General features: G+C 58.2%; 454 protein-coding genes, 7 tRNA genes and 2 riboswitches (1 of these 463 only partly in view). Of the genes, 222 read left to right on the top strand and 239 right to left on the bottom strand.

Going from position 1 to position 448,530, the window contains the following annotated elements:
- Positions 1-15: 15 nt before the first annotated feature.
- Positions 16-1,428: a cardiolipin synthase gene (gene cls, locus ACR0AJ_RS07995; protein ID WP_480646713.1), complete on the top strand. Its 1,413-nt coding sequence runs from the start codon at positions 16-18 to the stop codon at positions 1,426-1,428.
- Here the strand turns inward: cls and ACR0AJ_RS07990 are convergent.
- A complete protein-coding gene (locus tag ACR0AJ_RS07990) occupies positions 1,425-1,859 on the bottom strand; it encodes an ion channel (protein ID WP_170348790.1) in 435 nt (144 codons plus the stop codon). The two genes, cls and ACR0AJ_RS07990, sit on opposite strands and share 4 nt — an antisense overlap.
- 151 nt (positions 1,860-2,010) lie before the next feature.
- On the opposite strand from ACR0AJ_RS07990, the gene ACR0AJ_RS07985 reads away from it, so the two are divergent.
- The 3 genes from ACR0AJ_RS07985 to ACR0AJ_RS07975 are packed head-to-tail and all read left to right on the top strand — an operon-like array spanning position 2,011 to position 6,099.
- Positions 2,011-2,658: an ABC transporter ATP-binding protein gene (locus ACR0AJ_RS07985; RefSeq protein ID WP_170348791.1), complete on the top strand. Its 648-nt coding sequence runs from the start codon at positions 2,011-2,013 to the stop codon at positions 2,656-2,658.
- Positions 2,655-5,069 (top strand): ABC transporter permease, encoded by a 2,415-nt coding sequence (locus ACR0AJ_RS07980; RefSeq protein ID WP_170348792.1) that lies wholly within the window; start codon positions 2,655-2,657, stop codon positions 5,067-5,069. The genes ACR0AJ_RS07985 and ACR0AJ_RS07980 overlap by 4 nt, the downstream gene beginning before the upstream one ends.
- Positions 5,059-6,099, top strand: a complete 1,041-nt coding sequence (locus tag ACR0AJ_RS07975) for a lipocalin-like domain-containing protein (protein ID WP_480740535.1) — start codon at positions 5,059-5,061, stop codon at positions 6,097-6,099. The genes ACR0AJ_RS07980 and ACR0AJ_RS07975 overlap by 11 nt, the downstream gene beginning before the upstream one ends.
- Here ACR0AJ_RS07975 and ACR0AJ_RS07970 read toward each other — a convergent pair.
- From ACR0AJ_RS07970 to ACR0AJ_RS07960, 3 genes are all read right to left on the bottom strand, one after another.
- On the bottom strand, positions 6,096-6,527 hold the full coding sequence (locus ACR0AJ_RS07970) for a universal stress protein (RefSeq protein ID WP_170348794.1): 432 nt from the start codon (positions 6,525-6,527) through the stop codon (positions 6,096-6,098). The two genes, ACR0AJ_RS07975 and ACR0AJ_RS07970, sit on opposite strands and share 4 nt — an antisense overlap.
- Positions 6,524-9,133, bottom strand: coding sequence for a TRAP transporter permease (locus ACR0AJ_RS07965; RefSeq protein WP_480646719.1), 2,610 nt, complete (start codon positions 9,131-9,133; stop codon positions 6,524-6,526). Before ACR0AJ_RS07965 ends, ACR0AJ_RS07970 begins: the two co-directional genes overlap by 4 nt.
- A gap of 103 nt (positions 9,134-9,236) precedes the next feature.
- Complete coding sequence (locus ACR0AJ_RS07960; protein ID WP_170348796.1) at positions 9,237-10,205, bottom strand: TAXI family TRAP transporter solute-binding subunit; 969 nt, start codon at positions 10,203-10,205, stop codon at positions 9,237-9,239.
- A gap of 382 nt (positions 10,206-10,587) precedes the next feature.
- On the opposite strand from ACR0AJ_RS07960, the gene ACR0AJ_RS07955 reads away from it, so the two are divergent.
- Complete coding sequence (locus ACR0AJ_RS07955; RefSeq protein ID WP_480646721.1) at positions 10,588-12,081, top strand: BCCT family transporter; 1,494 nt, start codon at positions 10,588-10,590, stop codon at positions 12,079-12,081.
- Positions 12,078-12,224: a hypothetical protein gene (locus ACR0AJ_RS07950; RefSeq protein ID WP_170394203.1), complete on the top strand. Its 147-nt coding sequence runs from the start codon at positions 12,078-12,080 to the stop codon at positions 12,222-12,224. Before ACR0AJ_RS07955 ends, ACR0AJ_RS07950 begins: the two co-directional genes overlap by 4 nt.
- Positions 12,225-12,306: 82 nt before the next feature.
- Here the strand turns inward: ACR0AJ_RS07950 and ACR0AJ_RS07945 are convergent.
- Positions 12,307-12,392: transfer RNA gene (locus ACR0AJ_RS07945), tRNA-Leu, on the bottom strand.
- 145 nt (positions 12,393-12,537) lie between these two features.
- Between ACR0AJ_RS07945 and ACR0AJ_RS07940 the strand changes: the two genes are divergently transcribed.
- The gene (locus ACR0AJ_RS07940) at positions 12,538-13,116 is read left to right on the top strand and encodes a YqaA family protein (protein ID WP_170348799.1); all 579 of its coding nucleotides are present in this window, start codon (positions 12,538-12,540) and stop codon (positions 13,114-13,116) included.
- Entirely contained in the window at positions 13,113-13,577 is a 465-nt protein-coding gene (locus ACR0AJ_RS07935; protein ID WP_170348800.1) for a disulfide bond formation protein B, read from the top strand. The genes ACR0AJ_RS07940 and ACR0AJ_RS07935 overlap by 4 nt, the downstream gene beginning before the upstream one ends.
- Here the strand turns inward: ACR0AJ_RS07935 and ACR0AJ_RS07930 are convergent.
- Positions 13,574-14,161 (bottom strand): HNH endonuclease, encoded by a 588-nt coding sequence (locus ACR0AJ_RS07930; RefSeq protein ID WP_480661844.1) that lies wholly within the window; start codon positions 14,159-14,161, stop codon positions 13,574-13,576. The genes ACR0AJ_RS07935 and ACR0AJ_RS07930 overlap by 4 nt on opposite strands.
- A 213-nt stretch (positions 14,162-14,374) precedes the next feature.
- Here ACR0AJ_RS07930 and ACR0AJ_RS07925 point away from each other — a divergent pair, with 213 nt between their 5' ends.
- Together ACR0AJ_RS07925 and ACR0AJ_RS07920 are read left to right on the top strand one after the other, a co-directional pair.
- Complete coding sequence (locus ACR0AJ_RS07925) at positions 14,375-14,980, top strand: pseudouridine synthase (RefSeq protein WP_480740532.1); 606 nt, start codon at positions 14,375-14,377, stop codon at positions 14,978-14,980.
- Positions 14,981-15,011: 31 nt separating this feature from the next.
- The gene (locus tag ACR0AJ_RS07920) at positions 15,012-15,437 is read left to right on the top strand and encodes a VOC family protein (protein WP_170348803.1); all 426 of its coding nucleotides are present in this window, start codon (positions 15,012-15,014) and stop codon (positions 15,435-15,437) included.
- A 4-nt stretch (positions 15,438-15,441) separates the two neighbouring features.
- Here the strand turns inward: ACR0AJ_RS07920 and ACR0AJ_RS07915 are convergent, their stop codons facing one another.
- The 3 genes from ACR0AJ_RS07915 to ACR0AJ_RS07905 are packed head-to-tail and all read right to left on the bottom strand — an operon-like array spanning position 15,442 to position 17,242.
- Positions 15,442-15,945, bottom strand: a complete 504-nt coding sequence (locus ACR0AJ_RS07915; protein ID WP_480740531.1) for an N-acetyltransferase family protein — start codon at positions 15,943-15,945, stop codon at positions 15,442-15,444.
- 2 nt (positions 15,946-15,947) lie between these two features.
- The gene (locus tag ACR0AJ_RS07910; protein WP_170348805.1) at positions 15,948-16,613 is read right to left on the bottom strand and encodes an alpha/beta hydrolase; all 666 of its coding nucleotides are present in this window, start codon (positions 16,611-16,613) and stop codon (positions 15,948-15,950) included.
- On the bottom strand, positions 16,610-17,242 hold the full coding sequence (locus tag ACR0AJ_RS07905; RefSeq protein ID WP_170348806.1) for a DNA-3-methyladenine glycosylase family protein: 633 nt from the start codon (positions 17,240-17,242) through the stop codon (positions 16,610-16,612). Before ACR0AJ_RS07905 ends, ACR0AJ_RS07910 begins: the two co-directional genes overlap by 4 nt.
- A gap of 98 nt (positions 17,243-17,340) precedes the next feature.
- Between ACR0AJ_RS07905 and ACR0AJ_RS07900 the strand changes: the two genes are divergently transcribed.
- Entirely contained in the window at positions 17,341-18,567 is a 1,227-nt protein-coding gene (locus tag ACR0AJ_RS07900) for an MFS transporter (protein ID WP_170348807.1), read from the top strand.
- A 3-nt stretch (positions 18,568-18,570) separates the two neighbouring features.
- Here the strand turns inward: ACR0AJ_RS07900 and ACR0AJ_RS07895 are convergent, their stop codons facing one another.
- The 3 genes from ACR0AJ_RS07895 to cysS are packed head-to-tail and all read right to left on the bottom strand — an operon-like array spanning position 18,571 to position 22,381.
- Entirely contained in the window at positions 18,571-19,353 is a 783-nt protein-coding gene (locus ACR0AJ_RS07895) for a squalene/phytoene synthase family protein (RefSeq protein ID WP_480740529.1), read from the bottom strand.
- On the bottom strand, positions 19,350-20,984 hold the full coding sequence (cimA, locus tag ACR0AJ_RS07890; protein ID WP_170348809.1) for a citramalate synthase: 1,635 nt from the start codon (positions 20,982-20,984) through the stop codon (positions 19,350-19,352). Before cimA ends, ACR0AJ_RS07895 begins: the two co-directional genes overlap by 4 nt.
- Positions 20,984-22,381 (bottom strand): cysteine--tRNA ligase, encoded by a 1,398-nt coding sequence (gene cysS / locus ACR0AJ_RS07885; RefSeq protein ID WP_480740528.1) that lies wholly within the window; start codon positions 22,379-22,381, stop codon positions 20,984-20,986. Before cysS ends, cimA begins: the two co-directional genes overlap by 1 nt.
- A 265-nt stretch (positions 22,382-22,646) precedes the next feature.
- Here cysS and ACR0AJ_RS07880 point away from each other — a divergent pair, with 265 nt between their 5' ends.
- Entirely contained in the window at positions 22,647-23,837 is a 1,191-nt protein-coding gene (locus ACR0AJ_RS07880; protein ID WP_170348811.1) for a pyridoxal phosphate-dependent aminotransferase, read from the top strand.
- A gap of 6 nt (positions 23,838-23,843) precedes the next feature.
- On the opposite strand, the gene ACR0AJ_RS07875 is transcribed toward ACR0AJ_RS07880, so the two are convergent.
- The gene (locus tag ACR0AJ_RS07875; RefSeq protein WP_170348812.1) at positions 23,844-24,362 is read right to left on the bottom strand and encodes an outer membrane protein; all 519 of its coding nucleotides are present in this window, start codon (positions 24,360-24,362) and stop codon (positions 23,844-23,846) included.
- Positions 24,363-24,779: 417 nt separating this feature from the next.
- Between ACR0AJ_RS07875 and ACR0AJ_RS07870 the strand changes: the two genes are divergently transcribed.
- Complete coding sequence (locus ACR0AJ_RS07870) at positions 24,780-26,324, top strand: trimethylamine methyltransferase family protein (RefSeq protein WP_480740525.1); 1,545 nt, start codon at positions 24,780-24,782, stop codon at positions 26,322-26,324.
- Between the two features lie 47 nt (positions 26,325-26,371).
- Here the strand turns inward: ACR0AJ_RS07870 and ACR0AJ_RS07865 are convergent, their stop codons facing one another.
- Positions 26,372-26,617 carry an EF-hand domain-containing protein gene (locus tag ACR0AJ_RS07865; RefSeq protein WP_170348814.1) on the bottom strand — a complete coding sequence of 82 codons (246 nt, stop codon included), beginning with the start codon at positions 26,615-26,617 and terminating at the stop codon, positions 26,372-26,374.
- 548 nt (positions 26,618-27,165) lie between these two features.
- A complete protein-coding gene (locus ACR0AJ_RS07860; RefSeq protein WP_170348815.1) occupies positions 27,166-30,786 on the bottom strand; it encodes a vitamin B12-dependent ribonucleotide reductase in 3,621 nt (1,206 codons plus the stop codon).
- Between the two features lie 558 nt (positions 30,787-31,344).
- Between ACR0AJ_RS07860 and ACR0AJ_RS07855 the strand changes: the two genes are divergently transcribed.
- Positions 31,345-31,752: a hypothetical protein gene (locus tag ACR0AJ_RS07855; RefSeq protein WP_480740523.1), complete on the top strand. Its 408-nt coding sequence runs from the start codon at positions 31,345-31,347 to the stop codon at positions 31,750-31,752.
- 10 nt (positions 31,753-31,762) lie between these two features.
- Here the strand turns inward: ACR0AJ_RS07855 and ACR0AJ_RS07850 are convergent.
- The 4 genes from ACR0AJ_RS07850 to pdxH form a co-directional block, all read right to left on the bottom strand.
- Positions 31,763-31,839, bottom strand: a tRNA-Pro gene (locus tag ACR0AJ_RS07850).
- Positions 31,840-31,882: 43 nt separating this feature from the next.
- Positions 31,883-32,350 (bottom strand): DUF192 domain-containing protein, encoded by a 468-nt coding sequence (locus ACR0AJ_RS07845; RefSeq protein WP_170505766.1) that lies wholly within the window; start codon positions 32,348-32,350, stop codon positions 31,883-31,885.
- 6 nt (positions 32,351-32,356) lie between these two features.
- The gene (locus ACR0AJ_RS07840; RefSeq protein ID WP_174818762.1) at positions 32,357-32,863 is read right to left on the bottom strand and encodes a cold-shock protein; all 507 of its coding nucleotides are present in this window, start codon (positions 32,861-32,863) and stop codon (positions 32,357-32,359) included.
- Between the two features lie 142 nt (positions 32,864-33,005).
- The gene (gene pdxH, locus ACR0AJ_RS07835) at positions 33,006-33,611 is read right to left on the bottom strand and encodes a pyridoxamine 5'-phosphate oxidase (protein ID WP_170358619.1); all 606 of its coding nucleotides are present in this window, start codon (positions 33,609-33,611) and stop codon (positions 33,006-33,008) included.
- 135 nt (positions 33,612-33,746) lie between these two features.
- On the opposite strand from pdxH, the gene fabI reads away from it, so the two are divergent.
- The 5 genes from fabI (at position 33,747) to trpE (ending at position 39,716) form a co-directional block, all read left to right on the top strand.
- Positions 33,747-34,553: an enoyl-ACP reductase FabI gene (fabI, locus tag ACR0AJ_RS07830; RefSeq protein WP_170348819.1), complete on the top strand. Its 807-nt coding sequence runs from the start codon at positions 33,747-33,749 to the stop codon at positions 34,551-34,553.
- Positions 34,554-34,557: 4 nt separating this feature from the next.
- Positions 34,558-35,067, top strand: coding sequence for a xanthine phosphoribosyltransferase (gpt, locus tag ACR0AJ_RS07825; protein WP_170348820.1), 510 nt, complete (start codon positions 34,558-34,560; stop codon positions 35,065-35,067).
- A gap of 27 nt (positions 35,068-35,094) precedes the next feature.
- Positions 35,095-36,270 (top strand): aminotransferase, encoded by a 1,176-nt coding sequence (locus tag ACR0AJ_RS07820; RefSeq protein WP_480740520.1) that lies wholly within the window; start codon positions 35,095-35,097, stop codon positions 36,268-36,270.
- Between the two features lie 80 nt (positions 36,271-36,350).
- Entirely contained in the window at positions 36,351-38,192 is a 1,842-nt protein-coding gene (locus tag ACR0AJ_RS07815) for a peptidyl-prolyl cis-trans isomerase (RefSeq protein WP_170348822.1), read from the top strand.
- Positions 38,193-38,204: 12 nt separating this feature from the next.
- Positions 38,205-39,716, top strand: a complete 1,512-nt coding sequence (gene trpE, locus ACR0AJ_RS07810; protein WP_480646816.1) for an anthranilate synthase component I — start codon at positions 38,205-38,207, stop codon at positions 39,714-39,716.
- 45 nt (positions 39,717-39,761) lie between these two features.
- Here the strand turns inward: trpE and ACR0AJ_RS07805 are convergent, their stop codons facing one another.
- Positions 39,762-41,372: a divergent polysaccharide deacetylase family protein gene (locus ACR0AJ_RS07805; protein WP_480740518.1), complete on the bottom strand. Its 1,611-nt coding sequence runs from the start codon at positions 41,370-41,372 to the stop codon at positions 39,762-39,764.
- Between the two features lie 75 nt (positions 41,373-41,447).
- Here ACR0AJ_RS07805 and ACR0AJ_RS07800 point away from each other — a divergent pair, with 75 nt between their 5' ends.
- The 6 genes from ACR0AJ_RS07800 (at position 41,448) to lexA (ending at position 46,273) form a co-directional block, all read left to right on the top strand.
- Entirely contained in the window at positions 41,448-42,029 is a 582-nt protein-coding gene (locus tag ACR0AJ_RS07800) for an anthranilate synthase component II (protein WP_170358634.1), read from the top strand.
- Positions 42,026-43,045: an anthranilate phosphoribosyltransferase gene (trpD, locus tag ACR0AJ_RS07795; protein ID WP_425080574.1), complete on the top strand. Its 1,020-nt coding sequence runs from the start codon at positions 42,026-42,028 to the stop codon at positions 43,043-43,045. Before ACR0AJ_RS07800 ends, trpD begins: the two co-directional genes overlap by 4 nt.
- Complete coding sequence (trpC, locus tag ACR0AJ_RS07790; RefSeq protein ID WP_170577712.1) at positions 43,042-43,854, top strand: indole-3-glycerol phosphate synthase TrpC; 813 nt, start codon at positions 43,042-43,044, stop codon at positions 43,852-43,854. Before trpD ends, trpC begins: the two co-directional genes overlap by 4 nt.
- The gene (moaC, locus tag ACR0AJ_RS07785) at positions 43,854-44,327 is read left to right on the top strand and encodes a cyclic pyranopterin monophosphate synthase MoaC (protein WP_170348827.1); all 474 of its coding nucleotides are present in this window, start codon (positions 43,854-43,856) and stop codon (positions 44,325-44,327) included. The genes trpC and moaC overlap by 1 nt, the downstream gene beginning before the upstream one ends.
- A complete protein-coding gene (locus ACR0AJ_RS07780) occupies positions 44,324-45,496 on the top strand; it encodes a molybdopterin molybdotransferase MoeA (RefSeq protein WP_425080573.1) in 1,173 nt (390 codons plus the stop codon). Before moaC ends, ACR0AJ_RS07780 begins: the two co-directional genes overlap by 4 nt.
- A 78-nt stretch (positions 45,497-45,574) precedes the next feature.
- Positions 45,575-46,273, top strand: a complete 699-nt coding sequence (gene lexA / locus ACR0AJ_RS07775) for a transcriptional repressor LexA (RefSeq protein WP_480646826.1) — start codon at positions 45,575-45,577, stop codon at positions 46,271-46,273.
- On the opposite strand, the gene ACR0AJ_RS07770 is transcribed toward lexA, so the two are convergent.
- Positions 46,267-48,318 carry a ComEC/Rec2 family competence protein gene (locus ACR0AJ_RS07770; RefSeq protein ID WP_480740514.1) on the bottom strand — a complete coding sequence of 684 codons (2,052 nt, stop codon included), beginning with the start codon at positions 48,316-48,318 and terminating at the stop codon, positions 46,267-46,269. The two genes, lexA and ACR0AJ_RS07770, sit on opposite strands and share 7 nt — an antisense overlap.
- Positions 48,319-48,396: 78 nt before the next feature.
- Here ACR0AJ_RS07770 and gltX point away from each other — a divergent pair, with 78 nt between their 5' ends.
- Complete coding sequence (gltX, locus tag ACR0AJ_RS07765; RefSeq protein ID WP_170376110.1) at positions 48,397-49,797, top strand: glutamate--tRNA ligase; 1,401 nt, start codon at positions 48,397-48,399, stop codon at positions 49,795-49,797.
- A gap of 119 nt (positions 49,798-49,916) precedes the next feature.
- Positions 49,917-51,212: a citrate synthase gene (gltA, locus tag ACR0AJ_RS07760; protein WP_170348831.1), complete on the top strand. Its 1,296-nt coding sequence runs from the start codon at positions 49,917-49,919 to the stop codon at positions 51,210-51,212.
- 48 nt (positions 51,213-51,260) lie between these two features.
- Here gltA and ACR0AJ_RS07755 read toward each other — a convergent pair whose 3' ends face one another.
- Positions 51,261-52,325 carry a PA0069 family radical SAM protein gene (locus ACR0AJ_RS07755; RefSeq protein WP_480646830.1) on the bottom strand — a complete coding sequence of 355 codons (1,065 nt, stop codon included), beginning with the start codon at positions 52,323-52,325 and terminating at the stop codon, positions 51,261-51,263.
- Positions 52,326-52,615: 290 nt separating this feature from the next.
- Here ACR0AJ_RS07755 and ACR0AJ_RS07750 point away from each other — a divergent pair, with 290 nt between their 5' ends.
- Both ACR0AJ_RS07750 and ACR0AJ_RS07745 read left to right on the top strand, forming a co-directional pair.
- Positions 52,616-53,314: a corrinoid protein gene (locus ACR0AJ_RS07750; RefSeq protein WP_170348833.1), complete on the top strand. Its 699-nt coding sequence runs from the start codon at positions 52,616-52,618 to the stop codon at positions 53,312-53,314.
- 89 nt (positions 53,315-53,403) lie between these two features.
- On the top strand, positions 53,404-54,069 hold the full coding sequence (locus tag ACR0AJ_RS07745) for a DUF1638 domain-containing protein (protein WP_480740512.1): 666 nt from the start codon (positions 53,404-53,406) through the stop codon (positions 54,067-54,069).
- A 6-nt stretch (positions 54,070-54,075) separates the two neighbouring features.
- Here ACR0AJ_RS07745 and ACR0AJ_RS07740 read toward each other — a convergent pair whose 3' ends face one another.
- Positions 54,076-54,486, bottom strand: a complete 411-nt coding sequence (locus ACR0AJ_RS07740) for a SufE family protein (RefSeq protein WP_170358649.1) — start codon at positions 54,484-54,486, stop codon at positions 54,076-54,078.
- A gap of 139 nt (positions 54,487-54,625) precedes the next feature.
- On the opposite strand from ACR0AJ_RS07740, the gene ACR0AJ_RS07735 reads away from it, so the two are divergent.
- The gene (locus ACR0AJ_RS07735; RefSeq protein ID WP_170375493.1) at positions 54,626-55,153 is read left to right on the top strand and encodes a hypothetical protein; all 528 of its coding nucleotides are present in this window, start codon (positions 54,626-54,628) and stop codon (positions 55,151-55,153) included.
- Positions 55,154-55,159: 6 nt separating this feature from the next.
- On the opposite strand, the gene rnd is transcribed toward ACR0AJ_RS07735, so the two are convergent.
- From rnd to purM, 3 genes are all read right to left on the bottom strand, one after another.
- Positions 55,160-56,317 carry a ribonuclease D gene (gene rnd / locus ACR0AJ_RS07730; RefSeq protein ID WP_170394250.1) on the bottom strand — a complete coding sequence of 386 codons (1,158 nt, stop codon included), beginning with the start codon at positions 56,315-56,317 and terminating at the stop codon, positions 55,160-55,162.
- Positions 56,318-56,428: 111 nt separating this feature from the next.
- Positions 56,429-57,025, bottom strand: a complete 597-nt coding sequence (purN, locus tag ACR0AJ_RS07725) for a phosphoribosylglycinamide formyltransferase (RefSeq protein ID WP_480661810.1) — start codon at positions 57,023-57,025, stop codon at positions 56,429-56,431.
- Complete coding sequence (gene purM, locus ACR0AJ_RS07720) at positions 57,022-58,068, bottom strand: phosphoribosylformylglycinamidine cyclo-ligase (protein WP_480740510.1); 1,047 nt, start codon at positions 58,066-58,068, stop codon at positions 57,022-57,024. Before purM ends, purN begins: the two co-directional genes overlap by 4 nt.
- A gap of 107 nt (positions 58,069-58,175) precedes the next feature.
- Here purM and ACR0AJ_RS07715 point away from each other — a divergent pair.
- Positions 58,176-58,252, top strand: a tRNA-Ile gene (locus tag ACR0AJ_RS07715).
- 410 nt (positions 58,253-58,662) lie between these two features.
- Here the strand turns inward: ACR0AJ_RS07715 and ACR0AJ_RS07710 are convergent.
- The 4 genes from ACR0AJ_RS07710 to ACR0AJ_RS07695 form a co-directional block, all read right to left on the bottom strand.
- Positions 58,663-58,833: a hypothetical protein gene (locus ACR0AJ_RS07710; RefSeq protein WP_170348840.1), complete on the bottom strand. Its 171-nt coding sequence runs from the start codon at positions 58,831-58,833 to the stop codon at positions 58,663-58,665.
- A 258-nt stretch (positions 58,834-59,091) separates the two neighbouring features.
- Entirely contained in the window at positions 59,092-59,352 is a 261-nt protein-coding gene (locus ACR0AJ_RS07705; RefSeq protein ID WP_170348841.1) for a hypothetical protein, read from the bottom strand.
- A gap of 295 nt (positions 59,353-59,647) precedes the next feature.
- Positions 59,648-60,358, bottom strand: coding sequence for an aspartate/glutamate racemase family protein (locus ACR0AJ_RS07700; RefSeq protein WP_170348842.1), 711 nt, complete (start codon positions 60,356-60,358; stop codon positions 59,648-59,650).
- A 126-nt stretch (positions 60,359-60,484) separates the two neighbouring features.
- Positions 60,485-61,402 carry a LysR family transcriptional regulator gene (locus ACR0AJ_RS07695; RefSeq protein ID WP_480646839.1) on the bottom strand — a complete coding sequence of 306 codons (918 nt, stop codon included), beginning with the start codon at positions 61,400-61,402 and terminating at the stop codon, positions 60,485-60,487.
- Positions 61,403-61,502: 100 nt separating this feature from the next.
- Here ACR0AJ_RS07695 and ACR0AJ_RS07690 point away from each other — a divergent pair, with 100 nt between their 5' ends.
- From ACR0AJ_RS07690 to ACR0AJ_RS07665, 6 genes are all read left to right on the top strand, one after another.
- Positions 61,503-62,636, top strand: a complete 1,134-nt coding sequence (locus ACR0AJ_RS07690; protein WP_170348844.1) for an enolase C-terminal domain-like protein — start codon at positions 61,503-61,505, stop codon at positions 62,634-62,636.
- Positions 62,633-63,883 (top strand): NAD(P)/FAD-dependent oxidoreductase, encoded by a 1,251-nt coding sequence (locus ACR0AJ_RS07685; protein WP_480636791.1) that lies wholly within the window; start codon positions 62,633-62,635, stop codon positions 63,881-63,883. Before ACR0AJ_RS07690 ends, ACR0AJ_RS07685 begins: the two co-directional genes overlap by 4 nt.
- Before the next feature lie 50 nt (positions 63,884-63,933).
- Positions 63,934-64,911 (top strand): TRAP transporter substrate-binding protein, encoded by a 978-nt coding sequence (locus tag ACR0AJ_RS07680; protein ID WP_170348846.1) that lies wholly within the window; start codon positions 63,934-63,936, stop codon positions 64,909-64,911.
- 69 nt (positions 64,912-64,980) lie between these two features.
- A complete protein-coding gene (locus ACR0AJ_RS07675; RefSeq protein ID WP_480646843.1) occupies positions 64,981-65,514 on the top strand; it encodes a TRAP transporter small permease in 534 nt (177 codons plus the stop codon).
- Positions 65,515-65,518: 4 nt separating this feature from the next.
- A complete protein-coding gene (locus ACR0AJ_RS07670; RefSeq protein ID WP_170348848.1) occupies positions 65,519-66,832 on the top strand; it encodes a TRAP transporter large permease in 1,314 nt (437 codons plus the stop codon).
- Between the two features lie 7 nt (positions 66,833-66,839).
- Positions 66,840-67,769, top strand: a complete 930-nt coding sequence (locus ACR0AJ_RS07665; RefSeq protein WP_480740508.1) for a hypothetical protein — start codon at positions 66,840-66,842, stop codon at positions 67,767-67,769.
- On the opposite strand, the gene ACR0AJ_RS07660 is transcribed toward ACR0AJ_RS07665, so the two are convergent.
- A complete protein-coding gene (locus tag ACR0AJ_RS07660; RefSeq protein WP_480646847.1) occupies positions 67,756-69,075 on the bottom strand; it encodes an ATP-binding protein in 1,320 nt (439 codons plus the stop codon). The two genes, ACR0AJ_RS07665 and ACR0AJ_RS07660, sit on opposite strands and share 14 nt — an antisense overlap.
- A 44-nt stretch (positions 69,076-69,119) precedes the next feature.
- Between ACR0AJ_RS07660 and ACR0AJ_RS07655 the strand changes: the two genes are divergently transcribed.
- The 3 genes from ACR0AJ_RS07655 to ACR0AJ_RS07645 all read left to right on the top strand — a co-directional run bounded on the left by ACR0AJ_RS07655 (position 69,120) and on the right by ACR0AJ_RS07645 (position 70,381).
- Positions 69,120-70,034 carry an MBL fold metallo-hydrolase gene (locus tag ACR0AJ_RS07655; RefSeq protein WP_480740507.1) on the top strand — a complete coding sequence of 305 codons (915 nt, stop codon included), beginning with the start codon at positions 69,120-69,122 and terminating at the stop codon, positions 70,032-70,034.
- A 77-nt stretch (positions 70,035-70,111) separates the two neighbouring features.
- A tRNA-Asn gene (locus ACR0AJ_RS07650) sits at positions 70,112-70,186 on the top strand.
- Positions 70,187-70,306: 120 nt separating this feature from the next.
- Positions 70,307-70,381, top strand: a tRNA-Asn gene (locus ACR0AJ_RS07645).
- Between the two features lie 19 nt (positions 70,382-70,400).
- Here the strand turns inward: ACR0AJ_RS07645 and ACR0AJ_RS07640 are convergent.
- The 4 genes from ACR0AJ_RS07640 to zwf all read right to left on the bottom strand — a co-directional run bounded on the left by ACR0AJ_RS07640 (position 70,401) and on the right by zwf (position 75,906).
- On the bottom strand, positions 70,401-72,020 hold the full coding sequence (locus ACR0AJ_RS07640) for a long-chain-fatty-acid--CoA ligase (RefSeq protein ID WP_480740505.1): 1,620 nt from the start codon (positions 72,018-72,020) through the stop codon (positions 70,401-70,403).
- Between the two features lie 147 nt (positions 72,021-72,167).
- Positions 72,168-73,778: a glucose-6-phosphate isomerase gene (gene pgi / locus ACR0AJ_RS07635; protein ID WP_480740504.1), complete on the bottom strand. Its 1,611-nt coding sequence runs from the start codon at positions 73,776-73,778 to the stop codon at positions 72,168-72,170.
- Between the two features lie 5 nt (positions 73,779-73,783).
- Entirely contained in the window at positions 73,784-74,455 is a 672-nt protein-coding gene (gene pgl / locus ACR0AJ_RS07630) for a 6-phosphogluconolactonase (RefSeq protein ID WP_480646855.1), read from the bottom strand.
- The gene (gene zwf, locus ACR0AJ_RS07625; RefSeq protein WP_170358685.1) at positions 74,452-75,906 is read right to left on the bottom strand and encodes a glucose-6-phosphate dehydrogenase; all 1,455 of its coding nucleotides are present in this window, start codon (positions 75,904-75,906) and stop codon (positions 74,452-74,454) included. Before zwf ends, pgl begins: the two co-directional genes overlap by 4 nt.
- A gap of 163 nt (positions 75,907-76,069) precedes the next feature.
- On the opposite strand from zwf, the gene ACR0AJ_RS07620 reads away from it, so the two are divergent.
- Complete coding sequence (locus ACR0AJ_RS07620) at positions 76,070-77,023, top strand: radical SAM protein (RefSeq protein ID WP_170395934.1); 954 nt, start codon at positions 76,070-76,072, stop codon at positions 77,021-77,023.
- On the opposite strand, the gene ACR0AJ_RS07615 is transcribed toward ACR0AJ_RS07620, so the two are convergent.
- On the bottom strand, positions 77,024-77,719 hold the full coding sequence (locus ACR0AJ_RS07615; protein WP_217353031.1) for a lipid-binding SYLF domain-containing protein: 696 nt from the start codon (positions 77,717-77,719) through the stop codon (positions 77,024-77,026).
- 104 nt (positions 77,720-77,823) lie between these two features.
- The gene (locus ACR0AJ_RS07610; protein ID WP_058280415.1) at positions 77,824-78,093 is read right to left on the bottom strand and encodes an usg protein; all 270 of its coding nucleotides are present in this window, start codon (positions 78,091-78,093) and stop codon (positions 77,824-77,826) included.
- A gap of 194 nt (positions 78,094-78,287) precedes the next feature.
- On the opposite strand from ACR0AJ_RS07610, the gene gyrA reads away from it, so the two are divergent.
- Together gyrA and ACR0AJ_RS07600 are read left to right on the top strand one after the other, a co-directional pair.
- Entirely contained in the window at positions 78,288-81,014 is a 2,727-nt protein-coding gene (gene gyrA / locus ACR0AJ_RS07605; RefSeq protein ID WP_480740502.1) for a DNA gyrase subunit A, read from the top strand.
- A 192-nt stretch (positions 81,015-81,206) separates the two neighbouring features.
- A complete protein-coding gene (locus tag ACR0AJ_RS07600; protein WP_217353357.1) occupies positions 81,207-81,650 on the top strand; it encodes a hypothetical protein in 444 nt (147 codons plus the stop codon).
- An 87-nt stretch (positions 81,651-81,737) separates the two neighbouring features.
- Here ACR0AJ_RS07600 and ACR0AJ_RS07595 read toward each other — a convergent pair whose 3' ends face one another.
- From ACR0AJ_RS07595 to ACR0AJ_RS07585, 3 genes are all read right to left on the bottom strand, one after another.
- Positions 81,738-83,207: a carboxypeptidase M32 gene (locus ACR0AJ_RS07595; protein ID WP_480662535.1), complete on the bottom strand. Its 1,470-nt coding sequence runs from the start codon at positions 83,205-83,207 to the stop codon at positions 81,738-81,740.
- Between the two features lie 5 nt (positions 83,208-83,212).
- Positions 83,213-84,358, bottom strand: a complete 1,146-nt coding sequence (gene ctaA / locus ACR0AJ_RS07590) for a heme A synthase (protein WP_480636816.1) — start codon at positions 84,356-84,358, stop codon at positions 83,213-83,215.
- Positions 84,359-84,420: 62 nt separating this feature from the next.
- The gene (locus ACR0AJ_RS07585) at positions 84,421-85,164 is read right to left on the bottom strand and encodes an RNA methyltransferase (RefSeq protein ID WP_170348861.1); all 744 of its coding nucleotides are present in this window, start codon (positions 85,162-85,164) and stop codon (positions 84,421-84,423) included.
- 154 nt (positions 85,165-85,318) lie between these two features.
- On the opposite strand from ACR0AJ_RS07585, the gene ACR0AJ_RS07580 reads away from it, so the two are divergent.
- The 4 genes from ACR0AJ_RS07580 (at position 85,319) to ACR0AJ_RS07565 (ending at position 88,525) form a co-directional block, all read left to right on the top strand.
- Complete coding sequence (locus ACR0AJ_RS07580; RefSeq protein ID WP_170348862.1) at positions 85,319-85,936, top strand: thiamine phosphate synthase; 618 nt, start codon at positions 85,319-85,321, stop codon at positions 85,934-85,936.
- Between the two features lie 45 nt (positions 85,937-85,981).
- Positions 85,982-86,875, top strand: coding sequence for a PfkB family carbohydrate kinase (locus tag ACR0AJ_RS07575; protein ID WP_170395950.1), 894 nt, complete (start codon positions 85,982-85,984; stop codon positions 86,873-86,875).
- Positions 86,872-87,783, top strand: coding sequence for a pseudouridine-5'-phosphate glycosidase (locus ACR0AJ_RS07570; RefSeq protein ID WP_480740500.1), 912 nt, complete (start codon positions 86,872-86,874; stop codon positions 87,781-87,783). Before ACR0AJ_RS07575 ends, ACR0AJ_RS07570 begins: the two co-directional genes overlap by 4 nt.
- A 64-nt stretch (positions 87,784-87,847) precedes the next feature.
- The gene (locus ACR0AJ_RS07565; RefSeq protein ID WP_170348865.1) at positions 87,848-88,525 is read left to right on the top strand and encodes a DUF502 domain-containing protein; all 678 of its coding nucleotides are present in this window, start codon (positions 87,848-87,850) and stop codon (positions 88,523-88,525) included.
- Here the strand turns inward: ACR0AJ_RS07565 and ACR0AJ_RS07560 are convergent, their stop codons facing one another.
- On the bottom strand, positions 88,526-89,551 hold the full coding sequence (locus ACR0AJ_RS07560; protein WP_480740498.1) for a patatin-like phospholipase family protein: 1,026 nt from the start codon (positions 89,549-89,551) through the stop codon (positions 88,526-88,528).
- A 15-nt stretch (positions 89,552-89,566) separates the two neighbouring features.
- On the bottom strand, positions 89,567-90,340 hold the full coding sequence (locus ACR0AJ_RS07555) for a 3-hydroxybutyrate dehydrogenase (RefSeq protein WP_480740496.1): 774 nt from the start codon (positions 90,338-90,340) through the stop codon (positions 89,567-89,569).
- A 293-nt stretch (positions 90,341-90,633) separates the two neighbouring features.
- Between ACR0AJ_RS07555 and ACR0AJ_RS07550 the strand changes: the two genes are divergently transcribed.
- Entirely contained in the window at positions 90,634-92,448 is a 1,815-nt protein-coding gene (locus ACR0AJ_RS07550) for an extracellular solute-binding protein (protein ID WP_170358705.1), read from the top strand.
- A gap of 540 nt (positions 92,449-92,988) precedes the next feature.
- The gene (locus ACR0AJ_RS07545) at positions 92,989-93,225 is read left to right on the top strand and encodes a hypothetical protein (RefSeq protein WP_170348869.1); all 237 of its coding nucleotides are present in this window, start codon (positions 92,989-92,991) and stop codon (positions 93,223-93,225) included.
- On the opposite strand, the gene ACR0AJ_RS07540 is transcribed toward ACR0AJ_RS07545, so the two are convergent.
- On the bottom strand, positions 93,214-93,837 hold the full coding sequence (locus ACR0AJ_RS07540) for a helix-turn-helix domain-containing protein (RefSeq protein WP_170348870.1): 624 nt from the start codon (positions 93,835-93,837) through the stop codon (positions 93,214-93,216). The two genes, ACR0AJ_RS07545 and ACR0AJ_RS07540, sit on opposite strands and share 12 nt — an antisense overlap.
- A 65-nt stretch (positions 93,838-93,902) precedes the next feature.
- Here ACR0AJ_RS07540 and ACR0AJ_RS07535 point away from each other — a divergent pair, with 65 nt between their 5' ends.
- From ACR0AJ_RS07535 to ACR0AJ_RS07515, 5 genes are all read left to right on the top strand, one after another.
- Positions 93,903-95,420 carry a class I adenylate-forming enzyme family protein gene (locus ACR0AJ_RS07535; RefSeq protein WP_480646872.1) on the top strand — a complete coding sequence of 506 codons (1,518 nt, stop codon included), beginning with the start codon at positions 93,903-93,905 and terminating at the stop codon, positions 95,418-95,420.
- Complete coding sequence (locus ACR0AJ_RS07530) at positions 95,417-96,076, top strand: DsbA family oxidoreductase (protein WP_170348872.1); 660 nt, start codon at positions 95,417-95,419, stop codon at positions 96,074-96,076. Before ACR0AJ_RS07535 ends, ACR0AJ_RS07530 begins: the two co-directional genes overlap by 4 nt.
- Before the next feature lie 75 nt (positions 96,077-96,151).
- The gene (locus ACR0AJ_RS07525; RefSeq protein WP_170348873.1) at positions 96,152-97,360 is read left to right on the top strand and encodes a multidrug effflux MFS transporter; all 1,209 of its coding nucleotides are present in this window, start codon (positions 96,152-96,154) and stop codon (positions 97,358-97,360) included.
- A gap of 57 nt (positions 97,361-97,417) precedes the next feature.
- Positions 97,418-99,082, top strand: a complete 1,665-nt coding sequence (locus ACR0AJ_RS07520) for a tetratricopeptide repeat protein (RefSeq protein ID WP_480740495.1) — start codon at positions 97,418-97,420, stop codon at positions 99,080-99,082.
- Positions 99,079-99,753, top strand: a complete 675-nt coding sequence (locus tag ACR0AJ_RS07515; RefSeq protein WP_480740493.1) for an SH3 domain-containing protein — start codon at positions 99,079-99,081, stop codon at positions 99,751-99,753. The genes ACR0AJ_RS07520 and ACR0AJ_RS07515 overlap by 4 nt, the downstream gene beginning before the upstream one ends.
- Here the strand turns inward: ACR0AJ_RS07515 and mfd are convergent.
- Together mfd and ACR0AJ_RS07505 are read right to left on the bottom strand one after the other, a co-directional pair.
- Entirely contained in the window at positions 99,750-103,205 is a 3,456-nt protein-coding gene (gene mfd, locus ACR0AJ_RS07510) for a transcription-repair coupling factor (RefSeq protein WP_480740492.1), read from the bottom strand. The genes ACR0AJ_RS07515 and mfd overlap by 4 nt on opposite strands.
- Before the next feature lie 21 nt (positions 103,206-103,226).
- A complete protein-coding gene (locus ACR0AJ_RS07505; RefSeq protein ID WP_480740491.1) occupies positions 103,227-103,751 on the bottom strand; it encodes a component of SufBCD complex in 525 nt (174 codons plus the stop codon).
- A gap of 120 nt (positions 103,752-103,871) precedes the next feature.
- Here ACR0AJ_RS07505 and hemB point away from each other — a divergent pair, with 120 nt between their 5' ends.
- The 4 genes from hemB (at position 103,872) to ACR0AJ_RS07485 (ending at position 108,731) form a co-directional block, all read left to right on the top strand.
- Positions 103,872-104,870, top strand: coding sequence for a porphobilinogen synthase (hemB, locus tag ACR0AJ_RS07500; protein WP_170348878.1), 999 nt, complete (start codon positions 103,872-103,874; stop codon positions 104,868-104,870).
- Positions 104,871-105,013: 143 nt separating this feature from the next.
- A complete protein-coding gene (locus ACR0AJ_RS07495; protein WP_170348879.1) occupies positions 105,014-105,589 on the top strand; it encodes a lipid-binding SYLF domain-containing protein in 576 nt (191 codons plus the stop codon).
- A 175-nt stretch (positions 105,590-105,764) separates the two neighbouring features.
- Positions 105,765-108,227 (top strand): penicillin acylase family protein, encoded by a 2,463-nt coding sequence (locus tag ACR0AJ_RS07490; protein ID WP_170348880.1) that lies wholly within the window; start codon positions 105,765-105,767, stop codon positions 108,225-108,227.
- Positions 108,228-108,335: 108 nt separating this feature from the next.
- Positions 108,336-108,731 (top strand): SgcJ/EcaC family oxidoreductase, encoded by a 396-nt coding sequence (locus ACR0AJ_RS07485; RefSeq protein WP_170358723.1) that lies wholly within the window; start codon positions 108,336-108,338, stop codon positions 108,729-108,731.
- Positions 108,732-108,734: 3 nt separating this feature from the next.
- Here the strand turns inward: ACR0AJ_RS07485 and hflX are convergent, their stop codons facing one another.
- The 4 genes from hflX to trkA form a co-directional block, all read right to left on the bottom strand.
- Positions 108,735-110,006: a GTPase HflX gene (hflX, locus tag ACR0AJ_RS07480; protein ID WP_480740490.1), complete on the bottom strand. Its 1,272-nt coding sequence runs from the start codon at positions 110,004-110,006 to the stop codon at positions 108,735-108,737.
- Positions 110,006-110,245 (bottom strand): RNA chaperone Hfq, encoded by a 240-nt coding sequence (gene hfq / locus ACR0AJ_RS07475; RefSeq protein ID WP_010440340.1) that lies wholly within the window; start codon positions 110,243-110,245, stop codon positions 110,006-110,008. The genes hflX and hfq overlap by 1 nt, the downstream gene beginning before the upstream one ends.
- A 124-nt stretch (positions 110,246-110,369) precedes the next feature.
- Entirely contained in the window at positions 110,370-111,908 is a 1,539-nt protein-coding gene (locus ACR0AJ_RS07470) for a TrkH family potassium uptake protein (RefSeq protein WP_170348883.1), read from the bottom strand.
- Positions 111,908-113,284: a Trk system potassium transporter TrkA gene (gene trkA / locus ACR0AJ_RS07465; RefSeq protein WP_170514531.1), complete on the bottom strand. Its 1,377-nt coding sequence runs from the start codon at positions 113,282-113,284 to the stop codon at positions 111,908-111,910. Before trkA ends, ACR0AJ_RS07470 begins: the two co-directional genes overlap by 1 nt.
- Positions 113,285-113,380: 96 nt before the next feature.
- Here trkA and ACR0AJ_RS07460 point away from each other — a divergent pair, with 96 nt between their 5' ends.
- Positions 113,381-113,863 (top strand): hypothetical protein, encoded by a 483-nt coding sequence (locus ACR0AJ_RS07460; RefSeq protein ID WP_170348885.1) that lies wholly within the window; start codon positions 113,381-113,383, stop codon positions 113,861-113,863.
- A 12-nt stretch (positions 113,864-113,875) separates the two neighbouring features.
- Here the strand turns inward: ACR0AJ_RS07460 and ntrX are convergent, their stop codons facing one another.
- The 5 genes from ntrX to dusB all read right to left on the bottom strand — a co-directional run bounded on the left by ntrX (position 113,876) and on the right by dusB (position 121,102).
- Positions 113,876-115,285 carry a nitrogen assimilation response regulator NtrX gene (gene ntrX, locus ACR0AJ_RS07455; RefSeq protein WP_170348886.1) on the bottom strand — a complete coding sequence of 470 codons (1,410 nt, stop codon included), beginning with the start codon at positions 115,283-115,285 and terminating at the stop codon, positions 113,876-113,878.
- Positions 115,282-117,570 carry a sensor histidine kinase NtrY-like gene (locus ACR0AJ_RS07450; protein ID WP_170348887.1) on the bottom strand — a complete coding sequence of 763 codons (2,289 nt, stop codon included), beginning with the start codon at positions 117,568-117,570 and terminating at the stop codon, positions 115,282-115,284. Before ACR0AJ_RS07450 ends, ntrX begins: the two co-directional genes overlap by 4 nt.
- 99 nt (positions 117,571-117,669) lie before the next feature.
- Positions 117,670-119,037 (bottom strand): response regulator, encoded by a 1,368-nt coding sequence (locus tag ACR0AJ_RS07445; protein WP_170410081.1) that lies wholly within the window; start codon positions 119,035-119,037, stop codon positions 117,670-117,672.
- Between the two features lie 17 nt (positions 119,038-119,054).
- Positions 119,055-120,122, bottom strand: coding sequence for a two-component system sensor histidine kinase NtrB (locus ACR0AJ_RS07440; protein ID WP_480740487.1), 1,068 nt, complete (start codon positions 120,120-120,122; stop codon positions 119,055-119,057).
- Entirely contained in the window at positions 120,119-121,102 is a 984-nt protein-coding gene (gene dusB, locus ACR0AJ_RS07435; protein ID WP_226688378.1) for a tRNA dihydrouridine synthase DusB, read from the bottom strand. Before dusB ends, ACR0AJ_RS07440 begins: the two co-directional genes overlap by 4 nt.
- A 184-nt stretch (positions 121,103-121,286) precedes the next feature.
- On the opposite strand from dusB, the gene ACR0AJ_RS07430 reads away from it, so the two are divergent.
- The 3 genes from ACR0AJ_RS07430 to ACR0AJ_RS07420 are packed head-to-tail and all read left to right on the top strand — an operon-like array spanning position 121,287 to position 123,384.
- On the top strand, positions 121,287-122,417 hold the full coding sequence (locus ACR0AJ_RS07430; RefSeq protein WP_480661776.1) for a bifunctional 2-C-methyl-D-erythritol 4-phosphate cytidylyltransferase/2-C-methyl-D-erythritol 2,4-cyclodiphosphate synthase: 1,131 nt from the start codon (positions 121,287-121,289) through the stop codon (positions 122,415-122,417).
- The gene (locus tag ACR0AJ_RS07425) at positions 122,414-122,911 is read left to right on the top strand and encodes a phosphatidylglycerophosphatase A family protein (RefSeq protein ID WP_170348892.1); all 498 of its coding nucleotides are present in this window, start codon (positions 122,414-122,416) and stop codon (positions 122,909-122,911) included. The genes ACR0AJ_RS07430 and ACR0AJ_RS07425 overlap by 4 nt, the downstream gene beginning before the upstream one ends.
- Complete coding sequence (locus tag ACR0AJ_RS07420) at positions 122,908-123,384, top strand: CinA family protein (RefSeq protein ID WP_480740485.1); 477 nt, start codon at positions 122,908-122,910, stop codon at positions 123,382-123,384. Before ACR0AJ_RS07425 ends, ACR0AJ_RS07420 begins: the two co-directional genes overlap by 4 nt.
- 386 nt (positions 123,385-123,770) lie before the next feature.
- On the opposite strand, the gene ACR0AJ_RS07415 is transcribed toward ACR0AJ_RS07420, so the two are convergent.
- A complete protein-coding gene (locus ACR0AJ_RS07415) occupies positions 123,771-124,628 on the bottom strand; it encodes a hypothetical protein (RefSeq protein ID WP_480740483.1) in 858 nt (285 codons plus the stop codon).
- A 4-nt stretch (positions 124,629-124,632) separates the two neighbouring features.
- On the bottom strand, positions 124,633-125,040 hold the full coding sequence (locus ACR0AJ_RS07410; protein ID WP_480740481.1) for an SET domain-containing protein-lysine N-methyltransferase: 408 nt from the start codon (positions 125,038-125,040) through the stop codon (positions 124,633-124,635).
- Between the two features lie 340 nt (positions 125,041-125,380).
- Here ACR0AJ_RS07410 and ACR0AJ_RS07405 point away from each other — a divergent pair, with 340 nt between their 5' ends.
- The 3 genes from ACR0AJ_RS07405 to ACR0AJ_RS07395 all read left to right on the top strand — a co-directional run bounded on the left by ACR0AJ_RS07405 (position 125,381) and on the right by ACR0AJ_RS07395 (position 129,099).
- A complete protein-coding gene (locus tag ACR0AJ_RS07405; RefSeq protein ID WP_170348896.1) occupies positions 125,381-126,562 on the top strand; it encodes an ammonium transporter in 1,182 nt (393 codons plus the stop codon).
- A 142-nt stretch (positions 126,563-126,704) separates the two neighbouring features.
- Positions 126,705-127,385, top strand: coding sequence for an orotate phosphoribosyltransferase (locus ACR0AJ_RS07400; protein ID WP_170348897.1), 681 nt, complete (start codon positions 126,705-126,707; stop codon positions 127,383-127,385).
- Between the two features lie 223 nt (positions 127,386-127,608).
- Entirely contained in the window at positions 127,609-129,099 is a 1,491-nt protein-coding gene (locus ACR0AJ_RS07395; RefSeq protein WP_170348898.1) for a replicative DNA helicase, read from the top strand.
- Between the two features lies 1 nt (position 129,100).
- Here ACR0AJ_RS07395 and ACR0AJ_RS07390 read toward each other — a convergent pair whose 3' ends face one another.
- Positions 129,101-129,640, bottom strand: a complete 540-nt coding sequence (locus tag ACR0AJ_RS07390) for a GNAT family N-acetyltransferase (RefSeq protein WP_254438704.1) — start codon at positions 129,638-129,640, stop codon at positions 129,101-129,103.
- A 214-nt stretch (positions 129,641-129,854) separates the two neighbouring features.
- Between ACR0AJ_RS07390 and alr the strand changes: the two genes are divergently transcribed.
- From alr to ACR0AJ_RS07335, 11 genes are all read left to right on the top strand, one after another.
- Complete coding sequence (gene alr / locus ACR0AJ_RS07385; RefSeq protein ID WP_170348899.1) at positions 129,855-130,889, top strand: alanine racemase; 1,035 nt, start codon at positions 129,855-129,857, stop codon at positions 130,887-130,889.
- The gene (locus tag ACR0AJ_RS07380; protein WP_170348900.1) at positions 130,886-131,668 is read left to right on the top strand and encodes an MlaE family ABC transporter permease; all 783 of its coding nucleotides are present in this window, start codon (positions 130,886-130,888) and stop codon (positions 131,666-131,668) included. Before alr ends, ACR0AJ_RS07380 begins: the two co-directional genes overlap by 4 nt.
- On the top strand, positions 131,665-132,411 hold the full coding sequence (locus tag ACR0AJ_RS07375; protein WP_170348901.1) for an ABC transporter ATP-binding protein: 747 nt from the start codon (positions 131,665-131,667) through the stop codon (positions 132,409-132,411). Before ACR0AJ_RS07380 ends, ACR0AJ_RS07375 begins: the two co-directional genes overlap by 4 nt.
- Entirely contained in the window at positions 132,411-132,812 is a 402-nt protein-coding gene (locus ACR0AJ_RS07370) for a hypothetical protein (RefSeq protein ID WP_480740477.1), read from the top strand. Before ACR0AJ_RS07375 ends, ACR0AJ_RS07370 begins: the two co-directional genes overlap by 1 nt.
- Entirely contained in the window at positions 132,809-133,261 is a 453-nt protein-coding gene (locus tag ACR0AJ_RS07365) for a paraquat-inducible protein A (RefSeq protein ID WP_170348903.1), read from the top strand. Before ACR0AJ_RS07370 ends, ACR0AJ_RS07365 begins: the two co-directional genes overlap by 4 nt.
- A gap of 329 nt (positions 133,262-133,590) precedes the next feature.
- Positions 133,591-134,193 (top strand): DNA repair protein, encoded by a 603-nt coding sequence (locus tag ACR0AJ_RS07360; protein WP_226688372.1) that lies wholly within the window; start codon positions 133,591-133,593, stop codon positions 134,191-134,193.
- A 121-nt stretch (positions 134,194-134,314) separates the two neighbouring features.
- On the top strand, positions 134,315-135,676 hold the full coding sequence (gene radA, locus ACR0AJ_RS07355; protein WP_170348905.1) for a DNA repair protein RadA: 1,362 nt from the start codon (positions 134,315-134,317) through the stop codon (positions 135,674-135,676).
- 42 nt (positions 135,677-135,718) lie between these two features.
- A complete protein-coding gene (locus ACR0AJ_RS07350; protein ID WP_170348906.1) occupies positions 135,719-136,324 on the top strand; it encodes a CvpA family protein in 606 nt (201 codons plus the stop codon).
- A 630-nt stretch (positions 136,325-136,954) separates the two neighbouring features.
- Entirely contained in the window at positions 136,955-138,478 is a 1,524-nt protein-coding gene (gene purF, locus ACR0AJ_RS07345) for an amidophosphoribosyltransferase (protein WP_170348907.1), read from the top strand.
- A gap of 265 nt (positions 138,479-138,743) precedes the next feature.
- A complete protein-coding gene (locus ACR0AJ_RS07340) occupies positions 138,744-138,992 on the top strand; it encodes a hypothetical protein (protein WP_170348908.1) in 249 nt (82 codons plus the stop codon).
- 41 nt (positions 138,993-139,033) lie between these two features.
- The gene (locus tag ACR0AJ_RS07335) at positions 139,034-139,678 is read left to right on the top strand and encodes an SDR family NAD(P)-dependent oxidoreductase (protein WP_170348909.1); all 645 of its coding nucleotides are present in this window, start codon (positions 139,034-139,036) and stop codon (positions 139,676-139,678) included.
- Positions 139,679-139,740: 62 nt separating this feature from the next.
- On the opposite strand, the gene ACR0AJ_RS07330 is transcribed toward ACR0AJ_RS07335, so the two are convergent.
- The 4 genes from ACR0AJ_RS07330 to ACR0AJ_RS07315 form a co-directional block, all read right to left on the bottom strand.
- Entirely contained in the window at positions 139,741-140,583 is an 843-nt protein-coding gene (locus tag ACR0AJ_RS07330; protein WP_480646895.1) for an ATP-binding protein, read from the bottom strand.
- Positions 140,584-140,701: 118 nt separating this feature from the next.
- Positions 140,702-141,577 (bottom strand): twin-arginine translocase subunit TatC, encoded by an 876-nt coding sequence (gene tatC, locus ACR0AJ_RS07325; RefSeq protein ID WP_170348911.1) that lies wholly within the window; start codon positions 141,575-141,577, stop codon positions 140,702-140,704.
- Positions 141,574-142,032, bottom strand: a complete 459-nt coding sequence (tatB, locus tag ACR0AJ_RS07320) for a Sec-independent protein translocase protein TatB (RefSeq protein WP_170348912.1) — start codon at positions 142,030-142,032, stop codon at positions 141,574-141,576. The genes tatC and tatB overlap by 4 nt, the downstream gene beginning before the upstream one ends.
- Before the next feature lie 6 nt (positions 142,033-142,038).
- Positions 142,039-142,254: a twin-arginine translocase TatA/TatE family subunit gene (locus ACR0AJ_RS07315; protein ID WP_170348913.1), complete on the bottom strand. Its 216-nt coding sequence runs from the start codon at positions 142,252-142,254 to the stop codon at positions 142,039-142,041.
- Positions 142,255-142,473: 219 nt separating this feature from the next.
- Here ACR0AJ_RS07315 and ACR0AJ_RS07310 point away from each other — a divergent pair, with 219 nt between their 5' ends.
- Both ACR0AJ_RS07310 and ACR0AJ_RS07305 read left to right on the top strand, forming a co-directional pair.
- Positions 142,474-142,779 carry a hypothetical protein gene (locus ACR0AJ_RS07310; RefSeq protein WP_170348914.1) on the top strand — a complete coding sequence of 102 codons (306 nt, stop codon included), beginning with the start codon at positions 142,474-142,476 and terminating at the stop codon, positions 142,777-142,779.
- 21 nt (positions 142,780-142,800) lie between these two features.
- Positions 142,801-143,472, top strand: a complete 672-nt coding sequence (locus ACR0AJ_RS07305) for a helix-turn-helix transcriptional regulator (RefSeq protein WP_170358768.1) — start codon at positions 142,801-142,803, stop codon at positions 143,470-143,472.
- 41 nt (positions 143,473-143,513) lie between these two features.
- Here the strand turns inward: ACR0AJ_RS07305 and ACR0AJ_RS07300 are convergent, their stop codons facing one another.
- The 8 genes from ACR0AJ_RS07300 to ACR0AJ_RS07265 form a co-directional block, all read right to left on the bottom strand.
- Entirely contained in the window at positions 143,514-144,677 is a 1,164-nt protein-coding gene (locus tag ACR0AJ_RS07300; RefSeq protein WP_480740474.1) for a peptidoglycan DD-metalloendopeptidase family protein, read from the bottom strand.
- 63 nt (positions 144,678-144,740) lie between these two features.
- Positions 144,741-145,391 (bottom strand): protein-L-isoaspartate(D-aspartate) O-methyltransferase, encoded by a 651-nt coding sequence (locus ACR0AJ_RS07295; protein ID WP_170348917.1) that lies wholly within the window; start codon positions 145,389-145,391, stop codon positions 144,741-144,743.
- Positions 145,388-146,170: a 5'/3'-nucleotidase SurE gene (gene surE / locus ACR0AJ_RS07290; RefSeq protein ID WP_480740472.1), complete on the bottom strand. Its 783-nt coding sequence runs from the start codon at positions 146,168-146,170 to the stop codon at positions 145,388-145,390. The genes ACR0AJ_RS07295 and surE overlap by 4 nt, the downstream gene beginning before the upstream one ends.
- 121 nt (positions 146,171-146,291) lie before the next feature.
- Positions 146,292-147,413, bottom strand: a complete 1,122-nt coding sequence (locus tag ACR0AJ_RS07285) for an ABC transporter ATP-binding protein (RefSeq protein ID WP_170358774.1) — start codon at positions 147,411-147,413, stop codon at positions 146,292-146,294.
- A 45-nt stretch (positions 147,414-147,458) separates the two neighbouring features.
- Entirely contained in the window at positions 147,459-148,529 is a 1,071-nt protein-coding gene (locus ACR0AJ_RS07280; RefSeq protein ID WP_480646903.1) for a methyltransferase domain-containing protein, read from the bottom strand.
- 100 nt (positions 148,530-148,629) lie between these two features.
- Positions 148,630-149,742, bottom strand: a complete 1,113-nt coding sequence (locus ACR0AJ_RS07275; protein ID WP_480740469.1) for a DNA alkylation repair protein — start codon at positions 149,740-149,742, stop codon at positions 148,630-148,632.
- Between the two features lie 3 nt (positions 149,743-149,745).
- Positions 149,746-150,525 (bottom strand): SDR family oxidoreductase, encoded by a 780-nt coding sequence (locus ACR0AJ_RS07270; RefSeq protein ID WP_480740468.1) that lies wholly within the window; start codon positions 150,523-150,525, stop codon positions 149,746-149,748.
- 73 nt (positions 150,526-150,598) lie between these two features.
- Positions 150,599-150,961: a nuclear transport factor 2 family protein gene (locus ACR0AJ_RS07265; RefSeq protein ID WP_170358779.1), complete on the bottom strand. Its 363-nt coding sequence runs from the start codon at positions 150,959-150,961 to the stop codon at positions 150,599-150,601.
- Positions 150,962-151,070: 109 nt separating this feature from the next.
- On the opposite strand from ACR0AJ_RS07265, the gene ACR0AJ_RS07260 reads away from it, so the two are divergent.
- From ACR0AJ_RS07260 to ACR0AJ_RS07245, 4 genes are all read left to right on the top strand, one after another.
- Entirely contained in the window at positions 151,071-152,678 is a 1,608-nt protein-coding gene (locus ACR0AJ_RS07260; protein WP_480740466.1) for a peptide chain release factor 3, read from the top strand.
- Between the two features lie 44 nt (positions 152,679-152,722).
- The gene (locus ACR0AJ_RS07255; RefSeq protein ID WP_170348924.1) at positions 152,723-153,487 is read left to right on the top strand and encodes a hypothetical protein; all 765 of its coding nucleotides are present in this window, start codon (positions 152,723-152,725) and stop codon (positions 153,485-153,487) included.
- A complete protein-coding gene (locus ACR0AJ_RS07250; RefSeq protein ID WP_480740464.1) occupies positions 153,480-154,418 on the top strand; it encodes a glycosyltransferase family 2 protein in 939 nt (312 codons plus the stop codon). The genes ACR0AJ_RS07255 and ACR0AJ_RS07250 overlap by 8 nt, the downstream gene beginning before the upstream one ends.
- A gap of 186 nt (positions 154,419-154,604) precedes the next feature.
- Entirely contained in the window at positions 154,605-155,963 is a 1,359-nt protein-coding gene (locus ACR0AJ_RS07245; RefSeq protein WP_170348926.1) for a DEAD/DEAH box helicase, read from the top strand.
- On the opposite strand, the gene ACR0AJ_RS07240 is transcribed toward ACR0AJ_RS07245, so the two are convergent.
- The 3 genes from ACR0AJ_RS07240 to ACR0AJ_RS07230 are packed head-to-tail and all read right to left on the bottom strand — an operon-like array spanning position 155,960 to position 157,963.
- Positions 155,960-156,862 (bottom strand): DMT family transporter, encoded by a 903-nt coding sequence (locus ACR0AJ_RS07240; RefSeq protein WP_170549251.1) that lies wholly within the window; start codon positions 156,860-156,862, stop codon positions 155,960-155,962. The genes ACR0AJ_RS07245 and ACR0AJ_RS07240 overlap by 4 nt on opposite strands.
- Before the next feature lie 20 nt (positions 156,863-156,882).
- Complete coding sequence (locus ACR0AJ_RS07235) at positions 156,883-157,767, bottom strand: fatty acid desaturase (RefSeq protein WP_170348928.1); 885 nt, start codon at positions 157,765-157,767, stop codon at positions 156,883-156,885.
- Positions 157,760-157,963 carry a DUF2061 domain-containing protein gene (locus tag ACR0AJ_RS07230; RefSeq protein ID WP_170348929.1) on the bottom strand — a complete coding sequence of 68 codons (204 nt, stop codon included), beginning with the start codon at positions 157,961-157,963 and terminating at the stop codon, positions 157,760-157,762. Before ACR0AJ_RS07230 ends, ACR0AJ_RS07235 begins: the two co-directional genes overlap by 8 nt.
- 107 nt (positions 157,964-158,070) lie before the next feature.
- On the opposite strand from ACR0AJ_RS07230, the gene ACR0AJ_RS07225 reads away from it, so the two are divergent.
- Together ACR0AJ_RS07225 and ACR0AJ_RS07220 are read left to right on the top strand one after the other, a co-directional pair.
- Positions 158,071-158,937 (top strand): helix-turn-helix domain-containing protein, encoded by an 867-nt coding sequence (locus ACR0AJ_RS07225; RefSeq protein WP_170533052.1) that lies wholly within the window; start codon positions 158,071-158,073, stop codon positions 158,935-158,937.
- 82 nt (positions 158,938-159,019) lie between these two features.
- Positions 159,020-159,202, top strand: a complete 183-nt coding sequence (locus ACR0AJ_RS07220; RefSeq protein WP_170348931.1) for a hypothetical protein — start codon at positions 159,020-159,022, stop codon at positions 159,200-159,202.
- A 92-nt stretch (positions 159,203-159,294) separates the two neighbouring features.
- Here ACR0AJ_RS07220 and ACR0AJ_RS07215 read toward each other — a convergent pair whose 3' ends face one another.
- The 4 genes from ACR0AJ_RS07215 to bcoG are packed head-to-tail and all read right to left on the bottom strand — an operon-like array spanning position 159,295 to position 162,774.
- Entirely contained in the window at positions 159,295-160,053 is a 759-nt protein-coding gene (locus ACR0AJ_RS07215; RefSeq protein ID WP_170533049.1) for an SDR family oxidoreductase, read from the bottom strand.
- Positions 160,050-161,516, bottom strand: coding sequence for a carnitine 3-dehydrogenase (locus ACR0AJ_RS07210; protein WP_170348933.1), 1,467 nt, complete (start codon positions 161,514-161,516; stop codon positions 160,050-160,052). The genes ACR0AJ_RS07215 and ACR0AJ_RS07210 overlap by 4 nt, the downstream gene beginning before the upstream one ends.
- On the bottom strand, positions 161,513-161,860 hold the full coding sequence (locus ACR0AJ_RS07205; RefSeq protein ID WP_170348934.1) for a hypothetical protein: 348 nt from the start codon (positions 161,858-161,860) through the stop codon (positions 161,513-161,515). The genes ACR0AJ_RS07210 and ACR0AJ_RS07205 overlap by 4 nt, the downstream gene beginning before the upstream one ends.
- Positions 161,857-162,774, bottom strand: a complete 918-nt coding sequence (gene bcoG, locus ACR0AJ_RS07200; RefSeq protein WP_170348935.1) for a 3-dehydrocarnitine:acetyl-CoA trimethylamine transferase BcoG — start codon at positions 162,772-162,774, stop codon at positions 161,857-161,859. The genes ACR0AJ_RS07205 and bcoG overlap by 4 nt, the downstream gene beginning before the upstream one ends.
- Positions 162,775-162,906: 132 nt before the next feature.
- Between bcoG and ACR0AJ_RS07195 the strand changes: the two genes are divergently transcribed.
- Entirely contained in the window at positions 162,907-163,893 is a 987-nt protein-coding gene (locus tag ACR0AJ_RS07195; protein ID WP_170348936.1) for a GlxA family transcriptional regulator, read from the top strand.
- A 69-nt stretch (positions 163,894-163,962) separates the two neighbouring features.
- On the opposite strand, the gene ACR0AJ_RS07190 is transcribed toward ACR0AJ_RS07195, so the two are convergent.
- Genes ACR0AJ_RS07190 through ACR0AJ_RS07180 form a run of 3 tightly spaced genes read right to left on the bottom strand, consistent with a single transcriptional unit; the run spans position 163,963 to position 166,974 of the window.
- A complete protein-coding gene (locus ACR0AJ_RS07190; protein ID WP_480740461.1) occupies positions 163,963-165,009 on the bottom strand; it encodes an aldo/keto reductase in 1,047 nt (348 codons plus the stop codon).
- Between the two features lie 35 nt (positions 165,010-165,044).
- The gene (locus ACR0AJ_RS07185) at positions 165,045-165,503 is read right to left on the bottom strand and encodes a DNA polymerase III subunit chi (RefSeq protein ID WP_170358808.1); all 459 of its coding nucleotides are present in this window, start codon (positions 165,501-165,503) and stop codon (positions 165,045-165,047) included.
- Positions 165,504-165,507: 4 nt separating this feature from the next.
- Complete coding sequence (locus ACR0AJ_RS07180) at positions 165,508-166,974, bottom strand: leucyl aminopeptidase (RefSeq protein WP_480740460.1); 1,467 nt, start codon at positions 166,972-166,974, stop codon at positions 165,508-165,510.
- A gap of 240 nt (positions 166,975-167,214) precedes the next feature.
- On the opposite strand from ACR0AJ_RS07180, the gene lptG reads away from it, so the two are divergent.
- From lptG to rsmA, 5 genes are all read left to right on the top strand, one after another.
- Positions 167,215-168,315 carry an LPS export ABC transporter permease LptG gene (gene lptG / locus ACR0AJ_RS07175; protein WP_170348940.1) on the top strand — a complete coding sequence of 367 codons (1,101 nt, stop codon included), beginning with the start codon at positions 167,215-167,217 and terminating at the stop codon, positions 168,313-168,315.
- Entirely contained in the window at positions 168,315-170,477 is a 2,163-nt protein-coding gene (locus tag ACR0AJ_RS07170) for an LPS-assembly protein LptD (RefSeq protein ID WP_170348941.1), read from the top strand. Before lptG ends, ACR0AJ_RS07170 begins: the two co-directional genes overlap by 1 nt.
- A complete protein-coding gene (locus tag ACR0AJ_RS07165; protein WP_170358812.1) occupies positions 170,468-171,721 on the top strand; it encodes a peptidylprolyl isomerase in 1,254 nt (417 codons plus the stop codon). Before ACR0AJ_RS07170 ends, ACR0AJ_RS07165 begins: the two co-directional genes overlap by 10 nt.
- Entirely contained in the window at positions 171,718-172,683 is a 966-nt protein-coding gene (gene pdxA / locus ACR0AJ_RS07160; protein ID WP_170410138.1) for a 4-hydroxythreonine-4-phosphate dehydrogenase PdxA, read from the top strand. The genes ACR0AJ_RS07165 and pdxA overlap by 4 nt, the downstream gene beginning before the upstream one ends.
- A 73-nt stretch (positions 172,684-172,756) precedes the next feature.
- Positions 172,757-173,599, top strand: coding sequence for a 16S rRNA (adenine(1518)-N(6)/adenine(1519)-N(6))-dimethyltransferase RsmA (gene rsmA, locus ACR0AJ_RS07155; RefSeq protein ID WP_170358817.1), 843 nt, complete (start codon positions 172,757-172,759; stop codon positions 173,597-173,599).
- 56 nt (positions 173,600-173,655) lie between these two features.
- Here the strand turns inward: rsmA and ACR0AJ_RS07150 are convergent, their stop codons facing one another.
- The 3 genes from ACR0AJ_RS07150 to prfA all read right to left on the bottom strand — a co-directional run bounded on the left by ACR0AJ_RS07150 (position 173,656) and on the right by prfA (position 176,384).
- A complete protein-coding gene (locus ACR0AJ_RS07150) occupies positions 173,656-174,246 on the bottom strand; it encodes a DUF4167 domain-containing protein (RefSeq protein WP_170358819.1) in 591 nt (196 codons plus the stop codon).
- 243 nt (positions 174,247-174,489) lie between these two features.
- Positions 174,490-175,332, bottom strand: coding sequence for a peptide chain release factor N(5)-glutamine methyltransferase (gene prmC / locus ACR0AJ_RS07145; RefSeq protein WP_170410142.1), 843 nt, complete (start codon positions 175,330-175,332; stop codon positions 174,490-174,492).
- Entirely contained in the window at positions 175,329-176,384 is a 1,056-nt protein-coding gene (gene prfA / locus ACR0AJ_RS07140; RefSeq protein ID WP_170348947.1) for a peptide chain release factor 1, read from the bottom strand. The genes prmC and prfA overlap by 4 nt, the downstream gene beginning before the upstream one ends.
- Positions 176,385-176,446: 62 nt before the next feature.
- Between prfA and ACR0AJ_RS07135 the strand changes: the two genes are divergently transcribed.
- Entirely contained in the window at positions 176,447-176,749 is a 303-nt protein-coding gene (locus ACR0AJ_RS07135; RefSeq protein WP_170348948.1) for a hypothetical protein, read from the top strand.
- On the opposite strand, the gene ACR0AJ_RS07130 is transcribed toward ACR0AJ_RS07135, so the two are convergent.
- The 4 genes from ACR0AJ_RS07130 to ACR0AJ_RS07115 all read right to left on the bottom strand — a co-directional run bounded on the left by ACR0AJ_RS07130 (position 176,675) and on the right by ACR0AJ_RS07115 (position 180,312).
- A complete protein-coding gene (locus ACR0AJ_RS07130; RefSeq protein ID WP_480640739.1) occupies positions 176,675-177,034 on the bottom strand; it encodes a DUF1499 domain-containing protein in 360 nt (119 codons plus the stop codon). The two genes, ACR0AJ_RS07135 and ACR0AJ_RS07130, sit on opposite strands and share 75 nt — an antisense overlap.
- A gap of 108 nt (positions 177,035-177,142) precedes the next feature.
- A complete protein-coding gene (gene speB / locus ACR0AJ_RS07125; RefSeq protein ID WP_170348950.1) occupies positions 177,143-178,090 on the bottom strand; it encodes an agmatinase in 948 nt (315 codons plus the stop codon).
- Between the two features lie 77 nt (positions 178,091-178,167).
- A complete protein-coding gene (gene speB, locus ACR0AJ_RS07120) occupies positions 178,168-179,136 on the bottom strand; it encodes an agmatinase (RefSeq protein WP_170549289.1) in 969 nt (322 codons plus the stop codon).
- A gap of 12 nt (positions 179,137-179,148) precedes the next feature.
- A complete protein-coding gene (locus ACR0AJ_RS07115; protein ID WP_480740457.1) occupies positions 179,149-180,312 on the bottom strand; it encodes a M20 aminoacylase family protein in 1,164 nt (387 codons plus the stop codon).
- A gap of 66 nt (positions 180,313-180,378) precedes the next feature.
- On the opposite strand from ACR0AJ_RS07115, the gene mazG reads away from it, so the two are divergent.
- The 3 genes from mazG to ACR0AJ_RS07100 all read left to right on the top strand — a co-directional run bounded on the left by mazG (position 180,379) and on the right by ACR0AJ_RS07100 (position 182,687).
- Positions 180,379-181,236 (top strand): nucleoside triphosphate pyrophosphohydrolase, encoded by an 858-nt coding sequence (gene mazG / locus ACR0AJ_RS07110; RefSeq protein WP_170348953.1) that lies wholly within the window; start codon positions 180,379-180,381, stop codon positions 181,234-181,236.
- Between the two features lie 63 nt (positions 181,237-181,299).
- Positions 181,300-182,241 (top strand): nucleoside hydrolase, encoded by a 942-nt coding sequence (locus ACR0AJ_RS07105; RefSeq protein WP_170396066.1) that lies wholly within the window; start codon positions 181,300-181,302, stop codon positions 182,239-182,241.
- Positions 182,238-182,687, top strand: a complete 450-nt coding sequence (locus ACR0AJ_RS07100) for a GNAT family N-acetyltransferase (RefSeq protein WP_170348955.1) — start codon at positions 182,238-182,240, stop codon at positions 182,685-182,687. Before ACR0AJ_RS07105 ends, ACR0AJ_RS07100 begins: the two co-directional genes overlap by 4 nt.
- On the opposite strand, the gene ACR0AJ_RS07095 is transcribed toward ACR0AJ_RS07100, so the two are convergent.
- From ACR0AJ_RS07095 to ACR0AJ_RS07060, 8 genes are all read right to left on the bottom strand, one after another.
- Entirely contained in the window at positions 182,684-182,851 is a 168-nt protein-coding gene (locus tag ACR0AJ_RS07095; RefSeq protein WP_165590747.1) for a hypothetical protein, read from the bottom strand. The two genes, ACR0AJ_RS07100 and ACR0AJ_RS07095, sit on opposite strands and share 4 nt — an antisense overlap.
- Before the next feature lie 182 nt (positions 182,852-183,033).
- Positions 183,034-183,540 carry a GNAT family N-acetyltransferase gene (locus ACR0AJ_RS07090; RefSeq protein ID WP_170358835.1) on the bottom strand — a complete coding sequence of 169 codons (507 nt, stop codon included), beginning with the start codon at positions 183,538-183,540 and terminating at the stop codon, positions 183,034-183,036.
- A 39-nt stretch (positions 183,541-183,579) separates the two neighbouring features.
- The gene (gene eno, locus ACR0AJ_RS07085) at positions 183,580-184,857 is read right to left on the bottom strand and encodes a phosphopyruvate hydratase (RefSeq protein ID WP_170396072.1); all 1,278 of its coding nucleotides are present in this window, start codon (positions 184,855-184,857) and stop codon (positions 183,580-183,582) included.
- A gap of 145 nt (positions 184,858-185,002) precedes the next feature.
- On the bottom strand, positions 185,003-185,884 hold the full coding sequence (locus ACR0AJ_RS07080; protein WP_170348958.1) for a DMT family transporter: 882 nt from the start codon (positions 185,882-185,884) through the stop codon (positions 185,003-185,005).
- Between the two features lie 133 nt (positions 185,885-186,017).
- Entirely contained in the window at positions 186,018-186,431 is a 414-nt protein-coding gene (locus ACR0AJ_RS07075) for a Fur family transcriptional regulator (protein ID WP_170348959.1), read from the bottom strand.
- 73 nt (positions 186,432-186,504) lie between these two features.
- Positions 186,505-187,215, bottom strand: coding sequence for an endonuclease/exonuclease/phosphatase family protein (locus tag ACR0AJ_RS07070; protein ID WP_170348960.1), 711 nt, complete (start codon positions 187,213-187,215; stop codon positions 186,505-186,507).
- A 39-nt stretch (positions 187,216-187,254) separates the two neighbouring features.
- Complete coding sequence (locus ACR0AJ_RS07065) at positions 187,255-187,620, bottom strand: cupin domain-containing protein (RefSeq protein ID WP_170396078.1); 366 nt, start codon at positions 187,618-187,620, stop codon at positions 187,255-187,257.
- Positions 187,621-187,775: 155 nt separating this feature from the next.
- Positions 187,776-189,194 (bottom strand): protein adenylyltransferase SelO, encoded by a 1,419-nt coding sequence (locus ACR0AJ_RS07060; protein WP_170348962.1) that lies wholly within the window; start codon positions 189,192-189,194, stop codon positions 187,776-187,778.
- A gap of 87 nt (positions 189,195-189,281) precedes the next feature.
- Between ACR0AJ_RS07060 and ACR0AJ_RS07055 the strand changes: the two genes are divergently transcribed.
- On the top strand, positions 189,282-189,701 hold the full coding sequence (locus tag ACR0AJ_RS07055; protein ID WP_480740453.1) for a cupin domain-containing protein: 420 nt from the start codon (positions 189,282-189,284) through the stop codon (positions 189,699-189,701).
- Positions 189,702-189,704: 3 nt separating this feature from the next.
- Positions 189,705-190,592, top strand: a complete 888-nt coding sequence (locus tag ACR0AJ_RS07050; RefSeq protein WP_480740452.1) for a fatty acid desaturase — start codon at positions 189,705-189,707, stop codon at positions 190,590-190,592.
- Positions 190,593-190,662: 70 nt separating this feature from the next.
- On the opposite strand, the gene ACR0AJ_RS07045 is transcribed toward ACR0AJ_RS07050, so the two are convergent.
- Positions 190,663-191,349 (bottom strand): dimethylsulfonioproprionate lyase family protein, encoded by a 687-nt coding sequence (locus ACR0AJ_RS07045; RefSeq protein ID WP_170348965.1) that lies wholly within the window; start codon positions 191,347-191,349, stop codon positions 190,663-190,665.
- A gap of 23 nt (positions 191,350-191,372) precedes the next feature.
- Complete coding sequence (locus ACR0AJ_RS07040; RefSeq protein WP_254428473.1) at positions 191,373-192,446, bottom strand: anhydro-N-acetylmuramic acid kinase; 1,074 nt, start codon at positions 192,444-192,446, stop codon at positions 191,373-191,375.
- Between the two features lie 243 nt (positions 192,447-192,689).
- Here ACR0AJ_RS07040 and ACR0AJ_RS07035 point away from each other — a divergent pair, with 243 nt between their 5' ends.
- Together ACR0AJ_RS07035 and tyrS are read left to right on the top strand one after the other, a co-directional pair.
- A complete protein-coding gene (locus ACR0AJ_RS07035; protein ID WP_170348967.1) occupies positions 192,690-193,955 on the top strand; it encodes an MFS transporter in 1,266 nt (421 codons plus the stop codon).
- A 92-nt stretch (positions 193,956-194,047) separates the two neighbouring features.
- A complete protein-coding gene (gene tyrS, locus ACR0AJ_RS07030; protein ID WP_480646946.1) occupies positions 194,048-195,295 on the top strand; it encodes a tyrosine--tRNA ligase in 1,248 nt (415 codons plus the stop codon).
- An 80-nt stretch (positions 195,296-195,375) separates the two neighbouring features.
- Here the strand turns inward: tyrS and ACR0AJ_RS07025 are convergent, their stop codons facing one another.
- Positions 195,376-196,251: a hypothetical protein gene (locus ACR0AJ_RS07025; RefSeq protein WP_480740450.1), complete on the bottom strand. Its 876-nt coding sequence runs from the start codon at positions 196,249-196,251 to the stop codon at positions 195,376-195,378.
- A gap of 209 nt (positions 196,252-196,460) precedes the next feature.
- Here ACR0AJ_RS07025 and ACR0AJ_RS07020 point away from each other — a divergent pair, with 209 nt between their 5' ends.
- Entirely contained in the window at positions 196,461-197,216 is a 756-nt protein-coding gene (locus ACR0AJ_RS07020; protein WP_170348969.1) for an SDR family NAD(P)-dependent oxidoreductase, read from the top strand.
- A gap of 9 nt (positions 197,217-197,225) precedes the next feature.
- On the top strand, positions 197,226-197,777 hold the full coding sequence (locus tag ACR0AJ_RS07015) for a sugar O-acetyltransferase (protein WP_480646949.1): 552 nt from the start codon (positions 197,226-197,228) through the stop codon (positions 197,775-197,777).
- On the opposite strand, the gene ACR0AJ_RS07010 is transcribed toward ACR0AJ_RS07015, so the two are convergent.
- From ACR0AJ_RS07010 to ACR0AJ_RS07000, 3 genes are all read right to left on the bottom strand, one after another.
- Positions 197,774-199,582: an ABC-F family ATP-binding cassette domain-containing protein gene (locus ACR0AJ_RS07010; RefSeq protein WP_480740448.1), complete on the bottom strand. Its 1,809-nt coding sequence runs from the start codon at positions 199,580-199,582 to the stop codon at positions 197,774-197,776. The two genes, ACR0AJ_RS07015 and ACR0AJ_RS07010, sit on opposite strands and share 4 nt — an antisense overlap.
- Before the next feature lie 41 nt (positions 199,583-199,623).
- The gene (locus ACR0AJ_RS07005; RefSeq protein WP_254440175.1) at positions 199,624-200,358 is read right to left on the bottom strand and encodes a GNAT family N-acetyltransferase; all 735 of its coding nucleotides are present in this window, start codon (positions 200,356-200,358) and stop codon (positions 199,624-199,626) included.
- A 98-nt stretch (positions 200,359-200,456) separates the two neighbouring features.
- Positions 200,457-200,933 (bottom strand): outer membrane protein assembly factor BamE, encoded by a 477-nt coding sequence (locus ACR0AJ_RS07000; protein WP_170348973.1) that lies wholly within the window; start codon positions 200,931-200,933, stop codon positions 200,457-200,459.
- 85 nt (positions 200,934-201,018) lie between these two features.
- Between ACR0AJ_RS07000 and ACR0AJ_RS06995 the strand changes: the two genes are divergently transcribed.
- The 8 genes from ACR0AJ_RS06995 to ACR0AJ_RS06960 all read left to right on the top strand — a co-directional run bounded on the left by ACR0AJ_RS06995 (position 201,019) and on the right by ACR0AJ_RS06960 (position 206,379).
- Complete coding sequence (locus tag ACR0AJ_RS06995; protein WP_480646951.1) at positions 201,019-201,555, top strand: YceD family protein; 537 nt, start codon at positions 201,019-201,021, stop codon at positions 201,553-201,555.
- 206 nt (positions 201,556-201,761) lie between these two features.
- A complete protein-coding gene (gene rpmF / locus ACR0AJ_RS06990; protein ID WP_008756996.1) occupies positions 201,762-201,968 on the top strand; it encodes a 50S ribosomal protein L32 in 207 nt (68 codons plus the stop codon).
- A 23-nt stretch (positions 201,969-201,991) separates the two neighbouring features.
- Complete coding sequence (plsX, locus tag ACR0AJ_RS06985) at positions 201,992-203,080, top strand: phosphate acyltransferase PlsX (protein ID WP_170358864.1); 1,089 nt, start codon at positions 201,992-201,994, stop codon at positions 203,078-203,080.
- A 21-nt stretch (positions 203,081-203,101) separates the two neighbouring features.
- Complete coding sequence (locus tag ACR0AJ_RS06980; protein WP_480740446.1) at positions 203,102-204,073, top strand: beta-ketoacyl-ACP synthase III; 972 nt, start codon at positions 203,102-203,104, stop codon at positions 204,071-204,073.
- Between the two features lie 96 nt (positions 204,074-204,169).
- Positions 204,170-204,472: an integration host factor subunit alpha gene (gene ihfA, locus ACR0AJ_RS06975; RefSeq protein ID WP_008755922.1), complete on the top strand. Its 303-nt coding sequence runs from the start codon at positions 204,170-204,172 to the stop codon at positions 204,470-204,472.
- 18 nt (positions 204,473-204,490) lie between these two features.
- On the top strand, positions 204,491-205,099 hold the full coding sequence (locus tag ACR0AJ_RS06970; protein WP_170348977.1) for a MerR family transcriptional regulator: 609 nt from the start codon (positions 204,491-204,493) through the stop codon (positions 205,097-205,099).
- Between the two features lie 62 nt (positions 205,100-205,161).
- A tRNA-Pro gene (locus tag ACR0AJ_RS06965) sits at positions 205,162-205,238 on the top strand.
- 61 nt (positions 205,239-205,299) lie between these two features.
- Positions 205,300-206,379, top strand: coding sequence for a 2'-deoxycytidine 5'-triphosphate deaminase (locus ACR0AJ_RS06960; protein ID WP_480661714.1), 1,080 nt, complete (start codon positions 205,300-205,302; stop codon positions 206,377-206,379).
- On the opposite strand, the gene ACR0AJ_RS06955 is transcribed toward ACR0AJ_RS06960, so the two are convergent.
- The 6 genes from ACR0AJ_RS06955 to argS form a co-directional block, all read right to left on the bottom strand.
- Entirely contained in the window at positions 206,380-206,601 is a 222-nt protein-coding gene (locus tag ACR0AJ_RS06955) for a hypothetical protein (RefSeq protein WP_480643884.1), read from the bottom strand.
- A gap of 64 nt (positions 206,602-206,665) precedes the next feature.
- Positions 206,666-207,322, bottom strand: a complete 657-nt coding sequence (gene scpB / locus ACR0AJ_RS06950; protein ID WP_170348980.1) for an SMC-Scp complex subunit ScpB — start codon at positions 207,320-207,322, stop codon at positions 206,666-206,668.
- Positions 207,315-208,109 (bottom strand): segregation and condensation protein A, encoded by a 795-nt coding sequence (locus ACR0AJ_RS06945; RefSeq protein ID WP_170348981.1) that lies wholly within the window; start codon positions 208,107-208,109, stop codon positions 207,315-207,317. The genes scpB and ACR0AJ_RS06945 overlap by 8 nt, the downstream gene beginning before the upstream one ends.
- Positions 208,099-209,106, bottom strand: coding sequence for a beta-N-acetylhexosaminidase (nagZ, locus tag ACR0AJ_RS06940; protein ID WP_170348982.1), 1,008 nt, complete (start codon positions 209,104-209,106; stop codon positions 208,099-208,101). The genes ACR0AJ_RS06945 and nagZ overlap by 11 nt, the downstream gene beginning before the upstream one ends.
- A complete protein-coding gene (locus tag ACR0AJ_RS06935) occupies positions 209,103-210,167 on the bottom strand; it encodes an SPOR domain-containing protein (RefSeq protein WP_170348983.1) in 1,065 nt (354 codons plus the stop codon). Before ACR0AJ_RS06935 ends, nagZ begins: the two co-directional genes overlap by 4 nt.
- Positions 210,168-210,255: 88 nt before the next feature.
- Positions 210,256-212,001, bottom strand: a complete 1,746-nt coding sequence (gene argS, locus ACR0AJ_RS06930; RefSeq protein ID WP_480740444.1) for an arginine--tRNA ligase — start codon at positions 211,999-212,001, stop codon at positions 210,256-210,258.
- 134 nt (positions 212,002-212,135) lie between these two features.
- Here argS and ACR0AJ_RS06925 point away from each other — a divergent pair, with 134 nt between their 5' ends.
- A complete protein-coding gene (locus ACR0AJ_RS06925; RefSeq protein ID WP_170348985.1) occupies positions 212,136-212,687 on the top strand; it encodes a putative pterin-binding protein in 552 nt (183 codons plus the stop codon).
- On the opposite strand, the gene ACR0AJ_RS06920 is transcribed toward ACR0AJ_RS06925, so the two are convergent.
- On the bottom strand, positions 212,664-213,830 hold the full coding sequence (locus ACR0AJ_RS06920; RefSeq protein ID WP_170348986.1) for a deoxyguanosinetriphosphate triphosphohydrolase: 1,167 nt from the start codon (positions 213,828-213,830) through the stop codon (positions 212,664-212,666). The genes ACR0AJ_RS06925 and ACR0AJ_RS06920 overlap by 24 nt on opposite strands.
- Before the next feature lie 76 nt (positions 213,831-213,906).
- Between ACR0AJ_RS06920 and ACR0AJ_RS06915 the strand changes: the two genes are divergently transcribed.
- Positions 213,907-214,230, top strand: coding sequence for a HesB/IscA family protein (locus tag ACR0AJ_RS06915; RefSeq protein ID WP_170348987.1), 324 nt, complete (start codon positions 213,907-213,909; stop codon positions 214,228-214,230).
- A gap of 60 nt (positions 214,231-214,290) precedes the next feature.
- Positions 214,291-215,070 carry an exodeoxyribonuclease III gene (gene xth, locus ACR0AJ_RS06910; protein WP_480740442.1) on the top strand — a complete coding sequence of 260 codons (780 nt, stop codon included), beginning with the start codon at positions 214,291-214,293 and terminating at the stop codon, positions 215,068-215,070.
- 4 nt (positions 215,071-215,074) lie between these two features.
- Here xth and ACR0AJ_RS06905 read toward each other — a convergent pair whose 3' ends face one another.
- Both ACR0AJ_RS06905 and dksA read right to left on the bottom strand, forming a co-directional pair.
- On the bottom strand, positions 215,075-216,226 hold the full coding sequence (locus ACR0AJ_RS06905) for an FAD-dependent monooxygenase (protein ID WP_480646963.1): 1,152 nt from the start codon (positions 216,224-216,226) through the stop codon (positions 215,075-215,077).
- A gap of 71 nt (positions 216,227-216,297) precedes the next feature.
- A complete protein-coding gene (gene dksA, locus ACR0AJ_RS06900; RefSeq protein WP_170348990.1) occupies positions 216,298-216,720 on the bottom strand; it encodes an RNA polymerase-binding protein DksA in 423 nt (140 codons plus the stop codon).
- 370 nt (positions 216,721-217,090) lie between these two features.
- Between dksA and ACR0AJ_RS06895 the strand changes: the two genes are divergently transcribed.
- The 5 genes from ACR0AJ_RS06895 (at position 217,091) to ACR0AJ_RS06875 (ending at position 221,225) form a co-directional block, all read left to right on the top strand.
- Positions 217,091-217,936, top strand: coding sequence for an AAA family ATPase (locus ACR0AJ_RS06895; RefSeq protein ID WP_170348991.1), 846 nt, complete (start codon positions 217,091-217,093; stop codon positions 217,934-217,936).
- A gap of 116 nt (positions 217,937-218,052) precedes the next feature.
- Positions 218,053-218,502: an N-acetyltransferase family protein gene (locus ACR0AJ_RS06890; protein WP_480740440.1), complete on the top strand. Its 450-nt coding sequence runs from the start codon at positions 218,053-218,055 to the stop codon at positions 218,500-218,502.
- Positions 218,499-219,863 (top strand): DUF2927 domain-containing protein, encoded by a 1,365-nt coding sequence (locus ACR0AJ_RS06885; RefSeq protein ID WP_170375720.1) that lies wholly within the window; start codon positions 218,499-218,501, stop codon positions 219,861-219,863. The genes ACR0AJ_RS06890 and ACR0AJ_RS06885 overlap by 4 nt, the downstream gene beginning before the upstream one ends.
- Before the next feature lie 3 nt (positions 219,864-219,866).
- Positions 219,867-220,037 carry a hypothetical protein gene (locus ACR0AJ_RS06880; protein WP_480646968.1) on the top strand — a complete coding sequence of 57 codons (171 nt, stop codon included), beginning with the start codon at positions 219,867-219,869 and terminating at the stop codon, positions 220,035-220,037.
- A 3-nt stretch (positions 220,038-220,040) separates the two neighbouring features.
- Positions 220,041-221,225 carry a vWA domain-containing protein gene (locus tag ACR0AJ_RS06875; RefSeq protein ID WP_480740438.1) on the top strand — a complete coding sequence of 395 codons (1,185 nt, stop codon included), beginning with the start codon at positions 220,041-220,043 and terminating at the stop codon, positions 221,223-221,225.
- 61 nt (positions 221,226-221,286) lie between these two features.
- Here the strand turns inward: ACR0AJ_RS06875 and ACR0AJ_RS06870 are convergent, their stop codons facing one another.
- Positions 221,287-221,640 carry a hypothetical protein gene (locus ACR0AJ_RS06870; protein ID WP_480740436.1) on the bottom strand — a complete coding sequence of 118 codons (354 nt, stop codon included), beginning with the start codon at positions 221,638-221,640 and terminating at the stop codon, positions 221,287-221,289.
- A 255-nt stretch (positions 221,641-221,895) separates the two neighbouring features.
- On the opposite strand from ACR0AJ_RS06870, the gene ACR0AJ_RS06865 reads away from it, so the two are divergent.
- Positions 221,896-222,585, top strand: coding sequence for a M48 family metallopeptidase (locus tag ACR0AJ_RS06865; protein ID WP_170358891.1), 690 nt, complete (start codon positions 221,896-221,898; stop codon positions 222,583-222,585).
- A 53-nt stretch (positions 222,586-222,638) separates the two neighbouring features.
- Here the strand turns inward: ACR0AJ_RS06865 and ACR0AJ_RS06860 are convergent, their stop codons facing one another.
- Genes ACR0AJ_RS06860 through ACR0AJ_RS06840 form a run of 5 tightly spaced genes read right to left on the bottom strand, consistent with a single transcriptional unit; the run spans position 222,639 to position 227,853 of the window.
- Complete coding sequence (locus tag ACR0AJ_RS06860; RefSeq protein WP_170549348.1) at positions 222,639-223,181, bottom strand: RSP_2648 family PIN domain-containing protein; 543 nt, start codon at positions 223,179-223,181, stop codon at positions 222,639-222,641.
- Positions 223,178-224,380 (bottom strand): RSP_2647 family RNA methyltransferase, encoded by a 1,203-nt coding sequence (locus tag ACR0AJ_RS06855; RefSeq protein WP_170348998.1) that lies wholly within the window; start codon positions 224,378-224,380, stop codon positions 223,178-223,180. The genes ACR0AJ_RS06860 and ACR0AJ_RS06855 overlap by 4 nt, the downstream gene beginning before the upstream one ends.
- Before the next feature lie 38 nt (positions 224,381-224,418).
- Positions 224,419-224,691 carry a hypothetical protein gene (locus ACR0AJ_RS06850; RefSeq protein WP_170348999.1) on the bottom strand — a complete coding sequence of 91 codons (273 nt, stop codon included), beginning with the start codon at positions 224,689-224,691 and terminating at the stop codon, positions 224,419-224,421.
- Entirely contained in the window at positions 224,678-227,467 is a 2,790-nt protein-coding gene (locus ACR0AJ_RS06845; protein WP_480740434.1) for a [protein-PII] uridylyltransferase family protein, read from the bottom strand. Before ACR0AJ_RS06845 ends, ACR0AJ_RS06850 begins: the two co-directional genes overlap by 14 nt.
- Positions 227,464-227,853 carry a nuclear transport factor 2 family protein gene (locus ACR0AJ_RS06840; protein WP_170358901.1) on the bottom strand — a complete coding sequence of 130 codons (390 nt, stop codon included), beginning with the start codon at positions 227,851-227,853 and terminating at the stop codon, positions 227,464-227,466. Before ACR0AJ_RS06840 ends, ACR0AJ_RS06845 begins: the two co-directional genes overlap by 4 nt.
- A gap of 152 nt (positions 227,854-228,005) precedes the next feature.
- Between ACR0AJ_RS06840 and ACR0AJ_RS06835 the strand changes: the two genes are divergently transcribed.
- The 4 genes from ACR0AJ_RS06835 to ACR0AJ_RS06820 all read left to right on the top strand — a co-directional run bounded on the left by ACR0AJ_RS06835 (position 228,006) and on the right by ACR0AJ_RS06820 (position 230,222).
- Entirely contained in the window at positions 228,006-228,428 is a 423-nt protein-coding gene (locus ACR0AJ_RS06835; protein WP_170349002.1) for a DUF2852 domain-containing protein, read from the top strand.
- Between the two features lie 66 nt (positions 228,429-228,494).
- Positions 228,495-228,926 (top strand): RDD family protein, encoded by a 432-nt coding sequence (locus ACR0AJ_RS06830; protein WP_170349003.1) that lies wholly within the window; start codon positions 228,495-228,497, stop codon positions 228,924-228,926.
- Positions 228,927-229,001: 75 nt separating this feature from the next.
- Positions 229,002-229,826 carry an arginyltransferase gene (locus ACR0AJ_RS06825; RefSeq protein ID WP_170349004.1) on the top strand — a complete coding sequence of 275 codons (825 nt, stop codon included), beginning with the start codon at positions 229,002-229,004 and terminating at the stop codon, positions 229,824-229,826.
- Positions 229,827-229,832: 6 nt separating this feature from the next.
- A complete protein-coding gene (locus ACR0AJ_RS06820; protein ID WP_480740433.1) occupies positions 229,833-230,222 on the top strand; it encodes a VOC family protein in 390 nt (129 codons plus the stop codon).
- A gap of 133 nt (positions 230,223-230,355) precedes the next feature.
- Here the strand turns inward: ACR0AJ_RS06820 and ACR0AJ_RS06815 are convergent, their stop codons facing one another.
- The 3 genes from ACR0AJ_RS06815 to ACR0AJ_RS06805 form a co-directional block, all read right to left on the bottom strand.
- Positions 230,356-232,710 (bottom strand): TRAP transporter large permease subunit, encoded by a 2,355-nt coding sequence (locus tag ACR0AJ_RS06815; RefSeq protein ID WP_170349006.1) that lies wholly within the window; start codon positions 232,708-232,710, stop codon positions 230,356-230,358.
- Positions 232,711-232,727: 17 nt separating this feature from the next.
- Positions 232,728-233,663 carry a TRAP transporter small permease subunit gene (locus tag ACR0AJ_RS06810; RefSeq protein ID WP_170358909.1) on the bottom strand — a complete coding sequence of 312 codons (936 nt, stop codon included), beginning with the start codon at positions 233,661-233,663 and terminating at the stop codon, positions 232,728-232,730.
- 121 nt (positions 233,664-233,784) lie between these two features.
- Positions 233,785-234,870, bottom strand: coding sequence for a TRAP transporter substrate-binding protein (locus tag ACR0AJ_RS06805; RefSeq protein ID WP_170349008.1), 1,086 nt, complete (start codon positions 234,868-234,870; stop codon positions 233,785-233,787).
- A 231-nt stretch (positions 234,871-235,101) separates the two neighbouring features.
- On the opposite strand from ACR0AJ_RS06805, the gene ACR0AJ_RS06800 reads away from it, so the two are divergent.
- Together ACR0AJ_RS06800 and ACR0AJ_RS06795 are read left to right on the top strand one after the other, a co-directional pair.
- Complete coding sequence (locus tag ACR0AJ_RS06800; protein ID WP_170349423.1) at positions 235,102-236,535, top strand: cache domain-containing protein; 1,434 nt, start codon at positions 235,102-235,104, stop codon at positions 236,533-236,535.
- Entirely contained in the window at positions 236,532-237,179 is a 648-nt protein-coding gene (locus tag ACR0AJ_RS06795) for a response regulator transcription factor (protein ID WP_170349009.1), read from the top strand. Before ACR0AJ_RS06800 ends, ACR0AJ_RS06795 begins: the two co-directional genes overlap by 4 nt.
- Positions 237,180-237,258: 79 nt before the next feature.
- Here ACR0AJ_RS06795 and ACR0AJ_RS06790 read toward each other — a convergent pair whose 3' ends face one another.
- Both ACR0AJ_RS06790 and ACR0AJ_RS06785 read right to left on the bottom strand, forming a co-directional pair.
- Positions 237,259-237,642, bottom strand: a complete 384-nt coding sequence (locus tag ACR0AJ_RS06790; RefSeq protein WP_170349010.1) for a bleomycin resistance protein — start codon at positions 237,640-237,642, stop codon at positions 237,259-237,261.
- Between the two features lie 47 nt (positions 237,643-237,689).
- Positions 237,690-238,535, bottom strand: coding sequence for a HalD/BesD family halogenase (locus tag ACR0AJ_RS06785; RefSeq protein WP_170349011.1), 846 nt, complete (start codon positions 238,533-238,535; stop codon positions 237,690-237,692).
- Between the two features lie 425 nt (positions 238,536-238,960).
- Here ACR0AJ_RS06785 and ACR0AJ_RS06780 point away from each other — a divergent pair, with 425 nt between their 5' ends.
- From ACR0AJ_RS06780 to ACR0AJ_RS06770, 3 genes are all read left to right on the top strand, one after another.
- Positions 238,961-240,712, top strand: coding sequence for an acetolactate synthase 3 large subunit (locus ACR0AJ_RS06780; protein WP_170349012.1), 1,752 nt, complete (start codon positions 238,961-238,963; stop codon positions 240,710-240,712).
- A gap of 59 nt (positions 240,713-240,771) precedes the next feature.
- Entirely contained in the window at positions 240,772-241,332 is a 561-nt protein-coding gene (ilvN, locus tag ACR0AJ_RS06775) for an acetolactate synthase small subunit (RefSeq protein WP_480740430.1), read from the top strand.
- Positions 241,333-241,622: 290 nt separating this feature from the next.
- On the top strand, positions 241,623-242,375 hold the full coding sequence (locus tag ACR0AJ_RS06770; protein ID WP_226688333.1) for a helix-turn-helix domain-containing protein: 753 nt from the start codon (positions 241,623-241,625) through the stop codon (positions 242,373-242,375).
- A gap of 2 nt (positions 242,376-242,377) precedes the next feature.
- On the opposite strand, the gene ACR0AJ_RS06765 is transcribed toward ACR0AJ_RS06770, so the two are convergent.
- From ACR0AJ_RS06765 to ACR0AJ_RS06740, 6 genes are all read right to left on the bottom strand, one after another.
- Positions 242,378-243,160 carry a DUF2189 domain-containing protein gene (locus ACR0AJ_RS06765; RefSeq protein WP_480740428.1) on the bottom strand — a complete coding sequence of 261 codons (783 nt, stop codon included), beginning with the start codon at positions 243,158-243,160 and terminating at the stop codon, positions 242,378-242,380.
- 25 nt (positions 243,161-243,185) lie between these two features.
- A complete protein-coding gene (locus ACR0AJ_RS06760; RefSeq protein ID WP_170349015.1) occupies positions 243,186-244,586 on the bottom strand; it encodes an amidase in 1,401 nt (466 codons plus the stop codon).
- 172 nt (positions 244,587-244,758) lie between these two features.
- Positions 244,759-245,883: a peptide chain release factor 2 gene (prfB, locus tag ACR0AJ_RS06755; RefSeq protein ID WP_170349016.1), complete on the bottom strand. Its 1,125-nt coding sequence runs from the start codon at positions 245,881-245,883 to the stop codon at positions 244,759-244,761.
- Positions 245,884-245,973: 90 nt separating this feature from the next.
- Positions 245,974-248,460, bottom strand: a complete 2,487-nt coding sequence (locus tag ACR0AJ_RS06750) for a penicillin-binding protein 1A (protein ID WP_480661688.1) — start codon at positions 248,458-248,460, stop codon at positions 245,974-245,976.
- A 95-nt stretch (positions 248,461-248,555) separates the two neighbouring features.
- Positions 248,556-249,776 carry an N-acetylmuramoyl-L-alanine amidase gene (locus ACR0AJ_RS06745; RefSeq protein ID WP_480740425.1) on the bottom strand — a complete coding sequence of 407 codons (1,221 nt, stop codon included), beginning with the start codon at positions 249,774-249,776 and terminating at the stop codon, positions 248,556-248,558.
- Positions 249,777-249,842: 66 nt separating this feature from the next.
- Complete coding sequence (locus ACR0AJ_RS06740; RefSeq protein ID WP_480740423.1) at positions 249,843-251,006, bottom strand: pyridoxal phosphate-dependent aminotransferase; 1,164 nt, start codon at positions 251,004-251,006, stop codon at positions 249,843-249,845.
- On the opposite strand from ACR0AJ_RS06740, the gene ACR0AJ_RS06735 reads away from it, so the two are divergent.
- The 4 genes from ACR0AJ_RS06735 to ACR0AJ_RS06720 all read left to right on the top strand — a co-directional run bounded on the left by ACR0AJ_RS06735 (position 251,005) and on the right by ACR0AJ_RS06720 (position 255,486).
- The gene (locus tag ACR0AJ_RS06735) at positions 251,005-252,387 is read left to right on the top strand and encodes a M48 family metalloprotease (RefSeq protein WP_480740421.1); all 1,383 of its coding nucleotides are present in this window, start codon (positions 251,005-251,007) and stop codon (positions 252,385-252,387) included. The two genes, ACR0AJ_RS06740 and ACR0AJ_RS06735, sit on opposite strands and share 2 nt — an antisense overlap.
- Positions 252,384-253,142 carry a DsbA family protein gene (locus tag ACR0AJ_RS06730; protein WP_480740419.1) on the top strand — a complete coding sequence of 253 codons (759 nt, stop codon included), beginning with the start codon at positions 252,384-252,386 and terminating at the stop codon, positions 253,140-253,142. Before ACR0AJ_RS06735 ends, ACR0AJ_RS06730 begins: the two co-directional genes overlap by 4 nt.
- A 189-nt stretch (positions 253,143-253,331) precedes the next feature.
- Positions 253,332-254,219, top strand: a complete 888-nt coding sequence (locus tag ACR0AJ_RS06725; protein ID WP_480740417.1) for an FkbM family methyltransferase — start codon at positions 253,332-253,334, stop codon at positions 254,217-254,219.
- Positions 254,220-254,415: 196 nt separating this feature from the next.
- Positions 254,416-255,486 carry an agmatine deiminase family protein gene (locus ACR0AJ_RS06720; protein WP_480740415.1) on the top strand — a complete coding sequence of 357 codons (1,071 nt, stop codon included), beginning with the start codon at positions 254,416-254,418 and terminating at the stop codon, positions 255,484-255,486.
- 21 nt (positions 255,487-255,507) lie between these two features.
- On the opposite strand, the gene ispG is transcribed toward ACR0AJ_RS06720, so the two are convergent.
- From ispG to hemA, 3 genes are all read right to left on the bottom strand, one after another.
- Complete coding sequence (ispG, locus tag ACR0AJ_RS06715; protein WP_170358927.1) at positions 255,508-256,629, bottom strand: flavodoxin-dependent (E)-4-hydroxy-3-methylbut-2-enyl-diphosphate synthase; 1,122 nt, start codon at positions 256,627-256,629, stop codon at positions 255,508-255,510.
- Positions 256,630-256,700: 71 nt separating this feature from the next.
- Positions 256,701-257,912 (bottom strand): helix-turn-helix domain-containing protein, encoded by a 1,212-nt coding sequence (locus tag ACR0AJ_RS06710; RefSeq protein ID WP_170349025.1) that lies wholly within the window; start codon positions 257,910-257,912, stop codon positions 256,701-256,703.
- A 128-nt stretch (positions 257,913-258,040) separates the two neighbouring features.
- The gene (gene hemA / locus ACR0AJ_RS06705) at positions 258,041-259,264 is read right to left on the bottom strand and encodes a 5-aminolevulinate synthase (RefSeq protein WP_480740413.1); all 1,224 of its coding nucleotides are present in this window, start codon (positions 259,262-259,264) and stop codon (positions 258,041-258,043) included.
- 320 nt (positions 259,265-259,584) lie between these two features.
- Between hemA and ACR0AJ_RS06700 the strand changes: the two genes are divergently transcribed.
- On the top strand, positions 259,585-260,970 hold the full coding sequence (locus tag ACR0AJ_RS06700) for a M20/M25/M40 family metallo-hydrolase (RefSeq protein WP_480740412.1): 1,386 nt from the start codon (positions 259,585-259,587) through the stop codon (positions 260,968-260,970).
- A gap of 144 nt (positions 260,971-261,114) precedes the next feature.
- Here ACR0AJ_RS06700 and lpdA read toward each other — a convergent pair whose 3' ends face one another.
- Positions 261,115-262,509: a dihydrolipoyl dehydrogenase gene (gene lpdA / locus ACR0AJ_RS06695; RefSeq protein ID WP_170410206.1), complete on the bottom strand. Its 1,395-nt coding sequence runs from the start codon at positions 262,507-262,509 to the stop codon at positions 261,115-261,117.
- A gap of 216 nt (positions 262,510-262,725) precedes the next feature.
- Here lpdA and ACR0AJ_RS06690 point away from each other — a divergent pair, with 216 nt between their 5' ends.
- The gene (locus ACR0AJ_RS06690; protein ID WP_170349029.1) at positions 262,726-263,160 is read left to right on the top strand and encodes a hypothetical protein; all 435 of its coding nucleotides are present in this window, start codon (positions 262,726-262,728) and stop codon (positions 263,158-263,160) included.
- On the opposite strand, the gene ACR0AJ_RS06685 is transcribed toward ACR0AJ_RS06690, so the two are convergent.
- From ACR0AJ_RS06685 to ACR0AJ_RS06670, 4 genes are all read right to left on the bottom strand, one after another.
- The gene (locus tag ACR0AJ_RS06685) at positions 263,157-263,735 is read right to left on the bottom strand and encodes a DUF924 family protein (RefSeq protein ID WP_170358939.1); all 579 of its coding nucleotides are present in this window, start codon (positions 263,733-263,735) and stop codon (positions 263,157-263,159) included. The two genes, ACR0AJ_RS06690 and ACR0AJ_RS06685, sit on opposite strands and share 4 nt — an antisense overlap.
- A 109-nt stretch (positions 263,736-263,844) precedes the next feature.
- The gene (locus tag ACR0AJ_RS06680; RefSeq protein ID WP_170349031.1) at positions 263,845-265,116 is read right to left on the bottom strand and encodes an MFS transporter; all 1,272 of its coding nucleotides are present in this window, start codon (positions 265,114-265,116) and stop codon (positions 263,845-263,847) included.
- A gap of 112 nt (positions 265,117-265,228) precedes the next feature.
- Complete coding sequence (gene queA / locus ACR0AJ_RS06675; RefSeq protein ID WP_170349427.1) at positions 265,229-266,275, bottom strand: tRNA preQ1(34) S-adenosylmethionine ribosyltransferase-isomerase QueA; 1,047 nt, start codon at positions 266,273-266,275, stop codon at positions 265,229-265,231.
- A gap of 31 nt (positions 266,276-266,306) precedes the next feature.
- On the bottom strand, positions 266,307-269,684 hold the full coding sequence (locus ACR0AJ_RS06670; RefSeq protein WP_368040132.1) for a YhdP family protein: 3,378 nt from the start codon (positions 269,682-269,684) through the stop codon (positions 266,307-266,309).
- Positions 269,685-269,752: 68 nt separating this feature from the next.
- Here ACR0AJ_RS06670 and ACR0AJ_RS06665 point away from each other — a divergent pair, with 68 nt between their 5' ends.
- The 6 genes from ACR0AJ_RS06665 to aqpZ all read left to right on the top strand — a co-directional run bounded on the left by ACR0AJ_RS06665 (position 269,753) and on the right by aqpZ (position 274,839).
- Positions 269,753-270,214, top strand: coding sequence for a peroxiredoxin (locus ACR0AJ_RS06665; RefSeq protein WP_170349033.1), 462 nt, complete (start codon positions 269,753-269,755; stop codon positions 270,212-270,214).
- Between the two features lie 61 nt (positions 270,215-270,275).
- Positions 270,276-271,115, top strand: coding sequence for a ferritin-like domain-containing protein (locus ACR0AJ_RS06660; protein ID WP_170349034.1), 840 nt, complete (start codon positions 270,276-270,278; stop codon positions 271,113-271,115).
- Positions 271,116-271,295: 180 nt separating this feature from the next.
- Entirely contained in the window at positions 271,296-272,621 is a 1,326-nt protein-coding gene (locus ACR0AJ_RS06655; protein ID WP_480647009.1) for a DUF5930 domain-containing protein, read from the top strand.
- A complete protein-coding gene (locus tag ACR0AJ_RS06650; RefSeq protein ID WP_170349036.1) occupies positions 272,611-273,111 on the top strand; it encodes a bactofilin family protein in 501 nt (166 codons plus the stop codon). Before ACR0AJ_RS06655 ends, ACR0AJ_RS06650 begins: the two co-directional genes overlap by 11 nt.
- 97 nt (positions 273,112-273,208) lie before the next feature.
- Complete coding sequence (locus ACR0AJ_RS06645; protein WP_170396174.1) at positions 273,209-274,030, top strand: M90 family metallopeptidase; 822 nt, start codon at positions 273,209-273,211, stop codon at positions 274,028-274,030.
- A 122-nt stretch (positions 274,031-274,152) separates the two neighbouring features.
- Positions 274,153-274,839: an aquaporin Z gene (gene aqpZ / locus ACR0AJ_RS06640; RefSeq protein ID WP_170358950.1), complete on the top strand. Its 687-nt coding sequence runs from the start codon at positions 274,153-274,155 to the stop codon at positions 274,837-274,839.
- A 40-nt stretch (positions 274,840-274,879) separates the two neighbouring features.
- Here the strand turns inward: aqpZ and ACR0AJ_RS06635 are convergent, their stop codons facing one another.
- Positions 274,880-275,428, bottom strand: a complete 549-nt coding sequence (locus ACR0AJ_RS06635) for a peptidylprolyl isomerase (RefSeq protein ID WP_170349039.1) — start codon at positions 275,426-275,428, stop codon at positions 274,880-274,882.
- Complete coding sequence (locus tag ACR0AJ_RS06630) at positions 275,421-275,927, bottom strand: peptidylprolyl isomerase (RefSeq protein WP_170349040.1); 507 nt, start codon at positions 275,925-275,927, stop codon at positions 275,421-275,423. Before ACR0AJ_RS06630 ends, ACR0AJ_RS06635 begins: the two co-directional genes overlap by 8 nt.
- A gap of 132 nt (positions 275,928-276,059) precedes the next feature.
- Here ACR0AJ_RS06630 and ACR0AJ_RS06625 point away from each other — a divergent pair, with 132 nt between their 5' ends.
- The 7 genes from ACR0AJ_RS06625 to ACR0AJ_RS06595 all read left to right on the top strand — a co-directional run bounded on the left by ACR0AJ_RS06625 (position 276,060) and on the right by ACR0AJ_RS06595 (position 282,352).
- A complete protein-coding gene (locus ACR0AJ_RS06625) occupies positions 276,060-277,256 on the top strand; it encodes a phosphoglycerate kinase (protein ID WP_480740408.1) in 1,197 nt (398 codons plus the stop codon).
- A gap of 64 nt (positions 277,257-277,320) precedes the next feature.
- The gene (locus tag ACR0AJ_RS06620) at positions 277,321-277,665 is read left to right on the top strand and encodes a lysozyme inhibitor LprI family protein (RefSeq protein ID WP_480636993.1); all 345 of its coding nucleotides are present in this window, start codon (positions 277,321-277,323) and stop codon (positions 277,663-277,665) included.
- Between the two features lie 132 nt (positions 277,666-277,797).
- Positions 277,798-278,097, top strand: a complete 300-nt coding sequence (locus tag ACR0AJ_RS06615; RefSeq protein ID WP_170349043.1) for an FtsB family cell division protein — start codon at positions 277,798-277,800, stop codon at positions 278,095-278,097.
- A gap of 166 nt (positions 278,098-278,263) precedes the next feature.
- On the top strand, positions 278,264-279,253 hold the full coding sequence (gene pdhA, locus ACR0AJ_RS06610; protein WP_170349044.1) for a pyruvate dehydrogenase (acetyl-transferring) E1 component subunit alpha: 990 nt from the start codon (positions 278,264-278,266) through the stop codon (positions 279,251-279,253).
- 15 nt (positions 279,254-279,268) lie between these two features.
- Complete coding sequence (locus ACR0AJ_RS06605; protein WP_170577651.1) at positions 279,269-280,639, top strand: pyruvate dehydrogenase complex E1 component subunit beta; 1,371 nt, start codon at positions 279,269-279,271, stop codon at positions 280,637-280,639.
- A gap of 14 nt (positions 280,640-280,653) precedes the next feature.
- The gene (locus tag ACR0AJ_RS06600) at positions 280,654-281,958 is read left to right on the top strand and encodes a pyruvate dehydrogenase complex dihydrolipoamide acetyltransferase (protein WP_425080460.1); all 1,305 of its coding nucleotides are present in this window, start codon (positions 280,654-280,656) and stop codon (positions 281,956-281,958) included.
- 154 nt (positions 281,959-282,112) lie between these two features.
- Positions 282,113-282,352: a hypothetical protein gene (locus ACR0AJ_RS06595; protein WP_480647017.1), complete on the top strand. Its 240-nt coding sequence runs from the start codon at positions 282,113-282,115 to the stop codon at positions 282,350-282,352.
- A 7-nt stretch (positions 282,353-282,359) separates the two neighbouring features.
- Here the strand turns inward: ACR0AJ_RS06595 and cysE are convergent, their stop codons facing one another.
- Positions 282,360-283,169, bottom strand: coding sequence for a serine O-acetyltransferase (gene cysE / locus ACR0AJ_RS06590; protein ID WP_170358963.1), 810 nt, complete (start codon positions 283,167-283,169; stop codon positions 282,360-282,362).
- An 84-nt stretch (positions 283,170-283,253) separates the two neighbouring features.
- Here cysE and ACR0AJ_RS06585 point away from each other — a divergent pair, with 84 nt between their 5' ends.
- Complete coding sequence (locus ACR0AJ_RS06585; protein ID WP_170349049.1) at positions 283,254-283,592, top strand: TraR/DksA family transcriptional regulator; 339 nt, start codon at positions 283,254-283,256, stop codon at positions 283,590-283,592.
- Here the strand turns inward: ACR0AJ_RS06585 and ACR0AJ_RS06580 are convergent.
- From ACR0AJ_RS06580 to ACR0AJ_RS06490, 19 genes are all read right to left on the bottom strand, one after another.
- Positions 283,573-283,869 (bottom strand): DUF7742 family protein, encoded by a 297-nt coding sequence (locus tag ACR0AJ_RS06580; RefSeq protein WP_170349050.1) that lies wholly within the window; start codon positions 283,867-283,869, stop codon positions 283,573-283,575. The genes ACR0AJ_RS06585 and ACR0AJ_RS06580 overlap by 20 nt on opposite strands.
- 8 nt (positions 283,870-283,877) lie before the next feature.
- The gene (locus tag ACR0AJ_RS06575; protein ID WP_480740406.1) at positions 283,878-287,840 is read right to left on the bottom strand and encodes a baseplate multidomain protein megatron; all 3,963 of its coding nucleotides are present in this window, start codon (positions 287,838-287,840) and stop codon (positions 283,878-283,880) included.
- Positions 287,840-288,286: an NlpC/P60 family protein gene (locus ACR0AJ_RS06570; protein WP_480647024.1), complete on the bottom strand. Its 447-nt coding sequence runs from the start codon at positions 288,284-288,286 to the stop codon at positions 287,840-287,842. The genes ACR0AJ_RS06575 and ACR0AJ_RS06570 overlap by 1 nt, the downstream gene beginning before the upstream one ends.
- Positions 288,283-289,170, bottom strand: a complete 888-nt coding sequence (locus tag ACR0AJ_RS06565) for a DUF2163 domain-containing protein (protein ID WP_480647026.1) — start codon at positions 289,168-289,170, stop codon at positions 288,283-288,285. Before ACR0AJ_RS06565 ends, ACR0AJ_RS06570 begins: the two co-directional genes overlap by 4 nt.
- Positions 289,170-289,802 carry a DUF2460 domain-containing protein gene (locus ACR0AJ_RS06560; RefSeq protein ID WP_170375798.1) on the bottom strand — a complete coding sequence of 211 codons (633 nt, stop codon included), beginning with the start codon at positions 289,800-289,802 and terminating at the stop codon, positions 289,170-289,172. The genes ACR0AJ_RS06565 and ACR0AJ_RS06560 overlap by 1 nt, the downstream gene beginning before the upstream one ends.
- A 16-nt stretch (positions 289,803-289,818) precedes the next feature.
- Positions 289,819-290,481, bottom strand: a complete 663-nt coding sequence (locus ACR0AJ_RS06555; protein WP_170349055.1) for a phage tail tape measure protein — start codon at positions 290,479-290,481, stop codon at positions 289,819-289,821.
- On the bottom strand, positions 290,468-290,677 hold the full coding sequence (locus ACR0AJ_RS06550) for a rcc01693 family protein (RefSeq protein WP_170349056.1): 210 nt from the start codon (positions 290,675-290,677) through the stop codon (positions 290,468-290,470). The genes ACR0AJ_RS06555 and ACR0AJ_RS06550 overlap by 14 nt, the downstream gene beginning before the upstream one ends.
- Complete coding sequence (locus tag ACR0AJ_RS06545; RefSeq protein WP_170358975.1) at positions 290,674-290,994, bottom strand: gene transfer agent family protein; 321 nt, start codon at positions 290,992-290,994, stop codon at positions 290,674-290,676. Before ACR0AJ_RS06545 ends, ACR0AJ_RS06550 begins: the two co-directional genes overlap by 4 nt.
- Positions 290,995-290,998: 4 nt before the next feature.
- Entirely contained in the window at positions 290,999-291,412 is a 414-nt protein-coding gene (locus ACR0AJ_RS06540; RefSeq protein ID WP_058280596.1) for a phage major tail protein, TP901-1 family, read from the bottom strand.
- Between the two features lie 20 nt (positions 291,413-291,432).
- Positions 291,433-291,846 (bottom strand): DUF3168 domain-containing protein, encoded by a 414-nt coding sequence (locus tag ACR0AJ_RS06535; protein ID WP_170505544.1) that lies wholly within the window; start codon positions 291,844-291,846, stop codon positions 291,433-291,435.
- On the bottom strand, positions 291,843-292,181 hold the full coding sequence (locus ACR0AJ_RS06530; RefSeq protein ID WP_170505540.1) for a phage head closure protein: 339 nt from the start codon (positions 292,179-292,181) through the stop codon (positions 291,843-291,845). The genes ACR0AJ_RS06535 and ACR0AJ_RS06530 overlap by 4 nt, the downstream gene beginning before the upstream one ends.
- Complete coding sequence (locus ACR0AJ_RS06525) at positions 292,178-292,777, bottom strand: head-tail connector protein (RefSeq protein ID WP_170505537.1); 600 nt, start codon at positions 292,775-292,777, stop codon at positions 292,178-292,180. Before ACR0AJ_RS06525 ends, ACR0AJ_RS06530 begins: the two co-directional genes overlap by 4 nt.
- 177 nt (positions 292,778-292,954) lie before the next feature.
- Entirely contained in the window at positions 292,955-294,133 is a 1,179-nt protein-coding gene (locus ACR0AJ_RS06520) for a phage major capsid protein (RefSeq protein ID WP_480647030.1), read from the bottom strand.
- Between the two features lie 34 nt (positions 294,134-294,167).
- Entirely contained in the window at positions 294,168-294,713 is a 546-nt protein-coding gene (locus ACR0AJ_RS06515) for an HK97 family phage prohead protease (RefSeq protein ID WP_170349062.1), read from the bottom strand.
- A gap of 26 nt (positions 294,714-294,739) precedes the next feature.
- The gene (locus ACR0AJ_RS06510) at positions 294,740-294,958 is read right to left on the bottom strand and encodes a GTA head formation protein, RCAP_rcc01685 family (protein ID WP_480740402.1); all 219 of its coding nucleotides are present in this window, start codon (positions 294,956-294,958) and stop codon (positions 294,740-294,742) included.
- Positions 294,951-296,120, bottom strand: a complete 1,170-nt coding sequence (locus ACR0AJ_RS06505; protein ID WP_480740401.1) for a phage portal protein — start codon at positions 296,118-296,120, stop codon at positions 294,951-294,953. The genes ACR0AJ_RS06510 and ACR0AJ_RS06505 overlap by 8 nt, the downstream gene beginning before the upstream one ends.
- 197 nt (positions 296,121-296,317) lie before the next feature.
- Entirely contained in the window at positions 296,318-296,956 is a 639-nt protein-coding gene (locus ACR0AJ_RS06500; RefSeq protein WP_480740399.1) for a hypothetical protein, read from the bottom strand.
- Between the two features lie 133 nt (positions 296,957-297,089).
- Entirely contained in the window at positions 297,090-298,460 is a 1,371-nt protein-coding gene (locus ACR0AJ_RS06495) for a DNA-packaging protein (protein WP_480740554.1), read from the bottom strand.
- Between the two features lie 434 nt (positions 298,461-298,894).
- Positions 298,895-299,269 (bottom strand): VOC family protein, encoded by a 375-nt coding sequence (locus ACR0AJ_RS06490; RefSeq protein WP_170349066.1) that lies wholly within the window; start codon positions 299,267-299,269, stop codon positions 298,895-298,897.
- Positions 299,270-299,314: 45 nt separating this feature from the next.
- Here ACR0AJ_RS06490 and ACR0AJ_RS06485 point away from each other — a divergent pair, with 45 nt between their 5' ends.
- Both ACR0AJ_RS06485 and ACR0AJ_RS06480 read left to right on the top strand, forming a co-directional pair.
- Entirely contained in the window at positions 299,315-299,845 is a 531-nt protein-coding gene (locus ACR0AJ_RS06485) for a winged helix-turn-helix transcriptional regulator (RefSeq protein WP_368040133.1), read from the top strand.
- Between the two features lie 296 nt (positions 299,846-300,141).
- Complete coding sequence (locus ACR0AJ_RS06480; RefSeq protein ID WP_170505521.1) at positions 300,142-301,398, top strand: DEAD/DEAH box helicase; 1,257 nt, start codon at positions 300,142-300,144, stop codon at positions 301,396-301,398.
- A gap of 39 nt (positions 301,399-301,437) precedes the next feature.
- Here the strand turns inward: ACR0AJ_RS06480 and mltG are convergent, their stop codons facing one another.
- The 7 genes from mltG to fabD form a co-directional block, all read right to left on the bottom strand.
- Positions 301,438-302,598 carry an endolytic transglycosylase MltG gene (gene mltG / locus ACR0AJ_RS06475; RefSeq protein ID WP_480647040.1) on the bottom strand — a complete coding sequence of 387 codons (1,161 nt, stop codon included), beginning with the start codon at positions 302,596-302,598 and terminating at the stop codon, positions 301,438-301,440.
- A complete protein-coding gene (fabF, locus tag ACR0AJ_RS06470) occupies positions 302,599-303,864 on the bottom strand; it encodes a beta-ketoacyl-ACP synthase II (protein WP_170349070.1) in 1,266 nt (421 codons plus the stop codon).
- 204 nt (positions 303,865-304,068) lie between these two features.
- The gene (locus ACR0AJ_RS06465) at positions 304,069-304,812 is read right to left on the bottom strand and encodes a 1-(5-phosphoribosyl)-5-[(5-phosphoribosylamino)methylideneamino]imidazole-4-carboxamide isomerase (protein ID WP_170349071.1); all 744 of its coding nucleotides are present in this window, start codon (positions 304,810-304,812) and stop codon (positions 304,069-304,071) included.
- Between the two features lie 119 nt (positions 304,813-304,931).
- Positions 304,932-305,471, bottom strand: coding sequence for a GNAT family N-acetyltransferase (locus tag ACR0AJ_RS06460; RefSeq protein ID WP_170349072.1), 540 nt, complete (start codon positions 305,469-305,471; stop codon positions 304,932-304,934).
- A 138-nt stretch (positions 305,472-305,609) separates the two neighbouring features.
- Positions 305,610-305,843: an acyl carrier protein gene (locus ACR0AJ_RS06455; RefSeq protein ID WP_008756330.1), complete on the bottom strand. Its 234-nt coding sequence runs from the start codon at positions 305,841-305,843 to the stop codon at positions 305,610-305,612.
- A gap of 209 nt (positions 305,844-306,052) precedes the next feature.
- A complete protein-coding gene (gene fabG, locus ACR0AJ_RS06450) occupies positions 306,053-306,790 on the bottom strand; it encodes a 3-oxoacyl-[acyl-carrier-protein] reductase (protein ID WP_480740396.1) in 738 nt (245 codons plus the stop codon).
- 40 nt (positions 306,791-306,830) lie between these two features.
- The gene (fabD, locus tag ACR0AJ_RS06445) at positions 306,831-307,769 is read right to left on the bottom strand and encodes an ACP S-malonyltransferase (protein WP_170349074.1); all 939 of its coding nucleotides are present in this window, start codon (positions 307,767-307,769) and stop codon (positions 306,831-306,833) included.
- Positions 307,770-307,939: 170 nt separating this feature from the next.
- On the opposite strand from fabD, the gene ACR0AJ_RS06440 reads away from it, so the two are divergent.
- A complete protein-coding gene (locus ACR0AJ_RS06440; RefSeq protein WP_170359013.1) occupies positions 307,940-309,166 on the top strand; it encodes a cytochrome b/b6 domain-containing protein in 1,227 nt (408 codons plus the stop codon).
- Between the two features lie 55 nt (positions 309,167-309,221).
- On the opposite strand, the gene ACR0AJ_RS06435 is transcribed toward ACR0AJ_RS06440, so the two are convergent.
- A complete protein-coding gene (locus tag ACR0AJ_RS06435; RefSeq protein ID WP_170349076.1) occupies positions 309,222-309,794 on the bottom strand; it encodes a YceI family protein in 573 nt (190 codons plus the stop codon).
- A gap of 126 nt (positions 309,795-309,920) precedes the next feature.
- Positions 309,921-310,430 (bottom strand): hypothetical protein, encoded by a 510-nt coding sequence (locus ACR0AJ_RS06430; RefSeq protein ID WP_226688309.1) that lies wholly within the window; start codon positions 310,428-310,430, stop codon positions 309,921-309,923.
- 305 nt (positions 310,431-310,735) lie between these two features.
- On the opposite strand from ACR0AJ_RS06430, the gene rpsF reads away from it, so the two are divergent.
- The 6 genes from rpsF to ACR0AJ_RS06400 all read left to right on the top strand — a co-directional run bounded on the left by rpsF (position 310,736) and on the right by ACR0AJ_RS06400 (position 314,495).
- Complete coding sequence (gene rpsF, locus ACR0AJ_RS06425) at positions 310,736-311,089, top strand: 30S ribosomal protein S6 (RefSeq protein ID WP_170349078.1); 354 nt, start codon at positions 310,736-310,738, stop codon at positions 311,087-311,089.
- A 27-nt stretch (positions 311,090-311,116) separates the two neighbouring features.
- Entirely contained in the window at positions 311,117-311,344 is a 228-nt protein-coding gene (gene rpsR, locus ACR0AJ_RS06420; RefSeq protein WP_005982441.1) for a 30S ribosomal protein S18, read from the top strand.
- Positions 311,345-311,356: 12 nt separating this feature from the next.
- On the top strand, positions 311,357-311,977 hold the full coding sequence (gene rplI, locus ACR0AJ_RS06415; RefSeq protein ID WP_170349079.1) for a 50S ribosomal protein L9: 621 nt from the start codon (positions 311,357-311,359) through the stop codon (positions 311,975-311,977).
- 190 nt (positions 311,978-312,167) lie between these two features.
- Complete coding sequence (locus ACR0AJ_RS06410; protein WP_170349429.1) at positions 312,168-312,608, top strand: lytic transglycosylase domain-containing protein; 441 nt, start codon at positions 312,168-312,170, stop codon at positions 312,606-312,608.
- 239 nt (positions 312,609-312,847) lie between these two features.
- On the top strand, positions 312,848-313,549 hold the full coding sequence (locus tag ACR0AJ_RS06405) for a helix-turn-helix transcriptional regulator (protein WP_170349080.1): 702 nt from the start codon (positions 312,848-312,850) through the stop codon (positions 313,547-313,549).
- A gap of 97 nt (positions 313,550-313,646) precedes the next feature.
- A complete protein-coding gene (locus ACR0AJ_RS06400) occupies positions 313,647-314,495 on the top strand; it encodes an acyl-homoserine-lactone synthase (protein ID WP_480740394.1) in 849 nt (282 codons plus the stop codon).
- Positions 314,496-314,595: 100 nt separating this feature from the next.
- On the opposite strand, the gene tig is transcribed toward ACR0AJ_RS06400, so the two are convergent.
- The 3 genes from tig to ACR0AJ_RS06385 all read right to left on the bottom strand — a co-directional run bounded on the left by tig (position 314,596) and on the right by ACR0AJ_RS06385 (position 319,276).
- Entirely contained in the window at positions 314,596-315,927 is a 1,332-nt protein-coding gene (gene tig, locus ACR0AJ_RS06395; RefSeq protein ID WP_170359017.1) for a trigger factor, read from the bottom strand.
- A gap of 184 nt (positions 315,928-316,111) precedes the next feature.
- Positions 316,112-317,236, bottom strand: coding sequence for a porin (locus ACR0AJ_RS06390; protein ID WP_170349083.1), 1,125 nt, complete (start codon positions 317,234-317,236; stop codon positions 316,112-316,114).
- A 303-nt stretch (positions 317,237-317,539) separates the two neighbouring features.
- Positions 317,540-319,276, bottom strand: coding sequence for an NAD(P)H-hydrate dehydratase (locus ACR0AJ_RS06385; RefSeq protein ID WP_480740393.1), 1,737 nt, complete (start codon positions 319,274-319,276; stop codon positions 317,540-317,542).
- Between the two features lie 169 nt (positions 319,277-319,445).
- On the opposite strand from ACR0AJ_RS06385, the gene ACR0AJ_RS06380 reads away from it, so the two are divergent.
- From ACR0AJ_RS06380 to ACR0AJ_RS06360, 5 genes are all read left to right on the top strand, one after another.
- Positions 319,446-319,784 (top strand): P-II family nitrogen regulator, encoded by a 339-nt coding sequence (locus tag ACR0AJ_RS06380; RefSeq protein WP_058280621.1) that lies wholly within the window; start codon positions 319,446-319,448, stop codon positions 319,782-319,784.
- Between the two features lie 27 nt (positions 319,785-319,811).
- Positions 319,812-321,218 carry a type I glutamate--ammonia ligase gene (gene glnA / locus ACR0AJ_RS06375; protein ID WP_170359023.1) on the top strand — a complete coding sequence of 469 codons (1,407 nt, stop codon included), beginning with the start codon at positions 319,812-319,814 and terminating at the stop codon, positions 321,216-321,218.
- Between the two features lie 139 nt (positions 321,219-321,357).
- Positions 321,358-321,636, top strand: a complete 279-nt coding sequence (locus tag ACR0AJ_RS06370) for a hypothetical protein (protein WP_170349086.1) — start codon at positions 321,358-321,360, stop codon at positions 321,634-321,636.
- Between the two features lie 54 nt (positions 321,637-321,690).
- Positions 321,691-322,485, top strand: a complete 795-nt coding sequence (locus ACR0AJ_RS06365; protein ID WP_170349087.1) for a lytic murein transglycosylase — start codon at positions 321,691-321,693, stop codon at positions 322,483-322,485.
- Positions 322,486-322,684: 199 nt separating this feature from the next.
- Entirely contained in the window at positions 322,685-323,596 is a 912-nt protein-coding gene (locus tag ACR0AJ_RS06360; RefSeq protein WP_368040055.1) for a hypothetical protein, read from the top strand.
- 36 nt (positions 323,597-323,632) lie between these two features.
- On the opposite strand, the gene ACR0AJ_RS06355 is transcribed toward ACR0AJ_RS06360, so the two are convergent.
- The gene (locus ACR0AJ_RS06355; protein WP_170533026.1) at positions 323,633-324,373 is read right to left on the bottom strand and encodes a heme-dependent oxidative N-demethylase family protein; all 741 of its coding nucleotides are present in this window, start codon (positions 324,371-324,373) and stop codon (positions 323,633-323,635) included.
- 122 nt (positions 324,374-324,495) lie between these two features.
- On the opposite strand from ACR0AJ_RS06355, the gene dddP reads away from it, so the two are divergent.
- On the top strand, positions 324,496-325,839 hold the full coding sequence (gene dddP / locus ACR0AJ_RS06350; protein WP_480647052.1) for a dimethylsulfonioproprionate lyase DddP: 1,344 nt from the start codon (positions 324,496-324,498) through the stop codon (positions 325,837-325,839).
- A 4-nt stretch (positions 325,840-325,843) separates the two neighbouring features.
- On the opposite strand, the gene ACR0AJ_RS06345 is transcribed toward dddP, so the two are convergent.
- Positions 325,844-326,035: a hypothetical protein gene (locus ACR0AJ_RS06345; protein ID WP_170349091.1), complete on the bottom strand. Its 192-nt coding sequence runs from the start codon at positions 326,033-326,035 to the stop codon at positions 325,844-325,846.
- Between the two features lie 235 nt (positions 326,036-326,270).
- Here ACR0AJ_RS06345 and ACR0AJ_RS06340 point away from each other — a divergent pair, with 235 nt between their 5' ends.
- Complete coding sequence (locus ACR0AJ_RS06340; protein ID WP_480740390.1) at positions 326,271-327,485, top strand: bifunctional alpha/beta hydrolase/OsmC family protein; 1,215 nt, start codon at positions 326,271-326,273, stop codon at positions 327,483-327,485.
- A 10-nt stretch (positions 327,486-327,495) separates the two neighbouring features.
- Here the strand turns inward: ACR0AJ_RS06340 and ACR0AJ_RS06335 are convergent, their stop codons facing one another.
- The 5 genes from ACR0AJ_RS06335 to ACR0AJ_RS06315 form a co-directional block, all read right to left on the bottom strand.
- Positions 327,496-327,834: a hypothetical protein gene (locus ACR0AJ_RS06335; protein ID WP_480740389.1), complete on the bottom strand. Its 339-nt coding sequence runs from the start codon at positions 327,832-327,834 to the stop codon at positions 327,496-327,498.
- A 12-nt stretch (positions 327,835-327,846) separates the two neighbouring features.
- On the bottom strand, positions 327,847-328,407 hold the full coding sequence (locus tag ACR0AJ_RS06330; protein WP_480740387.1) for a hypothetical protein: 561 nt from the start codon (positions 328,405-328,407) through the stop codon (positions 327,847-327,849).
- 139 nt (positions 328,408-328,546) lie between these two features.
- Positions 328,547-329,134 carry a biotin transporter BioY gene (locus ACR0AJ_RS06325; protein ID WP_170359042.1) on the bottom strand — a complete coding sequence of 196 codons (588 nt, stop codon included), beginning with the start codon at positions 329,132-329,134 and terminating at the stop codon, positions 328,547-328,549.
- A gap of 76 nt (positions 329,135-329,210) precedes the next feature.
- Positions 329,211-329,633, bottom strand: coding sequence for a DUF6314 family protein (locus ACR0AJ_RS06320; protein ID WP_480740385.1), 423 nt, complete (start codon positions 329,631-329,633; stop codon positions 329,211-329,213).
- Positions 329,630-329,962, bottom strand: coding sequence for a hypothetical protein (locus ACR0AJ_RS06315; RefSeq protein WP_170410294.1), 333 nt, complete (start codon positions 329,960-329,962; stop codon positions 329,630-329,632). The genes ACR0AJ_RS06320 and ACR0AJ_RS06315 overlap by 4 nt, the downstream gene beginning before the upstream one ends.
- 88 nt (positions 329,963-330,050) lie before the next feature.
- Between ACR0AJ_RS06315 and purB the strand changes: the two genes are divergently transcribed.
- From purB to ACR0AJ_RS06290, 5 genes are all read left to right on the top strand, one after another.
- Positions 330,051-331,355 (top strand): adenylosuccinate lyase, encoded by a 1,305-nt coding sequence (gene purB / locus ACR0AJ_RS06310; RefSeq protein WP_170359046.1) that lies wholly within the window; start codon positions 330,051-330,053, stop codon positions 331,353-331,355.
- A gap of 121 nt (positions 331,356-331,476) precedes the next feature.
- Positions 331,477-331,629 carry a chitin-binding domain-containing protein gene (locus ACR0AJ_RS06305; protein ID WP_170410297.1) on the top strand — a complete coding sequence of 51 codons (153 nt, stop codon included), beginning with the start codon at positions 331,477-331,479 and terminating at the stop codon, positions 331,627-331,629.
- 104 nt (positions 331,630-331,733) lie between these two features.
- The gene (locus tag ACR0AJ_RS06300) at positions 331,734-332,276 is read left to right on the top strand and encodes a tetratricopeptide repeat protein (protein WP_170410300.1); all 543 of its coding nucleotides are present in this window, start codon (positions 331,734-331,736) and stop codon (positions 332,274-332,276) included.
- Positions 332,277-332,344: 68 nt separating this feature from the next.
- Positions 332,345-333,436, top strand: coding sequence for a flagellar motor switch protein FliG (locus ACR0AJ_RS06295; protein WP_480740382.1), 1,092 nt, complete (start codon positions 332,345-332,347; stop codon positions 333,434-333,436).
- 97 nt (positions 333,437-333,533) lie between these two features.
- Positions 333,534-334,457, top strand: coding sequence for a lysophospholipid acyltransferase family protein (locus ACR0AJ_RS06290; RefSeq protein ID WP_170349100.1), 924 nt, complete (start codon positions 333,534-333,536; stop codon positions 334,455-334,457).
- On the opposite strand, the gene ACR0AJ_RS06285 is transcribed toward ACR0AJ_RS06290, so the two are convergent.
- Positions 334,458-335,159 (bottom strand): DUF1223 domain-containing protein, encoded by a 702-nt coding sequence (locus tag ACR0AJ_RS06285; RefSeq protein ID WP_480740381.1) that lies wholly within the window; start codon positions 335,157-335,159, stop codon positions 334,458-334,460.
- A 218-nt stretch (positions 335,160-335,377) separates the two neighbouring features.
- Between ACR0AJ_RS06285 and acnA the strand changes: the two genes are divergently transcribed.
- Positions 335,378-338,068, top strand: coding sequence for an aconitate hydratase AcnA (acnA, locus tag ACR0AJ_RS06280; protein WP_480740379.1), 2,691 nt, complete (start codon positions 335,378-335,380; stop codon positions 338,066-338,068).
- Between the two features lie 76 nt (positions 338,069-338,144).
- Here acnA and ACR0AJ_RS06275 read toward each other — a convergent pair whose 3' ends face one another.
- From ACR0AJ_RS06275 to yajC, 10 genes are all read right to left on the bottom strand, one after another.
- Positions 338,145-338,684, bottom strand: coding sequence for a DsbE family thiol:disulfide interchange protein (locus ACR0AJ_RS06275; protein WP_480647065.1), 540 nt, complete (start codon positions 338,682-338,684; stop codon positions 338,145-338,147).
- On the bottom strand, positions 338,677-338,835 hold the full coding sequence (ccmD, locus tag ACR0AJ_RS06270) for a heme exporter protein CcmD (protein ID WP_170349104.1): 159 nt from the start codon (positions 338,833-338,835) through the stop codon (positions 338,677-338,679). The genes ACR0AJ_RS06275 and ccmD overlap by 8 nt, the downstream gene beginning before the upstream one ends.
- Entirely contained in the window at positions 338,832-339,605 is a 774-nt protein-coding gene (locus ACR0AJ_RS06265; protein ID WP_170349105.1) for a heme ABC transporter permease, read from the bottom strand. Before ACR0AJ_RS06265 ends, ccmD begins: the two co-directional genes overlap by 4 nt.
- 61 nt (positions 339,606-339,666) lie before the next feature.
- Positions 339,667-340,323, bottom strand: a complete 657-nt coding sequence (gene ccmB / locus ACR0AJ_RS06260; protein ID WP_480647067.1) for a heme exporter protein CcmB — start codon at positions 340,321-340,323, stop codon at positions 339,667-339,669.
- Positions 340,320-340,934, bottom strand: a complete 615-nt coding sequence (gene ccmA, locus ACR0AJ_RS06255) for a heme ABC exporter ATP-binding protein CcmA (protein ID WP_170359062.1) — start codon at positions 340,932-340,934, stop codon at positions 340,320-340,322. Before ccmA ends, ccmB begins: the two co-directional genes overlap by 4 nt.
- Positions 340,935-341,000: 66 nt before the next feature.
- Complete coding sequence (locus tag ACR0AJ_RS06250) at positions 341,001-341,354, bottom strand: Mth938-like domain-containing protein (RefSeq protein ID WP_170349108.1); 354 nt, start codon at positions 341,352-341,354, stop codon at positions 341,001-341,003.
- 9 nt (positions 341,355-341,363) lie between these two features.
- A complete protein-coding gene (locus ACR0AJ_RS06245) occupies positions 341,364-342,122 on the bottom strand; it encodes a sulfite exporter TauE/SafE family protein (RefSeq protein WP_254440176.1) in 759 nt (252 codons plus the stop codon).
- Positions 342,103-343,071, bottom strand: a complete 969-nt coding sequence (gene secF, locus ACR0AJ_RS06240; RefSeq protein WP_170349109.1) for a protein translocase subunit SecF — start codon at positions 343,069-343,071, stop codon at positions 342,103-342,105. Before secF ends, ACR0AJ_RS06245 begins: the two co-directional genes overlap by 20 nt.
- A 1-nt stretch (position 343,072) precedes the next feature.
- Positions 343,073-344,734, bottom strand: coding sequence for a protein translocase subunit SecD (secD, locus tag ACR0AJ_RS06235; RefSeq protein ID WP_170349110.1), 1,662 nt, complete (start codon positions 344,732-344,734; stop codon positions 343,073-343,075).
- 33 nt (positions 344,735-344,767) lie between these two features.
- Positions 344,768-345,055, bottom strand: a complete 288-nt coding sequence (gene yajC, locus ACR0AJ_RS06230) for a preprotein translocase subunit YajC (protein WP_058280646.1) — start codon at positions 345,053-345,055, stop codon at positions 344,768-344,770.
- A gap of 201 nt (positions 345,056-345,256) precedes the next feature.
- Here yajC and ACR0AJ_RS06225 point away from each other — a divergent pair, with 201 nt between their 5' ends.
- Together ACR0AJ_RS06225 and serS are read left to right on the top strand one after the other, a co-directional pair.
- Complete coding sequence (locus ACR0AJ_RS06225) at positions 345,257-346,921, top strand: mechanosensitive ion channel family protein (RefSeq protein WP_480647070.1); 1,665 nt, start codon at positions 345,257-345,259, stop codon at positions 346,919-346,921.
- A gap of 71 nt (positions 346,922-346,992) precedes the next feature.
- On the top strand, positions 346,993-348,285 hold the full coding sequence (gene serS / locus ACR0AJ_RS06220) for a serine--tRNA ligase (protein WP_170359072.1): 1,293 nt from the start codon (positions 346,993-346,995) through the stop codon (positions 348,283-348,285).
- A gap of 58 nt (positions 348,286-348,343) precedes the next feature.
- Here the strand turns inward: serS and ACR0AJ_RS06215 are convergent, their stop codons facing one another.
- From ACR0AJ_RS06215 to ACR0AJ_RS06195, 5 genes are all read right to left on the bottom strand, one after another.
- The gene (locus tag ACR0AJ_RS06215) at positions 348,344-348,958 is read right to left on the bottom strand and encodes a helix-hairpin-helix domain-containing protein (protein ID WP_480740377.1); all 615 of its coding nucleotides are present in this window, start codon (positions 348,956-348,958) and stop codon (positions 348,344-348,346) included.
- 96 nt (positions 348,959-349,054) lie between these two features.
- Positions 349,055-350,041: a fatty acid desaturase gene (locus tag ACR0AJ_RS06210; protein WP_170349114.1), complete on the bottom strand. Its 987-nt coding sequence runs from the start codon at positions 350,039-350,041 to the stop codon at positions 349,055-349,057.
- 165 nt (positions 350,042-350,206) lie between these two features.
- Positions 350,207-351,670 carry a ribosome biogenesis GTPase Der gene (gene der, locus ACR0AJ_RS06205; protein ID WP_170349115.1) on the bottom strand — a complete coding sequence of 488 codons (1,464 nt, stop codon included), beginning with the start codon at positions 351,668-351,670 and terminating at the stop codon, positions 350,207-350,209.
- A gap of 48 nt (positions 351,671-351,718) precedes the next feature.
- The gene (locus ACR0AJ_RS06200; protein ID WP_480661620.1) at positions 351,719-353,041 is read right to left on the bottom strand and encodes a PQQ-like beta-propeller repeat protein; all 1,323 of its coding nucleotides are present in this window, start codon (positions 353,039-353,041) and stop codon (positions 351,719-351,721) included.
- A 39-nt stretch (positions 353,042-353,080) separates the two neighbouring features.
- Positions 353,081-353,752 carry a hypothetical protein gene (locus ACR0AJ_RS06195; RefSeq protein ID WP_170349117.1) on the bottom strand — a complete coding sequence of 224 codons (672 nt, stop codon included), beginning with the start codon at positions 353,750-353,752 and terminating at the stop codon, positions 353,081-353,083.
- 224 nt (positions 353,753-353,976) lie between these two features.
- Between ACR0AJ_RS06195 and ACR0AJ_RS06190 the strand changes: the two genes are divergently transcribed.
- Both ACR0AJ_RS06190 and ACR0AJ_RS06185 read left to right on the top strand, forming a co-directional pair.
- Positions 353,977-355,209: an efflux RND transporter periplasmic adaptor subunit gene (locus tag ACR0AJ_RS06190; RefSeq protein ID WP_170349118.1), complete on the top strand. Its 1,233-nt coding sequence runs from the start codon at positions 353,977-353,979 to the stop codon at positions 355,207-355,209.
- Complete coding sequence (locus tag ACR0AJ_RS06185) at positions 355,206-358,979, top strand: efflux RND transporter permease subunit (RefSeq protein WP_480740375.1); 3,774 nt, start codon at positions 355,206-355,208, stop codon at positions 358,977-358,979. Before ACR0AJ_RS06190 ends, ACR0AJ_RS06185 begins: the two co-directional genes overlap by 4 nt.
- 46 nt (positions 358,980-359,025) lie before the next feature.
- Here ACR0AJ_RS06185 and ACR0AJ_RS06180 read toward each other — a convergent pair whose 3' ends face one another.
- From ACR0AJ_RS06180 to ACR0AJ_RS06165, 4 genes are all read right to left on the bottom strand, one after another.
- Entirely contained in the window at positions 359,026-359,349 is a 324-nt protein-coding gene (locus ACR0AJ_RS06180) for a hypothetical protein (protein WP_480740373.1), read from the bottom strand.
- Positions 359,350-359,502: 153 nt separating this feature from the next.
- Positions 359,503-359,907, bottom strand: a complete 405-nt coding sequence (locus ACR0AJ_RS06175; protein WP_480637068.1) for a DUF2147 domain-containing protein — start codon at positions 359,905-359,907, stop codon at positions 359,503-359,505.
- Positions 359,908-359,971: 64 nt separating this feature from the next.
- Positions 359,972-361,795 (bottom strand): ABCB family ABC transporter ATP-binding protein/permease, encoded by a 1,824-nt coding sequence (locus tag ACR0AJ_RS06170; protein ID WP_480740372.1) that lies wholly within the window; start codon positions 361,793-361,795, stop codon positions 359,972-359,974.
- Between the two features lie 61 nt (positions 361,796-361,856).
- Positions 361,857-363,203, bottom strand: coding sequence for a LysM peptidoglycan-binding domain-containing protein (locus ACR0AJ_RS06165; RefSeq protein WP_480740371.1), 1,347 nt, complete (start codon positions 363,201-363,203; stop codon positions 361,857-361,859).
- Positions 363,204-363,329: 126 nt separating this feature from the next.
- Between ACR0AJ_RS06165 and ACR0AJ_RS06160 the strand changes: the two genes are divergently transcribed.
- Entirely contained in the window at positions 363,330-363,881 is a 552-nt protein-coding gene (locus ACR0AJ_RS06160; protein ID WP_170349124.1) for an LOG family protein, read from the top strand.
- Between the two features lie 44 nt (positions 363,882-363,925).
- Here the strand turns inward: ACR0AJ_RS06160 and ACR0AJ_RS06155 are convergent, their stop codons facing one another.
- The 3 genes from ACR0AJ_RS06155 to ACR0AJ_RS06145 form a co-directional block, all read right to left on the bottom strand.
- Complete coding sequence (locus ACR0AJ_RS06155) at positions 363,926-364,375, bottom strand: host attachment family protein (RefSeq protein ID WP_170349125.1); 450 nt, start codon at positions 364,373-364,375, stop codon at positions 363,926-363,928.
- A 207-nt stretch (positions 364,376-364,582) separates the two neighbouring features.
- On the bottom strand, positions 364,583-365,461 hold the full coding sequence (locus tag ACR0AJ_RS06150; protein ID WP_170349126.1) for a metallophosphoesterase: 879 nt from the start codon (positions 365,459-365,461) through the stop codon (positions 364,583-364,585).
- Positions 365,462-365,464: 3 nt separating this feature from the next.
- Complete coding sequence (locus tag ACR0AJ_RS06145) at positions 365,465-366,064, bottom strand: superoxide dismutase (protein ID WP_113789565.1); 600 nt, start codon at positions 366,062-366,064, stop codon at positions 365,465-365,467.
- A gap of 101 nt (positions 366,065-366,165) precedes the next feature.
- On the opposite strand from ACR0AJ_RS06145, the gene ACR0AJ_RS06140 reads away from it, so the two are divergent.
- A complete protein-coding gene (locus ACR0AJ_RS06140) occupies positions 366,166-366,927 on the top strand; it encodes an FkbM family methyltransferase (RefSeq protein ID WP_480740370.1) in 762 nt (253 codons plus the stop codon).
- 100 nt (positions 366,928-367,027) lie between these two features.
- Positions 367,028-367,417 (top strand): hypothetical protein, encoded by a 390-nt coding sequence (locus tag ACR0AJ_RS06135; RefSeq protein WP_170396282.1) that lies wholly within the window; start codon positions 367,028-367,030, stop codon positions 367,415-367,417.
- Positions 367,418-367,482: 65 nt separating this feature from the next.
- Here ACR0AJ_RS06135 and ACR0AJ_RS06130 read toward each other — a convergent pair whose 3' ends face one another.
- The 5 genes from ACR0AJ_RS06130 to ACR0AJ_RS06110 all read right to left on the bottom strand — a co-directional run bounded on the left by ACR0AJ_RS06130 (position 367,483) and on the right by ACR0AJ_RS06110 (position 373,383).
- The gene (locus ACR0AJ_RS06130) at positions 367,483-367,911 is read right to left on the bottom strand and encodes a hypothetical protein (protein ID WP_170396284.1); all 429 of its coding nucleotides are present in this window, start codon (positions 367,909-367,911) and stop codon (positions 367,483-367,485) included.
- A 204-nt stretch (positions 367,912-368,115) separates the two neighbouring features.
- Positions 368,116-368,682, bottom strand: coding sequence for a sarcosine oxidase subunit gamma (locus ACR0AJ_RS06125; RefSeq protein WP_480740368.1), 567 nt, complete (start codon positions 368,680-368,682; stop codon positions 368,116-368,118).
- Positions 368,675-371,689, bottom strand: coding sequence for a sarcosine oxidase subunit alpha family protein (locus ACR0AJ_RS06120; RefSeq protein ID WP_480740367.1), 3,015 nt, complete (start codon positions 371,687-371,689; stop codon positions 368,675-368,677). Before ACR0AJ_RS06120 ends, ACR0AJ_RS06125 begins: the two co-directional genes overlap by 8 nt.
- A 43-nt stretch (positions 371,690-371,732) precedes the next feature.
- Positions 371,733-372,062, bottom strand: coding sequence for a sarcosine oxidase subunit delta (locus tag ACR0AJ_RS06115; RefSeq protein ID WP_170349132.1), 330 nt, complete (start codon positions 372,060-372,062; stop codon positions 371,733-371,735).
- Between the two features lie 76 nt (positions 372,063-372,138).
- Positions 372,139-373,383: a sarcosine oxidase subunit beta family protein gene (locus ACR0AJ_RS06110; RefSeq protein WP_170349133.1), complete on the bottom strand. Its 1,245-nt coding sequence runs from the start codon at positions 373,381-373,383 to the stop codon at positions 372,139-372,141.
- Here ACR0AJ_RS06110 and ACR0AJ_RS06105 point away from each other — a divergent pair.
- Genes ACR0AJ_RS06105 through ACR0AJ_RS06090 form a run of 4 tightly spaced genes read left to right on the top strand, consistent with a single transcriptional unit; the run spans position 373,382 to position 375,512 of the window.
- Positions 373,382-373,552: a hypothetical protein gene (locus ACR0AJ_RS06105; protein WP_170349134.1), complete on the top strand. Its 171-nt coding sequence runs from the start codon at positions 373,382-373,384 to the stop codon at positions 373,550-373,552. The two genes, ACR0AJ_RS06110 and ACR0AJ_RS06105, sit on opposite strands and share 2 nt — an antisense overlap.
- A 26-nt stretch (positions 373,553-373,578) precedes the next feature.
- Positions 373,579-374,799 (top strand): c-type cytochrome biogenesis protein CcmI, encoded by a 1,221-nt coding sequence (ccmI, locus tag ACR0AJ_RS06100; protein WP_480740365.1) that lies wholly within the window; start codon positions 373,579-373,581, stop codon positions 374,797-374,799.
- Complete coding sequence (ruvX, locus tag ACR0AJ_RS06095; RefSeq protein WP_170349136.1) at positions 374,796-375,260, top strand: Holliday junction resolvase RuvX; 465 nt, start codon at positions 374,796-374,798, stop codon at positions 375,258-375,260. The genes ccmI and ruvX overlap by 4 nt, the downstream gene beginning before the upstream one ends.
- 18 nt (positions 375,261-375,278) lie before the next feature.
- Positions 375,279-375,512 (top strand): DUF1289 domain-containing protein, encoded by a 234-nt coding sequence (locus tag ACR0AJ_RS06090; RefSeq protein ID WP_170359116.1) that lies wholly within the window; start codon positions 375,279-375,281, stop codon positions 375,510-375,512.
- Between the two features lie 250 nt (positions 375,513-375,762).
- On the opposite strand, the gene ACR0AJ_RS06085 is transcribed toward ACR0AJ_RS06090, so the two are convergent.
- The 5 genes from ACR0AJ_RS06085 to ACR0AJ_RS06065 all read right to left on the bottom strand — a co-directional run bounded on the left by ACR0AJ_RS06085 (position 375,763) and on the right by ACR0AJ_RS06065 (position 379,951).
- Complete coding sequence (locus ACR0AJ_RS06085) at positions 375,763-376,491, bottom strand: SpoIIAA family protein (protein WP_480740364.1); 729 nt, start codon at positions 376,489-376,491, stop codon at positions 375,763-375,765.
- Between the two features lie 34 nt (positions 376,492-376,525).
- Complete coding sequence (locus ACR0AJ_RS06080) at positions 376,526-377,308, bottom strand: hypothetical protein (RefSeq protein WP_480740363.1); 783 nt, start codon at positions 377,306-377,308, stop codon at positions 376,526-376,528.
- Positions 377,305-378,129 (bottom strand): sulfite exporter TauE/SafE family protein, encoded by an 825-nt coding sequence (locus tag ACR0AJ_RS06075; RefSeq protein WP_480661597.1) that lies wholly within the window; start codon positions 378,127-378,129, stop codon positions 377,305-377,307. Before ACR0AJ_RS06075 ends, ACR0AJ_RS06080 begins: the two co-directional genes overlap by 4 nt.
- A 39-nt stretch (positions 378,130-378,168) precedes the next feature.
- Entirely contained in the window at positions 378,169-379,194 is a 1,026-nt protein-coding gene (gene dusA / locus ACR0AJ_RS06070; RefSeq protein WP_480740361.1) for a tRNA dihydrouridine(20/20a) synthase DusA, read from the bottom strand.
- A gap of 154 nt (positions 379,195-379,348) precedes the next feature.
- Positions 379,349-379,951: a TetR/AcrR family transcriptional regulator gene (locus ACR0AJ_RS06065; RefSeq protein ID WP_480647098.1), complete on the bottom strand. Its 603-nt coding sequence runs from the start codon at positions 379,949-379,951 to the stop codon at positions 379,349-379,351.
- A 139-nt stretch (positions 379,952-380,090) separates the two neighbouring features.
- On the opposite strand from ACR0AJ_RS06065, the gene ACR0AJ_RS06060 reads away from it, so the two are divergent.
- From ACR0AJ_RS06060 to ACR0AJ_RS06035, 6 genes are all read left to right on the top strand, one after another.
- Positions 380,091-380,555 carry a (2Fe-2S)-binding protein gene (locus ACR0AJ_RS06060; RefSeq protein ID WP_170349143.1) on the top strand — a complete coding sequence of 155 codons (465 nt, stop codon included), beginning with the start codon at positions 380,091-380,093 and terminating at the stop codon, positions 380,553-380,555.
- A 3-nt stretch (positions 380,556-380,558) separates the two neighbouring features.
- Positions 380,559-382,745, top strand: a complete 2,187-nt coding sequence (locus ACR0AJ_RS06055) for a xanthine dehydrogenase family protein molybdopterin-binding subunit (protein ID WP_480740359.1) — start codon at positions 380,559-380,561, stop codon at positions 382,743-382,745.
- 137 nt (positions 382,746-382,882) lie between these two features.
- On the top strand, positions 382,883-384,202 hold the full coding sequence (locus ACR0AJ_RS06050) for a glutamine synthetase family protein (protein ID WP_480740358.1): 1,320 nt from the start codon (positions 382,883-382,885) through the stop codon (positions 384,200-384,202).
- A 58-nt stretch (positions 384,203-384,260) separates the two neighbouring features.
- The gene (locus ACR0AJ_RS06045; RefSeq protein ID WP_170410363.1) at positions 384,261-384,941 is read left to right on the top strand and encodes a type 1 glutamine amidotransferase; all 681 of its coding nucleotides are present in this window, start codon (positions 384,261-384,263) and stop codon (positions 384,939-384,941) included.
- Positions 384,941-386,299: a glutamine synthetase family protein gene (locus tag ACR0AJ_RS06040; RefSeq protein ID WP_170349147.1), complete on the top strand. Its 1,359-nt coding sequence runs from the start codon at positions 384,941-384,943 to the stop codon at positions 386,297-386,299. The genes ACR0AJ_RS06045 and ACR0AJ_RS06040 overlap by 1 nt, the downstream gene beginning before the upstream one ends.
- Positions 386,300-386,307: 8 nt before the next feature.
- Complete coding sequence (locus tag ACR0AJ_RS06035; RefSeq protein ID WP_170349148.1) at positions 386,308-387,612, top strand: NAD(P)/FAD-dependent oxidoreductase; 1,305 nt, start codon at positions 386,308-386,310, stop codon at positions 387,610-387,612.
- Between the two features lie 16 nt (positions 387,613-387,628).
- Here the strand turns inward: ACR0AJ_RS06035 and ACR0AJ_RS06030 are convergent, their stop codons facing one another.
- Entirely contained in the window at positions 387,629-388,540 is a 912-nt protein-coding gene (locus tag ACR0AJ_RS06030; RefSeq protein WP_170349149.1) for a formylglycine-generating enzyme family protein, read from the bottom strand.
- 281 nt (positions 388,541-388,821) lie between these two features.
- Between ACR0AJ_RS06030 and ACR0AJ_RS06025 the strand changes: the two genes are divergently transcribed.
- Positions 388,822-390,036, top strand: a complete 1,215-nt coding sequence (locus ACR0AJ_RS06025; protein WP_170349150.1) for a DegT/DnrJ/EryC1/StrS family aminotransferase — start codon at positions 388,822-388,824, stop codon at positions 390,034-390,036.
- A 6-nt stretch (positions 390,037-390,042) separates the two neighbouring features.
- Here ACR0AJ_RS06025 and ACR0AJ_RS06020 read toward each other — a convergent pair whose 3' ends face one another.
- The 4 genes from ACR0AJ_RS06020 to ACR0AJ_RS06005 all read right to left on the bottom strand — a co-directional run bounded on the left by ACR0AJ_RS06020 (position 390,043) and on the right by ACR0AJ_RS06005 (position 393,883).
- Positions 390,043-390,804: a trypsin-like serine peptidase gene (locus ACR0AJ_RS06020; RefSeq protein ID WP_480647109.1), complete on the bottom strand. Its 762-nt coding sequence runs from the start codon at positions 390,802-390,804 to the stop codon at positions 390,043-390,045.
- Positions 390,805-390,812: 8 nt separating this feature from the next.
- Positions 390,813-391,367 carry a polyhydroxyalkanoate synthesis repressor PhaR gene (gene phaR, locus ACR0AJ_RS06015; RefSeq protein WP_170349151.1) on the bottom strand — a complete coding sequence of 185 codons (555 nt, stop codon included), beginning with the start codon at positions 391,365-391,367 and terminating at the stop codon, positions 390,813-390,815.
- A 135-nt stretch (positions 391,368-391,502) separates the two neighbouring features.
- Positions 391,503-391,949, bottom strand: a complete 447-nt coding sequence (locus ACR0AJ_RS06010; RefSeq protein WP_170349152.1) for a phasin family protein — start codon at positions 391,947-391,949, stop codon at positions 391,503-391,505.
- 131 nt (positions 391,950-392,080) lie between these two features.
- A complete protein-coding gene (locus ACR0AJ_RS06005; protein ID WP_480740356.1) occupies positions 392,081-393,883 on the bottom strand; it encodes a PHA/PHB synthase family protein in 1,803 nt (600 codons plus the stop codon).
- A gap of 114 nt (positions 393,884-393,997) precedes the next feature.
- Between ACR0AJ_RS06005 and phaZ the strand changes: the two genes are divergently transcribed.
- Both phaZ and ACR0AJ_RS05995 read left to right on the top strand, forming a co-directional pair.
- On the top strand, positions 393,998-395,269 hold the full coding sequence (phaZ, locus tag ACR0AJ_RS06000; RefSeq protein WP_170349154.1) for a polyhydroxyalkanoate depolymerase: 1,272 nt from the start codon (positions 393,998-394,000) through the stop codon (positions 395,267-395,269).
- Positions 395,270-395,298: 29 nt separating this feature from the next.
- Positions 395,299-395,859: a DUF6151 family protein gene (locus tag ACR0AJ_RS05995; protein ID WP_480740355.1), complete on the top strand. Its 561-nt coding sequence runs from the start codon at positions 395,299-395,301 to the stop codon at positions 395,857-395,859.
- On the opposite strand, the gene ACR0AJ_RS05990 is transcribed toward ACR0AJ_RS05995, so the two are convergent.
- The 5 genes from ACR0AJ_RS05990 to ACR0AJ_RS05970 all read right to left on the bottom strand — a co-directional run bounded on the left by ACR0AJ_RS05990 (position 395,850) and on the right by ACR0AJ_RS05970 (position 399,453).
- Complete coding sequence (locus ACR0AJ_RS05990) at positions 395,850-396,566, bottom strand: alpha/beta fold hydrolase (protein ID WP_480740353.1); 717 nt, start codon at positions 396,564-396,566, stop codon at positions 395,850-395,852. The genes ACR0AJ_RS05995 and ACR0AJ_RS05990 overlap by 10 nt on opposite strands.
- Before the next feature lie 85 nt (positions 396,567-396,651).
- The gene (locus ACR0AJ_RS05985) at positions 396,652-397,266 is read right to left on the bottom strand and encodes a hypothetical protein (protein ID WP_480740553.1); all 615 of its coding nucleotides are present in this window, start codon (positions 397,264-397,266) and stop codon (positions 396,652-396,654) included.
- Between the two features lie 17 nt (positions 397,267-397,283).
- Positions 397,284-397,712: a VOC family protein gene (locus tag ACR0AJ_RS05980; RefSeq protein WP_480637113.1), complete on the bottom strand. Its 429-nt coding sequence runs from the start codon at positions 397,710-397,712 to the stop codon at positions 397,284-397,286.
- Entirely contained in the window at positions 397,712-398,704 is a 993-nt protein-coding gene (locus ACR0AJ_RS05975) for an alpha/beta hydrolase (protein ID WP_480740351.1), read from the bottom strand. Before ACR0AJ_RS05975 ends, ACR0AJ_RS05980 begins: the two co-directional genes overlap by 1 nt.
- On the bottom strand, positions 398,704-399,453 hold the full coding sequence (locus ACR0AJ_RS05970) for an alpha/beta hydrolase (RefSeq protein ID WP_170349159.1): 750 nt from the start codon (positions 399,451-399,453) through the stop codon (positions 398,704-398,706). The genes ACR0AJ_RS05975 and ACR0AJ_RS05970 overlap by 1 nt, the downstream gene beginning before the upstream one ends.
- A gap of 193 nt (positions 399,454-399,646) precedes the next feature.
- On the opposite strand from ACR0AJ_RS05970, the gene thrS reads away from it, so the two are divergent.
- From thrS to ACR0AJ_RS05945, 5 genes are all read left to right on the top strand, one after another.
- Positions 399,647-401,605: a threonine--tRNA ligase gene (gene thrS / locus ACR0AJ_RS05965; protein ID WP_170349160.1), complete on the top strand. Its 1,959-nt coding sequence runs from the start codon at positions 399,647-399,649 to the stop codon at positions 401,603-401,605.
- A gap of 222 nt (positions 401,606-401,827) precedes the next feature.
- Positions 401,828-402,130 carry a BufA1 family periplasmic bufferin-type metallophore gene (locus ACR0AJ_RS05960; protein WP_170349161.1) on the top strand — a complete coding sequence of 101 codons (303 nt, stop codon included), beginning with the start codon at positions 401,828-401,830 and terminating at the stop codon, positions 402,128-402,130.
- A 70-nt stretch (positions 402,131-402,200) separates the two neighbouring features.
- Positions 402,201-403,058: an MNIO family bufferin maturase gene (gene bufB / locus ACR0AJ_RS05955; protein ID WP_170359150.1), complete on the top strand. Its 858-nt coding sequence runs from the start codon at positions 402,201-402,203 to the stop codon at positions 403,056-403,058.
- Positions 403,055-403,816, top strand: a complete 762-nt coding sequence (locus ACR0AJ_RS05950) for an HvfC/BufC family peptide modification chaperone (protein ID WP_480740350.1) — start codon at positions 403,055-403,057, stop codon at positions 403,814-403,816. The genes bufB and ACR0AJ_RS05950 overlap by 4 nt, the downstream gene beginning before the upstream one ends.
- The gene (locus ACR0AJ_RS05945) at positions 403,813-404,340 is read left to right on the top strand and encodes a DoxX family protein (protein ID WP_170349164.1); all 528 of its coding nucleotides are present in this window, start codon (positions 403,813-403,815) and stop codon (positions 404,338-404,340) included. The genes ACR0AJ_RS05950 and ACR0AJ_RS05945 overlap by 4 nt, the downstream gene beginning before the upstream one ends.
- A 1-nt stretch (position 404,341) precedes the next feature.
- Here ACR0AJ_RS05945 and ACR0AJ_RS05940 read toward each other — a convergent pair whose 3' ends face one another.
- Genes ACR0AJ_RS05940 through ACR0AJ_RS05930 form a run of 3 tightly spaced genes read right to left on the bottom strand, consistent with a single transcriptional unit; the run spans position 404,342 to position 405,233 of the window.
- Complete coding sequence (locus tag ACR0AJ_RS05940) at positions 404,342-404,710, bottom strand: hypothetical protein (RefSeq protein WP_170349165.1); 369 nt, start codon at positions 404,708-404,710, stop codon at positions 404,342-404,344.
- Between the two features lie 41 nt (positions 404,711-404,751).
- Entirely contained in the window at positions 404,752-405,069 is a 318-nt protein-coding gene (locus ACR0AJ_RS05935; RefSeq protein WP_170349166.1) for an ArsC/Spx/MgsR family protein, read from the bottom strand.
- A gap of 23 nt (positions 405,070-405,092) precedes the next feature.
- On the bottom strand, positions 405,093-405,233 hold the full coding sequence (locus tag ACR0AJ_RS05930) for a hypothetical protein (protein WP_170349167.1): 141 nt from the start codon (positions 405,231-405,233) through the stop codon (positions 405,093-405,095).
- A gap of 51 nt (positions 405,234-405,284) precedes the next feature.
- Here ACR0AJ_RS05930 and ACR0AJ_RS05925 point away from each other — a divergent pair, with 51 nt between their 5' ends.
- Positions 405,285-405,491, top strand: coding sequence for a cold-shock protein (locus ACR0AJ_RS05925; protein ID WP_010439113.1), 207 nt, complete (start codon positions 405,285-405,287; stop codon positions 405,489-405,491).
- A gap of 156 nt (positions 405,492-405,647) precedes the next feature.
- Here ACR0AJ_RS05925 and thyX read toward each other — a convergent pair whose 3' ends face one another.
- Entirely contained in the window at positions 405,648-406,559 is a 912-nt protein-coding gene (gene thyX, locus ACR0AJ_RS05920) for an FAD-dependent thymidylate synthase (RefSeq protein WP_170349168.1), read from the bottom strand.
- 175 nt (positions 406,560-406,734) lie between these two features.
- Between thyX and ACR0AJ_RS05915 the strand changes: the two genes are divergently transcribed.
- Genes ACR0AJ_RS05915 through ACR0AJ_RS05905 form a run of 3 tightly spaced genes read left to right on the top strand, consistent with a single transcriptional unit; the run spans position 406,735 to position 408,571 of the window.
- Positions 406,735-407,163 (top strand): VOC family protein, encoded by a 429-nt coding sequence (locus tag ACR0AJ_RS05915; RefSeq protein WP_170349169.1) that lies wholly within the window; start codon positions 406,735-406,737, stop codon positions 407,161-407,163.
- On the top strand, positions 407,160-407,864 hold the full coding sequence (locus tag ACR0AJ_RS05910; protein WP_480647124.1) for a DUF1194 domain-containing protein: 705 nt from the start codon (positions 407,160-407,162) through the stop codon (positions 407,862-407,864). Before ACR0AJ_RS05915 ends, ACR0AJ_RS05910 begins: the two co-directional genes overlap by 4 nt.
- Entirely contained in the window at positions 407,861-408,571 is a 711-nt protein-coding gene (locus ACR0AJ_RS05905) for a DUF1194 domain-containing protein (protein ID WP_480740348.1), read from the top strand. The genes ACR0AJ_RS05910 and ACR0AJ_RS05905 overlap by 4 nt, the downstream gene beginning before the upstream one ends.
- On the opposite strand, the gene ACR0AJ_RS05900 is transcribed toward ACR0AJ_RS05905, so the two are convergent.
- The 3 genes from ACR0AJ_RS05900 to ACR0AJ_RS05890 form a co-directional block, all read right to left on the bottom strand.
- Positions 408,572-409,069: a MarR family winged helix-turn-helix transcriptional regulator gene (locus ACR0AJ_RS05900; RefSeq protein WP_480740347.1), complete on the bottom strand. Its 498-nt coding sequence runs from the start codon at positions 409,067-409,069 to the stop codon at positions 408,572-408,574.
- 77 nt (positions 409,070-409,146) lie between these two features.
- Positions 409,147-409,404 (bottom strand): succinate dehydrogenase assembly factor 2, encoded by a 258-nt coding sequence (locus ACR0AJ_RS05895; protein ID WP_170349172.1) that lies wholly within the window; start codon positions 409,402-409,404, stop codon positions 409,147-409,149.
- The gene (locus tag ACR0AJ_RS05890; RefSeq protein WP_170349173.1) at positions 409,401-409,793 is read right to left on the bottom strand and encodes a helix-turn-helix domain-containing protein; all 393 of its coding nucleotides are present in this window, start codon (positions 409,791-409,793) and stop codon (positions 409,401-409,403) included. Before ACR0AJ_RS05890 ends, ACR0AJ_RS05895 begins: the two co-directional genes overlap by 4 nt.
- Before the next feature lie 90 nt (positions 409,794-409,883).
- On the opposite strand from ACR0AJ_RS05890, the gene ACR0AJ_RS05885 reads away from it, so the two are divergent.
- Positions 409,884-411,086, top strand: coding sequence for a pyridoxal phosphate-dependent aminotransferase (locus ACR0AJ_RS05885; RefSeq protein ID WP_170349174.1), 1,203 nt, complete (start codon positions 409,884-409,886; stop codon positions 411,084-411,086).
- 14 nt (positions 411,087-411,100) lie between these two features.
- The gene (locus tag ACR0AJ_RS05880) at positions 411,101-411,502 is read left to right on the top strand and encodes a hypothetical protein (protein WP_170349175.1); all 402 of its coding nucleotides are present in this window, start codon (positions 411,101-411,103) and stop codon (positions 411,500-411,502) included.
- Positions 411,503-411,510: 8 nt separating this feature from the next.
- Here the strand turns inward: ACR0AJ_RS05880 and ACR0AJ_RS05875 are convergent, their stop codons facing one another.
- The 3 genes from ACR0AJ_RS05875 to ACR0AJ_RS05865 all read right to left on the bottom strand — a co-directional run bounded on the left by ACR0AJ_RS05875 (position 411,511) and on the right by ACR0AJ_RS05865 (position 414,637).
- Positions 411,511-412,863, bottom strand: coding sequence for an MATE family efflux transporter (locus tag ACR0AJ_RS05875; RefSeq protein WP_480661573.1), 1,353 nt, complete (start codon positions 412,861-412,863; stop codon positions 411,511-411,513).
- A 106-nt stretch (positions 412,864-412,969) separates the two neighbouring features.
- Entirely contained in the window at positions 412,970-413,893 is a 924-nt protein-coding gene (gene ppk2, locus ACR0AJ_RS05870) for a polyphosphate kinase 2 (protein WP_170359173.1), read from the bottom strand.
- 135 nt (positions 413,894-414,028) lie between these two features.
- On the bottom strand, positions 414,029-414,637 hold the full coding sequence (locus ACR0AJ_RS05865; RefSeq protein ID WP_226688271.1) for a peroxidase-related enzyme: 609 nt from the start codon (positions 414,635-414,637) through the stop codon (positions 414,029-414,031).
- 134 nt (positions 414,638-414,771) lie between these two features.
- Between ACR0AJ_RS05865 and ACR0AJ_RS05860 the strand changes: the two genes are divergently transcribed.
- From ACR0AJ_RS05860 to ACR0AJ_RS05850, 3 genes are all read left to right on the top strand, one after another.
- Positions 414,772-415,602, top strand: a complete 831-nt coding sequence (locus ACR0AJ_RS05860) for a class I SAM-dependent methyltransferase (RefSeq protein WP_170349179.1) — start codon at positions 414,772-414,774, stop codon at positions 415,600-415,602.
- A 132-nt stretch (positions 415,603-415,734) separates the two neighbouring features.
- Positions 415,735-417,693 carry a DNA topoisomerase IV subunit B gene (gene parE, locus ACR0AJ_RS05855; protein WP_170375956.1) on the top strand — a complete coding sequence of 653 codons (1,959 nt, stop codon included), beginning with the start codon at positions 415,735-415,737 and terminating at the stop codon, positions 417,691-417,693.
- A gap of 41 nt (positions 417,694-417,734) precedes the next feature.
- Entirely contained in the window at positions 417,735-418,790 is a 1,056-nt protein-coding gene (locus ACR0AJ_RS05850; RefSeq protein ID WP_425080391.1) for a serine hydrolase domain-containing protein, read from the top strand.
- Between the two features lie 172 nt (positions 418,791-418,962).
- Here the strand turns inward: ACR0AJ_RS05850 and ACR0AJ_RS05845 are convergent, their stop codons facing one another.
- Entirely contained in the window at positions 418,963-419,613 is a 651-nt protein-coding gene (locus ACR0AJ_RS05845) for a hypothetical protein (RefSeq protein ID WP_170349182.1), read from the bottom strand.
- 386 nt (positions 419,614-419,999) lie between these two features.
- Between ACR0AJ_RS05845 and ACR0AJ_RS05840 the strand changes: the two genes are divergently transcribed.
- Positions 420,000-420,281, top strand: a complete 282-nt coding sequence (locus ACR0AJ_RS05840; RefSeq protein WP_170505424.1) for a hypothetical protein — start codon at positions 420,000-420,002, stop codon at positions 420,279-420,281.
- 18 nt (positions 420,282-420,299) lie between these two features.
- On the opposite strand, the gene ACR0AJ_RS05835 is transcribed toward ACR0AJ_RS05840, so the two are convergent.
- The 3 genes from ACR0AJ_RS05835 to ACR0AJ_RS05825 all read right to left on the bottom strand — a co-directional run bounded on the left by ACR0AJ_RS05835 (position 420,300) and on the right by ACR0AJ_RS05825 (position 423,694).
- Entirely contained in the window at positions 420,300-421,070 is a 771-nt protein-coding gene (locus tag ACR0AJ_RS05835; protein ID WP_480740345.1) for an alpha/beta hydrolase, read from the bottom strand.
- 72 nt (positions 421,071-421,142) lie between these two features.
- Positions 421,143-421,982 carry an EamA family transporter gene (locus ACR0AJ_RS05830; RefSeq protein ID WP_170349185.1) on the bottom strand — a complete coding sequence of 280 codons (840 nt, stop codon included), beginning with the start codon at positions 421,980-421,982 and terminating at the stop codon, positions 421,143-421,145.
- Between the two features lie 1,037 nt (positions 421,983-423,019).
- The gene (locus ACR0AJ_RS05825; protein WP_170349186.1) at positions 423,020-423,694 is read right to left on the bottom strand and encodes a TIGR04283 family arsenosugar biosynthesis glycosyltransferase; all 675 of its coding nucleotides are present in this window, start codon (positions 423,692-423,694) and stop codon (positions 423,020-423,022) included.
- A 73-nt stretch (positions 423,695-423,767) separates the two neighbouring features.
- On the opposite strand from ACR0AJ_RS05825, the gene ygfZ reads away from it, so the two are divergent.
- Both ygfZ and ACR0AJ_RS05815 read left to right on the top strand, forming a co-directional pair.
- On the top strand, positions 423,768-424,505 hold the full coding sequence (ygfZ, locus tag ACR0AJ_RS05820; RefSeq protein WP_170349187.1) for a CAF17-like 4Fe-4S cluster assembly/insertion protein YgfZ: 738 nt from the start codon (positions 423,768-423,770) through the stop codon (positions 424,503-424,505).
- Positions 424,506-424,609: 104 nt separating this feature from the next.
- A complete protein-coding gene (locus ACR0AJ_RS05815) occupies positions 424,610-425,554 on the top strand; it encodes an ABC transporter transmembrane domain-containing protein (RefSeq protein ID WP_480740343.1) in 945 nt (314 codons plus the stop codon).
- A gap of 58 nt (positions 425,555-425,612) precedes the next feature.
- Here ACR0AJ_RS05815 and efp read toward each other — a convergent pair whose 3' ends face one another.
- Positions 425,613-426,176: an elongation factor P gene (gene efp, locus ACR0AJ_RS05810; RefSeq protein WP_170349189.1), complete on the bottom strand. Its 564-nt coding sequence runs from the start codon at positions 426,174-426,176 to the stop codon at positions 425,613-425,615.
- 218 nt (positions 426,177-426,394) lie between these two features.
- Here efp and ACR0AJ_RS05805 point away from each other — a divergent pair, with 218 nt between their 5' ends.
- Positions 426,395-426,715, top strand: a complete 321-nt coding sequence (locus ACR0AJ_RS05805) for a DUF6280 family protein (protein ID WP_008757056.1) — start codon at positions 426,395-426,397, stop codon at positions 426,713-426,715.
- 63 nt (positions 426,716-426,778) lie between these two features.
- Here the strand turns inward: ACR0AJ_RS05805 and ACR0AJ_RS05800 are convergent, their stop codons facing one another.
- Positions 426,779-427,348 carry a cobalamin biosynthesis protein CobQ gene (locus ACR0AJ_RS05800; RefSeq protein ID WP_480637137.1) on the bottom strand — a complete coding sequence of 190 codons (570 nt, stop codon included), beginning with the start codon at positions 427,346-427,348 and terminating at the stop codon, positions 426,779-426,781.
- 61 nt (positions 427,349-427,409) lie between these two features.
- Here ACR0AJ_RS05800 and ACR0AJ_RS05795 point away from each other — a divergent pair, with 61 nt between their 5' ends.
- Complete coding sequence (locus tag ACR0AJ_RS05795) at positions 427,410-428,867, top strand: cobyric acid synthase (protein ID WP_480740342.1); 1,458 nt, start codon at positions 427,410-427,412, stop codon at positions 428,865-428,867.
- Between the two features lie 3 nt (positions 428,868-428,870).
- On the opposite strand, the gene ACR0AJ_RS05790 is transcribed toward ACR0AJ_RS05795, so the two are convergent.
- The 3 genes from ACR0AJ_RS05790 to ACR0AJ_RS05780 all read right to left on the bottom strand — a co-directional run bounded on the left by ACR0AJ_RS05790 (position 428,871) and on the right by ACR0AJ_RS05780 (position 431,992).
- Positions 428,871-429,749 carry a hypothetical protein gene (locus ACR0AJ_RS05790; protein WP_170357678.1) on the bottom strand — a complete coding sequence of 293 codons (879 nt, stop codon included), beginning with the start codon at positions 429,747-429,749 and terminating at the stop codon, positions 428,871-428,873.
- A 74-nt stretch (positions 429,750-429,823) separates the two neighbouring features.
- The gene (locus tag ACR0AJ_RS05785; protein WP_170349192.1) at positions 429,824-431,242 is read right to left on the bottom strand and encodes a TolC family outer membrane protein; all 1,419 of its coding nucleotides are present in this window, start codon (positions 431,240-431,242) and stop codon (positions 429,824-429,826) included.
- A 96-nt stretch (positions 431,243-431,338) separates the two neighbouring features.
- Entirely contained in the window at positions 431,339-431,992 is a 654-nt protein-coding gene (locus ACR0AJ_RS05780) for a protein-L-isoaspartate O-methyltransferase family protein (protein ID WP_170349438.1), read from the bottom strand.
- Positions 431,993-432,220: 228 nt separating this feature from the next.
- Here ACR0AJ_RS05780 and ACR0AJ_RS05775 point away from each other — a divergent pair.
- Positions 432,221-432,294: transfer RNA gene (locus ACR0AJ_RS05775), tRNA-Cys, on the top strand.
- Positions 432,295-432,338: 44 nt separating this feature from the next.
- On the opposite strand, the gene ACR0AJ_RS05770 is transcribed toward ACR0AJ_RS05775, so the two are convergent.
- Positions 432,339-433,295 carry an NAD(P)-dependent oxidoreductase gene (locus ACR0AJ_RS05770; RefSeq protein WP_170349242.1) on the bottom strand — a complete coding sequence of 319 codons (957 nt, stop codon included), beginning with the start codon at positions 433,293-433,295 and terminating at the stop codon, positions 432,339-432,341.
- A gap of 102 nt (positions 433,296-433,397) precedes the next feature.
- Between ACR0AJ_RS05770 and ACR0AJ_RS05765 the strand changes: the two genes are divergently transcribed.
- From ACR0AJ_RS05765 to cobJ, 8 genes are all read left to right on the top strand, one after another.
- Complete coding sequence (locus ACR0AJ_RS05765) at positions 433,398-434,282, top strand: LysR substrate-binding domain-containing protein (RefSeq protein ID WP_170349243.1); 885 nt, start codon at positions 433,398-433,400, stop codon at positions 434,280-434,282.
- Positions 434,283-434,354: 72 nt separating this feature from the next.
- Positions 434,355-434,563: riboswitch (cobalamin riboswitch) on the top strand.
- An 83-nt stretch (positions 434,564-434,646) separates the two neighbouring features.
- Positions 434,647-435,036 (top strand): DUF1636 family protein, encoded by a 390-nt coding sequence (locus ACR0AJ_RS05760; protein ID WP_170349244.1) that lies wholly within the window; start codon positions 434,647-434,649, stop codon positions 435,034-435,036.
- Positions 435,033-436,088, top strand: coding sequence for a cobalamin biosynthesis protein CobW (gene cobW / locus ACR0AJ_RS05755; protein WP_170349245.1), 1,056 nt, complete (start codon positions 435,033-435,035; stop codon positions 436,086-436,088). The genes ACR0AJ_RS05760 and cobW overlap by 4 nt, the downstream gene beginning before the upstream one ends.
- 3 nt (positions 436,089-436,091) lie before the next feature.
- Positions 436,092-439,385 carry a cobaltochelatase subunit CobN gene (gene cobN, locus ACR0AJ_RS05750; RefSeq protein ID WP_480740340.1) on the top strand — a complete coding sequence of 1,098 codons (3,294 nt, stop codon included), beginning with the start codon at positions 436,092-436,094 and terminating at the stop codon, positions 439,383-439,385.
- On the top strand, positions 439,382-440,521 hold the full coding sequence (cobG, locus tag ACR0AJ_RS05745) for a precorrin-3B synthase (protein WP_480658036.1): 1,140 nt from the start codon (positions 439,382-439,384) through the stop codon (positions 440,519-440,521). The genes cobN and cobG overlap by 4 nt, the downstream gene beginning before the upstream one ends.
- Entirely contained in the window at positions 440,521-441,150 is a 630-nt protein-coding gene (locus tag ACR0AJ_RS05740) for a precorrin-8X methylmutase (protein ID WP_170349248.1), read from the top strand. The genes cobG and ACR0AJ_RS05740 overlap by 1 nt, the downstream gene beginning before the upstream one ends.
- A complete protein-coding gene (locus ACR0AJ_RS05735; RefSeq protein ID WP_425080360.1) occupies positions 441,147-441,875 on the top strand; it encodes a precorrin-2 C(20)-methyltransferase in 729 nt (242 codons plus the stop codon). The genes ACR0AJ_RS05740 and ACR0AJ_RS05735 overlap by 4 nt, the downstream gene beginning before the upstream one ends.
- A complete protein-coding gene (gene cobJ / locus ACR0AJ_RS05730; RefSeq protein WP_170375981.1) occupies positions 441,872-442,624 on the top strand; it encodes a precorrin-3B C(17)-methyltransferase in 753 nt (250 codons plus the stop codon). The genes ACR0AJ_RS05735 and cobJ overlap by 4 nt, the downstream gene beginning before the upstream one ends.
- On the opposite strand, the gene ACR0AJ_RS05725 is transcribed toward cobJ, so the two are convergent.
- Positions 442,597-443,346: a cobalt-precorrin-6A reductase gene (locus tag ACR0AJ_RS05725; RefSeq protein ID WP_480740338.1), complete on the bottom strand. Its 750-nt coding sequence runs from the start codon at positions 443,344-443,346 to the stop codon at positions 442,597-442,599. The genes cobJ and ACR0AJ_RS05725 overlap by 28 nt on opposite strands.
- Between ACR0AJ_RS05725 and cbiE the strand changes: the two genes are divergently transcribed.
- The 6 genes from cbiE to cobF are packed head-to-tail and all read left to right on the top strand — an operon-like array spanning position 443,345 to position 448,470.
- On the top strand, positions 443,345-444,544 hold the full coding sequence (gene cbiE / locus ACR0AJ_RS05720) for a precorrin-6y C5,15-methyltransferase (decarboxylating) subunit CbiE (RefSeq protein WP_480637207.1): 1,200 nt from the start codon (positions 443,345-443,347) through the stop codon (positions 444,542-444,544). The genes ACR0AJ_RS05725 and cbiE overlap by 2 nt on opposite strands.
- Positions 444,541-444,909 carry a cobalamin biosynthesis protein gene (locus ACR0AJ_RS05715; RefSeq protein WP_170349253.1) on the top strand — a complete coding sequence of 123 codons (369 nt, stop codon included), beginning with the start codon at positions 444,541-444,543 and terminating at the stop codon, positions 444,907-444,909. The genes cbiE and ACR0AJ_RS05715 overlap by 4 nt, the downstream gene beginning before the upstream one ends.
- Positions 444,906-445,700, top strand: coding sequence for a precorrin-4 C(11)-methyltransferase (gene cobM, locus ACR0AJ_RS05710; protein ID WP_170349254.1), 795 nt, complete (start codon positions 444,906-444,908; stop codon positions 445,698-445,700). Before ACR0AJ_RS05715 ends, cobM begins: the two co-directional genes overlap by 4 nt.
- Entirely contained in the window at positions 445,693-447,009 is a 1,317-nt protein-coding gene (locus tag ACR0AJ_RS05705) for a cobyrinic acid a,c-diamide synthase CobB (protein WP_480740336.1), read from the top strand. Before cobM ends, ACR0AJ_RS05705 begins: the two co-directional genes overlap by 8 nt.
- Complete coding sequence (cobA, locus tag ACR0AJ_RS05700) at positions 447,006-447,734, top strand: uroporphyrinogen-III C-methyltransferase (RefSeq protein WP_480740334.1); 729 nt, start codon at positions 447,006-447,008, stop codon at positions 447,732-447,734. The genes ACR0AJ_RS05705 and cobA overlap by 4 nt, the downstream gene beginning before the upstream one ends.
- Positions 447,727-448,470, top strand: a complete 744-nt coding sequence (cobF, locus tag ACR0AJ_RS05695) for a precorrin-6A synthase (deacetylating) (protein ID WP_480740332.1) — start codon at positions 447,727-447,729, stop codon at positions 448,468-448,470. The genes cobA and cobF overlap by 8 nt, the downstream gene beginning before the upstream one ends.
- 43 nt (positions 448,471-448,513) lie before the next feature.
- A riboswitch (cobalamin riboswitch) is annotated at positions 448,514-448,530 on the top strand (it continues 190 nt past the right edge of the window).

The raw sequence follows: 448,530 nt of genomic DNA, 5'->3' as shown, positions 1-448,530 counted from the left end.
GAGAACGATAACCTCATGTGGACATTACTTGTTTCCGCTGCCGTCCTCGTCCTGTACGTGACGGCTGTGGTTTTTGCCATACGGGCGGCGCAGACCGCCCGAACACCGCAGGGCGCGGTTGGCTGGGTGGTGTTTCTGATCTCAGCCCCGATGCTCGGCGTACCCATGTATTTGTTTTTGGGCCACCACCGATTTCGCGGGTATCGCATTGCGCGAAAACACAGCGAACGCGTCGTCGAAGGCATCAAAAGCTTTGCAGATTTTTCAATGCCCGAGCCCGGCTCGATGCCGTTCAACGCACGGCCATTCGAGGTTCTGGCGCATCTGCCAGTATCGCGTGGAAACGGTGCCAATTTGCTGATCGACGGCAAGGCCACGTTCGATGCCATTTTCGAGGCAATCGAAGCCGCGCAAAGTTATATCCTGATCCAGTTCTACATTGTCCGCGATGACGACCTGGGCAAACAGTTGCAGTCCAAACTGATTGCCGCAGCCGAGCGTGGTGTCTCGGTCCGCTTTATGACCGATTCCGTGGGCAGTTATGGTCTGCCGACCGCCTACCTTGACACCTTGCGCGCCGCTGGGATCGAGATTGCCAACCCGCGCGACCGGCGCGGACCGCAATATCGCTTTCAGCTAAACTATCGAAACCACCGCAAGACCGTAATCATTGATGGTGAAACGGGCTTTATTGGCGGTCACAATGTAGGGGTCGAGTATCTGGGCCAGAGCAAACATTTCGGCCATTGGCGCGACACTCATCTGAAAATGACCGGCCATATCGTCCGTCAATTACAGTTGATCTTTGTCGAGGATTGGCACTGGGCCCACGAAGAAGATCTGATTGATCAGCTCAACTGGGCCGGATCAGAATCCGAACAGGACATGAATGCCCTGCTGGTCGCCACCGGTCCAGGGGACGACACGGAAACTGGTGCGATGATGTTTTTCTCGGCCATCACTGCAGCCAAGGAAAGGATATGGATCGCTTCACCCTATTTTGTGCCTGATATCGACGTCATGACGGCCCTGCAGCACGCTGCCCTTCGGGGTGTCGATGTGCGCATCCTTGTGCCAGAAGTGATTGACCACCGCCTGCCTTGGCTGGCTGCCTTCGCTTATTTCGACGAAATCCGAGACTGCGGTGCGCGGGTGTTTCGGTATACCGAAGGGTTCATGCATCAAAAGGCATTCGTGGTCGATGACACGCTGGCTGCTGTGGGAACGACCAATCTGGACAACCGATCATTCCGGCTGAATTTCGAAGCAATGGCACTGTTTTTCGACCAACGCGCGGCTGAGGCGGTGGACAAAATGCTGCGCGACGATTTTGAAAACAGTTATGAATTGACCCGCAAACTGCCCGAACAACCCGGCTATATTCGGTTCGGCTCGCCGCTTGCGCGCTTGTTCGCACCCATCCTCTAAGACATCAGCTCTTCTTTGAAAACCTGGGTCATCAGCGCAACCATAAAGGCCGTCGACAGGCCAAACGCCAGCAAACCTGTGACCGAGGCAAACGCGCCGAATATGCGCAACGGTTCACCCAACACAATGTCGCCGTACCCCAGGGTAGTGAAAGTCACCAACGAGAAATACAAGGCCGAATTCCAGTCAGGCAGAACATCCCCCAACACCCAGACGATCGCCCACAACCAGACTTGAAACGTGTGAATTGCAACGATGAATGCTAGCGCAATACAGATGGGACCGGCGATGGCAAGAAACCGTTTCGTGTTCTCAAGCCGGGGTACCGCGTGCCGGATGACCTGCGTACACCACGTCAAAAGGATGATTTCGATTAGGAAGCAAATCCCCAGATAGATACTGCCCCAAACAATCTGCTGCGCTAGTGTCATAAACTCGTATCCCGGCCCGGAGAAGTTCTGACACAATGGCGACTTAACCAAAAAAGAACAAGGCTGTGACAATCGCAAAAGATTGCGCCCGGACGCTGGACTCTGTGGGGTGGCGTTGCACATTGTGACAGGCACTGTCCAAGGGGTTTGCATGCTGCTGAATATCGACAAGGTCCAGAAATCCTATCCCGGCGGGCGGCCGGTGTTGCGCGATGTGTCACTGACGCTGGATCAAGGACAGACGCTGGCTCTGACCGGTGAAAGCGGCAGCGGCAAAAGCACGCTTTTGAACCTTGCTGCCGCTTTGGACAGCTTTGACGGCGGTGAGATTACGCTGGACGGCACCGCCCTTTCTTCGCTGGATGACCGTGGTCGGGCCGCATTGCGCCGTGAGAGCGTGTCGTTGGTGTTTCAGCAATTCAATCTGATTCCATCGCTGACGGTCGCTCAGAACCTCTCATTTCACGCCCGATTGGCGGACCGTGAAGACACCGACTGGACTGCGCAACTGGCTGAACGGCTTGGTTTGTCCGACTTGCTGACGCGCTATCCTGAAAACCTGTCAGGCGGTCAACAACAGCGCGTAGCCATCGGCCGCGCCATGGCCCCCCGGCCAAAGCTGTTGCTGGCGGATGAACCAACCGGCAATCTGGACGAAACCGCCAGCGCGACCGTGCTGGATCTGATGCTCTCGCTAGTTGCCGAGACAGGCGCCGCCTTACTGTTAGTTACGCACTCGCCAGACATCGCGGCGCGTCTGGATCGGCGGGCGCATCTGACCGGTGGCCATATCGCATGACTGGGGCAATCATACAGGCCTTGCTGTCGCATTGGCGACGTCACTGGCTGCAACTGGCAACGCTGTTGATTGGCATCGCGTTGGCGACCGGGCTGTGGTCGGCGGTGCAGGCCATCAATGCCGAGGCGCGCGCCAGCTATCAACAGGCCAATGATCAGCTTGCGCTGGGTCTGTTTGATGAGCTGCGCGACCCGTCCGGCCCGATCCCGGTTGAGCGTTATGTCGCGCTGCGCCGTGCAGGTTGGCAAGTGGCAGCTGTTTTGGAAGGCCCCCTGCGGATTTCGGGACGCACGGTACAGGTGATGGGCGTTGACATGGTCGCCTACCCGGCCCTGCCCGCCGTGACCCAGATTGAGCAAAGCGAAACGCCCCCCGACCCGGCCGACATGCTGACCGCACCGGGCCGCTTGCTGGCTGCGCCTGATCTTGCACAGGTGCTGCGCGGGCAAAGCGGTCTGCCGCCGATTCTAACCTCTGACACGGTTCCGCCTGATCTGATCCTGACCGATATCGGCGCTGCCGAGACACTTCTGGACAAATCCGGGCAGATCTCGCGCCTGATAGTGCTGCCCGATCAGCCGCTTGGCGTGCCTCCGCTATCCGAGATCGCGCCTGAACTTGAACGGAGCGCAGCTTCGGCGCAGTTGGATGCAGCCAGTCTGACAGATAGTTTTCACCTGAACCTGACCGCATTTGGACTGCTGTCCTTTGCCGTCGGTCTTTTTATTGTTCATGGCACCGTCGGGCTGGCCTTTGCGCAACGGAGGGCGATGATCCGCACCCTACGGGCTCTGGGTGTCTCAATGCGGCGTTTGATCTGGGTGATCATGGCTGAATTGACCGCGTTGGCCCTGATCGGCGGCACCTTGGGCCTGATCCTTGGGTTCTTTCTCGCCGGAGCGCTGCTGCCCGACGTCGCGGCCACTTTGCGCGGGCTATACGGCGCACCTGTCGACGGGCAAATGTCCTTGCAACCGCAATGGGCGCTGGCGGGGCTGGCGATGGCATTAGCGGGCACAATGTTTGCCAGTGGCCACGCCTTGTATCGATTGGCGCGTATGCCCTTGCTGACTGGTTCCGGAGTTCAAGCTTGGCGTGGTTCAGCCTTGGGACAACGCAGCGCGGGCCTGATCGGTCTGGCCCTGATCGGGGGTGGCTTTGGCATAGGGTTTGCCTTTAACGGGTTGGTTGCCGGGTTTGTGATGGTCGGCGGCATTCTCACCGGAGCGGCACTGACTCTGCCCTATCTTCTGTCCCTCGCCCTGTCGGGTTTTCATCGGCGCGCCCGAGGGCCGATCGCACAATGGGTCTGGGCCGATATGCAGGCGCAATTACCGGGTCTGTCTTTGGCTTTGATGGCACTGCTGCTGGCTTTGGCCGCGAATATTGGTGTCGGAACCATGGTTTCCAGCTTTCGCCTCACCTTTGTTGGCTGGTTGGATCAACGCCTGACGTCCGAGATTTACGTGACCGCCACTGACAACCAACAAGGTCAACAGATTGCCCAATGGCTAGGCCCGCAGGTGGACGCCGTGTTGCCAATCCGCAGCGTTGAACTGACCCACGAGACCGGGCCGTTGTTCTTATACGGAATTGTGGACCACCAGACTTACCGCGATCACTGGCCTCTGATCGCCTCGTCAGATGATGTCTGGGATCGCGTCCTGACGGGTGAGGCCGTTTTAATCAACGAACAGCTCGCCCGCCGTGCGGGTTTGTGGCCTGGGGATTCGCTGACCCTTAATGCAGGGCATGCGCTGACCGTGGCAGGTGTTTATTCGGACTACGGCAATCCGACCGGTCAGGCGATCGTATCAATGCCGCAGCTTGACCAAATCGCCCCGGGGGCCGACACGCGCAGGTTCGGTATCCGCCTTGCACCCGAGCGCGCCACCGAAGTAACGCAGGCGTTGCGAGACCAGTTTGACCTACCTCGGCGGGCCGTCGTCCAACAGGCCGCCATGAAAGCGCAATCGCTGGCGATCTTTGACAAGACCTTTGTGGTGACTTCCGCACTGAACGTGCTGACACTGGGGGTGGCGGGATTTGCCATCCTGACCAGTTTGCTGACCTTGTGGACGCAGAGGCTGCCGCAGGTTGCCCCGGTTTGGGCGTTGGGGCTGACACGTGCGCAACTGGCACGGCTAGAGGTGTTGCGCAGTGTGCTGCTGGCGGCGTTGACGGCCGTCCTAGCCTTGCCACTTGGGTTGGTTCTGGCCTGGGCGCTGTTGGCGGTGATCAACGTACAGGCTTTTGGCTGGCGACTGCCGATGTTTCTGTTTCCTGCTGATTGGGTCTATCTGTTTGTGCTGACCCTGCTTGCCGCCTTTGCCGCCGCCGCCCTGCCCGCATTGCGCTTGATGCGTTTGCCACCCGCCGACCTTCTGAAGGTATTTGCCAATGAACGTTAAAGCTTGGCTGTTTGTCCTGATCCTATTGCTGCCCTCTGCCTTGCACGCGCAAGGCTATGCCGGGCTGGGCGGGTCAGCCGACGGGTTCGACATCCCCAAACCAGGTTACCAGTTCGAATTTCCGCGAGATCACGGCCCGCACCCGTCCTTTCGAATCGAGTGGTGGTATCTGACTGCCAACCTGACCGGAGAAGACGGGCGCGATTACGGCATTCAATGGACCTTGTTCCGATCCGCCCTGAAACCGACCGAGGCCGAAGGTTGGCAAAGCCCTCAGCTGTGGTTGGGCCACGCTGCTGTGACGACTGAGGAAGCGCATTATTTTGCCGAACGCCTGTCGCGTGGCGGCATCGGTCAGGCTGGGGTGACTGCCGAACCATTCGAGGCCTGGATCGACGAATGGCATATGCGCGGGCCTGATCCCCGCGCCTTGTCCTTGTCCGCGAGCGGTGCCGAATTTTCCTATGACCTAGCCCTGACAGCCCAAGGTCCACTGGTGTTTCACGGAGAGGACGGATACTCGGTCAAGTCCGCCGATAGGCAGGCCAGCCATTACTATTCTCAACCCTTCTATGACGCCGAAGGTGTACTGCGCCTACCCGATGGAGATGTCGCTGTCACCGGTCAGGGCTGGTTGGATCGTGAGTGGTCCAGCCAGCCGCTTGCCGCAGATCAAAGCGGGTGGGATTGGTTCTCGCTCAGTTTTGATGACGGCAACAAGCTTATGGCCTTTCGCCTGCGCGGCGGGCGCGGAGATTTCACAGCGGCCACATGGATCACAGCAGACGGCACCGCGACGCCCCTTACCGACGGGTCCGTTTCGTTCGCACCGTTGGATACGGCGCGAGTCGCCGGTCGGGACGTACCTGTCCAGTGGCGCGTGACTTTGCCTGATCGTGATTTGGAGGTCGACGTGTCGGCGATCACCCCTGATGCCTGGATGGCAACGCGGTTCGAATACTGGGAAGGCCCCGTCACGGTGTCAGGCAGCCACTCTGGGCGCGGCTACCTTGAGATGACCGGGTACTAACGCACCACGTAAACCGAGACCGTCGAATGCCGCACGACCCGCGCCGCGTTCGGACCCAGAAGATAGTCCTTGAGGTCCGGTTTGTGTGCGCCGATCACGATCAGATCGCTGTTCGCGCTTTCAGCGGTCTTCAATATCTCCTGATAGGCTGTTCCGGTGGCGACGACGTGGCGGATTCTCTCGTTCCGCTCTGCACCCAAAGTTGCCGTACACATATCGGTCAGTTTGGTATGCGCCTCATCCAACGCCTTTTCGTGGAAATCCGGTTGGAAAAAGCCAGATACCCAGCTTTCCCCAAAATCCGGCAACACAGTCACCACGTCCAACTGCGCATTGTCCTGTTCAGCCAAAGCCGCCGCGGTCTTCAACACATGTACGTCCAGATCGCCATTGCTGATATCAACGGCACAAAGAACAGAGTTTGTCATGCGGGCACCTCTTGTCTGGCGGCGCGGCCGCGTTGAAGGAAAGCGATCAGCCCCAGCAGAATCATCGCTGGGATATAGATCAATTGCTTCGGCGGCTGACTGGATGGCAGGCTGACCGAGGTCAGACGTACCGCGTCATCCGCGTAATAGTCGAAGTTATCCAACTCATCCGCGACCGGGGTGCCAAACAGCGGTTCGTCCAGTTTGACCAGACCGTCCTCTTCGATCAGCATCAGGCCCATGGCGTCCACACGCGCGGCGCCACCCTCTTCGCTGCCAACCGGCACTACGACCGTAGTGTCCGTCATCTCCAGAGTGTCAAAATCAGGGCCGCTAACGACAAGGCGGACTTCTGTTCCAGGCGGCGTTTGCCCGATCGTTTCAATGAAGGCCGACGGTTCAACCGACGCATAGGGCGGTGAAAGCCGATCCATGAAGAAGTCGGGCCGGAACAGCGCAAAGGCAACGAAGATCAGCGCGACGCTTTCGTAAATACGGCTGTGCGTCACGAAATAACCCATCGTCCCCGCAGTAAATACAAGGATGGCTATGGTTGCGAATATCGCGACGGTTATCCCTTCAACCCAGGTGACGTCGATCAACAGCAGGTCCGTGTTGAAGATGAACACAAACGGAAGTGCCACGGTGCGCAGGCTGTAGAAGAACGCGGTGAAACCGGTTTTGATCGCATCGCCGCCTGACACGGCTGCCGCTGCAAAGCTTGCCAATCCGACCGGCGGCGTCACGTCCGCCATGATCCCAAAGTAGAAGACAAACAGGTGGACGGCGATCAGCGGCACGATCAGACCACTCTGCGCGCCTAGTTCGACAACCACGCCGGCCATCAGCGAGCTGACAACGATGTAGTTCGCCGTGGTCGGCAGGCCCATGCCCAGGATCAAGCTTAGGATACCAACCATCACCAGCATCAGGATCAGGTTGCCGCCCGACAGGAACTCGACCAGATCGGCCATCACCTGCCCAACACCGGTCAGCGTCACGGTGCCAACGATCACGCCCGCAGTGGCCGTCGCAAGCGCGATGCCGATCATGTTGCGCGCGCCGTCAATCAGGCCCTGCCAAAGGTCGGCGACACCATCGATAAAGCTGGCGTTCAGGTTACTCTGCCCACGGAACATCGCCTTGAGCGGCTTTTGGGTCAGCAGGATCACGAACAGCAACGCCGTGGCCCAGAACGCCGACAGACCAGGCGATTTCTGTTCGATCATCAGGAAATAAACCAGAACGATGATCGGCAGCAGATAGTGCAGCCCGGCCTTATAGATATCGGCGATAACCGGCAGCGTTACTTCTTTGGCATTCGGATCATCAGGTTCCAGATCCGGCACCTGAGCCGCCAGATACAGCAGCACCACATAGACCGCGCAGACAATCAGGCTCAGGACCAATCCGGCCGCCGAGGGCACCCAGCTGGTGACCGCATCGACCGGGTATTGCGAGCCATAGCAAAGCCCCGCAAACACAAGGAAGAACATCAACATTCCGACGACGGTGCGCGCCAGATGGACGTCGCGATCACCCAGTGTGGGCATGTTCCGCTTCACCGCTTCAAGATGAACGATATAGACGAGCGCGATGTAGGAAATCGCCGCTGGCAGGAACGCGTGGGTAATCACCTCGACATAGGAAATGCCCACATATTCCACCATCAGGAAGGCCGCAGCGCCCATCACAGGCGGCATGATCTGGCCGTTCACTGAGGAGGCAACCTCGACCGATCCGGCCTGTTCACTGCTGAACCCGACGCGCTTCATCAGCGGGATGGTGAAGGTACCGGTGGTCACAACGTTGGCGATGGACGAGCCCGAGATCAGGCCGGTCGCTGCCGAACCCACAACGGCGGCCTTGGCCGGACCACCGCGCAGGTGGCCGAGGGCACCGAACGCCATCTTGATGAAATAGTTCCCTGCCCCGGCCTTATCCAGCAACGCGCCGAACAACACGAACAGGAACACGAATTTGGTGGAAACACCCAGGGCGATGCCAAACACGCCCTCGGAGGTGATCCACATATGGCTCATGGCCTTTTTCAAGCTTGCGCCCTTCCAGCGGATAACCTCGGGCACCCATTCAGATGAGCCAAAGAACACATATGCCAGAAAGATCGTCGCGATAATGGCCATTGCAGGCCCAAGCGCACGGCGCGCGGCCTCGAACAACAGCAGCAGGCCGGCCAATGCGACCCACTTGTCAGTGTCATCCGCAAGACCGCCTGCATCGACGATCTTTTCGTAGAAGAAGTACCCGTATAGCGCAAGAAACGCGCCAGCGACCCCCATTATCCAGTCCTGAACCGGGATATAGTCACGCGGGCTGGACTTCAGCGCTGGATAGGCCGCAAAGGCCAGAAACATGGCAAAGGCCAGATGAAACTGACGTGCATTATTCACGACGCTGCCCGGCAACACATAGTTGGCGATAGGTGATGCTAAAAGCACCTGAAAAATCGACCATATCGCCGCCACAACGGCCAGAAAAATCCCGACATTGCCGACCGGATTACGCCCACCCGCATCGGACGAGGCTACCAGTTCCTGCAGCTCTTCTTCTGATAGCGGACGATTGGATTGTGTGTCGGAACTCATGCAAATGTCTCCCCGTCGTGGCCATTTTGGCCTTTTGAACCACCCGTTATTTTGCGGGCTTTAGGTTGCAGGGCGCCCGTGGGCACCCTGCGTCAGGTCTGGTTTACTGAATCCAGCCTTTTTCTTTGTAGTACTTCTCGGCACCCGGATGCAGCGGAGCCGACAGGCCGTCCGCGATCATCTCTTCGGGCTTGAGGTTTGCAAATGCCGGGTGCAGCTTTTTGAAGTCGTCGAAGTTTTCAAAGACCGAGCTGACAACTGCATATACCGCGTCTTCCGAAACGTCTGCCGAGGTCACGAAAGTCGCGCCAACACCAAAGGTTGCGGTGTCACCGTCGGAACCGCGATACATGCCACCGGGGATGGTTGCGGTGCGGTAGAACGAGTTGTCGCCAACCAGCTTGTCCACGGCGTCGCCGCTGACATTCACCAGCACGGAATCACACGCGGTGGTGGCTTCTTGGATCGAACCCGAGGGGTGGCCAACGGTGTAAACCATCGCGTCGATCTGGTTGTCGCACAGAGCAGCAGACTGTTCAGCTGCTTTCAGTTCGGTCGCCAGTTCGAAATCGTCGGTGGTCCAACCCATTTCGCCCAGCAGGACCTCCATGGTGCCGCGCTGACCGGAACCGGGGTTACCGATGTTGACGCGCTTGCCCTTCATGTCTTCAAAGTTCGTGATGCCGGAATCGGCACGGGCAACCACGGTGAACGGCTCGGGGTGTACCGAGAAGACGGCGCGCAGACCTTCGAAGGGACCAGCCTCTTCGAATTTCGAGGTGCCGTTAAAGGCGTGGTACTGCCAGTCGGACTGCGCCACACCAAACTCCAGCTCGCCTTCGCGGATGGTGTTGATGTTGTAAACCGAACCACCGGTCGATTCGACCGAGCAGCGCACGCCGTGCTCTTTGCGGCCTTTGTTGACCAGACGACAAATCGCGCCGCCTGTCGGATAATACACACCGGTCACACCACCGGTGCCGATTGTGATGAATTCCTCTGCATACGCGGCCGGAGCCATAAGGGCCGCGGTGACGACCGCGCCGAGGCTAAGCTTGCTGCTGTTTTTCATTTTCGTGAACTCCCAATTCTTTTGGTGGATGGGAGACTGTTAGCGGTCCCATCCGGGACCTGCCGGTACGCCAACTGTACCTGTCTTGCAACAGGCACAAGCGACTGAATTTCCAAAATCTCCCAACACCTTCGACGTTTCATTCAGATACTCAACTTGTCAACCCCCGTACTCGGCCTGACACGCCCACGCCGCATATCTGAGGGCTTTTTCAAAACTTTCCCCCCAGAATGCCCATCTCACAGGTCTTTTGGGTGGTCAGGAACAATTCTTTTGAAACTCGGTTCGGTGATCTCTAGTGTCAAACCGACATTCACAGACACCTGTAAGCGCAGGGCTGGAAACGAATTTGTTCTGCAACTGTCAGGAAAGGCCATTTAAAATGAAGCCCGCGTCCCCCAGCCCGTTGCTTGTCATCGCTCTGACCATCAGCGCAGCGATTGCGGCCTGGGGTATAGTCGACCCGCAAGGGCTGGGGCGGCTTGCATCCGCAGCGGTGGCCACGCAGTTCAATAGCCGTGGCTGGTTCATCATGCTTGAGGTCAGCGGCCTGTTGTTTGTCACGCTGTATCTGGCCTTGTCCCGATTTGGCGACATCCGCCTTGGTCCCGACGGGGCCGAGCCTGAGTTTTCAACGCCTGCCTGGATCGCCATGTTGTTCGCAGCTGGCATGGGCGTTGGTCTGTTGTTTTATGGCGCGGCCGAACCCCTGACCCATTTCGAGGTTCTGCGCCAATACAACCCCGATCCCATGGCCGCCGGTCATGCATTGTTCATCACCTATCTGAACTGGGGATTTCACGCCTGGGCCATCTACGCGATCGTTGGTCTGGTCATCGCTTATTTTGCCTATCGTCGAGGGCGCACACTACTGCTGAGCGCCCCTGTAGCCGATACATTGGGTGAGGCCCGCTGGACCAAATCTCTGGGATGGGTTTTCGATCTGCTCTCGATTGTTGCGATAGCCGTGGGCTTGGCCGGTTCGCTGGCGATGGGCGTATTCCAGATTCAAACCGGCCTGGCTGGTCTGATCGGGATTGATTCACCTGGCGTGCTAACCCTGCCCGTTTTTGCCTTGCTTTGCGTGGCTTATATCATTCCGCTGCGCCGCGACCTTGGCGAAGGGATGTCTCTGCTGTCCAATATCGCGATGCTGATTGCGGTTGGAATGATGGTCTATCTGCTGATCCTCGGCCCCACATCGTTCATGATGGACGGCATCGTGTCAGGCTTCGGACGCTACCTCTTCGGCGTTCTTCCGGCTGGATTCTCTACAGCTGAATTCTTCGACGACATCATCGTCGACTGGTTCCACGGCTGGACGCTGAACTATATGATCTGGTGGTTGGCCTGGTCGCCTTTTGTGGGCATTTTCATCGCCCGAATCTCTCGCGGGCGCACGATCCGAGAGTTTCTGGTTGGTGTCATCGTTGCTCCCACCTTGTTCTCGATCCTGTGGTTCGGCATTTTCGGTGGGCTGGGTTTCTACGACACTCTGCGTCAGGACGGCACCCTGTCCGCCGTTAACGCCGAGAATCTGGACGCGACAACCTTTGCCCTGCTTTCAAAATTCCCCTTGGGCGGTGTGACGCAAATCGCCACTGTTTTGGCCGCGTTCCTGTTCGTTGTAACCAGCGTCGTAAGCGCAGGTTTCACACTTGCAATGATCGGCACCGGAGGCGACGAGAACCCGTCGCCCCGCATCCGTACAATCTGGGGCATTATTTTGGGGGCACTGGGGCTGGCGATGATTCTGGTGGGCGACATTTCCGTGGTCAGATCAATCATCGCACTTTCGGCCATGGCGTTCGTCTTTATCGTACCGATCCTAGTGATCTGCCTGTTCAAAAGCCTATCGCGAGAGGACCGGACATGAGCGGACAGTTTGTTGATACCATGCTGAATGTTGTCGTTTTCGCATATATCGGATTCCTGATCTGGTTGATCTTCACAGGCTTTCCCAAGGCATCCAAACCCGCCGACTCTGAGACTCAGGCAAAACGTCACCAAAACGAATAGATGTGATTTGGCAGTGTGTGCAAACGCAATGCCGAAAAAGAAAAAACAGAGAGCAGGTTTCCCTAACCCTCTGTTTTTACTTTGGTACCCAAGGCCGGACTCGAACCGGCACGGTATCACTACCGGGGGATTTTGAATCCCCTGCGTCTACCATTCCGCCACTTGGGCCACGACCATTGGATTAGCGCCCATAACCGGGAAGGTCCAGAGGCAAAAAGCAACCAAAATCCAGTTTGTATTCGCGGTGATGCTTGACGCCTTGCCGGGCGCGTGGTTTGGCTTGCGCTACGTTAGAACAGGATTTTAGCATCTTATGTTGCGATCGCTTTATGACTGGACCATTCGTCTGGCAGAACATCCGCATGCATTGTGGGCGTTGGCCTTCGTGGCTTTTATCGAAAGTTCGGTCTTTCCGATCCCACCTGATGTTTTGATGATTCCCATGATTCTGGCCCGCCCGTCGCGGGCTTGGCTGATTGCATCGGTCGCACTGGTCTTTTCGGTATTGGGGGGCTTGCTGGGCTATGCCATTGGCGCGTTCTTTTATGAAAGTCTCGGCCAACCGATTCTCGAGTCGATGGGCAAAGCCCATGCCATGGAAGAGTTCAACACCCGCTTCAACGATTTCGGCTTTTGGGCCGTGCTTGCAGCTGGGGTTACCCCCTTCCCCTACAAGGTCATTACGATCATGTCCGGTTGGACTGGGATGCCGCTGGGAACTTTCATCGCCACCTCTATCCTGGCGCGCGCCTTGCGGTTCTTCATGGTTGCCGGTCTGCTTTGGGGTTTTGGAGAACCGATCCGGGCCTTCATCGAGAAGCGGCTGGGCCTTATGTTCACGTTGTTCGTCATCCTGCTGTTCGGCGGGTTTTTCGTGGTGAAATACCTATGACTCGCAAAAACACTCTGATCCTGATCGCTACGGCAGGGTCTGCGGCACTTCTGCTTGGGGCGTGGGGGTTTCAGTACCTCGGCGGCTTGGCGCCTTGCAAAATGTGTATCTGGCAACGCTATCCGCATGGCGCCGCTGTTCTAATCGGAGCAATGGCTTTGGCCCTGCCACGGGCAACGCTGTTGCCATTGTTGGGCGCGCTTGCGGCCCTAACGACGGCTGCAATCGGCGTTTTTCACGCGGGGGTCGAGCAGAAATGGTGGGAAGGCCCGTCTAGCTGCACATCCGGTGACATAGGCGGCCTGTCGACAGAAGATCTGATGGAACAGATCATGTCCGCCCCGCTGGTGCGTTGCGATGATATCCCCTGGCAGATGTTGGGCTTGTCGATGGCAGGTTGGAACGCTGTCCTGTCCGGCGTGTTGGTGCTGGTCTGGATCGCAGCCTGGCGCGCTCGTTAAAGTTCGTCCAGTTCCGCATCCCAATAGAGAAAGTCGATCCAGCTGTCATGCAGGTGGTTCGGCGGGAACTTGCGCCCAATATTGCGCAACACCTCTGATTCCGGTTGGCGCGGAGGCTTACGCAGCGTCATCCCCGCCTGTCGCAATGACTTGGACCCTTTTTTTAGGTTGCACGGGCTGCAGGCCGCCACGACATTCTGCCAGCTTGTGACGCCCCCTGCCGCACGCGGTACCACATGGTCAAACGTCAGATCACCCCGGCTGCCACAATACTGACAGCGGAATTCGTCCCTCAAAAATAAATTAAAGCGCGTGAAGGCCACGCGCTTTCTAGGTTTTACATAATCTTTCAGGACAACGACCGAAGGTATTCGTATCTCGGTACTGGGGCTTCGGACGACTTCGTCGTATTCAGCCACTATGTCCACCCTGTCCAGCCAAGCAGCCTTGATCGCCTCTTGCCACGGCCACAGGGATAACGGGTAATAGGATAAGGGGCGATAATCGGCGTTCAAAACCAATGCCGGATGATGCCTGAGCGCACCGGGTTCCCTGACAAATTCGGTCCTGAAGTCTCCATCCATCTCAGAATCGCTCCTCGCTCTGCTCTGCCCGTTTTTGACATCAGAGCGGGGAACACCCGCCCCGGCCTTAACTTAACTATATATCGTGTTAAATCTCTGACAAGCCCTGAGTTTCCACAATATCTCGGGGATTGGTTAATCCGAATCTGTAACACCTGCGTAACAGTTATCCACAGGTTGCGCCTCACTGACCTGCGGGCTATGGCGTTTGTCATGTCCTGGTTCATTCGCTTCAACAAACCTTTCGATGTGCTGCCGCAGTTTACCGACCGGGCCAACGCAGATTCGCCCCGCCGCACTCTGTCAGACTATATCGATCTGCCAGACGTTTACCCGGCCGGGCGGTTGGATCGGGACAGCGAAGGCTTGATGCTGCTGACCGACAACGGGCGACTGCAAGCGCAAATATCGGACCCAAAACACAAGATGGCCAAAACCTATTGGGTTCAGGTCGAAGGTCTGCCGGATTACGCTGCCTTGAAAGCCCTGCGAGACGGGGTTGAACTGAAAGACGGCATGACCCGCCCTGCCAAAGCCCGGTTGATGGATGAACCGCCAGGGCTGTGGCCCCGCAATCCGCCGATCAGAGTGCGCCAGACGGTGCCCGATTGCTGGATCGAATTGACCATCCGCGAGGGCCGCAATCGGCAGGTGCGGCGGATGACAGCCGCCGTCGGTCACCCGACCCTGCGCCTGATCCGCGCCCGGATCGGCGACTGGTCGCTAGAGGGGCTTGAGCCAGGCCAATGGGACAGCCTACCGACGCCAACATTGAACTCTGCCCCGCAACGCAAACGCGACCGTCATCCACGCCGGTGACAAAAACTGCATGTTGTGATAGGCTTACAGCATGAAAGTCACACCCGACATTCCAGTACCAACCGGCATTCTTGAGGCCGCTCTCTATGTCGACGACTTGGATGCTGCCGAACGGTTTTATGGAGAGATCCTGGCGTTGGAGAAAATCCAGCGCGTGACGGATCGACACGTATTCTTCCGGATCGGCAGTTCGGTATTGTTGTTGTTTAACGCGGAAGAAACCGAGAAACCGCCGGGCAATCCCGACTTGCCCGTTCCCCCCCATGGCGCGCACGGGCCTGGCCACGTTTGTCTGATCCTGACACGCGCGGAGATCGACACGATGCGCAAACATCTGCTGGATTGGAATATCCCCTTAGATGCCGAGTTTGACTGGCCAAACGGCGCACGCTCTCTTTACGTGCGCGATCCGTCAGGCAATTCGGTTGAATTTGCCGAAGGGCATTTGTGGGGCTGACCCCTCAGAGTGCCGCGCCCGCCGATAGATCAAACCTTTTAGATATTCTATCAACCGGCGTGCCATCCTGCAGTGGCACGCCATAGGCGACCGAGTAGTCTTGAAACCCCATCTTGTCGTAGTAGCCAAGGCCCATCCCATTATCGGCGCGGATGGTTGCATTAATCGCTGTAAACCCCATTGCCACCGCGAATTTCGAAGTTTCGGCGAACAAGGCCCGGCCTGCCCCTTTCAGCGCAGGATGACGTCTGGTGAAGGTCGCGATATCGGCGCAATCCTGTGGCAACACGTCGTGCATTCCCAGCCACTGAAAGCCAGCCACCTCTCCTTGATCGTCCAAGGCGACGTGGGCGCAGATTGTGTCAGCGCCCTCCAGGTAGCTTTGAACGAACAACGCGTCAGAGAACGGAATTTCAAACGCGGTGCTGCCCCCGATTTCGATGATCTCATTGAGGATGCGGCAAGCTGTGGCCACATCCTCTGGCATCATGGGGCGGACCGCGATCATTCCTACAGGCTCAGTTTGTCGCGCATGAAGGCCAGCGCGACACTCAGGCCGTCCGGCGCAATTCCGTGGCCGGTACCCTTCATCACATGAGCGTAAACCTCTTTGAACCCGGCCTCTTGCAGCGCTTCAGCGGCGGCGGGCAAGGATTGCGGCGGCACCACATCATCGACGTCACCATGAACCAGCAGAATCGGCATCCGGCTGACCGTCTCGTCGGGCAGCAGATCGGGCTCTAGCAACCGTCCCGAAAAGGCAACGATGCCGGCAACCGGATCCTCGCGACGCGGTGCGACGTGCAGGCTCATCATCGTGCCCTGGGAAAACCCGAACAATACAACCTGTTCCGGCAAAACATCCTCGTCCACCATCAGCGCATCGAGGAAGGCGTTGAAATCCTCAACCGCCATTTCCATTCCTCGTCGGGCTTCTTCTTCGGACGACCCGTCAATCCATGGGATCGGAAACCACTGAAACCCATTTGGCATCCCGGGGATCTGCTCGGGCGCATCGGGGGCGACAAAAAGCGTGTCGGGCAAGTGTTCGCCCAAAGGATCAGCCAGACCCAGCAAGTCGGCCCCATTGGCCCCATAGCCATGCACGAACACCACGACTGAGCGCGTATCGCCCGAAACCGGCTCTTTTCGGAGCGCATTCAAAACCCGTGTCATCTGATCCCTTCTCGTTCTTTTGCCACCCGGTAATAGGCCCACAACACACGCGCCGCAACCGATCGCCAGGGCGACCAAGCTTCGGCCATTTGGCGCAGTTCTTTGTCCGTGGGACGTTTGGGCAAGTCATAGAGGATGCGCGCTGCCTCTTGCAGCGCCAGATCGCCCGGAGCGATCACATCGGCGCGCCCCAAAGAGAACATCGCGTATATTTCAGCTGTCCAGACACCGATCCCCGGCACCTCGGTCAAAGTCGCGATGACATCCGCATTAGATGCGTCGCGTAATGTCTTGTAATCAATACGCGCCTCAGCCAACGCGCGTGCGTAGCGTATCTTTTGACGGCTCAGCCCCACAGCCCGCAAATCGTCATCGGTTGCCCACATGATCTTGCGCGGTCCGGTGAGCTTGGCATCCTGCAGCCGTTTCCAGATCGCATTGGCCGAGGCCACGCTGACTTGCTGGCTGACAATAGCGCTGAGAAGTTGGGCAAACCCATCCGGACGGCGACGCAGGGGCAAAGGCCCAGTCTGATCCATCGCCCAGGCCATCCGCGGGCATTCCGCGGCCAGCCATTCGGCGCCCTCTGCGACACAGTCAGGTGATTCAATGATGCGTCCGACAGACATGGGCCCTCCGGGAAAATGATATCGCGCTCACGGTAGGTTGCTTTGTCGCAGATGCAACCCGCTTGTACGACAGGCTTTTCAAAGATACGCATTGGCGCATGACACTAACGACGACAACCCTCGACACCAGTCGCGCCAAGCGCAATGTCGCCGTTTTGGTGGCGGCACAAGCTGTACTGGGCGCACAGATGCCGATGCTCTTTATCGTGGGCGGGTTAGCTGGGGATTCACTGGCTACAAACGCGTGTCTGGCCACCCTGCCGATTTCGCTCATCGTGCTGGGGTCAATGCTGGCTGCCACGCCGATCTCGGCGATCATGCAGCGCTGGGGACGGCGCGCCGGGTTTCTGGTTGGTGCTACTGCGGGGGCTTGCGGCGGGGCGGTCGGCGCGTACGGGTTGTTTCTGGGCTCGTTCCCGGTCTTCCTGCTGGGAAGCCTGCTGACCGGCATTTACATGAGCGCGCATGGATTTTACCGCTTTGCAGCTGCTGATACGGCGTCTGACGTGTTTCGGCCCAAAGCGATTTCATATGTCATGGCAGGCGGTCTTGCAGCGGCGATCATCGGTCCGCAGATCGTCAAACTGACCTCGACCGCATATGTGATTCCGTTTTTTGGCACCTATCTGGCTGTCATCGCGATGAATGTCTTTGGGTCAGTGCTGTTTTTCTTCCTCGATATCCCGACGCCCGAAAAGCCAAAGGAAGACGCGCCCAAAGGACGATCCCGGCTTGAAATGCTTAGAACCCCACGCATCGCCGTGGCGATCATTTGTGCGATGGTTTCCTACGCTTTGATGAATCTTGTCATGACCTCGACCCCGCTTGCGGTTGTGGGGTGCGGTTACAGCGCCAACGATGCCGCTGATGTCGTCACTAGCCATGTTCTGGCGATGTATGTGCCCAGCTTTTTCACGGGCCAGTTGATCGCGCGGTTCGGAGTCGAAAAAATTGTAGCCCTCGGTCTCGCCATTCTGGCCGGCGCGGGTGTGGTTGCTTTGCAAGGCGTCGAGTTGGGCAATTTCTTTATCGCGCTGATCCTGCTGGGCATTGGCTGGAACTTTGGCTTTATCGGCGCCACGACGATGCTGGCCGCGTCGCACGACGTGAACGAACGTGGGCGGATGCAGGGGCTGAACGACCTGCTGGTGTTTGGCGGCGTGACACTTGCGTCGCTCGCTTCGGGTGGGTTGATGAACTGCTCGGGTGGGTCACCAGTCGAAGGCTGGACCGCCGTGAACCTGGCCATGATCCCACTGTTGACACTGGCAGGTGGTGCGCTGCTGTGGTTGGTTCTGAAACCCTCTGAGCCGGAAACGGTCTGACGCCTACCAGCGCCCGCTGGCAACGGACCACATTAAGGACGCTCTGCGGCGAATTTCACCCTGTGCGAGGTCCCCGACGGCGACGCGCTCTGGGCGAGTCACGACTCGCCGCAAAACCCATTCTGCCTGCCATCCCGCAAAAAGCGCGGGGCGGGCATCTGCTGAAATACCTGCACTGTTTGACCGTGCGCGCTGAAGTTTGTCCAAGGCCTTTTGCGCCAGTGACCGAACACCATCAGGCGTGCCGTCAAGCAAAGGAATACGACCACGCGCCTCAAGATCGGGGATCGCCCGAAACCAGTTCGCCACCCCTACGCCATAGCCGAAATCGCGCAGCACAGCTTCGTCCGCTTCACCCAGAACCTGCGCGGCTGCGACCATCAAGGATCCGGCGCTATGGTTGATATAGGTGTCGAAATGCGCTTCGTCCTCAAACGGATCACGGTAAATGTCCCAACGCCTTACGGCCACATACTCATCCAACGTAGCCGCCAGATCGGGCGACAGGACCTTCGACAGAGGCGTCACAACCTCATGCCGGCGCACCGCCTTACCTTCGGCAATCTCTTGCAGCGCATCGCGCCACCATTGCAGGCGCATTTCAGCGATCATTGTCTCTTGCGTGACCCAAGGGGCCCGAGCAACCTCGACATTCAGCGCATAGAGCGGGAACAGTTTAGGCCGTACCGCAACGGGTGCCGCCATGACCGCAATGAACCGGTCAGGATCAGCGCGATGCACCAATGCTGCGCAGGCCTTAACGTCATCATCAAAATCTACGCTCACTCGGCCACCGCCGTCTGTGACCCGCAATCGCGCACCAGTTTCCACTGTATCGCGTCCAACAGCGCCTCGAACGAGGCATCGACTATGTTCGCGCTTACGCCCACGGTCGACCAACGCCGCCCCTGCCCGTCTTCGCTGTCGATTATCACGCGGGTCACCGCCTCGGTGCCGCCCTGCGTGATGCGTACCTTGAAGTCGACCAGACGCATGTCGGACAAAATCTGCGAATACTGCCCCAGATCCTTGGCCAGCGCTTTGGCCAGCGCGTTCACCGGCCCCCGGTCACTGCCGTCCTCGTCCAAAGACTCGCTAACCGACAGTTTCTTTTCCCCGTCGACTTTCACAACAACGACGGCTTCGGATAGGCTGACCATCTTGTTGTACTTGTTCTTGCGCCGCTCAACGGTCACCTTATAGCGCTTGACCTCAAAGAACTCGGGCAGCTGCCCCAACTCATCACGTGCCAGCAGCTCAAAACTGGCCTGCGCAGTGTCATAGGAATACCCCTCGGCCTCGCGCTGCTTGATCCGGTCCAGAATGCACCCCAGCGCCGGGTTGTCCATTTCGACGGACAGACCGGCCTCGGTCAGGCGTTTGCGCAGGTTCGACTGCCCCGCCTGGTTCGACATCGGAATGATCCGCGCATTCCCGACAGAGGCCGGATCGACATGTTCATAAGTCGATGGGTCCTTGAGGATCGCGCTGGCATGCAGCCCTGCCTTATGCGCAAAGGCCGAGGCGCCGACATAGGCCGATTGCTTGCTGGGCACCCGGTTCAGGATATCGTCCAGCATCCGACTGACCCGCGTCAAACCGGCCAAGGCCTGCCCGCTGACACCGATATCGAAACCCGACGCATAGGGCTCCTTCAACAGCAAAGTCGGGATCAGAGCGGTCAGATTCGCATTACCGCATCGCTCACCCAACCCGTTCAGCGTGCCTTGTATCTGCCGCGCGCCCGCATCGACAGCGGCCAGAGAGCAAGCCACCGCGTTTTCGGTATCGTTGTGGGTGTGAATGCCCAAGCGGTCACCGGGCAATCCGGCGGCAATCACTTCGGTCACGATCCGCGTCACCTCGGCGGGCAGTGCGCCGCCATTGGTGTCGCACAGCACAACCCAGCGCGCACCGGCGTCCAAGGCCGCCTGACACACCTGAACCGCATAGCCGGGGTTGTCCTTGTACCCGTCAAAGAAATGCTCGGCGTCAAACAGAGCCTCACGACCCTGTGCCACAATATGCGCGACGGAGGCGCGGACGTTCTCGACATTTTCTTCCAGCGAAATTCCCAGCGCGTGGGTCACGTGGTAATCATGCGACTTGCCCACCAGACACACCGCCTGCGTGTTTGCATTCATCACCGCGGCCAGAACATCGTCATTTTCAGCAGACCGGCCCGACCGCTTAGTCATGCCAAATGCGGTCAAACGGGCCGAAGTCTTGGGCGCAACATCGAAAAACGCGCTGTCAGTCGGGTTCGCGCCCGGCCAACCGCCTTCGATATAGTCGACACCCAGCGCGTCCAACGCCTGTGCGATCTGCACCTTCTCAGAGGTCGAAAACTGCACGCCCTGCGTCTGTTGCCCGTCTCGCAGGGTGGTGTCGTAGAGGTAGAGGCGGTCTTTGGTCATCACACCCCCTCCAGCTTGGCAGCGTCGAACCCAGCACCGGGCACCAGTTCGACACCATCCTTGCTCATACGAACCTCAAGCCCAGCAGCCAGATAAGCGGCTTTGAGACGGTCCACTTCCGAGAAATCCTTGCTTTGCATCGCAATGACCCGCGCATCTGCCAACCGGTCCGCATGTGCCGACAAATCCGTCGATGTGGTATCCGCCCACGCCCCCATCACGGGGGTCAAGAGACCAAGCAATTGTGCGCTGGCCAACAAACCAACGGCATCTCCATCCGCAGCCAGACGGTGGAGTTCAGCCAAAGCACCCGCAGTGTTCAGGTCGTCACTAAGCGCTGCGATAACTGCAGGTGCCGCGCTGGCGGCGGGCTCGATGCCCGACGTCAGCGCCCGCCACTTGCGCAGCGTCGCCTCGGCTTCACGTGCCTTCTTCTCAGTCCAATCCATCGGCTTACGATAGTGGGTTTGCAGGAAGACAAAGCGGATCACCTCACCCGGGACGCCCTGCTCCAGCAGATCATGGACGGTGAAGAAATTGCCCAGAGATTTGGACATCTTCTTGCCTTCCACCTGCAGCATCTCATTGTGCAGCCAGACCTTTGCGAACTCACCATGCGGATGGGCGCACTTGCTCTGCGCGATCTCATTCTCATGATGCGGGAACATCAAGTCATTGCCACCGCCGTGGATGTCAAAACTCTCGCCCAACAGCTCATAGCTCATGGCCGAGCATTCTATGTGCCAGCCCGGACGCCCTCGGCCCCAAGGGGAGTCCCACCCCGGCAATTCATCGGTCGAGGGCTTCCACAGCACGAAATCCATCGGGTTTTTCTTGTAAGGCGCAACCTCAACCCGAGCGCCCGCGATCATGTCGTCGACGGACCGGCCCGACAATTCGCCGTAATGTTCTTTCCAACTGTCCACGGCAAACAGAACGTGCCCCTCTGCCGCGTATGCGTGGCCTTTAGCGATCAGATCCTCGATCATCGCGATCATCTGCGCAATGTATTGCGTAGCGCGCGGCATCTCATTGGGTTCTAGCGCCCCAAGCGCGCCCATGTCGTGCAGATACCAACCGATGGTCTCATTCGAGCGCTCCTGAACCAGCTGCTCCAACGTGCCTTCAGCCCCCGCCTGTTGCCGTGCCAGCGCAGTCGCGTTGATCTTGTCATCCACGTCCGTGAAATTGCGCACATAAGTCACGTGATCCGCACCATAGGTGTGTCGCAACAATCGGTAGAGCACATCGAACACCACTACAGGCCGTGCGTTGCCCAGATGGGCGCGGTCGTAAACGGTGGGCCCACAGACATACATCCGCACATTGTCGGCACTGATCGGCACGAAATCCTCTTTCGTCCGCGTCCGGGTGTTGTGCAGTTTGATCGTCGTCATCGGTCGGCTCCTAAAGACAGCATGGCTGGTCGCGTTAACGCGGGCTTAGCAACTTGTCTCAGGGATGAAAACGAAAGAAACCGGCCCGCTTGAAGTATCAGCAGGTAATGCAGCAAATAATGATGCAGGTCATCGGGTTCATATTGTCCCAGTATCACGGCGACCGCCTTTCGCCAAGCCTTGAGTTCCAACCATCTGTTTCGCCGATTGACATTCTGCAACGGCTCTGGCCCTTTCGGCGCAGAACACCAGACGGAGGCGGGTCATGAAATTGTCGCAGCGTATTACTCATCTGACCGGCGGCGGCAGTGACGGTTGGGACGTGTTCTATCGTGCCCGTCGAATGGTCAGCGACGGCTATGCTGTAGTCGAACTGACCATTGGTGAACATGACATCCGAACCGACCCATCGATTCTGGAAGCCATGGACCATTCGGCGCGGCAAGGCCACACCGGATACGCGATGGTGCCAGGCACGGATTTGCTGCGCGATACCGTGGCCGCCCGGCTGCAGGCGCGTACCGGAGTTCCCACGACCAGAAACAATGTTTTGATCACGCCTGGTGGGCAATCCGCCTTGTTCGCTGCCCATGTTGCGGTCTGCGATCCAGGCGATGTTGGTCTGTATCTGGATCCATATTATGCCACCTATCCCGGTACGATCCGCGGTGTCGGAGCGGAAGCGCGGGCGATTCAGACAACCGCCGAAGACGCATTTCAACCGCGTGCCGAGCAGATTGACGCGGTCGCGGATGGCGCTGTGTCCCTGCTGATCAACACACCAAACAACCCCACCGGGGTCGTCTATTCCCGTCAAACGCTTGAAGGGATCGCCAAGGTCTGTCGCAAGCGGGATCTTTGGCTGATTTCGGATGAGGTTTATGACACACAGGTTTGGGAAGGCTCACATATTTCGCCGCGCACTCTGCCGGGTATGACCGAACGTACGCTGGTGGTTGGGTCGATGTCCAAGTCGCACGCCATGACGGGTTCGCGTTGTGGATGGATTGTTGGGCCAGAGGATGTAATCGCGCATCTGATCAACCTCGCTACGCATACGACCTATGGGGTTCCCGGGTTTATTCAGGACGCTGCTAGTTTCGCCCTGAACGCAGGTAACGTGCTGGAAGATCAAATCGCTGCGCCGTTCCGCAGGCGGCGCGCACTCGCCGTGGGTATTCTGAGCACTCAGAACACTGTCGGGTTGGTTCCAGCGCAGGGGGCCATGTACCTGATGCTGGATATCCGCGCCACGGGTCTCAGCGGAGAAGCATTCGCCAACGCGCTGCTGGATACGCACGCCATTGCCGTGATGCCGGGTGAGAGTTTTGGGTCCGCCGCCGCCGGCCATATCCGTGTGGCCATGACCATTGATGACGAACGGTTCGGGTCCGCTTTGTCAAGGATTTGCGAATTTGCAACGGAAATAGCCGGTCGTCACGCCGCGGCCAGTTAACGGGTGTCAGAACCGGAATGAGGTTCGCAGGTTAAAGACATTCGAATCCAGGGCGCCATCTGATCGGGTGACATCGTCGAACTCCTGCCGCAACGCTTCGCCGCTGATGACAAAGCGGTCGCCGATGGGATAGGCCACGCCAATTCCATACACAGCAGCGGTATCGTTATCGACTGAGCTATCGACCCGCGACGCACCGATCACAACATAGCCCAAAGCCGGGCCAAAATCATAGCCGCCGCGCAGCTTCAGGCGGGTCATGCTGTCCAGGGAACCCTCGCCCTGCCCCAAGTCCAAAGACAGGCTATTGTATTCAAGCTCGCCGCCCAAAACAAAATTCCCGAAGTCGCGGTCATAGCCAATATGTGGCGCGAAGGTCAGATCATCGCCGCTGGAGCCATTCGGGCCTTCGGCATCTGCATATCCAAAGCTAAAACCTGCATAAGCCCCGGTCCAATCCTCAGCCAATACCGGGGTCGCGAGGGACACCAATGTTGTGAGACTGAGGGCCTTAAGGGCTTTCATTAATCTCTCCTAAAAACCTTTCGCCGCAGAGACGTTCGGTTAAGTCATGTTAACTCAAAAACTTGGTACATGATCATTAAATTTCAATTGAGATCACGAACCACTCTTAAATAAGTGAAGGAACTATAACAGATTTTCAGGTGCCAAAGAAAAAAACTTGAGCAGACAAAAGAAGAGTGTGACATCTTCATGAATACTTCGCTTTTAGGCGCTCAGGTCGCAAACAGAACAGATTGTGATCAGGTACATCGGGAAACTTCAGGTCAATAGGTGAGGACCTGCATGCAAAACGACGTTTGGAAGATTCGACTGGTCAGCCGCACCATTGGTGCGGATCGTGGTCGTGCGGCACGTGGGCGGCCGTCAGAGGCTTAGATCAACCCTTCTGACAGCCAATTACCCATCGGAATCCGAACCATGAACGATCAAACCCGCACCTCATCCCGCACCGGCGGTCGCGCCGCGCGTCGTGCTGCCCGTGCAACTGCCCTGCCCGAACATTTGCGCCCTGTCCGTGCAGGTATGGAAGGCGGCACTCTCAATGTGCTGACCCAAGCCCAAATCGAGCGCATACACGAAGCCGCCTTGACCGCATTGGAAACCATTGGTCTGGCGGATGCCCCGCCAAGCGGCATCGACTACCTGGTCGGCGCCGGGTGCATCCTGGGTGACGATGGCCGCATCCGGTTCCCGCGCGCGTTGGTGGAAGACACGATTGCCAAGGCCAACCGCTCGGTTACCCTGTACAGCCGCGATGGAAAGACCGACCTAGAGTTGTCGGGCACTAAGGTTCACTACGGCACCGCCGGTGCTGCCGTCAGCATGGTGGATGTACACGGGCGGGAATACCGCGACTCGACCGTTCAGGACCTGCACGATGCTGCGCGCATTTGCGAACAGCTAGAAAACATCCATTTTGTTCAGCGCCCCATGGTTTGCCGCGACATCTCGGACAATCTGGAAATGGACCTGAACACAATCTACGCCGCCTGTTCAGGCAGCTTCAAACATATCGGTACGTCCTTTACCGAACCCAGCCACGTTGCCCCTGCGGTGGAAATGCTCCACATGATCGCCGGCGGCGAGGACAAGTTTCGTGAGCGGCCCTTCGTGTCGAATTCGAACTGTTTTGTCGTGCCCCCGATGAAATTCGCGACCGAAAGTTGCGAAGTGATGGAAGAGTGCATCAAGGCCGGGATGCCGGTTCTGCTGTTGTCTGCCGGCATGGCAGGCGCGACCGCGCCTTCAACCATCGCCGGAGCAATCACGCAGGCCACTGCGGAATGTCTGGCCGGACTGGTTTACGTAAATGCCGTAAGCCCCGGCGCACCGGCAGTTTTTGGCACCTGGCCATTTGGTTTGGACCTGCGCACAGGTGCGATGTCCATCGGTTCGGGCGAACAGGCCCTGCTGACGGCCGGCTGCGCGCAAATGCATCGGTTTTATGACCTGCCGGGTGGTGCTGCGGCTGGAGCATCGGACTCGAAGCTGCCCGATATGCAGGCCGGGTGGGAGCAGATGTGTTCCAACGTCATGGCGGGCCTGTCAGGTTTGAACATGGTATACGAAGCGGCGGGCATGCATGCCTCGTTGCTGGGCTTTTGCCATGAGAGCCTGATCCTCAGTGACGACCTGATCGGTCAGGCACTGCGCTGTGTGCGTGGGATCGAAGTGACTGACGAAACCTTGGCCTTGGACCAAATCGCCGAGGTCTGCATTGGCGGGCCGGGTCACTATCTGGGCACCGATGCCACGCTCAGCCGGATGCAGGCGGACTATGTCTATCCCGTTTTCGGCGACCGCACCTCACCCAAGGAATGGGCCGAGCTTGGCAAACCCGATCTGATCGAAAAGGCGATCAAGCGGAAGGAAGAGATCTTGTCGATGCCGTCACCGGCGCGCTTTGATCCACTTCTGGATGCTGAACTTCGGACCAGATTCAATATTCACCTCTCCCAATAAGATATTGAAAAGCGGCCAGAAATCCTCTGGCCGCTTTCTTTAATGTGTTAGCCGTCGGTTGGCGGCAGCAATCCTGCTTCCTGTGCCACGGCAATCTCGGCCTCATCCAGCGCGCCGTCGCCGTTGGCATCCATTGCCGAGAAACCATCCGTGTCCACTTCAGGCAGAACCGCCTGCACTTCTTCGATGGTCAAAACGCCGTCTCCATTTGTATCTGCCGAGGATTGTGCGACGGCCAGCGTCGGCAGTCCAAAGGCAAGGGCGGAAATAGCGGCCAGAGTTTGTGGTTTCATTGTGATGCCTCCTGATTGAGTTTTTTGCATGTTTGCGTCCGGACAAGCCCTACAAACACCGCACGCCGGGCTGCTGTCACCCGCATTGCGGGACTAAGCCACTTTCGCGCCAATCTTTGCGTGTTTTTCCGAGTCGCGTCTGCGGCGAGCCGCTGGGCAAAATTCCCCCATCACGTCTCGGCGGGTCTTGCCCGATGAGGAATGCACAATCTGGCAGAACCCTGCCTAATTTCCCATTCACGGTTGAAAAAAGAAAGGGGGCCGAAGCCCCCTGTCAGTTTCGCCTTCCAGGCTCATTTCGTTGACCGCCCGGTGTTTTTTTGCCTGCGGCCTGGACTGCGCATGGGACGAGCGCACCCGCCCCGTGAAAGAGTGGGAAAGAGCAAATATTCCGCCCCACCCTGTTCCCGGCCGACACGGGCATGTCGACCGAGTGGAGCAAGACGCCTAGTGGTAAGTCTCAGGCTATGCCTTGCCCCGTATTCGTCGGGACCGAATATCCGAGGGGAAATTCAGGTCCCTACACCCCGCGTGGCGGGGCGTTTGCCTTAGCTACACCCGCTGGTCCCGCCGCAGGTGTTGCATTTCATGCAGGTGCCGTTGCGCACCAGCGTATAGTTTCCACATTCGCCGCACGGGTCTCCTTCGTAGCCCTGCATCTTGGCTTTGGTGCGAGCATCCATGCCTGTGGCAACCGCTGTTTCCGCGACCGGAGCCTCGAACGATGCGGCGGTTTCCGCCATGCCGTTCACCTCGGCCTGACCGCCGTTAAAGACGACAAGATCCTGCGGCAGACGCTTGCGCAGATACCCGGTTGAGCTGATTTGTTTCAGCACTTCCAGCGACTTAGTCGCTGCACTTTCACTGATTTCAGAGACGTTTGAGACACCCTCTTCCTCGCCCCGGCCCAGATCATCGAAGGTTGCACCTTCGGGCTTCACGTGGGCCAGATCGGTTCGGTCCAGATAAGACACGGCCAGTTCGCGGAAGATGTAATCCAGGATCGAGGTCGCATTCTTGATCGAGTCGTTGCCCTGTACCATCCCCGCCGGTTCGAACTTGGTGAAGGTAAACGCATCGACGAACTCTTCCAGCGGTACGCCATATTGCAAGCCAACCGAGACAGCGATGGCAAAGTTGTTCATCATCGCCCGGAAGCCAGCGCCTTCCTTGTGCATATCGATGAAGATCTCGCCCAACTTGCCGTCTTCGAACTCACCGGTTCGCAGATAGACCTTGTGGCCGCCCACGATCGCTTTCTGGGTATAGCCCTTGCGGCGATGTGGCAGTTTCTCGCGGTGGCTGCGGATGATTTCCTTGACCACAACCTTCTCGATCACTTTTTCGGCCAGAACGACGGCTTTCTCCTGCGCCGATCCGCTTTCAAGCACTTCAGCGGCTTCATCGTCATCCTCGACGAGCGCCGCCGCCAGAGGCTGCGACAGTTTCGAACCATCACGATACAGCGCGTTCGCCTTCACACCCAGCGACCATGACAGTTCGTATGCCTTCTGGCAGTCCTCGATGGTCGCGTCATTTGGCATGTTGATCGTCTTCGAGATCGCACCCGAGATAAAGCTCTGCGCCGCCGCCATCATGGTGATGTGGCTATCAACCCCAAGGAAACGCTTGCCTTTCTTGCCGCACGGGTTGGCGCAGTCAAAGATCGAATAGTGTTCTTCCTTCAGATGCGGCGCGCCTTCCAGCGTCATGGTTCCGCAGACATGATCGTTCGCCGCGTCGATATCCGCCTTGGTAAAGCCCAGATGGCGCAGCAGGTCGAAAGTCGGGTCATTCAGCTTGGTCGCCGGGATGCCCAGAACTCCGGTGCAGAAATCCTCGCCCAGTGTCCACTGATTGAACACGAACCGGATATCAAAGGCGCTTTCCAGCGCGGCGTCCACCTTGGCCAGCTCATTTGGGCCAAAACCGTGACCGGTCAGCGAGGTGTGGTTAATCCCCGGCGCGTTGCCGATAGTGCCGTGACCAACCGCATAACCGACGATTTCTTCGATCTGCGACGAGGAATAGCCCAGCTTTTCCAGAGCGGAAGGCACCGAACGGTTGATGATCTTGAAGTAACCGCCACCGGCCAGCTTCTTGAACTTTACCAGCGCAAAGTCAGGCTCGATCCCAGTGGTGTCGCAATCCATCACCAGACCGATGGTGCCGGTGGGCGCAATCACGGTGGCCTGCGCGTTCCGGTAGCCGTTCTTCTCACCGAGGCTCAGCGCCTCATCCCAAGCGGACATGGCCAGATCGATCAGACGCTTGTCCGGGCAGTTACCATGGTCCAGTGGCACCGGCTTTACGGCCAGTTTTTCATAACCATCGGTCACGCCTTGCGATGCACGACGGTGGTTGCGGATGACGCGCAGCATGTGTTCAGCGTTGCGCTCATACCCCTTGAAAGGTCCAAGCTCGCCTGCAATCTCGGCCGAGGTCGCATAGGCGACACCGGTCATGATCGCGGTCAGCGCGCCACAGATCGAGCGCCCCTCATCCGAGTCGTAACTGTAGCCCATATTCATCAGCAGGCCGCCGATATTGGCATATCCCAGACCCAAGGTACGGAAGTCATAGGACAATTGCGCGATTTCCTTCGACGGGAACTGCGCCATAGTCACCGAGATTTCCAGCGTCAGTGTCCACAGACGCGAAGCGTGCATATAGTCCGCCGCCTGGAATTCACCATCCTTGAGGAAGGTCAGCAGGTTCATCGACGCCAGGTTACAAGCCGTGTCATCGAGGAACATGTATTCCGAGCAAGGGTTCGAGCCGCGAATCTCTCCGTCCGCCGGGCATGTATGCCATTCGTTAACTGTGTCATGGAACTGAATGCCGGGATCGGCGCAAGCCCATGCGGCGTGGCCAACCTTTTCCCACAGATCCCGCGCCTTGACGGTCTTCGAGACTTTGCCATCGGTGCGGTTGATCAATTCCCAATCCGCGTCTTTCTCGACGGCGGTCAGGAATGCGTTGGTCACACGGATCGAGTTGTTCGAGTTTTGGCCCGACACCGAGCTATAGGCTTCCGAATCCCAATCCGTATCATAGGTTGGGAACTCAATACTGTCATGGCCCTGCTTGGCGTAATCCAGAACGCGCTTGATGTAAGTTTCTGGGATCGCAACCTTTTTGGCTTCGCGAACCGCTTTCTTCAGGCTGTCATTCTTGTTGGGATCATACGCGTCGTCCTGAGCGCCGTCCCAGCTGCGGATGGCCTCGAAAATGCCGTTCAGCATCTTCTCGTGCATCTTCGATCCGGCAACGATCGAGGCCACCTTCTGCTCTTCGATCACCTTCCATTCGATGAATTTTTCGATGTCAGGGTGATCAGCATCGACGATTACCATCTTTGCTGCTCGACGGGTTGTTCCGCCTGATTTGATCGCGCCAGCGGCGCGGTCGCCGATCTTGAGAAAGCCCATGAGGCCCGAGGATTTGCCGCCACCCGACAGCGCCTCGCCTTCTGCACGCAGATGGCTGAAGTTGGTCCCGGTACCCGAGCCGTATTTGAACAGGCGCGCCTCGCGCACCCAAAGATCCATGATGCCGCCTTCGTTCACCAAATCATCATCGACGGACTGGATGAAGCACGCGTGCGGCTGCGGATGCTCGTATGCGGATTTCGATTTGGTCAGCTTGCCGGTCTTGTAATCGACATAGTGGTGACCCTGCGCGGGGCCATCGATTCCGTAGGCCCAGTGCAGACCTGTGTTGAACCACTGCGGGCTGTTCGGCGCGGCGCGCTGAGTCGCCAGCATATAACGCATCTCGTCAAAGTAAGCGCGCGCATCCTCCTCGGTCGAGAAATAGCCGCCCTTCCAACCCCAATACGCCCAAGCGCCCGCCAAGCGGTCGAACACCTGCTTGGACGAGGTTTCGCCACCGAATTCAGCACCTTCTGCAGGAACTGAGCGCCACAGAAATTCGGGAACGTCCTTTTCCTTGACCTTTTTCAGAGCCGACGGAACGCCAGCCTTACGAAAGTACTTCTGAGCGATGACATCACTGGCGACCTGGCTCCACTTTGCGGGGATCTCGATTTCATCCAGTCGGAAAACAATGGTGCCGTCCGGGTTCCGTATCTCAGATGTCGCAGAGACAAAATCCAGTTCTGCGTATGCATCTTGCCCCGATTTGGTGAATTTCCTGTCAATCTTCATGTCCGCAGCCCTAGATTCAATCAACTTGTCCGTTCGCGTCAGATGCATTTCAGCGATCCGCACGCCATGCCTGAAAATTGGGCGCAAATGACCGGTCGCTGTCTTTAACAGCGCGAAACCGCTTATACGGTTGCACGTTTAATAGATGTGCTTTCCGACCCTCGCCCTATGCCTTACCCTGGTTATGCTACCAGATTTAGTGGCATGTCTTTCGGCCCATACAACTTGGCGTATTCGGCCATAGATCGTCAACGCCATTTTCATTCATTTTTGAAATCTTTTCTGTTGACCAAACGGTTCCAAAGGGTCCGCGGGTGGTGGATTCCGATTCCTCCACAGGTTCATCCACGGGATAAAGCACTGCACTTGAAAATTGCGCAGCAGAATTAACTGTTTTTTTCAGCAGAGTTATCGGCATTTGATAATCCCGTTGTAAGGTGGATAGGCTGAATGAGAATCACAACACCACCGGTCGCGCGGTCAGACAGGAGGCATAACGTGCAGAATAGAAAGTCGAGAGTGTCAAAGGGGATGACCGCGTTTCGATTTCTGCCCGCAATGGCCCTTATCGTGGCCTGCGCACCACAAGATATGCCCCCTCCGACCCGTAGCGCGCAGTTTGAAACATATCCCGAACGGCTGTTTGACACCTTTGAGACTCAATGCGCTGGGCCAGGAGAAAAGTTCGAGAAAGTGGGGAATCGGGTTTTTGAGTGCCAGGAGTTTCTTCCCCCGGACACCACCGCGTTTCTGATTCTCAATTATGATGGCTACCCGCAAGACCTGCCCAAAAGCGTCATGCGCATGACGTCGACCAAGAACACTACCGGTTATCGCGTGGACGCCGAATTGTACTTTAATGTGCCGCAAAAACAGGGCCCGGCCGTCAAGGTTCCCGTAGAGAGCAAAGCACTGGATCAAGCGTTGGGCGCGCTGTTCCAGAAGATGGGTGGTTCACCAACATAAGAGGAAGAAGTGGTCGGGGCGGCAGGATTCGAACCTACGACCCCCTGTACCCAAAACAGGTGCGCTACCAGACTGCGCCACGCCCCGGACCGTGCGCCTTCCTAACGTTGCCATTCTGATTTGAAAAGCCCTAACAGGGCCAAATTGCAGGACCTTGCGAAAAAATTTCGTGCTGCATCTGTGTTCCTGGGGTGATCAGGTAACGCGCCGCCAATCCAGCGTTGATTTCCAGGACTGCATACACCGAATCTCCGCCTTCGATCAGTGATTCATCCCCGGGAATCGCGTTGTCATGCACATGAACAACAGCGCCTGTACGATCCAGAAAAATGATGTCCAAGGGAATCAGCGTGTTTCTCATCCAAAAGGCGACTGGCTGCGGCGGATCGAACACGAACAGCATTCCAGACCGCTGCGGCAGCGACTCGCGAAACATCAATCCACGCGCCCTATCCTGTGGACTGATTGCAAGCTCGACGTTGAAACTGACTTGAGTTTTGTCGTTCCGCAGCCCGACACGATCCACCTGGCACGCAGCCAGCACGTTACCGGCCCACAGCATTGTCACACTTGCAAGAACCGTTAACAGTCTGATCATCTGGTATTATTCGTCCAGTGCCGCTTCCCAGGCCAGGACCTGAGCCGCCATACGCCCGCGTTTGCCATTAATGACGCGCATCGCCAACGCTTCGCCTGGTTGCAGATCAGCCAGACCAGATCGGCGCAGCACCTCGATATGCAGGAAAACGTCTTCGTCCCGACCAAAAACATTGGCAAAGCCAAAACCCTTGCCCTTGTCGAACCATTTCACCCGCGCCGCTTCCAAAGGAGCCTCGGCGATCACAACCGGATCAAGCTCCGCGAAATCCGCCAACATCATTGAGTCGGTGCGCGCCGGTGGGTCTACGCTGACAACCTCAACCGCCTGAACGCCGCGGTCGGTGCGATGCGTCATGATCTCGATCCCGGCGCCATCGGCGACCGAGCTTTGACCAAAGTTACGTAACACGTTCACATGCAACAGAATATCCGGGCCACCTTCGTCGGACACAACGAACCCGTACCCCTTAGCGGGGTCAAACCATTTCACGTGTCCTCGAACGCGGTACATATTGTTCAGGTCTTCCGGCACAGCATTCCTATCGCGAAAATTAATAGTTCGTTAAGGGTCCGATGTGTATGGGATTGGCTCGCAAATTCAAGCTGAAAAAATCCTTTGATTTCTTTGTGTTGCATTTCACGATACGCGAATGTCATGGATTCAACCTTTGTACATCCCATGCCGAGTCTTCCTGATCCCGGCGCCACTGAAACCTGTCGTGCAACCGGAATGCACCATCGGCCCAAAACTCAATCTCGCTCGGCACTAACCTGTACCCGCCCCAGAACGGTGGTCGCGGTGGGTTCGGCCCCAATTTCGCGGTCACCTTTGCAACTTCTGCCATCAAAGCAGCCCGGCTGCTAAGAGGCTGAGACTGTTTCGAAGCCCAAGCCCCAAGACGGCTTTTTAGCGAGCGCGACGCATAATATTCATCGGCTTGCGCCCCGCTTTCGCGGGTTATTGTACCACGAACACGGATTTGCCGCCTCAATGATTTCCAATGCATTACAAAAGCTGCTTTGCCCGCCGAATCCAATTCGGCCGCCTTGGCACTTTCATAGTTGGTGTAAAATACGAAGGCACCGGATTCGATTTCTTTCAACAGCACCATACGCACGTTCGGCATGCCGTCAGAATCGACGGTTGCCAACGCTATTGCATTGGGATCGTTCGGTTCGCTGTCTTTGGCCTCACCCAACCACCGCCCCGCTATTTCAAACGGATCGGAGCCGGCGAAGATGCCGTCACGCTCGGTCATTTCCATCCCCCGGAAACTATTATTGGCCACCCTAGGGCGAGAACCCGCTGCGGGCAAGAGTACGCGGCCTTGATGCAGCGCATCCAATGGCATAAACCAACGCAACAAATCGCGAAGACAGGCGGAGAACCAAACATGTCAAATCAGTTGATGGCCGGCAAACGCGGCCTCATCATGGGACTGGCCAATGATAAATCGATCGCATGGGGCATTGCCCGCGCTTTATCCGATGCCGGGGCCGAATTGGCCTTTTCCTATCAGGGCGATGCCCTAAAAAAGCGGGTCGATCCGCTGGCGGCGCAGCTGGGCAGTGAAATTGTTCTTCCCTGTGATGTGGGTGACGAGGACTCGATTGATGCTCTGTTCTCGGAATTGGAACAGAAATGGGGAAAGCTGGACTTCGTGGTTCACGCGATTGGTTTTTCCGACAAGAACGAGCTGCGCGGTCGGTACGTCGATACCAGCCGGGCGAATTTCAAGCTGACCATGGATGTTTCGGTCTACTCTTTCACCGCCGTCATGCAGCGTGCGGAAAAGATGATGTCCGAAGGCGGCAGTGCAATCACTCTGACCTATTACGGTGCCGAGCAGGTTATGCCGCACTATAACGTCATGGGTGTCGCCAAGGCCGCGCTGGAAGCATCGGTCAAATATCTGGCCGAGGATCTGGGCAAAGACGGTATCCGGGTAAACTCGATCTCGGCCGGTCCGATCAAGACGCTGGCAGCCAGCGGTATTGGTGACTTCCGCTATATCATGAAGTGGAACGAGTATAATTCGCCCCTGCGCCGCAACGTGACCATCGACGATGTCGGTAAATCAGCGCTGTATCTGCTGTCCGATCTCAGCAGTGGTGTCACGGGCGAAAATCTGCACGTAGATTCGGGGTATCACATCGTCGGTATGAAAGCCGTCGACGCCCCGGACGTTGAAAAGGGTTAACGCAATGAGCGCCAAGGACCGTCTGCCTCACGAAAAAGGCTTTCACATCAGTTGGGACCAAATCCATCGCGATTCCCGTGCTCTGGCATGGCGGCTGGATGGTCAAGGACCGGACGACGGTGCTTGGCGCGCGGTTGTTGCGATCACACGCGGTGGTATGGCCCCAGCCATGATCGCCAGCCGTGAGCTGGACATTCGCACCGTCGACACGATTAGCGTGCGGTCCTATCACCATCAGGAACAAGGCGAAGCCGAGGTGCTGAAAGCCCCTGATGCCGATCTGATGGGTGATGGTGAAGGCGTTTTGATCATCGACGATCTCGTCGACAGCGGCAAAACACTGGAACTGGTGCGTGCGATGTACCCCAAGGCGCATTTTGCCACTGTCTATGCCAAACCCAAAGGCCGCCCGATGGTGGATACGTTCATCACCGAAGTCAGCCAGGATACGTGGATCTTCTTCCCGTGGGATATGGCCCTGCAATATGTCGAGCCCTACCGCGGCACAGACTGATCTTTTCCTGAACATCTAGGATCTCGCATGACCCGGACACGCACCGCCGCCACCTTCGCCCCACCGGTGATGGAGGCGCGGCGCTGGCTGGAAGGCGCGAATTTCCCTGACGACCAGCCTTTGATCAATGTCAGCCAGGCCGCGCCGGTCGATCCGCCCCCTTTGGCCTTGCGTCAGGCCATGGCCGAATTTGCGGTGACCGAGGATCGGGCCCATCTGTATGGGCCCGTGCTGGGCAATCCGGATCTGCGCACCGAACTGGCGGTGCAAATTGGTCAGCACTATGACGTCGAGGTCGCACCGGATCAGGTCGCAATCACCTCGGGCTGCAATCAGGCATTTGCCGCCACAATCTCGGCTATCACTGACGAAGGGGATGAGGTCATCCTGCCAACCCCATGGTATTTTAATCACAAAATGTGGTTGGACATGGCCGGGGTACATGCCGTTGACCTGAAGACCGGTGATGATCTGTTACCTAATCCTGATGCCGCCCGCGCTTTGATCACCGACAAAACCCGCGCCATCGCTCTGGTGACGCCGAACAACCCGGGTGGTGTGGAATACCCGGCCGATCTGGTGCGCGCGTTCTACGAACTGGCCCGTGAAAACGGTCTGCGCTTGCTGGTCGATGAGACCTATCGCGATTTCGACAGCCGCAGCGGCCCGCCGCATGACCTGTTCGCGCAGCCCGGCTGGGACGAGACGCTGGTTCACCTCTATTCCTTTTCCAAAGCCTATCGCCTGACCGGCCACCGGGTTGGTGCCATTGCAACCGGTGCTGACCTGCTATCCGAGGTAGAAAAATTCCTTGATACGGTGGCGATCTGCCCCGGTCAGATCGGCCAATTCGCGGCCCTTTGGGGCATGCGGAACCTGTCGCACTGGGTCGCCGGAGAGCGTGACGAAATCCTCGATCGCCGCGCGGCTATCCAAGAGCAGTTGCCAAACCTGACTAACAAGGGTTGGCGTCTGTTAGGCTTGGGCGCCTATTTCGCCTATTTCGAACATCCGTTCGATATCCCCTCGGACGAACTGGCCCGCCGTCTGGTGGCGGAGGCCGGCATCCTTCTGCTGCCCGGAACGATGTTTATGCCGCCAGATGATCCCGCCGGAAAACGCCAGATGCGCATTGCATTCGCTAATCTCGACCGCGCCGGTATTCAGCAATTGTTCGAACGGTTGCAAGCCCTGTCCTTCTGAGCTTGCCCCCCGGCGGTGCGCGTCGTATTCAGGGCCGCAACCGACAGGGCAGTTCCTTGCCACAAGATTAAGAGGGCACCATGGCCGCAGGCATGAAAAACCTATCGAAGACCTTTGTCTGGATTCTCATGGGCCTATTGATGCTGGGCCTTGCGGGCTTTGGCGCAACAAGCCTGACCGGCACCGTGCGCACCGTCGCGCAAGTTGGGAACGAAGAAGTTTCGATCAACCAATACGTTCGCGAATTGCAGCGCGAAATCCGCGCGGTCGAAAGCCAGACCGGCCAGCCCTTGCAAATGTCTCAGGCGCATGAGTTCGGTCTGGATCAGTTGGCCCTGTCGCGCCTGACCGCTTTGGCCGCGCTGGACAACGAAGTCGGTGAGCTGGGCATTTCGATCGGGGATGAGAACCTGCAAGAAGAAATCGTCGCCATCCCGGCCTTTCAGGGCGTCAACGGCACGTTTGACCGTGAGGCCTATCAGTTCCAGCTGGAACAGGCTGGCATGACGGATACCGAATTCGAATCGGATCTGCGCAAGGAGTCCTCGCGCACCATCGTGCAAAACGCGGTGATCAGCGGGGTTGAGATGCCTTCGCTTCTGACGCAAGTGCTGACGGACTATGTCGGCGCACGCCGCAGTTTTACCGTTGCGACGGTCGGGCCCGACGCCCTGACATCGCCTGTTCCTGCACCCACGGATGAGCAGATCCAGACTTACTATGATGAGAATCAGGATCAGTTCACCCTGCCCAGTACCAAGCAACTGACTTATGCGATTCTGTCGCCCGACATGCTGTTGGACAGTGTCGAGATTGATGAGGATGCGGTGCGTCGCCTCTATGATCAGCGTGCCTCGGAATTCTATCAGCCCGAGCGACGTCTGGTCGAACGTCTGACTTATCCGAACGAAGAAGACGCACAGCATGCGATTGCGCAGCTTGAGGTCGGTGGCACCACGTTCGAAAACCTCGTGCGAGATCGCCAGCTAGAGTTGAGCGATATCGACCTTGGCGACGTCACCCGCGAAGATCTGGGCGAAGCTGCTGATGCCGTCTTTGCCGCCGATCTGGACGCGGTTGTTGGCCCGCTGCCCTCGACCTTCGGCCCCGCGCTGTTCCGCATCAACGGATCGCTGGCCGAAAACAACACGCCGTTCGAAGATGCCGCCCCTGCCCTGCGCGAAGAACTGGCCGCCGACCGCGCGCGTCGTCAAATCGAAGCACAGGCCGAAGACATTGACGATCTGCTCGCTGGTGGTGCAACGCTGGAAGAACTGACCGGCGAGACCGAAATGGAATTGGGCCAGATCGACTGGACCCGCGAAAGCGGTGAAGGCGTCGCCGCCTATGACGGTTTCCGCGCCGCTGCCGAAGCCGTAAACGAAGGCGATTTCCCCGAGGTTGCGTTCCTCGAAGACGGTTCGATCTTTGCTTTGCGTTTGAACGAGGTGCTGCCCCAACGCCCCGAGCCTCTGGAAAGCGCACGTGATCGTGTGGCCGCCGCATGGACGCAGGTGGAAACCGGCAAGGCGTTGGCTGAAAATGCAAATTCCGCTCTGGAGCAACTGAATGCTGACGGCGATTTCACCGCCACCGGTTTGCCGTTCCGGGTTGAAAATGCGCTGACCCGCACCGCTTTCCTTGAGGATGTGCCGGCAGATTTCATGGGTCAGGTGTTCGAGATGGAGCCTGGTGAGCTGCGAGTCATTCCTGGCGATGGCACGGCGTTCGTCGTGCGTCTTGAAGAATTGCTACCGCCCGCCGAAACTGATGAACTGCGCCAGGTACAAACCGCGCTGGAAGCACAGCTAAATCAGGCGCTGGCCCAGAACATCTTTGACGCTTATGTGCGCGACGCGCAGACCCGCGCCCGTCCCGTGATTGACCAACGCGCGCTGAACGCCGTGCAGTCGAGCTATTAAAAGAGACCGAACATGGCCCTGACCCCCGAGTTTGACAGCTTCGCCCGCGCCTATGAGGCTGGCGAAAATCAGGTCGTTTACACCCGTTTGGCAGCCGATCTGGATACGCCTGTGTCCCTGATGCTCAAGCTGACCGGTGCGCAGAAAGACGCCTTTATGCTGGAATCCGTGACCGGAGGCGAGGTGCGTGGCCGCTATTCAATCATCGGGATGAAACCGGACCTGATCTGGCGCTGCCGGGGTGAGACGTCCGAATTGAACCGTTCGGCCAGGTTCGATGCCGACGCGTTTTCGCCTCAGGATGGCAATCCGATGGACAATCTGCGTGCCTTGCTGGCCGAAAGCCGGATTGCGCTGCCTGACGATTTGCCTCAAGCCGCCGCGGGGCTGTTCGGTTATCTTGGGTATGACATGGTGCGTCTGGTCGAGTATCTGCCGGATGTGAACCCAGACCCACTGGGCCTACCCGATGCGATTATGCTGCGCCCATCGGTCATCGCCGTTCTGGACGGTGTAAAGGGAGAGGTCACGGTCGTCTCCCCTGCCTGGGTCGCCGAGGGGCAATCCGCCAAGGCTGCCTATGCGCAAGCCGCTGAGCGTGTGATGGACGCAGTGCGCGATTTAGAACGCGCCATGCCCGCCGAGACTCGCGATCTGGGCGACGCCTCTGAAGTCGCGCCTCCGGAGTCGAATTTCACCAAATCCGGCTATATGGAAGCGGTTGAAAAGGCCAAGGAATACATCCGCGCAGGTGACATCTTTCAGGTGGTACCAGCTCAGCGTTGGACACAGGATTTCCCGCTGCCGCCCTTCACGCTCTATCGGTCATTGCGGCGCACTAACCCCTCTCCGTTCATGTTCTATTTCAACTTTGGCGGCTTTCAGGTGGTCGGTGCCAGCCCAGAAATTCTGGTGCGTGTCTTTGGCGACGAAGTGACAATCCGCCCCATCGCAGGTACCCGACCCCGTGGCGCAACCCCCGAAGAGGATAAGGCCAACGAGGTCGATCTACTGGCCGATAAGAAAGAGCTGGCCGAACACTTGATGTTGCTGGACCTGGGCCGCAACGATACCGGCCGCGTGGCCAAGATCGGAACGGTGCGGCCAACCGAAGAGTTCATCATCGAACGCTACAGCCATGTGATGCACATCGTGTCGAACGTGGTCGGAGAGCTGGCCGAAGACAAAGACGCATTGGACGCCTTTTTTGCCGGGATGCCTGCGGGCACCGTCTCGGGCGCGCCAAAAGTGCGCGCGATGGAGATCATCGACGAGTTAGAGCCTGAAAAGCGCGGCATCTATGGCGGCGGTGTCGGTTATTTCAGTGCCGGCGGCGACATGGACATGTGCATTGCTCTGCGCACGGCCATCGTGAAGGATCACAAGCTTTATATTCAGGCGGGCGGCGGTGTTGTTTTTGATAGCGACCCCGAGGCAGAGTTTATGGAAACCGTCCATAAATCAAACGCCATTCGCCGCGCTGCTGCCGATGCGTCCCGGTTCACAGGATCGGGCAACACATAAAAAAACGGCAGGCTTTCAGGGCCAGCCGTTTTTGTTGTTTCGAGGTTACTGAACCTCTTTCATCATCACTGCGGAGATTGGGGCCATCGCCACACGGCTGCCCCGATCTTCAAGCCCCCACAGCAACAAAGCCGAGATCGTGTCAGGGCGCAGACGGCCCAGCATTACAACCGTCCCCTCCTGCCCGGCACGAAATGCCGCTTGGTCCAGAAAACGACGCATGATCTTGGGGTCCTGGCGCGCACCGTCGATATCGCGGAAAATCACACCCGATGGAATACCGTTGCGCGCAGCCAGTTTTTGGACAGTGTTCAGACCATTGTCCTGCGTGATCAGACCACGCCCTGTACCGGCAGCAATTGCGGCCACTTGGTCGGCCAGCTTGCGATTGCCCTGAATGCCCGAATCCACGCCTTCGAGAATACCCACCGTTTCCGGCAGCGTGTCGAGCCATACCGCCAGCGATACTTCGGCATCCTGCGCGCTGGCGGCTTCGTGTAAGTCAGCAAGAGCCAGAACTTCGAACCCGGCTTCGCGGTGACGCGCCATCTTTTCAACAGCGTCCGGATCAGACGGGCTGACGGCAAAACTCAGCGGATAAGGAAAATCATGCAGAGCTTCAGCCCCATAGGCACCTTCATCGTCGATCAGAATGATTGACATCAACGGCTTGGATTCGGGGTTTTCGAATTCCGCCGCATAAGCCTCGATCGGCTTGCCCGGGAGGGCAGCCGCCACGTTGGTCGTGCTGACCTCAATACCATCATCACGTTCCGTCAATGGAACCACGCGCGTTCCGACTGTCGAGACTGTGGTCGCTTCGCTTGCCCCGCCAATTTGCGGAACCGACGCGATCCGGGGCAGATTGCGCGGTGCTGTATCCTCATCACCTTCTACGGCGATTGGGCTGTCGACAAATGGGTTTTCCTCGGTTTCCGGATCGGCGGCTGCGGTGACCTCGGGTTCCGGTTGTGCTGCACTGTCGGCAACAACAGGGTCCGATTTCTGAGCCCCCTCGGCAACCTCGGGTTCTGGTTTCGGCTCGGCCTCCACAACCTCGGGCTCTTGTTCGACGGCCGGTTCAGGCTGAGGTTCAGGCACCTCCAGCGACACCTCAGGCAAGGCTTCGGCATTTGGGGATACCTGCGACAACGGCGGGGCCTGTGGAGCGACCGGGGCCACAGTGGTTGCAATTACAGGAGCTGATTGAGCAACGCTGGGCGCATCGACTTGCGCCGGGTCCAGGTTGACTTTGGGCTGGGCATCGGGCTCAACCTCGACATCTGACAATTCAGCCAGCGTGTCCGTCTGTTCGCCGACAGATTCGGGTGTGGTTGGTGGCAAGTCCAGCACATCGGGGTCACCCCCGGTATCAGTGGCGTCCGCCACAGTATCCGGGACATCAGCCAGAGAGGGTTCAGGCGCAGAAACCGCCACGTTCGGTTTGCTGGTCAAAGGCATGTTCAAAGACAGCACCGCCCCCAGCACAAGAACAGCGACCGTTCCCACGATCATTCCGCCGACAAATCCGCCCATAACAATTGCCTCTCGTCTTGGCCCTGCATCGATCACATGTTCGCCGTCTGCTGCGGCATTTGCTTGCCGCAGCGCCAAGAACGGGATGTCCCCTTGACGCTGCCGCGCAAGCCTGAGCATGTATGTCCCGACATTATACCGTGGCTCGGGGCTGCATCGCCAGCCCGAAATGCCCAAGCCGAGACAAGTGCCCAAATGCTGCTGCTGATCGACAACTACGACTCGTTTACCTACAACCTGGTACATTATTTAGGCGAACTTGGCGCCGAGATGGTCATTCGGCGGAATGACGCCTTGGACGTTCAGGAAGCCATGGCCATGAACCCATCCGGCATCCTGCTCAGCCCCGGCCCCTGTGATCCGGATCAGGCCGGTATCTGCTTGGCCTTGACCGAAGCAGCGGCTGAAACGAAAACGCCGCTGATGGGAGTCTGTCTTGGCCATCAGACTATCGGACAGGCCTTTGGGGGCGACGTCATCCGCTGCCACGAAATCGTACATGGCAAAATGGGAACGATGCACCACACCGGAAAAGGTGTGTTTGCCGGGCTGCCCTCGCCATTTGAGGCGACCCGCTATCATTCTTTGGTGGTCGACCCCAACACCCTGCCCGACTGTCTTGAGGTCACGGCAGAGCTGGAAGACGGTACCATTATGGGTCTGCAGCACAAAGAATTGCCGATTCACGGCGTTCAGTTCCACCCGGAATCCATCGCCTCCGAGCATGGTCATGCCCTGCTCAAGAATTTCCTGTCTGAGATGAAAGTTCCCGCATGAGCGACGCTCTGAAACCGCTGATCGGAGCCGCCGCCGATCGGCCTCTGACCCGTGCCGAAGCCGAACAGGCCTTTGGTATCTTGTTTGACGGTGAAGCCACGCCCAGCCAGATCGGTGGCCTGCTGATGGCCATGCGCACCCGTGGCGAAACGGTCGAGGAATACGCCGCGGCCGCCGCCGTGATGCGCGCCAAGTGCAATGCCGTCACCGCGCCCGACGGTGCAATGGATATCGTCGGAACCGGAGGGGACGGCAAAGGCACGCTCAATATCTCAACCGCCACGGCATTTGTTGTCGCTGGTGCCGGTGTCACCGTGGCCAAGCATGGCAACCGCAACCTCAGCTCAAAGTCCGGGGCAGCGGATGCCTTGGGTCAGTTGGGGATCAACGTCATGGTTGGCCCGGAAATTGTTGAGAACGCTTTGAAAGAGGTCGGTATCGGCTTTATGATGGCCCCGATGCATCACCCAGCCATTGCGCATGTCATGCCCTCGCGGCAAGAGCTTGGGACCCGGACGATCTTCAACATTCTCGGCCCTTTGACGAACCCTGCGGGCGTCAAACGCCAATTGACCGGAGCCTTCAGCCGCGACCTGATACATCCAATGGCCGAAACGCTTGGTCTGCTGGGGTCTGACCGGGCCTGGCTGGTACACGGATCAGACGGGACCGATGAGCTGACCATCACTGGCATCAGTTGGGTCGCAGCACTAGAGGATGGGGGCGTTAAGGAGGTGGAACTTCACCCCGAAGACGCGGGCCTACCGGTTCATCCGTTCGAGGATATCATCGGCGGAACACCCGAAGAAAATGCTGTCGCCTTCCGCGCGCTGCTGGACGGGCAGCCCTCGGCCTATCGCGATGCAGTTCTGTTGAATTCTGCCGCCGCGCTGGTGATTGCAGACGCCGCAACAGATTTGCGGGATGGTGTCGAAAAAGCCGTCGAAAGCATCGACAGCGGAAAAGCCAAAGAAAAAATCGCGGTTCTGGCCCGCATGACTCAGGAGACCGCATGACCGAGACGGTACTGGACAAGATCAAAGCCTATAAGCTGGAAGAAATAGCTGCAGACAAGGCTGAGAAGTCCTTGGAAACACTGGAAAGTGAGGCACGGTTCGCATCCGAAGTGCGCGGCTTTGCCGAAAGCTTGCGGAAAGCGACCCGCAAGGGGTATGGCCTGATCGCCGAGGTCAAAAAGGCCAGCCCCTCCAAGGGGTTGATCCGCGCCGATTTCGACCCGCCTGCATTGGCCAAGGCGTATGAAGAAGGCGGTGCAGCCTGTCTGTCTGTACTGACCGACACGCCCAGCTTCCAAGGCGCCAAGGAATACTTAACCGCGGCACGCGCAGCAACGTCGCTGCCAGCCCTGCGTAAGGATTTCATGTACGACCCTTATCAGGTGGTCGAAGCGCGCGCTTTGGGTGCCGATTGCATTCTTATCATCATGGCCTCGGTCGAAGATGGTCAGGCGGCCGAGCTGGAACAAACGGCCTTTGACTGGGGGATGGACGTTCTTATCGAAGTTCACGACGAGGCTGAACTGGAACGTGCGACCCAACTAAAAAGCCCATTGATCGGGATAAACAACCGTAATCTCAAGACCTTCGAGACCACACTAGATACCACGCGCCGTCTGTCGAAACTGGTTCCGGGAGGTCGGACGATTGTCTGTGAAAGCGGGCTGAGTACGCCCGAAGATCTGGCCGATATCGCCCGTTATGGCGCGCGGTGTTTCCTGATTGGGGAAAGCCTGATGCGTCAGGATGATGTCACCGCCGCCACCCGGCAATTGCTGGCAAACCCGCTGATCCCCGGAGTGATGTGATGCCTCTGACCCATTTCGATGCACAGGGACAGGCCCATATGGTCGACGTCTCAGATAAGGCTGTTACTGACCGCGTCGCGGTGGCGGCTGGCCACATCAAGATGGCAAAGGAAACCTTTGATTTAATTTCAGAAGGACGCGCCAAGAAGGGCGACGTATTGGGTATTGCGCGGCTGGCAGGCATCATGGGAGCGAAGAAAACACCCGACCTAATCCCGCTATGTCACCCCTTGCCAGTCACAAAGGTTGCGGTTGAGCTGACCCTGAACCCTGATTTGCCGGGCGTACAGATTGAAGCCACCGTCAAGACCGCAGGCCAGACCGGGGTTGAGATGGAGGCGTTGACTGCGGTCTCAACCGCGGCGCTGACTGTGTATGACATGACCAAGGCAGTCGATAAGGCGATGGAGATCGGCGGTATCCGGGTCCTGCTGAAAGATGGCGGTAAATCAGGCCGTTACGAGGCGAGATGATTACGGTCGAAGAAGCCAGGTCACTACTGTTTGATCTTGTTTCCCCGCTAAACGCCGAAACAGTTCCGCTTGCCGAATCTGCTGGCCGCGTGCTGGCGGAAGACCTCAGCGCCACGCGCGATCAACCGCCATTTTCGGCCTCTTCCATGGATGGTTATGCGCTGAAGTCGACCGAAGTCGAACAACACGCCATGTTCAAAGTAGTTGGCGAATCCGCTGCCGGGCGTCGTTTTGAAGGCACCGTGGGCCCCGGTCAGGCCGTTCGTATCTTTACCGGCGCTCCGGTGCCGGAAGGTGCTGATTTCGTGGTTATTCAAGAAGATACGGAACGGCGCGGGGATTTGCTTACAATCACCGACGATCCCGGACCGAAAACAAATATCCGACCTGCAGGTGTCGACTTTACCGTCGGCACCAAGATTAGCGCTCCGCGCCTTTTGCGCCCTGAAGACGTCGCGCTGTTGGCAGCAATGAATATTGCAACAGTGCCGGTCAGACGCAGACCCGTGGTCGCATTGATTTCAACCGGAGATGAACTGGTTATGCCCGGTGAGATCCCAGGCCCGGATCAAATCATCGCTTCGAACACTTTTGGCCTGAAAGCCATGCTAGAGGATGCCGGTGCACATGTGCGAATTCTGCCGATCGCGCGCGATACTGTCGCGTCCTTGGAAACGGCGTTTGGGCTGGCAAGCGGCGCTGATCTGGTCGTGACAATCGGGGGTGCCTCGGTCGGAGAATACGATCTGGTCGGGGACGTTTCTCAGAAATTGGGGATGGAACGGTCGTTCTACAAAATCCGCATGCGCCCCGGGAAACCCCTGATGGCGGGTCAGTTGGGTGACACAGCGATGGTTGGACTGCCGGGAAATCCCGTGAGTGCAATGGTTTGCGGTTATCTCTTCCTGATCCCCATGTTGCGTCGCATGTTGGGCATCGAACAAGCCCTGACCCCGTTTCGCCAGGCCAAGCTGGCCGAGCCCATCGGCAAAAACGGCCCACGCGAACATTATATGCGAGCTGTCCTCGGTGAGGATGGCATTCGCGCCTGTGCCGATCAGGACAGCTCGCTTCTCAGCGTTCTGGCGCAGGCCAACGCGCTTTTGGTACGTGAGCCGAATGATCCGGCGCGCCCCGCGGGGGATGAGGTTCTGTACCTGCCGATATAGGCAACGCTCAAATCCGTTGACACAAAACGTGAACATGCGTAGAACAAAAGAAAACGCATGACCGACGAGGTGTGAGCAATGCTGACCAAGAAACAGTTGGATTTGTTGGAATTCATCCACAAACGCGTTCAGGCGGACGGTGTTCCGCCCAGTTTCGACGAAATGAAGGCCGCGCTGGATTTACGGTCGAAGTCCGGGATTCATCGCCTGATCACTGCGCTAGAAGAACGTGGCTTTATTCGTCGCCTTGCCCACCGGGCGCGCGCGATTGAGATCGTGAAGCTGCCCGAGAGTCTCGGCGGCGAACCAACGGCCGCTTTCAAACCTCGCGTGATTGAAGGCGACAGGCCCGAAGGTCCCCGCGCGGCGAATTTCGAACCGGTCACTGTAGATGCCTTGGAATTGCCAGTCATGGGCCGTATCGCAGCTGGTGTCCCGATTGAAGCGATCAGCCACGTATCGCATCGTGTGGCGGTCCCGGGCAGCATGGTTTCGGGCAAAGGCGAACATTACGCGCTTGAGGTACGTGGCGACTCGATGATCGATGCCGGTATCAATGACGGCGATGTCGTGGTGATCCGTGAAACTCGGGTTGCCGATAATGGCGATATCGTCGTGGCTCTGGTCGAAGATCAGGAAGCGACCCTGAAGCGCTTTTTCCGCCGTGGCAATGCTATCGCGCTTGAGGCTGCGAACCCCGCCTATGAAACCCGCGTTCTGCCCGAGGACAAGGTCAAGGTGCAAGGACGGCTGGTCGGGTTGATCCGCAGCTACTGATCCCGTTTTAAATTGCGGTTCTCGGCGATGGCCGGGGACCACAGGCGATGGCCGATTGCCTCTCGGCTGGTTGTTATGCGTCCTTTTGAAAACGCCAGGCTTCCGGTTTCTTTCAGGCGGTTCGGATCGAAAAGACCGCAATCCCCGTTCAGGTTCAACTCAACTGCAGACACCACGATCTGGTTTGATTGGCATTCTTCAAACCCTTGGGCCGCACGTTTTCCGGTGATGTGAATCACTTCCTTGCCCTGCCAATCAAAGCGCTGAACAGCGTTTTCTGCATCAGGCCAGCGGCTGGCCGCCTTCTTCTGATCTACCCCGTCACCGTCGTTTTCCAACCATACCGTAGCGATGAAACCGCTGCCTTTTTCTTTGCTCAGCGCGCGGCCATGTTCAGTCATGACACCCACCAACTCGCCTGAATCCGCGATCAGAACCTCGGGTCTTTGCCCCTGCCCCCACGACAAAAATGCGGACGCAACCGGTATAATCCCAATCCATTTTGCGCGGCCCTGCCACAGCGCCAGCCACAACGCCCCCAGCGCAAACATGGGCAACACGTAATGCGGCGGACTAACGACATAGCCTTGCGCGCCATCTAAGTTTGACACCTTGTCTGAAACGATCAGAATCCACTCCAACCCCAGACTCATGACATTCAATGCGACCGCCTCTAGCCCGAAAGGGGTCAGCAATGCCGCGACAAAGGCGGCGGGCACCACAATCGTGCCCATTACCGGGACCGAGAGCATATTGGCCAGCAACCCATAGTGTGACATCGTGTTGAAATGCGCCGCCCCGATAGGAGCGGTCGCAAGCCCTGCAATAGCCGAGGACAACAGCAAGCCGGTCACCGGTTTCAGCCATTTTGGACCGGGCATTGGGCCATGGTCCCGCAACTGCCCAAACACCGCGACAAGCGCCGTAGTGGCTGCAAAGGACATCTGGAAGCCTGGGCTCAACAATGTTTCTGGCCGTAGAATCAACACGATTAGGGCAGCCACGGCCACGGCCCGCAAAGAAATCGCGCGGCGGTCGATCAGGATCGCCCCCAGCATTACGCTGGCCATGACGAAAGCGCGTTCCGTTGCAACATTGCCCCCGGACAACAGCAGGTAGATGACGGCCGCGATCAACGCACAAACTGCCGCCAACTTGCGGACGGGCAACCTTAAGGCCACTGAAGGAATGGCTGACAAGCCCAACCGAAGCACCAGAAAAACGAACCCCGTCAGCAACCCCATGTGAAGGCCCGAAATCGCCAGCAAATGCGCTAGGTTCGAGGCCCGCAGGGATTTTAACGTCTCTTGCCCCATGCCACTGCGATCTCCGGTTGTGACGGCGGCTGCGAACCCGCCGACCTCACCAGGCAGGATCGCACGTACCCTTTCCGAGATGGCCATACGCCAGGCAGTTACCCGGACCCCTTCGGTCGCGTCAGTTGCGGGGGCAATGGTCATCACCGGCACCCGGGTATAGCCAACCGCGCCCAGCCCTTGAAACCAGGCATGACGGCGGAAATCAAACCCACCGGGTTCAACCGGCCCTTGCGGCGGTGAGAGATGCCCGGTGGTCATGATCCTTTGCCCAGGCGCCAGGGAAACCGATCCTCCGTGCAGTGAAAGCCGGACGCGCTGCGGTCTGCGATCTGCGGGCACATCCCCTATGCGCACCCGATCCAGCGTGACCCGCAACGTGTCCGACGCAGAGCGATCCATGGCTACGACCCGCCCCTCGATCGGGCCGTAGTAACGCCAGGACAGGACCGGCTCTGCGACCGTATGGGCTCGGGCGCCGGCCAGTATAAAACCGGTCGCGATCAGCGCGCCCCCCGTTGCCAACGCAGCCCAGCCAGTGCGCCGCGTGCGGCCAACCCAGACCAGCAACGTGATCCCAAGTAGAAGACAGGCATAGACCTGCCATTCCGGTTCAAACCGAAGGCTGAAATAGAGGCCGATGCCAACTGCCAGACAAATCGGAGACCACTGGAACAAATACCCTGTCTGGTTCAGCAAAGCGGCGTCGACCCGTGTCAGAACACGCATGGTTGCCCCCGTCCTTCGGGCTCGTTAGACAGACGCCAAACTATGCCCGACACGGTTACCAAAAGGTTAATCCACACAATGTCCGATCAGGTCGTCACCCGTTTCGCCCCCTCGCCCACCGGTTTTTTGCATATCGGCGGTGCCCGCACTGCGTTGTTCAACTGGCTCTATGCTCGTGGTCGTGGCGGTAAGTTCCTGCTGCGGATCGAAGACACGGATCGCGAACGCTCGACGCCTGAGGCGACAGCCGCAATTCTGCAAGGCATGGAATGGCTTGGCCTAGATCACGATGGTGATGTAATCAGCCAGTTTGAGGGTGCCACACGCCATGCCGAGGTCGCTCACCAGCTTCTGGCCGAAGGTAAAGCCTATAAGTGTTTTTCAACCCAGGATGAAATTGCAGCCTTTCGTGAGCAGGCTCGGGCCGACGGCAAGTCCACCCTGTTTCGCAGCCCTTGGCGTGACGCTGATCCGGCCACCCATCCAGATGCACCTTTTGTAATCCGTATCAAGGCCCCACAGGACGGCGCCACCGTGATCCGCGATCAGGTGCAGGGGGATGTGACCATTCGCAACGATCAGCTGGACGACATGGTCCTTTTGCGCTCGGACGGAACACCGGTTTATATGCTGGCTGTGGTGGTGGATGATCACGACATGGGCGTGACGCATGTGATACGGGGCGACGATCACCTCAACAACGCTGCTCGCCAGATGATGATCTACGAGGCGATGGGTTGGGACGTTCCGGTATGGGCACATATCCCGCTGATTCACGGACCAGACGGTAAGAAACTGTCGAAGCGTCACGGTGCCTTGGGCGCACAGGAATATCAGGCGATGGGCTATCCTGCCGCTGGCATGCGCAACTATCTCGCGCGTTTGGGCTGGAGCCACGGCGACGATGAGTTTTTTACCGACGAGCAGGCCAAAGAGTGGTTTGATTTGGACGGAATCGGCAAAAGTCCGGCCCGCTTTGATCTGAAAAAGCTTGAGAATCTCTGCGGTCAGCATATCGCGACGTCTGATGATGCTGCGCTGCGGCATGAAATCGAAGCTTATCTGGATGCGGCGGGCCTTCCTGCTCTCACTCAGACACAATCTAGTGTTCTTGAACGTGCAATGTATTGCCTGAAGGATCGCGCCCGAACCTTCCCGGAATTGCTTGAAAAAGCACACTTTGCGCTGATTTCCCGCCCGATTGAGCCGGATGAGAAAGCGGCAAAAGCACTGCAAACAGTATCCGACGGTATACTAAGTGAATTGACGCCGCATGTGCAAAATGCTAGCTGGTTGCGGAACGAACTGGAGGAAACCCTCAATGCCTTTGCAGAAGCGAAAGGCATCAAGTTCGGCAAGCTGGCTGGGCCCTTGCGGGCGGCTTTGGCGGGTCGGGCAGTGACTCCTTCGGTGTTTGACATGATGCTTGTGCTGGGGCGTGAAGAAACCTTGGCACGGCTTTCCGACGCAGCAAAATGACCCTGGCTTAATATTCAGGTAACGCTGCTTCGTTACGACCGGTCAACACTTTGGTGTGTGACCGCTGACCGCGCGCAGGCCGCTCACCCGGCGTGCTCATGAACGAAGAAGGGACAACGATGACCGACAGCAAAAAAACAGCCACTCTTACCGTACATGGTGAAAATTACGAGTTGCCGGTTCACTCGCCAACCGTTGGCCCGGATGTGATCGACATTCGCAAACTGTACAGTGATGCGGGTGTGTTCACCTATGATCCGGGCTTCACCTCGACAGCCAGCTGCGACAGCACCATCACCTATATTGACGGCGATAAGGGTGAACTGTTGCACCGCGGCTATCCGATCGACCAACTGGCCGAGAAATCGCACTTCCTCGAAGTGTGCTACCTGTTGCTGTACGGAGAGCTGCCAGTCGCAAAAGATCTGGAGAAGTTCGAGACCACGATCACTCGCCACACCATGATGCACGAACAGATGCAGTATTTCTATCGCGGGTTCCGTCGCGATGCGCATCCTATGGCAATCATGGTTGGCGTCGTCGGTGCAATGTCGGCTTTCTATCATGACTCGACAGATATTCATGACCCACGTCAGCGCGAGATTGCGTCGCACCGTCTGATCGCCAAGATGCCGACCATCGCAGCCTGGGCATACAAGTATCACACCGGTCAGCCCTTCGTGTATCCGCGCAACGACCTGGACTATGCGTCGAACTTCCTACGCATGTGCTTCAGCGTTCCGGCCGAAGAGTATGATGTTAACCCGATCCTCAGCCGCGCGATGGACCGCATCTTTACCCTGCACGCGGATCATGAACAGAACGCTTCGACCTCGACCGTGCGTCTGGCTTCAAGCTCGGGTGCGAACCCGTTTGCCTGTATCGCGGCCGGTATCGCCTGTCTGTGGGGTCCGGCCCATGGTGGCGCCAACCAAGCGTGTCTGGAGATGCTGGAAGAGATCGGTTCAGTGGATCGCATCCCTGAATACATTGCCCGCGCCAAGGACAAGGATGATCCGTTCCGCCTGATGGGCTTTGGCCACCGCGTCTACAAGAACTTTGACCCGCGCGCCAAGGTGATGAAGCAATCCGCTGACGAAGTGCTGGATCTGCTGGGCATCGAAGACAATCCAAAACTGCAGGTCGCCAAAGAGCTTGAGCGAGAAGCGCTGGAAGATCCGTATTTCGCCGAGAAAAAGCTGTTCCCGAATGTCGACTTCTATTCGGGCATCATCCTCGAGGCGATGGGTTTCCCAACCTCGATGTTCACGCCGATCTTCGCCCTGTCGCGCACCGTTGGCTGGGTCAGCCAATGGAAAGAGATGATCGCCGATCCACAGAACAAGATCGGTCGCCCGCGCCAGCTGTATCTGGGCGAAACCATGCGTGATTACGTGGATATCGAAAACCGCTGATTGCAGCGATGAAATGCTTAAGCCCCGGACCTGCGTCCGGGGCTTCTTTCATAGTAGGCTCAACTGATCACCGATCTGAGCCGGGCGGGCAAACAGGTCGCATCGCAGGGGCGGTGTCCGCGTTACAAGGCCTAGGCGCTTGACCGCCAAGGCAAACCGTTTGGCAATCAACCCAGCATATTCACCCTCACCCCGCATCCGGTGGCCCCAGCGCGGGTCATAGTCCCTGCCCCCGTGCATTTCGCGCAGCTTGGACATGATCTTTTCCGCCCGCGCGGGTTCGTGATCCTGCAACCACTCCTGCCACAATGTCGATACTTCACGCGGCAAGCGCAACATGATCCAACTGGCAGCGTCCGCGCCCGCCTCACGCCCCGCCTCAAGCAGGTGTTCCAACTCATGATCCGTTAGACCAGGCACCACGGGTGACGTCATGACCCGCACAGGCACCCCGGCTTTGGTTAGGCGACGTATGATGGTTAAACGCCGCTGAGGAGACGGCGCGCGTGGCTCCATACGCCGGGACAAATCAGCATCCATGGTGGTTAAAGATATCCCCACTCGCACCATCCCCTGCTCAGCCATGGGCGCTAGAATGTCCAAGTCCCGTTCGATCAAGGCCCCCTTTGTGACGATGGCGATGGGGTGATTGAATTCTTGCAGAACCGACAGGCAGCCTCTTGTAATCGCGCGGGTTTTCTCAATCGGTTGGTAAGGGTCCGTGTTGGTACCCAAGGCAATGGGTGCAACCTTGTACCCTTTGGCCGATAACTCCTTGCGCAGGATATCCGCTGCGTTTGGCCGCGCGATCAGGCGGGTTTCGAAATCCAGCCCCGGCGATAGCCCAAGATAGGCATGGGTCGGGCGGGCGAAACAATAGACACAACCATGCTCACACCCGCGATACGGGTTGATCGAGCGATCAAACGGCAAATCCGGCGACCGGTTATAGGTAATCAGGCTGCGCGCGACCTCGTCCCGAACATCGGTTCGCAAAGGCGGCAGGTCCTCGTCGATATCCCAGCCATCGTCACAAGGGATGGTGTCGAAATGTTCGAACCTTCCAGCGGCATTTGTGGCGGCTCCTCGGCCGCGAATATGCGGTGCAACCATGTTTGTTCTCGTTATGTTCCATTGATTGGGTATAACGGCAATCCCGAATACACGCAAGCACAGCATTCGAGGCCGCGCAGGTATCAACCGCGTGGTTATCCGCCAGTAAAATGAACCAGATGCAGGATCATCTTGCAGATAATTCTGTCGAGAGACGCGAAAATTTGACGTATAGGTCGGTCCCGAAACGACTGAGGTCGCAATCGTCACAGTCAAACTGCGACGTTTTGGCCAAAACGGAAAAAATGCCACCACGGGCCTATGGCTCGCACAGCTCAGGGAAACGCCCCATGTCTGAAGAAGAAGACATCGTCCTGTCCGAACTGAATGACGACGAACTTGTCGAGCAGATGTTCGACGATCTTTATGACGGCCTGAAAGAAGAGATCGAAGAAGGTGTGAACATCCTGCTTGAACGCGGATGGACGCCTTACGACATCCTGACCAAGGCTCTGGTCGGTGGCATGACCATCGTGGGCCACGACTTCCGCGACGGTATACTTTTCGTGCCCGAGGTTCTGTTGGCTGCAAACGCCATGAAGGGCGGTATGTTTATCCTCAAGCCGCTGCTGGCCGAAACCGGCGCACCGCGCGTGGGTAAGATGGTGATCGGTACAGTCAAAGGCGACATCCACGACATCGGCAAGAACCTTGTGTCGATGATGATGGAGGGCGCTGGCTTTGAAGTGGTCGATATCGGTATCAACAACCCGGTTGAAAACTATCTGGAAGCGCTTGAAACCGAAGAGCCAGATATTCTGGGCATGTCCGCCCTGCTGACCACGACCATGCCTTACATGAAGGTTGTGATCGACACGCTGGTCGAACAAGGTAAACGCGAAGACTATATCGTTCTGGTTGGCGGCGCGCCGCTGAACGAGGAATTCGGCAAAGCCATCGGTGCGGATGCTTATTGCCGTGACGCAGCCGTTGCGGTTGAAACCGCCAAGGATTTCGTCTCGCGCAAGCACAACCAACTGGCCGGTTAACCGGACGCGCAGGTTATTCTGGGGCCGTCCGGGTTTCGGGCGGCCTTTTTTGTTACACTGACAGTCGCGTAGAATCCGAGAGGCACCCAATGCAGCAGGATAAATTGCCAGACGATGCCAGCCTGACGACCAAGGGCTACGAATCCGGTGAGCACGGGCGCATCCTGCTGTTGGCCTGTGGCGCGCTGGCGCGTGAGATTCTGGACCTGAAGCAACGCAATGGCTGGGATCACATGGCGCTGACCTGCCTGCCCGCGATTTTTCACATACAGCCTGACAAGATCATTCCGGCGGTACAAGAGGCCGTCGCCAAACACCGTGACGACTATAACCAGATCTTTGTGGTCTATGCCGATTGCGGAACGGGTGGCCTGCTGCAGCAAGCCTGCGAAGACCTGGGCGTCGAGATGGTCAAAGGCCCCCATTGTTATTCCTTCTTCGAAGGAAATCAGGCGTTTGAATCACATGGTGATGAGGAAACCACCGCCTTTTACCTGACGGACTTTCTAGCCCGGCAGTTTGATGCCTTTGTATGGAAACCGCTGGGGCTGGACCGACACCCCGAGTTGCTTAGCATGTATTTCGGCAACTACACCAAGCTGGTCTATCAGGCGCAAATTGACGATCCGGACCTGACGGCCCGTGCCCGTGAATGTGCCGAGCGGATGGGGTTGGAATTCGAACGTCGCCTGACCGGCTATGGCGATTTGGAAACCACCCTGACCGATTGGGCAAAACGTAAGCCGAAAGCCTGAATGGCGTCAGGCGTTTTCCTGCGCCACTTCGCGGATGCGTTCAATCATTGCCCGCAACCCGTTCGATCGCTGAGCAGACAGGTGATCATTCAGACCCAAGCGCGCCAGCTCTCCGCCTGCGTCCACCTTGGGAACTTCGCTGACGGGCAACCCGTTATACAAGGAACGCAGCACCGCGATCAGGCCACGTACGATCAGCGCATCGCTGTCCCCGTCGAACCGGAAAACCCGGTCTTCGATGATCGGGTGCAACCAGACCTGGCTTGCGCAGCCGTGGACCTTGGTGGCCGGCACTTTTAGTGCGTCCTCCAGCGGCTCCATCGCTTTGCCCTGGTCGATGACGTGGCGGTACCGATCTTCCCAGTCCTCCAGAAACTCGAAATCGTCGACGATCTCTTCAAAGGCAGGCGTTGCCATGTCGCGGCGGTCCTTTCGTTGCAATCACAATTGTGAACTATGCCTCCGATCTATGCCTGTCCACCCCCCTACGCGGCTTTTCAATCAACAGAAATTGCGATAACCCATTGCTGGACTTACAGCTCTGGACGTTGGGACCATGCAAAAATCGTTTACTGTTCTCTTGGTGGCTACCCTGGCCCTGTCTGCCTGCAACAGCTGGCGCGAGTCACGGGTGAACCCGTCCAACTGGTTCGGTTCAAGCACGTCAGCCCCGCCGCCGGAAACAGCGACCTATGACGCGAACGCTCTTGTGCCCGAAACAAGGGAAGGCGGTGGGTTGCTCTCAAGGCCAACCCCCGAGGATACAAGCGTTCCGATCGCCAAGATTGATGAACTGAGGATTGAGCCGACCCCGAACGGTGCAATCGTCTACGCCTCGGGGACGGCAATCCGGCAAGGTGCTTATGACGCCCGACTGGTTCGCGTGGACAGTGAAGAAAACCAGAAGAACGGCGTTTTGGAGTTCACTTTCCGGGTAACCTATCCCGCGCGCGCAACGAATACGGGAACCGAACGGTCTCGAATGGTGTCCGACGCCATCAATATCAGCAAAAAAGACTTGGAAAATACTCGTCTGGTGCGGGTTGTAGGGCAGCAGAACGCATTGGAATCGCGGCGCCGTTAATCGGCGCTAAAGCGATACAACTTTGACGTTCTGACCTTTGGCCGCCAGCGCGATTTTACCTTCACACAGTTTCAAGGCGTCTTCGCCGAACACCTCAAACCGCCAACCTGACATCGCAGGCAGTTCCCGCTCACCCGCTGCGATCTGATCCAATTCCGAGCTGGTGGCTATCAGTTTGGCTGCCACGCCCGAGCTTTCGGTTTTCGATTTCAGCAACACCCGCAGCAAATCCGCCAGCGCCGGGTTCACCTTCAGTTTGTCTCTGCTGTTGTCGACTTGCGGCAGCTGATCCGCAGGGCAATTCACCCCTTTTTTGACGGCGCTTAGAATACCATCGGCAATCGCGCCCTTTCGGGCCTCGCGCAGCAACAAGCGCGAGCCGCCCAGATCCGAGGGCGATTTGGGCTTGGTTGATGCCAGCTCGATCAGCGCATCATCCTTGAAGACCCGGCTGCGCGGCACATTGTTTTCCTGCGCATAAGCCTCGCGAAACTGCGCCAGTTCGCGCACCACGGCCAGAAATTTGGCGGAATTCGTCCGGGTCTTTACACGTTTCCATGCATCTTTGGGGTGAATGTCATAGGTCGCAGGATGGGTCAGCGTGCGCAACTCCTCTGCCACCCAATGACTGCGCTGCGATTTTTGCAATTGCGCTGCGAGATATTCATAGATTTGGCGCAGATGGGTGACATCCGCCAGCGCATAGGTCTTTTGCGCCTCGGATAGCGGGCGGCGGGACCAATCGGTAAACCGCGAGGTCTTGTCGACCCCCTGCTTGCAGATCTTGCGCACCAGCGTTTCATAACCCACCTGCTCACCAAAGCCACAAACCATTGCTGCAACTTGCGTGTCGAACAGCGGTTTCGGAAAGACACCGGCTTCGACCCAGAAAATTTCAAGATCCTGACGCGCGGCATGGAAGACCTTGACCACATCGTCGTTGCCGAACAGCTCATAAAGCGGGTCCAGAGACAAACCATCAGCCAGCGGATCGACCAGAACCGCGCTGTCTTCGTCATCAGACGGAACTGCCAGCTGTATCAGGCAAAGCTTTGAATAATAGGTCCGCTCGCGCAGAAACTCGGTATCTACGGTGACATAGTCATATTCCGCCGCGGCCTTGCAGAAATCGGCCAGCTCTTGCGTCGTTGTCAGGGTTTTCATGCGCGGTGCTGTTCTTGCTCTTGTTTTCTTCGGCTGATCGTCTCTTCCGTACCTAGCCGTAGTGCAGACCATAGGCCGAATTTAACACGCGTGTAAATCACTCTGGGACGTTCAGGGCAGCAACACCGGAGTCCGGTCGCCACTGGCGTAACGGCGCAACACTGCAGGATAAAGTTTATGCTCCCAAACCAGCACACGAGCAGCCAAAGTGTCGGGCGTGTCGCCGGCTTCGATGTTTACCCGTGCCTGCCCCAGGATCGGTCCGTCATCCAGCGCTGCCGTAACCTCGTGAACCGAACATCCATGTTCGGCATCCCCGGCCTCGATCGCGCGGGCATGGGTGTTGAGGCCTTTGTATTTCGGCAACAATGAGGGGTGAATATTCAACATCCGCCTCTGAAAGCGTGAAACGAAATCACCAGTCAGAACACGCATGAACCCCGCAAGACAGACAATATCCGGTTGCGCCTCTTCCAACGGCTTCAGCAGCTCTGCTTCAAACGCAGCGCGGTCGCCCTTGAAGGGGCGGTGATCTACCGCAGCCGTCGGGATGCCACGGTCCGCGGCCTTTTTCAGCCCGCCCGCCGTTGCGTCATTCGACAGAACCAGACACGTGCGTGCCGGGTGATCGCCGACCATGCTGTCGACCAGCGACACCATGTTGGACCCACCCCCCGAAATCAGGATGGCGACGCGCTTGTGACTCACAACAGTTTGCCCGAATAGGCCATGCCGGGCGTGTCGGTCACGGTGCCGATGCGCGCAACCATTTCTCCGGCCTCGGCCAGCAGAGCGGCCAGTTCATCGGCGCTGTCTTCGGCACAGACGACAATCATGCCGATGCCGCAGTTGAAGGTCTTCAGCATCTCGGCCTCGACGATACCACCGGTTTCCGCCATCCAGCGGAAGACGGGCGGCAGGTCCCAGGCGTTCAAGTCGATCTCCGCACCCAGCCCCTCGGGCAGCACGCGCGGCAGGTTTTCGGTCAGACCGCCGCCGGTGATATGGGCCAGCGCGTGTACGCCCCCTGCCCGGATCGCCTGCAGGGCGGGTTTCACGTACAACCGCGTCGGCGTCAGCAGCGCCTCACCCAGCGACCCGTCGCCAAAAGGCGATGCGGCATCCCAGCCCAGACCCGAGATTTCAACCAGCTTGCGCACCAGCGAATAGCCGTTGGAATGCACCCCGTTCGAGGCCAACCCCAGTAGCACGTCGCCCCGCTGCACACCCGCAGGCAGGTGTGCGCCACGCTCCATCGCGCCGACCGAAAAGCCAGCCAGATCGAAATCGCCATCGGGATACATGCCCGGCATCTCAGCCGTTTCACCGCCGATCAGGGCGCAACCGGACTGCACACAGCCCTCGGCAATACCTTCGATGATCCGCGCGGCGGTGTCGGTGTCCAGCTTGCCCGTGGCGAAATAGTCCAGGAAGAACAGCGGCTCGGCCCCCTGACAGATCAGGTCGTTGACGCACATTGCCACCAGGTCGATACCAACACCGTCGACCACACCGGTATCAATGGCAATCCGCAGCTTGGTGCCCACACCGTCGGTCGCGCCCACAAGAATCGGGTCCTGATATCCGGCGTCTTTCAGATCGAACAAGGCACCAAACCCGCCCAGACCGCTCATTACGCCCGAGCGGTTGGTGCGCTTGGCCGCAGGCTTGATCCGGTCGACCAGAGCGTTCCCCGCATCAATATCAACGCCTGCATCGGCATAGGTGATTCCGTTCTTGCCCGTCGTCATGGCCAGCCCCTTATGAATGGTTCCCGCGCGGGTTAGTCGATTGTTGGGCATCTTGCAACGGTCAGGCTTGACGCGGCCGTTCACCGTGATACTCAAAGCGCTCAGGCGGGCCTGTAGCTCAATTGGTTAGAGCAGAGCGCTCATAACGCTTTGGTTGCGGGTTCAAGTCCTGCCGGGCCTACCAAATCACCGCAAAACTGGTTTTCAGAAGGCAAGCAAGGGAACGCTGTTTCTGTGGTTGTTGCGTGATCCAAAGTCGGATCAGACCGAACCAGAACAACACGCATTACTGATAGACCAGAAATCACTTGCCCGGCCGGTCAATCGTATCAAGAAGCTAGATACCCCTAGAACCCAAAGATCCCGCGCTGACCTGAAGGATACTTAAATGGCCTACACTGAGCGCAGTTGGGGAAAAATACGATGCGGATTACCTTAAGAACTGGATTAACAGTGCCCGCGTTGCCCAAATCTGGGATGGCGAGCAACGCGGGCCATAGTCTGGTCAGGGGTTGCCCAGACTAAAGGGACAAAAAGGATACGCGGCAACGCAGGCGCTGGATCACTCGCTGCTTTCGATGCTCAGTAGGATTTCTAATTTGGAGGCTCACCAAAATAACCACCAAGATAGGCTATTACCGAGGCAATTACGCCAATCACGATCACAATAGATATCAATGCGCCGCTACTCCTTGAGTAATAGCCGAGCGTCAAAAGCCCAACGACAAAAATGCCAACTAAAAAATATAATACAGTGTTGTCCATTGCTAATCCCCGACCGCGAAAAACATTTCGTCACTATAAGATAAAAAATCGCCTCAAGTTTAGTGGATACAAAACGCCTTACTCGACTGCAGAGCCTTCACATGCATTCCCTAACCAAAAAAACCGCGTTGTTCGGAGATGTACCTTTACAAACAACGCGGCGACAGTTTGGGGTAGTGTAGGCTATTCGGAGCACGTCAGGGATTGGACCAAATGCCCCGGATTACGATGGCTCCCCATCATTGGGGGGAGGCAAGGTCACTCTTTGGGATCAGCCGCTTCGGCTTTTTGGAAAACGGCTAACGTTACAAACAATCCACCAATCAGCAGCATGTGGCCCACCGCAGTGATTCCGAAAACGAAATAGCTGCCAATCATAAGTGAAAAAATTGCACTCCACATCCACGCCAACATCTGCATCAGCATATGCGCTGTAGATAGAGAGTATTTCTTGAGTGGGTTCTTGGTCTCATCCATTACCGAATCCCACGTCGATTTTACGTCGAAACTATTGGTCATGACTTCCTCCCATTACAAAAGGAATACGGGTCGATCGGTGCTTTAGACCAAAAATTTGCATCATCTTATCATCTGCAATATCTCATTCGCGTGATCTGTGATCGCGCGACTGACGTCTCCAAGTGCCGGCACCGGCCACTAGAAAATCCTGCAAAGTGAAGAAGATATACTACGGCAATTACGCCAATAAAACCGACTCGAGGTGTCGAATCCGCGTGAAATTCATCGTTTAACTTGCACGGGCACGTAGCGCGTTGAATGGATGCAAAACACGTCGCCGCTCAGCGTTAGCCACTCAGTAAACCGGCGGCCTTAACCCTGCCTGAAACCAGCTGACCAGAGAGACGATGGAATACACCGGCAGCCCCGTCGCCGATTGAATATCGGCCGCGTAGGGGCACATGTTTGTGCATTCCAGCACCAACGCGCCGAGGTCGGGATGGGCCTCTTTCATCGCCAGGGCGGCCTCGACATTGTCGGCGCGGGCCTTGTCTACGTCCAGCGTCAGTTCATTATCCAAGATCGCGCGCGTGAATTCCTGCCCGCCCTCGGTCGAGCCGATGGGCGTGCCCTCTGGCACCTGTGCGCTGCGCAGATGGGCCTCGGTCAGGGTCGAGGCCGAGATCGTCAGCACCCCTGCCCGTTTGCCCGCAGGCAATACCTTGTTCACCATTTCGACCTGCATCAGCGAGGATGTGACAACGGGCACCGGGACCGCCTGAGACAGCTCTTTCTGAAACAGCGACAGGAACCCGCAATTGGTGGTGATCCCGTCGACGCCCTCGTCAACCAGCTCGCGCGCGGCATCGACAAAGGCGTCCAGCATCCCCTGCGCTCCACGACGCACCACCAGATCGGGTGAGGCGTTCCGGACAATGCGGAAATGCACCGGAAACGGCCAAGTCAGCGCGTTGCCCATGTCGCCGGGAATGCGGGGAAAGCGTGCGTCCAGCATCAGGATACCCACCGATGCGCCGTAAAGTGATTTGCCACCAGTTGCGATCATTCCTCAAACCTTTTCATTTCCGGACACGTTCTGCAGGGGTCTGTTCGCCATTCGAAACGCGACGACGTGGGCAGAGTTTGCACAGACCGGATAAAGGTCAATAGGCAAAAACTGAGCGCTTGGCATTCAAACGCTGTCGCCGCCATGCGCGTTGGTGGAAAAAGACGCCATCGCGGGCACAAGTTGGTCCAGAAACTCCCGCGCGATGGTCGACAAAGGACGCCCTTTGGCGGTGATAATCGCCAGTTCCAACGTCACCGCGGGCCGAAATGGGCGGGTCTGATATCCGCGCTCAGTATCAAAGGCGACGGTAAATGGGTCGATGACTGCAACCCCCATGCCCTGTTTGACAAAGCTCAGCAGGTTTTCGGACAGATGTGTATGAATTTGCGTGCGCCAAGTCCGGTGCGCCGCCTGAAAAACATCCCGTGTCCCACGATAGGTCTGATGCTCGGGGCCCATCACGATAAAGGGCTCGTTCTCTAGCAACTCAGGGGTCAGCACGTCGTATTGGGCCAAATGGCTGCCTTCGGGAAATGTGGCCAATGTTTCAAAGCGGAACACCTGAGCATTGAGCGTATCGTGCAGAATTGGCACCTCGACAATGCCGACCTCGAACAGGCCCGAGATCACCCATTCCTGAATCTTGGACGAGTATTGCGATTGAAAACTGACCGACAGATTGGGGCGGCTGGCGGCGAAGCGCGCGATTTCCCGTGGCATGAATCCAAACGACAGCATGTGCGGTGCGGCCACTTGCAGCTGACCGGGATGTTTGTTCTGCAAATCCGTCACGGCCTGCGCCACGTGATCCAACCCGCGTACGACGGTGTCCACCTCGCGGTACAGCAAATCAGCTTCGGGGGTTGGTAACAGACGGCCCTTGTTGCGTTCAAACAGCGGCAGACGAGCTTCGCGTTCTAGCTGAGCCAGAAGATTACTGATCCCGGGTTGTGATATCCCCAGAACCGAAGCCGCCCCAGTCACCGTTCCCGTCTCCATAATCGCGTGAAACGCCTGCAATTGCCGAAACCTTAAAGACATTGACATTCCCACATCATTTTTTCTGATACCCTTGCCACAATATAGTATTTGAAATGATATAGCTATCGCGGCACGGTTCCCCCGAACGACCGGAGGACCAATGACCGACTTGAACCAAACCATCACAGGGTTTGACCTTTGGCACCTTGAGCTGCCTGTTACATCACGGCGTGATCATGGAATCGGCTCGGTCGAAGGCAGCTGCGAAATTGTGATCTTGCGCCTGACCTCAGAGGGCGGATCAGAAGGATTTGGCGAAGCGTCGCCATGGTCGGTTTTTACCGGAACACCCGAAGCAACTTACGCAGCGCTGGATCGTTATTTCCGGCCGTTGGTTGTTGGGTCACGTGTGGCAGATCGGGCTGGGATCATGGCCAAGGCCGCCTATGCCGTCGCACATTGCACCGAGGCCAAGGCCGCACTGGAAACCGCCTTGCTGGATCTGACAGGGCGTATCAGCGGCGTACCGGTCTGGGCACTGATGGGTGGCAAATGCCGGGACTCGATTCCGCTGAGTTGTTCGATCGCCAATCCTGATTTCGCGCAGGACATTGCGCTACTCGAGCAATTGCGCGAGGACGGGGTTCGCATCGTCAAGCTGAAGACCGGGTTCAAGGACCATGCGTTCGACATCATGCGGCTTGAACATCTGGCGCAACATTGCCCCGAGTTTTCTGTGCGCGTGGATTACAATCAAGGTCTGTCTATCGAGGATGCTCCTGCTCAGGTACGCGATGTTGCTCAATTCAAACCCGATTTCATCGAACAACCAGTGCGGGCGCATCACTATGGCATGATGGCCAAACTGCGAGGTCAGATCGACCTGCCCCTGCTGGCCGACGAAAGCGTGTTTGGCCCTGAGGATATGGAGCGTGCCGCGCGAGAAGGCATATGCGATGGCGTGTCGGTCAAGATCATGAAGTCCGGTGGGCTTAGCCGGGGTCAGACTGTGGCCCGCATCGCCGCGGCTCATGGGCTCAGCGCCTATGGTGGAGATATGTTCGAGGCTGGTCTGGCGCATCTGGCCGGAACCCACATGATCGCTGCAACACCCGAAATAAAGCTGGGATGCGAGTTCTATCAGGCATCGTATTTCCTGAAAGAAGACATTCTGGAAGACCCCTTCGTGGTGCAGAACGGGCAAGTCATCGTGCCGGACATGCCCGGGATTGGTGGCCGACCGGATCTGGACAAGCTGAACCACTATGCCTTGGCCAAGGCGGTGGCGGCATGAGTGAGCGCAAGACCATTGCCATAATCGGTGCCGGTATTGTTGGCGTGTCCACAGCGGTCTGGCTGCAACGTGACGGGCATGACGTCATATTGATCGACAAGGCTGGACCTGGCGAGGGTACGTCGCACGGCAATGGCGGAGTTCTGGCTTCCTGCTCGATCATTCCAGTCACGGTTCCGGGGCTGCTGCAAAAGGCCCCAAGGATGTTGTTTGATCCGTCCCAGCCACTGTTCTTGAAATGGGGATACGTGCCCAAGCTGTTGCCATGGCTACTGCGCTATCTGAAACATGCCAACGCGAGCGACGTTGAACGCATTGCTGCTGCGCTGACGCCTATTGTCGGCGATAGCCTGAATGACCATAAGGCGCTGGCGCACGGCACCGGGGCCGAGAAGTGGATTGTCCCGTCCGACTATCTGTTCCTTTACGAAAACCGGAAACATTTTGAGAATGATGCACTTGGCTGGGACATCCGGCGCAAGCATGGTTTTGCGTGGGACGAATTAGAAGGCGAAGCCTTTCATGCCTATGACCCGATTTTCAGCAAAGACCTCGGGTTTGCCGCCCGGCTTGCCGATCATGGCCACATCACTGATCCGGGGCGCTATGTCAAAGATCTGGCCGCCCATGTCGAGGACAATGGAGGCAAAGTTATACGCGCCGCAGTCGAAGACGTGGTTCGGGACAACGGCAAAGTTACAGGTGTACACACAGGCGGTACAACCATCCCCTGCGACACAGCGATTATAACGGCGGGGGTCTGGTCCGGCCCCTTGGCTGACCAGCTGGGCATTTCTGTTCCTCTTGAAAGCGAACGCGGGTATCATCTTGAATTAGTGGAACCTTCCGCGATGCCGAAAAGCCCGGTTATGGTAGCGTCAGGCAAATTCGTCGCCACTCCGTTAGAGGGTCGCATCCGTCTGGCCGGGATTGTCGAGTTCGGCGGGTTGGACGCGCCGCCCTCGAAGGCGCCGTTCGAATTAATGCGCAAGAATGCCCGGGCGGCTTTTCCGGGTGTGACATGGAAGGATGAAGTGGAATGGATGGGGCACCGGCCCGCACCCGCAGATTCGATACCGGTTATCGGTGAAGTTCCGGGGATTGACGGCGCGTATATGGGTTTTGGCCACCATCACATCGGTCTGACGGGCGGGCCGAAAACAGGGCGTCTTTTGGCGCAAATGATCGCGGGCAGACTTCCGAACACGGATGTCAGCGTTTACGCCCCGTCGCGATACGCAAATTAGCAAAGCCGGTGAACAACACCGGCAGAATCAATACCAACTGGGAGACTAAAATGAAAAAACTGACGAGCCTTATGGCAGCAACCGCACTGACCGCTGCCGCAGCCCTGCCGGTCGCTGCCGAAAAATGGGACATGCCGATGGCCTATTCGGCGTCGAACTTCCATTCGGCCACAGGTGCTGAATTCGCCAAATGCGTGACCACCGGTACCGGCGGCGAGATCGAGATTGTCACCCACCCTTCGGGTTCCCTGTTCAAAGGGGCGGATATCAAACGCGCCATTCAGACCGGCCAAGCCCCTATTGGAGAGCGTCTGCTGTCCGGCCACCAGAACGAAAACGCATTGTTCGGCTTTGACTCGATCCCCTTCCTAGCAACTTCCTTTGACGACAGCGCCAAGCTTTGGGATGCTGCAAAACCCTCGATCGAGAACCTGTTGGCCGAACAGAACCTAACGCTGCTTTATGCAGTGCCGTGGCCGCCGCAGGGGCTGTACTTTAAGGACGAGGTGAACTCGGTCGCTGACATGAAAGGCATCAAGTTCCGCTCGTACAACAACGCCACGTCACGTCTGGCCGAGCTGACCGGAATGCTGCCGGTGACCATCGAAGCGGCCGAGATCAGCCAGGCCTTTGCCACTGGCGTTGCCGATTCCATGGTATCTTCTGGCTCAACCGGGTATGACCGCAAAGTTTGGGAAAGCCTGGATTATTTCTACGAAGTAGATGCCTGGCTGCCGCGCAACTACGTGATGGTGAACTCGGATATCTGGGCGGGCGTGTCTGACGCGAACAAGAACGTCATCAAAGCCTGCGCCGAACTGGCGGAATATGCGGGGAACTGGCGGGCCAAGGAATATACCGGGTTCACCCTGCAAGGCTTGCGTGACGGCGGCATGACCGTTGGTCCGGCGTCCGAGCAGATGACCAACGAGTTGAAAGAAATCGGCGTAACCATGACCAATGAATGGCTCGAGGCCGCCGGGGACGAAGGCAAAGCCATTGTCGACGCCTTCCAAGCACAACAATAACCAAATGGACGCGGGCGGCAGCGATCTGCCGCCCGTTCTCTATCCAACCAAAAGAAAAGCGGGGACAGTATGGCAGCGTTACGAGGGCTTCGGTCCGTACTGGATTTCATCTACCTGGCAGCAGGCGTACTAGCGGCGTTGAGCCTTATCGCCATACTGGTTCTAATTGTGGTGCAGATGCTGGCCCGTTGGACCGGCGAGGTATTCCCTGGCGCGCCCGACTATGCCGGGTATGCGATGGCCGCGGCCTCATTCCTGGCTTTTGCCAATGCGCTGAACCGGGGCAGCCATATCCGCGTGTCGATCCTGTTGAATGCGGTGCCCGATAAATTTCGCCGGGTGCTGGAGTTTTGGTGTTTTGGTATCGGCACGGCCGTCATGTGGTACTTCTGCTGGTACGCCTACCGCTTTGTTTATTGGAGCTGGAAGTTCAACGATATCAGCCAGGGACAGGACAAAACCGCGCTTTGGATACCGCAATCGGCCATGTTAATCGGCGCGGTCATTCTGGCCATCGCCCTGACTGATCATCTGATTCACGTGATCTTCCGCGGCGATCACCGCATCACCCGCGATCTTGCCGATCAAAGCCACGGAGAGTGAGAGCATGGAAAACGCATCAATCATCATCCTCTTCCTCTTTGTTCTATTCACTCTGTTGGGCACCGGCGTCTGGGTCGGGCTGGCACTGATGGGCGTCGCCTGGGTCGGGATGGAGCTGTTCACTACTCGCCCCGTCGGCGACGTCATGATCACCACCATCTGGTCAGCCTCGTCCTCATGGACGCTGACGGCGCTGCCGATGTTTATCTGGATGGGTGAAATCCTGTATCGAACGCGATTGTCCGAAGACATGTTCAAGGGGCTTTCACCGTGGATGGCCCCCCTGCCCGGCGGTCTGGTGCATACCAATATCGTAGGTTGTACGGTCTTTGCCGCCGTGTCGGGCTCGTCCGCGGCGACGCTGACCACGGTTGGCAAGATGTCGATCCCAGAACTGCGCAAGCGCAATTATCCCGAACGCATGATCATCGGCACTCTGACGGGTGCTGCGACACTGGGCCTGATGATCCCGCCTTCGCTGACGCTGATCGTTTATGGCGTCACCATCAATGAATCGATTACCAAGCTGTTCTTTGCTGGCATCCTGCCGGGTCTGGTGCTGGCTTGCATGTTCATGGGCTATGTCGCGATCTATTCCAAAATCGGCAAGGACTGGAACCCGAACCAGGAAAACAAACTGACCTTTGCCGAGAAGATCAAGAACTCGCGCTTTTTGCTGCCTGTGATCCTGTTGATCGTCGTGGTCATCGGTTCGATGTATCTGGGATATGCCACCGCGACCGAGGCCGCCGCCTTTGGTGTGATCGGAGGGCTGTTGCTCGCCGCTGGTCAGGGTTCGTTGAACTGGAAGACGTTCACTGAAAGCCTCATGGGGGCCACTCGCACCAGCGCGATGATCGCATTGATCCTTGCGGGCGCGGCTTTCCTGTCGCTGTCGATGGGCTTTACCGGCCTGCCACGCGGTCTGGCCGATCTGATTGCCGGATGGGAACTGACGCGGTTCGAACTGCTGATGGTGCTGCTTGTGTTCTACATCATCCTTGGGTGTTTTCTGGATGGCATTTCCTCGGTCGTGCTGACCATGGCTGTGGTCGAGCCTATGATCCGCGACGCCGGAATCGACCTGATCTGGTTCGGTATCTTTATCGTCGTCGTGGTCGAAATGGCGCAAATCACGCCGCCTATCGGGTTCAACCTGTTTGTGATGCAGGGCATGACCAATCATGAAATGAGCTATATCGCCCGTGCTGCGATTCCGATGTTCCTGATCATGGTTGTTATGGTTTTCGTCCTGATCTGGTTCCCGGATTTGGCCACTTGGCTACCGAATAACCTGCGGCAAGGCCCAACCGGGTAGCCTGCCTTTGAACCCGCTGCACATCGCTGCCCGCCACGGACCGTATGTTCTGTTGGCGGGCCTTTTGTCGGGGTTGCTGCTGCCGGGGTTGGCGCAACCGATGCGGTCGCTGTTGCCGCCGATGGTTGTGCTGTTGCTGTTCGTCACCGTGCTACGAATGGAGCCCGCGCGCATATTCGGATCACTGCGTGATCTGCCCCGCGTTGTCTTGGTAGTTCTTGGTCTACAGCTTGCGATGCCCCTGACATTTCTGACGGTCGGTGCATTGGGCGGGTGGCTCGACACCCCCACCCTGTTTGCCTTGTTGGTCATGACCGCGGCTCCCTCCATCGCTGGCAGCCCAAATATGTGTCGGATGATGGGGCACCCATCTGAATACGCGCTCCGCCTTTTGGTGATCGGTACTGCAGTACTGCCAATGACCATAGCCCCGGTTTTCTGGTTCGCGCCGCAACTGGGCGGATTCGATACGGTGCTTTGGGCCGCGTTAAAACTGCTAATCACAATCCTGCTGGTGACGCTGACCGCAGTCGCTATTCGCAAAACGCTGTTGCGAGACCCATCGCCCACAACAGAAAGTGCGCTCGAAGGCCTTGCCAACATCACATTGGCTCTCTTCGTCATTGGTCTGATGCCCTCAGTCAGCGAGGTCATCCTGACCGATCCGAAACGAGCGTTCCTTTGGATTACCTTCGCCTGCGCGGCCAATTTTGGCGTTCAGGTCGTCTGTTTTCGACTGACCCGGCTTCGTATGCCCACAGCCGCGTCGACGGCAGTGTCGCTGATCGCAGGCAACCGCAATATCGCGCTGTTCTTCGTGGCTTTAGCGCCCGAGGTTACTGCGCCGATCATGGTGTTCATCGGGGCCTATCAAATTCCGATGTACCTGACTCCGCTGGTGATGCAGCGCATGTACAGGGTCGTTAGCGACCGATGATAATGTCAGCGCAGAGGCCGCCCAGCCGCTCACTTTTGCTCAGACGCACCACGCCCCCATGGGCCCGCGCGATATCTGAAACGATGGCAAGGCCCAACCCCACTCCGGTACCCTGATTCTGATTGCGCGCCGGATCAAGGCGCGCGAACGGTTTGACCGCTTCGGATCGCTGTTCAGGTGGAATTCCTGGCCCGTCATCCTCGACCCGGATACGCAGGGATTTGGGTGTGATGGACAGGCTGACATCCGCGCGATTGCCATACCGCACGGCGTTTCCAATCAGGTTTTCCACGGCTCGCCGTATGGCAGTGGGACGCAACATGACCGTCCCTTCCCCCTCGACCGAGATCAAATCGACCTCATGCCCTGCACGACGCGCGTCTTTGACGATTTGCTCCAACAGCACCTTCGGATCGACAGATTCCGGAGCGCCCTCGGCCGCACCGCGAGAAAACTCAAGGAACGCATCCAGCAGCAATTGCATCTCATCGACATCCTGCTGCAAAGGGGCCGCTTCATCCTCGGGCAACATCGAAAGGCCAAGTTTCAAACGCGTCAGCGGTGTGCGCAAATCGTGACTGACCCCCGACAGCATCATGGTGCGCTGCTCCATCTGGCGCTCAATACGGGCACGCATATCCAGAAAAGCACTGCCCGCCGCGCGTACTTCGATGGCCCCACCGGGAGAATACGGCACCACCCTGCCCCGACCAAAGGCCTGCGCAGCCTCGGCCAGACGAGTGATCGGACGCAATTGATTGCGCATATACAGGAAAGAAATCGTGGTCATGACAACCGCAAAGAACACCATTGTCACGATCAACTGGTGTGGCGCTACCGGAGACAGACGACGGCGATCAAAAGTCAGCTGTAGAATGCCCAGATCCGTCTGCAGATACAGCCGCGCCTCTTGTCCGCTGGGCAAGGCAACCGCAATCAAATCTGGAAGCAAGGCCCGCAGATCGGCCTCGACCTGGGGTGCAATGAAATCGTACCAACGGCGGTGACCAACCATTGGTTCGTCGTTAATGCCCAGAAACCGGGCCTTCATTTCAAGCGCTTGCAGGTCAAGCCGAACAGCCGCCATCGCCTGTTGTTGCGTTTCCGTCTCTTCCATGACTTCCGTGATCAACATCACTTCGCGCGAAGCAGCGCGTGTCATTTGCGCCGTGACGTCTTCCAGATGTTTTTGCAGGAACGCGACCCCCACCACCAGCAACACCACGACCACCGGCAGGACCAGGATCAGTGCAGCACGGGCATAGAGGCTGCGCGGCATATAGTGTTTGAGCCAAAGCGCGGACATGCGCTAAACCTAACGGGCTGTTACGACAAGAGAAAGAGGTCAGAATGCAGGCGCCTGACGATTTCAATCCGCCCGCCGGCCCGGCGGTCGAGCTGCAGCCGGGATTGCGGCGTATTCTGGCGCCAAATCCATCCCCAATGACATATCGCGGGACCAACACTTATCTGGTGGGCACCAGCGAGCTTGCCGTGATCGACCCTGGTCCGCTCAGCAATGAACATCTGGATGCGATTCTGGCGGGACTACTACCCGGACAGCGGATCAGCCATATCATCGTTACCCACAGCCATCTGGATCACTCTCCGCTGGCCCAACCCTTGGCGGATCGTACAGGAGCACCGATCATGGCCTTTGGAGGGCCCGAGGCCGGGCGTAGCGCAGTTATGACTCAACTGGCCGAGAGCGGTTTAGTCGGCGGCGGTGAAGGCATCGACACCAGCTTTCGCCCCGACATCAAACTTGCGGATGGGGCTTTGATCTCAGGCGACGGCTGGCAGCTTGAGGTGATTCACACCCCCGGCCATCTGGGAAATCATATCGCGCTTGGCTGGGGTGAGGTCTGTTTCACGGGTGATCACGTCATGGGTTGGGCCAGTTCACTGGTTTCGCCCCCAGACGGTGACCTGACGGATTTCATGGCGGCCTGCCATCGTCTGCACTCACGCGAGTGGGCCGTCTTTCACGCCGGGCATGGCGCGCCGATTGCCGAACCCGCAGCGCGGCTGGACTGGCTGATCAATCACCGCCTGACACGCGAAGCACAGATTCTGTCTGCGCTGGAAGATCACCCCGGTACGGCCCGAGAACTGGCCGAGCGAATTTACGTCGACACTCCGACCGCCCTTTTGCCTGCTGCTGAACGGAATGTTTTCGCCCATTTGATTGATCTGATTGGGAAATCTCAGGTCACTTACGAAGGAAAGCTGTCAGCTGACACCCGTTTCATCAGACAAACCTAAGCCGCCGGAACTTTTTTTCGAAAACGTCGAATTCCCCTCTGGACGGCAAAAATCGGGATTGTTATACGGCCCTCAGTTCCGGCGTAGCTCAGCGGTAGAGCAGTTGACTGTTAATCAATTGGTCGTAGGTTCGATCCCTACCGCCGGAGCCAAATCCGCCCCACCTTAAATCCCCATCACCAACGGTCGTTTGCGGCGCAAGATTTTTCGACGAAAAATCTTATGCGCCCTCTGGACGCCGCAGAAACTGGTTGCTATACGGCGCGGACCGTTCCGGCGTAGCTCAGCGGTAGAGCAGTTGACTGTTAATCAATTGGTCGTAGGTTCGATCCCTACCGCCGGAGCCATTTCCCACGTTTTTTAAGATCAGCCCACCAAGGCGTCCTTGAATTCCGCGCGCAAGTTACGTTTCAGAACCTTACCCGTTGCGTTCAGAGGCAAGGCATCCACAAACACCACCTTGTCCGGCACCTGCCATTTAGCGATTTTGCCGTCATAAAATGTCAGCACCTCTTCTTCGCTTGGGGCCTCCCCCTCGGCGCGTACGGCCACCAGCAGTGGGCGCTCGTCCCACTTTGGATGCGGTACGCCAACCACGGCTGCGGTCGCCAATTTGGGATGCGCGACGGCGATGTTCTCTAACTCGACCGAACTGATCCACTCACCCCCGGATTTGATGATGTCCTTGGACCGGTCGCGGATGGTCATATAGCCGTCAGAGTCCACCGTTGCGACATCACCAGTGGCAAACCAGCCATCCCGCAGCAAATCTTCATCTTGCATCTGGAAATAACTGTCCAGAACCCACGGCCCGCGAACCAGCAGATCACCTTGGGTTTCGCCGTCATGCGGCAGATCATTGCCGTCATCGTCGACGATCTTCAGATCGACACCATAACAGGGCCTTCCCTGGCTTTCTCGAATGGCGTGCTGCTCGTCTTCCGGCAGGTCAAAGTGCTTGGCCAGAGGGTGATTTGCGGTCCCCAACGGACTCATCTCGCTCATCCCCCAGGCGTGGATGGTGTCGACGCCATAAGTTTCGCGGAAGGTTTCGATCATCGAAGGCGGGCACGCGGCCCCGCCGATCACCGTCCGCTGCAGGCTGGCCAGCTTGCTGCCAGACTGCTCGGCAAAAGCCAACAGCCCTTGCCAGATCGTCGGCACGCCCATGGCCAGAGTGACGCCGTAAGTGTCGATCAGATTCACCAGCGCCTCACCATGCAAACCCGGCCCCGGCAACACCATCCGCGATCCCGACATGGCGCAAGCATATGGGGACCCCCAGGCGTTTACATGGAACATCGGAACCACCGGCATGACCACATCCATCGCCGAAAACCCGATAACGTCGCGTGTGTTCGATCCGAAACTGTGCAGCACGGTGGAGCGATGCGAATACAACACCCCCTTTGGATTGCCGGTTGTGCCAGATGTGTAACACAGGCCGGATGCAGTGTTTTCGTCAAAGCTGGGCCATTCAAAACTGGCCTCACCGGTCTCGATCAGATCGTCGTAAAATTGCACACCCGGTATCTGCGCAATTGCGTCATCGTTTCTTGGCCCCATCAGGACGAAATGTTGAACATCGGGCAAATGCTCGTGCAGGGCTGCGACCAAAGGAATAAAGGTTGCGTCGAAAAACAAAACCCGGTCCTGTGCATGGTTGATGATATAGGTCAGCTGTTCGGGAAACAGTCGCGGGTTGACGGTGTGGCACACGAACCCCGCCCCGGAAGTGGCATAGTAGATCTCAAGATGCCGCCGGTTATTCCAAGCCAGCGTCGCAATCCGCGTCTGTGGTTCCAATCCCAACTTGGACAGTGCCGAGGCCAGTTTCCGCGCGTTTTCAGCCACTTGCGACCAACTGCTATGGCTAACTGTACCATCGGTTTCAACCGAATAAATCTCAGTCTGACCGTGAAAGCGGTCGGCGTGATCAATCAGCGACGAGATCAGCAAGGGCTGCGTCATCATCTGTCCCAGCATGGGCGTCCTCCCTATGGCGGTGCCACTTTGTGCCCGCAATCACATCGGGCGATATGGCTTTTCCTTAGGCAGAGCCTGCCAAGCATTTAATTGTCTGACAATAAAAGAATGCGATTTGCCGTTGCGGCAGGTGGTAAAATCGAACCCTCAATCGCGGTGTTTTAGCGCATAAGCAACCAGCGAGGCGGTCGAGCCATCCTTGCCGTCAGCGCTAACTTCACCATCCACTATCGGACCCAGCGAGGTCGCCAATTCCTTGCCCAGTTCCACCCCCCATTGGTCGAATGAATTGATTCCCAGCAGAACCCCTTCGACGAAAACACGGTGTTCGTACATGGCGATGATTTGGCCCAGCACATACGGTGTGAGCTTCGGATAAATCAGGGTCGAGGACGGCCGGTTGCCCGGGAACACACGGTGACGGGCCTGACGTTCAAGCTCCTCACTGGCCAACCCTTGTTCGGCCATGCGCTGCCGCGCCTCATCCAACGACCGGCCGCGCATCAGCGCTTCGGATTGGGCCAGACAATTGGCCAGCAAAAGGCGGTGGTGGTGGGTAAGTTCGGGCTCGTGCCCTTCGGCGGCCACCATGAATTCGCAGGGGATCACATCGGTGCCCTGATGGATCAACTGGTAAAAGGCGTGCTGGCCATTGGTGCCCGGTTCACCCCAAACCACAGGCCCCGAAGGCATGGTCAAGGCGCTGCCGTTCATTGCAACGGATTTACCGTTCGACTCCATCTCAAGCTGTTGGAAATAGGCGGGAAGACGCAGCAGTCGTTGATCATAGGGCAGAACCGCGCGGCTGGTATATCCCAGAACCTGGCGGTGCCAGACCCCAACCAGAGCCAGCATTACCGGCATGTTCTCGATCCAGTCAGCAGCGCGGAAATGGACGTCCATCGCCTGTCCCCCGCGCAGAAAGGCATCAAACGCGTTCGAACCGACGGCGATCATCACCGGTAGCCCAACCGGCCCCCAGACGGAATAGCGCCCCCCTACCCAATCGGCAAAACCAAATACGTGATCTTGGGCGATACCAAAGGCATCGGTCTTATCTACCGCACACGACACGGCTGCGAACTGTTTTCCACAATCGCCACCGCCATCCGTTAACCAGGCACGGGCGGTCCGGGCGTTGGTCATGGTTTCAATGGTGGTGAATGTCTTGGATGCGACAATCACCAGCGTCCGGGTCGGGTCAAGTGGGCGCAGCGTATCCGCGATATGCGCGCCATCGACATTGGACACATAGTGCAGGTTTGGCCCGTCGTGATACGGGGCCAACGCATGCGTGGCCATCACTGGCCCAAGATCCGAGCCGCCGATGCCGATATTCACGACGTCGGTAAAGCTGCCACCTGTCCCGGAAATCGCGCCGCCGCGCACCTCTTCGGCGAAAACCCGCATCCGGTGCAGCGTGTCCAGAACGTCAGGCATCACATCCAGACCGTCGATCTCAACTGGTCCGCCATCCAGATTACGCAACGCCGTGTGCAATACCGCGCGCCCTTCGGTTTCGTTGATCTTGGCACCCGAGAACATGGCGTCGCGCCGTTCCGCCAGACCCGCCGTATCGCACAGCCGGATCAAAGCGCCGCGGATGTCCGCGTCAATACTGGTTTTCGAGTAATCAAAGAGCAGGTCACCGGTTGAGGCCGAATACCCCTGCGCCCGGTTTGCATCCTTACTGAACAGACTCAGAATGGGCTGCCCCTTCCGCTCTGCTGCTAGTGCTTTGAGTGTCTCCAGTTTCATAGCGCCTACTCCGCCCAATGTACGGTCATGCCACTCAGCACTGCTGCGATGGGGGCCTCTTCCGGTGGCAGGGACATGGACCGTTCCAAAGCATCCCGTTTCGCGTTCCCGAAAATGATCAGGTGTTTTGACAAGGCACCGTCCAAAACAGGCGCAGTCAGCGTGATACGGGGTTCCGGCTGAACCTCGGTCCGTGCCACCGCCAGAGGACGCGCGTGACCGTCCAACGCGGCCTCAAGCCCATCCATACCCGGGAACAGGGATGCCGTGTGCATATCCTCGCCCATTCCCAACACCAGCACCGACAAGGGCCGGATCGGAATGATCAGGCTTTCGATTTCCGGCAATACATCCTCGGGCTCCTTTCCCGGCACGTACAGAGGGATATATTGCGCCACCGACGCCCGATTGGTCAGCAACCGCTCGCGGATCAGACGCTCGTTCGAGCGGTCGTGATCACCCGGCACACAGCGTTCATCGGTGGGCAGAACCCGCACCCGGTCCCATTCCAAATCCGCCGCGCACAGTACATCAAACATCGGGCCGGGCGTCGTGCCTCCGGGTACTGCCAACGAGGCAAAGTCGTGATGCAGCAAGGCGGATTCCAGTTCACCTGCCAGCACGTTTGCAACGTCGATGGCCAGCATATCCCGGTCGGCGTATTCCTGTATGTTCATGGGTTTATCCCTTGCCAGCGGCGACCGTCTCGTTTCATCAGCAGCTCGGCGTCGCCCGGGCCAGTGCTGCCGCTTTCATAAGGTTTGGGAACATCCCCGCGCGCCTGCCAGCCCGCGATGATCGGATCGGTCCAGGCCCATGCGGCCTCGACCTCATCTCCGCGCATAAACAGGGTTTGGTTGCCGCGGATCACGTCCATCACCAAACGCTCATAAGCGTCCGGCGGGTTCTGGTTTTCCGGCCCCAATGCCTCGGCAAAACTCATGTCCAGAGGCACGTCGACCAGGCGCATCCCACCCTGCCCCGGTTCCTTGATCGTCACCTTCAGCGTGATGCCTTCGTTCGGCTGCAGGCGGATCGACAAAACGTTGGCGTGGCGCCCGGCATCTGCGCCAAAGATCGAATGCGGCGCGTCTTTGAACATCACATTGATCACCGAAGATCGCGCCACAAGCCTTTTGCCCGTACGCAAATAAAACGGCGTACCCGCCCACCGCCAGTTACTGACGTGAGCCCGCAGCGCCACATAGCTTTCCGTGGTCGAACGTGGATTACCAACAGTATCCCGATAGCTGCGTCCACTCAGCCCACCTTCAAACTGACCGCGCACAATGTGGTGCGGCTCGACCGGGTCCAATGCGCGGATCACCTTGAGCTTTTCGTCCCGTACCGCGTCGGGGTCGAACTTGGCCGGCGGTTCCATCGCGATCAGGCAGAGCAGTTGCATCAGGTGGTTCTGCACCATGTCACGCATGGCGCCTGCGCGCTCATAATACTCTTCGCGCCCGTCAATGCCGACGGATTCGGCCACGGTGATCTGGATGTGGTCGACATACTGACTGTTCCACAATGGCTCGAAAAGCATGTTGCCAAACCGAACGGCCATCAGGTTCTGAACGGTTTCTTTGCCCAGATAATGGTCGATCCGGTAAATCTGCCCTTCTGAGAAATGCGCCGCTAGCGTCGCATTCAACGCCTGCGCGCTGCCCAGATCGTGACCAAAGGGTTTTTCGACAACGATCCGTGTCTGGGTCGTGGCCAGATCATTTGCTTTGATCCGTTCGGCCAGCGGTCCGAACAGGCGCGGCCCAACTGAGAAATAGAACGCCCGTACCCGATCAATTGTGAGCTTCGCTGCAAGCTGACCCCACCCCTCATCCGTAAGCGCATCTAACGCGACATAATCAACCCGTTGCAAGAACGCATTCAATGCCTTGGCATCCGCACAATGCGCGGGCGCATGTTCGCGCAACGATTGCGCGACCACATCCCGAAACGCATCGCTGTCCAATTCCGATCTGGCGGCACCAATGATCTGAACATCCTCGGGCCATTGTCCGGCACAATAGCGACGGAACAGCGCCGGCAGGATTTTACGCTGCGCAAGATCGCCGGTACTGCCAAAAATGACCAGATCGAACGGGTCGACGGGGATGACGCGAGAAACCATGCGTTTGCCTTACCTTACCCCTGAGGGCATGTCCAATGTTAGCGCAAACAAAATTACACTTTTTCCCATCATCAAAACTCTGTCAGGTCGGCCGTGGCACCCTTAACTAATTCGGTCTGAAAGGCTAAGTCAGCAGCAGGACTGCAAAGAACCGGATACCGGAATGAAAGACAACGCCTCTCAGATTGCCAATATCGGCAAATTTCAGAACACATTGGTGACGGCTGACGGGCAAACGCGGGCCTCGGTTGCGCTTAGCAACCCTGAAACGCTTTGGTTCAATACCGGTACCTTGTGCAATATCGAATGTGTCAACTGCTATATCGCAAGCAGCCCGACCAACGATGCACTGGTCTATATCACCGCTGATGAGGTGCGGTACTATCTGGATCAAATCGAAGCTCGAAATTGGCCGGTTCGGGAAATCGGGTTCACTGGTGGCGAACCATTCATGAACCCAGAAATGATCGACATGACCCGCGCCGCGCTGGAGCGTGGGTATGAGGTTTTGATTCTCACCAATGCCATGCAACCAATGATGCGCCGAAAGATGCGTGAGGGTCTGCTGGAATTGCAGCGTGACTACGGCAACAAGCTAACCCTGCGAATCTCGGTCGATCACTACTGCTCCGATCTGCATGACGAAGAACGTGGCAAGGGCAGCTTCGCCAAGACCGTGACCGGGATGGAGTGGCTGCGTGACAACGGCTTAAACATGGCCGTGGCCGGGCGCACTGTCTGGGGTGACAGCGACGCGGAAAGCCGCGCTGGCTATGCTGCGTTTTTCAAGCAGCACGGCTTTGACATTGACGCCCAAAACCCGGGCCAGACGGTCCTGTTCCCCGAAATGGACGAAACCATCGAAGTGCCGGAAATCACCACAGCTTGCTGGGGTATTCTGGACAAATCACCCGACGCCGTGATGTGTGCCAGCGCCCGTATGGTGGTAAAGCGCAAGGGTGCGGAACGCCCCGCCGTTCTGGCCTGCACACTTTTACCTTATGCGCCCGAATTCGAAATGGGTCACACCCTGGCCGAGGCCGAGGCGGACGTACACCTCAACCATCCCCACTGCGCCAAATTCTGTGTTTTGGGCGGGGCCAGCTGTTCGGGCTGATCAATTCAGTTCGGGCGACTCCCAGAATTTCGTGCCGGACGCCCCAGCCGAGACGCGCCAGCCTTTCTTGCCCAGCACGAAAAAGGACCGGCCATCAGTGAACCGCACGGTTTCCCCGCTGCGCTCGTCACCGTACATCGCCCCGGTTTCCGCTGTTGCGTCGTAACCATATTCGATAAATTTCGCCAGATCGGCGGGGGTTTCGAACAGGATCACGAACTTGGTTTCAAACCCACCAATACCCACTGCGGCACCCACTCCGCCAGTACCCATGTTCATATAAGTGTGCTGACCGGTATCCATTGAAACGGCCACCCCGCGCCCATACCCGGCCGAGACCGGAAACACCGTAACCTTGCGCGAGTCGAACACGGCGTAACCCGCACTAACGTCATACAACGCTTTTGCGTCGGGGTTTTCCGCTAATAACTGGGTAAGAACCTCGCTGGCCATCGCGTCCAGCTTGGCGCGCGTCTCTTCCGGGGTGGCCTCGTTCGTCACCAAATCCGTGGTCGAGTTGATGGTCCCCTCAACCGCGCTTGCACCTTTCTGAATGGTGTTGCCCACGGTTTCAGTCCCACGCCCTACAGCGTCGGCCGTATTCGCAGCACCTTTTTTGATTTTATCAAAGACGCCTTCGGCGACGGCTGGTCCGCCAGTTAACAGCGCAGCGGCGAAAAGCAAAGCTCGGGACATAAAGCGATTCCGTATGTGACCAATGGATTGGTCGACACCATAACCCAAGCACCAATAAATTTAACGCGTCTCAATCGTTACTGACCAAAAAACAGGCTGGATATTCAATTGACCCTGAATTCACCCACCATGTTGCGCCATTCACCGGGCGCGATCATCTTGCGATGCGTAAACCGGACCGAATGCAGCGGACCGTCAATCTCGCGCTGCCAGAAGTCGATGAAATCGAACAATTTCGGATGATCCGGCGCCAGATCGTAATCCTGCCAGATGAACGTGTTCAGAACGTGGATGTAATCGGGCATGCGGTAGAAGAATTCTGCCGTTGTCAGCCCGTACCCTTTGAGCATTAGTTCGGTTTCGCTTTGCTCCATGCAGACCTCCAATTTTGTTGCAAGGTCTCTTCAGGGTAACACGAAAACACCCTAACCCTTAGTTAACAATATGTTACTCAGGTGTTACGGGGGTTTTTCGCATGCAAAATCGTTGCTTGCTTGCACCTTATGTGCCGGGTCTGATAAGGTGCATCCACAAGATATAGACCCAAAACAAAACACGGGCAGTTTACGTGAGCGATACGCCAGATATTCCTGAAAACATGGACGAAACCCCGCCCGAGCGCCCCGTTTATGACGGCCCGACGGTGTCCATCGAATCCGAGATGCGCACGTCCTACCTGGACTATGCAATGTCGGTCATCGTCAGCCGCGCGATCCCCGATCTGCGCGACGGGCTGAAGCCGGTGCATCGCCGCATTCTGTATGCAATGCACGAAACCGGGAACACACACGACAAGGCCTATCGCAAATCGGCCCGCCCGGTTGGCGACGTTATGGGTAAGTACCACCCGCACGGTGACAGCGCGATCTATGATGCGCTGGTGCGGATGGCGCAGGATTTCTCGATGTCGCTGCCGTTGCTGGATGGTCAGGGCAACTTTGGCTCGATGGACGGCGATAACCCGGCGGCCATGCGCTATACCGAAGTGCGCATGGACAAGCCTGCCGCGTCCCTGCTGGCCGATATCGAAAAAGAGACGGTCGATTTCCAGGACAATTATGACGGCAAGGACCGGGAACCGACCGTCCTGCCCGCCCGTTTCCCGAACATGTTGGTCAATGGTGCTGGTGGTATCGCCGTGGGCATGGCGACCAACATCCCACCGCACAACCTGGGTGAAGTAGTTGACGCCACACTGGCACTGATCGACGACCCGGACCTGACGTCCGAGCAGTTGATTGAATACGTACCCGGCCCCGACTTCCCGACCGGCGGCGTCATGCTGGGCCGCTCGGGTGCGCGCAAAGCCTATCTTGAAGGTCGCGGCAGCGTCATTATCCGCGCCAAGACCCGCGTGGAAGAACTGCGTAAGGATCGTTACGCTATCGTCGTCGATGAAATTCCCTATCAGGTGAACAAGGCCGCGATGATCGAAAAGATCGCCGAAGCAGTGCGTGAGAAGCGCATCGAAGGCGTGGCCCATGTACAGGACGAATCCGACCGTAACGGTGTCCGCGTTGTAGTCGAACTGAAACGCGATGCGACGCCCGAGGTGGTGCTGAACCAGCTTTACCGCTTCTCGCCGATGCAAACGTCCTTTGGTTGTAACATGCTGGCCCTGAACGGTGGTCGGCCTGAACAACTGACCCTGCGCCGGTTTCTGACCTCGTTCATCGATTTCCGCGAGGATGTCGTTGCCCGCCGCACCGCCTATGACCTTCGCAAGGCGCGGGAACGCAGCCACATCCTGTGTGGTCTGGCCGTGGCCGTTTCCAACGTGGACGAAGTTGTTGCCACCATCCGGTCATCCGCGGACGCAGCCGAGGCGCGTGAAAAGCTGATGACGCGCCGTTGGCCTGCCGCTGAGATCGAGGGTTATCTGCGACTGATCGATGATCCTCTGTCCAAGATGAACGACGACGGCACCTATAACCTGACCGAGGTTCAGGCCCGCGCCATCCTCGACCTGCGCCTCCAGCGCCTGACCCAACTGGGCGTCAAGGAGGTCACGGACGAGTTGGAAGAACTAGCAGGTAAGATCAAGGAATATCTGGATATTCTGTCCTCGCGCGAACGCATCATGTCGATCATCGGCGATGAGTTGCGCAGCGTGCGCGAACAGTTCGCCGTTCCCCGTCGCACCGAGATCGTCGACTGGTCCGGCGACATGGAAGACGAGGATCTGATCGAACGCGAAGATATGGTCGTGACTGTCACCTCTGGCGGGTACATCAAACGTACCCCGCTGGCCGATTTCCGCGCGCAGAAACGCGGCGGTAAGGGCCTGTCGGGCATGCAGACCAAGGAAGAGGATGTTGTTACCAACCTCTTCGTAGCGAACACGCACACACAGCTGCTGTTCTTCACCACCGACGGCATGGTCTATAAGCTCAAGACCTGGCGCCTGCCACAATCGGGCCGGACCGGTAAGGGCAAAGCCATCGTCAACATCCTACCAATCCCGACAGGTGTTTCCATCGCGGCGATCATGCCCGTGGATGTGCCGGATGAAGAATGGGAAAACCTGCAAATCGTCTTTGCCACCAGCGCCGGGGACGTGCGCCGCAATGCGCTGAGCGACTTCACCAACGTTAAGCGCAACGGTAAGATCGCGATGGACCTGCCCGAGGATGTGGAACTCGTGAACGCGCGCATCTGCTCGGAAGAGGATGACGTCATGCTGGTCACCAACTCCGGCCGTGCGATCCGCTTCCAAACCACCGATGTGCGGGTCTTCAAGGGCCGCAAGTCGACCGGTGTGCGTGGCATCAGGCTAAGCAATGGCGACCGCGTGGTGTCGATGTCGGTGATCCGCCATTTCGAGGCTACGTCGGACGAACGCGCCGCCTATCTGAAAATGCGCCGCGCCGTGGCCGGCCTGACCGAAGAGGCCGAAACCAATGACGAGGATGGCGACGCGCTGGCGACCATCAGCCAGGAACGCTATGCCCAGATGTCGGCCGCTGAAAATCTGATCCTGACCATCACAGCAGGCGGTTCGGGCAAGCTAAGCTCCAGCCACGATTACCCGGTCCGCGGACGCGGAGGCATGGGGGTTGCGGCCATGGACAAGGCAATGCGCGGCGGAGAGCTGGTGGCCTCGTTCCCGGTTGAGATCGACGATCAGATCATGCTGGCCACCTCCAAAGGCCAATCAATCCGGGTTCCCGTCGAAGGCATCTCGTTCCGGTCGCGCAGCGCGGGCGGTGTGAAGGTGTTCAACACCGGTAAAGGCGAAGTGGTCGTCAGCGTCGCCTGGATCGCCGATCAAGGCGACGAAGAGGCCGAGGGATAAGATTACAACAAAGGCCCCAGAGCGCAGTGTTTTGGGGCCTTGGATTTTGTTTTCGCCAATATTCTCTCAAAATGTGGCAATCAACGGTCTGCCCAATAGAACGATCAAATCGGCGCTGGTTTCTGTATTTCCTAAAAATCGCTATTCTATGACCAAGGATATTTGAAACAGCAGTTTCAAGAGGTCGTTTTAATGCGAATTTTGTTCAAACAAAGTTTAGTTGTCTTTTGGTTTCTCTGGTGGACATTCGCGTTTTTGACCGACTTCATCGGCGGGCTAGAGCTGCTGGGGGTGACTTCAACCCCTTGGTTTGACGGTCACAACTTTCCGTTTCTGCAAAAAACGCTGGCGCAGTTTGGTGCCTCTACTGCCGTTGATGTAATTTTATTTGTCGGGATCATACTGTGGCTATTTCTTTCGACGCTGCTATTTGCGTTCGCGTCATTTACCCCGTATTCCCAGACGGATCGCTGGCAGAAGAGGGTCGACGCAGCGTTTATCGTATCGCTAGGATTGTGGCTTGCTTTTTTTCTGGCGGATCAGACGGTCATGAATTTTGATTTGGAAGAAAACCATATGGTTCAGGGGAGCTTTCAATTACTATGCTATCTGACCATCTACCTACTGCCTGATTAGCAATGCTCGGTTCCTATGGGCTGCTTTAGGCAAAGAACTGGCAACGCGGCACACATGTGACAACCAGTTTGGCCGGAAATTGTGCGTTCAAAGATTGTAGAGCGTACCAAATTTCTGTTCCAAATACGCCAACAACGGTTCCGGTCCCGGTTCAATCCCGCTGGCGCGTTGGATAGTCTCGCGCGGGGTGAAGAGCCCGCCAAAACGCTGTAGGTTCTCGCACAGCCAACTGGTTGCGCCTGACGTGTCGCCCCTGATCAGTTGCGCATCCAAATCAGGAACCGCAGCGCGCAACGCTTGATACAGACATCCGGCATAGACATTGCCCAATGAATAGGTCGGGAAATAACCAAACAACCCGACCGACCAGTGGACGTCCTGTAAACACCCGTTCGAAGGTCGGTCGACCTCATATCCAAAATCGGCCTTGAATCGGTCGTTCCACGCCGCTTCCAGATCGCTGACCTGAAGGTCTCCGGCCATTAGGGCGCGTTCAAGGTCAAAGCGCAGCATGATGTGCAGGTTGTATTGCACCTCGTCCGCCTCGGTCCGGATATAGCCTTTGTGTACGCCGTTGACCGTGGCATAGAACGCATCGGCATCCGCGACATCGAAATCACCGAACGCGTCAACCATTTGATTGTAAAGCCACTCCGTGAACGCCCGAGATCGGCCCAGCTGGTTTTCATAAATCCGGCTTTGACTTTCATGCACGCCCATCGACACGCCCTGCCCCAGTGGTGTCAGCGCATAGGCCGGGTTGATACCCTGTTCATAGGCGGCGTGGCCGACCTCATGAATGGTTGAGTAGAAACAGTTGAACGGGTCGGTCTCGCTGGTGCGAGTGGTGATGCGCACATCCAGGCCACTGCCCGAACTGAACGGATGTACTGCCTTGTCCACCCGCCCAGTATTCAGATCGTACCCGAACGTGGTCGCCAGTTTCTGCGACAATTGCATCTGTATCTGTTCGTCGAATTTTCCGGTCAGAGCGTGCGGCGCTGGTTTATCCAAAACGGCCGCGCGCAGGGCCACAAGACGAGGGCGCATCTGATCGAAAATCTCGGCGATTTGTGAACCGGTGGTATAGGGTTCGTAGTCTTCAACCATGGCGTCATAGACATCACCACCCTGCGCCAGTGCAACGCCTTCTTCACGCTTGAGGGCAACGACCTCCTCGAGAACAGGCAGAAAGGTAGCCACATTCTCGTCTGAACGGGCTTGCGCCCAAGTTCCCTGGGCTGCTGACGTCACGCGCGCAATGGCCTTGGCCAGATCGGCTGGCACTTTTGCCGTCCGCTCGTAAGTTCGACGGATATCGCGCAATTGGGCGCGGGCCACGTCGTCTTGTGGGTCGGCTAGCTCCAACCACTCAGCCACGCGCGGGTCAGAACGGCGGGCATGCAGAACCGCTTCGATCGCGGCCATTTCCTCAGCCCGTTGCGGGGCCGCGCCGCGCGGCATCACCGTTTCCTGGTCCCAGCCCAGCCGCCCGGCGATTTGCCCGAGGGCCGACGTTTCGCGTTGGAAGGCCATCAGGTCATCATAGGCAGTCATCAGGGTCATGCTCCGCGGATTGAGGTGGCGATTGGATATGCTGTCAGGAAACGTGCGCGCAGGATCAGGGTCCAAACAACAACGGCCATGAACTGGTGGAAGATGGCGATCTGCCAGGGGGCCGCGTAGATCACCGTCATAATCCCGACCACCACCTGCAGCGAAAGCGCCGCAAAAGCTGCATTGAACGCAAACCGCGTTTGCGGATGCGCGCTGGTGCTGCCGCGTCTCCAGACAATGATGCCGAAGATAAACAGAAGATAGCCAGCACAGCGGTGAATGAACTGCACCAGACCGGGGCTTTCAAAGAAATTGCGCCACATCGGTTCAAGCATCGTCGCGTCAGGCGGCAACAGTTGACCACCGATCAGGGGCCAATCGGTATATGATCTTCCAGCGTCTATGCCTGCCACAAGGGCGCCTATGAGTATTTGTAGAAAGGCGAAATGCATCAGCCCGGTCGATAGCGAGAACAGTTTGCCCTCTTTCGCGCGGCGGGCCTGCATCAGGTCACGCTCCTCGCGCCCCAGCTCAAAGATGTACCACGCAAGGAACCCGAGGATAACGAAGGCCAGACCCAGATGGACTGCCAGGCGATAGCTGGCAACGGCCGTCATCCCCTCGCCCTGCGTCACGCCCGAGGCAACCATCCACCAGCCAACCGCGCCCTGAACACCGCCCAAAGCGCCTGGAATCAGCAGTTTACCGGTCCACCCGGTCGGAATTTTCCTAGCCAGCAGGAAGCCAAAGAACCCAAGTGCCCAAACTAGACCGATCACCCGGCCCAGTTGACGGTGACCCCACTCCCACCAGTAAATGGATTTAAAGTCATCAAGCTCCATCCATTGGTTCTGAATGCGCCATTGATCGATCTGCTTGTACTTTTCGAACTCGGCCTGCCAATCGGCCTCGGTCATTGGTGGGATGGCCCCAGTGACCGGGCGCCATTCCGTTATCGACAGTCCGCTATCGGTCAGGCGTGTCAGGCCGCCTACGGAGATCATGACAACGACCAGCGCGAACAGGATCATCAGCCAGACGCGAATTGCCCCGCGTGCGCCGCCACGACCACGGTCAATCATGCCCGGTTGAACGGCCTGTTGTTTTTCTGTGTCTGAGACGTCTTCGAAGATGCTGCGCTTACCGCTCATGCTGTCCTCTTGTGCCTTGGATTTCGTCGCAAGCTAGGGTGAAGGGGGGCTAAGGTCCAGCCTCAGCCTTTATCCTTCCAACGGACCATCTGACGCATGATCCCGTGCAGCATCTGCACATCCGCGCGCGTCATCCGCATCCGAGACCACAGATTGCGCAAATTGGTCTTCATGCCTTCGGCCTTTTCGGGTGGATAGAAAAAGCCCGCCTCGTCCAGCCGGTCCTCGTAATGTTCGACCAGTTTTTCGACCTCGATCCCCGTGGCCCAGTCGCCTTTGCCCAGATCGGTGGCTTCGTGCACCACATCGCCTGTCTGGCGCATCCACTCATAGGCGGTCAACAACACGCATTGGCCAAGGTTCAGCGAGGCATATTCCGGGTTTACCGGAACCGAGATAATGGCATTTGCCTTGGCGATATCTTCGTTTTCCAATCCTGCCCGTTCCGGTCCGAACAAGACCGAGACCTTTTCACCAGCCGCCACTTTCTCGGCCGCGATCTGCATCGCGCGTTCGGGGCTGTAGACCGGTTTGGTCAGACCACGCTGGCGCGCGGTGGTTGCAAAGACAAAGGTGCTGTCGGCCAGCGCGCCCGCAAGGTCATCGAACAGCTGCGCTTCGTCCAGCAAGCGCCCCGCCCCGCTGGACATTGCCACCGCCTTGGGGTTTGGCCAACCGTCGCGCGGTGCGACGATCCGCATCCGGTCCAGCCCGAAATTCCACATCGCCCGCGCGGCAGCGCCGATGTTTTCACCCATCTGAGGGCGGACGAGCACAAAGGACGGCTGGGATGTATCGCTGGGCATGGTTGTCTCCGGAAAACTTGGCTTGCTGTAATCGGCGCGATGGCGCAGGGCAAGGCATCCGATTGGTCAATTACGCCTTAAACCGGCATAAAAGTTTGCTTCCCCGGCACAATCCGCTAAACCGCGCGAAAGACTGAAAGCTAAGGACGCGCCAATGGACACCCCCGAGCAGCCGCAGATTTACCTGATCACCCCTCCGACCATCTCATTGAGCACGTTCCCCGACCAGCTTAGCCGCGTTCTGGACGGTGCCGAGATTGCCTGCATCCGACTGGCTCTGGCAGGCAATGACGAAGACGCGATCTCGCGCGCTGCTGATGCTTGTCGCGAGGTGGCCCATACCCGTGACGTGGCGCTGGTCATCTCGAACCATGTTCTGCTGGCGCAACGGTTGGGGTTGGACGGGGTGCATCTGGACGACGCCGCACGTTCAGTGCGCGCCGCGCGCAAGGAGTTGGGCGCGGATGCCATTGTTGGCAGTTTTTGTGGCGCGTCCAGCCATGATGGCATGACCGCTGGCGAAGCTGGCGTAGATTATGTTGCCTTTGGCCCGGTCGGCGCGTCAACGCTGGGGGACGGAACTACGGCTGAAAAAGACCTGTTTCAGTGGTGGTCTGAGATGATCGAGGTTCCTGTTGTGGCCGAAGGTGGCCTGACGCCTGAGCTGATCCGCGACCTGACCCCTTGCACTGATTTCTTCGGTATCGGGGATGAGATCTGGTCGCAAGAAGACCCGCTTGCCGCGCTTAAAACTCTTACCGATGCGATGTGAGCGTTAACCCTTGCACCCAACTCGGGGCTGCGGCATGACACGGGCATGACTCAGAACAGCGAAATCCTGTGTATCGGCTCGGTCCTGTGGGACATAATCGGGCGGTCCGCCAGCGCCATGCGTCAGGGCTCGGACGTGCCGGGGCGGATCACCCGCCTGCCCGGCGGAGTGGCCATGAACATCGCCATGACACTGGTGCGCTTCGGTATGACACCGACCCTTCTGACAGCCATTGGTCGCGACCCCGAAGGCGACGAGCTGGTCAACGCCTGTTCGCGGCTGGGCATGGTCACGGACCACATCTATCGTTCGCAGGATTTGCCGACAGACAGGTACATGGCCGTTGAAGGGGCCAACGGCCTGATCGCGGCAATTGCTGACGCGCATTCGCTTGAGGCCGCCGGGGCGAAAATCCTGCGCCCCTTGATGCATGGGCCGCTGGGGTATGAGAACACTCCGTTCCAGGGTCCCATCGCATTGGACGGCAATCTGACGCTGACCCTGTTAGAAGAAATCGCCCAAAGCCCCGCCTTTGCGCGTGCGGACCTGCGCGTGGCCCCGGCCTCGCCCGGCAAGGCCGAACGTCTGCTGCCGTTCCTGAAACACGCTCGCGCCACGCTTTATGTGAACCTCGAAGAGGCCGGCATCTTGTGCCAGCGCGAATTCACCGATTCTGAAGGCGCTGCCAAGGGTTTGCTGGACCGTGGCGCGCTGCGGGTGCTGGTCACGGACGGCGGCAACTCGGCCACCATTGGCAGCGCTGACGAAATATTGACCCAAACACCCCCCTCCGTTCTGGTCACCCGTGTGACCGGTGCGGGCGATACTTTCATGGCAGCGCATATCGCGTCCGAGGCCAACGGTGCGTCCAATGACGAAGCCTTACGCCGCGCCCTGCATGCCGCCGCAACCTATGTTTCCGGAGAAACACCACTGTGATCGACATCCAATATTCCGCCGAGGTCCGCGCCGCCAAAGATGCAGGTCAGCCCATCGTTGCGCTGGAAAGCACCATCATCACCCATGGTATGCCCTACCCTCAGAATATCGAGGTGGCGGCGCAGGTTCAGCAGGACGTCCGTGACGCTGGCGCGGTTCCTGCAACCATGGCCGTGATCAAAGGCAAACTGCACGTGGGCCTGGAAGACGACCAGTTGAAAGCCTTGGGGCAGGCCCAGGGCGTCGCCAAGATCTCACGCGCGGACATGGCGGCCTGTATGTCGTCCAGCGGCACCGGGGCCACGACAGTGGCCGCCACGATGATCGCCGCGCGCTATGCCGGGATCGAGGTTTTTGCGACCGGTGGCATCGGTGGTGTGCATCAGGGGGCCGAGACCTCGTTTGACATCTCAGCCGATCTGCACGAATTGGCGCAGACACCCGTTACTGTTGTTGCAGCCGGTGCGAAAGCCATCCTGGATCTTGCTAAAACACTTGAAGTGCTCGAGACATTGGGCGTTCCGGTTATCGCGCATGGACAGGACGAATTCCCGGCCTTTTGGTCCGCCAAGTCCCCCTATCCCGCGCCCTTGCGCATGGATAGTGCCGAAGACATCGCCAAGGCCCACGCCACCCGTCGCGCGCTTGGCCTGCCCGGGGGTCAGCTGGTTGCCAACCCGATCCCGGACGCCGATCAAATCCCGGCCGAGGAACTGGCCCCCATCATCGCTGCCGCCCAATCCGACGCGGATACGCACCGGATCACCGGCAAAGGCGTCACGCCATACCTGCTACAACGGATCTATGAACAGACCGGGGGCCGCTCGCTGACCGCAAACATTGCGCTGGTGCGCAACAATGCCCGTCTAGCCGCCGGTATCGCGATTGCTTTGACCAAATCCGCCTAGAGCTACCCTATTGTACCAAGACGCCGGACTGCTTAACTAAATCGGCAAACCAATCAGGATCGCAATGAACACACCGTTTGACGAAGAACCCCACCGCGGACCGGGCCTGTTTTCCCGGCTGCGCGCGTCTTTTCTGACGGGCATCGTTGTCATTGCGCCTGTCTGGCTGACGATCTGGTTGATTTGGTCCGTCGTGGGCTGGATCGACAGTGCTGTCCTGCCGCTGATCCCACAACAGTTCCAGCCCCAACAATATGTAGGCATCAACCTGCGCGGCGTCGGCGTCATCATCTTTCTGGTGTTCACTGTTCTGGTGGGCTGGGTCGCCAAGGGGATTCTGGGGCGGTCCTTTATTTCCTTCACCGAAAGCCTGGTAGAACGGATGCCGGTTGTCCGCTCGATCTATTCCGGGATCAAGCAAATATCCGAGACAGTCTTTGCCCAGACAGAAAGATCTTTTGAAAAAGCCTGCTTGGTGCAATATCCACGCCGCGGTATCTGGGCTATCGGCTTTGTATCGACCACTGCCAAAGGCGAGGTCACCCAGCGCGCCGAAACCGCGGGCGAATTGCTGAGTGTTTTCATCCCGACCACGCCAAACCCGACCTCGGGGTTTTTGCTGTTCTTTCCTGCCGAAGACGTCATTCTGCTGGACATGACTATCGAGGACGCGGCCAAGCTGGTGATTTCTGCCGGTCTGGTTTACCCCAACGGCAAAGATCCGACGCTACCGCCTGAGTGATCAGCCAAACATCTCGGGCAGATTGACAGTACTTTTCTGCCCCAAATCGCCCTTGTTGTCCGAAAGGAACCGATGCGCAGCCGTGCGCCCGGCCTCTTTCAACTTGTGCAGAACAACCGGGTTCGGCACCGTCTTAGTTGCCACCGACAGATCGTTCATCAGCGCGTCATCGGCGATCATGTGAACCAGAACCCGGTTCATCTCACCCGCTTTCAATTTGCCTTCGGCCAACAAGCGCTGCACGAAGCTGATCGCGCGCAATTCGCGGAACAGGGATGAGTTAAAGCTGATCTCGTTGATCCGGTTCTGGATTTGTTGCGGCGTTTTCGGCACCTCTTCCCGCTCCAGCGGGTTGATGTTCACGATCACCACATCATCCGGCAGATCGGTGTTGAACAAGGGGTACAGCGCCGGGTTCCCGGTATAGCCGCCATCCCAATACGCTTCGATCCGGCCCGAATTGGGATCAAAAATCTCAACTGCCTGAAACAGGTTCGGCAGGCAGGCCGATGCTAAAATCGCATCGGTCGAGACCTCATCCCCGGTAAAAACACGGATCTTGCCACTGCGCACGCAGGTGGCGCAGACGAACAAACGCGGTCCTTCATCGGCGCAAATTTCCTTGAAATTTAACCGGTCCACCACCGGTTCCAGCGGGTTGCGATAAAACGGACCATAAGCATAGGGCGATACCAGCCGCGACCATGCATCACCCACGGAAAACGGCAGGGAATACTCCATGGCATGCGCAATCTGAGCGGGCTCAAGTGCCTGCATCCAATTGGCAAGGCGCATATCGCCGACGGCCCCCATGCGCGCCCACAGCCCATCAAGGCTGGCCCGCGCGCCGTCACGTCCATCGCGTACCATGCCGGATTTGAACGCAGCCCCGTTCAGCGCCCCGGCCGAGGTGCCGGTGATTGCCGCGACCTCGATATCATCCTCGTCCAGCAACCGGTCCAAGACACCCCAGGTAAAGGCGCCATGCGCGCCGCCGCCCTGCAGTGCCAGATTGATGCGTTTCATTACCTGCCCCCTGACTTACAGAGCCGTCCAGCCCCCATCCACCGAGATTGCCGTTCCGGTGATCTGCGCGGCGGCATCCGAACACAAAAAGACCGTTGTACCGCCCAGTTGCTCGACCGTTGCAAAAGCTTTCGAAGGCTGTCGTTCCAGCATGACGTTCTTGATCACGTCCTCGCGGCTCATGCCGTATTCTTTCATAGTGTCGGGAATCTGCGCCTCGACCAGCGGAGTCAGCACGTAGCCCGGGCAAATCGCGTTACAGGTTATCGGTTCCTGCGCGGTCTCCAGCGCTACGGTTTTGGTCATCCCAACCACACCATGTTTGGCCGCGACATAGGCTGCTTTGAAAGGCGACGCCGTCAGCCCGTGGGCCGAGGCGATGTTCACAATGCGCCCCCACCCGGCCTGGCGCATCATCGGCAGAGCCGCTGCCATAGTGTGATAGGCCGAGTTCATGTTGATCGCGATGATTGCATCCCATTTGTCGACCGGGAACTGATCAATCGGTGAGACGTGTTGAATGCCTGCATTGTTCACGAGAATGTCACAGGCACCCGCTTTTTCGATCAGGGCACGGCATTCGTCCCCCTTGGACATGTCCGCCTTGATGTAACGCGCGTTGGTTCCGGTTTCCTGCGAAATCTCGGCGGCCAGCGCGTGATCCTCATCCCGGTCGGTGAACGAGTTCAATATTACGTTGGCCCCAGCCTTGGCCAATTCGCGGGCAACACCCAAACCGATCCCTGAATTCGACCCTGTGATGATCGCCGTTTTTCCCACCACGCTCATGAGCTTTCTCCGTCAACATCTGCTTTGACCGCACAGTGCCATGCTGCAACTGCAAAGGAAACGGGGAAACATATGGGTTCTGCATCCGGGGGCAAAACGCCTCAAAAAAAACGCCCGCACGAAGCGGGCGTTAAGTTATTGAGGCAGGTTTCATACAGGCAAGAAACCTATCGAGCAGTGCATCCTTTATAAGCAATTCCTTGCATCCGTCCAAGCTAAAAGTTTGAAAATAAGAAAAATCATCGATACGGTGAATCCCAACAAAATAAGGCCAGAGCAGGATTGTTTCCAAAATGCGCCCCAATTTTCTACGCCCCGTTCGCCCTGTGATCGCGGGAATCACCTTTATTTTTGCTGTCACAATCGCTCATGCAGAATCGGCCCATGGCATAGCTATGTACGGCGACCCTGCCCTACCACCGGATTTTGTGTCCCTGCCCTATGCCAATCCCGACGCGCCCAAAGGCGGCAAGGTTGTATTCGGAAACACCGGCGGCTTTAACAGTTTGAACCCGTTTGTGCAAAAAGGCAGCTCGCCATGGCAATTGCGATTTTGGACCCATGAAAGCCTGATGGGCCGGTCCTGGGACGAACCTTTCACTCTTTACGGGTTGTTAGCCGAATCAGTTGAGACTGCACCGGACCGCTCTTGGGTGGAATTTACCCTGCGTGAGAACGCCCAGTTTTCTGACGGAAATCCGGTGACCGTAGATGATGTGATTTGGTCTTATGAAACTCTGGGCACCGAAGGTCATCTGCGTTACCGCGGTTTGTGGGGCAAGATCGACAGCATCGAACAGACCGGCCCCCGCACGGTGCGGATCACTTTCAACGAACCCGACCGGGAATTGGCACTGATCGCCGGGCTGCGTCCGATCCTGCAAAAAGCACAGTGGGAGGGGAAAGATTTCGCCAACGCCGCGCTGCAGGACGTTCCCATCGGGTCGGGGCCGTACGTGATCGATAGCTATGAGGCGGGCCGCTATGTGAATTTGCGGCGCAATCCAGACTATTGGGGGGCTGACATTCCGTTCCGGCGCGGGACCATGAACCTGGATGACATAAGGATCGAGTTTTTTGGCGACGGCACCGTCCTGTTCGAGGCGTTCAAGGCCGGTGAACTGACCGCGGTGCGCGAATTCAACGCCGACAAATGGAACACTCAGTACGATTTTCCTGCCGTTCAGCGCGGTGATGTGGTCAAGACCGAAATCCCGCACGGCAAACCCTCGGGCATGACCGGGTTTGTCATGAACACCCGCAAGGCTCCTTTCGATGATTGGCGAGTCCGCGAGGCGATGCTGCTGGCGTTCAATTTCGAATTTATCAACGATACGATCACCGGCAGCGCCCAACCACGGATCACTTCGTATTTCTCGGGCTCTGACCTGGGCATGCAACCCGGCCCGGCCACTGGGCGTGTCGCCGAGCTGCTGCAACTTTATGCCGACGACCTTCCGCCCGACGCGCTTGAAGGTTATGCCCTGCCCGTCGGCGACGGTTCGGCCCGGAATCGCGCCAATATTCGCAAGGCCAACAAGCTGCTGGCCGAGGCTGGCTGGACCATTCAGGACGGCGTGCTGCGCAACCAGAATGGTCAGGACTTTGCCATCACCGTTCTGCTGCAACAGGGCGATAGCGAAGGACAAACGGCCATCGAAATCTACACCCGCGCGCTTGAGCGTCTGGGCATCAAGGTCAATGTCGAACAGGTAGACAGCGCGCAATTTGTCGGCCGCAATGCCGAGTTTGATTTTGACATCACGTTCCTTCGCCGTGCGCTGTCTCTGTCTCCGGGCAATGAACAGCGTCTGTATTGGGGCAGCGAAAACGCGGATGTACAGGGCACGCGCAACCTGATGGGTGTCGCCTCACCCGCTGTGGATGGGCTGATTGACGCTATGCTGGCCTCGGAAAGTCACGAGGATTTCGTGGCCGCCACCCGCGCGCTTGATCGGGTTCTGACTGCTGGTCGCTATGTCATTCCGATCTGGAACTTCGACGTCGGGCGCATCGCCCATGCCAAAGAACTGAAGCAGCCTCGGACCTTGCCGATCTATGGCGACGGGCCCGAGTATATGCCGCAGGTTTGGTGGTACGAAGAGTGACCAAATAAGCCCCGCTGCCGCATTAATCCGCTGTAGGTTGTTTGGTGCTTTGGTGCTTTGGATCTGAAGATTTGGCCCCAAAGGACGGCTCTGCCATAACGCCGCAGCCTTCGGCGGATTTCGGCACATGGCGCAAACCACACTACATCTTGGGGTATTCGAACTAAGTTTCGCCACAATTTGCAGTCGCCCCCAAATTCCAGCTTAACTAAAAAAAACACCCACAAGGGGCTTTACTGAACATATCTGTACGATATAGCCTAATGTCATTTAAACGTGCTGTTTGGCCGGATTAATTCTGATTATTTCGCTAGATAGCTTGTCATGCAGCGCGTCACCCTTGGATTTTGCGGACCGGCCTCCACTCACTCCAACCTCAGGTCCGTAGGCCCGTTGCGTATCGTGCGTAACGGGCCTTTTTGACGTGGCGTCAGTGCCGCTCAGGTGCGACATTTTGTCATGCGCATCGACTCCCGCCATCTCCGTACCCTGATGAAAGGGCCGAGCAGCCGTGAAACCCGAATTACGGAAAGCTGACTGATGTTGAACTGGACTGACCTGCTGCAAGACTGGGATGCTATGTATTCCCGCGCTAAACGGCGTTTTCCGAATCTGCGCGATCAGGACAAGGTGCGGCTGAGTAAAGATCGAAAAGGGTTCGAAGCCTACCTGGCCGAACGCCACCACCTGACCGTAAATGAAGCCCACGAAGAACTTGAGGATTTTCTATTCACCGAAGGACTGAACCGCGAGTTCAGCCGCTCCTTAAGCAAGTGACGTTACCCACAGGATCGTCGCATCTTCGTCACTGACGGAAATTACGTTGTGACCCATACTGGCGTCGTAATAAGCGCTGTCGCCACGGCGCATTTCGACGGGTTCATAGAATTCGGTGTACAGCTTCACAACCCCGGTCAGCACATACAGGAATTCTTCGCCGTCATGGCGCACCCAGCCGTCAAATTCGTCCATTGAGCGCGCGCGCACGCGAGCCCGATAGGGCAGCATCTGCTTTTTCGTCAGGTTTTCGGCCAGCAACTCGTGCTCGTATGTTCCCGTCGGATGTTCAGCGCCTTCGCCCATGCGGGTGATTGCCATCCGACCGATCACCTGATCACGCTGTGGCGGGGTGAACAGCTGTGGCACCGAAATTTCCAACCCGGTCGCCAGCTTTTTCAGCGCGTCATAAGTGGGCGACATCTGCCCATTCTCGATCTTGCTGAGGGTCGAGCGCGCAAGCCCCGCCTGAGACGCCGCTTGTTCCAGCGTCCAGTTCCGCGCCTTGCGCAGTTGACGCACGCGCGCACCCAGATCAAGTGGTTCGGGATCGGTGTGCTCACCCGAGTCACGTGCAATTCGGATCAGAGATGGCTGTTCATTAGTACTCATGCGCCAATCTATAGGACCAGCCCGCCCGGCTTGCAACGCGCCAAGCGCCGCGATAGCCAGTGGCCATGCTTTCTGTTTTCGATCAGGGGCCGCCTCCGGCCTGCCCCGCACCATTCAATCTGGCCGCGCACGTTCTGCGGCACGCGGATGACCACCCGGACAAAACCGCTTTGTCGGTTTTAGGCAATGACGGGGCGCGGGATTGGACCTATGGCGTATTGAAATCGGCCATTCTGGGCACCGCCACCGGGCTGTTGAAGACCGGATTGAATCCCGGAGACATTGCGTTGATGCGACTGGGGAATACGGTTGATTTCCCCATCGCCTATCTTGGGGCCATAGCTGCCGGGATCGTGCCGGTTCCCACCTCGTCACAGCTGACCGAGCCCGAAACCGTGCGCATGATTTCTGATCTGCAACCCACAGCCATTCTGCGCGACCCAGCCGTCGCCTGCGCCAATCATCCGTTGCAGATTACGCTGGACGATCTGTCGGGGATGCGCGCACTGCCCCCTGCCGAGTTCCAACTCGGTGACCCGCACCGGTTGGCCTATGTCGTCTATACCTCTGGCACTTCTGGTAAACCACGCGCTGTGGCCCATGCCCACCGCGCCATCTGGGCGCGCCAGATGATGGTGGATGGCTGGTACGGGTTGCGGGATACGGACCGTCTGTGTCATGCCGGGGCGTTCAACTGGACCTATACTCTGGGCACCGGGCTGATGGATCCCTGGTCGATCGGCGCGACCGCGTTGATCCCCGATCCAGGCACCGACCCTGATGCCCTTCCAGAGCTGTTAAGACAAAATCGGGCAACGATCTTTGCTGCCGCGCCCGGCGTGTTTCGCAAATTGCTTAAATCCGCCGTTGATCTGCATTTACCGGACCTGCGTCACGGCCTGTGCGCAGGCGAAAAGCTGTCGCGGCACCTGCACGCGCAATGGAGCGACCTGACCGGGACAGAATTGTACGAAGCCTTCGGTATGTCCGAATGTTCGACCTTCATCTCGTCCAGCCCTGCACATCCGGCGCAGGGCGAGGCGTTGGGGCAACCTCAACCGGGTCGCCGGGTGGCGATATTGGGGCCGGACGGGCCGGTTCCGCGTGGCCAAGAAGGTACCATTGCCATCCACCGATCCGACCCCGGTCTGATGCTGACCTATCTGAATGCACCTGACGAGGCCAAGGCCCGCATGCAGGGCGACTGGTTTCTGACCGGTGATCAAGGGGCCATGGCGATGGACGGACAGATCACCTATCTGGGCCGCGACGACGATATGATGAACGCGGGTGGCTATCGCGTGTCCCCGGTCGAGGTTGAGGCCGCCCTAACCAAATTCCCCGGCATCGCGCAAGTGGGTGCAGCGGCAGTTGAGGTTAAACAGGACACATTCGTGATAGCCGCTTTCTATACCGGTCCGGAAAAGCTGGACGAAGACGCTTTGCAAACCTATGTGGAGGCAAATCTGGCGCGCTACAAACAGCCACGCGCGTTCATTCACCTGCCCGAGCTGCCAATCGGTGGTAATGGCAAACTCCTGCGTCGGGCGCTCCCGGCCTATTTCAAGGCGAATACACCATGACTCAGACCGTCAAACTCGACATCATGTCCGATCCGATCTGCCCATGGTGCTATATCGGCAAAACCCATCTGGACAAAGCTCTGGCCGCTATCCCGGACCACCCGTTCGTTATCGAATGGCATCCGTTTCAGTTAAACCCCGACATGCCGAACGAAGGCATGGATCGCCGCGAATATCTGGAGCGCAAGTTCGGCGGCAAAGACGGTGCCGTGCGCGCCTATGCCCCGGTGGTTGAGCATGCGCAGAATGCCGGGCTGAGCATCGACTTCGAAGGGATGAAACGCACACCTAACACGTTGGACGCGCACCGCCTGATCCACTGGGCCGGGATCGAGGGCAAGCAAGACGCAGCCGTAAACGCTCTGTTCGATGCATATTTCGTGCAGGGACGTGATATTGGCGATCACGAAGTGTTGGCCGATATCGCCGACAGCATCGGCATGGACGCAGCTGTGGTATCGAAACTGCTGAAATCCGACGCTGATCGCGAGGATATCCGCACCCGCGACACCCATTCGCGACAGATGGGGGTAAATTCTGTTCCTACCTTCATTGTGGCCAACCAGCACGCGGTTCCGGGCGCACAACCCCCTGAAATGTGGGAAAAAGTAATCGGTGAGATTATGTCTCAGCTTGAGGCTTCCCCTGCAAAATAGCACAGGTCCCTGTGCAGCCTGCCCCCTAGCGCCACCTGAAAAGCCGTGATAGCGCAATCAGGTCAGGAGGGCGCCATGGCCAATCGCATGTCTTCGGGAGAGTTCATCGCACTTGTCGCAATGATGTTTGCGACGATTGCGTTTTCGATCGACTCGATGCTGCCTGCTTTGCCCGAGATCGGCGCGCAGCTGAGCCCCGATGATATCAACGACGCTCAGTTGATCCTGACCTCATTTGTTCTGGGTATGGGCATCGGGACATTCTTTGTGGGTCCATTGTCCGACGCGTTTGGGCGCAAGCCAGTGATCTATGTCGGCTCGGCGTTGTACATCTTGTCGGCAGCCGTGGCCTGGGCCAGTTCTTCGCTGGAACTTCTACTGTTCGCGCGGGTGGCACAGGGCATCGGCTGCGCCGCGCCGCGTGTGGTCGCCATGGCGATCATCCGAGACTTGTACTCGGGCCGGGAAATGGCGCGGATCGTCTCTATCGCCATGATGATCTTTACGCTGGTGCCTGCCGTCGCCCCGATGCTTGGGGCCGGAATGATCGCCATCGCGGGATGGCGTGGCATCTTTGTTTCGTTCATCCTGTTCTCGGTGATCACCGTGATCTGGCTGGGTCTGCGCCTACCAGAATCGCTGAGGCCGGAAAACCGTCGCCCACTGCGCCTGCCCTTGATGACCGCGGCCGCACGCGAGATGTTCGCCCATCCCACGGTGCGCGTATCAATCTTTGTGCAATCCCTTTGCCTTGGCATGTTGTTCACTATGCTGACCATGGTGCAGCCAGTTTATGACGTGATCCATGACAGCGCCGACAGCTTCCCGTTTTGGTTCGGCTTTGTGGCTTTGATGGCGGGGTCTGCCAGCCTGTTGAACGCCGCGCTTGTGATCCGCGTGGGGATGCGGCGGCTGGTGACATGGGCCCTTGGCGCGCAGATCGCCATCACGATTGGCGTCATCACGCTGAACATGATGCCGCTTTCGGCCAATCTGAACTTTGCGGTGTTCGTCTTCTGGCAGACCTCGATCTTTTTCATGGCTGGCATGACGATGGGCAACCTGAACGCCATCGCAATGGAGCCAATGGGCCATATTGCCGGTATGGCAGCGTCGGTCATCGGCGCGTTTTCGACCGTTCTGGCCGCCGCTATCGCCGCCCCGATCGGTCAAATGTTCGATGGCTCGCTATATCCGCTGACCACCGGCATTCTGGTGATGAGCGTGGCCGGTTTCGGACTGATGCTGCATATGGGCCGGATCGAAAACAGACTGCCTGCCTGACCTGTGCAGCCCGGGTGAATCACGCTAATCTTTCCCCGACCCGAGGGGAGATTTTCAATGAGCGACTATTACGATCTGGGCACATATTCCTGTCCGGTCAGCACGACCTCAGCCGAGGCCCAGCTTTGGTTCGATCGGGGGCTGGTTTGGACCTATGGCTATAACCATGACGAGGCCGTTGTCTGTTTCCAACGCGCTGCCGAGCATGACCCGAACTGCGCCATGGCCCATTGGGGCATCGCTTATGCCGCCGGTCCGAATTACAACCTGCCCTGGGATTTACGCGACGCGCGTGGTCAGCAGAAAGCGCTCGCGCAAGCCTATGACGCGACACAGCAAGCGGTGGCCCTGTTGGACACCTGCACCCCCGTTGAACAGGCGCTGATCCACGCCCTGCCCGCCCGTTACCCTCAACGCAATCCGATCCCGGATATGAACAGCTGGAACCACGATTTTGCAGATGCCATGCGCGCAGCCTTTACCGACCAACCCGATCACTTGGATCTGCGCACGATATATGTTGAGGCGCTGCTGAACCTCACCCCCTGGCAGATGTGGGATCTGAAGACCGGAAAACCTGCCGAAGGTGCCGCCACGCTTGAGGCGCAGAAGGTTCTTGAGGACGCGATGGCAAATGATCCCGCAGCCATGTCGCACCCGGGTTTGCTGCACCTCTATGTCCACCTGATGGAGATGTCTCCGACCCCCGAAAAGGCATTAAAAGCCGGGGATGTTCTGCGCACGCTGGTGCCGGATGCGGGCCATCTGGTGCATATGCCCACCCATATCGATGTGCTGTGCGGGCACTACCACAACGTCGTTTATTGGAACGAAAAGGCCACCATAGCCGATCTAAAATATTACGAGCGCGAAGGCGCGTTCAACATCTATACCGGTTATCGTCAGCACAATTACCATTTCGCCATCTACGGGGCGTTGTTCCTGGGCCAGATGGAACCGGCCCTGCGCGCCAATCAAGGCCTGTGGGACACCACCCCCGAAGATATGTTGCGCATCGAAAGCCCGCCCATGGCGGATTACTTCGAAAGCTACATGTCCATGGGGCCGCATATCCTGATCCGTTTTGGCCAGTGGGAGGAAGCCAAGGCACTGAAACTGCCCGCAGACCCCGACCTGTATCGCACGTTGACCGCCACCATCCACTATGCTCGCGCCATCGCCCATGCTGCAACCGGTGACGTCGCCGAAGCCGAAGCTGAGGAACAACTGTTCCTGTCGGCCAAGGCCTGCGTGCCCGAAACACGCCTGCTACACAACAACCGCGTCGTTGACCTGCTTGAAATCGCGCGGGAAATGCTGAGTGGAGAGATTGAGTATCGCAAGGGCAACAACGATATCGCTTACGCCCATCTGCGACGCTCGGTCGAGTTGGATGACACGCTGCCCTATGACGAACCGTGGGGCTGGATGCAGCCAACCCGCCATGCATTAGGGGCGTTGTTGTTTGAACAAGGTCACGTAACCGAGGCTGAAGCGGTCTATCGCGAAGACCTTGGCTTGGGCGGCACCCTCAGCCGTGCTTCGATCCATCCGGACAATGTTTGGAGCCTCAAAGGTCTGCATGACTGCCTGAAGGCGCGCGGCGAAAGTGTTGAAATCGCTCAAATCAAACAACGTCTTGATTTGGCTCTGGCACGTGCCGACCGCGCGGTCGGAGCATCCTGTTTCTGCGCCCAAGCCGCGATGAGGGCCGCCGAATGAGATACGCGCTACTGCTGGCTGCCGTGATCTGCGGCCCAGCACTTGCCGACCGTCAATCCTTTCCACCGGTCGATCAGGCAGACCGTGATCCATCGTTGATCGCCTTTCGCGAGGCATTATTGGACCAAGTGGCTGCACGGGATACCGACGCTGTGGTTGCGGCGTCCTGCCCCGATATCTACCTAAGCCATGGCGGTGAAGGCGGCCCCGAGGAATTACGTTCCAATCTGACCCTCGACCCGGAAGCCCTGTCGGAAGAACAGCGTGAAAACGCGGATGCGTTACGCGCGCAATACTGGTCTGACCTGGAAACCACTTTGTCTCAGCCCGGTTACTTCGACGAAGAAGGCGAGTTCTGGATGCCGCATCAATGGCAGATCACCCTGCCCGCCTCGCTGGACCCAGAGTTGGCGTTCTTTGTCAAAGGTTCCGATGTATCTCTACGTCAAAGACCGGATCGCAACTCGTCCATTATAGGCCTGATCAGCCACGAAATCGCGATTATACGTGACTATCAAGACGGTGCCGAATATCAGCGCGTCCTGCTGACGGACGGCACGCAAGGTTATATGCACGCCGATTTTCTTTGGCCCATGACCGGCCACCGTGCCGCGTTCGTCAAGTCAGACGCGGGCGACTGGCAGTTGTGTACTTTTGTCAGCGGAGACTAGACCTTCGCCTTTTTCTTCTCGGCCACAACCTTTTCCGCCAGATCGCGGGCGATGGCAAAGGCCCCCTTGATCTTGTCGCTGTCCTTTTTCCAGTCGCGGCGCACGACGATCTTGTTGTCCTTGACCTTGGCCAGCCCGCGCTGGTTCTGGATGAACTCGACCAACCCCTGAGGCGAGGCAAACTTGTCATTGTGAAACTGGATCGTCGCACCCTTTGGTCCGCCGTCCAATTTGGCAATGCCCGCACGTTTGCACATCGCTTTGATACGCACGACCAGCATCAGGGTGTTCACCTCTTTTGGCAGCGAACCAAAGCGGTCAATCAACTCGGCCGCAAAACCTTCAAGTTCAACCTTGGTCGAAAGCGAGGACAAGCGGCGGTACAGCCCCAGGCGCACATCCAGATCGGGCACATAATCCTCGGGGATCAGAACCGGGACGCCCAGATTGATTTGCGGGGCCCACTGGTCGTCTGCGTCCGATAGACCCTCCATCTCACCGGCTTTGATTTTGGCAATCGCCTCTTCCAACATGGATTGGTACAGCTCGTAGCCCACGTCGCGCATCTGGCCCGACTGTTCCTCGCCCAGCAGATTGCCGGCACCGCGAATGTCCAGATCCTGCGATGCCAGCGTGAACCCCGCCCCCAGTGTATCAAGAGAGCCTAGAACCCGCAGGCGTTTCTCGGCGGTGGCCGTCAATCGCTGGCGCGGTTTGGTGGTCAGATAGGCATAGGCGCGGGCCTTTGATCGCCCCACCCGTCCGCGGATCTGGTAAAGCTGCGCCAGACCGAACATATCTGCGCGATGCACGACCATTGTGTTGGCCGTCGGAATATCCAGCCCACTTTCCACAATCGTCGTTGCCAACAGCACATCATACTTCCCGTCATAGAAGGCATTCATGCGGTCATCGAGTTCGCCCGCCGCCATTTGCCCATGCGCGACAACGTAAGTCAGTTCCGGTAGTTGGTCCTTCAGGAATTCCTCAATCTCGGGCAGGTCCGAGATACGCGGGACGACATAGAAACTTTGCCCGCCGCGATAATGTTCGCGCAGCAGCGCCTCGCGCACCGTGACCGCATCGAATTCGCTGACATAGGTGCGGATGGCCAGACGGTCGATGGGCGGCGTGCCGATGATTGACAGATCACGCACACCTGTCAGCGACAATTGCAGCGTCCGCGGTATCGGCGTCGCGGTCAGGGTCAGTACGTGAATGTCCGAGCGCAGTTGTTTGAGGCGCTCTTTGTGACCCACCCCGAAATGCTGTTCCTCATCGATGATCAGCAGTCCGAGGTTGTTGAACCGAATCCCCTTGGCCAGCAGCGCATGGGTGCCGACCACGATGTCTACCGTGCCTCGCGCCAACCCATCGCGGGTTTGTTGCGCCTCTTTCGCCGAGATAAAACGCGACAGCTGCCGAACCTCTAGCGGAAAGCCCCGGAACCGTTCCTTAAACGATGCCGCGTGCTGTCGGGCCAGCAGCGTCGTAGGGGCCACAACGGCCACCTGCACGCCCGACATCGCGGCGACAAAGGCAGCACGCATGGCGACCTCGGTCTTGCCAAAGCCGACATCGCCGCAAATCAGACGATCCATTGGCGCGCCCGAGTGCATGTCTTCCATCACATCGGAAATCGCGCGCAGCTGATCATCAGTTTCCTGATACGGAAAACGCGCGCTGAACTCCTCCCACGCATGGGGCGGCGGGTCCATCACTGGAGCTTTACGCAGCGCCCGCTCAGCAGCGATGCGGATCAGCTTGTCCGCCATCTCGCGAATGCGCTCTTTCAACTTGGCCTTTTTGGCCTGCCATGCACCGCCGCCCAGACGATCCAGAAGACCTTCGTCGTGCCCGTATTTCGACAGCAGCTCGATGTTTTCGACCGGCAGGTACAGCTTGGACTGTTCGGCATATTCCAACAAAAGGCACTCATGGGCTGCGCCCGCCGCCGTCACGACCTCCATCCCCATGTAGCGGCCAATCCCGTGGTCCACATGCACCACAAGATCGCCGGGTGATAGCGATTGGGTTTCGGTTAGGAAGTTCTCGGCCTTTCGGCGTTTCTTGGGTTGGCGGATCAGGCGGTCGCCCAGAACATCTTGTTCAGCGATCACCGTCAGATCCGACGTTTCGAACCCATGCTCCAACGCCCAAACGGCCAGGTGCAGCCCGCGTTTACCGATGCGGGTACCGTTGGAAACAGGGATCGCCTCAGCCAGACCTTCGTCTTCGATCAATCCGGTCAGGCGTTCACGCGCACCTTCGGAATAAGACGCGATCAGGACCGGCCCTTTGTCCATCTTGTCTGTGATATGACTGGCCAGCGCGCCAAAAAGGCTGATGCTTTCCTGCTGTCGTTCGGGTGCAAAATTCCGCCCGATCCGTCCACCAGCGTCGATCACGCCGGGGCCGCTGGCCTGCGGCAACGGGCTGAATTGCAAAACGCGCCGATCACCCACCGCCTGCTCCCATGCAGCATCGTCCAGATACAACAATCCGGGCGGCGTAGGTTTATAGACCGTGTCCATGCGCGAGCGGTTTTCCAGCGCCAACCGCCGAGTTTCGTACTGATCCTCAATCGATTCCCACCGGGCCAAGCGCGCGGGCGTGACCTGATCGTCCAACGAGATCGTGGCACCAGGCAGATAGTCGAACAGCGTTTCAAGCTTTTCGTGAAAAAACGGCAACCAGTGTTCCACGCCTTGATGCTTGCGGCCAGCGCTGACCGCCTCGTACAGCGGATCATCGGTGCCCGCCGCGCCGAATTCGATGCGGTAGTTCTGGCGGAATCGTGTGATGGCGGCGTCATCCAGAATGACCTCGGACACCGGGGCCAGTTCAACCACGTCCAACTTTTCGGTCGTGCGCTGCGACACTGGGTCAAACCGGCGCGCACCGTCCAGCACATCACCGAACAAGTCCAGCCGAACCGGGCCGGATTCGCCCGGAGGGAAGATGTCGATAATGCCGCCGCGGATCGCGTAGTCTCCGGGTTCCATAACCGTCGGGCTTTGCGTGAAACCCATGCGCACCAAAAAGTTCCGCAATGCTGTTTCGTCGACACGGTGGTTGACCCGGGCAGTAAACGCGGCCTCACGCAGCACATCGCGCGCTGGCACTCGTTGGGTCGCGGCGTTTAGCGTGGTCAGCAACACAAACCGTTCGGGCATCTGATGCACCAGCGCGGCCAGTGTTGCGACCCGCGCCGCAGCGATATCCGCGTTCGGCGACACCCGGTCATACGGAAGGCAATCCCAGCCGGGGAAGACGAACACCGGCATGTCCGGGGCGAAAAAGGCAAGTGCTGCCCGCATTGCCTCCATCCGCTTGTCATCGCGCGCGACGTGGCAAACCGGCCCGGCGGATCGCGTGATCTCGTTCAGGACAAGCTGTGCGTCAAACCCCTCAGGGGCGCCGCCGACTGTTACGTGGTTCGGAGCCGTCATTGCCTCGCCTTTCCGAATTTCCTACCCCAGAACACCAATCGAAAAGTTCTGATACATGCCCCAAAGCGACGTGATCAAGATCGAGATCATGCCGATAATCTGCGTATAAATCCGGCAGCGGGTCAAAATCTTGCCGGTAAACTCCAATGTCCCGTCGCCGGCCTGCAGCTTTCGCGCCGCCGAAATGTTGATCAGCATCACAATACAGACCGGGAATAACAACAAGAACACAGCCTGCGCGAATTCAACCCCGTAAACGAACCCAAGCATCGCCAGACCGGTGAAGATGAAACAGCTCAACCCGAGAATGGCCAGCCCCGATACCTCAACGATATACAGTATCCGGTTTTTGTTGATCCGCACGATGTCCAGAAAATCACGCTCGGCTTCGCCGCCGACACGGCACGCGCGCACCAGCAGATCATAAGGCACACCCAGCGTCCAGTGGCTTGTGGACGACCACAGCACGGCCAGCCCGATCCAATACCACAGATTCGAAAAGCTGCGCATGTCGATAATTTCGAAAAGCGTAGAGAATAAGTCCAAGCGTCAGCCCTTTGTTCACTGTCCTTAGGGGCCTTCACTGCGCAGGCGCGACCATCGTTACCCTTGAGACCACGTGGAATTCATGCCACCCAATGCGGGAATATTCAAGGAGAGCGCGACATGAAGCCGACCATCGCCCCCTATCCCCTGACCCGTTTCCGCCGGGCGCGCCAATCGCAGGCCGTGCGCGGCCTTGTTCGGGAAAATACGCTGACCACAGATGATTTGATCTGGCCGGTTTTTGTGCGCGACGGCGAGGGTGTGGAGGAGCCCGTACCCTCGATGCCCGGTGTGATGCGCCGGTCGGTGGACCTGATAGCTAAGGCCGCGGTTGAGGCGCAGGCGTTGGGAATCCCAGCGATCTGCATATTTCCCTACACCGACGCCAACCTGAAAACCGAGGATTGCGCCGAGGCCTGGAACCCTGACAATGTGTCCAACCGGGCCATCCGCGCCATAAAGGCCGCAGCCCCGGATATCGCGGTAATGACCGACGTGGCACTGGACCCGTACAACATCAACGGTCACGACGGCTATGTCATCGATGGCGAAATTGTGAACGACAAGACTATCGAAGCGCTGGTCAGGATGACATTGGCACAGGCTGAGGCAGGTGCCGATATCATCGGTCCGTCCGACATGATGGATGGGCGGATCGGTGAAATGCGCCGGGCGTTGGAATCTGCTGGGCACCAGAACGTGATGATCCTCAGCTATGCCGCGAAATACGCCAGCGCCTTTTACGGACCCTTCCGTGATGCGGTCGGTGCTTCGGGCGCGCTTACGGGCGACAAGAAGACCTATCAGATGGATCCGGCCAATTCGAACGAAGCCCTGCGCCTGATCGAACGCGACCTGACCGAAGGTGCGGATATGGTGATGATCAAGCCCGGCATGCCCTATCTGGATATCTGCCGACGGGTAAAGGACACCTTTGGCGCTCCGACATATGCCTATCAGGTGTCGGGTGAATACGCGATGATACAGGCCGCGGCACGGAACGGTTGGATCGATGGTGATAGAGTGATGCTGGAAAGCCTGTTGGCCTTCAAGCGCGCTGGCTGCGACGGCATCCTCACCTATTTCGCCCCACAGGTCGCGCGCGCCTTGCAAGGCTAATGCCCCCAATTGTCGCAATTTTTCGCCGATTGTGATCCGCTGTCACTCAGCTTTCCCGTGACACGCGACGGCAATCGGCGTATTCTTGCACATAAGATCGGGAACACCCGACATATCAGGCAGTCATACAGAGAAAAATAGACATGAGCAGTTCCAATGCACCCCAACTAAGCCGTCGTGGCTTTGCCTTTGGCATGGCCGGTTTGACGGTAACCGCAGCTTGCGGCAACGGTGTCGGCAATTCCAACGCCGCCACCATCGATGCCCGCGTCGATGCCACACTGACCGAAATGTATGCGAAATATCCCAACACGGTTGAGATCGCAAACAAAGCCAACGGCATGTTGATCATGCCCCTGATCACCGACGCCGGATTAATCTTCTTTGGTGGCGCCTACGGCCAAGGCGCCTTGCGCATTCAGGGCGCAACGGTTGATTACTATTCTGCAATTTCCGGAACCGCCGGCCTGCAAATCGGCGCGCAACAATATGCACATGTCCTGTTCTTCATGACCCAGGACGCATTGAACGATTTCCGCCGTTCCAGCGGATGGACTGCCGGTGCCGATATTGGCTATGTGGTTGATGCAACTGGAAACTCCCTGTCCACTGACACAACGACTCTGCGTTCGCCTGTGCTGGCGGTGGTATTCGGCCAAGCCGGTTTGAAATTCGGCGCCACTGTCGAAGGCACCAAATACACGCGGATCATTCCATAAACATCGGACTACCACTCCCCCCTCATTAGTCCCCGCCACAGGTTCCCAGCTGCGGCGGGGTTTTTCATTTATAGCGCTGTAAACACGAATATTCCCGGGCTGTTCCTCTTTCGGTCGATCCAGCCATCATCTAGTCTGACCTCAATCGGAATAGGATCAGGATTGTAGGCCGCAGATGGGATTTGTTTTTCGCTGGCTCGTACGCATTACAACGGGTCTGGTCCTGCTGGCTTTGGCCGCTGTGGCATTGGTGTATTTCCTGGCGAGCCAGTCCCTGCCGGATTACGATCAAACGGTCGCGGTTCGGGGGCTGAACGCCCCGGTCGAGATCATCCGCGATACCGCCAATGTCCCTCATGTCCTGGCCGAAAATGATCCGGATGTGTTCTTCGGTCTGGGCTATGCCCATGCGCAGGACCGTCTGTGGCAGATGACGGTCATGCGCCGTACCGCCCAGGGGCGCCTGTCGGAAATTTTCGGCGCGCGTACCGTCCACATCGACAAGCTGCTGCGCCGACTGGACCTTTACGGTCTGGCCCACCGCTCGGTCGAGGCGCAGGACGATTACACCAAAACCGCCTTACGCGCCTATGCCGCCGGGGTAAACGCGCGACTGGATGAGATCAACGAAGCCGCCCTTGGCCGTGGTGCGCCCGAGATGTTTTTGTTCAACGCGCCCGTTTCGCCCTGGCAACCGGGCGATAGCATTGCGGTGATCAAGCTGATGGGTCTGCAACTGTCCGGCCATCTTGAGGACGAAGTGCTGCGTGCCCGTACTTCATTAATGCTGAACGATCCGGCGCGGTTGACCGATATCCTGCCGAATGTGCCGGGGGCCGGTATTGCTGCCCTTCCAGAATATGCCGCTTTGTTTCCAGGGCTGCCCCGTTACGCCCGCGGCACACCTATGCCCGACACGCCGCTGTCGCCTTTTCCGAAACGAGGATTGGCCGGAGCGTCCAATGCCTGGACCGCCGCGCCCTCACGCTCGGCCAGTGGGGGAACGTTGTTGGCCAATGACCCGCATCTAGGGTTCACTGCCCCCGGTGTCTGGTATCTGGCGCGGCTGGAGTTGGCCAAAGGTGGCGTGATTGGTGCAACTATTCCCGGTGTTCCTGCCATCATGACCGGGCGCAGCGATCGTTTAGGCTGGGGTCTGACGTCGTCCTACCTGGACGATCAGGACGTACATATCGAGCAGTTGAACCCCGACAACACCGAGGAATATCTGTCGCCGGATGGCTTCAAAAAGTTCCGCACCCGCCCCTCGATTATCGAGATCAAGGACGAGACCCCCATCACCCTGACCCTGCGTTGGACGGAAAATGGCCCGGTCCTGCCTGGAAGTCATTACAATCTGGATACGATCACGCCTCCGGGTCATGTCGCCTCGTTGTCTTGGACGGCGCTTAGCCCGCGCGACACGTCGATGACGGCGTCTATGGCCCTGATGAATGCCGACACTGTTCGCGAGGCCATTGATGTGGGCGAGTTGTTCATTTCGCCCTCGCAAAACCTGTCGCTGGTCGACAAGGACACGATCGGTCTGAAATTGATTGGCGCAATGCCCAAACGCGACCTGCGCAACCAAAGCCGTGGCCGCATCCCAACACCCGGTTGGCTGGCCGAAAACCTCTGGCAAGGTCGCCTGCCCTATGCCGACAATCCCGAATTCGTGGCCCCCGCAGGTGGTATTCTGGGCAACACAAACAACAAGATCATCGACCGCCCCTTCCCCTTGCATGTCTCGTATGAATGGGGCGACACCCAGCGCGTTCATCGCTGGGAACGCCTGATGCAATCGCGCGAGGTTCACACGCGCGACAGCTTTATCGAGGCACAACTGGATACCGTCAGCTTTACCGCCCGCTCATTGCTGCCGCTGATCGGCGCGGATCTTTGGTTTACCGGCGCATCCGCCCCCGAAGGCACCCCGGAACGTCAGCGCCAGATCGCCCTGTCCTTGCTGGCCGAATGGAACGGTGAGATGAACGAGCACCTGCCCGAACCGCTGATCTATGCCGCGTGGCTAAGGGCGCTGCAAATACGTCTAATCTCGGACGAGCTGGGCCCACTGGCCGCCGAATACAAACATGTCGAGCCGCTGTTCATCGAGCGCGTCTACCGCGACATCGATGGCGCGTCGGTCTGGTGTGACGTACGCCAAAGTGCCCCCTCTGAGACCTGCACCGACATGGCGCGGCTGGCGCTGGACGATGCGCTGATCTGGATCGCCGAAAACTATGGAACCGCACTGCAATCCCTGCGCTGGGGCGATGCGCATCAGGCAACACACGATCACCCGGTACTGGGCTCGGTTCCGGTTTTGCGGTTCTTCGTCAATATCCGGCAATCTACCAGCGGCGGCGACAACACCCTGCTACGCGGGCGTACCTCGGGCGAGGGCAAGGACCCGTTTCAGAACGTACATGGAGCAGGTTATCGCGGTGTTTATGACTTTGCGGACCCGGACAGCTCGGTGTTTATTACGGCAACCGGCCAGTCGGGCCATTTCCTGTCGCGCTATTATGATGATCAGGCTCAGCTATGGCGGCGAGGCGAGTATATCCCGATGTCACTGGACCTGGATTTGGCGCGCGCTGCGGCCGTCGGAGTGACCAACCTGATCCCGCGCTGAATTCCGCTGTTTCGGCAAGACCTTGCCCCCTGCTACCCGCCCCCGTGGACGCCGAGTGCCGTTTTCGCATACGATCTGTCAGCGGATTATGTGGGACCGGGGGCACAAATGGCGAGTATTCGGGATAGGCTGAACAACCTTGCGCGCGACTATGCAATCGCCTGGAGTTCGGGTGATCATAATGCAGTCGCCAGCTTTTTTGCCGCCGACGGGCAGATATCCATGAACCGGGCTGAACCGCTGAAAGGCCGCGCCGCGATCGCCGAAATGGCCCGTGGATTTCAATCAGACTTTCCCGATCTTGAGCTACGCTGCGATATGATGCGATGGGCTGGGCCCCACGCTATCTTTGTTTGGACCTTCGAAGGCCACCATACCAAAACCGGCAATCTCGTCGTCACACGGGGCTGGGAAGAATGGGACCTGACCGAAGACTACAAAGTTCTATCCTCGCAAGGCTGGTTCGACGTCGAGGATATGCAGCGTCAGATTGATGGGGGTTGATTGCTAAATCCCGGCGAATTGCGCCGCCTGCCTGTCCGTCCACAATACAGTGATTTCGAACCCGTCTTCGGTCTGCTTTTCGGACCGCACGACATCCTGTCGAAACAGCCAGGCGCGCCTGTTGCCCTCGGCAAATCCCAAAGACAGTATCTCTTCGTGTCGCGCACCCTGCAGCTTGGTTGCAATCTCGGCCAGCAGAGGGTCTACCCCTTCGCCGGTTACCGCCGAAATGGCGAATATCGACGGATCACGTTTGGCTCGTTTAAACGCGGCCTCGCGTTCGTCGTCATTCAGTAAGTCGATCTTATTCCACACCTCCAGCCGGGGGCGTTCTTCGTCGACGCCCAGCGAGGTCAAAATCGCCTCGACATCCTGCGCCTGTGCATCGGTTTCCTCATGGCTGATGTCGCGTACGTGGACAACGATATCGGCGCCCAGAACTTCTTCGAGTGTCGCCCGGAAAGCCGCGACCAGTTCGGTCGGCAGGTTCGAGATGAAACCCACCGTGTCCGACAGGATCACCTCAGCACCGTCGGGCAACTCAACGCGGCGCATGGTCGGGTCCAGCGTGGCAAACAGCATGTCCTTGGCCATCACCTCGGCCCCGGTCAGGCGATTGAACAGTGTGGATTTCCCGGCGTTTGTATAGCCCACCAGGGCCACAATCGGATACGGTACCTTGGCACGGGCAGCGCGGTGCAGCGTGCGGGTTTTGACAACTTTTTGCAGCTGCCGCCGCAGACGCACCAGTTGTTCATCAATCGCACGGCGGTCGGCCTCGATCTGGGTTTCACCGGGACCGCCTACAAACCCCAATCCGCCCCGCTGGCGTTCAAGGTGGGTCCAGGCCCGCACCAGCCGCGTGCGCTGATAGCTGAGCGCTGCCATCTCGACCTGCAACACACCTTCGCGGGTGCGGGCGCGGTCGCTGAAAATCTCAAGGATCAGGCCGGTTCGGTCGAGGATCTTGACCTTCCAAGCCTTCTCAAGGTTGCGCTGTTGCACGGGTGATACCGGTCCGTCGATCAGAACCAGTTCGATCTCGTGATCATGAAGCCGCTCGGCCAGTTCCTCGATCTTGCCACTGCCGAAAAGCAATCCCGGCTGGGCGCGTTGTAAGCGCACAATTTCAGACCCGATCACATCCAGATCAGGCAAAGCGGCAGCCAGCGCCACCGCCTCGTCCAGCGCCGGTTCAGGAACGCGGCGCTGTTCATCAGATTTGATTTCCGGATGCAGCACCCAAGCCCGGGTGCGCGTCCTATCGTGTTCCATCAAGAGGCGTCTTCGCCCTCATACAGGCTGATCGGTTGCGACGGCATGATGGTCGAAATCGCATGCTTGTAGACCAGCTGCGACTGTCCGTCGCGGCGCAGCAGCACACAGAAATTATCGAACCAGGTGATCACACCCTGCAATTTCACACCGTTGATCAGGAATATTGTGACCGGGACCTTTGCTTTCCGTACATTGTTCAGGAACGCGTCCTGCAGATTCTGTCTGTCCGAAGCCATATTTTATTATCTCGCCATTGTTCTTGCTACGCGCTGCGGACCAACGCGCTCCCTCCGCAGGAGTATGGAGTGCTGCGCACAGATATTCCAGATTAAAAATCAGTCAATTCTGGAATGCCGAAGCTTAATCCCGCCAAAGGGTTGGCGTAATCAAGGCAATGATTGCAAGTGTTTCCAGCCGTCCGATCACCATCGCTGCACACATTGTCAGTTTGGCCCCAAGCGACAGGTCCACCAGGCGGATGGGAATATCCGTGGCCAATTCAATCACCGGACCCGTCGTGCTTAGCGCCGCAACGGTCAGGACCATGGCCTGTTCGAACCCTGCCCCCATCATCGCCAGCAGCAGATTGAACAAGGCGGCCGTCAGTGCGAACATCATCAAAAAGATCCAGGCGATAAAGGCTCCGTCGCTTTGAATGCGTCGATTGCCACCCCCTACGCCGCTGACCGATGAGGGGTAAATCAGCCGGTCAATCTCACGCGCACCATTCAGGTACAAAGCGAATACCCGCAGCAGTTTGACGCCGCCCGCCGTGGTTGCGACTCCCCCGCCTATCAGGGCCAGCCCCATAAGGATCAGGCCGGGCGTCCCCAGCCCTGATAATTGCTGTGCATCATTCCAGTTGGCGCTTTCGAACCCGGCCGTCGTCAAGAAAGCCAGTGCCGTGAACACCATACCCCAGAACACATACACCGCATCAATCGGGCTCAGTGTCCCACCGATTTCATTGACGCCCGCCCACACACGAAAAAACAAAAGCGTTGCAACGGCGATGACGATCAGCAGACCGATCCGAAACTCTGGGTCCTTGTCCAGCCGCGAATACCCGGTGGTGGCGGTATCCGTGGAAAAGGTCAGTCGGGACAGGGCAAAGAACAGGAACAAGAATATGATCGCCTCGCCCGTGAAACCAGCCTGTGCGCCCTCAAGCCCACCGACCGGAGAGATTCCGGACGTAGCCATTGTGGACATCGCATGACAGATGGCGGTCAGTCCTTGCTCGCCTGCGATCAGCAGCAAAAGCCAGATCACCGCCGTCAGACCTGTATAAACTGGCGTCAGCGTGCGAGTCACTCGGATCAATCGTCCACGCGGATCGACCTTTTCACTTTGTGCAACACCAGAGACCGGACGGCCGGGTTGCCCACGTGCGGTCACCTCGAACCCGCCCAACGACAGCGGTGCCAGAATCGCGGCAGCCGAAATCCACATCAGCAAGCCGCCCATCCAACCCACTAACGCCCGCCAAAGGTGCAGCGGGGCCGTAAGGCGATCAGGGTCTGGGAAAATGTCAGCGCCCGTGGTTGTCAGCGCACTGACCATGTCGAAATAGGCGTTCAAGAAAGTGGTATTGCCCAACGCATCGTGCAGCGGAATGGCAAGAAACAAGGGCAGTACCGTAAAACACCCCAACAACACCGCCAATTGCCCCAACGTGCCCCTTCGCGGCACCCGGTTCGATGACGCCAACCCAACCGAGGCCACCACGAACAGCCCCAACAAACCGGAATAGAAGAACGACCGCGACGTGTCATGATCATCCAGCGCCAGCGCATAGATCGCCGGCACCCACATCGACAGCGAAAACACCGCCCAGATCAGCAGGAACAGCGGCAAGCGCCGCACCAAACCGATCTGCTGTGTTCGCGCGCGCATCATCAGAAAAAATCGATCGAAACCTGCAGCAACCGCTCGACCTCGGGCACATCCTTAGCCATGGCAAAGATAGCCACGACATCTTTTTCCTCGATCCGCAGGCTGCCAGTGGGGCGCAGCACCTCATCCCCCTTGCGTACGGCACCCACCAGAACGCCTTCGGGGAAATCAATGTCGCGCAGTTTTTGCCCGGCTAGAGGCGAGGTCGACAGCACCTCGGCCTCGATCACCTCGGCCTCGGCATCCCCAATGGAGTAGACTTGCCGCACCCGCCCGTGGCGAATGTGGCGCAGGATTGAACTGACGGTCGTGGCACGCGGGTTGATATAAGCATCGATCCCCAGCGGGCCCATCAGCGCCACCATTGTTGGATCATTGATCAACGCAATCGCCAGCGCACAGCCTTCGGATTTGGCGCGCACAGCGACCAGCATGTTGGCCCGGTCATCATCGGTAACCGCCAGCATCGCATCGGCCCGTTCGATGCCCGCCTCGCGCAACAGTGCGGCATCCAGCCCGTCGCCATTCAGAACAATCGTTCGTTCCAATGCTTCAGCGGCATGTTCGGCGCAGCTGCGATCCCGTTCGATGATTTTGGCGCGCACTCGGCTTTCACGCTCTTCCAGCGTGCGCGCGACCTCAAGCCCGACGTTACCGCCACCGACGATCACGACGCGGTCCTGTTTCTTTTGGGTCTTGCCAAAGACCTCCATCGTGCGGTCAACGTCCTGAACATTGCTGAAGACATAACATTCATCGCCAACGAACAACTGGTCCTCGGATTCCGGGGCAAACAGGCTGCCGTCACGCCGAACCCCCACGACAATAGAGCTGAGTGTTGAAAACAGATCTGTCAGTTGCCGTAGCGGAGTATTGATGATGGGACAGTCTTCTTCGATGCGGATGCCAAGCAACTGGGCTTTGCCATCCATGAACAGTTCCGTGTCAAAGGCCGAAGGTGCGGACAGACGGCGCATGGCGGCGGCGGCCACCTCGCGCTCAGGGCTGATCACCACGTCGATGGGCAGGTGATCGCGACGAAACAAGTCCGAGTGGATCGCCTCGAGATAGGATTTCGAACGCAAGCGCGCGATCTTGCGCTGGATCGAGAAAATAGAGTGCGCCATCTGACAGGTGACCATATTCACCTCATCCGAATGGGTCGCGGCAATGATCATGTCGGCGTCACGGGCGCCTGCCCGCTCTAGCACGTCCGGATAACTGGCAAACCCTGCAATCCCCTGCACATCCAGCGTTTCGGTCGCGCGACGCACCAGGTCAGGGTTGTTGTCCACCACCGTCACATCGTTCAGCTCGCCCGAAAGGTGCCGTGCAATCTGCCAGCCGACCTGACCCGCACCGCAAATGATGACCTTCATGTTTTTGGCCCTTCTGCCTGAAATCTTTGAATGACAGATGCCCCCAAAGCGGTCAATTGAATTGTCATACCGGCAAAGCTAAGGCAAGATAAGCCTATGAAATCAGTACTTCGTTTGATTATTCCATTGATGGTCCTGTCCGCATGCGAAGGCCCCCTTTCACTGTATTATCGTGAAGGTGAGAGCGTTAAGCGCCTTCAAGCCGAGACCACTCAATGCCAGGTTAAGGCGCTGGAAGAGGTTCCGGTAGCCACTCAGATACGTCAAAGCCCGCCCACGTATTGGCCCGGGCGCACCTATTGTGATGGGCGGGGGCGCTGTTACCGCTCGCCCGGCTGGTGGCAGCCCGGTCAGGTTTACAGCGTCGATGCAAATCAAGGATTGCGCAATCAGGTCGAGGCCCAGTGCATGGCCAAAAAAGGGTTTCGCCCGATCAGCCTGCCGCCGTGCAAGCAGAACGTGAAATCACGGGTGCCCGCCGTGGCCACCACGACATTGCCACCGATAGGCACCCAATCGTGCTATGTGAAATTCGACAACGGGTCGTTCCAGATCATCGATCCCGGTCAGGCGGGGTAACGGCCCGGCGGATTATTCCGCCGGCTCCGGTTCGTCCAGTTGTGCCACTCGCGCGCCCGATTTGTTCGAGGTCACAACCCCCAGCGATTTTAGTTTGCGGTGCAGCGCGCTGCGCTCCATCCCGACAAAGCTGGCGGTACGGCTAATATTGCCGCCAAAGCGGTTGATCTGGGTCAGCAGGTATTCCCGCTCGAACGCCTCGCGGGCTTCGCGCAGGGGCAAAGTTGCCAGCGCACCCGATAGCACCACACGACCCGAGTCGTCGGTCTTTTCTTCTTCGGCGGGCAATTCCTTGGCCTCGATCGGGCCAGAATCGTCCCCCAGGATCAGCACGCGTTCAATCAGGTTCTTGAGCTGCCGCACATTACCTGGCCAGGTCATGGTCTGTAACAGCGCCACCGCCTCTTCCGAGATCTCACGCATCGCGAGCCCCTGCGTTTCATTACACATCTCAATGAAATGCTGCGCCAGAACTGGGATATCCTCGCGCCGTTCTTCCAGCGACGGCACCGCAATCGGCACCACGTTCAGGCGGTGATACAATTCTTCACGGAACCGATCGGCGGCGATTTCCGTTTCAAGATCGCGGTTGGTTGATGAGATTACCCGCAGATCAACCCGCACCTTGTCCGACCCACCAACACGTTGGAATTGCTGATCGACCAGCACACGCAATATCTTGGACTGCGTGCCCATCGGCATATCGGCCACCTCGTCGAAATAGACCACACCGCCATGGGCCTCTTCCAACAGGCCGGGCTCGATGCCGCGTTCCGAGGATTCGCGGCCAAACAGAACTTCTTCCACACGCTCGGGTTCAACCCCGGCGCAATTCACGGTCACAAAGGGCGCATTGGCGCGGTTGGAATGCGCGTGGATATACCGCGCAGCGATTTCCTTGCCCGATCCGGCAGGGCCGCTCAGCATCACACGACCGTTCGACTTGGTCACCTTGTCCAACTGGCTTTGCATCGCGCGGAAAGACGCGGACTTGCCGATCATATCCGAATTGGTGACCTCTTTGCGCTTCAACGAGGCATTCTCGCGACGCAGGCGCGAGGTTTCCATGGCGCGTCGGATCACCACCATCAACTGGTCGATATTAAAGGGCTTTTCGATAAAGTCATACGCCCCTTGCTTGATCGCCGCCACGGCAATTTCAATGTTTCCATGGCCGGAAATAATCACCACTGGCACGTCGGGGTTGTCGCGTTTCACCGCCTTCAGAATGTCGATCCCGTCCATGCGGCTGTCTTTCAGCCAGATATCCAGTATCAACAGCCCCGGCGGTTCAGAATTGATTTCGGCCATGCACTCGTCCGAGTTGCCAGCCAGCCGGGTTGAATAGCCTTCATCCTCCAGAATGTCGGACACCAGCTCGCGAATATCGCGTTCGTCATCTACGATCAGAATGTCACTCATCTTTGGCCTGCTTTCAGTTTGTTTGTATGAATTGCCTGCTTCTGTGGCGCTGCGGTCGGAGAGAGATTTCCCCCTGGTAAACGGATCACGGCCATCGCACCAAAATGGTCCTGTCCGTCAAAGACGGGTGCATCTTCCAGAGTGAGCGCCCCGCCATGTTCTTCGATAATCTTTTTGACGATGGGCAGGCCCAAACCTGTGCCTTCGTCCCTTGTGGTCACATACGGCTCGAACAGTCGCGCCCGGTCTTCGGGCAGTCCAATGCCGTTGTCAGCGATGGTAATCACCGTACCCGCGTCATCGCTGATCACGTCCACCTTTATCTGTGGCTTCAGGTTTTCTGGTGCGCCTTTTTGTTTTAGTGTTTCAATGGCCTCACCGGCATTCTTGATCAGATTAGTCAGAGCCTGATTCAGCATCGTGGCGTCCACATCCGTCAATATCGGTTGATCCGGCAGCGTTGCATCGATTTGCACGTCCGGCTGCCCGGCCTGCTGCAATAGTACTGCCTCGCGCACCAGTCCGACGACGTCTTCTTCGCGCCTGTCTGGTTCCGGCATCCGTGCGAATTTCGAAAACTCGTCCACGATCCGCCGTAGATCATTTGTCTGCCGCACGATAACGTCGGTCATGGATTCAAGGCTATCGCAATCCTCTTCATCCAACTTGCGTGCGAATTTGCGTTTAATCCGTTCCGCGCTCAGCTGGATTGGCGTCAGCGGGTTCTTGATCTCGTGCGCGATCCGCCGCGCGACGTCGCCCCAAGCGGCCATCCGCTGCGCACTGACCAGATCGGTCACATCGTCGAAAGCAACCACATAACCCTCAAGCCCGCCATCTTCGCCACGGCGGGTCGCCATGCGGACCAGCAGGTTTTCAAGTTGACCTTTGCGGGTGACCTTGATCTCACCCTGCACGGCCTCTTGCCCACTTTCCTTTAGGCTTTCAAACAGCGGTAGGAACTCCGGCACCGCAATTCCGATGGCAAGCTGCTCATCCACGCGCATCCAGTCCAGCAACCGCTCAGCCGAACGGTTCACGAATGTCACGCAGCCATCTGGGTCAACACCAACCACGCCCGAAGTCACCGAGCTAAGCACAGAATCGAACAAGCGCCGACGGCGTTCAATCTGGCGGGTATTCTCAAGCAACGTGTCGCGCTGCCCTTTAAGTTGTCGCGTCATCTGATTGAAATAACGGCCTAACATTGCAATTTCATCATCGTTGGCCTCTTCGATCACCTGCACACTAAGATCACCCGCACCAACGCGTTGAGCAGCCGTGGTCAATCGACCCACCGGGCGCGAGAGGCGTTCGGCGAACCACATGCCCAGCGACATGGCCGCCAGAATAAGGATCACTGCAAAGCCCAGATACAGCAGCCCGAATTCGAACAGCACCCTGCCCCGTTCGCTTTCCAACTGTTGGTAGAATTGCGCCGTTTCCTTGGTATCGTCCAGCAGCGTCAATAGCTGTCCATCCACCTCGCGGCTGACATACAGATACCGGTCCAGATAAGCCTGCAATGGAACAAGCGCGCGGAATTCATTATTTTGCCAATCGGCGATGATCAGGACGCCGTCATCTGTGGCCTGAATCATTTGTTCAGGTGTGGGGGCCTCGAAATCGAATAGATAAGAACGATCCCCGCGCGACTTGATTTCGCCAATACCATCAATGACATACGCCTCGCGCAGACCACGTTGAATCTGCGCTTGTCCTTGCGCAAGAACTTCGCGCAGCTCCGCGTCCGAAATGTAAAAGTCACGGTTACGCGCATTATCCAGGTACCGCGCAAGAATGGTTGCGTCCTGTGTCAGACCCTGCCGGTGTTCCAACTCATATGCTTCGGCCGCGGTCAGGGACGAGCCCACCACCTGACGTACGCGATCCGAAAACCACCCTTCCAAGCCGATATTCACCGTCAACCCCGCAAAGATCGCAACGGTGACAGTCGGCACCAGAGCCAACAGCGTGAATGCGCCAATCAATCGAAGGTGTAGACGGGAGCCCGCGGATTTCGCCCGGCGCGCCGCGATCAGGTTGAAGACCTGCCCCAGAACAAGGGCGGCCACGACCAGCACATAAACCAAATCTGCCAGAAGGATCAGGCGCAGTGTTGGGGCCGTTGCCCCCAGATCAAAAGGACCGATGACAAGATAGGTCGACAACGCCAGCGCGGGGCCCAGAAGAACCAGCCCCAAAGTGCCGAAATTGCGCAGTTTTCGGGATTTCCGCCACCGATTTATCGCTGGAATCGGCCCGCTCTGTGCCCGGGTTGCCACCGTCTGCCCTCATCCTGATGTGTCGCTTGCGCGACGTACCGCCATATGTCGTGGTCCTTGCCGGGTGAGAACCCAGATGCCACGATTTGTGTGGCGATATTACATCAGTTTGCGTCGGCGTGTCACCTGAATATCGAGATCTGTAATCTTTTTCCGCAGCGTATTCCGGTTAATCCCCAGCAGATCCGCACATTTCGCCTGATTTCCGCCGGTTGCGTCCAAAGCCTGTTCTATCAGTGGCGCCTCGACCTCGCGCAAAATCCGCTGATACAGGCCCGGAGGCGGTAAGAGATTTCCGTGAAGGTCGAAATATCGGCGCAAATGACGGGCAACTGAGGCCGATAATTTCTCACGTTCACCATCGCCCAGAATCGGTTCGGCCTCGGGCTGGCTGCCCAGAACCATTTCGACCTCAGATTTGGTAATCTCGTCGGTGCGGCTGGTCAGGCTCAGACGGCGCACGGCGTTTTCCAGCTGCCGCACATTGCCCGGCCACGAATAACGTCGAAACAGCTCTACAGCATCAGGGCTGAGCCAGCGTTTGGCGCCATGCTCACGCTCTTCGCGCGCCAGAAAGTGATCGGCCAACAAGATGATGTCGTCCACCCGCTCGCGTAAGGCGGGCACATGCACCGTTGCGCCGCACAGGCGATAATACAGATCTTGGCGCACCCGCCCATTCTCCATCGCTTCGGTCAGGTCCGACTGGCTGGTGGCCATGAAGCGCGGAACGTGATCACCGGGCGCATCCATCATACGCACGATGCGGGCCTGCAATTCGTCTTCGATATCAGCAATCTCATCGATCAACAGTGTGCCGCCACGTACGCGCGCCATGATGCGTGCGGGCCCTTCCAGATCGCGCAGGTCCGCCGCAGTGGCGGTTACAAACGGCAATGTGCGCCGATCCGAGAAGTCATGAATAGCGCGTGCAATCAATGATTTACCTGTGCCACTATCCCCAGATATCATCACCGACAAATCGGTATTCATCACCCGGGCGACCAACCGGTACAGCGCCTGCATCACCGGCGTACGCCCAACAAGGGGCAGTTCTTCCGGGCGATCTTCGGAAACTTCGATCGCTTCGGTCTGCACATGTTGCTTCTGCTCAAGCGCCCGAGCGGTCCGCTTCATCAGATCGGGCAGATCGAAGGGCTTGGGCAAGTAGTCATAGGCATCCGCCTCAGCCGCCTGAATCGCCGTCATGATCGTGTTCTGGGCCGAAATCACGATGACCGGCAAACCTGGTCGATCTTGCGAGATTTTCGGTAGCATCTCCAGCCCGTTACCGTCCGGCATTACCACGTCTGAGATCACGACGTCGCCTTTGCCTTCGCCAACCCAGCGCATCAACGTGGTCAGCGACGAGGTCGCATGAACTTTGCACCCTGCCCGCGTCAGGGCCTGCGTCAGAACAGTGCGGATCGTGCGGTCGTCATCTGCAACCAGTACTGTACCATCCATCAGGTGCTCTCCTTGTTTTACATTGCGTCTTTTGGTGCCCGCCTCAGCGAGATGCGGAACACCGTGCGGCCCGGCACCGAGTCAGCTGAAATCCAGCCGTCATGGTCCGAGATGATCTTGCTGACCAGCGCCAGCCCAAGGCCGGTGCCGTTTTCCTTGCCTGAAACGAAGGGATCAAAAATATCCCCACGTATCTTCTCGGGCAGACCCGGGCCATCGTCGATGATTTCGATCTGCAGCGGCAGAGAATGTCCCGACCCGTCATTGCGTCGCAGCCGGAAGGAGTGTTCGAAATAGGTGCGCAAGCGGATCGTTCCACCCTTGGGGTCAGCGGCCTCCGAGGCGTTCTTGAGCAGGTTCAACACCACCTGCAGGAACTGATCCGGGTCTCCGTAGGCCAGCGGCAACGAAGGGTCGTAATCCTCGATAATTTTCATATGCGCGCCAAACCCCAGCAGCGCCGACCGGCGCGCGCGGTCGAGGACGTCATGAACATTGACCGGTTTGAAATCAGGTTGTTGCAGGTTTCCGAATTGCTCGACCTGTTCCAGCAACTTAACGATGCGGCGGCTTTCAGCGACAATAAGATCTGTTAGTTCAAGGTCTTGCGGCGGGATATTCATGCTGAGCAATTGCGCCGCGCCGGTGATCCCGGCCAGTGGATTCTTGATCTCATGCGCCAGCATCTCGGCCATGCCGATGGCGGACTGCGCTGCCGATTTCACCGTATTGCCCAAGGTCATTCGCCCGGCCAGCTCACGCGGTGAGATGATCATGATCATCGTTCCGGGATGCCCGACCAAAGGCGCAATCTGCAATGCGCATTGCAGCGGGGCCCGGTTGCCCGACCCTGCATCCACATCGTTCACGAACAACGGCGTGCCATGTTCACGCGCGCGCTCAAACGCTTCTTCCAGCGGGGCATCCACGGCAATCTGATCCCAGACCGGATGCCCGACAACAGCTTTGCGCGATGCGTTCAGAAACCCTTCGCCAGCCGAATTCACATCGGCAATCCGGTCTTCGGCGTTGATGATGAAAGCGGGAACCGGCAGCGAGGTCCAAATATCCTGATCCGAGGTCATGCCGCCGCCTCTGCATCTGTGTTCAGCGCATCACCCAGCAGGCGTAACACCTCGTCGGTATCGCGCGCAGTCAGAACGGAACGGCGCAGGGTGGCGGGTGTGCCGGCCTCATCCATGTACCAGCCCAGATGCTTGCGCGCGACGCGCAGGCCCAGATCGGACCCGTAGAACCCAAGCATCGCCTGATAATGCGCACGTACCATTTCGATCAGGTCGTCACCCGCCGGAACTTCCGGCGCGGCTGCGCCATAGAGATCATGACAAATCTGCGCCAGCAACCACGGCTTGCCCTGCGCCCCACGTCCGACCATCACTCCATCCGCGCCGGATTGATCCAGCGCAACACGCGCGGCGTCCGTATCCACGATATCCCCGTTCGCGATAACCGGGATCGACACCGCCTGCTTCACCGCGCGGATCGCCCGCCAATCGGCACTGCCCTTGTAGAACTGACAACGCGTACGGCCATGGATCGTGACCATACAAATACCCGCATCCTGGGCTCGTCTCGCCACGTCGGGCGCATTCAGCAGGTTGTCGTCCCAGCCCAGTCGGGTTTTCAGAGTCACCGGAACATTAACGGCTTCGACAACCGCCTCGATCAATGTCAGTGCGTGATCCGGCGTCTTTAACAAGGCTGACCCAGAATAACCGTTCGTCACCTTCTTGGCCGGGCAGCCCATGTTGATGTCGATCACCCGCGCCCCGCGATCGGCCACCTGCCTGGCGGCTTCGGCCATCCAATGCGCTTCACGCCCCGCCAGTTGAACGGCGGTGTTCTCAACATCTGCCGAAAGTTCGGCCCGCTCCCGCACGCCAGGCTTGGCCTGAACCATCTCCTGGCTGGCGACCATTTCGCTCACGACCATGCCCGCGCCAAAACGCATCACTAGATCGCGAAACGGACGGTCGGTGATTCCGGCCATCGGTGCCAGCAAGACCGGCGGGTTCAGGGCTTTGTCAGCGAGGAGCAGAGTCAACGTGCTTAATCCTTGGGCAGTTGCGGCTTTGATATCGAATTGAGCGCATATGAACAACAAAACGGCGACCTTCAAGCCCGCTAAATCATCATATGCCTATTTTTTAGGCAACTTTACGTGGGTGATTGCCTCTGCATTCACCGCACCCTAAAGATTGCCTCAAACCATCGGAGAGAACGCCCCCATGACCACCGCTGCCATCATCGTCGCCGCAGGACGCGGCTTGCGCGCCGGAGGGGGAACACCAAAGCAGTGGCGCCCATTGGCAGGGCGCCGCGTTGCGGATTGGACGATTGATCAATTTCAAGGGCAAGTCGACCAGATAGTGCTTGTCTTGTCCGAAGATGACAGGGACGCATGGGCCGAGTTCGAAAACTCTGATCTGATCCTTGCCAAGGGCGGTAGTGACCGGGCCGGATCGGTGCGCAACGGACTTGATGCGCTTTTGCCCTATGGGGTGCATCGCGTTCTTATCCATGACGTAGCGCGGCCTTGTGTTGACCTTCAGACCATTCAACAGGTTCTGGAAGCACTGGAAACCCACCCTGCTGCCGCGCCGGGGTTGACGGTCACTGATGCGCTCTGGACCGGAGACGGTTCTATCGTGACGGGAACTCAGGACCGGACCGGGCTGTTCGCTGCGCAAACGCCGCAGGGTTTTCACTATGACGCCATCGCCTCGGCCCACGCGGCCCACCCTGGAGGCGCTGCCGACGATGTCGAGGTCGCCCGTGCCGCTGGGCTGGACGTGGCCATCGTGCCGGGCAATGCGGATAACATCAAAATCACACGGCCCGAGGATTTTGCCCGGGCGGAACGCATATTGGGAACGGATATGGATGTAAGGCTGGGCAACGGGTATGACGTGCATCGGTTTGGCGATGGGGATCACGTGATCCTGTGTGGTGTGAAGGTGCCGCATAATCGCGGCCTGCAAGGTCATTCAGACGCGGATGTGGGCATGCACGCCGTCACTGACGCCATCTATGGCGCGTTGGCGCAGGGCGACATTGGCCAGCACTTCCCCCCCTCAGACCCGCAATGGAAGGGTGCTGCCAGCGAGATTTTCCTACGCCATGCGGTCGAACTGGCCGGGCAGATGGGCTACAAAATCTCGAACGTCGACTGCACACTGGTCTGCGAATACCCCAAAATCGGCCCCCATGCGCCTGCCATGCGCAACGAGATGGCACGGATCATGGACCTGAGCGCGGATCAGGTCTCGGTCAAAGCAACGACGTCGGAACGGCTGGGGTTCACTGGCCGAAGCGAGGGGATTGCCTCACTCGCCACAGCTTGTCTGGTGAAATCATGACTGCCGCGCAACTGATCGGAACCGTCTGCGGCGTGGGCTATCTGCGACCTGCGCCCGGCACGTGGGGGTCACTGGCCGCCCTGCCGCTGGCGTGGGTTCTGCACACGCTGGGTGGCTTTCCGCTGTTGGTGATCGCCACACTGGCCGCGTTCTTTGGCGGTCTCTGGGCCACACGCGTGATGACAGCGGGCCAGGACAATCACGATCCGTCCGAGATTGTCATCGACGAGGTCGCCGGGCAGTTCATCGCGCTTTGGGCAATTTCTTATCCCTCCTGGGCACACGGGATTGAAATCACGGCACTATGGCCGGGCTGGATTGCCGGCTTCGTGCTGTTTCGCTTGTTCGACATCACCAAACCGGGCCCTGTTGGCTGGGCCGACCGGCGCGACGACGCAATGGGTGTCATGCTGGACGATGTCATTGCCGGTATCCTCGCCGGGGTCGGAGTTCTGATCCTCGCCGGTATCTCGCACGGAGTTCTGGGCCTGTGACCGTTGCCGAAATCCTCGACCGCGCCAAGTCAAAGGGCGTGATGATCGCCACCGCCGAAAGTTGTACCGGCGGTATGGTGGCGGCGGCGCTGACCGATATCCCCGGCAGTTCAGCCGTAGTCGAGCGTGGGTTTGTCACCTACACGAACACCGCGAAACAGCAAATGCTGGGGGTTCAGGGCGAAACACTGGTCGCACATGGGGCGGTTTCGGAACCGGTTGCGGGTGAAATGGCGGACGGTGCCCTGGCGCACTCCGACGCGCAATTGGCGGTTTCCGTAACCGGTATCGCGGGCCCTGGCGGTTCTGAATTCAAACCCGAAGGCCGGGTTTGTTTTGGGTTGGCCGCGAAAGGCCATCCTACGCTGACCGAGACCGTCGAATTTGGTGCATTAGGTCGGGACAACGTGCGCCTGGCCGCGCGAGATCATGCTTTGGCACTGCTAGCACAAGGGCTTGGCGCGTTTTCTTAATGTGGAGCCAAAACTGCTTATCTTTTTCGAATGAAGCCCAGCACGAAAATCACCAGCAAAAGAACGACATTCGACGCCACAAGAAACAACAGCAGCTTTGGGCCATATTGGTGAATCCAGCTGGGCAACACAGGGCTGTCACCACGCCGAAAAGACAGCAAGGTCATGGCAAAAGAGGATATCGCCAATGTGTCCAGACCAGCGATGAAGTACAGCAGTTTTGACTGTATCTCGAGTTGCAGCTTGGATTTTTCGTCGCTGATAAAACCGACATAATTCCGAAAATCACAGGCCGCTTTGTAAAGGCTGTCAAAGTTATCTTCGATTTGCCAGCGCGTGTTGGTCGAATCGTAACACCGGGCAAGCCTGGGTTTCAGGTTCGCCCGTTAATCAGCCCGCCTTTGGCGGGCCACCTGTAGGAAAAAGATCAACTCATTCAGGGCGGTATTGAGTTCGCCAGTTTTGCTTCCGTGATAGGATTCGGCGCGCTCATCCGCAGTATTGACGATCTTGTTGCGAATACGGCGCGCTTTGATCCAGTCCAGCTGCAACCTGAACATCAGCGCAACGAAATAGAATTCCTCGGCCAGGTCTTTGCGAACGATGGCGGAATAACTCCAGCCTCCGTAGATGGTCCAATCCCCATTTTCTGCCGCCGACATCTCGCATTCTTCCAATACCAGCCCTTCCTCTTCGAACAACTTCGAAAGGCGTTCATGGAATGGTGCCGTGTCCACCCCACCAAGGACGACTTGAATGGATGTGTCCAGATCAGCCTCAAGCCGCGATCCAACGCGAAGCTGCAAAACGGAAACCAGTGCGTCGACCAGTTCTGTAACTTCGGGAAGCGTGTGGTCGCGGTAGTAAGGCCGCGGGTTTTCGGGCAAGTGCGCAAGATCCGAGAAACTCGCGCCATAGACCAGACACATATCACCAGAAACCATCAGCAGAAGTTTGAAATACCACGCGTCGCAATGGGGTTCCGGGGATGTCACCAGATCCGACAGATCCCACTCAAGGCAGGCATTGCGACGCAGTTCAGTCAGACTTTTTGTGAAGGCGTTGCCAGAGAATGCGTGTAATTCATCAGTATGGTTTGCGTTAAGCCTGTTCTCCGAGATCTCCTCGGCCGCTTTACCGCAAAGCACTGGTCTTAAAGGGACAATTTCTCGAATGACAGAGGACAGCCGGATACGGGTCTCGGTTTCCAGATGCACTGGATGAATAAGATGATGAGTGAACATATTTTCAATTGTTACGCAGGTAATTTCCGTGTGGAGAATTTAGATAGGTTTCGGGAACGCCATGCTCGAGGTAATCAAGCGTCAATTCTTCTCCATCACGAATATCCTTACAGGCCACAATGGCCCAATCGGTTCTGAGTATTGAAAGATTGGGGGTAAACGAATGGTTAATCAAAGCGTATTGGGTGGCAAATGGGCGGCAGAGTACCTTGCTTCCGCCAATCCCGTTCCACTCCAGGTCGCGAACCGTGGGATGACGATCATAGTCGACGATTTGGCCGTATAAATAACCCAGAACAGCGCCAGTTTGGATATCGGACCGCGCAAACAAGCCTGTGCCGTGAATGTCACTGATGCCCTCCAGGACTTTGTCCAAATTCTGGATGCGTGGTCCTGCCAACTCCACCGTCATTCCGGCCCCTCCTGTCGTCGCAACCGACTTTAGAAGCCGCTTTCAACCAAGACAAGCAATCCCTTAGCGCAGGTCGCTTTCTAATGGGTCATACGTTGGCGGGCCTGACACCCGCTTACTCGTCGGTTTCCCTAATGACGCCAGTAGATCTGCGCCAACGCACCTTTCCCAAGTTGTTTAATTATTGGGCATCCGGCACCATCGGGTGCCTGTTTTATCACCGCTTGGCCAAAAGCCCGTTAATCAGGCGCTAAAACCGCGTCTGCCTCTTTTTTCCGCGACTGCTGTCGGCTTCAACCCCTTCCACGCACGTAAAAGACGCAAAAAAGGAGACCGGCTAATGAATGGAGCCGATACCGCCTGGATCATAGTGGCAACCGCCCTAGTCCTGTTCATGACATTGCCGGGCCTGGCCCTGTTCTACGGCGGCCTCGTGCGCGCCCGCAACGTGCTGAGCGTCTTCATGCACTGTTTCAGCATCGCCTGTTTGATGAGCATCCTGTGGCTGGTCGCAGGCTATTCCATCGCATTTGGCGACGGTGGGTCGGGCCTTTGGGGCGGGCTGGGCAAAGCGTTTTTGAACGGTGTCGACGCCGACAGCCTGTCGGGCACCCTGCCAGAAGTCCTGTTTTTTGCCTTCCAGATGACCTTTGCCATCATCACCCCAGCCCTGATCGTTGGGGCCTATGTCGAACGTGTGGGGTTTGGGTTTGTCCTGACATTCTCAGCCCTGTGGATGTTGCTGTGCTACGCGCCCGTGGTGCATTGGATTTGGGGCGGCGGCATGCTGACCGATGGTGGCATTCTTGGTGAGGTGGGTGTCCGCGACTTTGCGGGTGGCATCGTTGTCCATGAAACCGCCGGTCTGGCTGCACTGATCATCGCCATTGCACTTGGACCACGCCGCAATCGCACGACGCCACCGCACAACCCCGGCTTTGTCATGATTGGTGCCGCGATGCTGTGGGTCGGCTGGTTCGGTTTCAATGGCGGCTCGCAATTGGCCGCTGATGGTGGTGCGGCGATGGCGATGACTGTCACGCATATCTCGGCGGCGACCGCGTCACTGACATGGGCGCTGTACGAACGCATCAAATACGGCAAAGCCTCGATGGTGGGGCTGGTCACCGGCACAATCGCCGGTCTGGCCTCGATCACCCCGGCCTCGGGCTATGTCGATCCGGTGCAGGCGCTAATCATCGGTGCAGTCGCAGGTGTCCTATGTCAGGAGGCGGTCAACGTCATCCGAAACATCGCCAAAATCGACGACACGCTGGACGTCTTTGCCGTTCACGGCGTGGGCGGCATCTTTGGCACGCTGATGATCGCCGTATTCGGTTTGGGCGCTTGGACTGCCCAGATTGGCGGGCTGGTGATTGTGGGTGCCTTTACGGCAGTTGTCACTTTTGTGTTGATCAAACTGGTTGCACTTATCACCCCGCTTCGCGTAGACGCAGAAACCGAGACAAACGGGCTAGATCTGTCGGTACACGGTGAACGGGCCTATGATATGAGCAGCTAAGCCCACCTTAGCCTGCGCGGCCCGCAAGGGCGCAAAGCGGACCTCTTGCGGGTCCGCTTTTCTTTTGCGGCTCAGCCCTCTCGACTCTGGCCCAAAGGACAGGCTATCAGCCCGCAATGTCATTTTGTCCCGAGGTTGCACCATGATCCCCAGCTCTTTCCCCGATAGCACCGAAATCGCCCGCCTGACCGCGCGGATGCTGCTGGAGATCAAGGCCGTCCACTTTAACTCGCGCGAACCGTTCACATTGGCCTCGGGCCTGCCCAGCCCGACCTATATCGATTGTCGCAAGCTGATCTCGTACCCGCGCATCCGCTCGACCCTGATGGATTTCCTGACGGTCACCGTAATGCGTGATGCAGGTTTTGAGGCGTTTGATAACATCGCAGGTGGTGAGACAGCCGGCATCCCGTTTGCCGCCATGGTCGCCGAGCGTATGGCTCTGCCGATGACCTATGTGCGCAAAAAGCCCAAAGGCTATGGCCGCAACGCCCGTATCGAAGGCGCCATGAGCGAAGGTGAGCGTGTATTGCTGGTCGAGGACCTGACGACCGATGGCGGCTCAAAGCTGTCCTTTGTGGATGCGATCCGTGAAACCGGCGCGACCTGCGGGCATACGGCGGTGATCTTCTACTATGGCATTTTCCCCGAAACCGAAAAAACGCTGGGCGATCACGGCGTGAAGCTGCATCACCTTTGCACATGGTGGGATGTTTTGGCCGAGGCCAAAGCGCAGAAAGCCTTTGACCAAGAAACACTTGATGGTGTCGAGGCCTTCCTTAACGACCCGCGCAAGTGGCAGGATGCGAATAAATCCACGTAAACTTGCTGTGGATTACTTGGGGATAAACGTCTGAGAATCGGCTTTGGGGAAACAATATATAGTGACATCTGCGTGATATCCTACATAATAGACCAAATCCATTCTGGAACTATGGCGTCTTCAAAACTTATCCCAAGGCGTTACCCATAGTTACCCACAAGTATTTCCAGATAGCCGACACGCCAGTGTCGCGTGTAAGAACACCGTGGGCAGCGGGGACAAAATGAACGAGATAAGCAGCATCGAGCAGGCAGCGGCGAAGATTCAAAACGCCGAAACAATGCCGCATTCCATTGAAGCCGAACAACAGCTTCTGGGTGCGATCCTAACCAACAACGATCTTTATGACCGGGTGGCCTCGATCATCGGGTCCGAACATTTCTATGATCCGGTCCACGCCCGCATCTACGAGGTTGCGGCCAATCGCATCGCCAAGAATGCGCTAGCCTCGCCCGTCACGCTGAAATCCTTTATGGCCGAAGATGAAGGTCTGAAGGAACTGGGCGGCCCCGCCTATCTGGTGAAACTGGCCGGGGCTTCGATCAGCGCGTTTGCTGTGCATGACTACGCCCAGATGATCTATGACCTGGCTATTCGCCGCGAGTTGATCCGGCTGGGTCGGGATATCTCTGACAAGGCGGCGCGGGTGGATGTATCCAGCGAGCCCAAAGAACAGATCGTCGAGGCTGAACAGCAACTTTATCAGTTATCCGAGCAGGGCCAGACCGAACAGGGTTTCCAATCTTTCCTCAAGGCGGTCACAGAAGCCGTCAACGTCACCAACGAAGCGTATCAACGTGGTGGTGGCATGGCGGGAATTTCTACCGGTCTGGCCGACCTGGACAAACAGTTGGGCGGGCTGCATCCGTCCGACTTGATTATTCTTGCGGGTCGTCCGTCGATGGGGAAAACCTCGTTAGCGACCAATGTGGCGTTCAACGTGGCCAAGGCGTACAAGCGCGGCACCAAGCCGGATGGCACCGAAGGCGCGATTGACGGTGGCGTTGTGGGTTTCTTCTCGCTTGAGATGAGTGCCGAGCAATTGGCGGGCCGGGTTCTGGCCGAAGCCTCCGAGATTTCCAGCCACAAAATTCGTCAGGGTGACATGACGGAATCCGAATTCCGCCGCTTTGTCGACGCGGCCAAGGATCTGGAAGCCTGCCCATTGTTCATCGACGACACCCCGGCCCTGCCGATCTCTCAGTTGGCCGCCCGCGCGCGGCGGTTGAAGCGGACGCATGGGCTGGACCTGCTGGTCATCGACTATCTGCAGCTGTGCCGTGGCATGGCCGAAAATCGGGTCAACGAGATTGCCGAAATTTCGATGGGCATGAAGGCCATCGCCAAAGAACTGAACATCCCGGTCATCGCACTGTCACAGCTGAGCCGTCAGGTCGAAAACCGCGACGACAAGCGCCCGCAATTGTCTGACCTGCGGGAATCGGGCTCGATCGAACAGGATGCCGACGTGGTGATGTTCGTGTTCCGCGAGGAATATTATAAGGAACGCGAAAAACCCGGCGATCACGAGCTGGAAAAGATGGAAGAGTGGAAACAGGCCATGGAGCGCCTGCACGCCAAAGCCGAAGTTATCGTCGGCAAACAGCGTCACGGCCCCATCGGCACGGTCGAGCTGTCGTTCGAGGCTCAGTTCACCCGGTTCGGTAACTTGGTCAAACCCTGGCAACAGGACGGCCAAATCGAAGGCTACTGACCTACCACATCTCAGGTTTATTGAATGCGCTGACACAGCGGGACGGGCCCATAAGCGGCGCATCGTCGCCATTCAAGGATTGTCCAAGCCAACCATGTGGCATGCTCAGCGGCATGGGCGGTTGTGCGAATGTTTGTGCGATCGGTTGAAACCCGGTTTTGCAATAATATGCCGGATCACCGTAAGTCACTGCAAAATCAACCCCGTTATGGCGCAGTTGTTCCAATCCAAAGCCGATCAATTTCTGACCAATGCCCGACTTTTGCCTGTCGGCGCGCACGGCCACCGGTGACATCAGAAAGACCTGGCGCGGGTCCTGATCATAGCTGAGCCGCGAGAATAGGATGCAACCTGCCAGATTGCGGTCATCCAAAGCCAAAACGCCCAAAAGATCTCCATCGGGTGTTGAAAGCAGCAGGTCATCCACCAAAGCAGCAACCGCACGCCCCTCTCCTTCGCCCTCTGAGGCGGTGAAGACGTCCAGAAACAAGCCGGGCAGTTCGGCAGCCCGGGCCCGGTAGTCGGCGGTCAGGTTCAGCATTACGGCCCCTTTCAGGTGGATCAACGGTCCCGTTTCATGCGCCGAGTTGATCACAGGTCGGACACAATGACGAGAGTTCGGCTGCCCTTGTCCGAGCCTTTTTTAACCATGATATTGCGATACCGACCAGAAGCTGCGTAGGAACACCGCGATATGCACAAGAATTGCCTCTTACCCCCTTGACCTGCCGCAATCCAATGTCATGAACAGCACCATGAGTACCGCACGTTTAACGATCAATCTTCAGGCGCTCGCCAGCAACTGGCGGGCGCTCAATGCAAAAACGGATGTCGAGACCGGCGCCGTGGTCAAAGCTGACGCCTACGGCCTTGGTGCCGGACCGGTGTCTGCGACCCTGGCCGAAGAAGGCGTTCGCAAGTTCTTTGTCGCCGCCGCAGAAGAAGGCGCTGCCGTGCGCAAAGCCGTTGGCCCCGAACCCCAGATTTTTGTCTTCTCAGGGTTCATGGAAGGTGACAACGGGCTGCACTTTGCTGACAACCTGATTCCTTTGATCAACTCTCCGGAACAGTTCAAACGCCTGCAACAGGCCATGCCGAGTCACCCATTCGGAGTTCAACTGGACAGTGGAATGAACCGTCTGGGCCTTGAGCCCGCCGATTGGGCCGCGCTGAGGTCTGAGATGGAAAGCCAGAACCCACAGGCGGTCATATCGCATTTGGCCTGCTCGGATGAGCCCGACCACCCGATGAACCGTCAACAGCTTAAGACCTTCCGCGATATGACCGATGGTGTCACCGCACCACGGTCGCTGGCGGCAACGGCGGGCACGCTGATGGGCTCGGAATTCCACTTTGATTTCTGCCGTCCGGGCGTTGGTCTTTACGGCGGCATGCCATTTGCCGACGCCAAGCCCGTCGTAACCGTCGATCTGCCCGTCATTCAGGTGCGCGCGGTCGAAGTTGGTGAAACCGTCGGTTATGGTGGTAGCTGGGTTGCCCGACGCCCATCGCGAATCGCAACCGTGGCCGCAGGGTATGCGGACGGGCTGCACCGGGCCATTGGCGGCGGTATCGACGCATTTGCCGGGGACCAACCCTGCCCTGTGGTCGGCCGCATATCGATGGACCTTGTCACCATTGACGTCACTGACCTGCCCGAAGATCCAGAACGCCTGCGCATCCTGAACGGTCACCAGACAGTCGACGACCTGGCCGAGGCCGCAGGCACCATCGGGTATGAAATCCTCACTTCGCTTGGCGCGCGTTATTCACGGGGTTACGTGGAATGAATCCTCTTTCTCTGCTGGGTGGGTTGGGCCGCGCGGTCCTGGCGCTGTTTGCCACCTTTGGCAAAGTCGCGCTGTTTACGATTGATGCGATCTCGCACATTTTTCGTCCGCCCTACTACCCGCGCGAATTTATCGTCGCGCTGATGAACATCGGCTGGCTGTCCCTGCCAGTCGTCGGCCTGACCGCCATTTTCACTGGTGGCGCGCTGGCGCTGCAGATCTACGCTGGCGGCGCTCGCTTCAACGCCGAGGCCGTGGTTCCGCAGATCGTTGCCATCGGTATGGTGCGCGAACTGGGGCCCGTGCTGGTGGGCCTGATGATCGCCGCCCGCGTGACCTCGTCCATCGCAGCCGAGATCGCCACCATGAAAGTGACCGAGCAGATCGACGCGCTGGTCACCCTGTCCACTCATCCGATGAAATACCTGACGGCCCCGCGCGTTCTGGCCGCGCTGATTACCGTGCCGCTACTGGTCGGGATCGGAGATATCATTGGCATCGCAGGCGGTTATGTCGTTGCGACCCAAAATTTGGGTTTCAATCCGGCGACCTACCTGCTGAACACAGTCAATTTCCTTGAGGCCCATGACATCATGTCGTCGCTGGCCAAGGGCGCAGCCTTCGGCCTGATCGCGGCGGTCATGGGCTGCTTTTACGGCATGAACTCGGGCCGCGGTGCGCAGGGTGTGGGCCGCGCCACCAAATCCTCGGTCGAATCCGCTGCTATCATGATTCTGGCCACCAACTTCATTCTGACGGGGGTGTTCTTCTCGCTATGATCCGGATGGAGAACGTACAAAAGGCATTTGGGGACAATCGGGTTCTGCAGGGCATGGACCTTGAGATTCCCAAGGGTACCTCGATGGTCATCATCGGCGGTTCGGGCACCGGGAAGTCGGTGGCGCTGAAATGCATCCTTGGCCTGATCAAGCCTGACAGCGGCATGATCTATGTAGATGGCAAAGACGCCACCAAGGGCGATAGGGATAAGTTTCTGGCCCGGTTCGGGATGCTGTTTCAGGGCGCGGCTTTGTTTGACTCGCTGCCCGTCTGGCAAAACGTGTCCTTCCGCCTGCTGCGCGGGCCGTTGAAACGCCCGCCAGAATACGCCCGCGAAATCGCTATCGAGAAACTACGCCGCGTGGGTTTGAAATCCGACGTGGCCGACCGTTTCCCGTCCGAACTGTCAGGCGGCATGCAAAAACGCGTGGGCCTCGCCCGCGCCATCGCCGCCGAGCCCGAGATCATTTTCTTTGACGAGCCCACCACCGGCCTCGATCCGATCATGTCCGGCGTCATCAATGATCTGATCCGCGAGATCGTGACCGAGATGGGCGCCACCGCGATGACCATCACCCACGACATGAGCTCCGTCCGCGCGATTGCCGACAACGTGGCCATGCTGCATGGAGGCGTCATCCAATGGACCGGTCCGGTCGGACAGCTGGATGCCTCGGGCGATCCCTATGTGGAGCAGTTCATTAGTGGGAGTGCTGAAGGGCCAATTGAGGCCGTGCGGTGATGAATTCAACCCAATTTTTTTTCTTTTCGTTGCCAGGAATTTACTTCAACTCAGTTTTGATCGTCTGGTTCATCACAATCTTTTCAATACATGGTTTGATTTTCTCTCCAATTCGCGCATTCAAAACCATGAAACCGGTAATGAAGGCGCTTTTGCACGGCTTCATTCCCGGTGCATTGATTTCGAACGTAATCGCGTTTAGTTCGTCTTCTGTAAGTATACTCGCGACACTTCCAGCCGTTATCGGTGTCGCTGTTTCTGTCTCTATTCTTCACAAAGAGCTATTCACATTATCATTGAACGCCCGCAGAACTGCCATTTTTGTTGCCGTGTTTTTTGTTCTCATGGCTGTTTTGTTTGGGTGGAGTGCCTTCAGGCTGCAGCAAGGCAATCTGATATGACCCTCCGCCTCGCCACCCTCTCGCTCCTGATCCTCTACCCCATCGCATGGTTTGCCCCGCTGATGCGTGCCGGACTCTTACCGATCTTTGGCCTGTCCGAAATCAGCGTCATCACCGGGCTCCAGTCTCTTTGGAAATCCGACGTCTTTCTGGCGCTGATCGTCACCATCTTCGCCCTCGTCGCACCTTACATCAAAACCATCGGCACCGCCCTGATCCAGTGGGACCTGCTGGATGTCCGCGTCCAACCCGCGCTGAACATCCTCGGCAAGCTGGCCATGGCCGACATCTTTCTGATCGCGCTCTATATCACTCTGGCCAAAGGCATCTCGTACGCGACCATCGAAACTGCATGGGGTCTGTACCTGTTCACGGCTTGCATTCTGGCCTCGCTCGCGTTGGGCCACATTACCGAAATGACACGCAAATCACGAAATACTCAGATGTAATTGATTGAAAACACTCATCTGAGTATCATCTTTATATTTCGAGCAGTGACAATTTGTAGTTTTCGGGTCCGTAGCGGATCAATCTGTGTGTTTTGGATGCTCTCCGCTTGGGCCTGGTGTGTACCGGTTCTAGAAGGAGTTCGTCGAACATGACTGCCCTCCATAACATTACATTGCAATTTCAGAATGCCTTTTTAAGACTGACTTTTTTCCTCATTTGCGCGGCAGCCCTGTTTGCCGTTTCAGCCACATTATTATCTGCCTTGGGTGTATTGCCCTGGTTATCCATGCAAGCCGGTTTCGGCGGTGGGCCAGTGCAAGACGCCGGGATGTTTATCCAGATCGGCCTGACCGTTCTGATTCTCATGCTGGCATTCTATCTGCCAGCGAATGCCCGAATGATGGCATTGGAAAACAATCACCGCAAATTTGCCCTGAACATGCACGACATATCAGACGCCTATCAAATGGCCCACGCAGCGGACCGTGGCGGCCTGTTCATGATGTCGTCCGAGTTTGACGCGGTCAAAGAACGTATGGCCTTTCTACGCCAGCACCCTGACCTACAGACACTCGAGCCCGAAATCCTGGAACTGGCCGCACAGATGAGCCAGATCAGCCACGAACTGGCTGAAACCTATGGCGACGTGCGGATCAATCGCGCCCGAACCTTCCTACAACAACGTCAGGAAGAGATTGAGCTGTTCCAGAAGCGTCTTGAAGAAGCCCAGGTGATCCAGAACGAATTGCGCCAATGGACGCGCGATGTCGAAATGGAAGAAACCATCGCCAAGTCACAACTGGCCCGCCTGCGGGATGAGCTGTTTGAGCTGTTACCCGAACTGTCGGCTCAGCTGCAAACACCTCCCAAGGACAGCTCGACCAAAGCCTCAAGCGTGGTCGCCATGTCCCCGCCCCGCGCGGCGGAATAGGCGCTTGGCGCCTTTGCTGCGGACGATGGCCCATCGGGCCTGAGGACGCGGCACCCCACCGGTGGAGATGAATGCCTTGCAAGGGCTTGAAGAACCGCCGATCCTCGGGCACCAAGGCCGCATGGCAAAAACGACTTTCTCCTGTTCGGCCTGCGGCGCGTCGCATTCGCGCTGGTCCGGGCGTTGTGACGCATGCGGCGAGTGGAACACCATTTCGCAGGACGTACCCCTTTCGGCGGGTCCCGCCAAGAAATCCTTGGGCGGCAAACGCGGCCAGTCCATCGCACTCACCGATCTGTCGACCGAAGAAACACCCCCGCCCCGTACGCTTTGCGGGGTTGAGGAACTGGACCGCGTGCTTGGCGGTGGCCTTGTTCCCGCCTCGGCCCTGCTGGTGGGCGGCGACCCCGGCATCGGCAAATCCACCCTTTTGCTGCAGGCCGCGGCGCGCTTTTCCCGTGCGGGCGTCAAAACCATCTATGTTTCCGGCGAAGAAGCCAGCGCGCAGGTTCGAATGCGGGCCCGCCGTCTGGGGCTCGAGGACGCGCCGGTTCAATTGGCGGCTGAGACCAACCTACGCAACATCCTGACGACGCTTGAGGCTGAAAAGCCCGGTCTGGCCATCATCGACTCGATTCAGACCATGTGGGCCGACAATGTGGACAGCGCCCCCGGCTCAGTGTCACAAGTCCGGGCCGCAGCGCATGAATTGACAACGTTTGCGAAACGACACGGCGTATCAATCATCATGGTCGGCCATGTCACCAAGGAAGGCCAGATCGCAGGCCCCCGCGTGGTCGAGCACATGGTCGACACCGTGCTCTATTTCGAAGGTGAACGTGGCCATCAGTTCCGCATCTTACGCGCCGTGAAAAACCGTTTTGGCCCCGCTGATGAAATCGGCGTGTTCGAAATGACCGGCAAAGGGTTGGCGCAGGTCACAAACCCCTCGGCCTTGTTCCTGTCGGAACGCGGCACCCCCAGCCCCGGTTCGGCCGTTTTCGCCGGAATTGAGGGCACCCGCCCTGTTTTGGTGGAATTGCAAGCACTTGTGGCACCGTCCCCGCATTCCCAACCCCGCCGGACCGTGGTCGGATGGGATAGTGGGCGGCTGGCCATGATCCTTGCCGTTCTTGAAGCACGCTGTGGCATCCCCTTTGCCGGGTTGGACGTTTACCTGAACGTCGCCGGAGGGATGAAAATCAGCGAACCGGCCGCCGACCTTGCCGTGGCGGCCGCATTGCTGAGTGCCCGAGAAGACACAGCTCTGCCCGCTGATACGGTGATTTTTGGAGAAATCTCGTTATCCGGGGCACTTAGACCGGCCCCACAGACAGAAAACAGGTTGAAAGAAGCCCAAAAACTTGGTTTCACATCGGCAATCGCTCCGGCGGGCGGCAAAACCGGTACTGTGGCAGGTCTGACACTCACCCGACCCTCTGATTTGGTGGGGTTTGTTGGCGAAACCTTCGGAGCAGGTTAAGGTAACGCCTTGAGGGGCTGAAAAAAAGTACAGGCGAGGGCCATGGAAGGTTTTACAATTATCGACGGGGTGGTTGCCCTGATCATCGTCGTGTCAGGCCTGCTGGCCTATTCACGCGGATTTTTACGTGAGGTTTTGGCCATCGCTGGCTGGGTCGCAGCCGCCGTACTGGCCTTTATTTTTGCACCCCAGGCCGTTCCGCTGGTGAAAGAGATCCCGGTCGTTGGAGATTTCCTGCGCGACAGCTGCGAATTGTCGGTGATCACCGGCTTTGCCGCCGTGTTTGCGATCGCTCTAATCGTGGTCAGCATCTTTACTCCGCTGTTTTCATCGATCGTGCAACGCTCGGCCATTGGTGGGTTGGATCAGGCGCTTGGCTTATTCTTTGGCATCGCGCGCGGCATCCTGTTGGTGGCTATCGCCTTCTTTGTCTATGACACGGTCATGACCGGTCAATCTTATACGATGGTCGACGAAAGCCGTTCCGCCAAAGTGTTCGAACAATTCAGCGACCGCATCGAAGAACAAAACCCCGAGCAATGGCTGGGTTGGGTCACCCAACAATATGAAGAGCTCGTGGCAAGCTGTGGCGCCGGCACCGAGGCGCCAGAGGCATCGGAAACCACGGCACCGACCGCAACTGAATAAGAAAAAGCCCGGCATTGACCGGGCTTTTTTCTTGGCTGCCTTTCAGACGTATTCAGTTAAAAAACCTTCTCCACCGCAAACCGTGCATCGGGTGTTCTTCAGGCCAAAGCACCCCTCGCAGCGGCCCATTATGGGTTTGCCGTGGATATCGCGGCTTTTGATCACCTCGCCAGAGCCATTGCAAATCGGACAAGGCGACCGGCCCATGCCACGGCAGCGATGGCACCGGCGTTTTACTGGGTCTTCTTTTTTTCTTCCTTGCTTGTGTTCCCACATGGCTAACGTCCTATCGAAACTCATACACTAGGTAAAAAACCGCTACTTGCACCATGACAGCACAAGCATGCCTATATGTCACCTATTCCAGTCACCTTTCATAAAACGCACCTGCGACGATTGGTGAATGTGATCCTTTGATGACACAGGGCGCATTAGGCATTATGTGGAGGCCGAACTGACATGGAATCGGAGCCACCGATCTTGCTGTACCTGTTTTCTCTCGCGCTTGCCCTCGTGACATTGGCGCGTTTGCATCATCAGCCGGGATGGAAACAAGTCGCACTGGCATACCCATGCAGACGTTCAGATCATCACCGCTAGTCAAAACGTCATGGAAATTGGAGCCCGTACATGTGTGGGATTTTAGGGATCGCAAGCAGGACACATGATGTCTTTGCGGAAATCTATGACGGGCTGCTGATGCTACAGCACCGGGGTCAGGATGCCTCGGGGATCGTCACCTATAACGACGGCTTCTTCCGTGAAAAGAAGGCAAATGGTCTGGTCAAGGACGTGTTCAACGCACAAGACGCCGAGACCCTTCTGGGTAAGATCGGCATGGGTCATGTGCGGTACCCGACCGCAGGATCGCTCAGCGCGTCCGAGGCGCAGCCGTTCTTTGTGAACGCGCCCTATGGCATCTATCTGGTTCATAATGGCAACATCACCAACACCGCCGAACAGCGTGAGAAGGTGACCGCCAAATACAGCCGTCACCTGCGCACCACGTCGGATTCCGAAATCCTGCTGAACGTGCTGGCCGACAAGGTTGCCGATGCGATCAAGGTCAACGGCAACGGCGAACCGATCCGCAACATCTTTGCCGGTGTGAAGATGACGATGGAGCGAATCCAAGGCGCCTATTCGGTAATCTGTCTGGTTGCCGGTGTCGGCATGCTGGCGTTCCGCGATCCTTATGGCATCCGTCCTCTTTCCGTCGCCAAGCGCGATGTGGACGGCGACGGCGACGATTACGCCTTTGCCTCAGAGGATGTGGCCTTTGGCATCAACGGCTTTGAAAAGCTGCGCGACCTTAACCCCGGTGAGGCCATACTGATTGATCTGGATGGAAACATGCACACCTTCCAGGCGGTCGAAGGTCAACTGACCCCGTGTATCTTTGAATATGTCTACCTGGCCCGCCCGGACTCGCTGCTGGATGGCGTTTCGGTTTACAAAACCCAGATGCGCATGGGTCAGACGCTGGCCCGCCAGATCCAAGCCGCAGGGCTTGAGATCGACCGCATCATCCCCGTGCCCGACAGCGCCCGCCCCGTGGCGCTTGAGGTCGCTAAGGCCACCGGCATTCCATACCGCGAAGGTCTGGTCAAAAACCGCTATGTCGGGCGAACCTTCATCATGCCCGGCCAGGAAGAGCGCCAGAAATCGGTGCGCCGCAAGCTGAACGCCGTTCCGTTGGAGTTCCGCGATCACAACGTTCTGCTGATCGATGATTCCATTGTGCGCGGCAATACAATCAAGAAGATCGTGCAGATGTGCCGCGAAGCCGGGGCTAAAAAAGTGTACATCGCCAGCGCCTCACCGCCGGTAAAATTCCCCAACGTCTATGGCATCGACATGCCCACCAAGCATGAACTGATCGCCAATGGCAAAGATATCGAAGAAATCCGTCAGGAAGTCGGCGCAGATGCCCTGTTCTATCAGGATCTCGACGACCTGATCTGGGCGGCCAAAGAAGGCAACCCCGAAATCGAAGCCTTTGACTGTTCCTGTTTCGATGGCAATTACATCACCGGCAGCGTCAGCGATGACTATCTGGACAGTCTCGAAAACAGCAATCGGGTCAGCAAGAAACGCGCAGATATGCAGGTTCCGGGCGGCTCGTGGAACAGCGCGAAGCTGGCCTCGGGATAGGATTTGATCCGAATCGACCTTGCTTTTGGCCCGTTTCACCGATGTGATGCGGGCCTTTTTCTGCCTGCCTGGCAGGCCGCATCGGTAGATTTCCGCCACAACCCATCGGTGAAGAAATTGCAACCGCAAGGGCTTCGCCGCAATGCAAAATCCCCTTGGGAAGCGCTCGGCCAACCGGGCTTTTCCTTTCTGATCCGGTTTGGTAGCCCGCAGGTTGCCAACCACTCAATCAAGGGGTCGGGCCGCTGTGGTCAGGCCGGAATACATGTCAAACGCCACTGTCAAAAGCGCGGCCACGCAAAAAGGTGCGCTGAAAAAAAGCTCTTTGTCTGTTCTGGGGGTCTTTGGTCCGAAATCGGACATGCGGGCCCTTATGCGTATGTCTTCGGGACGTGTGAAAGAGGTCAAGCTGGGCAGCCGCGTGTCGTCGGGCACCATCGTTGCCATTGATGCCGACGGCGTAATGCTGCGACAAAGCGGCCAGACCAAGCGGATCGTCATACCCGGCAGTTAATCTGTCTTGACGCCCTGCGTGCGGGGGTTCAAACCCCTGTCATGACCGATCAGACCAAAATTGCCCTCGTCACCGGGGCCTCTCGTGGGTTGGGCGCTGCCCTGGCCGAGGCACTGGCACCCGAATATCACATTGTCGCCGTTGCCCGCACCACCGGCGGGCTGGAAGAACTGGATGACCGCATTCGGGCCAAAGGCGGTGCCGCAACCCTGGCACCGATGGATATCGCCGACCCCAACGCCATGGCGACGTTGTGCCGGGGCATCCATGATCGCTGGGGCAAGGTGGATTTGTGGCTGCACACAGCCGTTCACACCTCGGCCCTGACACCCACGCATTTCATCGACCCGAAAGAGTGGACTAAGGCCGTAAATACCAACGCCACGGCGACGTCAGTTCTGATCCCCTATATTGCCCCCCTGTTGGGTGAAACCGGCCATGCCGTGTTCTTTGACGATCCGAAAGCCGGTCAGAAGTTTTACGGCATCTACGGTGCAACCAAGGCGGCGCAGATGGCGCTGGCACGTGGCTGGGCACAAGAGACCAAACGCACCGGCCCGAGGGTTTCAATTGTCGAACCTGCCCCGATGCCAACCGCCGTACGTGCGCGTTTCCATCCCGGTGAGGATCGCGATGCGTTGACCAGCACGGCAGACGAAGCCGCTCGGATTTTATCTTTGCTGTAAGGAATGGCCCTTTGGGCCATGCCTCCGGCGTGAGTATTTGGAAAAAAGATGAAGCGGGCGGGTTAGGCGATGCGCACGCCGTTGCGCCCGGCCAGATCGACGAAGAATTGCCAAGCCACGCGGCCCGACCGCGCGCCCCGCGTTGCCTGCCATTCGATGGCTTCGGCACGCAGGGTTTCAGCGTCAACCGACACGCCATATGCCCCGCAATAGCGGTCGATCATCGCTAGGTATTCGTCCTGATCACAAGGGTGGAAGCCCAACCACAGGCCGAACCGATCAGACAGTGAAACCTTTTCCTCGACCGCCTCAGACGGATTGATCGCGCTGGAGCGTTCATTCTCGATCATATCGCGCGGCATCAGGTGGCGGCGGTTCGAGGTGGCGTAGAATACGACGTTTTCCGGGCGCCCTTCGATACCCCCGTCCAGCACTGCCTTGAGCGATTTATAGTGCTGGTCGTCATGACTAAACGATAAGTCATCGCAGAACAGAATGAACCGGTGCGGTGCGGCACGCAGGTGATTCAGAAGGCGGGCGACTGAGCCCATATCCTCGCGCTGGAGTTCCACCAGCTTCAGATCTGGGAAATCCATCTGCAGCGTGCCGTGAACAGCTTTGACGAGGCTGGATTTCCCCATCCCCCGCGCGCCCCAAAGCAACGCGTTATTTGCTTTGAAGCCGGCAGCAAATCGGCGCGTATTGTCCAGCAGAGTATCGCGGGACCGGTTGATGCCCACCAGCAAATCCAGATCGACGCGGTTGACCTGCGTGACGGGCTCCAGCCGATCCGGTTCAACATGCCAGACAAATGCCGGGGCAGCCGCGAAATCGGGCGCGTCCAAAGGGGCTGGTGCCATCCGTTCCAGCGCGTCGGCGATACGGTTCAGGGCTTGGTCGTCCATTGGGGCCTCCGGCGTCATGTCTTGCGCGGTTCAAACCATGTTCGAAGCGGCGCAACAAGGGCCAGGCACGAAAAAGGCGCGCCGATTGAGCGCGACTGTTTCATGGTTTTCAGCGGGGTTACTTGCTGTCTTCTTCCCGCACGATCTCTTCGTCGGCTTCTTCTTCGTCGTCATAGTAGCCGTCGGCACGCAGTTGCTCTTCGCGCTTTTTTTCGACCCGGGCGACTAGGAAGATCGAAATCTCATACAGGCCGTAGACCACCACAAACAGAATAACCTGCGTAATCACATCAGGCGGTGTCACCAGCGCGGCAAGCACCAGAATGGCAACCACTGCGTATTTCCGAACCGAGCCCAGTCCTTCAGCCGTAACCAGCCCCGCCTTCCCCATAAGGGTCAACAAAACGGGCAGTTGAAAACACAGGCCAAAGGCCACGATAAACTTGATCGTCAGGTTCAGGTATTCCTGCGCCGAGCCCTGGAACACCACGCTCAGCGGAGCCGCGGTTGCGCCTTCGACCACTGCCTCTCCTTCGGCACCAAATTGCTGGAACCCGAGGAAGAAGTCGTAAGCCAGTGGTGTTACGACATAGAATGCAAAGCTTGCCCCCAGAAGGAACATGAAGGGCGAGGCCAGCATGAATGGCAGGAACGCGTTCTTTTCCGATCGGTAGAGGCCCGGCGCCACGAAGCGCCACATCTGCATCCCGATATATGGGAAGGCCAAGATAAAGCCACCCAGCAGCGAGACCTTGATAGCAACGAAGAACCCTTCTTGCGGCGAGATGAAAATCAACCCGCAATCCTGCCCGCGTTCGGCCAAAACTTCGCACAAAGGGTTAGTCAGGAAGTTGAAAAGCGGCGTGGCCACAGTGAAACAGATGATCATCCCGACCAAAAACGCCACGACGCAGTGGATCAGCCGCGTGCGCAGTTCCGCCAGATGCTCGATCAGCGGGGCCGAGCTGTCTTCGATCTCGTCGGTCTTTGTCATGTCTTGCTTTCAGTCTTCAGCGCGGCCTCGGCCTCTTCGGCTTTGGCTAGCGCATCTGCCGCTTCTTTGGCCTTACGCTCAGCCGCAGCACGGGCAGTTGAGGCCTGAATCTTCTTGGCCTGCTCAGCCCGCTCAGCCGCCAACTTGCCTGTTTCGCTGTCGGGGTCGAACTTGGTGGGATCGATGCTTTTGGCAACGTCCCGCGCCGCCTCGTTAACGCTGTCCATGGCGGTGCTGACGGGATTGGCGGCTGCGTTCAGACCCTTTTTGATCTCGTTCACACCTGCCTGATCCGCGGCCTCGTTCATGGCGCTGCTGAATTCGCGCGCCATACCACGGGCCTTGCCAACCCAGCGGCCAACATTGCGAAACAGAACCGGCAGGTCCTTTGGCCCCACAACGATCAGGGCAACAATGCCAATGACCAGAAGCTCGGTCCAACCCAGATCAAACATCTGCGCTTAGGCCTTGTCTTTGTCGGTCTCGGGCGTGACGTCCTTGGCCACTTCGGCAGCGTCCTGCTCCAGCTCGTCCGCGCCTTCTTTGACGCCCTTCTTGAACGAGGTGATGCCCTTGCCCACTTCACCCATCAACGAGCTGATTTTACCGCGGCCAAACAGCACCAGCACCACAACGGCGATCAGTAGCAGACCGGGAAGGCCGATATTGTTGAGCATGTCTCTTCTCCTTGTACGTCGACGCGTTGCGCCGGGAATGTGATCTGGGTCTGTGTCTACGCCTGCATGGCCTTGCGCAAAAGTGCGCCAGATCAATTCCGCGCTCAAAATTGATCCGATCACGCAATTTTTGCAGGCTGGCATTTCACAACTGACAGGTTTATGTCAGTTGAAGGACATTAGGAACAGGGCATCGAAACCTGGTCAACGGAGAATCAAATGACCCATGTTGCTGAAATCGTCACCTTCACCCTCGCCAACGGGACAACACCGGAAGAGTTCGTCAAACTCAGCCAGGCGTCCGAGGCGTTCGTTCGCAACGCCCCGGGTTTTGCCCACCGTCAGCTAAGCCAGGGTGAAGACGGCCGCTGGACCGACTATGTAATCTGGACGGATATGAAGGCCGCCAAGGACGCAGCGGCGCAATTCCCGCAGCAAACCTTTGCCCCGGCCTTGATGGCCGCGATCCAACCCGACAGTGTCCAGATGCGCCACGAGAATGTGCAATGGAAAATGACCGCATAAACGCGGTCCGGGCGGCGTGTCATGCGCCGCTCTGATCGTCTGTTCGACATCATTCAGATCCTGCGCGACGGCAAACTGCACCGCGCGCAGGATATTGCGGACCGGCTCGAAGTGTCGGTTCGTACAATCTATCGCGATATGGACACGCTGGTGGCCTCGGGTGTTCCGGTAGAGGGTGAGCGTGGCGTAGGCTATATGGTCCGCGAGCAAATCACCCTGCCCCCGCTGAACCTGACCCCGGCCGAGCTTGAAGCGCTGAACCTCGGCATGGCCATCGTGGCCGAGGCCGCAGACCCCGATCTGAAGGCCGCCGCAGAAACCCTGGCCGACAAGATTGACGCTGTACTGCCCACCCAGGTCGTGGCCGAGGCGGACACGTGGAAGTTCGCCGTCTACCCCTTTGCAGACGCTGCGCGGGGGCTGGCGCATATGGCTCCGATTCGGTCCGCGATCAAAACCCGGCAGAAACTGCACCTGTCCTATCGCCGTATCGACGGCGTTCTGACAGACCGCACCATTCGCCCTCTTCATATGGAGTACTGGGGCCGCGTCTGGACCCTTACCGCATGGTGTGAGTTGCGCGAAGGGTTCCGCGTGTTTCGCATCGACCTGATCGAGGCTGTCTCACCCCTACCGGAAATCTTCGCTGACGAGCCCGGCAAAACACTAAGCGATTTCGACCCGCACGCCTAGACCCGGCTGTCAGTTATATGGCCCGAAATGGGCCATTCCAATCACTTCAGATAAGGTTCCGGATCGACGGATTCGAACCCTTTGCGCACCTCGAAATGGACATAGGAATTGTCGCCGCCACGCAAGGATGCAATCTGTTCGCCTCGGCGCACACGGTCGCCCTTTTTAACCGTGATCTTGTCAACGTTTGCATAGACGGTCAGCAGGTCGCTGTTGTGTTTAACCACTATAATCGGCACTTGATCCGCATCTGCGGTGATCGCCGCAACGGTCCCGGCTTCGGCTGCCTTTACCGCAGCTCCCGACTGTCCGGCGATGTCGATCCCTTCATTCTTGCCCTTGTCATAGGTGCGAATGATCGTCCCGGTAACTGGCAATCCCAGGGCAGAACTACTTTGGTTTGTCGGAGCCTCGGCCGTCACGTCGGGCGCAGGTGTGGCCGGAGCGATCACCTCGTCCGGCAACGGTTGCGTGGCACTTGGCGGTGTCGGCGTGGGCGAGCCCTGGCCGGGTTGTGTCACATTGCTGGCGGGCACAGCCGCTTGTCTTGGAGCAGGCTGGTTCTTGATCGGGATTAACAGGAACTGATCTTCCCGTACGGTAAAGTCCGACCCCAACCCGTTCCATTCGGCCAGCGCATCCACTGGCACGTCGTAAAGCCGTGCAATGGTATAAGCTGTCTCGCCGCGTTTGACCTGGTGACGGATCGGCTCGGGCCCCGATGCCACAGGGGCCGGTGCAGGCGCGGCCGCAGGTTGGGTGGGCGCCAACGTCGATGTCCTAACCGAGCCATCTGCCGGCGCCTCATCAATCGCGGTTCCGGCAATCGAGGCGATATCCACTGAACTGGTCGAACTGACCGTGCGCGGCAGGGCGATAACCTCGCCGTCGCGCAATTTGTCCGTCGGTTTGAGACCGTTGAACACGGCCAACTCTCCCTCGGGCAAACCGACGCGGGCAGCAACCGAGGCGACCGTATCGCCGCGTTGCGCAACGGCTACCTGATAGTTCGGATAGGTGATGACCCCGCGCGCATCCGGTGCTGGCCGGTTCGCGGTCACCCCTCGCGCGGCATCTGCGGTCGAAAATCCGCCGACCTGCCCGCGCAGATCGTAGTCCAGCGGGCCTTCGCACCCTGCCAGAATCGCCAAAGCCGCCACACCTGTCACGCAGCGGAGCATCGCTGATTTGGAAACTGCTCTCATCTTACTGTCCTCAACGCCTGCCCGTGTTTTCCGGGGTTCCGGCGCATGTTGCAGAATATTCTTTTACGCCCCGTCCCGGCCAAGCCCTTCTAACAAGGGCACGAAACGAACGGGTAACAATTCGTCATAGTCCAGACCGGTCTCGGTCCGCCTGACCCGGATCAGGGTCTGAACCGCATCCGACTGTCCAACCGGCAAAACCATGATACCGCCGATTTTAAGCTGCGCCAAGAGCGGCCCTGGCGGGTCTTCTGCCGCAGCCGTTACAATGATCCTGTCAAACGGGGCCTGTTCGGACAAACCAAAGGATCCATCCGACAGCATCGCGGTGACATTGGTTAGCCCCAGCTCGCGAAACAGCGCACCAGTTTCGCGCACCAGTCGCTTGTGTCGTTCGACCGTATAGACCCGGCGCGCCAGTTTGGACAGGATCGCCGCCTGATAGCCCGAGCCTGTACCGACCTCTAACACTGTGTCGCGCGGGCGCACGTCCAGCGCCTGTGTCATTAGCCCCACAACTGACGGCTGGCTGATCGTCTGCCCGCAGGCAATCGGCAAAGGTGTGTCCTCATATGCGCGCTCGGCAAACAGACCTTTGACAAAGCGGCCACGATCAACCTGCTCCATCGCGGCCAGCACCCGCGCATCCGTCACCCCGCGCGATCGCAGGGCAAACAGGAACTGCATGATTGTTTCTGGATCTGGTCCGGTCATTCGATCGTCTTCAATGCCTCAAGCGCGTCATGCGCCGTCAGATCCGCGCGCATCGGCGTGACCGAGATGTAGCCCGCCAGATTAACCGCCGCATCCGTGCCCGGCGCGGTTGGGTTGTGCTGATACCCACCCTTGATCCACAGGAACCGCCGCCCAGAGGGCGAACTGTGCGGCTCGACCGAGAAATGCGTATCGCGGCGATATCCTTGCGGTGCGATCCGGGTGCCCAGAACCTCGTCCGCGGGCACGGGCGGAAAATTTACGTTGTAGAATAGACGGTAATCGGCTTGCTCGGCCGGGGTCGCGTCCAATATTTTCCGCACCAGACCCGCCCCGAACCGGGTCGCGGCCTCGAACGGATCGTCCAGCCCCAGATTACGCGGACCAAAATATTGAGACAGGGCAATCGCCGGAATGCCCTGCAACGCGGCCTCCATCGCGCCACCGACAGTACCGGAATACAGAGTGTTTTCCGCCGAATTGTTGCCCCGGTTCACGCCAGACAACACCAAATCGGGCGGCGCGTCCTTCATCACGTCGTGCAGACCGGCCAGCACACAATCGGCGGGCGAGCCCTCGGCGGCGAAACGCCGATCCCCCAGTTTGGCGACCATCATCGGATGGGTATAGCTGATGCAATGGCCGACACCCGATTGCTCGAACGCAGGTGCAACCACCCAGACTTCTCCGTCGGGCCCAGCTAGATCGGCGGCAATCGCCTCAAGCGTGATCAGGCCCGGCGCGTTGATGCCGTCATCATTGGTCAGAAGAATACGCATTTGCCCCATCCACCGCAGCGTTTTGACCTTGATAGACCCGCCCCCGCGCGGCGGCAAGCAAAGCACGCCTGCAATCTGAGGCTTTCGCGCACCACTTGAGCCTAAACTACGTTTTCAGGCCCTAAATGGGGAAAACAAAGCACCGATCCCGGCGAATGGTCAGCCACATGACCCGTCCCGGATTTGGCACGAAAACATTCGGCACCGTGGCCTTCAGAACGGAACCATCATGGTCCATGCGGAACTCGACCAGGCTTTCGTTGCCTAAGAACCGCGCTCTCTCGACCGTGCCGCGAGCCGCAACGCCATCGGTTGCCGTGGGCAGCGGGCCTTTGCCATTGCGGTCAAAGTCCAACCGCACGTGCTGTGGCCGGAATACAATCTCAACATCTGTGCCGTCGGGAATGCCCGGCGCTAGAAACTGACCAAAGGGTGTATCGGCCAACGCTCCATTCACTTGCGCTTGTAACACGTTGACATCACTGAAAAATGCCACAGCCGCTTTGTCAGCCGGACGGGTATAGACGTTGTAAGGCGCACCTTGCTGCACGATCTTGCCGCGGCGCATCAGTGCGATCTCATCAGCCATGCGCATCGCCTCTTCGGGCTCGTGCGTCACCAACACAACGGCGGCATCTTCTTCCTTGAGGATCGCCAGCGTCTCATCCCGAATACCGTCGCGCAGCCGGTTGTCGAGGCCAGAGAACGGCTCGTCCATCAGCATGATCCGTGGACGCGGGGCCAGTGCGCGGGCCAGAGCGACACGTTGTTGCTCGCCCCCGGACAGGTGATGCGGGAATTGGTCGATGAAGTGGATAAGATCAACTTTGCGCAGTAACTCATCAACGCGCGCGCGCTTTTCTTCTTTATGCCCCGTCAGGCCAAAGGCCACGTTGTCGGCTACACTTAAATGCGGAAACAGCGCAAAATCCTGAAACATCAGGCCGATCTCGCGGCGTTCGGGCGGAACCCGGAACACGGTGTCGCAGATTAGCTTGCCGTCGACATAGATCTCACCGGACTCCTGCATCTCAACCCCGGCGATCATGCGCAACGTGGTCGACTTGCCGCACCCCGAAGGCCCAAGCAGGCAAGTCACTTTCCCTGCTTCAACCGTCAAAGAGACGTCGTCAACTACAACCCGCCCCTCGTACCGTGCGTTAAGATTGCGAATTTCCAGACGAGGAGGAGTTACGTCTATTGTCACCGATGGGCCTCGTTGCCTTTTCCCGATCAAATTCATCGGTCTTAGGCGGGGATAGCAACCCCGCCCGTCCGGTGCAAGTGATCAGCAGCAGCCGCCCGAGGTAGCCTCGCCGGTCGACGCGCTCGTGATCGCGCCGGTGGCTTCAAACGGGCTTTCGCCGCCGCAACCATCGAAGATGCCATAATGCGTAGAGAAATCACCGATAAAGTCGAAATGCCGCGCGAAACGGGTATCGTTCAACATCATCCATGTATTGCCGCAGACCGGAAACACCTTGCCTGTCTCGATCGCGTGGTGGTCATCTAGTTCGAACAGATGTGGCGCGTGCGGGATGGTGCCTTTGTAGATGACGGCCTGCCCGTAATCCTCGCAAGCGGGTTCCAGTACGGACAGTTTGAACAGTCGATAAGTCGCCGACAGGAACTTCAGCGGTGCGACGCGTTCTTCCAGCACAGGGTTCTCAATGGTCAGCGGGCGGTGCGTGACGCGGCGTGGATCACCGAACCCCGCCTTGCGCGACATCGACAGAAAATCGTTCCAGTACAGTGCGCCGGACAGGCATTCGCCGTACAAAACTTCATCTTTGGCCATGGCCTGCGGAACACGACGGTCGGCGTAGACGTCCGAAAAATACATCTCACCACCCTCTTTCAGCAGACGATGGGCACCGCGTAGGACGGCCTCTTTGTCGGTGGCCAGATTGATCACGCAATTCGAGACGATGATGTCGAAGGAACTAGGTTCCAGGTCCAGCTCATCCAACTTTTCGATGTAGCCGTGATGGAATTCTACGTTGCTGGCGGCATGACCAAAGGCCTGCGCGTGGAAATCCTGATGCGCGCGAGCGACGTCTAGCTGTTCCGGCGTCATGTCGACCCCGACCACGCGACCCTTTTCACCCACCATCGCAGACAGGGCATAAACGTCGCGACCAGCCCCGCAACCCAGGTCAAGGATGCTCATCCCCTCCAGATCCAGCGGCGCGATCAGGCCGCAACCATAGTAGCGCGTCAGCACATCATCATGAATTTTCGAGAGGATCTTTTTGACATGGTCCGGCATGTCATCGGGAGTACAGCAAGCGTTGGTTTGCAAATCCGCGCTGCCCTGAAGGACCTCGCCATAGTAATTCTGCACTGATTCATGCTTCATCGCAGCACCCCTTTCCTCACTGGCTGCTTCGCAGCTAATGCAGCACTGCCGCCTGTGCAACCACTGCTACCAATTTTGACAAAAGCGTGAGGGTCCTGCCCTAGCCCAGCAGGTCGAAATCGACCGAGGCGCGAACCCGCCCATTCACCTGAATCTCTAGCCGATGTGCGCCGGGGACCAGCTTGAACGTGGTCGCATTGCCTTTCAGCTTGTGCTTCTTGGTCAGACTCAGCGCACCATCGCGCAAGGTCGCCTGCTTCAGCTTATGCACCTTGGCCGAAGTTTTGCCGCCAGGGCGTTGAAAATGAATGATATAGTCGACCAGAACAGGTTGATCCCCCGCACCGGTCAACGCGACATCAAACTCAAGCGCCCCACCAATCCGCGCCTCTTGGTTCACCTGCACGCTTGCGGTTATCTCGGCCTCGGGATCGAAGCCCAACATCTTCATGGCACCGGGATGGCCTGCCTTCACCAGCCCCCGCAGCGTATGTGAGGTCATCCAGCGCAGTTCGTCCCGATCCTGTGTCCCGGTTTCGGACCAGTCCTGTAACCGGTCCAGCACCAGCGCAGGGTCTTTCTTGGTGATGTCGTTCAGATGGTTCGCCACAGACCGCGTAACATAGCGTGTTGGGTCACTATGCAGCCGGTCCAACAATGGCAGCGGGTCGGTCAGCTCCAGCCCTACCGCCTGCCCCCAAGGCAACCGTGGTCGTGTGCCTTCACTGACCAGACGGCGCACGTGATAGCTGTCATGCCCGCACCATAGTTCCATCCGCGCCAAGACCTGATCCGGATAGCGGTTGAGGAATGGGCGAATGGCCCACTCCATCGAAAATCGTTGGGTCAGTTCTTCAAGCACGTCCAAAGCCAGATCAGGATACTCCAACCCCACTGAAACGATCCAATCCCCCAAAGGCGCAAAGATGAAATCACCGAAATCATCATCTGTTTTGGTTGGGTCCAAAGGCGGTGGCAGTGCGCGCAGAAGGGTTGGCGCGACAGTCGGCAGCTCTCCGGGTACGGCCTGTTGCAGGCAGTCGGCGATCCAGGCCATGCGCTCTTTCAGTTCAAGCTCCAGCAGCCGCGACATGACCTGCGCCTCGAAAGCCTTGGCATCAAAGGATGGATCAGCATCGGCGAAAAGGCCCGCTAAAAAACAGGTCTTTTCCGCATTAAACAACTGATCTTTGAGCGAGAAGTTCTGTGCCATGACTCACATCGTCAGATTGGTTCCGCCACCGTCCAGCAGTATATTCTGCCCGACGATAAAGCCGGCGTGTTGCGAACACAAAAACGCGCAGGCCGCGCCGAATTCCTGCCGCGTCCCATACCGACGTGCAGGGATCGTCCCGACGCGTTCGGCGCGCGCCTGATCCATGGAAATTCCTTTTTGTGCAGCCACGCCACCATCCAGCGAATCCGCGCGATCCGTCGCGTGAATGCCCGGCAGTAGGTTGTTGATCGTCACTCCACGCGGCGCGACTTGTCGCGCTGTACCAGCGACATAGCCGGTCAAACCAGTCCGCGCCGCGTTGGACAGGCCCAAAGCAGGGATCGGCGCACGCACGGATTGCGACGTGATGTTGACCACCCTGCCCCAGCCCTTGTCCATCATCCCCGGCAACAAGGCTTTCATGAAGGCAATCGGTGTCAGCATATTTGCATCCAGCGCCTTGATGAAATCGTCACGATCCCAGTCCGACCACAGTCCGGGTGGCGGGCCACCGGCGTTTGTCACAAGTATATCAACGCCCTGCGCGGCTTCGATAACTTGCGCCTGTCCGTCTACCGAGGTCACATCGCAAGCCACGGTTTTCACATCGACGCCATATTCGGACCGCAAACGAGCAGCTTCGGCATCCAACGCCTCGGCCCCGCGCGCGTTCATCACCAGATCAACCCCAGCTTCGGCCAACGCCTCGGCACAGCCTAAACCCAGCCCTTTTGAGCTTGCACAAACCAGCGCGCGCTTTCCGCGAATTCCCAGATCCATTTGATCCTCCCCATCTGTTGTTGCCCGCATGTCTAGCACCGGCCAGACAGGGAAGACCAGAAGTCACAAAGCTTCAGTAAAAGAACTCTTCGCGCACGATTTTTCCGTTTGCGACGTGATAGATACCGACCTCTTTCATATCGAAGGTCTCACCACTTTCCTTAACCTTGCCCTGCACTTCGAAAATTACGGCAAAGCGATCGTCGCCGTGCAAATAAGGCTCACTGACCGACGCGCCCGAGACCTCATGCGCGCCTTCCCACCATTCGTGTTTGCCGCGGATGCCCTCGACGCCGTGTGTTTCACGCCCCATACCTTCCATCTCTTGCGCTTCGACCGAAACGGCATCAGGCGCGTATAATTTGTTTAGGTTTTCCTTGGCCCGGTCCTCACGACACCCAGCGACCAGTTCGTCTGCGATTTCTTTCAAATTCATTGATCCTCTCCATCTTTTGTTCACTATTTGTTCTTATTGGCATAACCATACGATTCTGAACACCCCCTTTGTCTTGCTTCGGCAGGATTCCCCGCCTATACGCGCGTTCATGCTTGATACCGCCACCAACCAACCCGTATTGCCGCCCGAGATTGCCCGACGCCGGACATTCGCCATCATCTCGCACCCGGATGCGGGCAAGACGACGCTGACTGAAAAGTTCCTGTTGTACGGGGGCGCGATTCAGATGGCCGGTCAGGTGCGCGCTAAGGGCGAGGCGCGGCGGACCCGGTCGGACTTCATGCAGATGGAGAAAGATCGGGGCATTTCGGTCTCGGCCTCGGCCATGTCTTTCGATTACGGGGACTTTCGTTTTAATCTGGTGGATACACCCGGCCACTCAGATTTTTCCGAGGACACCTATCGCACGCTGACCGCCGTGGACGCCGCCGTTATGGTGATCGACGGCGCGAAAGGTGTGGAAAGCCAGACGCAGAAACTGTTCGAGGTTTGCCGCCTGCGCGATTTGCCGATCCTGACCTTCTGTAACAAGATGGACCGCGAAAGCCGCGATACGTTCGAGATCATCGACGAAATTCAGGAGATGCTGGCCATCGACGTCACGCCCGCTGCGTGGCCGATCGGCGTGGGTCGCGATTTCATCGGCTGCTATGACATGCTGCGCGACCGACTGGAATTGATGGACCGCGCCGACCGCAACAAGGTAGCTGAAAGCATTCAGATCAACGGTCTGGACGACCCCAAACTGGCCGAACACGTACCCGAGCATCTGCTGGACAAGCTGCTGGAAGAGGTCGAGATGGCGCGCGAGCTGCTGCCTACTCTGGACCCGCAGGCGGTTCTTGAGGGGCACATGACTCCGATCTGGTTCGGCTCGGCGATCAACTCGTTCGGGGTCAAGGAACTGATGGAAGGTATCGGCGCCTATGGCCCGCAGCCGCAGGTCCAGTCCGCTGAACCCCGACAAATTGCGCCTGATGAAAAGAAGGTCGCCGGTTTTGTCTTTAAGGTGCAGGCCAACATGGACCCCAAGCACCGCGACCGGGTTGCATTCGTCCGCATGGCAAGCGGTCATTTCAAGCGCGGCATGAAGTTGACACACGTGCGATCCAAGAAACCGATGGCGATTTCGAACCCCGTGCTGTTTCTGGCCTCTGACCGCGAACTGGCCGAAGAGGCCTGGGCCGGAGACATCATTGGAATCCCCAACCACGGTCAGCTGCGCATCGGTGACACCCTGACCGAGGGCGAAGCGCTGCGCGTGTCCGGGATCCCGTCATTCGCACCGGAATTGCTGCAAACTGTCAGGGCAGCCGACCCGCTGAAGGCCAAGCATCTGGAAAAAGCCCTGATGCAATTTGCCGAGGAAGGTGCAGCCAAGGTTTTCAAGCCATCGATTGGTTCGGGCTATATCGTCGGCGTCGTTGGTGCGCTGCAGTTCGAAGTCCTCGCCAGCCGGATTGAGATGGAATACGGTCTACCCGTCCGGTTCGAGGCGTCGCAGTTCACCTCTGCCCGCTGGGTGAGCGGTGACAAGGCCGAGGTTGAAAAGTTCGTCAACGCTAATAAACAGCACATCGCCCATGATCATGACGGCGACATCGTCTATCTGACGCGCTTGCAATGGGATATCGACCGGGTCGTGCGTGATTACCCCGAGCTGAACCTGACGGCGACCAAGGAAATGATGGTTTGATCCGGGTCTTGTAGTTTGGGCACCGTTCTCTAGGGTTCCGAAGCATGGCGGATTTGGATCAGGAAAACTATCCCGGCGGCTTCTATTCGGTGATGCGCCATCTGGAACGCAAAGAGGTTCCTTATCGCGATCCACAACGGGTACTGCCGCCGCCGGATGTTGATCTGAGTGAACTTGCCCAAACACCCGTAGAAAAACCTGACCCGGACGCCAGCTTTGACCACAAGCAGGACGCGCGCAGGAAGTACCACGCGCTGCAGCAGGAATTTTCTGGCCAATCGCTGCTGCATCTTGTTCACGCAATGTGCATCGCATTGCTGCGCCGGCATCCGTCACCGGCTGAGGCACGGGCGCTGTTTCTGCGGATGTGGCGGGAAAAGGGTTCAGAGTTAGCGCGGGACCTGCCTGTGCGTTGGCTTATTTCCTCGGCAACCACATTCGCCGACCATGGCGAAACACTGGATCAGCGCTTGGGCGGACAGGGTCTGTTCCTGTTGTACGATCTGATCAAGCTGCATGATAGCGAGCGTCGGGTATCCCTTCGTCCAAACGATCAAGCCTTTGAGACGCAGGGTGAAAAACACCACGACGTTCCATTGGCATTCGGCATGGCGGGCTATTCGCTACGGAATGGCGATCTGGATCGCAACCTTTTGGCACGCCTTTGGCGTCATGCAGAAAACGACGCGGTGTTGCGCCCGCTGGGGTACCGGATGTTGAAACTGGTGATGTACGACCCGCGCAGCATTTTTGGGCGCATCCAGCACTACAAGACCCGGCAGTCCCTGTTGGATCACATTGATGACTGACGGCTCTGGCTGGGGCATTGTTTCAACGGTTCGGGGCCCTGCCCCGGATATCCTGCGATTTGTTGCCTATCACCTCGATCTTGGGGTCGACCTGATGCACATCTATCTGGATGAACCCAATTCCAAAGCTTTCGATGCCCTGGATCGGCATCCGAAGGTCGACGTGCATACATGCGATGAGGCCTTCTGGGCCAGCCGCAAGCGTGAACGGCCCGAACGGCATCAAAACCGTCAGACCGCAAATGCGTCATTCACCTATCGCAAGACCAATCTGAATTGGTTGGCCCATATCGACATGGACGAGTTTCTGTGGACGGACCGTCCCATTCCCCAGCAACTGACCGATGTTCCCAACCACATCCCCGCTGTACGTGTCCGCCCGATCGAAGCCGTGGGCGGTGGCACGGATCTTTTTAAGGCGCATCTTCCAAAGACCCCCCACCGTGACGCCCTCGTACAATCGCTGTACCCGCGTTATGGCGCGTTTGTTTTGGGTGGGTTCTTCAGCCATTTGCAAGGTAAGCTGATCGTCCGGACGGGTTTGAAGAAACTGAGTTTTCGTATCCACAACCTGTTCCAGGAAAAAACACTCTTGCCCTGCAAGTTCGAATTGCCGGGGTTGGAGCTGTGCCATCGACACGCCCCCGACTGGGAACATTTTAAGGCTCACCTTCGATTTCGCCTGGCGCGTGGCTCGTATCAGCCAGGAATGTCCCTGAATGTTCCACGTGAACGGGGCGGCATGAACATGAACGAATTACTCAGCTGGATCGAGGCCAAAGGCGGCATGGATGGGCTGCGTGCATTTTTTGACGAAATCAGCGGTGCAGACCCCGACGTGAGAACCCGTCTGGAACAACATGACCTGATCCGATATCGGCCCCTGGATTTGGACGAAAAAGTCAGGAAACACTTTCCCGGAAGTGACTGAATTGTTGCGAGAAATCCGCAGATCGAGCACAGTAAAAACCTTAAAGAGGTCTTCATTTGACCATACCCGGCGTTTTTGTTATGTCCCCCTCCAAGCCGAAATTGCGCAATGCAGCGTATGGCCATCCGGGCCCGGCACACCTTTGACGCGCGGGCCAGGTCTAATGTCCGCATGAACCGGACTTACATGACAAAATTTAACGAACTGAACCTGAACCCGAAGGTCCTCAAAGCCATTGAGGAAGCCGGATACGAATCCCCCACCCCGATCCAAGAAGGCGCAATTCCACCTGCGCTGGAAGGTCGTGATGTATTGGGGATCGCCCAGACCGGCACGGGAAAAACTGCAAGCTTTACGCTGCCGATGATCACAATGCTGGCACGGGGCCGCGCGCGCGCGCGGATGCCACGGTCGCTGGTGCTGTGCCCGACACGGGAACTGGCTGCACAGGTCGCCGAGAATTTCGACACCTATAGCAAACACCTGAAACTGACCAAGGCGTTGTTGATCGGAGGCGTCAGCTTCAAGGAACAGGACGCACTGATCGACCGTGGCGTCGATGTTCTGATCGCAACTCCCGGCCGACTGCTGGACCATTTCGAACGCGGCAAACTGCTGTTGACCGGCGTGCAGATCATGGTCGTGGACGAAGCTGACCGGATGCTGGACATGGGTTTTATCCCCGATATCGAGCGCATCTTCTCGCTTACGCCGTTCACCCGCCAGACGCTGTTCTTTTCGGCCACCATGGCGTCCGAGATTGAACGCATCACCGACACTTTCCTGTCTGCCCCCGCGCGGGTCGAGGTTGCCCGACAGGCGACCGCCTCGGAAACCATTGAACAGGGCGTGGTCATGTTCAAAGGCGGCCGTCGCGATCGAGAGGCCAGCGCCAAGCGCAAGGTCTTGCGCGCACTGATCGATGCCGAGGGTGAAAAATGCACCAACGCGATCATCTTCTGTAACCGCAAGACAGACGTTGATATCTGCGCAAAGTCGCTAAAGAAATACGGCTATGACGCCGCCGCGATCCACGGCGATCTGGACCAATCACAGCGGATGAAAACGCTGGACGGTTTCCGCGACGGCTCGTTGCGGTTGCTGGTTGCCTCGGACGTGGCTGCGCGTGGCCTTGATGTCCCGTCGGTCAGCCATGTTTTCAATTTCGACGTCCCCGGCCACCCCGAGGATTACGTTCACCGCATCGGCCGCACCGGTCGTGCCGGGCGCGATGGCAAGGCGATTACTATCTGTTCGGGTCGTGACGAAAAAGCGCTGGCTGCGATTGAAAAGCTGATCCAGAAGGACATTCCAAAGCTCGACAATCCGGTCAAGGACGAACCCAAAGCCGACACGCAGAAGCCTGAGAAAAAGACCAAGTCTGCCGACACGCAAAAGAGCGAAGGCAAAAAGAGCGACCGCAAAAAGGACAAAGAACCTAAAGGTCGCGGCCGTCGTTCGGATAACGGCAACGCGGTTGTGGGCATGGGCGATCACCTGCCCAGCTTCATTGCCCTAAGCTTTGCCGAGCGCCGTGCTGGTTAAATCGCCAGCACCAGCGCCAGGATCGACAACCCCAACAACGCCATCCCGGCGATCTCACGCCGGGTAATGGTCTCACGGAAAAACAGGATCGATGCGAACAGGCTGAGCAACAGTTCGACCTGCCCCAGCGCTTTGACATAGGCCGCGTTCTGCAAGGTGAACGCAAAGAACCAGCAAAACGATCCGCCCAGACTGGTCAAACCGACAAACACCCCTGTTCGACGTGTCTGCCACACCGCAAGCAGTTCGGTCCGGTCGCGCCACAGCAGCCATAGCGCCATGCTGAGGAACTGGAACGTCACAACCGCGGCCAGAGTGATCAGAGCGCGAAACCACGCGTCGATATCACCCAGTTCAAGCGACGCACCCCGGTAACTGACGGCGGAAAAGGCGAACAATACGCCTGACCCCAACCCTAGGCGCGAGGCCCGGTTGGTCAGATGTTTCCACCACGCCCCGTCGCCTCCGGGTGATTTGGACAGCAAAAGCACCGCCATCAATCCCAGCAAGATCGCAACCAGACCCCCGTACGAGATCTGATCGCCCAGCACCAGAAAACCGACAATGGCGGTCTGAATTACTTCGGTTTTCTTAAAGGTAATCCCAACCGCAAAATTTCGTTGTTTGAACAAAGCGACCACGCAGATCGTTGCCAGAATTTGCGCGGTGCCACCGATGACAGCGTATACCCAGAACCACCCCGTCAGCGGCGGCAGGCTGAAGCCAGTCACTTGCAGCGCCACAATCAGCCCCAAAAGCGCCAGTGGCATCGAATACGCGAACCGGGCAAACGTCGCCCCGGCCGCACTTAGCTTTACGGTGCTGAGGGATTTTTGCAGCATGAACCGCACTGTCTGGAACGAGGCGGCAGCAATTGTGATGGGAATCCATAAACTCATGGCCCCCTTGTGTCGCTAAATCAAGGCTTTGGCCAGAGAGGATGTTCCACCGGATCCTTGGCCCGCAGGAAATACGCCTTAAAGATCTGCGCGTAAGACCGGTAGACATAAGCCTCATTCCGGGTCTGATACCGGTCTTTGCTGGCGCGATATAGCGCAGGCAGGCGGTACCACGGCGCACCAGGATTCATGTGATGAACCACATGCAGGTTGTTGTTTAAAAACAGAAAAGCCAGCAACCCACGATCTTCGATAATCACAGTACGGGCCTGCGGATTTTCATGCGCGCGGTGTTCAAGGAAGGTGCGGATCTTCACCAGCCCCAGCCCGATATAGGCGGACAGAACATACGCCCAAATCGGCATTGCCGAGTGCCCGACCACCCACAAAACCAAGGCCACCCCAACCAGATGCAGCGCCCAGGCCCGCAGGATGCCAAGGTCGCCCAGCAACGCACCGCGCAATTCATTCCGCGTGAATATGAATTGGCCAATCGCCGGACCCAGCACCATGCGCCCCAACAATGTGTTGTTCACAGACAGCAGCCATCGCTGCCACCCGGCCAATGCGCCCCAGACCTGTGGATCCAGATAGTTGGTTTCAGGATCGTCATAGGGGTCGGTCAACGTCTCATCCCGGTGATGGGCCAGATGCAGGTCGCGGAACCTCTGATACGGGATGAACAGGGTCAGAGGCAGCGCCATCAGGCCCTCATTCAGCCATTTTGTACGAAACGGGTGGCCGTGCAGCGCCTCATGCGTCAACGAGGAATGGAGCGCCGCAACCAGACCCATCACCGGAATTGCCAGCCAAACCGGCATCAGGAAAATCACCGCCAACCACGCCCCATAGCAAGCCAGGATCAGGGCGAACGTGCCCCATTCGGGTGCAGCGGGCCTAGACATTGCGCCCCCATGAGATTTTGGCCCAGACGCGCTCGTAAATAACGTACATCGTCAATCCGATGGCCGTATTTACAATCGCCAGTGTCCCGCCCACAGCCGCCGAGCCAGTCGCGACCAGCCCGACCAGTGTCATCACCAGCAAGCCCATCGCATTCCACAGCACCGCTTTCACGACTGATCTGCGCCGTGTTTCCATTCCGTCACCCATATTATTGTTGTGTCTTCAAAATTACGGGTCACGGCATCCGTTGAAAATTCTGAATATGATTAACAAAACTCATCAACTGTGATATTTTTAAACATATGCAGGAAAAAATCGACAAAAGAGACCGCGCGGCACAGTTCCGTACTCGCCTAGCACGGGCGATGGAGGAGCGACACGTCAGTCAAAGTGCGCTGGCGCGTCAGATTGCGGTGGACCGTTCGACCGTATCGCAGCTTTTGACGGGTGAAGGCGCGCGCTTGCCAAATGCACATGTGGTAGGCAGTTGCGCCTCGGCGCTGGGGGTTTCGGCGGATTGGCTTCTGAGCCTGTCCGACCGACCCGAAAGCGCAGCGGAATTGTTGGCCAGCTCGCTCACAATGACCGAAGCACCACGTGCGCTGGTGGATGAGCGCATCTTTGAGTGGCATCAAGAAGCCGCAGGGTACAAAATCCGTTATGTTCCAGCGACTTTGCCCGACATGTTAAAGACCCGCGCGGTGCTGGAGTGGGAATATGCCCCGCATCTGGGGCGGACGGCGGATCAGGCCATCGGTGCCTCAGCTGACCGGCTGATGTGGATGCGCAGCGCGCAATCCGACTATGAAATCGCCATGCCGCTGTATGAAATCGATAGTTTCGTCCATGCGCGGGGCTATTACGACGGTCTTTGTCCCAAAATCCGGTTGGAACAGATCGACCATCTGCTGGAGATTTGCCAACAGCTCTACCCGCGTCTTAGAATCTATCTGTTTGACGCAAAACGGCTTTATTCCGCTCCGGTCACGATCTTCGGCCCTTTGCTGTGTGTTTTCTACGCCGGCAGCCACTATATGGCCTTTCGGGACCGTGATCGGATCGAAACCTTCACCCGCCATTTCGACCGACTGGTTCGCGAGGCTGACCTGACTGCGCGCGACTTCACAGAACACCTTAAACGGCTGCGCACGCAAATTTCCGACCACTAAGGATGCACCTAAGCCTGTCTTGTGCTATCGTCATTCGGCGCGAACCTTCGGGTATTCCGATCACAGACGGAGGACGACAGGAATGGACGCACTACAGACCGCTCAATACGCACGGGCCTTATATACTGTTCACGGCGACCGGGCCGAGGCGGAAGCCGCACAAAAGATGCGCGAATGTGAAGCCGCCGGAAATAGACAGGAAGCGCTAGACTGGCAAGCTGTCCGCCAGACCATCCGCCAAATTCGCGGGCCAAATCAGGGCTAGCTTCAGCGTTTCGAAAAAGCCCTGCCCCAAGCCGATCACCAATGCCCTTATTGCGCCAGGGCATTGGGGTTCTGTGTGTTTTCTAAACCGAGTTAGATTTTCGGATCTGGATTCACCGTGTGCCCATCCACGGCAATAACCTGCCCCGAAACAAGCCGCGCCGCATCCGAGGCGAGGAACACGGCCATGTTTGCGATATCGTGACCTTCAACAAAGCGTCCCATCGAGGTACCCGAAGCATACCCAGCATAGACCTGATCGCGGGTCATACCTTTTGCGGCCGCTTCACGCGCCAGCACACCCTCCATCCGTGGGCCTTCAACCGCTCCAGGACAAATTGCATTGGCGCGAATACCGTGGGGGCCAAGTTCCATCGCAAGGGTTTTCATCAAACCGATCACCGCCCATTTCGCCGCTGCATATGGCGCGCGGTACGGGTACCCGTATTGACCAGCAGTTGACGACGTCAGGGTGATGCTGCCCGCCTGCGCGGTCTTCATCAAAGGGGCTGCATGTTTCACGGCCAGAAAAGCGCCCTCGAGGTTGACCGAAACGCAGGTCCGCCAATCTGCCAACCCGATATCCTCGATCGCGTTTGTCGGTCCTGCCGTGCCTGCATTGGCGCACAGCGCATCCAATCCACCTTCGGCTGCGATATCCTGAAAAACGGCACTCATATCGGACTCACTTGCGGCATCGGCGCGACGAGCCTCCCAGTGATCCGGCACCGTATTCAAAGCAGCCTCGTCAATATCCGTGATCCAAACACCATAGCCTGCATCATCAAATGCTTCGGCCATGGCACGGCCAACGCCCGAGGCGCCAGCTGTAATCAGAACCTGCCGGGTCATGCGGGTTTCCGGATCGCGGCGCCCGCGCCTTCGGGGTAGGGCAACCCTGCCTGCGCCTCGGCGATCCGCGTCATGGAGGCCTCGATTTCCGGCGACGGTGCGCTGGGGCGACGAGATTCAAGGCTGACATGCAGCAGGAAGCTTTCGCCCGTGGCCAGCAGCTTGTCGCCCTCATACATGCTGTGGAACACGTGCAGTTTCTTGCCCTGCCCCAACAGCATCTGCGTGCGCACTTCGATCTTGGCGCCTGCGTGTGCTTCGTCGACATACCGGATGTGGTTTTCAGCGGTGAAATAGCTGCCGCCCGAGGTGATGTAATCCGCGTCGCAGCCGATGATCTCCATGAACCGGTCGGTCGCGGCGGCGAAGGCTTCCAGATACCGCGCCTCATTCATGTGGCCGTTGTAATCGGTCCAGTCCAACGGCACCGCGCGGGCCAGTGTCAGGATCGGCTGGCTCAGGTCCGCCTGTTCCAGCGTTGGCAACGCGCCGGGTTTCAACAGCGCGTCATGCTGGTTCAGCACCGCCCCTGCGCCATAGTTCTGCGCTTTGAGCGCGCGCATCATGCCCACAAGGTTATTGTCGCGGATCCGCTCCAGCTCGCGGATCGAGTGCATACCCGACTGCGCGTCCGACTGATCCGCGATCAGGTCGACCAGTTCATCAGTAAAGTCCGGCACGTCCATCAGCTTGGTCCACGGCCATTTCAACGCTGGCCCGAACTGAGCCATGAAGTGCCGCATCCCGGCCTCACCTCCGGCCACGCGATAGGTTTCAAACAGGCCCATCTGCGCCCAGCGAATGCCAAAGCCCATGCGGATGGCCTCGTCGATCTCTTCGGTCGTGGCGATGCCGTCTTTGACTAACCACAATGCCTCGCGCCAAACGGCCTCAAGAAATCGGTCAGCGATATGCGCGTCGATTTCTTTCTTGATGTGCAGCGGGAAAAACCCGACGGACTTCAGCAGTTCTTGTGCCTTGGCAACCATCTCGGCCGAGTTTTTGCCGGTTGGGACTAGCTCAATCAACGGCAGCAGATAGACCGGGTTGAACGGGTGCGTCACCACGATCTGCTCGGGCCTCAACGCGCCCTCCTGCAATTCGGACGGTTTGAAGCCGCTGGTCGAGGACCCAATGATCGCATCTGGATCACAAGCCTCCTGCAACCCCTTGTAGACCTTCAGTTTCAGGTTCAGCCGTTCAGGCACGCTTTCCTGTATCCAGGCGGCACCCTGCACGGCCTCCGCCATATCTTCGTAGAACGTCAGAGATCCCTCGGACGGCAATGGCACATCGCTCAGCCCCGGCAAGGAGCGGCGCGCATTATCCAGAACCTCACCAATCTTACGCTCGGCCTCGGGGTCCGGGTCGAACACCCGGACGTTCCAGCCGTTCAGTAGAAATCTTGCGGCCCATCCGCCGCCGATGACGCCGCCGCCAATGATCGCTGCTGTTTTTGTCATTGTTCCTCACTACATTCCAAAGTGCCGAAGATCCCTCCGACAGCGTCACGTATTGTGAATTTCGTTTTGCCCAACTGTTCCATTTCCCAAGTCTCGTTTAGCAAGACTTCACCTTCATCTTCGCAAACCACGTCAAGAACATAGGTCGCCGAAAGTGGTTGTACGCTGTTCACGCGACATCCACCCAGGCTGTGCCGATGTATCCAAAATGGCACCGAAAAGACGTTTTCCTTCAATTGTGCACACAGCCCCGTCTGGATCGCCAAATATTCATCGACAGCATCAGGAGTTTCCGCACTCAGTGGCCCGGCACAAATCAAGCACACCAACCAGAACGGCTTCACTTCGCCACTGGCGCCCGTTTCACCAGACCCAATTTCTCGCGCACTTCCTGCGCACCGATCACCCGCGCGCCCATGTTCTCGATAATGGTTCCGGCGCGTTCGACTAGTTGCCAATTCTCGGCCAGCACGCCTTTGTCCAGCCACAGGTTATCCTCAAGCCCGACGCGCACGTTGCCGCCCGCCAATACAGCCGCCGCGGCATAAGCCATCTGATTGCGGCCCAGAGCAAACGCGCTGAACGTCCAGTCATCCGGCACGTTGTTGACCATCGCCATGAAGGTGTTCAAGTCATCCGGCGCGCCCCACGGCACGCCCATGCAAAGTTGCACCAAAGCCGGGCTGTCCAGAACACCGTCCTTCACCAGCTGCTTAGCGTACCACAGATGGCCGGTGTCAAAGGCTTCGATCTCGGGCTTCACGCCCAAATGTGTCATCATCCGACCCATCGCCTGCAGCATGCCCGGCGTGTTGGTCATGACGTAATCGGCTTCGGCAAAGTTCATGGTGCCGCAGTCCAGCGTGCAGATCTCCGGCAGGCATTCCGCAACATGTTCGACCCGCGCGGCTGCACCGATCATATCAGTCCCGTCCTCGCGCAGCGGCAGCGGAGATTCGCTTGGGCCAAACACCATGTCCCCACCCATCCCGGCGGTCAGGTTCAGAACGACGTCAACCTCAGCCTCGCGAATGCGGTCCGTGACTTCGCGATACAGGTCCAGACGGCGGCTGGGTACACCGGTTTCAGGGTCGCGTACATGGCAATGCACCACCGCCGCCCCGGCCTTGGCTGCGGCAATCGCACTGTCGGCGATTTGCTTGGGTGAGCGCGGCACATGTGGGCTGCGATCCTGTGTCCCTCCCGAGCCGGTAACGGCGCAAGTGATGAAGACTTCGCGGTTCATTTCCAGAGGCATTGTGTTTTCCCCAAGTTATACCCGGTTTTGCCGTGAGTTTTCCCCAGGCTTCTCCACGGATTCCGATTTGCGTTCACCCCCGACTCTGACGCAGCCTTGTGGAAACACTTGCCAGAATGCGAATCGAACTTGATGAAATCCGCAAAAAACATACTCCAACCCGAACATCGCGCCCTGAAAACGGCTGTGCTGGTTCTGGACGAATGCAACACGCTCAGCTTCGCCTCGGCCGTTGATCCAATGCGGGCTGCCAACCGTCTGGCGGATCGTCCCGCTTTCGACTGGGATTATGTGACGGCAACGACAGAACCCGCGATGTTGACCAGCGCACTGAACGTACCGGGTGTTCCGCTGGCACGGTTGCAAAGCTGCGATCTGATGATCGTTGTCGCGGGATTCCAACTGGCCCGACACGCCACACCCAGTTTGCTGGCCGGACTGCGCCGTATTGCGGGCACTGGTGCCACCATGGCGGGCATCGACGGAGGCCCCTGGTTGTTGGCCGAGGCTGGCCTGCTGGATGGACACGCCGCCACAACTCACTGGGAAGACTTGGACAATTTCGCCACCCGATTCCCCGATGTTGACGTTCGCCCCGATCGTTTCACCGTATCCGGCAATCGCCTGACCTCAGGTGGCGCTATCCCAGCGGTCGAAATGATGCTGCACATTATCGCCGCCCGCCACGGTGCCGGTTTTGCTGCCCGCGTCTCGGGTCTTTTCCTGTACGACGGTGCGCCCGAGCCCACAAAACCGCAAAGCCGGACCGGTGCCCCACACCGCCATACGGCGCTGACGGCCAAGGCGAACACCTTGATGGAATCTTCGCTGGACGAGCCGCTGCCACTGGCGGACATCGCCGAAACCCTCGGCACCAGCCCCCGCACCCTACAGCAGCAATTTCGCCTGCGCCTGAACACAACGCCGCAAGACCACTATCTGCAGTTACGCTTGGCCGAGGCCCGCCGCCTGGTTACCGACACGGACATGCCGCTGATGGATGTGGCCCTGGCTACGGGGTTCGCCTCACAATCCAGCTTTGCACGTGCTTTCCGCACCGCACACGGCCTCTCGGCCCGTGACCTGCGGCAGGAACGCATCCAGCCCACCCATCACTGACGAGATCTTCTTCATCTGGCTAAAAATACCTCGGGGCGCGCGCGCGCAGTGCGTCGGTGGCAGAGCCCCCTAAAAAGGCATCGGATGCGTTCGGTGCGCCTGACCGATTTCTGCCACGACCTCATCGGACAGCCGCAAGTCCTTACCGGCCAGGATATGCTCCAGCTGTGCCACCGAGGTCGCGCCGAAAACAGCCGACATCATGAACGGCCGCGTCCGACACCAGGCCAGTGCCATATGCACCGGGTCCAACCCATGCCGCTCAGCAATCTCCAGATAAGCCGTCACGGCACCAAACACGCGTGGACCGGTGCGCCCGCCCATCTCGGGAACCAGCGACATACGTGATCCGACGGGCACCGCATCACCCTGATACTTGCCGGTCAGAAATCCCGCCCCCAAGGGAGAAAAGGCCATCAAGCCCACATCTTCATGCACACTGAGTTCCGCCATGTCCGTATCGAAGTGCCGGCATAGAATCGAATACTCATTCTGAACCGAGGCCACACGCGGCGCGCCTATCTGCTCGGCAATCCGCAGCCATTGCGCCGTACCCCAAGCGCTTTCGTTGGACAGTCCAAAGGCGCGGATATTACCCTTGTCGACCTGCACTTGCAGGGCCTCAAGGCAATCCTGCATGTTGTCCAATACTTCGTTGGTGTTGTGCCCCGAAGGTGCGTAATTCCAGTTTTGCCGGAACATGTAACTGCCGCGGTTCGGCCAGTGAAACTGATAGAGATCAATGCAATCCGTGTGCAGCCGCCGCAGTGAGCCTTCGATCGCTTCGGGGATCGTCTTTCCCGAAATCTGCGCGCCATCGCGGGCGTGGGCGAACCCTGCCCCCGAGTGTTTGGTTGCCAGTAGGTAATCTGCACGACGGGACGGGTTGGCAGCGTTCCAGCTGCCCAGAATCTCTTCGGTTCGACCGACGGTTTCCCTTGCGATCGGGTTCACCGGATACATCTCCGCCGTATCAACGAAATTGATCCCGGCTGCCAGCGCCATATCCAACTGCTTGTGACCATCCGCCTCGGACGTCTGTGTGCCAAAGGTCATCGTACCCAGACATAAGTCTGTCGCCGAAATTCCCGTGCGGCCTAATGGTCTTGTTTCCATTTGTCAGTCTCCGGAAAGCTTTTAAGATCAGCCTCTTAAGCCTCGGCCTTCTTCTCCCACCGGCCCGATTCCTCGGACCAGTATTGCGCCGAACAACCCGCGCTAGTTAGTGCTTTCCACTGGCCGCGCGCCTGCTGGACAGCCATATCATCATTGCCATCGAACAGGATGCAGACACGCTCCAGCGAAGCCACCTCGTCGGCGTTTACCGGCGCGCCGTCCACGGCCATGACACAGGCCGGTTCATTGGCTGCCTCTGGCCCGGTCGTCAGCAAAACAGGCTGCGCCGCGTCATGCGGGCCACCTTCGCGCCCATGTGGCAGGAACCCGTCCTCGGGCCCCAGCCACAGCTTTTCATCCAGCCAGTCCATCCGTGCCGGATCTGTGCCCCGCACGGCAATCTTCCACCCAGCCTGCCGCGCCTTGTCCAGCAGCACCGGCAAGGTGTGTTCCAAGGGCTGACGGGTCAGGTGGTAGAAATAGACGGCACCCATACGATTACTCGAAGTTATCCTGCACCAAACGGCTGAGCGCGCGAACGCCCCAGCCGGTTGCCCCTTTGGGCGCATAGGATGTTTCCGACGACACCGAGGCCACACCCGCAATATCGAGGTGAATCCAAGGCGTTTCTTCTTTCACAAAACGCTGCAGGAATTGCGCCGCTGTGATCGACCCTGCCGGGCGACCGCCGACATTTTTCATATCAGCAATGCGCGACTTCAACTGTTTGTCGTACCCTTCGCCCAGCGGCAAGCGCCACGCGCCTTCATCCTCGGCCTTGGCCGATTTCAGGAAGGCATCGCAGAACGTGTCATTGTTGGAAAATACACCGGCATTCTCGTGGCCCAGACCAATGATCACCGCGCCGGTCAGCGTGGCCAGATCGATCATGCCCACCGGTTGGAACCGCTCTTGCGTGTACCACATCACATCGCACAGAACCAAACGCCCTTCGGCGTCGGTGTTGATGATCTCAACCGTGTCGCCCTTCATCGACTTGACCACATCGCCCGGACGGCTGGCATTGCCGGACGGCATGTTTTCGACCAGTCCGACCAGACCGACCACGTTGGCCTTGGCCTTGCGCTTAGCCAACGCACGCATGGTGCCAGCGACAACGCCCGCACCGCCCATATCCATGGTCATGTCTTCCATGCCGCCTGCGGGTTTCAGCGAGATACCACCGGTGTCGAACACGACACCCTTACCCACCAGAGCCAGTGGCGCGTCGTCCTTGTCACCGCCGTTCCACTGCATCACCACAACCTTCGAGGGGCTGACCGAACCCTGCCCGACGCTCAGCAGCGTACGCATGCCCAGCTCGGCCAGTTTGTCCTCTTCCAGAACCTCAACCTCAAGGCCCAGCTCCGCCATCTCGGCCAAACGGTCGGCGAATTCAGTGGTGGTCAGGACGTTTGCAGGCTCGTTGGTCAGATCACGGGTCATCCGCACCCCATCGGCCACGGCGTATTGCGGGGCAAAGGCGGCTTCGACCTCGTCGGGTTTCTGGTGACTGATGGTGACGGTGCCAACCTCTTCCGCCTCTTTGGTCTTGTGCGCGTCGAAATCATAGGTGCGCAGCACGATGCCCATCGTCAGATCTTCGGTCCGGACCTGATTGCCTGCCATCACCAGCACGTCCTTGCCCCCTGCCAGCTTGGCCAGCGCCGCGCCCGCCTTGCGGGCCTCGGCCGGATCAGGACGGCGGGGCAGGATCACGATATCCAGCGCCTCGGCCGCCATTCCACCAGGCCAAGCCATCGAGATCACATCGCCCGTCTTTACCTTTTCAAACCGGGAACTTTCCACCAGACGCGCCACCGCGCCACGGGTCAGACGGTTGGCCCGACGCACCGCGGGGCTCATCTTGCCGTCCGATGGGATGATTACCGCCACCCGGCCTTTGGCTTGCGCCATTGCATCCGTATCAAAGGGCTGAAACCGGATCGGGACAAGACTGCTCATTGCGAACTCCTCAAAAACTGTTCCCCAAGACCTAGCCCGCACCGCGCGGCTTGACCAGATAGCAGTTTTCCCCGCGTGCCAATTGCATTACAGTCGCGGAAAAATTCCGGCAGGATCGGGGGAGAACGAATTGGCGAGACAGGGCAGGCATATGCCGTTGCGCATCCGCGCAGGCGAAGGTGATTCTGGCTTTTTCGGTGCCGATTTCACCTGCTGCCGGATCAAGGCGGAGGCACAATCGTGATCCTCGACCGCTATTTCGCCCGCCGGTTCATGCAAAGCTTTCTGGTCATTGGCGGCATTTTTCTAACGCTGCTGATTCTGATCGATCTGGTCGAACAAGCCCGCCGGTTCAACTCAGAGGGGCTGTCCTTTGGCACGCTGCTGCACCTGACCTTGCTGAACTCGCCCGCAGCGATCAGCGAGATGCTACCCTTGCTGGTTATCCTTGCCACCATTGCATTATTCATCGGCTTGGCGCGCAATTCCGAACTGGTGGTGACACGCGCCATCGGGCGGTCCGGTATCCGGGCGCTGCTGGCTCCGGTCACGTTGGCATTGATCATTGGGACCCTCGCGGTGGCCTTGCTGAACCCGATCACCGCCGCCACGTCCGAGGAGTACCGACGCCTGTCTGATGCCTACAAAGACAAAGGCAACTCGGCGCTGTCGATCACCAGCGAGGGGCTTTGGTTGCGGCAGGGTTCGGAAAATGGGCAATCGGTCATCCACGCGCGAGGCACCACGAATGCGGATGCGTTGGAACTAACCGGCGTAACGATCGTTACATTTTCGCCGGACGGTAAACCAACACAGCAAATCAATGCCAATCGGGCACAGCTGTCGAACGGGTCTTGGATATTGCACAATGCCAAGATCTGGTCTCTGGCGGATGATATGAACCCCGAGGCGACGGCTCAAACACATCAGCGCATCGAAATTCCCACCACGCTGACGCGCCAGCGCATTCTGGACACACTGGGCCAGCAGGATTCCGTATCCGTCTACGACTTGCCGCAGCTTATCCGTGATCTCCGCGAGGCCGGATTTTCCACCAAGCAATATGAGGTCTGGTTGCAGGTTCAACTTGCGCGACCGCTTTTTCTGGTGGCCATGGTGATGATCGGCGCGGCCTTTACCATGCGCCATGTCCGTTTTGGCGGTACCGGCATCGCGGTTCTGTCCGCAGTGCTTTTGGGATTCTCAATCTACTTCGTTCGCAACTTTGCCCAAATACTCGGAGAAAACGGTCAATTGCCAATCTTCGTCGCAGCCTGGGCTCCGCCCTTTGCAGCCATTCTTCTTTCCCTTGGCCTTCTTCTCCATGCGGAGGACGGCTGATGCGGCTCATATCAAGTCTTTTGCTGTCCGGCGCTGTGGCTCTGGCAATGCCAACAGGTGCCGCCGCCCAGACCCAATCAGCCCCTGGCCCGGCGCAGGATACCCAGCAAGAGGACCAGCCCGCCCTGCTGGTGGCTGACGAAATCTTCATCACACCCGAACGCGTGCTGGTGGCTGAAGGCAATGTCGAAGCTTTTCAAGGTGATATCAAAATCACCGCTGACCGCATCACCTATGACCGCGATACCGGCGCGCTGACACTTGAGGGGCCGATTCGCATCGATCAGGCCGGTGATACGACAATCCTGGCGGACTCGGCCGAACTGGATGACGGTATTCAGAATGGCCTGCTGATCGGCGCGCGGATGGTGTTCGACCAGCAGGTGCAGATTGCTTCGGTTCAGGCCACGCGCGCGGCGGGCAGGTATACGCAGTTCAGCAAAGTTTCGGCCACCTCGTGCCATGTCTGCGCGAATGGCAAACCGCCGATCTGGCAGATCCGCGCCCGCAAGGTCACGCATGATCAACTGGAACGGCAACTCTATTTTGAAGGGGCGCAGCTTCGGGTGCTGGATGTGCCAGTGTTCTATTTCCCCTATCTGCGACTGCCGGACCCGACGCTCGAGCGGGCCACCGGGTTCTTGGTACCGTCGATCCGAACCACCTCGCAGTTGGGCACTGGCGTCCAGGTGCCGTATTTCATCAAGCTGGGTGACCACAAGGATCTGACACTGACGCCCTATGTCTCGTCCAAGACCAATACACTTGGGTTTCGCTATCGACAGGCCTTTAAAAGGGGGCGCATCCAGCTTGAGGGTGCCTATACCCGCGATGATCTGCAGCCGGGTGAGGATCGCGGATACTTGTTTGCCAATGGCTGGTTCAACCTGAACGACGGTTATCGGTTCCTTTTCAACATCAGAACAACGTCAGACGATGCTTATCTGGCCGATTATGGCCTGCCAGATCTGGATCGGCTGCGTAGCGAAGTTGCGCTGGAACGGATCAAACGCGACACGGCGTTCCGTACCAGTTTTACCCACTATAAAACCCTGCGCGATAGCGAGGAACAGGACGAAATCCCGTCACGGATCTTTGATCTGTATTATGAAAAGCGTCTGTTCCCGACCTCTGTGGGCGGCGAGGTTCGGTTGGGTTTTGTTACTCACGCGCATGAACGTACCAGTGACGAGGATATCGTCGGGCGGGACGTTGCTCGTGCCACCTTTGATGCCGAATGGCTGCGCGACTGGACTTTTGCGTCGGGCCTTCGGGCCGAGGTGCGGGCCGGTGCGTCGGTCGATGCGTTTAACATTCGTCACGACAGCGATTTCCCTGACAACGTAACGCGCACCACGCCACGTGCGGCTTTGACGCTGCGTTATCCGATGCGCAAGCGCGAGTCATCAGGGGCGACGCAGATATTGGAACCGATTGCCCAGATCGGCTGGACTCATGTCTCGGACGATGACGTGCCAAATGACGAAAGTACGTTTCAGGAATTCGATCAGGGTAACTTGCTGTCCCTGTCCCGCTTTCCAGCCCCCGACCGGCGCGAAGACGGCGTGACCGGCGTTGTGGGCCTGAACTGGTCCCGCTATGCAGCCGGCGGCTGGCGGGCTCTTGCCACGATAGGTCAGGTGTACCGTGCAGATGCTGACCCCAGTTTCAACCTGACCTCGGGCTTGCAGGGGACAACCTCAGACTTGCTGCTGGCAGGTCAGATTCAAACTAATAACGGCTGGCGTCTGGCCGGCCGTGGCTTGTTGAACGGAGATTTCAGCTTTTCCAAAGCCGAACTGCGGGTCGGCTGGCAACAGCCGCGGGTCGGCTTCACCGGAAGCTATGGCTGGCAAGAGCCGGACCCAGCTGAAGGTATCGACGACGAGATTTCCGAAGTTCGGTTGACCGGACGTTACCGGGTGGATCAGAACTGGAACACACGGGCCCTGGCGCGCTATGACCTAAGCGAATCCGAACCGATCCGCTATGGGTTGGGGGTGACGTATCAGAATGAATGCGTACAGGTTAACATGAATGTCAGTAGGCGCTTTACTTCATCATCAAGTATTGAGCCTTCGACAGAATTCGGCTTTACCGTAGCCTTGACGGGGTACTCCGTTAACAGTGGCGGCCAACAGTACAAGAGAAGATGCAGTTGATTTCAGGTTTCACCAGTTTCCTCCGCTCCGGTTGGCTTAAACCGGTCGCCCCTATGCTGATCGGGGCTGCGCTGGCTTTGACGTCGCCACAAGCTGGTGCCCAAAGCCTGTTTTCCCCGGCGATCAAAGTCAATCAAGACATCATCACCTGGTACGAGCTGTCACAACGGCAACAATTCCTGACCGCACTGGGTGCCCCCGGTGCGTCCGACGCCGAAGTCCGTGATGCATTGATCGACGAAAGGTTGCGCCGCCAAATTATGCGCGAGGCCGGAATCCAGGCAGCCCCCGAAGACATTCAGGTCGGCATCGACGAATTTGCCGCGCGTGGGCAATTGTCGACTGACCGGTTCCTGCAACTGCTCGCCGATCAGGGTGTTGATCGCGAAACCGTTCGGGATTTCGTGGCCGATCAGGTTGCTTGGCGCGACTATGTCAGTGCGCGTTTCCTGTCACAGGCTCGCCCGTCCGAGGACGAGATCAACCGCGCCCTGGGTCAAACTGACAGCGGTGGGCTGCAGGTGCTGCTGTCCGAAATCATTATCCCAGTGAACCAGCAAACCATTGCCCAGGCTGATCTGCTTGCCCAAGAGATTGCCCAACTGCAGGGGTTTGACTCGTTTTCCGCCGCAGCCACACAATATTCAGCGGCAGCCACCCGCGATAATGGTGGACGACTTGACTGGCTGAGCCTCACCAGCCTGCCGCCAGCACTGCAACCGGTGATCCTGGGTTTGAAGGACGGAGAGATCACTCAGCCACTATCTTTGCCCAACGCTATTGCGCTGTTCCAGATGCGCGGCCTGCGTGAGGTCGCGACAAGCGCGACCAACTATTCCGAAATAGACTACGCGATCTACAATATGGCCGGTGGCCGAAGTGCCGAAACCCTGGCACGGGCAGCCAAACTTAGAGAAGAGATTGACACCTGCGATGACCTCTACGGCATCGCCAAGGACCAACCACCAGAAGTATTGCAACGGATTCAGGCCAGCCCCGGTGAGATTCCGCGTGACGTGGCGCTGGAGCTTGCCAAGCTTGACCTGAATGAGGTGTCCACCACGCTGACCCGCAACAATGGCCAGACCCTGATGTTCCTGATGCTCTGCACCCGCACCCGTGATCTGGGCGAAGAGACTTCGCGAGTGGACGTTGCCAACGCGCTGACGCAACAACGTCTCGAGGCTTTTGCTAACAGCCTTGTGGCGCAGCTGCGCGCCGAAGCAAACATCGTCGAGCAATGACATTCCCGATCGCGCTCAGCTGTGGTGACCCGGCCGGAATAGGCCCGGAAATCGCAGCCAAAGCGTGGTCGGACCTTCGCGACACATGCCCGTTTTTCTATATCGGTGACGCGACCCACTTGCCGTCGGGAACGCCGGTTGTTCGCATAACCGACCCGTCCGAATCTGTTAAAATCAGCGCCTCGGCACTGCCGGTTCTGCAACTGGACTTTCCTGCACCCAATGTCCCCGGCCAACCCGATCCGGCCAACGCGCCCTCAGTCATCGCCGCTATTGAGCGCGGTGTTTCGCTGGTGCAATCCGGTGCGGCCTCGGCGCTTTGTACCGCGCCGATCCACAAGAAAGCCCTGATCGACGGCGCCAGCTTCGCTTATCCCGGCCATACCGAATTTCTCGCCGCCCTCGCCGGTCGGGACCGGGTGGTCATGATGCTGGCCAGCGCGCAATTGCGCGTGGTGCCCGCAACCATCCATATCGCGCTGTCCCAGGTGCCTTCGGCTCTGACCCCGGACCTGCTGCGCGACACCATCGCAATCACCGTCCAAGGACTGCGCAATCAATTCGGTATCGCGCATCCTCGTATTGCCATCGCGGGTCTGAACCCCCACGCCGGTGAAGGCGGGAAAATGGGCCATGAAGAGTTGGACTGGATCGCGCCCCTGATCGCCGACCTCCCTGACGACAGCTATACTGTTACAGGGCCACACCCTGCCGATACGATGTTCCACGCCGCTGCGCGCGCCCGTTATGACGCAGCAATTGCGATGTATCACGATCAAGCACTGATCCCGATCAAAACGCTGGATTTCGATCGCGGGGTCAACGTGACGCTTGGCCTTCCCTTTATCCGCACCTCACCCGATCACGGCACCGCACTGGATATCGCAGGCCAAGGCATCGCCACACCCACCAGCCTGATCGAAGCACTGAAGCTGGCCCAACGCATGGCACAAAGCGCTTGACCCTTCTGTTGGCTGAAAATACCCCAACCAAAGGCAAAATCATCGGCGCGCCCCGCGTCACGGCAACCGGATCATGAGTGCAATCGACAATCTCCCTCCGCTACGCGAAGTCATCGCGACCCACCAGCTTTCGGCCCGCAAGTCGCTAGGGCAGAATTTTTTGCTGGACCTGAACCTGACGGCCAAGATCGCGCGTCAGGCCGGAGATCTTACGGAATGCGACGTGTTGGAAATTGGCCCCGGCCCCGGAGGCCTGACCCGTGGGTTGTTGTCAGAGGGCGCACGCAAGGTCGTGGCGGTGGAAAAAGACACACGCTGCATCGCGGCTCTGAACGATATCGCAGCCGCCTACCCCGGTCGGCTTGAGGTGATCAACGGCGATGCTCTTGAAATTGACCCGCTGGCGCATCTGACTTCACCGATTCGCATCGCAGCCAATCTGCCCTACAATGTCGGCACCGAGTTGCTGGTTCGCTGGCTTACCCCGCCGGAGTGGCCGCCCTTCTGGCAGAGCCTGACCCTGATGTTCCAGCGTGAGGTAGCCGAGCGTATCGTCGCCCAACCTGGCAGCAAGGCCTATGGCCGCCTCGCCATCCTCGCCCAATGGCGGGCCGAGGCGCGGATCGCAATGTCATTGCCGCCCGGCGCGTTTACCCCACCCCCCAAAGTCTCAAGCGCCGTTGTTCATCTGACCGCCCTGCCCGAGCCGCGTTACCCGGCCGATGCTGCCACACTGTCACGCGTCGTCGCGGCTGCCTTTAACCAGCGCCGGAAAATGCTACGCGCATCGTTAAAAGGTGTTGCATCGGATATCGAAGACAGGTTGCTCGCAGCTGGTATCCAGCCCACCGAACGGGCCGAACAGGTCCCGCTTGAGGCGTTTTGTGCTTTAGCGCGCGAAGTCAAAAAAGGCTGAAAGCAAAGAAAAAGCCCCGGACCATCCCAGGGCTTTCGCAATTTCGGAGTGTTTATTTATTCCGCCGCTTCTGGCGCATCCCCATCCGTTTTGGGTGCATCCTCGGCCGGTGCAGCCTTGGGCTTGCGCGCGCGCGGACGGCGTGCAGGTTTTTCTTTCTTCTCCGATTTCTCGGGCGCATCGACCACCGGGGCGGCATCTTTGCTTTCCGGGGTCTCGACCAGACCGGATTCGGGGGCGGAAGCTTCGGCTCCGAAATCCATCACGTCGGGTTGCGGTGCCTCGGCCGGATCGGCCTGACGGGCCGCTTCGCGCTCCTGTCGTTCGGCACGTTCCCGGTCACGCTCGGCCTGACGTTCGCGATTCTGGCGCTCTTGCTCTTCGCGGCGCGCTTCGATTTCGCGCTGCGCTTCGCTGAGCAGACGCAGATAATGCTCGGCGTGCTGCTGAAAGTTCTCAGCTGCCACACGGTCGTTACCTAGCTGGGCGTCGCGCGCCAGTTGGTTGTATTTGTCAATGATCTGCTGGGGCGTGCCGCGCACCTTGCCTTCGGGGCCTGAACTATCGAAAACCCGGTTAACAACGTTGCCGCCAGAGGGGCGATTGCGGTTATTCTTGGCCCGCGAGCGGGATTTAGAAGATCTCATCGTACTTTACGTCAGCCTTGTCATTCGGTGCCGATCAAGTCGCGTCCTGCACTGCTCAATGGCATTAGCCGTCACGCGATGTCGACTTTTTTGGGCTTGGCGTCAGGGGCCCGCTGAAACAGCGTCAACCTCTCCGACTAACTCTGAGTAAGCATGTCCAGCGCCTACAGACAAGAGGTTTGTCCAAAAATTCGCAGCTTTTTTACATTGATCGGCGCATTTCAGCCTCATCATATGCCAAATTTACGGCATTCTGGCGACAACAACACGATCTCGACCGTCCAGATCGGGGATAACCCCTGCATCAACTAGTCCAGCCGCTTGGAAAAGGGCTGCAACGGCCTTACCCTGTGTCGGTCCGATTTCAACCAAAATCCGCCCGCCGGGCATCAGAAAATCCGGGGCCGAGGCGGCAATATGACGGTATGCGCCCAGCCCGTCCCCTTCGTCCGTCAGTGCCATGCGCGGTTCATGTTCACGCACCTCCGGGGACAGGTCCTGCATCTCCTCCAGCGAAATATAGGGCGGGTTTGCAACAATCAGGTCAAAAAACCCTTCGATATTTTCAAACCAATCCGAGCGTAAAATCTCGACCCTGTCCTGCACCTGATGCTGCACCGCATTGGCGCTGGCTTGCAGACAGGCGGATTCGCTTAGATCCGCACCGATACCCGAAGCACTGGTGCGCTCGGCCAGCAGAGTAATCAAGATACAGCCAGAGCCTGTGCCCAAGTCCAGAACATGATCGAACGGTTCGCTCAACGCCGCCTCGACCAGAGTTTCGGTTTCAGGGCGCGGGTCCAGCACATCTCGGCTGACACGGAACCTGCGACCATAAAACTCGCGCTCTCCCAGCAAGTGCGACACCGGCACGCGGATAGCCCGCAGCGAGATCAGGTGATCGTACCGTTCGGCAATCTCGGGTGACAGTTCCTCGGGCGCAATCAACGTGACTCGGCTGGCCTCTATCCGTGCGGCATGGGCCAGCAAAACCCGCGCATCACGTGCCGGATCATCGACTCCAGCAGCGCGCAAGCGGGCGGTGGCGGCAACCATGGCCTGGGCGGCTGTCAACGCAGCGATCATTGTGCCATCTCGGCCAGCAGACGGGCCTGATCGTCAGCGGTCAGCGCGTCGATCACCTCATCCAGATCGCCCTGCATCACCTGATCCAGCTTATAGAGTGTCAGGTTAATGCGGTGATCCGTCATCCGCCCCTGCGGAAAATTATACGTCCTGATCCGCTCGGACCGGTCGCCCGAGCCAACCTGACTGGCGCGATCAGCGGATCGTTCGCTGTCGATCCGTTGGCGTTCAAGATCATACAGGCGCGTTTTCAGGACCTGCATCGCTATTTCACGGTTGCGGTGCTGAGACTTCTCGGAACTCGTCACCACCAGACCGCTGGGCAGGTGTGTGACCCGCACAGCCGAATCCGTCGTGTTAACGTGCTGCCCGCCCGCGCCCGAACTGCGCATCGTGTCGATGCGAATGTCATTGGCGTCGATCTGAATGTCCACATCCTCGGCCTCGGGCAGAACCGCCACTGTGGCTGCCGAGGTATGAATCCGCCCACCGCTTTCGGTTTCGGGTACTCGCTGAACGCGGTGTACACCGGATTCGTATTTCATGCGGGCAAAGACATTGTCGCCCTTGATGTGGGCCACTACCTCTTTAATACCGCCAAGGTCCGAGGCTTGCTCTTCAATGATCTCAAACTGCCAGCCGCGCGCTTCGGCATAGCGTTGATACATGCGCAGCAGATCGCCCGCGAACAACGCAGCCTCATCCCCGCCCGTTCCAGGGCGGATTTCCAACATCGCTGGACGCGCATCGGCCTTGTCCCGCGGCAACAACGCCAGTTGCAGGGCTTGTTCGGCCTGCGGGATACGGGCCTGAAGCTCGGGGATTTCTTCCTCGGCCAGCTCTTTCATGTCGGGATCGGCCAGCATCGTTTCAGCCTCGGCCAGATCGGCGACCAGCTGACGCCACGCCATGATTTGATCCACGACCGGCTTCAGATCAGAATACTCCTTGGCCAAGGCCGCAATATCCCCGCCCGAGGCGCCATCTGCCATGGCTGCTTCGAGATACTGGAATCGCTGAGTTATCTGTTCAAGGCGTTCTTCGGGGATCATCCGCGCGGTGTCTCTTAATCCGGCGCTTTGGTCAAGAGCCGTCCCTGTGCTAAGCTGACGCTATGACACGTTTGGCACTTGTTATTTTGTTGTGCGCAGCCCCGGCCATGGCCGATGTCGTCGGTCCCGGAGGCAAGGTACAGGACTGCTATTGCACCGACAAATCCGGAACGCGCATCGAGTTGGGTGAGATGATCTGCCTACAAGTCGACGGCCGCATGTTCACCGCCCAGTGCCAAATGTCCCTGAACGTCCCCATGTGGCGCGAAGTGCAAGAGGGGTGTTTGTCCTCAGGGCTGCAAAGCAGCCAGCCAGCCATCGACTCTGTTTCGGTTTACCCCGAAATCTCGCCGACCGAATCTTAACCGACCGTAGACGCGTAGAGTGTCTCCATCCTGCTGAATCGTGGTGTAATCTGGGAAGCCAAATACTTTACTGCGCGTTATGTAAGTGACCATCCCCTCTCGCACGGATCCCGCCAGCACATAGGTTCGGGGAGTATCTGTCACGATTTCATGCAGACGCGCAAAACGGTCGGGGTCACTTTCGATCACCCTAAACACGCCGCCCGGCATATCGCGATCCGTGTCTCCGACAGGAGCGACGTGCCAACGATTGGGGTCTGATGGGGCTGAGCGAATGGCAGCCATGGCGATCAAGCAGGCAACCAATCCCCAAAAAAACATTCTTTTCATCCCGATCCCATCGCTTTGCAAAACAATATTCGGATCGCTGGTCGTGGCAAGGCGCCACTGCCGCTATCGTGACGTCACGCCAGGTAGAATGCACAACATCTCGAACAGCAGGTTCGCCGCTGTCAGTGCGGTGTTGCCGGTAGCGTCATACGGAGGGGAAACCTCGACCAGATCACAGCCCACCACATTCATACCCGCCAGCGCGTGGATCAGCTGTAAAGCCTGTGGCGTGGTCAGCCCTGCAATCTCGGGTGTGCCGGTGCCTGGGGCGATAGAAGGGTCCAGGCTGTCGATATCGTACGAGATGTAAACCGGATGCTCGCCGATCTCTTTGCGAATCTGGGCACCTGTCACGGTCAGATTTTGCTGCCACAGCTCCCAAGCAGGGAATTGGCGAAAGCCCCAGCCCTTAGCCTCGGTAAAATCCGATGCTGCGTAGCCCGAGCCGCGAATGCCGATCTGAAAGGTTTTATCAGGGACGATCAGCCCCTCTTCGTAGGCGCGGCGGAAAACCGTGCCATGCGTTTCTCTTTCACCAAACATCTCATCATTCACGTCTGCATGGGCATCGACATGGACCAGTGCCACCGGCCCGTGTTTGGCAGCGATTGACCGCAGGATCGGCAGGGTGATCGAGTGATCGCCCCCCATTGCCACTGGCGTCACACCCTGTGCCAGGATGGCATCATAGCTTTCCTTGATGATTTTCAGACTGTCGGCCAACGAGAATGTATTGATCGCAAGATCGCCGATATCCGCGATTTGAAGGCTGTCGAACGGGGCCGCAAACGTGGCCATATTATAGGGCCGGATCATCGCACTTTCGCTGCGGATCTGCTTGGGTCCGAACCGCGTCCCCGACCGCCAAGAGGTGCCAATATCCATCGGGATGCCCAGCACCGCCACGTCCAACCCGGCAAGCGAATCCACCTGCGGCAGGCGCATAAACGTGTTCGGTCCCGAAAACCGCGCCAGATCATTGCCGCTGATGGGTTGGTTATATTCTGTCATTCCCGTCATTCTCCCGTCCGGCCTTTTGGTTAACCAGATATCGGAAAGATGTCTAACCAATGGTTAAGCCTGTTGAATTAATCCGAGATCAGCTTATTCCACCCCAGCAGACAAATGATCTGCGTCGCCACATGCGCGCCCGCAATCGCCGTGGCACCGGACGTATCAAAAGGCGGAGAGACCTCGACCACGTCCCCCCCTTTGATGTTGATGCCGGCAATGTCGCGCAGGATGATCTGCGTTTGTATCGAAGTCAGCCCACCCCAGACGGGCGTGCCGGTGCCGGGGGCGAAGGCCGGGTCCAGACCGTCGATGTCAAAGCTCAGGTAAACGGGGCTGTCGCCCAGAATACCCTTGATCTTTTGCGCCACGGCGGCAGGACCAGATTCATACACCTCGCGCGCGTCTATGATGTTGACGCCCAGCGTGTCCTCATTCGTAGTGCGAATACCCACCTGGACCGAGCGTTTAGGGTCCACGATCCCCGATTTCACCGCCTTGTAAAACATCGTCCCGTGATCGACGCGGGACATGTCGTCATCGGCCCATGTGTCCGTGTGCGCATCGAATTGCAGCAGCGACATTGGCCCGTACTTCTCTGCATAGGCTTTTAGAATCGGAAAGCTGATATAGTGATCTCCGCCCAACGAAACCGAGGCCACGTCGGCCGCCAGAATAGTACGGATATGATCCGTCAACGTATCGGGAAAGGCAGGGATATTGGCGTAGTCATAGGCCATATCTCCGTAATCCACGATTGCCAATTCGCTGAGCGCGTCGAAGGGCCAGCCGTAAGGCGCATCCGGAGATTGCAGCGCGCTGGCCTCGCGAATTGCGCGGGGGCCAAGACGGGTACCAGGGCGGTTGGTCACGGCCTGATCGAACGGCACGCCGGTCACGGCAATATCTACGCCCTTCAGCTCTTTGGTATAGAGCCGCCGCAGGAATGACGTCGCGCCGCCGAACGTGTTTTCGAACGATAACCCTTTGAGGTCCGGATTGGTGAATGCCTCATCCACCTGATTTTTTGCGTCTTCCAGTGCCATGTCTTCCCCCCATCAGCCCAAAGGCTGCGCCTTTTCCACAATCCGTGCAAAGAACGAGGCGCCAACCGGCGCGATCTCGTCATTGAAGTTGTATTTGGGGTGGTGCAGCCCTGCGCCCTCACCCTGCCCCAGGAACAGATAGGCACCGGGACGTGCCTGTAACATATAGGAAAAATCCTCGGCCCCCATCTCACGCCCTGCGTTGGCGGTTACCTGGTCAGCGCCCGAGATGTCGCGCGCGACATCGGCTGCGAAACCAGCCTTTTCGGCGTCGTTTATCGTGGCGGGATAGTTCTTTTCATAGTCCAGCCGCGCCGTGACCCCATACGAGGTCGCCTGTCCCTGCACGATCTGTTCCATCCGCTCTATCACCATCTTCTGAACAGCAGGGTCAAACGTCCGGATTGTACCGTTGATGAAGGCCGTATCAGGGATCACATTGTTCACCGTTCCCGTGTGGATTTGCGTGACCGAGACCACCAGATCATCCAGCGCATAGTGGTTGCGGCTGACAATAGTCTGTATCGCTTGCGCGATACCACAGGCCGCCATCACCGGATCGCGTGTTTCATGCGGCATGGCGCCGTGACCTCCGACGCCTTGAATATGCACCTCAAACGTGTCCACCGCCGCCATGATCGGCCCCGGCGTGGTATAAAAAGACCCTTCGACAAATCCGGGCGCGTTGTGCAGCGCGTAGACCTGAGAGATGTTGAACCGGTCCATGATCCCCTCTTCGACCATGACACCGGCCCCGCCGCCCTCTTCTTCGGCGGGTTGAAAGATCAGCGCCACGCGACCGCGGAAATTTCGCGTCTCGGCCAGATAGCGGGCCGCACCCAGCAGCATCGTGGTGTGCCCGTCATGCCCGCAGGCGTGCATCTTGCCGGGGTTTTTGGACGCGTAAGATACGCCCGTCTCCTCAGGGATCGGCAAGGCGTCCATATCGGCGCGCAAGCCGATGGTCGGCCCCTCACCCTGCCCATTGATGATTGCCACTATGCCCGTCTTGGCAATGCCCTCATGCAGCTCATCCACACCGAACTCGCGCAGTCGGTCGGCGACGAAAGCAGATGTTTCGTGACATTCGAACTCCAGTTCGGGGATCGAATGCAGGTGCCGGCGCCATGCGGCCATATCGGCAGAGAAATCGGCAATTCGGTTGACGACGGGCATCTGGGGTGGACTCCTGATCCTGACTGCGGAATGGATGCATCTGACACCGGAACGAAAGGGTTCGCAATGGCCGAAAATCCTCTGATCCACGACAGCGAAGCGGGTATCGAGCGTTTGCTGGAAATCATGCGCCGCCTGCGCGACCCGGAATCAGGCTGCCCGTGGGATATCGAACAGGATTTCGCCACCATCGCCCCTTATACGATCGAAGAAGCCTATGAGGTCGCCGATGCCATCGAACGCAACGCCTATGACGAACTGAAGGGTGAGCTGGGTGACCTGCTGTTCCAGTCCGTCTTCCACGCGCAAATGGCTGAAGAGGCTGGACATTTCACTTTTCAGGACGTGGTGCGCACCATGTCGGACAAGATGGTCGACCGTCACCCGCATGTGTTCGGCGACGAATCCCGCGACAAATCTGCGGAACAGCAAACGGTGGATTGGGAAACCATCAAGGCAGCCGAGCGTGAGGGCAAGGAACAAAAAGGCGCTTTGGACGGAGTGGCCGCGAACCTGCCAGCCCTGTTGCGAGCCCATAAGCTGCAAAAACGCGCCGCCCGCGTGGGATTCGACTGGCCCGATGCCAGCCATGTACTCGCCAAGATCACCGAAGAGGCAGCTGAGCTGGAAGAGGCCCGCAACAGCATGGATACCGATGCGTTAGAGGACGAGTTTGGAGATTTGCTGTTCGTGATGGTCAATCTGGGCCGTCACCTGGGCATCGAACCCGAAGCCGCCCTGCGCCGTACCAACGCCAAGTTCACGCGGCGTTTCGAACAGGTCGAGGCACGTCTTGCCGCGCACGGGAAAACGCCGTCGCAAAGTGATTTGGCCGAAATGGATGCGCTGTGGGATGAGGTGAAGATCGAAGAGCACCGCGCCAATGGCAAACTCCCGCCTGTGGACGCCGCGACCGAGGCCTGAAACCGCTGGACAAGTGGGGTGACACTTGCGAGTGTCCGCGCTTCAAGACCCCGGAGGCAAATCATGGCACCGCGCAAGATCATTATCGACACTGACCCCGGTCAGGACGACGCTGTCGCAATCTTGCTGGCGTTGGCCAGCCCTGATGAGATCGACGTGCTGGGCATCACAGCTGTTGCCGGGAATGTGCCGCTGGAACTGACCGCCAAAAACGCGCGGATTGTTTGTGAACTGGCCGGGCATACGCATATCCCTGTTTACGCTGGATGCGACCGTCCGTTGAACCGCGCTTTGGTCACCGCGGAGCATGTGCATGGTAAGACCGGGCTGGACGGCCCTGTCCTGCCCGATCCGGAGATGCCGCTGGCTGATGGGCACGCGGTCGACTTCATCATCGACACCCTGCGCGCGCAGGAACCGGGAACGGTGACGCTCTGCCCGCTGGGGCCCTTGACCAATATCGCCACGGCCTTTCAGAAAGCGCCCGATATCGTCGAGCGCGTGCAGGAAATCGTGCTGATGGGCGGGGCGTATTTTGAGGTGGGCAACATCACGCCCACCGCTGAATTCAACATTTACGTTGATCCGGAAGCCGCTGAAATTGTGTTTAAATCCGGCGTTCATATCGTCGTGATGCCACTGGATGTCACCCATGACGCCTTAGTCACGAAACATCGCAACGATGCGTTCCGTGCACTCGATTCTAAAGTCGGCCATGCGGTTGCCGATATGACGGATTTTTTCGAACGCTTCGATAAAGAAAAATACGGCTCAGAGGGCGCGCCGCTGCACGACCCCTGCGTGACCGCATATCTGATCCGGCCCGAACTGTTCTCGGGCCGTCACGTCAATGTGCAGATCGAAACGCAATCCGACCTGACCCTTGGTATGACCGTCGCTGATTGGTGGCGCGTGACGGATCATCCCCCCAATGCCATGTTCATGGGGGAAATCGACGCTGATGGATTCTTTGACCTGCTAACAGAAAGGCTGGCCCGCCTATGAGCGCCGCGCTGAAACTCGCCCGTCCCACAGATCTGGATCGCCTGATGTCGCTGGTCGCGGCCTTTCACGCCGAGGCCGGAATTGAACAGGACGCCGATCAACGTCGCGAGGCTCTGGCCCCGCTTCTTGAGGGCATCCCCCACGGGTGCGTCTATCTGATCGGACCCGGCCGCGCGCCGCTGGGCTATATCGTGCTGACCTTCGGCTGGTCGGTCGAATTTGGCGGTATGGACGGCTTTGTCGACGAGATCTACATCCGCCCCGCAGTTCGTGGTCGCGGGATCGCCACCGAAGTCCTGCTGGACTTGCCCAAAGCCCTTGCCGGGGCAGGATTGACCGCATTGCATCTTGAGGTCGACCGGACCAATGAAGCCACACAAAGACTGTATCTGCGCACCGGTTTCAAAGCACGAGACCGCTATGTGCTGATGAGCAAGCCGCTTTAGCGCGCCTCAACGCCCATATCGAATCCAGGAATGTCCATATCCATCACCGGGTCAGTGGACGACGCCTGCATCCCCGATACCGGATAAGTCCCCGGCCCCGAGCAGGCCGCCAAAAATACAGTGCTGATCACTGAAACTACGAGAAGGAATTTCGAACCAGTCATGGTGTACCCCCTTTTCTGTAATCCAGTCACAATAGGCCAGCTCAAATTGAGACAAATAGGAAAAAGTTCACACATAACGCGAATTATGCTGAGAAATATTTAGGGTTATGTTTTTTCCACACGTTAACAACGAGAAAGCGGCGCAAAATAATTCGGCAAAAAGGTCTTTCTTATCCGTTCCGCTACAATTTCATCTCGAAAAACAGCAGATGACCCTCGGCGATTTCCGGAATCTCGGCGTATGCGTCCCGCAGAACGAACCCCATTGAGAGGTACAGTCGGGTCGCTGTCTGCAAGGGTTTGCCAGTGTCCATGCGGATCAGGTCAAACCCCTGCTGGCGACATTGCTGGATCAAAGACAGCATGATGGAACGACCTGCCCCCGTACCGCGGGCGCTGTCCTGAACGAATACGCGCTTGATCTCGGCCACGCCCGGCTCGATCGTGTGGAACATGCCACATCCAACGGGCTGATCACCGACCAGCGCAAGACGCGCGCCACCGTTCGGCGGGCTGTGTTCGGCCTCGATGGCCTCCATCACACGGGCATATTTATCCTGCGAATAGATGGTTTGAACAATACGTTGCGACTTTTCATCCAGCGTCAGGAGGAAATCGCGGTATTCCCAACACAAACGCCGGACCGCATCAAAGTGGTCCGGCGTTCTGGGTTCTATGATGCTAAGCAACTGCCGATCCTCGATAAGGTACGAGGATCAGATTAACACTCAGCGCTTAAGGATCGAAGCCCCGGCGTATTCGGCAACTTCGCCCAACGATTCCTCGATACGGATCAATTGGTTGTACTTGGCCAACCGGTCCGATCGCGCCAGCGAGCCGGTTTTGATCTGACCGCAATTCGTCGCCACGGCTAGATCGGCGATGGTGGCATCCTCGGTCTCGCCCGAACGGTGCGACATCACGTTGGTATAACCCGCGCGGTGCGCCATATCGACGGCGCGCAGGGTTTCGGTCAACGAGCCGATCTGGTTCACCTTGACCAGCATCGAATTGGCGCAGCCGCGGTCGATCCCTTCAGCCAGACGTTCGGGGTTGGTCACGAACAGGTCGTCGCCCACCAGTTGAACACGGTCACCGATGGCATCGGTCAGCGCCTTCCAGCCGTCCCAGTCATCTTCGGACATGCCGTCTTCGATTGAGATGATCGGATAGTCTTTGACCAGCGCCGCCAGATACTCGGCGTTTTCTTCGGAGGTTAGCGAGATATTCTCACCCGACAGAACGTATTTGCCGTCGCGATAGTATTCAGTGGCAGCGCAGTCCAGCGCCAGGTGGATTTCTTCACCGGGTTTGTAGCCAGCCTTTTCAATGGACTGCAGGATGAAATCCAACGCCTCGCGGGTGGATGCGATGTTGGGGGCAAAGCCGCCCTCGTCGCCTACGCCGGTGGCTAGACCAGCAGCCGATAATTCGCGTTTGAGGGTGTGGAAAACTTCGGACCCCATGCGCACGGCTTCGCGGATATTTGCGGCCGAAGTTGGCATGATCATGAATTCTTGAATATCGATCGGGTTGTCCGCGTGCTCACCCCCGTTGATGATGTTCATCATCGGCACTGGCAGAACACGAGCCGAGGTGCCACCCACATAACGATACAGAGGCTGCGTGGTGAAATCCGCCGCTGCCTTAGCCGTGGCCAGCGAAACACCCAGAATGGCATTGGCGCCAAGCCGACCCTTGTTCTCGGTTCCGTCCAGTTCGATCATGGCGCCATCGATGGCAACCTGCTCGGTGGCGTCAAAGCCGACCAGCTCCTCGGCAATCTCACCGTTCACGGCGGCGACGGCTTCAAGCACGCCCTTGCCCAAATAGCGCGATTTGTCACCGTCACGCTTTTCCACTGCTTCATAAGCGCCGGTCGACGCGCCCGAGGGCACAGCGGCGCGGCCCATGGTGCCGTCTTCCAGAATCACGTCGACCTCAACGGTCGGGTTGCCCCGGCTGTCCAGAATTTCGCGTGCGTGGATGTCGATAATGGTGCTCATGAGGCCCGTTCCTGTGGCTGCAATCAGTTGCACGCCTCATACCATCACCGGGCAAAAAGTAAACCAGTCATGTTATCGCTAACATGTATATTCCCGGCCCTTTAGGGCTAACAATTACCTGTTTGCGCCAACGTGCGACGATCCGTCAGGCTGCGACCGCCAGTTCACGGGCCAAACGGCGTTCGCGAATAAAGGTGTACATGCCCGACCCCATGATCAACGTGGCCCCGGCCAGCGTCATCAGGTCCGGGCGTTCACCGAACATCAGCATCCCCGCGGCGATCGAGAAGATCAGCCGGGTATAGCGGAAGGGCGTCAGGGCCGAAGCCTCACCAATCCGCATGGCGATGACGATGCCGTAATAACCGAGAAAACCAAAGCCAACGGCACCCAGATAGGGACCAATCTGCCAAGTATGTAAAGGCACAACGGGTTGTGCGGAAAACACCATCAACGCCACGCCAGCGAATGCCACGGCGACATAGGCCTGCAGGGCGACCACGGACGAGGCCACGCGAACATCCAGCTTACGGGTGATCAGGTCGCGCGCGGCGATGGCAAGCACACTGGCCACGACAAACAACGACTCGGGTTGAAACCCGGCCAGCCCGGGGCGGATGATCATCAGCACGCCGATGAAGCCGATGCCAATCGCGCTCCACCGTCGCCAGCCGACATGCTCGCCCAGAAACAGCGCGGCCCCCATGGTGACGGCCAGCGGCATCGCCTGAAACACGGCAGCCACGGTGGACAGATCGACCAGAGACAACGCGGTCACAAAACTCAGCGCACCAACCGCTTCGGTCCCGGCGCGCATCAGAGGCAGAGGCTGCCACGCCACCGGATCAAGGATACGTTTGCGCGTGGCCAACGACATCACGACAAAGGCCAGGCTGCAGATCACACCCAACACAACCATGATCTGACCGGTCGGCACTGTCACCGACAGATGCTTGATGAACATATCTTCAAGCGCAAAAGCCGCCATCGCGCCGACGACCAGCAAAATGCCGTGTACGTTGTTCATGATCGTGTCCGTTGAATCCTGCGGCCCCAATGCCGCTTTTCTCAGCAAAATCGCAAGTAAGCCGTTCAGGCAAGCATTATCCGCCCGGAAAGCATGAATTCCCGTGCGCCTGCGGTTCGCGTTTTGTGATGAATCAGTCCTGTTCCAGCGGCACGCCGTACAGTTCCAGCCGGTGGCCTTTCAGCTTATACCCCAGCTTGGCCGCGATCTTTTCCTGCAACACTTCGATCTCGGGATCGACGAATTCGATCACCTTGCCGGATTGCATGTCGATCAAATGGTCATGATGATCACGCTCAGCATCCTCATACCGTGCGCGCCCGTCACCGAATTCCAGCCGGTCAAGAATCCCCGCTTCTTCGAACAGTTTGACAGTGCGATAGACCGTGGCGATCGAGATGCCCGAATCCACTTTCGAGGCACGGGCATACAGTTCCTCAACATCCGGGTGATCCTCACTTTGTTGCAGCACCTGCGCGATTGTGCGGCGCTGCCCCGTCATGCGCAGGCCTTTTGCTTCGCAGCGGGCGATGATCGTATCGGACATAAGTGACCCTCAGAGTAGTTCGGGTTTCTGTCTTAATACGTCTGTGCGGATCACGCCACAGGGGAATTGCATCCTAGGCCACCCGTCGCAGGTCGGCCCAGATCGGCAGATGGTCAGATGCAATATGCGCAGGCCGCGCGTCATGCACGCCGTGCAGCACCGCCTCAAGCCCTGCGCCCAGCGCGATCCGGTCCAGCGCCCCCAGGGGCTGTGCGGCCGGAAAGCTTGGAACCGGTGCCAAAAAGCGCATATCCGGGGCCAGATGGTCCAACACAGGCTGGCGCGACCATTCGTTGAAGTCCCCGGCCCAGACGGTGGGCATGTTGTCCAGATCATCGTCAAAGCGGCGGATGTGCGTTATCTGCTGGCGCCGGGATGCGGGCAACAGGCCCAGATGCATTCCCATCACGCGCAGCGGCCCGATTTGGGTGTCGAATTCCACACGCACGGCTCCCCGCGGCTCCAGCCCTGGCAGGTCGTGGTGCCCGGTCTGCCGAACCTGAATCGAATTTCCGCGCCAGATCACAGCGTTTCCATGCCAGCCCAGACTGCCGGCCCCACCCAGATCGACGATCTGCCAGCCGGCCTCATCCAACATGAAATGTGGTAAGGCGGCAGGCCGGGGCGGCAAGCGTTTGTCGGCCTCTTGCAACACCACGATATCGGCCTGCATGCTGTCGATGACCTGCATGATACGCTGGGGCTGCCGCCGAAAATCCAGCCCCACACATTTCTGAATGTTATAGCTGGCGATACGCAGGGTTGATGGTTTGGTCATTGGCATCCTGTGTCTGACATCAAAGGTTCCTCGGCCACCCGGCCCCTATTTAAATTGTGTAATCATAAGGTTGGCGGGCTCACCCCCTTCTGCGGATGAGCTATGGCCTGTTCCCTTGACATCTTCGGCCCAAAACAAGTCACCCGTTTTGAAATCACGTATTTCGCCCGACCCCGCCTGAACACGGAACGTACCGGACAGAACCGTCGCAAGTTGGGGTTTCGGGGAACGGTGTTGAACCCCTTTCCACCCAGCAGGCAATGACAAGAAGGCAATACGCGCGGCATCGACCTCTTTTGAGACCAGAAACGGTGCGGCCGGGGGGGCAAAGGTCTTGAGCTCGAAATCAATCTCACGATTTTCAAAATAAGACACTCCGTCCGCGTCTTCCAACAAAATGGCGTAGCGCATTTTATGCTCCCTAAAACAAAACTGATTTTATCTGCAGTTCCCCCGGTTGCGTCCATTATGCAGCATTATGTGCCGATGGTAAGTCGCTTGGCATTATGTTCAGAAGAACGCCCACTAGACAGCTTAAAAACTAGACGTTCAAGTTTTGATATTCGCTATGTCCCACAGAACGTCGCGTGGACCACTTCGCTTTCGGCCGGCGGATGTGTTAGGTCGGTTGCGTCGGGTTGATCCTCATAGGCGCGGGCAAGCACCGCATTTAACCGATGGAACGGGGCAAAATCGCCTTGGACAGCAGCCTGTATCATCTGCTCGACCCGGTGGTTGCGCGGGATAAAGGCCGGGTTGGCGGCGTTCATCACCGTCTGCGGGTCATTTTCACGGGCCAGCCGAGCCTGCCAGCCGTCGGCCCATTCATCATAAGCTTCGGGGTTCACGAACTGATCGCGGGCCTTGTCACTGCCCAGCGCACGGAACGTATTGGTGAAATCGGCACTGTTATGCGCCATCCGGGTCAGCAGATCGGTGATCAACGCCTCGTCGCCCTTATCCTCGGTCGTCAAACCGATCTTGGCGCGGAAGCGGGCCAGCCATTCCTGTTGGATCAGTACCGGCATTGCATGCACGATCTCAGTGGCCTCTTGAACGGCGGCTTCGGGGTCCTCGACCTGCTGAATCAAAGAGGTCGCCAATTGCGCCAGGTTCCATACGGCGATGTCCGGCTGATTGGAATAGGCGTATCGTCCCATTCGGTCGATTGAACTGAAGACCGTATTCGGGTGATAGATGTCCATGAAGGCACAAGGCCCATAGTCGATGGTCTCGCCAGCGATCGAGAAGTTATCGGTGTTCATCACCCCGTGGATAAACCCGACGCTCATCCATTGCGCAATCAGCCGCGCCTGCGCGTCCCGGACCGCGCGCAGCAGGCCCATTGGACCTTCGGCCTGCGGATAGTGTCGGGCGATGGCGTATTCGGTCAGCCGCTTCAAGCTGTCGACCTGCCGTCTTGCGGCAAACACCTGAAACGTCCCCACACGCAGATGGCTTTGCGCCACGCGGGTCAGCACCGCGCCCGGCATCGGGCCTTCGCGCAAGACGATCTCTCCTGTCTCAACCGCAGCCAGCGCACGGGTGGTCGGGATGCCCAGTGCGTGCATCGCCTCGGATACCACGTATTCGCGCAGAACTGGCCCAAGCCACGCACGGCCATCGCCCTGGCGGCTGAACGGGGTTTGTCCCGAGCCCTTCAACTGAATATCCCGCCGCACGCCGTCTGTTCCGATCGTCTCACCCAGCAATACCGCACGCCCATCGCCGAGCTGCGGGTTGTAGGTGCCGAACTGATGGCCGGAATAAAGCTGAGCAATCGGCTCGGCCCCTTCAGGCAGGGCATTCCCGGCGAAAACCTCGGCCATTTCCTGCACATCGCCCGGAGTTACCCCCAGAACGCGGGCCAGATCTTCATTAAACGCAATCAAACGCGGAGCGCGCACCGGCACCGGCACTTGCCGGGCGAAAAAAGTTTTGGGAAGACGGGCATAGCTGTTGTCAAACGGGATATTCAAGGTCATGCGGCAAACATATGGTGGATACACGTAAATACCATAGCGGATCGCACGCCTGCGTGCATAATCACCACAACCAAGCAAGAGGCCCTAATGACCGCGCAAGAGATCATCGACCACCTTCAGTTGCAGCGCCACCCCGAGGGCGGTTGGTTCCGCGAAACTTGGCGGGCCGATAACGAAGGCCGCGCCACCGGCACATGCATCTATTTCCTGTTGCAGGCTGGCGAACACAGCCACTGGCACCGCGTCGATGCGACCGAAATCTGGCTGTATCACGCCGGTGCGCCACTGACCCTGTCCCTCAGCGCTACCGATGACGGCCCTGCCAACGATCACCTGCTGACCCCCGACCTGACCAAAGGCGCGCCACAATTGATCGTACCCACGAACCACTGGCAATCAGCGCGGTCGACTGGAGAGTACACTCTGGTCAGTTGCACCGTCTCACCCGGGTTCGAATTCGACGGCTTTGTGTTGGCCGCGCCGGAATTCGATATCGCGCGCGGGTAAACCGTGGACCACCGCGCGCTCATAGCGTCGATCCCGCCCGAGGCGAAAGAAAGGCTTCAGCTCCGATCTGACGCCGCTGGGCTGAAGCATTTGGCGGCGTATGGCATAGTACTGGCGGGCACCTCGGCCTGTATCGCATTGCGGGTGCCGCTTTGGCCTCTGTTTATCCTTCCCCAAGGCATCCTTCTGGTTTTCCTGTTTACGCTCAGTCACGAGTGTACGCACAAGACACCGTTTCGCAGTGGCTGGTTGAACGATGTCATCGGGCATCTGGTTTCGATCCCTACCGCCCTGCCCTTTACGTGGTTTCGGTATTTCCATCTGGCCCATCACAAATGGACCAACCACCCGGAAAAAGACCCGGAGCTGGGTGGCAAACCACGACCCGGGAATTGGCGGGACCTGCTGATTTACCTAAGCGGATGGCCGTATTGGAGCGGGATGGCAAAGGTTCTGATGCAAAACGCTTTTGGCCGGATCGACGCGCCCTACCTGCCTGCCCGCCAACACCGCGCCATGCGTATTGAGGCGCGGCTATTGCTGGTTCTCTACGTCCTTGTCGGTCTCAGCCTGCTCTATTCTTCAGTATTGTTCTGGCTATGGATTCTACCGGTGCTGATCGCGCAACCCTTCTTGCGCCTCTATCTATTAGCCGAACATGGCCTCTGCCCCTCAGTCGCCAATATGCTCGAGAACTCTCGCACCACTTTCACCAACCGCATCGTCCGGTTTCTGGCCTGGAATATGCCCTACCACGCCGAGCACCATGCGTTTCCCAACGTGCCGTTCCATCAATTGCCCGCGCTGCACGATTGGACCCGGGCACATTTGAAATCGACTTCTGAGGGGTATTCCGATTTTTCACTGGATTACATGAAATCCCTGAAGTGAAAATCCGTCTTCCAGTGACCCTGTGACCTCCGACAAAAAAGCTGGTCAAAGTCACCCCCTATCCAACCGTTTAATTGGATGGGGTCAGGACAGGAGGCGTATCGAAACGGTTGCGCCAGGCCACAAGGCACAATATCGGATCGTCCTGCGTTTCCATTGCATGCGGCTGATTGCTTTCGTGATACATAGTGCCGCCTTCGCCGAGGTTTTCACTCGGACAGCCCTCGCGATTGAACACGCCAGTTCCTGAAATCACCATGTACATTTCTTCTGCTGGATGATGATGCCACGGATAGTAAAGCTGAGGCGGCATGTGAACAATCCAAAGCCAGAGTTTGTTCGATAAGAACGGCCCTCCTGCTCCGACGATGGAATAACATCCAAAATTATTCAGGAAACAATCGCCGATATCTGTGTATTTGTAGGTCTCTCGCCAAACCGCGTAAGGTGCTGCGTTTACGATCGCATCCTGCAGGCGAGCATAGGTTTGTGATACCAGCCCCGCCTCCTGCTGCAACACGTCGCCACACGGGAGATGATATGGCTCAATCTCCTGCCTTTGAATGTCATCTGGAAACGGTGCGAACGACGTCATCTGGGGATGGCTGACATATGCATCCCGAGCTTGTTGCAGTAGATTCTGGTAGACGCCTTCTTTGCTCATAAAGAGCGAGGATAACCAGTTTTCAGACTTGGGTTTGTCTGCATGCGACATCGAATGCAAATTTTGCTGCCGAGCGACACGAAAGCCTATCATCTGAGGTTCCAGCCAAATTCCCTTCAGCCAGCAGCACCCATCGAAACCGTACTGACAACTCCTCCCCCGACAAGAGCTTTAACCCCAGTTGTTCCAGGGCATGATGTCGGCAACCCACGTGCCACGCGTACTGCGAGATAGGCGAAGGCCTGTGCCTCGAGCATGTCGCCGTCCAACCCTACCGCTTCGACCGGCTCGACCGGGCAGTCCAGTGCGACGCGCAGCATCTCCATCAGCACCGGGTTATGCCGCCCGCCGCCAGTGACCAGAAGACGCGCAGGCGGTTTGGGGCAATGTTCCATCCCCTGCAGCACGCCCGCCGCACACATGCCGGTCAGTGTGGCCACCGCGTCGGCGTCGTTTAGCTCCTGAACCAACCGGATCATCTCGGCAAAGTCGTTCCGGTCAAGAGACTTAGGGGGCATTCGGGTAAAGTAAGGCTCAGCCAGAAACAGTTCGAGCGCGCCCATCTCGACCGTGCCGCCACGCGCAACCGCACCATCGCGGTCCATCGGCAGGCCCAGACGCGCCTGCATCAGGTCATCAACGGGTGCATTGGCGGGACCGGTGTCAAAGGCCAGCAGAGCTCCGGGCGCTTCCGGGCCGTCAAAGCCGGGGTCCACATAAGTCAGGTTTCCCACCCCGCCGAGGTTCAAAAAACACAGCGGTTGGGTCGCCCCGATCCATTTAGCGCAGGCAAAGTGAAAGAATGGTGCTAGGGGCGCACCTTCCCCCCCCATCGCCACGTCGTCACTGCGGAAATCCCAGACGACCGGCACGCCTAAAGCCTGCGCCAACCCCTTGCCGTCGCCCACTTGTAACGTACCCCGCCCATGTGGTTCGTGCGCCAGAGTTTGCCCGTGAAAGCCGATCAGATCGATCTCTTCAAATTCCGAGAGCGCCTCGGCGTGCGCAATGGTAACCAGCTCAGCCGCCTTGTCCACGTCCGGGCCGTGCCATTGACCCAGCGCCGCGCGCAGATCGCTGCGCTCGGCCTCGGTATAGGCGCGATAGCCGCTTGGGCCAAAACCGATGATGTGATGCCCATCGGTTTCCACCACCGCAGCATCCACACCGTCCAGCGACGTGCCAGACATTGCACCCAGGGCTTTGATCGGCCCGCCTTTCCTGATGGCCCGGTTCACGCTCACCTCATTTATCTTGTTTTATGGCGCTCAACCTGCCTGTTCATCGCCCCACTAGGCAAGTCACATCACGCGGTCCACGTGCTTTTTTGCTACAACCTGCGCGCCTGCAACCACAACACGAGCGACGGGACGGTTGCACCGGCGCACGGCCTGAGTAAGCATTGCGACCAACTGCACCCTAAACGGACGACCATGACGGACACACAGACACCCAACCAGCCCGCGCAGGGGCGCAATTACCAGCTTATCTTTTGGTCAGGGTCACTGGCCACAATTGGCGGGCAGCTGGTGAACCCCAATCTGGTGCTGCCCTTCCTGTATCTGGCCTTGGGGGCGCCTACGTTTTTCGCGGGCCTGTTGCTGCCCTTCGTGACCGGATCGCGCCTGATTGCCGAGATTTTCATGTCTCCGTTCATCAACCGGGTGACCCGCGCGAAACTGGCGGTTTACGTGCCGAACATCCTGACGGCCGCCATTCTGTCGGTCGTGGCATTGTTCGCAACAAACCTCCCCAATCTTCTGATTGTGTTACTATTTCTGACAACCGCGGTTGTAATGGGACTGTGCCAAGGGATCACCAGTCTGGGCACCAGCCAAATCTATGGCATCTCGGTGCCCGAGGCGAAACGAAATCGGATGGTGTTTGCACAGGCCACAATCTCAGGCATTCTGGCCATTCTTGTGGTCTGGGTGACGCGCGATCTGCTGGCCTCGGATGAACCAATGCAGCGCCACATCGTCGTCCTGTGGTGCGGCGTTGTCGCCATGTTCGCCGCCGGCGTCAGCTTTGCCGGTGTCCGGCTGCTGGAACAAGAGCAAGCCCGTGCCCCCGCACCCAAAAGCAAACCCAAACCGCTGGCTGAGTTGGTGACCGGTTTCAAAACCGGAATGGCTTATTCGTGGTATCGCAAGTTTCTAACGGCGCGTCTGATCTTTGTCTCGGTTGAACTGGCCATGCCGTTTTACACAATCCACGCTGCGACCTTTCACGTGGGCACCAAACACTCACTCAGCTATTTCGTGATGGCCGCCAGTCTTGGTATGGTGCTGGGCTCGATCCTGTGGGGTTGGCTCAGCGGTCGGATCTCGGTCAAGCCGGTGATGTGGCTGGGGTGCTTGATCTCGGCAGTTTCAGCCATACTGGCGCTGGCCTTCACATTCCTTGGCTATGCGCAGAACGTCTGGGTTTATGCGCTGGTCATCCTGCTGCTGTCACTGGGCGGGAATGGCGTCATTTATGGCCGCTATCTCTATATCATTGAAAAGACATCGGAACAGGAGCGTCCCTACCTGGTCGCCCTTGGCGATGTTAGTGCCGGACTGATCGGCATGGTCTTTGCTGCGATCCTGGGCGCGGTGGCACATCTGCACGATCCAATCACCCCGATCTTTGCACTGGCCGCGCTGAACCTGATCGCAATGCTCTATGCGTTGCGCCTGCCTCCGGTCAAAAGCTGACACTGCCCACGTTTTTCTTGGAAATGGTGGCTTTTCCTTGCCCAAAGCGACGCCTATACAGTGCCCCGCAACATCAACCCAAAGGGCACGATATGACCTACCACCCCAAATCGGATTTCATCGCCACGATGATCGAGCGCGGCTTTCTCGCCGACTGCACCGATTATCAGGGCCTTGACGAAGCGCTGATCAGTGGGTGCAAGCCGGCCTATATCGGCTTTGATGCGACGGCAAAATCGTTGCATGTGGGCAGCCTGATCCAAATCATGATGCTGCGCTGGTTCCAGAAAACCGGCCATCAGCCGATCACCCTGATGGGCGGCGGCACCACCAAGGTGGGCGATCCGTCGTTCCGCGCGGATGAACGTCCCCTGTTGGGGCCCGAACAGATCGACGAAAACATCGCGGGCATCAAAAAGGTGTTCTCGGCCTATATCGACTATGACAGTGACGCCGAAAACAAAGCTCTGATGCTGAACAATGCCGAGTGGCTGGACGACCTGAACTACCTCGATTTCCTGCGGGACATCGGGCGGCACTTCTCGGTCAACCGCATGCTTTCGTTTGAGTCCGTGAAATCGCGGCTGGATCGAGAACAATCGCTCAGCTTCCTCGAATTCAACTACATGATCCTGCAGGCTTATGATTTCCTTGAGCTGAACCGCCGCTATGGCTGCGTTCTGCAGATGGGCGGCTCGGATCAGTGGGGCAATATCGTCAATGGGATCGACCTAACCCGCCGCGTGCTGGATCACGAGATTTACGGTCTGACCTCGCCCCTGTTGACCACCAGCGACGGCAAGAAGATGGGCAAATCTCAGGACGGTGCCGTGTGGCTGAACGCCGAGATGCGCTCGCCCTACGAATTCTGGCAGTTCTGGCGCAACACCACCGATGCGGATGTCGGGCGGTTCCTGAAGCTCTACACCGAAATGCCGGTGGATGAGTGCGAGCGCCTGGGCGCGCTGCAAGGGTCCGAAATCAATGAGGCCAAGATCCGTCTTGCCAACGAGGTGACCACCCTTGCCCACGGTGCTTTAGCCGCTGCGACTGCCGAGGCCACCGCACGCGAAGTGTTTGAGAGAGGGGGCGTTGGGGATGACCTGCCGACCGTGATCGTCGGCGAGGGCACCCTCCCAATCTCGATCGTGCAATTGTTCGTCATTTCCGGTCTCGCGAAGTCGGGCAAAGAGGCCAAACGCCTGATTGCTGAAAACGGCGCCAAAGTGGACGATGCCCCTTTGACGGATGCGGGCCTGATGATCGACGCAGGCGCTCTGTCCTCACCCGTCAAATTGAGCGCAGGCAAGAAGCGGCACGCCTTGGTCCGGCTGGCCTAAACTGTTCCAACACGGCTAACGGCCACCCAATTGGGTGGCCGTTTTCGTTTCAGGCGCTGACGCGCAGGTGGCAAACGGGCTTAGCGTTTTCCATCCTTGCCGCCGCCTTTTCCGTCGCCGTGGCCGCCCTTACCACCGCCATGGCCTCCTTTGCCGCCGCCTTTACCGTCGCCGTGGCCGCCTTTGCCTCCGCCGTGACCGCCGCCATTGCTGCCCCCATTGCCGTGACCACCGCCGCCATTGCCATTGCCGTTATTGCCGCCACCGTTTCCGGTGCCGGGGCCAGAGCCGCCGTTATTGCCACCGCCGTTGCCGGAATTCCCGTTGTTTCCGTTACCATTACCGGGGCCGCCGTTGTTGCCACCGTTGCCGCTGCCGTTGTTGCCGCCGTTGCCACCACCGTTGTTGCCGCCATTGCCGCCGCCGTTGTTGCCGCCGTTGTCGCCGCCACCGCCGTTGCCACCGCCGTTGCCTGGGTCACCGCCGCCGTCACCGGGATCACCGCCACCATCACCGGGGTCGCCGCCACCGTCACCGGGGCCACCGCCGCCGTTGCCGGGGTTACCACCTCCGCCTCCGCCGCCAGACCCGGAACCGCCTCCGTTATCTGAATCAAGACCGGCAAACTGATCATTTCCCCGCGCCTCGCCTGGATTTCCCGATGCACCAATCGAACCCGTTGGTTGGTCGGTCAACAACGAAGCCAATCCTGGGCATTGCGCCGTTGTGTTGCGCAATGTGGTCGCGAAATCCGACCGTTGTTGCAGGCGTTCCAGAAAGCTGGGTGTCACCTGCTGACAATCACACAGCGCCTGATAATCCCCCCGATTTGCAGCATCCCGGGCGGTCTTCCAGTTGCACACCTCTGGCGCAGCTGCGGCGCTGCTTACCGCCATCACAGTCAGAAAAGGTGCAGTTACCAGCACAGGAATTCCGACTTTCAAACTCTTACGCATAACACTTGTCTCCTTGTTCGGCGCCCCCTCGACGCGTCAAATTGATAGGTACCGATGTGAGACTTGCGCATTAAGCGCAGTTAAAGTTCCTCTGAGAATCGCTTGAGAAACGGCATAAAACTTTGAAAAATCTCGTCCGAATTGTGGACATCACCTAAATCCTCAGATTAACTGAACATACGTTCATATCCTGAGAGGAGACCGCCGCCATGCAATTGTCCACCACATCCGCGATCATCACTGGCGGTGCTTCGGGGCTGGGCGAAGCAACCGCACGTCACTTTGCCGAGCGCGGCGCGCAGGTCACTATTCTGGACCGCGACGCCGTCCGTGGCACTCAGGTCGCGGAGGAAATCGGAGGGCATTTTGCTGAAACGGACGTGACGAACGAGGAATCCGTCGCCGCAGCGATCGATCGGGCGATGAACAATATGGGCCAGATCACGGCCGCCGTGAACTGCGCCGGAATCGCTTATGGCATCAAGACGGTGGGCAAAGACGGCCCCCACCCTCTGGACGCCTTTCAACGCACCATCGACATCAATCTGGTGGGCACATTCAACGTCTCGCGCCTGGCTGCGGCTGAAATGGCAAAGAATGACCCTGAGCCCGACGGCGCACGCGGTGTGATCATCAATACCGCATCGATCGCGGCCTTTGACGGGCAAAAGGGACAAGCGGCCTATGCGGCCTCAAAAGGTGGAGTGGTCGGGATGACCCTGCCGATGTCCCGCGATCTGGCCGCGACCGGGATACGGGTGATGGCCATCGCCCCCGGTATCTTCATGACCCCGATGCTGGCCGGTCTACCAGAAGAGGTACAGCAGCAACTGGCCGCTGACGTCCCCAACCCGGCCCGTCTGGGTGATCCGCGTGAATACGGGCGACTGGCCGGGTTTATCGTCGAGATGGGATACCTGAACGGAGAGGTCATCCGCATCGACGGTGCCCTGCGAATGCGCTAGGTCAGTTTCATGACCGAACGCGAAAAGATGCAGGCCGGAGAGTGGTATTGCTGTCTGGATCCGGAATTGGATGCCCTGCGCGTACAGGCCCGGCGCGCGGTTCACGCGCATAACACCTGTCCGCCGGATACCCGCGGTGCAATAGCACCGGAATTGCTGGCGTTGTTCGGCAACGTCGGGTCGGATTGCTTTCTCGAGGCTCCTTTTCACTGCGCCTATGGGGTGAACATCCACCTTGGCCAGCGCGTTTATTTCAACGCGGGCTGCGTGGTTCTGGATACCGCACCGGTGAGGGTCGGAGACGGCACGATGTTCGGACCGCACGTTCAGATTTATTGCGCTCAACACGCCAAAGACCCGGTTGAGCGTGCGCAGGGTCTTGAAATTGGTCTTCCGGTGACGATTGGGCGGAATGTCTGGGTGGGCGGTGGAGCCATCCTGATGCCCGGCATCACCATCGGCGACAATGCCACCATCGGTGCGGGCAGCGTCGTGACCAAAGACGTCGCGGCCGAAGAAACGGTCGTTGGAAACCCTGCCCGAGCGCTGAAACAGTCCTAAGCGCCTTCGGCCTTTTCTTCGAGCATCAGCCACTCATCCTCGGCTGCGGCCAGTTTTTCCTGCCGCTCGACCAACGCCTCGGTCGCCTTCTGGAATTTAACCGGTTCGCGAGTGAACAATTCGGGATCGGACATGAGGTCTTCCAGTTTGCCGATCTCGGCCTCAAGCCGGGCGATTTCGGCGGGTAGTTTCTCAAGCCGGTGTTTTTCCGAGAAAGACAGACCCGATTTCGCCTGACTTTCCGGCTTGATCTTTGCCTTTGAGGGTTTTGATTTTTCTACCTTCTTTTCCGCAACGTCCCCTCGCTGTGCAATATAGTCCGACCACCCACCCGCATAGACGATTGCGCGGCCATTGCCCTCCATCGCGATGGTCGTAGTGGCGACGCGATCCAGGAAATCCCGGTCGTGACTGACCAGCAGAACGGTGCCGTCATAATCGTCCAGCAGTTCCTGTAACAGATCCAGTGTTTCGACATCCAGATCGTTGGTCGGTTCGTCCAGCACCAGCAGGTTCGAGGATTTGGCCATCAGCTTGGCCAGCAGCAATCGCGCTTTTTCGCCCCCTGACAGGGATTTAACCGCCGCTCTGGCCTGCCGTTCGTCAAACAGGAATTCCTTGAGGTAGCCGACCACATGCTTGGGTTGGCCACCGACCATCACCTGATCGGCCTTGCCGGAAACCCGCATCTCGGGGTCGCCGGTCAGACTATCCCAAAGGCTCATTTCCGGGTCCAGTTGCGCGCGGGTCTGATCGAACACCGCAACCTCAAGATTGGTACCCAGGGTCACCGACCCCTCATCCGGTTGTTCTTGTCCAAGCAGCATTTTCAGCAGGGTCGTCTTGCCTACACCATTCGGTCCGACAAAAGCCACCCGATCACCGCGTTGCACCAATAAGTCGAAATTCCGCACGATCCGTTGCGCATCAAAGGACTTGGCCAAGCCTTTGGCCTCGATCACTTTTCGTCCGGATTTCGGCCCTGCCTCAAGCGCCATAGCGGCCGAGCCCTGGCGTTTGATTTGCGCCGCCTTTTCGGCCCGCAACGCCTGCAGGGCGCGCACGCGGCCTTGATTGCGCTTGCGTCGTGCGCTGATGCCCTCGACAGCCCATTTCGCCTCGGATTTAATCAGGCGGTTCAGCTTGTGACGTTGCTGATCTTCCTCATCCCAAACTTTGTCACGCCAGGTTTCGAAAGCGTCGAACCCCTGTTCCTGTCGCCGCACCATTCCGCGGTCAATCCAGAGCGTGGCTCGGGTTAAAGCCCGCAAAAACGCGCGGTCGTGCGAGATCAGAACAAACGCAGCCCGCGTCGCGCCCAGCTCACGCTCGAGCCAGGCGATGGCTTCGATATCCAGGTGGTTGGTCGGCTCGTCCAGCAGCATCAGGTCTGGCGCCTCGGCCATCAGCTTGGCCAAAGCCGCGCGCCGCCGCTCGCCGCCCGAGGCCGTTTCGACCGGGCGCGACGGGTCGAATTTCAGCCCCTCTCCGGCACGTTCAACCTTGTACAGCTCACCTGGCTCTAACCCGCTTGAGGCATAGTCGCCCAGCGTCGCGAACCCTTCCATGGTTGGGTCCTGCTCCATGTAACCTATAAATTTTCCAGGCGGAATCACAATGTCGCCTTGGTCTGGCTCGACCAGACCGGCCATCACTTTCATCAAGGTTGATTTGCCGGACCCATTGCGCCCCACCAACGCGATACGATCGCCCGGCTGCACCACCAGGTCCAGCCCCGAAAACACCGGATCACCCCCAAAGGTCAGGGAAATGCCGGACATCTGCAACAAAGGAATTCTCGCCATGCCCGCCAGCTAAACCGGCAAGGCCAAGGGGTCAACGGGGATTACCGAACCACCGCTCGCAACAAACGTTTCCTTGCCGGGGGAATCGCACCAATCTCAAGCCCGGTGAACACATGCAGCGTGTTCATATGCCGATCGACGACCGCATGGTCACTGACCCAGCCGCCCATCATCAGATAAGTACGCAGCAAGGGCGGCATCCGCAACATCGCCTTTTTCACATCCGGCCTGCGACGCAGACGCGTGGCAAAGCGGAATACATCCGGTGCCTTGACCCGTGGCAGCCAACGTTTTGGGGCGAGATGCCTGTGCTTTAGAATCGCGAACGCATCCAGATACTCCTCGGTTTCGGTCCCAGCGAAGGACGAACAGCCAAACAGCATCTCGACATCATTCTGATCTACATAGGCCGTCATTGCCCCCCAGGCGACACGCAGAATGTCTGGGTCGGTCCAGTCCGGATGAACGCAAAACCGCCCCATCTCAACCATCCGACCGCTAAACCCCGCAAGCGCCGAAAGATCATAGAACTGCGCCGAATAGCTGCGGCCGATTTCAGTGCCATCTGCCATGGTCAGCATGCGGAAACAACAGACCACCTGCCCGCCTGCGCGCACATCTTCGACCAGAATATGGGCACAGACCGAATCGAAATCGTCCTGATCGATTTTTTCTGTCCCAAAGGCCAACATCCGCAGCTGCTGTGCCGCCGCCAGGTCCTGCCGCGACTGCGCCAGCCGGGCGCGATACCGCCCCTTACCAAGCAATAGTGCCATGGTCGCATCCTCCGCGGTTGCTGACCTGTTTCCTCTTGCCATGCCCCTATCACACAATGTGTGATTGCCGCATGACCATCGCAAGATGTGGCTGTAACTTATTGTGACGTGCCGGGAATATTGGCCGGGTTAAAGTTACCGATGTTACCCAACAGCTGACGGATAAAGCCCTGACCCTGAATCGTGGACTCGGTAATCCGGCGATCCAGCGTAACGACAATACCATCCTCAAGCCCGAACCGTTCGATGTTCCGAACCACGCCCCGGTCATCAAAGCTGATCGCCACCAACTCACGCGAGACCACTTCGGGCTTTTTCGGGCCGTAATGACGAATGCGTGACCGGACGTAATAGAACCCGGAATCGCGGATCACGCCGGACGAACTGGGGGCGCCGACCGCCTCGATCACACTGTCGCGGGTGTCCACACCCACTTTGACCTCGGCCAGGTCCTCGGGCGTTGGGACATATCCGTGATTCTTGAAGACCGGCGAACATGCACCAGCCGCTGCCAGACAGGCCGCAAAGACAAGCGTTTTCGACGCCGGTTTCAACCTGTTCACAACCTTCAACATTCACACCCTCTTGCCTTGGCCCGTTACGGACCCTATCCGCTTACATCAAACCGCAGCCCCGGTTCAACACAGGAAAGGGTCACGAATGAGCAACCAGACATCTCTGCGGGTGGCCGATCTGCCCCAAAATGCACCAACCCCCTTTGAGTTGCGCCCAGACGCCAAGGCTTTGGAGGCTACCAGAGACGAGTTGGGCTTGCTTGGCCTACGCAAGCTCAGCTTTGTGGGTGACGTAAGGGCACAGGGCAAGCGCGACTGGGTATTGAACGGAAAACTGGGGGCTACAGTGATTCAGCCCTGCGTGGTGACATTGGAACCGGTGACCACCCGCATCGACATCCCGGTCGCGCGAATCTATGTGGCCGATTGGGTTGATCCAGAAGAGCCCGAGTTTGAAATTCCCGAAGGTGATGAAACCGAACAGCTTGGTGCTGAGATCGACCCAGCGCTTGTCATGGTCGAGGCCCTGTCGCTGGCCCTGCCCCAATACCCACGTAAAGACGGTGCCGAACTGGGACAGGCCGACTATACTGAGCCGGGCAAACAGGCCATGACAGACGAAGACGTCAAGCCCTTTGCCGGTCTGGCCGGTCTGCGCGACGCGCTGAAAAAAGACGAGTGACATAGGTCTGTTTTCCTGTCATATCAGGCCCTCAGAAAAATCGCTTGAACATGTCGAGAATCGCAGTATTTTCGCGCGCTCATCGGAATTTGGGTTGGACATTGCGGGGATCGTCCCCTAAACGCGCGTCAAACCACGAGATAAACAAAGAATGAAACCCGGCCCACAGCGAATCTGTTGGCCCTCAGTAGACAAAGGTTGAGACCATGGCCGTCCAACAGAACAAAGTTTCCAAGTCGCGTCGCAACAACCGCCGCGCACACGACGCTCTGGTTGCTGCAAACCCGAACGAATGCCCCAACTGCGGCGAGCTGAAGCGCCCGCACCACGTCTGCGCGTCCTGTGGCCACTACGATGACCGCGAAGTCGTCGCACAGGCCGACGAAATCGACCTGGACGAAGACGCGGCCTAAGCCTTTAAAAGCGCAGGCAAGGAATGACTGAACAGCCCTCGCACGCCGGACGGATTACCATCTCGGTTGACGCTATGGGCGGAGACTCGGGGGCCGCGACTGTGGTTGCAGGCATTGCCAAATCGGCAATCAAAAACCCCGATATCGCGTTTATTCTGCACGGGCCTGAGCCTACGCTTCGCAAACTTGTTGCCAAACGGCGTGTCCTGCAAGGGCGCGTCGTTTTTCGTGATTGCCCCGATGTAGTCACGATGGAGGACAAGCCCAGTCAGGTTGTCCGCAGTGGCAAGCAGACCTCGATGTGGTCAACGCTGGAATCAGTGCGGCAAGGTGAGGCGCATGGCGCCGTTTCCTGCGGCAACACCGGCGCGCTGATGGCTCTGTCGATGATGCGGTTGCGCAAATTGCCGGGTGTAAATCGTCCGGCGATTGCGATTCTGTGGCCATCGCGCAACCCGCAGGGGTTCAACGTGATGCTGGATGTGGGCGCGGATGTGCGCGCCGACGCCAAGGATCTGCTGCAATATGCGCTGATGGGTGCATCCTATGCGCGCAACGGCATGGCGCTGGAACGTCCTCGGATCGGTCTCTTGAACGTGGGCACCGAAGAACACAAGGGCCGCGCCGAGCTTAAAGAAGCACATGCAATGATCACGGAATTCGCAGAGCAGGCGAATTTCGATTTTGTCGGTTTCGTTGAAGGCAGCGACATTCCCGGCGACAAGGCGGATGTCATTGTCACTGATGGGTTTACCGGCAACGTCGCCATTAAGACCGGCGAAGGCACCGCCAGCCTGATTGGCGACCTGTTGCGCAAAGCGTTCAAGTATTCACCGCTGTCACGCCTCGCTTCGGTACTGGCGATCACGTCGTTAAATCGTTTGAAAAAGCGTATCGACCCGCGCCAAGTAAATGGCGGCGTTTTTCTTGGCCTCAACGGAACCGTGGTCAAATCACATGGTGGCGCGGATGCCATCGGAGTCTCGGCAGCAGTCAAACTGGCCTTTACCCTGGCCCAGTCTGGTTTCGCCGAAAAATTGGCGGCACGGGTTGCATCGACAGCCGAGCTTGCACAAGATGCCGCCCACACGCCGCCAAAGGCTGGCGAATAACAAAAAAGGCAGTACCCAAGCATGGCAGGCCGTTCAGTTGTCGTTGGTGTCGGACACTATTTGCCAGAGCGCATCGTTCCGAATTCCGAGTTTGAAAAGACGCTCGATACAACGGATGAGTGGATTAAGACCCGCTCGGGTATCGAGCGCCGCCATTTCGCCGCCGAAAACGAAACAACGTCCGATCTGGCCACCAAAGCGGCCGAGGCCGCGCTGGCCGATGCGGGGCTGGTGGCTGACGATATCGATGCGATCATTGTGGCAACTTCGACCGCCGATCTGACTTTCCCATCTGCCGCAACCATGGTGCAGGCACAGTTGGGCATGACCAAAGGCTTTGCCTTTGACGTTCAGGCCGTCTGCGCCGGGTTCGTCTTTGCGCTGACCAATGCCAACGCCCTGATCGTATCCGGTCAGGCCAAGCGCGTTCTGGTCATCGGGGCTGAAACCTTCTCGCGAATCATGGACTGGACGGACCGGTCCACCTGCGTGCTGTTCGGTGATGGCGCTGGTGCGCTAGTGTTGGAGCTGCAAGAGGGCGAAGGCAGTGCGCAGGATCGTGGCATTCTGGCGACCGATCTTAATTCAGACGGCCGGTACAAGGACCTGCTTTACGTCGATGGCGGTGTGTCGACCCAATCGACCGGACATCTGCGGATGCAAGGTAATCAGGTGTTCCGCCATGCGGTCGAAAAACTGGCCAAAACGGCGGAAACCGCGTTGCAAAGCGTTGGCCTCAGCAACACTGACGTCGATTGGATTGTGCCCCATCAGGCAAATATCCGTATTATTCAGGGCACCGCCAAGAAAATGGGCCTGCCGATGGAAAACGTCGTCGTCACCGTTCACGACCATGGCAACACATCGGCCGCGTCGATTCCTCTTGCCTTGTCCGTCGGCAAACAGCGCGGGCAAATCAAGCAGGGCGATCTGCTTGTGACCGAGGCCATCGGCGGCGGTCTGGCCTGGGGCGCGGTTGTGCTGCGCTGGTAACCGGCGCAATTCGGCTTACACGCAGACTTGCAATTCATTGATATTGACAGCGAATTTCCCCTCACCGTATTCTGCGGTATCAACAGGGGAAATGGTATGGGCGATAAAACACTGACCCGAATGGATCTGAGCGAGGCCGTCTTTCGTGAGGTTGGCCTGTCACGCAACGAAAGTGCGCAGCTGGTCGAAAGCGTTCTGAACCACATGTCCGACGCTTTGGTGCGCGGCGAGCAGGTGAAGATTTCGTCATTCGGCACATTCAGCGTTCGGGACAAAACTGCCCGCATCGGCCGCAACCCCAAAACCGGCGAAGAGGTTCCGATTCAACCCCGCCGGGTTCTGACGTTCCGCCCGTCGCACCTGATGAAGGATCGCGTCGCCGCAGGGAACCGTAAGTAAGATCAGGACGACACGGTCATGAGCAAGTCCCCCGACGCCTTTCGCACAATCAGTGAAGTTGCGGACTGGCTGGGCGTTCAGGCTCATGTCCTACGATTCTGGGAAAGCCGTTTCAATCAGGTCAAACCGGTAAAGCGTGCCGGAGGGCGGCGTTACTACCGTCCCAACGACATGCGCCTGCTGGGCGGTATCAAGAAACTGCTGCACGAGGACGGGATAACCATCAAAGGCGTTCAGCGTATCCTGCGCGAACAGGGCGTGGCGCATGTTTCCGCGCTTTCGCAAGGGTTGGACGAGGTGGCCAAACCGGACGCCACCGCTAATGACAGTGTAGTTGTGCCCTTCTCTTCTAAGCCAGTCGAGACAAGCGAACAGATCAACCTAAATCTGGACGACGCTGCACCCGTTGCCGAGGCCCCTAAGGTGGAACCTGCTGAACCCAAACCGCAGCCGGTCGCGGCGCAACCCACACCGGAGTTTCTGGATGAGGCCCCTCTGCTGGGTGGAATCGCAACGCAGGCATGGAATCGCACCGATTTCGATGACGATCTGCTGAAACAGATTGCTCCGGTGGCAAAGGACCTGCGCGCCGTTCTTAACCGCATTGAAAACCGAACGGCGGGATAAGAAAAAAAGGCGATGATTTCCTCTTGCCCCTGCCGGGAAAGTCTTTATGAACACCTCAACGTCGGGCTATGGCGCAGCCTGGTAGCGCGTCCGTCTGGGGGACGGAAGGTCGCAGGTTCGAGTCCTGCTAGCCCGACCAAATCACACCGACGTTTATGGCAGACAGGCCAGATCCCGCTCTGGCATCAGGGGGGATCGGAATGACAGGTGTATGCCCAAACCAGCAGATCGAGGCGATGATTGCGCGCGGTGAAATCACCGCAAACCCCGATGTCATCGCAGCACAAGTCCAACCGGCCAGCCTTGATTTACGTCTGGGTACAGTAGCTTACCGGGTCCGAGCCTCATTTCTGGCGGGCGAAGGCCGCTCGGTCGCGGATCGTCTGGCCGAGTTTGAGATGCACCGCATCGACATCACCGATGGGGCCGTTCTGGAAAAAGGCTGCGTCTATTTGGTGCCGCTGATGGAGTCGCTGGCCCTGCCCGCTGACACCAGCGCGGTGGCCAACGCCAAAAGCTCGACCGGGCGGCTGGATCTTCTGACCCGCACGATCACCGATGGCGGCACCGAGTTTGATCGCGTGCCCGCAGGCTATACCGGGCCGCTTTATGCCGAGATTTGCCCCCGCTCCTTCTCGGTTCTGGTGCGTCCGGGTATGCGGCTGAATCAGATTCGCTTTCGTCAGGGTCAGGCCGTGCTCAGCGACGCGGAACTGACCGCATTGCACAACGCCTCGCCATTGGTCGACGGACCGGCGGTCATTCAGGACGGGCTGGGGTTTTCGGTCGACCTGCAACTGCCCGACACCGATCTGGTCGGCTATCGCGCCAAACCGCATACCGGAGTGATCGATCTGGACCGGATCGGAGAATACGACCCGCAGGAATACTGGGAAGAGGTCCGCACCACCGATGGCCGCATCATCCTGGACCCGGGCGCCTTCTACATCCTGGTCAGCCGCGAGGCCGTCCACATCCCGCCCCTCTATGCCGCTGAGATGGCGCCGTATCTGGCCATGGTGGGTGAATTCCGGGTGCATTACGCAGGTTTCTTCGACCCCGGTTTCGGCCACGCCGCCGCCGGAGGCGCTGGATCACGTGGAGTGCTTGAAGTGCGCTGCCATGAGGCACCTTTTGTGTTGGAACACGGTCAAGTCGTCGGCCGGCTGGTCTATGAGAAAATGGCCGAAATGCCCACCCAGCTGTACGGGGCTGGCATCGCCTCAAACTACCAAGGACAAGGCTTGAAATTGTCCAAGCATTTCAAGGCGGTTAGCTGATTAGAACTTCATGAACCGGCGCGCTTGACGGGTCATTCGTTGCGCTTGTTTCAGGTTCTGGGATGGGCGTGGGCCTTTGTTGTTGGCACGGTTGGCCTCGCCGGGCTGTTCGTTTTTACCACCCATACGGCTTGCCATACCAAAGCCCTTGTCAACGCCTTTACTGACAAGGCGGCGCATGACCTGACGTACGATCATGTCGATCATCCGATTGGCATTCATTGCTCAACTCCGTTTTCTGACCCTCAACATAGGCGAATTGTGTGACACCAAAAGGGGCGTTTGATCACTCTTCCTCGAACAGTTCGGTCTGATCTTCATCCTGCTCTTCTTCGCGCCCCTCGCCCAGTGGGATGGTGCCCGGCGGTGGCCGGTTTTCCAGGAGGCCAGCGGCGCGCAGTTCCTTGAGCCCCGGCAGGTCGCGGGCGTTCTCAAGCCCGAAATGGTCCAGGAAATGCGGCGTCACCACAAATGTCACCGGACGGCCCGGTGTCATTCGGCGACGGCCTAACCTGATCCACTCCATTTCTAGCAGTTGGTCGATCGTCCCGCGTGAGACCGAAACACCGCGAATTTCTTCAATCTCAGCCCGCGTACAGGGTTGATGGTAGGCCACGATAGCCAGCGTTTCGATGGCCGCACGGCTCAGTTTGCGGGTTTCAACTGTTTCTTTTTGCATCAAAAAGCCCAGATCGGGGGCGGTTCGAATGGCCCAGGCCTCGCCAACCTTGACCACCCGCACGCCGCGCCCTTCATATCGTTTCTGAAGCATCTCAACGGCTTGCGCCGCGTCGCTGCCATGGGGCATCCGGGCCTCAAGATCAGAGGTAGTCACCGGTTCGGCGCTGGCGAACAGCACGGCCTCGACCATGCGCTCTTGCTCTGCCAGCGGCGGCGCTTCGAACAGGGTGCCGGTGCCTTCGTCTTCGGGGGCGTCAGTCACGTGTGTCAGTCCTCTTGCGCAGATGGATCGGGGCAAAGGTCTCGCTCTGCTTGATCTCCATATGTCCTTCTTTCACCAATTCCAGCGAGGCCGCAAAGGTCGCCGCCGTGGCCGAGCGTTTGCGGACAGGGTCCGCGTCCCAACCATCGGGCAGATAGGTCTCCATATCCGTCCAGGTGCCCGCAAAGCCGATCAGGGGGCGCATCCGCTCCAGCGCCTGTTCCATCGTGAACACGGCGTCACGGTCCATCACGAAGGGGCGGAATTCGTCGCGTGTGCGGATGCGAGCGTACCCCTGCATCAAATCCAGCAGGGTTGCCGAATAAGTCACAGTGCGGATGCGGGTGACGTCCTCGCCCTGCCCGCGTTTGAAGAAATCGCGGCCCAGCTGGTCCCGCGCCATCAAGCGGGCCGCAGCATCACGCATGGCCTGCAAGCGCTCTAGCTGAAACGCCAGATGCGCGGCCAGTTCTTCACCCGACGGACCCTCGTCATCCGGATCAGGGGGCAGCAGCAGGCGGGATTTCAAGAAGGCCAGCCACGCCGCCATAACCAGATAGTCAGCCGCCAATTCAATCCGCAGGGCCCGGGCTTTTTCAACAAAAGTCAGATATTGCTGCGCCAGCGCTAGAACCGAGATTTTCCGCAGGTCGACCTTTTGTGTCCGCGACAGGGTCAACAACACGTCCAACGGGCCTTCGAACCCGTCGACGTCAACGATCAGGGCTTCGGCCGCAAGGCGATCCGCGACCGAGACCGGGTCTTCGCTGAAAAGGTTATCGTTCATATACCTGCCCGCCCATTAGGGCAGATAGTTCCGCCTCAGTCGCGGGGATGTCAAGTTCCGCAGGCTTTTGCCGCATTGCCAGCGCCTTTTCTGCGCGTATCTCGGCCTGCTCGGTCATTTCTCCGGCGGCTTCCAGCACTTTGGCGCGGGCTTCAAACGAGCCGTTGCAATGCAAAACCACGTCGCACCCGGCGTTGAGCGCCTGACGGGCAATCTCCTCGGGTGCGCCGCTGAGGGCCTTCATCGAGATATCATCGGTCATGATCAGGCCATCAAACCCAATCCTGTCGCGGATCAGACCGATCATTGTGGGTGAAATCGTAGCCGGTTGTGGGTCGATCCGGTCATAAACCAAATGCGCCGTCATCCCCATCGGCAGGTCGTTCAAGGCACGGAACGGCGCGAAATCGGTCTCTTCCAATGCGTCTTGCGTCAGATCGACATGTGGCAGGTCGTGGTGGCTGTCCAGCGTGGACAGGCCGTGGCCTGGCATGTGCTTGATCACTGGCAGAACACCACCATCCAGATGCCCCTTGGCAACCGCCTTTCCGATCCCGGAAACTGTTGTTGAATCAGATCCATAGCAGCGGTTCTTCAGAAAGGCATGCGTATCATCACGCGCCAGATCCACCATCGGGGCACAATTGCTGTCGATCCCCAGCTCAAACAGCTCATTCGCGATTAGGCGATAGCGTAGATACATGGCGCGTTCAGCCTGATCCCCCGCGCCCGCGACATGATCCAGTGGTGGCATCCATTCCCGCGCCAGTGGTGCGCGCAGCCGTTGCACGCGGCCGCCTTCCTGATCAATGGTGATCGGGCAATTGCGTCCCACAGCCTCGCGGAAGTCGTCGCACAGAGCACGGACCTGATCGGCGGTATCGATGTTGCGGGCAAATAAAATGAACCCAAACGGGTTCATTTCTTGAAACAGACTTTTTTCTTCGGGCGTCAGGCGCAAGCCTTCGGCATCAGTGATTGCCGCGCCGAAACTCACCGAGCGGCCACCGGGATACAATCGGCGCCTTGTGCTTCGAGGGCAGCGCAGAACTGACGCGAGTCGCTTAGGTCGTCAAATCCCAGAACCCGCAAACGATAGAAGGTCCGTCCACCACGTGAGGTTTTTTGGATAACACGTTGTTTTCCATCCATATACTCACCGAAACGGCCATTCAGGCGATCCCATTCAGCCCGCGCTACATCCGTGCTTTCATAGGCCCCAAGCTGGGCCATGCGCGTGCCCTTGGACAATGTGTCCGGGTCAATATCCAGCCCCACAGCAGCTTTGACCGCAGCGTTGATCGCGTCTTCAGTACTGCTGCTGGTGGTGATCCCGCTGGGTGTAGAACGGGCCGGGCGCGTGTTGGGGCGCAAAGACCGGCGAACCCCCGGCAGTGCGGCCAGTTCCGGATCGGGCAACTGTGCGGCCAGATCAGCGGGATCAATCGCGGGCTCTTCTTCGGGCACGACCAAAGAGGCCAGTTGCACGCCCTGCTCGGTCGGTTGGTCGATTTGTGCCGCATCACCAGCCAGTTCGGCGACCAGAGCGTCTACCGAACCCTGGCGCAATTGCGCAGCCTCCTGATCAGAAATCTCTTCCTGCACCACATGCACGGCCGGGGTGGGCTTCAGAGGCTCAACCGGCGTGTCCTCATCCGACAGGGACACCGGGCGCGGCGCAAGGATCAGACGATCCGCCGGGGGTGCGGCTGTTCCGACCGCGGCCACCGTGTTGACGGCCAGTCCTTGATGATCGGCAGGTGTTCCACCGGGGCTTTCTGGCTGAATGCGCATGGGCCCTTCGATGGCACGTACGACCGGTACGCCGCTAACATCGCGCATCACCAGCTTGTAACCCCAAACACCAATGCCAGCGACCAATGCCAGGGACGCAACCGCGCCCAGCGCGTTTACGATACGACCCAGACCCGCTGCGCGCGGCGCTTCTTCATACCCGTGCATGTCGTCGGAATAGTCATACCCATCCTGAGGATGTGGTTGATTCGTGTAATGCATCTGCTCGGGGCGCATCTGCCCCGAGTAATCGTAACGTGCCATGTCCGCCTCACCGCCCGATTCACGCCAGAAAATAAGGCGCGCGGGTCATTTCTTGCCTACCTCGTACCGGTGCTTCGGGCGGTGTTTGTTACCGCATCTCCTGCGCCGGAGTAACGCCAAGAATACCCAAGCCCGCTGAAATCACAACAGAAACGGCGCGGGCCAATGCGATTTTTGACTGGCTTGTGGCAACATCGCCATCCTGGATGAAACGCAGTTGAGTCTCGTCGTTGCCCTTATTCCACAGCGCGTGGAAGTCTCCTGCAAGCTCATACAGGTAGAAGGCAACCCGGTGCGGCTCATTCGTGCGCGCGGCGATCTCAACCAAACGAGGCCATTCAGCCAGCTTCTTGGCCACGGTCAGTTCCGAGGCGTGATCGTTCTTGCTGAGGTCCGCACCCGCAAGGGTCACGTCATCAGCGACAATCCCTGCCTCGGCGGCTCGGCGCAGCACGCTCATGATGCGGGCATGAGCGTATTGAACGTAGAACACGGGGTTCTCGCGGCTCTGCTCAAGCACCTTGTCGAAATCGAAATCCAGGGGCGCGTCGTTCTTACGAGTCAGCATCACGAAGCGGGTCACATCCGGCCCAACCTGATCGACCACATCCCGCAGGGTGACAAAGTTCCCGGCCCGCTTGGACATCTTGAATGGCTCGCCGTTCTTCCACAGCTTCACAAGCTGGGTCAGCTTGATATCCAGCGGCACTTTGCCATCAGACAGCGCCGATACTGCTGCCTTCATCCGTTTGACATAGCCGCCATGGTCCGCACCAAACACGTCGATCAACGCGTCAAAACCACGGGTCACCTTGTCATAATGATAAGCAATGTCGGGGGCGAAATAGGTCCAGCTGCCGTCCGACTTCTTCACCGGGCGATCGACGTCATCGCCATGTTCGGTGGACTTGAACAGGGTCTGCTCGCGCGGCTCCCAATCCTCGGGCTTTTTGCCCTTTGGCGGCTCCAGAACGCCTTCATAGATCAGGCCCTTTTCGGTCAGCGACTCCAGCGCGGCCTCGATCCGACCTGTGCCATAGAGCGATTTTTCCGAGAAGAACACATCCATCTCTACGCCCAGCGCCTTCAGGTCAGCGCGGATCAGGTCCATCATCGCGTCGGTCGAGAACTCGCGCAGATCGTCCAGCCATTCGCTTTCCGGCTTGTCGATCAGGCTGTCGCCGTATTTCTCTTTCAGCGCTTCGCCGATTGGGATCAAGTAGTCGCCCGGATACAAGCCTTCGGCAATCTCGGGGCTCAACCCGTTGGCTTCGCGATAGCGCTCGTAGGCCGAGCGTGCCAACACGTCGACCTGCGCACCGCCGTCGTTAATATAGTATTCGCGGGTCACATCATGGCCGGAATAGGCCAACAAGCTTGCCAGCGCATCGCCAAACACCGCGCCCCGCGTATGGCCAACATGCAGCGGCCCAGTCGGGTTGGCCGACACATATTCCACGTTGACCTTTTGCCCCTGCCCCATAGTCGAGCGGCCATAATCCGTGCCTTTCTCCAACACTGCCGCCAAAACACCCTGCCAAACCGAAGGCGCCAACCGCAGGTTCAAAAAGCCCGGCCCCGCTACCTCGGCACTGGTGATCCGGTCATCCGCCGCCAGCTTTCCGGCCAACACATCGGCAATGTCGCGCGGCTTCATCTTGGCCGGCTTCGCCAGCACCATCGCGGCGTTTGTCGCCATGTCGCCATGCGCGGCATCACGCGGTGGTTCGACCGTCACATTGTCAAAGCTCAGCCCCTCGGGCAGCGCGCCTTCGGACTGCATCTGTGCCAGCGCGTCCAGTACAAGGCCGCGGATCTCGGAAAACAGGTTCATTTCGGATGTCCTTTTGCTTGCCCGGCGGTTTACCACGCAAAGCGGCAAGGTCAATGGAAGCGATCAGTTTCCGCTTGGATTAGCGGTAAACCGGGCTAAGGTCACAGGAAATTCCTAACCTCGGAGATCGTTCCATGCGTCTTGCCCTGCCCCTTGCATTCGTCCTGACCACTTCGATCCCGGTCTGGGCCGATATGCCCGCGCCGCAGGGCCATGTTCTTCTGACGCTGGGCGGGGCGGTGACGGAAACCAACTTACCGGCTCGGGGTGAAAATGACGGTGGTCTGCTGGGTTATCTCGAAGTGCAGCACAGCGGCGGCGCCGGATTTGACGCCGCGATGCTTGACGGTCTAGCGCAAGTGGAGATCACAATTGCCTACGGCCCCGAAGACAATCAGCGCGACGTCGCCTTCTCTGGTCCGCTTTTGTCGGATTTGATGGTCATGGCAGGGGCCGAAGGGAAGACTGCCAAACCAATGGCGATGGATGGATACCAGTCCGAAATCCCATGGGACAGTATTCAGGCGCACCAACCCATCGTGGCAACGCATGCGGATGGCAGTCCGATGGGGATCGGCGGCTATGGCCCTACGATGATCGTTTTTCCGCCCACAGATGATGCTGATCTGGCAGACGAGCAATCCGGGCAACAGGTTTGGGCGCTAGCCTATATCGGCATCGAGTGACGACCGCCCCGTCAGCCTTTTGTGATCCTGCAAGGCAAAGCGGTCGGTCATACCTGCAATGTAGTCCGACACAATCCGTGCCAGCACCGTCTCATCCCGGGCTGCTTCTATATCGCCGTGCCAATGGGCTGGCATTTGTTTGGGATCGTTCAAGTAGATCGGGAATAATTCTTCAACGACCGCAGACACTTCGGCCCTGACCTTCATGACGCTGGGCGCACGATACATCCGCGAAAACAGGAAGGCGCGGATCTCTTTAAGTTGCGCCCAAAGCCCTGCCGAGAACTGGATCACCGGATAACCCAGATGCCGGATATCTTCGACCGTTTGCGCCCCAGAATCAGCGATCAGGTCGCGCGAGGTGTCGATCACATCCGAAACCATCACTCCAAACACGCGACGCAATGCTTCGTGCCTGCGCCGATACGGGTCCAGACCAGGGTACTTGCGGTCCACTTCCGCATAGCAATCACCGACGATGGGCAATTGCTGAATTTCAGCGTCCGTGAACAGATCGGCCCTGAGCCCATCCAACAGATCATGATTGTTATAGGCTATATCGTCAGACAGCGCGGCCACCTGTGCCTCGGCACTGGCATGGGTGTGCAGTTCAAGGTCAAAACCGCCATTGCACTCGGCCAGCGCCCACGGCAATTCGCCTGTCACAGGCCCATTATGCTTGGCTATGCCTTCCAGACATTCCCATGTCAGGTTGCAGCCGTCGAATTCGGCATAGTGGCGTTCCAATTTGGTGACGATCCGAATGGCCTGCGCGTTGTGATCGAAGCCGCCGTATGGCTCCATCAAAGCGTGCAAGGCGTCCTCTCCGGTATGACCAAAGGGCGTGTGCCCCAGATCATGCGCCAATGCCACGGCTTCGGTCAGTTCGGGGTTCAATCCCAATGCCCCGGCAATCGTGCGCGCCACCTGTGCCACTTCGATAGAATGCGTCAGGCGCGTGCGGTAACTGTCGCCTTCATGTTCAACAAACACCTGTGTCTTGTGTTTCAGCCGCCGAAACGCGCTGGCATGAATGATCCGATCCCGGTCGCGCTGAAAGCATGATCGGAAACTGCTTTCCTCCTCAGGTACTAGCCGCCCCCTTGCGCGGCCTGGGTCCGAGGCAAAACCTGCTCTGTCCAAAGGCCTTATCCTTGTCGCCTGTCCTTGCAATTTCTATATTGTAAGGCGTAAAGGAAATAAACCTTTGGAGACTGGCATGAATCTGCCCCCCACAGTCACAGAACGCGCCTTTGACCGTCTGGCCGAGATTGGCGCAGCGGATCAGGGTCAGGCCCTGCGCGTCGCAGTGGAAGGCGGCGGATGTTCCGGCTTTCAATACGAAATCGCGCTGGACGAACCCAAAGACGACGATCTTGTGCTGGAAGGCAAAGGCCAAAAGGTCATTGTCGATTCGATTTCTCTGCCGTTTCTGGAAAATGCAGTGATCGATTTCACGCAGGAACTGATTGGTGCGCGGTTTGTGATCGAAAACCCCAACGCGACCTCATCCTGCGGCTGCGGTACGTCTTTTTCAATGTGACCTTGCCCTGCCCGCGTGGTTGAGGGATAGATCAACCGGCAGTCAGCCGGAGGATCGCGCATGAAAATCGCCACGTTTAACATCAACGGCATCAAAGCGCGGGCCGAAGCTCTGCCCCGGTGGCTTGACGAAGCACAACCTGACGTCGTCCTATTGCAGGAAATCAAGTCGGTCAATGAAAACTTCCCGCGCGAGATATTTGAGGAACGTGGTTATAACGTCGAAACCCACGGCCAGAAAAGTTTTAACGGCGTCGCCATCTTATCAAAACTTCCACTTGAGGATGTGTCCCGTGGCCTGCCCGGAGATGACGAGGACGAACAGGCGCGCTGGATCGAAGCGACCGTGATCGGCAAGCAAGCGCTGCGGATTTGCGGGTTGTACCTGCCCAACGGCAACCCGGTACCCGGACCGAAATACGACTATAAGCTGGCCTGGATGGAACGGCTGTATCATCGGGCGCGCGAACTGATGGCCAGCGAAGAACCGGCACTTATGGCGGGAGATTACAACATCATCCCACAGGCCGAAGATGCCGCCCGCCCGGATGCCTGGCGCGAGGATGCCTTGTTCCGACCGGAAAGCCGTGCGGCGTTTCGCAAAATCCTCAATCTGGGCTTTACCGAAGCGTTTCGGGCCCGCACACAAGGACCTGGTCACTACTCATTCTGGGACTATCAGGCGGGTGCGTGGAACAAGAACGATGGCATTCGTATCGATCACTTTCTGCTGACACCTCAGGCTGCCGATCTGATGCAAGACTGCCAGATTGATGCAGCCGTGCGAGGGCATGAGAAACCGTCGGACCACGTGCCAGTCTGGGTTCAGCTCGACCTGTAATCAATCATGCGGTCGGGTCGTAGGCATAGATCCACTCATATTTTTTCGAAAGCCTTGGTCCAACGGCCATCAGCACCATCTGTGCCGCCAGTCGCATGGGACCGCGCAGGTGAAAATTTCGCGCGTTGGCTCCGGCGGTAGCCACAACTCGTTTGGCCCTTGGGCGACGGCGGGTTTCATAGGCAGCAAGAGCTTGTGTCACATCGGGTTTTTCTTCGAAGGTGCGGGCTAGAATCCACGCATCCTCTAACGCCAAACAGGCCCCTTGCGCCATAAAAGGCAAGGTCGGATGCGCGGCGTCGCCCAGCAGCGCCAACCGCCCGTTCTGCCAGCTTTGCGCCACAGGCCGCAGGAACAGGGCCCAAAGATGGGTTTCGGTCACGTCAGACAGAATATCGCCCACTGGCCCCCCGAAATCGGCAAAACGCGCGCGCAGATCATTCGGATCGCCTTGCAGCCGCCAGCCTTCCTCTTGCCAGTCCGAGCGTTCCTCAATTGCCACCACATTCATCAGTTGCTGATCGCGCAACGGATAGGTGACGACGTGGCGTCCAGGCCCCATTGTCAGTGAGGCGCAAGGCATCTCCTCTCGTTCTGACAAGGGGATAGTCGCACGCCAGGCAATCTGGTGCGTAAACTGAGGGGCCTCTGGCCCGTTCAGGGTCGGACGTATGGTGCTGCGGCCCCCGTCCGCCGCGATAGCACAGTCGCACCGCAAGCGTTCGCCGTCATTGAGAACGATTTCCGCCTCTGCCGGATGTTGGAGAACCTGCGCCACCTGCGCGCCCAGCTGGATAGTAACGCCCGCCTCTAAAGCCGCCCGGCGCAACAGGTCCAGCAAATCTGCGCGATGGTAATAGTAGGTCGGTCCGGCCGCCGGTGCGGGAATACGGCTTATTACTCGACCGTTGCGATAATCTCGCAGAATTGTGCCGTGAGACAACTGCCCGCCCTCGGGCTTATCCCCTAACACATTCAGCGCCCGCAAAACCGCCATGCCGTTGGCGCTGATCTGCAATCCTGCGCCAACCTCAGTCAGGGCCGGAGCCTGCTCAAGAACCGTGACCTGCGCCCCGCGTTGCCGCAGTGCCAAAGAGGCTGCCAGCCCCCCTATTCCGCCGCCGATGACATTGAATTTCAGACCGTTGATATCCATGGCACCGGCTTAACGCAAAAACGCCGGAGCAACAGGCCCCGGCGTTTGAATTAGTACCAAAGTTCCAGCGATCAATCGTCGCGGTGGACCTTTTCGCGACGCTCGTGACGTTCCTGCGCCTCAAGCGTCATGGTCGCGATTGGACGCGCATCCAGACGTTTCAGCGAAATCGGATCGCCCGTCTTTTCGCAATAGCCGTACTCGCCCTCTTCGATGCGACGCAGGGCCGAGTCGATCTTGGCAACTAGCTTGCGCTGACGGTCGCGGGTCCGCAGCTCCAGCGCGCGATCTGTTTCCTCGCTTGCGCGGTCTGCAACGTCCGGAATGTTACGGGTGTTGTCCTGCAGCCCTTCGATCGTGTCGCGGCTGCCCGCCAATAGTTCATTCTTCCAATCCAGCAGCTTGCGGCGAAAATACTCAAGCTGACGGTCATTCATGAAAGGTTCATCTTCGGCCGGGCGATAATCCTCCGGCAGAAAAACTTCCTGCTTCATTTTTGCTCCCTCGGTATGGCCAGTAACGTCGGTTGCTGTTGTTTGACCTGACATTTGGCACTCCCTTCTGCGGTGCATGTATCCGACGCACGCACGAATGTCACTACACAAACGTCGTCTTAATACGTCACGTCCCCGGCATGTCTAAATATGAGACAAATAACAACAAAACCTTGTTATACTGTGGAAATTGTCAGGCGAAAATTAGGCGATCCCCAACAGACACGGCACCCGCCGGACGTCGAATCACGCAAAAGGGATTGGAGTCGTTACGAAAATCTGATCCCGCGACGCCGTGGCCCGCTTGTCAAAATCATCGCCTCTCTGTAACCCGAACAACACAGATTGCGCAAAACCAAACGAGGGGCCCATGACCGCACGTTTCCAAGGCACCGCCGAATATGTTGCCACCGATGACCTGACCATTGCGGTGAATGCTGCCGTGACGCTGGAACGCCCCTTGCTGGTCAAGGGGGAACCTGGCACGGGCAAAACAGAACTGGCCAAACAGGTGGCAGGCGCACTGGGGCTGCGCATGATCGAGTGGAACGTGAAATCCACCACCCGCGCGCAACAAGGTCTGTACGAATACGATGCGGTCAGCCGGCTTCGTGACAGTCAGCTGGGTGAAGAACGCGTGCATGACGTGTCCAACTACATCCGTAAGGGCAAGCTGTGGCAGGCGTTTGAGGCCGACGAGAAGATTGTTCTGCTGATTGACGAGATCGACAAGGCGGATATCGAGTTTCCCAACGATCTGCTGCAGGAACTCGATAAGATGGAGTTCCATGTTTACGAGACTGGTGAGACCATCCGGGCCAAACACCGCCCCATCGTCATCATCACCTCGAACAATGAAAAGGAACTGCCCGACGCGTTTCTGCGCCGCTGTTTCTTCCACTATATCCGCTTCCCTGACGAGGCGACCATGCGCCGGATCGTCGAGGTCCACCACCCCGGTATCAAAGATGCGTTGCTGACCACTGCCCTGACGCAATTCTATGAAATCCGCGAAACGCAGGGGCTGAAGAAAAAGCCCTCAACCTCCGAAGTGCTGGATTGGCTGAAACTGCTGTTGGCCGAAGACCTGACGTCCGAAGACCTGAAACGCGATGGTGCGAACGCTTTGCCCAAGCTGCACGGTGCGTTGCTGAAGAACGAACAGGACGTGCATCTGTTCGAGCGACTGGCCTTTATGGCGCGCAGCAAACGCTAAACCTGTTGAGCATCTGGTGATCGCTGCTTGCCTTGGACAGGTCTGGCTGTCAGCATTGCAGGTGGCGGTCCGTTTTATCCGGGCTACCTATGACCGGATCAGACGGGACCCTGTGATTGACTGACACTTTGACCATCCGCGCCTTGCGGCCCGAAGACCGCGCTGAATGGTCCGACATGTGGCGCGACTATCTGGCGTTTTATGAAACAACGGTCGCAGATGAGATCTATGACAGCACCTTCGCACGATTGCTGGGCGACGATCCGCACGATTTCTCATGTTTTGTTGCGGAACAAAACGGGCGGCTTGTTGGTCTCACGCATTACCTTTTCCACCGCCACGCGTGGAAGGTTGAATCCGTGTGCTACTTGCAAGACCTGTTCGCCCGCCCCCAGGCGCGTGGTTCCGGAGTCGGCCGCGCTCTGATTCAGGCGGTGTATGATGAAGCCGACCGACAGGGCGCGCCTTCAGTCTATTGGCTGACGCAGGATTTCAACCACCCCGCCCGCAAACTTTATGACCGCATCGGCAAACAGACGCCCTTTATCCGGTATCAGCGCCCATGATGCGATGGCTGGCCCTTGTTGCAGGTGTGGCGCTGGCAGGCTGCGCAGCGGTTGAGACGACCGAAGTACCAACTCGCGTGCAGGCGATTGAAGAGACGTTGCCCCCGGCCAAGACATTCACCCGCGCGTTCCCGATGCCACCGGGCCGGTCGAACGCCAATATCGCGGCGGATTTCGTATCGTTACATTTCGCGTTGGAAGGGGGCGCGAAACTGCCGGTATTCACGCGGTTTGAAACGCCGATCACCGTGCGTCTGACCGGCTCACCTACGCCCTCGATGCAGCGCGACCTGACTCAATTGCTGACCCGCCTGCGCCGCGAGGCCGGGATCGACATTCAACAGATTTCGGACGGCACGGCCAACATCACAATCGAAGCCGTCAGTCAGGCAGAGATCCATGAAATTCTGCCACAGGCGGCCTGTTTCGTGGTGCCGAACTCTTCGAGCTTTGAAGAGTACCGCCGCAACCGGCGCAAACAGATAAGCAGCTGGAGCCGGCTGCGCAGCCGCGAACGTCTGGGCATCTTTATTCCATACGACGTCAGCCCGCAGGAAAAACGCGATTGCCTGCATGAAGAGATTGCGCAGTCACTGGGACCGCTGAACGATCTGTATCATCTGCCGGATTCAGTGTTCAACGATGACAATATCCATACTGTCCTTACCGGGTTTGACATGCTGATCCTGCGCACGGCCTACGCGCCCGAACTGCGCAGCGGAATGACAAGCGAACAGGTTAAGGCCGCCCTACCCGGTATTCTGAGACGCCTGAACCCGCGTGGCGAGAACATACCAATGCAGCCGCTATCTGAAACGCCGCGTGAATGGATCAATGCGGTTCAAAAATCCCTGCGCCCGCAACTGAATACGCAACGGCGCCTGCGGGCCGCGCAAAAGGCCGCGCGGATCGGTCAGGAACAGGGCTGGACCGATCATCGCCGCGCCTATCCCTATTACCTGATGGGGCGGATGGGTCAGTTCGACAAACCGCAGGACGCGCTGCGCAATTATCAGACCGCTTTGCAATACTTGCGCGCAACCCCCGGCACCGAAATCCATCAGGCCTATATCACTACACAGACTGCCGCTTTTGCTCTAGCACTAGGCAAAGGCCCCGAAGCCCTGCCCGAATTGGATAAGGCCATCGACGTGATGATGCGGGCCGAAAATGCCTCGCAACTGGCGACATTGTTGCTTCTGAAATCCGAAGCCCTCAATCAGGCGGGCCGGACGGCTGAGGCACGCTCTGTCAGGCTGGACAGTCTGGGATGGGCACGTTACGGGTTCGGCTCGGAAACGGTGGTCCGGTCGCTTAATCAGGAAGTTGCGGAAGGATCCCCCAACAACAGAGGCGGATAACGCATGGTCGTAATTCTGGGAATGGCGATTTTGGGGGCAATCCTTGGGGCGATAACAGCGCGCAAGCGCAACGGCACCGGCGCCGACATGGCGCAATATGCAGCCGGGTATGGCATTGCCTTTGCATTGGTCGGCCTTGTGCTGTCCCTTATACTCATACGTTTTGTGGTCTGACCCATGTTCCTGCCCTTTTTCGAAAATCTCAGAAAAGCGGGCGTTCCCGTATCCTTGCGCGAATACCTGACCTTTCTTGAGGGCATGAAAAAGGGTCTGGCCACATATGATGTCGAGGCGTTTTATTACCTCGCCCGCGTGTCGATGGTGAAAGATGAACGCAACATCGACAAATTCGACCGCGCCTTTGCCGCCAGTTTTGAAGGGCTGGACGAGATCAGCTTTGAACAGGTTCTTGAGGCAGTCGACATTCCCGCCGATTGGCTGGCAAAGATGGCCGAAAAACACCTCTCAAAAGAAGAAAAAGCCGAAATCGAAGCCATGGGCGGGTTCGACAAACTGATGGAGACGCTGCGCGAGCGCCTAAAGGATCAGAAAGGCCGCCATCAGGGTGGCAACAAATGGATCGGCACCGCTGGCACCTCTCCGTTCGGGGCCTATGGATATAATCCCGAAGGTGTGCGCATCGGTCAGGACGAAAGCCGCCATCAGCGTGCGGTCAAGGTCTGGGACAAGCGTGAATTCAAAAACCTGGACGACACAGTTGAACTGGGCACGCGCAATATCAAGGTCGCCTTGAAACGCCTGCGTCGCTGGGCGCGTGAAGGTGCGGCGGAAGAGCTGGATCTGGACGGCACCATCCGAGCCACAGCCGAACATGGTTATCTGGATGTGAAAACCCGCCCCGAACGCCACAACGCTGTCAAAGTGCTGCTGTTTTTGGACGTCGGCGGCTCAATGGATCCGCATATCAAAGTGGTCGAAGAACTGTTCTCGGCCGCCCGGACCGAGTTCAAGCATCTGGAGTACTACTACTTTCACAATTGCCTGTACGAAGGCGTCTGGCGCGACAACCGCCGCCGTTGGGATCAGAAGACCCCCACGCATGAGGTGCTGCGCACCTATGGCTCGGACTACAAATGCATCTTTGTCGGCGATGCCTCGATGAGCCCCTACGAGATCGCCTATCCAGGCGGCGCCAACGAGCACTGGAACCAAGAGGCCGGGCAGGTCTGGCTGCAACGCGCCCGCGAGCAATGGCCGTCAAACCTGTGGATCAACCCGGTGCCCGAGAAATACTGGGAATACACCCACTCGATCGGCATGATCCAGGAAATTTTTGAGGATCGCATGGTGCCGATGACCCTGGCCGGATTGGAGCAGGGAATGAAGGAATTGACGCGTTAAGTCAGGATCAACTGCTCGTTCGCGATTGACGCAGGTCGCGCAGGATTGCGTTTTCGATGGGTTACTCCGGCAGAGGAAAACTTGGCCGCGTTGGCGGGACGGATTGGTCTTTGTTGGGCAAAATCCCGTAGAACAGGCCCGCCCAACCCATCACAGTTCCCAACACCAAAGCGGGAAACGCGACCAGAATGGACAGCGATTTACCCAACTGTGTTTCAAACCCCAATGGTCCAATGACAGCGATGGCCGCCACGCCAAAAACAAGCATAAGTGGGCCTGAACCCACAAAGACGATTAGTGCTTTTACAATGCCATCCGGATCAGCCAACCAATTCGGCGTTAGTTTTGAATTGGTCATTGCTACACTGAAACCGAGTGTAATCAGCGTGGCCAAAGCCATCGGTCCAATACTCATTCCCTGAGACCAACCGAAAGTCAGTGTCCAAGCAGCCATGAAACACAATAGAAGCCCGTATAATCCCATTGATCTTAGGCAAGCTCTGTACGCGCGAAAACAAAACTTCTTCATAATCAATTGAATCCTAGTGAATTTCTTACACCGTTTTCTCGCTATCCGGGAATTTCGACAAAAATTGGACGTCCGCTCTGTTTACTGCACAAATGTTTAAGGCTGGTTGCCTATTCCCCCACTCAGAGCCATATCTAGTGCATGCTTCGATTGACCCCGATCCTATTGGCGATTGCTTATGCCTTTGTGATGTACCGGATTTCCGTCTGGCGAACGCACCGAGAGCTGGATGCGAAATCGACCGAACTGGCTGATCCGGTGCTGAAACGCATGACTGACAGGCTGGCCGCCGCGCTCGAGATCGACCGGGTCCCGGTTTACATCTACGAGATCGACCCGGTGAACGGTCTGGCGGCTGCTGACGGGCGGATATTCATTACGCGCGGCTTTTATCGCAAGTTCCGTAACGGAGAGGTTTCGGCCGAGGAAATGGCCAGCGTTATTGCACATGAGCTGGGACATGTTGCGCTGGGGCATGCGCGGCGGCGGATGATCGATTTTTCCGGCCAGAACGCATTGCGGGCGGCTTTGATGATGCTGTTGAACCGGTTCATTCCCTTCATCGGCGCGTGGATTGCCAATATGCTGACCCACCTGCTGGCCTCGCGCCTGTCGCGCAGCGATGAATATGAGGCGGATGAATATGCCGCCGCTCTGCTGACCAAGGCCGGGATCGGGATTGGGCCGCAAAAGTCGCTGTTTCACAAGTTGGAAGACCTGACACAACAGCGCGCGGGTGTTACTCCGGCCTGGCTGATGAGCCATCCCAAAACGGATGAGCGGATTGCAGCGCTGGAAGCCCTTGAGCAGCGTTGGGGCGCGGGCGGTTAGCTTCGGGGCTAGCCCCACCGGGATATTATTAACCAGATGAAGTTGGATACGGCCTAATGGCTGAGCGCCTTGCCCAACCTTGGCAGACGGGCCTTTTTCATCAGCGCGCGCAAGGTCCATTGATCACCGGACAGCCGGTTGGCTTCGGCTAAAACACGGTCGGCGAGTTCCGCCATGCCGTCGGGGTCGTCCAGCAAGAACCCGTATAGCAGGCCGTCAGGATCGCGGCGTTCAAGCCCTTCTTCCGACAGAATATTTCTTGGGAAATCCTTGGCGTTCACGGTGACGATAACATCGGCCGAGGCCTCAACGGCGGTGGCGAGAACGTGAATATCGGCGCTATCGGGCAGCCAGAGGCGTTGTTCAAGCCCCGGATTGGCCGCGCGTTCGGCCTTAGGCCACTGCGCCTGCGTCAGGGCGATTTCGGCACGGGCCTGCGCCTCGCCTTCCGGGCCCAGTTTGCGGGCGGCGCGGGCCCATTCCTCGAGGATACGAGGAGACCAGATCGGCGTGAAGTGACTCAATCTGGCGGCGCCCAACAGCATCTCGCGCATCACCGTGGGGTAGATGACACAGGTATCCAGAACTGCCTTCACAGCCGGTAAAACACGGCTTTGAGATACCCGCTTTCAGCCAATTGCGGCAGTTGCGGGTGGTCGGGGCCGGCAAACCCCGTGTGGATCAATTGTGCCTGCCGCCCTGCCCGACCAATCCCGCGCGAGGACGCGTCGCGGAACCGACCCAGATCGGCCGCGTGTGAACAAGAACAAAGCCCTAGATAGCCGCCCGGTTTTACCAAGGGTGCGGCCAGCCGTGCGATACGCTCATAAGCGCGCAGGCCCGCGTCCAGGGCTTGTTTCGACGGCGCAAAAGCGGGTGGATCACAGATGACGACGCCAAATTGCGCGCCTTCTTCGCCCAATTTGGTCAGCACCTCGAACGCATCGCCCTGACGGGTTTCAAATCGATCCGCGCATCCCGAAGCCTCGGCACCCTTCGTCGCCAAGTCCAGCGCCGCAGCCGAACCATCGACAGACAGGGCCTGCGCCGCGCCGCCAGCCAGCATCGCCAGACCAAAACCGCCCACATGGCTGAACACGTCCAGCACTTGCGCACCCGGCTGCACCAGCCGTGCAGCGAATGCATGGTTGGGGCGTTGGTCGTAAAACAGGCCGGTTTTCTGGCCTCCGGTAAGATCAGCCATATAGGTCGCGCCATTCATTGGCACCGGCAGCGGAGCGTCAGGCGCAGTTCCACGCAAGGTCTGGTTTTCGTCATCCAGCCCTTCCAGTCCCCGAGTGCGGCCCGAGGCATTTTTCAGCACAGTTGTAACACCCGTCACAGCAACCAACGCGTCGGTCAGCGCTTCCAGATGCGCCTCGGCCCAAGCGGCGTTGGGTTGGATCACGCAGGCATCACCAAAGCGGTCGATGATCACGCCGGGAAAGCCATCCGCTTCGGCGTGGATCAGGCGGTAATAGGGGGCGTCAAACAGGCGTTCGCGCATGTCCATAGCGCGGCGCAGGCGGGATTCGAACCATTCAGCATTCAAATCGGCGTCAAGGTCGCGATCCAGTACGCGGCACATGATTTTCGACTCGGGGTTCACGGCGACCAACGCAATGGGCGCGCGTTTGTCATCCTCCAGCACGGCCAAAGCACCAACCGGTATCTTGCGTGTACGCCGATCAGTGACAATGTCGTTGGCATAGACCCACGGGAAGCCATGGCGCAGGCCGCGCGCGTTGGCTTTGGGTTTCAGGCGGATACGGGGGCGGTCGGTGGCTTGGGTCATGACGCCCTCATAGTGGTGAACGCGCCGGGGGAAAAGCCCTAGCGAGACCGGGACCGCCAGCCGCCGCGCCTCTTGGGTGTCTGAGCCGATTGTAGCCCTTCGGCCAGCACTTGTGTCATCGGATGATCGGCCTCTTGCGCGGCATAGATGGCGTGTAATGCAGTAAGGGCCTGTGTCTGATCGCGATCCGCAGGCAGGCTCAGCGCCCAGTCCAGAAAAATGCTGCGGCATTCGGGCAGCGTGATGCCGTCGATGCGGTACGCCTCGCGGATCAGGCCCTTGTGATCGTTTGGATCGTCATTGCGCGGCATCTTGCCCCTCCTCAAGCACGCGACCGATAATACCGGCGGCGGCGGTGTAACTGTCCTGCAGCGCGCCCTGCAGGTGTTCGACCTGTTCGAACCCGGTGGCCCGACACAGGAAAGCCGCGCCGCCCTCGCCGATCTTGTCCGCTTCGATCACTTTACCCGACAGCAGCCGGGCAGCGCATTGCACAGACCAGCATAAATCGTAGCAATCCTTGAGCGTTTGCACTTGCGCGACGTCCAGCAAACCGGCAGCGACAGTGCCGTCCAACCCAGACTGCACGTCGCGCTGTGTCACACCAGACAGTAGTGCCCCGGTTTCGGCCATCAGTTCGATATCCATCATCCGCCCGGCGCCGTTCTTGGCATCCCATATCCCCGCTGGGGATTTGGCGGCGGCCAAACGGGCGCGCATTTCGGACACTTCGCGCAGGACCTTCTGGCGGTCTTCCGGTTGCGCCAGAAAATCAGCGCGGAAGCTCTCGATATCCTGCGTCAAACCCGCGTCGCCTGCGACCACGTGGGCACGGGTCAAGGCCAAATGCTCCCAAACCCAGGCTTCGTTGCGCTGGTAATTGGTGAAGCTGGCCCAGCTGGTCGCCACCGGCCCCTGATTGCCAGACGGGCGCAGGCGCATGTCGACCTCATAAAGCCGCCCCTGCGACATCGGAGCAGAGAGCGCCGTGATCAGCGCCTGTGTGAACCGGGCGTAATAGGTACGCGTGGCCAGAGGGCGCGGACCGTCCGACATGTCCTGATCCAGTGGGTCATAGATCACGATCATGTCCAGATCGGATTGCGAGTTGATCCGCCCTGCCCCCAGCGATCCCATACCCAGTACAGTCGCCCCGCGCCCCGGCGCAGGTCCGTGCTTCTTGGCGAATTGTTCAGTCACGCAAGGTAGGATCGCGGCTATAACAGCGCTGGCCAGTTCGGCATATTGCTTTCCGGCCTGCACACCGTCAATCAGACCGCGCAGGTGATGTACACCGATACGGAAATGCCATTCCTTGCACCAGCGACGTGCGAAATCCAGCTGCGTTTCATAGTCCGTTTCCTGCTGCAGCGCCTGCTCAAGATCAGACTGAAGTGCCGTTTGCCCTGGCCAGTCGCTGAAGAAACTGCCCCCAATCACCGCGTCAAACACGGCGGCGTTATGGGACAGATGCGCCGCCAATGCGTGCGAGGTGCCCACGATATCGACCAGCAGGTCGATCAGGTGGGGATTAGCCTCGAACAGGGAAAACAGCTGCACACCTGCTGGCAACCCTGCAAGAAAACCGTCCAGCGCCCGCAGTGCCTCGTCCGGTTTTGCAGTTTTCGACAGACGTGAAAGCAGCTCGGGCTTGAGACGTTCAAAGATCCGCGCGCCGCGTTGCGAGCGTAGCGCTGGATAGGTGGTCCAGCGGGCCAGGACATTTTGGTCAAAACCGGTCTCACCGGCAGGTGCGGGCGTCGAAGATCCTGGGGCAAAGAACCCCTCGGTCAGCTCATGCACTTCGGTCAGACGACGGGTCAGATCTGCGGTCAACTCGGCGCTGTTCATCCCCATCAGGCAGGCAACGCGTTCGATCCCATCCGGTGATTGGGGCACCTTATGGGTCTGAGCATCGTGAACCATCTGAATGCGATGTTCGACCTCGCGGTGGGAGCGGTAGTGGTCGGTCAGCTTTTCGGCCACGTCCTGCGGTATCCAGTCTTTTCCGGCCAATGCAGCCAGACCGGGCACCGTGCCGCGCACGCGCAGGTCAGGGTCGCGACCTCCCGCGATCAACTGGCGGGTCTGGGTGAAGAATTCGATCTCACGAATGCCACCCTGCCCCAGCTTCATATCGTGGCCGGGAATGGTCAGCGTGCCGCCGGTGCCTTTATTCTCGCGAATGCGCAGACGCATGTCATGCGCGTCCTGAATGGCGGCGAAATCCAGATGCCTGCGCCAGACAAAGGGGCGCAATGCATCAAGAAAGCGTTGCCCGGCGGCAATGTCACCGGCACATGGGCGCGCCTTGATATAAGCTGCCCTTTCCCAGGTGCGGCCAAGGCTTTCATAATACCGCTCGGCCGCCTCGGTCGCCAAACAGACCGGGGTCACCGCCGGATCGGGACGCAATCGCAGGTCAGTGCGGAACACATACCCATCAGCGGTCTTGTCGCTGAGCGTGGCGCAAAAATTGCGCGTGGCCCGCACCATCCCCTGACGCGCATCGAAGAAATCATCGGGGTCAAAGCGGGTCTCATCAAACAGAACGATCAGGTCGATATCCGAGCTATAGTTCAGCTCGTGCGCGCCCATCTTGCCCATGGCCAGAATGATCATACCGGCAGCGGTTTCCACATCGTCTTCGGTCATCCCCGGCAGCTTGCCGCGCCGGATCAGTGCCGCGATCTCGGCCTTGGCGGCAACATCCGCAGCCAGCGCGCCGAAATCCGTCAGCGCAGCGGTCACTTTCTCTAACGGCCACGCGCCCGCCAGATCGGCCAGCGCGGTCAGCAAAGCCATGCGCCGCTTGGCTTGCCGCAAACCGGATTTCAACTGATCCGGTGGTAAGGCACGCGCTGCATCCATCACATCCGCAAAAGCCTGATCGGGCTCTTGCAAGGCCGACGGCAACCAATCGCGTTCGTGTTCGATCAATCCCTTTAGGTATGGACTCGAACCCGCCGTCCCTGCAATCAGCTCCCCTTGTTCAGGCGTGATACCAGATACCGCATTCAGCGCTTCATCACCCAGCGATGCATCAAACGCCCGCGGAACACGGTGGATGGTCAGCGGACCGGTCATTGCGCCTCCAATGGAGTGTCCTGACTGAAACTGTTGACCCAGACGTCATGGCGGCGCTCCCACAGGGAAGAGATCAGCATCGCCTCCCAAGCATCACTGTCCGGGCGTTGGTAATCGGCACGATAGGACAACAGGACAATATCAGCGTTCAGAACCCGCAGTTTTGTCTCGCTCAACTCGTACCGCGACATCGTTGGCGCATCAGCGAACTGCCCGACATGGTCATCGCGGTTGGCGAACCCGGTGGGATAGACCCCCAGAAAATCCGCGCTCAGTAACGCCCGGTCGGCCGAGGCATTGCCTTCAACTAGTGCAGTCCAGACTTGCTTTTCCAGTTCCAGAATTTCGGCAAGTGACGGGGCGGTTTTTCGTTCTTCGACAGACATTTTTGCAAACTGCTTTGTTCTCTGGGTGACGTCAACCAAACTCGGCCCCGACGCATAATGTAAATCTTTTTCACATCGACCTCTTGCAACCAGCCATCTGCTTCCCATCTTATCAATGTGAAAACGATTTACATCAACCCCGGAGACCCCAAATGACCGCACTGTCCGACCCCGCCGTCCCAGAAAATCCGGGATGGCTGCACCGCATCGAAACTTGGCTTGACGACAAAGGCAAAGGCGCCTGGATCGCCGTCATGGTCCTTGGTTTCATCTTCTTCTGGCCCGTTGGCCTGGCCCTGTTGGCCTACATGATCTGGAGCAAACGCATGTTCAGCAAATCCTGCAGCCGCCGCAAATCCTGGCACAGTCACATGAGCGCTATGAAACCCTCGGGCAACAGCGCGTTTGATGCCTATAAGGCGGACACTCTGGCGCGGCTTGAACGCGAACAGCAGGACTTCGAAGCCTTCCTGCGCCGCCTGCGTGACGCCAAGGACAAGGCTGAATTCGACCAGTTCATGGACGAACGCGCCCGCGAAAACCACGACGAGCCCGAAAACGGCGAGCGCGCCTGATCAAAGCTTGCCCTGTCCCGCCATCCGGGACAGGGTAATTTCCGAACAATATCCGGATATTACAACATGACCCACCTGCCCGACCCTGATACCCAGCCTGAGTTCTACCAGTCGGTAGCAACCAAACGCTTTGTCGCGTGGCTGTTTGATATCGCCTTCATTTCGCTGCTGTGCATCGTGCCGGTTTTCCTGACATTTGGCGCGGGGCTGCTGTTTCTGCCCTTGATCTATGGCGTCATCAGCTTTGTGTACCGCGTTGTTACCATCGCCAACGGATCGGCGACACTGGGCATGCGTTTCATGGGCATTGAATTGCGGGACGCATTCGGGTCCCGTCTGGATATGGGCAAAGCCGTGGCCCATACCGCCGGGTATTTCATCAGCATGGCGTTTTTCGTGGTTCAGATCATCTCGGTCATCATGATGCTGACCAGCGCACGTTGTCAGGGCCTGACGGATTCGTTCCTTGGCACGGTCATGATCAACCAGCGGGCTTAAATATCTGCCAATTGAATCACTTGGCGGCTCAGGGAACCGTTGTTATCATCCTGTGTCAGGAAACACGGAACCTTCATGCGACACACGCTGCCCATCGCGCCGCAATTTTATGTGACGGCCCCGCAACCCTGCCCTTACCTTGAGGGCAGGATGGAGCGTAAGCTGTTCACCGCCCTACAGGGCGAAGGTGCCGATCAGCTGAACAATTCCCTGTCGCAACAGGGGTTTCGCCGATCCCAGAATGTGCTTTACCGCCCATCCTGCACTGATTGCGCAGCCTGTCTTTCAGCCCGCATCGATGTGTCGGCTTTTCGCCCCAGCAAAAGCCAAAAGCGCACGGCCAAACGCAATGCCTACCTACAGCGCCGTGCAAACTCGCCTTGGGCAACTGATGAGCAATACGAACTGTTCCGCCGCTATCTGGACACACGCCACGCCGATGGCGGTATGGCCGATATGGATGTGTTCGAATTCGCCGCAATGATCGAAGAAACTCCGATCCGCAGCCGCGTGGTGGAATATGCCGACCCCGAAAACGGAGAGCTGATCGCCGTCAGCCTGACTGACGTTTTGGATGACGGGCTTAGCATGGTTTATTCCTTCTATGACCCTGAACAGCCGCAAAGCTCTCTGGGAACGTACATGATCCTCGATCACATCGACATCGCGCGCGAGGCTGGCCTGCCCTACGTCTATCTGGGCTACTGGGTACCAGGCAGCCCCAAGATGGGGTACAAGGCGCGGTTTTCAGGGCTCGAAGCCTATATCCAAGGCAATTGGAAGCGTATCAACAATCCGTCTGAACTGGCGGACGGCAAGCACCACCCGCTATCCACCGCGCCGATTGCCGAGCAGGTCGCCAGTATTCAACTGCCCGACCGCCACCCGACCAAGGGCTAAACTTCCATGCGCCAAACACTATACGCCGTCACCCTTGTGGTGCCGGATTACGATGCAGCTATTGCGTTCTACACCCAAAAACTCAGCTTCACCCTGACGCAAGACGTTGACCTGGGCGGTGGCAAACGATGGGTGCTGGTGTCTCCTCCAGGATCAGATACCGGGTCACTTTTGCTGGCGCAGGCAGACGGTCCAAACCAGATCGCCGCCGTGGGCAATCAGACCGGAGGCCGCGTTGGCTTCTTTCTGCAAACGGATGATTTCGAACGCGATCACGCCGAAATGTTGTACAAAGGCGTCCATTTCGAAGAAAACCCCAGACAAGAACCCTACGGTTGGGTCGCCGTCTGGCGCGATCCGTTCGGAAATCGCTGGGACCTGATTCAGTTCACCTGATCTGCCTTCATCTGGCCAAAAAAATTCTCGTGGTTGAAATGGCCGCAGGCCAAGAAGGGGCTGGCCCCTTCAACAATCTAAAAAAGCAAAGGGGGCCAATTGGCCCTCTTTTCCGTTGGATCACAGTAACCAATCAATTCGGGATCAGATCCGGCACGATGGTTACAATCGACGGGAAGGACCACAGGATGCCAATCCCCACCACCTGAATGATCACAAATGGTATGATCCCACGATAGATATGGCCCGTCGTCACCTCTTTCGGTGCAACCCCCCTCAGGTAGAACAACGCAAACCCGAACGGTGGCGTGAGGAACGAGGTCTGCAGGTTCACCGCCACCATGATTGTCACCCATTTCGGGTCAAACGACCCGCCATAGATCACCGGGCCCACGATGGGGATCACGATGTAGATGATCTCGAGGAAATCCAACACAAAGCCCAGGATGAACAGCACCAACATCACGATCAGGAAGACCGTGAACTCGTTGTCAAAGCTGCGTAGGAATTGCTGGATGTAATGTTCACCCCCAAATGAGATTACCACCAGGTTCAACAGCTGCGATCCGATCAGGATGGTAAAGACCATCGACGTCACCTTGGCCGTTTCGCGCACAACCGGGGTTAGAACTCCGCTTGAGAACAGAACCCAGCAGGCAAAGATCAATCCGAACAGCGCATAGAGGTAAGCCGCGTAGGCAAAGATAAAGGCGATCCAGCTTTCGACCGAGACATCGCCTTGATTGATGCGCAGATCGAAATTTATGCCCATCAGCATGCAGATGATGACGGCGAAGGTCGACCAGATGATCACTTTCCCCGAGCGCCCCTGATCCTGCAGCTTGCGATATGCCGCCAGCATGATCGCCCCGCCCGCACCCAGCGCAGCCGCCGGTGTCGGGTTGGTAATGCCGCCAAGGATTGAACCCAGCACCGCGATGATCAGGACAAGCGGTGGAAAGACCACACGGATCAGATCATTGGTGGCACAGCGTTCAGCCGCGAACTTGCAGCCATAGATCGCCAGCGCAAACGGTATCGCCATGATCACGAAGGCCAACCCTGACGAGGTCGTCGGCGCAATCAGCAGCACATCCACCAGCACCATCAACAACAGGCCGATGGATCCAATTATCAGTGGTTGTGTAGATTGCGACGGTGCTATGCCGCGACCAAACAGCAAGGTCAGACCCAGCAGCACAACGATAACCGCGACACCAGTACCAATGGGTGCAGTAGCGGCAATCTTGGCCTCCTGCGCAGCGGCCAGCTCTTCTTCGGTCAGGCGCTGAGCCTGAGAAACACCGCCAGCCTCATCCAACGCTTGCTGCTCGGCCACGGCCTGATCCCAGGCGGATTGACCGTGCAGTTCGATCATCGAGACCTTGCATTCCTCAGATACGTTGGTGCGCAGCGAAGCACCCTCGCCGATATCCGAAAAGGCCGAGACAGTGATGTTCTGGCTGCCGATCACACCCGTGCTGCCCAGCAGAACGGCACCCACGATCAGCGCGACGGGCGCGCCCAGCAGCCATGTCAGGCCTTCACCGCGGGTGATCGGTTCACCGCCACCGCCGCCCAGTTCCACGGCCGGGGCTTTTTCGGGGTTCATCAACGCATAGCCGAAGGCATAAAGCGCATACAGCAAGGCCAGCATGATCCCCGGCAGCAAGGCCGCCTGGAACAATGTGCCGACCGAGACCACCGCAGGCTCACCCAGATAGGTCAGCGCGTCGGTACACCCGGCCTCAACCGCGCGGGTTTCCTGCGCAGTTGAATACAAATCACCAGCCAGCGTGCCTAGCAGAACAATCACGATAGAGGGCGGGATGATTTGCCCTAACGTCCCCGAGGCCGCGATCACACCGGTTGCCAGTTCAGGCGAGTAGTTGTTTCGCAACATGGTCGGCAGCGCCAGCAAACCCATGGTCACAACGGTCGCGCCCACAATCCCGGTCGAGGCCGCCAGAAACGCGCCCACAACCACGATCGACACGGCCAGACCACCCGGCAACGGGCCAAAAACACGCGCCATTGTGGTCAGCAGATCGTTGGCGATCTTTGAACGCTCCAACGTGATGCCCATCAGGACGAACATCAGCACGGCCAACAGGGTTTCGATGGATTGCCCGGCCAGAACACGTTCGTTGATACGGTTCACAATGAACGAGACGTTGCGGTCCAGCGCAGTTTCCCAGCCAGAGGGGAAGACCGGCTCGCCAATGGTTGGCAATTCCGGGTATCGGAAAACAGATATGGTGTCAGGTTTGACGCCCGAATTCACCAGATCCCGATAGGCCTGCGTGCCCGAGTCGATGGCCTGATGCACCAGCAACCCGGCACTGTCCAATGCCGCGATGATCCCGAATGAGATGATACCAGCCCCACCGATGGCAAAAGCCACCGGGAACCCGGAAAGGATGCCTCCGAAAAGGCAGAAAAATACGATTATGAGGCCTATCTCGACGCCATCAAGTCCGAATAGCATAGTCTTGGTCTCCGTCCTTAATGTACGCCTTCGAAGGCTTCTTCACCCTCGCCAAGGCTGTCTTTGTCGAGGTATTTTCCGGCACTGTCCGGTCCTTCCACGTATTCAAGATACGACCGGTACAGGAACGCGATTGCTTGCAGGAAGACCAGCCCGGCAAAGGCCACCAGCATGATCTTGAACAGGAAATACGCAGTGAAACCGTTGGGGCTGAAGCCGATGGTTTCGACATTCCAGCGCATCGCCTTCGATTTCAGCAGCAGCCGCTCCAGCGTGTCACTGGCCGAGGGTTTCGGCACGATCAGGTGCCGCCACATGAAGTACCAGCCATACATCCAGACCAGCACCGCCAGCGGCATCATGAAGAACACCGAGCCCAGCATGTCGATCACCTTTTTGGTGCCGAACCGTGCCGGGGCATAGAACAGATCAACCCGCACATGCCCGCCCTGCACAAAGGTGTACCCTACACAAAGAGACACCACCAAAGCGTTGTAAAACTTCAACATTTCAGCGTACCAACTGATGTCGTATTGCAGCGGAATGCCAAAGGCGATCACGATGTCGGGGCGGGTGAAAATCCGCTGCATGATCACGATGATGATTTGCTGTAGCACCATCAGCAGACCAGCCCAGGCAAAGAAACGGCCCAGCGTGTTGGTGAACCCCTCAAGTCCGCGCACACACCCCCACATGAAGTTGTTGCGGACCATGCCGATGATCGTGATAACCAGAAAAACTGCAAAAACGGCAAAGAAGAACTCAACCGATCCGCCATAGTAGACGAAGCGCATGACAGCTTCTTTATCGGACCAATCCAGCCAGAGGCTTGGATGGGTCAGTGCGTAGCCAATGTTGTAGAAGGCTTGGGCCAGATTTTGCAGAACCCAGACAATCCCGCCGCCAACTGCGGCAAGAGCGTCGGTCAAACCAACCGAGCTGCTGTCGTCCATGATGTCCCTCACTCAGCTGAATATCTGTGACTTTCACCTTAGCAGGGGTCGCAGGATTCAGAGAATATGTATTGAAAAGAGGCCCCACTTTCGTGAGGCCTCTGAGATTTCCGGCGCCTACTTAGCCACCCAGAACGCGAACGCGCTGCTGGACGTAGTATCCATCCGACTTGTTGATCCACGAGGCCGACGTCGCCAGCGACTCTTCGAACGAACCGCGGATATTGGCAAACAACTCGTCATTCATGTTCTCGTCCATGACCTCGGCGGATGCCTGGCCGAACGCGTCCCAAACGTCGTCCGAGAATTGCAGCGTTTTCACGCCCTGCGATTGCAGACGCGCCAGTGCGGCACCGTTGTTGGCCAGCGTTTCGGCCAACTGATAGTGGGTTGTGGCCATCGACGCATAGCGCAGGATTGCCTGCTGTGCCGGTGTCAGGTCATTCCAGACATCCAGGTTGACCGATGCGGCCAGACCCGAGCCCGGCTCATGGAAACCCGCAGTGTAGTAGACCTTGGCAACTTCCTGGAAGCCGGCGCGTTCGTCCGCCATCGGGCCAACCCACTCCAGACCGTCCAGCGCACCCGAAGACAGCGCCTGATACAGTTCGCCGCCGGGGATGTTCTGAACCGAGGCGCCCAGTTTGCCCAGCACCTTGCCACCCAAACCGGGCATACGGAACTTCAGACCGTTGAAGTCTGCGGCCGAGTTAATCTCGTTGCGGAACCAGCCACCGGACTGCGAGCCCGAGTTACCGGCCAGCAGGCCCTTGAGGTTAAAGATCTGACCCAGCTCGTCGTGCAGCTCTTCGCCGCCGCCATGGTAGTACCAGTTGGTCAGTTCCTGCGCGGTACCACCAAACGGCACAGCGGTGAAATAGGCGTAACCGGGGTGCTGACCGATAAAGTAGTAGTCGGCCGAGTGGTACATGTCAGCCTGGCCCGACGACACGGCGTCGAACACTTCCAGCGCGCCCACCAGTTCACCCGGGGCCTTCTTGTCGATGGTCAGCTGACCGTCGGACATCTCGCCGACCATCTGCTCCATATAGCTGGCTGCGTCATCCAGAACGGCAAAGCCACGCGGCCATGATGTCACCATCGTCAGGGTCCGCTTGCCCTGCGCATATGCCGGTGCTGCCAGCGCGGTAGCTGCAGCAGCGCTGCTGCCTAGTGCCGTGGTTTTCAAAAATGAACGACGATCCATATAGTCAGTCCTCCCAAAGTCATGGTCTGCCTCTTGGGGCAGTTGATCGTTGTCGATGGGGCGGATCATATCCATGCAATTGAAGATGAAAATACCTACTACTACGTAGAAACGGTCATTCGTTGGGTCAAACCGCTGGATTCACCGCGATTTTTTACTCGGCACCTACCTATTCCCGGCATTGAACGGTCCGACTTTGCTTTTTTTGTGAAATTTGCCTATCGCAGAGATATGGGGAGATTCCGCAACGTCTTTCGACCGAATTACGCGCAAAAGCTGTCGCTGCTGGCAACACTGCCGCTGATTGTGGCCGTGGCGGCGATTGCCATTCTCGTCGCGCATCAGTCGCGCAAACTGGCCGAACGTGAAATCGATCAGCTTGAGGCACAGCTGATCGAAGCCAAAAAGGCCGAACTGCGCAACTATGTCACCCAGGCTCGCAACGGATTTTACTTTGTCTACGGCTCGGCCCAACCCGATGATCAGGCGGCCAAGGATCAGGTCGCGCAAATCCTGTCGGCAATGATCTACGGCGATGACGGGTTCTTTTTTGTCTATGACTATGACGGTACCAATCTGGTCAGCCCGCGCCAAACCGATCTGATCAACAAGAACTGGAGTGGCCTGACCGACAGTGAAGGCACACCAGTCGTGGACGAACTGATCCGGATCGCTCGACAAGGTGCGGGGTATCACACCTATCTGTGGCCTAAACCTTCGACCGGGGAAGAGGCACAGATGATCACCTACGTCACCAGCTTTCCCAGCTGGCAGTGGGCTGTTGGAACCGGGGTGTTCATTGACGATGTTGTCGCATCGATCGCCGCCGCCCGGGCCGAGGTCGAGGCCCGTGTACGCCGGACATTCTATTATATCGGCGGAATTACTTTGGCGGCAGTGCTGGTCGTTTTTGCATCCGGCATGCTCCTGAATTTCCGGGAACGGCGGCTGGCGGATGCCAAGCTGAAGGAACTGACGCAACGGGTTCTCGACGCGCAAGAGGAAGAGCGGGGCCGAGTGGCGCGCGAACTGCATGACGGGATCAGCCAGATACTCGTCGGTGTACGCTACGCGCTGGACAATGCCCGGCGGCGGCTTGCGCGGGGCGATGACGACGGGGCCCACGCCCCATTGGACAAGGGGATAGAGCATCTCGGCACCGCAATCACCGAGGTGCGCCGCATCAGCCGCGATTTGCGCCCAGGTGTGCTGGACGATCTGGGCCTTGGCCCCGCAGTGAAGGCGCTGACCGACGATTTCCGCGAGCGTACGGGGATTGAGACCGAATTCTCGACCGTCGTGTTTCGAAACCGGTTGGATCAGGACGCCAAGATCGCCCTTTACCGTATCGCACAAGAAGCCCTGACCAATATCGAACGCCACGCCGACGCAACGCATGTTACAATTGATCTGCGCGGTCACAAAAAGGGTGCCACCATGCGCATCACCGACAATGGTCGCGGCCTGCCCCGCGAGGCTGAAGGCGTCAGCACCGGGATCGGGCTGCGCAACATGCAGGAACGCATCGAACAGCTTGACGGATCACTGCGTATTCTGTCATCACGCAGCCCGCACGGCGGCACCGTGATCGAGGTTACCCTGCCGCTTAGCCACTTGCTTCCGCCGCAGGAAGACGCAACTCCGAACCGAAAGGCCGGTACATGAGCGCACAGTCGATCCGGGTCCTGATCGTGGATGACCACCCGATGGTGGCCGAAGGGATTCAGTCGATCCTTGAAAGCTATCCCGACATCGAAGTGGTCTGCACACTAGGCACCGGGCAAGAAGCCGTTGATCAAGTTGCCGATCTGTCCCCCGATGTGATCCTGATGGATCTGAACATGCCTGGCCTAGGCGGGCTCAGCGCCACCGAGATGATTTTGGAGCGCCTGCCCGAGACCCGCATCCTGATCCTGTCGATGCATGACAGCCCCGAATACATTTCGACCGCACTGAACCACGGGGCCAAGGGTTATGTCCTCAAGGACGTACCGACGGATGAGATCAAACAGGCCATCGACGCGGTGATGCGCGGCGAACAGTACCTTTGCACCGGTGCCAGCGGGTCGCTGCAGCCCAAACAAGACAGCGCACGTGAGGCGCTGACCGGCCGTGAGCAGACCATCCTGCTGGAACTGGCGCAGGGAAAGTCCAACAAAGAGGTGGCGCAGACCTTGGAAATCTCTGTGCGCACGGTGGAAACTCACCGCAAGAACATCAAACGCAAACTGGGTATCTCATCCACTGCGGGCCTGACCCGATACGCGCTGGAACACGGTGTCCTGCAAGGCACCAGCCCCGGTTTCTAAACACGCCCGCAGCGCGCAGCGCTGCCCGGCCTAACCGGAGGAGATGCGCCGCAGGTGTATTGACAACGGGCGGGAGGGCCTACCCCCTCGGGCTGATATCCTGTCCAAAGAATACCAACGTCCCGTCTTCGTCGATAACGTGAAACTCGCGCTGCAGATAGGGTTGATCAAACGGCGGGCGCACGCGCCCTTCGGGTAGATCAGCCAATCCCGGCAGCAAGCTGTCGTACAAATCGTCGATTTCGTCGACGTCTATGTAAAACGACTGATCTTCTCCCAACGGGCGACCATCATCGCGCGGCGGGCATTCCAATAGCCGAATGGCCACGGACCCCAATGACAAAAAAGCGTAATTGTCCTGCCGAAACCCGCAAGAAAATCCCAAACGATCGCAATAGAAATCAATCTGCTTTTGCAGGGAGGAACACAGAACAAATGGCGTAAGCTGTATAATCTTAGGCATCGGACCCTCCGGTCGCTGAAAACCTCTTTATTTTAACCCCAGAATTTTCAGTCCAGCAATTGATCCTTTCGCATCCCTTCACGCGCATGATGATGCGGTAACACACGCCCATAAAGCTGTCGTGTGCGTTCAACCCCGCCGCACATCCCTTCGGCTTCAACGAATGAGAAAATCCCAACGTATCGGGTGCGCGCACCCGTTACTGGGGCCACCCTGTGCAGCGCGTACCGTCCCTTGAAAATCTGTAGGTCCCCCGGTTGCAACTCCAGCTCTCGGACCCGTGCCCTGTCTCCGTCCAAAACCGAGGCCACGGACTTAAAATTTTCGTCCTCGGCCGTGCGCAGGTTCGGCACATATTCAAAGGTGCCCCCGACTTCTCCATTCTGAATGGCCAGCGTAACGGTGTAGTTGTTGGTGTCGAAATGCCAGGGAAAGCCCTGCCCCTCTTCGACCACGTTAATGATCACATCTGCCAGCGGATCATCATAGCGAAAGAACCGATCCTCGGGCTCGTCCAATGCGTCACGGACAAAAGGCATGAACCATTCATATTCGTAAATCCGCCGCAAAGGACCCGACGTGGGGAAATTATCTGCGGGAACAAAGGCGTTTGAGCGGTCATAAAAACGGCGTATCGGATGCCCGATCCCAAAGCGCGGATCATCTTTGGTGAAATAGGCGTTGGTCCTGTTGAAAGAGCGATGCGCTTGTGGGGCAACCTCATCCGCCTCGCGCACCAGCAACTCCAAACCGTCCTCATGCACAAATCCTGGCAGAACCGCGCAGCCGTCTTGATCAAGTTCTTTCCGCACATCTGCAATCGTCTGATCATAGCCCCGCGACCCGGGCCGATCGATCGGATACCGCCCTAGATCTATGAGGTCCTGCAACATTCTTCGCCTCCCTTACCTGTTCAACTGAGACCAGCGTGCCGCACAGAGCCGGGTCGCTCATGTCAATTTTAGACATTGCCTTGACGCTTTCAGACCTGCCATTTGCCAGCCCAAATCATCATGAGCGGGCAAAAATTCGCGGAAATTCCCAACCTGCGGCAATCTGCGCAATAAAATGTCGCAAAATCTGCATCTCAGGTTACAAAATTGGTACGATTGCCTGTTGACGCCCCTTTCGCCCGCCCATAATGTCCCTGCCAAGCTGAAAAGGAGCCTCTGGCGATGAAAGCGCTAGTCGTAATCGTAGGAAACACGCGCATGGGCCGGTAACGGTAAACCATAATCGAACCCATGCGCCTCCGAAAAATCTCGGGGGCTTTTTTTATGCTAAACGCAAGACACATGTCGCGAACGGAGCAAAGCAGATGACACGTGAGATGACCGGCGCAAAAATGGTAGTTCAAGCCCTCAAGGATCAGGGCGTGGACACGGTATTCGGATACCCAGGTGGCGCCGTGCTACCGATCTATGATGAGATCTTTCTGCAAAACGACATTCGGCACGTTCTGGTGCGCCACGAACAGGGCGCGGTTCACGCCGCCGAAGGCTATGCCCGGTCAACCGGCAAACCCGGCGTTGCACTGGTGACTTCTGGCCCCGGCGCCACCAACGCGGTGACCGGCCTGACCGATGCGTTGCTGGATTCGATCCCGATTGTGGTTCTGACCGGGCAGGTTCCGACCTTCATGATCGGCTCGGACGCCTTTCAAGAGGCGGACACCGTTGGCATCACCCGCCCCTGCACCAAGCATAACTGGCTGGTGAAGGACACGGATTCGCTGTCTGAGACGATGCATGAGGCATTTCACGTCGCCATCTCGGGCCGCCCCGGGCCGGTGCTGGTCGATATTCCCAAAGACGTTCAGTTTGCCTCGGGTGAGTATACCGCGCCAAAACCGTCAACATCGCACTACCAACCGGTTCTGAAAGGCGATCTGGAAGAGATCACCGAACTGGTTGCGGCAATCGAGACCGCAAAGAAGCCGGTCTTTTACACTGGCGGCGGCGTCATCAACTCGGGCCCTGCTGCCAGCCAATTGCTGCGCGAATTGGTTGATGCGACGGGCTTCCCGGTCACCTCGACCCTGATGGGGCTGGGTGCCTATCCGGCGTCAGGCGAGAACTGGTTGGGTATGCTGGGGATGCACGGCCTGTACGAGGCCAATCTGGCCATGCATGACTGCGACCTGATGATCAACGTTGGCGCACGGTTCGACGACCGGATCACCGGACGGATTGATGCGTTCTCGCCGAACTCGAAAAAAGCGCATATCGACATTGATCCGTCATCGATCAACAAGGTGATCCGCGTGGACATCCCGATTGTCGGTGATGTGGCACATGTGCTTGAGGATATCCTCAAGGTTTGGAAATCGCGCGGCCGCAAGACCGATGCGGCCGCCGTCAAGAAGTGGCAGGCCCAGATAAGCGACTGGCGCAAGGTGAATTGCCTGGCGTTCACCAACAGCGAAAAGACCATCAAACCGCAATATGCGCTGCAACGCCTTGAAGAGCTGACCAAAAAGCACGACCGCTACATCACGACCGAGGTTGGTCAGCATCAGATGTGGGCGGCGCAGTATCTTGGGTTCGAAGACCCTAATCGCTGGATGACCTCGGGTGGTTTGGGCACGATGGGCTATGGTTTCCCGGCCTCTGTTGGGGTGCAGATGGCGCACCCGGATGCACTGGTGATCAACGTGGCAGGTGAGGCGTCGTGGCTGATGAACATGCAGGAAATGGGCACGGCCGTTCAGTACCGCCTGCCCGTGAAACAGTTCATCCTGAACAATGAACGCCTTGGCATGGTCCGTCAGTGGCAGGAGCTGCTGCATGGCGAGCGGTATTCGCATTCGTGGTCCGAAGCCCTGCCCGATTTCGTCAAACTTGCCGAGGCATTCGGCGCCAAAGGCATCCTGTGTTCTGACCCTGCCGATCTGGATGACGCGATCATGGAGATGATCAACTATGACGGTCCGGTGATTTTTGACTGTCTGGTGGAAAAGCACGAGAACTGCTTCCCCATGATCCCGTCAGGAAAGGCACATAACGAGATGTTGCTGGGCGAGGCCGAAACACAGGGCGTGATCGATTCCAAAGGCTCGGTTCTGGTTTGACGAAATTTGTTGGGCGCGGCGGAGCGCCCAACACCACAAGAATGATGAAAGGGACGTAAATGTCTGCCCTACATATCAAAAAAGGCTCTACCCGCCATTCGGCCTATAACCTACGCCCGACCTTTTCGGACGTGCAGGAGCGCCACACGATTGCGGTTTTGGTCGAAAACGAACCCGGTGTCTTGGCCCGTGTGATCGGGTTGTTCTCGGGCCGTGGTTACAACATCGAAAGCCTCACCGTAGCCGAGGTCGATCACACCGGGCATCTGAGCCGTATCACCATCGTCACCACCGGTACGCCGCAGGTGATCGAGCAGATCAAGGCGCAGCTGGGTCGTATCGTCACCGTTCACGACGTGCATGATTTGACCGTCGAAGGCGACGCGGTCGAGCGGGAGCTGGCGATCATCAAAGTGGTTGGCGCAGGCGAAAAAAGGGTCGAGGCGCTGCGTCTGGCCGATATCTTCCGCGCCAACGTGGTCGACAGCACGCTGAACTCTTTCATTTTTGAAATCACCGGAGCCCCGGACAAAATCGACGCCTTTGCCGATCTGATGCGCCCTTTGGGTCTGGTCGAAGTGGCCCGCACTGGCGTTGCGGCCCTGCTGCGTGGCGAGTAACATTTTCCCCACCCTGTCGGCTCGCGTATGGGTGGGGAAACTCTGGCCTGTCATGCTGCCTTTTAAGCTAAAACTGGCCGAATAACGTTTATTGGCGCCAAAGCGCCCAAAAAGATCACACAAAACAAGATAAAGCCTATTGCGTTTGTAAGATTGGACGTTAGCCTCTGGGGGTGACGTGGCGTTGGGATGCGCCCGTTCGTGTCATCTGTACGATATGTGCGTTATGTCGACCGTCAGGTCGAACATGTTGTGTACTATAAAACAAGTCGCGAGAACCTGGGACACCTATGACCAAAGACATCCGCAACCCGGACGAATTGCGCAGGATGTTCGGCGCCAATCTCAGACAACTTGCGCAGCAATATACATCAGTATCAGAACTTTGCCGACAATTGGGCGTCAACCGGACGCAATTCAACCGATACCTTGGTGGCGAGAGTTTTCCAAGACCTGACGTGCTTGACCGGATTTGCCGCTTTTTCGAAGTGGACGCCCGTATTCTGCTGCGCCCGCTGGACGAGATCGACCGCTCTCCGACACATCCCGCAGCGTCTGCCCTTACAGATTTTCTGGGCTCGGGCCCCACAACACTGACCGAGAACCTGTTTCCGGCGGGGTTCTACTATGCAACCGAGACCGAGCTGGATGATCCTAAGCCCTCTCGTCATCGGTTGATTCACGCGCGCCGGTTGCCGCAATGCACGCTGGTGCGTGGTTATGAGCCGCGCCCTGGCATGCCGAGCGCCGCTCCGACAGAACGTGAAGTGCAAGGCATCGCCGCCTGTGCTGGCCGGCAGATTTATATCCTGATGTCCAGCCGAGCCTCGCAAAACAGCCGTATTTATCTGGTGACGCGCGGGACCGATGAGCATTCGGACCGGTGGCGCGGGGTGGCTATCTGTTTGTCCAGAACGACCGCCAGCGAGACAACGACCCGGCGCATTCTACTGCGTCATCTGGGCGAAGACCCTTCGGCCGTTCTGGCAGCGGCGCGAACCGCCCGCCGTGCAGAACGCTCGCTTCAGCAAGCGGCAAGCTGACGTCACGCAGCGTTTTCGCCCGACGCTTGAGTGATCAGCCGATACAAATGCCAGCTTGCATGCCCCAGCAGCGGCAACACGATAAACAAGCCCAAAAACCACGGGATCATGGCTAGAAAAGTCAGGATGGCGATAAAGATTCCCCACAACAACATGACGCTGAAATGATCACGGACATAGCTGAAACTGGCGATCATAGCGGTCACGAAATCCAGCTCTCGGTCCAACAGCATGGGGATGGAAAGTACGGTGATCATATAAAGCACCGTCGCAAACACAGCGCCCACAACGCTTCCCACAGCCAACATCGTCAACCCGTTGGCGGTCAAATACACCTCTAACGAGGTCGACACGTTTGTCATCGTCGACAACCCCATGAACAGGGCAAAGATCATATGGCCCAGAAAGAACCAGAATAAAAACATCACCACAATAATCGCGCATATCGAGGGCAACTGACGGCGCCCCTGCTGCACCACCACTCCGAAAATAGACTTGAATTCCAAGGTCTCACCCTGCTCCAGCCGGTGCGAGACTTCATACATCCCTACCGCCGCAAAGGGCCCCAGCAAAGGAAACCCGATAGCAGCCAGAACCAACCAGTACGACGTGCCCGTCTGCAAGGTGATCCAGGCCATGAACCAACCGGCCAGCACATAAAACCCCGCAAACAGAAGCCCAAAAACCGGAGCCCGACGAAAGTCTGTCCAGGCCCGGCGCAGGGCTTCGCGCAACATCCCCAAATTCACCGGCCCCATTTCCGGAACACCAAATGGCTTGTCCATGTTCTGTCCTCCTCCCTTGCCGACCCTATGGTTGGGCCGGTCGTTTTTGCGGCCACATGGTGGCGGCGTGATAGGTTGCGCCAATCGACAGGATGCGGGCGTCGGAGCCGCGTGGACCAAACACCTGAATTCCCATCGGTAATCCGTTGGCTCCAAAACCCGCCGGTGCTGACAGGCAGGGCAAGCCGATCAGGCTGACTGGCACCATGACCTCCATCCACCGATGATAGGTATCCATCCTTCGCCCCGCAATTTCCGTTGGGTATGGCGTCTCAATCTCAAAGGGCCAAACCTGCGCAGACGGCAACACCATGGCATCATAACCACGCATCAACTCTGCCACGCATCGAAACCATTCGGACCGGATGACGCTGGCTTCATGCACTTGCATCGCCGTCAGAGTCTGCCCTCGGTCCAACTCCCATTGCGCCGTGTCTTTCAACACGTCACGTTGATCTGCAAGCGGCGCAAGGCTTGCGGCCACGCTCCAGGATCGCAAGGTTATCCAACTCTCCCAAAGGCGCTCGGCCTCAAATGGCGGCGCAACGGGGATGACCTCGGCCCCCAGCTGAGTGAACACATTCAAAGCACTTTCACATTGCGCGTGTACGCCATCCTCAAATGGATAAGCCCCTCCCCAGTCATCCAGCCACCCAATCCGCACGCCGCGCATGTCTGCCGCCTGCACCGGCGACACTATGGGGGTGGCCCCACCAAACGGCTGCCGCACATCCGGCCCTGAGATCACGTCCAGCAACAGGCCCAGATCCTCTGGGCTGCGCGCCATCGGGCCAAGCGTGGACAGCTGATGCAGAAAGCCATCACCTACCGGTTCCGACGGCACCCGCCCCCAGCTTGGCCGAAACCCGTAAACATTGTTCCAGGCCGCCGGGTTGCGTAGGCTGCCCATCGCGTCTGACCCATCCGCAAGCGCCACCATCCCGGTCGCCAGCGCCACCGCCGCGCCGCCGGATGACCCGCCGCAGGTCCGGGCCGGATTATAAGGGTTCGTCGTCGCGCCATGGACCGGATTGAAAGTATGGGACCCCAGCCCGAATTCGGGAACATTGGTCTTGCCGATCAGGATCGCGCCGGCCGCCCGCATCCGCGCGGCAATCAGATCATCCCTTTGCGCAACGTGATCCCTAAAAATCGGAGATCCCTGCGACGTTACGATCCCCGCCACGTTCACCAGATCTTTGACCGCAATCGGCAATCCATGCAGGGGGCCACGGATTGGACCAGAATCCAAAGCGCGGGCCTCGGTCATCAAATCATCCCGCTCGCGCAAAGCCACAATGGCGTTCGCGGCCTCGTTGACCCCGCCAATCCGCTCCAGCGTTTGCTGCATCACCTTTTGCGCCGACATCTGCCGGTCCGTCAGCGCGTTCAACAGGTCACTTGCAGTTGCTTGGCTCAGATTCATCCCAGGTTCGTCCCTTTTGCAAGGTCAACCTAGCCGGGGCATCCCCCCATTTAAACCCACTGTTTAAATGAATCTTTTCCGTTCCCACAGAAAGCCGGGATCCGTTGCATCTGGCTAAAAATTTATCGGGGGAGGCATTGCTTGCGGAGACCGGGCAAAGCCCCTGCCCGCCTTAGTCGCCCTGCGCCTCGGACCGGCTTTTGCCCGCCACGTTCAACGCCAGTGTGGCTGCCATGAACCCATCCAGATCACCATCCAACACACCCTTGGTGTCTGATGTCTCATGGTTGGTGCGCAGATCCTTCACCATCTGATAAGGCTGCAGGACATAGGACCGGATTTGGTTTCCCCAGCCCGCGTCGCCCTTGGCCTCGTGCGCAGCGTTGATATCCGCGTTGCGGCGATCCAGCTCTTGCTGATACAGGCGCGACTTCAGCGCTTTCATCGCAATATCGCGGTTTTGGTGCTGCGACTTCTCGGAACTGGTCACAACGATCCCGGTCGGAATGTGCGTGATCCGAACTGCCGAGTCGGTGGTGTTCACGTGCTGACCGCCCGCGCCCGAGGACCGGTATGTGTCGATACGGATGTCCGAGGGGTTCACCTCGATCTCAATATTGTCATCAACCACCGGATAAACCCAGACCGAGCTGAACGACGTATGCCGCTTAGCCGCCGAGTCATAAGGTGAAATCCGCACCAACCGGTGCACACCACTTTCAGACTTCAACCAGCCATAGGCGTTATGACCGGAAATCTTGTAGGCGGCGGATTTAATCCCCGCCTCTTCACCCGAGGTCTCGGATTGCAGCTCGACGGTATAGCCCTTTTTCTCGGCCCAACGCACATACATCCGCGCCAGCATCGAGGCCCAGTCGCAGCTTTCCGTGCCACCAGCGCCCGAGTTGATTTCAAGGAAGGTGTCATTGCCATCAGCCTCGCCATCTAGCAGCGCCTCCAGCTCTTTCTTGGCGGCTTTGGCTTTCAGGCTTTTGATGGCGTTTTCAGCGTCGGTGACAACCTCTTCGTCCTCCTCCATCTCGCCCAGTTCGATCAATTCGATATTGTCGCTTAGATCGGTTTTGATGGTTTCATAGGTTTCGATGGCATCAACCAACATCTGACGTTCGCGCATCAGTTTCTGCGCGTTCTCGGGGTTGTCCCAAAGGTTGGGGTCCTCGACGCGCGCATTAAATTCCTCAAGGCGGTGGGGCGCAGTTTCATAGTCCATACGCTGCGCCAGCAGCTCCAGCGACTTTTCAATTTCCGCCACGGTATTCTGGGTTTCGGCGCGCATGGTCTTGTCCCAACTTGCTCAATCAGGCCTGCGTGATAGCAAGAGGTTCGGGGCACCACAAGACAGCGGAGCCCCGAAACATATCGGTTATCAGTAAAGCCCACCGGTCGAGAGATCACCCTGGCTGGCATTGGGGCCAACAGTGACGGTATTCCCGGTTGATGTGGTCACCTGACGGCCGGTGTTGACCTCTTCGAACAGCGGCAGGTCCGAACCAACCGCAAAGCCGCCGTCATACACGCGGTCAATAAAGCCGTCGACGCCATCGCGGAAATACTCGGCAACGACATAATCCCCGGTCGCATCCGCTGGCAGGCGCGCGCCACTGAAACGGTCGATTTTGATAAAGTGGCCACCCTCGGGCACTTCAAACGGACCGCCGCCATATTTCTCGACAGCTTTTTCCATAAAGCTTTGGAAAACAGGGCCACACATTGTGCCGCCATAGGCCCCCCGTCCCATCGGGCGCGGGCGGTCATACCCGATATAGCAACCGGCCACGATATTGGACGTAAAGCCGATGAACCACGCATCTTTGGATTCGTTGGTCGTACCGGTTTTACCCGCTGTGGGCACGGGCAGATTAACGACGCTCGACGCAGTTCCCCGATCCACCACGCCCTTCATCATCGACGTCAGCTGATACGCGGTGATCGCATCCATAACCTGCCAGCGATCGGTCACGATCGTGGGCGACTCGTCCGGCTCAAGCCAGCTAGAGTTACAGTCCACACACTGGCGGTCGTCATGTCGGTAAATCGTCTTGCCGAACCGGTCCTGAATTCGGTCGACCAGAGTGGGCTCGACCCGTTCGCCACCATTGGCGAACATCGCATAGGCCGCGACCATCTTGTACAGCGTGGTTTCCTCGGACCCCAGCGAGTTGGCAAGGAATGCACCCATCCGGTCGTAAACGCCGAACCGTTCAGCATAGCCCGCGACAACCGGCATCGTAACCTCTTGCGCCAGACGGATCGTCATCAGGTTCCGCGACTGTTCGATCCCGGTGCGCAGTGGCGTCGGACCATAGAACTTGTTTGTCGAGTTCTTGGGCCGCCACAAACCCTGCGGCGTGTTCACCTCGATCGGGGCATCCACCACGATTGTTGCTGGGCTATAACCACTGTCCAGTGCCGCCGCGTAAACAAAAGGCTTAAAGCTGGATCCCGGCTGGCGCTGCGCCTGCGTAGCGCGGTTGAACACCGTATCCTGATACGAGAACCCGCCCTGCATCGCCAGAACCCGGCCCGAATTCACGTCCATCGCGACAAATCCGCCCTGTACTTCGGGAATTTGACGCGCCGACCACTGACCTTCTTCGCCGGCCATGACCAGGATGACGTCACCACGTTTGAAATTGGCGGCGAAATCGCCCTGCATCCATTTGATATCGGAACGCGGCACAACGCCGTCGGCTGGGCCGTTCTCGATACCGACCGTTAGGGATTGATCGGCCACGTTCAAAACCACCGCCGGATGCCATTGCGTTGGCAGCACCACGTCGCGCGGGATTTCCAAGATCGCCAGCGCCTCGCGCCACTGGGCTTCATCGGTCAGTTTATCTTCGGCGATCACTTCTTTCGTGCCGCGCCATTTACCGCGTGAGCGGTCGTATTTCTGCAGCGCGGTACGCAGGGCCTTGGCCGCTTCAACCTGCATCTCTTCGTCCACCGAGGCGCGGACGGTAAAGCCGCCAGTAAAGAACTCACCCTCGCCGAAATCCTCGCTCAACTGGCGGCGGATTTCGTCGGTGAAATAGTCACGCGGTGGCAGCGCAGTGCGGAAGCTTTCGAAGTCACCGTTTTGGACCGAGCGCAGCGGTTGATTGACCTCGGTCTCATAGGTCGCCTTATCGATATAGCCATTCTGGTGCATTTCGCGCAGCACGTAATCACGGCGCGCCAGCAGGCGTTCTTTCTGGCGAACTGGATGGTAATCGGACGGCGCTTTGGGCATTGCGGCCAGTGTGGCCGCCTCATGCGGGGCCAGTTCCTGCAACGTCTTGTTGAAATAGGTCTGCGCCGCAGCCGTCACACCATACGAGTTCTGGCCCAGAAAGATCTCGTTCATATAGAGTTCGAGAATCTGTTCCTTGTCCAGCGTATCCTCAAGCCGGGTGGCGAGGATGATCTCCTTGATCTTGCGCTCGGCCCGGCGGTCGCCGGACAGCAGGAAGTTCTTCATCACCTGCTGCGTGATCGTGGACGCACCACGCACGTTTTCACCCTTGGATTTCACAGCCTCGACACCGGCAGCGATGATGCCGCGCGGGTCATAGCCTTGATGCGTGTAAAAGTTCTTGTCCTCGGCCGAGATGAAAGCCTGCTTCACCAGGTCGGGAATTTCTTCGGACGGGGTGAACAAGCGGCGTTCCTGCGCGAATTCGTCGATCAGTTGACCTTCGCCCGAATAAATCCGGCTGATCGTCGGCGGCTTGTATTGCGCCAGCGACTCATGGCTGGGCAGGTCGCGCCCATACATCCAGAACACCGCGCCGATCACCAGCGCAGCCATGAAGATACCCAGGGTGACGAGGCTGAAGATTGCCCCGAAAAACGAAAGAATGAAACGGATCACGTTACTGCCTTTTACTCGCGCTGCCGCCTATATAGTGGTGCCCCGGCGCAGGGTCAAAACACGATGGCCAATATTAGCCGGTTTGCGTCGCAGGGTCACTGCCCAATCAGGGCGCGTTTAACCAGATCGTCCTGCCGCCATTGCTCTAGCCCGGCCAGGATTCCGCGCGCCATCCGTTTGCGCCATCCTGGATTCGTGACGTTTTTTAGATCTCTGGGGCTGGACAGAAACCCAAGCTCGACCAAAATCGACGGGATATCCGCCGCCTTTAGCACAGAAAAAGATGCCGTGCGGATCGGTCTGTTGTTCATTGGCCCGCCCTGCTGCGTCATCCCGTCGGCCACGGCCCGCGCCAACGCGTCGGTGCGTGGTTTGGTCTCTTGCCGCGCGATGTCCAGCAGGATGTCGGCCACCTGGTCGTCGGCACCGCTGAGGTCCACGCCCGAGATCAGATCGCCCCTATCGTGACGTTCGGCCAATTTGTGGCTGGCAACGTCCGAGGCATCGTCGGACAGCGTATAGACCGCCGCACCATGCGCGCGACCCTCGGAGAGACTATCGGCATGAAGCGAGATAAACACGTCCGCACCCGCCCGATGCGCCAGAGCTATGCGTCGTTCGAGGCTGACAAAATGGTCGTCCACACGGGTCATCACCACCTGATATCCGCCGGCCCGCAGCAGTGTTTCCCGCAACTCGCGCGCGAAGGTCAGCATCAGGGTCTTCTCGTTAGATCCCGCGACCTCGGCCCCCGGATCGATACCGCCGTGGCCTGGGTCCAGCATAACCAGCAAAGGGCGTGTTCCGATTGGACCAGGTTTGGCCGGCGTCACCGACGGTTCCGGCAGGTCCCATCCTGGCTGGCGCGGCGCCCCGGCGCTGGCGGCGAAACTGTCGAAATCGGTGCCGCTCAGACCAAGCGACAGGTGCGCTGTTCCATTGACCTGATCCACCCTCAAGTCAGAGGTATCAACGGCCAGCGGTGCGCCCAGCTCCAACACCATGCGCGACCAGCCGGGAACATAGGCGCCGAATTGCACACCACTGATCCGGTCGGTTTGCAGGAAAGTGTCGGCGTCCAGGCCGGTCCAGTCGACCTCCTGAAAATCCAGCACGACACGGTACGGATCGCGCAGTGTGAAGACACGGTAAGGAACGCCCTGACTGAGGCCAAGTTCAACGCGAACTCCGGCGCGGCCATCTTGAGTTATGCGGCTATCGTCGGGCAAAACCCGCGCAAGCGCGCTGAAATCATGCGCGAGCGCAGCGCTGCTCAGCGCCCAGATCAGCGCGATGGCGTAGAAAATCCTGCTCATGGCCTCAAGTTTTCCCGAGATCGTTTGGCGGTCAGACTAGCGGACCGAAGCTAATTTGTGAACGGGTTACGCCGGAGTTGTGATCGAACCGCGTTCAACCATGAAACGCTGAAGCCGCATCAGACCTTCCTCGATATCTGCCGTTGATCGCGCATAGGAAAACCGCAGCGTGCGGTGCCCGCGCACTGGGTCGAAATCCAGCCCCGGAGTCACGGCCACCCCGGCCTTGCCCAGTATGTCGGCCGCGAAGGCACGGCTGTCTTCGGTCAGGTCCGAGACATCGGCGTAAACGTAGAACGCCCCGTCAGGCGGCGCGATATTGGTGAACCCGGCCTTGGGCAAACCGTCCAACATCAAAGTGCGATTGCGGCGATAAACATCCAGATTGGCTTGCAATTCCGCGTCGCAATCCATCGCGGCTAGTGCTGCCAACTGGCTGGCATGGGGCGCACAGATGAACATGTTCTGGGCGATACGCTCGACGACGCGCACTTGATCCTCGGGCACGACCATCCAGCCAACACGCCAGCCGGTCATCGAGAAATATTTCGAGAATGAGTTGATCACATAGCACTCGTCCGTCAACTCCAGCGCAGTGACGGCTTTGGCCTCATATTCCAGACCATGGTAAATCTCATCGCTGATGAACGAGGCCCCCTGCCCGTGCGCAGCCTCGATCAGCGCGCCCATTGACGCATGATCCAGCATGGTACCGGTCGGATTGGCAGGTGACGCGACCATCAGCCCCTGCAGATCAAGCCCGGCGAAATCTGCAGGCACCGGTTGCAGGCGGTTTTCCGGCGCAGTGGGCAGGTCAACCGGCACCAAACCCAGTGCTTTCAGAATTTGCCGGTAAGACGGATAGCCCGGCGCGCCGATGCCAACGCGGTCACCGCTGTCGAACAGCGCGGTGAAGGCCAGCAGGAATCCGCCAGAAGATCCCGGAGTAATCACAACGCGTTCGGGGTTCAGATCAACATTATACCAATCGCCATACAGACGTGCGATCCGTTGCCGCAGCTCAGGCAATCCCAACGCGACCGTATAACCTAACGGGGCTTGCTCCATGGCCTTCCCCAGAGCCTTAACAGCCCCCTTAGGCGCACCGGTGCCGGGCTGGCCGACCTCCATATGGATTATGTGGCGCCCGGCCTCTTCGGCGCGGCGCGCGGCCTCCATCACGTCCATCACGATAAAGGGATCGACCCCGGACCGGGTTGAGTTTCTCATGCCAATCTCCCATGTTTCAGCCATGGCTTTTGAACGCTTATCCAGGGTGGCGTCAATCCCGACCCTGTTGCTGGTGGCAGTGACATGGATGGCAAGCCTTGTTCCGGCAAACGCTCAGGGCCTGATCCGAGACCCCGATATCGAACATGGGCTGCGCGAACTGGCCTTTCCGATCCTGCGTGCGGCCGGGCTGAACACCAATCGGGTCAAGATATTTGTCGTCAATGACCGCACGTTCAACGCCTTTGTCATCGATTACAGCGCGATTTACCTGAATTACGGGCTGATCCTGACCGTCGAAAGCCCTGAAATGCTGCAGGCCGTGATCGCGCACGAGGCCGCGCATATCGCCAATGGCCATCTGGCCCGGCGGACGCAAAACCTGCGCGCGGCGCAACGCAAGGCAGGGTTAGGGACTGCGCTGGCCCTAATTGCCGCTGCCGCCGGAGGTGGTGAGGCCGCAGTAGGCATTGCCGCAGGAACCCAAAGTGCTGCCCTGCGCAGTTTTCTCGGACATACCCGCGCCGAAGAATCTTCGGCCGACCAAAGCGCCGCCAGTTACCTCCGATGGGCCGGTATCTCGCCCATCGGGATGGTTGAACTGCATCGAAAATTCGCAGGTCAAGAGTTGCTAAACGCGGTCAATCAAGACCCCTATATGCGGTCGCACCCCACCAGCCGCGAGCGCCTGCGCGTGGCCGAAAGGTTTCTAGCGCAATCAGGCGACTGGTCCAAATCGGACCCAAATGCCGATTACTGGTTCGCGCGGGTCAAGGGTAAGCTGTCGGCTTTCCTCCGATCCCCAACATGGACCATGCGACGCGCAAAAGAGGAAGACGCGCAAGACATCCGCCTGATGCGTGAGGCATCGGCCTATCATCAGAACCATGATCTGGCCAACGCCCGCGCCGCCATAGATGGCGCCCTGGCCATTCGCCCAAATGATCCGTTTTACTATGAGCTTAAGGGCCAGATTTTACTGGAAAACCGGCAAATGCAGGACGCCGTGAAAGCCTATGGCAAAGCTGTTGAAATGGCCCCGAATGACGCGTTGATCCTGGCTGGGTACGGGCGTGCATTGCTGGCGCAAGGTCAGACAAAGAACGCCTTGCAAATACTTGTAAAGGCACGTCAAAGAGATTACCGAAATGCCCGACTGATGCAGGACCTCGGGGTCGCATATGCGAAGGTCGGCAATAATGGCATGGCTTCGGTCGTGACCGCTGAACGATATGCCTTGCGCGGCCGGTTGGCCGACGCGGGTATTCACGCAAAACGGGCCTTAGGGCAATTACCCGAAGGCTCTCCGGGTTGGCAAAGGGCGCAGGATGTGCTGATTGCCTCGGAACGCGCTAAGAAAGCAAAAAGGAAACGGAAATGATCCTCAGACATGCAGCACCTGCCCTACTGGGGCTTTCCTTGATCACTGGCCCTGCGCAAGCGTTGGACTTGAACGCGCTTAGCGCCTCGGAAAAGGAAGAATTCGGCGCCCAGGTGCGCGAATATCTGCTGGGGAACCCCGAAGTGATCATCGAGGCGATCAACATCCTTGAACAACGCAACGCGGTTGCCGAGGCCGCCGCTGACCAAGAACTAGTGGCCGCCAATGCCGAAGAACTGTTCAATGACGGCTATAGCTGGGTGGGTGGCAATCCAGAAGGCGACATTACTCTGGTCGAATTCATGGACTACCGCTGCGGCTATTGCCGCCGTGCGGTGCCCGAAGTGGCCGACCTGCTGGCTGAGGACGGCAATATCCGTTTGGTGATCAAGGAATTCCCGATCCTGGGCGAAGCTTCGGTCTTGTCCTCGCGTTTTGCGGTGGCGACCAAACATGTGGCCGGCGACGACGCATACAAGCAAGTTCATGACGCGCTGCTGGAATTTGGCGGCGAACCCACCGAGGTTTCTCTGCGTCGCATTTCCGATGGTTTGGGTCTGGACAGCGACGCAATCGTCGCGGCGATGGACAGCGATCAGGTGACCGATGAGATCACCCGCACCCGCGCCCTGGCACAACGGATGCAGATTACGGGAACGCCGTCGTTTGTTTTGGGCACCGAAATGCTGCGCGGCTTCCTTCCTGCGGATCAAATGCTGCAAATCGCCAAAGGCGTGCGCGCTGAACAAGGCTGAGTAAAGGGGCGGTTCACCCGCCCCCCTCTCGCTTCTGACGCAAGTGTTCGGGCAATAGGTCGGACTTGTTCAGCAACCTATTGCCACGCACACCTATCAAGGTTTGAAATCCAAATTTTTGTGTTGAACGAGATTTTGGTCTCGGGCATTGAACACGCTAAAGTAATTTATCCAAAGTCAGAGGCACGCATGAGCGATAACAAGAAATCTGGACTGTCCCGCGCGGCGCGAAGCGTACGCGAAGCAGGTCGTGTTCTGCGTGGCAAGAAAAAACCGATTGCCAAGCCATTGCCTAAGGAAGACGGAACTTCAGTTCAATCTTTGTATCCCGAAGCCCGCGAAAGCATTATCGTCGACATCGGCATGAATGACGGTAAAGACACAGTCTATTACCGTAAAAGAGGGTTCAACGTCATCGCCGTAGAGGCCATCCCAGATTTGTGCGCTGCGGTAACCAAGCATTTCGAAGACCTGGGCGTGGACGGCGTCGATATCAGAAATTTTGCTGTAACCGACGGCACATCGGATGAAGTCACTTTCTACGTAAACAAATTCAATTCGGCCTGGAGCTCGGTCAATGAGCGGATCGGAAGCCGGAAGGACGGGGCTGAAAAAATCGTTGTTCCGGCGGTTGATCTTTCGGAAGAGCTGGGGCCGGTTTCCGATCAGATCCTTTATGTAAAGATCGACATCGAAGGCTTTGACAGCGTTGCACTTTCGCAAATCATGAATCTGCCCAACCAGCCTAATTATGTTTCGGTTGAGAATGGCAGCCTGGATATGCTCGAGACGTTGCATAAGAACGGGTATGACCGGTTCAAGTTTTCCAACCAGAAATATGTCGAGTACCAAACCATCTCGCCTGCGTCACCGCACGGGCCGGTTCCCGATCACAAGTTCAAAACCAGTGCATCCGGAGTATTCGGTGAAGACATCCCTGGAAAATGGATGTCTTACGAAGATGCCGTAAAAGTTCAGGAAGGGCTGAATTTCGCCTCTAGTATCGCCCCTGACAACCTGTTTGCTGTGGTTGTCGGATGGTTTGATCTGCACGCAAAGCACTCATCCGCCGAGTAAGGTCATCTGCTATGTCGGGGAAACCGGGTCAGAGGTATTGCGAAATGCCAATGTCTTTGCCCCTTAGGGTTCGACCCTGCAAGCCTTCGCACTGGCCAGCCTACACTGCGTCAATCGGAAGGTCCAAAACCCTAACTACTTTCGGGCCATGAAACGATGACGTGCTTTAACGTCCGGGAACCGATATAAGATTGCCATGAACAGAAGGCATTTGATCCTGACCGGAGGGGCGCTGGGATTGATGGGTTGGTCCAATCACTCTGCATCGCAACCGGACTTGGGCTATTTTGTGCCCGCCGAGGAAACCCGCCATCAGCGCACCTTTATGCAATGGCCTAGCAGCCGACGGGTGTATTGGGATGCAGCCCATCTGGAAGACACGCAACAGGCCATCGCCGACATAGCCAACGCCATATCCGCATTTGAGCCCGTGGTCATGCTGGCTTCTGCGGCTGAGCATGCATCGGCAAAGCGAAAGCTCTCGCCAGCCATCGAACTCTGGGACATTCCGACCGAAGATCTTTGGTGTCGCGACTCTGGGCCGGTATTCGTCGTTAATGACGGCGGTCAGTTGGCGATCCGTCAGATTCAATTCAATGGTTGGGGCAAGAAGCAAGTCCATACGCATGACGCGCGCATCGCTGGTCGCGTAGCGGAACACTTGGACCTGCCCCTGCTGCCAAGCGGTTTACAAGGCGAGGCTGGAGGGGTTGAACAGGACGGGCACGGGCTGCTCATGGCGCATGAAAGCTCGTGGGTGAACAAGAACCGCAATCCCGGCCTATCGCGGGACCAGATCGAAACGCGCTTGTTGGCCGCCTACGGAGCAGATCGCATGATCTGGTCCGAGGGGGTATGGGGCGAAGATATCACCGACTACCATATCGACTCTTTGGCTCGTTTCACGGGGCCGGGGCGCGTTTTGATGAACCTGCCCGATGAGCCCGACATGCGGGACCCATTTCATCTGGCTGCACTGGATACACATGACCGATTGGCCGTCGAAGGACTGCAAATCGAGGTGATCCCAGAGCCCCATTCACCGCGCATCAGAGACCTGGATTTCGTCGCGTCTTATGTGAACTATTATGTGTGCAATAATGGTGTGATCATGCCTGAGTTTGGCGATATTGAAATCGATCTACTAGCGCAAGATGCAATTGCTCGCCACTATCCTGGGCGCGAGGTCGTTGCCCTGAACGTGGACGTATTAGGGCAATCTGGCGGCGGGATTCACTGTGCAACACAGCAGATGCCTGCGATCTAAAACTGCCCACCCGAGTTTAAGTTATTCTGCCGCTTCCTGCGCGGCATCCAGCTCGGCTGCCTTCTTTTCGACCTCTTCAACGATGTGGTCGATCATCTGGTCGTTGGACATCTTGTGGCTGGCCTTGCCCGCCAGATAGACCATACCCGACCCAGCCCCACCGCCGGTAAAGCCGACATCGGTCATCAAGGCCTCACCCGGGCCGTTGACCACGCAGCCGATAATGGACAGGCTCATCGGGGTCTTGATGTGTTCCAGCCGCTGCTCAAGCGCCTCGACCGTCTTGATCACGTCGAACCCCTGCCGCGCGCAGGACGGGCATGAGATGATGTTCACACCGCGATGGCGAAGGCCCAGAGATTTCAGGATCTCATAACCCACCTTCACCTCTTCGACCGGGTCGGCAGACAGGCTGACACGGATTGTGTCGCCAATACCCATCCACAAAAGGTTACCCAGCCCGATGGCCGATTTGATGGTGCCGGACACCAGCCCTCCGGCCTCAGTGATCCCTAGGTGAATGGGGGCGTCGGTGGCCTCGGCAATACCCTGGTAGGCAGCGGCGGATAGGAATACGTCGCTGGCCTTCACACTGATCTTGAATTCGTGGAAATCGTTGTCCTGCAGGATGCGGATATGCTCCAGCCCGCTTTCGACCATCGCTTCGGGGCAAGGCTCGCCATATTTCTCAAGCAGGTGCTTTTCCAGACTGCCCGCATTCACGCCAATCCGGATCGAGCAATTGTGGTCGCGCGCCGCCTTGATGACCTCTTTCACGCGCTTTTCGTCACCGATATTGCCCGGATTGATCCGCAAACAGGCAGCACCAGCCTCGGCAGCCTCAATCCCACGGCGATAATGGAAATGAATGTCAGCGACGATCGGCACCGGGCTTTCGCGTACGATCTCTTTCAGGGCTTTTGATGACGCCTCATCCGGGACAGACACACGTACGATATCGGCACCGGCCTCGGCAGCGGCTTGCACCTGTGCCACGGTCGCCGCAACATCGGTTGTCAGCGTGTTGGTCATCGTCTGAACGGCAATGGGTGCGTCACCACCGACAGCAACATCCCCAACCATGATCTGACGGGACTTGCGGCGGTAGATATTGCGCCACGGGCGAACGTGATTGAGCGACATGAGGACGGGTCCAAGACAACCTAAGTTGCGTCTTTAGATAGTCCGCCTGCCAGGACACCGCAATGGCTAGATCACTCGGCGGGGTCTTCTGAAACCTGTGCCTGAAGTTCAGCCACCAATTGTTTCAGCGCGCTGTTCTGATCAGCCTCAAGATCGGCAACCGCATAGGTTTCGGCAACCGCGTCCTTGGACAGAACAACGCCTTTAGCGACGGTCCCCGGCGCGCCCGCCGGTCCGTAATGTTCGCCGTTCATCGAAAAGAACACCGAACCCGAAGCACCCGCTCGCAGTTGAGGCGGCTCTTCCGTCAGCGGAACCTCGAACACATTACCTTGTTCAACCGTGCCAAGGGTGCCTTCGAAGATTACGCTTCCATCAGCTGCGGTGACCCGCATCCAGGCTGGTTTCACGGCGACAATTTTCAAGGTGGTGTCGATCTGCTCGACCACCTGCGGCAAGGCCGGGCGTTCGACAGTGTGGACCTCGGCGACCTCAACCTTCGGCAATTCCTGTGGCAGGAAGGTGCCCACAGTGCGCGGGTCCAAGGTAGAGATCGGAGCATCACGGGCGACCAGAACAGGAACGTCCAGCGCCTGTGGGCGATACAGACGGTCCAACGCCTCGGCGCTGGGGGTGGCCGCAACGGCAACTTCAGTTTCGGCACTGTCGCGCGCCGCATCCAACGGATCGAGATCGGAAAGAACCACCGGGGCCTGTTCGACTGGGCTTACCTGTACCTGCTGAATCTTGTTCAGCACCGACCAGCCGCCATAGCCAATGCCGCAGATCACTGCGACCAGAACCAGTGACGAGCCGATAGCCCGCGGTTCAATCTGGCTGACAAGGGATTCGCGACCGGGAATGTATGGCGTGTTGGGCGAGGTAAACGGATCACGCCCCATCGGACCGCGCGCCGGAACCGCGCCCGTGGGCTTGCGAACAACCGAAGCCTCGGCCGACATGCCATGCGCAACCTCGAACCCGCTTTCCTTACAGAAGGCGGCAAAAGTCTCATCCGGGTTCATCCCCAGATACCGGGCATAAGAACGCACATACCCGGCAATGAAGCCGGGTGTGTCGAACGCGTCAGGATCGGCGTCTTCGATTGCAGCTATGTAGTTGGCTTTGATCCGCAGTTCGCGCTGAACATCCAACAGGGACTTACCCATCGTTGCCCGTTCGCCGCGCATCCTGTCACCAAGCCGCACTTCGTAATCGTCAAAACCCTTTGGCCTGACGTCGGCTTCGTCCTTGGAATCGCGCTGAGATCTGCGCCCAATCATCCCTGCTGCCCCATTCTGCCTGCGCGCGTTTCGCGCTAACGGCGAATCATCCCATTAACGATTCGTCCGATACTTTTGTTAGCCTAAGCTTAACACGCGGCAAACGCGTTGCACACTTTAGCGTGAGGTTAACCGGCAAGTTCGGCGCGATTTAGCGCACAATGTGACCAAAGTTCGTCCATCGCCTGTACCAAACGGTTCATTTCGTCAGGCCCATGTACCGGAGATGGGGTAAAGCGCAGACGCTCGGTTCCGCGCGGGACAGTGGGGAAATTGATCGGTTGAACATAGATACCATGATCATCAAGCAGCCGGTCGCTGAGGATCTTGGTGTGTATCGGATTTCCAACAATCACCGGCACGATATGTGTACCGTGATCGATCAATGGCATGCCCAGCCCCTTGAGCCGCAGCTTAAGGATCTTGGCCTGTGTCTGATGCTGCTCACGCAGATCGCTCGCCGTTTTCAGGAAAGCGACCGAGGCCGCTGCCCCTGCGGCCACTGCAGGCGGCAACGAGGTGGTGAAGATGAAGCCCGGTGCATAAGAACGCACGGCATCGCACATTTTCTCGCTGGCGGCGATATAACCGCCCATTACGCCAAAGGCTTTGGCAAGGGTTCCGTTGATAATGTCGATGCGATGCGCCAGGCCATCGCGCTCAGTCACGCCGCCACCGCGCGGGCCGTACATGCCAACTGCGTGGACCTCGTCGATATAGGTCAGCGCACCAAACTCATCGGCCAGATCACAAATCTCTTCTATCGGACCAAAATCGCCGTCCATCGAATAAACGGATTCAAACGCAATCAGTTTGGGTGCTTTGGGATCGTCGGCCTCAAGCAATTCGCGCAGATGGGCAACATCGTTGTGACGGAAGATACGCTTGGCCCCACCATTGCGGCGCACGCCCTCGATCATCGAGGCATGGTTCAACTCGTCCGAATAGATGATCAGGCCGGGGAACAGTTTTGGCAAAGTGCTGAGCGTCGCGTCATTGGCGATATAAGCACTGGTGAACAGCAGCGCGGCCTCTTTGCCATGCAGATCGGCCAGCTCGGCCTCAAGCTTTTTGTGGTAGACGGTCGTCCCCGAGATATTGCGGGTCCCGCCCGAACCGGCGCCGGCGGCGTCAACGGCTTCGTGCATTGCGTTCAGAACAACCGGGTGCTGGCCCATGCCCAGATAGTCATTGCCGCACCACACAGTGATATTCTGCTGCGACCCGTCCGGGCGGGTCCGCACCGCATGCGGGAAATGACCATTGCGACGTTCGATGTCGATGAAGGTCCGGTAACGTCCTTCATCATGCAGCTTGGCAATCGCTGTATCGAGCTGAGCAGTATAGTCCACCGGTATCTCCTTACATGCCCGACCCATTGCATTTGTAGTCGGACAAAATTTCTGACGCTCTCACCGGACGAATCCGATTATACGCCAATGCGTTCCCTTGTGCCCCGTACGTATAGACAACATTGGGATCACACATTTGATTTGCATCAAATATCCCCTCGCACTCGCATCGACAAGTAAAGTTACGGCCATCGGGCGCGAGGAAACGACGCAGGCGCCACTCGGAGTTTCCGATATTATATCATATTCCCGCCAAAGCGCACTGGACGGCGCCGATTGCGCTGATAGGTTCTGCCAAATCTTGAAAGCAGGAGAACCCCATGTCGCTGGACGCCGTTCTGAACCGCATCGACACTGATCTGCAAACCTCAATCGACCGCTTGATGGAGTTGCTGCGCATCCCATCCATCTCAACCGACCCTGCGTATAGTGCGCAGGTAGATCAGGCCGCAGACTGGTTGGTCGCTGACCTACAAAGTATTGGCATCGCAGCGGAAAAGCGTGAAACCACCGGCCACCCCATGGTCGTCGGCCATATCGGAGAGGACAGCAACGCACCGCATGTTCTGTTTTACGGGCACTACGACGTGCAACCCGTTGATCCGCTTGAGCTGTGGAAACGCGACCCGTTCGATCCCGCCATTGAAGACACCGACAACGGCCCTGTCATTCGTGGGCGCGGGTCGTCAGATGACAAAGGCCAGCTAATGACCTTTGTCGAAGCTTGCCGGGCCTGGAAGGCCGTCAATGGCTCCCTGCCCTGCCGCATCACCTTTTTCTTCGAGGGTGAAGAAGAATCAGGATCGCCGTCCCTGGTGCCTTTCCTGCGGGAAAACGTGGCCGAGCTGAAAGCTGACTTGGCACTGGTGTGCGACACTTCGATGGTATCTCGCGGCGTACCGTCAATTTCCTCGCAACTGCGCGGCATGCTCAAGGATGAATTCACTATCACTGGCCCCCGCATCGATCTGCATTCGGGCCATTACGGCGGCCCCGGCCTGAACCCCCTGCGGGAATTGTCCAAGATCATCGCCTCGTTCTATGACGACGAAACCGGCCGTGTTGCGGTCGAGGGGTTCTATGAAGGCGTTCACGAAGTGCCCGCCGAGCAACTGCGCCAGTGGCAAAACTGTGGGTTTGACGAGGTCGAGTACCTAAGCTCGGTCGGCTATTCGCAACCCCATGGCGAAAAAGGGTATTCGACGCTGGAACAGCAATGGGCGCGCCCTACGCTTGAGGTTAACGGGTTGTGGGGCGGTTACAATGGTGCAGGCTCGAAAACCGTGATCCCGTCGCAGGCACATTGCAAGATCACCTGCCGTCTGGTCGGTGACATGGACCCTGACGCTTTGCGCACCAAAATCCGCAAACATGTGCAAGAGCGTCTGTCGCCCGACGCCAAGGTCGACTGGGACAACGATCTAGAAGGGTCCCCCGCTTCGGTTATGAATCTGGACCGCCCCGAGTTCGAAGCCGCCCGCGGCGCCCTGTCGGACGAATGGGGGCGCGAAGCCGTGTTCACCGGGATGGGTGGTTCGATCCCCGTCGTCGGTTATTTCAACACTGAACTTGGGTTGGATTCGATGCTGGTTGGCTTTGCCAACGATGACGATGCAATTCACTCGCCGAACGAAAAATACGACGTGAAAAGCTTTCACAAAGGCATCCGGTCCTGGGCTCGCATTCTGGACGCGCTGACGCGCTGATGAGTCCATGCGAAGCTCTGCCTCGCGCTCCGAGGTGTTTTCGGCCAGATGAAGTTAAGGATCCCTTGCTTCATCTGGCTATAAATATCTCGGGGGAGTCGCCCGGAACGGGCGGCGGGGGGCAAAGTCCCCACCCACCGTAGATTACATGTGGATGACCTTTCCATAAGCGTCCAGAACGCTTTCATGCATCATCTCTGAGAGTGTCGGATGCGGGAAGACCGTGTTCATCAGGTCTTCTTCCGTGGTTTCCAACTGACGACCAACCACATAGCCCTGAATCAGCTCGGTCACCTCGGCACCGATCATGTGGGCCCCCAGTAATTCGCCGGTTTTGGCGTCAAATACTGTTTTGATCAGACCTTCGGGTTCACCCAGCGCAATGGCCTTGCCATTTCCGATAAAGGGGAAACGACCGACTTTGATGTCGTAACCCAACTCTTTGGCTTTTGCCTCGGAGTATCCGACTGAAGCCACTTGCGGCTGACAATAGGTGCAGCCGGCGATGCTTTCGGGCTTTACGGGATGCGCGTGTTTGCCTGCGATCAGTTCGGCGACCATGACGCCTTCGTGGCTTGCCTTGTGCGCCAGCCACGGTGCGCCCGCGATGTCACCAATCGCATAGAGACCGTCAACTCCGGTGCGGCAGAACTCATCCGTTACAACATGGGTGCGGTCGATTTTCACGCCCAAAGCCTCAAGCCCAAGGTCTTCGACATTCCCGACGATCCCCACGGCAGAGATCACGGTATCGAAATCGTGCTTTTCGACCTTACCCTTCACTTCGATATGCGCCGTGACCTTGCCCTTGGCCCGATCCAGCTGCTTGACCATCGCTTTTTCCATGATGGTCATGCCTTGCTTGGTAAAGGCTTTCTTGGCCAGCCCGCTGATCTCGGCATCTTCCACCGGCAGCACGCGGTCCATCACTTCGACAACGGTCGTGTCAGCGCCCAACGTGTTGTAGAAGCTGGCGAATTCGATACCAATCGCGCCCGAGCCGATGACCAGAAGTTTCTTGGGCATCCGCGGCGGTTGCAGCGCGTGCTTATAGGTCCAGACCAGATCGCCATCAGCTTCAAGCCCCGGCAATTCACGCGCTCGTGCGCCGGTGGCCAGTACGATGTTTTTGGCCGTCAGCTCTTCGGTTCCTTTCTCGGTTTTGACCGAGACTTTGCCCTTAGAAGGAATCGTCGCTTGCCCCATCACCACGGTGACTTTGTTCTTTTTCAGCAAGTGACCGATGCCGCCTGAAAGCTGCGCCGCCACACCGCGCGAGCGTTTAACGACAGCATCAAGATCGTATCCGACCTTGTCCGCCTTGAGGCCGAAATCCTTGGCGCGCTCCATCAGGTGAAACACTTCGGACGAACGTAGCAGTGCCTTGGTAGGGATACATCCCCAGTTCAGGCAGATGCCGCCCAGATGCTCACGTTCAACCACGGCCGTTTTCAGGCCCAGCTGCGCCGCACGAATGGCAGCGACATAGCCGCCCGGACCAGCGCCGATTACGATCAGATCAAAAGATTGTGCAGCCATGTTTCCCTCTCGGCGCAGGACGGTTGAAAATTTAGTTTACCATTAAACTAATTTCCGAAACGCATCAACACACCATTCCCGCGACAAATACGACGTGGGATCATCGGTATCAGTTTATGCGGTTTTCAGCCTATACCGGGCATCCTTCAATGGCTAGAACATAGATGTCGGGTTCGCCCGCCATTTCATAAACGCAAATCATTCGAGAGGCTTACCATGGCCAAAACACTTAAAGATCTGCTGCTTGCATTGCTCAACGCGACACTCATCCTCGTGGCGCTTTGCTTATTTCTAGGTTGGAAACTGGCATCGACAGTCGAGGGCGTCACCACGGTCTTCTCGGAAAAAGTCCAGATTATCGCGCCCTTGAAGGACGAAATTCTCGGCGTTCGGGGGGAACTTGCGGCGCTACGCAATGATCTTGCCGAGGTGCAATCAAGCGGCTCAGTCACAGATATTGCCGAAAAACTGCGGATATCCACGGCGCTGGTAAAACTGGATAATCTGGAACAAAGAATGCAAGGCGCGCAAGCCAGCATTGCCGAGTTGACCGACTCTCCGGACAAGCTGATCAATTCCGCCATAGAGAAATCGGCCGACGTGGTCGCCGACCGAATTATTGCCATTCGAGGTTGCGTGCCGCAGTCCTAGAGGGACGCCTGCAATTCGCGTACCGTCGAACCATATCCACCCATGTCGACATAGGCGGCTTCGTGTTCGGTCATCGGACGGTCCAGTGCTTCGTTCCGATAAGGGAAACGCCCAAATTTGCGTATCACCTCACGATGTGCTCGTGCGTGCAGCAGATTGCTTTTATCGCTGTCACTCATGTTCTGGCACATCAAACGGACACAGCGTTCCTGATCACACAGATTTTCCGAATGCATCATCGGCAGGTAAAAGAACTGCCGCGCTGGTTCGTCGATCTTGAGATCCCACCCCTTGTCCACCGCACATTTCGCGGCCGACAATGCGGCGCGATCTGACGCGAAAGCCTTGGCGCTACCGCGGAACATGTTGCGCGGGAACTGGTCCATCAAAATGATGTAGGCCAGTGACCCACTAGGATACGTCAACCAAAGAGAGAATTTGCCTTCATTCGCGGCTTCCCAGGTGGTCAAAAACCGTTCGCGAATGTCTGCGTCCAAGGCATCGTCCTGTAGATACCAACCTTTGGGACCAATCTCATCTAACCAATAACTCAATACTTCTTCAGGCCCTACCATTGCCCTAACTCCGTCGTGTTGCCCTCCCCAGGGACGTAAGGTCATTTAAGGATGTTTTTCAGGATTGTAACAGTAAAAAATTGCAACATTCGCGACATATTCTTGTGTCTTAGGCAACATCTTGCGTTTCGGCCTCGGCTTCGGCGGCTTCAATGGCAACCTCTTGCGCCACTTCGACCGCAACTGGCGAGGCTGTCGCGTAGACAGGAGACATGGTGCCGGTCTCATCCACCGGGATCGCCGCACGCTGCGTCATTCGGTACAGCGCATAAACAGCCATCGTCGCAAGCAACGCGGCGATGAACAGGAAGAACCCCTGCGGGCCAAAGACGCTGTCCCCCATCAGCCAGCCGGTGATCAGCGGGCCGGCAATCGCGCCAAGACCGTTGATGAACAGCAAACCACCCGAGGCTGCGGCCATATCTTCATGATCCAGAAAATCGTTCGCGTGGGCAATCAACAGCGAATACAGCGGGTTCGACATGCCTCCGATCACGAAGGCCGCGCCCAGCAGGATTGGAAAAGTGACTCCGAACAACATGCCCGCCAATGCTGCACACGTCCCCACTCCTGCAACCAACATGATCAGGAAGCGCCGATCCATGCGATCCGACATCCAGCCCAACGGGTATTGAAGCACCAAGGCACCGATATAGAACGCAGCAATAAAGGTCGAAATTTCAACCAGAGTCAGGCCTGCGCGGGCACCGTAGACCGACGCCATACCGAACTGAGCCGAGAACACACCACCCAACAGGAACATGCCGACGCAGCCCAAAGGTGAGCTTTTGAAAAGCTCGCGCAGTGTCATCGGTTTGGTAGTATCGAATGCTGGTGTTGGTGAAATTGACAAAAGAATGGGAGCAAAAGAAATCGAAACCAAAATAGATGCGACAACAAAAGTGTCGAAACCAGCTGGGTCCCCCAACAAGACCAACCCTTGGGCAGTGATGATGCCAGTCATCTGGAAGATCATGTACAGCGACAAGGCCTGACCACGATTTTCATTGCTGGCCGCATTGTTCAGCCAGCTTTCGGCGGTGACATACACGCCGGAAAAGCAGAACCCAATTACGAAGCGACCCAGAATCCAGACAAACGGATTGGTCATCAACGGGTAAAGGATCATGACGGCCGAAATGAAAGACGCCAGTGCAGCAAACACCCGAACGTGTCCGACCCTTCGGATCATTTCCGGTGCAAGGCGCGAACCGCCCAGAAAACCCATAAAATACGCTGACATTACGAACGACATCTCAAGGGTCGAAAAGCCCTCGATCTCGCCCCGAACTCCCAGGATCGTGCCTTGCAGGCCGTTGCCGACCATTAGCAAGCCCATACCAAGAAGAAGCGCCCACGCGCTGGACAGGACCTGAATCATTGGGGCCTCCGAAAAATGCCGACCTGAACTCTGGATTCGTTCTTATATGAAAAACGGCTCTGATCGCGCTTGTCTACGACATTGCAGGTAGACGATCCCAACAACGCGCCCCTTATGGGATCAAAAGCGACGCGTCTCCGTAGGAAAAGAAACGATATTTCTGTTCAATCGCATGCGCGTAGACATCACGCATCCGGTCCTGCCCCATCAGTGCCGAAACCAGCATCAGCAGCGTGGATTTCGGCAGATGGAAGTTGGTCATCAACGCGTCGGTGACGTGGAATTCAAAACCGGGATAGATGAAGATATCAGTATCACCCTCCCACGGCTCGATCTGCCCGGACCGTGCGGCGCTTTCGATCAGGCGCAGCGCGGTGGTGCCCACAGGTATCACCCGCCCTCCGGCGGCTTTGGTAGCGCGGATTTCTTCGACGGCCGCGGCGCTGACCTTGCCCCATTCGGCGTGCATCTTGTGGGTGGTTACATCTTCGACCTTGACCGGCAGGAAGGTCCCCGCCCCCACATGCAAGGTCACATGGCTGATGGTGACGCCGCGGGCTGCAAGCGCCTGCATCAGTGCCTGATCGAAATGCAACGACGCAGTAGGGGCTGCGACGGCACCCGAGTTGCGCGCCCAAATCGTCTGATAATCGGTCTTGTCTTGTTCGTCCGCCGGGCGCTTGGCGGCAATGTACGGAGGCAGTGGCATTGCCCCCGCCTGTTCCAGCGCGGTGTCGAAATCCTCACCCGTCAGGTTGAACCGCAGATAGGCCTGCCCGTCTTCGACCCGGTCCAGCGTGGCGCTGAGGTCATCGGAAAACGTGATCTCTTCGCCCAGCTTGACCTTTTTCAACGGTTTGATCAGCGCCGCCCAAGTGCCGTCGGCCTGTGGGTCCAACAGGGTCGCCTCGATCGCCGCCGAAACCGGCCCCTGGGCGCTGTTGCGACGTCGGCGACCAATCAGGCGCGCAGGGATGACGCGTGTGTCGTTCAGCACCAGCCGGTCGCCAGGTTGCAGCCAGTCCGGCAGATCGAACACATGTGCATCCGATACCGCATCGCCATTGGCTACCAACAGTCGCGCGGACGAGCGCGGGCTGGCAGGTCGTGTGGCAATCCGGTCTTCGGGCAGGTGGAAATCAAAGTCGCTGAGTTTCATGGCCGCGCCATACAGCGCCCCACTTCCCAATTCAACGGTCTGATGGTGGTGCCCCGAAAGTTCGTTTCGGCTCATCCGGTTTTATCGGCTGTGCATTTGGCCCATCGGACACCGTGGGTGCTGGAGCCCTCAGTAGGTTTCGCAGAAACAGTGGTGCCAGCCCAGACAACGGATTGACCGAGACTTTTGGGTCTCGCAACGGTCCGGTCAGGGTATAGTTGAAACCAATGACGCCCTCACCTTTCTTAGTGAAAACACTGCCAATCGCGTTCACCAGATAGATCGGAGAAATCGCGCCACGCAGGTTCAGCGTTCCGGCAACCGTGTTGATGGTGCCGTCAAAGGACAATCCCATCGACGGCCCGACCGCACTGCCGCTGAGAACTTTGACCTCGGTCGGGGTGATGCGCATCCGGCTTTCGATGGACGAGAAAAAGATGCCCTGCCCGGCCATTTCATTGACCAGACCAACAAGGCTGATAGCGTTCAGCAGCGCGGCCATGGCCGGGGCATCCTTGATGTATGTATTGGTAATTTTGGCGATCACGTCATAGTTGCCAGGCCCCGCAACCGGTTCCAGTTGCACGTTCAGCGACCCGCTTCGCGCCTGTGTGATCATGCCCGCAGACCGCAAAACTGCCCCGGCATCCCCCGAGGTTAACGTCACTGCGCTGCGACCTGCGCGCGGAGAGACCTGTCCACGCACGGGGGCACCCCCGTTTACGTTTGCGGTGAAAGAGCCGTTGACGCCACCGGTGGTTTGAAACGCGCCCTTGAAACCGGTCAGGGCTATGGTCTCGGTCACTTGCAGACGGTCCAACGTCACGTCCATCCGGGGTCCCGCGCCCGAGCCACCACCGCTGCTACTGCCAAAGGTCGCACGGCCCAGGTTCATCACACCGCCCAGCACCCGGATATCCGGTACTGCCCCACCTCGATTGATCAGTTCGGCCGGAACCGCCAGCCAATTGCCCAGATCAAACGAGCTGAACTGAACCCGGTCGAAATCACCATCGTTGAACGAGATCGACGCGGTGGTACGCAATCCGGCTGCATCCAGCTTAAGTTCATCCACACGCAGTTTGTCGCCCAGGGTGGCCTCAAGCGTCATCGCGCCTGTTGTGCCCGCTCCCTTGCGCCAGCCCAGTTCGGGAATAGCCAGCGCAACGCCTTTCAAATCGGACGATGCGGTCAGCTTAGGCGGCGTTCCTGCGCCAATTCCCAGCGCAATATCAGCCGTCCCCCGTCCCGTCAGCATCCCCTGCGGAAGCCCAGCATTCAGCTCTGTCATCAATCGAGGGGATAGTTCGATCTGACCTGTCATCTCGCTGCGCTGCGCTTCGGTACCACCGATTGGTTGTCGCCAGGCAGCTTGGATGGGAACGTCGCCAAACAAACCTTCGCCGGAAATTTCAACTCCGGTTTGGTTGCCTTCAAGCGCCAGCTGATCGGCGCTAACCGAAAAACCAGGAACCAGTTTGTCACTTTCTACATTGTCGATATCACCAAGAAAGTGGAATTCGGTGTCTTCGAATTTCAACCCCTTCTTCATTGGCAGCGACAATGTTCCGGCAAGATTTACAGTACCTTCGACCAGATCAACCGGCAGGTTCGCTTTGGTTAGCAAGCTGAGCGGCGGGCGATCAAGCAGCGACAACGCAGCGGTCGCACTCCCTTTGGCCGTGATCCGGGTAATCGACGGGGAAATCCCCTTGATCTCGGTATCGGGGATGATGAAGGACGTGCCCGTGGCATCAACTGCGCCCCCCTCATCCGCGATGACAACACCCGATTCAGCGGTGGCGGTGAAACGGTGATTGATCAGACTGGCCTGTCCCTGCGCATTCTCAAGCGGCGGCAGGGTCTTGGCGAACCGAATCTTTGCCTCGTCAAAACCGAAATCCAGATAGATATCTGGTTTGCTGTCTGGCCGCAGCCGCAAAGCAAAGTCAACGTCCGAGAACCGCCCTTCATACAAATTCTCTTGGACCCAAAGCCGTGGTTTTGACGCCAGGCGTTCAGGCCAGTAGTTCAACAGTTCATCCCCGTTCATGCTGTCCAGATGTGCATCCAGTTGCGCCGCCCAACCCTCGGGTTCGCCGATCAGCGTGCCAGAACCCAGCAACCGATAGTTGGCGTCTTCGACCATGATCTGACCCAACCGCAATTCGAACGGGGCCAATTTCATCTTCATATCAAGTTCGGCGCGTGCCAGGTTCAGCGATTCTGGAAACAGGTTGGCCGGGTTGATATTGATGTTGCTGAGGCTCAGCTGCGAGGTCAGGCTTTCCAACGCACCGTTTTCAATTCCACGCAGGAACGCCTTGCCCTCGGCATGAAACGCGCCCCATGCGGACACCACCGAAACTTCGTTGAAGTCCAGCTCCTGCCGCGTGGGGTTGTAGGTGAAGTAGGTTCTGGCGGACTCGAATGGAATGGGGCGCGTTTCCTGCGTAGGCTGCACCGCGCCTGCTCCAAGGTTTAGCGTTGCAAACAGCGGCCCCAACGCCGCCCTGTCGTCAATGCTGCCGCGCAACGCCCCAGAGATCGGTGCCTTGAGAACCTGCAACCACGACAGGGCAAGACTTTGGCTGGCGATGTCTTCGGCTGGCAGGTCGGTGATCGAAATGCCGAACCGTGCCTGTGGCGTACCCAGAACACTGGTATAGTTCGCCTCGATCGAGCTTGCATAGTCGCGCCCGGTCAGCACGGAAAACCCAGTGGCCAGATGCATCTCATCGCCGGTGCGGGTCACAGTGATATGCCCCCCGTCGAATACCCAAGCCCGCCCAAGACGCAGATCCTGATAATCCAGCGTCAGCGATTCCAAGTCGACCGAACGCAACCCGGACAGGATAGGCGACAGGAATACATCATCCGATTGCTCGATCAGTTGAGCCAGGTCCGGTGCTTGCTGCACAGGGGCGCTGCCCGAACCAACTGTCAGCGACAATGCTCCGTCCAGGCCCCGGGTCAGCGCGATCTGTGCATCGCGAAGGATGATGCGGCGCGGGCGGATTTGACCCCGTAAAAGCCCGCGCATCGACAATCGGGTGCGCAGGTCCGAAACCTGCGCAATCTGCTGCCCGGCTGCGTCGCTGATCGTCACGTCGCTCAGCTGCAGACGGGGACGCCATTCCTCATTCACGATAAAGTTGACGTCGCCAAACCGGATTTTCAGCCCTCCGAGGCTGTGTTCAAGGCGCTGTTCAACCTGCTTTCGCAACCATTCGGGTGCATGAAGATTCTGGCCGATCAGAAAAAACCAGCCCACAAAGACCAACAGCCCCAGCGACAGGACCGTCCAACCGGAAAAATGCGCGGCAATACGACGACGGGACCGGCGACGCCGGGGCTTTTTGGGCTGCGACGCACTTTTGTCTTCGTGCTGCACCAATTTTCTATCCACGTCTTCCAACCCGCCCGCGCCGCCCTATGATGTCTGGCAGCCCTTAAAAAACTTTAGCGGAGTTTCCAATGCCCGACGTTTCAGACATCGCCCCTGATTTCACTTTGCCCCGCGACGGAGGCGGCGAGGTCACATTGTCAGCCCTGCGCGGCGGCACCGTCGTTCTGTTCTTCTATCCTCGTGATGATACGCCGGGCTGCACCAAGGAATCCATCGGTTTCTCGGAACAACTTCAAGCCTTTGGTAACGCGGGCGCTCACGTTTTCGGCATCTCGCGGGACAGCGTCGCCAAGCACGACAAGTTTGTTGCCAAGCACAATCTGACCACTCCGCTGTTGTCGGATGAGGGCTCGTCGGTCTGCGAGGACTATGGCGTATGGGTTGAAAAGAATATGTACGGTAAGAAATCGATGGGCATTCAGCGCTCGACCTTCATCATCGATGCCGATGGCAAAATCGCCAAGATCTGGCGCAAGGTTAAAGTGCCCGGTCACGTGGATGAAGTGCTGGAAGCCGTACGGGCGATGTAACGCCCCTCGACCACGCGCGCCATCCGGTCTAAGAGCCGCGCGTGCAATCAAGCGGAGAAACATGGTGCCCAAAACGCTGACCCAGATGGCTACTGAGGTTCTGACAACGGCGGATGGTCGGGAAAAAACCGCCCTGTCCAAAAGTCATGCCGCCGCGTGGTTCGCATCGCGCAGCGGTGACGCGCCAGAGATCGAGATCGGCACCGCTACGCCGCCGCTGCAACCCGCACGCCCGGATCAACCTGAACTGCTTTCCCCGCGCGAGGTACCGAAACGGAAACCGGGTACAGAAGCGGGCCGTATCGCCCTGCTACACGCCGTCGCGCATATCGAGTTGAACGCCGTCGATCTGCATTGGGACATCATCGCCCGCTTTGGTCATGTACCTATGCCTGTCGGGTTTTATGACGACTGGGTTAAATGCGCCGAAGAGGAATCGCGTCATTTCGAGATGGTGTGCGATTGCCTTGAGGCCATGGATAGCAACTATGGCGCTCTGCCCGCCCATGCCGGGATGTGGCGCGCGGCCGAGGACACCGCCGAAGATTTGATGGGTCGATTAGCCGTGGTTCCCATGGTGCTTGAGGCACGCGGGCTGGACGTGACCCCCGGCATGATCGACATATTCCGCAAGGCCAAGGACGAAAAAGCTATTGCTGCGCTGGAAGTCATTTATGCCGAAGAGGTTGGGCATGTGGCTTATGGCTCAAAATGGTTTCATTTCCTGTGTGGGCGCGAGAATGCCGATCCCAAGGATGTGTTTCACCAATTGGTTCGCCGGTACTTTCACGGCGTGTTGAAGCCACCTTTCAACGAAGAAAAACGCGCCGAGGCCGGGTTGCCGCCTGATTTCTACTGGCCCCTGACCGAGGAGCTGCCCGCGCCCGGCTCGGCGCAATAAACGCGCGCAAATTGATGTTATCGGCAATTTCCCGCCGAGATTTGGCGGGAATAACGCGGTTTCATGTGTGAACTAGTTTACAAACTTGCCCAAATCCCGCGTGCCCTCTATGCACTTCGCCAAAGGGACGGCTATCACTCACGACCGGTCCCGAATCTTGGGGATGAGAGGTGAAGACGCGTGCGAACACGTCTGGCAATTAAGTTACACTCACTGCTCGAGCGGCATTTTCCCGAACGCCGAGTCTTTCTTAAATCTGACAACGACACGCGGTTTATCCGGCTCAGCTCGGAAACGCAGATTTTCGCCGTTGCTGGCGTTGCAGTATTCGTTGGCTGGACCGCCGTCGCCACGGCGATCCTGCTAATGGACAGCATCGGATCGGGTAATTTCCGCGAGCAAGCCAAGCGCGATCAGGCGACTTATCAAGACCGTCTGAACATCCTGTCGACGGAACGGGATGCCCGGGCGCAAGAAGCGCTGGCCGCGCAAGACCGGTTCAACGCGGCGCTGGAACAGATCTCGGCGATGCAATCGGAGCTGCTGGCGTCGGAAAACCGCCGCCGCGAGCTTGAGACCGGGATCGAGGTCATCCAGACCACCCTGCGCGCCACGATGAAACAGCGCGAAGAGGCCCGCACTGAGCTAGCCAGCATGCAGGTCGAGACCGATGACGGCGACATTTATATGACCGCCGCAGGCGACCCGGAACAAATGAATTTCATGACCGACGCTCTGGTCCGGACGGCACAAGAGCGCGACCAAATCGCCGCCGATGCAAAGGATGCTCTGGCACAGCGCGACGATCTTGAGTTGGAAATCCGTTTGATGCAGGAACGCAGCGACGAGATTTTCCGTCAGCTGGAAGAGGCGATGATTATCTCGGTTGAGCCTCTGGACAAAATGTTCCGCCAGGCCGGTATGCCCACCGACCGTATTATCGAAGAAGTCCGCCGCGGCTATAGCGGTATGGGTGGCCCCCTCACCCCCATCTCATTCAGCACGCGCGGAGAGGACCTGACCCCCGACGAAATCCGCGCGAATGTGTTGCTGCAACAGATGGACCAGCTGAACCTGTACCGCATTGCCGCCGAAAAAGCCCCCTTTGCCAGCCCGGTGCATGATGTGGTGCGCTTTACCAGCGGCTTTGGCACGCGACGGGATCCAAAAACCGGGGGGCGGCGCATGCACAATGGGGCGGATTTTGCCGGTGCCCACGGAACCGACATCTTTGCCACCGCCGACGGAATCGTCACCCATGCGGGCTGGCAATCCGGGTTCGGCAGGCTGGTGAAAATCAAGCACGCGTTCGGGGTTGAGACTCTTTACGCTCATAATACCAAGATCCGGGTCAAGGTTGGCCAAAGGGTCTCGCGCGGGGATCATATTGCTGATATGGGTAGCACTGGACGGTCTACCGGCACGCATCTGCACTATGAGGTTCGCGTCGACGGTGTGCCAAGAAATCCAATGACTTACATTAAGGCTGCGAGAAATGTTTTCTAAGAGCAAAATCAACGAGCCCGCATCCGACGCCCCCGAGACAGCAAAACCTGCTGCTCCGGCGACACCGGCTGCCCCTGCACCGGCGGAAACCAAGGCCAGCACCGCGCCCAAGCCCAAACCTCCGGCATCGGTTCTGTCCTCGGATCTGCACATCACAGGCAATCTGAAAACCACGGGCGACATCCAGGTCGAAGGCACAGTAGAAGGCGACATCCGCGCACACCTGCTGACCATCGGCGAAACCGCGACCATCAAGGGCGAAGTCACCGCTGATGACGTCGTGATCAACGGCCGCATCGTGGGCCGCGTGCGTGGCCTGAAGGTGCGCCTGACCTCGTCTGCCCGTGTCGAAGGCGACATCATCCACAAGACCATCGCCATCGAAAGCGGCGCGCATTTCGAAGGTTCAGTGCAGCGTCAGGACGACCCGCTGAATCCTGGCCGCAGCGGCAAGTCGGGCGCCAACCCGGCGGCCGAGGTCAAGCAGTAACACTGCCCCTAAATATGAATAAGCAAACGCCGCGGGTCAGCCTGCGGCGTTTTTCTTTTGCCCTTGCCGGTTGCTGTGGTCGGTATAGGGTTCTGACATGTTGATCTTTTTCTCTATCCTTCTGTTGATTGCGGGCTTCTTTCTGTACCGCCACTGGTCAAAGTCCCAAGCGCGGCAGGCCCTGCTGGCCACGCCCTTGACCGACCACCAGCGCAGGCTGATCGAGCAGCAAGTACCACTGATCCGCCGCCTTCCCGCCGATCTGCGGGCCAAGCTGGACGGCAAGGTGAACCTTTTTCTGGACCAGGTGGAGTTCCACGGCTGCGACGGGCTGGAGGTCACCGAAGAGATGGAGCTGGCCATTGCTGCGCAAGCCAGCCTTTTGTTGGTTAACAGCGACCTTTGGTACGATCACCTGACAACCATCCTGATCTATCCTAGCGCCTTCAAATCACGTCAGCGCCGGCAGGATGGCTATGTCGTCAGCGAGAAAGAGATCGTACGCACCGGCGAAAGCTGGGATCGCGGGCCGGTCATTTTATCCTGGTCACACAGCAAGCAAGGCGCCGCGAATGATCACGATGGGCAGAACGTCGTCCTGCACGAGTTTGCGCATCAGGTCGATGACCTGTCTGGGGGCACCAACGGCGTTCCGATTCTGAGCGACGGTCAGAGCTTTGCGGAGTGGGAACGTGTTTTCCTGACAGCCTATGACGCCCATGTTCGCGCAGTCGAGCATAGCCAACATACGGTTATCGATCCCTATGGTGCTGTGGGTCACGAAGAGTTCTTTGCCGTGTCGGTCGAGGTGTTTTTTGAACAACCCCGGCAGCTCAAGGCCGCTGTTCCCGATGTTTATAAACAGCTGTCAAAGCTGTTTCGACTTGATCCAGCCAGTTGGGACAACGCAAAGAAATGAAGCCAACAGGGACGTGAAAAGTCATCCTTGAACACAGTTGGAGAATTTTCTCCTTATCCTGACATTTCACAAATTGTAATTTTTGAATTACGCTTAAACCAGTGTTTTCAGGAGGGATTTTCATGGCACCTAAACTCATGGCCGAGTTCTTCGGCACATTCTGGCTGGTACTGGGCGGGTGCGGCAGCGCCGTTCTGGCGGCTGGCGTTGCTGACGTAGGCATCGGCTGGTTGGGCGTTTCCTTTGCCTTCGGCCTGACGGTTCTGACCATGGCATATGCGGTTGGACATATCTCGGGCGGGCATTTCAACCCGGCGGTAAGCCTTGGCTTGATGATCGGAGGCAGGTTCCCGGCGCAAGAACTGATCCCCTATTGGATCGCGCAGGTGATCGGCGCCATTGCTGCTGCGGCCGTTTTGTACCTGATCGTCAGCGGCGCACCAGGGTTCGAAGGTGTTGGCGGGTTCGCCTCGAACGGGTACGGCGAAGCGTCACCCGAAGGTTATTCAATGATGTCCGCATTGGTGATTGAGATCGTGATGACCGCGTTCTTCATTGTGGTCATACTGGGCGCAACATCCAACTTTGCACCTGACGGGTTCGCTCCGATCGCGATTGGCCTTTGCCTGACCCTGATCCACCTGATTTCGATTCCGGTGACCAACACCTCGGTCAACCCGGCGCGTTCTACCGGCGTGGCCCTGTTTGCTGATGGCCCGGCGCTGGCGCAGCTCTGGCTGTTCTGGGTCGCCCCACTTATCGGCGCAGCCATTGGGGCGCTGATTTGGCAAATGATGGGTGATGACTGAGACAAAAAAGCCCCGATGCCGATGCGCATCGGGGCTTTTTTTATTCGGTGACGGTGACTTTTTTCATCACGTCCGGTTGACCGGTCACTGCGCCGTTCGGGCCTTCGCCGCGCTTGATCGCGTCCACCACGTCCATGCCGTCAGTGACCTGACCGACAACTGTGTATTGGCCGTTCAGAAACGGACCCGGTTCGAACATGATGAAGAACTGCGAATTCGCGCTGTCTGGATCCTGCGCTCGCGCCATGCCGACGACACCGCGGTCATAGTTGAAATCCGAGAACTCGGCAGGCAAATCGGGGCGATCAGATCCACCGGTTCCGGCACGACGCATGTCGCCACCGATACGGCCGAATTCAACATCACCGGTCTGCGCCATGAAACCGTCGATGACACGGTGGAACACCACGCCGTCATACTTGCCCTCAGAGGCCAGAGCACTGATCTGCTCGACATGTTTGGGGGCGATGTCATCAAATAGGTCAACGGTGACGGTGCCGTTGGCGCCCTCACCTTCGATCTCGATCTGCAGGCCCGTGGCCAGCGCAGGGCTGGCCAGCAGGGCAAAAGCGGCGGCCAGCTTATACATCAGACGCAACCTTGACGCTGATCATGCGGTCGGGGCTTGCAGGCGGCTCGCCACGCACGATGGCATCTACATGCTCCATCCCGTCGATGACGCGGCCGTAAACGGTGTACTGGCCATTCAGGAAGTGGTTGTCTTTGAAGTTGATGAAGAACTGCGAGTTGGCCGAGTCCGGGTTTTGCGAACGGGCCGCACCCAAGGTGCCACGGTCATGTGGCAGCTTCGAGAATTCTGCAGGGACGTTCGGCAAAGACGAGCCGCCAGTACCCGCCATACGCAGGTTGAACCCGTCTTCCATATCGCCGTGCTGCACGTCGCCGGTTTGCGCCATGAAACCGTCGATCACACGGTGGAAGGCCACGTTGTCATACTCACCACCACGCGCCAGTTCCTTCATCCGGGCGCTGTGCTGCGGGGCAACATCCGGCAGCAGCTCGATGACGACATTGCCGTCTTTCAGTTCCATGATGATCGTGTTTTCGGGATCCTTGATCTCGGCCATGAGGCCCTCCTGTCGTTTATCTTGCGCAAATACCTATGCGCCACGCGCGTGAATGCCAAGTGACGCATTGACCTGAAGGCAAAATGCAGGAAAAGAACCGCCTGAATCTGTTGTAATGGCAAGGATAGAGCGATGGGCTGGAAAACTCTGGACGATATGGACCTGAACGGCAAACGCGTGCTGGTGCGCGTCGATATCAACGTGCCGGTCGTTGACGGGGTTGTGACCGATGCGACCCGTATTCAGCGTATCGTCCCGACCGTTCGCGATATCCTCGCAGCCGGGGGCAAGCCTATCCTGCTGGCCCATTTCGGTCGCCCTGGTGGCGAGCGGCGCGAGAACCTGTCGCTCAAACAATTGATCCCCACGCTTGAAGCCGCCTTTGGCACCGAAGTTCTATTCGCCGCCGATTGCGTCGGCACCGAGGCTGATCTGGCCACCAAAGCCTTGAAGCCCGGTCAGGTGCTGCTGCTGGAGAATACCCGCTTTCACGCCGCTGAAACCAAGAACGACGCCGATCTGGCCGCCGGCATGGCCAAGCTGGGCGACATCTATTGCAACGACGCCTTCTCGGCTGCTCACCGCGCCCACAGCTCGACCGAGGCCATCGCGCGGTTGCTGCCCGCCTGTGCCGGTCGCCTAATGCAGGCCGAGCTGGAAGCGCTGGAAGGCGCACTGGGTGCGCCCAAGCGCCCTGTGACAGCGGTTGTTGGGGGGGCAAAGGTATCAACCAAGCTAGAGCTGCTGGGCAACTTGATCGACAAGGTTGATTACCTGGTGATCGGTGGCGGTATGGCGAATACGTTTTTGGTCGCTCAGGGAGTTAGCGTTGGCAAATCATTGGCGGAAACAGCGATGAAGGACACCGCAGCCGAGATCTTGATCAAGGCTGAAACCTCGGGCTGTAAGATCGTACTGCCTGCGGACGTTGTGGTCGCCGAGAAATTCGAGGCAAATGCCCCACATCAGGTGTTGCCAGCCGATCAATGCACCGAAGACGGAATGATCCTGGACGCTGGTCCTGAAAGCGTAACGACCATTACGGACATATTTGGTCAGAGCCAGACCCTGATCTGGAACGGCCCGCTGGGCGCGTTCGAGATCGAACCCTTTGACACCGCCACCAATGCAGCGGCCCTAAAAGCGGCGGCGCTGACACGGTCGGGACAACTGGTTTCGGTCGCTGGCGGCGGTGACACAGTCGCGGCGCTGAATGCATCCGGTGCGGCCAAGGATTTCTCGTATATCTCGACCGCTGGCGGCGCGTTCCTGGAATGGATGGAAGGTAAAACCCTGCCCGGCGTCGCCGCCCTAGAAGGTCAGGCGTAAGGTCAAAATTGGTCGCATTTCGGGCCTCATGGTAGTCTCTCCTTGTTGAATCGGAGATTTTGTCATGAGGTTCATAGTCTGCCTGGTCGCCATATTGATACCTGCCTACTCTGCGGCACAATCCAGCTGCGAAGGGCAAACGCAACTCGACGCCAATTTCTGCGCCAAGGAAAAGTGGGAAATCGCTGATCGCGAACTGAACCGTATCTGGGCTGAGGTCAAACCAATGGCCGATGCACGTGGAAACGGTCAGGCCCTATTGGACGAACAGCGCGCCTGGCTGAAAGCGCGCGACGCAGCCTGCAACCCGGAACTGGATAGTGACGGCAGCGCGGCGCCCATGTTCTATTGGGCTTGCATGGAACAACAAACCCTGACGCGCAATCAGATCCTTAAGTCTGCGCGCTGAGAAACTTAATCCGACCATTCGCGAAAAAGTGCGAATCAAGGGATTCACAAGCCGAATCACCTGTGACATAGTGCGAACAGATGCCCGCAAAGGGCACGTTTTTGAGGCAGACTTCATACGGCGGTAAACAGAGTGTCCCGTTCCCATCGGCCCGGTTTGGGCGCAGTTGTATTCTTCATGGTGGCTTTCATGCTGGGTGTGTATTTCACCTTCGCCGCCGTGCAGGGCGACTATGGCCTATTCAGACGGGTCGAGATCGCAGCGGAACGGGACGCCCTGTCACAAGACCTAGCCAAGCTTAAGGCCGAGATCGCCGAGATGGATAACCTGACCCGCCGTTTGTCCGACACTTATTTGGACCTCGATCTGCTGGATCAGCAGGCCCGCTCGGTTCTTGGCATGATCCGTTCGGACGAAATTGTCATCCGCTAAGCCGGACCGACATTTTTCTTGGAAATCCAACTTTGCACGAAGGTTCCCCCGGCCTGAAGCCGCGCGAAATGACGATGCGTCATATTTACTCTCGCCAGATTGCCGGAAATGCTTTATGAGATAGTTTAACGCTAAACTATCTGTCCGGAAGGGGGAGATCGCCACGATGGCTGCGCGAAAAACCACAAAGAAACCAAATGTTTCTGCGGAAGAGCTTAAAACCTACTACCGCGAAATGCTTTTGATCCGCCGATTCGAAGAAAAAGCAGGTCAGCTTTACGGCATGGGCCTGATTGGCGGGTTCTGCCACCTGTATATCGGGCAAGAAGCTGTCGTTGTGGGCCTTGAGGCCGCAGCCAAGGAAGGTGACAAGCGCATCACCTCATACCGCGACCACGGCCACATGCTGGCATGTGGGATGGAGCCGGGTGGTGTGATGGCCGAACTGACCGGGCGCGAAGGTGGGTTGTCCAAAGGTAAGGGCGGCTCAATGCACATGTTCTCGAAAGAGAAGCACTTCTACGGCGGCCACGGTATCGTTGGCGCGCAGGTGCCATTGGGTGCAGGTCTGGCTTTTGCCGACAAGTACAAGGGAAACGGTGGCGTGACCTTCACCTATTTCGGTGATGGCGCCGCGAACCAGGGTCAAGTCTATGAGACCTTCAACATGGCCGCGCTGTGGGAACTGCCGGTGGTGTTCGTGATCGAGAACAACCAGTACGCCATGGGCACCGCTCAGGCGCGTTCGACGTCTTCCGCTGACATCTACCACCGAGGTCAAGCCTTTGGGATACCGGGCGAAATGGTCGACGGCATGGATGTTCTGGCGGTTAAAGCCGCAGGTGAAAAAGCCGTCGCGCACTGCCGCGCAGGCAAAGGCCCCTACATTCTGGAAATCAAGACCTATCGCTATCGCGGCCACTCGATGTCCGACCCGGCCAAGTACCGCACCCGCGAAGAGGTTCAGAAGGTTCGTGAACAAAGCGACCCGATCGAACATGTGCGCGAGCTGTTGCTGACCGGCAAACACGCGACCGAGGAGGATCTGAAGGCGATCGACAAAGAGATCAAAGAGATCGTCAACCAGGCCGCCGAATTCTCGAAAGAAAGCCCCGAGCCGTCGCTGGATGAGCTCTGGACAGATATCTACGCCTGAGAGGACGATTAAGACATGGCAACCGAAATTCTCATGCCCGCACTCTCGCCCACGATGGAAGAGGGCACATTGGCCAAATGGCTGGTCAAGGAAGGCGATACCGTTTCTTCCGGCGACATCATGGCCGAAATTGAAACCGACAAGGCGACAATGGAATTCGAAGCGGTCGATGAAGGCATCGTCGGCAAGATCCTGATCGCGGAAGGCACCGAAGGGGTCAAGGTTAACACCCCAATCGCGGTTCTGGTCGAGGAAGGCGAAGACGCCTCGGCCCTGCCCGCGGCTGCGCCTGCAGCCACAGCGGTGGCCGAGGCCGCCCCAGCGGCGGTTGAGGCCCCCGCTCCATCCACGGCGCCGGCAGCACCAGTTGTTGATCTGTCACCCGATTGGCCTGCCGACGCCGAGATGAAATCTGAAACGGTCCGCGAAGCCCTGCGCGACGCCATGGCCGAAGAGATGCGCCGCGACGAAGATGTCTACCTGATGGGCGAAGAGGTCGCCGAATATCAGGGCGCTTATAAGATTTCCCAAGGCTTGCTGGACGAATTCGGGTCCAAGCGCGTGATCGACACCCCGATCACCGAGCATGGCTTCGCCGGTATCGCGGTTGGCTCTGCCTTTGGCGGGTTGAAACCGATTGTCGAGTTCATGACTTTCAACTTCGCCATGCAGGCGATGGACCAGATCATCAACTCGGCCGCCAAGACGCTCTATATGTCCGGTGGTCAGATGGGTTGCCCCATCGTGTTCCGTGGCCCTAACGGTGCTGCTGCCCGCGTGGCCGCACAGCACTCTCAGGACTACGCCGCATGGTACATGCAGGTCCCAGGCCTGAAAGTAGTGATGCCGTATTCTGCAGCCGACGCCAAAGGCCTGCTGAAATCAGCGATCCGCGATCCCAACCCTGTGGTCTTCCTGGAAAACGAAATCCTCTATGGCCGCTCCTTCGATATGCCACAGGTCGATGACCTGGCCATTCCTTTGGGCAAAGCCCGTATCTGGCGCGAAGGCTCGGACGTGACCATCGTCAGCTTTGGCATCGGCATGCAGTTCGCGTTGGAAGCAGCCGACAAGCTGGCCGAGGAAGGCATCAACGCCGAAGTGATCGACTTGCGCACCATCCGCCCCATGGATACCGGCGCGATCATCAACTCAGTGATGAAAACCAACCGCCTGGTGACCGTAGAAGAAGGCTGGCCGCAAGGTTCGGTCGGCAGCTACATCTCGTCCGTAGTGATGCAGGAGGCGTTCGACTACCTCGACGCGCCCATCATTAATTGCACCGGCAAGGATGTGCCAATGCCCTACGCCGCCAACCTTGAAAAGTTGGCTCTGATCACCACCGATGAGGTGATCGCCGCTGTCAAACAAGTGACTTACCGGTAAGGAGCGACAGATAGATGCCCACAGAAATTCTGATGCCCGCCCTGTCACCGACGATGGAAGAAGGCACGCTTGCTAAATGGCTGGTCAAGGAAGGCGATACCGTCTCGTCCGGTGACCTGCTGGCCGAGATCGAAACCGACAAGGCCACGATGGAGTTCGAAGCCGTCGACGAAGGCACCATCGGCAAGATCCTGATCCCCGAAGGCACCGAAGGGGTCAAGGTCAACACCGCCATCGCAGTTCTGCTGGAAGATGGCGAAAGCGCCGATGATATCGCGTCCACGCCCATCGCCGCACCTGCGGCTGCCCCCGCAGCCGCCGCGGGCAACGAGGCCGCCGCGCCAGCGGTGTCCGAGGCGCCCGCCCCTGCCCCAGCTGCTCCGGCCAAGGCGGATGGCGGTCGTATCTTTGCATCTCCGCTGGCCCGCCGGATTGCGGCACAAAAAGGTCTGGACCTGACGCAAATCGCAGGGTCCGGTCCGCATGGCCGTATCGTCAAGGCAGATGTCGAAAGCGCCACGGCTGCTCCGGCCACTGCTGCCGCTTCGGCCCCTGCTACGGCACCCGCACCCGCTGCGGCACCGGCTGGTCCCTCGGCAGATGCCGTGGCCCGCATGTACGAAGGGCGAGAGTATGAAGAGGTCAAGCTGGACGGTATGCGCAAGACCATCGCCGCGCGCCTGTCCGAGGCCAAACAAACCATCCCGCATTTCTACCTGCGCCGTGATATCAAGCTCGACGCGCTGCTCAAATTCCGCGGCCAGTTGAACAAACAGCTGGAAGGCCGAGGCGTAAAGCTCAGCGTCAACGACTTCATCATCAAGGCCGTCGCCAACGCCCTGCAGCAAGTACCGCAATGCAATGCCGTCTGGGCGGAAGACCGAGTTCTGCAGCTGAAACCTTCGGATGTGGCCGTTGCGGTTGCTATTGAGGGTGGCCTGTTCACTCCGGTCCTGCAGGATGCTGACACCAAATCCCTGTCGGCCCTGTCGACCGAGATGAAAGACCTTGCGGGTCGCGCCCGTGAACGCAAACTGGCACCGCACGAGTATCAGGGCGGCACATTTGCCATCTCGAACCTGGGTATGTTCGGCATCGACAATTTCGACGCCATTGTGAACCCGCCTCACGCCGGCATTCTGGCCGTGGGCTCGGGCGTCAAAAAACCGGTTGTCGGCGACGATGGCGAACTTACCGTTGCCACAGTCATGTCGGTCACCATGTCAGTGGATCACCGGGTCATTGATGGCGCGTTGGGTGCGGAATTGCTGCAAGCCATCGTCGATAACCTTGAAAACCCCATGGTTATGCTGGCGTAAAGCCTTTTGAACACAGGCCACGCCGGATCATTCCCCGGCGTGGCCTACCAAATCACTGCCATGTTGTGAGCAGTCGTGATCGCTGCGATAGTTGCTCAGACACACGCAACAAACCACCTTGATTGCATTGCTAGTTCTGATGCAAAGGTGCCCCATGACCCTCATGAACTCGACCAAGTGCTTTCTGGTGGTTTCATTGTTGGCGACGTCGCTGCCCGTTGCTGCGATCGCAAAACCCAACGGCTATCCGGGCGAGAACTCGACCTATAACCCGGATCCCGCCGAAGTCGCCAAGCGCAAAGCTGAGCGCGCCAAACGTATCGAGGCGCGCAAAAAGCGCCGCGAGGAAAAGCGGCTCGAGCGGTTGAACAGAAAGAAAAACCGCTCGAACTAAGGTTGAATTACTGGTCTTTGCCCAGCATATGATCCATCGAGATCGAGGGCTGATCGCACCCAGCCTCGCCGACGATCTTTGCGGGAATACCTGCCACGGTCTTACAGGCAGGAACTTCTTGCAGCACCACAGAACCCGCTGCGATGCGGCTGCAATGGCCGACTACGATGTTGCCCAGAACCTTGGCCCCGGCCCCGATCAGCACGCCGTTACCAATGGTCGGGTGGCGCTGCTCTTCTTCCTTACCTGTGCCGCCCAGCGTTACGGAATGCAGCATCGAGACATTGTCACCAACAATAGCTGTTTCACCAATGACAATCGAATGGGCATGGTCGATCATGATGCCCTTACCAATTTTCGCCGCCGGGTGAATGTCGATCCCGAAAATCTCGGACGAGCGCATCTGGAAGAAATACGCCAGATCGTGGCGCCCTTTTTTCCACAGCCAATGCGCCACGCGATAAGCCTGCATCGCCTGGTAGCCTTTGAAATAAAGGATCGGCTGCAACAATCGGTGGCATGCCGGATCACGTTCATAGACTGCCATCAGGTCCGCACGGGCCGCTTCAAGCAGCGAAGCGTCATCCGCATAGGCTTCATCCACGATTTCACGCAGCACCATCATCGACATTTCGTTCGAACACAGCTTGGCCGACACCCGGTATGAGAGGGCCCGCTCAAGGCTTCGGTGGTGCAGGATGCAAGCGTGAACCAGACCACCCATCAATGGTTCGCTTTCGACCGCTGCATGAGCTTCGGTCGTGATACGATTCCAAACCGGGTCGACCGGAGTAACCTGACTGCGCTTTTCCAACATGGCTTTTGATCCTTTGCTGCGCCTAGAATGCCATTTAGTGGGAAAAACGCCAAACGCAAACCCGTGATCGGCAGAGTAACGAAAATGAATGAAACAGATTTGGCAGACTATGAAGCGAAAATTCAGGCAAGATTGGCTGAACTTTCAGAACATTCCGCGGCGGAAAAGCAGGCTCAGGCCATTGTTGAGCTTGATCAGCAGGCCGTCGGCCGCCTTAGCAGAATGGATGCCCTGCAGAATCAGGCGATGGCCAAGGCACAACAGGCCAATCGGGATATCGAAACGCACCGGTTACAAGCCGCCCTGGACCGCATACATGACGGAGAATTCGGGTATTGCGAAGATTGCGGCGATGAGATTCCTGGCGGTCGATTGAATCTGAACCTTGCCGCCACGAAATGCGTCAGTTGTGCGTCCGGCTGATCTGAAACCGGATCAGATGCTGCAAAACCAGTTCGAAACAGCGACAATATTGCACATCATCAAATCCGGGTTCATCCGCCAGCCGCCTGTTTCGCGCGGCTGCCATCAAAGATCCATTCCCGAACAATGGATGAAGATTACCCGTCTGGCCGACATATTGGTCGGCCAGCGCTGCTTCTTGGATGAGACGTGTACAAAGGCGGTCGCGATCCTGCGGTAGCGCGGCCAGCAAGGCCCGCGCCGCCGCTGCGACATCTCCATGCAGGATAGGGCGCATTCAGTGGATCACCCGACTGTCACTTGGGCGAATAGTCCCGGCCCGTAGCTGGCTGAAACCTGTGCAATGTGGACTTCATAAGGCCCGTTGATCCCATCGTCTGCTTTCATTGCTGACGTGTAGGTCCAGTTTGGAACGCTCACGATCTGTTCCCGTACCAGGGTCCCGTTGGTTCGTATTTGCAGAAGGTAGGATTCGCTTTCCTCGGCCAGCGGAACCTCGATCCCCGCCCAATCGTCCCCATCCAGCCGGGTTCGACGTATCCACGAGAGTTGATCACCTGCGGCTGTTCCCATCGCCTTCAGATGCACCGGTGTGTATGGGCGCAACCCGTTGCCATCGAACGCCTCGACAAGATGTACATAGGACGGGTCATCATACCCGCGCGTTGCCGGACCAATGCGGTAGTGCTTGCTCACACGCCGCTCGGACCGCAACAAGCCGGTTTGGTAAATACGCTGATCCAACAGGACGAACATCGACCCATCGGGCCAGACATCGGGAATGATCGCATCCGTCCCAAGCTGACCGCGCAAGCGACCGGACAATGTATAGATGCCCGTTTCTTGCAGCGTGGCGTCGGCGAATTGGAACAGCTCCCAATTGCCGGGTGTTCCATCCCCGATCGCGGCCAGATTGGCCCCGTTCAGCAACGCATCCCGAGGACGCGATTCCAGCAGGCCATCAACCAGATTGACGCGCAGCGGCGTTCCTTCATCCCAGACACCGGCGCTTGCCCGTCTCAGCGGGGTTTCGGTAAATCCAATTATCGCTTGCCCCGAGATCACCTCTTGCAGAGCATAGTCTTCGTCGCTGGCCGCCGAATAGACGGCAACACTGCCGGGCCATGGGTTGGCCGAAGTAGCAAGGTATGGGGCATGCGGTGCCTCTGAGCCGGTCAGCAGCGGCAAATCCATGAACACAGGCAAAACAGGAACCGGTGCCACAAAGGGTTTGATCGACACTTGATCGTCAGGCAGATCAGATGGCGCATAGACGCCGGGTTCGATGCGCACTGCCTCGGCCAGTTGCAGATCGGCCTGCTCTAGCCGGTCGATGCGATAGCGCGCACTCTGCCCGTCTTTGGTCAGGCTCACGACGTCGCCCGCCCCCAGATGCAACATCGACGGCGGCAGTGCAAAGCGCGCTGTCTCGCGTGAGACCCGCGCCTCGCTTAGCCAGCGTTCAGCGGTTTGGCGGCCTTCGGCGCGTGTCAGCGATAGAGGCATCTCGTTCACGGCCACCGAATGCGTTCGAGTGTCCGGCAAGATGGCCTCTTCAGACACTACATCATGATCGGCGTCCGATTGTACAAAGCGCAACCGAACGCGGCCTGTCATTTCGGCCTCGGCTTCTCTGCGATATTCCACGCGGCCTTCGATATCAGAGCTGTCTGCCAGATCGTCTGTATCCAATCCGACCACTTTCAGACCGTCGCGCATCTGAAACAGCAGCACACCATCCCGTTCAATCGCATCAAACCCATAACGCAGCATCAAGGGCTGCAATGCCGCGCGCGCGCTGGAGACATCTTGAACCAGATAGCCCCGTACGACGCCCTCCAGACGCGATACGTCGATATCCTTTACTCCGGCACCGTAGCAGATTTCAGTGACCACGGAGGCCAGAGTCCGCGTGCCTGACCGTCCATTCAACCAATGACCTCGGGGATAGTTCGCCCCGTCGCTCCACTGGCTTCGCAGGTTCGGAAACGTTGGAAACGGACGCGCATCCCATGCCCAAACATAGGCGTTCGCCATATCAACCATGTGACCATCATATTGATCCGAAAGCGGGTTGATTGCCGGATCAGACCAGTAGCCATACATCGCTTTCAAGTACTGCACCTGCATGAAATCATCGCGCCGACCGGAAGAGTATTTCGGCAAGCTGGATTCCGAGGATTTCGGGTCAAGAAACTTGTTCGGCTGATTGGTTCCTTTGTCGATGGCCGCGCAACCCAGTTCCGTAAACCAGATAGGTTTTGAGCCAGGCACCCAATCGGTCGGGTTCGATTGACGTACACCGCCAATGCGTTCGTGATGCCGGTTCGACCACCAATTGCGAAGGTCTTTGTAACGCCAGACCCATGCCTCATCATGCTCCTCATCCGTGATCGGCGTTCTTATCTGGGCTTCGGCCTCTTCCGACGAGGCATAATACCAGTCATAGCCTTCTCCGCCTTCGATATTGCCTCGAAGGTAGTCGAGGTCATAGATCGCGTCTGTGCCGGCTTTCAGATCCACGTGATCCTCACCATCCCGCCAATCCGACAGGGGCATGTAATTGTCGATGCCGACGAAATCGATGTTTTCATCTGCCCACAGTGGATCAAGGTGAAAATAACGGTCCCCGGTTCCATCATTCGGCTGATAGCCGAAATACTCGCTCCAATCCGATGCGTACCCGATTTTTGTGCCTGGTCCCAAGATTTCGCGCACTTCGGCGGCCAAGGCTTGCATTTGGGAAACGGCTGGAAAGCCGGTCAGACCTCGGATTTGGGTCAGCCCACGCATTTCGGAACCGATGCAAAAAGACTCCACCCCTCCAGCAGCTTTACACAATGCCGCATAATGCAGAATGAAGCGGCGCAAACCCCATTCCTGAGGGCCGCTATAGGTCACTTCGCCATCGCCAACGGCAAAGTCACTGGCGCGTGCGTGTCCAAAGAACGCGGCCACCTGCGCGTCGGCCGTTGCCGTTTTATCCGGTGATCCTTTTCTACCGGGCGCGGTGCTAAGCGTAATGCGCCCCCGCCAAGGCAAATGCGGCTGGTTGGCGGCATCCGACCACGGGTCTGGCAAACCGTTGCCTTGCAATTGATCCATCAGGATAAACGGATAAAACATAACCCGTTTGCTAATACTTTTCATATGCCGGATTGCCTGAACTACGGATTGATCCGCAGGGGTTGCGCCATAGACGGGGCGGTCATTTTCGCACCGGACAGCTTGGGCGGTCTGTCGGGTCACACCTGCCACGCGCCAGGGCATGTTCTTGCCTTCGATGTCTTTGCGCAAAACCTTGGGCTGAATTTGACATTGCCCGCACCGCAAGTCATCGCCAAACCACGACACGATCAAAGAGGCCGCCTCGCAGGAAGGCAACTCACGTTGCAGCGCCCGGGTCGAGGTCACCAGGTCCGGCCTCCCCGAGGCAGAGTTGACATTCGCCGCCCAGCTTTGCCCACGCCCTTTTGTGTAATTGATCTGTTCGCTGGCCAGCGCATATTCACCGGTGCCCGGCATCAGGGCAACGCCCCGGATGGTCTTGAACAGGGCATCCGGCGTATCCGGCAATCCCGGCTGTTCCTGACGTACGACTTCGAATGAAAATTGCGGCACCCTGTTTCCAAACGGCGCCAGTTGCAAACCTTCAATCACAACATAAGCCGTGCCACGATAGGCCGGAACGTTGCCCGCGCCCTCAATGGCTTCGATCAGAGGGTCCGGCAATTGATGGTCGTTCCCCCGATAGATACGCATGTTCAGGGTTGAGAGCTCCAGCTCCTCTCCATCAGCCCAAATGCGCGGGACGTCCGAAATTTGCCCCGCCCCTACCGCAATGGCCAGAGAAATCGAATAGCTGTAGCTGTGCGTGGTTGTTGTGACCTCGGGCGATTTCGGAGATCCCTTGCCACCTCCGCCACCCTGCGAGGTTGTGCTTGTGCTTTTGGTTTCTAGAAAATCCGACGCCCAGATAACCTGACCACCCACCCGCATACGCCCGAAAACCGTAGCGACCGGAGAACCCTCTCCGGATTCGGTCAGGCGGAAACGGTCCAAGCGCCCGGTCTCGACCACTTCGCTGCCGCCGCCCATGACCGACTGGCTCATTAACCGCTGGTCGATGACCCGGCCCAGCGTTGCCCCAATGGCACGGCCGATCACCGCGGTCGACAGCCCCGCAACGGTGCCGCCAATCGCTCCGCCGACCGCGGCTCCTGCTGCAGACAGAATTATTGTAGCCATCACACATCCTCCAGCGGGAATTCAAAACAGGCGACCACCCGGCGGCGCCAGGGATCACTCAGCGTGCTTTCGACGACGCCATAGCCGGAATAGGCGTGAATAAACCGCAGCGCGGGTGTGGTTTCGCTGACGATACCAACATGCTTGGCAACACGCCCATCGCGCATACGGAACAACAAAACATCGCCCGCCTTCGCAGAACTGGGGTTCTTTTCAATCAGGTGACGGCGGGCCGCTGCCCACATGCGCTCTTCGCCCTGCGGCTCAGACCAGTCCATGCTATAGCTCGGCACCGTTTCGGGTTCGTGCCCCAGCAGCGCGCGCCACACACCACGCAAAAGGCCCAGACAATCCGTACCCACCCCTTTGACCGAAGCCTGATGCACGTAAGGCGTTCCCAACCAACCGCGCGCCTCGTCGACAATATCCTGCCTATGGCCGCTCATCGTCTGCTTCCCCCAGTGTTGGGATTGCCTTGCTTGGGCACCGCCATTACCCAGTCTTCACCGGGCAGGTCAGGAAACCCCTGAAAGTTGATGATGTTATTAAATTTTTTCCGGCAGGTGTGCATACTTTTGTTGCACCCTGCTGTCAGCTTTACCCGGTCCCCGACGGCCAGGCCGCCGCTGATCCCGGACCAAAGCGTAACATTGCGCCCACCCACGATCCGGTCGTCCTGTTTGATTGCGGCCCACAACCCGGTTGCCCGCCCGGACAAAACATCCAATCTGCCCCGCCTGAACCAGGCTTCATTCGGTGCTTCTGCCCCTTTCAATTGCAGGACAGTGCCGGCAATTAAAGCGACCACTTCAGCCTCGGCCTGATACTCTGGCGCGCCGAGATTGAACTTGCAATCACCGTCCCCCAGAACTGCCGTACAAGGTTTCTGGTAAACCCTGCCCATCGGTCGGTTGAGCAGGTCGGTCAAACCGCGCAATTCGGCGTGAAATGCACCACCTGCGCGGCGCATCTCACCGATCGAGCCTTTGAATTGCAGAAAACGCTGTTCAGGCCTGGCCCAGTTGACCAGCCACGCCCGGACCTGAGCATTGTCGAACCGACCGGCTTCGATGTCTTCTTCTGTGACCGCGGCATCGGACAAGGCCCCCATGGCCTCAGAGTTGTCGACGGACAGTCCGGTGGCTTGTTCGATAGCCGTGGCCGTCAGGCCCGTGCTGGCCTTGAAGGTCATCCCGTCAAAGCTCAATACCATGTCATGATCGGTGAAACCGTATTCCTGCCCGTCCTCACGCCGGATCGCCCAGCATCGGCAGGTTGTGGTCAACCCTGTTTGCAGATGGGTCTGCAGCCCTTGCTTATCACCGCTCATCAGACACGTACCTCGACCACTGGAACGTTGGGTACGTCGCCCGCTTGAAAACTAGCGACACTGGTCTGAATCTTGTCGGTGTCAAAACGAACCGGGACGTCAAACTCAAACCCGGCGGTGACTTCCACCTCTTCAGGCGGCGGCGCTGTAAACGTGATCAGACCGCTGTTTAGATCCACTTCAAAATCTACGCCTTCGCGCATTTGATCCTGTTCTAAACCGATCCGCACGGTACCCAAAACCGGTTTGACGATTGGGCGGACATAGCTGAACCCGCCCGAGCTGTAGGTTTTGACCAGCTGAAACTCGGTGCTTGTACCGTCACCACGAGCAATGACCTGATCATCCATTGCCACGTCTGCGGTCGCAGCCCCGGATTTGTAATCCGACCAGTCTTTCCAACGAAAACCGAACATCTGCCCCTGACGGGCTTCGAAAAACGAAACCAGCGTCTCGATATCGTCCAATGATCGCATCCCCAGCCCGGCGTCATAGCGGCGACGGGAATGCGCCCAGGGCGTGTTGCGTTCTTCGAACCCGTTGGCCAGCGTCACGATATCTGTGCGCCGTTCGGGACCACCAACCGAGCCAAAGCTCAGGCTGGCGGGAAATCTGACTTCGTGGAAATTCATCACCTGCTCCCTCGTGTTACCTGTTGCGATTGCCGCGACCCAAGGCGCGGCTCATCTGAGCGGCGATCTGACCCTGACTGCGTCTGAACCCCTGCACGTCCGGCGTTGTGATATTCATCACCACGTTCACTGCGCGCCCTCCGCCGGATGTCCGCACGCCCAACTTGCCATCTGGCCCGCGCGCCAGAGGCATGATCGCCTCTGGGCCGGCCTCGCCCATCAGTCCGGTGCCGCCCCGCATCGGAAATGTCGTTGGGCCGCTGACCACACCGCCATTGGCAAAGGGCATCACCCGGCCCTGCGAAAAGCTGCCGCCATTGGCAAAGGGCAAAATTCCCTGCACCAGACCACCAACCGTATTGGCCAGCATGCCGCCAAAGTGATCGGTCACAGGCTTGATCGCCGCCGAATAGGCCGTGCGGATCATCGAGTTCTTCAGCACATCCAGCGCATCCGACAGGTTCATGCCGTCCAGCACCACGCCGTCAAATGCCTTGCGCAAACCGCCGGACATGCCGCGCTCCAACGTGGCGACGTCCTTGCCGGTTTCTTCAAAGGCTGCGCTGATCCGCTTCATCTGATTGTCGAATGCCGCAGCCATCGACGCCGCATCCCCCAACGAGTCGCCCAGCGCCTCACCCCGTTCCTGCAGGTCATCCAACCCGTCACGATCCGTCATCACGCTCTCCTTGTTGCTTGTCCGGATAGGCCGCCAGCAAAGCGTCCAACCCCGCCCGGTTCATCGCTGGCATCCCGGCCCCTTGCCCCAACATCAGTCGCAATTCAGCCGGTGTCAGACGCCAGAACTGATCCGGCGTCAGGCGCAGGCCGACGAAACCGGCGCGCATAAGGGCGGGCCAGTCGAACCCGCTCATGCGTCACCCGGTACCATGAAGGCCCGTGCCAGCAGTTCAGCCGCAGCCTTGGCGCCAGCCATCGGTCCGCCATCGATCTCGGCCCGCAGCAGATCCGATCGGGCGACATCGGCGCCCCCGCCTCGCAGCCCGGCCACGATCAATGCCAGCACATCACCGCTGGAATAGGCCCCACCTTCGAAGCGCTGCACCAGTTCCACCAAAGACCCGGTGCCCAACTGTTGTTCCAATTCCGCCAAAGCACCCAGCGTCAGCTTGAGCACCCGCCGCTCTCCATCGATGGTCAATGCCACCTCGCCCGTCCACGGATTGGCCATAGGATTACAGTGCCGTGAAGGCCAAAGCGCCGGCGCTGGCCAGGCTCATCTCATAAGTCGCCTCGCCATTGTGCGACCCCGCATATTCGATGCCGGTGACTTGAAACGCGCCTTCAACGATGCCGAAATCGGGAATGATCACCTGAAAGTTCGGTGTCTCACCGTCAAAAAACAGCTGTCGTGCGCGTTCGTCGGTGCCTGCATCCTTGAATACGCCCGAACCCGAGATCGCAGCGGACTTCACCCCTGCCCCCGACAACAGCTCGCGCCAACCACCCTGACTTTCCAGGCTGGTGACATCCACACTTTCTGCGTTGAAACTGACCCGCGTGGCCCGCAGCCCCGCGATGGTCTCGAACAGGCCCGAGCCGTTCATATCCACTTTGACCAACAGGTCTTTTCCGTTCTGGGCAGCCATATGTTCTCTCCGTTGATTGCTTAGTCGTCTTCCACGCGGGCGCGGAATCTCAGGTCGATCTGGCGGATGGCACCGCCGGTTCCCGTGCGGCGGGCCGAGGCGCGTTCGAACCACAGCCCCACCAGTCGCCCGCGATCCAGGGTCAGTGCTGCACCCTCAAGCGCATCGCACACCGCCCCCGCAAGGGCCTTGGCTGCGCCAAACCCGGCGGCCTCGGACATCACCGACACCGTGAACCGATGCAGGGCACCAGCGCCCGATCGGTCCGAGGCATTCCGCACCTCTTCCGGGCCCAGCGTCACATAAGTCTGGGGCACCGCCCCTGCCGGCACCGCGTCATAGATCGCGCCGCCCGACAGCGTGCTGACCTGCGTATCGCCTGAAAGCTGCTGATACACCGCCGCCTGCAAAGCCGCTGAAACGCCATAGCTCATGCCGCCACCTCTTCGTCCGCGAAACAGGTCAAGTACTGGCCACGCGGGTCACGCTCGGCGACCGCGCGAATAACAAAACGCCGTATGCCTTCGGCAAAACGCTGGTCCGGCGACGGGCGCATCAATGACCCCTCGGGCGTACCCCGCACAACGATGCGGTAACCCACGCGCGAAACTGGCACCCCGGCCACCTGACGCTCGGACCCGCTGCGTGCAGTGACTTCAGCCCAAACCGTACCCAACGAGGCCCATGTTTCGATGTACCCACCTGCGCCGTCGGCAGTTCGGACTGGCGCTTCGAGAACCAGCTTTCGGTTCAATCGCGGCGCCTTCATTGCGTCACCCCTGCGCCAAAGCGCACGACGCGATAGCGTTGGATCAGGCTGGTTACGCCAAAGGGCATACAACCAGCACCCAAAGCAGTCTCGTCGCGGTATTCGTAGTAATGCGCGGCCAGCAACAAAACTGCCTGACCCAGATCAGCAGGTAGCCCACCCCAATCTGCCGACATCCCTGCAGCAAAGGTGATTTTCACCGAGCCGCCTGTCGCAATGTTCGGCAACATTGCGCCCTTTGGGCGCAGCCTGGGGCGCTGGCTGTCCTGTTCCAGCCGATAGGCATCGGGCGCGATTGTGCTTTCCAAACCCGCCGCATCGCGGATTGTCACCGCGCCCACTGTCACCACCGGGGTTACCGGCAGCACCTCGCCTGCAGCATCGAGCCATTCGCTCAGGCTCCAAGAAAATTCGCGTTCAATCAGCACCTTGCCGGTGCGCGCCTCGATCGCAGCGATCGCCGCCCGCAGGAAACCGTTCAGCACCTCGTTCTGCACACTGCCCTCGGCAAAGCCCGTGCCCAGACGCAGATGCGCCTTGAACTGATCTACCGGCAACGCCGCATCCGCGATGGCGGTTTCTTCGATCAACATCATCCATTCACTCCGCAATCTCGGCCCCCTCCGGGGGTCGTCACTTCAGGAATTTGACGGGCACGCGCCGCCCCACGTTGCTCGGACGGAGGGGAGCAGCTAGACAACGCAAGGGATCTCACCCCGGCCCGTACCCGCCGCCCGGAGGGCCAGTTGCCCGCCCCCCGGATTCGCCACCACTTAGGCGGTGCCGAATTTCACCAGCTTGATCGCGGCAAAGTCGCTCACGTCGCCGCCAACGCGCTTGGTTGCGTAGAACAGGACATGCGGCTTGGCGCTGAACGGGTCGCGCAGGACGCGCAGGTCGGGACGTTCGGCAATGGTGTAACCGGCCTGGAAGTCACCAAAGGCAATCGAGAAGCTGTCGGACGCCGCATCGGGCATGTCCTCGGCGATCAGCACCGGATAGCCCATCAGACGCGCAGGCTCGCCCGCTGCCAGGCCGTCGGACCACAGGAAGCGGCCATCGCTGTCCTTCAGCTTGCGGATCAGACCCGCGGTCTTCGAGTTCATCACGAAGGTGCCGTTCACGCGGTACTGGGCACCCAGCGCATAGACCACATCGACAATCGCATCCGCCTCGACACCACCGTCGATGCCGGTGGGAACATAGCCGATATTGCCCCAGGCCCAGACGTCATTATCGACCTTTGTGTGGTCCAGAATGCCCTTCGGCTTGTCGACACCATCGCCTCTGATAAACGCCGACGCCTCGGCGCGGGCAAACTTGTCAGCGATACGACCGGCCAGCCAACCTTCGACGTCAAACGCGCTGTCATCCAACAGGCGCTGCGAGGCCTTGGGCAGCGCGCTCAGCTCGTGCAGCGCGATTGAGATGCGGTCAATCGATGGAGTCGCAGTCTCGGTCGCGGTCGAGGCCTCATCCGCCCATCCCGCACCCACATCGGTGTGGTCGATCAGCACATCGAACGAGTTCGCTTCGACATTCACCACCGACGCAATCGAACGGATCGAGGCGGTGGATTTCAGCACCGATTTGATGATCTCAGCGGTTTGCGGATCAACCAGGTAACCGCCATCGCTGTTGACCGCACTGGTCAGCGACTTGGCCTCCATATCCAGCCCACGCAGGCCGTCATCGTCACCCGAACGCACATAAGCGTCAAAAGCCTTTTGGTGCGGTGCGCCTTCGGTGATCGAGGCAGCAAGATGCGGGCGTGCCGCGATGGTTGATTTACGATCCAGCATAGTCAGTCGCTCTTCTGTCTGTTGCAGTTTGGTTTTCACTTCAGCCTTCAGGCCCTTGAATTCATTCACGAAGCCAGCCATCGCCTGCTTCACCTCCTGAACCAGGGGCGCACCCTCTCCGGTCAAGGCCGGGGTCTCGGTCTTGCTCATCAGCACTTCCATTCTTGGGTGGGTTTGAGGCGCGCTAGGGTCGCGCCAGCTCCTGCCGGGCGTCGTTGAACACCTCGGCAATACTGCGCAGGGTTTCTTCGGCATCCAGGGTCGCCCCCTTTGCCGCCACCCGCGCACTGGGCAGCATCGGGAAAGTCACAAGCGACACCTCCCAAAGCTCCAGTTCCGTCAGGACCCGCTGGCCCTTGTCATTCTTCACGGCGCGCTTAGTGCGATAGCCAATCGACAGACCATCCATCGCACCCGCCCGGATCAACTCCGCCGCCTCACGACCCTTTTGTGTGCTTTCCAGCAGACGCCCCTTGACCCACAGGCCCTTATCGTCTTCGCGCACTTCGTCCCAAACGCCGATTGGTTGCGCCGGGTCGTGCTGCCACAGCATCTTAACTCGCTGACCAGCCTTCACCAGCCCATCCAGTGATGCACGATAGGCGCCTTTTTGCACCACATCACGGCCCTGATCGACCTGACCGAACAGGCTGGCATAGCCTTCGATCACTGCATCCTCGGACACAGACAGCCCATAGCCGAACCGCGCAAACTTATGCTCCAAATCCATGAACAACTCCTCGTAAGCCCCTGAACTCATGGCGTTACCGACAAAAACGACTGAAACGCTTGTGCCAGGATCACTGCGGCCACACCGTAGACCGTCAGCCACAACCGGCGCTCTAACCGCTCCATCATTTCTTCGATCTGATCCAACCGCTTGCACAGGTGCACATGCTGAATCTCGGCCACCCGTTCATGCGCAGCCAGACGCAAGCCCGGCGCGCAATCGAATGGCGGATACCCTTCAGCCATCCGCATCCTCCGCCAGTGCCGGCAACCCCAGTAAAGACCGCTTCTCGGCATCTGTCAGGAAATCGGCTCGGCTGACGCGGGTCCACTGCGCATCACGTTCGGTAGCCAACGCGGGCACCTGATCCAGATCGGGTTTCAGCATCAAATCCTCGCCAGAAAAGCCCGAGAGCCACTCTGACACTGCCGCCGCCACCCGCGTCACCAGGGGCAGAACGGTCAGGCGATAAAACGCCCGGTTGGCCTCCTGATAGTTCGAATAGGTCGCGTCGCCCTGAATTCCCAGCAACATTGGCGGGACCCCAAAGGCCAGCGCGATCTCGCGGGCGGCGGCTTCCTTGGTCTTTTGAAACTCCATGTCCGAAGGGGAAAAGCCCATCGGCTTCCAATCCAGCCCCCCTTCCAGAACCATCGGACGACCAGCATTGCGCGCCCCGCGATAGTTCTGCTCAATCTCGTCTGACAGACGCCGGAACTGATCCTCGGCCATCACCCCATGGCCATCCCCTTTCCAGACCAGCGCCCCCGAAGGCCGCGCCGCATTGTCCAACAGCGATTTCGACCACCGAGACGCGCTGTTATGCACATCAATCGCCATCGCTGCCGCCTGCATCGGCGAGAACCCATAGTGGTCGTCTTGCGGGTGGAAAGATTTGATATGGCAGATGACATCCGCAGCAAACCGATGCGTTTTGCCCCCCGCCGTATAATCATAAGCCTTGGGCCACCCATCCGCCCCCGGCACTACGCTCATCCGGTCCGAGCGCAGGACGTGCAGCTCAACCGGCAGGCCTTCCTCGGCCTGCACTGCCTCGACATAGGCATTACCCGACAGCAGCAACTGCCCGAACAAGGCCTCCATCAATTCCGCCCGCCCCTGCGCCGCATTCGGACGACGCATGAGGCTCAGGATCGGATGTACATCATAGCGCTGCGCCTGATCCTGCAACACCAGAGGTAGAGCCGCCGCCGCCTCGGCAATCAACTTGACGGATCGAAACCCCACCGGGTTCCCAGAAAATCCCGTCCGCGTCAGTGACACCGCATCACGAGGGCTCCACGCCACGCGCCCGCCCGTCTGCCACGCCACCACAGGCCCCGCCGCGCTCGCCTTCGCCTCGGGCGCTTCTCCAGCTGATCCACGGCGCAAGAAATCGAATACCATCTGTTCTCCTTTCTGCCGCTGCTCTGCCCGGCTTGTTGAAAGGAGTTATGACGGAAAGAAGTTTAAGGATTGGGAATGGGGCGTACGGGGGGTGGGCAACGGCATTCTCGACCTGGCGCCTCGATCCAGATCGGTCACGACTTCAGACCGTCAATTCGTGGACAAAGCCGATAAGAATGACAAGTTATCAAAGCTTGTTAACGATAAACACCAAAAATTTTACATCTCAGCAATCCAGCCGACTCGTAGGCTAATCTGAATCGAGCTATTTCGTTTGCCAGACCTGTTTGGGTCGCTTCAGCGCAAGCTTTCATTGCACTGTTTTCCGCCTCTACTTGGGAGGTATAATTGACGCCAAATCCTGTGTAGCCTGCTGGGTTGTTTGCAACCGCTAGGTAATTACCCGACACTGTGTCTCGTTTTGCCTTGGCCAATTCACTTTTGTGCGCATTGGGTATTGTGGATGCTGTAGGTTTATCTTGAGGAACAAACGTAGCGTAGAGGATACAATCCTGTCGAGACACGATCTCACAGTCGATCTTCGCCATTCGTTTTGCGTCATGCTCTGAATACCGACCTGTCACTACTGCCCAAGAGCCGCCATCCGGTCGAATGTAAAACGCTCCAAACGCTCCGTCTCCTTGGCTCACAGCTTGGTCAAACGCATTTCTCACCCGCGTGGTCAGCGGTTGGTCTGAGTGCTGTCGAACCTCATAGGGTCCAAAAGTGGTCAGAGATTGCTTCGAAGGTACATAACTTTCGTCAGGTGTGGTGTCTACGCATGCCGCTTGCAGCACAAGCCCAACAAACAAAAAAACACTATTATTTTTAGTCACTTCGGTACAATTCCTCAATGATGAATACTCTCCGCATATGGGTTTCATCGCTAACTCTATCGGTCTGCTAGGTCAACATTCCAACCGACCTTCCCACCAAAAATCCAAGCCCGGTGACGGATGATACCATGCGTCACAGACTCCGCACCCTAGGCCGCCGATAGGCCCCCGCAGGCCCCACCACCAGCTCATGCAGCGCCCAGACCAGCGCGTCGACCCGGTCGGGCGAGCCCTGCCCTTCAAAGCCTTGCGCGGTCATCTGGCACATCTGTTCCTCCAGCGCATCCAACCCCGAGACATGCGCCACACGCCCCTGTTCGTACAGCGCCGCCACAGGCTCGGCCCGGGCGACCTTGCCGCGGGAGGCCCGAACCGCGCGATAGGGCACCAGAGGGTCCACCTGCCGCACGACCTCTTCTACAAGCTGCCCGCCCTGATTGACCTCGGCCACCAGACGCTCGGCCCCGAACTCATCCATTGCGTCAATCGCCGCCTGCGCCCAACCAGCTGGGCCAACGCCCTGAACCGTGCGGTCGGCCAGCACATAGGCGCGCCACTCCTCGGGCGACCCCTGCACCTGAGCCCCCACGACCACGATCCCGCAGGCATCCGCATCTGAACCAGACGTCACAGCCGGGTCCAGCGCCACCACGATGCGATCCAATTCGGGCACCTGCGCGCACCGTGCCGCCTCGAGCATCGAACCGGTCCAGAGCGCCCCCTCGGCATCCGACAGCAATACGCCATCCAACTCCTGCCGTCCCAGCCGCGTGCCTGCATAGCGCGCGCGCACTTCGTCCAGAAACGATGCGGCCAGATTTGCCCGGTTCGCCTCGGTCGGCGCGTGCGTGTGCACCGTTGAAGGCGACGCCAGCAACTCCTTCAAAACCTTCACATTCCGCGGCGTGGTCGTCACACAGACCCGCGGCCGTTCACCCAATCTCAGCGCAAATTGCAGCATATCCCAGGTTTCTCCGGCCTTTTTCCATTTGGCCAGCTCATCCACCCAAGCTGCATCGAACTGGGGTCCCCGCAACCCTTCGGGATCATTTGCCGAAAATGCCTGTGCCTCAGCCCCATTGGGCCAGATCAACTTGCGTTCAGATGCCTTCCAACTGGGTCGCCTGTCCGGGGGCGAACATCGCAATATCCCGCTGTCACCAAAAATCATGACATCGCGCACCTGATCGAAGGTCTCTCCAACCAAAGCCACACGGCGGGCCTCACCCCGATCCAGCGGTTTCGCCCCCTCGACCATCGACCGCACCCATTCGGATCCAGCCCGTGTCTTGCCCGCGCCACGTCCACCCATGATCACCCAGCATCGCCAATCACCCTCGGGCGGCAACTGATGCGGCAGCGCCCAAAACTCAAACAGGAAAGGGAGGGCACACAGCCCCCCCTCCCCGATCTCACTCAGAAATCTCTCCCGAACCGCAGCATCTGCGGAGGCGAGCCAACCTGCACCCGATTTCAAATCGAGCGCGCTCAAGGTCGATCGCATACCCTCCTTGGGCAATTCCGGCTTGTCTGTGATGTTGTTCGACAAAGCTTGTCTCCACTTTCTGACAACTTCGGATCAGCCCCTCTAGCTGCCCCAGTTGCTTGCCTGCTCCGGCAAGGTCTGCATCCTCCCCGGCACCAATCTGCTGGCGCAGTTCTTCCGCTGCTTGGCGCAGATCGCGAATGGATCTTTCAAGGGACTGCAACAAGTCAGCCGTCTGAGAAATCCGCTCTTCCGGGGTAATCAAAGTCATGTTTGCCTGTGACCTCATGCGTGAGTTTTCTCCGCACGAGAGAAATGAAAAACGGCCACCGGGTCGCCCCGGGGCCGTGGCCCACCTCTTCTAGCATGACATAACTTCTACGTAATTAAGCACGCAAAGTCAATGTGTTACGCAACATCGAACGCAACAACAATCGTACGCTGTATTAAGATTAACCGCCCGTCAAATCTTGCGCCAGCATCATCGCATTGCGATCCGGATCATAGAATGTGGCCGTGCTGACCATCCCCTCGATCGTTTCCGTCGGGCCATCAAACGCCACCCCGGCAGCTTCCAGCGCACCACGCGCCGTGGCAATATCACCAACTTCATAGACCGGAACGCAATTACCCGGTGACGGCTCGGCTTGTTCTCCCAGACCCAATGTCACTCCGTCCACATTGGTGCGCATTTCGCTCCACCCGGCTTCATCGATGTGATGGGCAAGTTCGAACCCAAGCATGTCACGATACCAATCCGCACTGGCGTGACGATCCCTGACTGAAATCGCAAACGTGATCGTGTTTTTTAACGAAACATGCGGCATTGAACTTTCCTTTGTATTTAAATATAGTTACTATACTTTATGGACATGGCTCTACTTGTCAAGCTCACCTCCCGCGCATGGTCACTGAACATTCTGGCGCTGATGCATTCCGGTGTTTCTGGGCGACAAGCCCCTTTACTCGCCGCAACCAGCGCCAGTCGAACGGCCTTCGCGGCCAGTCTCGATCACCTCGTCCAACTCGAACTGCTCGAGCGCAACCCCGGCCATGGCCATCCCCTACGCCCCGAGTTTCGCCTCACCCCCGCAGGCACCCAAGCCGCGCGTATCGCCAGCGCGATCATTCAGGTTGCCCCGGATGACGCCACGCACAAGCTTCTTCGAAAGTCGTGGACCGTTCCCATCCTGGCCCTAACCGGCACCCCGCATCGCTTTTCAGCGATCAGGTCGGATCTGATCACCATCACCGATCGTGCCTTATCCGCCTCATTGCATCAGTTAGAGAATCACGACTGGATCCAGCGCGATATCGAGACCTCGGGGCGGATGCCCTTCCCGACCTATCGCGCGGTCAAAACCGGTTTTGCCATCCATCAGGCCGTCGGGTTGGGTCAGTAATCAAGCAACACCGTCGTACAGGACATAGAAAACCCTGCCCAATAGCTTGACATTCGACCTCTCAACCCGCATGTGCCCATGAAACAGCGCTGCCGCGTGAGCATTCGGGCCATCAACAGCCCCACAGCGCCCGATCCACCCATAGTTCCCCATCACGCAGGGTTCTTGATGCGACGACCGGATGGTGCAGGAGCCGCCTGCATTTCCCGAGGTCTCGTACAACCCCTGCCGGTCGCAGATGCGGCCCGTGACGACTTGCCTTTGGGTTAATACCGAGGGCTGCAAAGGATAGTTATTTGTTCGACTTTGACATGCTGGGCCTCGCGCCCGCCCTGAACGATGCGCTGAAACGCGCCAATTTTACCCAACCTACGCCGATACAAAACCAGGCCATTCCGCTGGCGCTGAACGGGCATGATATTCTTGGGCTGGCCCAGACTGGCACCGGCAAGACCTTGGCCTTTGGCTTGCCTCTGATTGATCATCTGCTGGCGCAACCGGGCAAACCTGCGCCGAAAACGGTGAAGGCTTTGATCCTCGCCCCCACCCGCGAACTGGTGAACCAGATCGCGGAAAGCCTGCGCAATCTGACGCAAAAGACGAAACTGCGCGTGGCCACTGTGGTTGGCGGACAATCCATTGGCAAACAGATCTCGTTCCTGTCGCGAGGTACCGATATTCTGGTTGCCACTCCGGGGCGCCTGATCGATCTGATGGAGCGCGGTGCCGTTGACCTCAGTTCAGTGCGTCATCTGGTGTTGGATGAAGCTGACCAGATGTTGGACATGGGCTTTATCCACGCCCTGCGTAAAATCGCACCTGCACTGGGCACACCGCGTCAAACCATGTTGTTCTCGGCCACAATGCCGAAACAGATGGAGGAGCTTAGCCAATCCTACCTGACCAACCCGCAGAGGGTGCAGGTTTCCCCCCCGGGCAAGGCAGCCGACAAGATTACGCAGTCTGTGCATTTCCTCAGCCGGGGCGAAAAGCCGCAAAAACTGCGCGAAATTCTGTCCGCTGACATGGACGCCCTGACGTTGGTCTTCTCCCGCACCAAACACGGTGCTGAAAAGCTGATGAAAGGTCTCGTGGCCGATGGCTTCAACGCGGCATCGATCCACGGAAATAAAAGCCAAGGACAGCGCGATCGCGCAATCAAGGCGTTCCGCGCCGGTGAGATCAACGTGCTGGTTGCCACCGACGTGGCCGCGCGTGGCATCGACATTCCCGGCGTTGCCTATGTGATCAACTATGACCTGCCCGAGGTGCCAGACAATTATGTCCATCGCATTGGCCGCACAGCCCGCGCCGGTCGTGAAGGCGAAGCCATTGCCTTCTGCGCACCGGATGAGCTGGACCAGCTATTGCAGATCCAAAAGCTGATGAAGATCGAAATTCCGGTCGCCAGCGGTACCATGCCTGAATACGCCGAGCCCAAAAAACCGCGCAATCGTGGTGGGTTCCGGGGGCGCAAACCGCACGGAGCGAACTCGACGTCAAAACCTGCGTCGTCAAAACGTCGCCGCCCCCGCAGACGTCCCGCTGCATAAGAAAAAGAAAGGGCCGCGTTTTTCGACGCGGCCCTTTTCTTAGTTGCTCGAGCTGTTTCTCTCAGCTTCTATTTCTCGCCATTTGGCGACGTTGCGGTTGTGCTCATCCAGAGTTTCCGCAAACGCGTGCCCGCCAGTACCATCCGCAACGAAGAACACATAGTCTGTATCCTCCGGCGCCACCGCGGCCTCAAGGCTCGCGAGGCCGGGATTGGCGATTGGTGTGGGCGGCAAACCGTCAATCACATAGGTATTCCAAGGGGTTGCACGGCGCAACTCACTACGACGCAAACCACGACCCAGCACGCCTTGCCCCTTGGTGACACCATAGATCACAGTCGGGTCTGTCTGCAGCTTCATGCCATTCTCAAGCCGGTTGACAAAGACGCTGGCCACTTGGCCGCGCTCATGTGGAACGCCGGTCTCTTTCTCGATAATCGAGGCAAGGATCAACATCTCCTCTGGGCTGCTAATCGGCAAATCGTTCTGCCGGCTTTCCCAAACCGCGTTGATCCGCAACTGTTGCTTCGCCTGCATGTCCTGTAACACAGCGGCCCGGTCATCACCTGGGGCCAGCTCATAGCTGTCGGGCGCCAACATGCCCTCGGCCGGAATTTCGGACACCTCACCGGTCAGGGCGTCAATGCCCTTAAGCGCCTCGACCACCTGCCAAGAGGTCACGCCCTCAGCCACCGAAACACGATACCGCGTATCGGAGTCCTGACGTTTTTCAACGTATTCAGCAGGGGCTTCCTCTTCACCAGCCTCGAAACTCGCAATTTCGACAAACTCCAAGGTGGCCGGGTTCAGCTCTCGCACGCGGGTTTGTACCCGTGTGACACCAACGCGATATTCAATCTCGGATCCACAGGTGCTGGCACCGCTGCTGGTGATATCGTCGATGATCTGCGCCATCGATGCGCCTTCGCGAACCAGAAAACTGCCCGCTTTCAGCTGCTGCGCCTTGTCAGTGTAATCCGCACCCATCCGGAAGATCATGGCGCTGCTGATGGCACCCTCATCTGCAAGCTGCTGGCTGACGCGAGTCATGTTCGAGCCGCTTTTCACCTGTAGGCACATGGCGGTGTCCAGCGGGCCTTCGGCCTTGTACTGCGATTGCCCCCAAAGGATCAGACCGCCGATCAAAAACAGGCCGACCACCAGGATGGTCAGCGCGTTTGATGCCAAAGCCCGCCACATTTAGCTGGCCTTTCCGAAGATCACGCTGGCATTGGTGCCGCCAAACCCGAACGAATTCGACAAGGCCACGTTGATCTCACGCTCGCGTTTGGCATTCGGCGCCAGGTCAATCGGTGTCTCAACCGCCGGGTTGTCCAGGTTTATCGTCGGCGGAGCCACCTGATCGCGGATCGCCAGGATCGAGAAGATCGCCTCGATCGCGCCAGCCGCGCCCAGCAAGTGACCCGTGGCCGATTTGGTCGAAGACATGGTTGCGTTGCCCGCATGATCGCCCAACAGACGCTCCACCGCGCCCAGCTCGATCGTATCCGCCATGGTCGAAGTCCCATGCGCGTTGATATAATCCAGATCCTTTGGCTCTAGCCCGGCACTGCGCAGCGCGGCTTTCATGGAACGTTCTGCCCCGTCGCCGTCCTCGGACGGTGCGGTGATGTGATAGGCGTCACCGGACATGCCATAGCCCAGAACCTCGGCGTAAATCTTCGCACCGCGCGCCTTGGCATGTTCGTATTCTTCCAGCACGACAATGCCTGCGCCTTCACCCATTACGAACCCGTCGCGGTCGACGTCATAAGGGCGGCTGGCTTTCTTAGGGTCGTCGGCATACTTGGTCGACAGCGCCTTGCACGCGTTAAAGCCCGCAATGCCAATCTCACAGATGCAACCCTCACCGCCACCTGCAACCATGACATCCGCGTCACCGGCACGGATGATACGGCTGGCATCGCCAATGGCATGTGCGCCGGTCGAACAGGCGGTAACAACCGAATGGTTCGGCCCTTTGAACCCATGACGGATCGAGACCTGACCCGAGGCCAAGTTAATCAGCGCGCCAGGGATAAAGAAGGGCGACACGCGGCGCGGACCCTTGTCACGGATCAGATTGGCCGTGTTCGCGATAGAACCCAGTCCACCGATACCCGAGCCGATCAGAACCCCAGTGCGCAGGCGATCTTCTTCATTCTCAGGCAGCCAATTCGCATCCTGGCAGGCCATATCAGCCGCAGCGATGGAATACAGGATAAAGTCCTCGATCTTGCGCTGCTCTTTCGGTGGCATCCAATCGTCGGGATTGAACGTCCCGTTCGTACCATCGCCACGGGGCACTTCGCAGGCATAGGTCGTGGTGACCCCGCTCGCCTCAGCATCGAACTGCGTGATCGGGCCCGCACCGGATTCTCCGTCCAGCAGCCGTGACCAGCTTTCCTCGACCCCACTGGCCAACGGAGTGACCAATCCCAGACCGGTTACAACGACTCTGCGCATGAAATGCCTCTTGCCTGCTTCCTATTTGAGAACCGCTCATACCCCGGCGTGGGGGCCGGGGGCAAGAGCCACGGCGCAATCCCTTCCGGCATCATCCCGCCAAAACCGATAGAAAATCCGCCTGTCACCCTTGGAAGGGTTCAGAAATGAAAAACCGCCTTCTGCCCGCGCGGGGCAAAAGGCGATTTCCGGGTGACTTGTCTTTTACTGGAACTGCGCCACGGGCTCGTGCGCGGTTTTGGCAACTTCCAGCGCATCTTCCAGGCTCAGCGATTTGCGGAACAGCGCCCGCCCGACAATCGCGCCCGAGATGTTGTGGATATAGGCCAAGCGCGAGATATCGTCCGCCGTGCGCACCACACCGCTGGCGATAACGGGGGTACGGGACTTTTCCGCAAGACCCGAGATCAGCCCCAACTGCGCTTCAACATCTTCCATGTCACTGTCGATATCCGTCACCACAATACCCGCGAACGGGGTGTCCGCGAACGCTTCGATAAAGGCTTCGGGGGTAAAGGCGCTTTGACTGCGCCAACCTTCGGTCATGACAAAGCCCTGCCAGACATCAACCGCCAGAACGATCTGATCCGGATAAAACTTGGCCAATTCCTTTACCAAGATCGGGTCGCGCGCAGCCAAGGTACCGATGACGACCCGCCCGGCCCCTTTGTCGATCCAATGTTCGACATGTTCGCGCGCGCGCATCCCACCGGCCAATTGCACCGGCATTTCAGCCGAGCGGATGATTTCCTCCACCAGCTCGGCATTGGTGTCACGGCCTTCGATCGCGTCGAAATCCGTCAGCTGCATCCATTCGGCCCCGGCGGCCGACCAGCTGCGCGCTGTTTCAACCGGGTCCACGTGCCAGATCATGGCATTGTCCAGACGGCCCTTGTCCAGCGTCACGCACCGGCCGTTCTGCAGTTCCATAGTAGGGTAAATCCTCATGAGCCCGCTCCTTCGCTCAATCGCATGTCAATCCAGTGTACCATACACACCGGACCGATCCCGGATTTTACCAGTTTCGGCAAACTGAGGACATTTTGCGGCATTGCCGCGATTGAAAACTAATGGCGTTTCGGAGGGCCATTCCGGCGCAGCAATACAACCTCAGACCCGTTGTACTTATCTTCGCGCATCGGCACATATCCCAGCTTCTCAGCCAGTTTCTGCGAGACGGCATTGGCCGAATTTACCATTGCAACCAAGGGCCCAGGCATGATGCGGTCGAACCAATCATGCGCCGCTTGGGCCGCTTCTATTCCCAAACCCTGCCCCTGCGCTTCGGGTACCAAAATCCATCCGGCTTCGGGGTAACTGTCGAAATCTTCACCCATCGAGCGGTTGCCGTAGAAAAAACCAGCCTGACCGATCATCTGGCGATTCGATTGCTGCAAAACCGCCCAATGCCCGAACCCGGCCATCTGCCAGTGCCCGGCATTGCGCAGGAATGAATCCCACGCCTCACCACGCGACCTTGGTTTGCCACCGATATGCCGCACGATGCACGGGTTGCGCCAGATCTCGGCGAACCGGTTAAAATCTTCGGGACGCATGGCGCAAAGCATCAAGCGTGCCGTGTTTATCGTCGGGGTGGATCGTATCATGCCCTGCCCGCTCGGAAAAAATTGCCTCTGTTCAGACAGTGCTTAGCGGAAAAGCGTCAAGCAAGAGTGAATTTGTTTCGGGCATAAAAAACGGCGCCTCCGTTGCCCAGAAGCGCCGCTTTTAGAGATTTGAAACGCTTAGGACGCTTCAGAGATGAATTTGACGGCGTCGCCAAAGGTCTGGATGGTCTCGGCTGCGTCATCGGGGATTTCGATGCCGAACTCTTCTTCAAAGGCCATGACCAGCTCAACAGTGTCCAGGCTGTCTGCGCCCAGATCGTCGATGAAGGAAGCGTTTTCTGCCACTTTGTCTTCTTCAACACCCAGGTGCTCAACAACGATCTTTTTAACGCGATCTGCGACGTCGCTCATGTCTATTCCTCATTCCATTTCAGGGCGTAGCGCCCGGTTCTGCCCTTGCCCGCTCAGGCTGGCTTGATTTTGCCCGGTCCGGGCGGTTTGGTTTCCCGATTGCCGGGAAAGTAGAAGGCCGACCCACTGGCCGACCCCCGCATACATGCGCCGCCTATAGCACAGACAACGCCCGACGCAAACGCTTTCGCGCCTGCCCCGGTGTGCGCTCACAACATGGCCATACCGCCGTTCACATGCAAGGTCGTTCCTGTGATATATCCCGCTTCTGGGCTTGCAAGGTACAGAACTGCCGCAGCAATTTCTGACGGCTCGCCCATACGACCAGCTGGAATCTGACCCAGAATTCCCGATTTCTGATCGTCGGTCAGCTTATCCGTCATCGCAGTTGTGATGAATCCCGGGGCCACTGCGTTTGCCGTGATTCCGCGGCTTGCGACCTCATAGGCCAGCGACTTGGTCATACCGACCATACCGGCCTTGGACGCGGCATAATTGACCTGACCCGGATTGCCGGTCGCGCCGACCACGGACGAGATGTTGATGATCCGACCCCAACGCGCCTTCATCATGCCGCGCAATACGCCTTTGCACAGCTTTGCTGTGGCAGTCAGGTTCACGTCAATCACGCTTTGCCATTCGTCATCCGACATCCGCATAAACAGATTGTCCCGCGTGATGCCCGCGTTATTCACCAGAACGTCCACAGATCCCATCGCGTCGGCGGCTTGCTTCGGCAGCGCTGCAACTGCTTCGGGGTCGCTCAGGTTGCAAGGCAATACATGCGCGCGCTCACCCAGCTCATCCGCCAGTGCTTGCAGCGGTTCGACCCGCGTACCAGACAACCCCACAGTGGCACCCGCGCCATGCAGTGCGCGTGCGATTTCGCCCCCGATACCACCCGAAGCGCCGGTGATCAGCGCGTTCTTACCTGTCAAATCAAACATTCGGTTTCCCTCTTGGTGCGTCCGTTGCGACGCTTTCAACTTACGATTCAGCCTGAATGACCTTTTGCACGTCTTCCGGCGTACTGACGGCCTTGCCCGCAATGGCCCGATCAATCTTGCGGACCATACCTGACAGCGCTTTACCTGCGCCAATCTCCCATGTCTCGGTCACGCCTTGCGCCGCCATGTATTGCACGCTTTCACGCCACCGAACCGAACCCGTGATCTGCTCGACCAGCAATTGACGGATCAGGCTAGGGTCCGAGACCGCCTCGGCCCGCACATTGGCCACCAGCGGCACAGCAGGTGCCTTGATTTCAACCTCTGACAGCGCCTCTGCCATTACGTCTGCGGCAGGCTGCATCAGAGCGCAATGGAACGGCGCGCTAACCGGCAACATCACTGCGCGCTTGGCACCTTTTTCCTTAGCGATCTCGGCAGCACGCTCTACGGCGGCTTTGGAGCCTGAAACCACGACTTGTGTCGGATCATTGTCATTTGCGGCCTGACAGACTTCGCCCTGCGCGGCTTCCTCGGCCACGACGCGGACGGCGTCCAAATCCAAACCCAAAATGGCAGCCATTGCGCCTTCGCCTACCGGCACGGCGCTTTGCATGGCCTGACCACGAGTGCGCAGCAGGCGGGCAGTATCGGCAACCGACAAAGCTCCAGCAGCGGCCAGCGCGGAATACTCACCCAGCGAGTGACCGGCTACAAATGCTGCGTCAGTAACCGAAACACCTTCGGCATCCAGCGCGCGCATCACCGCCATTGACGTCGCCATAAGCGCAGGCTGCGCGTTCTGCGTTAGCGTCAGATCCGCTATATCACCTTCCCAGATCAGGCTACTCAGCTTTTCACCCAGCGCCTCGTCGACCTCGTCGAACACAGCCTGAGCAGCCGGATAAGCCTCGGCCAGAGCCTTGCCCATCCCGATAGTTTGGGCACCCTGCCCCGGAAAAACGAATGCGCGTGTCATTGCGACCTCTTGGATGACGTTAGGTTGCGGCGGGGTGTAAACCGTGCGCGGGCGCGGCACAAGCACTGCCTGACCTCTGCAATCTGGCACTTTTGCTGTGCGTGGCTCGCTATTGCGTCCTGATCCCATGGCTTTAGGTTGAACGCAGCCACCCCAGTACGGAGCAACCAATGCCCTCGACCAACACCTTTTCCAGCTATGGCAGTGTGGCCAAGACCTTTCACTGGTTGACCGCCTTGCTGATCTTTACCGCCCTGCCGCTGGGATGGTTCGCCAACAATCTGGCCCACGCAATCTATGATCCGTCCATCCCCACCACCGAAGAGGACCTTGTTCGGGCGGTTCAGTTGTTCTCGCTCCATAAAACAGTCGGGGTCACCGTCTTTTTTGTCGCGCTGGCCCGCATCTTATGGGCGATGACCCAGACCAAGCCCGGCCTGTTGAACGCAGACAACAAACCCGAAGCCTTCGCCGCCGAGGTCGTACACTGGATGCTCTATGCCTCGCTGGTTCTGGTTCCCCTGACTGGCTGGCTGCACCATGCCGCAGCGGAAGGTTTCGCCCCGATCCTGTGGCCCTTTGGGCAAAATCTGCCCTTCGTACCCAAGTCACCCTATGTCGCCGAGGTTACGGCGGGCCTGCACTGGCTGTTCATTCTGGTTCTGGCGGGATCACTAATCCTGCATATCGCAGGTGCCCTCAAGCACCATGTGGTCGACAAGGACAGCACTCTACGCCGTATGCTGCCCGGCCGTTCAGACGTGCCTCAGCCCCCAGACCAACATCACTCTGCCCTACCCGCTGTTGCTGCGCTGGCTATTTGGGGTGCGGTCCTGTTGGGTGGTTGGTCCACGGGCGTATTCTCGGATCACTCCGCCGCCGCAACCGACACCGCAGAACTGTCCGAGGTGCAATCGGACTGGCAGGTGCAAGAAGGCACACTGTCCATTACCATCACCCAACTGGGCAGCCCAGTGACCGGCACATTCGCCGATTGGACCGCAGCAATTGCCTTTGAAGACCCATCTGAGCCGGGCCTAGCCGGTACAGTTGACGTCACAATCGCGATCCCTTCGCTGAGCCTTGGAACGGTTACGGATCAGGCCATGGGGGCCGATTTCTTTGACAGCACCCAATTCCCGACCGCCCAGTTCAAGGCCGACCTCTACAAGACCGACACCGGGTACGAGGCCCGCGGTCCGCTGACCATCCGCGACAAAACTATGGATGTGGTGCTGCCTTTCACACTTGATCTTCAGGACAACACCGCCGCGATGTCCGGGGTGTTGGAATTGAACCGGCTGGATTTTGATGTTGGCAAGTCCATGCCCGGCGAGGACTCGCTGGCCTTTGTGGTTGCAGTTTCTGTGGAACTGGTCGCGCAACGAGCCGAATAAAAAAACCGCCGAGGCGACGTGCCTCGGCGGTTTTGTTCAGAAGATCGCGTGCGACTTATTCAGCCTTAACTGCTTCTACCGAGATCCGGACTTCGACTTCGTCACCGACAAAAGGCGCAAACTGACCTAGATCGAAATCGCTGCGTACCAGCGTGGTGGTCGCGTCAAAACCCGCCCACGGCTTTTTCGCCATTGGGTGTTCGGACACCTGGTTCAACTTGGCATCCAGAACGACCGACTTGGTCACGCCGTTCATGGTCAGATCGCCGGTGATGTTGGCCGTGTTTTCACCGGTGACTTCGATACCAGTCGAAGTAAAGGTGACCAGGTCACCTTCGGCGGCGCCAAAGAAATCTTCGGTCATGAAGTGATCTTCGCGTGGCTTCCAACCGGTGATCATTTCAATCACGGGCATCGAAACAGAAACGCTGGATGCCGCAGGGTCTTCTTGGTCAAACATGATCTCGCCTTCGAAGCCCGAGAACATGCCGGTCGTGGTGGAATAACCCAGGTGGTTATAGCTGAAGACGACCTGGCTGTGGCTGGGGTCCAAAACGTATTTCTCGGCGCTGGCAAACGCCGAAGTTGCCGAAACGGCCAGTGCAGCAGCAAGAAGGGTGGATTTCATAACAATCTCCGAAAAATTATGGATGCAACCCGAATGGGTTGCTCGATAACGAAAATGTGCTGCCCAAGGGCAGCACACAAGTATTATTCTCTAACAGTTTCTGTTCCTAGATGAACAGAATAAATTTCACGCGAAGATTGTTACGCTTCCACTGAGTTGCCCCTTGAGCGCTCGGCTGACATCCGCCGATTGCAGCGGCAGTTTCATCAGCAGGCTGCCATCGACATCGTACAATTCGACCTGATCGTCGGCAAAGCGGGCACCACCCAAGGTGTCATAGCTGCGGCGCAGAACGGTCTGCGGGCGGCCGTTTTCGTTCTTTTGCAGAACCCGAACCTCGCGGCGGATCGGATCGAAATAAGCATCCGGGCGGGCATCCAGCAGCTGAATCGTCAGCAGGCTAACCCCGACCAGCAGAAACATAAGTGACGCAGCCAGCTTGATTGGCCAGACTTCGGCGGCCATTGCGGAACCGGCCACCAACCACATGGAAAACGCCATCACGATCAGAAAGGCGCCCAGGACGCGGGCCAGTACCATCCGAACCTTCCAGTTCGGTGCAAAGGTGATCAGAACTGGTACAGATTTCTCATAGTTCGCTGAGGTTGCGGACTCTTCGAATGCATTCGTATTCATCGCGGTCATCTCTCTCACCCTGTTTTTCAGGTTGCCGTTCTGGGTCCGGTAATTCCGGATAGTCCCCGGTATGAAAAACAACTTTGAGCCGAAAAGCGTCAGGAATTGGGCAGCGCAATGTTAATTGGATGTTAATAGCACGACACCGCCAAGGCGTCTGTGGCGGGGCTTGCCCCTCACGCTCAAACGTGTATATGAGGCCATCCTTCGCAAATCTTATGAATCGCGCAGCCTCTCGTGGCAGGGTCGCGAAGGACAAAATGGCCCCGCCTATGAAATGCGCCTTGATAGAAACAGGAGTACACATGCCGCTGTATGAGCATGTAATGATCGCGCGTCAGGACCTGTCCAACGCGCAGGCAGAAAGCCTTGTCGAACATTTCGGCACCGTTCTGGCGGACAACGGCGGTAACGTCGTCGAAAGCGAGTACTGGGGCGTTAAGACAATGGCCTACAAGATCAACAAAAACCGCAAGGGTCACTATTCCTTCCTGAAGACCGACGCCCCCGCTGGCGCCGTTCAGGAAATGGAGCGCCTGATGCGCCTGCATGATGATGTTATGCGCGTTCTGACCATCAAGGTCGACGAGCATGCCGAGGGCCCTTCGGTCCAAATGCAGAAGCGCGACGAGCGCGAAGGCCGCCGCGAGCGCCGTTGATCAACGCCTGACGAAAGGACATAAACCATGGCCGCAAAACCATTTTTCCGCCGCCGCAAGGTCTGCCCGTTCTCGGGCGACAACGCGCCGAAGATCGACTATAAAGACACCCGTCTGCTGCAGCGCTACATCTCTGAGCGTGGCAAGATCGTACCTTCCCGCATCACCGCCGTTTCGGCGAAAAAGCAGCGTGAACTGGCCCGTGCTATCAAGCGCGCCCGCTTCCTCGCCCTGCTGCCCTACGCCGTGAAGTAAGGAGAGACTGACATGCAAGTTATCCTTCTGGAACGCGTTGCGAAACTGGGTCAGATGGGCGACGTCGTTGACGTCAAGCCCGGCTACGCCCGCAACTTCCTGTTGCCTCAAGGCAAAGCGCTGAGCGCGTCCGAGGCAAACGTCGCCTCGTTCGAAGCCCAGAAAGCGCAGCTTGAGGCCCGCAACCTGGAAACCAAAAAAGAAGCTGAAGCACTGGCTGAAAAGCTGGATGGTCAGCAGTTCATCGTGATTCGCTCGGCATCGGATGCCGGCGCTCTGTACGGTTCGGTCACCCCACGTGACGCCGCAGACGCAGCAACCGAGGCTGGTTTCACCGTCGACAAGAAACAGATTGCCCTGATCGCACCGATCAAGGAACTGGGTCTGCACTCGCTCGCAGTCAAACTGCATCCTGAGGTCGAAGTTGAAATCAAGATGAACGTCGCCCGTTCGGAAGAAGAAGCCGAACTGCAGGCGTCGGGCAAATCGATCCAGGAACTGGCTGCTGAAGAAGAAGCCGCTGCTGAATTCGAAATCGCCGAACTGTTCGACGATATCGGTTCCGCTGCTTCGGAAGATGAAGAGCTGGTTGCCGAAGAAGCTCCGGCTGAAGAAGACGAAGCCAAAGCCTGATCTGGTTCAATCGAATTTCGAAAAGGCCGCACCGATTTGTGCGGCCTTTTTTCATGCACACGCAAAACGGGCAAATTTCGGCCACATCTCAAGCCTACACTTGCAGATGGGCACTCGTTTCCTATCATCGCGCCCTGAAATTCGGAGTACACAGATGACCGCTTACCTGCGCCGCAGCGCTCTGGCCATGATGCTGATGATCCCCTTCGCTGCTTGCGGAGGGCCGGAGACGGTGTCGCAAGACGCATTCGATCCCCCTCTCTACCCCAACGAAACGCCTGAGTTACGGGCCTCGATCAATAAGTGGGCGGATCACTACGAAGTCCCCCGCGAGCTTGTACACAAGCTGGCGATCCGGGAAAGCACTCATCGCCCGTGGGCTGTGAACCGGCCTTATTATGGACTGTTGCAAATCCTTCCTGCGACGGCACGCTCTATGGGCTACAGCGGAAATGCACAGGGGCTGCTGGACGCCGATGCCAATCTGGAATTTGCCGGAAAGTATCTGCGCGGCGCCTGGTTGCTTTCGGATGGCGATCAGCAAAGGGCAATCTTCCTGTACGCCAAAGGGTATTGGCCCGAAGCCAAAGCCCGCGGAATGCTGGTTGAAACTGGGCTTGTACCCGAATGAATTCCCGCTCAACTTGTACAAAGAACGTAAACATCCGATGCCAATTCGCGTCAGAATCGGCGGAATTCCACCCAAATACCCCAGCTTCACGCAGTTCTGTTGCTCTAAGTACGCATTATGCCTGCGCGATATGAACAATTCCCTTGCGCTTAATACCTCGGTTGACGCAACGTAGGCTTGAATACGGACAGACTGTGCGCTTTCGGGGGGTGGAAAGCGCTATGTAAAAGGTTGGACAGGTGAAACTCATAGACTTGGCCGCGCTCGACCAACAGGAAAAGTCGACCGCAGACATAATCAACTCGGTCTGCGAGGAACTCGGCTTTGACTATGCGTCTTATGCCACTTTAAATCCTGTGAAAGGTGACGTTCAGGGGTATGCGAATTACCCTGACGAATGGAAAATCCATTACGGCAGCCATGGATACCACCATTTCGATCCAACAATATACCAGTCGGTTCTCAGCATTGCACCGGTCGATTGGGGCCGTTTCAATCACGACGAAAAATTTAATGCCGTTTTCCGCGATGCACATGACTTCGGCATTACCCCGCGTGGCTTAACCGTTCCTGTCCGCGGCCCTTACGGCGAATGCGGAATACTAAGCGTGACCCGCGATTGTTCAGATGCTGAATGGGAGTCGCTCAAAAGAGAAGTTATGGGCGACCTGCAAATGGCCGCTGTGCATGCGCATGATACGGTTATGCAGTCCGGGGTTCTGGCCAAAGCATTGTACCTGCCCGCCCTTTCGACACGCGAAAAAGAGATCCTTCAATGGGTCGCTGAGGGTAAATCGCAGCAAGATATTGGTGATATTTTGTCGATTTCCCACCGAACCGTCGAGGTTCACATGCGCTCTGGCCGCGAAAAACTGGGCGCGTTAACCACGCCTCAGGCCATTGGCCGGGCGATAGGTTTGGGCTTAATCGCCCCAGGATAAGCAAAAAATCGAAAAAAATACGGGAAACCCCCAATAGTTTCCGCCCGCGACATGGTTAACTCTCGAGTCACGGTAACCAGACTGTAGGGGGATGGAAATGATCATCGTAATTGATGGTATCAACCAGCATATGTTTAGTGATGTCCTGGACGAAATGTTCAAACTACGAGCCCGCGTGTTCGGCGATCGTTTGGGCTGGGAGGTCAACATAGTAGACGGCCGTGAACGCGATATGTTCGACGACCTGAATCCTGCACACGTGGTCAGCATCAACGACAAGGGGGAAGTCGTTGGGTGTATGCGCCTGTTGCAGACCACAGGTCCACACATGCTTGCGGATGTCTTCAATTCTATTCTGGACGGTGAACCGCCCTTGCGCAGTTCACAGGTCTGGGAAGCGACCCGGTTCTGTGTCGACACCAAACGACTGGGCCAAGGGCGCGGCAAAAATTCAGTGTCCTATGTGACCAGCGAGGTCATGATCGGCTCGTTCGAATACGCCAAAACCGCAGGCGTACTGGACTCGATCGCTGTGATTGACCCAATTATGAACCGTGTTCTGCAACGGTCGGGCAATGCCCCGTATGATTACCTCGGTAGTGCAAAACCAATGGGCAAAGTGGTTGCGATGGCGGCGTTGATGGATTGCTCGGATGAACGAATATCGGGCATTCGGGACTATGCGGGAATCGAACATGACGTCTTCCTGACCGAAGAACAGGCGCTGAGTCTGTTCGCGCTCAGCAAGGCCGAAAAACCCGCTAATGTCGATCACCAACCGCTGACCGAGCTTGAGAAATACTTCGTCGAACAGATGCATTCAGCAAAATCGAAAGACGAAGTCAAAGACGTGCTTAAACTGATCGAAGCGCTGTCAGATCGTTTCACGCCAGAGCAAAAGACTGCTCTGCTGAGTACCCCCCGTGCTTTTGCTCATGAGGCCTGACCCCCTCACCTCATAAGATCAAAAGCCACCCACCGGAGCCGTCTGATTGTCAGACGGCTCCGCTTTTTTTTGTGCCCCGTGGGCAGGGGGCGGAAGAGGATTACTCCTCTTCCAGTGCCTCTACGGCTTTCTGCAGGTCGTCTTTGCTGACTTCTTTGTCGGCAACCTGAGCTAGTTCAACGATGTAGTCGATGACTTTGTCTTCGAAGATCGGCGCGCGCAACTGCTGCTGCATCTGAGCGTTCTGCTGCACGAACTCAAAGAACTGACGTTCCTGACCCGGGTACTGACGCGCCTGGTTCATGATCGCCTGCGTCATCTCGGCATCGGTGACTTCAACCTCGGCCTTCTGACCCAGCTCGGCCAGCAGCAGGCCCAGACGCACGCGGCGCTCGGCCAGTTTGTTGTGCTCGTCGGTGGGCTCGATCTCGGCGTGGTCGTGGCCTTCCACTTCCGGGTTTTCCTCGTGCCACAGCTGGTGAGCGATCTGCTTGGCTTCGGCTTCAACCAACGACGGCGGCAGGTCGAAGGAAACGATCTTGTCCAGCGCATCCAACAGCGCGCGCTTCATGACCGCACGCGACGCACCGGAATACTCTGCCTCCAGACGCTCAGCGATCTGAGCTTTCAGACCAGCCAGATCTTCGGCACCGAACTTGGTGGCCAGCTCGTCGTTAATCTCGGCAGCAACCGGCTCTTTCACTTCTTTCACCGTGCAGGTGAAAACAGCGTCCTTACCGGCCAGGTTTTCGGCGCCGTATTCTTCTGGGAAGCTGACGTTCACGTCTTTTTCTTCTTCGGCCTTCACACCGACCAGCTGCTCTTCAAAGCCGGGGATGAAGCTGTTCGAGCCCAGAACCAGCGGGTAGTCTTCGGCCGAACCACCTTCGAATTCTTCGCCGTCCACTTTGCCAACAAAGTCGATCACAACCTGATCGCCGTCTTTGGCTTTGGACCCCTTGCGGCGCGCTTTGAAGTCCTGCGCGGTTTCTGCCAGGCTTTTCAGCGCTTCTTCGACGGCCTCATCGTCTGCTTTGACAATCAGCTTTTCCAGCTCGACCGATTTCAGATCAACTTCGGGGATTTCCGGCAGCGCCTCATAAGACATCTCGACGTGCACGTCGTCGCCTTCTTTCCAGTCTTCGTTGGTCATCTTGACGTCGGGCTGCAGTGCAGGGCGTTCACCGCTGTCTTCAAAGTGCTTGTTCATGGCACCATCGATGCTTTCCTGCATCGCTTCGCCCAGCAGGCGCTGACCAAACTGCTTTTTCAGCAGGGCCATCGGCACCTTGCCTTTGCGGAAGCCCTTCATCTCGACTTCGGGCTGTGCTTCGGTCAGTTTTTCGTTAACCTTGTCGTCCAGCTCGGCTGCGGTCACAACGATGTTGTAGCCGCGTTTCAGACCTTCGTTCAGCGTCTCGGTAACCTGCATTATGGTAGTCCCCATAGGATTCGGGGCGCGCAAAACGGCGCGCCGGGCAAATTTGACGCCTTCTATTTGCCCAGCCGCCTGCGTGCAAGGGGGCAAAGCCCGGATCAGCCTTGTTTTACCGCCGATTTGAACAAAAAAAACGCCCCGGACTGACCCGGGGCGCCTATTCCCAAGAAGGTCGGGATCAGAACTTCCAGAGCGCACCCAGAACCCAGGCTTCGTTCTTGTCAAAGTCGACCGTGTCGTCGAAGTCATGGTTGCGATATTTCAGGTACGCATCAGTGTTGATGCTGTCGATCCGCTGAACGACGGCGACACCCCAGGATTTTGTGCTGGACCCGTCGTTTTCGAAATCCGAACCATCGAAATAGTCGATTCCGACACCGGTTTTCCCCCAGGACACCCAGTCCCCTTCATAGGCCAGTTTGGTGTACCAATAGTCCGGGTCGCTGGCACCGGTGGCAGTGTCGTCACGCGTACCCAAAGCCGCCGTAAAGCTGAAACCGCTGGGCAGCAAAACCGAAGCGGACCCGATCGTGTCTTTGCGTTCACCCGAGCTATTGTCGAAATCCCGCACCGCATAGGCCACGCTTGCGGCAAACTCCACGCCATTTGCGAAAGTATTGCCGTAAGAAACCGCGATGTCGTAGTAGTCATCATCGTCGCTGCTGGACAGAATGTTCTGACCATAGGCAATTGCCGCTGAGAAACCGTTGAAGTCGGGGGTGTCGTAACGGATCCGGCCACGGCGAGCGCCATCAAAGTTGCTGGCAGAGTCACCGACGGTGATACCGCTTAATACACCGTCCGTACCGCGATAGAAAAACGCACCGTTTTCGTCGTTCGTAAAGGAATACAAAGCCGTTCCAACATAAGACAGGTCAACCTCGGCCGCACCGTCCGACGCCATGCTCCCCTGCCCGGCCGAGAACTTGCCGTATCCCCCTTTTAACGAGAAATCGACATGTCGGATGTCTTCCCGTGACCACCCGTCATTGTTGGTTCCATTCTGGTTGGCCGTTCCCGTACTCGGCAGACCCAGTCCGGTTTCGAAACGGAACATGAATTCATTGCTGCCATAGGGCTGCATCAGCCGCAGGCCGACGCGGCTGTTGGAAAGGTCATTGTCCAGCAAGCGCGTTTCCGTTTCCTCGCCATCATCGACCGAGACGATCACCGGATCGAGCTGTCCGTACAACAGAACGTAACCGCCACTGTTGTTGTTGTATTTCAGTTCCGCTGCCGCGGGAATTGCCGTTGTCGCAACCAACATCGCAGCTATTGAGGACAGTTTTAGTTTCTGGGTCATTTCATTCACCTTGAAAATTCCGGCTTTCGTTGCTCATCAATCGCGCGCATGTCGCCATGGCTCCAGAGGCCTCTTGCGATACTTTCAAAGTATTGCATGTCCGCCACTCAGAGCAGGAAAGTCAGAAATAATTCCTATTTTAATCAACGCATTATCTGCAGGAAGACCGCAGCCGGAGACCCCCTCCAAGCGAATTCTGACGCCCGGCTATGCGTCTGGCAAACACTCGATTTGACGACACCGCAAACCCGTCGGCCAAATGCTGCCGAAGATCGGGTGGATCGGCCAAATCTCGCCTAAAAATCATATATTAAGTTGTTTGAAAACTTCAGGAAGCAACTCGGGCAAGTCTTCAGCGATAAGCCCCGGGCCAAACGCACGCGCGCATTCCACATGCAACCAAGCCGCTGTTTCAGCGGCCTGCATCGGGGCAAACCCACGCGCGAGCAGCCCGGTGATAAAACCAGCCAGAACATCGCCGGACCCGGCCGTAGCCAACCAAGGGGCCGCACGGTCGTAGACTGCTGCATTGACCGAACACTGTCCGTTCGGCGCCGCGATCACCGTGTCCGGCCCTTTGAACAAGATCACGCACCCTGCCCGCTTGGCGGCCTCGCGTGTTGCATCCACCTTGGAATAGGCCGGGCCTTGGGTTGCAGGGGCTGACAGCTTTTCGGCAATATCCGGAAACAACCGCGTAAACTCACCACCATGTGGTGTCAAAACGCAGTTTTCATGCAATTGCGCGAACAAGGCTGCGGGATCATCCGCAAAAGCCGTCAATGCATCCGCATCCAGTACAGTCGCGCGCTTGGCGTTCAGAGCAGCTGGCACCAATTCCCACGCACGCTCCAGCCCCAACCCGGGGCCAAGGCACAATGCGTTGAGCCGCTCGTCCTGCAGCACTTGTGTCAGGCCATCCGCTCCTTCGACCCTCTGCAACATGATGGCTGTGACCTGCGCAGCGACCTCCATCTGAGCCGCCGGAGGCACCCCCAACGTCACAAGCCCTGCCCCAATCCGCAGAGCCCCGCGCGCCGCCAATCGAGCAGCACCGGTTTTAACTGCGCCACCCGAAAGGATCAGAGCGTGGCCGTGGGTGAACTTGTGATGCTGTTTGGATTTTGGCAAGCGATAGAGCGGCAACCCACCCCATGTTCGCTCGTCCTTCACGCGGCCCGGTGCTTCGGCAAGGGTTAAAAAAGCAGGGCGGTTCGCTCTGCGAAAAGGCTTTGGGCCTAATGTGAACGCATCGTCATATGGTTCACCGTTAAAGCGGCAACGCTGAATGGAGATACCGATGTCTTTCACAACTAGCCTGCCACACAAATCCGGCCCTTGCGCCAGGAAATGCCCGGGCTTTGGGCTGTCGAAACAAACAGTCAGCCACGCAAAACGGTCGCGCAAAGCACGCGCGCCGCCCGCTTGGGCAGCCTTGCTCCGTATCTCTGCAGGAACACTGTCCAGCAACTTGCTAGACCATGGGTTCGGAGCCTCTTGATGCAACACACGCCCGCTGTCCAGACACAATCCGGACGGGGCGTCGATGCTGATTATGCGGTCGGTGTAGTGGTCCCCATTCACACCAGAAAGATGCCGAACGACCTTGAACAACTCACCGTCCAAACCGCGTTTCAGCCCCGTACCGAACAGTGCGTCAACGTATAGATCGGCAAAACCACCCTTGCGCATGTCCTGTTCAGTCAGCGGTACAACCTCCCCAAACTCCAACCATCGATCATAATTCACTCGCGCATCTGCCGGCAGCTTCTTGGGATCGCCATAGAGAAAGACCTCGACCTCCCAACCCCACTCTTTCAGCAGCCGGGCAACAACAAACCCATCTCCACCATTATTCCCCGGCCCACACAAAACCACAGCGCGCCCCGAGGTCTTCGACAGTTCTGGCCACTCCTCGAAAATCGCCTCGACAACGCCGCGCCCGGCCCGCTCCATCAACTCCAGCCCGGTCACCTCGCTAGACTCAATCGCGGCCTGTTCGATGGCCCGCATCTGTGAAGCTGTCAGCAATTCCGTCATCTCAAATTCCCTCGATGATTCAATTTTGATTACTTTTTATGCAAGTCGATCAAAATTTCACCCACCGCTTAATTTCTCACCACAAGGGCCCGGCCATTTTCGCAATCAGATTGCCGACCGATCTTAGACGTGATCAGTGCCTTTCTGACAAGAGTTATAGGAGCCCGGGATGAAGAAGATCGAAGCGATCATCAAACCGTTCAAACTGGACGAAGTGAAAGAGGCGCTGCAGGACGTAGGTGTCCAGGGCCTCAGCGTGATCGAAGTTAAAGGGTTCGGCCGACAGAAAGGTCACACCGAGCTCTATCGCGGCGCTGAATACGTGGTCGACTTTCTGCCCAAGGTGAAGATCGAGGTCGTTCTGGACGATGACCAGGTTGACGCCGCCATCGAGGCCATCGTGTCCGCCGCGAAAACCGACAAGATCGGCGACGGCAAGATCTTTGTCTCGCCCGTTGAACAAGCCATTCGCATCCGTACCGGCGAGACCGGTTCGGAAGCCCTGTAATCGAACACCCAATAGAGGAATAAGAGTATGAGCAAGGACGCAGTTCTTCAGCTGATCAAGGACGAAGGCGCCGAATACGTCGATGTTCGCTTTACCGACCCGCGCGGCAAGTTGCAGCACGTGACCCTGATGGCCGACCAGGTTGACGAGGATTTCCTGGAAGAAGGCTTTATGTTCGACGGTTCGTCCATCGCGGGCTGGAAGTCGATCGAAGCATCGGACATGAAGCTTATGGTCGACACCGATAGCGCGTATGTCGATCCGTTCTACGCCGAAAAGACCATCTGCGTGCACTGCTCGGTTGTTGAGCCCGACACTGGCGAAGCTTATGAGCGTGACCCGCGCGGCACCGCTCAGAAAGCCGAAGCATACCTGAAGGCATCGGGTATCGGTGATGTGGCCTATATGGGCCCCGAAGCCGAGTTCTTCCTGTTCGACGATGTTCGTTTCTCTAACACTATCAACAAAGTATCCTACGAAGTTGATGCAACCGACGCATCGTGGAACACCGACACCGAGTACGAGATGGGCAACATGGGCCATCGTCCGGGCGTCAAGGGGGGCTACTTCCCGGTCAACCCGATTGACGAAGCACAGGACCTGCGTTCGGAAATGCTGTCGACCATGAAGCGTCTGGGCATGAAGGTCGACAAGCACCACCACGAGGTTGCCTCGTGCCAGCACGAGCTGGGTCTGATCTTCGACAGCCTGACTAAACAGGCTGACGAGCTGCAGAAATACAAGTACATCATCCATAACGTTGCCCACGCCTACGGCAAATCGGCGACCTTCATGCCGAAGCCGATCGCAGGCGATAACGGCACCGGTATGCACGTCAACATGTCGATTTGGAAAGACGGCAAGCCGCTCTTCGCTGGCGACAAGTATGCTGATCTGTCGGACGAAGCCCTGTGGTTTATCGGTGGTGTTCTGAAGCACGCCAAGACCCTGAACGCCTTCACCAACCCGTCGACCAACAGCTACAAGCGCCTGATCCCGGGTTTCGAAGCTCCTGTTCTGCGCGCCTACTCGGCCCGTAACCGTTCGGGTTGTGTCCGTATTCCGTGGACCGAAAGCCCGAAAGCCAAGCGCGTCGAGGCCCGCTTCCCCGATCCGGCTGCGAACCCTTATTTGGCGTTTGCCGCACTGCTGATGGCCGGTCTGGACGGCATCAAGAACAAGATCGATCCGGGCGAAGCCATGGACAAGAACCTGTACGATCTGCCCGCCGAGGAACTGGCCGATATCCCGACCGTTTGCGGCAGTCTGCGTGAAGCTCTGGAAGCTCTGGCATCGGATCACGACTTCCTGCTGCAAGGCGACGTGTTCACCAAAGACCAGATCGACGGCTACATCGCACTGAAGATGGAAGAGGTCGAAACCTACGAGCATACTCCGCACCCGGTTGAGTACGGCATGTACTACAGCTGCTAAGCGGCGGTTGAACTTAAGAAAAGAAAAGGGCGTCCTACCGGGCGCCCTTTTGCCGTTCAGGGTAACACTTCTTGACTGACACGCACGAACGTCCGAGCCTCGTCCCAAAGTATTGATCAGAGGATTTTGGGAGGGCGCGATGCGGTTGATGTTGAAATTCACAATACCGGTTGAAAAAGGCAATCAAGCAGAACGGGACGGATCGCTGGGAAAAGCCATCGAAGCGCTTGTGAAAGACGTCAATGCCGAGGCCGCCTATTTTGCGCTGGAACACGGAAAACGCATGGGCATTGTCATTTTCGAGGAAAGCGATCAGGCCCGCATGCCGAAAATCAACGAGCCCCTGTTTGCCGCATTGAACGCCAATATCGAAATTCAGCCCGTCCTGACGGCCGAGGATCTGCAGCGTGCATTATAAGTGCCACTCGGATCGCGGGGTCGGTTGGACTTAGCTTATTAAGGGATTCTTTTCATGAAGCGATTTGCAATTTTACTGACCCTTACGCTGGCTCTGCCCACAATTGCGGCCAGCGCCCCTTGCGGCAATACCAGCAGCGGGTTTGAGGTTTGGAAGAAGGACTTTGCCAAACAGGCTAAACGCGCGGGAGTCAAAAAGAAGGGATTGCAGGCGCTGGCGCAAAGCCAATACGCCACCCGTACAATCGCGGCAGACCGCAATCAAAAAAGCTTTAAATACTCGTTGGACAAATTCATGCGGGTACGCGGCGCCGACGCAATCGTGTCGCAAGGACGCAAGCGCAAGGCCCGCAACCCGCAGTTCTATGCCGCGCTGGAGCGCCAATACGGCGTCCCCAGCGGAGTGCTTATCGCCATTCACGGAATGGAAACGGGTTTCGGAAATTTCATGGGGGACAGTCAGGTTGTTTCCGCGATCACAACACTGGCCTATGATTGTCGCCGTTCTGACTTCTTTATTCCACATGCCATCGGTGCGCTAAAACTGGTCGATCAAGGCAGTATTACGACGGCAACCCAAGGGGCCAAACATGGCGAATTGGGGCACACTCAATTCCTGCCGGGCAATGCGTTGACCTATGGGGTCGATGCAACCGGTGACGGCCAGGTCGATTTCTACAATATGACAGACGCGCTTGCCTCAACCGCCAATTTTCTACGCCAAAAAGGGTGGAAACCGGGGCGTGGCTACCAGCCGGGGCAACCCAACTTCGCTGTAATTCAGCAATGGAACGCTGCCACGGTCTATCAGCAATCCATTGCGATTATGGCAGCCCGAATCGACGGCTGAGACCTGCCACAAATCTGCGCCTGCACACCCCAATCCGGCCACATTGTTGCCACAGACATTAAGTGGCCCCCAAAATGTCTAGGTTTCCATAGAGTAATCAATCCTGCCAAATTTGGATTTTTTTCCATTTCTGCCAAATTCTGCCCCATATCGCTTGTTAACCTGTTTGGTAAGACAGGATGCGACAAGGGACAGCGCAGTGACTACGAAGCACAGCTATCATGGTGGTCTTCAATTCGACGGTGAGACCGACGGCGCGATCGAGCGGTTCGGTGCCATCGTCGCCACGACATTGGAAGACTATGGCCATCTGGTCGAGCGTAAGACCATGCTAAGCGCAACCGAAGCCAGCATCGTATCCAGCCAGTATCTGGTGCGCCTGACTTTGGAAACTCAGGCGACCGGAGCAGAAGACCGTTTTGAGCGGTTGGACCGTGCCGCCGGGTTAAAGACCGCCCATCGGCCGATCGTGACCCTTCCGCAGAGCCGTTTGGCAATTACAATCTCTCCGGTATCAGCGCTGCTGGATGACAGTGAAATCTCAGAGCTTATGTTGGTGGTCATCCTGTATCGGATGGTTGATATCTGCGCGACGCAGCGCGTCGAATGGCTGTCGCCCAACACAGTTCTGACCGTGGAACAGTTCATGAGCGCGTTCAACACGCTGACGCCTTCCAAACCACGCAACAGACAACAGATTTTCGAGGCAGTGACAGGCCCGTTCGCGGGGCTGGTCATTACTGAAGAAGACCTGGATGAGCCACAAAAAGAGGCGCTGAAACCAGCAGCCCGGCCGATCCAGCTGTCGGATGAGCAGTTGCTCAGCATCGCTTTCCGGACAGAACCTATCGAGCAGCCTACTGATCGGGACGAAGATACGCCCCCCCTCGACCACGATAAGCCCAGCGATATCCTGCGACTGTCCAGTTGGGGATTGACCGGGGCCGTGGCAAGCGTGTCAGTTCCGATCGCGGTCTCTCTGGCCGCAGTGAACCTGATCAAAGGTGAAGATTTTCGCCTTAATACTCAGGTACTTGCCTACTCCGTCGCAATCTCCGCTCTCAGCACAAGCGGGGCAATTGCCGGTGTCGCAAACGCGTTTGGCATGTAGCACTAAACCGAAGACCCTCCTTGGAAGCCCCGCCACTTAGGCGGGGTTTTCCGCTTTGCGCAGGTGCTTTGCCTCAAGCACATAAGTATGGATTGAAAAGACCACGGCCTTCGTTTCAGGCAGACGCAATAGCGTCTGTCGTTCGCTGCGCAGATACCGCGCGACCCCAGGTTCTTGGACATCACGCGGTGCGCTGGCACTGCGGGGTTGGTGCAGTTCCGCGTCCTCGTACCACAAGGCATTGAAGCGCCAAAGCGGACGTTCAGATTGTATTCCATCAAACAGGCGCTGCACGCGGCGGGCGATATCGGCATCATAGCTGGCGACGGGCCCATGAATGTCGATCAAGGGGCGCATGAATTTTTCAGACAAACGCCAACTGGCGGGAAAACACAGGATGGCACCGGTCAGAACGTGTTCATCCCCGTGCTTTTGAAGGATGCAGAAATCTTCCTGCACCAGACGACACAGCATATCCATGGGGTTGGAGCGGTCGATTTCAACACCCTGCCCGTCCGGGCGTATGACCCGGTCCAAACACCCAGGGTAAGCGTGCTTTAGGACAAGGTCCAACAGCTCCTGCGCCGCAGGTTCGGCACTTGGGTCCAGCGCCAGAACCTCTGCCCGTCTTTCGGTCAACAACGTCGTGCGCCGCTGCATCTGCGCGGCAAACACATCATCACAATGCAGCCAATCATCCATGCTGCCCGGTTGGATACCGGGCAAAGGACGTGGGGCAAGCGGATCATAAGGAATTGAGGTCTGGAGGATCGTCATGCCTTTGACCTAACACCAGTTTACTGGATTGTCGGTCAAAAAGCGACGGATGCCCGGTCGCAAACCTTCAAGACGTGGGGGAAATGATTCTCCACGCTCGACGGCAGGCAGGGAGACCCACTATGAACCGGCACTATCGCGACACCCGCAAGATTGACCCGGCAAAGGGCGCTACGCTTGGCGACGGCACCCCGAACGAGAATGATCGGATTGAGATCGGGCCGACGCAGCTGGCCTTTGCCGAATGGGAAGCCGCCGGGCTTGCCCTGCCCGATCTGGCGCGGATGCGGGAATACCGGTGGAAGCGCCTGACGAAGGCCATCGTCGATCGTGGCTATGGTGGGCTGATGATGTTCGATCCGCTTAACATCCGTTATGCCACGGACAGCACCAATATGCAGTTGTGGAACACTCATAACCCGTTCCGCGCCGTGCTGCTGTGTGCCGATGGCTACATGGTGATCTGGGACTATAAAAACTCTCCCTTCCTGTCGAAATTCAATCCTCTGGTACGTGAACAACGCTCGGGAGCAGACCTGTTTTATTTTGACCGTGGTGACAAGGTGGATGTTCAGGCCGACGTGTTCTCGAACGAGGTACGGCTGCTGATCGACGAACATAGCGATGGCAACAAACGCCTGGCCGTCGACAAGATCATGTTGCACGGCCTACGCGCGCTTGAGGCGCAAGGGTTCGAGATCATGGAGGGTGAAGAGGTCACCGAAAAGACCCGCGCCGTAAAAGGCCCGGATGAGATCCTGGCCATGCGCTGTGCCAATCACGCCTGTGAAACCGCGGTGGCCGAGATGGAGAAGTTCGCGCGCGCCAATGTGGGTGACGGCAAGACCTCCGAGGACGACATCTGGGCCGTACTACATGCCGAAAACATCCGGCGCGGTGGGGAATGGATCGAAACCCGCCTGCTGGCCTCGGGGCAGCGCACCAATCCTTGGTTTCAGGAATGCGGACCACGCATCACGCAAAAGAACGAAATCATCGCCTTTGATACCGATCTGATCGGATCTTACGGTATCTGCATCGATATTTCGCGCACGTGGTGGATCGGGGATGAGAAACCCCGCCCTGACATGGTTTATGCCATGCAGCACGCCCATGAACACATCATAACCAATATGGAGATGTTGAAACCCGGCGTGATGATTCCGGAACTGACCGCCAATGCACACAAGCTGGACGACAAGTTTCAGGCGCAAAAATACGGCTGCCTGATGCATGGCGTGGGTCTGTGTGATGAATGGCCTCTGGTTGCCTATCCGGACAAGGCGGTTGCGGGCTCATACGACTATCCGCTTGAGCCCGGCATGGTGTTGTGTGTCGAAGCCGCCTGTGGCGAGGTTGGGGGCGATTTTTCGATCAAGCTGGAAGATCAGGTGCTGATCACCGAGGACGGGTATGAAAACCTCAGCACATACCCGTTTGATCCTCAGCTTATGGGTCTAACATAAAGGATTAGTCCGGCCAGGTTGAGCGGCGGACGTTACCATGCCAGTCCTCGTGTGGGATGGCGGCTTCGGTTGTAGACGGTGCCGCCTGTGGCCAATTTTGCCCCACTGAGAACCCCAGAATTCCGGTCAGGGCAATGATGATTAAAAGATCGGGACGAATAACAACGCCACGCGGGGCGGATGCAGTATGTGCCATTTGAGCCTCCTTGGCTGACTGTGTGTGACACCTGCAAGATGGACATCAGAGAGAAATAATTAAAACGAATATTTGATTGATCAAGCATCACAAATATTGAACCTCGAATTCTCCCAAGAATCCGACCCAAATATCTGTATTCCCCTCACCTTCCCGTGACGCTTCTTACAATGGGGTTGAGTGCCTAGACCGAAGCACACACTATTGGGGCCATCCCGATAGGTAAGGAATTGTCATGCCCACCGAACGCATCACTTTTGCCGGTCACGACGGCAACCAGCTGGCTGCGCGCCTTGATTTGCCGGATGGACCGGTACTTGCGACCGCATTGTTTGCGCATTGTTTTACCTGTTCCAAGGATATTCCCGCCGCCCGCCGTATTGCTGCGCGTCTGGCGGCTATGGGCATTGCTGTATTGCGTTTTGACTTCACCGGTCTGGGCCATTCGGGCGGAGAGTTCGCGAACACCACCTTTACCTCGAATGTAGAAGATCTGATTGCCGCCGCGCAGTATCTGGCCGGGAAAAACATGGCTCCCGCCTTGCTGATCGGTCACTCATTGGGTGGGGCTGCCGTTCTACGCGCGCGCGCTGGTATCCCAAGCGTCAAGGCAGTGGTCACGCTGGGCGCGCCAGCCGATCCGGGACATGTCTCGCACCATTTTGAGGCTGCACTGCCCCAGATCGAACAGGAAGGATCAGCCGAGGTCATGCTGGGCGGTCGCCCGTTCCGCATCGGCAAAGCATTTGTCGACGACATTTCAGAAACGGCTTTGACTCCTGCCATTGGCGACCTGAAAGCTGCCCTGCTGGTCCTGCACGCCCCCCGGGATGAAACCGTCAGCATCGACAATGCCAGCACCATCTTTCTTGCTGCCAAACATCCCAAAAGCTTTGTTACGTTGGACGATGCCGATCACCTGATCACGCGGGCCTCGGATGCGGAATACGCGGCGGATGTGATCGCCGCATGGGTCAAGCGATACGTCACACTCTGCCCACCGGCACCGCCGCCGGGCGCGCCCGAGGGCGTGGTGCGCGTGACCGAAGTTGATCCCTCCGGGTATTTGCAGGACATCCAATCCGGCCCCCGGCATCACGCGGTTGCGGACGAGCCTGAATCATATGGCGGTACGGATCGGGGCATGTCGCCTTATGGCTTTGTTTCCTCGGGTCTGGGGGCGTGTACGTCGATGACGATCCGCATGTATGCGCGGCGCAAGCGGTGGCCACTGACGGGTATCTCGGTCGATGTCTGCCACAACAAAGTACATGGTCAGGATGCCGGTCTTGCAGGAGACGGCAAGATCGACGTGTTCCGCCGCAAAATCCGCCTGGAAGGACCGCTGGATCAGGAACAGCGTACCCGGCTGCTGGAGATTGCAGATAAATGCCCTGTACACAGAACGTTGGAAGGGTCAGCCCATATCACTACGGAACTTCTGACCTGACCCTCTGAAACTATCTGCGCGGTCGTGGCGCCGGGCGATGGATCGGCGGTCTGGCTGCGGGTGGTCGCGCCACTGGCGGACGCGGTCGCGCAGGTGGTTTTGCAACCGGCGGCTTTGGTCTTGCCGGAGGTTTGCCAGCAGGCGGTTTCGGCCGCGGAGGCCGGTCGACGTCAATATCTACGTCAACATCGCGTCGATAGTAGTCATTCCACAGCATCGAGTCATAAAACGGGTCGTAACCGTATCCATAGCCGACACCAACTGAAACACCGTCACATGCTGACAGTGCAAAACTTGCAACACCAAGCCCCAGCGCAAGGATTGTACGTTTGATACGTTTTGTGATCATCGGCACATCTCCTTACTGCGTGGCCCGAAACGACGCGAATACGGCATTCAGGTCGTCAACATAAGCCGGATCAGCGCCATTGCGCAGGATCGCGACAACAACGGCCACGCGACCGTTTGGCAGGTCAATGACCGAGGCCGTAAAGTTGATGCCACGCCCGTCGCGGGTGCCGGTCCCCCGGATCACCCGCGCCGGTAAACCGCCAATTCGGGTATCGGACATGTTGGTAACTTCGGGATCTTCAACAAGAAACTTATCAATATCTTCAAGATATTGCAGTCCATCCTTAATTGACTTTACGCCAGCAGGTGAAACGAACCCCATCCAGACGTTGTCATCGGTCAAAGGCCGTATAGCCATGACACGTGCGACAGCGCGAAGATCACCCAGTTCCGTATCCTCAATCTCACGCGGGCCGCCCGTTCGCACGACCCAATAGTCGGGCACCGAAAAGCCAAACAGGGCGCGCCCTGCTTCGGTGTATGTGACAGGAGTATCCGCAGACGCCGGTGTCACAGCCCCTAACCACACGGCGGCACAGGCGGCCAGAGTCGAGCCAGTAAAAATTCTCATTTCTAAATAACCTGATGTTTTCGTTGAATGCAGCTTGGACTGCGGTGGCCGGTTTTGTCCAGCATCTCTTGGAATAGGCCACAAAAAACCGCGCCCGGATTGCTTTGGGCGCGGTGTCATTCACAAAGTTATTCGGAAATCAGTTGCGGGCGTCGCCAACCAGTTTCCACAGGCCGGGGATCAGCAGAGCGGCCAGCGCCAGTTTGATCACATCCCCCATCAGGAAGGGCGTCAGACCCCATTCCAGGATCGGCTTATCCCAGCCATAGAGCTGACCCAGCCACAGCAGGCCCGGCACATAGATCAGTACATTGGCCAACACCAGCGCCAGCGCCAGTTTCCCGACCGAGCGATCCCAACCGCGCGCGGCCAACGCGCCCAGCAGTACGGTAGCCATCAGGTAGCCGACCAAATAGCCGCCAGTGCCGCCCATCATGTAAGTCAGCCCAAATTTCTCGGCCGAGGACCCGGCGAAGACGTCAAAACCCAGCGCGCCGATCAACAGATAGCCCAGCATGGTGATCAGACCCAGACGCGCACCATAGGCGGTACCGATAGTCAGAACGGCAAAGGTACCCATGGTGATCGGTACCGGCCACATCGGAACCTTAATCTTTGCGGCAATCGCCAGCGTAACGATACCCACCGCGACCAAGGCCACCTGTTTCACGCGCAGCGCTGTGCCCTCGCGCGGACCGATTGCCTCGGCCAGAACATTTGTAGTCATTTTCGTTTCTCCACGTTCGGATGGAAATTGGGGCACAGGATGGCCCATTTCACATCGAGACTTCAAGATGATTGCGCTATCGAGGGCGGTATTCGGTTTTCATTTCATAGGCTTTTCGCGGTCCGTTCACCGTCCAGTGGACGGACCAAACCGGCCAGGCTGAGAAATCATAGACCGCATCATAGCTGTCTGGCGGACAATCATGATGATCCCTAGACTGCGAATGCTCCAGCTTCAATGTATGAAAAAACCGTCCGTCTTCGAAATGAACCGCAATCCCTTCGCCTGCATCCCGCCACAGGTAGCGCCGGGTGCCTGTCATCTCGGCCTGACCCGGAATGCGCAGCGTGACCTCTTCATCATAGATTAACCCATTTTCAGCCGGGCGCAGAACCGCGTGACCTTCGGCTTGCACGAACTGCCCTGCCCGCTCGTCGTTTATGGTTCGGCTCAGACTCCAGCTCCCTTCGAACTCGGAAAGGCTGCGCGGCTGGGTCATTCGGCATAGGTCCCGTCGGTGGTGCCTCCGCTGTCATCGACGAACCGGATCACGTCACCCTTTTTCTGAACGTCATAACAGGCCCACAAATCAGAGGGCGGCCAGACCGAGCAATACCGATCCTCGCGCACCGCCCAACGGCCCGCGCTTGGGCGACCCGAGTAATACTGCGTCAGCATCGGTTCATCGAATGTCTGCCAGACGCCGTCCCTGTAATCGAGCTTCTGGCCGGTCAGGGCATCCAGAATCTCGTCTCCGGTCAGTGTCCGGAACTCTTCCGCGGCCAAAAAACCGGGCCAAACGGCCAAAATCAGGGCAAACCGTCTCATACTTGCACTCGTGCCTTGTTCCCTTGTGCGGCTGGGTTTAAACCCCGCGCCAACGCTCTATCCCAAACACAAAAAGGTCTCACCGCCAATGATTCCACGTTATTCCCGCCCCGATATGGTTGCCATCTGGTCGCCCGAGACCAAGTTCCGCATCTGGTTCGAGATCGAGGCCCACGCCTGCGACGCCATGGCCGATCTGGGCGTCATCCCGCGCGAAAACGCTGAGGCGGTGTGGAAGGCCAAGGACGTGGAATTCGACGTGGCCCGCATTGATGAGATCGAGGCCGTCACCAAGCATGACGTCATCGCCTTCCTCACTCACCTCGCCGAACATGTCGGCAGTGAAGAGGCGCGTTTTGTGCATCAGGGCATGACCTCTTCGGATGTACTTGACACCTGCCTGAACGTACAGCTCACCCGCGCCGCGGACCTGCTGATTGCTGACCTCGAAAGCCTGCTGGCCGCCCTGAAACGCCGCGCGATCGAACACAAGAACACCGTCCGCATCGGTCGCAGCCACGGCATCCATGCGGAACCCACCACAATGGGTCTGACCTTTGCCCGATTCTATGCCGAGATGGACCGCAACCTGTCACGCATGCGCGACGCCCGTGCCGAAATCGCCACCGGTGCGATCAGTGGTGCGGTCGGCACTTTCGCCAATATCGACCCCCGCGTTGAAGAGCATGTCTGCGATCAGCTAGGTCTGGTGCCTGAACCGATCAGCACGCAGGTCATCCCGCGTGACCGCCACGCGGCCTTCTTTGCGACCCTTGGCGTCATCGCCAGCAGCATCGAAAACATCGCCATCGAAATCCGTCACATGCAGCGGACCGAGGTGTTGGAGGGTGCCGAGTTCTTCTCGATGGGCCAAAAAGGCTCCTCGGCCATGCCGCACAAGAAAAACCCGGTCCTGACCGAGAACCTGACCGGTCTGGCGCGCATGGTGCGCGCAGCGGTGATCCCGGCGATGGAAAACGTGGCGCTCTGGCATGAACGCGATATCTCGCATTCCTCGGTCGAACGCATGATCGGCCCGGATGCGACAATCACGCTGGATTTTGCGCTGGCCCGCCTAACCGGCGTGGTCGACAAGATGCTGATCTTCCCCGAGAACATGCTGGAGAACATGAACAAGTTCCCCGGTCTGGTGATGAGCCAGCGGGTTCTGCTGGCGCTGACGCAAGCAGGGGTCAGCCGCGAAGATGCTTATGCCATGGTTCAGCGCAACGCGTTGAAAGTGTGGGAGCATCGCACCGACTTCAAAGAAGAACTGCTTGCCGACGCTGATGTCACCGCAGCGCTGAGCCCTGATGAAATCGAAGAGAAGTTCGACCTCGGTTACCACACCAAACACGTCGACACGATCTTCGCCCGCGTGTTTGGCGAATAAATCCTGACCGTTCAGTCAGTTCAAAGGGCCCGGTTCGCACGACGCGAACCGGGCCCTGCTCTTTTGCCAGGCGGGTCAAAATCAGCTATGGTGGCGTATATTTCCGAACGGGAGAAATAGCATGATACGCACCATTCTCTGCGCCTTGGCCCTTACGTTTTCAGCTTCGGTCGCTTTGGCCTGTACTGGCCATTCCAAGCAAACCCAGTCCTGCGCAGACGGGACATATTGGGATTCCGAAACCCAAACCTGCGCGAAAATCGTAAACAGCTGAGAATTTTATTTCCTACTTGTGAATAAAAGCGAAGCCGCGATTGTTAGCTTTTTATTAGATCGCACTATGCTTGATCAGAGCAGCCCAGAGAACGGAGTAGGAAAATGCGTCTTGTATTAGTTTCAGCTATTGCCCTTCAGGCCTTTGTCTTTGCACCGGCGGCATACGCTGCGGGCGGTGGAAGCGGCGCCGCACCCAAGCCAACGAACACAACCAAGAAATGCCTGTTTGGCCGCGTTTACGACAAGGATGCCGGGCGCTGTGTCAAGCCGGACAAGACCAACTTCACCCAAGATGAGCTGTATGAAGCCGTGCGGGAATTGGCATATGACGGCCAGTTAGAAAACGCTCAGAATATTCTACGCATTATGGATCAAGACGATGATCGTGTGCTGACCTACTGGGGCTTTACCTATCGCAAAATGGGTGAGCTTGAACTGGCTAACGTCTTTTATTCCAACGCCATCGAAACCAACCCCGACAATATCCTGGCACGCAGCTATATGGGTCAGGGCTTTGTGGCCGAAGGCAAGACCGATCTGGCAATTGCACAATGGCGCGAGATCAAGGCGCGCGGTGGTGAAGGCACCTGGGCCGAGGCGTCGCTGCGCGAGGCAATCCGCACCGGGCTGACCTATAACTACTAAGCTTCAGCCTTTCTTTACCCGACTCTCCGTAATCTGCCTGTGGAACGCAACTATGGCACCGCAGGCAGATGCAGGATACAAACACTTTGATACAGGTGGCACCGGGGGCGGCTCCGGTGACAGATCAGGCGGACAGTGAAGCGCCTCGCGTCATTCCTCGCGCGCTCAGCAACCGACAGAAGGCCGCCGTGGTCGTGCGGCTGCTGCTGAATGAAGGCGCGGATATCCCGCTGGAAGACCTTCCCGACGATTTGCAGGAAAAACTGACCCATCAGCTGGGTGAGATGGGGCTAGTGGATCGTGTAACATTGGACGCAGTGGCGCAGGAGTTTGCACAGGCGCTGGACAGCGTCGGCCTGTCTTTCCCGCACGGTCTGGCCGGTGCTTTGGACGCGGTGGATGGTAAGATTGCCCCAGCTACAGCCGCGCGGCTGCGTAAGGTGGCTGGAGTGCGCCAGATTGGTGATCCCTGGCAACGGCTGCGCGAGGTACCACCCGAAGACCTAGCTGCCATGGCACAAGCAGAAAGCACCGAGATCGCCGCCGTGATGCTATCGAAACTGGAAACCGCAAAGGCCGCGCAGCTTTTGGGGAACCTGCCCGGTCCTGTTGCCCGTCAGATCACCTATGCGGTTTCGAAAACCGCCAATGTCACACCCGAGGCGGTAGAACGCATCGGCTGGTCGCTGGCGGCTCAGCTGGACCAAAGGCCGTCGCAGGCGTTTGCGGATGGTCCCGGGGAGCGCGTGGGCGCAATTCTGAACCAGTCGGCGGCCTCAACCCGAGACGGGTTGCTGACCGCGCTAGACGAAGAGGATTCGGATTTCGCCAGTGTCGTGCGCCGTTCGATCTTTACCTTTACGCATATCCCAGCCCGTATTCTGTCACGCGACGTCCCGGCGGTTCTCCGCAGTGTGGATCAGGCAGATCTGGTCACCGCGTTGGCCGGGGCCACTGCGGAGGATGACCAAAATACAACCGAATTCCTTTTGTCCAACATGTCATCGCGAATGGCCGACAACCTGCGCGAAGAAATCGGCGAACGCGGCAAAGTCAAGCAGTCCGAGGCTGAAGAGGCCATGACACAGATTGTTGGCGCTATTCGTGCCCTGGTTGACGAAGGAACGATCGCCCTTATCGAAGAAGACAATGAGGAATAGGCAAGCACCACGACTTAAGCCATAGGAATGCTTGTGGTCGCGGAATGTGCCTTGTATGTCTGACCCGGCAAAACGCAACAGCCGGTGAGACCAGATTATGCCCGTCGAAAAGTCGGAACTAAGCCGCGGGGCGCTTCGAAAATATTATGTCACCGGCCTGTTTCTGAAAGGTGTAATCGGGGCAATGCGGCTGTTGCCGTATGAACGGCGTATCGCAACGATGGGGGCCATCGTACGCGGGCTTGCCCCTTTGGTCGGGTTCACCAAGCGCGTGCGCAGCAACCTGAAGCTCACCCGCCCCGACCTGTCGGACGCCGAGGTAAATCGCATCTGTCGCGCTGTACCCGACAATGCAGGTCGCGCCATCATGGAGCACTTTTCGCCAGAAGGCTTCACGGAACGGCAGGCCAGCGCCAAGGTGTCCGGCCCCGGCATTGCTGCCTTTGACGCCGCCGTGGCCGAAGGGCGACCCGTCATGATGATAACCGCGCATTTCGGTCACTACCTGGCAGCGCGGATCGCCCTGCAAACCCGCAGTGGACAGCCCATTGGATGCCTCTATCGTCGTATGGCGAATCCCTATTTCAACGACATGTATGTCGACGCGTTCTACAAAACCGGCGCGCCCATGTTCGAACAGGGCCGCCGCGGCATGGTTGAGATGGTGCGATCCCTCAAGAGTGGCGGCATCATTGCCATCGTCTCAGACCTGCACGCCCACGGCGGGGAAGAACTGACGTTTTTTGGCAAACCGGCCGTGACATCCGTCTTGAACGCCGAATTGGCGATGAAATACAAAGCCGAACTGATCCCGTGCTATGCGATCCGCCAGCCTAATGGCATTGATTTCGAAATCGTCCTGCATGACCCGGTTCCGCATACTGACGCCAAGACCATGACCCAGTTCACCAATGATGATCTTGAGGCTATGGTAAGGCAGCACATGGGACAATGGTTCTGGATTCACCGACGCTGGAAAGCCTGGAACGGACTTGGCGTTCAGCCCGAGGATATGCCCTGATCACTTGACCTTGGTGGCGGCAACGATTGGGCCATGCCCAACCTTCTGCACAAGTACGACTGCTGGCAGGTCCGAGGTCAACACCGCCGAAAACTTCTGCGGCGCCACCCCGTCCCACTGCCCGGCGACCTGCCAGGTATCTACAACGTTTGCATAGTCCAGCTCATGCCCTGCCAGCTCTCCTCGGCGGATCGAGGCATGGCGCATCGGCGCATACTGCACCACGCGCACGTCAAAAAGCTCACCCTCTGGCAGTTCGACCGGCGTCACATCGACCGTGACATCGTTGCCCGAACGGGTCGCCACCACTTCGGCCTCGGGCGCAGCTTTGAGATGGGCATCGATCAGATACTCCAACTCCTGCGACTTTGCACCGACCACATCCTGCTGACCGTTGATAACCATCTGCGGCGTGTAGATCATCGACCGCCCGCCCTGACGCGCATAGGCGCGCTGACGCAGGGTGTGATTGGGATCGGCATATTCGTCCTTCCAACCAATATAGTCCCAATAATCCACATGCAGGGCCAGTCCGATCACATCGTCACGTTGTGCCAGATCATGCATCAACTCATCGGCTGGCGGGCAGGACGAACACCCTTGTGATGTGAACAGTTCGACCACAACCGGGTCATTCTCGGCCACGGCTGAGGTGGCCAGAAACAGGGAAATAAACACAGTGACAGGAGCAATTCTGAACATATGAAATCTCGGGCTTTTGGGGTGCTTATCCGGTTTAAACGGATCGACGCTCAACCGCCAATCAAGGTTTCTTGAGATTTAAAACAATCGCCCTTGAATTGTATACTGTAGCATACAACATAGAAGTCAAGGTATCTAAGCCTTGAATGCACGGCAATGATGCTCCAGAAAACAATCAGCAAATCCCCAAACCCAATATTTTGAAAGGGAGGCCAACAATGCCCATTACCGTTGGAAAGGATAGCGCCAAGACACGCCGCAGCCTGAGCGTGAACGGCAAGTCCATTGCCTATTACTCGATTCGCGCCGCGCAAGAGGCCGGTCTAGGTGATTTTTCCAGGCTTCCTGCGGCACTGAAAGTGGTGTTGGAAAACATCCTGCGGTTTGAGGATGACGGGTTTTCTGTCTCGGTTGATGACATCAAAGCTTTTGCCGAATGGGGCGCAAATGGTGGTAAAAACCCGCGCGAGATTGCCTATCGCCCTGCCCGCGTATTGATGCAGGACTTCACGGGCGTTCCGGCCGTCGTTGATTTGGCCGCAATGCGTGACGGGATCAAGGCGCTGGGTGGTGACGCGCAAAAGATCAATCCGTTGAACCCGGTGGATCTGGTCATCGACCACTCAGTCATGATTGATGCGTTTGGCAATCCGCGCGCGTTCCAGATGAACGTGGATCGCGAATATGAACGAAACATGGAACGCTATCAGTTTCTGAAATGGGGGCAGTCGGCGTTTGACAATTTCCGCGTTGTGCCACCCGGCACCGGCATCTGCCATCAGGTAAACCTTGAATATCTGGCCCAAACCGTCTGGAGCGACAAAGACCAGAACGGTGAGGAAGTTGCCTATCCCGATACTCTGGTCGGCACCGACAGCCACACCACCATGGTCAACGGCATGGCCGTTCTGGGCTGGGGCGTTGGCGGGATCGAGGCCGAGGCCGCGATGCTGGGCCAGCCGATTTCGATGCTGATCCCCGAGGTTGTTGGCTTTGAGCTGACCGGCGCGATGGTCGAGGGCACTACCGGCACCGATCTGGTTCTGAAAGTGGTCGAGATGCTGCGCGAAAAAGGCGTGGTTGGCAAATTCGTCGAATTCTACGGCAGCGGTCTGGATCGCCTGCCATTGGCTGACCGTGCGACCATTGCCAACATGGCACCGGAATACGGCGCGACCTGCGGTTTCTTCCCGATTGATGGCGAAACCCTGCGCTATATGCGCAATACCGGACGCGACGAGGATCGCTTGGAACTGGTTGAGGCTTACGCCAAAGAAAACGGCCTGTGGCGGGATGAAAACTACGCCCCGATCTACACGGACACCCTGTCGCTCAACATGGGCACTATCGTTCCGGCCATATCGGGTCCGAAACGGCCGCAGGACTATGTCGCGCTGACTGGCGCCAAAGCCGCTTTCACCAAGGAAATGGCTGAGACCTTCAAACGCCCGATGGCCAAGGAAGTCGCGGTCAAAGGCGAAGACTATACTATGGAATCGGGCAAGGTGGTTATCGCCTCGATCACCTCATGCACCAACACATCGAACCCCTATGTGATGATCGGGGCCGGTCTGGTGGCGAAAAAGGCGCATGAACTGGGCCTGAACCGTCAGCCTTGGGTCAAGACCTCGCTGGCCCCCGGATCGCAGGTTGTGACCGAATATCTTGAGTCTGCAGGGCTGCAACAGCATCTGGACGCCATCGGATTCAACCTTGTGGGCTATGGCTGCACCACCTGCATCGGTAACTCGGGTCCGATCCAGAAGGAAATCAGCGAAGCGATTGCCGAGGGCGATCTGGTCGCTACCTCGGTTTTGTCGGGCAACCGCAACTTCGAGGGTCGGATTTCGCCGGATGTGCGCGCCAACTATCTGGCTTCCCCTCCGCTGGTGGTGGTCTATGCGCTGGCGGGCACCATGGATATCGACCTGATCTCGGAACCGATCGGTCAGGACAAGAACGGCAATGATGTGTTCATGAAAGATATCTGGCCGGACCAGAAGGAAATCGCCGATTTGGTGCAGGAAACCGTCACCCGCGAGGCATTTCAGTCGAAATATGCCGACGTGTTCAATGGCGACGACAAATGGCAGGCGGTCGAAGTTCCGCAACAGGAAACCTATGACTGGCCGCCGACCTCGACCTACATCCAGAACCCGCCATATTTTCAGGGTATGAGCCCCGAACCGGGCACCATCTCGAACATCGACGGCGCCAAGGTTCTGGCCATTCTGGGCGACATGGTCACCACCGACCACATCTCACCTGCGGGGTCCTTTGCGGCAACCTCGCCTGCGGGTAAGTACCTGACAGAGCGTCAGGTCCAGCCGCGCGAGTTCAACTCGTATGGTTCGCGCCGGGGCAATCACGAGGTCATGATGCGCGGCACGTTCGCCAATATCCGCATCAAGAACGAGATGCTGGATGGCGTCGAGGGCGGCTATACCAAAGGTCTGGACGGTCAGCAGACCTCGATCTACGACGCGTCGATGGCCTATCAGGAACAGGGCGTTCCGCTTGTGGTGTTTGGGGGGCAGCAATACGGCGCCGGGTCCTCACGCGATTGGGCGGCAAAGGGTACCGCGTTGCTGGGCATCAAGGCCGTGATCGCCGAAAGCTTTGAACGCATCCACCGGTCTAACCTGGTTGGCATGGGCGTGATCCCCTTCGAATTTACCGGCGGCGACACCCGGAAATCTCTAGGGCTAAAGGGGGATGAGACGGTCTCGATTGATGGTCTGGATAAGGTTGAACCATTGCAAGAGGTGCCCTGCACTATCACCTATGGCGACGGCACCACAAAGACCATCACCCTCAAGTGCCGCATAGATACCGCGCCCGAGATCGAATACGTCGAAAACGGCGGTGTGCTTCAATATGTGCTGCGGAACTTGGCGAAAGCTGGTTAAATCTGCGCGCTATAAAATTAAGGGCGTCCGATTGGACGCCTTTTTTCATTTCTCATTTGGTTAAACCATCGCGGCTTTAGTTGCCTGCCGCTTTTTCCAACGCCGGACGGATTGTGCTTTCGATCACGCGCTGAGTTATCGGCCCGGCAAAGCGCAGGATGATCGTGCCCTCACCATCGATCACATAGGTCTCGGGCACGCCATAAACGCCCCAATCCAATCCCATACGCCCCTGCTCGTCCCGGCCGATTCCGGCATAGGGGTCGCCCAGTTCGGTCAGGAAGGCTTCGGCGTTTGCCAGCTTGTCCTTGTAATTGACGCCGTAAACGGGGATGCCCTCATCTGACAGGGCCTGCAGGTTGGGATGTTCAACCCGGCACGGCGCGCACCAGCTGGCCCAATAGTTGACCAGCTTGACTTCTCCGTCCCGCAGCGTTGCGTCATCAAATCCCGTCTTTCCCGCGAATTCCGTCAGCACCACCGGCGGCGCGGGTTGGCCTTCGCGGGCCGACGGTAACGCGTTGGGGTCATCGCGGAACATGCCGATGCCCGCTAGAACGGCGAAAGCGCCAAAAATCAGCGGCGGCGCAATCATCAGGGGTGAGATTTTAGCCATTGCGCGTCATCCTTTGTTCGACCTTTTCCATCTCGGCCCGGACCTTGCGGCCACGTACGATGCTGAACACAATCAGCAGCGCCAGCAATCCGATCGAGGCCGCATAGGACCAGAGAACCGTATCGGCATATTTTCCGAGATCAGGGATCATCCGCTTACCCTTTCCCGCGCCAACAGCACCTTGACCCGGCGCGCGCGAATTTCCGTGCCCGTGCGGTACAAAACAAGAGCAATGAACAGCAGTACAAACCCGATGATGCACAGCAAAAGTGGGTAGAAATAGATATTGCTGACCTTCTCTTCGGTATCCGCCCCGGTCACGGCGGCGGCCCGCATCACGGATGCGCCCTGATGCAGCCCCTGATTCCAAAAATTCACGGCATAGCGGCTGAGCAGCGCAAAGACAGACCCGACCAGACACAGGACCGAGGTCAGATCGGCCGCCGTATCAGGGTCTTCGATAGCTTCCCAAAGTGCGACATAGCCCAAATAGAACAGGAACAGGATCAGGAACGAGGTCAGGCGCGGATCCCAGGCCCACCAGGTGCCCCACATTGGCTGCCCCCAGATCGCCCCGGTCGCCAGCGCGATCAGTGTCATCACAATACCCACTGGGGCCGCTGCACGCGCCGCCAGCGCGCTGACATGGTGGCGCCGCACAAGCCACACCAGCGAGGTCGCCAGCATCATCAGCCAGCAATTGATCGCCATCAGCGCAGCAGGCACATGCAGATAGATAATCTTGACCGTCGATCCCTGCTTGTAGTCATCCGGTGTGAAGAAGAACCCCCACACCAGCCCTACCACGATGCAGGCAAGCGATGATGCCCAGAAAAACGGCATCACCCGTTCACTGGTGGCAAGGAACTTGCGCGGATTGGCGTATTCCCAGAGGGCGTTGGCTTTGGCTGCGATAGACATGGGCCTTATCTAGTCCGAGTCGGGTTCGTTCTCAATTGACATCAATCAAAGTTTGACCACGTCAGCGAAGGTTAATGCGCAGCACCGCTGCGCTGGCAAAGGGCAAAAGGGCGATTGTCGCGGCGGTGATCCCCGCTAGCATAAACAGCGGGGTCTGGGTTTCCATCCCCGTCGCCCCACGGCGCGCGACTTCGGCCCCAAAGATCAGGGTCGGCACGTACAGCGGCAGGACCAGCAGGGATAGCAGCAATCCGCCACGTTTCAGGCCCACGGTCAGGGCCGCGCCAAAAGTGCCGATGACACTCATTGCCGGGGTGCCGATCAACAGCGATACGACCAGCCAGAAAAACCCCGGCACCGGCAGGTTCAGCAACACGCCCAGAAACGGAGCGGCCAGAACCAGTGGCAGGCCAGTGGTTAGCCAATGGGCCAGCGCCTTGATGGTCACTACCGCCTCCAACGGCAGCGGCGCGGTGGCCAATAGGTCAAGCGAGCCGTCCTCCCAATCCAGTGCAAGCAGGCGGTCCAGCGACAACAGACAGGCCAGCAGCGCGCCCAACCACAGAACACCCGGCGCGATGGTCGACAGCAGCGAGGATTGCGGCCCTACTGAAAATGGCACCAAAACAGTCACGATCAGAAAAAAAGCCAGACCGAGACCAAACCCCCCGCCCGCGCGGAAGGCCAGTTTCAGGTCACGCAGCAACAGGGCGATCACAGGAAGCCTCCGTCGAAATCTTCTATGGGTTTGGGTTTCGCCTTGTTGCGGCCGACATCCAGAACTTCTCCGTCCAGGCCAAGGTCGATATGAGTGGCGATCAGGGCCGAACCGCCCTGCCCCAGATGCGCGCGAACGGCATCAGCGAACATCTGCACTGCATTACGGTCCAGTGATACGGTGGGCTCATCCAGCATCCAGATTGGCCGCCCCGTGACCAGCATGCGCGCCAGACCCAACCGCCGTTTTTGCCCGGCCGACAGGTTGCCAGCATGGCGATCAGACAATTCGTTCAGCGCAAAGGCGTCTAGCGCGGGCTGAATTTCATAAGTGCCAAAGACCGAGGCCCAGAAGGTCAGATTCTCAACCACCGTCAATGTCGGCTTCAACCCGTCGGAATGCGAGGCATATGCGATCTGATCCTCAGCCCCGTCAATCTGCCCCGCCAGCGGCGGCTGCAATCCAGCCAGTGTGCGCAGCAAGGTCGTCTTACCGATCCCGTTCGGCCCGCGCAGAATCAACGCCTTGCCCGGCGGCAGAGCAAAGCTCAGCCCTTCAAGCACAGGAACGCCGCCACGGGCGATGGCCAGATCGGTCACAGTCAATGTCATGGGTCCCGCTTATCTCATTGCCGTCAGGCGCAAAAGGTGAGATTTGACGCAGGCCCTGCCGACAGATCAGACCGGCAATAAGGCCAGCGCAACGCGCCGCCCTTCGGACAACAACACGTTATACGTGCGGCACGCAGCCGGAGAGTTCATGATCTCAACTCCGATCCCGGCATTTTCCAGGGCCGTGCGCAGATCAGCAGGAATGTGATTCAGTTCAGCCCCTGTGCCGACGAACAAAACGTCCACGGTATCGGAAAGTTCCAGCAGCGGCGCGTTGTCCTCATACCCGTCCCAGGTCATTGTTCCGGCGGGGCCTGTCAGAACGGCTCCCTCATAAACCTGCCCACCGATCCGAAAAAAGCCCGGGCCATACCCGTCAACCGGGACTGCGTTGGTATAGGAAATCTCATTCAGGCGCATGGCCGTGTTCTAGCCCCAAAGCGGTAGGCCCGACAAGGCCGCAACCGCAATCGCCAGGTAAGCCGCAGCGCGATACAGCTTTTCATACGCGGGCCGGAACAACCAACCGCCCAGCCAGTTGCCCAGCAAATTGGGCACGGCCAATGCAAGACCCAATGCCGCCGCCGCCCAAGTGATCCGCTCCATCCCGGTCAGGAACCCAAGGAGGAGGAAATCGAACCCGAAGAGGAACAATAAAATCGTGGCGCGGATAACTTCGACCGGTATGGGGCGCGACATGTAAAACAGGATTACCGCCGGGCCGGGCAAGCCCGCCACGCCGCCCAGAAACCCGGCCGCTGCACCAATTCCCGCAACCATCCCCCGCCCAACATGGCCGTGATACCGCAAGCCAAGGATCAGCACGGCCAGCATAAACAACGCCAGCAGACTGACGGCATAGCGGAAAACCTCGGGTTCAACCTTGGTCAGCACCCATAACCCTACAGGAAGCAACAGCGCACAGCCCACCAACAGCCGCAACAGATCCTTGCGATGCACAACATGCCAAGCACGACGCAGGTTCGGCAATGGGCCGAAGATGTCCATTATGGTCAGGCCGATGATGGCTCCGAATGGACCAAGGAATGGTGTGGAAAGAGGAAGGAAAATCAGTGCGGTGCCGAATCCGGAAAACCCGCGAACAACGCCGCCGAGGAAAGCCGCTAAAATGATAACGGCCAGCCCCATTGGGGACTGGCCGAATATATCAGGCGTCGATGTTGGCAAACTGATTGCCCGCCGTATTGGACGGCTTGGACCAGTCGCGTTTGACCCCCAGCCACAGCAAGATGGTCGAAGCCACAAAGACCGAAGAATAGGTTCCCACGATCACACCCCAGATCATCGCAAAGACGAAACCTCGGATCACATCCCCACCCAACACGTAAAGCGAAATCAGCGCCAGTAGCGTGGTCACTGAGGTCATCACCGTCCGGCTGAGCGTTTCGTTGATCGAGATGTTCAGAACCTCTTTGAGATCTTTCTTCTTGTACTTCCGCAGGTTCTCACGCACGCGGTCGAACACGACCACAGTGTCGTTCAGCGAATAACCCACGATGGTCAGAAGCGCCGCGATAATGGCCAGATCGAACCGGATCTGTAGTTCCGAGAAAATACCGATGGTCAGAATCACGTCATGGACCAACGCGGCAACTGCTCCCAAAGCGAATTGCCATTCGAAGCGCAGCCAGATGTAGACCAGCACGGCGCCAATCGCCAAAACCACCGCGATCACGGCGGTCTGGATCAACTCACCGGAGACCTTCGGGCCGACGGATTCGACGGACACAAATTCTATATCCGGCGCTGCCACCTTCAGCGCCTCTTCCACGGCGGTAACCGTCGCGGCCGAGACGGCCTCGGCATCGGCTTGCGCCTGAATGCGGATCATGGCGACGTTTTCATCCGGCCCAAAGGTAGGGTCGAAAATCTCGGTGATGCTCACGTCGCCCAGCTCCAGCGGAGAGATCGCGTCGCGATAGGCGCCGACGTCGATTTCCTGTGCGGATTGGGTCCGGATCGTGGTCCCGCCACGGAAATCGATACCGAAGTTCAGCCCCTGCAGCATGAAAGACGTAAACGCCACGACCATCATCAGGGCCGAGATACCCAGCCAGACCTTCCAGCGGCTGAAGAAATCGAACGAGGTGTTCTGGGGTACGAGTTTCAGTCTCATGTCAAACCTCGATCATTTTCGGACGACGGCGTTCGAACCACATCACGATCATCAAACGCGTCACGAAGATCGCGGTAAAGACCGAGGTCAGAATACCCAAGCCCAGCGTAATCGCGAACCCGCGCACCGGCCCGCTGCCCATGGCAAACAGAATCACGGCGGTGATGAAAGTGGTAACGTTTGCGTCCAGAATAGCCGACAGGGCTTTTTCATAACCCAGCTCAATGGCACGCGCCGGGCCTCTGGCGGATTTCAGTTCTTCGCGGATACGCTCAAAAATCAGCACGTTGGCGTCCACCGCCATACCGACCGTCAGGACAATCCCCGCAATACCCGGCAGGGTCAGCGTGGCCCCGATCAGCGACAGCAGGCCGAACAGCAGCCCGACGTTGATGATCAGCGCAATGTTGGCAAACACGCCAAACAAACCATAGCTAAGCGCCATGAAGGTCAGCACCGCGACAAAGGCCACGATGGTTGCCACCTTACCAGCATCGATGCTGTCCTGCCCCAGTTCAGGACCGATGGTGCGTTCTTCAAGGAACTCCAGCCCCGCAGGCAATGCACCCGCTCGCAACAGAACCGCCAGATTGGTGCTTTCTTCAACGGTGAAGTTACCGGTGATGATACCCGACCCGCCCGGAATATGGCTTTGGATCACCGGGGCCGAGATCACCTCGTCATCCAATACAATCGCAAAGGGCGCGCCGATGTTTTCCAGCGTGTAGTCGCCAAACTTGCGTGCGCCGGACGTGTTGAACCGGAAGCTGACTGCCGGGCGACCGTTCTGGTCGAACGAAGGCTGCGCGTCGACCAGTTCCTCACCCGTCACAACCGGGGCGGATTCGATGATGTAATAAACGCCATCTTCGTCAATGGACGGGACGACCTCTTGCCCTATCCCCGGAACAGCGTCCGGGTCGGTGCCGCGACTGACGACCGAGTTGAAAGTCAGTTGAGCGGTGGTGCCGATGATCTCTTTCAGTTCACCTGCACTGCCAATGCCCGGCACCTGAATCAGGATGCGGTCTGCACCCTGACGCTGAATTGTAGGCTCTCGCGTTCCGACCTCGTCAATCCGGCGGCGGATGATTTCCAGAGCCTGCCGCACGGTGCGATCATCCGAGGCCAGCTTTTCGGCCTCAGACAACTGCACGACGATGGTGTCACCGTCTGCGCGAGCTTCGATATCAGTGGCACCAACACCGGTCAGCGTTTGCACTTGACGGGCCAGACCACGCACAACCTCCAGCGCGCGGGACATGCCCTCGGGCTGGCTGATGCGAACGCGAATCTCATCCGGTGCCGAATCCTGCCGGCGGATCGTACCAACAGTCGCGCGTTCATCGCGTAGCGCGTCACGGATTTCCGGCCACATCGCCTCCATCCGGGATTCGTAAACATCTTCGACCTTCACTTCGGCCAGCAGATGCGCACCACCCCGCAGATCAAGACCCAGATTGACCAGCGACGACGGCAACCAGCTGGGCCATTGTGCGGCCTGGGCCTGCATCTCGGGGGTGTCGATGCCAAGCTCAATCGCGGCTTTGGCATCGTTGGATTGCTCGACGCGCGTGTAAAACGCATTCGGCAGGGCCATCAGCAGACCGATCACACAGACCGACCAGATCAGAACCCGCTTCCAGGTATTAATTTGCAGCATTACCCTGCCTTTTCAAGGAATTGTCGCGCGAAGTTACTTCGCCGGTTCGGTCTTGTTCAGAACCTGCGCAATAGTCGACTTGACCACACGAACCTTGACGTTTTCGGCCAGTTCAACCTCGACTTCGTTCTCGCCTTCCTTGACTTTCGACACCTTGCCGATCAGACCGCCCTGGGTGACAACTTGATCACCCCGGCGCACGGCCTCGACCATGGCCTGATGTTGCTTCATCTTCTTCTGCTGCGGACGGATCAGCAGGAAATACATGATCGCGAAGATCAGGATCAGCGGGAGAAACTGGGCGAATGCGCCACCTTCCATGGGATATTCCTTTTGCTTTGGATTGCGGCACGGTTCCGCAAATTTGGCGGGAACCTATGCCCTGAGATGCGCCTTTGCAAGCAAAGGCGGTGCTGTGACCCACCTGAACCTGATCCCAACGCATGAACTCGCGTCAAAGCGTTGCAGATATGTCCTAGCCAGAGGCCTGAACTCAGCTATAGTCAAACCTGAGGAGGGACAATGACAGCTCGTTACAAACCATTCCAATCGTTGACGCTTTTGCTGTCATTGCTGACCTTGATTTTGTGTCTTGCAGCACCGCTTGGGGCACAGGAAACGCCCGCCGATATCGTTGAACCAGAGGCCGAGGAAACAGACAGTTTCAAAGCCCCCGTCATCGTGGACGGCGATATGCTGTTCTTCCTGCGCGGCTCTAGCGCCCTGCCCGCGCCGGAACGGGCGGAAAGTGTCCAGAACAAGATCATCGAGGTTGCCGAGGCCTCAGAAGACCCCTCGGTCGACATTTCATTCGAAGAGACCGAGCTTGGCATCCGAATTCGCGCGGATGGTGTGATCGTGTCCATTGTGACCGTGGCAGATGCTGATCTGGACCAGATGGAGCTGGATGTTCTCAGCTTCCTACACGGTCAGGCCATCGAAGAAGCCATCCTTGCCTATCGAGCTAATCGCACGGAACAGGCCCGCGTATCCGGCGCGATCGAAGCCGCAGCCTGGACACTTGGGTTTGCCGTTTTCATCGTTGCGATCCTTTGGCTGCATCGTAGGATCAGACGGCGCACGCTGAAATTTGTCAAACGCCACTTGCGGGATGTGGAAACCGCCACGGCCAAAAGCGTTCAGGCCGAGGCGATTGCCGCACTGGTAAGGTATGGTCTGAATTTCGTTCTGCTCATTATCTTCTTCCTGGGCTTCTACTACTACCTGTCCTTTGTTCTGCTCGCCTTTGCCGAAACCCGCTATTTTGCGCAATTGCTACTGACCTACCTGACCGAACCGGTTCTGCTGATCTTCAAAGGCATTCTCTCTTACATCCCCAACATGATCATGCTGGCCCTGATCACCTGGGTCACGATGTACATCATCAAGGGCATGCGCGTGTTCTTTGATGCCGTTGAGGCAGGGTCGTTCGATATGGGCGATTTCGAGAAGCACTGGGTCAACCCGACCTTCAATATCGCCCGCGTCGTCGTCATCCTCATCGCGCTGGTTTTCGCCGTTCCTTACATTCCGGGGTCGGATTCGGCCGCGTTTCAGGGCCTGACCATATTGGTTGGCGCTATGCTATCGCTGGGGGCGAATTCGGTCGTGTCCAACATGCTGGCTGGATTATTCGTTATCTACCGCCGCTCAACCTCGATCGGGGACCGTATTCAGATCGGGGACCACATTGGCGATGTGGTGCAGATCAAGCTAATGGAAACCCACCTGAAATCCATCAAGAATGAGCTGATATCGATCCCCAATGCGCAATTGATGAATTCGGATGTCGTGAATTTTTCAAAGAAAACAGATGGTAGTGGGCTTTTACTGCACACCACAGTCGGCATCGGATACGAGGAGCCACCTGAGAAGGTCGAGGCTATGCTGATCGAAGCCGCCAAGCGCACCAAGGGGATCAAAGCCAAGCCCGAGCCGTTCGTGTTGTGGACTGCACTGGCCGACTACGCGATAAATTATCAGATCAATGGCTATACGACGCGGGGCAGTATCATCCCCAAAATCCGCTCGGATCTGCACCGCAACATCGTGGCGGTGTTCAACGAAAACAACGTGCAGATCATGACGCCGTCTTACATGGCCGATCCGCCCGAACCGAAGATACCCGTCGAAGAATGGGACGGGCATCTGGCGCATGAAACACACGAGGACACCAATAAGTCGTAACCGGTGCTACACCCTGCCTTTCAGATGGTGCATAAGCGATCCTAGTGATTCACGCATTAAGGATCTGAACCATGCACGACATCCGCGCCATTCGCGAAAACCCTGACGCCTTCGACGCCGCCCTGGCGCGCCGTGGGGATGCGCCGGTGTCGTCAGATGTGCTGCGGCTGGACGAAAGCCGCCGGGCCAAGATTCTGGCCGCCGAAACCGCTCAGGCGGAGCAGAACAAGGCCAGCAAAGAGGTCGGTGCCGCCAAAGCGCGCGGGGACGAAGATGAATTCCAGCGTCTGCGCGCATTGGTGTCTGAGAAAAAGACCGAAATCGCCCGCATGCAGAACGAGGCTAAGGATCTGGACGCGCTGCTAACCGACCAACTGGCGCGCATCGCCAACCTGCCCGCCGAGGATGTGCCGCAAGGTGTGGATGAGAACGACAATGTCGAGGTGAACCGTTGGGGCACCCCACGCGAACTCGATTTTGCTCCGAAAGAACACTTCGACATTCCCGCCGTCGCCGCTGCGATGGACTTTGAAACCGCCGCCAAGACCAGCGGCAGCCGTTTTGTAAACCTGTCGAAGGGTGTCGCGCGTATCCACCGTGCGCTGGCCCAGTTCATGCTGGACACCCATATCGACAAGAACGGCCTGACCGAGATGCAGACTCCGGTTCTGGTCCGCGATGAGGCGATGTACGGCACTGATAAACTGCCGAAATTCGGCGATGACAGCTATCAGACCACCAATGGCTGGTGGCTGATCCCCACATCCGAAGTGACGCTGACCTATTCAGTGGCCGGTGACATTCTGGACGAAACCGCCCTGCCCATCCGCATGACCGCCCACACGGCCTGTTTCCGGTCCGAGGCCGGCAGCGCGGGCAAGGACACCGCCGGGATGCTACGCCAGCACCAGTTTGAAAAGGTCGAAATGGTTTCGATCACGCATCCCGACAAGTCGGATGAGGAACAGAAACGCATGCTGCGCTGCGCCGAGGACCTGTTGGAGCAAATGGGCATCCCCTACCGCACCGTCGTTCTGTGTACGGGCGACATGGGTTTTGGCGCGCGCCGCACCTTTGATATCGAGGCTTGGCTGCCCGGGCAGGACACGTACCGTGAGATCAGCTCGGTCTCGACAACCGGTGCTTTCCAAGCCCGCCGCATGAACGCACGTTTCCGCCCCGAAGGTGGCGGTAAGCCGGAATATGTCCACACCCTGAACGGTTCTGGGCTGGCGGTTGGACGCTGCCTGATTGCGGTTCTGGAAAATGGACAGAACGAGGATGGCACCGTGACCCTTCCCGAAGTGCTGGCGCCATACCTGGGCGGCAAACGAACACTGCAGCTGGACGGCACGCTGGCATAAAAAAACCGGCACCCGCATTGCGTAGTGCCGGTCTTGCAGAGCGTAAGGCGAAGGAGGATTACTTCTTCGCCTTTTTCTTACCCTTCTTCTTTTTGTCTTTCTTGGGCTGGTCTTTTTTCTTACCGCCCTTCTTGGACTGATCTTTTTTCTTACCGTCCTTCTTGGACTTTTTGTCCTTCTTGGCCTTGGCCTTCACCTTGTCCTTGGCCTTTGAGATCGCGGCCTCCATTTCTTGCAGCTTTTTGGCGGCCTTTTCGGCCTTGGCCTTGGCTTTCGCCTTCTTGCGCGCCTTGGCTTCCGCGGCGGCTTTTTCCTCGGCAGCTTTGCGCGCGGCCTCTTCGGCACGTCTCTCGGCAGCGGCGGCTGCGACGGTTTTCCGGGCGGCAGGCCTGCGCGTCGCAGGTTTGCGCGCGGGCGCGCGTCTGGCAGTCTTGGCCGCAGTTGGCTTTTTGGCTGCAGGTTTTGCCGCAGCCGCTTTCGCTGCGGGCTTGGTTGCAATCGCCTCTTTCGCCGCGGCGATCAACAGAGGCGCGCTAGAGGCACCAATTCGGGGAACCTTGACCAGGTCGGCAGGGTTGGCTTTGGCAAGGGCTTCAGCGGTTTTGTACCCATTGGCGATCAGCGCCTGCCCAAGCGCCTTTCCTACACCTTTAACATCGGTCACTGCGGTCATTACTAAGCCTTCCTTTCTCTCCCTACATTTTCAATTGAATGCACGCTGGGCCCAGACGCCTACTAATCTGCGAGCAGTTTCGGCTACGTCTTTGCGTCAATTGCCGTGAGCCAGAGTGCCGGGTCTATCCTCTTTGGGGAATGGCACGAGACGCTTGGCATCTTCGTCCCAGAGTTTCAAATTCAGCGCCGCCACCGCCTCGGGGAACTTGATCCGACGCGGGGTGAATTCAGGCGGCAGGTTATAGTGGCACGCCCGCAGCCGATAGGATGGAATACGGGCGTTGAAATGGTGGATGTCGTGCAGCGTGATACACGCCACCGCATTGTCGAACCACCAACCAAAATCCAAAGCAGAAGACCCCTGCAAGGCTGCCAATTGCGGATCAAGGTCCGGACGGCGGTCCCAATACGTATCTTCGAAATTATGCTGCAGGTAGACCAGGAACACACCCAGCATCCCCCCCAGCAACGAGAACACCAGCCAGACCAGAATACCGGTCGTGCCCGCGATCAGATAAAGCAGCCCCAGGAAGATCACGATCGACAGATTGTGCAGCAGAACTCCGGTCACACCAAACCGTACCGTGTTTTTGGGCCAGCGGTAGCGAATGAAGTAGGTGAAAAGCGCACCAACCGGAACCAGAATGAACGGGTTGCGGTAAAGCCGGTAGAACAAACGCTTTTTCCAGTCTGCAGCGTTCCATTCCCGCAGGGTCATCGTGTGAATCTCACCCGTTTCGCGGTGTTCCAAATTACCGATCCCCGAATGGTGCAGGTTGTGGTTCTGCTTCATCACTTCGAACGGCGCAAAGGTGAAGGGCGACAAACCGTGCCCGGCCCATTCATTCTGCTCGCGGGTCTCAAACAGGGAATGGTGGCCGCAATCATGTTGCAAAACGTAAAGACGCACAGCTGAAAAGGCGAACACGATCCCAGCAGGGATCATGATGTACCAGCGGTCGACAAAGATAATTGCCAGCGTCAGCGACGCGAAATAAACGGCGAAGGTCCCAAAATAGCTTAGCGCGGCCAGCCGATTGTCCTGTACCGCATATTGTCGCGTATATTCCCGCAAATTCATTCAGCCTGTCCCCACGTTTGGCCCAACTAATATCACCACGAAACTATTTGCGTTTTGCTTGTAATCAAGCAGCGCGCACAAAAAACAGATGCACACAGGCGAATGCTAGCCTGCGGCAGCGGGACTGTCACGCCTTTCAGCCGAAAGTGCTGAAGATTGGCGCAGTTACGCGCGACCTTTGAGATGTTTGGCCAGAGCGCCCGCGTTTTTCTTGCGTCGCCCCTTATAGGGATTTTTGTCACCCTGCCCACGCAATGTCAGGCGGATAGGCGACCCGGGCATATCGAAATCCTCGCGCAGGCCATTCACCAAATAGCGGGTGTAGCTGTCTGGCATCTTGTCGGGATGTGAACACATCACCACAAATCCAGGGGGACGGGTCTTGGCCTGAGTCATATAGCGCAGCTTGATCCGGCGGCCCTGCGGGGCTGGCGGCGGGTGCTGCTCCAGCATGGCCGTCAGCCAGCGGTTCAGTGCTGCTGTGGGTACACGACGGTTCCAAACGTCATGCGCACGCAGGATGGCAGCGCGCAGACGTTCCAGCCCCCGACCAGTCTTGGCAGATACGGTGATCAGCGGTGCGCCACGCAATTGCGGCAACAGACGATCAAAGGACTCTTTCAGATCGCGCAGCTTTTCCTGCTTGTTCTCTTCGATATCCCATTTGTTAACTGCGACAACGACGGCGCGGCCTTCGCGCTCGGCCAGATCAGCGATGCGCAGGTCCTGCTGTTCAAACGGAATGGCTGCGTCCAACAACACCACCACGACCTCGGCAAATTTTACGGCGCGCAGACCGTCGGACACCGAAAGCTTTTCCAGCTTTTCCTGCACCTTAGCCTTCTTGCGCATGCCCGCCGTGTCGAAAATCCGCATCGGGGTGCTGTCGCCATCGGGATCGGCCCAGTCAATCCGCAGGCTGATCGCATCGCGGGTGATACCAGCCTCGGGGCCGGTCAACAGGCGATCTTCGCCGATGATCTTGTTGATCAGTGTGGACTTTCCGGCATTTGGCCGCCCGACTACCGCAACCTGCAGCGGCTTGGCGGCTGTGATCAGCGGCGCCTCGCCCTCGCCGTCTTCGTCCAGTTCGATATCGGTTTGCGGGGCATCATCCTCGGCCTGCTCAGCCGCGGCATCTGCCAGCGGCATGAGTTGCGCATAAAGGTCTGTCATCCCCTCGCCGTGTTCACCCGACAGGCGCACGGGCTCACCCAGACCCAGATTATACGCCTCAAGCACACCCGCATCCGCCGCGCTTCCTTCGGCCTTGTTGGCGGCAAGGATCACATGTTTCGAGCGTTTGCGCAGGATCTCGGCGAACATCTCGTCCGTTGGGGTTAACCCCACCCGCGCGTCGATCATGAACAGGCAGACATCGGCCATATCCACCGCGCGTTCGGTCAGCCGACGCATCCGTCCCTGCAGGCTGTCATCAGTCGCGTCCTCAAGACCCGCTGTGTCGATTACGGTAAAGCGCAGATCGCCCAGACGCCCTTCGCCCTCGCGCAGGTCGCGCGTCACGCCGGGCTGGTCGTCGACCAGGGCCAAGCGTTTGCCCACAAGGCGGTTGAACAGAGTGGATTTGCCCACATTCGGGCGCCCCACGATGGCGAGGGTCAGCGACATGATACTCAACTTTCAAGACTCAGACGCGCCCTTTAGCGCATCTTGCGATCAACGGAAAGCGTGTAGATCACCTTTGGTCGAAACGACATACAACGTCTGCCCGGCCACTACCGGGGCCGTGGTGGCGCCGCCGGGAACCTCGACGCTGTTGACCAGCGTGCCGTCGACCGGGTTAAAGAATCGCAGGAAACCGTCATTCGACGCGACAACGATGCGCCCACCGGCCAGGATCGGGCCATAGTGCGCAACGATTGGACCACGGCGCTTGGGCTTGTCCTTGACAAAACCGGGCAAATCCTGCGCCCAGATGATCGAACCGTCTGCCCTGTTCAACCGGACCAACTGACTGCGGTCACTGATCAGAAACAGGCTATCACCCGCAGGCCATGCCGTATCCACAGCCCCCTCATCCGCCGTCCAGATTCGTTCGCCCGAGGTGGCGTTAAATGCCACGGTGCGGCCCGAGTGATTACCGATATAAATCGTATCGCCTACTACCATGGGTCCACCGGTCACATCCACGATCTGTGCGGCCGCACGCCCCCGACGCCCGCCCGCGACCGAAGCGTTCCAGCGCCCGATACCACCCTTGCGGAAAGACGCGGAAATATCGCCCGAACCAAAGGCAAAGACGGCAAACTCCTGTGCAATCACAGGGGCCGGAGCCCCCAGAACATTGCCCACGCTTGGCGTACCCTGAACTTGCCACGCGATGCGGCCGTCCTTGGTGTTCACGGCCCAGCCGGTTTCATCACCTGCTACCAGATACAACAAACCATCATTGACCAAAGGTGCGCCGTTTCCTGGGGCATTCAGGCGTTTTTGCCATTTGGTCGCCCCAGTTTTCGCATCCAACGCCGTCAGACGCCCAAACCCGGACGACACGTAAAGCACACCATTGGCATAGGCCAATCCGCCGCCGGTCGCGTCCGCGTCGCCATCATTGGCCGGGATAAGATTCTTGCTCCAGGCCACCTGTCCCTGCGGTGTAACCGCGGAAACGGTCGCGCCTGCATCCAGCGTATAAATCAGGCCACCGGCCACAACAGCTTCTGCGGTGATGCGACGCTTGCGCGAATCCCCATCCCCGATCGAGGTCGACCACACACGCTGAGGCGTCGCGCGCAGTGCCGCGTTGCCGGTGCGAAATGCGGGCGTCCCGGCGCTTTGCGACCAATTGGCGTTGGCTTTTTGCGCAGGCAGGCTGATCGGTTTCGAACCCTGGGTTACCAAAGTCACGTTGTCAGAGGTGGGCCGAATGTCTTCACGGGCACCTGGCAGGATGACCTCGGGTTCCTCACATGCGGCAAGAACACTCAGCGATAGGGCCGCAGCCGTCAATCCAATGCGGGAGAAAAGACTTGTCACCATGATACTCCGAACTCGCCTGTCATTCTAATTGCCGCCGGTTCAGCCCTGCTGGGCCACCAGTGGTTCCGGTTCGCCGCCAAGCGCGACAATCAGTTGCGCGGCGCGTTGCTGAAGGTCCACGCCAATCTCGGCGTCCTGCCGCATCGCCTGTAGACGCTCGATTGCTGCGTCCGCATTCCCCTCGGCGACATCAATCAGTGCAAGTTGTTCTTCGGCCAACAAGCGCAGCGGTGCGCCCGGCGCAGACAGCGCTTCGAACTGCTGACGGCGATCCGCCACGGGCAAAGTGTCACTTTGCAGCAGCAGAGCCTTGAATGTAGCAATCGCACGATAAATTTCCGGCAGATCACCCTGAACAGCGATGGCGTTCAGGCTGTCCACAGCCTCTTGCCGCGACCCGGCCTCAACCTGCGACGAAGACAACAACATGTTCAGAACCGCATCACCGCCGGGTGTTACCGCATCAATGCTGGCCAGGCTGCTTGCACGTTCGGCCGAGTCATTCTGCGCAAGCGCGCTGAGAATCTCGTCACCCAGCTTTTCAGCCTGACCGGTGGTACGGGCCTTGCGAACCTCGTTAAACGCGGCCCCGCCAACGATGAGAACCACGGCCAGAACGCCGATCCAGCCCCAACGACGCAGCAGCAGATACAGGCGATCACGGCGAACCTCTTCGGTCACCTCATCAATAAAACTGTCGACGTCGCTCATCCCTGCTCCCTGGGCTGTCACATTTTCTATGGCGCCATGTCATACCCCGGCGACCTTGCCAAGCCAAGGGCCGGAATTCGCACATTTTCGCGGCGTCACGCTGCCCTTGCGAAAAAAAGTGAACCGAACTATTCAGTTTAGTGTAGAAAACGCGCGTGCCTGCCCCCACTTTTAAACATGCACGCCGAAGGACAATCGGCAAAGAATTTTTAGAGAGGCCCCGTATGCGATTGATTTCATTCGTGAATGCGATTCTGGTGATTGCCGCGTTATTCCTTTTGGTCTTTGAACGCGACGCATTGTTTGCATTTGCCGGTCGCGGCGACTCTGAAACAGATACGTCATCCGAAGTAGAATCTGTATCCGATCCCCAGACGGCGCAGAATACAATCGGTGTGGTCGTCTTGCGCTCTTCCGCAAGGGAAATTGACAGCGCCGTGTTGTTGCGCGGCCAGACCAGAGCCAATCGCCAGGTCGAAGTTCTGGCCGAAACAACATCGACCGTGATTTCGGAACCCAAGCGCAAGGGTGCGTTCGTCGAAGCGGGCGACCTGCTGTGCGAGCTTGACCCAGGCACCCGCCCCGCCAGCCTGGCCGAGGCTATGGCCGCCAAACTTGAAGCCGAAAGCCGCATCCCCGAGGCCGAAGCTCGCCTGGAAGAGGCGCATGCCCTGGTTGCTGAGGCGCAAATCAACCTGACGGCCGCACAGAAACTGTCGGAAACCGGGTTTGGGTCGGAAACGCGACGGATTTCCAGCGAAGCCGCGATGCGCTCTGCCGAAGCGGGCGTCAAAACCGCCGAGGCCGGACTGGAGGCCACCCGCGCCGGGATCGAAGCCGCCACTGCCGAGGTCAAAGCCGCCCAGCGCGAGATTGACCGTCAGACCATCGAAGCCCCATTCAAGGGCCTGCTGGAAAGCGATACCGCCGAACTGGGCAGCCTGATGCAGCCCGGATCGCTGTGTGCGACCGTGATTCAATTGAACCCGATCAAGCTGGTGGGGTTCGTGCCCGAAACGGATGTAAACAAGATCATCGTCGGTTCGGAAGCATCGGCGCGCCTGATCACGGGTCTTGAGGTCAAAGGCCGCGTGACTTTTCTGAGCAGGTCGGCGGATGAAACGACCCGCACCTTCGAAGTTGAAATCACCGTTCCAAACCCGGAACTGGCCATTCGCGATGGTCAGACGGCCAATATCCGTATAGCCGCCGACGGGGCAAAGGCCCATCTGCTGCCGCAATCCGCCCTGACCTTGAACAACGAAGGGCAGATCGGTGTGCGCACGGTCGGCGCTGACCAGATCGTGGAATTCATGCCGATTCTGCTATTGCGCGACACCGCAGAAGGCGTCTGGGTTGATGGGCTACCGGAAACCTCTGATGTCATTGTGATCGGCCAGGAATTCGTGACGCAAGGCGTTAAGGTCGAACCAACCTACCAGGAAGCTGCACAATGACAGGATTGGTTGCATGGGCCGCCCACAGGGCCCGTATGGTGTTGGCCTTCATCGCTATCTCGCTGATTGTCGGCGGGTTTGCATATGTCAGCCTGCCTAAAGAGGGTGAACCGGATATCGAAATCCCGGCGCTTTTCGTCTCGGTCCAATTTCCCGGCATTTCCGCCGAGGATTCTGAGAACCTTCTGATCAAGCCGATGGAGACTGAACTGGCAGATCTGGACGGTCTCAAGGAAATGACCGCCACTGCTGCCGAAGGGTATGCCGGTATCGCGCTGGAGTTCGAATTCGGCTGGGATAAGACCGCGATCATGGCGGATGTACGCGACGCGATGAACAGCGCTCAGGCCGATTTCCCTGAAGGGGCTGAGCAGTATTCGCTTTTCGAGATTAACTTTTCAGAATTCCCTATCGTCATCGTCAACCTAACTGGCGCAGTCCCCGAGCGAACAATGGCGCGTATCGCCAAAGACTTGCAGGACGATCTTGAATCGCTGGATTCCGTTCTGGAAGCCGGGATTGCGGGCAACCGAGACGAATTGCTCGAGGTGATTATCGATCCACTCCGGCTGGAGGCTTACAACGTCTCGGCCGACGAATTGATCACAGTTGTCCAAAACAACAACCAGCTGATCGCTGCTGGTGAGGTGGATTCAGCACAAGGCACCTTCTCGGTCAAAATCCCGTCTTCATTCAAAACCGCTGAAGATGTCTACAGCCTACCCGTCAAGGTCAATGGCGACCGCGTGGTGACGATGGGTGAGCTTGCGCAGATCAACTATACTTTCGAAGACCGTGAAGGCACCGCGCGGTTTGACAACCAGTCCACGGTGGCACTTCAGGTGGTCAAACGCAAAGGCTACAACCTGATCGACACAGTGGACGACGTCAAAGCGACTCTTGCAGCAGCGCAAGAGAAATGGCCCGCCGAATTGCAGGCCGCCGTAGATGTTGGCACCTCGAACGACCAAAGCCGCATTGTCGATTCGATGGTGCGTCAGCTTGAAGGTTCGGTCCTAACCGCGATCGCGCTGGTGATGATCGTCGTTCTGGCCTCGCTGGGTACGCGCGCTGCGCTGTTGGTCGGGTTTGCAATCCCAACCTCGTTCCTGCTGAGCTTTGCTTTTCTTGCGGTCATGGGCGTCACCATCTCGAACATGGTGATGTTCGGGCTGATCCTTGCGGTGGGGATGCTGGTCGACGGTGCTATTGTTGTGGTTGAATACGCAGACAAGCGCATCAAAGAAGGCATCGGCCCGATGCACGCCTATGTCGAGGCGGCGCAGCGGATGTTCTGGCCCATCGTGTCCTCGACCGCGACGACGCTGTGTGCCTTCCTGCCGATGCTGTTCTGGCCCGGCGTGCCCGGCGAATTCATGAAGATGCTGCCGATCACGTTGATCTTCGTTCTGTCCTCTTCGCTGATCGTGGCGCTGATCTACCTGCCGGTCGTCGGCGGCGTATCCGGACGAATGAGCCGCACGTTCGATCGAACTTCGAATTGGCTGCGCAGTGTGGCCCCGTGGTGGGTTCGCGCAATTATGGTCCCCCCATCGCTGTACATGATCTTCTTGGGCGCGATGCAGATGCTGAACCCTGACTATCTGCTGCCCGGGGGCGTGCTGTCGGGTGCCTTGCTGTTCGTCTTCGGTGGCTTTGCAGGGTCGGTGACCCTGAGCGCCGCCAAAATCGAGCGGCAAAAGCAAGAACGCGTCCACACAGCGCGTGAACACTCTGTGTTCGGTTATCTGATAAAGTTCCTGGTCGGCAACCCGGTCATGCCGCTCGTATCAATCATGGCAGTCGGTTTTTGCGTCTGGCAGGTGATGTCGTACTACGGAGAAAACAACCGCGGCGTTGAGTTCTTTGTCGAAACCGAACCGGAACAGGCCACGGCCTATGTCCGCGCACGGGGCAACCTGTCATTGCAGGAAAAAGACGCGATGGTGTTGGCCGCCGAAGAGGTAATAGGCGCACACCCAGCCGTAACCAACGTGTTCGCTTTTGCCGGTGAAGGCGGCCTGAACCAGAACAACGGCGGTGCCGAAGCTCCGGCGGATACCGTCGGTCGTGTGCAGTTCGAAATCACTCCGTGGGAGGACCGCCCAACGCTGACCGAACCCGCGTTTTTCGGTCTGTTCGATCGCGAAATCATCGCCCCGGAGTACGACGGTGATTTCGTTCTAGACGAGTTGAATGCAGAACTTGCCAAACTGCCTGGTTTCATCGTGGAAATCCTGCCGCTGGAACAGGGTCCGGCCTCAGCTAAACCTGTGCATCTGCGTATCAAAGGCGACGGTTGGGAGGAATTGACCACAGCGACCGAAGCCGCGCGGGCTGTGTTTGACGAAACGCCCGGTCTGATCAAGATCGAAGACACCATGCCCCTGCCCGGCATCGACTGGCAGATCGACGTGGACGTCGCCAAGGCCGGACGTTTCGGGGCTGATGTCGCCACGGTTGGCGCAATGGTACAGTTGGTCACCCGTGGCATTCTTCTCGGCGAGATGCGTCCGGACAACACCGATGAAGAAGTCGAGATTCGCGTGCGCCTGCCTGAACAGGACCGAGTTTTGTCCACATTGGATTCGCTCAAGGTCCGCACCCCTGACGGGCTAGTGCCGCTGTCCAACTTTGTCACCCGCCAACCGGTGGCCAAGCTGGCCGAGATCAACCGGATCGACCAGCAGCGTTACTATGACGTCAAAGCAGATGTCGAGCCGGGCCTGTCCAAGGTGATAGTCGACGGCCCTGACGGAACCGAACAGAGACTGGCCGTTGTGCGTGCGGTCGAAGAAGGCGCGGACGCCAACGGGACAACCATCACCAGCTCCGATGGCACGGTATTTGAGCTGTTCCAACTAACCGGTGCCGAAACCGTCGAGGACTTGCGCACAGCTATTGCGGAAGAAGGGGCGCGGTTCGCGCTGGTCAACCCGAATGAACGGATCGCAGTGCTGACGGAATGGCTAAACACCAGCCCCTTCTCGAACACGATAGCCTGGGAGTGGACCGGCGATCAGGAGGATCAAGAGGAATCCGGGGCCTTCCTGCAAAGCGCTTTCCTGGGTGCTTTGGGCCTGATGTTCGTGATCCTGCTGGCGCAGTTCAACTCGTTCTACAACTCGGTACTGGTGCTGCTGGCGGTTGTTCTGTCGACCACCGGGGTTCTGATCGGAATGATCGTTATGGGGCAACCGTTCTCTATCATCATGACCGGCACGGGCATCGTGGCGCTGGCAGGGATCGTTGTGAACAACAACATCGTTCTGATCGACACCTATCAGGAATACAGCCGCTACATGCCCCGGATCGAAGCCATCATCCGCACGGCTGAGGCGCGTATCCGTCCGGTTCTGCTGACCACATTGACCACGATGGCTGGTCTGACACCCATGATGTTCGGCCTGTCGCTGGACTTCATCAATGGTGGTTATTCGATCAACAGCCCCACCGCGTTGTGGTGGAAGCAGCTGGCCACGGCGGTGGTCTTCGGATTGGGCATTGCGACGGTTCTGACGCTGATCGTGACGCCTTCACTGTTGGCGTTGCGCGTTTGGGTTTCGACCTACACGATATGGCTGGGCCGGGCACTGGCGCGCGCGACGTCCGGTCGATCCAGCCAATTGGCGCAGGATATGGCGATTGGCAAAGCCGTCCGTCAGGCACAAGCGACCGAGGTGGTCTGGGGCGACGAAACGCCCCCTGCGTCCAAAGATGCCCAAGCGCCCAAACATCCGCCGGGATCACCCCTAAAAGCGGCAGAATAAAAGAATGGCGAGCCCAACGGTTCGCCATTTTTCGTTTCAGACAGGCTTAGTCAGTAAAGACGTATTCACCCAGATCGCACAGGTCTACGCCGTAATCCTCGGCGCTGGACCCGTCGGAAAACGCGCCGCGAATATCATAGACGCAGGTGGTCAGACCGTCAGCAATCAACACGTCTGCTTCGTATCCCGGCGCGATGTAATCGCCTTGCAGCAAGTTTGCTTCGCATTCATTGGACGCACTTGCCGAGACATTGAATTCGACCAGATCGACGCTGCTTTCATTACCCAGCAAAAATACCAGATCCTCGGCGAAGGCGGTCGACGCGAACAGCGACGCCAGAACGATCGGCGCAGCAAAGAACTTCTTCATTAGTGTTTCCCTGATTTATTGCCCAACACCACTCGGTTGGTACTGCCCGTCATAACGGAGCAATATCATCGGTCAATCGGCAATCACCCACAGTCAGAGCGCTGGTCGTAGCGCAAGACTTAGTTGCAAAAAAATCTTGTCAGAAGGAGCGGGTCACTTGGACAGACGTGTCCATTTCTGGTGCCCGCACACAACATGCTCGCATCCGCGCACGGTCAGAGTGTCTCCGCTCAGCGTCATTTGCGGGACCACATCCACATTGACCATGGGAATCCAGAAATCACCGCCGCCATATTTGCCGCCCCCTTCGCTGGCCACATCCCAGAATAGTTTTTTGCCGATATTGGGGGTCTGCACCTCTTTCCCAGATTTGTCATAGGCCGATTGAATCTGACCACAGAACTTGTCTCCGCAGGCAGATATCTGGATATGCGAAATCAGGTTCTTGCGATCCGGTTCGGTTTTCCAGACACCGACAATGGGATCAGCCGCCGCCATCACTGGCATCAGCACGGCAATAAAGACCGGAACAACAGAGGTTCTTTTCAATCTGCGCATCAAACCAACTCCTCCAAAAACCCATTCAGTATATCACATAGTCCAGTCGGAGGCCGGTTTCGGTTCAGGCAGCCTGCGCATCCGATTGCTGACGGCTCCACAGTTGCGCATAACGACCTTCGCGTTGCAGAAGCTCATCATGGGTGCCCTGCTCCAATATCTCGCCTTGCTCCAAAACAACGATACGGTCGGCCTCGGCGATGGTGCTAAGACGATGCGCGATGGTCAGAACCGTACGCCCCTCTCCGGCCCGCGCCAATGCATCCTTGATGTCCTGCTCGGTGTCTGTATCCAGCGCCGAGGTCGCCTCGTCCAGCAACAGGATCGGGGGATTCTTCAACAGCGTGCGCGCAATGCCGACACGCTGTTTTTCACCGCCGGACAGTTTCAGCCCACGCTCACCAACCTTGGTGTCATACCCTTCGGGCAGCGTTACAATGAATTCGTGAATCTGGGCTGCCTTGGCTGCGGCTTCGACCTCTTCCTGAGTGGCGCCATCGCGGCCATAGGCGATGTTGTAGCGGATCGTGTCGTTGAACAGCACCGTATCCTGTGGCACCACACCGATGGCGGCATGCAGACTGTTCAGGGTCACGTCGCGCACATCCTGCCCGTCGATCCTCAGCGCTCCGCCAGTCACATCATAGAACCGGAACAGCAGCCGCCCGATGGTGGATTTACCCGAACCGGTAGCCCCGACAATAGCCACGGTCTGCCCCGCCGGAACGGTCAGTGAGATGCCTTTGAGGATTTCACGATCCGCATCATAACCAAACCGTACGTTGTCCAGCGTCACCTCACCGCCCTTGATCGCAAGGTTCGGCGCGCAGGGCTTGTCTGTTACCTCGGTAGGTTGTTCCAGCAGATCAAACATCTGCCCCATATCGACCAGCGATTGACGGATTTCACGATACACCGTGCCCAAAAAGTTCAACGGCACGGTGATCTGGATCATGTAGGCGTTGACCATGACAAAATCACCCACGGTCAGCGTACCATTCTGCACACCGATGGCGGCCAGAACCATCACACCGATCAGTCCGCAGGTGATCAGAAAAGACTGCCCGAAATTCAGGAAGGCCAGCGAATAAGCCGTTTTCAGCGCCGCGCCAGCATAGGCTTTCATCGAGACATCATAGCGTTCAGCTTCGCGCTGTTCGGCGTTGAAATATTTGACAGTTTCAAAGTTCAGCAGACTATCGATGGCGCGCTGGTTGGCCTCAGTATCCTGATCGTTCATCTCGCGCCGCAATTTAACGCGCCACTCAGTCACCGCGAAGGTGAACCAGATATAAAGCGCAATGGTCACCGCGACGACGACCAGATACCAGACATCGAACAGCCACATCAGGATGATCGCGACCAGCAGCAATTCCAGGATCAGCGGTCCGATGGAAAACAACAGGAACCGTAGCAGGAATTCTACGCCCTTCACGCCGCGCTCGATGATCCGGCTGAGGCCGCCGGTTCGGCGCGTCACGTGATAGCGCATCGACAATTGATGAATGTGCCGGAAGGTTTCCAGCGCCAGCGCCCGCAAGGCCCGCTGCCCGACCGGGGCAAAAGCCGCATCGCGCAACTGCTGAAATCCCACGGTCATCATCCGTGCAACACCGTAGGCTACGGTTAATCCTACCGCACCCAGCGCCAGGGGCGGCACGCCCTCACCGGCTAGACCGTCGACCGCGCCCTTGTACAAAATTGGCGTGTAAACCGCGATTAGCTTGGCCAGAACCAACATTCCCATTGCCAACACAACACGGCGTTTGACCCAGGGTTCGTCCTCGGGCCAGAGGTATGGTGATACCTTGCGGATCGTTCGCCAGCCTGAGCGGCGCTCGTTCGTTTCTGGCATGTCGTCTGAATGCATCGGGGCTGATCGTCTCATCACGTACCTGGTCTGCGGTCAGAGATAGCCCCCCGCCCCCGCAGGGGCCAGAGGCAAAAGTTTATTCAGGGATCGTGAAGATCTGTCCGGGGTAGATCAGATCCGGATCACGGATCGCGCTCCGGTTGGCTTCGAACAGCTTCACATACAGGACACCGTCGCCAAACCGTTCGCGGGAAATGGCCCAGAGCGTGTCACCCTTCTGCACAGTGACCGACCGGATCGGCGGGGCATCCCCTGCTGCCTCGGGGCTATCCGTCGCCTCGGCGGCGCGCAGCACTTCGGTGGCCTCACGTTTGAATGGCGTTTCAATACGGCTAACGACGGTACCATCCGGTGCAATCTCGTCAGCGCGCAGGGTGTAGACGCCGGGTTCGACCCCGTCCAACTCGCTGCGCCATTTGCCGTCATCGGCCGGGGACAGATCATCGACCAGCCGGTTGTCCAAATACAGGCGCACAGCCGATCCATCCGGTACCCGGCCTGTCAGTTCAACCTCGCCAGCATCGGAATACCCAATGGTGTCGAGTGCGATCTGTTCCGGTTCCTGCGGTTGGCTTGTTGGACCTTGCACCAGTTCAACCCCGTCCTCACCAGACCGCAGGATAGCGACCTGTTGGTCCGGCGTGTCCTCAGCCGGAGCCTCGGCAACCTGTTCCGTTTGATCTTCGGTCGACGGCGCGTCAGTTTCAGCCGTGTCGGAAGAGGGCGTGTCAGTGGCAACCGTGTCGGTCGACGCCGCCTGATCCGTTTCGGTTGCCTGCGCCACTTCGGGTTCTTGCGTTGCATCCTCAGCCGTATCCGCGACAGAAACAGCGTCATCCGCAGCTTCAGGTTCGGGCAGTGCAGCAATCACGTAGTCGTCCGAGCGCACCGGTTGATCGCCCTGCGTCTCCAACGTCAAACCGCGCGCTGTATCGGCGAATGGAATCGAAACGAATTCGGCAAACTGACCGCTAGGATCGACCCTGAAACTATGCACCGCTTCTCCGTCCAGCAGCACGTTGACCTCGGAACCCGGTTCGGCAGAACCTGACAGAACCGTATTGCCGTCCGATTCAACAAAAATTTGATCCAACAGCGGTTTCACAGGCGGCTCAGCTTGGGCTGTCTCTTCCTCAGCCGGTGTTTCAGGCACCGCCTCTTCGGCAGCAGGTGGGGTCGCAGCCTCGACGCTTTGCTCATCTTCTGCGGCAGGTGGTGTGGAACTTTCGGCAGGTTGCTCAGCGGGCTCAGCGCTGTCCTCCTGGGTCTGAACTGCGACTTCGACCTCTGGTGCCGGTTCTTCCGAGTCCCCCCCGACCATACCGGACCAGTACAATCCACCCGCTCCGATTAAAACTGCGATACCGGCGATCACCCCCCAGGTGAAGGTGCCAGAGCTTCCGCTTCCCGACTCGGCGTTCATTCTTTTCCTTTCACTCCGCAGCGCAAGTGCCGTGCCTTCAACACATTCTGCCCGGCGGTTGAGCCAATCTATCAATCCCGCTATCAGGGGTCAAAAGCCCAGGCACAACCCCGGAGAGCGTTCACGATGTCTCAGAAATCTGTTTGTGTGTATTGCGGGTCACGCAATGGCGCAAATTCCGCCTATTCCGAAGCCGCAAGGGCCTTCGGAACGATGCTGGCACAAGAAGGCTGGCGTTTGGTCTATGGCGCCGGGGATGTCGGCCTGATGGGCGAAGTTGCCCGTGCTGCGCAATCCGCTGGCGGCGACACATTCGGCGTGATCCCCGTTCACCTGCTGAAACGCGAGGTCGGCAAAACCGACCTGACCCGCTTTGTGGTCACCGAAACGATGCACGAGCGCAAAAAGGTCATGATCATGAATGCAGATGCTGTGGTCGTGCTTCCGGGCGGCCCGGGGTCGCTGGATGAGCTGTTCGAGGCGCTGACATGGCGGCAGCTGGGCCTGCATGACAAACCCATTCTGGTCATGAATGTGGGTGGCTACTGGGACGCGCTGCACGAGCTGGTGCAGCGCGTCATCGGTCAGGGGTTCGCGGATGAGTCGTTGGCGGATTACATCACTTGGGTTGATGATCCGGCCTCGGCGATGTCGACACTGCGCGGGTTCCTGACCTGACCGGTGGACGGACGGCTGAGACCGCCCAACGGGGGACAAATCGGTCAAACTGCCGGGTTCAGGCGGCTGGTCAGAAGCTTTTCGACCTTGTGCATTGGGTGGTTGGTCAGGGTCTTGTCCACCTCAGCCACGACCTTGGCAAGTACCTCGCTGTGCAGGCGACGGCGCAGCAGGCCCAGCACATGCGGGCTGGCAACCAGAACCAACCGATTGAAGGCCCCTTTCAATCCCTTACGGTTTAGAAGATTGGCAACATCCTGCACGAAAAGGGATTTGGCGTGGGTTTTCCAGTTCGGCTCTTCAACCGACGATTTCTGGTTCGGCCCGGTATCAAAGCGCCGCCCGGCCCGGTCGGTGGGTCGGCTAACCCCATCCTGTTCTTCCACCGAAACAACCACCAGATTGGGGTCTTCGGCATCGGTGATGTTCTCGACGAACAACGCCTTTTCCCCATCGGCAATAACAACCCAGGTTCCCTGTTCAAGTGCGACCATCGTGATCTCCTGTCATGTTTCTACGGCCATCCCTCAATTAACAGGCATAGGTTTACCCCGACGCAACCATAGGTTTCCGGCGCGTTGCCTGTGCATTTTCATATGGTTAGCGGTTCTCTCCCTCCGCCACACCCAAGGTAGGCACTGCGAGGTTGCGTGCAAACCCGTCTCAGTATGAAACTTTGTTCATAGGCGGGTTTTCTCCTGTCAGGCTGACAGTTCGATCACCGTGATCTCGGGCGTTACCCCAAAGCGCACGGGCAGGATCGAACACCCGATCCCACCAGACACGACCAAATCGCGCCCGTCTTCGTGTACATGCCCATAAGCATAACGATTGCCGTACTTGGACGGCACCACCGGCGACCAACCAAACAGCCGCACCTGCCCACCATGCGTGTGGCCGGACAAAGTCAGCGCCACATTTTCCGGGATGTCGGGGAAGATATCAGGCTCATGCGCCATCATTACCACGGGCGCGTCGTCGGTCACTTGCGCCATGGTTCCCGGCAGATCATCCAGACCCACAAGCTTGCCATTGCGTCTGAAGGCAAGTTGATCCTCAAGCCCGGCCAGCCAGATGCCCAAATCGTCCAGGCGCATTGCCTCGTTGGACAGCACTGTGATGCCCTGCCCCTGAAACGCGGTGGCGAATTTGTTCGGCCCACCGCCACGCCGTTGGGCATCCTCATCATCCCACCAGTCGTGGTTTCCGAGAACAGCATAAACTCCGCTGCGCGCCTCAAGCTGTCCAAGAACCGGAGCCAGATCTTCAGCTTCGACTTTAGCGGTGATGCCGTCGTAGTGACCCGCATAATCCCCCAACAGCAAGACCAGATCGGGGGCCAGTGCATTGGTACGCCGCACTACCTGCCGGACACGATCAAGGCCGACATAAGGCTCACCAACGTGCAGATCGGACAGAACCGCGATCCGTAGCGGCTGCGCTGTCCAATCCTTGCGCCGCACGCGCCACTTGCGCACGCGCAATCGCAGCGAGGGCTCGATAAAAAACCCATAGGCTGCAACAAACAGGCCTGCCAGCGTGGTCGCCAGCAGGCCCTTTATGAACCTTCTGCGGTTCAAGGATTACATCCGCGATGCAACGTTTTCCCAGTTCACCAGATTGTCGAGGAAGTTCGACAGGTAAGCCGGGCGTTTGTTGCGGAAATCGATGTAATACGAGTGCTCCCAGACGTCACAACCCAGCAGCGCTGTCTGACCAAAACACAGCGGGTTCACGCCGTTTTCGGTCTTGGTTACAGCCAGCGAACCGTCCGCGTTCTTGACCAGCCACGCCCAGCCCGAACCGAACTGACCAGCACCAGCAGCGCTGAACTGCGACTTGAATTCGTCAACCGAGCCAAAGCTCTCTGTCAGGGCTTTTTCCAACTCACCAGGCATGGCGTTGCCTCCGGGGCCCATCATTTCCCAGAACTGGTTGTGGTTCCACAGTTGGCTGATGTTGTTGAAGATGCCGTTCTGCGCGACTGCGTTTGCGTCGTAGGTGCCAACGATGATCTCTTCCAGCGATTTGCCGTCCCACTCGGTTCCGGCGATCAGCTTGTTGCCGTTGTCGACATATGCCTTGTGGTGCAGATCGTGGTGATATTCCAGCGTTTCTGCGGACATTCCCTTGGCTGCCAGCGCGTCATGTGCATAAGGAAGATCAGGAAGTTCAAAAGCCATGTCGGCCCCCTGTTATAAATGTAAGTTGCGGTTCCCAAGGTTAAATGCTTTGACAGTCGCCATAGGTCAAGGCCCGTGACAATAAAACCCGGAGGTCCGCGATGCTGACACAGGCGTGCAAGATGTTTTACCGCGCCCGCGGGTACTATGCAGGCAGCCTGAATGGCGAGCCGTTTCATCTGGACCCCTATCATTCGAAATTCTGGCGCAAAGCCTCAGCCGGTGCGTGGGAGCCCGAAACTTTCGCCATTCTCGACGAATATCTCTCGTCCGACAGCGACTATCTGGATATCGGCGCCTGGATCGGCCCCACCGTGCTTTACGGTGCCCGCCGCGCCCGGCACGTGTGGTGTTTTGAGCCCGATCCGACTGCATTTAGGTATCTGGCGTGGAATCTGGACCTGAACGACATCCACAACGTGTCGGCCTTTGGGGTGGCGCTGTCCAACCAGTTCGGCGTGGCCCGCATGGCCTCGGTACGCGGCGAGCCGGGCGATTCTACCAGTTCCTTACTGCATGACGGCAAGCATGGCAGCGACGCCCTGACAATTGCATGGGATCAGTTTGAGGCCGCAAATGACCTGTCCGGCGTATCTCTGGTCAAAATGGATATCGAAGGGGCCGAATTTTTCGTATTGCCCACTCTGATTGCCTGGTTGAAGAAACAGCGCCCCGCCCTGCTGCTATCACTGCACGCCCCGCTGTTGGCAACGGATAATCGATTGGAGAAGACGAAAAACCTGTTGGATCTTTTGGGTTTCTATTCCGCGGTTGCTGACGAAAACTCCCAACCAATTACAGCGGAACAACTATTGAATCCGAACGCTCTTGCGCAATACAAAACACTGTTGTTGCGCAATTGACAGTATCCCAAAAACGTTCTGAATAACTGCCTGGAACCTCTTGTTCTTTCTGCCCGTTTTTGAAATTTCCTGTACCCGGATACAAGGAAATCGGAAAAATATGAAATATCTCAGCATTGTTGCTTTGGCCGCATTTTTTGCACACGGCGCCATGGCGGAAACAGTTACCTACAATTGCAAAATGACCAAACAGGACAGCCACGGCTGGATCGCGCGGAGCTATGCCTTTCAAGTGGACGCCGAAGACGGCTGGGCAAAGGTAGCGAGCAGACCTGAATGGATCGACACTAAATACAAAAGCCGTGGCAACAAGGGTGTTCGGATGGTCTGGACCGAAACACGACGCGCTTCTGCCGGTGGTAATTTGCGTGTCAAGTATCAGGCAAACCTAAATCCCGCTGATAACAGCCTCAAAGTTCGTATGTCTTTCGTCAGTACAAACGCCGCTAACAAACCTTACGGTCTTGGCACTTGCAGCGTTGAAAGTTAAAAAAAATCCCCGGGATTTCCGGGGATTTTTTTTTTGAGTATACAAAACCAGCGAGCTTGCAGAACTCAGGAAGCGTAAAGCGACTCGATCGTGTTTATTGAACACTCTCCGAAACCCGATGGCCGGTTAAGCGCATTGGCTTGAGGAAATCTTGCGATCATGTCCAGACGCTGTTTTTCCGGGTTCAGTGTGGCTGTATAGCTTACATACACAAGCCCGTTATTTCTGGCGGGGATTTTCATTTTCCACATGAGCCTGTATTCGCCCTTGCGGGTTGTTTTGAATTTCACATCTTTAGGCTGCTTATCATCATAGTGATGAATGTAGGCGTCATAAGCCCGCGCACGCTTGTTTTCCGCATCAACACTCAGGATCACACGCTCGGCCATCCATCCTTCTTCCATCCGGTGCAAGTTGCAGTCATAGGTGACGACTTCAGCTTTCGCTGTGGTTGCAGCCAAGGTCAAAGCCAAGGCGGCTATCGCTTTCTTCATCGTCTTACGCTTTCAAGTTTTACCAATAACACTATAGCTTGCAGCCTTATCCCACTTAAAATTCAATACAATCTTAAGGGGAGACTGCCTTTGCACCTCTCTCATAAAAGGGCATCGAATTGTTGCGCAAGATGAAAAAGAAAACAGCCGCCTTTTTTGGGAAAGGCGGCTGTTATTTGTAACTTTTCTGCGGGGTTTATGAGGTCAATAAAACCCAACCTCACTGCTTGGCTGCGCCGCAACCTTGAGCAGTTTGAACACGTAATCCGCAGCCGACCGGAAACAGACAACACGGAAGGTCTCGGCGTCGTCCATCCAGAACGCCCCTGCCACCTGCGCCAAGCGCGAGCGGCGGATTTGGCCAGGTTGGAACGCCTCGACCGACAGATCGACCGGGGCCAATTTGCCAACCACCTCGCGCGCGCTGGCGCCCGAGATGCGGAACACGGCCCGCGCGTCCGAGACATTGACCGCCAACGCGTGTGTGCCGCTAAGCGCATTTGCCATTGCGGCCAACTTGGCCTCCACCTCGGCATACGGCACTAGCACCAGCAATTCGTCCGTGGACATCCAGCAAACGCCGGTGTCACCATTGACCAGAGATTCACGCTGGCTGGGTACTTTCTGGCCTGTGGCATCCTTGACCGCTTTGACCAGCACCTTATCGGACAGGTCGCCCCGCAGGGTGATCATACCCTGCAGGCCACATTCCTCGACTTTGACAATACCGTCATAGCCGGCGTGATTCAGTGCGCTGATGGGTTCAGACATTCTGCTTCTCCCCGTCTTTGTCATAGAAGATCGGGTCCACGATCTTGGCTTTATAGGTTTTGCCGTCGGTACCCGGGAACTCGACGATCTCACCCATCCGGTCGGGTCCGTGCTTGATCAGGCCCATGGCGATGCCTTTGCCCAGATTGGCCGAGTAATAGGTCGAGGTAACGCGACCGATCATATTACGCTGGCCGTTGGCGTTGACGCCGTCGCCTACTGCGTAAGCACCGTCAGGAATAACGGAACCATCCACAGTCTCAAGCCCCACCAGTTTCCAGCGGTCCGGATCGGCCATATGGGTGCGCGAATGGGCGCGTTTGCCGAGGTAGTCCTCTTTCTTCTTGGACAGTGCCCAGTGCAGCCCCAGATCTTGGGGGATCACGGTGCCATCGGTCTCATCCCCGATCATGATAAAGCCCTTCTCGGCCCGCAGGATGTGCAGACATTCGGTGCCATAAGGCATCACTCCGAACTCCTGCCCTGCCTCGACCAGAGCATCCCAGAACGCCTGCCCCTGAGACGCAGGAACGGCGATCTCATAGGACAGCTCGCCCGAGAACGAGATGCGATAGGCACGGCAATCGAAGTCGCCGATCTTGCCATCGCGCCACTCCATGAACGGCAGCGCCTCTTTGGACACATCCATGCCGCCCAGCTTCTCCAACACCTTGCGGGCATTGGGGCCAACAACGGCCACCTGAGCGTATTGCTCGGTCACGTTCGCGACATAGACTTTCCATTCCCACCATTCGGTCTGCAGCCACTCTTCCATATGGCCGTGGATACGTTCCGCTCCGCCGGTGGTTGTGTGACACAGCCAGGTGTCCTCATCGATGCGGGCAACAACGCCGTCGTCGATCAGAAAGCCGTTTTCCGAACACATCAGGCCATAGCGGCATTTGCCGACCTTCAGCGTGGACATCATGTTAGTGTACATCATGTCCAGGAACTTGCCTGCGTCCGGGCCTTTGACGATCAGCTTGCCCAGCGTCGATGCGTCCAGCAGGCCGAGGTTTTCGCGCGTGTTCTTGACCTCGCGATTCACCGCGTCATGTACGGATTCACCGGGGCGGACATAAGCATAGGTCCGGCGCCAGTGGCCGACCGGCTCCCAATCGGCACCGTTTTTGTCGTGCCAGTCGTGCATCGGGGTTTGACGGATCGGTTGGAACACGTCGCCCCGCGCTTCGCCGCCAATCGACCCCATCGAGATCGGAGTATACGGTGGACGGAATGTGGTGGTACCGACTTTCGGAATCTCGGACTCCAACGCATCAGCAAGGATCGCCAGACCGTTGATATTACTCAACTTACCCTGATCCGTGGCCATACCCAGCGTCGTGTAGCGCTTGGTGTGTTCAACGCTTTCATAGCCTTCACGCGCCGCCAGTTGGACGTCGGACACTTTGACGTCGTTCTGGAAATCCAGCCAGGACTTCATGCGCAGTTGAACCTCGGCATTGGCGGGCATCAACCAGACCGGCTCCATCGCGGCCTCGGCCGTGGTTTCACCCTTCGGCGCGTCGGCTGTTTTGGGTTTGAAACCCGCGCCATTGGCTGCGGCCTCACCTGCGGTTTGTGCGTCAGCCAGAACATCGCCCAGCGCCAGCGGGCCGTTGGCGGAACCGGCAGCTACGACAAAGCCCTCGCCGTTCGCGCCCAGCGGTGGACGTTCGGGGTCAGGACGGAAATGGGCGTTCGCGTCGTCCCAGATCAGTTTGCCACCGCAATGCGACCACAAATGAACGACCGGAGACCAGCCACCCGACATGGCAACGGCATCGCACTCAACTTCTTCGCGAGCGCCACCGATACCTTCCTGATTGCAGATCGCGACCTTTTTGACGCGCTTGCCACCTTTGACTTTGGCGACGGCTTTTCCGGGGTCCACCCGGATACCGAGCTGACGCGCCTCTTCGGCCATCGGGCCCGCAGCGGCACGTGCATCTATCACGCGCAGGACGTCCACTCCGGCCTGTTTCAGGATGATCGCGGTGCGATACCCATCATCATTGTTGGTGGCAACGATCACGCGCTCGCCCGGGGTGACACCCCAGTTCACCACATAGTCGCGCATGGCCGAAGCGAGCATCACACCCGGAACATCGTTGCCCGCGAAAGACAGTGGACGTTCAATTGCACCGGTTGCGGTCACAACCTGCTTGGCACGGATGCGCCACAGGCGGTGGCGTGGGCCCTGAATGCCCGGAGTATGGTCAGTCAGACGCTCATATCCCAGCACATATCCGTGGTCATAGACACCCGCGCCCATGCAGCGCAATCGCATGGTAACGTTGTCCATTGTTTCCAGTTCGGAAACCAATTGATCCACGAACTTATCCACAGGTGCGCCATCAACGGTGCCACCATCGACCGGAGCGCGCCCTCCCCAATGGGCTGTCTGTTCGATCAGCATCACCTTGGCGCCGGACGCAGCCGCCGCCTTTGCGGCCTGCAGACCGGCCACACCGCCGCCGATTACCAGAACATCGGTGAAGGCATAAAAATGCTCATAGGTGTCCGCGTCGCGGTTGTCTTTGTCGGGCGCTTTGCCCAGACCGGCCGACTGGCGGATGAACGGCTCATAAACGTGTTTCCAGAACGGCTTGGGGTGGATGAACATCTTGTAGTAGAAGCCAGCCGGCAGAAAGCGAGACAGATGCGTGTTCACCGCCCCGATGTCGAATTCAAGGTTCGGCCAGTGGTTCTGTGAAATCGCGGTCAGACCGTTGAACAACTCGGTCGTGGTGGCGCGCTGGTTCGGCTCGAACCGGTTGCCCTGCCCCAGACCGACCAGTGCGTTCGGCTCTTCCGCACCGCTGGCGACAACGCCGCGCGGGCGGTGATACTTGAACGACCGGCCCATCATCATCTGATCATTGGCCAGCAGGGCCGAGGCGAGCGTATCGCCCTCGTACCCCTGCATCGAGGTGCCGTTGAAGGTAAAGGTGACCTGTTTCGACCGGTCAATCAGCCGGCCTTGTTTTGCGAGACGGGTGCTCATGTTGCGGACCTTTCGCAGGCGGAATTACGGGTGGTGACGCGGGTCATTCGAACTCTCTCCAAGTCCAGCCGGGGCGTTTGGCCGAGATGGCATCCTTGATCTCTTTCGGAGGTTCGGTGACCTGTGCGGAATACGTGCCAAACACCTCAAGCGTCTGGGTACAGCGCGCGGCGTGGAACCACTTGCCACAGCCATTTGCGTGGCGCCAGCGTTCCAAATGGACGCCTTTGGGGTTTTCGCGCATGAACAGGTAGTCGTGGAACTCGTCATCCGACGAGCCCGGACCGAAACGCTTCAGATGCGCCTCGCCACCAGCGGCCAGTTCGGTTTCTTCGGCGTCGACGCCGCAATACGGGCAATTCAGGATCAGCATGTGTTCATCCTTTTGGCGGTCGGTCGGCACAATGGCCGACCTGAATTCTGTTTGTGGGCAACCTCGAGCAGCGCCCTTAGTGCGCCACCCCGGCGGCAACGCTTTCGTCGATGAAGCGGCCCTCTTTGAAACGGTCCAGCGAAAACGCTTCGGTCAGCGGCGAATGGCCGGTGGCCATCAACTGCGCCATCCCCCAGCCGGACCCCGGGATTGCCTTGAAGCCACCTGTGCCCCAACCACCGTTGATGAAGCAGCCTTGTAGCGGCGTCTTCGACAGGATGGGCGAGCGGTCACCGGTCATATCCACGATACCACCCCACTGGCGCAGCATCTTCAGACGCGAAATCATCGGGAAGGTCTCGACCAGCGCGCGGACGGTTTCCTCGATATGGTGGAAGGACCCGCGCTGAGTGAAGTTGTTATAGGCATCAGTACCGCCACCAATCACCATCTCTCCCTTGTCGGACTGAGACATGTAACCGTGCACGGTGTTGGCCATCACGACCACATCCATGCAAGGCTTGATCGGTTCAGATACCAGCGCTTGCAGAGCGATCGCCTCAAGCGGAAGACGGAAGCCCGCCATCTCCGCCAGCTGACCTGAATGGCCTGCGACCACGATACCCAGCTTTTCGCAGTCAATCGCGCCTTTGGTGGTATCTACGCCAACGACACGGCCGTCCTGAGAACGCACACCTGTGACTTCGCATTGCTGGATGATGTCCATACCCATGGCCGAACACGCGCGGGCATAGCCCCACGCCACAGCATCGTGCCGCGCGGTGCCGCCGCGTTCCTGCCACAGCGCCCCCAAAACCGGATAACGCGGACCGTCGATATTGATGATCGGAACCAGCTGTTTGACACGTTCGGGCCCAATCCACTCCGTCTGCACGCCCTGCAGCGCATTGGCATGGGCGGTGCGCTGATAACCGCGGATTTCGTGCTGTGTCTGCGCCAGCATCATCACACCGCGGGGGCTGAACATGATGTTATAGTTCAGGTCCTGGCTCAGGTCCTCGTACAGACCACGCGCCTTTTCATAGATCGCCGCCGACGGGTCCTGCAGATAGTTCGACCGGATGATGGTCGTGTTGCGCCCGGTGTTGCCGCCGCCCAGCCAGCCTTTTTCGATCACGGCGACGTTCTGGATGCCGTAATTCTTGCCAAGATAATAGGCGGTCGCCAGACCATGCCCCCCTGCGCCGACGATTATCACGTCGTACCGCTTTTTCGGTTCGGGCGAGCGCCACGCGCGCTCCCATCCGGTGTGATAGCGCAGGGCCTCCCGCGCCACAGCAAAGGCTGAGTAGTGTTTCATGAGCGAATCCATCCGGTTCGGTGATTGGCGCAGATATGCCGTGCGCGAACACTTTACCCCTGCCGCACAGCGCCACAATATCGAACTATTGCGACATCCGCCCTTTTATTGCGACATGACGTCCTCTCGCGGCCATTTGTCCCTTTTGTCGCCCCGCCGAGAGGTCTAAGTCAGGGCAGCCATATCGGAGAAACCATGTCGTTCCTGGTCGTCACCATTCTAACCGCACTGCTGATTGCCCTATTCCTGGGCTTTTCCCTGCTCCGCAGCCGCAAAACACGTGAGCCTGCGGCGGCATATGATCTGCGTGTCTATCGCGAGCAGCTGGCGGGCGTGGACAAGGATCTGGCCCGTGGCGTTATCGGCGAGGCCGACGCAGACCGGGTCCGCACGGAAATCTCACGCCGCATTCTGGCCGCCGACGCGCAGATGCAGGCCGGGGTTGATCGCGCCGGACCGCCTCGCTGGGCCAGCGTTACCGCCTTTGCTGTCATCGCGCTTGTCGTCGTGGGCGGTGCGATCTGGATGTATCGCCAGATGGGTGCCGCAGGGCTGCCGGATCAGCCCTTGTCGCTGCGGCTGGAGCAAGCCGAAACTCTGCGTGCCGAACGCCCCAGCCAGGCCGAAGCCGAAGCAGCCGCCCCGCCCGCACAATTGCCGCAGCTGGATGAGAGTTATGCCAATCTTCTGAATCAGTTGCGCGAGACTGTTGCAGCACGCCCCGATGATCTGCAGGGCCATATCCTGCTGGCTCAACACGAGGCGAATGCAGGCAATTTTCCCGCCGCTTACGCAGCCCAGCAACGTGTGATCGAGCTGTCTGGCGACGATATCCCAGCCGACGCCTTTTCACATCTGGCCGAGATGATGATTCTGTCCGTGGGCGGCTATGTCTCGCCCGAGGCCGAAGAGGCATTGAGGCAGGCGCTGAAACGCGACCCGCGCCATGGGCCGGCGCAATACTATCTAGGGCAGATGATGGTGCAGATCGGACGCCCCGACGTTGGATACCGGGTCTGGGTCGATGCCCTCCGCGATGCCCCTGCCGGCGCGCCATGGGCCGATGCCATTCGGGCCCAATTGGACGAGCTGGCTTTCCGCGCCGGGGTATTCAACGCGCCTGAAATACCTGCTGCCCCCGGCCCCAGTCAGGGTGACGTCGACGCCGCAGCCGAACTGACACCGGAAGAACGGCAAGAAATGATCAAGGGCATGGTCAACCAACTGTCTGAACGTCTGGCCTCTGAGGGCGGTTCACCCGAGGAATGGGCGCGTCTGATTGCAGCCCTTGGCGTGTTGGGCGAAGGTCAGCGGGCCATCGACATCAAAAACGAGGCTATGGCAGTCTTTGCCGGAAATGCCGATGCCATCGAACTGATCGACGCCGCCGCGTTGCAGGCCGGAATTGCACAATGATTCACGACGCATTCGAAGAATTTGCTGCCGCCCTGCCGCCGATGACCGCGCTGATGGGTCTGGATCTGGGCGAAAAAACCATCGGGGTCGCCGTCTCGGACCGGATGCGCGGTGTGGCCAGCCCGTTGGAGACGGTGCGGCGCAAAAAATTCACCCTGGATTCTGCGCGATTGCTTGAACTGATCGCTGACCGCGAGATTGGCGGTGTCATTCTGGGTCTGCCGAAAAACATGGACGGAACCGAAGGGCCCCGCTGCCAATCCACCCGCGCCTTTGCCCGAAACCTGTCGCGGCTGACCGAGGTTTCCATCGGGTTCTGGGACGAACGGCTCAGCACGGTTGCGGCCGAAAAGGCACTGCTTGAGGCGGATACGACACGAAAACGTCGCGGACAGGTTATCGATCACGTCGCGGCTGGTTATATTCTGCAAGGGGCGCTGGACAGGCTGCGCTTTCTTTAGTTGCAACGGGATACGGCAATGACGAACATGGTTTGGAAAAGGAACGAGGTCGAAAGCCCCTGTATCCAGATCTGTGTCGTTCACCCGACCGAACGTATCTGCACCGGTTGCTACCGCACGATTGATGAAATCTCGCGATGGTCCAAAATGGACAGCAACGAGCGTGCTGAGATCATGGAAAACCTGCCCTCACGCAAACCCCAGCTGACCAAACGCCGGGGTGGTCGTGCCGCACGCCTGAAAAAGTCTTAAATTCTATCCAGATCGAGGACATGGGCTGAATCTGCGCCGCTGCAGGTTGGTCTGAACTTCGAGGGGGATCAAGTTCGAACACTTGTGGTGAGTGAGTGGCAACCCACAGCGACGCGCTTCAGTTTTCAGGTTCCTCCGAAGTGGTTACGCGGAAGAACAAGGCATTGCTAATCGTTTTTTGACCATTCAATCAAGAAAAACAAAGCCTGACCCAGCATGACCTGACGTAAGCGTCAGGTTTGATCTTGGCCTACCCGGCAGCCAGCCAGGATTTGGCATTTTCGATATCCTCAGATGCAAAGAACTGAGTTCTCGTGCCCAGAACATGACTGGCCGCCCGTTGCGCCATATGTTGCCACGTTTTGTCCCCAACGATGGCCGCGCGATCCAGCAACCCGGCATGTTTCCGAACCAGTTTGAAATGCGATGCCAGCGCTGACAGACCCTGCCAGCCGTCAAATTCCCGCAAGTCGATCAACAACCGGAACCCCTCCTTGGCTTGCAACAGGCTATCGAGGTCCCGTTCCGCCCGGCTGAATTCGTCGGGGTCCAGCTTTCCCAAGAGGCTGATCTGAATGCACGGCCCACCCAGATCAACCACGTGAATCGACCCCAAAGATTCGCGCATCCAGCGTCTGGCGGCTTCTAGATCGGAAAGGGCAAAGACTTGCACCGGGCATGGCAGGATCGGGGCAGCCAGGCGGATACTGGTCTTTACCCAACCCTGATCCGCCGCCACGCCAATGCGATCAAATCCTCGCCAGTGGCTCAGCCCCAGCTTTGTATCGGCCCAAGCGGCACTCAGATCGTAACCCTTGAATTCCGGCTGAACGACGGCCAGCAGACGCACGTTTTCATGTTCGGTCAATGCGGCCTCGATAGCGGGCACCAGAACCTCGCTGTAATCAGTACTGGTCACCTCGCCGGACAGTTCAACTTCCAGCAATGCTCCGTCCGAATTCCTGTGGACTGTAATCATCAAAAAACCTCCAAATCCGAATAATGGCAGGAGGTTAGGCGGATTCGATCCATTCGGCTACTCCCCCGGCGCACTCGGGGCGGAAATAGGCGATCATGCGTCCATCCTCCCCGGCCGAGGCATTGGCGCCCCATGGGGCCACCCCATGCAGGCAATGACGGTGCAACAGGTAGGCCTCACCGGGTTTGGCGGGCAATTCGATGCGTGGGCAAGTGTCGAATACTTCGCGGCGCGCAGCCTGATACGCCTCGGTTATATCCACCTGATGCAGACTATTGCGTGGGTGCCCGTCCAGCGCGTGTTTGAACGCGGCGCGCAGGATTTTATGACTGCCTTCCCACAGCACCATGGGGGCGGCATCAATACTGGCATCGTTCAGAGGAATGCCCAATATCCACGCATGCGGCTCATCCACCCGCCGCCGCCGATCCGGTCCCGCAGGCCGCAACCCGTCCACATGTGCCGCGTCCCGCTTTAACCGATACTGACCGGCGCTGGCGCTTTCGCCTTGTCGCGGGCGTGGATAGCCGGGGTAGATGACCGAGACCTGCCCCTTGTGCAGCGGCAGTTCTCCGTACTGATCGGTGATGAAATCCATGGCCTGGCCGGACAACACCCTCGATTGCGCAACCCTGCCCCGCAGGTCATTGTCCAGCGCGTCGACGCCAATAAACCATGTCCCCTCACAATCTAGCCATTGGGTATGGGCTGGGTCAGTGACAGATGCACGGGCAGCGGGCAGCGCGTGCCCTACCCACTCGGCCAGCACCGGATCGAAGGGGAACCTGATCCAGCCATCTTCGTGAAAATCGCTCATAACCCCAGTGCCTTACGCAGCATGTTCAGGGCGACCAGCGTCAGGAACACCGCAAACACGCGTCTGAGGGGTTTAGGGTTCATCGCATGAGCCAGCTTTACCCCCCACGGCGCGGTGATTGTCGTCATGGCGACAACGATACCAAAGGCGACCAGATTGACCGCCCCGATGGTCAGAGGCGGGCGGTGTTCCGGCGGAACGTCCAGAAACAGAAAGCCCAGAACCGAAGGCACCGCGATGATCACGCCAAAACCGGCAGCAGTTGCCACGGCGCGGTGAATGGGCGTGTTGTAAAGGCTCATCAGTGGCACGCCGAAACTGCCGCCTCCGATCCCCATCAACACCGAAAGAAAGCCCACCAGGGGCGACAGTACGGCACGTTTGATCCCTTTGGGCATGGCGTCACCCAACCGCCATTCAGATTTGCCTAGCCCAAGATAGGCACCGATGACCATCCCCAGAACGCCAAACAAAATCTGCAGAACCTCGGTCCGCAGCGCCGAGGCCACCAGAACGCCAATGATCGCCCCGACCGCGATCCCAGGCCCCCAGCCGCGCAGAATTTCCCAGTCCACAGCGCCTTTTTTGTTGTGCGACAGCACCGATCGCACAGAGGTCACGATGATCGTCGCCAAAGAGGTCGCCAGACACAGCTGCATCAACTGCGGGCCGCCATATCCAAGCGTCTGGAAGGCATAGAAAAAGGCGGGCACCAGCACTATACCCCCGCCAACCCCCAGCAATCCGGCCAGCACACCGGCCAGCGCCCCGATTACAAGCAAAAGGCCCAACATCTGGGCCAGCAACATCGTCTCGGGCATCTTCCCCCCATAGCGGCCTGTGGCCGTATCTTGATTTGCTCAAACCTCGACCAGAGGCGCCACGCGCTCCAGTGCCTGCAACATTACCTCGGGGCCCGCGCCCTCATGCACCGCGCCTTCGGACAAGGCCCGCCGCCAGGCCCGCGCACCGGGGCGACCGGCAAACAAGCCCAGCATATGACGAGTGATCTGGTGCAACCGGCCCCCTTCGACAAGGTGAGCCTCAACATAGGGAACCATTTCCTGCACAACTTCGACAGGATCAGCGGCCTGCCCGGTGCCGTAGATCAGCGGGTCGGCTTCCGCCAAAATGTCGGTCGGCTGATGATAGGCCGCGCGCCCGATCATGACGCCGTCCAGCCCTGCCTCAAGATGCGTTCGCGCTTGATCCAGAGAGGTAATGCCCCCATTGATCGAGATATGCAGATCGGGAAATGCCGCCTTCATCCGGTGAACCAGATCATAATCCAAAGGCGGAATATCGCGGTTTTCCTTGGGGCTGAGACCCTGCAACCAAGCCTTACGCGCGTGGATCGTCACCCGTTCGCAACCGGCCGCGCGGATTTGGTCCAGAAATGTTGGCAGAACCTCTTCAGGGTTTTGTTCATCCACGCCGATCCGGCATTTGACCGTCACGTCAACATCCACAACCTCACGCATAGCAGCTACGCATTCGGCAACCCGACCCGGGTCCTTCATCAAAACCGCCCCAAATGTGCCGGACTGCACCCGATCCGAAGGGCAGCCGCAGTTCAGGTTGACCTCATCATAGCCCGCCTCGGTCCCAAGCCGCGCTGCCTGCGCCAATTCCTTTGGGTCGGACCCGCCCAGTTGCAGCGCTACGGGATGTTCCTGAGGGCTGTATCTCAGCAAATGCATCGCCCCACCACGCACCAGCGCTGGGGCCGTCACCATTTCCGTGTAAAGCAACGCCTGCCCACTGAGCAGCCGGTGCAGATAGCGACAGTGCCGATCCGTCCAATCCATCATGGGGGCAACGGACAGACGGGCCGCGCGCCTAAGTCCACCCCCTTTCAGGGCTGTGTTTTCTGCTAAATTCGACATACTTTCCGCGCCCGTCTTGGCCTTGTTCCTCAAGGGATCTTTTCAGAACAGCCCTGTAGCACTATTTCGGGATCGAGTGCCACTCGGAATGCCAAATTGTCAGTTTCGAGACGAATCTCAGCCAGGGCGGATGATATATGACGGGTTTTGACCCTCACACCGCATAACGGCTGATCATCATTTCGACGCTGTTTTCGATGGTTTCGGCCATTTCGGCCTTGCTCAGCACAGACCCGGTGAACAAAAGGGGCCAAAATGCGCGCGCTTTGATCAGGCCGATGAATTCGCGCCCCGCCTGTTCCGGATCGTCGATCCGCAATTGCCCGTCCTCGGCTGCATCCCGCATCATGCCGATAAAGGCGGCAGTTTTGTCTAGTTTGCCTGTCGCCTCGGCAGCAAGGGCCGGGCTGCGCAAGGTTTCGCTGATCACCATCCGGGACATCGCCATCACATCCGGCATCATCAGGATGCGTCCTTCGGCCCAGGCCAGTTCGGTCAGTTGTTCGCGAATATCACGGCCTTTTTTGTACCGGATTTCGACCACTTCGGCAAAGCGGCTGGACAGCTCGATCACAATCGAGCGAAACAGGTTTTCTTTGCTTTCGAAATACTTATACAGCGTACGCTTAGACACCTCGGCCTGCGCCGAGATGCGATCCATGCTGGCTGCGGCAAAGCCCTTGTCCTGGAACTCGGCCACAGCAGCTTCGATGATCTGCGCGTATTTGGTCGCATTCGGTGCGCTGCATTCGGTCATGTCAGAGCTATAGACCTATTGACAGGGGGCGGTCAAATCCTAGGTAAACGCAGGAGTTTACAATGGCGATATTCTGTGCCACTAGTAAACGCGCCAGTTTACCGACTCAGGTAACCAGCCCAACACGGAAGGTCCCCTCATGGCACTGACATTGAAACTGAATGGCGAAACCCACACGGTTGACGCCGAACCCGGCACGCCCTTGCTGTGGGTAATCCGGGATGAATTAAAACTAACTGGAACCAAATTCGGCTGCGGCGTCGCCTCGTGCGGTGCCTGCACCGTACACCTGAATGGCGAGCCCGTACGCTCGTGCCAGACCTATATCGAAGACGTCGAAGATGCCGAGATCACCACAATCGAGGCCGTCGGCAATGACAAGATCGGCGCCGCCGTTCAGCAGGCCTGGGTTGAGTTGGACGTCGTTCAGTGCGGCTATTGCCAATCGGGTCAGGTGATGTCGGCCGTTGGGCTGTTGTCCGAAAATCCCACCCCATCCGTCGAAGAGATTGACGATTACATGCACGGCAATGCCTGCCGCTGCGCCACCTATCAACGCATTCGCGCCGGCATTCAGCGCGCGTCCGAAATTCTGGAGGCCTGATCTATGACCATCAACACCTCTCGCCGTGGGTTTCTGAAAGGGGCCGCCGCTGCCGGTGCTGTTCTGCTGGTTGGTGCGCGTGCCGATGGCGTGCTGGCTGCGACCTCATCCGAGACTGCGCAATTCAACCCCTTCGTCAAGATTGATGCGAATGGAACAGTGTCGGCCATCGTCAAACACTTTGAAAAAGGTCAGGGTCCCGCAACCGGCCTGCCGACGTTGATCGCCGAAGAAATCGGTCTTCGCATGGATCAGATCAACTACGAATTCGCGCCATCTAACGCGCAGGTTTACAACAACCTTCTGTTCGGCCCCTTTCAGGGCACCGGCGGGTCGACCGCGATGGCGAATTCGTGGATGCAATATCGTCAGGCTGGTGCCGCCGCGCGCGAAATGCTGATCGCCGCCGCCGCCCAAAGCTGGGGCGTGGATGCCGCGGGTATCACCATCGACGAAGGCATCGTCAAAGCAGGCGACCAATCCGCCCCGATTGCCGAGTTTGTGGCTGCGGCCTCTCAGCTAGACGCGCCCGCCGAGCCGCGCCTGAAAGACCCATCGGAATTCCGTCTGATCGGCAACGAATCCGTGCGCCGCAAGGATTCCGCCATCAAAGGCAACGGTCAGGCCATGTATGCCATGGACGTTCACCTGCCAAACCAGATGGTCGCCATGATCAAGCGCCCTGAGTCAAAAGGCAGTATCGCCAACGGCTTTGACGACAGCGCGTCGAAAGAAGTCAAAGGCTATATCTCAGCCGCCGTTCTGCCCAATCAGGCAGGGGTCGCGGTTTACGCCGAAAACACCTGGGACGCGATCCAGGCGCGTGACGCGCTTGAGGTTGATTGGGATATGTCGGGCGCGGAAACCCGCCATTCGGATCAGATCAAGGCCGAGATCATGGCCGCACTGGATGCCGAACCAACTTATAACGTGAACAAGGCGGACTTCGCAGCAGTCGCAGCAGCAATCGACGGGGCAGACAAGGTCATCGAAAAGACCTTTTACTTCCCGCTGCTGGCGCATGCTCCGATGGAGCCTCTGAACTGCACCATCGAACAAACCGCCGAGGGCGACATCGTCTTGCATGACGGTGCGCAAATGCCGACCGGCCCGCACATGGCGTATCAGCAAATCTTCCAACTGCCGCCCGAAAAGATCCACATCAAGACGATGCTGGCAGGCGGGTCGTTCGGGCGTCGCGCGACACCAGATGCGGATTACCAAGTCGAGGCAGCGCTGGCCTTTGTGGTCACCGACCGCTCGCGCCCGGTTAAGCTGGTCTGGACGCGTGAGGATGACATCCGCAGCGGCTATTACCGCCCTGCCTTTGGTCACAAGGTCCGTGTGGGCCTGAATGCCAATGGCGACATCGTTGGCTGGCAACATCAGGTAGCTGGACAATCGGTCATCAAGGGCACTCCGTTTGAATCCGTTCTGGTGCATGACGGGATCGACCACAGCTCGATCGAAGGTATCGCCGACAGTCCTTATGCCATCCCCGGAATGGCGCTTGGGCTGACCGACACGCCGAAGGCAACGACGGTACTGTGGTGGCGCTCTGTGGGCCACACCCACACCGGCTATGTCATGGAGACGATGATGGATGCAGTTGCCGAGGCCGCAGGGCGCGATCCAGTGAAGTTCCGACTGTCGCACCTTGCCGACGCCAGCAACCCGGATCAGGCACGCAAAGCTACGGTTCTGAAACTGGCGGCTGAAAAAGGCAACTGGGGCAACGCGCCTGCAGGTCGCGCGCAGGGTATCGCAGTTCACAAGTCTTTTGGTTCCTATGCCGCTCAGGTTGTCGAGGTATCGGGCGATCCGGAAAACGGCATCAAGATCGAAAAGGTCACTTGTGCAGTCGATTGTGGCATTGCGGTGAACCCCGATGTGGTGCGCGCGCAGATGGAAGGCGGCATCGGTTACGGCATCGGACATGTCATGCGCGATCAGATCACGCTGACAGATGGCACTGTGGATCAATTCAACTTCCCGGATTATGAGCCGCTGCGGATTGGCGACATCGCCGCGATTGACGTACATATCGTTCCATCAGCCGAGGCACCCACAGGTGTTGGCGAACCGGGCACCCCACCCTCGGCCCCGGCGTTGGCCAATGCAATCAACGCATTGTCAGGCACGCATGTAGCCGAACTGCCAATGGCTGAAAACGGCGTCAGCTTCGTTTAAAGCCCCTGCTCCGCGCCGTTCCCCTCTGGCGCGGAGCAACTTGCTGCAAAACCACCACGGCAATAATTTGATCAAATTTAGTGACAAGGCGCGTTTAACCCATTACATCTCGGGTAACTCGAAGGATGGAGACCCCGATGGACCTGAGCGCCCTGCACAGTTTTCGCGTTACTGCCTGTGACCTGAACGGTCAGATGCGCGGCAAGCGAGTGCCGCCCTCATATGCCGACAAGCTGACTAAAGGCGCGGTGCGGATGCCCTTTTCCGCGTTGAATGTGGATCTATGGGGCGCGGATATCGACGGCAGCCCGCTGGTCTTTGAATCCGGTGACGCCGATGGAATGCTACTGCCGACGGACCGCGGGCCGGTGCCGATGCCTTGGCTGGAAGCAGACACCGCACTGGTCCCGATGTGCTTGCATGATGACGCAGGTGTGCCCTTTGCTGGGGATCCCCGGCACGCGCTGGCCGCTGTGCTGGAACGCTATGCCCAGCGCGGTTGGTCTGTCATCGCAGCGACCGAACTGGAGTTCACTCTGCTGGACGCATCCGGCCCCCAACCGCAGCCTCCAATCAACCCGGTCACAGATCGGCGGCTGGCGGATGAGGCAGTTTTGTCCATGGCCGAGATGGACGCGTTCGACGCGTTTTTCACCGATCTCTACGACGGATGCGCAGCCATGGGCATACCAGCCCAGACAGCGATATCCGAAAGCGGCATTGGCCAGTTCGAGATCAACCTGAACCACCAGGACGCCATGCGCTGCGCCGATGATACGTGGCTTTTCAAGACCTTGACGCGTGGCCTTGCCCGCAAACATGGGTTTACGGCCACATTCATGTCGAAACCGTACGCCGATGACGCGGGCAACGGGATGCACGTGCATTTTTCGGTCGTTGACGAGAAAGGCCGAAACGTATTCGACAATGGCGGGCCTGAGGGCACTGATCTGCTGCGCTGGGCCGTTGCCGGATGTCTGTCGGCGATGCCGGGCTGCACGCTGATATTTGCGCCCCACGGCAATTCCTACACGCGCCTTATACCCGGCGCGCACGCCCCGACCGGTGCCAGTTGGGCCTATGAAAACCGCACCGCCGCCCTTCGCATTCCCGGCGGTGCCCCTGCCGCGCGGCGGATCGAACATCGCGTCGCGGGCGGCGACATCAACCCTTATCTGATGCTGGCGGCCGTGCTGGGTGCCGCGCTGAACGGGATCGAGGACGAGACCGAACCCCCCGCCCCAATCTCGGGCAATGCATATGAGATCGACAGCCTGCCGCAACTGGCAGCAGATTGGGGTGCAGCCATTACCGCGTTCGAAACCGACCCGAACGTGGCGCGCATCTTCCCCGCCGATCTGATCCGCTTTTTCGCCATGACCAAGCGGCAGGAAATGCGCCGCTTTGCCGACCGCCCGGTGGAAGAACACTGGCTAAGCTATCTGGAAGCGGTATGACCCTCTTGCCCGCGTGAACCCGGTGGGCTAGAATAAATTTGATCAAATTTGGTGACCCATGAAAATCGGCATCCTACTGACCGGCCACCCTCCTGACGTATTGCAGGACCAGTTCGACGAATATGACGCGATGTTTCGCGCGCTTCTGGACGGCAATGGCTTTACCTACGAAACCTTCGCCGTCGTGGACGGGCAGTTCCCAAAAGATGAGCTTCAGGCCGATGGCTGGGTCATCACTGGCTCGCGCCACGGCGCGTATGAGAACCACCCGTGGATACCGCCTCTTGAAGATCTGATCCGCGCCATTCGCCAAAGCGGACGCCCCTTGATCGGCGTCTGTTTCGGCCACCAGATCATTGCGCAGGCGCTTGGCGGGAAAGTCGAGAAATTCAAAGGCGGCTGGGCCGTTGGACGCACGGACTATGAATATGACGGCCAGACCATAACGCTGAACGCCTGGCATCAGGATCAGGTGATTGATTTGCCCGAAGACGCACGCGTGTTGGGCACAAACACTTTCTGCCGTAACGCGATGGTGGCCTATGGCGACAACGTCTGGACGGTGCAGGCGCATCCGGAATACGGCGATGCCTTCATTCAGGGCCTCATGAACACGCGCGGAAAAGGCGTTGTGCCCGATGCACTGATGGAGGCGGCAGCCAACCGCCTGCCCGCCCAGAATGACAATCCGAAGATCGGGCAGTTGATGGCCGAGTTTCTGAAGAAAGAGAGGGCCTGATGGCCGACTGGAAAGATCAACTGCCACAGGCAGCCCGAACTTATATCGACGGCCAACGGCTGGATGAGGTTGAATGCATCATCTCGGACTTACCCGGTATCGCCCGTGGCAAGGCTGTGCCCGCCTCAAAATTTGCAAAGCAGGCCTATTTCCACCTGCCCGACAGCGTTTTCTACCAGACCATCACAGGTGATTGGGGTGAGGCCGCCGGCGAGGACGGGTTTATCGAACGGGACATGATCCTCAAGCCTGACTTTTCGACCGCCTCGGCCGCGCCCTGGACGGGCGACTGGACACTGCAAGTGATCCACGACGCCTATGACCGGGATGGAGAGCCGATCCCCTTCAGCCCCCGCAACGTGCTGAAACGGGTGGTGCAGATGTATCACGACAAGGGCTGGAAGCCGATTGTCGCGCCTGAAATGGAGTTCTTTCTGGTCGCCCGCAATGTAGATCCGGCGCAGGGGATCAAGCCGATGATGGGTCGCTCGGGCCGTCCGGCGGCGGCTCGTCAGGCCTATTCAATGACGGCAGTGGACGAGTTCGGCCCGGTGATCGACGACATCTATGATTTCGCCGAACACCAGGGATTCGAGATCGACGGCATCACGCAAGAAGGCGGCGCGGGTCAGCTGGAAATCAATCTACGCCATGGCGATCCGGTCAAGCTGGCGGATGAGGTGTTCTACTTCAAACGCCTGATCCGCGAGGCCGCTTTGCGTCACGATTGCTTTGCCACCTTCATGGCCAAGCCGATCGAGGATGAGCCGGGCTCGGCCATGCATATCCACCACTCGATCATCGATACTGAGACCGGGCAAAACATATTCTCTGGTCCACAGGGCGGTGAGACGGACGCGTTCTATAACTTCATTGCCGGGCTGCAGAACCACCTGCCCGCCGGGCTGGCCGTGATGGCGCCTTACGTGAACTCCTACCGTCGCTACGTGAAAGACCACGCCGCACCGATCAATCTGGAATGGGCACGTGATAATCGCACCACCGGTATCCGCGTACCCCTGTCCGGGCCTGAGGCGCGGCGGGTCGAAAACCGTATCGCCGGGATGGACTGCAACCCTTATCTGGGCATCGCGCTGTCGCTGGCCTGTGGCTATCTCGGCCTGACACAGCAGGAACGTCCCCGCCGTCAATTCTATGGCGACGCCTATGAAGGCGAAGGCGATATCCCACAGGTTATGGGCAGCGCGCTTGACCTGTTTGATGAGGCCGACGCCCTGCATGAGGTCCTTGGCCCAGAATTCGCCCGCGTCTACAGCATCGTCAAACGCGCAGAATACGAGGAATTCCTGCAGGTGATCTCTCCGTGGGAGCGTGAGCATCTGCTGCTGAACGTTTGAGGTGCGCGATGAACCTGCTCTATTCCAACGACCGCAAGGCCGAGTATCCGGCCAGTTGGTATGCGGCGACGGCCAACCCGGTGGATCGGTTTCCGGCACTCCGCAAAGACGAGACAGCCGATGTCTGTGTCGTTGGTGCAGGCTACACCGGCCTGTCCGCCGCGCTGCATTTGGCCGAAGCCGGGCTCAACGTGGTGCTGCTTGAGGCGCACCGTGTGGGGTTCGGCGCGTCCGGTCGCAACGGTGGCCAGTTGGGAAGCGCCCAGCGCATGGATCAGGAAGACCTCGAGCGGTTGGTTGGAAACGATGATGCGGCCAAGCTATGGGATCTGGCAGAGGACGCAAAAGATCTGGTCAAATCGCTCATCGCTAAGCACCAGATCGACTGCGACCTGAAACCGGGCGTTGCCGTTCTGGGCCTCAGCGCAGGCGAGCAGCAAGACCTGCACGAACATGCCGCACATCTATCCGGCCGTTACGGTTACGATCAGATCGAATTATTGGACGAGGCCGCCGGCCACGCGCTGTGCCCATCGCCCTCTTACAAAGGCGGGTATCTGGACATGGGCGCGGCACACCTGCACCCGTTGAACTTTGCCTTGGGTCTGGCACAAGCCGCGGCAAAGGCCGGGGTGCGCATCTTTGAAAGCACCGAGGTGACCGGGATTGAGGAAGGCCAACCTGCCAAGGTGCAGACGGCGAACGGAACGGTCACCGCCGACCACGTTATTCTGGCCTGCAATGGGTATCTGGGCGATCTGAACCGCAGGGTGGCGTCAAGGGTCATGCCGATCAACAACTTCATCGCGGCGACCGAGCCATTGGGGGCCGACGCCGCCCGCGCCCTGACACAGGACGTTGCGGTCGCCGACACGAAATTCGTGGTTAATTACTTCCGCCTCAGCGCGGATGGCCGACTGCTGTTTGGCGGTGGTGAGAGTTATGGCTATCGCTTCCCTAGCGACATTGCCGCCAAAGTGCGCAAACCGATGACAGAGATCTTCCCGCATCTGCAGGATGTGAAGATCGACTATGCCTGGGGCGGCACTTTGGCCATCACCATGCGTCGCATGCCCTATCTGGCGCGGGTTGCACCGAATATCCTGTCCGCCTCGGGCTATTCCGGCCACGGTGTCGGCACGGCTACCCATGCCGGTCAGCTGATGGCAATGGCTCTCCAAGGACAAGCCGAAGGCTTTGACACCATGGCCCGCGTCCCCGCCCTGCCCTTCCCCGGCGGTCCTGCCCTGCGCAGCCCGCTGCTGGTGTTGGCGATGACATGGTTTGCGCTGAGGGATCGGTTAGGGGTGTGAACTCAGGCAAACCTGATTACTTAAATTCTCTCAGGACACGGAACCCTGCCCCGGCTGTCCGAGAGCTTTCCAAACCACTCCCTCGTCCAGCGACACGTGAGGCGTCCATTGCGGCATAGTACGCTCCACCCCGTGTGACGCGTCTTTCACAATTGGGTTCAAGTGCCTTTTCCAGGTAAAGGCTGGACGTCTCCCAACCGGCATATTGATCCGTCCTGCAGGACATCGTTACTTCCACAACATTGCCGGACATATGGCGCAGGCCCCAGGCATTGGCCGCGTCCAGCAAATCCACCGGTACTGGGACTCCGCGGGACACGAGGTCTGGGCGCTCTTCCCCCAGCATGATCTCTGTTGCGCTTCCCAGAAAGTTCACCTGATCGGTTGTGACTTCCTCGCCTTGTGCAAAAGGGGTCTGCGTCCCGGCGCGCGCGGCGTATTCCCATTCAGCCTCTGTCGGTAAGCGATAGACATCCTTCCCCACTTTACTGTTTAGCCAATCGGTGTACGAAACAGCGTCCAGATAAGAAATCATGATAACTGGATGGTTTCCAATGACCTTTGCGCGCTGTGATTTGGGTAACCGAATAAAGTCCTCCGGCTCATACCCTCCGCAACCACCATCATCCATGCAAGCCATCCATTGATCGTAGGTGATTTCGTTTCGGCCCATCGCCACGGGCAAGTCTATCGTGACCTTGTGAACCGGCCCTTCGTGAATCGAGCTGTAGGACAATTCTGGGGTGGTACGTATCCAGTTGCCCTCTTTATCGAAATTATAATGCAGTTTCGATTCACCCGGAGGGCCACCCATCAGAAATTCACCCAAAGGCAAGGCAATCATTTCAGGGCAAACATAGCATTCCTGAAATATCTCAAGCGGAGCCACTTCCACGCCGTCTGACAGAACAAACTGAGCATTTGCCACTGGCGCGTACGTTAATAGCGCCAAGAGAAATATGAACCGTCCGATAATCAAAATAGTGATCCCACCTTGCAACCTAGAGCAACGCAAAAGTTGGGTAATTGGCACCTTACTTTCTCAAAAGTTGCAAGCTCAAAACAATTACCTGGGGCGTATTGCAAGCCAACCAGTGACCCTTTGATTGTGACGGATTGGTGAAATTTTGCCCACATGGCGATTGAGGGGTTGGATTACTTTTCGTTTAGCTTTACGTTTCCCAAAGTTAGAATTTGGGAAAATCAAATATGACGCTTCCTCCAAACGTTCATGACGCCGAACCCATCCCTGCAGCTGCAAAAGAAGCCATCGACGCTCTGATGCAATCGGGAGACCTGTTTCGCTATACCGCGCCACAGGATGCGCCGGTGGCTCTGCTCGAGGCGGAATTTGCCGCTTTGCTGGGAACAAAATACGCGTTGGCCGTGTCATCGTGCTCGGCCGCATTGTTCCTGTCTCTCAAAGCGTTGGGCTTGCCTCGGGATGCACGGGTTCTGATCCCCGGCTTTACCTTTGCTGCCGTGCCCTCGTCTGTCGTGCATGCGGATTGCATTCCGGTGCTGTGTGAGGTCGGCGAGAATTATCGCATCGACATGGAAGATTTCGCCACCAAGCTGGACGGCGTACAGGCCGTAATCATCAGCCATATGCGCGGCCACACGTCCGACATGGATGCCATCATGGCGCTGTGCAACGAACGCGACATCCCGGTGATCGAGGATGCGGCTCATTCGCTGGGCACAACCTGGCATGGGCAGAACATTGGCACCATCGGCAAGGTGGGGTGCTTTTCATTCCAGTCCTACAAGATGATCAACGCGGGGGAAGGCGGCATCCTGATCACCGACGATGCCGACCTGGTGGCCCAGGCCGTGATCATGTCGGGCGCTTATGAGCACAACTGGAAGAAGCACAAAACCCCGCATGGCGACAACTCGCCCGAGTTGGAGCAAGCCTTTGCCCGCTGGCAGAACCAGTTGCCGCTGTATAACCTGCGGATGAGCAACCTGAGCGCTGCCGTGATCCGCCCCCAAATCCCCGAACTGGCGCGGCGTGTGCGGGATGGCCTGTCTAACCACGACTACGTGGCCGAACGGCTGAACACCTCGTCCCATATCGACGTCCCTGCCCCCCTGACACCCGAACGCCGGGCACCGGATTCGATCCAGTTCAATCTGGTCGGAATGAATGAGGCCGAAATCCGCGCCTTTGCGGCGGCTTCAGAGGCACGCGGTGTCAAAGTTCAGGTTTTCGGCCTGAGCGAAGACAACGCCCGCGCCTTCTGGAACTGGCAATTCCTGCCCGAAAAGTTCGACTTGCCGCAGACACGGGACATGCTGATGAAAGCGTGCGACGTCCGTCTGCCTGTACGGCTGACCAAGGAAGAACTGGACGTGATCGCCGATATTCTACTGGCTTCGGTCGGCGAGGTGACCGGCCCGGTTCCCGTCTACGGAACTTGATAAGGCTTACGGATCGAGGTCAAACAACTCGGTCGACAGAAACAGGGCTGTAATCCCCTCGGGGGTTACACCCACACGCGACAGGATCGCCGCGACTTGGGGGCCGGTCGGCGTGTCCACTAAAAGCGGCGCACCGGAATCTCCCATCATGACCGGGCACAGCGACAAGACCATTCCACCTTCAAGGGGACGCGGCGCACAGGTCAAAGTCCGACTGAGGACATGAGGCCGAAGACCGGAATACCCCGCAACAAACGACGAAGGCGTCAACGCAGATGCCAACGGCAGATAACCAACCGTTTGACCAATAGGCTCGGTCAATTCCAGAACCGCCCAGTCCAATTCGGTACGGTCGTCGAACGCCCCGTCAGCGCCTTGTTCCGGATGCAACTTATACCCATCGATACCCGCAACGGCCGCGGCCTCTCCGCGTTGATAGCCAGCGGCAAACCGGATGCTAGACGGCGGTATCCAGCGTTTGCGTGGGGAATTGTACAGGCAATGCGCAGCAGTCAGGACCAGCCGGTCAGACACCAATACGCCAGTACAATGTGATCGCCGGTCCCGGCTGGCGAAATTGAGGCGCCCAATGGCACGCCATGGGGGTTGATCCGCATCCAGGATCTCGCGCGCACGAATGGCATCGCACCCTTCTTCGGATTGGGTGCCCATCGTGCAGACCGCAGACCAGCCTTCCGAAAAAACGCCCTGTGATAGCGCCGGGTGGGCCCAAAGCACCGCAACACTCAGGACCAGCCAGCGCAACACAACAGACGTCAGTTCAACTTGGAGAGCTTTTTCTGCAACTCAGCCAGCTGCTTTTTGATGTCATCCAGATCTTCTTTCGATTCCGAATTGGCATCTTCACCTTCTTCTGGGCCTGACCAATTGCCTGACAGCCCCCCGGTCATCGCCTTGAGGAATGCCTGTTGCTGCGCCTGCATGGCTTCGAAACCCGGTATCTGCGACATCGGGTTCATGGCATTCATATTCTCCATCATCTTGCTCTGGCTTTCGCGCAGCATCTCAAACGAACTTTGCAGGAATTGCGGCATCATCCCGCCACCCGGAATCATGTAGCTGCGCACCAGATCGTTCAGCACGTTGACCGGCAGCACATTTTCACCCCGGCTTTCGTGTTCGGCGATGATTTGCAGTAGATATTGCCGGGTCAGATCGTCGCCAGATTTCAGGTCAATGATCTGCACTTCGCGCCCATCGCGGATGAAGGTCGCGATATCTTCGAGCGTAACATAGTCGCTGGTCTCGGTGTTATACAGCCTGCGGCTTGCATAGCGCTTGATCAACAGCGGTTTTTCTTGTTCTGGCACCGTTTGCCCTCCCCAAGGATGATGCGTTGCAGCAGAGATTATGCGACCGCAGAACAAAAAGAAAGGGCAGGTCCTAAGACCTGCCCTGCGCGATTGCACCAAATGGGAGGAGTGGGTGCGCCTCGCGCCCAAATTTTACTTGGTGGCTGCAGCTTTTTTGGCAGCAGCAGTCACGTCGTTGGTGGCTTTCTGAACAGCAACGGTTGCTTCTTCAGCAGCGTCTTTACCAGCAGCCATCAGCAGCTCGACGGTTTCAGTCTGCAGTTTTTTCGCGATTTCAGCGAAAGCAGCCATGTTTTCAGCGGCAACTTCAGCCGACGCGCTTGCGAAGTCGGTTGCGGCTTTTGCGTATTCAGCAGGCTCGGCCTTTGCTTTCGACATCTCGGTCAGCTTGGACAGTGTGTCTTTGGTCCATTTGTTCGAGATTTCAGCCGACTTCTCTGCTGCTTCCAGAGCAACACCGGAAAGCTTTTCGTTCAGCGAAGCGGTCGATTTGAAGGCACCTTCCAGAGCGGTGGTGTCAACGGGGAATGCACCCATCATGTCTTTCAGGGTCGCGGTAAAGTCTTGAGTCTTTGCCATTGTCCTAATCCTTTTTGCCGAACCGGGCCCACCCCGGCTTTCATCAGCTTGAGGACAATATGATTGCTGCAATGCAGCATTGCAAGTTTTTTCTTGCTGCATTGCAGAAAATCTTAAGTTTCAAAATGAAATCAGTTGTTTGGATCGGCCACCACATAGGTCCCGGGTGCTGGTGCAAGCCGTGGGTGATCCGAATCGCCGGTATCGCGGGCAGGAACCTGCTTGCCGGATCGCTTCTTCAACCAGGCCTCCCAAAGGGGCCACCACGAACCTTCGTGGAAGTCGGCCTCTTTCATCCATGTGTCCGCGTCCACCTTCAGATCGGGGTTGGTGTAGTGGCCGTATTTCTTCTTGCTGGGTGGGTTGATGATGCCTGCGATGTGACCGGATTCCGAGACGACAAAAGTCTTGGAACGTGACCCCATCTTTTGCACACCACGATAGCAGTCTTTCCAAGCAGCAATGTGATCCGTCTGACAGGTGATCGCCATCAACGGCACGTCCACGTCACTGACATGCAGCTTGTGCCCGAGAAGTTCGAAACCGCCTTCGGCGAACTCATTGCGCTGGCATAGCCCGCGCAGGTATTGCACCGTCATCTTGGCAGGCAGGTTGGCCCCGTCCCCATTCCAGTACAGCAGATCAAAGGCTGGCGGCATCTCGCCCAGCATATAGCTGCGGATGGCTGGACCGTAGACCAGATCGCGCGAGCGCAGAAAGGACATGGTGCGCCCCATGATCCATGAGCGCAGAATGCCTTCTTTGTTTACCTCTGCCTCAACCCCGTCAATGAAGTCGTTCTGCAGAAATGGCGTAAACTCGCCCTGTTCGGAAAAATCCGTCAGCGCAGTAAACATGGTGGCCGATTTGATCGACTTGCCGCCGCGCTGCTTCTGCAACGCCAGGGTCAAACTTAGAGTAGTACCAGCAATGCAATAACCAATCGCGTTCACCTGCTTGACCTTGCAGATTTTCTTAGTTTCTTCGATCGCGGTCAGAAAGCCATCTTCGATGTAATCTTCCATCCCAACATCCGCATAGCTTTCATCAGGATTGATCCAACTGACCACAAACAGTGTATAGCCTTTTTCAGTGATCCATTTGATCAGGCTGTTCTGGGCCTTAAGGTCAAGGATATAGAACTTGTTGATCCAGGGCGGGAACAGCACGATCGGTGTTTCATACACCGTTTCAGTCGCGGGTTTGTACTGAATCAGTTCCATCATACGATTGCGATAGACCACATCGCCCGGAGTGGTCGCCAGATTGCCGCCGACCTCAAACGCGCTTTCATCGGCCAGTTTGACAACCAGCTCGCCGTCATTGGCCTCAAGATCCGAGACAAGGTTTTCCAGCCCTTTGATCAATGACTGCCCTTCGGTTTCAACCGCCTTTTGCAGGGCGTCTGGATTGGTTGCCAGGAAATTCGTGGGGGACATCATGTCGACAATTTGCTGCGAGAAGTACTTGAGGCGGCGTTTGTCCTTGGCATCCAGATCCTCAACCGAGGCCACGGCCTGCGCGATGGCTTCTGCGTTGGTCTGGTATTGCTGCCGGATCAGACGGAAATAGGGGTTGGTTTCCCATAAGGGGTTGGAAAAACGCTTGTCCTGGGGTTTGGGCTGGTCATCGTCGGCCTCGCCCGTGGTCATAGCTTTTTGGGCTTCAGCGAAGTTCAGAACCGACTTGCCCCAGTATTCTATTTGTTGTTCCAGCAATTTTGCCGGATTTTGCCAAGCTTCGGCCCAATAAGCTGTTGCTGCTCGTGCGAAAAGCTCTTGATTCGGGCCATCCAAAGCGGGGGTATGAGGCTTTTTGGCCGACATGACTTCGATCAGCCGCTTCGAAAGCGCCTCGACCTTTTCCATATTTTCTTTAAGGCGTTCAACGTTTTCTTCGGTCAGTTCTGGCATCTGATCTTCACTTGTTGTCATTTTAACAATTCCCCCCTAACCTCGCTGCTACGCAGAATAACGTCGTGGGTGTCGGGGGGCAAAGCGGCGAATGGTCCAATCTTATTGGCTGACATCTAGGAGGCCCCTTTTTCCATGCGCTACATGATGACATACGACCTGATGGAAACGATGCGCAACACCAACCAATGGATGGGCGCAACTGCCAGCGCAATCGCATCCTACCCCGCGTTTTCTATGATTCCCAACCCCGCAATTAGTATGATGGCTGCCTGGGGTGATGTCACCGAACGTACTTTCCAACGGATGATCGTCAAACCGGATTGGGGCATCCGCACTTTTACATGCGAGGATGGCAAAGACCATCTGGTCGATATCACGACCGTTGTCGAACGTCCCTTTGGTGACCTGGTGCATTTCCGGGTCAATGGGCGCGAGGAACAGCCCCTCAAGGTGTTGCTGGTGGCGCCGATGTCCGGGCATTATGCGACGTTGTTGCGCTCGACGGTGAAAAGCCTGCTGGTGAATTGCGAAGTCTATATCACTGATTGGCATAACGCGCGCGACATTCCTGTTTCCGAAGGCAAGTTCGATGTAGAGGACTATACACTCTATCTTGTCGATTTCATGAAAGAACTTGGTCCCGACACTCATGTGGTGGCGATTTGTCAACCTGCACCGCTGACTCTGGCCGCCACGGCCTATCTGGCCGAGGTTGAGCCCAAAGCGCAACCCAGCACGCTGACCCTGATAGGTGGACCGGTAGACCCCGATGCCACCCCGACCGATGTGACCGATTTTGGCCGCCGCGTCACCATGGGGCAGCTGGAAGAGACCATGATCCAGCGTGTCGGCTTCAAGTACAAAGGCGTTGGCCGCATGGTCTACCCCGGCCTGTTGCAGCTAGCGTCCTTTATGTCGATGAACGCAGAGCGTCATTCCAAAGCGTTCTCAGAGCAGATTCAGCGCGTTATGCAAGACGAAGCTTCGGACCATGATGCGCATAACCGTTTCTACGATGAATATCTGGCCGTTATGGACATGACCGCCGAATTCTATCTGTCGACGGTTGAGCGTGTGTTCAAGAACCGCGAAATTGCGCGGAACGAATTCGTCGTCGCGGGCCACAAGGTGGACATCGGCAAAATCACCAATGTTGCGGTCAAGACGGTTGAAGGCGCAAATGACGATATCTCGGCCCCCGGCCAGTGTATCGCTGCGTTGGACCTTTGCACCGGTTTGCCCGCATCGAAGAAGGCCAGTCATGTTGAACCAGCAGCCGGGCACTATGGCATTTTCGCCGGACGCAGCTGGCGTGACAATATCCGGCCACTGGTGATCGACTTCATGACCGCCAACGCCCGCAAACCACAACGCCGGGCCGCCAATAAGAACAAGATCGCCTGACAAAAATGCGTAGGAGAGCGGCCCACCCAATGCCCTTCTCCTGCGAATGCGGTACTTTGCACGGGCATATCACCGCTGAAGGAGTGCATTCGGGCACCCATGTCGGTTGCTTTTGCCGCGACTGCCGCGCAGCACAGCTGTACTTCGGTCAACCCGATCCAGCCCCCGGCCCTGTCAACATCCTACAGATGAGCCCAGAGGAGATCTGCTTCGAAGGGGGCTCGGAAAAACTTGCGCTGATGCAGCTAAGCCCCAAAGGGATGTTGCGGTGGTATTCCAGCTGCTGCAATGCGCCGCTGGCGACGACCGCACGGACCGCGAAATTTCCTTTTGCCGGGTTCGATGTCAAACGCATTGCTGACCCTACCGGGCTTGGTCCGATCACAACCCGTGGCTTTGTTCCACAGCCGAACGGTAAGCAATCGCATGAAAAACTGCGCTATGCAGCGGTTGGGATGCTGACGCGCCTCAGCAAATCGTGGCTGTCCGGAAGATGGAGAAACACGCCGTTTTTTGACCTAGGCGACGGCAAACCTGTGGTCGCACCGACGATACTCAGCAAGACTGAGCGCGCGAAATTCTACACGTAAGCTGCGCGAGCGGGTGCGCTAAGCCATTGTGTCAGCGCGTCATTCACGAAATCGGGCGCTTCGAGCGTCGGCAGGTGCCCGGCCTCGTCAATAACTTTCAAATCAGCACCCGGTATCAGTTCGGACATAAAGGTATGTTTGCGTAGCGGTGTAAGGGTGTCATGCGCGCCGGACAGAACCAGTGTTGGCACCTTGATGCGCCTCAGCTCACTTTGCTGATCGGGACGCCGTTGCAGAGCGCGAATCTGACGTTCGAACACCTCGGGCCCCAAATCCAGCGCCATTGCGACCAAATCGTTCAGAATGGGTATGCGCCGCGGTCCCGGTGCCAACGTGTTCGAGCTGACTATCCGACGCATCACCTCTTCCAGCCGACCCATTTTCGTGGCGACCAACAACTCTTCGCGCGCCGCCGCGGTCTGAGGTGTATCGGCCTGCGCATCCGTCGCCATCAGGCAAAGACGCGACACCCGATCCGGCGCGCGCCGAACCAGCTCCAGCGCAACCACGCCCCCCATGCCCGACCCAGCCAGCGCAAATCGTCGCGGCAGTTGGTCCAGAAGGGACGACGCAATCTCTTCGATACGTTCGCCCAGTGAAATCGGTGCAACCGTAACCGCGCGCCGCCGCGACAAGCTGTTGATCTGGGGTTCAAACAACCGTGCGTCGCACATCATTTCAGGCAGTAAAACCAGCGGCTCAATCACGCGGGGCCTCGCAACACTTCAACTTTATAAGCAATGCTCTTTGCACTCAGGATGAGGGGTTTTGCAGGTTCGGGCAAGTTAAACTTCAGGGATATTTGATGTCCCGGAAAGGCGGGAAATCTGCATATCGGTTGCGACGGGTTTTCAGGTCTTCGCCCGGCTCAGCCCCGGGGCGCAGCAAACACCCGCGCGGTGCAATATAGCTGTCGATCCGGCGATGGGGGTGTGGCCTCCACACCAGATTAAAGGCGCAGAGCTTGGGAAAGAACCAGATTTCGGAATAGTCCAGATGATCGTGCATCCACCACGCCAAATCACGCCAATCACGTCCCGCATCGTATTGATCGGCGAACCAAGGGATAACGATTGACGCCCCGGCGATCCGGGCATCCCCTTCGCCCCGATCCCAGATATGGCATTCCAACGGGTTGTCGTTGCGGGCGCAGTTCAATCGGTTCTCATTCCCAAATTGATTCAACAAGGGTGACCGATACCCGGACCGGACCGCGATACGTCCAAAGGTTTCCTCAAGCGGGTCCAGCAGGGTCTGGCAAAAGGCGCGCCCCGTTTCGATGGCAAGGTCAGGATTGTCTGGAAGGTTTTGCTTTTCATGGAAATTTCCAATCTCAGAATACAGGAATTCCCGCATGAAGAAATGCCGGGACAGACGTACACGCCCAAGCGTTTCAAGGCTCCACATGCTGCCCGGCTTGCGCATTACCCATACCCGTTCCAGCAAAAGGCACCGTCCGGTGCAAGCGCAGAGAAGGGATTGAAGGCCACTTCCCAGATCGTCCCATCGGGGGCGCGGAAATACCCATGATGCCCGCCCCAGAAAACATCAGATGCCGGTTTCAATATCTCGGCTCCGGCTTCTCCGGCCTTGTCCAACACCTGCGCAACCTCGTCCTTTGACCGGCAATTGTAGCTGAGCGTCAGCGCACCATGGCCCAGAGTGTCAACGTCAACTCCGATCTCTTCAGCCAATGCAGACAACGGGTACAAACCTAAAGTCTGGCCGATAAGGTCAAAGGCAATTACCCCGTCGGGGCTGCTGACCCGTTTCCAACCCATGTCCTCATAGAACCCGGCGGCAAGCTCGGGGTCATCCACCCCAACTGTGATCAAGCTCACTCGCTGGTCCACTATTCGATCCCCTGCTCACTCAGCCAGTCCAGAATACCTGCAACAGTCGCGTCCGTCTGCCCCGGGGACATCAGCCGACCCGCGATCACATGCGACGCGGGATCATCCCCTGACCCCATTGTCACCAGATTGACCGTCTTCGGTCCACTCCATCTTTCGGCCACTTTATGCGTCAGGTCAGGACGCACGACTTGATCGTCATCCGAAAACCAGAACAGCGCCGGAATCTGCGCGCTCGAGAAGTCCACCGCATAGACAGCCTCGACCAACAGGGTCATCGGCACCACAGCCTCCCACGGGTAAACCGAGGTCCAATAGGTGTTTACCTCCGGGTCCGGGCCAGAGACATCCCGTTCCTCCCCCATCACCAAGGGCAGCCACTTCCGCGCCCAGGGCAAGCCGGGAATCCACGCGCCCGGTGTGTTCACCCCGAAATTCGGAGACACAAAGACCAAAGCCGCCACGTCTTGGCTCAGTTCTTCATCCAACGCCGCTGCTGCGGCCAGCGTTCCGCCGGTCGAGGTTGAGATGACAACAACCTTGTCGCCAACGGCCCGCGCCGCGGCCAACCCCTCGGCCATATCCTGCATCCAGCCCGTAGCCGTCCCTTCGGCCATTGCCGGGCCATCGCGACCATGTCCCTTCAGGCGCGTATAGACCAGATTGGCCCCCAGCGCGTCGGCCACCTTATCCGGCACCGGACGGATTTCCTCGGACGAGGCCGAAAAGCCATGCACATAGAGAACCGAAACAGGCGTGCGTTGTTCTTTGAACCCGTCCTGCCAGACCACGCGCTTTTCCACTCCGGGCACGATGTCGTCATAGGCGGATTCTGTGCTTTCAAAGTAGACCTGAACCCCTTCGCCGAATTTGCGCGGATCAAAGCGGGGATGCAGGTCGACCTGTTCACGCGGCCCGAACCAATAGATCAGGCCACCGACAACAATCAGTGCCAGCAGCAGACGCCCAAGAAACCACCCAAAGCGCTGCATCAGCTGGCCTCCATCACCTCAAGCACCGCATTTTCGATCAACCCCAGACAGGGGCCGTCCGAGAACCGGTGATCTGCGTCTTTGACCAGCAATAAACGCATATCTGGCCCACTGGCGTGTTCCAGCAACCGCACAGCCGTTTCGGTGGACACCGCCGTATCCGCCGTGCCCTGCAGAAAGCGTACCGGGAAAGGCAGGTCTAGCGCGTCGCGCAGCACCAACCGTTGCCGCCCGTCTTCGATCATCCGCTTGGTGATGATGTAGGGTTCCATATAATCCGAGGGCAGTTCCACATGCCCAACACTATCCAGCGCAGCCTTTTGTTCGGCGCTGAACGACGCCCAATAGCCGTCCTCAGTGAAATCAGGCGCGGCGGCAATGGTCACCATACCAGCGATCCGTTCGGGTATAGTTCTGGCAAGCAACAGCGCCTGCCACCCGCCCATGGATGATCCGACAACGATTAACGGCCCTTCGGTCAAGGCTGCCACAGCCTCAATCGTATCTTCGTGCCAATCGCCGATACAGCCATCGGTGAATTTCTCGGAACTTTCACCATGACCGGAATAGTCGAACCGCAAAAACGCCTGCCCGCGCGCCTGTGCCCAGTCTTCCAGGTGCACCGCTTTGGTGCCTTCCATGTCCGATTTGAGCCCGCCCAGAAAAACGACGGTCGGGCCATGGCCCTCACTTTTGTGATAGGCCAACCGCCGGTCTTTTGCGGTGATCAGAAATTCCGTAGCTGCCATGAAACCCTCTTTCCATTTGCATCACATCATGCACGGCAGACCAGTGGTCGCAATTCCCGATTTTTGCAGTTTCGCAGCGTCAGTCCTGCTTCCTTCGACACTTGACAGGTTTTGCTGCACCTGCCACATGAGCCGGACACCATAACCCGCAACCGGGCGTTCAGTGGGCGCCAAACCGACGAGGAGAGCCGATATGGCCCTGGATGCAAAATCCGTCTCACTCACCTTTCCCGATGGCAATGCACGTTCTTATGACGCAGGCGTAACACCCGCGCAGGTGGCTGCCGATATCTCGACTTCGCTGGCGAAAAAGGCCATCTCGGCCACGGTGAATGGCCAGCACTGGGACCTGCAATGGCCCATCGAATCCGATTCCGATATCGCCATTCACACCATGAAGGATGAGGTTCAGGCTAATGAACTGATCCGCCACGACCTGGCGCACATCATGGCTCGCGCAGTGCAGGAAATCTGGCCCGATACTAAGGTCACCATCGGCCCCGTCATCGAAAATGGCTGGTATTATGACTTTGATCGGGCGGAACCTTTCACGCCCGAAGACCTTGGCCTGATCGAAAAAAAGATGAAGGAAATCATCAACAAGCGCGACCCCGTGACCACCGAAGTCTGGGACCGTCAGCGTGCGATCGATTTCTACACCGCCAATGACGAGCCCTATAAGGTCGAACTGATCGACGCCATTCCGGGCGACGAGCCGCTGCGCATGTATTGGCATGGCGACTGGCAGGACCTGTGCCGCGGCCCGCATCTGCAGCATACCGGTCAGGTTCCAGGCGATGCGTTCAAGCTGATGTCCATCGCCGGAGCCTATTGGCGCGGTGACAGCGACCGCGCGATGCTGCAGCGTATCTATGGCGTGGCCTTTACCGGCAAGGAAAAGCTGAAAGCTCACCTACACATGCTGGAAGAGGCCGCCAAGCGCGACCACCGCAAGCTGGGCCGCGAGATGAACTTGTTCCACATGCAGGAAGAGGCCCCCGGCCAAATCTTCTGGCATCCGAACGGCTGGAAAATCTACACCACCCTGCAGGACTATATGCGCCGGATGCAGGAGCGCGATGGATATGTCGAGGTGAACACGCCTCAGGTTGTCGACCGCAAACTGTGGGAGGCCTCGGGCCACTGGGACAAATATCAGGAAAACATGTTCATCGTCGAAGTCGACGAGGAACATGCCCGCGAAAAGGCAATCAACGCGCTGAAACCGATGAACTGCCCCTGTCACGTGCAGGTGTTCAATCAGGGCCTGAAATCCTATCGTGATCTGCCGTTGCGAATGGCCGAATTCGGGTCTTGTGCCCGTTATGAGCCTTCGGGCGCGCTGCACGGAATCATGCGCGTGCGTGGATTCACACAGGATGATGGTCACATCTTCTGTGCCGAGGATCAGATCGAATCCGAGACCGCCAAGTTCATTGCCTTCCTGTCTAAGGTATATGCCGATCTGGGCTTCCATGACTGGACGATCAAACTGTCTACTCGTCCGGAAAAACGGATCGGGTCGGATGAAAGCTGGGATCTGGTCGAAAAGGCGCTGGGCGATGCCTGTAAGGCCGCCGGATATGAGTATGAGCTGCTAGAAGGCGAAGGCGCGTTTTATGGGCCCAAGCTGGAGTTCACTCTGACCGACGCGATCGGCAGGACATGGCAATGCGGGACCCTGCAGGTGGACCCCAACCTGCCCGAGCGGCTGGATGCCAGCTTTATCGGTGCCGACGGCGCCAAGCACCGCCCGTTCATGCTGCACAGGGCAACGCTGGGTTCGTTCGAACGCTTCATCGGCATTCTTATCGAAGAACACGCAGGCAAGCTGCCGTTCTGGCTGGCCCCGCGTCAGGTCGTCGTCGCCTCGATCACGTCAGAAGCCGATGATTATGTGGCCGAAGTGGTTGAGACGCTCAAGGCCGCCGGTGTCCGCGCCGAGGCTGACATCCGCAACGAAAAGATCAACTACAAGGTTCGCGAACATTCGGTCGGCAAGGTTCCGGTCATTCTGGCCGTCGGTCATCGCGAAGTTGACGAACGCACCGTCAGCGTTCGCCGTCTGGGCGAAAAACAAACGCAGGTTCAATCGCTTGAAGCTGTAACAAATGAGCTTTCACAGGCCGCGACACCGCCGGATCTGTTGTAACATTCGGCATGGAATTGCCATGAATTCGGCCCCGCTTTTGGGGCCGAATTGAAATATTTCCTCTTTTCTTATTCAAAAACAGTATATTAACTTACAAGGGGGCATTGTGCGCCCTGACGGGCTTGTGAGACACGGGCTCGTGAATTCAACTCTGGGCCGCAAGCCACTACCTTTGTCATTGTCACAAGCAGACATACGCAGTCATCAAAAGGGATTACCGAGATGTCGAACACCGCAAAATCACTGGTTATCGCAACCGCAGTCGCAGCCGCCGTTTCGGGCGCAGCCACAACTGCCACCGCACAAGCCAAAGAGAAATGCTATGGCATTTCGCTGGCCGGTCAGAACGACTGCGCCGCGGGCCCCGGCACAACCTGCGCGGGCACCTCGACCGTAGACTATCAGGGCAACGCCTGGACTCTGGTCGATGCAGGTACCTGCGCCGATATCGAACTGCCGGCCGAGGCTGACGGCACACCGCGCAAAGGCTCGCTGGAAGCTCAGGACCGCGATCTGCCGGCATAAGTCCGGCCTAGGCTAGTCAGGGGGCGGGCGACTTCGCCCGCCCCTTACTTCTAGAACAAGGAGCTGCCAAATGTTGGATGACACACTCCGTTCGAACCGCCTGCCTCTGGCACCCGGCGTCGGGTACAAGCCGCAGCATTTCGCACAGATCCTTGAACACGCACAGCCAGTTGCCTGGCTGGAAATTCACGCCGAGAACTACATGGGTGACGGTGGTCGTCCGCTGGCGCAATTGCGCCATCTCTCGGAAAAGTTTCCGATCTCGGTCCATGGGGTTGGCCTGTCCATCGGCAGCGAAGGCCCGCTGGATGCCGACCATCTGACACGATTGAAACACCTGGTTGGCTGGCTGAAACCGGCCAGTTTCTCGGAACATCTGGCATGGTCGACCCATGACAGCCATTTTCTGAACGACCTACTACCCCTGCCCTATACTAATGCCTCGCTTGCACGCATTTGCGAGCATATCGATCAGGTACAGGAAACCGTCGGTCGCCAAATGTTGTTGGAGAATCCGTCCAGCTATCTGGCGTTCGAAGAAAGCACCTGGTCCGAGCCCGATTTTCTGCGCGAAGTTGCACGTCGCACTGGGTGCGGCCTGCTGCTGGATGTGAACAACGTCTTTGTCTCAGCCACCAATCTGGAATTCTCTCCGCAGGGCTATATCGATGCCTACCCTCTTGAGAAGGTGGGGGAAATCCATCTAGGCGGGCATGATGAGGATGAGGACGACCATGGTCGCCCCCTGCTGATTGACAGCCATGGGCGCGAAGTCGTTGATCCGGTTTGGGCGCTGCTGGACTACGTTCTAGAGCGATCTGGTCCCAAACCCGTGTTGGTCGAATGGGACACGGACGTTCCAGAATGGCCCGTGCTGCGGGCCGAAGCAGACCGTGCGCAGGCGGCCTTGGACCGCGTCCCGGCATGAGCGTTTCGCAAGAGAGTTTTCACGCCGCGCTGATGAACCCGTCAGCCGCCATCCCCAAAGGACTGCTGGACGCGGTCGCACAACCTGCCGGGCGGCGGTTCAGTGTGTATCGCAACAACGTGGCGGTGTCGCTGACCGAAGCGATGCATCAGGCATTTCCGGTCATCACCAAATTGCTGGGGGATCAGAACATGGATGGGCTGTCGGGTATTTTCCTGCGCAAACATCCCCCCTCATCGCCGTTGATGATGTTTTACGGTGAAGAATTCCCCGAATTTCTTGCCGGAATGGAGCAGCTCTCGCATATTGGATACCTGCCTGACGTGGCGCAATTGGAGCTTGCCTTGCGCCGTTCCTACCACGCCGCTGACAGCGAACCAGCCCCGGCGGACGCACTGGCTGTTCCGCCCGAAGACATCATGCGGGCACAGCTGGGATTTGCCCCGTCGATGCGGGTTCTGCACTCGGACTGGCCGATTTATTCGATCTGGCGTTTCAACACCGAAGTCGACGCCCCCAAACCCGATCCCACCGCCCAAGACGTTCTGATCACCCGGGCCGAGTATGACCCGGTTCCACATCTGCTGCCCGAAGGCGGCGCGCACTGGATTGCGGGCCTTCAGGCCGGGCAAACCATTGGTGGCGCGTTTGAAGATACTGTAAACCATTTCCCCGAATTTGACCTTGGGGCCACTCTGGCGCTGCTTTTACAAGGCGGCGCAATAACCTCTGTGACTATCGAAAGGCTGGCAACATGACTGCCCTGATCTCATTGCACAACAACACCCTGGGACGGTTAGAGATGACCTCTGGCTGGTTGACACCGACCTTGGCCAGGCTGGTCTTTGCGGCAACATTGCTGGTGTATTATTGGAATTCGGCGACCACCAAACTGGGTAGCGGATTCTTTGGGTTCCTGTTCCCGTCCGACGGTGCCTATGTGCAGATTTTCCCCAAAGCCATGGAAGCCGTCAGCTATGACAGCTCGCAATTGGGGATCATGCATTGGGCCATTGCTGTTGCGGGGACCTGGGCTGAGTTTCTTCTACCTACGCTGATCGTGATCGGCCTTCTGTCGCGGTTCGCAGCATTGGGTATGCTGGCATTTGTCTGGGTTCAGACGATCGTAGATGTCACGGGCCACGGCACGGAATTGGGCAGCTACTTCACCAACGCCGTAAGCCTGCTGGATGATCGGACACTCTGGTCCTTCCTGCTGGCAGTGATCGTGATCAACGGCGCAGGGCCGCTGTCCGTTGATCGCATCCTGCACATCAAGTGATCTAGAAATGCGCCTTGGGCTCGTCCGGTTTACCCGCGGCCAGTCCAAGGAGGCCCGCAACACCCGCAAATGCCACCGGGAACATAGTGAACACGTTAAAACCAAAGGCGTAATACATCCCGGCCGCTGAGATCAGCAACAAGACCCCTCCGATCAGGGCCCGTGCATGGGCCATTGCACCGCCAGCAATCGCCAATAGCGGCGCAATGATCGACGCGAACTGTATGAGTTGCGCGTTGTCCACCTGCTCGGCCAGCCCGTCGATCTCACCAAACCGATCAATCAGTTCGACATAGCCATAGCCGAAAAAGCCCACGATCATCCCGATCAAACCGGCGATGACACCCAAAATCATAGCAGCGTTACGCATTCAAAATCCTCTAACTTGCGTCAATTCAGATAGTCATCAGGTCACGCAACGCCAAGCCCTGCCTTCGTTTCCGCCGTCCATCCCAGATACAGGGTTCCGTCTTGCTCGATCAGGGGGCGCTTCATCAGGGTCGGGTGATCTGCCAGCAGTTGCAGCGGAGGCCGCGCGCGTTGTGCATCGTCTAATCCACGCCAGGTTGTCGAACGGGTATTGAGCAAAGCCTCGCCGAAGCGATCCAGCGCCTGCGTCAGCATCGCTTTGGGTACGCCATCGGTCCGAACGTCGACAAACTCAGTATCTGGAAGTGATTTCAAAGCCTTGCGGCACGTGTCACAGTTTTTCAGACCATAAAGGCGCATTTCGGGTGTCTCCTGTATCTGGTTCAATTTTCAGCAAATTTGCCTGCACGTTTCAGAAATTCTTGATTTTTTACTTCACCATGCAATGTTGAAAAAGACGAAACTCGCAATTCGCGCTGTATCGTTACGGCGATACGGTGATCAATTGCGGCGACGTCAATCACTGCCCCCACCAATTATGTGGGACAACGCGTAAGTAGAAGGAGACACGGGAAATGCCAACTGGCACCGTGAAATGGTTTAATACCACGAAAGGCTACGGGTTTATTGCCCCTGATGAGGGCGGCAAGGACGTATTTGTTCATATCTCGGCCGTTGAACGGTCCGGTCTGACCGGGCTCGCTGACAATCAGAAAGTCTCGTATGAGTTGGAAGACGGACGCGACGGCCGACAAATGGCATCTGATTTAAAGCCACTGTAAAACAGTCCCGCATGCTGCGGGTGATCAAAACAGGCCAACGGCCAATTTCCGGCCGTTGACCAATATTCAAAGGTTAGAAACCTTACCCTCGCGCCGGGTCGGCTTAGGCGCGAGAGGATTAGCTTTTTCCATCACTATAATGCGCAATGCGCGAGATCAGCTTTTGCGAATGACCGCTTCGAACTCGCGCCATTCCCGAGCGGTCATGCCCGAGTTTTCCTGCGTGACATTTTCCCCGACCAGCATTCGGCGCAGGCTGTCGACCATCTGAGCCGAAAGGTTCACCGCACCCAGCCGATAATCCTCGAACGCTTTGTAGGCGAAGGGCACCCAGTCGGCGACGATCTTGCACATGGTATCCGCATAGACCCGGATCTCGTACTGCGCATGCGGGTCGGCACGCAGGCGCAAGAAGTGGAACAGGTTGTGCAGATCAACCTTCCAATACCACTGCGTATAGATATTCGCGGGCAGGTTCATCCGCGCCAGTTCACGCGCCAGACCCTGTTGGCCGTCTTGGTTGATCATCGATTCATAGTTGTCATAGCACCGGGCGCTATCGGCCTTGAGGATATCCAGAACTCGCGCGGCCTCTTCCCCTTGCAGCGCATCACCCCGGCCTTGGTTGTTTACCTCGGACTGCGCGGCAACGTGATCGGGTGCGGGGATATAGAACTCGCGGTCCAGAATCGAATAGCGCGCGGAATACTCGTTCACATTTGCCGTGCGGTGACGAATCCACTGCCGGGCGACAAAGACAGGTAGCTTGACGTGCAGCTTGATCTCGCACATCTCGAACGGGGTCGAGTGCCAGTGACGCATCAGATAGCGGATCAGACCCTCATCGTTCTGCACCGATTTTGTGCCTTTGCCATACGACACCCGCGCCGCCTGACAGATCGCCGCATCGTCACCCATATAGTCGATCACGCGCACAAAGCCGTGGTCCAGCACCTGATGAGCGGTATAAAGGTGATCTTCCATACCCGCAGCCACAACGCGGCGTGTTGGATGCGATTGCGCCCGTTGCGCTTCGATCTCGGCCAGTTGGTCAGAGGACAGCGGCATAAAAGTTCCTTTCCAGCAATGAGTCGCCCACCACTATATATCGGCAATTCCCCGACCGGAACCGCGACATGTACACCCAGCGGCGCATTTTCAAAATTGTGTCCGCCCTGCCCCTCGACACGCATTTTCCGCGCGCTAAGCTGCAGCCCATCACCTGAACGGAAAGGAAGCCACAATGGGGCTGAGATATCTTCACACCATGATCCGCGTGAAGGATCTGGAAAAGTCGATGGCGTTTTTTGAGTTGCTGGGCCTGAAGGAAACCCGCCGCTATGACAGCGAGGCGGGGCGGTTTTCGCTGATCTTCATGGCGCCCCCGGGGCAAGAGGATCGCCCAATTGAGCTGACCCACAATTGGGATGGTGACGATGCGCTGCCCAGCGACAGTCGGCATTTCGGGCATTTGGCCTATGGCGTCGACAATATTTACGAGGTCTGCCAGCACTTGCAGGACAATGGTGTGGTGATCAACCGCCCGCCCCGCGACGGCCGTATGGCGTTTGTACGGTCGCCCGACAATATCTCGGTCGAGTTGCTACAGAACGGTGACGCGCTGGAAGCCGCCGAACCCTGGGTCAGCATGGAAAGCACCGGACACTGGTGATCCGCTGGCTGACAGCACTGGGACTGGCCGGACTGGCCAGCCCGCTTCGGGCCGAAACCTGTCGCCTGGCCCTGGCGTTGGCTATGGATATCTCAAGCTCAGTGGATGCAACCGAGGATACCCTGCAGCGGCAGGGCCTGGCCGCTGCCCTGATCGCCCCTGAGGTGACCGAGGCGTTCTTTTCCTCTCCTTTGCCCGTGGCATTGGCTGTGTATGAGTGGGGCAGCCGCTCGACCCAGCGCATGATCCTGAACTGGACGATGATCAACACGCAAGCTGATTTGCTAACGGCGGCAGAGACCATACAACGTTCAGTCCGATCTGACGGTGACTCGGCCACTGCCATGGGGCAAGCTTTGGCTTTTGGTGCGACCCTGATGCAGCAAGCACCACCATGTTTGTTTCAGACCATCGACCTGTCTGGGGACGGCGCAAATAATGACGGTTTCCAACCTGCATCCGCTTATCGCCACTTTCCGTTCGAGGGCATTGTGGTCAACGGGCTGGTTATCAATGCTGCCGATTTCGAGGGCGAAGTTCATCTGATTCCCTACTTCGAAAACAATGTTCTGTACGGGCCTGGCGCATTTCTAGAAGTCGCACAGGGGTTCGAGGATTTCGAACGCGCCATGCGGCGGAAGCTGGAACGTGAACTGACAAGCTTGCAAATCGGCGTGCTGCAGGACATCGCGCCCAGATGACGCGGCTATTGGCATTTGTCATTAGTTTGATCGCTGGTTCGGCCACGGCAGAGTGCCGACAAGCTCTGGCGCTGGGGCTGGATGTTTCTGGTTCGGTGGACAGTCACGAATACCGGCTGCAACTTGACGGTGTGGCAGCTGCTTTGCAGCGTCCTGAAGTGGTGCAGCTATTGCTGTCAAACCCTGCTGCCCCTGTGCGGCTGGCGATTTTCGAGTGGAGCGAGCCGGGCCATCAACGTCTGTTGCAAGACTGGATCGCCATACGTTCTGTCAGCGATCTTGAACAGATCGCCTTTATACTGAACCGAACCAAGCGCAGTGCCGCCCCGCAAGGTACGGCTGTTGGCTCAGCGATGCTGTTCGGGGCTGACCTGCTGTCCGACCAAACAAGTTGCTGGAAACGAACACTCGATCTGTCCGGCGACGGCAAACACAATCTGGGCACTCACCCGCGGGAAGCCAAAAGCGCGCTTGAAGCTTCGGGCATCACCATCAACGGCCTGGTCATCGGCGCGGATGATCCCAGCCACGGCGACAAACGCTATGTGCAGGTTGGAGAGCTGTCTGCCTATTACACCGCCTGGGTCATCCTGGGGCCAGATGCCTTTGTCGAGGTTGCCCTGGGGTTTGACGCTTATGAGGACGCCATGACCCGAAAGCTGATCCGAGAGCTTGAAGGGCTGATCCTGTCCGATGCGCGCCCCTGATCAGTAGATATACCGGATCTGGTCCGTCCAATACCGTTCCACCCGGCGTAGAGAGGTTGTGATGTCGTCTATCCCCTCCAGTCCAAGCACACCACGGGTTTGCAGCCCCTCGGCATGGCTCGAGAACAGCTCGGTCACGATATCCCGAATCTCGCGTCCTCGTGGCGTTAACCGAACCCGGACCGAGCGTCTGTCGATCTCACACCTTTGGTGGTGCATATAGCCCATTTCGACCAACTTCTTGAGGTTGTAACTGACGTTGCTGCCCTGATAATAGCCACGGCTTTTCAACTCACCCGCCGTCACCTCATGATCGCCGATATTGAACAGAAGCAGGGCCTGAACGGCGTTGATTTCCAACACGCCCACGCGCTCGAACTCATCCTTGATAACGTCCAGTAGCAGACGGTGCAGCCGCTCGACCAAAGCGAGCGCTTCAAGATAGCTGGTCATGAAACCCTTGGTTTCCGGCGCGGAGACCTGCATTTCCATACTCATCCGATCCTCCGATTCAGTCGCGCTGTTTCAGGCAGCATGAATCGAAATCCCCAAGAATCGGTTAAGCTGGATTGTCTTTATTTTTGGAAGGTCTGCGCGATATGCGAAACCAGATGGACAAACCCCTCGGGCGGCTGGGCCTGCCCAGTGACCCACTGATACAGATCCTGATCATTTTCGTGTAGCAGCGCGTCGAACTGATCCAGACCCGCTGTATCCATCGCGTCGAGATTACGTTCGGCATAGGCCGAAAGGATCAAATCCATCTCTTTGATCCCGCGTCGCATGGACCGCATTTTCATGCGTTTGATCCTGACTTCCCGTGTTTCGGTCACTTTCCCTGCTCCGACATTAAGCGCAGCTTCTTCTCAAGCCGCGCGGCCCGTTCGGCACTGGCGCGCATCTCGCCCCGGATTGCGCGTAGCTCGGCCACCGCATCCGCCAGCTCGATATTGACCTCGCCGTCTTCGACGGGGGCGTCCATACCTTCGCCTTCGCCGGTCAGCAACCACATGATCGAAACGTTGATCATACCCGCCATCATCGACAAACGGTTGGCACGCGGTTCGGACAGATCGTTTTCCCAGGCCACAATAGTCGCTTTTTTGACACCCAGCCGACGCGCCAGTTGGGTCTGGGTCATACCAGCGGCCTCGCGCGCGCCTGCCAGCCGGTCCCCGAATGTCGCTGCCTCTGGGCTATACCAGTCATTTTCGTCGGTCATCAGGGTCTCCATGTCTCGGCCTCATATCGCTTGATCGTCATTCGGGCGCACCCTATGACAGACAGGTTGAACATACAAACTGAGGCCATCATGACTTTCCTGTCTGCGACACTGTCACGCGTAAAACCATCACCAACCATCGCGATGACCGCCAAAGCAGCCGAGTTGAAGGCGGCGGGGCGTGATGTGATTGGCCTGAGCGCGGGTGAACCTGACTTCGACACCCCCCAGAACATCAAGGACGCGGCTGTTGCAGCCATTGCCGCCGGCAAGACCAAATACACCGCGCCCGACGGCATCCCCGAACTGAAGCAGGCCGCCTGCGCCAAGATGAAGCGTGATCACGGGCTGGATTACACGCCCGCGCAGATCTCGGTTGGGACCGGCGGCAAGCAGACGCTGTACAACGCGTTGATGGCGACAATGAACGACGGAGACGAGGTTGTTATCCCCGCGCCATACTGGGTCAGCTACCCGGACATGGTTCTGCTGGCCGGAGGTACGCCAGTCGTGGTCGAGACGACGCTGGAAAACAGCTTCAAACTGACCGCCGAACAGCTTGAGGCGGCGATCACGCCCAAGACCAAGTGGTTCATCTTCAACTCTCCGTCGAACCCTACGGGAGCGGGCTATAGCCGTTCGGAATTAAAAGCCCTGACAGATGTACTGATGCGCCACCCGCATGTGTGGATCATGTCCGACGACATGTACGAGCATCTGGCCTATGACGGGTTCGAATTCTGCACTCCGGCCGAGATCGAACCGGGCCTCTATGACCGTACCTTGACCTGCAACGGCGTATCGAAAGCCTATGCCATGACGGGCTGGCGCATTGGCTATGCGGCGGGTCCGGTCGAAATCATCGCGGCCATGCGCAAGATTCAATCACAGTCGACCTCGAACCCCTGCTCGGTCAGCCAATGGGCGGCGGTCGAGGCGCTGAATGGAACGCAAGCGTTTTTGGCCCCGAACAACGAGACGTTCAAACGCCGCCGAAACTTGGTGGTCGAAATGCTGAACCAGATCGACGGTATCACCTGCCCCACGCCCGAAGGCGCGTTCTATGTCTACCCGTCGATCGCGGGCCTGATCGGCAAGTCCACTCCGGCCGGCACCAGAATTGACTCGGATGAGGCCTTCGCCACCGCCCTGCTGGAAGAGGCCGACGTGGCCGTTGTATTTGGCGCGGCCTTTGGCCTGTCACCGAATTTCCGGGTCAGCTATGCGACCTCGGACGAAGCCCTGACCGAGGCCTGCACCCGTATCCAGCGCTTTTGCGCGTCCCTGACCTGATCCGGAGGCCCCTGATGACCGCAGAACTGCCTGAATACTACTTTCGTGTCCGCGAGAATGGCGCGGCGGTTTTTCGGATCGATACCGAAAACCGTCAACGGCGGATCGAGATGGATCAGATCGCGGTCATCAACATCCGCAATGGCGAGGTCAAGCCACAGGGCCAGCGCACCCTGACAGCGGCGGATCAGGCGGAAATCGCACGATGGATGGACGCGCGCAAAGCCCTGCTGGCGCAACGGGATATCGACGACATACACCGCGCGGTCGACTATCTGAATCTGACCACGCAATGGGCACAATCCAAGGCGTCGGACGAACAGCTTGAGGATGTCACCGACCGGTTGTTGCTGGCGATGCACGACCTGCGTAGCGTTCTGGTGCGCAAAAAGGCAGATCGCCTAAGCAAAGGCTGAAGCCGCGGCTATTCCGCAGGCACCCCTACGGTCTGAACCGAGCGCATCCAGAAACGGGCCATCAGCAAGACGGCCGCGCAGGCAAGCCCAAGTACAAGACCCATCCAGATGCCGATCCCGTCCATCCCCTGCACAAAGCCAAAGTAATAGGACGCCGGTATCCCAACCACCCAATAGCTGAGCCCGGCCATAACCATCGGCACCTTGGCATCTTGCAATCCGCGCAACAGGCCCAGTGCAATCACCTGTGCCCCGTCGACCAACTGGAACAAAGCGGCCATGGCCAGCAGGCCCGTTCCGATGGCCAGGATTTGCGGGCGCTGCGGATCGTCGGGTTCGACAAATACAGAAATCAGCGGCTCGGCGCAGGTCACAAACAAGATAATCGTCAGAACAGACACCAGCAGAGACATCACGGTCACCGCCTTCGCACCTTTTTCCAGATGTGGTCGATCCTTGCGCCCAAGGGCGTTCCCCGCACGGATCGTGGCCGCGTTAGACAGCCCCAGATGCACCATGAACGTGGCCGAGGCCAGATTCAGCGCAATCCCATGCGCCGCCAGCGGCACCGGCCCGATCCAACCCATCATGAAGGCGGACATGGCGAACAGCGACACCTCGGCAAGCAATGTAAATCCAATGGGAATGCCAAGACGCAGCACGCTGTACAGCATCTCCCAATCCGGGCGCCAGAACCGTTGGAACAGGTTATGTTCGGGCAATACGCGCACGGCGTAGACCACGACCGCAACCAGCGACACCATCTGCGTCACCACCGAGGCAATTGCCGCCCCCATCACGCCCAGTTCAGGCGCACCCCAATTGCCGAAGATCAGCGCATAGTTGGTCAGTGCGTTGACGACAGCGGCCGTCACAGTGATCCACAAAACGATCTGAGTGCGCTCCAAAGCGGCCAGATAAGATTTCAGCACCATAACCACCAGCGCCGGGAACAGGCCCCATCCTGCGACACGTAGATATTGCGACGCGGTCTCGGCCACTTGCGGGTCCTGCCCTGCAGCAATCAAAATCGGGTGGGACCACCACAGCAAAGGCATAACCAGCACCGCGTATAACAAGGACAGCCACACCCCCATGCGGGTCGAGCGGCGAATGCTGGTCTCATCCTCTTCGGCGGCCGCAGTCGCCACCATGGGCATCACCGCCAGTCCGAAACCGCCGCCAAACAGGAACAGCACAAAATAAAAGCTACTGGCCAGCGTCACTGCGGCCAATGCCTCGACCCCGTACCAGCCCAGCATGATCGTGTCGGTCAAACCAATGGCAAACTGCGCCAGATGCCCGCCGACCAGCGGCAGGCCCAGAACTGCAATGGCCCGGAAGTGGGCGCGATATGTCATTACCTTATTCATTTCACCAGCCTTATGCCCGGCCAGAGGCCGGGACAAGAGGTGATCAGTGAAATTTCAAGGTGAGACTAGTTCTGCCGGCAATTGGCCGCTTGGTTCATCGCGCGTCAGGATGCAGGGAAGTGCCCAGAATATGCTCGGACTGATGAATGACGTGATGCGCCTGCCCTACGATCATGGGATCGGGCTGCCCCACGATATTGTGGTCCTTGTCCGGGTAATCCAGCGTCGACAAAAAGTGGCGCATACAGTTCAGACGCGCACGTTTCTTGTCGTTCGACTTGACGATGGTCCAAGGCGCGTCGGCGGTGTCAGTATAGAAAAACATCGCCTCTTTCGCTTCGGTATAGTCGTCCCATTTATCCAGGCTCGCCTTGTCGATGGGCGACAGCTTCCATTGCTTCAACGGGTCGGTTTCCCGGCTTTTGAAGCGGCGCTGTTGTTCCGGCTGCGTGACCGAGAACCAATATTTATAGAGCTGAATACCCGAGCGGACCAACATCCGCTCCAACTCGGGCGTCTGTCGCATGAACTCAAGGTACTCGTTGGGAGAACAAAAGCCCATGACCCTCTCAACGCCCGCACGGTTGTACCAAGAGCGGTCGTAGAACACCATTTCACCGACCGTAGGTAGTTCCTGAACATAGCGCTGATAATACCACTGGCCTTTCTCTTCCCAGGTCGGCTTGTTCAAGGCCACGACGCGGGCTTGCCTTGGGTTCAGGTGTTCCATAAACCGCTTGATCGTACCGCCTTTGCCTGCTGCATCACGCCCTTCGAACAGCAGAACAAAGCGTTGCCCCGTCTCTTGCGCCCAAAGCTGCACCTTAAGCAATTCGGCCTGCAATTGCGCCTTTTGCGCCTCGTACTTGCCCCGCGCCATCTTGCGATCGTAGGGATACTTGCCGCTTTCGAACGCCTGCCGAATTCGCTCGGGGCTGGGTTGCGATGGCTCAGGATTGGGTGTTGGGACAATTTTGACAGAGGATTGTTTTTGTTCAATTTGTGCCGCTGCTTCCATTCAATTTTTCCTTTTTCACTATCCGCAGGAACGTCTAGCAAAAGGCGCAGATTTTCGCTTTGACACGGGTCAAATTTTTGAGCCGTAACGTAGGAAATTTTCCACTAATGAAGTTCAACACGCTGCGGCAGATTTCTAGCTATGCCCCCAATCCGCCGGATCATCCGAGTTGTTGGGTGAAAGACCCAGAACGTCGCCTGTGGTAGAACATCCAAGCCCAAGAACCGTTCTGTTCGCGTATGAGAAATACGCGCAGACCTGATTGATCTCGAGGATCTCGCCATCGTCCCACCCGGCGTCCCGCAGGGCGCGAACATCAGCCTGAACCATCTGCGCAGGTGCTTCGGTTAGCTTGCGCGCATAGCACATAGCAGCGATCTGGGCGTTGTCCAGCGGTGCGGAATCCGGCGTTCCGGCCTCAATCGCGGAGCGGATGGCATCGCCCCGTTCCGCGTCTGCCAACAACCGCTGCAACCCGCTAAAGTGATGCTCGACGCAATAGCTGCACTGGTTCAGGGAACTGACCCAAACCCCCAGCACCTCAAGAAACCACTTCGGGACTTTATTGGCCGAGTGATGCAGGACGTTCTTGTACAGCGCCATGTGACCTTCCATCGAATGCGGCCGTAAAGAATGCACCATCATTATGTTGTCCACGTTTTTGTCAGGCCCGGTGACCCGCTCGTAAAGCTTTCTCAGCTTGCCGGTGGCTTCGTCAAATGGAACAGTCTTAATCCAGCTCATATGGTCCTCGCCCTGTTGTCGTGTCGCGTCTTCGCTTCCCAGTTTCGCACTCGTATCCTTCTGAGACAAAACTGGATCGCCCCACCATGTCAGGCTAAGCTGACGAAACGCAAGTAAGGGAGTATCTCATGGAAATGGCGGAGAAAACTGTCACTGAGTTCTATGCCAACCACCCAATTTCCGCGCCGCATATTCTGACCAAGCTGACAAGCCTTCGCGGATCCCTTGAGGATGTGACCCCGCAAGAGCTCTACCCTTATGATCAGGATCACTATGACGGCCTGAATGCCAACGCCCGACTGGCGGACAAGGTCCGGATGAAATCTGGTGATCGCGTTTTGGATGTTTGTGCCGGGCTTTGTGGACCTGCGCGATGGTATGCCTCTGAGCATGACGTTGACGTCACTGGCCTCGATATCAGCCCCAACCGCGTCGACGGTGCCAAGGAACTGAACGCGCTTGTCGGACTACAGGATCAGGTGCATCCTATTCTGGGCAGTGCGATGGATATACCCTTTGACGATGCGCATTTCGATGCGGCGGTCAGTCAGGAATCCTTCTTGCATATCCCCGACAAGCTCAAAGCCCTATCCGAAGTGTTCCGCGTTCTGCGCACTGGCGGACGGTTCGCCTTTACCGATTGGGTGATGCATGAGCCCCTGCCCGATGATGAGATGGAATTGTACCACCAACGTTTTGCCTGCCAGTCCCTGCTGAGCATTCCCGAATACGAAACTGTGTTGAAAAAAACTGGATTTTCGGTTGCCTCGGCCAACGATGTAACGGCGTCCTGGGGCGAAATTCTGGCGCGTCGGCTTAGCATGTATCAAACCTTGGATGCCGAGGCCGAACGCGCTGGCAACCCGTCCAAGGGGGATACTTTCCTGAAAATGTACGCGCAATTTGTCAGCGACGTGAAACAAAGAAGGATCGGCGGGGTACGATTGACGGCGGAAAAACCTTAATAACTTCGGCTTCGTGCAGAGGTGTCACCCATCAAGATCACAGCCAATCGCCCACAACACCTCGCGCCCCTCTTCCCCCGGACCACATCACCTGCCATAATGGGTCTCAACCTAAAAACAAGAGCAGCCCCGATGCCCGACGATCTGTTGACGCCAAGCGCGACCACCACTTACGACGCCTCTTCGATTGAGGTACTGGAAGGTCTTGAGCCGGTCCGAAAACGCCCCGGTATGTATATCGGCGGCACGGATGAGCGCGCTTTGCACCATATGGTGGCCGAAATCCTCGACAACTCGATGGACGAAGCCGTCGCAGGCCATGCCAACCGGATCGAAGTTGAACTGCACGCCGACTACGCCCTGACCGTACGCGACAACGGACGTGGCATTCCGATCGACCCGCATCCGAAATTTCCCGACAAATCAGCGTTGGAGGTAATCCTGTGTACTCTGCACGCGGGTGGCAAATTCTCGGGCAAGGCGTACCAGACCTCGGGCGGTCTGCATGGCGTGGGCGCATCTGTGGTAAACGCATTGTCGGATTCTATGGTCGTGCAGGTGGCGCGAGATAAAACGCTGTTCGAACAACGGTTCTCACGCGGCATTCCTTTAGGCCCGGTGGAAAAGGTCGGCGCGGCCCCGAACCGACGCGGCACCACAGTCACTTTCCACGCTGATGCCGAGATCTTTGGCCATCACAAATTCAAACCGGCGCGGCTGTTCAAATCAATCCGCTCCAAGGCCTATCTGTTCTCGGGCGTCGAAATCCGTTGGAAGTCCGCCATCGACGATGGCGAGACCCCGACCGAAGCGACCTTCCACTTCCCCGGTGGCCTGTCCGATTACCTGAAAGAGACGATGAATGGCTCGTCCACCTATGCTGAGCAACCCTTTGCCGGTACCGTGGACTTTAACGAGAAATTCGGCACCCCCGGCAAGGTCGAATGGGCGATCAACTGGACGCCTTCACGCGACGGGTTCATCCAGTCCTACTGTAACACCGTCCCTACGCCCGAAGGCGGCACCCATGTGGCCGGGTTCTGGGCCGCTGTCCTCAAGGGGATTAAAGCCTATGGCGAGCTGATCAACAACAAAAAGGCAGGTCAGATCACACGTGATGACCTGATCACCGGCGGCTGTGCGCTGGTCTCTTGTTTCATCAGTGAACCTGAATTCGTGGGTCAGACCAAAGACCGTCTGGCCACGGTCGAGGCACAGCGGCTGGTCGAAAACTCGGTCCGCGACCATTTCGACAACTGGCTGGCTGCCGACACGAAATCCGCCGGCGCTATCTTGGACTTCCTCATCCTGCGGGCTGAGGAACGCCTGCGCCGACGGGCCGAGAAGGAAACACAACGCAAATCCGCCACTAAGAAACTTCGTCTTCCCGGCAAGCTGGTGGACTGCTCTAGTTCAACACGTGACGGCACTGAATTATTCATCGTCGAGGGCGACTCGGCCGGTGGGTCCGCCAAGATGGGCCGTGACCGCAAGACACAGGCCCTGCTGCCCCTGCGCGGCAAAATCCTGAACGTGTTGGGCGCGGCCAGTTCCAAGCTGGGCACCAATGCCGAGATCAACGATCTGACGCAGGCTTTGGGAGTGGGGCTTGGCACCAAATTCAACGTCGACGACCTGCGCTATGACAAGATCATCATCATGACCGACGCAGATGTGGACGGAGCGCATATCGCCTCGCTGCTGATGACGTTCTTCTTTACCCAGATGCGGCCGATGATCGACGCGGGACACCTGTATCTGGCCTGCCCGCCCCTCTACCGTCTGACCCAAGGCGCAAAACGCGTCTATTGCCTGGACGAGGCCGAGCGCGACGAATGGCTTGAGAAAGGTCTGGGCGGCAAGGGCAAGATCGACGTGTCACGCTTCAAGGGTCTGGGTGAAATGGACGCCAAGGACCTGAAAGAAACTACGATGGACCCGGCCTCGCGCAAATTGATCCGCGTCACCATCGACGAGGACGAACCCGGAGAGACCGGCGATCTGGTCGAGCGCCTGATGGGCAAAAAACCAGAACTGCGGTTCCAGTACATTCAGGAAAACGCGCGGTTTGTGGAGGAGTTGGACGTCTAAGACGATCGAACGCGAAAGACATCAATCAGTGCAGAGGCCAAATGTTCAAATCACGTAAGGCAAGACTGTGCTGGTCAACTGGTATTCTTGTTCTCGCTGGTGTGATTGTGATGTTCGCGGGTCGCTACCGCGAACCGGCCACTGTTGAAGACATCGTCGAGTCCTTTCTTCAGACACATAATATTCCGGGGGCTGTGCTGGCCTACGGCCCCTCGGATGCAGAGCCCAAAGTCGTGGCGTTTGGCGTGTCAGACCCGATTGAGAACACGCCCATGTCGACCGACCAGCCATTTCGCCTGGCCTCGGTCACAAAACCCATCGCAGCCAGAGCACTGATCAAAGCCGAGGAACGTGACCAAATCGACCTGGATCGTCCCATAGCCGAGCTTGCCGACCTGCCCCCGCCGCATGACCCGCGGGCCGCACAAGTATCGGCGCGGCAGCTTTTGGCGCATACGGGTGGGTTCGATAGAACTATCAGTTTTGATCCGATCTTCGCGCCCGATCGGCTTGGCCTTGACTGGTCGGCCAGTTGCGCCAAAGTGGCCCGGACCGTGTGGCAAACCATGCCGTTGGATCACACGCCGGGCAGCAAGACGGCGTACTCGAATGTTGGCTTCTGCCTTCTGACCGATCTGCTGGGGGCGGAAGCTGAAGACGCCCTGCAGCAGGTTGCCGACATCCATCTGGAGGGGCCCGCCGGGGCCAATTGGGAACTTCGCAGCGACGGTTGGACCCGTGTGCTGAGTTCTAAGGACGATCAAGGCTGGCTTTCAGGCTTGGGTATCGCTGGTGGGGCAATCGGCACGGCCGAGGCGGTCTGGACCATGGCCTCAGCGCCCCAACCGTTTTTCGAGGCGACGGCATCACAGGACGACAAAAGTGATTTCTACGCGTCGGGCTGGCATGTCTGGCCGGAAGAGAACGGCCAGCACCTGACCCATTGGGGCGGGGTCCGAGGCATCTTCACAACCGTCTTTCGATTTTCGGACGGAGAGACTGTTGTCGTGTTGTTCAACGCCTCACCTGTTGAGCCCAATAGTGCATTTGTGTCGCTGCATAACGCGTTGTATGAGTTCAATAAATCGAATAGGTGAGATCAAAATTGACCACACTGAAGAGCAAGCGCCTGATGAGCGAAAAGCCCGAAATGCGGTCCAGTACATTCAGGAGAACGCGCGGTTTGTGGAGGAGCTGGATGTTTGACCTAAAGAGCCTCCAACACTCCACGTTTTGGACGACAATTTGGCTTAGGCCTATTGCGTGAGTCTATTTTGTTGGCGTGATGACATGAGTTCCCACTACTTTGAACTCATCTGATATGCCCAAAACAATTTCGTAGCTATATATCAGGTCAAACTCAAATAAACGCCAAAATAGCGTAGGATTTCTTTCCCTATACTGTTCTACGGTCCAATAGCCTGCGACATTCCCGACAGGTTGGTTTATTCTAGTAGGAACAAAGTTCTCACTTCTGTATCTGCTGTATCCCACCACTCGGAAGTCGTGATAACTCATCCAGCTTTGAATTCTATCTAGAGTACCCAGACTTCGCGAAATACGGAAAATGCAAACCTCTACGCCACTCCCGTAACCTACTCTTTTCCAATCCAGCTTCAGCAAGTTTGGGCTTTCTTTCTTCTGTTCCTCTTTGATCAAACAGCTTTGTACATCTGGATAGTTACGAATAGCTTTTCGGAACTGTTTCCATCGCGCCTGTTCACTATCCATAACGTAACCCAAGAATAAAAATGGCTCGGCGGATTGGTTGGAAAGATGATCATATTCGATCTCACACGTATCCGTCGGTCTGCAGTCCGTCCATACATCAGCCTCAGGCCCTTCCGCCGCCAAAGGCATAGAAGCGGCAAAAATTGCAACTGCAAGAATCAAAAATTTGGTAATTGAACTATCTTTCATTTCACGCAAAAACTTTGGGTGCGCATTTGTTCTCTAAGAAGTTGAGCTTAGCTAACAGGCTTCGCCAAGTAGGGTTTCCCTGACCTCCAGCGGGCCTGTTTAAGAGAAATCAAAAAAAACAACCGGACGGTCGTAAATCTGATAGTAACCTGACGAGCCTCGTGCCCCGCCTATGGGGGCGAGTCGGGCGCGTGATTGATGCGTCGCATCAAGCATTGGGTGGATGGCGTGAGATCCTCCTCAAACAGCTCCCAAACACTCCCCTTGCCTAACCTGTTGATCTCGTTCACACTTACCCTCAAACCGTCATTCAAGAACGACATTTGAGGTTCCGAGCGTCCAAGACGCAATGAAACCAACTACAGATTTTCGAACGGGAGGACGACATGAAAACACTAACCCTTGGGCTGGCCGTTGCACTGCTGGCCAGTCAAGCGACCGCGCAGCAGACATTGACCACCGCATCCCCCATTCCGGACGGGGCCGAGACCAAGTTCTGCTACTACAACGGCATGGCCTATTCGCAGGACGCCTTTGTCCTGCTGGTCGGTGACAACACCGTTACTCAGACGGTCAGCACGATCCAGGAACGCCTGCTGCGTTGTCACCGTGAGGACGACGGCACGATGAAGTGGAAACCGCAGAGCACGTTCTCGACCAATAACTGAACGCTTAAGGTGGGCGGGCTAGCCCACCTTCTGCTCCAGCCATTTCGCGATCTGCGCGGCGGGCTTTTCCCAGCCGGGCTCCATGAACAGGAAATGCGCGTGGTTCTCGACGGGCATGAAAGTCGCTCGGTCGCCATACAAATCGGCCAGGGCGCGGCAGGTGTTGGGGTTCACCGCCCTGTCCTCGGCCCCTGATACGACCAGCACCGGGCAGTCGACCTTGTCGATATCGACCTTCATCGCGTGGTGATCGTCGAACATCCAAAAAAACATCTCGAACATCACCCGCCCGCTTTCGGCGCCCAAACGGTCGAACACCGCGTGCTGTTGCGCCTCGGGCATTTTGTTCAGCGCGAAGGGGGCCATCAGGTCGAACTCGACCCGCATGGGTTGTTTCCAGAACGCCCCGCCCTCCATCAAAGCACGCGGGATGGCGCGTTCGTCATCGGTTTCGGGCAAAGTGCCCCAAGGCGCGTTCGGGTTGATCAGGACAATCGCACTGGCCAACACACGTGAGGCCACCTGCTGCGCCACAACTCCGGCGATGGCATGGCCCAACAGAACCGGATTGCTGTCCAACCCTTGCACGAACTCTGCTATGTCGTTGGCATAGTCCATCACGCTGGTATCGGTCAGGCGCGGGTCGGGTTCGGCCTTTGAGTCCCCGCCGTGATAGCGCAACGCGGGGGTGTGTACCGTCCAGCCCCTGTCGCGGAAAAACCCGGCATAATCCTGCATACACCATGGCCCTGCAAAGGCACCGTGGATCAGAACAATCTCTTTGGTCATGAAAACGCTCCCTTTTCTCTCGCTACTATGAGAGATCGGGGGCGACTTCAGCAAGGCTGTGTCGCAGGCCTATCAGACGGACAGGCCTATCAGCGCCACTCCGACAGCCATAAGAACCGCTGCACCAAGCCGCCGCATCCAGTTCCCCTCTTTCAGGAAAACAAACCCGATCAGCGCCGCGAAAATAACCGAGGTTTCCCGTAGCGCCGAAACTGCACCAAGCGGTGCGAAGTTCTTGGCATAAAGCACCAGACCATAGGCTGTCATCGAAACAAGCCCGCCCAGAATGCCGATCATCCAGACTTTGGCAGGCAATTCAGCCAGGGTCTTCCGTCGACGGATACCAACAAACCCCGCGATAAACAGATGCAGAAACGCACCCCAGGCCCAGTAGCTAAGCGTATTGCCGGACAAGCGCACGCCAATACCGTCCACGACCGAATATATTGAGATGCAAAAGCCCGTACCCAGCGCAAATCCAAGGGCCCAACGGCCCACACCAGAGCGCAATGCCTTCCAACTGCTGAGCTGGATACCAACAGCGATCAGCGCGATCCCACCCCACGCTTGCAGCGGCAGCACCTCGCCCACCAACAGCATCGCCCACAGCGATACAAGCGCCGGAACGATACCGCGGGCAATTGGATATACGACACTTAAGTCTCCGTGCTGATAGGCTTTGCCGAGCATGAAATAATAGCCGAAATGCACCACGGTTGAGATCAGAATGTATGGAAAGCTTTCGGCACTGGGCAGTGGCAGCAACAGGATCATTACCGTTGCTGGAATGACGTGCCCCAACGCCACCAGACCCAGAGTGGTGGTCCGATCAGCCGCGGTTTTGACAATCGCATTCCAAACCGCGTGCAACACCGCCGCCGTCAAAATGATGGCAATGACAAACAGGGTCACATCCGAACCTTTCGTAAAGGAAGAAACTGTCCTGCAAATCGGACCGGCTAAGTTATTTGCACAGGTTGAGACCGATCACAACGCAGCTTCGATCAGTGTTTTGAGAATGTTTTCGGTGAGTCTGTTTGGGTTTCCACCGCAGGAGGAAGCGGTGATTGTGCCGTTGACCAGCGCAAGATAGCTGCCCTGCAGGCCAAGCCCTATTGATGCGAAATCTCTACAACTGAACGTGAGGAGTGTTGCCAGCGCGCTGGCGCGCGGTCACTTTGGTGTCATGACATTTGTGACCGAAAATCAACTGCCCCTGCTGATCTTGTTCTTTATTATTGGCTCGGTTGGCACCGCGTTTCTATTTCGCAAACCGGCCGGGCACCGGGCATGGAAGCTGGCCGACCTTGTCTGGGTCGTTCTGGGCGGGATCGGCGCACTGGTGGCGGTTCTGGCCGGGCTCTACACCTCGGACAGTTCGCGGTTGGACCGGCAAATCGATGTGGCTTATGCCGCGACGCTTGCTTTTGACCGCGACGCCGCGCGGTTCCGACTGCGGTTCTGCGATCCGGCCTATGACTCGGACACCGCCGTTTTGTGCGATAAGGTTGAATTCCTTTCGGCCTCAACCGCCAGCAATGCTGACCTGCCATTGTTCATCGCTGTGACCAATGAAGTGGCGCCGCTGCAGGGATTGCATTTCCTGCTTGGTGGGCAAGCGAAAGATGAACAGGAGGAAATTCGCGCTATGGCCGCCAAGGCCGATGCGTTCAGCATCGATCAGTTCCTTGTTTTCACCACGCTGGACGATGCAACACAGGTTGCGATCGACAACATGCGCCGGAAAGTGCCCGCCATTGCCGGGGATTATCTGATCCTTGCCCAAAGCTATGATGACCTGGTTGAACAGGTCGGAAAGCTAAAAGACGAATGGGAATACCTGCAGGAAAACGCGCATATACTGGTGTTGCAAATCGTCGCCCTGTGTCTGGTCAGCTTTGCCGCGCCCTTCCGATTGGGCAAATCCATTGTCGAACTGCGCACAACGCTCAGCGTCGGTACGCCTGCGCCAGCTGTTCCGGATCAGCTCCAAGAAAATACCTTGTCAGAGTCCACAGATTCCGCACGCCCCGACGCACCCACCCCGCCCGCGCATAGCGGTCCGCGCTCGTAGCCGCGCGGGTGCTCAGCAGGGTGATGCGGGGCAAGGCGCGCACCAGCGCCACGTCCTCCATCAACGGCTGGTCCGGGTAACCTGCGGCTTTGTCATAGGCGCGACGCGGCACAAGCAACCCCTGATCACCATAAGGTAGGCTAAACACCCGGCTGCGCAGATTGGCCCAGCCCGCAACCCAGGCTGGCCAAAACCCGCTGGCCTGAAAGGTCAGACGAAAAGCCGCGGGGTTGCCCGTGGGCAGATGCTCTCCGACGTCCTTGCTCCACCCTTCTTGCAGGACGGTATCGGCGTGCAAAACCAAAAGCCATTCACCTTTGGCTACCGCGCAGCCCCGCAGCAACTGCCCCCCGCGTGAGGGCGGCCCGGTCACGATCTCAGCCCCTGCCTCTTCCGCAATTTCAAGGGTCTGGTCGGTTGAACCGCCATCGGTAACGATCAGCTCTCGGACCAACCCCGTGTGCAAACCCTCCATCAAAGCCGGTAAGGACTCCAACAAAGCCTCTGCCGCGTTCAGGGTCGGGATGACGATGCTGATTGGTGCTGGCAAGGCGGATATCCTCTGGTCATGGCGACGCGATCTCCTATATCACGGGGCCAAGGGAAAAGACGAGGACCACCCCATGCCCAATCGCCGTATTCTGCGCCTTAGCGGGTCGGACACTGACAGCTTTCTTCAAGGGCTGGTCACCAATGATATTTCCGGGCTGGATCAGGGACTGGTTTATGCCGCACTGCTGACCCCGCAGGGCAAGTATCTGGCGGATTTCTTTCTGAAACGTGACGGCGATACGGTGCTACTGGATGTCGCCGAGGATATCGCCGACGGGTTCGTCAAGCGGCTGGGCATGTACAAGCTGCGCGCCGATGTTTCGATCGAAGATAGCGGCCTGAATCTGCAACGCGGCACCGGCCCGGCACCCGCAGGCGCCCTGCCCGACCCGCGCCATCCAGATATGGGGTGGCGGGCGTATACGGTCGAGGCCGAAGGCGACGATGGTACGGATTGGGACGCCATCCGCGTGCGACACTGCATACCGGAAACCGGTATCGAGCTGACCCCCGACAGCTATATCCTTGAATCTGGATTCGAGGGCCTGAACGGCGTCGATTTTAGAAAAGGGTGCTATGTCGGGCAGGAAGTCACCGCCCGGATGAAGCATAAGACCGAGTTGCGCAAAGGGCTGCGTAGCGTTCGGGTTAATGGCACCGCGCCCGTTGGGACCGAAATTACATCTGGCGGCAAACCGGCCGGTACCTTGTTCACCCAATCGAACGGTCAGGGGATCGCCTATCTGAGGTTTGACCGCGCCAACGACGATATGCATGCCGCCGAGGCCACCGTCACGCTTGACGCCTAACATGTTGCTATTCCGGCACGGCTGAACCGTTGCGCGGCCCGGTACCCTTTGAACCCTTTCGGGGCGCTGCCACACTGCGGTCAGTCCACTGAACGGATGCGCATATGCTTAAGTTATACGCTGCGATCTGGCGTGCCAGCGCCGGACGGCAAATCATTCTTATTGTCCTGTCCATCGCCATCGCAGGCCTTGCCGCGGTGCCATTAGAGTTTCAGCGCGATATCGTTAACCATCTGACCTCGAACGATATCAGCACCGAGCGATTGCTATATCTGGGTGCAGGCATGATGTCGGCCATCCTGCTGAGCCTCGCCTTAAAGTGGCTGCTGGGCTATCGCGCCGGGACGCTGGGCGAGGATCTGATCCGCATGATCCGCCAGCGGCTTTTGTTGCGCTCATCGGACCTGAGTGAAACCGGTGAGAAAATGCGCTCGGGAACCATGACCACGGCTATTTCCGCCGAGGCCGAGGAGTTGGGAAAGTTCGCCGGTGGCGCCTTTTCAGACCCGGTTGTGCAGATCGGCACGCTGATCAGCGTCATTGGCTACATCTCATCAACGCAACCCGGGCTGGGCATGATCGCCTTTTCAATGATCGTGCCGCAGATCGTGATTGTGCTGGTCTCGCAGCGAAAGGTGAACGTCTTCGTTGCCGAAAGGGTCCGCATATTGCGCAGCTCTACCGACAGGCTGACGACCGAAGACATTGACGCTGTGGCGCGCGATATCGAGGCTCAGTTCGACGATATCTACAACACGCGCCGCCGCATGTTCCTGTGGAAGCTGTCCGCCAAATTTCTGCTGAGCGTAATTAATGGCGCAGGCACGGTCGGTGTTCTGATGCTGGGCGGGTACCTGGTTCTGAATGGCAAAACGGATGTGGGCACCGTGGTCGCCGCCACCAGCGGTCTTGGCCGCATTCAGGGCCCCACGGCCTTTTTGATCGCCTTTTACCGACAAGTCAGTGCCAACCGCATCAAATACGACCTGATGCTGGAATTGTTCGGTCCGAACCCAGAACGATATCGTCGGCCTAGAAAGCTAAACTAAAAAAAGACCGCGCGGCCCCTGCCGTCGCGGTCTTTTCGTGTTTTGCCAAAGCACCGATTTACGCGCGTTCGGAATATTCCATGCTTTCGGTGTTCACCACGATCATCTCATCCTGACCGATGAAGGGCGGTACCATGACCTTGACGCCGTTATCCAGAATGGCTGGCTTGAACGAGTTTGCAGCAGTTTGACCTTTGACCACCGGCTCGGTCTCGACGATCTTGCAGGTCACTTTTTGCGGCAATGTGGCGTTCAGTGCTTCGCTTTCATAGAATTCGACCACGATGGTCATGCCGTCCTGCAGAAACGGGCGACGTTCACCCAACAGTTCAGCGGGCAGTTCGATCTGCTCATAGGTCTCAGAATCCATGAACACCAGCATGCCGTCAGATTCGTACAGGAACTGCTGATCTTTCTGTTCAAGACGCACGCGCTCGACCTTATCCGCCGAACGGAAACGTTCGTTCAATTTCGAACCATTGCGCAGGTTGCGCAGTTCGACTTGCGCAAAAGCACCGCCTTTACCGGGCTTTACATGGTCGACCTTAACAGCAGCCCACAGCCCGTCGTTATGCTCAAGCACGTTGCCGGGGCGAATTTCGTTCCCATTTATCTTGGGCATCACATAAATCCTTCACAAACGGTTGATGCGTCAGTTCCCGTCCCTATATCTGGCGTAACCACACCTGACAAGACAACGAGACCTAGTGCTGCACTTGCAGCAAGCTATGCAAATGACGCAACGCAACTATGCATTTTAGCTGTATCCGAATCACATCTAATAGGTCATAAGGACCGTCACGCCGAAAATGCAAGAGCAAGAACAACAAGGAAGACGAGATGAGAGATTTCGTTGACGGCACTGCCTTTAACAATGAGCAAGGCAATCGTGCACGCAAACTTTTCGCAGCCGTTGTGCTGGCTGCACTGGACGACGCTATTGCCGATGACAAGAAATACGGCAACGGCCCGGAACAGATCGCCCGTTGGGCCCGCTCGCGCGATGGCCGCGAGGTGCTGTCCTGCGCAGGTATCGACCCCAACGAGCGGGTTGTCGGCGGGTTGATGGAGTTCGTTGGTCGTGGCGTGCGTACCTCGGTCGCGCTGTCGCGTGAAGAAAGCGAGCGTCGTAATGCCGCTCAGCAGGCAGAAGCCGCTTAAACCAAGGCAACATCTGCAGGAAAAAGCGCGCCCACTTTCCGGGCGCGTTTTTCTATTTCCGGGTCAGAAAAACAGCAGCCATTGGCGGGCAACCCAAATCTCGGCCCCTAGCAATGCGGCAAAGAATAGCTTGGCGGGCGCTGACAGCCCCCTGTTCCATAGCACCACATAAGAACCAGCACATATAACGACAGAAACAGGCGTTACCAAAAGCGCGTGATACGCACTGTCCCAATAGCTGACCGGGCTGTGAAAGACCCAATCGCTCAGCGGCCAGAATTGCGGCCGACCGTCACCGGCATGCAGTAGGAAATCCATCGACAGATGCAGCAGCCCTGCGGATGCGGTGACCGTCAAAAACCGCCATCCCCGCCAGTACCCAAGCATCAACGCCAACCCCCACAGGATGAATGAGTTGTCGATGGCAAACACCGTCTGCCAGGCTGGTGAGAAGTATAGTTCGTCAAAGACGACCTGTGGCGGGATGCTCAAGACGTGCAAGGACACCCCAGCCATGACGTACAGCGACAGATCGGGCAGAACCGAGCCCAGCACCGCAGCCCACAGAATGGCCCCCCGCGCAGGCCGCGCAAAAGCGGCAGCGCCGATCAAAAGATGCGCGGGCGTGTTCATCCGGGGCTTTCCCTTTGGTGTCAAATCAGATCATCTGCGCCCTAACGTATAGGAGACGACCATGGTTCGCGCCATCATGATTCAGGGCACCGGCAGCAATGTCGGAAAATCAGTTTTGGTGGCCGGGCTTGCGCGCGCCTATACGCGGCGCGGGCTGAAAGTGGCGCCGTTCAAGCCGCAGAACATGTCCAACAACGCCGCCGTGACCGAGAATGGTGGCGAGATAGGCCGCGCCCAGGCCCTGCAGGCACGTGCAGCCAAGCGTCCGCCCCATACGGATATGAACCCGATTCTGTTGAAACCGGAAACGGACACTGGCGCTCAGATCATCGTTCAGGGTCAGCGTGCAGGCACGATGAAGGCGGGCGACTATCGCAAGGACAAGTCCAAACTGTTGGATGCCGCGCTTGAAAGTTTTGACCGGCTTTGCAGCGATGCCGATCTGGTGCTGATCGAAGGTGCCGGCAGCCCGGCTGAAACCAACCTGCGCAAGGGCGACATTGCTAATATGGGCTTTGCCTGTGCCGCTGACGTACCGGTCGTTCTGGTGGGCGATATCCACCGAGGCGGAGTCATTGCGCAAATCGTCGGCACGCAGGCGGTTTTGGATGCCGGTGATCTTGAGATGATCACAGGTTTCGCCGTCAACCGGTTCAAGGGCGACGTCTCCCTGTTTGACGAAGGGCGCGACGACATTGCCGCGCGCACAGGATGGCCATGCATGGGCGTAGTTCCGTGGTTTCATGACGCCTGGAAATTACCCGCTGAGGATATGATGGACATTCGCTCGCACAGAGGCGGGGCCTGCAAAGTGGTTGTCCCGCAATTGGAACGCATGGCGAATTTCGACGATCTTGATCCGCTGTCCGCCGAACCGGGGGTCAGCGTTGAAATCATCCCAGCCGGGCGTCCTTTGCCGGGTGATGCCGATCTGGTGCTGTTACCTGGCAGCAAATCCACCATCGGCGATCTGGCCTATTTCCGGGCGCAGGGCTGGGATATCGACCTATATGCCCATGTTCGCCGGGGTGGCCATGTGCTAGGCCTGTGCGGTGGCTATCAGATGCTGGGCAAAACCATCGCCGATCCCGATGGCGTCGATGGCCGACCCGGCACTGTTGACGGGCTGGGCTTGTTGGACGTGACCACCCTCATGGCAGGTCAAAAGCAGGTCACCCTGCGCACGGCACGCACCATTCCGGGACATGAGCCAGTCACCGGGTATGAAATTCACATGGGCCGAACCGAAGGTCCCGATTGCGATCGCGCTTGGCTTGAGATCGAAGAGCGGCCGGAAGGTGCTGCTGACAGCACAGGCCGCATCCGCGGGAGCTACCTGCACGGCATCTTTTCTTCTGACGCTTTCCGCGCCCGCTACCTGCAGCAGTTGGGCGCAGAATCGGACCTGTCATATGAGGATGGGGTCGAGGATACGCTGGACGCGCTGGCGGACCATCTGGAACAGCATATGGACCTGGATCGCCTGCTGGGTATGGCCCGGCCGCCGAAGCGGCCTTAAGGGTTAATCGACTTCGCGCTCGGCCAGCGCGCGGTAAATCTCACGCCGCACCATCTTGCGGACGTTGCGAGTGATACGCTGGCCTAGAACGCCCTGCAGCTCTTCCCGAACGACCTGTGCGATCAGACCGCGCATTGCGTCTTCGTCCAAGGTCAGCGCGCCTTGTCCGGTGGCCAGAGGAGCTGTGTTCATCACTGGCAAGTCTTTGCCTGCAGTCTGCGCATTTTTGCCAGTTGGCCGCACGTGCAGTTCTTTTGCTTCTGATTTCACCGCCTGCGCAGACGCCACGACCGCAGGGTCCCGGACGAAGGTTGCCTTTGTGGCTGTGTCAACGTCTTCGTGTATCGTTTCAGCTTGGCTGATCTTTGCCGAGTAGGTGATGTTGAACTCATCTTCTGCGGCCCACTCCAGCGGTTTTGCCGGTGTCTCGACCTCCGCCGCCCACTCCAGCGGCTTCGTCGGCGTGCCGGAATAAGCATCTTCGCTGTCGCCGTCCGGCTCCCACTGATCTTCGGTTCGGGCAATTGCGGTTTCCAGCGCTTCGATCTTGGCGCTCAGACTGCCGGTCAGGCCGTCCTCTGGCTCAGTCGTGGTTTGCTGTTCGACCGCGGGTTCGGCATGTTTCACGATATCACAAGCCCGCAGAAGCATCGGTTTGACAGAATCTTCGGCCTTGTAAATCGGTTCCGCTTTTTCTGGCTGAGGCTTCTCTTTCACGGCCACTTCACCGACTCGCAATGCGTCGGTCAGAACCAGCCTGCCAGGCTTTCGCGTGTTGGATGACGCCATAACACCCGGAATTTTACGATCTTCTTCGGTGACCAGACGCTTAATCGAGGACAAGACGTCCTCGATTCCCGCTTTTACGACTTTATCCGTCATTGTTCTCTACCGCTCTATCCTCGGGATCGAGTGTAGCTAAACAAACCGGTCCTAACAACAGGTAGTATTGGCCCTTAGTCGCGACGCAACGCTTTGAGGACGCGATCCAGGTCTCGACTTTGTCTGCTGATCTGCGCCGGAGCCTTTTTAACCAAGTTGTAATACAGGGTTGGATCATAAATCTGGACAGCCAGACCCAGACGTTCAGCCGTCAGCAAACCCTGCGCATCCAGCAGTTGATAAGCGGCACGCGACCGTTCGGTGCGCGATGCAACCTCGGCCAGTTGCGCGTCCAATAGATCCTGCTGCGCGTTCAGCACGTCCAGCGTGGTCCGCGCACCCAAGGTTGCTTCTTCGCGGATACCGTCAAACGCCACTTGCGAGGCCCGGACCCGTTCCGTAGACGCCCTTAGGCTGGCACTGGCGGCCTGGTAAGCGGCATAGGCGTCCGCGACCCCCTGGGTGATATCCTTTTGCACGTTCAGCAAATTGGCGCGCGATGCGTCGCGAGTTGCCATTGCCCGACGGACCGTGGCGGCCAGACGGCCACCGGCATAGATCGGCTGTTCAAAGCGCAACGCGACAGTCGCATCTTCGAGGCTGTCATCGTTGTCATAGCTTTCGCGCAGGCCCGCATCCGCATTCAGTCTGACATTCGGACCAAGGTTGGCACGCTGCTGTTGAACAAACAAATCCAGCGCCCGCACCTGATGTTGCGCTGACTGAATAGCCGGATGGTTGCGCTGTGCAAGACTAACGGCTTCACCTTCGGATCGCGGCAGGTTCGGCAGGCTTGGTTGACCGGCAGTACGGCCTGGCGCCTTGCCCACGGCGTTCACATATTCCGCCTGCGCAATGCTCAGGTTACCGCGCGCAACCGCTAGATCCGCTTGCGAGCTGGCCAGCTGTGCTTCGGACAGCGCGACGTCCGTCCGGGTCACCTCACCCACATCAAAGCGGTCCTGAGAGGCGCGCAATTCTTCGGCAGACACATCCACGTTGTTCAGGCGAATCTGAACGGTTTCTTCTTGCAGCAGAACACCCAAATACGCGTTCAGGCCGCGAAACAGGACGTCCTGTTCGACGTCCAGCAAGGTTTGCCGTGTGGCCAGCACCGTTTCCTGCGCCGATTGCTTGCCCAGAACCGAGAAGCCGCCATCATAGATCAGCTGGCTCAGGGTGAGGCCGGTGAAAAAGTTGGCTGGCTCATCCCGCACAACACCAGCGCTCGTGCTGTTGCGATTGTAATTCTGACTGACCTCGACCGCCCAGTTGATGATCGGGCGCAGCGCTGACAGCGCGATTGCGACGTCTTCATCAGCCGCGCGCAACAAGGCGCGGTTCTGTTCCAGCAGCCCACTTGTATTGTAAGCCCCGATAAACGCGTCGGTCAGGTTATCAGCCCATACCGCACGCCCTGGTACAACACTGAGCGCGAGCCCCGCAGTCAGCGCCATCGCCTTTGTTAGCTTTCCCCCTGTCCTTGAACGCATGTCGAAATCCTTCTCAAATCAAAATTACGCTGCCCTGAGCGTAGTTTGCGCCGATGTTTTCAACTAATCAAGGTCGCAGAAAAATAAGCGATGAAATTATAGCGAAAATGCACACTCGGCGGAAAATGCCTGCAAAACCGGGGCATTGGCGTTGAATGCATGACGCCACGTCACCCGACCGCCGGATTTATGCCCGATCCGAACGGTTCCAAGCTCTCCTTCGACGAACAGGCAGGCAATGCGTCCGTGATCCTTCAACTGGGCGATCAATGCCTCGGGAACCTGCTCAACCCCGCCTTGTATCATGATGACGTCATAGGGGCCGTGTTCGGTCGCGCCCTGCGCCAGCGGCCCAACATGTACAATCGCGTTGTCGGCATCTGCTTCCATCAAGATCGTTTGCGCTTCGGCGGCCATATCTTCATCTTCTTCCACGGCAACCACCAACTGCGCCATACGCGCGGCAACCGCAGTGGAATAGCCCAGAGCCGGGGCGATATCCAAAACAGCCTCGTCATTCGAGATATTCAGCGCATCCAGCATTTTGGCCAATGTCCGCGGTTCGGGCAAGCAACGGTCGCCACCAAGGTCGATCACGCCTTCGGCGTAAGCCGCTTCACGCTGAGCGTCAGGTACAAAATTCTCTCTCTGAACGGTCAGCATGGCGTCAATGATGGGGAATTTCGTTACATCCGAAGGTCGGATCTGCGTATCGACCATCGTGCGGCGCCGGGTTGCGAAATCTGTCATTGGATCGCCCATGTTTTTCCCTAGTGTTCCCGGCTTTTGCCACATCCAGAAGAAACCGGCAACGGCTGCAACGTCGAAAGTTTCACCAGATCGCAGAGACTTGGTGTCGCGCCGCGCCATGCCGCAACACATGGAGGTGGATTTTTGCAATCAACCCACTGGACGCCCCTGACGAAAGGTGTTAAAACGCCTGCCACACCACAGCAAGTATTTGATTTTACTTGAAAAGGCGAGTTGGCGGAGTGGTGACGCAGCGGATTGCAAATCCGTGTACACCGGTTCGATTCCGGTACTCGCCTCCACTTCTTTGATTATCTAACCGGTATTCAACTGCGCTCGGTGTGCGCTATTCGGCCTGACCTCTCTGTGGGATAACTTCATAACCCGGCTCTTCCGGTTCATCATCGTGCATCTCGGTCGGGAAACCGGGCGCCGTGATATCCAGCCCGGTCGCGTCCTCCAACCGCTTGATAATATTCGGGGACAGTTCGCGTTCACCATAGCGGGCGATACCGTCGTCGAAGATGCGGATCATTACCGGGTTGATTTCCAAGGGTACTCCGGCGCGGTCGGCGACGTCTTGGAACAGTCCGATGTCCTTTTTGACAAGGTCCATGGTGAAAGAGATATCGCGGGACCCGTTCAGAATGACCTGGCTTTCTGTTTCATGCACGAACGAAGTACCCGACGAAATCTTTATCGCCTCATAAGTGGTGTTCAAATCCATCCCGGCCGCTTTGGCCGTTACCAGCGCTTCGGCACAGGTGATCAGGTTGGCGGTCGCCAGATAGTTGGTCAGAACTTTTAGGACCGAGGCTGAGCCCAACTCCCCCGTGTGCAGCACGCGCCGCCCCATCGTGGTTAAAAACGGCAGAATCCGCTCAAAGGTTTCGCGATCACATCCGGCGAAAATCGAGATATTGCCAGTAGCCGCCCGGTGGCACCCGCCTGAAACCGGGCAATCCACCGCCGCTCCTCCTCGCTCGATCACCATGGCGCCCAGTCGTTTAACCTCGGCTTCGTCGGTGGTCGACATCTCCATCCAGATCTTGCCCGGCCCGACCGCGGGCAGCATATCTTGCATCACTGCGTCCGAGGCCGCCGGGGACGGCAGGCAGGTTATAACGGCATCGCAGTCCCGCATCATCTGCGCCGGGCTTTCCGCGGCTTCGGCCCCCTTGGCCACAAACTCGGCCACCAGGTCTGGGTTAAGGTCGTGAACCGTCAGGTCAATCCCGTTGCGCAGAAGCGAGCCGGACAGTTTGCCGCCCACATTTCCTAAACCGATAAATCCGACTTTCATGTTTCCCTCCTGACGGTCGTATTCGGGCCGAGTATCTGTGTTGTCTGTTAGAAACGAAAATGATTAATAATGCCAATTATGGTCAAAATAATTTGGTGATATATGGATCGCCTTCCAAACCCCACATGGTTGCGCAGCTTTGAAACCGCCGCGCGGCATCTGAATTTTACCACCACAGCAAAAGAGCTGGGCCTGACGCAGACGGCGGTCTCATTGCATATCCGGTCGCTTGAAGCCGAGCTTGGGCAAAAGCTGTTCACCCGGAATGCCCGCCGGTTGGAACTGACTGAGCTGGGGCAGTCTTATTCGTTGACTGTGCGGCGTGCGCTTGGCGACATCGCCCTGTCCACCAACAGCCTGTTCGGCCCTGCCTCGCGCCAGACCCTGACGATCCGTGCGGCGATATCGACAGCCACCTATTGGGTCGCGGCGGAACTGCCCGACTTTACCGCTCGCCACCCCGAGATCCCAGTACGCCTTGTCTCGCACATCTGGAATGACAGCGTGGCCCCCGGCGATTTGGATGTGGAAATCCGGCTGGGTTATGGCGATTGGCCCGGCGTTCAGTCCGAAAAGCTGACAGATGAAAAGCTGGTACCGGTATGCCGGGCCGGGGACTCGCCCGCGACCCTGAACGTACTGCGGCAAGGCCCTCTGATTCATATCCTTGGATACGAAGACAACTGGGCGCGGTACTTTCAGGCCAACGGGCTCGCGCTTCCGGACCAGCCGCCCCGACATTCGGTGGACACCTCGGTCGCAGCACTGCAGCTTGTGATGGCAGGGGCGGGCTATGCAACGGTTCTGGAACGGTTCGCCCGGAATGCGATCCGGCAGGCTGTGCCGATTGCAATTGCGGGACCTGCGATTCCTTTTGCCCAGTCGCATTACCTGATCAGTACACGAGGCGCTACGCAATCGACCGCTGCGGCAGGGTTGTTTTGCGCTTGGCTGCGCGAGAGGCTGGCCGCGCATGCCGCGGATTGACACAGGCTGGTCGCTTTTTTGGTTTGAACGATTTCACCATGCGCCTCGTGCTTGACAAGCCCCCTGCCCGTGCCGCATGTCGCATGCGTTGGTGTCCATCTTCGGATGGATGAAAAGGGAATGCGTCAGCGGGCAACCGTCAAACGCAGCCGCCCCCGCGACCGTGACCGGAGAGGGTGCCCAATGCCACTGGCCCGCAAGGCCGGGAAGGCGGGACATCTGCCGGGGCAAGCGCCCCGACATCCGCAAGCCGGGAGACCTGCCAGCGCCCGAAGTTGAAACCGGACGGGGTGATCCGGTGTCGGGTCCATGTGCAGACGTGGCCCGCATGAAACCCCGTCCCCTGCAAAGAGGATTTGGGGGGATGAGAGACGTGACCGAGACTGCACCAGTCGAGCTGCTGGTCTGCACGACCTGTCGGCGTGGCCTGCCGATTGAAGACGATGCGCAACGTCCAGGTGCCCTGCTGCACAAGGCACTGGAAGACGCCGATTTGCCCGAAGGTATCGTGCTGAAGCCGGTCGAGTGCCTGTCAAATTGCGATCAGGGTTGTTCCATAGTGCTGCGCGGCGGACCGACCCGCTGGACCTTTGTGTACGAAAACCTGAACGAAACCGACCATGTCGACACCATCGTCGAAGGCGTCACCAAGTATCTCGCCGCCGAAGACGGTCTGGTCAAATGGCGCGAACGTCCCGAACATTTCCGCAAAAACTGTGCGGCCCGCATTCCCCCGATTGGAGCCCTGAAATGAGCAATCTCGAAAAACTCCCCGTCACTGTGATCACCGGCTTTCTGGGTTCGGGCAAAACCACGCTGGTCAAACATCTAATGCAGAACCCTCAGGGCAAGCGTCTGGCCGTTGTCGTCAATGAATTTGGCGATGTGGGTGTGGATGGCGACATTCTGAAATCCTGCGCCATTCCCGATTGCCCGGCGGAAAATATCATGGAACTGGCCAATGGCTGCATCTGCTGCACCGTGGCCGATGATTTCATTCCGACCATCGAGGCGCTGATGGCACTGGAGCCGCGCCCTGATCACATCCTGATCGAAACGTCCGGTCTGGCTCTGCCAAAGCCGCTGTTGAAAGCGTTTGACTGGCCCGATATCCGCTCGAAAATCACCGTGGATGGCGTGATCGCTCTGGCCGATGCCGAGGCCGTCGCCGCCGGGCGTTTTGCCCCGAATGTCGAAGCCGTCGACGCCCAGCGCCTGGCTGACGACTCGATCGACCATGAAACGCCCTTGTCCGAGGTGTTCGAGGATCAGATCTCCTGCGCCGACATCATCCTGCTGACCAAGCCTGACCTGGCTGGCCCGGAAGGCGTGGCAAAGGCCAAAGAAGTGATCGCAGCCGAGGCTCCGCGCGCCCTGCCCGTCGTCGAAGTTGCCGAAGGCGCTGTGGACGTGCGCGTCGTACTGGGGCTTGAGGCTGCCGCCGAGGATGACATGGATGCACGCCCGTCGCACCACGATGGCCACCACGATCATGAACATGACGATTTCGAAAGCATTATCGTCGAGTTGCCGGAACAGACCGATCCGGCAGCACTGGTTGCCAATATCGAACGCTTGGCAAATGAGCTGAACATCCTGCGGGTCAAAGGTTACGCCGCTGTCCAGGGCAAACCGATGCGCTTGTTAGTTCAGGCGGTTGGCGCACGCGTGCGACATCAGTACGACCGCCCATGGGAACCCGGCGAAGAGCGCCGCTCGCGTCTGGTGGTGATTGCCGAACATGACGACATCAAAGAGGCCGCGATCCGCGAGATCCTCGTGGGTGTGACCGAGGCCGCCGAGTAAGCCATGCACGTCGTCTTCCGCGAAAGCCACGGGCTCGAGGAAACCGAGACCCCGACCGATCTGGGCCAAAGCCCGGCGGATCTGGTGGTGCTGTCCTTTTCGGACAGCGACCTCGGAGCTTTCGCGGCAGGCTGGCATCGCGGTGGCGGGGCTGAGGGGCGGATGCCCACGATGCGGTTGGCCAATCTGACGGCGCTGAAACACCCTCTGTCCGTCGATACCTACGTCGAACAAACTCTGGAAGGTGCGAAAGGCATTCTGATCCGCCTGATCGGCGGCGTGCCTTATTGGTCCTATGGCCTGCAGCAGGTTCTGGCGCTGGCGCAGGACAAGGGCATCGCGCTGGCTGTCCTGCCAGCGGATGGGCGCGAAGATACGCGGTTGGACGACTTTTCCACCCTACCCGTTTCAACCCTGCGGCGGCTGGCGCATCTGTGCGATACCGGCGGCGAAGTTGCAGCGCAGGCCGCGCTGGCACAGATGGCGCTGGCGGCGGGGCTTTATGCAGGCCCTGTGATGGGGGCCAAAACCATCCCCGAGTGCGGCGCCTGGTGCCCTGACCGTGGCGTGATCCCAGTGGAAAAGGCGTTCACGGGCGATGCAAAACGCATTCTCGTGAGTTTCTACCGCGCTTACCTGACCTCTGCGGACACCGCCCCGGTCGCGGCCCTGATCCGTAACCTACGCGCGCGCGGGTTCGAAGCCGTGGGCCTGTTCGCGCCGTCGCTGAAAGCCCCAACCGCCGCCGAGTGGTTGCGCGGAAATATCGTAGCAATGCAGCCGTCGGCCATCATCAACGCCACTTCATTCTCAGGCAAGGGCGCGTCTGGCACATCTCCGCTGGACGCGGCCAATGTCCCTGTGTTTCAGGTCGCTTTGTCAACTGCACGCCGCAAGGCCTGGGCCGAGGCGGAACGTGGCCTCTCGCCCGCCGACCTTGCCATGCATGTGGTGTTGCCCGAGGTGGACGGGCGGATTTCGGCGGGCATCGCCTCATTCAAAGAACCCGGGAAACGTGACCCACATCTGGAATACTCGCGATTTGCCCACCGGGCCGAAGATGAACGGATCGAGGCCATCATCGACCGGGTGACCGGGTGGCTAGCTTTGCATGACAAGCCCAAGGTCGATCAAACCCCGGTGCTGGTGCTGTCCACTTACCCTGGTAAGGACTGGCAGATGGCCCATGCTGTGGGGTTGGACGCGCTGGCCTCAGCCGAGGCGATGTTGGCCGATCTGCAGGGCGAAGGGTACGACACCGCCCCCGCCCAACCCATTACCGAAACCCTTATGGATGCAAGGGTATCGTGGCCGCTTGCGGATTATCTGGCGGCGCTGGCCGATCTGCCGTATGAATTGCGCAGGGACCTCGAAACCGTTTGGGGACGGCCCGAGGATGATCCAGCATTAGCAGACGGCGCTTTCAATTTCACCGCTTTGCGTCGTGGCAAGGCCCTGATCGCGCTGCAACCCGAACGCGGCACGCCCGAGTTGCGCGAGGATGATTACCACGACCTCTCACGCACCCCACGCCACGGCTATGTGGCCTTTTATCTGTGGCTGCGCAGAGGGTTGGGTGCGGATGCGCTGATCCATATCGGCGCGCATGGCACGCTGGAATGGCTGCCTGGCAAATCGGTCGCCCTGTCGGCGAATTGCTGGCCCGAGGCGCTGATCCGCGATCTGCCGGTGATCTACCCCTTCATCGTCAATGACCCCGGCGAGGCCGCGCAGGCCAAGCGCCGGATCGGGGCGGTCACGCTGGGTCATATCCCACCCCCGATGAAGGAAAGCGGCACGCCCGACCGGATGGTGCGGCTGGAATCCCTGCTGGACGAGTTTTCGAACGCCGACGGGCTGGACCCCAAGCGCCGGGACCGCCTGCAAGAAGATATCCGGGATGAGGCGCAGGCCATCGGGTTGGAAAACGACCTAGGTCTGGATCAGGCCACCTGCACTGCCGAGGCAATCACCCGCATCGACCGGTTTGTCTGCGATATCAAGGAAAGCCAGTTCGGTGACGGGTTGCACATCTTTGGTCGCACGCCTGAGGTCACCGGTAATTTTGACCCCGCCTCTTCCGTCCGTGCGGAACGCAGGGCTCTGCTTGACGCGCTGGCGGGAAAACGGATCGAGGCCGGACCGTCCGGCTCACCCTATCGTGGGCGGTCGGATGTGCTGCCTACCGGTCGGAACCTCTATACCACCGATCCGCGTTCGGTTCCTACCCGCGCCGCCTATACCCAAGGCGTGAAGCTGGCCGAAGAGCTGGTGCGGCGGCATTTGCAAGAGGAAGGTGATTATCCCAAGGGCCTGATCGTCGACCTATGGGGCTCGGCCACCATGCGCACGGCAGGCGAAGAATTCGCCATGGCGCTGCACCTGTTGGGCGTCAAGCCAATCTGGGACAAGGGGTCCGAGCGAGTGTCAGGCATCGAAGTGCTGCCAATCACCGATCTCAGCCGCCCTCGCCTAGATGTGACCCTGCGCGTATCGGGCCTGTTCCGCGACGTGTTCCCGACGCTTTCGGCACTGTTCGGTCAGGCCGTCCGTGCCTTGTCTGACCGTGATGAAGCCCCGGATTGGAACCCCTATGCCGGGCAAGCCCCTGCCGCGCGAGTCTTTGGCCCCGCGCCCGGCAGCTATGGCGTGAATATGACGCAACTGTCTGAAATCTATACCGATGAAGCCCGCGCGCAGGCGGGTGAAGCATGGCTGCAGGCAAGCTCTTTTGCGTTGGAGGGCGACCATATCGCGCAGGATGTCACCGGCATCACCGAACGCGTCGCCAATGCCGACAGCTTTGTCCACCTGCAGGACCTGACCGAGACCGACCTGCTGCTGGCCAACGACTATGCCACGCACGAGGCCGGGTTTGCCGCTGCCAAGACCGTCACCGGCGGCAGCGCGCAATTGTACCACCTCGACAATACCAACCCCGACACTCCCCGTGCTCGTACCCTGCCCGAAGAAATCAGCCGCGTGGTTCATGCCCGCGCTGCCAATCCCGGCTGGATTGCAGCGATGCAACGGCACGGGTTCCGCGGGGCCGCAGAGATCGCGGCGACGCTGGACCATATGGCGTCTTTTGCCCACCTGTCCGGCACAGTCGCTCCGCACCTGTTCGATCTGTACCACGATGCCACACTGGGTGACGCCGAGGTTGACGCCTTCCTGCAAGAGGCCAATCCGCAAGCACATCAAGCCATGCAGGACCGGTTCCGCGCATTGCTTGACGCGGGGTTGTGGAACACACGCCGGAACTCGATCCGCGCGGATCTGGAGGGGTTGGGATGAGCGCCCCCACCTCAAAACCTGTTGTTCAGGGCTGGTGCCCCGGCGCCCATCGTCCGATGATGTCGGGCGACGGACTGGTGGTGCGGGTGCGCCCCCGGTTGGCACGTCTGAATGCGACGCAGGCTTTGGGCTTGTGCGAGTTGGCCGAGCGGTTTGGCAATGGCACCATCGACCTGACCAACCGAGCCAACCTGCAATTACGTGGCGTGAAAGAGGCCGATCATCAATCGTTGCTTTCTGAGCTTTCCGCGCTGGATCTTTTGGACGCCGAGTCGGGCATCGAAGTACGCCGCAACATTCTGGTTTCACCGCTTTACGAAACGGGCGATCTGACCGCGCGGCTGACGCAATCTTTGATCCATCGACTGGCAGACCTGCCCGCCGTGCCTGCGAAATTCGGTTTTGCCATCGACACTGGCCCGGCCCGTCTGATGGCCGCGGATTCTGCGGATATCCGGCTGGAGACCGGCGCGGAGGGCCTGATCCTTCGCGCCGATGGATGCGAGACGGGGCGCGCCGTCTCAGAAGTCGAAGCCATAGACCAGCTTATCGCGTTGGCTGAATGGTTTGCCGAAAACCAAACCTCGGACAATCGCCGCATGGCCCGCGTGGTCGCAGCACAAGCTTTGCCTCTGGAATGGCAAGGCAGCCCAGCCAACGCTGTTGGCTCACCGCTACAACCTGGCATTTGTGAACTGGGCACACTTTATGGTGCAGCATTCGGGCAACTGCCTGCGCGGCGTCTGTTCAGCTTGATCGAGGACACAGGCGCTTCCGCCCTGCGGGTGACCCCCTGGCGGCTGTTCCTGCTGGAAGGCGGGGCGGCGATCCCGGCCCCGGCCTTTGTCACAGATGGCACCGATCCGCTGATGACCACCGACGCCTGCACCGGTGCACCGTTCTGCCCGCAGGCGCAGGTAGAAACCCGTGCTGTCGCCCGAGCGCTGGCACCGCATGTGGAAGGCAGCCTGCATGTCTCGGGCTGCTCAAAAGGATGCGCCCGAATGGGAACAGCGGATGTCACTTTGGTCGGTCGCGATGGGCGATTTGACCTTGTCAAACACGGCCGCGCAGGGGATGAGCCCTGCCAACGCGGGCTGACCCCCGAAACACTTATGACCATGGACCTGACCTGATGCCCTATGAATATGAAACTGATGGCGCAGCGATCTATAAGGAAAGCTTTGCCACCATTCGGTCCGAGGCCGATCTGGCCCGGTTCGACGCCGACGAAGAGCAGGTTGCCGTCCGCATGATCCATGCCGCCGGGATGGTCGGGCTGGAAGAGTTCGTGCATTTCTCGCCCGGTTTCGTCTCTGCTGCCCGCACCGCTTTGGAAAACGGCGCGCCGATCCTGTGTGACGCGCGTATGGTCAGCGAGGGCGTGACCCGGTTCCGCCTGCCCGCCGACAATGAGGTAATCTGCACCCTGCATGACGAACGCGTACGTCCGCTGGCCGCTGAGATGAGCAACACGCGCTCGGCCGCAGCGCTGGAGTTGTGGCGCCCGCATCTTGAAGGTGCTGTTGTGGCCATCGGCAATGCTCCGACTGCCCTGTTCCACCTGTTGAACATGCTGGAAGATCCCGACTGCCCGCGTCCTGCAGCCATCATCGGTTGCCCGGTGGGCTTTGTCGGCGCGGTCGAATCCAAGGACGCTTTGTGGGCGGCGCAACCGGTGCCATCCTGTATCGTCAAAGGTCGTCTGGGCGGCAGCGCCATCACCGTCGCCGCCGTCAACGCCATCGCGAGCCGCGCGGAATGAGCGCGGGCAAGATATACGGCGTCGGCCTTGGCCCCGGCGACCCGGACCTGATGAGCGTTCGGGCCGACCGTCTACTGCGCAATGCGCGCCACGTGGCGTTTTTCCGCAAGCCCGGCCGCAGCGGTCAGGCACGCAAGATCGTCAATGGCATGATTCCCGGCGATGCTGTGGAATTTCCGATGGAATATCCCGTCACCACGGAAATCCCCCTAACCGATCCGCGCTATAACGAGCTGCTGTCTGCCTTCTACAAAGACTGCGCCGCGCATTTAAAAAACCTGTCGGATGAAGGTGAGGATGTGGTGGTTTTGTGTGAAGGTGACCCATTTTTCTATGGGTCTTTCATGCATCTTTACAGCCGCTTGCGTGACGAAGCTGATGTCGAGGTTGTTCCCGCCATCACCGGTATGTCCGGCGCGTGGACGGCAACCGGTGACCCGATCACGTGGGGCGATGATGTCCTGACCGTTCTGGTCGGTACACTCCCCGAAGATACTCTGGCGGAACGCATGGCGCAGACCGATGCTTTGGTGGTGATGAAGATCGGGCGCAACATCGAAAAGGTGAAACGGGCCCTGAAAACGGCTGGCCTGTATGATCGAGCATGGATCGTCGAATACGCTCAGATGCCGAACCAGACCGTGACGAAACTGTCCGAGGCATGTGACAAGGTCACCCCCTACTTCTCGATCATCATCGTGCATGGTCAGGGGCGGCGGCCATGAGCGGTTGGGTCAAGATCGCGGGCCTCGGACCCGGAAACGAGGACCTTGTAACGCCCGAGGTTTCCGCCGCATTGGCCGAGGCCACGGATATCGTCGGCTATATCCCTTACGTTGCGCGCGTGGCCGAACGCCCCGGCCTGACGCTGCACGCCAGCGACAACCGGGTCGAGATTGACAGGTCTCAGCACGCGTTGCAGATGGCGGCCGAGGGGAAACGCGTGGTCGTTGTGTCCTCGGGCGATCCAGGCGTGTTTGCCATGGCGGCCGCCGTGTTTGAGGCGCTGGAAAATGGCCCTGTTGAATGGCGCGAAATTCCCATCGACGTGCTGCCGGGCATCACCGCGATGCTGGCCGCATCGGCGCGTGCTGGGGCACCTTTGGGGCATGATTTCTGTGCCATCAACCTCAGCGACAATCTGAAACCCTGGTCGCTGATCGAGAAACGTCTCCGATTGGCGGCGCAGGGTGATTTCGCGATGGCGTTTTACAACCCGCGCTCAAAATCCCGCCCCGAAGGCTTTGTTAAGACGCTGGAAATCCTGCGCGAGGAATGTGAGCCCGAACGTCTGATCCTGTTCGCCCGCGCCGTATCCCGCGCGGATGAGGCGATCCGGGTTTCGACACTGGCCGAGGCAACGCCGGATATGGCGGACATGCAGACGGTGGTTATCGTGGGATCATCCCTGACCCGTGTGATTGATCGCAACAGCGCCCCGATCGTCTACACCCCGAGGTTCACACCGGAATGAGCCAGCCAGTCCAAAACCTGCGTTACGCTCGTCAGTTCGTGTCGTTGTGGCAGGATCGGACGGTCGATCATCAGCACCGGCAGGCCCAACGCCCGCGCGGCGTCCAGCTTGGCGCGCGCGCCGCTGCCGCCTGCGTTCTTGGACACGACCAATTCGATGTCATGGCGTTGCATCAGCGCCCGGTCATCCGCTTCGATAAACGGCCCGCGCGACACAACCACATCGCAATTCGGCAAGGGCAATTCACCGGGTTCATCCACCAGCCGCAGCAGGTAGTGATGTTGGGGCTGGGCGGCGAAGTCCTCAAGGTGCATCCGCCCCACGGCCAGAAAGACACGTTGCGCCAGGCCGGACAGGGCAGCCACTGCGCCGTCGATATGAGAAACGTGCTGCCAGCGGTCCCCGTCTTGCGCCGTCCAGGCCGGACGGGTCAGCGCAGCCAGCGGCAGCCCGGTATCGCGGCAGGCGGCAATGGCGTTCAGGCTCATTTGTGCAGCAAAGGGATGAGTGGCATCGATCACGTGGGTGATCGCGTGATCCCAAAGGTACTGCGCCAACCCCTGCGCGCCGCCAAATCCACCGACACGCACAGGCAAGGGTTGCGGGCGGGGGTTATCGACCCGTCCGGCATAGGAATAGGTTGCCGGAACGCCCTGCTCGGTCACGGCCTTAGCCAGCGCGTTGGCCTCGGTCGTACCGCCAAGGATCAGGAGATGTGTCATGCTTAAAGCTCCGTGGCTGACCGTTCTGGGCTTGGGCGAAGATGGACTGGATGGCCTGCCACCGGCAAGCCGTCAAGTGCTGGAACGCGCCGAAATCGTCATGGGCCCGCCGCGGCACCTGTCGCTGATTCCAGAAACCGGCGCGCAGAGGGTTGAGTGGCCTGTGCCTTTCTCCGATGGCCTTCCGATGCTGGCCGGCTTTCGGGGCCGTCCGACTGTGGTTCTCGCCTCGGGCGATCCCTTCTGGTTTGGTGCAGGTTCAGTTATCGCGCGCAATTTCGAGGCTGGCGAATGGACTGCCCTGCCCGGCCAATCGACCTTTTCACTGGCCGCTGCGCGATTGGGCTGGCCGCTAGAGACCACGCTGACCTTCGGCCTGCACGCAGCCCCGCTGACCCGGTTGCGTCCTGATCTGGCACCGGGGGTACGCGCCATCCTGCTGTTGCGGGACGGCAAGGCGGTGGCGGAACTGGCGACCTACCTAACCCAAACTGGATTTCCCGACACCCGCCTGCATGTGATGGAGGCTCTGGGCGGCCCTCGAGAACGGGCGCGCAGTGTATCGCTGACCGAAGCGCTGCTGGGCGGATTCGACCACCCGGTCTGCGTCGGGCTTGAGGTTGCAGGCGAAGGCCGCGCCTTTCCAAAGGCGTCGGGCAAGCCGGACGAGATTTTTGAAACCGATGGCCAAATCACCAAGCGCCCCGTGCGGGCGTTAACTCTGTCGGCACTGGCGCCGCAGCGGGGCGAACACCTTTGGGATATCGGCGGCGGCACGGGTTCGATCAGCATCGAATGGCTGATGTGTGACCCGACCCTGACGGCCACAACCATCGAACCCCGCGCAGATCGCGCCGAACGCATTCGGCGCAACGCTGATACGCTGGGCCAGGACCGATTGAATGTTGTGCACGGCACTGCTCCGGGCTCACTGGGTGGTCTGACCTTGCCGGACGTGGTTTTCATCGGCGGTGGTCTCAGCACCGAACTGATGGAATGGCTGCAAGCCGCCCTACCCAAAGGCACAAGGCTGGTCGCCAACGCGGTGACGTTGGAAAGCGAAGCTTTGCTCGCGCAATGGCAAGACAAACTGGGCGGCGAGCTGTTGCGGATCGAACTGGCACAAGCCTCGGCACTTGGCCCCCGGCGCGGCTGGAAGTCCGCTTATCCGGTGGTGCAGTGGAGCGTCACCCTATGATCGTCGCGGGATTGGGATTCTCATCTACGGCCACGTTGGACAGCCTGCGCGCGGCCTTTGACCGGGCCAGCGACGGGCAGCGCGTGGATGCGCTGGCCACGGTGGCGGACAAAGACGGACATCCTGCGTTGATCGAATTCGCCTCGGCCATCGCACTGCCCTTGCATTTCGTCGCCCCTGCCGATCTGGCAGGGCAGCGCACGCTCACCTGCTCGAACCGCAGCCGCGCCACGTATGGCACCGGCAGCGTGGCCGAAGCATCCGCCCTTGCCGCTGCCGGATCCGGCGCTCGACTGACCTCACCCAGACAAATCTCAGACGACCGGCTGGCCACCTGCGCCATAGCCATCGGAGGACAAACATGACTGTTCATTTCATTGGCGCCGGACCGGGCGCTGCCGACCTGCTGACTCTGCGCGGACGTGATATCATCGCGTCTTGCCCGGTATGCCTTTACGCCGGGTCGCTGGTGCCCGAGGAAATCCTTGGTCACTGTCCCGAGGACGCAAAGATCATAAACACCGCGTCGATGGATCTGGATCAGATCATGGCCGAGATCGAGACCGCACATCAGGCTGGTCAGGATGTGGCGCGCCTGCATTCCGGCGACCTGTCGGTCTGGTCAGCGATGGGTGAACAAATCAGACGGCTGAAAGAGATGGGCATCCCGGTCAGCGTGACGCCGGGCGTGCCGTCCTTTGCTGCTGCGGCGGCTTCACTGGGAACCGAGCTGACCCTGCCTGGACTGGCACAATCCGTGGTGCTGACCCGGACGCCGGGCCGTGCATCCTCGATGCCCGAAGGTGAGACGCTTGAGAATTTTGCCCGCACCGGTGCGACTTTGGCCATTCACCTGTCGATCGGCAATCTGGACAAGGTGATTGCCGATCTGACCCCCGCCTATGGCGCGGACTGCCCGGTGGCCGTGGTGTATCGCGCCAGTTGGCCGGATGAGAGGATCATCCGCGCCACGCTGGACACCTTGAAAGAGGCGCTGGATGAAAGCATCTCGCGCACCGCACTGATCATGGTGGGCCCGGCGCTGGCAGGCGAAGGGTTCGATGAAAGTTGCCTGTATTCAAAGGATTACGATCGCCGCTATCGTCCGCAAAGTGCCGATAGCCCGTGGTCAAGCTGGAGCCACGGTGATGACTAACCCCCCGGGTCTTCTGATTTCTGCCCCGTCCTCGGGAACAGGTAAGACAACGGTCATGCTGGGCCTATTGCGGGCATTGGCCGAGGATGGGCTGACCGTGCAACCGTTCAAAAGCGGCCCGGACTATATCGACCCTGCCTTTCATAATGCTGCTGCCGGGCGCTCCTCGTTCAATTTGGACAGTTGGGCTATGGGTGACCCGTTGCTGAGTGCGATTTCGGCGCAGGCTGAGGGTGCGGATATCGTGGTCGCCGAGGGATCGATGGGGCTGTTTGACGGCGTCGCCAAGCCGGGCGAGTTGGGGCACGGGTCCAGCGCCGAAACCGCCCAGCGCATGGGCTGGCCTGTGGTGCTGGTGCTGGATGTGGGCGGTCAGGCGCAATCAGCGGCGGCAACTGCACTGGGGTTTCGGATGTACAACCCCGACCTGCCGTTTGCCGGTGTGATCCTGAACCGTTGCGCAAGCCCCCGGCACGAGCGTCTGACCCGTCTGGGTATGGAGCGCGCCGGTCTGCCGGTTCTGGGCGTTTTGCCCCGGCGCGGTGATCTGACCCTGCCGGAACGCCATCTGGGCCTGATACAGGCGGTCGAGCATCCTGATCTGGAAAGCGCAATTGTCGGCTATGCCGCGTTTCTGCGCGAACATGTGGATCTTGAGGCGATCAAGGTGGCGGCTTCCTCAGGCCCCAATGGGCCATCGTCAGCCGCGCTACCGCGCCCTCCGGCGCAACGGATTGCGCTGGCCCGCGATGCCGCGTTTTCCTTTACCTATCCGCATTTGCTGGAAGGTTGGCGCGCGGCGGGTGCAGAAATTCTGCCGTTTTCACCTCTGGCGAACGAGGCACCTGCTGCCGATGCCGATCTGGTCTGGCTGCCCGGTGGCTATCCGGAACTGCATGCGGGCACACTGGCTGCCGCCGACACGTTCCAGACCGGACTGCGCAAACACGCTGAATCCAAACCCGTGCATGGAGAATGCGGTGGATACATGGCGCTGGGTCAGGCCTTGATCGACAAAGAGGGCGAGCGACATCAGATGGCAGGCCTGCTGCGGCTGGTGACCTCGTATGAAAAGCGCAAGTTCAATCTGGGGTATCGGCGCGCAGAATTGCTGGCCCCGATGCCCGGTTTTGCAGCCGACACGGCTCTGCGGGGGCATGAATTCCATTATTCTTCGATCGTAGAACAGCCGGACGCACCGCTGGCGCGGGTGTTTGATGCTGAAGGTGCTGAAGGGCCGCAAACAGGTTCGGTGCGAGGGAACGTCTCCGGTACGTTCTTTCACCTGATCGCCGAGGCCTCGGCATGAGCGGTTTCGTATCCTTCATTGGTTCCGGCCCCGGCGATCCTGATCTTTTGACCCTGAAGGCGGTCGACAGGATGCAAAAAGCAGATGCGGTGCTGTTTGATGACCTCAGCAGCGGCCCGATCCTAAGTCATGCGCATGACGATGCAGATCTGGTGGGCGTAGGCAAACGGGCCGGGCGACCCTCACCCAAGCAGGATCACGTGAGCCGCCTGTTGGTGGATTACGCCAAGACCGGTGCTCGCGTAGTGCGGTTGAAATCCGGTGATGGAGGGCTGTTTGGCCGGCTGGAGGAAGAACTGGTTGCCCTGCGTGCGGCCGGGATCGAATATGAAATCATCCCTGGCATCCCCTCGGCGGTTGCGGCGGCGGCAGCAGCAGGAATACCCCTGACACGACGCCTGACTGCGCGGCGGGTGCAATTTGTCACTGGCCACGATGTCAGTGGTAAACTGCCCGAAGATCTGAACCTGCCCGCGCTGGCCGATCCGGATGCAACGACTGTGGTGTTCATGGGCAAACGGACCTTTCCCCTGTTGGTAAATGCGCTGCATGAGCATGGCCTGCCGCTGGAAACACCTGCCCTAATGGCCGAATCCGTATCGACTCCCGACCAGAGCCTGCACCGTGCAACAATTGGCGCGCTGTCGCAAAAGCTGGAGGCCGAGATCGGCACAGCCCCGGCTCTGATCCTGTATGGCCCGTTGGCAGAGTTCGACGATGTTTGAGTTGTCTCTAATCGGAATTGGTACTGGCAACCCGGATCACGTGACCTTGCAAGGGGCAAATGCCATCCGCGATGCAGACCTGTTTCTGATCCCGCACAAGGGCGAGAACAAGGCTGATCTGGCCGGGTTGCGCGAAGAGATCATTGCAACTGTGACTGACACTCCGCCGCAGATCGCCTATTTCGACATTCCCAAGCGTCGGGCCGATGATGGTTATCTACGCGGGGTCGACGAATGGCATGATGCCATTGCCCTGCGCTGGCACGAGGCGATTGCGGCCCACCCGAATGCGCGACAAGTGGCGCTGCTGATCTGGGGCGACCCGTCGCTTTATGACAGCTCGTTGCGAATCGCGTCGCGGCTGGACCCTGAGCCCACGACACGGGTGATCCCTGGCATCACCGCGCTGCAGGCATTGACGGCCGCCCACGCCATCCCGATCAATGATCTGGGCGCGCCTTTTGTTGTGACCACCGGACGGCGGATCAGGGATGAAGGCTGGCCGGCAACTGCCTCGAAAGTAGCGGTAATGCTGGATGGCGAGTGTTCGTTTCAATCCCTGGACATGGCCGATTATGACATCTGGTGGGGTGCCTATGTCGGCATGAAAGAGGAAATCCTGATCAAAGGCGCTTTGACCGATGTGGCGCAGGAGATTCTGGACACCCGTGCCAAGGCACGTGCCGATCATGGCTGGATCATGGATATCTATTTGCTGAAAAAGCGCGTGATCTGACCTAAAAGGTCGCAAATGACGATTGCACCAGCGGCATCATAGAGGCTAAATGAACGCGTC

This window comes from Ruegeria sp. CJ9 (genome assembly GCF_056536625.1).
Note: the sequence above shows the minus strand (reverse complement) of the source record. Positions and strands in the feature narration are given on the sequence as shown.

Bases quoted from the DNA above. Each gene is read 5' to 3' on its own strand.
- ACR0AJ_RS07250 (WP_480740464.1), top strand. From the start codon at position 153,480: ATGACTGACGGCTCTGGCTGGGGCATTGTTTCAACGGTTCGGGGCCCT.
- ACR0AJ_RS07515 (WP_480740493.1), top strand. From the start codon at position 99,079: ATGAGATACGCGCTACTGCTGGCTGCCGTGATCTGCGGCCCAGCACTT.
- ACR0AJ_RS07280 (WP_480646903.1), bottom strand. From the start codon at position 148,529: ATGAAGCATGAATCAGTGCAGAATTACTATGGCGAGGTCCTTCAGGGC.
- ACR0AJ_RS06600 (WP_425080460.1), top strand. From the start codon at position 280,654: ATGCCCACAGAAATTCTGATGCCCGCCCTGTCACCGACGATGGAAGAA.
- ACR0AJ_RS07020 (WP_170348969.1), top strand. From the start codon at position 196,461: ATGCAATTGTCCACCACATCCGCGATCATCACTGGCGGTGCTTCGGGG.
- cls (WP_480646713.1), top strand. From the start codon at position 16: ATGTGGACATTACTTGTTTCCGCTGCCGTCCTCGTCCTGTACGTGACG.
- ACR0AJ_RS06225 (WP_480647070.1), top strand. From the start codon at position 345,257: ATGACAGCTCGTTACAAACCATTCCAATCGTTGACGCTTTTGCTGTCA.
- pgl (WP_480646855.1), bottom strand. From the start codon at position 74,455: ATGAACATACAGGAATACGCCGACCGGGATATGCTGGCCATCGACGTT.
- ACR0AJ_RS07060 (WP_170348962.1), bottom strand. From the start codon at position 189,194: ATGACCTTGAATATCCCGTTTGACAACAGCTATGCCCGTCTTCCCAAA.
- prfA (WP_170348947.1), bottom strand. From the start codon at position 176,384: ATGATCCCCGAAGAACGCCTTGAACAGATAACTCAGCGATTCCAGTAT.
- ACR0AJ_RS07615 (WP_217353031.1), bottom strand. From the start codon at position 77,719: ATGTCCCGAGCTTTGCTTTTCGCCGCTGCGCTGTTAACTGGCGGACCA.
- ACR0AJ_RS06190 (WP_170349118.1), top strand. From the start codon at position 353,977: ATGCGATTGATTTCATTCGTGAATGCGATTCTGGTGATTGCCGCGTTA.
- ACR0AJ_RS05780 (WP_170349438.1), bottom strand. From the start codon at position 431,992: ATGACAGATTTCGCAACCCGGCGCCGCACGATGGTCGATACGCAGATC.
- ACR0AJ_RS05960 (WP_170349161.1), top strand. From the start codon at position 401,828: ATGTCGAACACCGCAAAATCACTGGTTATCGCAACCGCAGTCGCAGCC.
- ACR0AJ_RS07610 (WP_058280415.1), bottom strand. From the start codon at position 78,093: ATGGAGCAAAGCGAAACCGAACTAATGCTCAAAGGGTACGGGCTGACA.
- ACR0AJ_RS07490 (WP_170348880.1), top strand. From the start codon at position 105,765: ATGGGATTTGTTTTTCGCTGGCTCGTACGCATTACAACGGGTCTGGTC.
- ACR0AJ_RS05995 (WP_480740355.1), top strand. From the start codon at position 395,299: ATGCCCTTCTCCTGCGAATGCGGTACTTTGCACGGGCATATCACCGCT.
- ACR0AJ_RS07390 (WP_254438704.1), bottom strand. From the start codon at position 129,640: ATGCTGAACCTGACCGCCGACTACCGGGCCCGGGCTGCCGAACTGCCC.
- gltA (WP_170348831.1), top strand. From the start codon at position 49,917: ATGACCGACAGCAAAAAAACAGCCACTCTTACCGTACATGGTGAAAAT.
- ACR0AJ_RS06700 (WP_480740412.1), top strand. From the start codon at position 259,585: ATGTCGCTGGACGCCGTTCTGAACCGCATCGACACTGATCTGCAAACC.
- ACR0AJ_RS06155 (WP_170349125.1), bottom strand. From the start codon at position 364,375: ATGGTCGCACTTGAACAGGGAACCTGGGTTGTTATTGCCGATGGGGAA.
- ACR0AJ_RS06530 (WP_170505540.1), bottom strand. From the start codon at position 292,181: ATGAAGGCGCCGCGATTGAACCGAAAGCTGGTTCTCGAAGCGCCAGTC.
- ACR0AJ_RS05850 (WP_425080391.1), top strand. From the start codon at position 417,735: ATGTTCAAATCACGTAAGGCAAGACTGTGCTGGTCAACTGGTATTCTT.
- ACR0AJ_RS06720 (WP_480740415.1), top strand. From the start codon at position 254,416: ATGAACAGAAGGCATTTGATCCTGACCGGAGGGGCGCTGGGATTGATG.
- hemB (WP_170348878.1), top strand. From the start codon at position 103,872: ATGAAGCCGACCATCGCCCCCTATCCCCTGACCCGTTTCCGCCGGGCG.
- ACR0AJ_RS07300 (WP_480740474.1), bottom strand. From the start codon at position 144,677: ATGAGAGCAGTTTCCAAATCAGCGATGCTCCGCTGCGTGACAGGTGTG.
- ACR0AJ_RS06065 (WP_480647098.1), bottom strand. From the start codon at position 379,951: ATGACCGAATGCAGCGCACCGAATGCGACCAAATACGCGCAGATCATC.
- ACR0AJ_RS06400 (WP_480740394.1), top strand. From the start codon at position 313,647: ATGATCATCGTAATTGATGGTATCAACCAGCATATGTTTAGTGATGTC.
- ACR0AJ_RS07115 (WP_480740457.1), bottom strand. From the start codon at position 180,312: ATGCCCGTCGTCAACCGAATTGCCGATTTCTCTGCCGATATGGCCGCA.
- dksA (WP_170348990.1), bottom strand. From the start codon at position 216,720: ATGAAGCAGGAAGTTTTTCTGCCGGAGGATTATCGCCCGGCCGAAGAT.
- tyrS (WP_480646946.1), top strand. From the start codon at position 194,048: ATGACCTACCACCCCAAATCGGATTTCATCGCCACGATGATCGAGCGC.
- ACR0AJ_RS07365 (WP_170348903.1), top strand. From the start codon at position 132,809: ATGACCCTCCGCCTCGCCACCCTCTCGCTCCTGATCCTCTACCCCATC.
- ACR0AJ_RS06555 (WP_170349055.1), bottom strand. From the start codon at position 290,481: ATGACGGATCGTGACGGGTTGGATGACCTGCAGGAACGGGGTGAGGCG.
- ACR0AJ_RS06455 (WP_008756330.1), bottom strand. From the start codon at position 305,843: ATGAGCGACGTCGCAGATCGCGTTAAAAAGATCGTTGTTGAGCACCTG.
- cobW (WP_170349245.1), top strand. From the start codon at position 435,033: ATGAGCAATCTCGAAAAACTCCCCGTCACTGTGATCACCGGCTTTCTG.
- ACR0AJ_RS06135 (WP_170396282.1), top strand. From the start codon at position 367,028: ATGAAATATCTCAGCATTGTTGCTTTGGCCGCATTTTTTGCACACGGC.
- ACR0AJ_RS06650 (WP_170349036.1), top strand. From the start codon at position 272,611: ATGTTTTCTAAGAGCAAAATCAACGAGCCCGCATCCGACGCCCCCGAG.
- ACR0AJ_RS06090 (WP_170359116.1), top strand. From the start codon at position 375,279: ATGACGAACATGGTTTGGAAAAGGAACGAGGTCGAAAGCCCCTGTATC.
- trpC (WP_170577712.1), top strand. From the start codon at position 43,042: ATGACCGAGACGGTACTGGACAAGATCAAAGCCTATAAGCTGGAAGAA.
- ACR0AJ_RS06380 (WP_058280621.1), top strand. From the start codon at position 319,446: ATGAAGAAGATCGAAGCGATCATCAAACCGTTCAAACTGGACGAAGTG.
- cobG (WP_480658036.1), top strand. From the start codon at position 439,382: ATGAGCGCCCCCACCTCAAAACCTGTTGTTCAGGGCTGGTGCCCCGGC.
- glnA (WP_170359023.1), top strand. From the start codon at position 319,812: ATGAGCAAGGACGCAGTTCTTCAGCTGATCAAGGACGAAGGCGCCGAA.
- rpsR (WP_005982441.1), top strand. From the start codon at position 311,117: ATGGCCGCAAAACCATTTTTCCGCCGCCGCAAGGTCTGCCCGTTCTCG.
- ACR0AJ_RS06585 (WP_170349049.1), top strand. From the start codon at position 283,254: ATGAATGAAACAGATTTGGCAGACTATGAAGCGAAAATTCAGGCAAGA.
- ACR0AJ_RS06460 (WP_170349072.1), bottom strand. From the start codon at position 305,471: ATGATACGATCCACCCCGACGATAAACACGGCACGCTTGATGCTTTGC.
- ACR0AJ_RS06115 (WP_170349132.1), bottom strand. From the start codon at position 372,062: ATGCTGATCCTGAATTGCCCGTATTGCGGCGTCGACGCCGAAGAAACC.
- ACR0AJ_RS07045 (WP_170348965.1), bottom strand. From the start codon at position 191,349: ATGATAGGCTTTCGTGTCGCTCGGCAGCAAAATTTGCATTCGATGTCG.
- ACR0AJ_RS06875 (WP_480740438.1), top strand. From the start codon at position 220,041: ATGTTCCTGCCCTTTTTCGAAAATCTCAGAAAAGCGGGCGTTCCCGTA.
- eno (WP_170396072.1), bottom strand. From the start codon at position 184,857: ATGAGCACCATTATCGACATCCACGCACGCGAAATTCTGGACAGCCGG.
- mltG (WP_480647040.1), bottom strand. From the start codon at position 302,598: ATGTGGCGGGCTTTGGCATCAAACGCGCTGACCATCCTGGTGGTCGGC.
- ACR0AJ_RS07660 (WP_480646847.1), bottom strand. From the start codon at position 69,075: ATGTCCGCGCTTTGGCTCAAACACTATATGCCGCGCAGCCTCTATGCC.
- ispG (WP_170358927.1), bottom strand. From the start codon at position 256,629: ATGTCGCTCAATCACGTTCGCCCGTGGCGCAATATCTACCGCCGCAAG.
- ACR0AJ_RS05975 (WP_480740351.1), bottom strand. From the start codon at position 398,704: ATGCAGCGCTTTGGGTGGTTTCTTGGGCGTCTGCTGCTGGCACTGATT.
- ACR0AJ_RS06765 (WP_480740428.1), bottom strand. From the start codon at position 243,160: ATGGACAAGCCATTTGGTGTTCCGGAAATGGGGCCGGTGAATTTGGGG.
- ACR0AJ_RS06570 (WP_480647024.1), bottom strand. From the start codon at position 288,286: ATGAGCGGCCATAGGCAGGATATTGTCGACGAGGCGCGCGGTTGGTTG.
- ACR0AJ_RS06510 (WP_480740402.1), bottom strand. From the start codon at position 294,958: ATGGCTGAAGGGTATCCGCCATTCGATTGCGCGCCGGGCTTGCGTCTG.
- ACR0AJ_RS07735 (WP_170375493.1), top strand. From the start codon at position 54,626: ATGCAAAAATCGTTTACTGTTCTCTTGGTGGCTACCCTGGCCCTGTCT.
- ACR0AJ_RS06335 (WP_480740389.1), bottom strand. From the start codon at position 327,834: ATGATCACAAAACGTATCAAACGTACAATCCTTGCGCTGGGGCTTGGT.
- secF (WP_170349109.1), bottom strand. From the start codon at position 343,071: ATGAGACTGAAACTCGTACCCCAGAACACCTCGTTCGATTTCTTCAGC.
- ACR0AJ_RS07670 (WP_170348848.1), top strand. From the start codon at position 65,519: ATGGAAAACGCATCAATCATCATCCTCTTCCTCTTTGTTCTATTCACT.
- ACR0AJ_RS05890 (WP_170349173.1), bottom strand. From the start codon at position 409,793: ATGACCGACGAAAATGACTGGTATAGCCCAGAGGCAGCGACATTCGGG.
- ACR0AJ_RS07860 (WP_170348815.1), bottom strand. From the start codon at position 30,786: ATGAAGATTGACAGGAAATTCACCAAATCGGGGCAAGATGCATACGCA.
- ACR0AJ_RS07015 (WP_480646949.1), top strand. From the start codon at position 197,226: ATGACCGAACGCGAAAAGATGCAGGCCGGAGAGTGGTATTGCTGTCTG.
- ACR0AJ_RS05705 (WP_480740336.1), top strand. From the start codon at position 445,693: ATGACTAACCCCCCGGGTCTTCTGATTTCTGCCCCGTCCTCGGGAACA.
- purF (WP_170348907.1), top strand. From the start codon at position 136,955: ATGTGTGGGATTTTAGGGATCGCAAGCAGGACACATGATGTCTTTGCG.
- ACR0AJ_RS06430 (WP_226688309.1), bottom strand. From the start codon at position 310,430: ATGAATACGAATGCATTCGAAGAGTCCGCAACCTCAGCGAACTATGAG.
- ACR0AJ_RS07690 (WP_170348844.1), top strand. From the start codon at position 61,503: ATGACCGACTTGAACCAAACCATCACAGGGTTTGACCTTTGGCACCTT.
- secD (WP_170349110.1), bottom strand. From the start codon at position 344,734: ATGCTGCAAATTAATACCTGGAAGCGGGTTCTGATCTGGTCGGTCTGT.
- ACR0AJ_RS06630 (WP_170349040.1), bottom strand. From the start codon at position 275,927: ATGGCCGAGATCAAGGATCCCGAAAACACGATCATCATGGAACTGAAA.
- ACR0AJ_RS06110 (WP_170349133.1), bottom strand. From the start codon at position 373,383: ATGAAACACTACTCAGCCTTTGCTGTGGCGCGGGAGGCCCTGCGCTAT.
- zwf (WP_170358685.1), bottom strand. From the start codon at position 75,906: ATGGTTTCTCGCGTCATCCCCGTCGACCCGTTCGATCTGGTCATTTTT.
- ACR0AJ_RS07410 (WP_480740481.1), bottom strand. From the start codon at position 125,040: ATGACGGTGGAGTTGGCAGGACCACGCATCCAGAATTTGGACAAAGTC.
- trpD (WP_425080574.1), top strand. From the start codon at position 42,026: ATGAGCGACGCTCTGAAACCGCTGATCGGAGCCGCCGCCGATCGGCCT.
- ACR0AJ_RS07920 (WP_170348803.1), top strand. From the start codon at position 15,012: ATGAAAGTCACACCCGACATTCCAGTACCAACCGGCATTCTTGAGGCC.
- ACR0AJ_RS06970 (WP_170348977.1), top strand. From the start codon at position 204,491: ATGAGCAAGTCCCCCGACGCCTTTCGCACAATCAGTGAAGTTGCGGAC.
- ihfA (WP_008755922.1), top strand. From the start codon at position 204,170: ATGGGCGATAAAACACTGACCCGAATGGATCTGAGCGAGGCCGTCTTT.
- ACR0AJ_RS05770 (WP_170349242.1), bottom strand. From the start codon at position 433,295: ATGAAAGTCGGATTTATCGGTTTAGGAAATGTGGGCGGCAAACTGTCC.
- ACR0AJ_RS06595 (WP_480647017.1), top strand. From the start codon at position 282,113: ATGACCCTCATGAACTCGACCAAGTGCTTTCTGGTGGTTTCATTGTTG.
- ACR0AJ_RS07545 (WP_170348869.1), top strand. From the start codon at position 92,989: ATGTTGAACTGGACTGACCTGCTGCAAGACTGGGATGCTATGTATTCC.
- ACR0AJ_RS07360 (WP_226688372.1), top strand. From the start codon at position 133,591: ATGTTTATCCAGATCGGCCTGACCGTTCTGATTCTCATGCTGGCATTC.
- ACR0AJ_RS07170 (WP_170348941.1), top strand. From the start codon at position 168,315: ATGCGGCTCATATCAAGTCTTTTGCTGTCCGGCGCTGTGGCTCTGGCA.
- ACR0AJ_RS06390 (WP_170349083.1), bottom strand. From the start codon at position 317,236: ATGACCCAGAAACTAAAACTGTCCTCAATAGCTGCGATGTTGGTTGCG.
- ACR0AJ_RS07950 (WP_170394203.1), top strand. From the start codon at position 12,078: ATGAGCGGACAGTTTGTTGATACCATGCTGAATGTTGTCGTTTTCGCA.
- ACR0AJ_RS07930 (WP_480661844.1), bottom strand. From the start codon at position 14,161: ATGGATGGAGACTTCAGGACCGAATTTGTCAGGGAACCCGGTGCGCTC.
- ACR0AJ_RS07600 (WP_217353357.1), top strand. From the start codon at position 81,207: ATGCGAATTTTGTTCAAACAAAGTTTAGTTGTCTTTTGGTTTCTCTGG.
- ACR0AJ_RS06605 (WP_170577651.1), top strand. From the start codon at position 279,269: ATGGCAACCGAAATTCTCATGCCCGCACTCTCGCCCACGATGGAAGAG.
- ACR0AJ_RS07240 (WP_170549251.1), bottom strand. From the start codon at position 156,862: ATGAGTTTATGGATTCCCATCACAATTGCTGCCGCCTCGTTCCAGACA.
- pdxH (WP_170358619.1), bottom strand. From the start codon at position 33,611: ATGACCGAGCGTGACGGCATCTTCGCCGGCTCCGATCCGTTTGAAATA.
- cysS (WP_480740528.1), bottom strand. From the start codon at position 22,381: ATGACGACGATCAAACTGCACAACACCCGGACGCGGACGAAAGAGGAT.
- mfd (WP_480740492.1), bottom strand. From the start codon at position 103,205: ATGACGGCTCCGAACCACGTAACAGTCGGCGGCGCCCCTGAGGGGTTT.
- ACR0AJ_RS05845 (WP_170349182.1), bottom strand. From the start codon at position 419,613: ATGAAAGATAGTTCAATTACCAAATTTTTGATTCTTGCAGTTGCAATT.
- acnA (WP_480740379.1), top strand. From the start codon at position 335,378: ATGCCCATTACCGTTGGAAAGGATAGCGCCAAGACACGCCGCAGCCTG.
- ACR0AJ_RS07905 (WP_170348806.1), bottom strand. From the start codon at position 17,242: ATGTCTGTCGGACGCATCATTGAATCACCTGACTGTGTCGCAGAGGGC.
- ctaA (WP_480636816.1), bottom strand. From the start codon at position 84,358: ATGAGCGGTAAGCGCAGCATCTTCGAAGACGTCTCAGACACAGAAAAA.
- ACR0AJ_RS06330 (WP_480740387.1), bottom strand. From the start codon at position 328,407: ATGAGAATTTTTACTGGCTCGACTCTGGCCGCCTGTGCCGCCGTGTGG.
- ACR0AJ_RS07680 (WP_170348846.1), top strand. From the start codon at position 63,934: ATGAAAAAACTGACGAGCCTTATGGCAGCAACCGCACTGACCGCTGCC.
- ACR0AJ_RS06575 (WP_480740406.1), bottom strand. From the start codon at position 287,840: ATGGCTACAATAATTCTGTCTGCAGCAGGAGCCGCGGTCGGCGGAGCG.
- ACR0AJ_RS07965 (WP_480646719.1), bottom strand. From the start codon at position 9,133: ATGAGTTCCGACACACAATCCAATCGTCCGCTATCAGAAGAAGAGCTG.
- ACR0AJ_RS07285 (WP_170358774.1), bottom strand. From the start codon at position 147,413: ATGAATTTGATCGGGAAAAGGCAACGAGGCCCATCGGTGACAATAGAC.
- ACR0AJ_RS06300 (WP_170410300.1), top strand. From the start codon at position 331,734: ATGCGTCTTGTATTAGTTTCAGCTATTGCCCTTCAGGCCTTTGTCTTT.
- ACR0AJ_RS07535 (WP_480646872.1), top strand. From the start codon at position 93,903: ATGCTTTCTGTTTTCGATCAGGGGCCGCCTCCGGCCTGCCCCGCACCA.
- ACR0AJ_RS06160 (WP_170349124.1), top strand. From the start codon at position 363,330: ATGTCTCAGAAATCTGTTTGTGTGTATTGCGGGTCACGCAATGGCGCA.
- purB (WP_170359046.1), top strand. From the start codon at position 330,051: ATGATTCCACGTTATTCCCGCCCCGATATGGTTGCCATCTGGTCGCCC.
- ACR0AJ_RS06535 (WP_170505544.1), bottom strand. From the start codon at position 291,846: ATGAGCTATGGCGTTTCAGCGGCTTTGCAGGCGGCGGTGTATCAGCAG.
- ACR0AJ_RS05760 (WP_170349244.1), top strand. From the start codon at position 434,647: ATGAGAGACGTGACCGAGACTGCACCAGTCGAGCTGCTGGTCTGCACG.
- ACR0AJ_RS06200 (WP_480661620.1), bottom strand. From the start codon at position 353,041: ATGGTGACAAGTCTTTTCTCCCGCATTGGATTGACGGCTGCGGCCCTA.
- ACR0AJ_RS07340 (WP_170348908.1), top strand. From the start codon at position 138,744: ATGTCAAACGCCACTGTCAAAAGCGCGGCCACGCAAAAAGGTGCGCTG.
- ACR0AJ_RS07010 (WP_480740448.1), bottom strand. From the start codon at position 199,582: ATGGCGAGAATTCCTTTGTTGCAGATGTCCGGCATTTCCCTGACCTTT.
- ACR0AJ_RS06305 (WP_170410297.1), top strand. From the start codon at position 331,477: ATGATACGCACCATTCTCTGCGCCTTGGCCCTTACGTTTTCAGCTTCG.
- ACR0AJ_RS05740 (WP_170349248.1), top strand. From the start codon at position 440,521: ATGCCCTATGAATATGAAACTGATGGCGCAGCGATCTATAAGGAAAGC.
- ACR0AJ_RS06485 (WP_368040133.1), top strand. From the start codon at position 299,315: ATGGCTCTACTTGTCAAGCTCACCTCCCGCGCATGGTCACTGAACATT.
- ACR0AJ_RS07190 (WP_480740461.1), bottom strand. From the start codon at position 165,009: ATGGAAACAAGACCATTAGGCCGCACGGGAATTTCGGCGACAGACTTA.
- ACR0AJ_RS07270 (WP_480740468.1), bottom strand. From the start codon at position 150,525: ATGGATCTGGGAATTCGCGGAAAGCGCGCGCTGGTTTGTGCAAGCTCA.
- ACR0AJ_RS07880 (WP_170348811.1), top strand. From the start codon at position 22,647: ATGAAATTGTCGCAGCGTATTACTCATCTGACCGGCGGCGGCAGTGAC.
- ACR0AJ_RS06185 (WP_480740375.1), top strand. From the start codon at position 355,206: ATGACAGGATTGGTTGCATGGGCCGCCCACAGGGCCCGTATGGTGTTG.
- ACR0AJ_RS07310 (WP_170348914.1), top strand. From the start codon at position 142,474: ATGACCCATGTTGCTGAAATCGTCACCTTCACCCTCGCCAACGGGACA.
- ACR0AJ_RS07040 (WP_254428473.1), bottom strand. From the start codon at position 192,446: ATGTCTGGCACGTCGCTGGACGGTGTGGATGCTGCGGTGGTGGAAACC.
- trpE (WP_480646816.1), top strand. From the start codon at position 38,205: ATGGCCCTGACCCCCGAGTTTGACAGCTTCGCCCGCGCCTATGAGGCT.
- xth (WP_480740442.1), top strand. From the start codon at position 214,291: ATGAAAATCGCCACGTTTAACATCAACGGCATCAAAGCGCGGGCCGAA.
- ACR0AJ_RS06005 (WP_480740356.1), bottom strand. From the start codon at position 393,883: ATGACAACAAGTGAAGATCAGATGCCAGAACTGACCGAAGAAAACGTT.
- ACR0AJ_RS06130 (WP_170396284.1), bottom strand. From the start codon at position 367,911: ATGAAGAAAGCGATAGCCGCCTTGGCTTTGACCTTGGCTGCAACCACA.
- ACR0AJ_RS06820 (WP_480740433.1), top strand. From the start codon at position 229,833: ATGCGCCAAACACTATACGCCGTCACCCTTGTGGTGCCGGATTACGAT.
- bufB (WP_170359150.1), top strand. From the start codon at position 402,201: ATGTTGGATGACACACTCCGTTCGAACCGCCTGCCTCTGGCACCCGGC.
- ACR0AJ_RS07580 (WP_170348862.1), top strand. From the start codon at position 85,319: ATGGACACCCCCGAGCAGCCGCAGATTTACCTGATCACCCCTCCGACC.
- thrS (WP_170349160.1), top strand. From the start codon at position 399,647: ATGGCCCTGGATGCAAAATCCGTCTCACTCACCTTTCCCGATGGCAAT.
- ACR0AJ_RS07275 (WP_480740469.1), bottom strand. From the start codon at position 149,742: ATGGCACAGAACTTCTCGCTCAAAGATCAGTTGTTTAATGCGGAAAAG.
- ACR0AJ_RS06635 (WP_170349039.1), bottom strand. From the start codon at position 275,428: ATGTATAAGCTGGCCGCCGCTTTTGCCCTGCTGGCCAGCCCTGCGCTG.
- cobJ (WP_170375981.1), top strand. From the start codon at position 441,872: ATGAGCGGTTGGGTCAAGATCGCGGGCCTCGGACCCGGAAACGAGGAC.
- ACR0AJ_RS05900 (WP_480740347.1), bottom strand. From the start codon at position 409,069: ATGAGTATGGAAATGCAGGTCTCCGCGCCGGAAACCAAGGGTTTCATG.
- ACR0AJ_RS07700 (WP_170348842.1), bottom strand. From the start codon at position 60,358: ATGATCGCAACTGGTGGCAAATCACTTTACGGCGCATCGGTGGGTATC.
- ACR0AJ_RS07755 (WP_480646830.1), bottom strand. From the start codon at position 52,325: ATGGTTGCACCGCATATTCGCGGCCGAGGAGCCGCCACAAATGCCGCT.
- ACR0AJ_RS06740 (WP_480740423.1), bottom strand. From the start codon at position 251,006: ATGAGAAACTCAACCCGGTCCGGGGTCGATCCCTTTATCGTGATGGAC.
- der (WP_170349115.1), bottom strand. From the start codon at position 351,670: ATGTCGCTGACCCTCGCCATCGTGGGGCGCCCGAATGTGGGCAAATCC.
- ACR0AJ_RS07025 (WP_480740450.1), bottom strand. From the start codon at position 196,251: ATGCGTAAGAGTTTGAAAGTCGGAATTCCTGTGCTGGTAACTGCACCT.
- fabD (WP_170349074.1), bottom strand. From the start codon at position 307,769: ATGACACGCGCATTCGTTTTTCCGGGGCAGGGTGCCCAAACTATCGGG.
- ntrX (WP_170348886.1), bottom strand. From the start codon at position 115,285: ATGAGTGACATTCTGATCGTAGATGACGAACGCGATATTCGCGAGCTG.
- ACR0AJ_RS07315 (WP_170348913.1), bottom strand. From the start codon at position 142,254: ATGCTCAACAATATCGGCCTTCCCGGTCTGCTACTGATCGCCGTTGTG.
- ACR0AJ_RS07985 (WP_170348791.1), top strand. From the start codon at position 2,011: ATGCTGCTGAATATCGACAAGGTCCAGAAATCCTATCCCGGCGGGCGG.
- purM (WP_480740510.1), bottom strand. From the start codon at position 58,068: ATGACGACGGGCAAGAACGGAATCACCTATGCCGATGCAGGCGTTGAT.
- ACR0AJ_RS07975 (WP_480740535.1), top strand. From the start codon at position 5,059: ATGAACGTTAAAGCTTGGCTGTTTGTCCTGATCCTATTGCTGCCCTCT.
- ACR0AJ_RS06865 (WP_170358891.1), top strand. From the start codon at position 221,896: ATGCTTCGATTGACCCCGATCCTATTGGCGATTGCTTATGCCTTTGTG.
- ACR0AJ_RS06870 (WP_480740436.1), bottom strand. From the start codon at position 221,640: ATGAGTATTGGACCGATGGCTTTGGCCACGCTGATTACACTCGGTTTC.
- ACR0AJ_RS06060 (WP_170349143.1), top strand. From the start codon at position 380,091: ATGGCACTGACATTGAAACTGAATGGCGAAACCCACACGGTTGACGCC.
- ACR0AJ_RS07255 (WP_170348924.1), top strand. From the start codon at position 152,723: ATGGCGGATTTGGATCAGGAAAACTATCCCGGCGGCTTCTATTCGGTG.
- ACR0AJ_RS07815 (WP_170348822.1), top strand. From the start codon at position 36,351: ATGGCCGCAGGCATGAAAAACCTATCGAAGACCTTTGTCTGGATTCTC.
- ACR0AJ_RS07925 (WP_480740532.1), top strand. From the start codon at position 14,375: ATGTCCTGGTTCATTCGCTTCAACAAACCTTTCGATGTGCTGCCGCAG.
- ACR0AJ_RS05945 (WP_170349164.1), top strand. From the start codon at position 403,813: ATGACTGCCCTGATCTCATTGCACAACAACACCCTGGGACGGTTAGAG.
- ACR0AJ_RS06995 (WP_480646951.1), top strand. From the start codon at position 201,019: ATGAGCAACCAGACATCTCTGCGGGTGGCCGATCTGCCCCAAAATGCA.
- ACR0AJ_RS07395 (WP_170348898.1), top strand. From the start codon at position 127,609: ATGAACGAGATAAGCAGCATCGAGCAGGCAGCGGCGAAGATTCAAAAC.
- ACR0AJ_RS07915 (WP_480740531.1), bottom strand. From the start codon at position 15,945: ATGATCGCGGTCCGCCCCATGATGCCAGAGGATGTGGCCACAGCTTGC.
- ACR0AJ_RS07245 (WP_170348926.1), top strand. From the start codon at position 154,605: ATGACAAAATTTAACGAACTGAACCTGAACCCGAAGGTCCTCAAAGCC.
- prmC (WP_170410142.1), bottom strand. From the start codon at position 175,332: ATGATCGCTGCGTTGACAGCCGCCCAGGCCATGGTTGCCGCCACCGCC.
- ACR0AJ_RS07980 (WP_170348792.1), top strand. From the start codon at position 2,655: ATGACTGGGGCAATCATACAGGCCTTGCTGTCGCATTGGCGACGTCAC.
- ACR0AJ_RS05970 (WP_170349159.1), bottom strand. From the start codon at position 399,453: ATGGCAGCTACGGAATTTCTGATCACCGCAAAAGACCGGCGGTTGGCC.
- ACR0AJ_RS05865 (WP_226688271.1), bottom strand. From the start codon at position 414,637: ATGAGCTGGATTAAGACTGTTCCATTTGACGAAGCCACCGGCAAGCTG.
- ACR0AJ_RS07440 (WP_480740487.1), bottom strand. From the start codon at position 120,122: ATGACCTCGGATCAGGATATTTGGACCTCGCTGCCGGTTCCCGCTTTC.
- ACR0AJ_RS05935 (WP_170349166.1), bottom strand. From the start codon at position 405,069: ATGCGCCTTTATGGTCTGAAAAACTGTGACACGTGCCGCAAGGCTTTG.
- ACR0AJ_RS06025 (WP_170349150.1), top strand. From the start codon at position 388,822: ATGACGCTTCCTCCAAACGTTCATGACGCCGAACCCATCCCTGCAGCT.
- ACR0AJ_RS07910 (WP_170348805.1), bottom strand. From the start codon at position 16,613: ATGACACGGGTTTTGAATGCGCTCCGAAAAGAGCCGGTTTCGGGCGAT.
- ACR0AJ_RS07740 (WP_170358649.1), bottom strand. From the start codon at position 54,486: ATGGCAACGCCTGCCTTTGAAGAGATCGTCGACGATTTCGAGTTTCTG.
- ACR0AJ_RS06045 (WP_170410363.1), top strand. From the start codon at position 384,261: ATGAAAATCGGCATCCTACTGACCGGCCACCCTCCTGACGTATTGCAG.
- cobF (WP_480740332.1), top strand. From the start codon at position 447,727: ATGTTTGAGTTGTCTCTAATCGGAATTGGTACTGGCAACCCGGATCAC.
- ACR0AJ_RS07840 (WP_174818762.1), bottom strand. From the start codon at position 32,863: ATGTACCGCGTTCGAGGACACGTGAAATGGTTTGACCCCGCTAAGGGG.
- dusA (WP_480740361.1), bottom strand. From the start codon at position 379,194: ATGTCGAATTTAGCAGAAAACACAGCCCTGAAAGGGGGTGGACTTAGG.
- ACR0AJ_RS07990 (WP_170348790.1), bottom strand. From the start codon at position 1,859: ATGACACTAGCGCAGCAGATTGTTTGGGGCAGTATCTATCTGGGGATT.
- ACR0AJ_RS07185 (WP_170358808.1), bottom strand. From the start codon at position 165,503: ATGGGTGCCGTCTATTTCTACCACCTGACCCGTCAGCCCTTGGAACAC.
- ACR0AJ_RS05925 (WP_010439113.1), top strand. From the start codon at position 405,285: ATGCCAACTGGCACCGTGAAATGGTTTAATACCACGAAAGGCTACGGG.
- cysE (WP_170358963.1), bottom strand. From the start codon at position 283,169: ATGTTGGAAAAGCGCAGTCAGGTTACTCCGGTCGACCCGGTTTGGAAT.
- ACR0AJ_RS06925 (WP_170348985.1), top strand. From the start codon at position 212,136: ATGCGTCTTGCCCTGCCCCTTGCATTCGTCCTGACCACTTCGATCCCG.
- ACR0AJ_RS07745 (WP_480740512.1), top strand. From the start codon at position 53,404: ATGCAGCAGGATAAATTGCCAGACGATGCCAGCCTGACGACCAAGGGC.
- ACR0AJ_RS07225 (WP_170533052.1), top strand. From the start codon at position 158,071: ATGCAGGAAAAAATCGACAAAAGAGACCGCGCGGCACAGTTCCGTACT.
- ACR0AJ_RS05715 (WP_170349253.1), top strand. From the start codon at position 444,541: ATGATCGTCGCGGGATTGGGATTCTCATCTACGGCCACGTTGGACAGC.
- tatC (WP_170348911.1), bottom strand. From the start codon at position 141,577: ATGACAAAGACCGACGAGATCGAAGACAGCTCGGCCCCGCTGATCGAG.
- ACR0AJ_RS06285 (WP_480740381.1), bottom strand. From the start codon at position 335,159: ATGTTCAGAATTGCTCCTGTCACTGTGTTTATTTCCCTGTTTCTGGCC.
- ACR0AJ_RS06340 (WP_480740390.1), top strand. From the start codon at position 326,271: ATGCCCACCGAACGCATCACTTTTGCCGGTCACGACGGCAACCAGCTG.
- ACR0AJ_RS07585 (WP_170348861.1), bottom strand. From the start codon at position 85,164: ATGCCCAGCGATACATCCCAGCCGTCCTTTGTGCTCGTCCGCCCTCAG.
- ACR0AJ_RS07295 (WP_170348917.1), bottom strand. From the start codon at position 145,391: ATGACCGGACCAGATCCAGAAACAATCATGCAGTTCCTGTTTGCCCTG.
- ACR0AJ_RS07485 (WP_170358723.1), top strand. From the start codon at position 108,336: ATGGCGAGTATTCGGGATAGGCTGAACAACCTTGCGCGCGACTATGCA.
- ACR0AJ_RS07105 (WP_170396066.1), top strand. From the start codon at position 181,300: ATGGCACCGCGCAAGATCATTATCGACACTGACCCCGGTCAGGACGAC.
- lexA (WP_480646826.1), top strand. From the start codon at position 45,575: ATGCTGACCAAGAAACAGTTGGATTTGTTGGAATTCATCCACAAACGC.
- ccmI (WP_480740365.1), top strand. From the start codon at position 373,579: ATGTCGTTCCTGGTCGTCACCATTCTAACCGCACTGCTGATTGCCCTA.
- yajC (WP_058280646.1), bottom strand. From the start codon at position 345,055: ATGGAAGGTGGCGCATTCGCCCAGTTTCTCCCGCTGATCCTGATCTTC.
- ACR0AJ_RS07400 (WP_170348897.1), top strand. From the start codon at position 126,705: ATGATCCCCAGCTCTTTCCCCGATAGCACCGAAATCGCCCGCCTGACC.
- ACR0AJ_RS07555 (WP_480740496.1), bottom strand. From the start codon at position 90,340: ATGAGCGTGGTGGGAAAAACGGCGATCATCACAGGGTCGAATTCAGGG.
- ACR0AJ_RS07695 (WP_480646839.1), bottom strand. From the start codon at position 61,402: ATGTCTTTAAGGTTTCGGCAATTGCAGGCGTTTCACGCGATTATGGAG.
- cbiE (WP_480637207.1), top strand. From the start codon at position 443,345: ATGCTTAAAGCTCCGTGGCTGACCGTTCTGGGCTTGGGCGAAGATGGA.
- rnd (WP_170394250.1), bottom strand. From the start codon at position 56,317: ATGAAAACCCTGACAACGACGCAAGAGCTGGCCGATTTCTGCAAGGCC.
- ACR0AJ_RS05785 (WP_170349192.1), bottom strand. From the start codon at position 431,242: ATGCGTTCAAGGACAGGGGGAAAGCTAACAAAGGCGATGGCGCTGACT.
- ACR0AJ_RS06855 (WP_170348998.1), bottom strand. From the start codon at position 224,380: ATGACCCAAGCCACCGACCGCCCCCGTATCCGCCTGAAACCCAAAGCC.
- ACR0AJ_RS05875 (WP_480661573.1), bottom strand. From the start codon at position 412,863: ATGACATATCGCGCCCACTTCCGGGCCATTGCAGTTCTGGGCCTGCCG.
- ACR0AJ_RS07230 (WP_170348929.1), bottom strand. From the start codon at position 157,963: ATGGAAACACGGCGCAGATCAGTCGTGAAAGCGGTGCTGTGGAATGCG.
- ACR0AJ_RS06085 (WP_480740364.1), bottom strand. From the start codon at position 376,491: ATGATTACAGTCCACAGGAATTCGGACGGAGCATTGCTGGAAGTTGAA.
- ACR0AJ_RS06345 (WP_170349091.1), bottom strand. From the start codon at position 326,035: ATGGCACATACTGCATCCGCCCCGCGTGGCGTTGTTATTCGTCCCGAT.
- ACR0AJ_RS06830 (WP_170349003.1), top strand. From the start codon at position 228,495: ATGACCCACCTGCCCGACCCTGATACCCAGCCTGAGTTCTACCAGTCG.
- ACR0AJ_RS06385 (WP_480740393.1), bottom strand. From the start codon at position 319,276: ATGACGGAATTGCTGACAGCTTCACAGATGCGGGCCATCGAACAGGCC.
- ACR0AJ_RS07560 (WP_480740498.1), bottom strand. From the start codon at position 89,551: ATGAAACGCATCAATCTGGCACTGCAGGGCGGCGGCGCGCATGGCGCC.
- ACR0AJ_RS07350 (WP_170348906.1), top strand. From the start codon at position 135,719: ATGGAAGGTTTTACAATTATCGACGGGGTGGTTGCCCTGATCATCGTC.
- ACR0AJ_RS06785 (WP_170349011.1), bottom strand. From the start codon at position 238,535: ATGTTGCAGGACCTCATAGATCTAGGGCGGTATCCGATCGATCGGCCC.
- ccmA (WP_170359062.1), bottom strand. From the start codon at position 340,934: ATGACATTGACTGTGACCGATCTGGCCATCGCCCGTGGCGGCGTTCCT.
- ACR0AJ_RS07080 (WP_170348958.1), bottom strand. From the start codon at position 185,884: ATGAACAACGTACACGGCATTTTGCTGGTCGTCGGCGCGATGGCGGCT.
- fabI (WP_170348819.1), top strand. From the start codon at position 33,747: ATGTCAAATCAGTTGATGGCCGGCAAACGCGGCCTCATCATGGGACTG.
- ygfZ (WP_170349187.1), top strand. From the start codon at position 423,768: ATGCCCAATCGCCGTATTCTGCGCCTTAGCGGGTCGGACACTGACAGC.
- ACR0AJ_RS06080 (WP_480740363.1), bottom strand. From the start codon at position 377,308: ATGAGCGATTTTCACGAAGATGGCTGGATCAGGTTCCCCTTCGATCCG.
- ACR0AJ_RS07595 (WP_480662535.1), bottom strand. From the start codon at position 83,207: ATGACTGCCTATGATGACCTGATGGCCTTCCAACGCGAAACGTCGGCC.
- plsX (WP_170358864.1), top strand. From the start codon at position 201,992: ATGACTGAACAGCCCTCGCACGCCGGACGGATTACCATCTCGGTTGAC.
- ACR0AJ_RS07875 (WP_170348812.1), bottom strand. From the start codon at position 24,362: ATGAAAGCCCTTAAGGCCCTCAGTCTCACAACATTGGTGTCCCTCGCG.
- ACR0AJ_RS06665 (WP_170349033.1), top strand. From the start codon at position 269,753: ATGCCCGACGTTTCAGACATCGCCCCTGATTTCACTTTGCCCCGCGAC.
- ACR0AJ_RS06710 (WP_170349025.1), bottom strand. From the start codon at position 257,912: ATGATTGGGCGCAGATCTCAGCGCGATTCCAAGGACGAAGCCGACGTC.
- ACR0AJ_RS06210 (WP_170349114.1), bottom strand. From the start codon at position 350,041: ATGAATTTGCGGGAATATACGCGACAATATGCGGTACAGGACAATCGG.
- ACR0AJ_RS06365 (WP_170349087.1), top strand. From the start codon at position 321,691: ATGAAGCGATTTGCAATTTTACTGACCCTTACGCTGGCTCTGCCCACA.
- ACR0AJ_RS06410 (WP_170349429.1), top strand. From the start codon at position 312,168: ATGCTGATGATCCCCTTCGCTGCTTGCGGAGGGCCGGAGACGGTGTCG.
- ACR0AJ_RS06125 (WP_480740368.1), bottom strand. From the start codon at position 368,682: ATGTCTGAACCCATCAGCGCACTGAATCACGCCGGCTATGACGGTATT.
- ACR0AJ_RS07210 (WP_170348933.1), bottom strand. From the start codon at position 161,516: ATGACAAAAACAGCAGCGATCATTGGCGGCGGCGTCATCGGCGGCGGA.
- ACR0AJ_RS07150 (WP_170358819.1), bottom strand. From the start codon at position 174,246: ATGAGATCTTCTAAATCCCGCTCGCGGGCCAAGAATAACCGCAATCGC.
- ACR0AJ_RS07800 (WP_170358634.1), top strand. From the start codon at position 41,448: ATGCTGCTGCTGATCGACAACTACGACTCGTTTACCTACAACCTGGTA.
- ACR0AJ_RS06250 (WP_170349108.1), bottom strand. From the start codon at position 341,354: ATGCGCCTGAATGAGATTTCCTATACCAACGCAGTCCCGGTTGACGGG.
- ACR0AJ_RS05800 (WP_480637137.1), bottom strand. From the start codon at position 427,348: ATGAACACGCCCGCGCATCTTTTGATCGGCGCTGCCGCTTTTGCGCGG.
- ACR0AJ_RS06735 (WP_480740421.1), top strand. From the start codon at position 251,005: ATGCCAATCTCCCATGTTTCAGCCATGGCTTTTGAACGCTTATCCAGG.
- lpdA (WP_170410206.1), bottom strand. From the start codon at position 262,509: ATGGCTGCACAATCTTTTGATCTGATCGTAATCGGCGCTGGTCCGGGC.
- ACR0AJ_RS06760 (WP_170349015.1), bottom strand. From the start codon at position 244,586: ATGAATCTGAGCCAAGCAACTGCAAGTGACCTGTTGAACGCGCTGACG.
- ACR0AJ_RS06215 (WP_480740377.1), bottom strand. From the start codon at position 348,958: ATGACCGCAGTGACCGATGTTAAAGGTGTAGGAAAGGCGCTTGGGCAG.
- thyX (WP_170349168.1), bottom strand. From the start codon at position 406,559: ATGCCGCTGTCCTCTGACCAACTGGCCGAGATCGAAGCGCAACGGGCG.
- ACR0AJ_RS05880 (WP_170349175.1), top strand. From the start codon at position 411,101: ATGACCGCAGAACTGCCTGAATACTACTTTCGTGTCCGCGAGAATGGC.
- ACR0AJ_RS06170 (WP_480740372.1), bottom strand. From the start codon at position 361,795: ATGAGACGATCAGCCCCGATGCATTCAGACGACATGCCAGAAACGAAC.
- dddP (WP_480647052.1), top strand. From the start codon at position 324,496: ATGAACCGGCACTATCGCGACACCCGCAAGATTGACCCGGCAAAGGGC.
- ACR0AJ_RS07330 (WP_480646895.1), bottom strand. From the start codon at position 140,583: ATGGACGACCAAGCCCTGAACCGTATCGCCGACGCGCTGGAACGGATG.
- ACR0AJ_RS06165 (WP_480740371.1), bottom strand. From the start codon at position 363,203: ATGAACGCCGAGTCGGGAAGCGGAAGCTCTGGCACCTTCACCTGGGGG.
- ACR0AJ_RS06050 (WP_480740358.1), top strand. From the start codon at position 382,883: ATGGACCTGAGCGCCCTGCACAGTTTTCGCGTTACTGCCTGTGACCTG.
- ACR0AJ_RS07710 (WP_170348840.1), bottom strand. From the start codon at position 58,833: ATGGACAACACTGTATTATATTTTTTAGTTGGCATTTTTGTCGTTGGG.
- ACR0AJ_RS06850 (WP_170348999.1), bottom strand. From the start codon at position 224,691: ATGCCGCGCAATGACGATCCAAACGATCACAAGGGCCTGATCCGCGAG.
- ACR0AJ_RS07265 (WP_170358779.1), bottom strand. From the start codon at position 150,961: ATGAATTTGAAAGAAATCGCAGACGAACTGGTCGCTGGGTGTCGTGAG.
- ACR0AJ_RS07540 (WP_170348870.1), bottom strand. From the start codon at position 93,837: ATGAGTACTAATGAACAGCCATCTCTGATCCGAATTGCACGTGACTCG.
- rplI (WP_170349079.1), top strand. From the start codon at position 311,357: ATGCAAGTTATCCTTCTGGAACGCGTTGCGAAACTGGGTCAGATGGGC.
- queA (WP_170349427.1), bottom strand. From the start codon at position 266,275: ATGAAACTCAGCGACTTTGATTTCCACCTGCCCGAAGACCGGATTGCC.
- ACR0AJ_RS07055 (WP_480740453.1), top strand. From the start codon at position 189,282: ATGACCGCGCAAGAGATCATCGACCACCTTCAGTTGCAGCGCCACCCC.
- ACR0AJ_RS05790 (WP_170357678.1), bottom strand. From the start codon at position 429,749: ATGACGGATAAAGTCGTAAAAGCGGGAATCGAGGACGTCTTGTCCTCG.
- ACR0AJ_RS06790 (WP_170349010.1), bottom strand. From the start codon at position 237,642: ATGCCTAAGATTATACAGCTTACGCCATTTGTTCTGTGTTCCTCCCTG.
- ACR0AJ_RS05860 (WP_170349179.1), top strand. From the start codon at position 414,772: ATGGCGGAGAAAACTGTCACTGAGTTCTATGCCAACCACCCAATTTCC.
- cobN (WP_480740340.1), top strand. From the start codon at position 436,092: ATGCACGTCGTCTTCCGCGAAAGCCACGGGCTCGAGGAAACCGAGACC.
- ACR0AJ_RS06035 (WP_170349148.1), top strand. From the start codon at position 386,308: ATGAACCTGCTCTATTCCAACGACCGCAAGGCCGAGTATCCGGCCAGT.
- cobM (WP_170349254.1), top strand. From the start codon at position 444,906: ATGACTGTTCATTTCATTGGCGCCGGACCGGGCGCTGCCGACCTGCTG.
- ACR0AJ_RS05915 (WP_170349169.1), top strand. From the start codon at position 406,735: ATGGGGCTGAGATATCTTCACACCATGATCCGCGTGAAGGATCTGGAA.
- ACR0AJ_RS06435 (WP_170349076.1), bottom strand. From the start codon at position 309,794: ATGAAATCCACCCTTCTTGCTGCTGCACTGGCCGTTTCGGCAACTTCG.
- ACR0AJ_RS06840 (WP_170358901.1), bottom strand. From the start codon at position 227,853: ATGTCTGTCGAAGAACGAAAAACCGCCCCGTCACTTGCCGAAATTCTG.
- ACR0AJ_RS06315 (WP_170410294.1), bottom strand. From the start codon at position 329,962: ATGAGACGGTTTGCCCTGATTTTGGCCGTTTGGCCCGGTTTTTTGGCC.
- ACR0AJ_RS06660 (WP_170349034.1), top strand. From the start codon at position 270,276: ATGGTGCCCAAAACGCTGACCCAGATGGCTACTGAGGTTCTGACAACG.
- ACR0AJ_RS07380 (WP_170348900.1), top strand. From the start codon at position 130,886: ATGAATCCTCTTTCTCTGCTGGGTGGGTTGGGCCGCGCGGTCCTGGCG.
- fabG (WP_480740396.1), bottom strand. From the start codon at position 306,790: ATGTTTGATTTGACAGGTAAGAACGCGCTGATCACCGGCGCTTCGGGT.
- ACR0AJ_RS07865 (WP_170348814.1), bottom strand. From the start codon at position 26,617: ATGAAACCACAAACTCTGGCCGCTATTTCCGCCCTTGCCTTTGGACTG.
- ACR0AJ_RS06175 (WP_480637068.1), bottom strand. From the start codon at position 359,907: ATGCGCAGATTGAAAAGAACCTCTGTTGTTCCGGTCTTTATTGCCGTG.
- ACR0AJ_RS07525 (WP_170348873.1), top strand. From the start codon at position 96,152: ATGGCCAATCGCATGTCTTCGGGAGAGTTCATCGCACTTGTCGCAATG.
- fabF (WP_170349070.1), bottom strand. From the start codon at position 303,864: ATGCGCAGAGTCGTTGTAACCGGTCTGGGATTGGTCACTCCGTTGGCC.
- ACR0AJ_RS06540 (WP_058280596.1), bottom strand. From the start codon at position 291,412: ATGGCTGCCCAGAACGGAAAAGACCTGTTGGTCAAAGTGGATATGAAC.
- hflX (WP_480740490.1), bottom strand. From the start codon at position 110,006: ATGGAACACGATAGGACGCGCACCCGGGCTTGGGTGCTGCATCCGGAA.
- ACR0AJ_RS07425 (WP_170348892.1), top strand. From the start codon at position 122,414: ATGACTGCCGCGCAACTGATCGGAACCGTCTGCGGCGTGGGCTATCTG.
- ACR0AJ_RS07305 (WP_170358768.1), top strand. From the start codon at position 142,801: ATGCGCCGCTCTGATCGTCTGTTCGACATCATTCAGATCCTGCGCGAC.
- ACR0AJ_RS06835 (WP_170349002.1), top strand. From the start codon at position 228,006: ATGACCGCACTGTCCGACCCCGCCGTCCCAGAAAATCCGGGATGGCTG.
- bcoG (WP_170348935.1), bottom strand. From the start codon at position 162,774: ATGCCTCTGGAAATGAACCGCGAAGTCTTCATCACTTGCGCCGTTACC.
- ACR0AJ_RS06880 (WP_480646968.1), top strand. From the start codon at position 219,867: ATGGTCGTAATTCTGGGAATGGCGATTTTGGGGGCAATCCTTGGGGCG.
- ACR0AJ_RS07820 (WP_480740520.1), top strand. From the start codon at position 35,095: ATGACCCGGACACGCACCGCCGCCACCTTCGCCCCACCGGTGATGGAG.
- ACR0AJ_RS06730 (WP_480740419.1), top strand. From the start codon at position 252,384: ATGATCCTCAGACATGCAGCACCTGCCCTACTGGGGCTTTCCTTGATC.
- parE (WP_170375956.1), top strand. From the start codon at position 415,735: ATGCCCGACGATCTGTTGACGCCAAGCGCGACCACCACTTACGACGCC.
- ACR0AJ_RS06580 (WP_170349050.1), bottom strand. From the start codon at position 283,869: ATGCGCCCTATCCTGCATGGAGATGTCGCAGCGGCGGCGCGGGCCTTG.
- ACR0AJ_RS06195 (WP_170349117.1), bottom strand. From the start codon at position 353,752: ATGAGCGACGTCGACAGTTTTATTGATGAGGTGACCGAAGAGGTTCGC.
- ACR0AJ_RS07135 (WP_170348948.1), top strand. From the start codon at position 176,447: ATGACACGTTTGGCACTTGTTATTTTGTTGTGCGCAGCCCCGGCCATG.
- ACR0AJ_RS07520 (WP_480740495.1), top strand. From the start codon at position 97,418: ATGAGCGACTATTACGATCTGGGCACATATTCCTGTCCGGTCAGCACG.
- ACR0AJ_RS06690 (WP_170349029.1), top strand. From the start codon at position 262,726: ATGGCCAAAACACTTAAAGATCTGCTGCTTGCATTGCTCAACGCGACA.
- gpt (WP_170348820.1), top strand. From the start codon at position 34,558: ATGAGCGCCAAGGACCGTCTGCCTCACGAAAAAGGCTTTCACATCAGT.
- ACR0AJ_RS07955 (WP_480646721.1), top strand. From the start codon at position 10,588: ATGAAGCCCGCGTCCCCCAGCCCGTTGCTTGTCATCGCTCTGACCATC.
- ACR0AJ_RS06075 (WP_480661597.1), bottom strand. From the start codon at position 378,129: ATGCCCGAGACGATGTTGCTGGCCCAGATGTTGGGCCTTTTGCTTGTA.
- ACR0AJ_RS07260 (WP_480740466.1), top strand. From the start codon at position 151,071: ATGCTTGATACCGCCACCAACCAACCCGTATTGCCGCCCGAGATTGCC.
- ACR0AJ_RS06055 (WP_480740359.1), top strand. From the start codon at position 380,559: ATGACCATCAACACCTCTCGCCGTGGGTTTCTGAAAGGGGCCGCCGCT.
- ACR0AJ_RS06105 (WP_170349134.1), top strand. From the start codon at position 373,382: ATGAGCGAATCCATCCGGTTCGGTGATTGGCGCAGATATGCCGTGCGC.
- trkA (WP_170514531.1), bottom strand. From the start codon at position 113,284: ATGAAGGTCATCATTTGCGGTGCGGGTCAGGTCGGCTGGCAGATTGCA.
- ACR0AJ_RS05940 (WP_170349165.1), bottom strand. From the start codon at position 404,710: ATGCGTAACGCTGCTATGATTTTGGGTGTCATCGCCGGTTTGATCGGG.
- ACR0AJ_RS06525 (WP_170505537.1), bottom strand. From the start codon at position 292,777: ATGATGTTGATCGAAGAAACCGCCATCGCGGATGCGGCGTTGCCGGTA.
- ACR0AJ_RS06370 (WP_170349086.1), top strand. From the start codon at position 321,358: ATGCGGTTGATGTTGAAATTCACAATACCGGTTGAAAAAGGCAATCAA.
- ACR0AJ_RS07075 (WP_170348959.1), bottom strand. From the start codon at position 186,431: ATGTCCGATACGATCATCGCCCGCTGCGAAGCAAAAGGCCTGCGCATG.
- ACR0AJ_RS06440 (WP_170359013.1), top strand. From the start codon at position 307,940: ATGCCCTCGACCAACACCTTTTCCAGCTATGGCAGTGTGGCCAAGACC.
- ACR0AJ_RS07770 (WP_480740514.1), bottom strand. From the start codon at position 48,318: ATGCGTGTTCTGACACGGGTCGACGCCGCTTTGCTGAACCAGACAGGG.
- ACR0AJ_RS07550 (WP_170358705.1), top strand. From the start codon at position 90,634: ATGCGCCCCAATTTTCTACGCCCCGTTCGCCCTGTGATCGCGGGAATC.
- ACR0AJ_RS05725 (WP_480740338.1), bottom strand. From the start codon at position 443,346: ATGACACATCTCCTGATCCTTGGCGGTACGACCGAGGCCAACGCGCTG.
- rpsF (WP_170349078.1), top strand. From the start codon at position 310,736: ATGCCGCTGTATGAGCATGTAATGATCGCGCGTCAGGACCTGTCCAAC.
- ACR0AJ_RS07375 (WP_170348901.1), top strand. From the start codon at position 131,665: ATGATCCGGATGGAGAACGTACAAAAGGCATTTGGGGACAATCGGGTT.
- ppk2 (WP_170359173.1), bottom strand. From the start codon at position 413,893: ATGGAAGCAGCGGCACAAATTGAACAAAAACAATCCTCTGTCAAAATT.
- rpmF (WP_008756996.1), top strand. From the start codon at position 201,762: ATGGCCGTCCAACAGAACAAAGTTTCCAAGTCGCGTCGCAACAACCGC.
- ACR0AJ_RS05735 (WP_425080360.1), top strand. From the start codon at position 441,147: ATGAGCGCGGGCAAGATATACGGCGTCGGCCTTGGCCCCGGCGACCCG.
- ACR0AJ_RS06805 (WP_170349008.1), bottom strand. From the start codon at position 234,870: ATGGATCGTCGTTCATTTTTGAAAACCACGGCACTAGGCAGCAGCGCT.
- ACR0AJ_RS07445 (WP_170410081.1), bottom strand. From the start codon at position 119,037: ATGGATGGTACAGTACTGGTTGCAGATGACGACCGCACGATCCGCACT.
- ACR0AJ_RS06520 (WP_480647030.1), bottom strand. From the start codon at position 294,133: ATGAGCAAGACCGAGACCCCGGCCTTGACCGGAGAGGGTGCGCCCCTG.
- speB (WP_170549289.1), bottom strand. From the start codon at position 179,136: ATGGCACTGGAAGACGCAAAAAATCAGGTGGATGAGGCATTCACCAAT.
- ACR0AJ_RS07855 (WP_480740523.1), top strand. From the start codon at position 31,345: ATGGCCCTTATCGTGGCCTGCGCACCACAAGATATGCCCCCTCCGACC.
- ACR0AJ_RS05950 (WP_480740350.1), top strand. From the start codon at position 403,055: ATGAGCGTTTCGCAAGAGAGTTTTCACGCCGCGCTGATGAACCCGTCA.
- ACR0AJ_RS06620 (WP_480636993.1), top strand. From the start codon at position 277,321: ATGAGGTTCATAGTCTGCCTGGTCGCCATATTGATACCTGCCTACTCT.
- ACR0AJ_RS07675 (WP_480646843.1), top strand. From the start codon at position 64,981: ATGGCAGCGTTACGAGGGCTTCGGTCCGTACTGGATTTCATCTACCTG.
- ACR0AJ_RS07070 (WP_170348960.1), bottom strand. From the start codon at position 187,215: ATGCCAATGACCAAACCATCAACCCTGCGTATCGCCAGCTATAACATT.
- ACR0AJ_RS06505 (WP_480740401.1), bottom strand. From the start codon at position 296,120: ATGGTATTCGATTTCTTGCGCCGTGGATCAGCTGGAGAAGCGCCCGAG.
- ACR0AJ_RS07960 (WP_170348796.1), bottom strand. From the start codon at position 10,205: ATGAAAAACAGCAGCAAGCTTAGCCTCGGCGCGGTCGTCACCGCGGCC.
- pdxA (WP_170410138.1), top strand. From the start codon at position 171,718: ATGACATTCCCGATCGCGCTCAGCTGTGGTGACCCGGCCGGAATAGGC.
- ACR0AJ_RS07565 (WP_170348865.1), top strand. From the start codon at position 87,848: ATGAACACACCGTTTGACGAAGAACCCCACCGCGGACCGGGCCTGTTT.
- ACR0AJ_RS06180 (WP_480740373.1), bottom strand. From the start codon at position 359,349: ATGAAGAAGTTCTTTGCTGCGCCGATCGTTCTGGCGTCGCTGTTCGCG.
- ACR0AJ_RS06825 (WP_170349004.1), top strand. From the start codon at position 229,002: ATGCGACACACGCTGCCCATCGCGCCGCAATTTTATGTGACGGCCCCG.
- ACR0AJ_RS06515 (WP_170349062.1), bottom strand. From the start codon at position 294,713: ATGGATTTGGAGCATAAGTTTGCGCGGTTCGGCTATGGGCTGTCTGTG.
- surE (WP_480740472.1), bottom strand. From the start codon at position 146,170: ATGCGTATTCTTCTGACCAATGATGACGGCATCAACGCGCCGGGCCTG.
- ACR0AJ_RS07035 (WP_170348967.1), top strand. From the start codon at position 192,690: ATGACGGACACACAGACACCCAACCAGCCCGCGCAGGGGCGCAATTAC.
- ACR0AJ_RS07215 (WP_170533049.1), bottom strand. From the start codon at position 160,053: ATGACCCGGCAGGTTCTGATTACAGCTGGCGCCTCGGGCGTTGGCCGT.
- ACR0AJ_RS06490 (WP_170349066.1), bottom strand. From the start codon at position 299,269: ATGCCGCATGTTTCGTTAAAAAACACGATCACGTTTGCGATTTCAGTC.
- ACR0AJ_RS06295 (WP_480740382.1), top strand. From the start codon at position 332,345: ATGCAGGATACAAACACTTTGATACAGGTGGCACCGGGGGCGGCTCCG.
- ACR0AJ_RS06140 (WP_480740370.1), top strand. From the start codon at position 366,166: ATGCTGACACAGGCGTGCAAGATGTTTTACCGCGCCCGCGGGTACTAT.
- ACR0AJ_RS07370 (WP_480740477.1), top strand. From the start codon at position 132,411: ATGAATTCAACCCAATTTTTTTTCTTTTCGTTGCCAGGAATTTACTTC.
- ACR0AJ_RS06320 (WP_480740385.1), bottom strand. From the start codon at position 329,633: ATGACCCAGCCGCGCAGCCTTTCCGAGTTCGAAGGGAGCTGGAGTCTG.
- ACR0AJ_RS06325 (WP_170359042.1), bottom strand. From the start codon at position 329,134: ATGACTACAAATGTTCTGGCCGAGGCAATCGGTCCGCGCGAGGGCACA.
- ACR0AJ_RS07130 (WP_480640739.1), bottom strand. From the start codon at position 177,034: ATGGCTGCCATTCGCTCAGCCCCATCAGACCCCAATCGTTGGCACGTC.
- ACR0AJ_RS07640 (WP_480740505.1), bottom strand. From the start codon at position 72,020: ATGCTGGGACAGATGATGACGCAGCCCTTGCTGATCTCGTCGCTGATT.
- prfB (WP_170349016.1), bottom strand. From the start codon at position 245,883: ATGCGCGCCGAAACCCAGAATACCGTGGCGGAAATTGAAAAGTCGCTG.
- ACR0AJ_RS07220 (WP_170348931.1), top strand. From the start codon at position 159,020: ATGGACGCACTACAGACCGCTCAATACGCACGGGCCTTATATACTGTT.
- ACR0AJ_RS06495 (WP_480740554.1), bottom strand. From the start codon at position 298,460: ATGCGATCGACCTTGAGCGCGCTCGATTTGAAATCGGGTGCAGGTTGG.
- ACR0AJ_RS06800 (WP_170349423.1), top strand. From the start codon at position 235,102: ATGGGGAGATTCCGCAACGTCTTTCGACCGAATTACGCGCAAAAGCTG.
- ACR0AJ_RS07095 (WP_165590747.1), bottom strand. From the start codon at position 182,851: ATGACTGGTTCGAAATTCCTTCTCGTAGTTTCAGTGATCAGCACTGTA.
- ACR0AJ_RS06935 (WP_170348983.1), bottom strand. From the start codon at position 210,167: ATGGCACGTTACGATTACTCGGGGCAGATGCGCCCCGAGCAGATGCAT.
- ACR0AJ_RS06545 (WP_170358975.1), bottom strand. From the start codon at position 290,994: ATGGCCAATCCGTGGACGGGCGAGGTGGCATTGACCATCGATGGAGAG.
- ACR0AJ_RS05905 (WP_480740348.1), top strand. From the start codon at position 407,861: ATGACGCGGCTATTGGCATTTGTCATTAGTTTGATCGCTGGTTCGGCC.
- ACR0AJ_RS05815 (WP_480740343.1), top strand. From the start codon at position 424,610: ATGCTTAAGTTATACGCTGCGATCTGGCGTGCCAGCGCCGGACGGCAA.
- ACR0AJ_RS06275 (WP_480647065.1), bottom strand. From the start codon at position 338,684: ATGGCTAAAATCTCACCCCTGATGATTGCGCCGCCGCTGATTTTTGGC.
- ACR0AJ_RS07870 (WP_480740525.1), top strand. From the start codon at position 24,780: ATGAACGATCAAACCCGCACCTCATCCCGCACCGGCGGTCGCGCCGCG.
- ACR0AJ_RS06955 (WP_480643884.1), bottom strand. From the start codon at position 206,601: ATGAATGCCAATCGGATGATCGACATGATCGTACGTCAGGTCATGCGC.
- speB (WP_170348950.1), bottom strand. From the start codon at position 178,090: ATGACAGAATATAACCAACCCATCAGCGGCAATGATCTGGCGCGGTTT.
- ACR0AJ_RS06815 (WP_170349006.1), bottom strand. From the start codon at position 232,710: ATGCTATTCGGACTTGATGGCGTCGAGATAGGCCTCATAATCGTATTT.
- ACR0AJ_RS07970 (WP_170348794.1), bottom strand. From the start codon at position 6,527: ATGACAAACTCTGTTCTTTGTGCCGTTGATATCAGCAATGGCGATCTG.
- ACR0AJ_RS06465 (WP_170349071.1), bottom strand. From the start codon at position 304,812: ATGAGGATTTACCCTACTATGGAACTGCAGAACGGCCGGTGCGTGACG.
- ACR0AJ_RS06980 (WP_480740446.1), top strand. From the start codon at position 203,102: ATGGCAGGCCGTTCAGTTGTCGTTGGTGTCGGACACTATTTGCCAGAG.
- radA (WP_170348905.1), top strand. From the start codon at position 134,315: ATGGCAAAAACGACTTTCTCCTGTTCGGCCTGCGGCGCGTCGCATTCG.
- ACR0AJ_RS07575 (WP_170395950.1), top strand. From the start codon at position 85,982: ATGACTCAGAACAGCGAAATCCTGTGTATCGGCTCGGTCCTGTGGGAC.
- ACR0AJ_RS06010 (WP_170349152.1), bottom strand. From the start codon at position 391,949: ATGGCAAAGACTCAAGACTTTACCGCGACCCTGAAAGACATGATGGGT.
- ACR0AJ_RS06355 (WP_170533026.1), bottom strand. From the start codon at position 324,373: ATGACGATCCTCCAGACCTCAATTCCTTATGATCCGCTTGCCCCACGT.
- ACR0AJ_RS07460 (WP_170348885.1), top strand. From the start codon at position 113,381: ATGAAATCAGTACTTCGTTTGATTATTCCATTGATGGTCCTGTCCGCA.
- ACR0AJ_RS07655 (WP_480740507.1), top strand. From the start codon at position 69,120: ATGCAGGCGCCTGACGATTTCAATCCGCCCGCCGGCCCGGCGGTCGAG.
- ACR0AJ_RS06560 (WP_170375798.1), bottom strand. From the start codon at position 289,802: ATGAATTTCCACGAAGTCAGATTTCCCGCCAGCCTGAGCTTTGGCTCG.
- ACR0AJ_RS06895 (WP_170348991.1), top strand. From the start codon at position 217,091: ATGACCGCACGTTTCCAAGGCACCGCCGAATATGTTGCCACCGATGAC.
- ACR0AJ_RS07195 (WP_170348936.1), top strand. From the start codon at position 162,907: ATGAAATCCGCAAAAAACATACTCCAACCCGAACATCGCGCCCTGAAA.
- ACR0AJ_RS07940 (WP_170348799.1), top strand. From the start codon at position 12,538: ATGTTGCGATCGCTTTATGACTGGACCATTCGTCTGGCAGAACATCCG.
- tatB (WP_170348912.1), bottom strand. From the start codon at position 142,032: ATGTTTGATCTGGGTTGGACCGAGCTTCTGGTCATTGGCATTGTTGCC.
- gltX (WP_170376110.1), top strand. From the start codon at position 48,397: ATGTCCGATCAGGTCGTCACCCGTTTCGCCCCCTCGCCCACCGGTTTT.
- ACR0AJ_RS07415 (WP_480740483.1), bottom strand. From the start codon at position 124,628: ATGTTCACTCATCATCTTATTCATCCAGTGCATCTGGAAACCGAGACC.
- ccmD (WP_170349104.1), bottom strand. From the start codon at position 338,835: ATGATCCCTGATCTCGGAAAATATGCCGATACGGTTCTCTGGTCCTAT.
- ACR0AJ_RS07750 (WP_170348833.1), top strand. From the start codon at position 52,616: ATGTCTGAAGAAGAAGACATCGTCCTGTCCGAACTGAATGACGACGAA.
- ACR0AJ_RS05985 (WP_480740553.1), bottom strand. From the start codon at position 397,266: ATGTGGAGCCTTGAAACGCTTGGGCGTGTACGTCTGTCCCGGCATTTC.
- pdhA (WP_170349044.1), top strand. From the start codon at position 278,264: ATGGCTGCGCGAAAAACCACAAAGAAACCAAATGTTTCTGCGGAAGAG.
- ACR0AJ_RS06770 (WP_226688333.1), top strand. From the start codon at position 241,623: ATGACCAAAGACATCCGCAACCCGGACGAATTGCGCAGGATGTTCGGC.
- ACR0AJ_RS06915 (WP_170348987.1), top strand. From the start codon at position 213,907: ATGAATCTGCCCCCCACAGTCACAGAACGCGCCTTTGACCGTCTGGCC.
- ACR0AJ_RS05840 (WP_170505424.1), top strand. From the start codon at position 420,000: ATGAAAACACTAACCCTTGGGCTGGCCGTTGCACTGCTGGCCAGTCAA.
- ACR0AJ_RS07005 (WP_254440175.1), bottom strand. From the start codon at position 200,358: ATGGCACTATTGCTTGGTAAGGGGCGGTATCGCGCCCGGCTGGCGCAG.
- moaC (WP_170348827.1), top strand. From the start codon at position 43,854: ATGCCTCTGACCCATTTCGATGCACAGGGACAGGCCCATATGGTCGAC.
- ACR0AJ_RS06960 (WP_480661714.1), top strand. From the start codon at position 205,300: ATGACAGGTGTATGCCCAAACCAGCAGATCGAGGCGATGATTGCGCGC.
- ACR0AJ_RS07335 (WP_170348909.1), top strand. From the start codon at position 139,034: ATGACCGATCAGACCAAAATTGCCCTCGTCACCGGGGCCTCTCGTGGG.
- argS (WP_480740444.1), bottom strand. From the start codon at position 212,001: ATGAACCTGTTTTCCGAGATCCGCGGCCTTGTACTGGACGCGCTGGCA.
- serS (WP_170359072.1), top strand. From the start codon at position 346,993: ATGCACGACATCCGCGCCATTCGCGAAAACCCTGACGCCTTCGACGCC.
- ACR0AJ_RS06040 (WP_170349147.1), top strand. From the start codon at position 384,941: ATGGCCGACTGGAAAGATCAACTGCCACAGGCAGCCCGAACTTATATC.
- pgi (WP_480740504.1), bottom strand. From the start codon at position 73,778: ATGAAACTGGAGACACTCAAAGCACTAGCAGCAGAGCGGAAGGGGCAG.
- alr (WP_170348899.1), top strand. From the start codon at position 129,855: ATGAGTACCGCACGTTTAACGATCAATCTTCAGGCGCTCGCCAGCAAC.
- ACR0AJ_RS06780 (WP_170349012.1), top strand. From the start codon at position 238,961: ATGACACGTGAGATGACCGGCGCAAAAATGGTAGTTCAAGCCCTCAAG.
- ACR0AJ_RS07065 (WP_170396078.1), bottom strand. From the start codon at position 187,620: ATGCGCTACGCCATTTTGTTGGAAGACGCGGACGGAGTGTCTTATTTT.
- ACR0AJ_RS06795 (WP_170349009.1), top strand. From the start codon at position 236,532: ATGAGCGCACAGTCGATCCGGGTCCTGATCGTGGATGACCACCCGATG.
- cobA (WP_480740334.1), top strand. From the start codon at position 447,006: ATGAGCGGTTTCGTATCCTTCATTGGTTCCGGCCCCGGCGATCCTGAT.
- ACR0AJ_RS07685 (WP_480636791.1), top strand. From the start codon at position 62,633: ATGAGTGAGCGCAAGACCATTGCCATAATCGGTGCCGGTATTGTTGGC.
- ACR0AJ_RS07845 (WP_170505766.1), bottom strand. From the start codon at position 32,350: ATGATCAGACTGTTAACGGTTCTTGCAAGTGTGACAATGCTGTGGGCC.
- ACR0AJ_RS07900 (WP_170348807.1), top strand. From the start codon at position 17,341: ATGACACTAACGACGACAACCCTCGACACCAGTCGCGCCAAGCGCAAT.
- ACR0AJ_RS07405 (WP_170348896.1), top strand. From the start codon at position 125,381: ATGAATGGAGCCGATACCGCCTGGATCATAGTGGCAACCGCCCTAGTC.
- ACR0AJ_RS07780 (WP_425080573.1), top strand. From the start codon at position 44,324: ATGATTACGGTCGAAGAAGCCAGGTCACTACTGTTTGATCTTGTTTCC.
- rsmA (WP_170358817.1), top strand. From the start codon at position 172,757: ATGAGTGCAATCGACAATCTCCCTCCGCTACGCGAAGTCATCGCGACC.
- ACR0AJ_RS07705 (WP_170348841.1), bottom strand. From the start codon at position 59,352: ATGACCAATAGTTTCGACGTAAAATCGACGTGGGATTCGGTAATGGAT.
- efp (WP_170349189.1), bottom strand. From the start codon at position 426,176: ATGCCCAAGATAAATGGGAACGAAATTCGCCCCGGCAACGTGCTTGAG.
- ACR0AJ_RS05835 (WP_480740345.1), bottom strand. From the start codon at position 421,070: ATGACCAAAGAGATTGTTCTGATCCACGGTGCCTTTGCAGGGCCATGG.
- ACR0AJ_RS06905 (WP_480646963.1), bottom strand. From the start codon at position 216,226: ATGGATATCAACGGTCTGAAATTCAATGTCATCGGCGGCGGAATAGGG.
- ACR0AJ_RS05795 (WP_480740342.1), top strand. From the start codon at position 427,410: ATGGTTCGCGCCATCATGATTCAGGGCACCGGCAGCAATGTCGGAAAA.
- ACR0AJ_RS07935 (WP_170348800.1), top strand. From the start codon at position 13,113: ATGACTCGCAAAAACACTCTGATCCTGATCGCTACGGCAGGGTCTGCG.
- ACR0AJ_RS06685 (WP_170358939.1), bottom strand. From the start codon at position 263,735: ATGGTAGGGCCTGAAGAAGTATTGAGTTATTGGTTAGATGAGATTGGT.
- ACR0AJ_RS06645 (WP_170396174.1), top strand. From the start codon at position 273,209: ATGTTGATCTTTTTCTCTATCCTTCTGTTGATTGCGGGCTTCTTTCTG.
- ACR0AJ_RS06945 (WP_170348981.1), bottom strand. From the start codon at position 208,109: ATGAACGATAACCTTTTCAGCGAAGACCCGGTCTCGGTCGCGGATCGC.
- ACR0AJ_RS06290 (WP_170349100.1), top strand. From the start codon at position 333,534: ATGCCCGTCGAAAAGTCGGAACTAAGCCGCGGGGCGCTTCGAAAATAT.
- ACR0AJ_RS07530 (WP_170348872.1), top strand. From the start codon at position 95,417: ATGACTCAGACCGTCAAACTCGACATCATGTCCGATCCGATCTGCCCA.
- ACR0AJ_RS06265 (WP_170349105.1), bottom strand. From the start codon at position 339,605: ATGTCTATCGCAGCCAAAGCCAACGCCCTCTGGGAATACGCCAATCCG.
- mazG (WP_170348953.1), top strand. From the start codon at position 180,379: ATGGCCGAAAATCCTCTGATCCACGACAGCGAAGCGGGTATCGAGCGT.
- ACR0AJ_RS06120 (WP_480740367.1), bottom strand. From the start codon at position 371,689: ATGAGCACCCGTCTCGCAAAACAAGGCCGGCTGATTGACCGGTCGAAA.
- tig (WP_170359017.1), bottom strand. From the start codon at position 315,927: ATGCAGGTTACCGAGACGCTGAACGAAGGTCTGAAACGCGGCTACAAC.
- ACR0AJ_RS06810 (WP_170358909.1), bottom strand. From the start codon at position 233,663: ATGGACGACAGCAGCTCGGTTGGTTTGACCGACGCTCTTGCCGCAGTT.
- ACR0AJ_RS06550 (WP_170349056.1), bottom strand. From the start codon at position 290,677: ATGAGCGGGTTCGACTGGCCCGCCCTTATGCGCGCCGGTTTCGTCGGC.
- ACR0AJ_RS06845 (WP_480740434.1), bottom strand. From the start codon at position 227,467: ATGACCGGTCCGCTGACCATCCACCGTGTTCCGCGGGCGTTTGATGCA.
- ruvX (WP_170349136.1), top strand. From the start codon at position 374,796: ATGATTCACGACGCATTCGAAGAATTTGCTGCCGCCCTGCCGCCGATG.
- ACR0AJ_RS07470 (WP_170348883.1), bottom strand. From the start codon at position 111,908: ATGATGCGCGCGCGAACACAGCAGATCGGTTTGGTGCGGCGCTTGCCG.
- ACR0AJ_RS07495 (WP_170348879.1), top strand. From the start codon at position 105,014: ATGAGCAGTTCCAATGCACCCCAACTAAGCCGTCGTGGCTTTGCCTTT.
- aqpZ (WP_170358950.1), top strand. From the start codon at position 274,153: ATGGCACCTAAACTCATGGCCGAGTTCTTCGGCACATTCTGGCTGGTA.
- hfq (WP_010440340.1), bottom strand. From the start codon at position 110,245: ATGGCTTCGGACAGACAGAATCTGCAGGACGCGTTCCTGAACAATGTA.
- ACR0AJ_RS06725 (WP_480740417.1), top strand. From the start codon at position 253,332: ATGAGCGATAACAAGAAATCTGGACTGTCCCGCGCGGCGCGAAGCGTA.
- ACR0AJ_RS05885 (WP_170349174.1), top strand. From the start codon at position 409,884: ATGACTTTCCTGTCTGCGACACTGTCACGCGTAAAACCATCACCAACC.
- cimA (WP_170348809.1), bottom strand. From the start codon at position 20,984: ATGACCAAAGACCGCCTCTACCTCTACGACACCACCCTGCGAGACGGG.
- ilvN (WP_480740430.1), top strand. From the start codon at position 240,772: ATGTCTGCCCTACATATCAAAAAAGGCTCTACCCGCCATTCGGCCTAT.
- ACR0AJ_RS07180 (WP_480740460.1), bottom strand. From the start codon at position 166,974: ATGAGCAGTCTTGTCCCGATCCGGTTTCAGCCCTTTGATACGGATGCA.
- ACR0AJ_RS06885 (WP_170375720.1), top strand. From the start codon at position 218,499: ATGATGCGATGGCTGGCCCTTGTTGCAGGTGTGGCGCTGGCAGGCTGC.
- ACR0AJ_RS07235 (WP_170348928.1), bottom strand. From the start codon at position 157,767: ATGTCTAGGCCCGCTGCACCCGAATGGGGCACGTTCGCCCTGATCCTG.
- ACR0AJ_RS07805 (WP_480740518.1), bottom strand. From the start codon at position 41,372: ATGCTCAGGCTTGCGCGGCAGCGTCAAGGGGACATCCCGTTCTTGGCG.
- ACR0AJ_RS07165 (WP_170358812.1), top strand. From the start codon at position 170,468: ATGCAGTTGATTTCAGGTTTCACCAGTTTCCTCCGCTCCGGTTGGCTT.
- ACR0AJ_RS07000 (WP_170348973.1), bottom strand. From the start codon at position 200,933: ATGTTGAAGGTTGTGAACAGGTTGAAACCGGCGTCGAAAACGCTTGTC.
- ACR0AJ_RS07430 (WP_480661776.1), top strand. From the start codon at position 121,287: ATGACCACCGCTGCCATCATCGTCGCCGCAGGACGCGGCTTGCGCGCC.
- ACR0AJ_RS05805 (WP_008757056.1), top strand. From the start codon at position 426,395: ATGAGAGATTTCGTTGACGGCACTGCCTTTAACAATGAGCAAGGCAAT.
- ACR0AJ_RS07620 (WP_170395934.1), top strand. From the start codon at position 76,070: ATGAAAGACAACGCCTCTCAGATTGCCAATATCGGCAAATTTCAGAAC.
- ACR0AJ_RS06745 (WP_480740425.1), bottom strand. From the start codon at position 249,776: ATGAGCAGGATTTTCTACGCCATCGCGCTGATCTGGGCGCTGAGCAGC.
- ACR0AJ_RS06625 (WP_480740408.1), top strand. From the start codon at position 276,060: ATGGGCTGGAAAACTCTGGACGATATGGACCTGAACGGCAAACGCGTG.
- ACR0AJ_RS06565 (WP_480647026.1), bottom strand. From the start codon at position 289,170: ATGAGCGGTGATAAGCAAGGGCTGCAGACCCATCTGCAAACAGGGTTG.
- ACR0AJ_RS07100 (WP_170348955.1), top strand. From the start codon at position 182,238: ATGAGCGCCGCGCTGAAACTCGCCCGTCCCACAGATCTGGATCGCCTG.
- ACR0AJ_RS05765 (WP_170349243.1), top strand. From the start codon at position 433,398: ATGGATCGCCTTCCAAACCCCACATGGTTGCGCAGCTTTGAAACCGCC.
- ACR0AJ_RS06145 (WP_113789565.1), bottom strand. From the start codon at position 366,064: ATGGCTTTTGAACTTCCTGATCTTCCTTATGCACATGACGCGCTGGCA.
- phaZ (WP_170349154.1), top strand. From the start codon at position 393,998: ATGCGCTACATGATGACATACGACCTGATGGAAACGATGCGCAACACC.
- ACR0AJ_RS06680 (WP_170349031.1), bottom strand. From the start codon at position 265,116: ATGATTCAGGTCCTGTCCAGCGCGTGGGCGCTTCTTCTTGGTATGGGC.